The organism is Limnohabitans sp. (assembly GCF_023910625.1).
Classification (GTDB): domain Bacteria; phylum Pseudomonadota; class Gammaproteobacteria; order Burkholderiales; family Burkholderiaceae_C; genus Limnohabitans_A.
Map to the genome: position 1 here is coordinate 115,344 of NZ_JAAVVW010000002.1, position 456,704 is coordinate 572,047.

420 protein-coding genes, 5 tRNA genes, 1 other RNA gene, 13 pseudogenes, 1 CRISPR repeat array and 1 riboswitch (2 of these 441 cut by a window edge) are annotated in these 456,704 nt (G+C 59.4%); of the genes and pseudogenes, 167 read left to right on the top strand and 272 right to left on the bottom strand.

Annotated elements, in window-relative coordinates; translation table 11 throughout:
• The 3 genes and pseudogenes from uvrB to HEQ17_RS00670 form a co-directional block, all read right to left on the bottom strand.
• Nucleotides 1–1,144, bottom strand: a pseudogene (gene uvrB, locus HEQ17_RS00660) (excinuclease ABC subunit UvrB) (it extends 969 nt beyond the left edge of the window).
• A 72-nt stretch (nt 1,145–1,216) separates the two neighbouring features.
• Nucleotides 1,217–1,531, bottom strand: coding sequence for a CcdB family protein (locus HEQ17_RS00665; protein ID WP_296290788.1), 315 nt, complete (start codon nt 1,529–1,531; stop codon nt 1,217–1,219).
• Nucleotides 1,532–1,534: 3 nt separating this feature from the next.
• Nucleotides 1,535–1,774, bottom strand: a complete 240-nt coding sequence (locus tag HEQ17_RS00670) for a type II toxin-antitoxin system CcdA family antitoxin (protein ID WP_296290789.1) — start codon at nt 1,772–1,774, stop codon at nt 1,535–1,537.
• A 211-nt stretch (nt 1,775–1,985) separates the two neighbouring features.
• Here HEQ17_RS00670 and HEQ17_RS00675 point away from each other — a divergent pair.
• The 3 genes and pseudogenes from HEQ17_RS00675 (at nt 1,986) to rsxB (ending at nt 5,523) form a co-directional block, all read left to right on the top strand.
• Nucleotides 1,986–3,183 (top strand): annotated as a pseudogene (locus HEQ17_RS00675) (amino acid aminotransferase).
• Between the two features lie 157 nt (nt 3,184–3,340).
• Nucleotides 3,341–4,831, top strand: a complete 1,491-nt coding sequence (gene phaZ, locus HEQ17_RS00680) for a polyhydroxyalkanoate depolymerase (protein WP_296290790.1) — start codon at nt 3,341–3,343, stop codon at nt 4,829–4,831.
• Between the two features lie 5 nt (nt 4,832–4,836).
• Nucleotides 4,837–5,523 carry an electron transport complex subunit RsxB gene (gene rsxB / locus HEQ17_RS00685; protein WP_296290791.1) on the top strand — a complete coding sequence of 229 codons (687 nt, stop codon included), beginning with the start codon at nt 4,837–4,839 and terminating at the stop codon, nt 5,521–5,523.
• 55 nt (nt 5,524–5,578) lie between these two features.
• On the opposite strand, the gene HEQ17_RS00690 is transcribed toward rsxB, so the two are convergent.
• The 8 genes from HEQ17_RS00690 to scpA form a co-directional block, all read right to left on the bottom strand.
• The gene (locus HEQ17_RS00690; protein WP_296290792.1) at nt 5,579–6,058 is read right to left on the bottom strand and encodes a VOC family protein; all 480 of its coding nucleotides are present in this window, start codon (nt 6,056–6,058) and stop codon (nt 5,579–5,581) included.
• Nucleotides 6,059–8,107, bottom strand: a complete 2,049-nt coding sequence (locus HEQ17_RS00695) for an acetyl/propionyl/methylcrotonyl-CoA carboxylase subunit alpha (protein ID WP_296290793.1) — start codon at nt 8,105–8,107, stop codon at nt 6,059–6,061.
• 92 nt (nt 8,108–8,199) lie between these two features.
• A complete protein-coding gene (locus HEQ17_RS00700; protein ID WP_296290794.1) occupies nt 8,200–9,732 on the bottom strand; it encodes an acyl-CoA carboxylase subunit beta in 1,533 nt (510 codons plus the stop codon).
• Nucleotides 9,733–9,751: 19 nt separating this feature from the next.
• Nucleotides 9,752–10,792 (bottom strand): methylmalonyl Co-A mutase-associated GTPase MeaB, encoded by a 1,041-nt coding sequence (gene meaB / locus HEQ17_RS00705; protein ID WP_296290795.1) that lies wholly within the window; start codon nt 10,790–10,792, stop codon nt 9,752–9,754.
• Nucleotides 10,789–11,238: a DUF4260 domain-containing protein gene (locus tag HEQ17_RS00710; protein ID WP_296290796.1), complete on the bottom strand. Its 450-nt coding sequence runs from the start codon at nt 11,236–11,238 to the stop codon at nt 10,789–10,791. Before HEQ17_RS00710 ends, meaB begins: the two co-directional genes overlap by 4 nt.
• Nucleotides 11,239–11,248: 10 nt before the next feature.
• On the bottom strand, nt 11,249–11,656 hold the full coding sequence (locus HEQ17_RS00715; protein ID WP_146187773.1) for a type II toxin-antitoxin system VapC family toxin: 408 nt from the start codon (nt 11,654–11,656) through the stop codon (nt 11,249–11,251).
• Nucleotides 11,653–11,985, bottom strand: a complete 333-nt coding sequence (locus HEQ17_RS00720) for a hypothetical protein (protein WP_296290797.1) — start codon at nt 11,983–11,985, stop codon at nt 11,653–11,655. Before HEQ17_RS00720 ends, HEQ17_RS00715 begins: the two co-directional genes overlap by 4 nt.
• Nucleotides 11,986–12,038: 53 nt before the next feature.
• Entirely contained in the window at nt 12,039–14,216 is a 2,178-nt protein-coding gene (gene scpA / locus HEQ17_RS00725; protein WP_296290798.1) for a methylmalonyl-CoA mutase, read from the bottom strand.
• 199 nt (nt 14,217–14,415) lie between these two features.
• On the opposite strand from scpA, the gene HEQ17_RS00730 reads away from it, so the two are divergent.
• Together HEQ17_RS00730 and HEQ17_RS00735 are read left to right on the top strand one after the other, a co-directional pair.
• A complete protein-coding gene (locus HEQ17_RS00730; RefSeq protein WP_296290799.1) occupies nt 14,416–15,060 on the top strand; it encodes a GntR family transcriptional regulator in 645 nt (214 codons plus the stop codon).
• Between the two features lie 16 nt (nt 15,061–15,076).
• A complete protein-coding gene (locus tag HEQ17_RS00735) occupies nt 15,077–15,328 on the top strand; it encodes a hypothetical protein (RefSeq protein ID WP_296290800.1) in 252 nt (83 codons plus the stop codon).
• Between the two features lie 203 nt (nt 15,329–15,531).
• Here HEQ17_RS00735 and dusA read toward each other — a convergent pair whose 3' ends face one another.
• Nucleotides 15,532–16,533, bottom strand: coding sequence for a tRNA dihydrouridine(20/20a) synthase DusA (gene dusA / locus HEQ17_RS00740; protein WP_296290801.1), 1,002 nt, complete (start codon nt 16,531–16,533; stop codon nt 15,532–15,534).
• 124 nt (nt 16,534–16,657) lie between these two features.
• Here dusA and HEQ17_RS00745 point away from each other — a divergent pair, with 124 nt between their 5' ends.
• Together HEQ17_RS00745 and HEQ17_RS00750 are read left to right on the top strand one after the other, a co-directional pair.
• Nucleotides 16,658–17,077 (top strand): NfeD family protein, encoded by a 420-nt coding sequence (locus tag HEQ17_RS00745; RefSeq protein WP_296290802.1) that lies wholly within the window; start codon nt 16,658–16,660, stop codon nt 17,075–17,077.
• 36 nt (nt 17,078–17,113) lie between these two features.
• On the top strand, nt 17,114–18,031 hold the full coding sequence (locus HEQ17_RS00750) for a stomatin-like protein (RefSeq protein WP_296290803.1): 918 nt from the start codon (nt 17,114–17,116) through the stop codon (nt 18,029–18,031).
• An 84-nt stretch (nt 18,032–18,115) separates the two neighbouring features.
• Here the strand turns inward: HEQ17_RS00750 and HEQ17_RS00755 are convergent, their stop codons facing one another.
• Nucleotides 18,116–18,442, bottom strand: coding sequence for a high-potential iron-sulfur protein (locus HEQ17_RS00755; RefSeq protein WP_296290804.1), 327 nt, complete (start codon nt 18,440–18,442; stop codon nt 18,116–18,118).
• A 197-nt stretch (nt 18,443–18,639) separates the two neighbouring features.
• Between HEQ17_RS00755 and HEQ17_RS00760 the strand changes: the two genes are divergently transcribed.
• The 6 genes from HEQ17_RS00760 (at nt 18,640) to HEQ17_RS00785 (ending at nt 26,016) form a co-directional block, all read left to right on the top strand.
• Nucleotides 18,640–19,230 carry an NnrU family protein gene (locus tag HEQ17_RS00760; protein ID WP_296290805.1) on the top strand — a complete coding sequence of 197 codons (591 nt, stop codon included), beginning with the start codon at nt 18,640–18,642 and terminating at the stop codon, nt 19,228–19,230.
• Nucleotides 19,231–19,272: 42 nt separating this feature from the next.
• Nucleotides 19,273–20,589, top strand: coding sequence for a Coenzyme F420 hydrogenase/dehydrogenase, beta subunit C-terminal domain (locus HEQ17_RS00765; RefSeq protein WP_296290806.1), 1,317 nt, complete (start codon nt 19,273–19,275; stop codon nt 20,587–20,589).
• A 68-nt stretch (nt 20,590–20,657) separates the two neighbouring features.
• Nucleotides 20,658–21,683: a magnesium chelatase ATPase subunit I gene (gene bchI / locus HEQ17_RS00770; RefSeq protein ID WP_296290807.1), complete on the top strand. Its 1,026-nt coding sequence runs from the start codon at nt 20,658–20,660 to the stop codon at nt 21,681–21,683.
• Between the two features lie 23 nt (nt 21,684–21,706).
• Nucleotides 21,707–23,596 (top strand): magnesium chelatase subunit D, encoded by a 1,890-nt coding sequence (locus tag HEQ17_RS00775; RefSeq protein WP_296290808.1) that lies wholly within the window; start codon nt 21,707–21,709, stop codon nt 23,594–23,596.
• 8 nt (nt 23,597–23,604) lie between these two features.
• Nucleotides 23,605–24,489, top strand: a complete 885-nt coding sequence (gene bchO / locus HEQ17_RS00780; protein ID WP_296290809.1) for an alpha/beta fold hydrolase BchO — start codon at nt 23,605–23,607, stop codon at nt 24,487–24,489.
• 48 nt (nt 24,490–24,537) lie between these two features.
• Nucleotides 24,538–26,016 carry a potassium/proton antiporter gene (locus HEQ17_RS00785; protein ID WP_296290810.1) on the top strand — a complete coding sequence of 493 codons (1,479 nt, stop codon included), beginning with the start codon at nt 24,538–24,540 and terminating at the stop codon, nt 26,014–26,016.
• Nucleotides 26,017–26,025: 9 nt separating this feature from the next.
• Here HEQ17_RS00785 and HEQ17_RS00790 read toward each other — a convergent pair.
• From HEQ17_RS00790 to HEQ17_RS00820, 7 genes and pseudogenes are all read right to left on the bottom strand, one after another.
• Nucleotides 26,026–27,009, bottom strand: a pseudogene (locus HEQ17_RS00790) (alpha/beta fold hydrolase); the annotation flags it as partial.
• Nucleotides 26,963–27,502 carry a TspO/MBR family protein gene (locus tag HEQ17_RS00795; RefSeq protein WP_296290811.1) on the bottom strand — a complete coding sequence of 180 codons (540 nt, stop codon included), beginning with the start codon at nt 27,500–27,502 and terminating at the stop codon, nt 26,963–26,965. The gene HEQ17_RS00795 and the pseudogene HEQ17_RS00790, both read right to left, overlap by 47 nt.
• Before the next feature lie 7 nt (nt 27,503–27,509).
• Nucleotides 27,510–28,718 (bottom strand): geranylgeranyl diphosphate reductase, encoded by a 1,209-nt coding sequence (locus tag HEQ17_RS00800; RefSeq protein WP_296290812.1) that lies wholly within the window; start codon nt 28,716–28,718, stop codon nt 27,510–27,512.
• Nucleotides 28,715–30,082 carry a BCD family MFS transporter gene (locus HEQ17_RS00805; protein ID WP_296290813.1) on the bottom strand — a complete coding sequence of 456 codons (1,368 nt, stop codon included), beginning with the start codon at nt 30,080–30,082 and terminating at the stop codon, nt 28,715–28,717. Before HEQ17_RS00805 ends, HEQ17_RS00800 begins: the two co-directional genes overlap by 4 nt.
• Nucleotides 30,079–31,059, bottom strand: coding sequence for a chlorophyll synthase ChlG (chlG, locus tag HEQ17_RS00810; protein ID WP_296290814.1), 981 nt, complete (start codon nt 31,057–31,059; stop codon nt 30,079–30,081). The genes HEQ17_RS00805 and chlG overlap by 4 nt, the downstream gene beginning before the upstream one ends.
• Before the next feature lie 71 nt (nt 31,060–31,130).
• Complete coding sequence (gene ppsR / locus HEQ17_RS00815) at nt 31,131–32,522, bottom strand: transcriptional regulator PpsR (RefSeq protein ID WP_296290815.1); 1,392 nt, start codon at nt 32,520–32,522, stop codon at nt 31,131–31,133.
• A 138-nt stretch (nt 32,523–32,660) separates the two neighbouring features.
• Nucleotides 32,661–33,467 carry a B12-binding domain-containing protein gene (locus HEQ17_RS00820; RefSeq protein WP_296290816.1) on the bottom strand — a complete coding sequence of 269 codons (807 nt, stop codon included), beginning with the start codon at nt 33,465–33,467 and terminating at the stop codon, nt 32,661–32,663.
• Between the two features lie 247 nt (nt 33,468–33,714).
• Between HEQ17_RS00820 and bchF the strand changes: the two genes are divergently transcribed.
• The 15 genes from bchF (at nt 33,715) to HEQ17_RS00895 (ending at nt 51,059) form a co-directional block, all read left to right on the top strand.
• Nucleotides 33,715–34,218, top strand: a complete 504-nt coding sequence (gene bchF / locus HEQ17_RS00825; protein WP_296290817.1) for a 2-vinyl bacteriochlorophyllide hydratase — start codon at nt 33,715–33,717, stop codon at nt 34,216–34,218.
• Nucleotides 34,219–34,279: 61 nt separating this feature from the next.
• Complete coding sequence (locus HEQ17_RS00830; protein ID WP_296290818.1) at nt 34,280–35,509, top strand: ferredoxin:protochlorophyllide reductase (ATP-dependent) subunit N; 1,230 nt, start codon at nt 34,280–34,282, stop codon at nt 35,507–35,509.
• A gap of 16 nt (nt 35,510–35,525) precedes the next feature.
• Complete coding sequence (gene bchB, locus HEQ17_RS00835) at nt 35,526–37,181, top strand: ferredoxin:protochlorophyllide reductase (ATP-dependent) subunit B (protein ID WP_296290819.1); 1,656 nt, start codon at nt 35,526–35,528, stop codon at nt 37,179–37,181.
• Complete coding sequence (locus HEQ17_RS00840; RefSeq protein ID WP_296290820.1) at nt 37,156–40,995, top strand: magnesium chelatase subunit H; 3,840 nt, start codon at nt 37,156–37,158, stop codon at nt 40,993–40,995. Before bchB ends, HEQ17_RS00840 begins: the two co-directional genes overlap by 26 nt.
• Nucleotides 40,992–41,903: a ferredoxin:protochlorophyllide reductase (ATP-dependent) iron-sulfur ATP-binding protein gene (gene bchL, locus HEQ17_RS00845; RefSeq protein ID WP_019429120.1), complete on the top strand. Its 912-nt coding sequence runs from the start codon at nt 40,992–40,994 to the stop codon at nt 41,901–41,903. Before HEQ17_RS00840 ends, bchL begins: the two co-directional genes overlap by 4 nt.
• A gap of 33 nt (nt 41,904–41,936) precedes the next feature.
• The gene (gene bchM / locus HEQ17_RS00850) at nt 41,937–42,647 is read left to right on the top strand and encodes a magnesium protoporphyrin IX methyltransferase (protein WP_296290821.1); all 711 of its coding nucleotides are present in this window, start codon (nt 41,937–41,939) and stop codon (nt 42,645–42,647) included.
• Complete coding sequence (locus tag HEQ17_RS00855; RefSeq protein WP_296290822.1) at nt 42,644–44,104, top strand: BCD family MFS transporter; 1,461 nt, start codon at nt 42,644–42,646, stop codon at nt 44,102–44,104. The genes bchM and HEQ17_RS00855 overlap by 4 nt, the downstream gene beginning before the upstream one ends.
• Before the next feature lie 28 nt (nt 44,105–44,132).
• The gene (gene puhA / locus HEQ17_RS00860; protein WP_296290823.1) at nt 44,133–44,897 is read left to right on the top strand and encodes a photosynthetic reaction center subunit H; all 765 of its coding nucleotides are present in this window, start codon (nt 44,133–44,135) and stop codon (nt 44,895–44,897) included.
• Nucleotides 44,894–45,574: a photosynthetic complex putative assembly protein PuhB gene (puhB, locus tag HEQ17_RS00865; RefSeq protein WP_296290824.1), complete on the top strand. Its 681-nt coding sequence runs from the start codon at nt 44,894–44,896 to the stop codon at nt 45,572–45,574. Before puhA ends, puhB begins: the two co-directional genes overlap by 4 nt.
• Nucleotides 45,571–46,071, top strand: coding sequence for a photosynthetic complex assembly protein PuhC (gene puhC / locus HEQ17_RS00870; RefSeq protein ID WP_296290825.1), 501 nt, complete (start codon nt 45,571–45,573; stop codon nt 46,069–46,071). Before puhB ends, puhC begins: the two co-directional genes overlap by 4 nt.
• 29 nt (nt 46,072–46,100) lie before the next feature.
• Nucleotides 46,101–47,183, top strand: coding sequence for a magnesium-protoporphyrin IX monomethyl ester (oxidative) cyclase (gene acsF, locus HEQ17_RS00875; RefSeq protein ID WP_296290826.1), 1,083 nt, complete (start codon nt 46,101–46,103; stop codon nt 47,181–47,183).
• The gene (gene puhE, locus HEQ17_RS00880; protein ID WP_296290827.1) at nt 47,177–47,959 is read left to right on the top strand and encodes a putative photosynthetic complex assembly protein PuhE; all 783 of its coding nucleotides are present in this window, start codon (nt 47,177–47,179) and stop codon (nt 47,957–47,959) included. Before acsF ends, puhE begins: the two co-directional genes overlap by 7 nt.
• 7 nt (nt 47,960–47,966) lie before the next feature.
• Nucleotides 47,967–49,517: a phytoene desaturase gene (locus HEQ17_RS00885; protein ID WP_296290828.1), complete on the top strand. Its 1,551-nt coding sequence runs from the start codon at nt 47,967–47,969 to the stop codon at nt 49,515–49,517.
• Nucleotides 49,504–50,619, top strand: a complete 1,116-nt coding sequence (locus tag HEQ17_RS00890; protein ID WP_296290829.1) for a phytoene/squalene synthase family protein — start codon at nt 49,504–49,506, stop codon at nt 50,617–50,619. The genes HEQ17_RS00885 and HEQ17_RS00890 overlap by 14 nt, the downstream gene beginning before the upstream one ends.
• Nucleotides 50,616–51,059, top strand: coding sequence for a BLUF domain-containing protein (locus HEQ17_RS00895; RefSeq protein ID WP_296290830.1), 444 nt, complete (start codon nt 50,616–50,618; stop codon nt 51,057–51,059). The genes HEQ17_RS00890 and HEQ17_RS00895 overlap by 4 nt, the downstream gene beginning before the upstream one ends.
• 13 nt (nt 51,060–51,072) lie before the next feature.
• Here the strand turns inward: HEQ17_RS00895 and HEQ17_RS00900 are convergent, their stop codons facing one another.
• Complete coding sequence (locus tag HEQ17_RS00900; RefSeq protein ID WP_296290831.1) at nt 51,073–51,714, bottom strand: flavin reductase family protein; 642 nt, start codon at nt 51,712–51,714, stop codon at nt 51,073–51,075.
• Between the two features lie 115 nt (nt 51,715–51,829).
• Nucleotides 51,830–52,810 carry a tripartite tricarboxylate transporter substrate binding protein gene (locus HEQ17_RS00905; RefSeq protein WP_296290832.1) on the bottom strand — a complete coding sequence of 327 codons (981 nt, stop codon included), beginning with the start codon at nt 52,808–52,810 and terminating at the stop codon, nt 51,830–51,832.
• Nucleotides 52,811–53,065: 255 nt separating this feature from the next.
• Between HEQ17_RS00905 and HEQ17_RS00910 the strand changes: the two genes are divergently transcribed.
• Nucleotides 53,066–53,833 (top strand): aspartate/glutamate racemase family protein, encoded by a 768-nt coding sequence (locus HEQ17_RS00910; protein ID WP_366937996.1) that lies wholly within the window; start codon nt 53,066–53,068, stop codon nt 53,831–53,833.
• A 541-nt stretch (nt 53,834–54,374) separates the two neighbouring features.
• Here the strand turns inward: HEQ17_RS00910 and HEQ17_RS00915 are convergent.
• The 18 genes from HEQ17_RS00915 to HEQ17_RS01000 all read right to left on the bottom strand — a co-directional run bounded on the left by HEQ17_RS00915 (nt 54,375) and on the right by HEQ17_RS01000 (nt 70,585).
• Nucleotides 54,375–55,766, bottom strand: coding sequence for a PucC family protein (locus HEQ17_RS00915; RefSeq protein WP_296290833.1), 1,392 nt, complete (start codon nt 55,764–55,766; stop codon nt 54,375–54,377).
• A gap of 51 nt (nt 55,767–55,817) precedes the next feature.
• Nucleotides 55,818–56,009, bottom strand: coding sequence for a light-harvesting protein (locus HEQ17_RS00920; protein WP_296290834.1), 192 nt, complete (start codon nt 56,007–56,009; stop codon nt 55,818–55,820).
• 12 nt (nt 56,010–56,021) lie between these two features.
• Complete coding sequence (gene pufB / locus HEQ17_RS00925) at nt 56,022–56,174, bottom strand: light-harvesting antenna LH1, beta subunit (protein ID WP_026039355.1); 153 nt, start codon at nt 56,172–56,174, stop codon at nt 56,022–56,024.
• A 134-nt stretch (nt 56,175–56,308) separates the two neighbouring features.
• Nucleotides 56,309–57,172 (bottom strand): carotenoid 1,2-hydratase, encoded by an 864-nt coding sequence (locus HEQ17_RS00930; RefSeq protein ID WP_296290835.1) that lies wholly within the window; start codon nt 57,170–57,172, stop codon nt 56,309–56,311.
• Complete coding sequence (gene crtD / locus HEQ17_RS00935; RefSeq protein WP_296290836.1) at nt 57,169–58,701, bottom strand: 1-hydroxycarotenoid 3,4-desaturase CrtD; 1,533 nt, start codon at nt 58,699–58,701, stop codon at nt 57,169–57,171. Before crtD ends, HEQ17_RS00930 begins: the two co-directional genes overlap by 4 nt.
• Complete coding sequence (locus tag HEQ17_RS00940) at nt 58,694–59,506, bottom strand: hypothetical protein (RefSeq protein ID WP_296290837.1); 813 nt, start codon at nt 59,504–59,506, stop codon at nt 58,694–58,696. The genes crtD and HEQ17_RS00940 overlap by 8 nt, the downstream gene beginning before the upstream one ends.
• Nucleotides 59,507–59,535: 29 nt before the next feature.
• Complete coding sequence (gene pufC, locus HEQ17_RS00945; RefSeq protein ID WP_296290838.1) at nt 59,536–60,597, bottom strand: photosynthetic reaction center cytochrome PufC; 1,062 nt, start codon at nt 60,595–60,597, stop codon at nt 59,536–59,538.
• On the bottom strand, nt 60,594–61,571 hold the full coding sequence (pufM, locus tag HEQ17_RS00950) for a photosynthetic reaction center subunit M (protein WP_296290839.1): 978 nt from the start codon (nt 61,569–61,571) through the stop codon (nt 60,594–60,596). Before pufM ends, pufC begins: the two co-directional genes overlap by 4 nt.
• Nucleotides 61,572–61,620: 49 nt before the next feature.
• Nucleotides 61,621–62,457, bottom strand: coding sequence for a photosynthetic reaction center subunit L (gene pufL / locus HEQ17_RS00955; protein WP_296290840.1), 837 nt, complete (start codon nt 62,455–62,457; stop codon nt 61,621–61,623).
• A gap of 83 nt (nt 62,458–62,540) precedes the next feature.
• Nucleotides 62,541–62,750: a light-harvesting antenna LH1, alpha subunit gene (gene pufA / locus HEQ17_RS00960; RefSeq protein WP_296290841.1), complete on the bottom strand. Its 210-nt coding sequence runs from the start codon at nt 62,748–62,750 to the stop codon at nt 62,541–62,543.
• A 10-nt stretch (nt 62,751–62,760) separates the two neighbouring features.
• Nucleotides 62,761–62,985: a hypothetical protein gene (locus HEQ17_RS00965; protein WP_296290842.1), complete on the bottom strand. Its 225-nt coding sequence runs from the start codon at nt 62,983–62,985 to the stop codon at nt 62,761–62,763.
• Between the two features lie 44 nt (nt 62,986–63,029).
• Complete coding sequence (gene pufB / locus HEQ17_RS00970; RefSeq protein WP_019425952.1) at nt 63,030–63,173, bottom strand: light-harvesting antenna LH1, beta subunit; 144 nt, start codon at nt 63,171–63,173, stop codon at nt 63,030–63,032.
• Between the two features lie 143 nt (nt 63,174–63,316).
• Nucleotides 63,317–64,843 carry a chlorophyllide a reductase subunit Z gene (gene bchZ, locus HEQ17_RS00975; RefSeq protein ID WP_296290843.1) on the bottom strand — a complete coding sequence of 509 codons (1,527 nt, stop codon included), beginning with the start codon at nt 64,841–64,843 and terminating at the stop codon, nt 63,317–63,319.
• Nucleotides 64,840–66,393, bottom strand: a complete 1,554-nt coding sequence (gene bchY, locus HEQ17_RS00980) for a chlorophyllide a reductase subunit Y (RefSeq protein ID WP_296290844.1) — start codon at nt 66,391–66,393, stop codon at nt 64,840–64,842. Before bchY ends, bchZ begins: the two co-directional genes overlap by 4 nt.
• A gap of 33 nt (nt 66,394–66,426) precedes the next feature.
• Entirely contained in the window at nt 66,427–67,434 is a 1,008-nt protein-coding gene (locus tag HEQ17_RS00985) for a chlorophyllide a reductase iron protein subunit X (RefSeq protein ID WP_296290845.1), read from the bottom strand.
• Nucleotides 67,431–68,384: a chlorophyll synthesis pathway protein BchC gene (gene bchC, locus HEQ17_RS00990; RefSeq protein ID WP_296290846.1), complete on the bottom strand. Its 954-nt coding sequence runs from the start codon at nt 68,382–68,384 to the stop codon at nt 67,431–67,433. Before bchC ends, HEQ17_RS00985 begins: the two co-directional genes overlap by 4 nt.
• 36 nt (nt 68,385–68,420) lie before the next feature.
• On the bottom strand, nt 68,421–69,638 hold the full coding sequence (locus HEQ17_RS00995) for a methyltransferase (protein ID WP_296290847.1): 1,218 nt from the start codon (nt 69,636–69,638) through the stop codon (nt 68,421–68,423).
• Between the two features lie 32 nt (nt 69,639–69,670).
• Nucleotides 69,671–70,585, bottom strand: coding sequence for a polyprenyl synthetase family protein (locus HEQ17_RS01000; RefSeq protein ID WP_296290848.1), 915 nt, complete (start codon nt 70,583–70,585; stop codon nt 69,671–69,673).
• Nucleotides 70,586–70,704: 119 nt separating this feature from the next.
• On the opposite strand from HEQ17_RS01000, the gene HEQ17_RS01005 reads away from it, so the two are divergent.
• A complete protein-coding gene (locus HEQ17_RS01005) occupies nt 70,705–70,884 on the top strand; it encodes a hypothetical protein (RefSeq protein ID WP_296290849.1) in 180 nt (59 codons plus the stop codon).
• A gap of 72 nt (nt 70,885–70,956) precedes the next feature.
• Here HEQ17_RS01005 and HEQ17_RS01010 read toward each other — a convergent pair whose 3' ends face one another.
• From HEQ17_RS01010 to HEQ17_RS01020, 3 genes are all read right to left on the bottom strand, one after another.
• On the bottom strand, nt 70,957–72,708 hold the full coding sequence (locus tag HEQ17_RS01010) for an ABC transporter transmembrane domain-containing protein (RefSeq protein ID WP_296290850.1): 1,752 nt from the start codon (nt 72,706–72,708) through the stop codon (nt 70,957–70,959).
• A 217-nt stretch (nt 72,709–72,925) separates the two neighbouring features.
• Nucleotides 72,926–73,681: a sulfite exporter TauE/SafE family protein gene (locus HEQ17_RS01015; protein WP_296290851.1), complete on the bottom strand. Its 756-nt coding sequence runs from the start codon at nt 73,679–73,681 to the stop codon at nt 72,926–72,928.
• Between the two features lie 128 nt (nt 73,682–73,809).
• On the bottom strand, nt 73,810–75,504 hold the full coding sequence (locus tag HEQ17_RS01020; protein WP_296290852.1) for an alpha/beta fold hydrolase: 1,695 nt from the start codon (nt 75,502–75,504) through the stop codon (nt 73,810–73,812).
• Nucleotides 75,505–75,732: 228 nt separating this feature from the next.
• On the opposite strand from HEQ17_RS01020, the gene HEQ17_RS01025 reads away from it, so the two are divergent.
• Entirely contained in the window at nt 75,733–76,107 is a 375-nt protein-coding gene (locus tag HEQ17_RS01025) for a DUF2237 domain-containing protein (RefSeq protein ID WP_296290853.1), read from the top strand.
• A 7-nt stretch (nt 76,108–76,114) separates the two neighbouring features.
• On the opposite strand, the gene HEQ17_RS01030 is transcribed toward HEQ17_RS01025, so the two are convergent.
• Nucleotides 76,115–76,609: an Rrf2 family transcriptional regulator gene (locus HEQ17_RS01030; RefSeq protein WP_296290854.1), complete on the bottom strand. Its 495-nt coding sequence runs from the start codon at nt 76,607–76,609 to the stop codon at nt 76,115–76,117.
• A 159-nt stretch (nt 76,610–76,768) separates the two neighbouring features.
• Between HEQ17_RS01030 and HEQ17_RS01035 the strand changes: the two genes are divergently transcribed.
• From HEQ17_RS01035 to HEQ17_RS01085, 11 genes are all read left to right on the top strand, one after another.
• The gene (locus HEQ17_RS01035; RefSeq protein ID WP_296290855.1) at nt 76,769–77,335 is read left to right on the top strand and encodes a hypothetical protein; all 567 of its coding nucleotides are present in this window, start codon (nt 76,769–76,771) and stop codon (nt 77,333–77,335) included.
• Nucleotides 77,332–78,930: a cryptochrome/deoxyribodipyrimidine photo-lyase family protein gene (locus HEQ17_RS01040; RefSeq protein ID WP_296290856.1), complete on the top strand. Its 1,599-nt coding sequence runs from the start codon at nt 77,332–77,334 to the stop codon at nt 78,928–78,930. The genes HEQ17_RS01035 and HEQ17_RS01040 overlap by 4 nt, the downstream gene beginning before the upstream one ends.
• A gap of 3 nt (nt 78,931–78,933) precedes the next feature.
• Nucleotides 78,934–80,265: a DASH family cryptochrome gene (locus tag HEQ17_RS01045; protein WP_296290857.1), complete on the top strand. Its 1,332-nt coding sequence runs from the start codon at nt 78,934–78,936 to the stop codon at nt 80,263–80,265.
• Nucleotides 80,266–80,363: 98 nt separating this feature from the next.
• Nucleotides 80,364–81,305 carry a DMT family transporter gene (locus HEQ17_RS01050; protein ID WP_296290858.1) on the top strand — a complete coding sequence of 314 codons (942 nt, stop codon included), beginning with the start codon at nt 80,364–80,366 and terminating at the stop codon, nt 81,303–81,305.
• Nucleotides 81,306–81,547: 242 nt separating this feature from the next.
• Nucleotides 81,548–82,582 (top strand): ABC transporter substrate-binding protein, encoded by a 1,035-nt coding sequence (locus tag HEQ17_RS01055; protein ID WP_296290859.1) that lies wholly within the window; start codon nt 81,548–81,550, stop codon nt 82,580–82,582.
• A gap of 160 nt (nt 82,583–82,742) precedes the next feature.
• Nucleotides 82,743–83,561, top strand: coding sequence for an ABC transporter ATP-binding protein (locus HEQ17_RS01060; protein ID WP_296290860.1), 819 nt, complete (start codon nt 82,743–82,745; stop codon nt 83,559–83,561).
• Nucleotides 83,562–83,574: 13 nt separating this feature from the next.
• On the top strand, nt 83,575–84,342 hold the full coding sequence (locus HEQ17_RS01065) for an ABC transporter permease (RefSeq protein ID WP_296290861.1): 768 nt from the start codon (nt 83,575–83,577) through the stop codon (nt 84,340–84,342).
• A 54-nt stretch (nt 84,343–84,396) separates the two neighbouring features.
• Complete coding sequence (locus HEQ17_RS01070; protein ID WP_296290862.1) at nt 84,397–85,227, top strand: urease accessory protein UreD; 831 nt, start codon at nt 84,397–84,399, stop codon at nt 85,225–85,227.
• Nucleotides 85,228–85,377: 150 nt separating this feature from the next.
• The gene (locus HEQ17_RS01075; RefSeq protein WP_296290863.1) at nt 85,378–86,604 is read left to right on the top strand and encodes a DUF4010 domain-containing protein; all 1,227 of its coding nucleotides are present in this window, start codon (nt 85,378–85,380) and stop codon (nt 86,602–86,604) included.
• 519 nt (nt 86,605–87,123) lie between these two features.
• Nucleotides 87,124–88,319, top strand: a protein-coding gene (locus HEQ17_RS01080) for an IS3 family transposase (protein ID WP_296290864.1) whose coding sequence is annotated in 2 segments (ribosomal slippage) — nt 87,124–87,379 and nt 87,379–88,319 — 1,197 coding nt in all. Because the reading frame shifts where the segments join, the coding sequence is not laid out codon by codon here.
• Between the two features lie 311 nt (nt 88,320–88,630).
• On the top strand, nt 88,631–90,655 hold the full coding sequence (locus HEQ17_RS01085; RefSeq protein ID WP_296290865.1) for a hypothetical protein: 2,025 nt from the start codon (nt 88,631–88,633) through the stop codon (nt 90,653–90,655).
• Nucleotides 90,656–91,021: 366 nt separating this feature from the next.
• On the opposite strand, the gene HEQ17_RS01090 is transcribed toward HEQ17_RS01085, so the two are convergent.
• On the bottom strand, nt 91,022–91,900 hold the full coding sequence (locus HEQ17_RS01090; protein WP_296290866.1) for a LysR family transcriptional regulator: 879 nt from the start codon (nt 91,898–91,900) through the stop codon (nt 91,022–91,024).
• A 118-nt stretch (nt 91,901–92,018) separates the two neighbouring features.
• Here HEQ17_RS01090 and HEQ17_RS15960 point away from each other — a divergent pair, with 118 nt between their 5' ends.
• The gene (locus HEQ17_RS15960) at nt 92,019–92,399 is read left to right on the top strand and encodes a tautomerase family protein (protein WP_366938000.1); all 381 of its coding nucleotides are present in this window, start codon (nt 92,019–92,021) and stop codon (nt 92,397–92,399) included.
• Between the two features lie 13 nt (nt 92,400–92,412).
• On the opposite strand, the pseudogene HEQ17_RS01095 reads toward HEQ17_RS15960, so the two are convergent.
• Nucleotides 92,413–93,333 (bottom strand): annotated as a pseudogene (locus tag HEQ17_RS01095) (IS256 family transposase); the annotation flags it as partial.
• A gap of 249 nt (nt 93,334–93,582) precedes the next feature.
• Nucleotides 93,583–93,831, bottom strand: a pseudogene (locus tag HEQ17_RS01100) (ABC transporter ATP-binding protein); the annotation flags it as partial.
• A gap of 86 nt (nt 93,832–93,917) precedes the next feature.
• On the opposite strand from HEQ17_RS01100, the gene ureA reads away from it, so the two are divergent.
• The 8 genes from ureA (at nt 93,918) to HEQ17_RS01140 (ending at nt 98,670) form a co-directional block, all read left to right on the top strand.
• Nucleotides 93,918–94,220 (top strand): urease subunit gamma, encoded by a 303-nt coding sequence (gene ureA / locus HEQ17_RS01105; protein WP_296290867.1) that lies wholly within the window; start codon nt 93,918–93,920, stop codon nt 94,218–94,220.
• A gap of 17 nt (nt 94,221–94,237) precedes the next feature.
• Entirely contained in the window at nt 94,238–94,417 is a 180-nt protein-coding gene (locus HEQ17_RS01110; protein ID WP_296290868.1) for a hypothetical protein, read from the top strand.
• Nucleotides 94,418–94,424: 7 nt separating this feature from the next.
• Nucleotides 94,425–94,754 (top strand): urease subunit beta, encoded by a 330-nt coding sequence (locus HEQ17_RS01115; RefSeq protein ID WP_296290869.1) that lies wholly within the window; start codon nt 94,425–94,427, stop codon nt 94,752–94,754.
• 1 nt (nt 94,755) lies between these two features.
• Nucleotides 94,756–96,474, top strand: a complete 1,719-nt coding sequence (gene ureC / locus HEQ17_RS01120; RefSeq protein WP_296290870.1) for an urease subunit alpha — start codon at nt 94,756–94,758, stop codon at nt 96,472–96,474.
• Nucleotides 96,474–97,172 carry an urease accessory protein UreE gene (gene ureE / locus HEQ17_RS01125; protein WP_296290871.1) on the top strand — a complete coding sequence of 233 codons (699 nt, stop codon included), beginning with the start codon at nt 96,474–96,476 and terminating at the stop codon, nt 97,170–97,172. The genes ureC and ureE overlap by 1 nt, the downstream gene beginning before the upstream one ends.
• Complete coding sequence (locus HEQ17_RS01130) at nt 97,162–97,851, top strand: urease accessory UreF family protein (protein ID WP_296290872.1); 690 nt, start codon at nt 97,162–97,164, stop codon at nt 97,849–97,851. The genes ureE and HEQ17_RS01130 overlap by 11 nt, the downstream gene beginning before the upstream one ends.
• A complete protein-coding gene (gene ureG / locus HEQ17_RS01135; RefSeq protein WP_296290873.1) occupies nt 97,848–98,513 on the top strand; it encodes an urease accessory protein UreG in 666 nt (221 codons plus the stop codon). The genes HEQ17_RS01130 and ureG overlap by 4 nt, the downstream gene beginning before the upstream one ends.
• Before the next feature lie 69 nt (nt 98,514–98,582).
• A tRNA-Ser gene (locus tag HEQ17_RS01140) sits at nt 98,583–98,670 on the top strand.
• Nucleotides 98,671–98,693: 23 nt separating this feature from the next.
• Here the strand turns inward: HEQ17_RS01140 and HEQ17_RS01145 are convergent.
• From HEQ17_RS01145 to rph, 8 genes are all read right to left on the bottom strand, one after another.
• On the bottom strand, nt 98,694–99,920 hold the full coding sequence (locus HEQ17_RS01145; protein ID WP_296290874.1) for an HlyD family efflux transporter periplasmic adaptor subunit: 1,227 nt from the start codon (nt 99,918–99,920) through the stop codon (nt 98,694–98,696).
• A 17-nt stretch (nt 99,921–99,937) separates the two neighbouring features.
• Nucleotides 99,938–102,223, bottom strand: a complete 2,286-nt coding sequence (locus HEQ17_RS01150; protein ID WP_296290875.1) for a type I secretion system permease/ATPase — start codon at nt 102,221–102,223, stop codon at nt 99,938–99,940.
• A 3-nt stretch (nt 102,224–102,226) separates the two neighbouring features.
• The gene (locus tag HEQ17_RS01155) at nt 102,227–103,516 is read right to left on the bottom strand and encodes a TolC family protein (RefSeq protein WP_296290876.1); all 1,290 of its coding nucleotides are present in this window, start codon (nt 103,514–103,516) and stop codon (nt 102,227–102,229) included.
• Nucleotides 103,473–103,652 (bottom strand): hypothetical protein, encoded by a 180-nt coding sequence (locus HEQ17_RS01160; protein WP_296290877.1) that lies wholly within the window; start codon nt 103,650–103,652, stop codon nt 103,473–103,475. Before HEQ17_RS01160 ends, HEQ17_RS01155 begins: the two co-directional genes overlap by 44 nt.
• A 180-nt stretch (nt 103,653–103,832) precedes the next feature.
• On the bottom strand, nt 103,833–108,200 hold the full coding sequence (locus HEQ17_RS01165; protein WP_296290878.1) for a hypothetical protein: 4,368 nt from the start codon (nt 108,198–108,200) through the stop codon (nt 103,833–103,835).
• Between the two features lie 517 nt (nt 108,201–108,717).
• Nucleotides 108,718–109,935 carry a radical SAM family heme chaperone HemW gene (hemW, locus tag HEQ17_RS01170; RefSeq protein WP_296291189.1) on the bottom strand — a complete coding sequence of 406 codons (1,218 nt, stop codon included), beginning with the start codon at nt 109,933–109,935 and terminating at the stop codon, nt 108,718–108,720.
• A 5-nt stretch (nt 109,936–109,940) separates the two neighbouring features.
• Entirely contained in the window at nt 109,941–110,564 is a 624-nt protein-coding gene (locus HEQ17_RS01175; protein WP_296290879.1) for a non-canonical purine NTP pyrophosphatase, read from the bottom strand.
• A gap of 19 nt (nt 110,565–110,583) precedes the next feature.
• On the bottom strand, nt 110,584–111,336 hold the full coding sequence (gene rph / locus HEQ17_RS01180; RefSeq protein ID WP_296290880.1) for a ribonuclease PH: 753 nt from the start codon (nt 111,334–111,336) through the stop codon (nt 110,584–110,586).
• A gap of 176 nt (nt 111,337–111,512) precedes the next feature.
• Between rph and HEQ17_RS01185 the strand changes: the two genes are divergently transcribed.
• The 4 genes from HEQ17_RS01185 (at nt 111,513) to HEQ17_RS01200 (ending at nt 115,673) form a co-directional block, all read left to right on the top strand.
• Nucleotides 111,513–112,415: a YicC/YloC family endoribonuclease gene (locus HEQ17_RS01185; RefSeq protein ID WP_296291190.1), complete on the top strand. Its 903-nt coding sequence runs from the start codon at nt 111,513–111,515 to the stop codon at nt 112,413–112,415.
• Between the two features lie 11 nt (nt 112,416–112,426).
• Nucleotides 112,427–113,047: a guanylate kinase gene (gene gmk, locus HEQ17_RS01190; protein ID WP_296290881.1), complete on the top strand. Its 621-nt coding sequence runs from the start codon at nt 112,427–112,429 to the stop codon at nt 113,045–113,047.
• Nucleotides 113,048–113,079: 32 nt separating this feature from the next.
• Entirely contained in the window at nt 113,080–113,280 is a 201-nt protein-coding gene (rpoZ, locus tag HEQ17_RS01195) for a DNA-directed RNA polymerase subunit omega (RefSeq protein WP_296290882.1), read from the top strand.
• 122 nt (nt 113,281–113,402) lie between these two features.
• Entirely contained in the window at nt 113,403–115,673 is a 2,271-nt protein-coding gene (locus HEQ17_RS01200) for a bifunctional (p)ppGpp synthetase/guanosine-3',5'-bis(diphosphate) 3'-pyrophosphohydrolase (RefSeq protein WP_296290883.1), read from the top strand.
• 9 nt (nt 115,674–115,682) lie between these two features.
• Here HEQ17_RS01200 and greB read toward each other — a convergent pair whose 3' ends face one another.
• Together greB and HEQ17_RS01210 are read right to left on the bottom strand one after the other, a co-directional pair.
• Nucleotides 115,683–116,234 (bottom strand): transcription elongation factor GreB, encoded by a 552-nt coding sequence (gene greB, locus HEQ17_RS01205; protein ID WP_296291191.1) that lies wholly within the window; start codon nt 116,232–116,234, stop codon nt 115,683–115,685.
• Nucleotides 116,235–116,379: 145 nt separating this feature from the next.
• Nucleotides 116,380–117,594, bottom strand: a complete 1,215-nt coding sequence (locus HEQ17_RS01210; protein ID WP_296290884.1) for an IS256 family transposase — start codon at nt 117,592–117,594, stop codon at nt 116,380–116,382.
• Between the two features lie 150 nt (nt 117,595–117,744).
• Between HEQ17_RS01210 and HEQ17_RS01215 the strand changes: the two genes are divergently transcribed.
• Nucleotides 117,745–118,599: a site-specific integrase gene (locus tag HEQ17_RS01215; protein WP_296290885.1), complete on the top strand. Its 855-nt coding sequence runs from the start codon at nt 117,745–117,747 to the stop codon at nt 118,597–118,599.
• A 16-nt stretch (nt 118,600–118,615) separates the two neighbouring features.
• On the opposite strand, the gene HEQ17_RS01220 is transcribed toward HEQ17_RS01215, so the two are convergent.
• On the bottom strand, nt 118,616–118,828 hold the full coding sequence (locus HEQ17_RS01220; RefSeq protein ID WP_296290886.1) for a hypothetical protein: 213 nt from the start codon (nt 118,826–118,828) through the stop codon (nt 118,616–118,618).
• A 273-nt stretch (nt 118,829–119,101) separates the two neighbouring features.
• Here HEQ17_RS01220 and HEQ17_RS01225 point away from each other — a divergent pair, with 273 nt between their 5' ends.
• Together HEQ17_RS01225 and HEQ17_RS01230 are read left to right on the top strand one after the other, a co-directional pair.
• A complete protein-coding gene (locus tag HEQ17_RS01225; protein WP_296290887.1) occupies nt 119,102–120,268 on the top strand; it encodes an IS4 family transposase in 1,167 nt (388 codons plus the stop codon).
• Complete coding sequence (locus HEQ17_RS01230) at nt 120,240–120,944, top strand: hypothetical protein (protein ID WP_296290888.1); 705 nt, start codon at nt 120,240–120,242, stop codon at nt 120,942–120,944. Before HEQ17_RS01225 ends, HEQ17_RS01230 begins: the two co-directional genes overlap by 29 nt.
• 124 nt (nt 120,945–121,068) lie before the next feature.
• Here HEQ17_RS01230 and HEQ17_RS01235 read toward each other — a convergent pair whose 3' ends face one another.
• From HEQ17_RS01235 to HEQ17_RS01260, 6 genes are all read right to left on the bottom strand, one after another.
• Complete coding sequence (locus HEQ17_RS01235) at nt 121,069–121,986, bottom strand: hypothetical protein (protein WP_296290889.1); 918 nt, start codon at nt 121,984–121,986, stop codon at nt 121,069–121,071.
• Between the two features lies 1 nt (nt 121,987).
• Nucleotides 121,988–124,174 (bottom strand): serine hydrolase, encoded by a 2,187-nt coding sequence (locus HEQ17_RS01240; protein ID WP_296290890.1) that lies wholly within the window; start codon nt 124,172–124,174, stop codon nt 121,988–121,990.
• Nucleotides 124,175–124,188: 14 nt separating this feature from the next.
• Nucleotides 124,189–124,377, bottom strand: a complete 189-nt coding sequence (locus tag HEQ17_RS01245; RefSeq protein WP_296290891.1) for a hypothetical protein — start codon at nt 124,375–124,377, stop codon at nt 124,189–124,191.
• Nucleotides 124,370–125,584 carry an IS256 family transposase gene (locus HEQ17_RS01250; RefSeq protein WP_296290892.1) on the bottom strand — a complete coding sequence of 405 codons (1,215 nt, stop codon included), beginning with the start codon at nt 125,582–125,584 and terminating at the stop codon, nt 124,370–124,372. Before HEQ17_RS01250 ends, HEQ17_RS01245 begins: the two co-directional genes overlap by 8 nt.
• Nucleotides 125,538–125,942 carry a hypothetical protein gene (locus tag HEQ17_RS01255; protein WP_296290893.1) on the bottom strand — a complete coding sequence of 135 codons (405 nt, stop codon included), beginning with the start codon at nt 125,940–125,942 and terminating at the stop codon, nt 125,538–125,540. Before HEQ17_RS01255 ends, HEQ17_RS01250 begins: the two co-directional genes overlap by 47 nt.
• A 78-nt stretch (nt 125,943–126,020) precedes the next feature.
• A tRNA-Arg gene (locus tag HEQ17_RS01260) sits at nt 126,021–126,097 on the bottom strand.
• A gap of 233 nt (nt 126,098–126,330) precedes the next feature.
• Here HEQ17_RS01260 and HEQ17_RS01265 point away from each other — a divergent pair.
• Nucleotides 126,331–126,849, top strand: coding sequence for a P1 family peptidase (locus tag HEQ17_RS01265; protein ID WP_296290894.1), 519 nt, complete (start codon nt 126,331–126,333; stop codon nt 126,847–126,849).
• A gap of 55 nt (nt 126,850–126,904) precedes the next feature.
• Here HEQ17_RS01265 and HEQ17_RS01270 read toward each other — a convergent pair.
• Together HEQ17_RS01270 and hrcA are read right to left on the bottom strand one after the other, a co-directional pair.
• Nucleotides 126,905–126,981 (bottom strand) — tRNA-Ile (locus HEQ17_RS01270).
• 34 nt (nt 126,982–127,015) lie between these two features.
• Nucleotides 127,016–128,020, bottom strand: coding sequence for a heat-inducible transcriptional repressor HrcA (hrcA, locus tag HEQ17_RS01275; protein ID WP_296290895.1), 1,005 nt, complete (start codon nt 128,018–128,020; stop codon nt 127,016–127,018).
• Between the two features lie 28 nt (nt 128,021–128,048).
• Between hrcA and HEQ17_RS01280 the strand changes: the two genes are divergently transcribed.
• Genes HEQ17_RS01280 through rapZ form a run of 3 tightly spaced genes read left to right on the top strand, consistent with a single transcriptional unit; the run spans nt 128,049 to nt 131,500 of the window.
• The gene (locus HEQ17_RS01280; RefSeq protein WP_296290896.1) at nt 128,049–128,942 is read left to right on the top strand and encodes an NAD kinase; all 894 of its coding nucleotides are present in this window, start codon (nt 128,049–128,051) and stop codon (nt 128,940–128,942) included.
• Between the two features lie 3 nt (nt 128,943–128,945).
• Nucleotides 128,946–130,640, top strand: coding sequence for a DNA repair protein RecN (gene recN, locus HEQ17_RS01285; protein WP_296290897.1), 1,695 nt, complete (start codon nt 128,946–128,948; stop codon nt 130,638–130,640).
• A complete protein-coding gene (gene rapZ, locus HEQ17_RS01290) occupies nt 130,637–131,500 on the top strand; it encodes an RNase adapter RapZ (protein ID WP_296291192.1) in 864 nt (287 codons plus the stop codon). The genes recN and rapZ overlap by 4 nt, the downstream gene beginning before the upstream one ends.
• A 55-nt stretch (nt 131,501–131,555) precedes the next feature.
• Here the strand turns inward: rapZ and mutY are convergent, their stop codons facing one another.
• Nucleotides 131,556–132,599, bottom strand: a complete 1,044-nt coding sequence (gene mutY / locus HEQ17_RS01295; protein ID WP_296290898.1) for an A/G-specific adenine glycosylase — start codon at nt 132,597–132,599, stop codon at nt 131,556–131,558.
• Nucleotides 132,584–133,399 carry a bifunctional DNA-formamidopyrimidine glycosylase/DNA-(apurinic or apyrimidinic site) lyase gene (gene mutM / locus HEQ17_RS01300; RefSeq protein WP_296290899.1) on the bottom strand — a complete coding sequence of 272 codons (816 nt, stop codon included), beginning with the start codon at nt 133,397–133,399 and terminating at the stop codon, nt 132,584–132,586. The genes mutY and mutM overlap by 16 nt, the downstream gene beginning before the upstream one ends.
• A 224-nt stretch (nt 133,400–133,623) precedes the next feature.
• Here mutM and HEQ17_RS01305 point away from each other — a divergent pair, with 224 nt between their 5' ends.
• The 7 genes from HEQ17_RS01305 (at nt 133,624) to pth (ending at nt 139,231) form a co-directional block, all read left to right on the top strand.
• Nucleotides 133,624–135,207, top strand: coding sequence for a tetratricopeptide repeat protein (locus tag HEQ17_RS01305; protein WP_296290900.1), 1,584 nt, complete (start codon nt 133,624–133,626; stop codon nt 135,205–135,207).
• 85 nt (nt 135,208–135,292) lie between these two features.
• Entirely contained in the window at nt 135,293–135,736 is a 444-nt protein-coding gene (locus HEQ17_RS01310; RefSeq protein WP_296290901.1) for an outer membrane lipoprotein LolB, read from the top strand.
• Nucleotides 135,737–135,768: 32 nt separating this feature from the next.
• Nucleotides 135,769–136,614: a 4-(cytidine 5'-diphospho)-2-C-methyl-D-erythritol kinase gene (gene ispE, locus HEQ17_RS01315; RefSeq protein WP_296290902.1), complete on the top strand. Its 846-nt coding sequence runs from the start codon at nt 135,769–135,771 to the stop codon at nt 136,612–136,614.
• Nucleotides 136,615–136,649: 35 nt separating this feature from the next.
• Nucleotides 136,650–136,726, top strand: a tRNA-Gln gene (locus HEQ17_RS01320).
• Between the two features lie 47 nt (nt 136,727–136,773).
• The gene (locus HEQ17_RS01325; protein WP_296290903.1) at nt 136,774–137,745 is read left to right on the top strand and encodes a ribose-phosphate pyrophosphokinase; all 972 of its coding nucleotides are present in this window, start codon (nt 136,774–136,776) and stop codon (nt 137,743–137,745) included.
• A gap of 102 nt (nt 137,746–137,847) precedes the next feature.
• On the top strand, nt 137,848–138,471 hold the full coding sequence (locus HEQ17_RS01330; protein ID WP_296290904.1) for a 50S ribosomal protein L25/general stress protein Ctc: 624 nt from the start codon (nt 137,848–137,850) through the stop codon (nt 138,469–138,471).
• A 115-nt stretch (nt 138,472–138,586) separates the two neighbouring features.
• Nucleotides 138,587–139,231: an aminoacyl-tRNA hydrolase gene (gene pth, locus HEQ17_RS01335; protein ID WP_296290905.1), complete on the top strand. Its 645-nt coding sequence runs from the start codon at nt 138,587–138,589 to the stop codon at nt 139,229–139,231.
• Between the two features lie 10 nt (nt 139,232–139,241).
• Here the strand turns inward: pth and HEQ17_RS01340 are convergent, their stop codons facing one another.
• Nucleotides 139,242–139,490, bottom strand: coding sequence for a YfhL family 4Fe-4S dicluster ferredoxin (locus tag HEQ17_RS01340; RefSeq protein ID WP_296290906.1), 249 nt, complete (start codon nt 139,488–139,490; stop codon nt 139,242–139,244).
• 152 nt (nt 139,491–139,642) lie between these two features.
• Here HEQ17_RS01340 and HEQ17_RS01345 point away from each other — a divergent pair, with 152 nt between their 5' ends.
• From HEQ17_RS01345 to HEQ17_RS01355, 3 genes are all read left to right on the top strand, one after another.
• Nucleotides 139,643–140,497, top strand: coding sequence for a 3',5'-nucleoside bisphosphate phosphatase (locus HEQ17_RS01345; RefSeq protein WP_296290907.1), 855 nt, complete (start codon nt 139,643–139,645; stop codon nt 140,495–140,497).
• Entirely contained in the window at nt 140,494–141,390 is an 897-nt protein-coding gene (locus HEQ17_RS01350; protein ID WP_296290908.1) for a DMT family transporter, read from the top strand. The genes HEQ17_RS01345 and HEQ17_RS01350 overlap by 4 nt, the downstream gene beginning before the upstream one ends.
• Before the next feature lie 80 nt (nt 141,391–141,470).
• Nucleotides 141,471–142,094 carry an L-threonylcarbamoyladenylate synthase gene (locus tag HEQ17_RS01355; RefSeq protein ID WP_296290909.1) on the top strand — a complete coding sequence of 208 codons (624 nt, stop codon included), beginning with the start codon at nt 141,471–141,473 and terminating at the stop codon, nt 142,092–142,094.
• A gap of 139 nt (nt 142,095–142,233) precedes the next feature.
• Here HEQ17_RS01355 and HEQ17_RS01360 read toward each other — a convergent pair whose 3' ends face one another.
• From HEQ17_RS01360 to HEQ17_RS01370, 3 genes are all read right to left on the bottom strand, one after another.
• Nucleotides 142,234–142,824, bottom strand: coding sequence for a DUF3501 family protein (locus HEQ17_RS01360; protein WP_296290910.1), 591 nt, complete (start codon nt 142,822–142,824; stop codon nt 142,234–142,236).
• 11 nt (nt 142,825–142,835) lie between these two features.
• On the bottom strand, nt 142,836–144,185 hold the full coding sequence (locus tag HEQ17_RS01365; protein WP_296290911.1) for a heterodisulfide reductase-related iron-sulfur binding cluster: 1,350 nt from the start codon (nt 144,183–144,185) through the stop codon (nt 142,836–142,838).
• Between the two features lie 112 nt (nt 144,186–144,297).
• The gene (locus tag HEQ17_RS01370) at nt 144,298–144,720 is read right to left on the bottom strand and encodes a rubrerythrin family protein (RefSeq protein WP_089953128.1); all 423 of its coding nucleotides are present in this window, start codon (nt 144,718–144,720) and stop codon (nt 144,298–144,300) included.
• 446 nt (nt 144,721–145,166) lie between these two features.
• Between HEQ17_RS01370 and HEQ17_RS01375 the strand changes: the two genes are divergently transcribed.
• Both HEQ17_RS01375 and galU read left to right on the top strand, forming a co-directional pair.
• Nucleotides 145,167–148,094, top strand: coding sequence for a valine--tRNA ligase (locus tag HEQ17_RS01375; protein ID WP_296290912.1), 2,928 nt, complete (start codon nt 145,167–145,169; stop codon nt 148,092–148,094).
• A gap of 26 nt (nt 148,095–148,120) precedes the next feature.
• Nucleotides 148,121–148,999: a UTP--glucose-1-phosphate uridylyltransferase GalU gene (galU, locus tag HEQ17_RS01380; protein ID WP_296290913.1), complete on the top strand. Its 879-nt coding sequence runs from the start codon at nt 148,121–148,123 to the stop codon at nt 148,997–148,999.
• On the opposite strand, the gene HEQ17_RS01385 is transcribed toward galU, so the two are convergent.
• The 3 genes from HEQ17_RS01385 to cysM are packed head-to-tail and all read right to left on the bottom strand — an operon-like array spanning nt 149,000 to nt 150,715.
• Nucleotides 149,000–149,227 carry a sulfurtransferase TusA family protein gene (locus tag HEQ17_RS01385; RefSeq protein WP_293752419.1) on the bottom strand — a complete coding sequence of 76 codons (228 nt, stop codon included), beginning with the start codon at nt 149,225–149,227 and terminating at the stop codon, nt 149,000–149,002.
• On the bottom strand, nt 149,227–149,784 hold the full coding sequence (locus HEQ17_RS01390; RefSeq protein ID WP_296290914.1) for an NUDIX domain-containing protein: 558 nt from the start codon (nt 149,782–149,784) through the stop codon (nt 149,227–149,229). The genes HEQ17_RS01385 and HEQ17_RS01390 overlap by 1 nt, the downstream gene beginning before the upstream one ends.
• Before the next feature lie 28 nt (nt 149,785–149,812).
• Nucleotides 149,813–150,715: a cysteine synthase CysM gene (gene cysM / locus HEQ17_RS01395; protein WP_296290915.1), complete on the bottom strand. Its 903-nt coding sequence runs from the start codon at nt 150,713–150,715 to the stop codon at nt 149,813–149,815.
• Nucleotides 150,716–150,753: 38 nt separating this feature from the next.
• Between cysM and HEQ17_RS01400 the strand changes: the two genes are divergently transcribed.
• Nucleotides 150,754–150,838, top strand: a tRNA-Leu gene (locus HEQ17_RS01400).
• A 66-nt stretch (nt 150,839–150,904) separates the two neighbouring features.
• On the opposite strand, the gene HEQ17_RS01405 is transcribed toward HEQ17_RS01400, so the two are convergent.
• A complete protein-coding gene (locus HEQ17_RS01405) occupies nt 150,905–151,306 on the bottom strand; it encodes an RNA-binding S4 domain-containing protein (protein WP_296290916.1) in 402 nt (133 codons plus the stop codon).
• Nucleotides 151,307–151,326: 20 nt separating this feature from the next.
• Nucleotides 151,327–152,277, bottom strand: coding sequence for an SDR family oxidoreductase (locus tag HEQ17_RS01410; RefSeq protein WP_296290917.1), 951 nt, complete (start codon nt 152,275–152,277; stop codon nt 151,327–151,329).
• Between the two features lie 47 nt (nt 152,278–152,324).
• On the opposite strand from HEQ17_RS01410, the gene HEQ17_RS01415 reads away from it, so the two are divergent.
• Together HEQ17_RS01415 and HEQ17_RS01420 are read left to right on the top strand one after the other, a co-directional pair.
• Entirely contained in the window at nt 152,325–153,365 is a 1,041-nt protein-coding gene (locus HEQ17_RS01415; protein WP_296290918.1) for a CDP-6-deoxy-delta-3,4-glucoseen reductase, read from the top strand.
• 23 nt (nt 153,366–153,388) lie between these two features.
• Nucleotides 153,389–154,354 (top strand): tripartite tricarboxylate transporter substrate binding protein, encoded by a 966-nt coding sequence (locus HEQ17_RS01420; protein WP_296290919.1) that lies wholly within the window; start codon nt 153,389–153,391, stop codon nt 154,352–154,354.
• On the opposite strand, the gene HEQ17_RS01425 is transcribed toward HEQ17_RS01420, so the two are convergent.
• The 7 genes and pseudogenes from HEQ17_RS01425 to HEQ17_RS01455 form a co-directional block, all read right to left on the bottom strand.
• Nucleotides 154,355–155,071, bottom strand: a complete 717-nt coding sequence (locus HEQ17_RS01425; protein WP_296290920.1) for an ABC transporter ATP-binding protein — start codon at nt 155,069–155,071, stop codon at nt 154,355–154,357. It lies immediately after the preceding gene.
• Nucleotide 155,072: 1 nt separating this feature from the next.
• On the bottom strand, nt 155,073–155,858 hold the full coding sequence (locus HEQ17_RS01430) for an ABC transporter ATP-binding protein (protein ID WP_296290921.1): 786 nt from the start codon (nt 155,856–155,858) through the stop codon (nt 155,073–155,075).
• Between the two features lie 11 nt (nt 155,859–155,869).
• Nucleotides 155,870–156,946, bottom strand: a complete 1,077-nt coding sequence (locus HEQ17_RS01435; RefSeq protein ID WP_296290922.1) for an ABC transporter ATP-binding protein — start codon at nt 156,944–156,946, stop codon at nt 155,870–155,872.
• Nucleotides 156,947–156,957: 11 nt separating this feature from the next.
• Nucleotides 156,958–157,888: pseudogene (locus HEQ17_RS01440) on the bottom strand (branched-chain amino acid ABC transporter permease).
• A 187-nt stretch (nt 157,889–158,075) separates the two neighbouring features.
• Nucleotides 158,076–159,375: pseudogene (locus HEQ17_RS01445) on the bottom strand (replication-associated recombination protein A).
• 16 nt (nt 159,376–159,391) lie between these two features.
• Nucleotides 159,392–160,078, bottom strand: a complete 687-nt coding sequence (gene lolA / locus HEQ17_RS01450; protein ID WP_296290923.1) for an outer membrane lipoprotein chaperone LolA — start codon at nt 160,076–160,078, stop codon at nt 159,392–159,394.
• 5 nt (nt 160,079–160,083) lie between these two features.
• Nucleotides 160,084–162,477, bottom strand: coding sequence for a DNA translocase FtsK (locus HEQ17_RS01455; RefSeq protein ID WP_296290924.1), 2,394 nt, complete (start codon nt 162,475–162,477; stop codon nt 160,084–160,086).
• 161 nt (nt 162,478–162,638) lie between these two features.
• On the opposite strand from HEQ17_RS01455, the gene trxB reads away from it, so the two are divergent.
• The 3 genes from trxB (at nt 162,639) to rpmG (ending at nt 164,423) form a co-directional block, all read left to right on the top strand.
• A complete protein-coding gene (gene trxB / locus HEQ17_RS01460) occupies nt 162,639–163,598 on the top strand; it encodes a thioredoxin-disulfide reductase (protein WP_296290925.1) in 960 nt (319 codons plus the stop codon).
• A gap of 394 nt (nt 163,599–163,992) precedes the next feature.
• Nucleotides 163,993–164,226 carry a 50S ribosomal protein L28 gene (gene rpmB / locus HEQ17_RS01465; protein ID WP_296290926.1) on the top strand — a complete coding sequence of 78 codons (234 nt, stop codon included), beginning with the start codon at nt 163,993–163,995 and terminating at the stop codon, nt 164,224–164,226.
• Nucleotides 164,227–164,252: 26 nt separating this feature from the next.
• Nucleotides 164,253–164,423, top strand: a complete 171-nt coding sequence (rpmG, locus tag HEQ17_RS01470; RefSeq protein ID WP_006298735.1) for a 50S ribosomal protein L33 — start codon at nt 164,253–164,255, stop codon at nt 164,421–164,423.
• A 129-nt stretch (nt 164,424–164,552) separates the two neighbouring features.
• Here the strand turns inward: rpmG and HEQ17_RS01475 are convergent.
• Nucleotides 164,553–165,765 (bottom strand): annotated as a pseudogene (locus HEQ17_RS01475) (fatty acid desaturase).
• 113 nt (nt 165,766–165,878) lie between these two features.
• Nucleotides 165,879–167,177 (bottom strand): RsmB/NOP family class I SAM-dependent RNA methyltransferase, encoded by a 1,299-nt coding sequence (locus HEQ17_RS01480; protein WP_296290927.1) that lies wholly within the window; start codon nt 167,175–167,177, stop codon nt 165,879–165,881.
• Between the two features lie 54 nt (nt 167,178–167,231).
• Between HEQ17_RS01480 and HEQ17_RS01485 the strand changes: the two genes are divergently transcribed.
• On the top strand, nt 167,232–167,468 hold the full coding sequence (locus HEQ17_RS01485) for a DUF1653 domain-containing protein (protein WP_296290928.1): 237 nt from the start codon (nt 167,232–167,234) through the stop codon (nt 167,466–167,468).
• Here HEQ17_RS01485 and purN read toward each other — a convergent pair.
• Nucleotides 167,425–168,036, bottom strand: a complete 612-nt coding sequence (gene purN / locus HEQ17_RS01490; protein WP_296290929.1) for a phosphoribosylglycinamide formyltransferase — start codon at nt 168,034–168,036, stop codon at nt 167,425–167,427. The genes HEQ17_RS01485 and purN overlap by 44 nt on opposite strands.
• A 153-nt stretch (nt 168,037–168,189) precedes the next feature.
• Between purN and HEQ17_RS01495 the strand changes: the two are divergent.
• Both HEQ17_RS01495 and HEQ17_RS01500 read left to right on the top strand, forming a co-directional pair.
• Nucleotides 168,190–169,372 (top strand): annotated as a pseudogene (locus HEQ17_RS01495) (acyl-CoA dehydrogenase family protein).
• 12 nt (nt 169,373–169,384) lie between these two features.
• Nucleotides 169,385–170,501, top strand: a pseudogene (locus tag HEQ17_RS01500) (acyl-CoA dehydrogenase family protein).
• A gap of 198 nt (nt 170,502–170,699) precedes the next feature.
• Here the strand turns inward: HEQ17_RS01500 and HEQ17_RS01505 are convergent.
• The 4 genes from HEQ17_RS01505 to HEQ17_RS01520 form a co-directional block, all read right to left on the bottom strand.
• On the bottom strand, nt 170,700–170,993 hold the full coding sequence (locus tag HEQ17_RS01505; RefSeq protein WP_296290930.1) for a BrnA antitoxin family protein: 294 nt from the start codon (nt 170,991–170,993) through the stop codon (nt 170,700–170,702).
• Nucleotides 170,962–171,249, bottom strand: coding sequence for a BrnT family toxin (locus HEQ17_RS01510; protein WP_296290931.1), 288 nt, complete (start codon nt 171,247–171,249; stop codon nt 170,962–170,964). Before HEQ17_RS01510 ends, HEQ17_RS01505 begins: the two co-directional genes overlap by 32 nt.
• Before the next feature lie 64 nt (nt 171,250–171,313).
• A complete protein-coding gene (locus HEQ17_RS01515) occupies nt 171,314–172,273 on the bottom strand; it encodes a DNA ligase (RefSeq protein ID WP_296290932.1) in 960 nt (319 codons plus the stop codon).
• A 132-nt stretch (nt 172,274–172,405) separates the two neighbouring features.
• A complete protein-coding gene (locus HEQ17_RS01520; protein WP_296290933.1) occupies nt 172,406–172,963 on the bottom strand; it encodes an HNH endonuclease in 558 nt (185 codons plus the stop codon).
• 181 nt (nt 172,964–173,144) lie between these two features.
• On the opposite strand from HEQ17_RS01520, the gene HEQ17_RS01525 reads away from it, so the two are divergent.
• The 4 genes from HEQ17_RS01525 (at nt 173,145) to HEQ17_RS01540 (ending at nt 178,939) form a co-directional block, all read left to right on the top strand.
• Nucleotides 173,145–174,182 carry a bifunctional riboflavin kinase/FAD synthetase gene (locus HEQ17_RS01525; protein ID WP_296290934.1) on the top strand — a complete coding sequence of 346 codons (1,038 nt, stop codon included), beginning with the start codon at nt 173,145–173,147 and terminating at the stop codon, nt 174,180–174,182.
• A gap of 132 nt (nt 174,183–174,314) precedes the next feature.
• Nucleotides 174,315–177,194 (top strand): isoleucine--tRNA ligase, encoded by a 2,880-nt coding sequence (gene ileS / locus HEQ17_RS01530; protein WP_296290935.1) that lies wholly within the window; start codon nt 174,315–174,317, stop codon nt 177,192–177,194.
• A 31-nt stretch (nt 177,195–177,225) separates the two neighbouring features.
• Nucleotides 177,226–177,741: a signal peptidase II gene (lspA, locus tag HEQ17_RS01535; protein WP_296290936.1), complete on the top strand. Its 516-nt coding sequence runs from the start codon at nt 177,226–177,228 to the stop codon at nt 177,739–177,741.
• A 43-nt stretch (nt 177,742–177,784) separates the two neighbouring features.
• On the top strand, nt 177,785–178,939 hold the full coding sequence (locus tag HEQ17_RS01540) for an aminotransferase class V-fold PLP-dependent enzyme (protein WP_296290937.1): 1,155 nt from the start codon (nt 177,785–177,787) through the stop codon (nt 178,937–178,939).
• 63 nt (nt 178,940–179,002) lie between these two features.
• Here the strand turns inward: HEQ17_RS01540 and HEQ17_RS01545 are convergent, their stop codons facing one another.
• Nucleotides 179,003–179,986 (bottom strand): quinone oxidoreductase, encoded by a 984-nt coding sequence (locus tag HEQ17_RS01545; RefSeq protein ID WP_296290938.1) that lies wholly within the window; start codon nt 179,984–179,986, stop codon nt 179,003–179,005.
• 123 nt (nt 179,987–180,109) lie between these two features.
• Between HEQ17_RS01545 and HEQ17_RS01550 the strand changes: the two genes are divergently transcribed.
• From HEQ17_RS01550 to HEQ17_RS01560, 3 genes are all read left to right on the top strand, one after another.
• Nucleotides 180,110–181,009, top strand: a complete 900-nt coding sequence (locus tag HEQ17_RS01550) for a DMT family transporter (protein ID WP_296290939.1) — start codon at nt 180,110–180,112, stop codon at nt 181,007–181,009.
• Between the two features lie 307 nt (nt 181,010–181,316).
• Nucleotides 181,317–182,729: a transposase gene (locus HEQ17_RS01555; RefSeq protein WP_296290940.1), complete on the top strand. Its 1,413-nt coding sequence runs from the start codon at nt 181,317–181,319 to the stop codon at nt 182,727–182,729.
• A complete protein-coding gene (locus HEQ17_RS01560) occupies nt 182,693–183,031 on the top strand; it encodes a hypothetical protein (protein WP_296290941.1) in 339 nt (112 codons plus the stop codon). Before HEQ17_RS01555 ends, HEQ17_RS01560 begins: the two co-directional genes overlap by 37 nt.
• 56 nt (nt 183,032–183,087) lie before the next feature.
• On the opposite strand, the gene HEQ17_RS01565 is transcribed toward HEQ17_RS01560, so the two are convergent.
• Both HEQ17_RS01565 and HEQ17_RS01570 read right to left on the bottom strand, forming a co-directional pair.
• On the bottom strand, nt 183,088–183,369 hold the full coding sequence (locus tag HEQ17_RS01565) for a type II toxin-antitoxin system RelE/ParE family toxin (protein WP_296290942.1): 282 nt from the start codon (nt 183,367–183,369) through the stop codon (nt 183,088–183,090).
• On the bottom strand, nt 183,366–183,605 hold the full coding sequence (locus HEQ17_RS01570; RefSeq protein WP_296290943.1) for a ParD-like family protein: 240 nt from the start codon (nt 183,603–183,605) through the stop codon (nt 183,366–183,368). The genes HEQ17_RS01565 and HEQ17_RS01570 overlap by 4 nt, the downstream gene beginning before the upstream one ends.
• Nucleotides 183,606–183,717: 112 nt before the next feature.
• Here HEQ17_RS01570 and HEQ17_RS01575 point away from each other — a divergent pair, with 112 nt between their 5' ends.
• From HEQ17_RS01575 to HEQ17_RS01585, 3 genes are all read left to right on the top strand, one after another.
• A complete protein-coding gene (locus HEQ17_RS01575) occupies nt 183,718–186,675 on the top strand; it encodes a DEAD/DEAH box helicase family protein (protein WP_296290944.1) in 2,958 nt (985 codons plus the stop codon).
• A gap of 183 nt (nt 186,676–186,858) precedes the next feature.
• Entirely contained in the window at nt 186,859–187,803 is a 945-nt protein-coding gene (locus HEQ17_RS01580; protein ID WP_296290945.1) for a hypothetical protein, read from the top strand.
• Nucleotides 187,804–188,047: 244 nt separating this feature from the next.
• Nucleotides 188,048–189,085: an IS630 family transposase gene (locus tag HEQ17_RS01585; RefSeq protein ID WP_296290946.1), complete on the top strand. Its 1,038-nt coding sequence runs from the start codon at nt 188,048–188,050 to the stop codon at nt 189,083–189,085.
• Nucleotides 189,086–189,552: 467 nt separating this feature from the next.
• On the opposite strand, the gene HEQ17_RS01590 is transcribed toward HEQ17_RS01585, so the two are convergent.
• From HEQ17_RS01590 to HEQ17_RS01630, 9 genes and pseudogenes are all read right to left on the bottom strand, one after another.
• Nucleotides 189,553–190,353: an SDR family oxidoreductase gene (locus tag HEQ17_RS01590; protein ID WP_296290947.1), complete on the bottom strand. Its 801-nt coding sequence runs from the start codon at nt 190,351–190,353 to the stop codon at nt 189,553–189,555.
• A gap of 1 nt (nt 190,354) precedes the next feature.
• Nucleotides 190,355–191,290 carry a DMT family transporter gene (locus HEQ17_RS01595; RefSeq protein ID WP_296290948.1) on the bottom strand — a complete coding sequence of 312 codons (936 nt, stop codon included), beginning with the start codon at nt 191,288–191,290 and terminating at the stop codon, nt 190,355–190,357.
• Nucleotides 191,290–192,912 carry a gamma-glutamyltransferase family protein gene (locus HEQ17_RS01600; RefSeq protein WP_296290949.1) on the bottom strand — a complete coding sequence of 541 codons (1,623 nt, stop codon included), beginning with the start codon at nt 192,910–192,912 and terminating at the stop codon, nt 191,290–191,292. The genes HEQ17_RS01595 and HEQ17_RS01600 overlap by 1 nt, the downstream gene beginning before the upstream one ends.
• Nucleotide 192,913: 1 nt before the next feature.
• Nucleotides 192,914–193,888 (bottom strand): tripartite tricarboxylate transporter substrate binding protein, encoded by a 975-nt coding sequence (locus HEQ17_RS01605; RefSeq protein ID WP_296290950.1) that lies wholly within the window; start codon nt 193,886–193,888, stop codon nt 192,914–192,916.
• Nucleotides 193,889–194,072: 184 nt separating this feature from the next.
• A complete protein-coding gene (locus tag HEQ17_RS01610; protein WP_296290951.1) occupies nt 194,073–195,584 on the bottom strand; it encodes a tripartite tricarboxylate transporter permease in 1,512 nt (503 codons plus the stop codon).
• Between the two features lie 13 nt (nt 195,585–195,597).
• Nucleotides 195,598–196,083 carry a tripartite tricarboxylate transporter TctB family protein gene (locus HEQ17_RS01615; protein WP_296290952.1) on the bottom strand — a complete coding sequence of 162 codons (486 nt, stop codon included), beginning with the start codon at nt 196,081–196,083 and terminating at the stop codon, nt 195,598–195,600.
• A gap of 95 nt (nt 196,084–196,178) precedes the next feature.
• A pseudogene (locus HEQ17_RS01620) lies at nt 196,179–196,992 on the bottom strand (spermidine synthase).
• A gap of 272 nt (nt 196,993–197,264) precedes the next feature.
• Nucleotides 197,265–198,680 carry a sigma 54-interacting transcriptional regulator gene (locus HEQ17_RS01625; RefSeq protein WP_296290953.1) on the bottom strand — a complete coding sequence of 472 codons (1,416 nt, stop codon included), beginning with the start codon at nt 198,678–198,680 and terminating at the stop codon, nt 197,265–197,267.
• A 44-nt stretch (nt 198,681–198,724) separates the two neighbouring features.
• A complete protein-coding gene (locus tag HEQ17_RS01630; protein ID WP_296290954.1) occupies nt 198,725–200,038 on the bottom strand; it encodes a sigma-54 dependent transcriptional regulator in 1,314 nt (437 codons plus the stop codon).
• Between HEQ17_RS01630 and HEQ17_RS01635 the strand changes: the two genes are divergently transcribed.
• Complete coding sequence (locus HEQ17_RS01635; RefSeq protein WP_296290955.1) at nt 200,004–200,396, top strand: transposase; 393 nt, start codon at nt 200,004–200,006, stop codon at nt 200,394–200,396. The genes HEQ17_RS01630 and HEQ17_RS01635 overlap by 35 nt on opposite strands.
• A 235-nt stretch (nt 200,397–200,631) precedes the next feature.
• Here HEQ17_RS01635 and HEQ17_RS01640 read toward each other — a convergent pair whose 3' ends face one another.
• The 11 genes from HEQ17_RS01640 to HEQ17_RS01690 form a co-directional block, all read right to left on the bottom strand.
• The gene (locus HEQ17_RS01640; RefSeq protein WP_366938006.1) at nt 200,632–201,516 is read right to left on the bottom strand and encodes a flagellar biosynthetic protein FliR; all 885 of its coding nucleotides are present in this window, start codon (nt 201,514–201,516) and stop codon (nt 200,632–200,634) included.
• Nucleotides 201,444–201,716 (bottom strand): flagellar biosynthetic protein FliQ, encoded by a 273-nt coding sequence (locus tag HEQ17_RS01645; RefSeq protein WP_296290957.1) that lies wholly within the window; start codon nt 201,714–201,716, stop codon nt 201,444–201,446. The genes HEQ17_RS01640 and HEQ17_RS01645 overlap by 73 nt, the downstream gene beginning before the upstream one ends.
• A 46-nt stretch (nt 201,717–201,762) precedes the next feature.
• Nucleotides 201,763–202,407: a type III secretion system export apparatus subunit SctR gene (gene sctR, locus HEQ17_RS01650; protein WP_296290958.1), complete on the bottom strand. Its 645-nt coding sequence runs from the start codon at nt 202,405–202,407 to the stop codon at nt 201,763–201,765.
• Between the two features lie 9 nt (nt 202,408–202,416).
• A complete protein-coding gene (locus tag HEQ17_RS01655) occupies nt 202,417–203,586 on the bottom strand; it encodes a FliM/FliN family flagellar motor switch protein (protein ID WP_296290959.1) in 1,170 nt (389 codons plus the stop codon).
• Nucleotides 203,587–203,627: 41 nt separating this feature from the next.
• Nucleotides 203,628–204,116, bottom strand: coding sequence for a hypothetical protein (locus HEQ17_RS01660; protein ID WP_296290960.1), 489 nt, complete (start codon nt 204,114–204,116; stop codon nt 203,628–203,630).
• A complete protein-coding gene (locus HEQ17_RS01665; protein WP_296290961.1) occupies nt 204,109–204,810 on the bottom strand; it encodes a FliH/SctL family protein in 702 nt (233 codons plus the stop codon). Before HEQ17_RS01665 ends, HEQ17_RS01660 begins: the two co-directional genes overlap by 8 nt.
• 42 nt (nt 204,811–204,852) lie before the next feature.
• Nucleotides 204,853–205,884, bottom strand: coding sequence for an EscU/YscU/HrcU family type III secretion system export apparatus switch protein (locus HEQ17_RS01670; RefSeq protein WP_296290962.1), 1,032 nt, complete (start codon nt 205,882–205,884; stop codon nt 204,853–204,855).
• Between the two features lie 193 nt (nt 205,885–206,077).
• Entirely contained in the window at nt 206,078–206,461 is a 384-nt protein-coding gene (locus HEQ17_RS01675) for a hypothetical protein (RefSeq protein ID WP_296290963.1), read from the bottom strand.
• A 251-nt stretch (nt 206,462–206,712) separates the two neighbouring features.
• Nucleotides 206,713–207,048 (bottom strand): hypothetical protein, encoded by a 336-nt coding sequence (locus HEQ17_RS01680; RefSeq protein ID WP_296290964.1) that lies wholly within the window; start codon nt 207,046–207,048, stop codon nt 206,713–206,715.
• A gap of 25 nt (nt 207,049–207,073) precedes the next feature.
• Entirely contained in the window at nt 207,074–207,538 is a 465-nt protein-coding gene (locus tag HEQ17_RS01685; RefSeq protein WP_296290965.1) for a hypothetical protein, read from the bottom strand.
• 151 nt (nt 207,539–207,689) lie between these two features.
• Entirely contained in the window at nt 207,690–208,808 is a 1,119-nt protein-coding gene (locus tag HEQ17_RS01690; RefSeq protein WP_296290966.1) for a hypothetical protein, read from the bottom strand.
• A 646-nt stretch (nt 208,809–209,454) separates the two neighbouring features.
• On the opposite strand from HEQ17_RS01690, the gene HEQ17_RS01695 reads away from it, so the two are divergent.
• The 13 genes from HEQ17_RS01695 to HEQ17_RS01755 all read left to right on the top strand — a co-directional run bounded on the left by HEQ17_RS01695 (nt 209,455) and on the right by HEQ17_RS01755 (nt 223,703).
• Nucleotides 209,455–211,536, top strand: a complete 2,082-nt coding sequence (locus tag HEQ17_RS01695; RefSeq protein WP_296290967.1) for a flagellar biosynthesis protein FlhA — start codon at nt 209,455–209,457, stop codon at nt 211,534–211,536.
• A gap of 40 nt (nt 211,537–211,576) precedes the next feature.
• Nucleotides 211,577–213,688 (top strand): type III secretion system outer membrane ring subunit SctC, encoded by a 2,112-nt coding sequence (gene sctC, locus HEQ17_RS01700; protein ID WP_296290968.1) that lies wholly within the window; start codon nt 211,577–211,579, stop codon nt 213,686–213,688.
• A gap of 452 nt (nt 213,689–214,140) precedes the next feature.
• Nucleotides 214,141–214,941, top strand: coding sequence for a hypothetical protein (locus HEQ17_RS01705; RefSeq protein ID WP_296290969.1), 801 nt, complete (start codon nt 214,141–214,143; stop codon nt 214,939–214,941).
• Nucleotides 214,942–215,086: 145 nt separating this feature from the next.
• Complete coding sequence (locus HEQ17_RS01710; RefSeq protein WP_296290970.1) at nt 215,087–215,998, top strand: hypothetical protein; 912 nt, start codon at nt 215,087–215,089, stop codon at nt 215,996–215,998.
• 396 nt (nt 215,999–216,394) lie between these two features.
• Nucleotides 216,395–216,850 (top strand): hypothetical protein, encoded by a 456-nt coding sequence (locus tag HEQ17_RS01715; RefSeq protein WP_296290971.1) that lies wholly within the window; start codon nt 216,395–216,397, stop codon nt 216,848–216,850.
• An 83-nt stretch (nt 216,851–216,933) separates the two neighbouring features.
• Nucleotides 216,934–217,329, top strand: a complete 396-nt coding sequence (locus tag HEQ17_RS01720) for a hypothetical protein (protein WP_296290972.1) — start codon at nt 216,934–216,936, stop codon at nt 217,327–217,329.
• A gap of 61 nt (nt 217,330–217,390) precedes the next feature.
• Nucleotides 217,391–217,783 (top strand): hypothetical protein, encoded by a 393-nt coding sequence (locus tag HEQ17_RS01725; RefSeq protein WP_296290973.1) that lies wholly within the window; start codon nt 217,391–217,393, stop codon nt 217,781–217,783.
• Nucleotides 217,784–217,813: 30 nt separating this feature from the next.
• Entirely contained in the window at nt 217,814–218,593 is a 780-nt protein-coding gene (sctJ, locus tag HEQ17_RS01730; protein WP_296290974.1) for a type III secretion system inner membrane ring lipoprotein SctJ, read from the top strand.
• Between the two features lie 53 nt (nt 218,594–218,646).
• A complete protein-coding gene (locus HEQ17_RS01735) occupies nt 218,647–219,261 on the top strand; it encodes a hypothetical protein (RefSeq protein ID WP_296290975.1) in 615 nt (204 codons plus the stop codon).
• A 204-nt stretch (nt 219,262–219,465) separates the two neighbouring features.
• On the top strand, nt 219,466–220,836 hold the full coding sequence (locus tag HEQ17_RS01740) for a hypothetical protein (protein WP_296290976.1): 1,371 nt from the start codon (nt 219,466–219,468) through the stop codon (nt 220,834–220,836).
• Between the two features lie 23 nt (nt 220,837–220,859).
• The gene (locus HEQ17_RS01745; RefSeq protein WP_296290977.1) at nt 220,860–221,570 is read left to right on the top strand and encodes an OmpA family protein; all 711 of its coding nucleotides are present in this window, start codon (nt 220,860–220,862) and stop codon (nt 221,568–221,570) included.
• A gap of 244 nt (nt 221,571–221,814) precedes the next feature.
• Nucleotides 221,815–222,264: a lytic transglycosylase domain-containing protein gene (locus tag HEQ17_RS01750; RefSeq protein WP_296290978.1), complete on the top strand. Its 450-nt coding sequence runs from the start codon at nt 221,815–221,817 to the stop codon at nt 222,262–222,264.
• Nucleotides 222,265–222,773: 509 nt separating this feature from the next.
• On the top strand, nt 222,774–223,703 hold the full coding sequence (locus HEQ17_RS01755; protein WP_296290979.1) for a hypothetical protein: 930 nt from the start codon (nt 222,774–222,776) through the stop codon (nt 223,701–223,703).
• 1,152 nt (nt 223,704–224,855) lie between these two features.
• Here HEQ17_RS01755 and HEQ17_RS01760 read toward each other — a convergent pair.
• From HEQ17_RS01760 to HEQ17_RS01775, 4 genes are all read right to left on the bottom strand, one after another.
• Entirely contained in the window at nt 224,856–226,217 is a 1,362-nt protein-coding gene (locus HEQ17_RS01760; protein WP_296290980.1) for a FliI/YscN family ATPase, read from the bottom strand.
• 114 nt (nt 226,218–226,331) lie between these two features.
• Complete coding sequence (locus HEQ17_RS01765; RefSeq protein ID WP_296291193.1) at nt 226,332–227,177, bottom strand: TatD family hydrolase; 846 nt, start codon at nt 227,175–227,177, stop codon at nt 226,332–226,334.
• A 14-nt stretch (nt 227,178–227,191) separates the two neighbouring features.
• Nucleotides 227,192–227,890, bottom strand: a complete 699-nt coding sequence (gene lolD / locus HEQ17_RS01770) for a lipoprotein-releasing ABC transporter ATP-binding protein LolD (protein ID WP_296290981.1) — start codon at nt 227,888–227,890, stop codon at nt 227,192–227,194.
• Nucleotides 227,883–229,151 (bottom strand): lipoprotein-releasing ABC transporter permease subunit, encoded by a 1,269-nt coding sequence (locus tag HEQ17_RS01775; RefSeq protein ID WP_296290982.1) that lies wholly within the window; start codon nt 229,149–229,151, stop codon nt 227,883–227,885. The genes lolD and HEQ17_RS01775 overlap by 8 nt, the downstream gene beginning before the upstream one ends.
• Nucleotides 229,152–229,201: 50 nt before the next feature.
• Between HEQ17_RS01775 and HEQ17_RS01780 the strand changes: the two genes are divergently transcribed.
• Both HEQ17_RS01780 and recJ read left to right on the top strand, forming a co-directional pair.
• The gene (locus HEQ17_RS01780) at nt 229,202–230,152 is read left to right on the top strand and encodes a hypothetical protein (protein WP_296290983.1); all 951 of its coding nucleotides are present in this window, start codon (nt 229,202–229,204) and stop codon (nt 230,150–230,152) included.
• 18 nt (nt 230,153–230,170) lie between these two features.
• The gene (gene recJ / locus HEQ17_RS01785; RefSeq protein ID WP_296290984.1) at nt 230,171–231,880 is read left to right on the top strand and encodes a single-stranded-DNA-specific exonuclease RecJ; all 1,710 of its coding nucleotides are present in this window, start codon (nt 230,171–230,173) and stop codon (nt 231,878–231,880) included.
• Between the two features lie 3 nt (nt 231,881–231,883).
• Here recJ and coaD read toward each other — a convergent pair whose 3' ends face one another.
• From coaD to HEQ17_RS01805, 4 genes are read right to left on the bottom strand one after another with little or no spacing between them, the layout of a single operon-like run.
• Nucleotides 231,884–232,402 (bottom strand): pantetheine-phosphate adenylyltransferase, encoded by a 519-nt coding sequence (gene coaD, locus HEQ17_RS01790; RefSeq protein ID WP_296290985.1) that lies wholly within the window; start codon nt 232,400–232,402, stop codon nt 231,884–231,886.
• Entirely contained in the window at nt 232,399–233,097 is a 699-nt protein-coding gene (gene rsmD / locus HEQ17_RS01795) for a 16S rRNA (guanine(966)-N(2))-methyltransferase RsmD (RefSeq protein WP_296290986.1), read from the bottom strand. Before rsmD ends, coaD begins: the two co-directional genes overlap by 4 nt.
• 46 nt (nt 233,098–233,143) lie before the next feature.
• Entirely contained in the window at nt 233,144–234,538 is a 1,395-nt protein-coding gene (locus HEQ17_RS01800) for a pitrilysin family protein (protein ID WP_296290987.1), read from the bottom strand.
• A 14-nt stretch (nt 234,539–234,552) separates the two neighbouring features.
• Nucleotides 234,553–235,983 (bottom strand): pitrilysin family protein, encoded by a 1,431-nt coding sequence (locus HEQ17_RS01805; RefSeq protein ID WP_296290988.1) that lies wholly within the window; start codon nt 235,981–235,983, stop codon nt 234,553–234,555.
• 28 nt (nt 235,984–236,011) lie between these two features.
• Between HEQ17_RS01805 and ftsY the strand changes: the two genes are divergently transcribed.
• The 3 genes from ftsY (at nt 236,012) to HEQ17_RS01820 (ending at nt 239,574) form a co-directional block, all read left to right on the top strand.
• Nucleotides 236,012–237,058 (top strand): signal recognition particle-docking protein FtsY, encoded by a 1,047-nt coding sequence (gene ftsY / locus HEQ17_RS01810; protein WP_296291194.1) that lies wholly within the window; start codon nt 236,012–236,014, stop codon nt 237,056–237,058.
• A gap of 157 nt (nt 237,059–237,215) precedes the next feature.
• Nucleotides 237,216–238,148 (top strand): RNA polymerase sigma factor RpoH, encoded by a 933-nt coding sequence (rpoH, locus tag HEQ17_RS01815; protein ID WP_296290989.1) that lies wholly within the window; start codon nt 237,216–237,218, stop codon nt 238,146–238,148.
• Between the two features lie 430 nt (nt 238,149–238,578).
• Complete coding sequence (locus HEQ17_RS01820) at nt 238,579–239,574, top strand: tripartite tricarboxylate transporter substrate binding protein (RefSeq protein ID WP_296290990.1); 996 nt, start codon at nt 238,579–238,581, stop codon at nt 239,572–239,574.
• Between the two features lie 34 nt (nt 239,575–239,608).
• On the opposite strand, the gene HEQ17_RS01825 is transcribed toward HEQ17_RS01820, so the two are convergent.
• The 5 genes from HEQ17_RS01825 to HEQ17_RS01845 are packed head-to-tail and all read right to left on the bottom strand — an operon-like array spanning nt 239,609 to nt 243,710.
• Nucleotides 239,609–240,202, bottom strand: coding sequence for an SCO family protein (locus HEQ17_RS01825; RefSeq protein WP_296290991.1), 594 nt, complete (start codon nt 240,200–240,202; stop codon nt 239,609–239,611).
• A gap of 6 nt (nt 240,203–240,208) precedes the next feature.
• Nucleotides 240,209–241,105: a heme o synthase gene (cyoE, locus tag HEQ17_RS01830; protein WP_296290992.1), complete on the bottom strand. Its 897-nt coding sequence runs from the start codon at nt 241,103–241,105 to the stop codon at nt 240,209–240,211.
• Nucleotides 241,102–242,331, bottom strand: a complete 1,230-nt coding sequence (locus tag HEQ17_RS01835; RefSeq protein ID WP_296290993.1) for a heme A synthase — start codon at nt 242,329–242,331, stop codon at nt 241,102–241,104. The genes cyoE and HEQ17_RS01835 overlap by 4 nt, the downstream gene beginning before the upstream one ends.
• A gap of 4 nt (nt 242,332–242,335) precedes the next feature.
• Nucleotides 242,336–243,049: a hypothetical protein gene (locus HEQ17_RS01840; RefSeq protein ID WP_296290994.1), complete on the bottom strand. Its 714-nt coding sequence runs from the start codon at nt 243,047–243,049 to the stop codon at nt 242,336–242,338.
• Nucleotides 243,000–243,710 carry an SURF1 family protein gene (locus HEQ17_RS01845; protein WP_296290995.1) on the bottom strand — a complete coding sequence of 237 codons (711 nt, stop codon included), beginning with the start codon at nt 243,708–243,710 and terminating at the stop codon, nt 243,000–243,002. Before HEQ17_RS01845 ends, HEQ17_RS01840 begins: the two co-directional genes overlap by 50 nt.
• 47 nt (nt 243,711–243,757) lie before the next feature.
• On the opposite strand from HEQ17_RS01845, the gene HEQ17_RS01850 reads away from it, so the two are divergent.
• The gene (locus HEQ17_RS01850; protein ID WP_296290996.1) at nt 243,758–243,985 is read left to right on the top strand and encodes a twin transmembrane helix small protein; all 228 of its coding nucleotides are present in this window, start codon (nt 243,758–243,760) and stop codon (nt 243,983–243,985) included.
• A 102-nt stretch (nt 243,986–244,087) separates the two neighbouring features.
• On the opposite strand, the gene HEQ17_RS01855 is transcribed toward HEQ17_RS01850, so the two are convergent.
• From HEQ17_RS01855 to HEQ17_RS01890, 8 genes are all read right to left on the bottom strand, one after another.
• Entirely contained in the window at nt 244,088–244,969 is an 882-nt protein-coding gene (locus tag HEQ17_RS01855; protein ID WP_296290997.1) for a cytochrome c oxidase subunit 3, read from the bottom strand.
• Nucleotides 244,970–245,013: 44 nt separating this feature from the next.
• Entirely contained in the window at nt 245,014–245,241 is a 228-nt protein-coding gene (locus HEQ17_RS01860) for a DUF2970 domain-containing protein (protein ID WP_296290998.1), read from the bottom strand.
• Nucleotides 245,238–245,864, bottom strand: coding sequence for a cytochrome c oxidase assembly protein (locus HEQ17_RS01865; protein WP_296290999.1), 627 nt, complete (start codon nt 245,862–245,864; stop codon nt 245,238–245,240). The genes HEQ17_RS01860 and HEQ17_RS01865 overlap by 4 nt, the downstream gene beginning before the upstream one ends.
• Nucleotides 245,865–245,874: 10 nt before the next feature.
• Nucleotides 245,875–245,985 carry a cytochrome oxidase small assembly protein gene (locus HEQ17_RS01870; RefSeq protein ID WP_296291195.1) on the bottom strand — a complete coding sequence of 37 codons (111 nt, stop codon included), beginning with the start codon at nt 245,983–245,985 and terminating at the stop codon, nt 245,875–245,877.
• A gap of 11 nt (nt 245,986–245,996) precedes the next feature.
• Nucleotides 245,997–247,613, bottom strand: coding sequence for a cytochrome c oxidase subunit I (gene ctaD, locus HEQ17_RS01875; protein WP_296291000.1), 1,617 nt, complete (start codon nt 247,611–247,613; stop codon nt 245,997–245,999).
• 32 nt (nt 247,614–247,645) lie between these two features.
• Nucleotides 247,646–248,818 carry a cytochrome c oxidase subunit II gene (gene coxB / locus HEQ17_RS01880; RefSeq protein WP_296291001.1) on the bottom strand — a complete coding sequence of 391 codons (1,173 nt, stop codon included), beginning with the start codon at nt 248,816–248,818 and terminating at the stop codon, nt 247,646–247,648.
• Between the two features lie 76 nt (nt 248,819–248,894).
• The gene (locus tag HEQ17_RS01885; RefSeq protein WP_296291002.1) at nt 248,895–249,371 is read right to left on the bottom strand and encodes a DUF2244 domain-containing protein; all 477 of its coding nucleotides are present in this window, start codon (nt 249,369–249,371) and stop codon (nt 248,895–248,897) included.
• A gap of 101 nt (nt 249,372–249,472) precedes the next feature.
• Nucleotides 249,473–250,384 carry a biotin synthase gene (locus tag HEQ17_RS01890; RefSeq protein WP_296291003.1) on the bottom strand — a complete coding sequence of 304 codons (912 nt, stop codon included), beginning with the start codon at nt 250,382–250,384 and terminating at the stop codon, nt 249,473–249,475.
• Between the two features lie 422 nt (nt 250,385–250,806).
• Between HEQ17_RS01890 and HEQ17_RS15965 the strand changes: the two genes are divergently transcribed.
• Both HEQ17_RS15965 and trmL read left to right on the top strand, forming a co-directional pair.
• Nucleotides 250,807–251,211, top strand: a complete 405-nt coding sequence (locus tag HEQ17_RS15965; protein ID WP_366938016.1) for a phosphoribosyltransferase family protein — start codon at nt 250,807–250,809, stop codon at nt 251,209–251,211.
• Between the two features lie 43 nt (nt 251,212–251,254).
• Nucleotides 251,255–251,752 carry a tRNA (uridine(34)/cytosine(34)/5-carboxymethylaminomethyluridine(34)-2'-O)-methyltransferase TrmL gene (gene trmL, locus HEQ17_RS01900; RefSeq protein WP_296291005.1) on the top strand — a complete coding sequence of 166 codons (498 nt, stop codon included), beginning with the start codon at nt 251,255–251,257 and terminating at the stop codon, nt 251,750–251,752.
• Here trmL and HEQ17_RS01905 read toward each other — a convergent pair.
• Together HEQ17_RS01905 and HEQ17_RS01910 are read right to left on the bottom strand one after the other, a co-directional pair.
• Nucleotides 251,743–252,198, bottom strand: coding sequence for a MaoC family dehydratase (locus tag HEQ17_RS01905; protein WP_296291006.1), 456 nt, complete (start codon nt 252,196–252,198; stop codon nt 251,743–251,745). The two genes, trmL and HEQ17_RS01905, sit on opposite strands and share 10 nt — an antisense overlap.
• Before the next feature lie 65 nt (nt 252,199–252,263).
• Complete coding sequence (locus HEQ17_RS01910; protein ID WP_296291007.1) at nt 252,264–252,878, bottom strand: hypothetical protein; 615 nt, start codon at nt 252,876–252,878, stop codon at nt 252,264–252,266.
• Nucleotides 252,879–253,199: 321 nt separating this feature from the next.
• On the opposite strand from HEQ17_RS01910, the gene uppS reads away from it, so the two are divergent.
• Nucleotides 253,200–253,883, top strand: a complete 684-nt coding sequence (gene uppS / locus HEQ17_RS01915; protein ID WP_366938007.1) for a polyprenyl diphosphate synthase — start codon at nt 253,200–253,202, stop codon at nt 253,881–253,883.
• Nucleotides 253,884–253,999: 116 nt separating this feature from the next.
• Here the strand turns inward: uppS and HEQ17_RS01920 are convergent, their stop codons facing one another.
• A complete protein-coding gene (locus HEQ17_RS01920; RefSeq protein WP_296291009.1) occupies nt 254,000–254,299 on the bottom strand; it encodes an H-NS histone family protein in 300 nt (99 codons plus the stop codon).
• A gap of 243 nt (nt 254,300–254,542) precedes the next feature.
• Here HEQ17_RS01920 and HEQ17_RS01925 point away from each other — a divergent pair, with 243 nt between their 5' ends.
• Nucleotides 254,543–255,394, top strand: coding sequence for a symmetrical bis(5'-nucleosyl)-tetraphosphatase (locus HEQ17_RS01925; protein ID WP_296291010.1), 852 nt, complete (start codon nt 254,543–254,545; stop codon nt 255,392–255,394).
• Nucleotides 255,395–255,397: 3 nt separating this feature from the next.
• Here HEQ17_RS01925 and paaK read toward each other — a convergent pair whose 3' ends face one another.
• From paaK to HEQ17_RS01940, 3 genes are read right to left on the bottom strand one after another with little or no spacing between them, the layout of a single operon-like run.
• Nucleotides 255,398–256,699 (bottom strand): phenylacetate--CoA ligase PaaK, encoded by a 1,302-nt coding sequence (gene paaK / locus HEQ17_RS01930; RefSeq protein ID WP_296291011.1) that lies wholly within the window; start codon nt 256,697–256,699, stop codon nt 255,398–255,400.
• Nucleotides 256,700–256,759: 60 nt separating this feature from the next.
• On the bottom strand, nt 256,760–257,194 hold the full coding sequence (gene paaI, locus HEQ17_RS01935) for a hydroxyphenylacetyl-CoA thioesterase PaaI (RefSeq protein ID WP_296291012.1): 435 nt from the start codon (nt 257,192–257,194) through the stop codon (nt 256,760–256,762).
• Nucleotides 257,191–257,991 (bottom strand): enoyl-CoA hydratase-related protein, encoded by an 801-nt coding sequence (locus HEQ17_RS01940; RefSeq protein WP_296291013.1) that lies wholly within the window; start codon nt 257,989–257,991, stop codon nt 257,191–257,193. Before HEQ17_RS01940 ends, paaI begins: the two co-directional genes overlap by 4 nt.
• 147 nt (nt 257,992–258,138) lie before the next feature.
• On the opposite strand from HEQ17_RS01940, the gene HEQ17_RS01945 reads away from it, so the two are divergent.
• Nucleotides 258,139–258,918 (top strand): enoyl-CoA hydratase, encoded by a 780-nt coding sequence (locus tag HEQ17_RS01945; RefSeq protein WP_296291014.1) that lies wholly within the window; start codon nt 258,139–258,141, stop codon nt 258,916–258,918.
• Nucleotides 258,919–258,954: 36 nt separating this feature from the next.
• Here the strand turns inward: HEQ17_RS01945 and HEQ17_RS01950 are convergent, their stop codons facing one another.
• From HEQ17_RS01950 to HEQ17_RS02045, 20 genes and pseudogenes are all read right to left on the bottom strand, one after another.
• A complete protein-coding gene (locus HEQ17_RS01950; RefSeq protein WP_296291015.1) occupies nt 258,955–259,845 on the bottom strand; it encodes a formate dehydrogenase accessory sulfurtransferase FdhD in 891 nt (296 codons plus the stop codon).
• A 70-nt stretch (nt 259,846–259,915) separates the two neighbouring features.
• Nucleotides 259,916–260,263: a hypothetical protein gene (locus tag HEQ17_RS01955; RefSeq protein ID WP_296291016.1), complete on the bottom strand. Its 348-nt coding sequence runs from the start codon at nt 260,261–260,263 to the stop codon at nt 259,916–259,918.
• A gap of 15 nt (nt 260,264–260,278) precedes the next feature.
• Nucleotides 260,279–261,478: a formate dehydrogenase subunit gamma gene (locus HEQ17_RS01960; RefSeq protein ID WP_296291017.1), complete on the bottom strand. Its 1,200-nt coding sequence runs from the start codon at nt 261,476–261,478 to the stop codon at nt 260,279–260,281.
• Nucleotides 261,479–261,495: 17 nt separating this feature from the next.
• Complete coding sequence (locus tag HEQ17_RS01965) at nt 261,496–261,723, bottom strand: hypothetical protein (protein ID WP_296291018.1); 228 nt, start codon at nt 261,721–261,723, stop codon at nt 261,496–261,498.
• A 2-nt stretch (nt 261,724–261,725) separates the two neighbouring features.
• Nucleotides 261,726–262,329, bottom strand: a pseudogene (gene fdh3B / locus HEQ17_RS01970) (formate dehydrogenase FDH3 subunit beta).
• 18 nt (nt 262,330–262,347) lie between these two features.
• Entirely contained in the window at nt 262,348–265,308 is a 2,961-nt protein-coding gene (locus tag HEQ17_RS01975; RefSeq protein WP_296291019.1) for a formate dehydrogenase subunit alpha, read from the bottom strand.
• 43 nt (nt 265,309–265,351) lie between these two features.
• Nucleotides 265,352–265,558 (bottom strand): formate dehydrogenase, encoded by a 207-nt coding sequence (locus HEQ17_RS01980; RefSeq protein WP_296291020.1) that lies wholly within the window; start codon nt 265,556–265,558, stop codon nt 265,352–265,354.
• A gap of 226 nt (nt 265,559–265,784) precedes the next feature.
• On the bottom strand, nt 265,785–267,734 hold the full coding sequence (locus tag HEQ17_RS01985) for a TRAP transporter large permease subunit (protein WP_296291021.1): 1,950 nt from the start codon (nt 267,732–267,734) through the stop codon (nt 265,785–265,787).
• Nucleotides 267,731–268,354, bottom strand: coding sequence for a TRAP transporter small permease subunit (locus HEQ17_RS01990; RefSeq protein ID WP_296291022.1), 624 nt, complete (start codon nt 268,352–268,354; stop codon nt 267,731–267,733). The genes HEQ17_RS01985 and HEQ17_RS01990 overlap by 4 nt, the downstream gene beginning before the upstream one ends.
• Before the next feature lie 67 nt (nt 268,355–268,421).
• Complete coding sequence (locus HEQ17_RS01995; protein WP_296291023.1) at nt 268,422–269,555, bottom strand: C4-dicarboxylate ABC transporter; 1,134 nt, start codon at nt 269,553–269,555, stop codon at nt 268,422–268,424.
• 124 nt (nt 269,556–269,679) lie between these two features.
• Entirely contained in the window at nt 269,680–270,306 is a 627-nt protein-coding gene (locus HEQ17_RS02000; RefSeq protein WP_296291024.1) for a molecular chaperone TorD family protein, read from the bottom strand.
• 9 nt (nt 270,307–270,315) lie between these two features.
• Nucleotides 270,316–272,466 carry a 4Fe-4S binding protein gene (locus tag HEQ17_RS02005; RefSeq protein ID WP_296291025.1) on the bottom strand — a complete coding sequence of 717 codons (2,151 nt, stop codon included), beginning with the start codon at nt 272,464–272,466 and terminating at the stop codon, nt 270,316–270,318.
• Entirely contained in the window at nt 272,393–273,124 is a 732-nt protein-coding gene (locus HEQ17_RS02010) for a DUF3306 domain-containing protein (protein WP_296291026.1), read from the bottom strand. The genes HEQ17_RS02005 and HEQ17_RS02010 overlap by 74 nt, the downstream gene beginning before the upstream one ends.
• Complete coding sequence (locus HEQ17_RS02015) at nt 273,121–273,678, bottom strand: DUF3305 domain-containing protein (RefSeq protein WP_296291027.1); 558 nt, start codon at nt 273,676–273,678, stop codon at nt 273,121–273,123. The genes HEQ17_RS02010 and HEQ17_RS02015 overlap by 4 nt, the downstream gene beginning before the upstream one ends.
• Nucleotides 273,679–273,908: 230 nt before the next feature.
• Complete coding sequence (gene fdhF / locus HEQ17_RS02020) at nt 273,909–276,701, bottom strand: formate dehydrogenase subunit alpha (RefSeq protein ID WP_296291028.1); 2,793 nt, start codon at nt 276,699–276,701, stop codon at nt 273,909–273,911.
• On the bottom strand, nt 276,698–278,419 hold the full coding sequence (locus HEQ17_RS02025; protein WP_296291029.1) for an NADH-ubiquinone oxidoreductase-F iron-sulfur binding region domain-containing protein: 1,722 nt from the start codon (nt 278,417–278,419) through the stop codon (nt 276,698–276,700). The genes fdhF and HEQ17_RS02025 overlap by 4 nt, the downstream gene beginning before the upstream one ends.
• 6 nt (nt 278,420–278,425) lie before the next feature.
• Nucleotides 278,426–279,739, bottom strand: coding sequence for a benzoyl-CoA 2,3-epoxidase subunit BoxA (gene boxA / locus HEQ17_RS02030; RefSeq protein ID WP_296291030.1), 1,314 nt, complete (start codon nt 279,737–279,739; stop codon nt 278,426–278,428).
• A gap of 308 nt (nt 279,740–280,047) precedes the next feature.
• Nucleotides 280,048–281,475 carry a benzoyl-CoA 2,3-epoxidase subunit BoxB gene (gene boxB / locus HEQ17_RS02035; protein ID WP_296291031.1) on the bottom strand — a complete coding sequence of 476 codons (1,428 nt, stop codon included), beginning with the start codon at nt 281,473–281,475 and terminating at the stop codon, nt 280,048–280,050.
• Nucleotides 281,476–281,577: 102 nt separating this feature from the next.
• Nucleotides 281,578–283,236, bottom strand: a complete 1,659-nt coding sequence (boxC, locus tag HEQ17_RS02040) for a 2,3-epoxybenzoyl-CoA dihydrolase (RefSeq protein WP_296291032.1) — start codon at nt 283,234–283,236, stop codon at nt 281,578–281,580.
• Nucleotides 283,237–283,395: 159 nt separating this feature from the next.
• Complete coding sequence (locus HEQ17_RS02045) at nt 283,396–284,310, bottom strand: helix-turn-helix transcriptional regulator (RefSeq protein WP_296291196.1); 915 nt, start codon at nt 284,308–284,310, stop codon at nt 283,396–283,398.
• 167 nt (nt 284,311–284,477) lie between these two features.
• On the opposite strand from HEQ17_RS02045, the gene HEQ17_RS02050 reads away from it, so the two are divergent.
• Nucleotides 284,478–286,040: a benzoate-CoA ligase family protein gene (locus tag HEQ17_RS02050; RefSeq protein ID WP_296291033.1), complete on the top strand. Its 1,563-nt coding sequence runs from the start codon at nt 284,478–284,480 to the stop codon at nt 286,038–286,040.
• A 47-nt stretch (nt 286,041–286,087) separates the two neighbouring features.
• Here HEQ17_RS02050 and HEQ17_RS02055 read toward each other — a convergent pair whose 3' ends face one another.
• Together HEQ17_RS02055 and apbC are read right to left on the bottom strand one after the other, a co-directional pair.
• Complete coding sequence (locus tag HEQ17_RS02055) at nt 286,088–288,472, bottom strand: response regulator (protein WP_296291034.1); 2,385 nt, start codon at nt 288,470–288,472, stop codon at nt 286,088–286,090.
• 126 nt (nt 288,473–288,598) lie between these two features.
• On the bottom strand, nt 288,599–289,687 hold the full coding sequence (gene apbC / locus HEQ17_RS02060; protein WP_296291035.1) for an iron-sulfur cluster carrier protein ApbC: 1,089 nt from the start codon (nt 289,685–289,687) through the stop codon (nt 288,599–288,601).
• Between the two features lie 86 nt (nt 289,688–289,773).
• Between apbC and metG the strand changes: the two genes are divergently transcribed.
• The 6 genes from metG (at nt 289,774) to panC (ending at nt 295,163) form a co-directional block, all read left to right on the top strand.
• Complete coding sequence (gene metG, locus HEQ17_RS02065; RefSeq protein WP_296291036.1) at nt 289,774–291,867, top strand: methionine--tRNA ligase; 2,094 nt, start codon at nt 289,774–289,776, stop codon at nt 291,865–291,867.
• 122 nt (nt 291,868–291,989) lie between these two features.
• Nucleotides 291,990–292,295, top strand: a complete 306-nt coding sequence (locus HEQ17_RS02070; RefSeq protein WP_296291037.1) for a hypothetical protein — start codon at nt 291,990–291,992, stop codon at nt 292,293–292,295.
• Nucleotides 292,296–292,323: 28 nt separating this feature from the next.
• Nucleotides 292,324–292,527 carry a DUF3460 family protein gene (locus tag HEQ17_RS02075; protein ID WP_296291038.1) on the top strand — a complete coding sequence of 68 codons (204 nt, stop codon included), beginning with the start codon at nt 292,324–292,326 and terminating at the stop codon, nt 292,525–292,527.
• Between the two features lie 16 nt (nt 292,528–292,543).
• Nucleotides 292,544–293,395, top strand: a complete 852-nt coding sequence (locus tag HEQ17_RS02080) for a ScpA family protein (RefSeq protein WP_296291039.1) — start codon at nt 292,544–292,546, stop codon at nt 293,393–293,395.
• A gap of 35 nt (nt 293,396–293,430) precedes the next feature.
• Complete coding sequence (panB, locus tag HEQ17_RS02085; protein ID WP_296291040.1) at nt 293,431–294,300, top strand: 3-methyl-2-oxobutanoate hydroxymethyltransferase; 870 nt, start codon at nt 293,431–293,433, stop codon at nt 294,298–294,300.
• A gap of 14 nt (nt 294,301–294,314) precedes the next feature.
• Complete coding sequence (gene panC, locus HEQ17_RS02090; protein WP_296291041.1) at nt 294,315–295,163, top strand: pantoate--beta-alanine ligase; 849 nt, start codon at nt 294,315–294,317, stop codon at nt 295,161–295,163.
• A gap of 13 nt (nt 295,164–295,176) precedes the next feature.
• Here the strand turns inward: panC and ruvC are convergent, their stop codons facing one another.
• The 14 genes from ruvC to HEQ17_RS02160 form a co-directional block, all read right to left on the bottom strand.
• Nucleotides 295,177–295,725: a crossover junction endodeoxyribonuclease RuvC gene (gene ruvC, locus HEQ17_RS02095; protein ID WP_296291197.1), complete on the bottom strand. Its 549-nt coding sequence runs from the start codon at nt 295,723–295,725 to the stop codon at nt 295,177–295,179.
• Nucleotides 295,726–295,751: 26 nt separating this feature from the next.
• On the bottom strand, nt 295,752–296,483 hold the full coding sequence (mtgA, locus tag HEQ17_RS02100) for a monofunctional biosynthetic peptidoglycan transglycosylase (protein ID WP_296291042.1): 732 nt from the start codon (nt 296,481–296,483) through the stop codon (nt 295,752–295,754).
• A 3-nt stretch (nt 296,484–296,486) separates the two neighbouring features.
• A complete protein-coding gene (locus tag HEQ17_RS02105; protein ID WP_296291043.1) occupies nt 296,487–298,541 on the bottom strand; it encodes a ribonuclease catalytic domain-containing protein in 2,055 nt (684 codons plus the stop codon).
• A gap of 42 nt (nt 298,542–298,583) precedes the next feature.
• Nucleotides 298,584–299,168 (bottom strand): YqiA/YcfP family alpha/beta fold hydrolase, encoded by a 585-nt coding sequence (locus HEQ17_RS02110; protein WP_296291044.1) that lies wholly within the window; start codon nt 299,166–299,168, stop codon nt 298,584–298,586.
• 6 nt (nt 299,169–299,174) lie between these two features.
• A complete protein-coding gene (locus HEQ17_RS02115) occupies nt 299,175–301,043 on the bottom strand; it encodes a potassium transporter Kup (RefSeq protein ID WP_296291045.1) in 1,869 nt (622 codons plus the stop codon).
• Between the two features lie 196 nt (nt 301,044–301,239).
• Nucleotides 301,240–302,535, bottom strand: coding sequence for a glutamate--cysteine ligase (gshA, locus tag HEQ17_RS02120; RefSeq protein WP_296291046.1), 1,296 nt, complete (start codon nt 302,533–302,535; stop codon nt 301,240–301,242).
• Nucleotides 302,536–302,662: 127 nt separating this feature from the next.
• On the bottom strand, nt 302,663–303,943 hold the full coding sequence (locus HEQ17_RS02125) for a glutamate-5-semialdehyde dehydrogenase (protein ID WP_296291047.1): 1,281 nt from the start codon (nt 303,941–303,943) through the stop codon (nt 302,663–302,665).
• A gap of 79 nt (nt 303,944–304,022) precedes the next feature.
• Nucleotides 304,023–305,075, bottom strand: coding sequence for a DNA polymerase III subunit delta (gene holA, locus HEQ17_RS02130; protein ID WP_296291048.1), 1,053 nt, complete (start codon nt 305,073–305,075; stop codon nt 304,023–304,025).
• A gap of 22 nt (nt 305,076–305,097) precedes the next feature.
• The gene (gene lptE, locus HEQ17_RS02135; RefSeq protein WP_296291049.1) at nt 305,098–305,694 is read right to left on the bottom strand and encodes an LPS assembly lipoprotein LptE; all 597 of its coding nucleotides are present in this window, start codon (nt 305,692–305,694) and stop codon (nt 305,098–305,100) included.
• A gap of 13 nt (nt 305,695–305,707) precedes the next feature.
• Entirely contained in the window at nt 305,708–308,458 is a 2,751-nt protein-coding gene (gene leuS, locus HEQ17_RS02140; RefSeq protein ID WP_296291050.1) for a leucine--tRNA ligase, read from the bottom strand.
• Nucleotides 308,459–308,523: 65 nt separating this feature from the next.
• Complete coding sequence (locus HEQ17_RS02145) at nt 308,524–308,901, bottom strand: biopolymer transporter ExbD (RefSeq protein WP_296291051.1); 378 nt, start codon at nt 308,899–308,901, stop codon at nt 308,524–308,526.
• A 47-nt stretch (nt 308,902–308,948) separates the two neighbouring features.
• On the bottom strand, nt 308,949–309,599 hold the full coding sequence (locus tag HEQ17_RS02150; protein ID WP_296291052.1) for a MotA/TolQ/ExbB proton channel family protein: 651 nt from the start codon (nt 309,597–309,599) through the stop codon (nt 308,949–308,951).
• A 22-nt stretch (nt 309,600–309,621) separates the two neighbouring features.
• Nucleotides 309,622–310,437, bottom strand: a complete 816-nt coding sequence (gene dapB, locus HEQ17_RS02155) for a 4-hydroxy-tetrahydrodipicolinate reductase (RefSeq protein ID WP_296291053.1) — start codon at nt 310,435–310,437, stop codon at nt 309,622–309,624.
• Between the two features lie 48 nt (nt 310,438–310,485).
• The gene (locus tag HEQ17_RS02160) at nt 310,486–311,031 is read right to left on the bottom strand and encodes an outer membrane protein assembly factor BamE (RefSeq protein WP_366938008.1); all 546 of its coding nucleotides are present in this window, start codon (nt 311,029–311,031) and stop codon (nt 310,486–310,488) included.
• A gap of 87 nt (nt 311,032–311,118) precedes the next feature.
• Between HEQ17_RS02160 and fur the strand changes: the two genes are divergently transcribed.
• Nucleotides 311,119–311,550 (top strand): ferric iron uptake transcriptional regulator, encoded by a 432-nt coding sequence (gene fur, locus HEQ17_RS02165; protein ID WP_296291054.1) that lies wholly within the window; start codon nt 311,119–311,121, stop codon nt 311,548–311,550.
• A 17-nt stretch (nt 311,551–311,567) separates the two neighbouring features.
• Here the strand turns inward: fur and hprK are convergent, their stop codons facing one another.
• The 3 genes from hprK to raiA all read right to left on the bottom strand — a co-directional run bounded on the left by hprK (nt 311,568) and on the right by raiA (nt 313,476).
• Nucleotides 311,568–312,509, bottom strand: coding sequence for an HPr(Ser) kinase/phosphatase (hprK, locus tag HEQ17_RS02170; protein ID WP_296291055.1), 942 nt, complete (start codon nt 312,507–312,509; stop codon nt 311,568–311,570).
• 25 nt (nt 312,510–312,534) lie between these two features.
• Nucleotides 312,535–313,002: a PTS sugar transporter subunit IIA gene (locus HEQ17_RS02175; RefSeq protein WP_296291056.1), complete on the bottom strand. Its 468-nt coding sequence runs from the start codon at nt 313,000–313,002 to the stop codon at nt 312,535–312,537.
• Nucleotides 313,003–313,146: 144 nt separating this feature from the next.
• On the bottom strand, nt 313,147–313,476 hold the full coding sequence (raiA, locus tag HEQ17_RS02180; RefSeq protein WP_296291199.1) for a ribosome-associated translation inhibitor RaiA: 330 nt from the start codon (nt 313,474–313,476) through the stop codon (nt 313,147–313,149).
• A gap of 419 nt (nt 313,477–313,895) precedes the next feature.
• Here raiA and HEQ17_RS02185 point away from each other — a divergent pair, with 419 nt between their 5' ends.
• A complete protein-coding gene (locus tag HEQ17_RS02185) occupies nt 313,896–315,113 on the top strand; it encodes a patatin-like phospholipase family protein (protein WP_296291057.1) in 1,218 nt (405 codons plus the stop codon).
• Nucleotides 315,114–315,268: 155 nt separating this feature from the next.
• The gene (gene corA, locus HEQ17_RS02190) at nt 315,269–316,255 is read left to right on the top strand and encodes a magnesium/cobalt transporter CorA (protein ID WP_296291058.1); all 987 of its coding nucleotides are present in this window, start codon (nt 315,269–315,271) and stop codon (nt 316,253–316,255) included.
• Nucleotides 316,256–316,262: 7 nt separating this feature from the next.
• Here corA and HEQ17_RS02195 read toward each other — a convergent pair whose 3' ends face one another.
• From HEQ17_RS02195 to HEQ17_RS02210, 4 genes are all read right to left on the bottom strand, one after another.
• A complete protein-coding gene (locus HEQ17_RS02195) occupies nt 316,263–317,024 on the bottom strand; it encodes a 5'-methylthioadenosine/adenosylhomocysteine nucleosidase (protein ID WP_296291059.1) in 762 nt (253 codons plus the stop codon).
• Nucleotides 317,025–317,132: 108 nt separating this feature from the next.
• A complete protein-coding gene (locus HEQ17_RS02200) occupies nt 317,133–318,815 on the bottom strand; it encodes a long-chain-fatty-acid--CoA ligase (RefSeq protein ID WP_296291060.1) in 1,683 nt (560 codons plus the stop codon).
• Nucleotides 318,816–319,114: 299 nt separating this feature from the next.
• Nucleotides 319,115–320,533 carry a Re/Si-specific NAD(P)(+) transhydrogenase subunit beta gene (gene pntB, locus HEQ17_RS02205; RefSeq protein ID WP_296291061.1) on the bottom strand — a complete coding sequence of 473 codons (1,419 nt, stop codon included), beginning with the start codon at nt 320,531–320,533 and terminating at the stop codon, nt 319,115–319,117.
• Nucleotides 320,534–320,675: 142 nt separating this feature from the next.
• Nucleotides 320,676–322,277, bottom strand: coding sequence for a Re/Si-specific NAD(P)(+) transhydrogenase subunit alpha (locus tag HEQ17_RS02210; protein ID WP_296291062.1), 1,602 nt, complete (start codon nt 322,275–322,277; stop codon nt 320,676–320,678).
• Between the two features lie 208 nt (nt 322,278–322,485).
• Between HEQ17_RS02210 and HEQ17_RS02215 the strand changes: the two genes are divergently transcribed.
• Nucleotides 322,486–322,980, top strand: coding sequence for an NUDIX hydrolase (locus HEQ17_RS02215; RefSeq protein WP_296291063.1), 495 nt, complete (start codon nt 322,486–322,488; stop codon nt 322,978–322,980).
• Nucleotides 322,977–323,735, top strand: coding sequence for a sulfite exporter TauE/SafE family protein (locus HEQ17_RS02220; RefSeq protein WP_296291064.1), 759 nt, complete (start codon nt 322,977–322,979; stop codon nt 323,733–323,735). Before HEQ17_RS02215 ends, HEQ17_RS02220 begins: the two co-directional genes overlap by 4 nt.
• Before the next feature lie 38 nt (nt 323,736–323,773).
• On the opposite strand, the gene HEQ17_RS02225 is transcribed toward HEQ17_RS02220, so the two are convergent.
• A complete protein-coding gene (locus HEQ17_RS02225; protein ID WP_296291065.1) occupies nt 323,774–324,409 on the bottom strand; it encodes a lytic transglycosylase domain-containing protein in 636 nt (211 codons plus the stop codon).
• A gap of 190 nt (nt 324,410–324,599) precedes the next feature.
• Between HEQ17_RS02225 and mnmA the strand changes: the two genes are divergently transcribed.
• Entirely contained in the window at nt 324,600–325,772 is a 1,173-nt protein-coding gene (mnmA, locus tag HEQ17_RS02230; RefSeq protein ID WP_296291066.1) for a tRNA 2-thiouridine(34) synthase MnmA, read from the top strand.
• Nucleotide 325,773: 1 nt separating this feature from the next.
• On the opposite strand, the gene tcuB is transcribed toward mnmA, so the two are convergent.
• The 3 genes from tcuB to HEQ17_RS02245 all read right to left on the bottom strand — a co-directional run bounded on the left by tcuB (nt 325,774) and on the right by HEQ17_RS02245 (nt 329,905).
• Nucleotides 325,774–326,940 (bottom strand): tricarballylate utilization 4Fe-4S protein TcuB, encoded by a 1,167-nt coding sequence (tcuB, locus tag HEQ17_RS02235; RefSeq protein ID WP_296291067.1) that lies wholly within the window; start codon nt 326,938–326,940, stop codon nt 325,774–325,776.
• Nucleotides 326,927–328,369 carry an FAD-dependent tricarballylate dehydrogenase TcuA gene (tcuA, locus tag HEQ17_RS02240; RefSeq protein WP_296291068.1) on the bottom strand — a complete coding sequence of 481 codons (1,443 nt, stop codon included), beginning with the start codon at nt 328,367–328,369 and terminating at the stop codon, nt 326,927–326,929. Before tcuA ends, tcuB begins: the two co-directional genes overlap by 14 nt.
• Nucleotides 328,370–328,831: 462 nt before the next feature.
• On the bottom strand, nt 328,832–329,905 hold the full coding sequence (locus HEQ17_RS02245; protein WP_296291069.1) for a 4-oxalomesaconate tautomerase: 1,074 nt from the start codon (nt 329,903–329,905) through the stop codon (nt 328,832–328,834).
• Nucleotides 329,906–329,991: 86 nt separating this feature from the next.
• On the opposite strand from HEQ17_RS02245, the gene HEQ17_RS02250 reads away from it, so the two are divergent.
• Nucleotides 329,992–330,915, top strand: a complete 924-nt coding sequence (locus HEQ17_RS02250; protein WP_296291070.1) for a LysR family transcriptional regulator — start codon at nt 329,992–329,994, stop codon at nt 330,913–330,915.
• Here the strand turns inward: HEQ17_RS02250 and HEQ17_RS02255 are convergent.
• From HEQ17_RS02255 to HEQ17_RS02275, 5 genes are all read right to left on the bottom strand, one after another.
• On the bottom strand, nt 330,905–331,900 hold the full coding sequence (locus HEQ17_RS02255; protein WP_296291071.1) for a LysR substrate-binding domain-containing protein: 996 nt from the start codon (nt 331,898–331,900) through the stop codon (nt 330,905–330,907). The two genes, HEQ17_RS02250 and HEQ17_RS02255, sit on opposite strands and share 11 nt — an antisense overlap.
• 4 nt (nt 331,901–331,904) lie before the next feature.
• The gene (locus tag HEQ17_RS02260; protein WP_296291072.1) at nt 331,905–333,239 is read right to left on the bottom strand and encodes a DUF3422 family protein; all 1,335 of its coding nucleotides are present in this window, start codon (nt 333,237–333,239) and stop codon (nt 331,905–331,907) included.
• A 69-nt stretch (nt 333,240–333,308) separates the two neighbouring features.
• On the bottom strand, nt 333,309–334,322 hold the full coding sequence (locus HEQ17_RS02265) for a C4-dicarboxylate ABC transporter (protein ID WP_296291073.1): 1,014 nt from the start codon (nt 334,320–334,322) through the stop codon (nt 333,309–333,311).
• Between the two features lie 78 nt (nt 334,323–334,400).
• Entirely contained in the window at nt 334,401–334,886 is a 486-nt protein-coding gene (ssb, locus tag HEQ17_RS02270) for a single-stranded DNA-binding protein (RefSeq protein WP_296291074.1), read from the bottom strand.
• A gap of 85 nt (nt 334,887–334,971) precedes the next feature.
• Nucleotides 334,972–336,159, bottom strand: coding sequence for an MFS transporter (locus tag HEQ17_RS02275; RefSeq protein WP_296291200.1), 1,188 nt, complete (start codon nt 336,157–336,159; stop codon nt 334,972–334,974).
• Nucleotides 336,160–336,309: 150 nt separating this feature from the next.
• On the opposite strand from HEQ17_RS02275, the gene uvrA reads away from it, so the two are divergent.
• The 3 genes from uvrA (at nt 336,310) to HEQ17_RS02290 (ending at nt 340,463) form a co-directional block, all read left to right on the top strand.
• Entirely contained in the window at nt 336,310–339,240 is a 2,931-nt protein-coding gene (uvrA, locus tag HEQ17_RS02280) for an excinuclease ABC subunit UvrA (protein ID WP_296291075.1), read from the top strand.
• Nucleotides 339,241–339,385: 145 nt separating this feature from the next.
• Nucleotides 339,386–339,772, top strand: a complete 387-nt coding sequence (locus tag HEQ17_RS02285; protein WP_296291076.1) for a glutathione S-transferase N-terminal domain-containing protein — start codon at nt 339,386–339,388, stop codon at nt 339,770–339,772.
• A gap of 79 nt (nt 339,773–339,851) precedes the next feature.
• Nucleotides 339,852–340,463: a CYTH domain-containing protein gene (locus HEQ17_RS02290; protein WP_296291077.1), complete on the top strand. Its 612-nt coding sequence runs from the start codon at nt 339,852–339,854 to the stop codon at nt 340,461–340,463.
• Between the two features lie 5 nt (nt 340,464–340,468).
• On the opposite strand, the gene HEQ17_RS02295 is transcribed toward HEQ17_RS02290, so the two are convergent.
• From HEQ17_RS02295 to HEQ17_RS02310, 4 genes are all read right to left on the bottom strand, one after another.
• A complete protein-coding gene (locus tag HEQ17_RS02295) occupies nt 340,469–340,732 on the bottom strand; it encodes a Txe/YoeB family addiction module toxin (protein WP_296291078.1) in 264 nt (87 codons plus the stop codon).
• Nucleotides 340,729–340,983: a type II toxin-antitoxin system Phd/YefM family antitoxin gene (locus tag HEQ17_RS02300; protein ID WP_053171018.1), complete on the bottom strand. Its 255-nt coding sequence runs from the start codon at nt 340,981–340,983 to the stop codon at nt 340,729–340,731. Before HEQ17_RS02300 ends, HEQ17_RS02295 begins: the two co-directional genes overlap by 4 nt.
• Before the next feature lie 95 nt (nt 340,984–341,078).
• A complete protein-coding gene (locus tag HEQ17_RS02305; RefSeq protein ID WP_296291079.1) occupies nt 341,079–341,489 on the bottom strand; it encodes a PaaI family thioesterase in 411 nt (136 codons plus the stop codon).
• Nucleotides 341,486–341,845: a MerR family transcriptional regulator gene (locus HEQ17_RS02310; RefSeq protein ID WP_296291080.1), complete on the bottom strand. Its 360-nt coding sequence runs from the start codon at nt 341,843–341,845 to the stop codon at nt 341,486–341,488. Before HEQ17_RS02310 ends, HEQ17_RS02305 begins: the two co-directional genes overlap by 4 nt.
• 143 nt (nt 341,846–341,988) lie before the next feature.
• On the opposite strand from HEQ17_RS02310, the gene HEQ17_RS02315 reads away from it, so the two are divergent.
• Together HEQ17_RS02315 and HEQ17_RS02320 are read left to right on the top strand one after the other, a co-directional pair.
• Nucleotides 341,989–343,164 (top strand): serine hydrolase, encoded by a 1,176-nt coding sequence (locus HEQ17_RS02315; protein ID WP_296291081.1) that lies wholly within the window; start codon nt 341,989–341,991, stop codon nt 343,162–343,164.
• 119 nt (nt 343,165–343,283) lie between these two features.
• Entirely contained in the window at nt 343,284–344,903 is a 1,620-nt protein-coding gene (locus HEQ17_RS02320; RefSeq protein WP_296291082.1) for a long-chain-fatty-acid--CoA ligase, read from the top strand.
• Nucleotides 344,904–344,917: 14 nt separating this feature from the next.
• Here the strand turns inward: HEQ17_RS02320 and HEQ17_RS02325 are convergent, their stop codons facing one another.
• Nucleotides 344,918–345,538 carry a glutathione S-transferase family protein gene (locus HEQ17_RS02325; RefSeq protein ID WP_296291083.1) on the bottom strand — a complete coding sequence of 207 codons (621 nt, stop codon included), beginning with the start codon at nt 345,536–345,538 and terminating at the stop codon, nt 344,918–344,920.
• Between the two features lie 90 nt (nt 345,539–345,628).
• On the opposite strand from HEQ17_RS02325, the pseudogene HEQ17_RS02330 reads away from it, so the two are divergent.
• Nucleotides 345,629–345,811 (top strand): annotated as a pseudogene (locus HEQ17_RS02330) (ISL3 family transposase); the annotation flags it as partial.
• A gap of 26 nt (nt 345,812–345,837) precedes the next feature.
• Nucleotides 345,838–352,412: direct repeats of the CRISPR family, unit length 28 nt; unit sequence TTTCTGAGCTGCCTATGCGGCAGTGAAC.
• Between the two features lie 129 nt (nt 352,413–352,541).
• Here HEQ17_RS02330 and cas6f read toward each other — a convergent pair.
• From cas6f to cas1f, 8 genes are all read right to left on the bottom strand, one after another.
• Nucleotides 352,542–353,159: a type I-F CRISPR-associated endoribonuclease Cas6/Csy4 gene (gene cas6f, locus HEQ17_RS02335; protein ID WP_296291084.1), complete on the bottom strand. Its 618-nt coding sequence runs from the start codon at nt 353,157–353,159 to the stop codon at nt 352,542–352,544.
• Nucleotides 353,160–353,164: 5 nt separating this feature from the next.
• Nucleotides 353,165–354,235, bottom strand: coding sequence for a type I-F CRISPR-associated protein Csy3 (gene csy3, locus HEQ17_RS02340; RefSeq protein ID WP_296291085.1), 1,071 nt, complete (start codon nt 354,233–354,235; stop codon nt 353,165–353,167).
• Nucleotides 354,236–354,266: 31 nt separating this feature from the next.
• Complete coding sequence (gene csy2, locus HEQ17_RS02345; protein ID WP_296291086.1) at nt 354,267–355,319, bottom strand: type I-F CRISPR-associated protein Csy2; 1,053 nt, start codon at nt 355,317–355,319, stop codon at nt 354,267–354,269.
• A complete protein-coding gene (csy1, locus tag HEQ17_RS02350) occupies nt 355,316–356,653 on the bottom strand; it encodes a type I-F CRISPR-associated protein Csy1 (protein WP_296291087.1) in 1,338 nt (445 codons plus the stop codon). The genes csy2 and csy1 overlap by 4 nt, the downstream gene beginning before the upstream one ends.
• A gap of 64 nt (nt 356,654–356,717) precedes the next feature.
• Complete coding sequence (locus tag HEQ17_RS02355) at nt 356,718–357,203, bottom strand: PIN domain-containing protein (RefSeq protein ID WP_296291088.1); 486 nt, start codon at nt 357,201–357,203, stop codon at nt 356,718–356,720.
• Nucleotides 357,184–358,257: an XRE family transcriptional regulator gene (locus tag HEQ17_RS02360; RefSeq protein ID WP_296291089.1), complete on the bottom strand. Its 1,074-nt coding sequence runs from the start codon at nt 358,255–358,257 to the stop codon at nt 357,184–357,186. Before HEQ17_RS02360 ends, HEQ17_RS02355 begins: the two co-directional genes overlap by 20 nt.
• 98 nt (nt 358,258–358,355) lie before the next feature.
• Nucleotides 358,356–361,757, bottom strand: coding sequence for a type I-F CRISPR-associated helicase Cas3f (gene cas3f, locus HEQ17_RS02365; protein ID WP_296291090.1), 3,402 nt, complete (start codon nt 361,755–361,757; stop codon nt 358,356–358,358).
• The gene (cas1f, locus tag HEQ17_RS02370) at nt 361,754–362,734 is read right to left on the bottom strand and encodes a type I-F CRISPR-associated endonuclease Cas1f (RefSeq protein WP_296291091.1); all 981 of its coding nucleotides are present in this window, start codon (nt 362,732–362,734) and stop codon (nt 361,754–361,756) included. The genes cas3f and cas1f overlap by 4 nt, the downstream gene beginning before the upstream one ends.
• A 117-nt stretch (nt 362,735–362,851) precedes the next feature.
• On the opposite strand from cas1f, the gene HEQ17_RS02375 reads away from it, so the two are divergent.
• Entirely contained in the window at nt 362,852–363,145 is a 294-nt protein-coding gene (locus HEQ17_RS02375; RefSeq protein ID WP_296291092.1) for a BrnA antitoxin family protein, read from the top strand.
• A 12-nt stretch (nt 363,146–363,157) separates the two neighbouring features.
• On the opposite strand, the gene HEQ17_RS02380 is transcribed toward HEQ17_RS02375, so the two are convergent.
• Together HEQ17_RS02380 and pyrF are read right to left on the bottom strand one after the other, a co-directional pair.
• Entirely contained in the window at nt 363,158–363,922 is a 765-nt protein-coding gene (locus HEQ17_RS02380) for an enoyl-CoA hydratase/isomerase family protein (RefSeq protein WP_296291093.1), read from the bottom strand.
• An 11-nt stretch (nt 363,923–363,933) separates the two neighbouring features.
• Complete coding sequence (pyrF, locus tag HEQ17_RS02385; RefSeq protein WP_296291094.1) at nt 363,934–364,779, bottom strand: orotidine-5'-phosphate decarboxylase; 846 nt, start codon at nt 364,777–364,779, stop codon at nt 363,934–363,936.
• Nucleotides 364,780–364,813: 34 nt separating this feature from the next.
• Between pyrF and HEQ17_RS02390 the strand changes: the two genes are divergently transcribed.
• Nucleotides 364,814–365,701, top strand: coding sequence for a DMT family transporter (locus HEQ17_RS02390; RefSeq protein WP_296291095.1), 888 nt, complete (start codon nt 364,814–364,816; stop codon nt 365,699–365,701).
• 41 nt (nt 365,702–365,742) lie between these two features.
• Here the strand turns inward: HEQ17_RS02390 and lpxC are convergent, their stop codons facing one another.
• The 22 genes from lpxC to dapF form a co-directional block, all read right to left on the bottom strand.
• Entirely contained in the window at nt 365,743–366,666 is a 924-nt protein-coding gene (lpxC, locus tag HEQ17_RS02395) for a UDP-3-O-acyl-N-acetylglucosamine deacetylase (protein ID WP_296291096.1), read from the bottom strand.
• Between the two features lie 75 nt (nt 366,667–366,741).
• Nucleotides 366,742–367,956 carry a cell division protein FtsZ gene (gene ftsZ, locus HEQ17_RS02400; RefSeq protein ID WP_296291097.1) on the bottom strand — a complete coding sequence of 405 codons (1,215 nt, stop codon included), beginning with the start codon at nt 367,954–367,956 and terminating at the stop codon, nt 366,742–366,744.
• A 141-nt stretch (nt 367,957–368,097) separates the two neighbouring features.
• Nucleotides 368,098–369,327, bottom strand: coding sequence for a cell division protein FtsA (gene ftsA / locus HEQ17_RS02405; protein WP_296291098.1), 1,230 nt, complete (start codon nt 369,325–369,327; stop codon nt 368,098–368,100).
• Nucleotides 369,328–369,351: 24 nt separating this feature from the next.
• On the bottom strand, nt 369,352–370,155 hold the full coding sequence (locus HEQ17_RS02410) for a cell division protein FtsQ/DivIB (RefSeq protein ID WP_296291099.1): 804 nt from the start codon (nt 370,153–370,155) through the stop codon (nt 369,352–369,354).
• Entirely contained in the window at nt 370,152–371,132 is a 981-nt protein-coding gene (locus tag HEQ17_RS02415; RefSeq protein ID WP_296291100.1) for a D-alanine--D-alanine ligase, read from the bottom strand. The genes HEQ17_RS02410 and HEQ17_RS02415 overlap by 4 nt, the downstream gene beginning before the upstream one ends.
• Nucleotides 371,129–372,559, bottom strand: coding sequence for a UDP-N-acetylmuramate--L-alanine ligase (gene murC, locus HEQ17_RS02420; protein WP_296291101.1), 1,431 nt, complete (start codon nt 372,557–372,559; stop codon nt 371,129–371,131). Before murC ends, HEQ17_RS02415 begins: the two co-directional genes overlap by 4 nt.
• A complete protein-coding gene (gene murG, locus HEQ17_RS02425; protein WP_296291102.1) occupies nt 372,556–373,626 on the bottom strand; it encodes an undecaprenyldiphospho-muramoylpentapeptide beta-N-acetylglucosaminyltransferase in 1,071 nt (356 codons plus the stop codon). Before murG ends, murC begins: the two co-directional genes overlap by 4 nt.
• Nucleotides 373,623–374,912: a putative lipid II flippase FtsW gene (gene ftsW / locus HEQ17_RS02430; protein ID WP_296291103.1), complete on the bottom strand. Its 1,290-nt coding sequence runs from the start codon at nt 374,910–374,912 to the stop codon at nt 373,623–373,625. The genes murG and ftsW overlap by 4 nt, the downstream gene beginning before the upstream one ends.
• Nucleotides 374,913–374,920: 8 nt before the next feature.
• Entirely contained in the window at nt 374,921–376,681 is a 1,761-nt protein-coding gene (gene murD, locus HEQ17_RS02435; RefSeq protein ID WP_296291104.1) for a UDP-N-acetylmuramoyl-L-alanine--D-glutamate ligase, read from the bottom strand.
• A 2-nt stretch (nt 376,682–376,683) separates the two neighbouring features.
• On the bottom strand, nt 376,684–377,862 hold the full coding sequence (mraY, locus tag HEQ17_RS02440) for a phospho-N-acetylmuramoyl-pentapeptide-transferase (RefSeq protein ID WP_296291105.1): 1,179 nt from the start codon (nt 377,860–377,862) through the stop codon (nt 376,684–376,686).
• On the bottom strand, nt 377,852–379,309 hold the full coding sequence (gene murF, locus HEQ17_RS02445; protein ID WP_296291106.1) for a UDP-N-acetylmuramoyl-tripeptide--D-alanyl-D-alanine ligase: 1,458 nt from the start codon (nt 379,307–379,309) through the stop codon (nt 377,852–377,854). Before murF ends, mraY begins: the two co-directional genes overlap by 11 nt.
• Nucleotides 379,306–380,829: a UDP-N-acetylmuramoyl-L-alanyl-D-glutamate--2,6-diaminopimelate ligase gene (locus tag HEQ17_RS02450; RefSeq protein WP_296291107.1), complete on the bottom strand. Its 1,524-nt coding sequence runs from the start codon at nt 380,827–380,829 to the stop codon at nt 379,306–379,308. The genes murF and HEQ17_RS02450 overlap by 4 nt, the downstream gene beginning before the upstream one ends.
• Nucleotides 380,829–382,574: a penicillin-binding protein 2 gene (locus tag HEQ17_RS02455; protein WP_296291108.1), complete on the bottom strand. Its 1,746-nt coding sequence runs from the start codon at nt 382,572–382,574 to the stop codon at nt 380,829–380,831. The genes HEQ17_RS02450 and HEQ17_RS02455 overlap by 1 nt, the downstream gene beginning before the upstream one ends.
• Entirely contained in the window at nt 382,571–382,900 is a 330-nt protein-coding gene (gene ftsL, locus HEQ17_RS02460; RefSeq protein WP_296291109.1) for a cell division protein FtsL, read from the bottom strand. The genes HEQ17_RS02455 and ftsL overlap by 4 nt, the downstream gene beginning before the upstream one ends.
• Nucleotides 382,897–383,826, bottom strand: a complete 930-nt coding sequence (gene rsmH, locus HEQ17_RS02465) for a 16S rRNA (cytosine(1402)-N(4))-methyltransferase RsmH (RefSeq protein WP_296291110.1) — start codon at nt 383,824–383,826, stop codon at nt 382,897–382,899. The genes ftsL and rsmH overlap by 4 nt, the downstream gene beginning before the upstream one ends.
• A gap of 5 nt (nt 383,827–383,831) precedes the next feature.
• Complete coding sequence (gene mraZ, locus HEQ17_RS02470) at nt 383,832–384,260, bottom strand: division/cell wall cluster transcriptional repressor MraZ (RefSeq protein ID WP_296291111.1); 429 nt, start codon at nt 384,258–384,260, stop codon at nt 383,832–383,834.
• 378 nt (nt 384,261–384,638) lie between these two features.
• Nucleotides 384,639–385,799, bottom strand: a complete 1,161-nt coding sequence (locus HEQ17_RS02475) for a reverse transcriptase domain-containing protein (protein ID WP_296291112.1) — start codon at nt 385,797–385,799, stop codon at nt 384,639–384,641.
• A gap of 462 nt (nt 385,800–386,261) precedes the next feature.
• Nucleotides 386,262–387,413: an RNA polymerase-binding protein DksA gene (dksA, locus tag HEQ17_RS02480; RefSeq protein ID WP_366938010.1), complete on the bottom strand. Its 1,152-nt coding sequence runs from the start codon at nt 387,411–387,413 to the stop codon at nt 386,262–386,264.
• Nucleotides 387,414–387,730: 317 nt separating this feature from the next.
• Entirely contained in the window at nt 387,731–388,765 is a 1,035-nt protein-coding gene (locus HEQ17_RS02485) for a GTP-binding protein (RefSeq protein ID WP_296291113.1), read from the bottom strand.
• Nucleotides 388,766–388,882: 117 nt separating this feature from the next.
• Nucleotides 388,883–389,857 carry a tyrosine recombinase XerC gene (locus HEQ17_RS02490; RefSeq protein WP_296291114.1) on the bottom strand — a complete coding sequence of 325 codons (975 nt, stop codon included), beginning with the start codon at nt 389,855–389,857 and terminating at the stop codon, nt 388,883–388,885.
• A 3-nt stretch (nt 389,858–389,860) separates the two neighbouring features.
• Nucleotides 389,861–390,550 carry a DUF484 family protein gene (locus HEQ17_RS02495; RefSeq protein ID WP_296291115.1) on the bottom strand — a complete coding sequence of 230 codons (690 nt, stop codon included), beginning with the start codon at nt 390,548–390,550 and terminating at the stop codon, nt 389,861–389,863.
• A 17-nt stretch (nt 390,551–390,567) separates the two neighbouring features.
• On the bottom strand, nt 390,568–391,452 hold the full coding sequence (gene dapF, locus HEQ17_RS02500) for a diaminopimelate epimerase (RefSeq protein ID WP_296291116.1): 885 nt from the start codon (nt 391,450–391,452) through the stop codon (nt 390,568–390,570).
• Between the two features lie 98 nt (nt 391,453–391,550).
• Between dapF and HEQ17_RS02505 the strand changes: the two genes are divergently transcribed.
• From HEQ17_RS02505 to HEQ17_RS02515, 3 genes are all read left to right on the top strand, one after another.
• Nucleotides 391,551–393,197, top strand: coding sequence for an MBL fold metallo-hydrolase (locus HEQ17_RS02505; protein WP_296291117.1), 1,647 nt, complete (start codon nt 391,551–391,553; stop codon nt 393,195–393,197).
• Between the two features lie 28 nt (nt 393,198–393,225).
• A complete protein-coding gene (locus HEQ17_RS02510) occupies nt 393,226–393,921 on the top strand; it encodes a S4 domain-containing protein (protein ID WP_296291118.1) in 696 nt (231 codons plus the stop codon).
• A 183-nt stretch (nt 393,922–394,104) separates the two neighbouring features.
• Complete coding sequence (locus tag HEQ17_RS02515; RefSeq protein WP_296291119.1) at nt 394,105–394,626, top strand: Rrf2 family transcriptional regulator; 522 nt, start codon at nt 394,105–394,107, stop codon at nt 394,624–394,626.
• A 56-nt stretch (nt 394,627–394,682) separates the two neighbouring features.
• On the opposite strand, the gene rnpB is transcribed toward HEQ17_RS02515, so the two are convergent.
• Nucleotides 394,683–395,035: RNase P RNA component class A (gene rnpB / locus HEQ17_RS02520), an RNA gene on the bottom strand.
• A gap of 100 nt (nt 395,036–395,135) precedes the next feature.
• Between rnpB and HEQ17_RS02525 the strand changes: the two genes are divergently transcribed.
• Nucleotides 395,136–396,953 carry an NAD(P)/FAD-dependent oxidoreductase gene (locus tag HEQ17_RS02525; RefSeq protein WP_296291120.1) on the top strand — a complete coding sequence of 606 codons (1,818 nt, stop codon included), beginning with the start codon at nt 395,136–395,138 and terminating at the stop codon, nt 396,951–396,953.
• 21 nt (nt 396,954–396,974) lie between these two features.
• On the opposite strand, the gene HEQ17_RS02530 is transcribed toward HEQ17_RS02525, so the two are convergent.
• The gene (locus HEQ17_RS02530) at nt 396,975–397,700 is read right to left on the bottom strand and encodes a hypothetical protein (RefSeq protein ID WP_296291121.1); all 726 of its coding nucleotides are present in this window, start codon (nt 397,698–397,700) and stop codon (nt 396,975–396,977) included.
• Between the two features lie 215 nt (nt 397,701–397,915).
• Between HEQ17_RS02530 and HEQ17_RS02535 the strand changes: the two genes are divergently transcribed.
• A complete protein-coding gene (locus HEQ17_RS02535; RefSeq protein WP_296291122.1) occupies nt 397,916–398,542 on the top strand; it encodes a Crp/Fnr family transcriptional regulator in 627 nt (208 codons plus the stop codon).
• Nucleotides 398,543–398,672: 130 nt separating this feature from the next.
• Nucleotides 398,673–399,413: a Crp/Fnr family transcriptional regulator gene (locus HEQ17_RS02540; RefSeq protein WP_296291123.1), complete on the top strand. Its 741-nt coding sequence runs from the start codon at nt 398,673–398,675 to the stop codon at nt 399,411–399,413.
• Here the strand turns inward: HEQ17_RS02540 and HEQ17_RS02545 are convergent.
• The 8 genes from HEQ17_RS02545 to glmS all read right to left on the bottom strand — a co-directional run bounded on the left by HEQ17_RS02545 (nt 399,395) and on the right by glmS (nt 408,898).
• Nucleotides 399,395–400,039, bottom strand: coding sequence for a response regulator transcription factor (locus HEQ17_RS02545; protein WP_296291124.1), 645 nt, complete (start codon nt 400,037–400,039; stop codon nt 399,395–399,397). The two genes, HEQ17_RS02540 and HEQ17_RS02545, sit on opposite strands and share 19 nt — an antisense overlap.
• Before the next feature lie 181 nt (nt 400,040–400,220).
• Nucleotides 400,221–400,541: a hypothetical protein gene (locus HEQ17_RS02550; protein WP_296291125.1), complete on the bottom strand. Its 321-nt coding sequence runs from the start codon at nt 400,539–400,541 to the stop codon at nt 400,221–400,223.
• Between the two features lie 9 nt (nt 400,542–400,550).
• Nucleotides 400,551–401,186, bottom strand: a complete 636-nt coding sequence (locus HEQ17_RS02555) for a response regulator transcription factor (RefSeq protein WP_296291126.1) — start codon at nt 401,184–401,186, stop codon at nt 400,551–400,553.
• Between the two features lie 196 nt (nt 401,187–401,382).
• Nucleotides 401,383–403,803, bottom strand: a complete 2,421-nt coding sequence (locus tag HEQ17_RS02560; protein WP_296291127.1) for a Lon protease family protein — start codon at nt 403,801–403,803, stop codon at nt 401,383–401,385.
• Between the two features lie 210 nt (nt 403,804–404,013).
• Complete coding sequence (locus tag HEQ17_RS02565) at nt 404,014–405,117, bottom strand: calcium/sodium antiporter (RefSeq protein WP_296291128.1); 1,104 nt, start codon at nt 405,115–405,117, stop codon at nt 404,014–404,016.
• A 171-nt stretch (nt 405,118–405,288) separates the two neighbouring features.
• Nucleotides 405,289–406,479: an ATP-binding protein gene (locus tag HEQ17_RS02570; RefSeq protein WP_296291129.1), complete on the bottom strand. Its 1,191-nt coding sequence runs from the start codon at nt 406,477–406,479 to the stop codon at nt 405,289–405,291.
• 242 nt (nt 406,480–406,721) lie between these two features.
• On the bottom strand, nt 406,722–407,027 hold the full coding sequence (locus HEQ17_RS02575; protein ID WP_296291130.1) for a hypothetical protein: 306 nt from the start codon (nt 407,025–407,027) through the stop codon (nt 406,722–406,724).
• 8 nt (nt 407,028–407,035) lie between these two features.
• Nucleotides 407,036–408,898 (bottom strand): glutamine--fructose-6-phosphate transaminase (isomerizing), encoded by a 1,863-nt coding sequence (gene glmS, locus HEQ17_RS02580; RefSeq protein WP_296291131.1) that lies wholly within the window; start codon nt 408,896–408,898, stop codon nt 407,036–407,038.
• A 137-nt stretch (nt 408,899–409,035) separates the two neighbouring features.
• Between glmS and HEQ17_RS02585 the strand changes: the two genes are divergently transcribed.
• Complete coding sequence (locus HEQ17_RS02585) at nt 409,036–409,527, top strand: Lrp/AsnC family transcriptional regulator (RefSeq protein ID WP_296291132.1); 492 nt, start codon at nt 409,036–409,038, stop codon at nt 409,525–409,527.
• On the opposite strand, the gene HEQ17_RS02590 is transcribed toward HEQ17_RS02585, so the two are convergent.
• The 3 genes from HEQ17_RS02590 to glmU are packed head-to-tail and all read right to left on the bottom strand — an operon-like array spanning nt 409,524 to nt 411,637.
• Nucleotides 409,524–409,940 (bottom strand): putative toxin-antitoxin system toxin component, PIN family, encoded by a 417-nt coding sequence (locus HEQ17_RS02590; RefSeq protein ID WP_296291133.1) that lies wholly within the window; start codon nt 409,938–409,940, stop codon nt 409,524–409,526. The genes HEQ17_RS02585 and HEQ17_RS02590 overlap by 4 nt on opposite strands.
• Nucleotides 409,927–410,178 (bottom strand): type II toxin-antitoxin system Phd/YefM family antitoxin, encoded by a 252-nt coding sequence (locus HEQ17_RS02595; protein WP_296291134.1) that lies wholly within the window; start codon nt 410,176–410,178, stop codon nt 409,927–409,929. The genes HEQ17_RS02590 and HEQ17_RS02595 overlap by 14 nt, the downstream gene beginning before the upstream one ends.
• A gap of 52 nt (nt 410,179–410,230) precedes the next feature.
• Nucleotides 410,231–411,637 carry a bifunctional UDP-N-acetylglucosamine diphosphorylase/glucosamine-1-phosphate N-acetyltransferase GlmU gene (gene glmU, locus HEQ17_RS02600; RefSeq protein WP_296291135.1) on the bottom strand — a complete coding sequence of 469 codons (1,407 nt, stop codon included), beginning with the start codon at nt 411,635–411,637 and terminating at the stop codon, nt 410,231–410,233.
• 189 nt (nt 411,638–411,826) lie between these two features.
• Between glmU and HEQ17_RS02605 the strand changes: the two genes are divergently transcribed.
• Complete coding sequence (locus tag HEQ17_RS02605; protein WP_296291136.1) at nt 411,827–412,777, top strand: DUF6279 family lipoprotein; 951 nt, start codon at nt 411,827–411,829, stop codon at nt 412,775–412,777.
• 51 nt (nt 412,778–412,828) lie between these two features.
• Here the strand turns inward: HEQ17_RS02605 and HEQ17_RS02610 are convergent, their stop codons facing one another.
• The 3 genes from HEQ17_RS02610 to HEQ17_RS02620 form a co-directional block, all read right to left on the bottom strand.
• On the bottom strand, nt 412,829–413,842 hold the full coding sequence (locus tag HEQ17_RS02610; protein WP_296291137.1) for an MBL fold metallo-hydrolase: 1,014 nt from the start codon (nt 413,840–413,842) through the stop codon (nt 412,829–412,831).
• A gap of 79 nt (nt 413,843–413,921) precedes the next feature.
• Complete coding sequence (locus tag HEQ17_RS02615) at nt 413,922–414,560, bottom strand: TetR/AcrR family transcriptional regulator (protein ID WP_296291138.1); 639 nt, start codon at nt 414,558–414,560, stop codon at nt 413,922–413,924.
• An 18-nt stretch (nt 414,561–414,578) separates the two neighbouring features.
• On the bottom strand, nt 414,579–415,163 hold the full coding sequence (locus HEQ17_RS02620; RefSeq protein ID WP_296291139.1) for a 5-formyltetrahydrofolate cyclo-ligase: 585 nt from the start codon (nt 415,161–415,163) through the stop codon (nt 414,579–414,581).
• A gap of 9 nt (nt 415,164–415,172) precedes the next feature.
• Between HEQ17_RS02620 and HEQ17_RS02625 the strand changes: the two genes are divergently transcribed.
• A complete protein-coding gene (locus HEQ17_RS02625; RefSeq protein ID WP_296291140.1) occupies nt 415,173–417,161 on the top strand; it encodes a lytic transglycosylase domain-containing protein in 1,989 nt (662 codons plus the stop codon).
• An 18-nt stretch (nt 417,162–417,179) separates the two neighbouring features.
• Here HEQ17_RS02625 and HEQ17_RS02630 read toward each other — a convergent pair whose 3' ends face one another.
• Entirely contained in the window at nt 417,180–417,482 is a 303-nt protein-coding gene (locus HEQ17_RS02630) for a polyhydroxyalkanoic acid system family protein (protein ID WP_296291141.1), read from the bottom strand.
• 26 nt (nt 417,483–417,508) lie between these two features.
• Nucleotides 417,509–419,602, bottom strand: a complete 2,094-nt coding sequence (locus tag HEQ17_RS02635) for a molybdopterin oxidoreductase family protein (protein ID WP_296291142.1) — start codon at nt 419,600–419,602, stop codon at nt 417,509–417,511.
• A 143-nt stretch (nt 419,603–419,745) separates the two neighbouring features.
• Between HEQ17_RS02635 and HEQ17_RS02640 the strand changes: the two genes are divergently transcribed.
• The 5 genes from HEQ17_RS02640 to HEQ17_RS02660 all read left to right on the top strand — a co-directional run bounded on the left by HEQ17_RS02640 (nt 419,746) and on the right by HEQ17_RS02660 (nt 425,137).
• Nucleotides 419,746–420,957: a M20 aminoacylase family protein gene (locus tag HEQ17_RS02640; protein ID WP_296291143.1), complete on the top strand. Its 1,212-nt coding sequence runs from the start codon at nt 419,746–419,748 to the stop codon at nt 420,955–420,957.
• Between the two features lie 13 nt (nt 420,958–420,970).
• A complete protein-coding gene (locus tag HEQ17_RS02645) occupies nt 420,971–422,059 on the top strand; it encodes a M14 family metallopeptidase (RefSeq protein WP_296291144.1) in 1,089 nt (362 codons plus the stop codon).
• On the top strand, nt 422,056–423,015 hold the full coding sequence (locus HEQ17_RS02650; RefSeq protein ID WP_296291145.1) for a complex I NDUFA9 subunit family protein: 960 nt from the start codon (nt 422,056–422,058) through the stop codon (nt 423,013–423,015). The genes HEQ17_RS02645 and HEQ17_RS02650 overlap by 4 nt, the downstream gene beginning before the upstream one ends.
• Before the next feature lie 173 nt (nt 423,016–423,188).
• On the top strand, nt 423,189–423,872 hold the full coding sequence (locus HEQ17_RS02655) for a glutathione S-transferase family protein (RefSeq protein ID WP_296291146.1): 684 nt from the start codon (nt 423,189–423,191) through the stop codon (nt 423,870–423,872).
• A 14-nt stretch (nt 423,873–423,886) separates the two neighbouring features.
• Entirely contained in the window at nt 423,887–425,137 is a 1,251-nt protein-coding gene (locus HEQ17_RS02660; protein WP_296291147.1) for a multifunctional CCA addition/repair protein, read from the top strand.
• A 73-nt stretch (nt 425,138–425,210) separates the two neighbouring features.
• Here HEQ17_RS02660 and trxC read toward each other — a convergent pair whose 3' ends face one another.
• From trxC to HEQ17_RS02685, 5 genes are all read right to left on the bottom strand, one after another.
• Nucleotides 425,211–425,657, bottom strand: coding sequence for a thioredoxin TrxC (gene trxC, locus HEQ17_RS02665; RefSeq protein WP_296291148.1), 447 nt, complete (start codon nt 425,655–425,657; stop codon nt 425,211–425,213).
• 95 nt (nt 425,658–425,752) lie between these two features.
• Nucleotides 425,753–426,013 carry a translation initiation factor IF-1 gene (gene infA, locus HEQ17_RS02670; RefSeq protein ID WP_296291149.1) on the bottom strand — a complete coding sequence of 87 codons (261 nt, stop codon included), beginning with the start codon at nt 426,011–426,013 and terminating at the stop codon, nt 425,753–425,755.
• Nucleotides 426,014–426,027: 14 nt separating this feature from the next.
• Nucleotides 426,028–426,243 (bottom strand): hypothetical protein, encoded by a 216-nt coding sequence (locus tag HEQ17_RS02675; RefSeq protein ID WP_296291150.1) that lies wholly within the window; start codon nt 426,241–426,243, stop codon nt 426,028–426,030.
• Between the two features lie 376 nt (nt 426,244–426,619).
• Nucleotides 426,620–426,814 (bottom strand): DUF2905 domain-containing protein, encoded by a 195-nt coding sequence (locus HEQ17_RS02680; protein WP_296291151.1) that lies wholly within the window; start codon nt 426,812–426,814, stop codon nt 426,620–426,622.
• A 25-nt stretch (nt 426,815–426,839) separates the two neighbouring features.
• Nucleotides 426,840–427,955 carry an SAM-dependent methyltransferase gene (locus tag HEQ17_RS02685; RefSeq protein ID WP_296291152.1) on the bottom strand — a complete coding sequence of 372 codons (1,116 nt, stop codon included), beginning with the start codon at nt 427,953–427,955 and terminating at the stop codon, nt 426,840–426,842.
• A gap of 130 nt (nt 427,956–428,085) precedes the next feature.
• Between HEQ17_RS02685 and HEQ17_RS02690 the strand changes: the two genes are divergently transcribed.
• From HEQ17_RS02690 to HEQ17_RS02715, 6 genes are read left to right on the top strand one after another with little or no spacing between them, the layout of a single operon-like run.
• Nucleotides 428,086–428,859, top strand: coding sequence for an SDR family oxidoreductase (locus tag HEQ17_RS02690; RefSeq protein ID WP_296291153.1), 774 nt, complete (start codon nt 428,086–428,088; stop codon nt 428,857–428,859).
• Entirely contained in the window at nt 428,856–429,251 is a 396-nt protein-coding gene (locus HEQ17_RS02695; RefSeq protein WP_296291154.1) for a dihydroneopterin aldolase, read from the top strand. Before HEQ17_RS02690 ends, HEQ17_RS02695 begins: the two co-directional genes overlap by 4 nt.
• On the top strand, nt 429,248–429,619 hold the full coding sequence (locus HEQ17_RS02700; protein ID WP_296291155.1) for a dihydroneopterin aldolase: 372 nt from the start codon (nt 429,248–429,250) through the stop codon (nt 429,617–429,619). The genes HEQ17_RS02695 and HEQ17_RS02700 overlap by 4 nt, the downstream gene beginning before the upstream one ends.
• Before the next feature lie 5 nt (nt 429,620–429,624).
• Complete coding sequence (gene ttcA, locus HEQ17_RS02705; RefSeq protein WP_296291156.1) at nt 429,625–430,563, top strand: tRNA 2-thiocytidine(32) synthetase TtcA; 939 nt, start codon at nt 429,625–429,627, stop codon at nt 430,561–430,563.
• Nucleotides 430,564–430,581: 18 nt separating this feature from the next.
• Entirely contained in the window at nt 430,582–431,223 is a 642-nt protein-coding gene (locus HEQ17_RS02710) for a hypothetical protein (protein ID WP_296291157.1), read from the top strand.
• A gap of 12 nt (nt 431,224–431,235) precedes the next feature.
• Complete coding sequence (locus tag HEQ17_RS02715) at nt 431,236–431,880, top strand: histidine phosphatase family protein (protein ID WP_296291158.1); 645 nt, start codon at nt 431,236–431,238, stop codon at nt 431,878–431,880.
• Here the strand turns inward: HEQ17_RS02715 and htpX are convergent.
• The 13 genes from htpX to ruvA form a co-directional block, all read right to left on the bottom strand.
• Complete coding sequence (htpX, locus tag HEQ17_RS02720) at nt 431,875–432,750, bottom strand: protease HtpX (RefSeq protein WP_296291159.1); 876 nt, start codon at nt 432,748–432,750, stop codon at nt 431,875–431,877. The genes HEQ17_RS02715 and htpX overlap by 6 nt on opposite strands.
• 70 nt (nt 432,751–432,820) lie before the next feature.
• The gene (locus tag HEQ17_RS02725; protein WP_296291160.1) at nt 432,821–433,666 is read right to left on the bottom strand and encodes a DUF3025 domain-containing protein; all 846 of its coding nucleotides are present in this window, start codon (nt 433,664–433,666) and stop codon (nt 432,821–432,823) included.
• On the bottom strand, nt 433,645–434,682 hold the full coding sequence (pyrC, locus tag HEQ17_RS02730) for a dihydroorotase (protein WP_296291161.1): 1,038 nt from the start codon (nt 434,680–434,682) through the stop codon (nt 433,645–433,647). Before pyrC ends, HEQ17_RS02725 begins: the two co-directional genes overlap by 22 nt.
• A gap of 369 nt (nt 434,683–435,051) precedes the next feature.
• Entirely contained in the window at nt 435,052–435,807 is a 756-nt protein-coding gene (locus HEQ17_RS02735; protein WP_296291162.1) for an amino acid ABC transporter ATP-binding protein, read from the bottom strand.
• A 14-nt stretch (nt 435,808–435,821) separates the two neighbouring features.
• A complete protein-coding gene (locus HEQ17_RS02740) occupies nt 435,822–436,922 on the bottom strand; it encodes an amino acid ABC transporter permease (protein ID WP_296291163.1) in 1,101 nt (366 codons plus the stop codon).
• A 1-nt stretch (nt 436,923) separates the two neighbouring features.
• Nucleotides 436,924–438,123, bottom strand: a complete 1,200-nt coding sequence (locus tag HEQ17_RS02745; protein ID WP_296291164.1) for an ABC transporter permease subunit — start codon at nt 438,121–438,123, stop codon at nt 436,924–436,926.
• An 81-nt stretch (nt 438,124–438,204) separates the two neighbouring features.
• Nucleotides 438,205–439,233, bottom strand: coding sequence for an amino acid ABC transporter substrate-binding protein (locus tag HEQ17_RS02750; protein WP_296291165.1), 1,029 nt, complete (start codon nt 439,231–439,233; stop codon nt 438,205–438,207).
• Between the two features lie 285 nt (nt 439,234–439,518).
• Nucleotides 439,519–440,460 carry a LysR family transcriptional regulator gene (locus HEQ17_RS02755; protein WP_296291166.1) on the bottom strand — a complete coding sequence of 314 codons (942 nt, stop codon included), beginning with the start codon at nt 440,458–440,460 and terminating at the stop codon, nt 439,519–439,521.
• 15 nt (nt 440,461–440,475) lie between these two features.
• Nucleotides 440,476–441,885 (bottom strand): ATP-dependent RNA helicase DbpA, encoded by a 1,410-nt coding sequence (dbpA, locus tag HEQ17_RS02760; RefSeq protein WP_296291167.1) that lies wholly within the window; start codon nt 441,883–441,885, stop codon nt 440,476–440,478.
• Between the two features lie 45 nt (nt 441,886–441,930).
• Nucleotides 441,931–442,977, bottom strand: a complete 1,047-nt coding sequence (gene ruvB / locus HEQ17_RS02765) for a Holliday junction branch migration DNA helicase RuvB (RefSeq protein ID WP_296291168.1) — start codon at nt 442,975–442,977, stop codon at nt 441,931–441,933.
• A complete protein-coding gene (locus HEQ17_RS02770; protein WP_296291169.1) occupies nt 442,974–443,339 on the bottom strand; it encodes a type II toxin-antitoxin system PemK/MazF family toxin in 366 nt (121 codons plus the stop codon). The genes ruvB and HEQ17_RS02770 overlap by 4 nt, the downstream gene beginning before the upstream one ends.
• The gene (locus HEQ17_RS02775) at nt 443,336–443,608 is read right to left on the bottom strand and encodes a hypothetical protein (RefSeq protein WP_296291170.1); all 273 of its coding nucleotides are present in this window, start codon (nt 443,606–443,608) and stop codon (nt 443,336–443,338) included. Before HEQ17_RS02775 ends, HEQ17_RS02770 begins: the two co-directional genes overlap by 4 nt.
• A 48-nt stretch (nt 443,609–443,656) precedes the next feature.
• Complete coding sequence (ruvA, locus tag HEQ17_RS02780; RefSeq protein WP_296291171.1) at nt 443,657–444,232, bottom strand: Holliday junction branch migration protein RuvA; 576 nt, start codon at nt 444,230–444,232, stop codon at nt 443,657–443,659.
• 93 nt (nt 444,233–444,325) lie between these two features.
• On the opposite strand from ruvA, the gene HEQ17_RS02785 reads away from it, so the two are divergent.
• Together HEQ17_RS02785 and ybeY are read left to right on the top strand one after the other, a co-directional pair.
• Nucleotides 444,326–445,306 carry a PhoH family protein gene (locus HEQ17_RS02785; protein WP_296291172.1) on the top strand — a complete coding sequence of 327 codons (981 nt, stop codon included), beginning with the start codon at nt 444,326–444,328 and terminating at the stop codon, nt 445,304–445,306.
• A gap of 64 nt (nt 445,307–445,370) precedes the next feature.
• Nucleotides 445,371–445,826 (top strand): rRNA maturation RNase YbeY, encoded by a 456-nt coding sequence (gene ybeY, locus HEQ17_RS02790; RefSeq protein WP_296291173.1) that lies wholly within the window; start codon nt 445,371–445,373, stop codon nt 445,824–445,826.
• A gap of 42 nt (nt 445,827–445,868) precedes the next feature.
• On the opposite strand, the gene HEQ17_RS02795 is transcribed toward ybeY, so the two are convergent.
• The 4 genes from HEQ17_RS02795 to ahcY form a co-directional block, all read right to left on the bottom strand.
• Nucleotides 445,869–446,465, bottom strand: coding sequence for an OmpW family outer membrane protein (locus HEQ17_RS02795; RefSeq protein WP_296291174.1), 597 nt, complete (start codon nt 446,463–446,465; stop codon nt 445,869–445,871).
• Nucleotides 446,466–446,661: 196 nt separating this feature from the next.
• A complete protein-coding gene (gene metF, locus HEQ17_RS02800) occupies nt 446,662–447,492 on the bottom strand; it encodes a methylenetetrahydrofolate reductase [NAD(P)H] (protein ID WP_296291175.1) in 831 nt (276 codons plus the stop codon).
• Between the two features lie 18 nt (nt 447,493–447,510).
• Nucleotides 447,511–448,359 carry a TlyA family RNA methyltransferase gene (locus HEQ17_RS02805; RefSeq protein WP_296291176.1) on the bottom strand — a complete coding sequence of 283 codons (849 nt, stop codon included), beginning with the start codon at nt 448,357–448,359 and terminating at the stop codon, nt 447,511–447,513.
• A gap of 10 nt (nt 448,360–448,369) precedes the next feature.
• Complete coding sequence (gene ahcY, locus HEQ17_RS02810; RefSeq protein ID WP_296291177.1) at nt 448,370–449,803, bottom strand: adenosylhomocysteinase; 1,434 nt, start codon at nt 449,801–449,803, stop codon at nt 448,370–448,372.
• Between the two features lie 77 nt (nt 449,804–449,880).
• A riboswitch (S-adenosyl-L-homocysteine riboswitch) is annotated at nt 449,881–449,977 on the bottom strand.
• A 122-nt stretch (nt 449,978–450,099) separates the two neighbouring features.
• Between ahcY and HEQ17_RS02815 the strand changes: the two genes are divergently transcribed.
• Complete coding sequence (locus tag HEQ17_RS02815) at nt 450,100–451,071, top strand: MotA/TolQ/ExbB proton channel family protein (protein ID WP_296291178.1); 972 nt, start codon at nt 450,100–450,102, stop codon at nt 451,069–451,071.
• A gap of 5 nt (nt 451,072–451,076) precedes the next feature.
• Nucleotides 451,077–451,826 carry a flagellar motor protein MotB gene (locus HEQ17_RS02820; RefSeq protein ID WP_366938012.1) on the top strand — a complete coding sequence of 250 codons (750 nt, stop codon included), beginning with the start codon at nt 451,077–451,079 and terminating at the stop codon, nt 451,824–451,826.
• Here the strand turns inward: HEQ17_RS02820 and HEQ17_RS02825 are convergent.
• Nucleotides 451,798–453,222 (bottom strand): cell wall metabolism sensor histidine kinase WalK, encoded by a 1,425-nt coding sequence (locus HEQ17_RS02825; RefSeq protein WP_296291180.1) that lies wholly within the window; start codon nt 453,220–453,222, stop codon nt 451,798–451,800. The two genes, HEQ17_RS02820 and HEQ17_RS02825, sit on opposite strands and share 29 nt — an antisense overlap.
• Nucleotide 453,223: 1 nt before the next feature.
• Entirely contained in the window at nt 453,224–453,937 is a 714-nt protein-coding gene (locus HEQ17_RS02830; RefSeq protein ID WP_296291181.1) for a response regulator transcription factor, read from the bottom strand.
• 119 nt (nt 453,938–454,056) lie between these two features.
• Here HEQ17_RS02830 and HEQ17_RS02835 point away from each other — a divergent pair, with 119 nt between their 5' ends.
• The 3 genes in view from HEQ17_RS02835 to HEQ17_RS02845 are tightly spaced (at most 12 nt apart) and all read left to right on the top strand, a layout consistent with a single transcriptional unit that may run on beyond the window.
• Nucleotides 454,057–455,031, top strand: a complete 975-nt coding sequence (locus HEQ17_RS02835) for a tripartite tricarboxylate transporter substrate-binding protein (RefSeq protein ID WP_296291182.1) — start codon at nt 454,057–454,059, stop codon at nt 455,029–455,031.
• On the top strand, nt 455,028–455,492 hold the full coding sequence (locus HEQ17_RS02840) for a tripartite tricarboxylate transporter TctB family protein (RefSeq protein ID WP_296291183.1): 465 nt from the start codon (nt 455,028–455,030) through the stop codon (nt 455,490–455,492). Before HEQ17_RS02835 ends, HEQ17_RS02840 begins: the two co-directional genes overlap by 4 nt.
• 12 nt (nt 455,493–455,504) lie before the next feature.
• A protein-coding gene (locus HEQ17_RS02845; RefSeq protein WP_296291184.1) for a tripartite tricarboxylate transporter permease crosses the window boundary here: on the top strand, nt 455,505–456,704 show its 5' portion. It continues 297 nt past the right edge of the window; the window shows 1,200 of its 1,497 coding nt (coding positions 1–1,200); it begins with the start codon at nt 455,505–455,507; the stop codon falls past the right edge of the window.

Consider the following 456,704-nt stretch of genomic DNA (forward strand, 5'->3'; position numbering starts at 1 on the left):
GGTTTTGCGCGCCTTGTCGCCGTTGTACATGGCGTTGAGCTGGCCAATCATTTGGTGGCTCTCGTCCAGAAACATGATGGCGTCAGGCGGCATGTAGTCGGTGAGTGTGCTGGGCGCATCGCCCGGGGCCGCGCCCGACAAATGACGGGTGTAATTCTCAATGCCCTTGCAGTGGCCCACTTCGGACAGCATTTCCAGGTCAAACCGGGTGCGCTGCTCCAGGCGTTGCGCCTCGACCAGCTTGCCCATGCCCACCAGCTCTTTGAGGCGTTGGGCCAGCTCCAGCTTGATGGTTTCCACCGCCGCCAGCACTTTGTCGCGCGGCGTCACATAGTGGCTCGACGGGTAGACCGTGAAGCGCGGGATCTTTTGCCGAATGCGCCCAGTCAGCGGGTCAAACAGTTGCAAGCTCTCAATCTCGTCGTCAAACAGCTCGATTCGAATGGCCAGCTCGGAGTGTTCTGCCGGGAACACATCGATCGTGTCCCCCCGCACCCGGAACTTGCCGCGTGAAAACTCCATGTCGTTGCGCTGGTACTGCATGCGGATCAGCTGCGCGATCACGTCGCGCTGGCCCAGCTTGTCGCCGGTGCGCAGCGTCATGATCATGCGGTGGTAGCTCTCGGGCTCGCCAATGCCGTAGATGGCCGACACCGTGGCCACAATCACCACATCGCGCCGCTCCATGATGCTTTTGGTGCAAGACAGCCGCATCTGCTCGATGTGCTCGTTGATCGCGCTGTCTTTTTCAATGAACAAATCACGCTGCGGCACATAGGCCTCGGGCTGGTAATAGTCGTAGTAACTGACGAAATACTCGACCGCGTTCTTGGGGAAAAAACTCGCGGAATTCGCTGTACAACTGCGCCGCCAGCGTCTTGTTGGGCGCAAACACAATGGCGGGCTTGCCAATTTGTGCGATCACATTGGCCATGGTGAAGGTCTTGCCCGAGCCGGTCACGCCCAGCAGGGTCTGAAACACCTCGCCATCGTGCACGCCTTCGACCAACTGCTCAATCGCCACGGGCTGGTCGCCAGCGGGCGGGTAAGGCTGGAACAGCTCAAAGGGCGAACCCGGGTAGCTGACGAATTGGCCATCGAGGGGGACAGCTGTGACCTCTGACAGAGGAATGATTTCAGACATGGGAACTCGTTTTTTGTGGAATGAGGAGCGACTGACCGGACTGAATCTGCCTGCTCAGAGCACGTCCTGAGGTCAATAGCCGCCCAACAAGATGTCGAGCGCATTGACCACCTCGGGTGCTTGGGCGCGCAAATTCAACAGCGGCGCACCCAACCAGCGCACAGGCACTGCGGCCAATGCGGCACTGTCCAGCACCAGTTCCTGACCCTCCACCGTGCAGACAGGGTTGAGGTCACGCATCGGCAAAGGGGCGTATTCGGCGCTGCGCAAGGGGATCACAACACGCGTGGCAATCTTGTCCAAAAAGCTGTTTTGCACGTCCAGCAAATAGGGCGTGCGCTCGCGCATGCGGGCATCCGGGTGGGGATAAACGTCGAACTGGGCCATGGCTCAGAAGCTGCGGTAAGCGTCCAGGGGCAAGCCCTCTTGCTCGATGCGGGCGTTGTAGCTGGCAATGGCATCCAGGTTTTGCGTCTGCCAGCGCGCCCAATACTGGCGCTTGACTTCTTGGGCCAGCAAGGCATCCACCGTGCGCGACACATTCATGTCCAACTCGCGCGCCATGGCCAGCACCTCAGCATTGAGCGATAAATTGACAGGTTTTTTCGGGGCATCTTCAAAGCGCAACATGTGGAACCTCCGAGAAGTATGCGCATAGTTTATGCGCAAAACAGCATCAAAGTGCTTTGCAAGGCCAAGTGCCTGCGGCCCAATCCATCTGCCCAAGGCCCAAAGCCCATGGATTGTGGCGCGCATCGCGTCTTGGGTTTGGACGCGCCGGTGCAGTGGTTTGAGCCTAAAATGGAGGGCTTTTTCCCATCGACTACACAGGATTGTCACCATGTCTTTGTTCTCCGCCGTCGAAATGGCCCCCCGCGACCCGATCCTGGGGCTGAATGAGCAATTCAACGCCGACACCAACCCCAACAAAGTGAACCTGGGCGTGGGCGTGTACTTCGACGACAACGGCAAACTGCCCCTGCTGCAATGCGTGCAAGCCGCCGAAAAAACCATGATGGCCACCCCTACAGCCCGTGGCTACTTGCCGATTGACGGCATCGTGGCTTATGACAACGCCGTCAAGGCGCTGGTGTTTGGTGCTGAATCGGACGTGGTCAAGTCGGGCCGCGTGTCCACCGTGCAAGCCATTGGCGGCACGGGCGGCCTGAAAATCGGTGCCGACTTCCTGAAAAAAGTCAGCCCCAAGGCCAAAGTGCTGATTTCCGACCCCAGTTGGGAAAACCACCGCGCCATCTTCGTGAACGCCGGTTTTGAAGTCGAGAACTACGCTTATTACGACGCGGTCAAACGCGGCAGTCAACTTCGAAGGCATGCTGGCCAGCCTGAACTCAGCTGCGGCGGGCACCATCGTCGTGCTGCACGCCTGCTGCCACAACCCGACCGGCTACGACATCACTGCGTCCCAGTGGGACCAGGTCATTGCCGTCGTCAAAGCCAAAAACCTGACCGCCTTTTTGGACATGGCATACCAAGGCTTTGGCCACGGCATTGCCGAAGACGGCGCGGTGATCGGCAAGTTTGTGGCTGCGGGACTGAACATCTTTGTCTCCACCTCGTTCTCCAAGAGCTTCAGCCTCTACGGTGAGCGCGTGGGCGCCTTGTCGGTGGTGGCTTCAGACAAAGAAGAAGCTTCCCGCGTGCTCAGCCAACTCAAGATCGCCATCCGCACCAACTACTCCAACCCACCCATCCACGGCGGTGCGGTGGTCGCGGCAGTGCTCAACAACCCCGAACTGCGCGCCCAGTGGGAGCAGGAACTGGCCGAGATGCGTGTGCGCATCAAGGCCATGCGCCAGAAACTGGTCGATAGCCTCAAAGCCGCTGGCGTGCAGCAGGACATGAGCTTCATCACCACCCAGATCGGCATGTTCAGCTATTCGGGTCTGACCAAAGACCAGATGGTGCGTCTGCGCAGCGAATTTGGTGTGTACGGCACCGACACCGGCCGCATGTGCGTGGCGGCGCTGAACAGCAAAAACATCGATTACGTATGCGCCTCGATTGCCAAAGTGGTTTGATCTGACTGGTATGGCGTTTGCAGCAGCCTGCAACGGGGCAAAACCTATTGAGCGGTGCAGAAGGTGTCGGCCAATTAGGGGACACACTCAAAAAATACCCTGGGGTCTCCTGTAGTATCGTCGCACCGCATCATTTTGTTGCAAGGGAAATTGTCAAATGCTTTACCAGATTTTCGAAACGCAGCGCTCGATCATGGAACCCTTTTCCGATCTGGCGCAAGCAGCGGCCAAGCTGTACAGCAACCCTCTCAATCCCATGGCGCAAACCCCTTTGGCACAACGCGTGTCTGCAGGATATGCCTTGATGCACCGGTTGGGCAAAGACTACGAAAAGCCAGAGTTCGGCATCAAGACCGTCAAGGTCAACAAAATCGATGTGGCCATCCATGAGCGCATCGAGATCGATAAGCCTTTTTGCGAGTTGCGCCGCTTCAAACGTTTTTCTGACGATGCCGCCACGCTGAGCGTTCTCAAGACCCAACCCGTGGTGCTGATCGTCGCACCGCTGTCAGGTCACTACGCCACCTTGTTGCGCGATACCGTCAAGACCATGCTGCAAGACCACAAGGTGTACATCACCGACTGGAAAAACGCCCGCCTGGTTCCCCTGTCTGACGGTGAGTTCCATCTGGATGATTACGTCAACTATGTGCAGGAATTCATCCGCCACTTGCAAACCAGCTATGGTCATTGCCATGTGGTCAGTGTTTGTCAGCCCACTGTGCCGGTGCTGGCCGCTGTGTCCTTGATGGCCAGTCGTGGTGAAAAAACGCCAGTGACCATGACGATGATGGGTGGCCCCATCGATGCACGCAAATCTCCCACCTCGGTGAACAACCTGGCAACCAACAAGAGCTTCGAGTGGTTTGAGAACAACGTCATCTACCGCGTGCCGCCCAACTTCCCCGGAGCAGGCCGGCGCGTGTACCCCGGCTTCTTGCAGTACACCGGCTTTGTGGCCATGAACCCCGACCGACATGCCAGCAGCCATTACGACTATTTCAAGGACCTCATCAAGGGCGACGACGCCAGTGCCGAAGCCCACCGCAAGTTCTACGATGAATACAACGCCGTTTTGGACATGGACGCCGATTACTACCTGGAAACCATCCAGACGGTGTTTCAGGACTTCAAACTGGTCAATGGCACTTGGGACATCAAGGGTGTGGATGGCCGGATCGAGCGCGTTCGACCCCAAGACATCAAGGGCACGGCCCTGATGACGATTGAAGGCGAACTGGACGATATCTCCGGCTCAGGCCAAACGCGGGCAGCGCAAGACCTGTGCACCGGTGTGCCCGCAATTGAGCGCAAACATATGGAAGTGGCGGGTGCGGGCCATTACGGCATCTTCAGCGGCCGCCGTTGGCGCGATATGGTTTACCCACAATTGGTGAAGTTCATCACCAGCCACGCCCCAGAAGCCAAGTCCGTTGCGCCCAAAACGATGACGAAGACCCCGGCCAAGACCACCAGCACCCCAGAGGCCAAGCCAGCAGCCAAAGCCGTCAAGCGCGCCGCCGCCAAGAAGCCTGCTGCAAAAGCCGTGACCAAAGTCGTGGCCACAGCGCCTGCTGATAGCGGCAAAGCAAGGGTCAATCCGCAAGGTGCCATCAAAACCACCTGGGTGGTGGCCCCAAAAGCCTGAGGCCCATGCCCATGAAGCCCACAGCGCCTGAGACCCAGGCGCTTTTTCTTTTGCTCAACGAGGCCCTGCCGCAAACGCAGTGCACGCGTTGCGGGTTTCCGGACTGCGCCAGCTACGCCATGGCCATGGCCGAGGGGCAAGCACCGATCAACCAATGCCCACCTGGCGGACAAGAAGGCATACAACGGCTTTCAGCGCTGACAGGCCTGCCTGCCTTGCCCCTGAACCCCAAACACGGCCATGAAGGGCCACGCCATGTGGCCATCATCGATGAGGCTTGGTGCATCGGTTGCACGTTGTGCATCAAAGCCTGTCCGACCGATGCGATTTTGGGGGCCAACAAAGTCATGCACACCGTGATTGAGCCATGGTGCACGGGGTGTGAATTGTGCATCCCGGTGTGCCCGGTGGACTGCATTGCGCTGGAGAATGTGACTGACACACGCACCGGCTGGGCAGCATGGTCCGCGCAAGAAGCTCAGACAGCCCTCACGCGGTATGCGTCACGCCAAAAACGCCTGGCGCATGAAGAGGCCGCCCACCAAGCCCGGCTGATCACTGAGGCCGAGCACACCTTGGACGACTTGACCGCCCACACCAAGGGCACCGGCAACGCGCCCGAAGTGGACCGAAAACGCGCCATCATCGAAGCGGCGCTGGCCAAAGCCCGTGCCAAACAACATCCAGGCTGACCGCCCGACATCGGCCTTGATCGCGGTCGCAGACCGCTCCTGCACCGAACCTGTTTTAGACGGCGGAGGCTAATTTCTCAAAAGCACTGACCACCTCGGGTGGGGCCTGCACCAATTCGATCAACACACCCTCGCCGCCCACCGGGAACTCTTCATTCGCCTTGGGGTGCAAAAACGTGATGTCAAATCCAGCAGCGCCCTTGCGGATGCCACCCGGCGCAAAGCGCACGCCTTGTGACGTGAGCCACTCCACCGCCACCGGCAAGTCGTCAATCCACAAACCGATGTGGTTGAGCGGCGTGGTGTGCACGGCGGGCTTTTTTTCGGGGTCAAGTGGCTGCATCAGATCGACCTCGACCTTGAACGGACCCGTGCCGATGGCGCAGATGTCTTCGTCCACGTTCTCGCGTTCGCTTTTGTAGGTGCCGGTCACCTCCAGTCCGAGCATGTCAACCCAGAGTTTTTGCAAACGCCCTTTGTCAGGCCCGCCAATGGCGATTTGCTGGACGCCCAGCACTTTGAAGGGGCGCGTCATTTATTCAAACTCCACGATCATCTGGTCCACAGTGAGCGATTCTCCTTTGGCGGCCACCACTTTCTTCACCACGCCGTCTTGAGCAGCGAACAACACGTTTTCCATCTTCATGGCTTCGATCACGGCCACGCGTTCACCCGCTTGCACCTTTTGGCCCACCGACACGGCCACCTCGACCAACAGGCCGGGCATGGGTGACAAGACAAAGCGGCTGAGGTCTGGCGCTGCCTTGTAAGGCATGAGCTGGTGCAGCTCGGCCATGCGGGGCGACATGACCAGCGCTTCGATGCGGGTGCCGTTGTGCTGCACTTGCAACGCCAACGGGTTCTTCAAGGTACCACGCTCGATTTGCGCGGTAAACGGCTTGCCGTTGCAAGTGCCTTCGATGCGGATGTCGTTCAAACGCGATTTGCTTTCGATGGCGTAGGTCTTGCCCGCCACCGTGATTTGCGCCACGCCAGGCTTGCCGGTAAATTCGTCCACGTGCACCGGGACATAGCGGTTGTTGACGCCTTGTCCCAACTCGACCACCGCATAGTCCTGGCCAATCTTGACGTCGTAACCAGGCAACTGACCGCTGAGGTTGGCAGCGCGTTCGCGAGACTTGCGACGAACGAAGGCCGCCAGGGCGGCCAGGAAGTCGTGGTCGTCGTGGGGCACTTCTTCAGCGCGGAAACCTTGGCTGTACTGCTCGGCAATGAAGCCGGTGTTGAAGTCGCCCGACACAAAACGGGGGTGGGCCAACAAAGCCGACTGAAAGGGGATGTTGGAGCTGATGCCACGGATGACGAAGCCATTCAGGGCTTCGCGCATTTTGGCAATGGCATCCAAGCGGTCTTTGCCGTGCACGATCAGCTTGGCGATCATCGAGTCATAGAACATCGGAATTTCGCCGCCGTCTTGCACGCCCGTGTCCACACGCACGCCATACAGATGGGTGGTGTTGGCCTGAAACATGGTGGTTTGCGGCGTCTGAAAGCGCACCAAGCGACCCGTAGATGGCAAGAAGTTGCGGAACGGGTCTTCGGCGTTGATGCGGCACTCGATGGCCCAGCCGTTGCGCTGCACGTCTTTTTGCTCGATGGACAATTTTTCGCCAGCGGCCACGCGGATCATCTGCTCGACCAAGTCCAGGCCCGTGATGGCTTCGGTCACCGGGTGCTCGACCTGCAAACGGGTGTTCATCTCCAAAAAATAAAAGCTTTGGTCCTTGCCGACCACAAACTCCACCGTGCCCGCCGATTGGTATTTCACCGCCTTGGCCAACTGCACCGCCTGCTCGCCCATGGCTTTGCGGGTGGCTTCAGAGATGAAGGGTGACGGCGCTTCTTCGATCACCTTTTGGTGACGGCGCTGGATCGAACACTCTCGCTCGTTCAAATAAATCACGTTGCCGTGGCTGTCGCCCAGCACCTGAATTTCGATGTGACGAGGCTCTTCAACAAACTTCTCGATGAACACACGGTCATCGCCAAAACTGTTGCGCGCTTCGTTGCGGCAAGAGGTAAAGCCTTCAAACGCTTCCTTGTCGTTGAAGGCCACGCGCAGGCCTTTGCCGCCGCCGCCAGCCGAGGCTTTGATCATCACCGGGTAGCCGATGTCCTTGGCAATTTTGACGGCTTTTTCTGCCGTCTCGATCGCATTGTTCACGCCGGGAATGCAGTTCACGCCCGCAGCGCCCGCCAATTTCTTGGACTCGATCTTGTCACCCATGGCGGCAATTGAGAAATGGCGCGGCCCAATGAAGGCAATGCCTTCGTCTTCGCAGCGCTTGGAGAACTCGGCGTTTTCGCTCAAAAAGCCGTAGCCAGGGTGAATCGCCTGGGCACCGGTGGCCTTGGCTGCGGCAATGATTTTGTCTGCCACGAGGTAGGACTCTCGCGAGGCCGCCGGGCCAATCAGCACGGCCTCATCGGCCAGCATCACATGGCGGGCCTCCTTGTCGGCCTCAGAGTAAACGGCCACCGTCTGGATGCCCATTTTTTGGGCGCTGGCGATGACACGGCAAGCGATTTCGCCACGGTTGGCAATCAGGATTTTGGTAAACATGTTCGATGAGCGTTAAGCTTTGAGTGTTGAGCAGAAAAATCAGGTGTGGCTTCGGTTCAACCGTCTGAACACTGAGCGCCAAACGCTGAACCTCACAGCGGAATGTTCCCGTGCTTGCGCCAGGGGTTTTCAATCTTCTTCTCTTTGAGCATCACCAGCGAACGGCAGATCCGCTTGCGCGTCTCATGCGGCTGGATCACGTCGTCAATGAAGCCGCGCGCGCCCGCCACAAAGGGGTTGGCAAAGCGGGCTTTGTATTCGGCTTCTTTGGCGGCCAGTTTTTCCGGGTCGCCTTTGTCTTCTCGGAAAATGATTTCCACAGCGCCCTTGGCACCCATCACTGCAATCTCGGCATTGGGCCAGGCAAAGTTCACATCGCCACGCAGGTGCTTGGAGGCCATCACGTCGTATGCGCCGCCGTAAGCCTTGCGTGTGATGACGGTGATTTTGGGCACGGTGCACTCGGCATACGCGTAGAGCAACTTGGCACCATGCTTGATGATGCCGCCGTATTCTTGGCTGGTACCGGGCATGAAGCCGGGCACGTCCACAAAGGTGATGACGGGGATGTTGAATGCATCGCAAAAACGCACAAAGCGCGCCGCTTTGATGGCGCTTTTGATGTCCAGGCAACCGGCCAACACTGTGGGTTGGTTGGCCACAATACCGACGGTTTGGCCTTCCATGCGGGCAAAACCGATCAGGATGTTCTTGGCGTAGTCCGGTTGCAGCTCAAAAAAGTCACCATCGTCTACGGTTTTGACGATGAGCTCCTTCATGTCATAGGCTTTGTTGGGGTTATCGGGCACCAGGGTGTCCAGGCTCATGTCCATGCGGCCAGACGGGTCACCGCTGGAGCGCACTGGCGCTTTTTCGCGGTTATTCAGCGGCAGGTAGTTGTACAGGCGGCGCACCATCAGCAGGGCTTCCACATCGTTTTCAAACGCCATGTCGGCCACACCGCTCTTGGTGGTGTGGGTCAATGCGCCGCCCAGCTCTTCGGCCGTGACTTCTTCATGGGTCACGGTTTTCACCACTTCAGGGCCCGTCACAAACATGTACGACGTGTCCTTGACCATGAAAATGAAATCGGTCAGTGCAGGCGAGTACACCGCGCCACCGGCGGATGGGCCCATGATCATGCTGATCTGGGGCACCACGCCGCTGGCCATCACGTTGCGCTGAAATACTTCGGCATAACCACCCAGCGAGGCCACACCTTCTTGAATGCGGGCACCCCCCGAATCGTTCAAGCCGATCACGGGCGCGCCCACCTTCATGGCCTGGTCCATGACCTTGCAAATTTTTTCGGCGTGCGTCTCGGACAAAGCGCCGCCATACACGGTGAAGTCCTGGCTGTACACAAAAACCAAACGGCCGTTGATCATGCCGTAGCCGGTGACCACGCCGTCGCCGGGGATCTTGTTGTCTTGCATGCCGAAGTCGGTACAGCGGTGCTCCACGAACATGTCCCACTCTTCGAAGGTGCCTTCGTCCAGCAAGACCTCGATGCGCTCACGGGCTGTCAGTTTGCCTTTGGCGTGCTGCGCATCAATGCGCTTTTGCCCGCCGCCCAAGCGGGCCGCAGCGCGCTTTTTTTCCAATTGTTCAATGATGTCTTGCATGCTGGGTCTCTCTCAAAAATCAGGTGGGGCGTTCATCCGCGCGAACGGGTTGGGAATGGGCTTGCGCGGCCAGCAACTGGCGCGCAGCCGTCGATGCAGCCAACTGGCCAGAAGCGACTTGTTGACTCAGTTGGGGCAGCAGCGTTTGCACGCGCGGCTGCGCCCGAAAATTGTGTTTGAGCCCCGCGTCGATGCGCTCCCACATCCACGACAGGGCCTGGTGCTGACGACGATCGGCCAAGCGGCCATGGGCTGTTTGCAGGGTCCTGAATTCGGACACTGCCGCCCAGAATGTGTCGACGCCCTGGCCAAGCAAAGCGCTCAGCTGCACCACCTTGGGGTGCCACTGGGTCGCATCGGCGTGCGCGTGGCCCGAACCGCCGTGCATGCCCAGCAGTTGCAAAGCGCTGGTGATCTGCAACGCGGCGCGGGTGGCTGCAATCGCATCGATGTCGGCCTTGTTGATGACCACCAAATCGGCGATTTCCATCACGCCTTTTTTGATGGCCTGCAAATCGTCGCCCGCATTGGGCAGCTGCATCAACACAAACATGTCGGTCATGTTGGCCACGGCGGTTTCGCTTTGGCCCACACCCACCGTCTCGACGATCACCACGTCGTAACCGGCGGCTTCACAGACCAGCATGGACTCGCGGGTTTTCTCGGCCACACCGCCCAAAGTGCCGCTGCTGGGGCTGGGGCGGATGTAGGCGCGCTCGTGCACGCTGAGCAACTCCATGCGGGTCTTGTCGCCCAAGATGGAGCCGCCCGACACGGTGGAAGAAGGGTCAATGGTCAGCACCGCCACGCGGTGGCCTTGGCCGATCAAATACAAACCCAGCGCCTCGATGAAGGTGGACTTGCCCACGCCCGGCACACCGCTGATGCCCAAGCGAAATGACTTGCCCGTGTGCGGCAGCATGGCCGTGAGCAACTCGTCGGCCTGGGCGCGGTGGTCGGTGCGGGTCGATTCGAGCAGCGTGATGGCTTTGGCCATGGCGCGGCGCTGCCCGGCAGCGTTGCCATGCAACAGTCCCTGGAGCAATTGCTCGGGCGTCATGCTTTGTCCCTCATGCCGCGTAGCACGCCCAAATGTGTCACGCGAAAGCCCAAGGGGAACTTCAGTCCGAAACCCAAGGCCCGGTCAAAGCCAATGTGCGCGAACCAGATCAGTGAAGCCTGCAACAGCATGGGCACATCGAGTCCGAGCCCCAGCATTGCCAATAATCCCGCCCCCAGTGTGCTGTGGGTCGCGTTGTAAGCCCACATGCCGACACGCTCGTTGCCAAACACGTAAACCAAAATCGCCAGATCTGGCAGGAAAAACCACAATCCGAATGCCAGCCACGAAAAACCTTGCACTTGGTACAAGGTACACGCCAACAGCAAACACACCACCCCCTCAGCACGCAAAATTTTCAGCGCCGGGTTCATGAGTCCATAGTGATCGCCTTTGATGTCCTGCATGTCCATGTCAGGTTGAGCGAACGGGTTGTTGAGCTTCATGTGCATCGCCTCACAAGATCTCAAAATGCCGCCCATCGGGCAGGCGATAACGCGAGAAGTCGCGCACATCCATGGTCATCACGTTGAGGGTGTTCGTGTCTTGCGCCAACCAAACCAAAGAGGCATCGGCCAAGTCCATTTCTGTTCGAGGCTCAGCGGTATAACGCGCCATCAGCTCCGCCAAGTCGGGGAGGTTCGACACATCAAACGGGAACACGATGACGCCACCTTCGGACACCCATCTCAAAAATCGCTGGACGGCATTGGCACCCAGAAAATGGCACACCTCCACCACACACGGCCAGGTGGTCGTCAAACGCCAGTTTTCAGCCAACAAACTGGTGTAGTGCCGATGCGCCACATCACTGGCGTCAAACAGCGCCACCATAGGGCCGGTGTCGATCAAAGCCACCTTCACGGTTGATCCGTTTCCTGGTGTGAGCCAGACCACTCTTTGCCCTGCTTTTTGGCCTCTTGAAAAGCCAGCCAATCGGCTTGGTGGGCATCCCGTTTGGTTTTGAGTTTGGACCGAATGGCCGCCTTGGTTGGCGAAAGGAATTCATTGCCTTCTGGCAAAGACTCTCGCACCTCCGCTTGCACCTTGAGCAGCAGGTCATAGGGGTTCTTGCGCCCCAACGCTCTTTCCAGCGCAGAAACGATGAACTGTGACTTGGTCACGCCCATGCGTTTGGCGGTCAACTCCAGCTCTTTTTCAAGCAGAGGTTCCAGTCGAACGGATACAGCCATAGCAGACTCCTTGAAAATGCTTGTGATACCGTATTACTGTATCACAGTCATCTTCAAGCCAAAGCCTTCTTGATCTGCTCCAGCACATCTTTGGCGCTGACCGGGATCGGGGTGCCGGGGCCGTAAATGCCCTTGACGCCCGCTTCGTAGAGCATGTCGTAGTCCTGGCGCGGAATCACGCCGCCCACAAACACGATGATGTCGTCGGCACCCTGCTTTTTCAGCTCGGCAATGATGGCGGGCACCAGGGTTTTGTGGCCAGCTGCGAGCGTGCTCACGCCCACGGCGTGCACATCGTTTTCAATCGCTTGGCGGGCGCACTCTTCGGGGGTCTGGAACAACGGGCCCATGTCCACGTCGTAGCCCAAATCGGCGAACGCGGTGGCCACCACTTTGGCGCCCCGGTCGTGGCCGTCTTGGCCCAACTTGGAAATCATCACGCGGGGGCGACGGCCTTGGGCGTCGGCAAAGGCGGCGATGTCGGCCTTGAGTTGGTTCCAGTATTCCATGGTGTCTCCCACGTTTTGGCCATCATCGTAGGCGGCGGCGTACACGCCCGTCACCTTTTGTGTGTCGGCGCGGTGGCGGCCAAAGGCTTTTTCCAGCGCATCCGAAATCTCACCCACCGTGGCACGCAAGCGCACCGCCTGAATGGACAAGTCGAGCAGGTTGCCTTGGCCCGAATTGGCGGCAGCGGTCAAAGCGTCCAACGAGGCTTTCACCTTGGCGCTGTCGCGGCTGGCGCGGATCTTGGCCAAGCGCTCGATCTGGCCGTCGCGCACACGCACGTTGTCAATCGACAAAGTCTCGATCGGGTCTTCTTTGGCCAGCTTGTATTTGTTCACGCCCACGATGACGTCTTTGCCCGAGTCAATGCGGGCTTGCTTCTCGGCCGCTGCGGCTTCGATCTTGAGCTTGGCCCAGCCGCTGCCCACGGCTTGGGTCATGCCGCCCATGGCCTCGACTTCTTCGATGATGGCCCAGGCTTTGTCGGCCATTTCTTGGGTCAGGCTCTCCATCATGTAAGAACCGGCCCAAGGGTCGATCACGTGGGTGATGTGGGTTTCTTCTTGAATGATGAGCTGGGTGTTGCGTGCGATGCGCGAGCTGAATTCGGTGGGCAAGGCGATGGCTTCGTCAAACGAGTTGGTGTGCAGCGACTGGGTGCCACCAAACACGGCCGCCATGGCTTCGATGGTGGTGCGCACCACGTTGTTGTAGGGGTCTTGCTCGGTGAGCGACCAACCCGAGGTCTGGCTGTGCGTGCGCAGCATCAGGCTCTTGGGGTTCTTGGCGTCAAAGCCCTTCATGATGCGGCACCACAGCAAGCGCGCCGCACGCATCTTGGCGATTTCCAAATAGAAGTTCATGCCCACCGCCCAGAAGAAGGACAGGCGACCAGCGAACTCGTCCACGTCCATGCCCTTGGCAATCGCCGTCGTCACATATTCCTTGCCGTCGGCCAAGGTGAAGGCCATCTCGAGCGCTTGGTTGGCCCCAGCTTCTTGCATGTGGTAACCCGAAATCGAGATCGAGTTGAACTTGGGCATGTTCTTGCTCGTGTACTCGATGATGTCGCCGATGATCTTCATCGACGGCTCGGGCGGGTAGATGTAGGTGTTGCGCACCATGAACTCTTTCAGAATGTCGTTCTGAATCGTTCCACTCAGTTTGTCTGGGCTCACGCCCTGCTCTTCGGCAGCGACCACATAGCCCGCCAGCACCGGCAGCACCGCGCCGTTCATGGTCATCGAGACGCTGACCTTGTCCAGCGGGATCTGGTCAAACAAGATCTTCATGTCTTCGACCGAGTCAATCGCCACACCGGCTTTGCCCACGTCGCCCGTCACGCGGGGGTGGTCGGAGTCATAACCACGGTGCGTGGCCAAGTCAAAAGCCACCGACACGCCCTGCCCGCCTGCGGCCAGGGCCTTGCGGTAAAACGCGTTGGACTCTTCAGCGGTGGAGAAACCGGCGTATTGGCGGATGGTCCAGGGGCGCACCGCGTACATGGTGGCTTGCGGCCCACGCAAAAACGGCTCAAAACCGGGCAGCGTGTTGACGTAAGGCAAGTTGGCCGTGTCGGCCGCTGTGTACAGGGGCTTGACGACGATGCCGTCGGGCGTTTTCCAGTTCAGCGCGTTCACATCGCCACCGGGGGCGGATTTGACCGCTGCTTTTTGCCAGGCTTCCAGGTTGGAAGCGCTGAATTCAAAGGATTTGGACGTCATGGCGCTGGGCTTTCGGGACAAAAATGGCTGAATCGGATTGTGGCAGCCCGTGCGGCTGACCGGTGCTCAATGACTGTGATTCATAATTATTGATGCAGAATATTCTAACCGGCTTACAATCGCGCATCTGAAACGCCTGAAATGCCGTTTGACCACGCCCAAACACTCGCCCTCTGATACCCCTCCTCTGATACGCCCCATGTCCGCCCTGTCTCTTGCCCCCCGCGCCCTGTACGAAGAAGTGGCCGAACTGTTGCGCCAGCGCATCTTTGCGCGTGAACTGGAGCCCGGCAGCTGGATCGACGAGTTGCGCATCGCCGAAGCCCTGGGCATCAGCCGCACCCCCTTGCGCGAAGCGCTCAAAGTGCTGGCCGCCGAAGGCCTGGTGACCATGAAGGTGCGCCGAGGCGCTTATGTGACCGAGGTCAGCGAGAAAGACCTGCGCGACGTGTACCACCTGCTGGCCCTGCTCGAATCGGACGCCGCCCGCGTGGTGGCGCAAAGCGCCAGCAACGAACAAATGGCGCAAATCGAAGCCTTGCACCAAAACCTGGAAGCGGCCGTGGACAACCGCGACCACTTCTTCGAGATCAACGAGACTTTTCACATGCTGCTGCTGGAATTGGCCGACAACCGCTGGCGCGACCAGATGGTGGCCGACCTGCGCAAGGTGATGAAGCTCAACCGCCACAGCTCCTTGTTCAAGGAAGGCCGGATTGAGCAATCCCTGGCCGAGCACCGGGCCATCGTGCAGGCCCTGACCCAGCGCCAGCCCGAACTTGCGGCCAAGCGCATGTCCGCGCACTTCACGAACGGCCTGCAGGCCGCGCGGCAAGCCATCTAAAGACTCAAGCGCGCTTTTGGGCGGGACCCCCCGACAAAGCGCCTCGGGCTTTCAGGACAAGGCCCAACTGGGCAACTCGGCCCTGGTCAAAGGCAAGAAACTGCCCACGTCCAAAGAGGTGGCCGCCTTGGGTTACCGCGCCATGCAGCGCGGCCAGCGGGTTTACATACCGGGCTTCATGAACTGGGCCATGGCACAAAGCATGCGCTTGACGCCGCGCGATCTGGCCACCAAAGTGGTCAAAATTTTGACCCACCCCCTCGCTTGAGAACGCCCCCCTGAGCGCACGCCTGCATCGGGAACCTGCGCCGCTCAAGGCCCAAGAAACTCCCCGCATACAAACCGTCATGAACCGCTTTTCAATGGACAAGACGGTCGAAATGCTGCTGCCTATCCTCGGGCTGGGCATGCTTGTCTTTTGGCAACGCGACGTGAAGCATGGGGCATGGCCTTGCGACCCGAGTCGCACGCTCAGTCGGCCACCACCGCGCCCCGCGCCAACGCAGCCCGGGCCAGTTGCCAGACTTCACGCGGGGGCAAGGACTTGAGTTTGTGGTCGCTCCACACTTGCCGCCACAAACGCCCACCGCGCTGGCCGTGGTACAGGCCCAGCATGTGCCGCGCGATCGCATACCAGGGGCAGCCGTCTTCGGCAAAGGCGCGCTCCATGTAGGACACCATGGCCTCTTCCACCGCTTCGCGGCTGGGCACTTCATGCGTGTCGCCAAAAAAAGTGGCGTCCCAACTGCCCAAAAGCCAGGGGTTGTAATAGGCCTCGCGCCCGACCATCACACCATCGGCCTGCTGCAAATGATGCGCAATGTCTTCGTTGGTCTTGATGCCGCCGTTCACCGCGATCAACAGGCCCGGAAAGTCTTTTTTGAGCTGATAAGCCAGCTCGTAACGCAGCGGCGGGATTTCGCGGTTTTCTTTTGGCGACAGGCCATCGAGCCAGGCATTGCGGGCATGCACGATGAAGACACGGCAACCGGCTTCGCTCACCGTGCCCACAAAGTCGCGCACAAAGTCGTAGCTCTCGGTGCGGTCAATGCCGATGCGGTGCTTCACCGTCACCGGCACATCCACCACGTCGCGCATGGCCTTCACGCCGTCGGCCACGGTGCGCGGCTCATTCATCAAGCAGGCACCAAACGCGCCGCGCTGCACCCGGTCTGAGGGGCAGCCGCAGTTGAGGTTGATCTCGTCGTAGCCCCAGTCTTGGCCCAGTTTGGCCGCGTGGGCCAAATCAGCCGCATCGCTGCCGCCCAGTTGCAGGGCCACGGGATGTTCTTCGGCGTTCAAGCGCAGGTGCCGCTGCACGCTGCCGTGGCGCAAGGCGCCGGTGGTCACCATCTCGGTGTAAAGCAAGGTGTGGCGGGTCAGCAGGCGGTGGAAAAACCGGCAGTGGCGGTCGGTCCAGTCCATCATGGGAGCGACCGAGAGACGCCAGCGTTGGGATTCGGGGAAATGCATGGGGGCTGATTATCCTTGCCTTGCATCGGCATGGACCGAAGCGGACAGCCAGCCCCAATAGCACGGCTGTCAAGTAACGCCACGACAAAGTGGACAATACGGCCACAAACTAGGGAGATCTTTCATGAACGATACAACGATGTGGTGGGTGCTGACCGGCGTCTTGGTGGCTTTGGAGTTGGTGACCGGCACCTTTTACCTGCTGATGTTGGGCCTAGGCACTGTGGCTGCGGCCTTGGTTGCATTCGGGGGATATGGCCTGAGTACGCAATTGGTGGCCGCCGCCGTGGTGGGCGGCCTGGGGGCCGTCTTTCTGGGCCAGTGGCGCAAGCGCCAAACCACCACGCCACAAGAAACCCAAGACCAACACCTGGACCTCGGCGCCACGGTGGAGGTCGAGGCCTGGGACGCACAAGGCACCGCCCAGGTCCAGCACCGGGGCGCCGCCTGGACCGCCTTGCTGGCCCCAGGTCAAATCGCCACACCGGGCGCGCATCGCATTCAGGCCATGGCAGGAAACCGCTTGGTGCTTGAAAAAATCTGAACACACCGATTTAAACCACCTAGAGGAAAATAAGCCATGGAATTCTCAGCCGTCCTTGTCATCATCGCAATCCTGTTCATCGTCAAGACCGTCAAGGTCGTGCCTCAACAAGAGGCCTGGGTGGTCGAAAGGCTGGGTAAATTCCACGCCAGCCTGGCCCCAGGCCTGAACTTTGTGGTGCCCTTTGTGGACAAGGTGATCCAGAAACACAGCCTGAAAGAAATTCCTCTCGACGTGCCCAGCCAGATTTGCATCACACGCGACAACACACAGTTGCAGGTGGACGGCATCCTGTACTTTCAGGTGACCGACCCCAAGCTGGCCAGCTACGGCTCGTCCAACTACATCGTGGCGGTGACGCAACTGGCCCAAACCAGCCTGCGCAGCGTGATCGGCAAGCTGGAGCTGGACAAAACGTTTGAAGAGCGTGACATCATCAACGCCCAGGTGGTGGCCGCCATCGACGAAGCAGCGCTCAACTGGGGCGTGAAGGTGCTGCGCTACGAGATCAAGGACCTGACACCGCCCAAAGAGATTTTGCTGGCCATGCAGTCGCAGATCACGGCCGAACGAGAAAAACGTGCCCTGATCGCCGCCTCCGAAGGCCGTCGCCAGGAGCAGATCAACATCGCTACCGGCGAGCGCGAGGCTTTCATTGCCCGATCCGAGGGCGAAAAGCAAGCGGCCATCAACAAGGCCCAAGGCGATGCCGCCGCCATCACCGAATTAGCCAACGCCACAGCCCAAGCCATTGAGCGGATTGCTACCGCCATACGCCAGCCTGGGGGCGAGCAAGCCGTGCAACTCAAGGTGGCCGAGCAAGCGGTGCAAGCCTATGCCAAAGTGGCACAAGACGCCAAGACCACGCTGATCGTGCCGGGTAACATGACCGAAGTGTCTGGTCTGATCGCCTCGGCCATGCGGATGGTGAGCACGGGCAAACAAGCGGGCTGAAGCTGAGCTGTAGATGCAAAAAAACCCGCCGAGGCGGGTTTTTTTCTGGCATCGGGCGATCCCCCGATGGCACCTGGACGGGCCTCAGGCCTTTTTAGCCCAGGCAGAGCACCAGCCTTTGGCCGACACTTGCTTGGCACCAAACAAGGGGCAACCCCCCGAAACAGCGCCCGGTTTGGCTTGGAACAATGCGCAGTTGGCACAGTTGCTTCCGGCGACGTACTTAGGGTTCTTGGCTTTGTCGACTTTGGTGGCGTCGGCTTTATAGGCCAGGCCCACCGCTTGTGGATCTTTTTCGTCCAACATGGCTTGAGCAGAGGCTTCGCTGGCCACCATGATGGCGGTTGCGGCTGTGGCCACTTGCATCATGAAGACGCGGCGGTTGGAAGGGATGGCGTTGAAACGGGACATGCTGGACTCCTCGAAGGTATATCAAAAATTACTGGACAGTTCATTGTGCGCCAGTTCAGTCGCATTGTCTTGACAAGCGCAATACCTGAGCAAATCACACAGGAAAGGCCCGGTCGCCCCAATGTCAGCCGGACTGGACAGCCCGTGTCAGAATGCGTACTTTCAAAGGCCCATGGCCCAGAGACAAGGAGTTTTTCATGTTGGAATTGCTGTTCGGTCTTGCGCTCTTTTTGGGCATCCACTCGCTGCAGAGCCTGGCTCCGCAATGGCGTCAAGGCGCACAACAGCGTTGGGGCGCACTGGGGTACAAGGCGGTTTATGCAGCGGTGTCCTTGCTGGGCCTGTATCTGCTGGTGCAAGGCTACGGCCTGGCGCGCCTCGACCCAGTGGTGCTATGGACACCCCCACGCGGCATGCAGCACGCCACCATTTTGCTGATGTGGTTGGCCATGGTCTTGCTGCTGGCCACGTATGTGCCAGGCAACCAGATCAAGGCCAAACTGCGCCATCCCATGACCTTGTCGGTCAAGGTCTGGGCACTGGGGCATTTGTTGTCCAACGGCAACTTGGCTGATGTGTTGCTGTTCGGCGGCTTTCTCGTCTGGTCGGTGCTGGTGTTCCGCGCGGCACGCCGACGAGACCGCGCGAAGATGTACTCTGCGCCCGACGGCCAACTGCTGGGCACATTGCTCACCTTGGTGGCGGGCACTGGGGTATGGGCGGCTTTCCTGATGGGCGGCTGGCACGTCTGGCTGGTGGGCGTGATGCCCTTCACACGCGCTGGCTAAGCCCGATTCATGGACGGCGACTGCCCCGTTGAAGCTGCGCCCATGAAACCACCTGCCTTGAGTGCATCCAATACCCAAAGCTCAACAGCCACGGCCCCAGCACGCAAGCTGTGCACCGACTGCGGCCTGTCTCGCACCAACGACCCCAAACGTTGCGGCCAGGCCTGCCAGTTCATCCAGCCCGACTACCCGGGGCTGGAGCGTCGCGTGCACGGCCGCGTACGCCAACAGGGCCACGCCGCGCACAAGGCTCAGCCCGACGAGTTGTTCTTTGGTCCTTACCAGCAGATCCTGAGCGCCCGCCTGGACCCGCCCACCCAGGGCGCGCAGTGGACCGGCATCACCACCCGCTTGGCCGAAGTGCTGCTCGAAAAAGGCCTGGTCGACGCGGTGATCGCCATGGCCGCCGACACGCACGACCGCTGGCGGCCCCGCCCGGTGTTGGTCACCCGCGCGCAAGACATGGCGCAGTGCCGGGGCATGCGCATGGGCTATGCGCCCTTGCTCAGCCTGGTTGAGCCCGCGCTGGCCCAAGGCCACAAGCGCCTGGCTGTCATCGGCATCCCCTGCCAAGTCTATGCGCTGCGCGCCATCCAGCCGCAGCTCGAACAAGAGCAAGGGCTGGAACAGTTGTATGTCATCGGCACGCCCTGCTCGGACAACACCACCACCGAAAACTTTCACCAATTTTTGGGGTTGATTTCTGACAGGCCAGAAGACATCAGCTATGTCGAGTTTCGCGCCGACTACAAGGTGGAGGTGCGTACCGACCAGGGCGACAAGCGGCTGATTCCATTTTTGAACCTGCCACTGTCCACCCTGCCGCCCGACTTTTTTCCGCTGACCTGCCGCACCTGCGTGGACTACACCAATGCGCTGTCCGACATCACCGTGGGTTACATGGGTGGGCACGGCCAGCAATGGTTGCTGGTGCGCAACGCACGCGGGCAAGCCGTGTTGAATGGCATCCAGAACCAACTGGTCGCCAGCACACCGATCAGCCGAGGCAAAAGAGAGGGCCCCGTGCGGGGGTTCATGGCCAACACCGAGCGCGCCGCGGGGGGCCTGCCGCTGCGACGCATGCCCGCCTGGATCAAGCCGCTGGTCAACTGGCTGATGCCCCGGGTCGGCCCGCGTGGCCTGGAATTTGCCCGCGCCAGAGTCGAGATGAAGGCGATCGAGTCCATCTTGCACCTGCGCCGCGAGGCACCTGCGCGCATCAAGAACATGCTGCCTGCACATGTCTGGGCGCTGGCGGCGCGCTATGGCCTCCAACCCGAGGCAGCCGTCCCCGAAAAATCCAAACCCGAAACCCCCTCATCCTCTGCCCCTCTGGACACATCAAACCACAAACTGTAAATTTAACTTGACACTTTGGCGCGTCTTTTGGATGATGGTCCGAGAACAGTTTTGCGGAAATACGCCCCATGGCATTGACCTTCCCCTTCGCGGCCATCGTTGGTCAGGACGACATGACTCTCGCCATCCAGGTGGTGGCGGTCGACCCCTCCATTGGCGGCGTGCTCGTGCTGGGTGACCGGGGTACCGGCAAATCCACCGCTGTGCGGGCCCTGGCCGATTTGCTGCCACCCATTCAGGTGGTCAAGGGGTGCCCCTACCGCTGCGACCCGACCCAACCGGCGGGCAACTGCCCGGCCTGTCAGGGGCGTGCACCGAAAACCAAAATCGTGACCGAGCGCCAGAGCGTGGCCGTGGTTGACCTGCCTTTGGGTGCGACCGAAGACCGCGTGGTTGGCGCGCTCGATCTGGAAAAGGCCCTGTCGCAAGGCGTTAAATCCTTCGCCCCCGGCCTGCTGGCGCAAGCGCACCGGGGCTTTTTGTACATCGACGAAGTCAACCTGCTCGACGACCATTTGGTGGACCTGCTGATCGACGTGGCCGCCTCGGGCGAAAACCTGGTCGAGCGCGAAGGTCTGAGTGTGCGCCACCCAGCGCGCTTTGTGTTGGTGGGCAGCGGCAACCCCGAAGAGGGCGAGTTGCGCCCGCAACTGCTGGACCGTTTTGGCCTGTCGGTGCAGGTGCGCACGCCGCAAGACCTTGCGCTGCGGGTGGACATCATCAAACGCCGCGACGCCTTTGAAAAAGACCCGGTCGGCTTCAAGGCGCTGTGGCACAAAGACAACCAGAAGCTGCAAAAACGCATCCTCAAGGCGCGTGGACGTTTGGCCGCGGTCACGGTGAGCGACGACATGCTGATGCTGTGCGCCCGGCTGTGCCAGCAACTGGGCACCGACGGCCTGCGCGCCGAACTCACGCTGCTGCGTGCCACCCGCGCCTTTGCCGCGCTGCAAGGGCAATTGACGGTGCAGGCCGAACACCTGCAAAGCATGGCCCCGCTGGCCCTGCGCCACCGTCTGCGCCGCAACCCTCTGGACGACACCGACTCGGGCGTGCGCGTGCAACGCAGCCTGCAAGAAGTGCTGGCCACTTGAGGCGCTGCACTGCCCTGCAGCCCATGGCCCACAACAACAACCCAACCCAGCAGCGCCTGCATGCCTGGCACGATGCGCTGACCAGCCTGCAAATTCTGCAGCTCGACCCGCACGGCTTGGGTGGCGTGTGCCTGCGCGCGCCGCACGGCCCGGTGCGCGAGCGCTGGCTGAGCGCGCTGGCGGGCTTGGGCCTGCCACTGGTCAAAGTGCCCGGCTCCGCCGATGCCGAGCGCCTGCTGGGTGGCATCGATCTGGCCTACACCCTGCAAACAGGGCAACTGCGCATGCAAGCGGGCTTGTTGCAACAAGCCGACCAAGGCCTGGTTTGCCTGCCCATGGCCGAGCGCCTGCCCCCGGCCCTGCTGGCTCCCCTGCTGCAGGCCCTGGACACTGGCCAAGTGGCGGCCACACAACACGCCAGTGCGCCCAGCGCCACCCGCTTTGGCGTGGTGGCGCTGGACGAATCCTTGCCCGACGAGGCGGGCGTGAACGCTGCGCTGCAAGAGCGCCTGGGCCTGTGGCTTGACCTTCAGGCGCTGTCGCATTCGGACATCGACGCGGGGCTGGACAGCCACACGATCCACAGCGAAGAAGATGCACTGCAGCTTCACCTGAGCCCTGGGGCGCTGTCGCGGGCACGCGCAAAACTGCTGCACGTGCAAGCCAGTGATGCACAACTGCACGCACTGTGCGCTTCGTCGCTGGGCCTGGGCATCCCCTCCTTGCGTGCGCCCAGCCTGGCGCTGCGCGCGGCTTGTGCGCACGCAGCGCTCAACGGGCGCAGCGTGCTGGACGACGAAGACCTGGGCTTTGCCGCGCGCTGCGTGCTCGCGCCCCGCGCCACGCAGTGGCCTGCCGAGCCGTCAGAAGAAAAAGAACCCACAGAGCCGCCGCAATCCGACAACACTGAACCACCGCAAAACCTGGAGCCGAGCGATCCGCCGCCATCGGGCCAAGCGCCAGAAGATGCGCCGCAAGACACCCTACCCCAAGAACCCAGCGCCGAAGACCTGCAAGAGATGATGGTGGCCGCCGCCCTGGCCAGCTTGCCGCCGCACATGCTGGACGCACTGGCCACACAAAAAGGCGCGCGCAGCAGCCACACCTCCGGCCGCAGCGGCCAGACCCGGGCCGGTCAACAACGTGGCAGGCCCCTGCCCGCACGCCCGGGACGCCCCGGCGGCCATGCGCGGCTGCATGTGTTGGCCACCTTGCGCGCTGCCGCGCCCAAGCAACGCTTGCGTCTGGCAGCGCCTCTGACCTCTGGCAGCGACACAGCAGCCAGCACCCAACGCCGCATCGCCATCCGCGCCGAAGACTTCCACATCCAGCGCCACCAGCAGCGGTCATCGAGTTGCCTGATCCTGGCGCTCGACGCCTCCGGCTCGGCCGCCTTGCAGCGCCTGGCCGAAGCCAAGGGCGCGGTCGAGTTGCTGCTGCAGCAGTCCTATGCACGGCGCGACAGCGTGTGCATCGTGGCCTTTCGGGGTGCGCAGGCTCAGTTGTTGCTGCCCGCAACACGCTCGCTGGTGCGCGCCAAACGCGCCATGACCGGCTTGCCCGGTGGTGGCGGCACTCCCCTGGCACTCGCCCTCAAAATGGCGCACGAACAAGCCGCCTTGCTGCAGCGCCAGGGTGTCACGCCCATCCTGGTGGTGCTGAGCGACGGGCGCGCCAACGTCACACTGCAAGGACTGGGCGGCCGTGCCCAGGCACTGGCCGACGCCGACAACTGGGGCCAGCAATGGCGCAGCAGCGGCCACTGCGCTCTGTGGATCGACACCAGCGTTCAGCCCGATGCCCAAGCCCGGCAACTGGCCGCGACCATGGGTGCGAGCTACATGCCCATGCCGCAGGTGCAAGCCCAGCGCATGGCCCACGCCATGGACAACCTGCGCACAGGCCTTGCCTGAGCCCTGCCATGTTCGAGCGTTTTTACCCCAGCATGTCCTGGGCCGAACACCGGCCACACTGGCCACATACCCAGCACAGCCGATTTGTGAAGGCTGGGGGTATCCACTGGCATCTGCAAATGATGGGCCAGGGCCCTTGCATGCTGCTCTTGCACGGCACTGGTTCGGGCAACTTCAGCTGGCGCGGCCTTTTGCCCACGCTGGCTCAGCACTTCACCGTGCTTGCACCTGACTTGCCGGGCCACGCCTTCACCAGCCGGGGGCCCGACGGTGCCCTGTCGCTGCCCGGCATGGCCGAAGCTCTGCGTGCCCTGACGCTGCAATTGCAATTGACGCCCCAAGTCATCGTGGGCCATTCGGCCGGAGCCGCGATCGCCGCCCACATGGCGTTGCACATGGACAGCCTGGCGCGCAGCACCCTGATCGGTCTGAACCCGGCTTGGCTGCCGCTGCCCGGTGTGGCCTCGTGGTTGTTTGGCCCAGCGGCCAAACTGGCGGCGCTCAACCCGCTGTCGGCCTGGGCTACCGCCAAAATGGCGGCCCAACCCGCAGCCGTGGCCGAGTGGCTTGAGCGCACCGGCTCCACGCTCGATGCACAAGGGCTGGATTTGTACACCCGCGTGCTGAGCGACTCGGGCCATGTGCACGGGGTGCTGTCGATGATGGCGGCCTGGCAGCTCAAGCCTCTGGCCGCGCGCCTGCATGAGATCCGCAACCCGGTGTTCATGCTCATTGGCGCGCAAGACCAGACTGTGCCCCCGGCACTGGCCGACCAAGCAGTCTTGCGCCTGCCGCACGCCCAACAACACCGGCAAGCGGGTTTGGGCCATCTGGCCCATGAACAAGATCCGGTCGGCACCAGCCAGTACATTTTGCGCTGCAGCAAAAACTGACAAACCCATGCCCGATGGGTGGTTCCCGTCTTGTGGTACTTTCAAGACATGGTTTTGTCCCTTGATTTCCTCTCATTGCCTTTGATGGTCGGTGCTGCGCTGGTGTTCATCAGCGTCTTGGCCGGGGTGTTTTCTGCGCGCATCGGTTTTTCTTTTCTGTTGATTTTTTTGGTGGTCGGCATCTTGGCGGGCGTTGACGGGCCTGGGGGCCTGGTGTTTGACGATTTCCGTCTGAGCTTCTGGGTCGGTAACGTGGCCTTGGCCGTGATCTTGCTGGATGGCGGCCTGCGCACCCAGATGGCCACGTTTCGCACCGGTTTGCGCCCTTCTCTGTTATTGGCCACGCTGGGCGTGGTGCTGTGCACCGGCATCACCGGTTTTGCGGCCTATTGGCTGTTGGATTTGTCCTGGCCGCTGGCTTTGCTGGTGGGGGCCATCGTCGGCTCGACCGACGCAGCGGCCGTGTTCTCCCTGCTCAAATCCTCCGAAGTGCACCTGAACGAGCGGGTGGCAGCCACACTGGAAATCGAGTCGGGCATGAACGATCCCATGGCGGTTTACCTGACCCTGACCTTCATTGCCATCGCCTTGGCCATGGGACAGCCCGACACGACGACACCGGGGGTTTTAGACGTGTTGCTGTCACTGCTGCAACAAATGGGCTGGGGCAGCGTGTTGGGTCTGGCCTGCGGGTGGGCCATGGCCGAACTGCTCAAACGCCTGGGCCGAGGAGAAGACGGCGGCGGCGGTGTTCGCGCGCTCCTCATTGTCTCGGGTGGACTGACGGTGTTTGCCTTCACCACCTGGTTTGGCGGCTCAGGCTTTTTGGCGGTCTACCTGATGGGTGTGGTGGTGGGCAACCGGGCACGGCGGCAGGTGCGCGCATCCTTGTCGGCCATGGACGGCTACGCCTGGCTGTCCCAGGCGGGCATGTTCTTGTTGCTGGGTCTGCTGGTGACCCCTTCCGACATGTTGACCACACTGTGGCCTGCGATCGGGGTCTCGCTGGTGCTGATGTTCGTGGCACGCCCACTGTCGGTCTGGCTGTGCCTGAAGCCCTTGCACTTTTCTGGGCGCGAGATCACCTTCATCTCCTGGGTGGGGCTGCGCGGGGCGGTGCCGATTGTGTTGGCGGTGTTCCCGGTGATGGCGGGGGTGGAAAACGCCAACATTTACTTCAATGTCGCCTTCATTGTGGTGCTGACTTCGTTGGTGCTGCAGGGCTCGACGATTGCCTGGAGCGCGCACCGCCTGAATGTGGTCCTGCCTGACCTGGACGACACCGAACATGCCCGTCTGGTGTTTGGTGATTTTGTATTGGCAGCGCCCACACCCATGGGCGATCTGTGCCTGTTTTACGGTTTGGAATTGCCCTGCGATGCCGAAAAGACCGTGGGCCTATGGTTGGCCGACACGCTGCACCGCCCTCCCGTAGAAGGTGACACGGCGCACCTGGGCAAAGCCGAGATCAGCGTGCGCGCCACCGATGGCAACCGCATCACCCAAGTGGGCATTCGCATCACCTGAAGCGCCTGAACGCAAAAAATCCGCCACGGCCTGCAGCGATGCCCGTGCCGCTTCTTCCTGGGGCACATGCCCCACTGCGGGCCAGGACACCAGACGGCTGCCCGGGATGGCCTGTAGGTAATCGCGGGCATTGCCAAACGGGATCATGGCGTCGGCCTCGCCCCAAACCAGCAAAGTAGGGGCCTTGATCTGGCGCAGCAGCGGCCCGGGTTCTTGCAGCACGGTTTGACTCAAGCGCTCGAGCATGGCCTGGCGCGCGCCCGGAGCGCGCAACAAGTCGTGGTATCTGTCGATCAGCGCATCGCTCAGGCTATCGGGCTGCGCATAAGCGGCTTGCAAGTTCATGCGCAACAGCGGCTTGGGCAGCACATGACGCATCAGGCCCAGCGTGGCGGACACCTCGATGGGCTTGCCGTATTCAAAACCAGAACTGGCAAAGCCGTCCGGGGCCACCAGCACCAGCCGATCGACGCGCTCGGGGTAACGTGCCGCCAAAGTCCAGGCAATGCGTCCCCCCATCGAATGGCCCACCCAACTGGCGCGGGCCACACCCGAGTCGTCCAGCAGGCGCAACAGCATTTGCACACTGCGCGCATCGCTATAGTCGTGCGCCGGATCGGGCGGGCTCAGGCCACTGCCCGGCAAATCGATGCGGATCACCCGGTGGGTGGCAGACAGTCCCTCAGCCCAGACGTCCCAGGTGTGCAGACTGGACCCAAAACCATGCAGCATGACCACCACGGGTGCCGCACGCGGCCCCGTGTCGCGCACATGCAGCGCCCAAGGGTCCACCGTGCGCAGGTCACCCGGCGCACTCAGGTAGTGCTTGTGCAACTGCTCGCGTGGCAGGTCAGGGGTCCACAACCACAGTGACAAGGCGCTCAAGACGGTCAAAGCCAACATCAGGGGCTTTCTTTGCCTGCGTTGCCAGCCGCCTGTCCTGCGCTCAGGCAGGCGGGCCAAAGGGGCCATTGAGCAGCACCGTCTGCACATTCAGCACAGCGGCGATGCTGACCCAGACCCAGTAAGTGACCAAAAGCAAACTGGCCCAGCGCGACAAACGCCAAAGGCCAATGACCATCGCCAAAATCGACAACCACAAGAACACCAGCTCGAACAGTGCCCAGTCCGGGCGCTGCAGTTTGAAGTAAAGCGCGCTCCAGAGGATATTGAGCAGCGCGTTCGCGCCAAACAAAACCAGCACTCGGCGTCGCAGTGCATGGGTGTCCGCTGCCTGCCAGGCCAACCAGCCGCTGATGGCGCACAGCGTAAAAATAGTGCTCCAGATCACGCCAAAAGCGGCATCTGGTGGCTTCCATGCGGGGTGGCGTAAGGCCAAATACCAAGGCCCCAGCTCGGTCAGGGCGGCACCGATGCCCGCTGTGGTGTAGCTGAGCACAAAAGCCACCAGCAGGGCACGCAGCGAAGCCTGGCCCATGCGCCATGAGGTCACCACGGGCAAACCGTGTTCGGGGTGCGGACTCACCAAGACCTCACGTGCGCGCCAGGCCCAACAGGTGCGCCATGTCCTTGAAGAAAATGCGCACATGCGCCATCGGGTCCTTGCGCGCCAACTCCTTGTTCATGTAGGACTCAAACGTCAAACGCTGCACATCGCGGTCTTCGCAAATCTTGACGAACTTCTCACGACGGCGGTCGCTCTGGTACCAGAAGTACTGCATCACCCCCAGGATCCAGAACACGCGGCCGTGTTGCTTCATGAAACTCTTGCGGCCTTGTTTGAGGCAAGCGCTGTTGCCGGTTTTGAGGGCCTGATGGGTGCCTTGGGCGACGCGGCGGGCGCAGTCCATGGCGTAATAAATACCCTCGCCCGATGAGGGTGCGACCACACCTGCAGCATCACCCACCACCACCACGTCGCGGCCGTTGTCCCATTGGGGCAAGGGCTTGAGAGGTATCGGCGCACCTTCGCGGCGCAAGGTGGGCGCATTGACCAGACCGGCAATTTCACGCAAACGTGCCGTGGCGCCGCGCAATGAATAGCCCTTGTCGGCGCTGCCCATGCCCACGCTCATGGTCTTGCCGTGCGGAAACACCCAGCCATAAAAGTCGGGCGAGACCTCACCCTGGTAATACACATCGCAGCGCGCTGCATCGTAGCCCGGCTGGCCGATGGGCGACTCGATGATCTCGTGGTAAGCGAACACGTATTTGGTCTTGTGCGCATTCGGGATGGCCTGTCGCGCCACTTCGGAACGCGCGCCATCGGCCCCCACCACCATCCGGGTGCTGACCTTGACAGGTTTTGCGTGCTCGCCGGCTGTATGCCCCTTGGACGTGACCGGGGTGTAATGCACCCACAACTGCTGGCTGACATCGTGCTCGACCTTGTCAAAAATAGCTTGGCACCGCACCGCTCCCGACTGGGCGGCGCGTTCGCGCAAATACTCGTCGAATTCGTCGCGGTCCACCATGCCGACGAAGCCGTTGTCGATCGGGATATCGACCTTGTTGTCGGCGGGTGAGATCATGCGGGCGCACTTGACCTTGGCCACCAGCAGGTGGTCGGGGATATCAAAGTCCTGGATCAGCCGCGGCGGAATCGCCCCGCCACAAGGCTTGGTGCGGCCCTGGCGGTCAAGCAACAACACCCGCCAGCCTTGGCGCACCAAATCGTGGGCAGCGGTGGCTCCGGCAGGCCCCCCCCCCACCACCACCACATCAAAATCATTCTGGTTCATGAGCTTGACCCACCTTTCAACAACGCGGAACCATCAAAACGCAAGGGCAGACGTGCAGGAGACCCGGAACGAAGACGCAAGGCCACCGCAGCCGAGACAGCAAACATCATCGCTTGCATGCCAAACACGGCCGCATAGGCCGTGCGCTGTTCACCCAACAGGACTTGGGCCAAGTCACTGGCCGCCGTGCCCAGCAAGCCGCCCAAACCAAAGGCCGCCGCTTGGGCTGCCCCCCACAAACCCATGCGCGTGCCTTCACGGCCCCTACCGCTGCCGTCAGCGCCATCACCGGCCAAACGCATCATGGTGGCAATCGCTGCAATCGAAAACGCGCCGTTGGCCACACCCAGAAACACCACATTGGCCTTGAGTGGCCACTCGCCCGACAAGGCCGAGCTGACCAAACCCACCGTGGCCAGCGCCGACACAAGGCACCCCCCCACCATCCAGGCCTGCACCGATCCCAGTCGCCCTGCCACCCATCGCGAGCCCGCCCCGGCCACTGCCAACATGCCGATCAGCACGCCCATGTGATGCCAGCCCGACAACTGGGTGGTCTGGCCAGGTGTGAAACCGTGCACGGCTCCTGCAAAGGGTTCCAGAATCAAATCCTGCGCGCTGTAAGCCAGCATGGACATGAACACAAACACAGTGAAGGTGCGCGCTGCGGGTTCGGACCAGACCTCCCGGAAGGCTTCTTTGAATTTTTGCTTTTGCAAACGCTCGGTGTTGGCACTCGGCACAACCACCTCAATGGCCTCGTCGTCTTTTTCGAGACCCCACAAGCACAGGGCCGTGATGAATGCGGTGACCAGGCTCAGGCCCGCAGAGACTTTCAGCAGCACCCGAGGGCTGTAGGGGTCAATGAGTTGGCCCACGACCCCTGCGGTGATGGCGAAGCCCATGATCATCATCAGCCACACGGCGGTGGCAGCAGGTGCGCGGCGCTCATCGGGCACCCGCTTGGCCATCAGGGCCAGCAGCGAGGTACCACAGGCGCTCACGCCCAAACCGATCAAGCTGAATGACAACCAAGCCAACAATGCACCGTAAAACGGCTCGGCGGCCATCCAGACCGTGGCTGTGGCAGCCATCACCCCGCCCAGGCCCAAGACCAGCATGCCGCCCATCATCCACGGGGTGTTGCGCCGACCCTTGTCAGCACCAAAACCCATGCGCGGGCGCACCATTTGAACTGCGTAATGCCAGGCCACCAAAAAGCCCGGCAACAAAGCAGGCAGCGCCAGCTCGACCACCATGATGCGGTTGAGCGTGGAGGTGGTCACCACCACCACCGCGCCCAGACAGGCCTGAATCAAACCCAGGCGGATGATCTGAAACCAGCCAAACGTCGGTGCCCTCATGCCCACCCCCCGACGCCATGTGTTTGCAATTGACGCAGCCCCCAGGCACTGACCATCATGCCGCTGACAAACAAGGGCACGCCAAAAGCACTGACCTGCAAGGCGCGAGCCACCGGTTCGTGCAAAAACCGCGCCATCAAAGGCCACTGCGCCAAAGTCAGCGCCAGCACGGCACTCGCGTGCCAAGGCAATTGCCAGAGCAGCAGCAAAGCCGCCACCGCCACTTGCGGCACCAGCATGAACAAGCAAGCCACCCGCGCCGCGCCCAAGGCACCGAGCTGAACCGGCAAGGAAGCCACCCCCATGCGGCGGTCACCCTCCATGGCTTTGAAATCATTGAGTGTCATGATGCCGTGCGCTCCCACGCTGAACAGCAGAGCCAGCGCCACAGCATGCAGCCCGGGCCAAGCGCCGCCCAACATGACCGCCGTGCCCGTCAGCCATGCCAAGCCTTCATAACTCAAGGCGCAAGCGGCGTTGCCCCACCAGCCGTTTTGTTTCAGACGCACAGGCGGCGCACTGTAGGCCCAGGACAATGCGATCGCTAACGCGCATGCCGCAAAGCCCCATGGCCCCATGAGGGTGGCCCACAACAGCGACAACACCGTCCAGCCGATGGCAATGCCCAGACCCCAGCGGCCAGGCATGCGACCGGAGGGAATCGGGCGCTCGGGCTCGTTGATGGCATCCACATGACGGTCAAACCAGTCGTTCACCGCCTGGCTGCTGGCACACACCAATGGCCCTGTCAGCACCAGCCCCAAAAGCAGCAAACCCCAGTGAGCACGCAAATCCTGGCCTGAAGCCACCACACCACAGGCAAATGCCCACATGGGCGGAAACCAGGTGATGGGCTTGAGAAGTTCGGTCACCGTCCCCAGCGCAGGCCGCGTGAGCCCATGCACGCTCACGCGTTCAACCGGTGCCGAGAGGGAGGCCGAGGGGGGAGGCACATGGGCTAATGGCGGAATGTCCATGCCCTGATTGTGAAGATGGTTTTGAAAATGTCAATCGAGATTGACACTTATCGTCATTTTTTATTGACAGCTCAGGGAAGATCGGTTTCCACCTCTGAGACCATGCCAAAGCGGCGCAACTTGACGTAGAGGCTTTGCCGGGACAGCCCCAGCATTTCAGCCGCCGAGGCTCGGTTGTTGTGGGTCAACTCCAGTGCCGCTTCGATGCAAATGCGCTCGATGGTATCGACGGTCTCTCCCACGATGTCCTTGATCGGCCGTCGGCCCACCAACTGCGACAGATCGGCAAAAGGATTGTTGGCCTGGTTTTTCGACACCGAGCCCCCCCCCTGAAGGCGGCGGTCCATGTCACGCACAAAAAAGGCAAACATCGGCTCGGGTCGAGCCAGGCACACGGCCGACACCTCCACAGGCAAAGTCATGCCCGACAAAGTGCGCACCTCGGTCGCAAAATTACGCACCGGCAATTGCTGGCGCAAACTGGTGTTCAGCACACCCCAATCGACCGCCCCACGCAGCAGCCAGCGCTCCAGGCTCTGTCCCACCACTTGAGAAGAGGCCGTCAAGCCCAACAAGGCCATGCCTTCTTCGTTGACGCTTTTGATGATGCCGGCGGTGTCAGTCAGCAGCCAGCCATCCGGAAAGCGCTCCATGGCCTCACTCAGCGCGGCCGAAGAACTGGCATCCTGATGGATCACCGGGCTGGCATCTCGGGTGACTATGCGCACCAGAAATTGCGCGCCACCTTCTTGCCGGAACACGGTGGCGGAGACCGTCCAGGCAGAAGGCAGGCCTGCAATCCGGGCCGCGCACATCTCGATGCGGCCTGTGGCCAGCGCCATGCGCAGCAGAGATTGAACCTCACCCTGGCTATCGCCTTCAAAACATTCACGCACATCGCGGCCCACCAAGCGTTTGCCGGCGTCCTTGAGCAGGGACTGTGCGCCCACATTGGCTTCCAACACGCGCTGGGTGCTGGCGTCCACCATCAGCACCGCTTCGGAAGAGGTGTCAAACAAGACGCGGTAGCGCGCCTCAATGTGCCGCAGGCGCAAATAATCGCGCTCCATGGACTGCTGGGTTTCCACCAGCCGTCGCTGCAGCTCGGCCAAACTCTCCAGGTCGCGCCCCATGGCCAGGATTTGGCCGCCACCCAATGGCAAGACCACATACTGCAAAGCCACCTCGGCACCGGTGGGCGACAAGTGGTTGACATGCCGCCAGCGCATCACCTCAGGGACTCCCTGGGACACCAGCATTTCCTGTATTTTGACCCGGCTCTCACTGGTCACGGTGTCGATCCAGCGCCGACCAATCCAGGACTGACAACCCAAAGCAGCCAAGGTGTCGCGTCCGGTTGACACGTCCTCGATCACACCCTGCGCATCCATGACCAAGGTGACATCAGACACCACGCCCAACAACTGGGAAAAACTGGACGGATCCAAAGAAGGAAGCTTCATTCTGTAAACCAAGGATTTAGGTAATCAGGGTTTTGACACCCGGATTTGCCGTGGAAGTATAGGCCTAAAGAAAACCCCCAAGACATGACCTTTGGCCAACAAGGTGAAGTCACGCATACCAAGGTACAAGTCAGCATGTCAGGATGTCTTGTCAAAGACCTTCGACATGAGCTGCCCCATGAACGCCACGGTGGCCGGCGCATCTTCGGCCACCACCTGGGCGGCCAGCGCCTTGAGGCGCTCGGGCGCAACATGGGTCATCGGCCCACCCACAAACACCTGCAAGTTCAGATTGTCAGCGCCCTCGCGCAACTGCGGCAGCACGCTGCCCAGCGTCTGCAAGTGCCGGTCCGTGCTCACCGAAATACCCACCGCGTCATACCAGTCTGCCTGGAACAGGCGCTTGAACTCGGTCACATCCTGCGGCACGCCCAAAGTCACCGTCCAGCCCGCGCGTTTGAAGAATTCGCTGAGCATGAACAGTCCCATGCTGTGTTGAGCTCCCGGCTCGGTCATCAAAAGCAGGCTCAAGCCATTGGCTTGCCGGGGCGCTTCTTGCAAAAACTCGCTGCTGAAGTCGTGCAACAGTTGCTGTAAATGCGCCGACGCGATGGTGGTCATGGCGAAGTCCAGCCGGTCGGCGCACCACCAATCTCCCAACAGGCGGGCACAAGGCGTGATGCCTTGCAGATAAATGTCTTCCAGCGATTGCCCCTGCCGCTGCCAGCCAAAAACCACCTGACGTGCCGCATCCAGCCCCTGAAGGCAAGCTTGCGCCAGAATTTGGATTTGCGCCAGATCGAGCGCCGACTTGCCGGTAAACGTGGTGCCGCCCACCAGACGCGGCCCCACAGGTGAGCCCTGTCGCAAAGCTTGCGGCAAATGCTGTGTCAACCTTGGTCCGCAGGGCAGTGACTGGGAGTTTTCGACATTGAATTGCGCCATGACAAGCACCGATCATCAGAGAAAGACACCAGCGGCAGGCTCCACCGGATTGGAGTGCTCGTCGCAAGAGTTGCATGGAGCAGGGTCAGGGAATGACCCCACAAGACACAGCATTGAGTGTGCGTGGATTGCGCTGACTTGTATTCAGTGTAAACCCTATCATTCGCAAATATTGTCAATTTATGTTGACACACTGTATCTCCAGACTTACATTCATTCCAAACTCAAACAACCGACAAGGTTTGCCATGCCCGCTCCCAGCACCCAGGTTTTGTACACGCCAGCGCAACGCGCCCGGCGTGACGCGACCGCTTGGACACTGGTCCAAGGGGTCTTGGCACCCGTTCAGTTCCTGATCTTTGGCATCAGCCTGTACCTGGTGCTGCACAGCTTGCAAACGGGCGAACATACCGACTGGGCCCTGGCCTCGGTGGCGATCAAGACCTTGGTGCTCTACGCCATCATGGTCACCGGGGCCATCTGGGAAAAAGTCGTCTTTGGCCAATACCTGTTTGCCCCAGCTTTCTATTGGGAAGACGTGGTCAGCATGGGTGTTTTAGCCCTGCACACCGCTTATTTGTGGGTCTGGTGGCAAGGCGTTTGGAGCCCCACCGACCAACTGCTGCTGGCCTTGGCGGCCTATGGCAGTTACGCCATCAACGCTGCCCAATACATCCGCAAGCTGCGCATGGCGCGGCTGCAAAAAACCTCCACTTCTTTGCCCACATCGGGTGCACAGGCCAGCACATGAGCACCGTCATCCCCATCCGCGCAGAAACTTCCGCCTCAACCTACCGGTTGTACCGACCGTCGTGCCTTTGGTCGAACGCGGCCAGCGCGAGGTGTTTTGCGGCCTCACCGGCATCATCTGGATGCACCGCAAAATTCAAGACGCCTTCTTTTTGGTGGTGGGCTCACGCACTTGCGCGCACCTGATCCAGTCGGCAGCGGGCGTGATGATTTTTGCCGAACCCCGCTTTGGCACCGCCATCATCGACGAGCGCGACCTCGCCGGTTTGGCCGATGTGCACGAAGAACTCGACCGCGTGGTGGGCCAGTTGCTGGCGCGCCGCCCCGACATCCGCTTGTTGTTCTTGGTGGGCTCATGCCCATCTGAAGTCATCAAGCTCGACCTGTCGCGCGCGGCCGAACGCCAAAACCAGATTCACCACCCCAAGGTGCGCGTGCTCAACTACTCGGGCAGCGGCATCGAAACCACCTTCACCCAAGGCGAAGACGCATGTCTTGCGGCCATGGTCCCCGGCCTGCCCGCCAGCACCAACACCGCGCCCGCCCTGATGGTGGTGGGCACCCTGGCCGACGTGGTCGAAGACCAGATGCGCAGCCTGTTTGATCGCATGGGTCTGCAAGTCAGCTTCTTCCCGCCGCGCAACAGCCAAGCCATGCCGGTGGTCGGCCCCAACACCCGCTATTTGTTGGCCCAGCCTTTCTTGGCCGACACCGCCCGCGCTTTGCAGTCGCGCGGCGCGCAGCACCTCGCCGCCCCCTTCCCGCTGGGCGTGGAAGGCACAACCGCTTGGCTGCAAGCGGCCGCCACCGAGTTTGGTGTGGCCCCCGAGGTGTTTGAACAAGCCACCGCAGCACCACGCCAGCGCGCCGAAAAAGCCTTGGCCGTGCAGCGCCAAATGTTGCAAGGCCAGCGCATCTTTTTCTTCCCCGACTCGCAGCTCGAAATCCCGTTGGCCCGCTTTGTCAATCGCGAGCTGGGCATGGACCTTGTGGAAGTGGGCACGCCCTATTTGCACCGCCAGCACATGGCCGAAGAGCTCGCGCTCTTGCCCGCGGGCACCCGCATCAGCGAAGGCCAAGACGTGGACTTGCAGCTCGACCGCTGCATCGCCGATGCCCCCGACCTCGTGGTGTGTGGCCTGGGTCTGGCCAACCCACTCGAGGCCCAAGGCATCACCACCAAGTGGGCCATCGAGTTGGTCTTCACCCCCATTCAGGGCTACGAACAAGCGATTGATCTGGCTGGCTTGTTCAGCCGTCCACTCAAGCGCCGCCTGAAGTTGGCCGCTTAAAGCTCAGGAACACCCCATGCAACTGACGCTCTGGACTTACGAAGGACCACCCCATGTGGGCGCGATGCGGGTAGCCACCGCCATGACCGATGTGCACTACGTGCTGCACGCCCCGCAAGGCGACACCTACGCCGACCTGCTGTTCACCATGATCGAGCGCCTGCCGCGCCGCCCGCCCGTCACCTACACCACCTTCCAGGCGCGTGATCTGGGCGGCGACACGGCCGAACTCTTCAAAGACGCAGCCCGTCAGGCCATGGCGCGCTTCAATCCTGCGGCCATGCTGGTGGGCTCGTCCTGCACAGCAGAGTTGATCCAGGACGACCCGGGTGGTCTGGCCCAGGCCCTGAAACTCACCATTCCCGTGGTGGCCCTAGAGCTGCCCTCTTACCAGCGCAAGGAAAACTGGGGCGCGAGCGAGACCTTCTACCAACTGTGTCGCCACCTGGTGCACAAGCCTGCAGCCAAGTCCGAAACCCCCGACAAACCCGCCAAAGCTCGGCCCACTTGCAACCTCCTCGGCCCCAGCGCCCTGGGTTTCCGCCACCGCGACGACGTCAAGGAAATCACCCAACTGCTCAACCAATTGGGTGTGGACGTGGCCGTGGTCGCGCCCCTGAGTGCCAGCGTGGCCGATGTGCAAAAACTGGCCGAGGCCGACTTCAACGTGGTGCTCTACCCCGAGATTGGTCTGGCCGCCGCGCAATGGTTGCAGCGCCAGTTTGACCAGCCTTACACCAAGACCGTGCCACTCGGTAGCCACGCCACCCGCGACTTCATTGCCGAAGTCTGCGCCCTGACGGGCCTGCCCCTGCCCGCACAAGACCCCGACAACGCCCATGCCCCCTGGTACGCCAAGTCGGTCGACTCGACCTACCTGACCGGCAAGCGCGTCTACATTTTTGGCGACGCCACCCATGTGGTGGCCGCTGCCCGCATCGCCAGCCAGGAGATGGGTTTTGAGGTGGTGGGCCTGGGCAGCTACAGCCGAGAATTTGCCCGCGAAGTGCGCGACTGCGCCAAGCGCCACGGGATTGAAGCGCTCATCACCGACGACTACCTGGAAGTCGAAGACCAGATCAACGCCCTGCAACCTGAGCTGATTTTGGGCACGCAAATGGAGCGCCACATCGCCAAGCGCCAAGGCATTCCCTGCGCGGTGATTTCAGCCCCGGTGCATGTGCAGGACTTCCCGGCCCGCTACGCGCCGCAAATGGGTTTTGAAGGCGCCAACGTCTTGTTCGACACCTGGGTGCACCCGCTGATGATGGGTCTGGAAGAACACCTGATCGGCATGTTCCGCGAAGACTTTGAATTCCATGCCGGGGCCGCACCTTCGCATTTGGGCAGCACACGGCCTGCGGCTGAGAGCATGGCACCGGTAGCTGCCGCACCTGCCGCAGTCAACGCGCCCATGGCCATGGCACAAACACCGGCCAGCACCCCGGTGCCCCAATTGGTGACCGACAGCATCCAAGCCGTCGCCACCCCCGCCCAAGCCGCTTCGAACCAGGCCACCTGGAGCGCCGAAGCAGAAAAGGAGCTGGGCAAGATCCCGTTCTTTGTGCGTGGCAAAGCCCGTCGCAACACCGAGCGATTTGCCCAGGACCTGGGCGTGGCGACCATCACCGTGGAGACGCTCTACGATGCCAAAGCCCATTTCAGCCGCTAAGTCCAGCAAGCCCTTAACACCACGCATGAGCGTGGTGCTGCTGACCATGGACAGCCACCTGGCCAGCGCCGCTGAAAGCGCCGCCGAACGTTTAGACCGCGACTTGCCGGGTCTGCACCTGCAAACCCACAGCGCCTCGGCCTGGCGCGACAGCGAAACCGCCCTGGCCAACTGCCTGGCCGCCGTGGCGCAGGCCGACATCGTCATCGTGACCATGCTCTTCATGGAAGACCATTTCCTGCCGGTGCTCGACGCCCTGCAAGCGCGCCGCGATCATTGCGACGCCATGGTCTGCATCATGTCCGCGCCGCAGGTCACCCAACTCACCCGCATGGGCAAATTGGTCATGGGCCGCGAATCAACGGGCCTGATGGCCTTGCTGAAAAAGCTGCGCCCCACAGCCAAAAACAAAGACACGGGTTCCGAGACCGGCGCGCCCTCAAGCGCCGGGGCCAAGCAAATGGCCATGCTGCGCCGCCTGCCCAAGCTGCTGCGTTTCATTCCCGGCACCGCGCAAGACCTGCGCCTGTTCTTCCTGACCATGCGCTACTGGCTGGCCGGTTCCGAGCACAACATCGAGCATCTGGTCAAAACCCTGGTGCACCGCTACGCCCAAGGCCCCCGCGAACCCCTGCGCGCTTTGGCCCAGCCGGAAGACCCGATCGAATACCCCGAAGTGGGCCTGTACCACCCGCAGATGAAAAACCGCATCAGCGAACAGCTGAGCGACCTGCCCGGTCATGGCCGCAAAGACCAGCCTGCCGTGGGCTTGCTGCTGCTGCGCTCGTATTTGCTGGCGGGCAACACCGCGCATTACGACGCGGTGATCACCTCGCTGCAAGCACGCGGCCTGCGCGTCATTCCCGCCTTTGCCAGTGGCCTGGATGCCCGTCCGGCAATGGACCGGTTTTTTAAAATTGGTGGTGCCCCGACCATCCAGTCGCTGGTCTCTCTGACCGGTTTTTCACTGGTGGGCGGCCCCGCCTACAACGACGCCAGCGCCGCCGAAGTGGCCCTCAGCGAACTCGATGTGCCCTACATCGCCGCACACCCACTGGAGTTCCAGTCGATTGAGCAATGGGGCAGCTCCACTCGTGGCCTGCTGCCCGTGGAGAACACCATCATGGTAGCCATCCCCGAACTCGACGGCTCCATCTTGCCCATGGTCTACGGCGGACGCCCCGGCCCTGCCGGGCAAACCTGCACCGGCTGCGACAAGCGCTGCACCTTCCCCACTGGCCCGCGCAGCCGGGACATGTTCACCTGCAGCGAGCGCACCGACATGCTCAGCGCACGCGTGCAGCGCCTGGTCCAACTGCGTAACAAACCACGTGCCGAACGCAAGCTGGCCATCGTGTTGTTCAACTTTCCACCCAACGCAGGCAGCGTGGGCACCGCCGCTTATTTGTCGGTCTTCCAGTCCCTGTTCAACACCTTGCAGCGCTTGGCGCTAGAAGGCTATCGGGTCGATCTGCCAGACAGCGTAGACGACCTGCGCCAACGCTTGCTGCAAGGCAACGCCAGCCAATACGGCACCCAGGCCAATGTGCTGCACGCCATCGACAACGGCCACCATGTGCAAAACGAGCGCTGGCTAAGCGAGATCGAAGCGCAGTGGGGCCCCGCGCCCGGCAAGCACCTGACCAACGGCCAGTCGATCTTTGTGCTGGGTGCGGCCTTTGGGCAGGTGGTCGTCACGGTGCAACCTGGCTTTGGCTACGAAGGCGATCCGATGCGCCTGCTCTTTGAAACCGGCTGCGCACCCACCCACGCCTTCAGCGCGTTTTACCGTTACCTGCGCGACGATTACGCCGCCGACGCGGTACTGCACTTCGGCACACACGGCGCACTTGAATTCATGCCCGGCAAACAAACCGGCCTGTCGGCACAGTGTTGGCCCGACCGCCTGATCGATGCCTTGCCCAATGTTTACCTGTACGCCGCCAACAACCCTTCCGAGGGTGCGCTGGCCAAACGCCGGGGTGCGGCCACGCTGGTCAGCTACCTCACTCCCTCACTCACCCATTCGGGTCTGTACAAAGAACTGGTCAGCCTGCAGCAATCCATCGAGCGCTGGCAGCAAATGGGCCCGGATCAGGCCTTGGACCGGGCAGGCCTGACCGAATTGATCCACGAACAAGCCCGCAGCATCGACCTGAGCGTACCTGCCACACTCGACCCAGATGCCAACACCGAGCACGCTTGGATCGAGCAATTGCAAAACCAGTTGCTCGAACTCGAATACGCCCTCATCCCCGAAGGCCTGCACGTCATGGGCCAGGCCCCCACACGCGAACAGCGCCTGGGCACACTCAAAGTGATGGCCGATGCCATGGGTTTGAAAGCCGCCCAAAACGCCGCCCTCATGGAAGCCCTGGTCGATGGTGCCAACGAGGCACAACTGAACGCAGAGTTCAGCGCCGATTTGATGAGCGACGACAAAGCCCAGGCCGATGCCCTGCGCCAACTGGTGCGCAGCAACCGCCTGCTGGGCGAAGACCACGAAATGCAAGGCCTGATGCGCGCGCTGGATGGCCGCTACCTGGCTCCTGCACCTGGCGGCGACCTGATCCGCAACGCCAACGTGCTGCCCACCGGGCGCAACCTGCACGGCCTGGACCCCTTCCGCATGCCGTCTGCCTTTGCCGTGCGCGACGGCCAGCGCCAGGCCGACAAACTCCTGGCCCGCTACCAACAAGACCACCAGGCCCTGCCCGAAACCGTGGCCATGGTGCTGTGGGGCACCGACAACCTCAAGACCGAAGGCAGCCCGATGGCACAAGCCCTGTCCTTGATGGGCGCGGCTCCGCGCTTTGACAGCTACGGCCGTTTGGCTGGTGCGCAACTGATTCCCTTGGCCGAACTCGCCCGCCCCCGCATCGACGTGGTCATCACCCTGTCAGGCATCTTCCGTGACCTGCTGCCCATGCAAATCCGCCTGCTGGCCGAAGCGTCTTTCTTGGCCGCCAGCGCCGATGAACCGGCTGATCAGAACTTCATCCGCAAACATGCCCTGGCCTTTCTGGCCGAACACGAAGGCAGCACCTTAGAAAGCGCAGCGCTGCGGGTGTTTGGCAACACCGAAGGCGCGTACGGCGCGAATGTGAACCACCTGATCGACAGCAGCTGCTGGGACAACGAAAACGAGTTGGGCGACGCCTTCACCCAGCGCAAAGGCTTTGCCTACGGCCGCGAAGGCCGCCCGGTGCGCAACACCGCCGTGCTGCAAAGCGCGCTGGCCAGCGTCTCTCTGACCTACCAAAACCTCGACTCGGTCGAGCTGGGCGTGACCAGCATCGACACCTACTTCGACACCTTGGGCGGCATCAGCCGCGCCGTGTTGCAGGCCAAGCACCAGCGCGACGGCAACGCGGCCGTAGCCCCGCCCGTGTTCATTGGCGACCAGACCCAAGGCGACGGCGTGGTGCGCAGCCTGACCGAACAAGTGGCCCTGGAAACCCGCAGCCGCATGCTCAACCCCAAGTGGCACGAAAGCATGTTGCAACACGGCTACGAAGGCGTGCGCCAGATCGAAGCGCACCTGACCAACACCATGGGCTGGTCGGCCACCACAGGGCAAGTGCAGCCCTGGGTGTACCAACAACTGGCCCAGACCTTTGTGCTGGACCCCGCCATGCGCGAGCGCATGGCCCAGCTCAACCCCACCGCATCGGCCAAAGTGGCCAACCGCCTGCTGGAGGCCACCCGCCGCCAGTACTGGCAACCCGACGCCGAAACCATGACAGCTTTGCTGCGGGCGGGCGAAGAACTTGAAGACCGCCTTGAAGGCATACACGAAGGACTCCCAGCATGATCGAAACCACCAGCATCCCTGTGAACAGCATCCAGAGGGTACGCGGCGCAGACGGCGAAGGCAGCGTGCAGTTCCAGATGGACCCCACCGTCAAGATCGGCACCGCCAAGGTGTTTGCGGTCTACGGCAAAGGCGGCATTGGCAAGAGCACCACATCGTCCAACCTGTCGGTGGCCTTCAGCAAACTGGGCAAGCGCGTGCTGCAAATTGGTTGCGACCCCAAGCATGACTCCACCTTCACCTTGACCAAAAAGCTCATGCCCACCGTGATCGACGCGCTCGAAACGGTGGACTTCCATGCCGAAGAGCTGCGCCTCGATGACTTCGTTTTCAAAGGCTACAACGGCGTGATGTGCGTCGAAGCCGGCGGCCCACCCGCAGGCACCGGCTGCGGCGGCTATGTGGTCGGTCAGACCGTCAAGCTGCTCAAGGAACACCACCTGCTCGAAGACACCGACGTGGTGATTTTTGACGTGCTGGGCGACGTGGTGTGCGGCGGTTTTGCCGCGCCCCTGCAACACGCCGACCGCGCCCTGATCGTGACGGCCAACGACTTCGACTCGATCTTCGCGATGAACCGCATCGTGCAAGCGATTGGTGCCAAGGCCAAAAACTACAACGTGCGTTTGGGCGGCGTGATCGCCAACCGCAGCGACGCGACCGACCAGATCGACAAATACAACGCGGTCACTGGCCTCAAGACCATGGCGCACTTCCCCATGCTGGATGAGATCCGCAAGAGCCGTTTGCAAAAGTGCACCCTGTTCGAGCTCGAGCCCACCCCCGCCGTCAAGGCCGTGCAGGACGAGTACATGCGTTTGGCTGCCGCGCTCTGGCTGGGGGCCGACCCGCTGCCATCGATCCCGATGAAAGACCGTGACATTTTTGACCTGCTGGGTTTTGACTGATCCGCGCAGCAAAAAACGCACCGAAAGCCAAACATGAACAGCACCACCGCTTACGAACAACGCCGCAGCCAGATCGAGCACTACTTTGACCGCACCGCGGCCGATGCCTGGGCACGCCTGACCTCGAACGAGCCGGTGGGCCGCATCCGCGCCACCGTGCGCGCCGGGCGTGACACCATGCGCGAGACGCTGCTGTCGTGGCTGCCGCAAGACCTGCGCGGCAAGCGCGTGTTGGATGCCGGTTGCGGCACCGGAGCCCTGGCCCTGCAAGCGGCACTGCGCGGGGCCGAGGTGGTGGCGATTGATTTGTCGCCCACCTTGGTCAAGCTGGCTGCCGAACGCATGGCCGCCGAACACCCCACCCTGCCCGGCTCGGTGGAATTTTTGTCGGGCGACATGCTCAGCCCCGATTTGGGCCACTTTGACCATGTGGTCTGCATGGACTCGCTCATCCACTACGACAGCGACCAGATCGCCGAAGCTTTGGCCGGTTTGGCGCAGCGCACACGCGGCTCCATGGTTTTCACCTTTGCGCCGCGCACGCCCCTGTTGGCTCTGATGCACGGCGCGGGCCGCTTGTTTCCGCGCAGCGACCGCTCGCCCTCGCTCTCGCCCGTGGCACACGCTGACTTGCTGCAACGCATGCAAAACCACATCGATTTGCAGGGCTGGCAAGGCGCGCGCATGCAGCGCGTGGCCAGCGGTTTTTACACCTCACAAGCCTGGGAGTGGACCCGCGCATGAAACTGCACATCCCGGTCCCCCGCTGGCTGACGGCCTACGGCACGCGCTTCATGCCGTTTGCCGACGCGGCCTCGCCCGAACTGCCGATGGCGCGCCTGTTGCGCCTGTCGCTGTTCCAGGTGGTGATCGGCATGGTGACCGCTCTCTTGGTGGGCACGCTCAACCGGGTGATGATTGTCGAGCTGCAAGTGCCCGCTTGGTGGGTGGCGCTGGCTGTGGCCATTCCCATGGTGTTTGCCCCTCTGCGCACTTTGATCGGCTATCGCAGCGACACACACCCCTCGGCGCTGGGCCTGCGCCGCATTCCTTACATGTGGACCGGCACCTTGCTGCTGTTTGGCGGCCTGTCCATCATGCCCTTTGCCTTGTTGCTCTTGTCCGAGCCCGATGCCGCGAACCTGTGGGTAGGCCAGCTGGGCGCATGCCTGGCTTTTGTGCTGGTGGGCACCGGCATCCAGGTCACGCAAACTGCGGGCATGGCCTTGGCGCACGATTTGGCCACCGACGACAAGCGGCCCCGCGTGGTGGCACTGCTCTACAGCATGTTGCTGGTGGGCATGATCGTCAGCAGCGCGGTGTTTGGTTGGTTGCTCGCCGACTTCAGCCCGCAAAAACTCATTCAGCTGGTGCAAGGCTGCGCCGTGGTGGTGGCGGTGATGAACCTGACCGCCTTGTGGAAACAAGAGGCCCGTGGCGTCAAGCGCGGACGCCGCGAAGCCGGTGGCTTTGCCAGCAGCTGGCGCGAACTCATGGCCGAACCTCAGATGCGCCGCTTTTTGTGGACCTTGGGCATCGGCACCTTCGCCTTCAACATGCAAGACATCGTGCTGGAGCCCTACGCGGCAGAAATCCTGAAGCTCGATGTGGGTGCGACCAGCGCCCTCACGGGCCTGAGTGCCGGTGGCGCTTTGCTGGCTTTCTTGTTGTCGGCACGATGGTTGTCGGGTGGCATGCACGCCTGCCGCTTGGCCAGCCTGGGTGTGCTGCTGGGCTTGCCCGCATTTGCGATGGTGATTTTTTCGGGGCCGCTCGAAGCGGCCTGGATGTTTCGCATTGGCGTGGGCCTGATCGGTTTCAGCGGTGGTTTGTTTTCGGTGGGCATGCTGGTCACCGCCATGGGCATGGCCCAAGACGGCAGCCCGCTCGGCAAACTCGGCGGCCTGGTCATCGGCACCTGGGGCGCGGTGCAAGCCACCAGCGCGGGTGCAGCGATGGCTCTTGGCGGGGCTTTGCGCGACGGAGTGTCGGTGCTGGCCATGTCGGGCGCTTTGGGCGAGGTGCTGGTCACCCCCATCACCGCCTACAGCTTTGTCTACCACCTGGAAATGTATTTGTTGTTTGTCGTGCTGGTGGCCTTGGGCCCCATGTTGCGCGCCAGCCACTTGGAAGCCAGGGCCAAAGCCCAGAGTCCCAGCACCCCCTCAACCCCATTTGGCCTGGCACAACTGCCAGGCTGACGCACAGATTTTTTGAAGGAGCACAGCCATGGAAACAGGCGCTATCACACAGTACATCGATGTGGCCCAAATCGTGTTGTACATGTTCTGGGCATTCTTTGCGGGGCTGATTTATTACCTCTTGCGGGAAAACCACCGCGAGGGTTACCCCATGGATTCAGGCCGTGAAAATGGTCCCAAAATCGAAGGCTGGCCGCCCGTGCCCGAGCCCAAGGCCTTCAAGACCCAAGACGGTCACAGCTATTTGTCGCCTGACCTGGCCCGCCCTGACGGCAGCTACAGTGGCCAACCCACTCACGGCTGGAACGGTGCCCCCCTGGAGCCTGTGGGCGACCCCTTGCTCGCGGGCGTGGGGCCTGGTGCATGGGCCATGCGCGCCGACATTCCTGACGCTGACCCGCACGGTCAGCCCAAAATCGTGCCACTGCGTGTGGCCACCGACCACTCGGTCGCCAAGCAAGACGTCGACCCACGCGGTCTGCCAGTTTGGGGAGCAGACAAAGAGATCGCAGGCACCGTGGTCGAACTCTGGGTGGACCGCATGGAAATGATGTTCCGCTACGCTGAAGTGCAACTGGCAGGCTCCGACAAACGCGTCTTGCTGCCCATGACTTTTGCGCGCATCAAGAAAGATGGCACCCATGTGCAAGCCATCCTGGCGCACCAGTTTGCCAACGTGCCACAAACCAAGTCGAACGAACAGATCACCCTGCTCGAAGAAGAAAAGATCACGGCTTATTACGGTGCAGGCACCTTGTACGCGACGCCTGAGCGTCAGGAACCCATCATATGAAAGCCACCCACGAACACGAGTGGGAGGCCTCCCCCGGCCTGCCCAGCGCCCTGCCCAAGGGCGAGCGCGTGGTCTGGCAGGGCGCGCCCGACTGGAAACGCCTGGCCATCCACGCGTTTCATGTGCGCAAAATTGCGCTGTACTTCGCGCTGATGCTGGCCGTGCAAGTGATCAACCTGACGGCCCCCGAAAGCGGCACTGGCTGGAAGCCCCTGACAGAAGTCGACTGGAAACCCCTGGTTGTGGCCGCCAGCCTCTACGCCCTGGCCTTGGCCCTGCTCTTGGGCTCGGCCTGGATGTCGGCGCGCAGCACGCTCTACACCCTCACCAACAAGCGTGTGGTCATGCGCATCGGCATCGTGCTCACGCTGACCTTCAACCTGCCCTTCAAACGCATCGCAGGCGCTTCCCTGAAGACCCAAGGCGCAGGCACTGGCGACATCGCGCTGGCTTTGCACGCCGAAGACCGGATCGGCTGGTTCCACCTGTGGCCACACCAACGCGCCTGGCACATCACAAAACCGCAGCCCACTTTGCGCTGCGTGCCTGACAGCCAGCAAGTCGGCGAACTGCTGCTGGACCTGTGGCGTGCCGAGCGTTCGGGACAAAACTTGCAGCTGGGCGATGCGGCGGTCCCAAGCCACTCCTCGGCACCTCACCAAGGCATGCTGGCATGAACACCCTGCCCAAGCACGACTGGCAACCCAGCCGACCAGCCACTCATACCCAGGGCCTGAACCGGCCCATGGCCTGGATCGGGGTGATGCTGCTGGCCATGCTTGTGGCCGTGGGCCTGGCCCGCTGGTCGGGTCTGGACCCGCGCACGCCCGACGCCGCCGTGCAGTGGCAGCGCGACCTGCAATTCACAGACTTGCCGGGCGGCGACATCGCCGTGCTGGACCACCGCACCGGCCAAAAAGTGGCCGTGTTTTCTGGCGAGCAAGGTTTTTTGCGCAGCACCTTGCGCGCACTGGCCCGTGAACGCCAGCGCGAAAGTCTGGGCAAAGAAGCCCCCTTTTTATTGATCGGTCGCGCTGACGGCCGACTGACCCTGCAAGACCCCAGCACCGGCCAGCGCATTGACCTGGAGTCGTTTGGCCCCAGCAACGCGGCCGTGTTTGCCAGCCTGCGACTGGCAGGGCAAGACACCACGCCTACAAACGCGCCCCGCTGATCCAGACTGAACCCGCACCGGAGAACACCATGACCGCCACCGCTGTCCACACCATCGAAACCGCTGAAGACGCCAACAAAAAAGCCGTGCACGACGACATGATCAGCCCGCGCTTTTACACCACCGACTTTGCGGCCATGGACCGCATCAACATCGAGCCGGTGCGCGCCGAGTGGGACAAGATGATGGCCGAGTACGAGGGCGACAACAACCACGACCACTTCCAGCGCGACGAAGCCTTTGCAGGCGAAGTGGCAGCAGGCATGGCCAGCCTCTCTCCCGAGATGCGCCAGGAGTTCATGGACTTTTTGGTCAGCTCACTCACTTCGGAATTTTCTGGCTGTGTGCTCTACAACGAAATCCGCAAGAACGTCACCAACCCCGACATCAAGCAGCTGATGACCTATCTGGCCCGGGACGAATCGCGCCATGCGGGCTTCATCAACCTGTCGCTGCGCGACTTCAACCTGGGCATCGACCTGGGCAACTTGAAGCGCACCAAGAAATACACTTTCTTCAAGCCCAAATACATTTACTACGCGACCTACCTGTCCGAAAAAATCGGCTACGCGCGCTACATCACCATCTTCCGCCAGCTCGAAAAGCACCCCGAAAAACGCTTCCACCCCATCTTTCGCTGGTTTGAGTTGTGGTGCAACGACGAGTTCCGCCACGGCGAATCGTTTGCCCTGATCATGCGGGCCAACCCCAAGCTGCTGAGCGGCGGCAACAAGCTGTGGATTCGCTTCTTCTTGCTGGCTGTGTACGCTACCATGTACGTGCGCGACCACACCCGCCCCATGCTGCACGAGGCCATGGGACTCGACTCCAGCGAATACGACTACCAGGTGTTTCGCATCACCACCGAGATCACCAAGCAGGTGTTCCCTCTGGCGCTGGACACCGACCACCCTGACTTTCGCCGCGGCCTTGAGCGTCTGTTTGCCCTTTCACAAGCCATGGAAAAAGCCAAGGCACGCGGCGGCTTGGTGGGCAAGCTGCAGCAGAGCCTGTGCGCCATCAAGGCAGCAGCCACATTTGCGCGGCTGTACTTCATGCCCGTGATTGAGCAAGACCTGTCGCCCCAGGTCCGCATGGAACCGGCATGGTGACTGAAGTCATCTGGGCCTGCGTTTTCACGGCCCTGTGCTGGTGGCTCGGCACGGGTGTGATTTTGTGGCTCGACCGGCTGCCTGTGCGCAGCTTCCGTTTCAGCCTGGCGGGTTGGACGGTGCTTTTGGCTTTGAGTTTTTGGGGCGTGGCCCACAGCATGCAAGAGGTCAGCGTGTTCAACGCCTACCTCGCCTTTGGAAGTGTCATCCTCATGTGGGGCTGGCACGAATTGGCCTTTCTCACCGGCTGGATCACCGGCCCGCGCAAAACCCCGCTGGATGCGGGCACCACGGGTTGGCCACGATTTGTGCAGTCGGTGCAGGTCATGCTCTACCACGAGCTGGCCTTGCTGGCCAACTTTGCCGTACTGTGGTGGATGCAAGAGGGGCAAGCCAGCCATGTGGCCATTTGCACCTATGCGCTGCTGTGGTGCATGCGCCTGTCGGCCAAGCTCAATTTGTTTTTTGGCGTGCCGCAAAACGGCGCGCAATACCTGCCCACTCACCTGCAATACCTGGCCAGCTATTTCCGCACCCGCGACATGACGGCCTGGTTTGTGCTGTCCATGGGCGTGGCCATGGGCACCTGGTTCTGGCTGGTGTGGCTGGCGCAACAAGGGGCTGTGGCCATCACCACCGGCTGGGTCATGCTCGCCACGCTGCTGGGGCTGGCGATTGTGGAACACCTCATCATGATTTTTCCGTGGCCGCTGGAGCGGTTGTGGGGTTGGGCCATGGGCCAGACCACCAAACCGGCTTTGACCTCGCCCCCCTGAAGGCACCATGAACGCATACACCTCCGACGGCTTTACCCCACCCGGCAGCGCCCAGAGCCCCCCCCTCACAAGAGGCTCGCAGCGGCCCATGGCGGTGGTCATTGGCAGCGGCTTTGGCGGGCTGGCTGCGGCGATCCGGCTGAGCGTCAAGGGATATCAGGTCAAGGTCTTTGAAAAGCTCGACGCCCCCGGTGGCCGCGCCTATGTGCACCACCAGGACGGCTTCACCTTTGATGCAGGGCCCACCATCATCACCGCACCGTTTTTGCTCGAAGAACTCTGGGCCTTGTGCGGCAAGCGCTTTGCCGACGATGTGACGCTGGTGGCCATGGACCCCTTTTACCGCGTGCGGTTTTCTGATGGAACCTGGTTCGACTACAACGGCGACCCCGAACACATGCGCGCCGAAGTGGCGCGCTTTGAGCCGAACGACCTGCCTGGTTACGAACGCTTTTTAGCGGAAGCCGAGCGCTGCAAGACCCTGGGCTTTGAGGGCATGGGCGACATGGCCTTTGACAAGGTCAGCGATCTAGTGGCCGCCATCCCCGACTTCATGCGCATGGGCGCCTGGCGCAGCCTGTACAGCCTGGTGGCCAAACACATGCGCAACGACAAGCTGCGCACCGTGATGAGCTTTCACCCCTTGCTGATCGGCGGCAACCCCTTTGCCGTGACCTGTGCTTATGCGCTCATCAACTCACTGGAACGCACCTGGGGTGTTCACTCGGCCATGGGAGGCACCGGAGCCATCGTGCGCGGTCTGGTGGGCCTGCTGCAAGAGCGCGGTGTGCAACTGCGCTGCAATGCGCCCGTCACGCAAATCCGCATCGAAAACGGCCACGCCTGTGGCGTCGAATTGCAAAACGGCGAGTTCATCGCCGCCGACATCGTGGTGAGCAATGGCGACACCGCCTGGACTTATAAAAACCTGGTGGCACCAGAGCATCGCCGCGTCTGGACTGACCGCAAGATTGCTCAAGGTAAATACTCCATGGGCCTGTTCGTTTGGTACTTCGGCACCTCGCGCCAATACAAGGAAGTGCCGCACCACATGATGGTGCTGGGCCCACGCTACAAGGGCTTGCTGCAAGACATCTTCAAGAAACACAAACTGGCCGAAGACTTCAGCCTGTATTTGCACCGCCCCACCGCCACCGACCCATCGCTCGCGCCCGAGGGCTGCGACAGCTTTTATGTGCTCTCGCCCGTGCCGCACCTGGACAGCGGCACCGACTGGCCCGCCTTTGCCGAGACCTACCGCGCCGCCATTGCCGAAAGCCTGGAGGCCAGCGTACTGCCGGGTTTGCGCGAACACATCGTGACCAGCAAAGTCACCACGCCGCAAGATTTTCACGATAATTTGTGGTCCTACAAAGGCGCAGGCTTTGGCCTGGAGCCGCTGCTGCTGCAAAGCGCCTGGTTTCGCCCACACAACCGCAGTGAAGACATTCCCGGCCTGTTCGTGGTGGGGGCCAGTACGCATCCAGGTGCTGGCGTGCCCGGCGTATTGATGTCTGCCAAAGCTTTGGAAACGGTGGTCCCCCATGTCAACGCCTGAACACCCCACCTCAGCACTGGAGCAACCCGTGGCCCCACGCTCACCCGCCGAGCTGAACTTTGACTCGCAAGACCTGCAAGCTTGTGTGGCCATGATGCAAGGCGGCTCCAAAACCTTTTTTGCCGCCAGCCGCTTGCTGCCGCTCCGTGTGCGCACCGCTGCCATTGCGCTCTATGCCTTTTGCCGCGTGGCCGACGACCTGGTCGACGAAGCGGTGGCGGGTGACACACCGCTCGACGCGCTACAAAACCGCCTGGACGCGATTTATGCACTCACCCCGCACGATCACGTCGAAGACCACGCCCTGAGCCTGGTGGTACAGCAACACAAATTGCCGCGCCACCTGCTCGACGCACTGATCGAAGGCTTTGCCTGGGACGCTGGCGGTCGCACTTACGACAGCATCGAAGACCTGCACGCCTATGCCGCCAGAGTGGCCGGCAGCGTGGGCGCGATGATGAGCTGGATCATGGGACCGCAAAGCATGGATACGCTGGCCCGCGCTTGCGAGCTGGGCGTGGCCATGCAACTGACCAACATCGCCCGTGACGTGGGCCACGACGCCAGCATCGGGCGCCTGTACCTGCCGCGCCGCTGGCTGATCGAAGCGGGCGTCAACCCGGAAACCTGGAGCGCAGACCCCTGCTTCACCCCGGCCATTGCACAGGTCATTGAGCGCTTGCTGGAAGAAGCCGACCGCCTTTACAAACAAGCGCACTCGGGTATCGCCGCCTTGCCGCCTGACTGCCGCGCCGCCATTTGCGCGGCCAGCATGATCTACGCCGAGATTGGCCACCAACTGCGCCGGGAAGGCCTGGACTCGGTCAACAAACGCACCGTGGTCAGCACCACGCGCAAACTCATGCTGTTGGCCAGCGCCTGGACCCAGGTGCACTGGATCCGCGTGAGCGACCGCACCCCAGAGCCACTGGCGGCCATCGTTGGGCTGGTGCAAGGCTGCCAAGCTGCGACGCAGCAAACCGGCAACAAAGCCTACTTTCCCAACCGCGCCATGCCCCAGCGCGTGGCCTGGATGCTCAACCTGTTTGAGCGCCGCGAAACCGAGCGCCTGGACCGCAACGCGTTGCGCCAAACACCATGAGGGTGCCCAGCCACACCATCAACGTGCGGCTGCTGTACGTGAGCCGCGCCGTTGGCCCGCAAACCACCACCATGACGACGACCATCCTGGCACAAGCGCAAGCCCACAACCCCGTGCAGGGCATCACCGGCGTGTTGTGCCAAGGACAAGGTTTTTTCTTTCAGGTCCTCGAAGGCGAGCGCAGCCGCGTCAATGCCCTGTACCGCCGCATCAGCGCCGACATCCGCCACCGCGACGTGGAAATCCTGCACTACGAAGAAATCCACGAACGCCGCTTTGGCCAATGGTCCATGGCACTCGTGCACCTGTCGGTGGACGACCCCATGGTCCGGCTGCACCACCCCGACTTTGACCCCTATTCGGCCACTGGCGCGCAGGTCATGCAGCAGGTGATGGATTTGCTGGAGACCGGTCAGCCGATTCGGTTGCCTGCGGGTTGAGGCACCAGCCAACTCACATCTGATCAATCGCCGTATTCACCGACGGCGCTTCCCCCGCCTTGTCCGACAGTGAAAACCGGTCTTCGGTGCGGGTGTAAAAACTCGCACCAAATCGGGCCACCGGTTTGTAATCGCGCAGGTTGACACGCCAGGCTTCGGTGTCGATCAGCCCATCACGCGCAGCCAGCCACTGGATGCGGCCAATGAAAACGTAGCGGCTGGGAGTTTCGAGCTTTTCGTGCAGCACGCACTCAAACGCAATAGGCGCTTGCTGGATGCGCGGCGGAGCAACGGTGTGCGAGGGCACAGGCGTCAAGCCCACGGCGGTCAATTCGCTCACATCGGACGGCAATGATTCGCCGCAATCGTGCATCTTCTGCGCCATGGCTTCGTCAGACATGTGCACCACAAATTGGCCGTTGTGCAGGATGTTGGCGGCCGTATCCTTGAGCCGGCCGTCCTGCAGTCTGTTGATGCTGATCATCAGGATGGGCGGGTCTTCCCCGATCATGTTGAACATGGAGAACGGCGCCGCATTGACCACCCCATTAGCCCCTAGCGTGGTCACCAAAGCAATGGGGCGGGGCACGATCAGACTGGCCATGAGCTTGTAGCGCTGATAACTGCTGATCTGGTCAAAGTCGACTTCGGTCATTAAGGGGTTCCAGGAGATGCGGGTTGAGGGAGATGCAAACACAAAACGGCAGTTTCCAGTCTAGACCTTACCGGAAGCTGCCGCCTTGTGCTGGCATCAAAGCCTTGGCTGGCGCTCAGGCGATCACCTCGACCTTGGCGCGTTTGGCCACGGCTGTCCAGCTGCTGATTTGGGACTGGATGAGCTTGACGAAATCATCCCCCACCACCGGCTGCTTGCGAGGCAGAGTCTGCACCTCCTCCAGCCGTGCCATCACATCGGGCTTGGCCAGGATCTCTGGGATCAATGCGGTCAGGCGCTGTGCAATGGGCGTTGGCAGATTCTTGGGCGCAGACAGGCCCAACCACTGTGATCCCGTGAGTGAGCCATAGCCCAACTCGGCAAAAGTCGGTATGTTGGGAAATGCGGCCATCCGCTGAGGCGTTGACACGGCCAATGCGCGCAACGACCCGGCCTTGAGTTGGTTGACGTTAGTGGTGACAGGGTCAAACACGCCGTCGATCTGCCCACCCAGCAAGTCTTGCATGGCCGGTGCACTGCCTTGATAGGGCACATGATCGAGCTCGCTGGCCTTGCCCTCGATTTTCAGCAATTCGCCATACAGGTGGTTGGCAGAGCCAATGCCGGATGTGCCATAACGCATCGGTTTGGTTTTGGCGGCATTCACAAACTGCGCCAGGGTTTGGTAAGGCGATTGAGCCCGCACCAGCAGCAGCATGGGCGCTTCGACCAACATGCCCATGTGGGTGAAATCGTTGACCGGATCGAACGGCATGGTGCGTCGGGTGGCGGTGGCGTAGATATGCACCGAGGCGTGGCTGACCAGCAGGGTGTAACCATCGGCGGCCTGACGTGATGCGAATTCGGTGCCGATCAAACCACCCGCTCCTGCGCGGTTGTCCACCACCACAGTTTGAGACAAGGCCTGCGACAGGTGGGGCGCCATCATGCGGGCAACGGTGTCCACCAAGCCACCGGGCGGGTACTGGCAAATCAAACGAATCGGTCCTTTGCTGGGCCAAGCAGACGACTGGGCATGGACCCAAGGGGCAACCAATGTGGCCGCACCCACGGCCAGTAATTCACGACGTTTCATGGGGACTCCTAGAGCAAAGCAAAGTTAAAAAATGGCTTGGCCACTGGCCAGCGATGTGGCTACGCAGGAGTTGTGCCAACCCGGCCCGATAGATGCTTTCCAGCCCCCGCCGTCATCAACAATGCGCGAGCCGCACAGTCGAAATCCCAAAAACGCACCAAAAAAGGGCTTAATCGCAGACGCGCACTGTTTTAAATCGACCCCTTGCACTGATTTAAGGCAGTTCGCACACCGTTTGAGAAAGGAAAACCAGTCATGAGCATGCCAACTCCTCGCCGCTATTTGCTGATCAACCCCAACACCAATCCTTTGACCACACAGCGGCTGCAAGATGTCTTGCAGCCGCTGGTGCCGCCGGGCGTTCAGTTGGATGTGCACACCGCCAGCTTCGGTGCGAACTACATCGCCTGCGAAGCCAGCCATGTGGTGGCCGCGCATGCTTGCCTGGATGCGTGGGCAGCGCAGCGCAGCGTCGCGTCCGATCCATTGGATGGTGTGTTGATTGGCTGTTTTGGCGACCCGGGCTTGTTCGCGCTGCGCGAAGCCAGTGGCTGCCCGGTCACTGGCCTGGCTGAGGCCTCCTTCATTCAGGCCGCAGCGCACGGCCCCTTTGCCATCGTGACCGGTGGCGAACGCTGGAAGCCCATGCTGCACCGCTTGGCCGGCAGCCTGGGCTTTGGGCCACAACTGCGCCACATCGAAACCGTGGCCCCCACCGGTGCGGCACTCCAGGCTGATCCTGAGATGGCCATTCGCTGTTTGACGCAGGCTTGCCAGCAAGCGGCCCAGTCCGGTGTGGCCGCCATCATCCTGGGCGGCGCGGGTTTGGCTGGTTACGCCCGGCTGTTGCAGCCGCACATCGTGCTGCCCTTGATTGACAGTGCGCTGGCGGGCTTGGAAGTCATGCTTGGCCAAGGCACACCGCCAGCGCCCCACGACCAAGACGGATTTTTTGCGCAATGGCAGGGTATGCCCGATGCGTTCGGAAGCATTTCAAGAGAGGGTGTACAGAGTTTTGTGTAAACGGGGCTGCGATCATCCTAGAAAACGCAGTTGCCCGCTTTGACCCCGCTGGAAACCCTGATGTATCCTGAACTTTGTGAGCACGAAGACGCTCACCTTGTGGGTGACACCGCTACGCACCCGATGGCACAGCCCTGGGGGGCACTGGCGGCGTTGCTCGTCGTTCCAGGGGTGCAGCCTGCGGCCTCCTCGCGCCTGGCCATTGCCCCCCATGTCAGCACCCTCGGGCGCGTTCAACTGAGTTTTCTAGGATCATTCCTTGGGCATCCTGCCTTCGAACTGAATTTAGGACACCCTCACTTCACAAGGCCGGATCCATGAAGCCCGACGTGTGCGCCGTGCACCCACAAAAAAACCGCTTCGCCGCGGTCTTTTTGGGGTGTCAGGCTTCAGGCATCACTTGCGTGGGCCTTTGGGTCTGTTCAACCAATTGGCCACCATGAACAGGCAGAAAACCACGAACATGATGATGAGGATGTGTTTGATTTCCATGGTGAGTCCTTGAGTTGCGAGTTGATCTTGTGAACGACGTGGGAATAGATTATGCAGAGATGACAGGCTGGCGTACAGAGGGGGACTTTGAACGCATCAAAGGTCCCATGGCCCACAGGGTCAGCAACAGCAGGGCAATTTCGATCAGGTAAACGGCCGAATAACCCATGACGGGGCTGCTGATCAGCGCCACACCGTCACGCACCAAGCCGCCTGCGGCCATGCCCACACCAGCGGCCGTGGCCTGCACGGCCCCCCAGGCACCCATGGCCAAACCGATCTGGCCTGGTGGGGCCAGTTGCATGGAGGCGGTGAGGGTGCCGTGGGCAAACAAACCACCCCCCAAACCAATCAGGAAAATGCCCAGCACAAACAGCGCAGGCCAGACCAATGGGGCCGCCGCGATGATGGCCACAAAGGCGGGCAAACCGATCCAGGCGCCCCAGCCAGACATGCGGTAGGCGTCTGCGCCGCGCCCCAGCACGCGCGAGGCCCAGGCAAAGCCCAGCAGCCCCCCCAGCGCCAAGGTGGCCGAGAGCAAGGTGGTGCTGGACACGCTCATGTGCAAGATCTCGCCACCATAGGGTTCGAGCAACACGTCTTCCATGGTGAACGCCATGGTGCCCAGGCCCACTGCCAGCAGGCGGCGCAGTGTGTTGGGGCCTTGGCAAAACAGTTGCCAGGCTTGCGCGAATGTGTGCTCGATGGGCGTGCCGGGTTTGCGCAGACGGCTACGCGGCTCCTGCTTCCACAAGGCGATCACGTTCAGCACCAGCGTGGTCACGGCCACGGCTTGCACCACGCGAATCAGCTGGCCGGGGCTGTAGTCGTGCAGCAAAAACCCAAGTACCAGGGCGCTGCCGATCATGCCGATCAGCTGCATGACGTACATCAGGCCCACCACCTGGGGCTGACGCTCTGGCGGTGCCAAGTCGGTGGCCAGCGCCAGGCCTGCGGTTTGTACGGTGTGCATGCCCAGGCCCACCAACAGGAAGGCCCCTGCTGCTCCCACTTGTCCGACCCAGGCTGGGGCCTGGCTGGACTGGCCGGCACCGGCCAGCACCAGCAGTGCAAAGGGCATGATGGAAAAACCACCGAACTGCAGCAAGCTGCCCATCCAGATGTAGGGCACGCGCCGCCAGCCCAGTTGCGAGCGGTGGTTGTCGGAGCGAAAACCGATCAGGGCCCTCAAGGGCGCGATCAGCAAAGGCAGGGCCACCATGAAGGACACCAGCGTGGCCGAGACCTTGAGCTCGACGATCATCACGCGGTTGAGGGTACCCACCAGCATGACCATGGCCATGCCCACAGAAATTTGAAACAGCGATAAGCGCAGCAGACGCGACAGCGGCAAATCATCGCTGGCGGCGTCGGCAAATGGCAAAAAGCGCGGGCCCAGATTGGCCAGCGACTGCGTCCATGAAGTGTGTGTTTTTCTCATAAGAGAAGGACCAGGCGCTTGCGCGCCTGGCCTTTCGGCGGGACAAGCCCGTTACTTCTTCACTGCGGCATCCGCCGGGGCTGCGACGGCGACTTTGGCGCTGCCGTTGAGGAAGTCTTTCACCCAGGTGGTGTTCAGGGTGAGGGCCAGGTGCACGCTGAACGAGGCAATGGCCACGGCCGCAATGAACACCGGGATACCCACCGAAGGTTTCACCACCAACCACATTTTCGAGTAGATCATGTTGTGACTCCTTTACTTGAGCCAAGGTGAGTAGATGTAGGCCAGCAGATGGGCAAATGCGGCAATCATGCCGAATATCTGCGTGCCCTGGATGAGATTGCGGTGAATCTCTTCCGATTCGGCCTGGGTCAGTCCCGTTGGCCAGACTTTGTCTGAGTTAGACATAGTTTTCTCCTTGCAGAAGACGTGCACGGCCCGCACGAGGGCTATTCTTGGCCACCACGGCCAGGAATGGATTGGCCTTGATACACAACGCACGCAGGCCGTAGCCGGGTGGGTGAAGTGCAAGGCTGTTCATCTCAAGCCCGCCTGGGCATGCGCCAGGGCAGCATGGCTTGAACCACCGGTGACACCAAACGCGGCACCGACAGGGTTTCGTGAAAGGCGAGCAAGGACTCACCCGCGTGATCAAATTGCAGCAAGGCGCGCTGGTAAAACGGCGTGTCTTCGAGTTGCTCCTGCACCTTGACCGGGTGCTCGCTGCGCATCCGCCGTGCGATGCGCCAGCCGGTTTTGGACAAGGTCTGCACAGGTGGTGTCTCGATGGTCTCTACCGCACCTTGCGGCGTGAAGCGCAAGGACAGTGTGTGATCGGCCTGTCCTGGGGCTTGCATGTCATAAAACACCACTGTGCTGCCATCGCGCATGCGTGCCCGCGACCAGTCCCAGGTGTGAAAACCCCGATCGATCGGCTCGTCGCCTTCGTTCGAGTCGAGGTATGCGTGGCCTTTCCATTTCAGCTCGGGGGCACTCAAATCCACCTCGATGCGTGCTGACGGGGCCAAGGGCCCCCAACGGTGGCGTGCGGCCACGTCCAAGGGCGTGGAATATCCAAACAGCAGTTGCGGCCAGAGCTTGATGCGGCCCCGGATGCGGCGCGGCAAGGGCACACTGACTTCGTTGATGTCGATGTTCAGGCAATCGCCGTCCCAATGGAGTTGGCTCGGGCCAACCGTGAACTGCGATGCGTTGCGCGCACAGTGTCTGCGGCCGCGCTCGGTCATGCCCCAGCGGCCCTGACCTTTGCTGTAAATGGCCACATTCAGGGCGCAGTGGTCATCCGGGTCACCACGTCCGCGCCGCCGAGCCCAAGCGTAATAAGGCGAAAAAACGCTGCCCACAAAGGCAATCAGGGTGATGCCGTGTTGTCCACAATCACTCATGGCGTCGACATACCACCAAAGGTAGCCCCCTTCAGGAACGTGCTGGTCAAAGCGAGGCTGGCCATCACGGCCTCGGCCGCCCGTTGCCCGGACAGGGCCGCCATCGGCACGCCCGGCCCCGGGTGCACGCTGCCCCCCGCCAGATACAGGCCCGACAGGGGCGTGGCGGAGCCAGGTCGGCTGAAGATGCTGGTCCAGCCGTGAGTCGCCTGCCCGTACAGAGCTCCTGCGCTGGCCGGAAAGCGCCGATGGAAATCCTGCGGTGTGGTCCGGATGCTGTTGCTGGGAGTCGGGCGCAGTTGCAGTCCCAGTTGGTTCAGGTGCTGAAAGGTGTGGGTTTGGCATTGCTCTATAGCCTCCTCGGTGATGCCGTTGCCATCACCGCAGGCGGGGGCGTTGACCAAACAAAAAATACGCTCGGCTTGTCCAGCATCCATATCGGCTGGGCGGTCTTGGGCACACACGTAAACCGTCGGCTTGTTCGGCAGACGCCGGCGCTTGAAAATGTCGTCGAACTCGCTGGCGTAGCTGCTTTGAAAGAACACGTTGTGGCGGTCCAGTGCCACGCCCTGCACAGGCGTGTGCATAGACCAGGTGACAGCCGACAGGGAGCGCGGCGGGGCGTCCTGAGGCACCGCACGGCGCACATCATCACCCAGCAGGCCTTGGCGCAAGGCGGCGGCGTCGCCATTGAAGATCACACGGTCAGCAGGCAAAAATTCGCCGGACTGCAGGTGCACTCCGCATACCCGGCCCTGCCGCTGCTCGATGCGCTGACAAGTGCTGCGGTAGCGGAAAACCGCCCCACGGCGGCGCGCCACACGGGCCAGTGCCTTGGCCATGCCCACCATGCCGCCTTCGACCGACCACACCCCGTCCATCTCGACCTGGGCAATCAGCATGAGGGTGGCGGGTGACTGCCAAGGCGAAGAGCCGCAATACGTGGCATAGCGTGCAAACAACTGGCGCAGACGCGGATCGGTGAATTGATGACCCAGTTGTTGCCACAGGCTGCGCATGGGTCCCAGTTGGGCCAACACGCCCAAGCCTTTGAGACCCAAGTCGCCCATGAAACCGGCCATGCTGGGGCGCTGGGCACAGATCATGGGGCCTTCGAGCGTGGCGTAAAGCTGGCGTGTGGTTTTGCAAAAATCACGAAAGCGTCGTGCCTCGTCACCGCCCGACCAGGCGGCAATGGCGGCTTCGCTCTCTTTCGGGTTGGCCGACAAATCGAGCTGGCTGCCATCGGGCCAAAAATGACGCGCCAGCACGTTCAGCGGCGTGACCTTCATCTCGGCTTCGACGCTGGTGCCCACACTGTGCAGCAAAGCATCCAGCACCCACCGCATGGTGAACACGGTGGGACCGCTGTCAATGCTGGTCCCCATGACCTCGCGGCTGTGGACCTTGCCGCCAGGGCCGTCAGCGGTTTCGACCACGGTCACGTCGAGCCCTTGGTTGGCCAACAGGATGGCGCTGCACAAACCGCCCATGCCTGCACCCACTATGACCACTTGGTGTTCAGACATTGCTGGGCTCCAACGCGGGTTTGCCCAACACGGGGGGCAGTGCCTGCGGCAAACGAAGCGCTGGGGTCTCGTAACGGCGTCCCAGCCACTGCCCGGCCATGTGCAGCACCTGCATGCGGACAAACAGCGACTCCGAAAAAAACTGGTGTTTGTAAGCGGCGGCACTGGCCACCTGATGTGCACCCTGTTGGGCGTATTGCAGCATGGCCGACGTGTCTTGCCACAAGCTGAAAGTGCATTGCCTGACCAGCGGTGCCTCGCCCAAGCCCATGGCCAGCAAACAGCCCGGTGCTTTCGACAAATCGGCTTGTGTGGCCGGCGCATAACGCCAAAAAGCCATGGCTTTGCTGGGCACGATGCTGGCGCGTGTCAACACAGCAAAGGGGGTCTTGCGGGCGGCTTCATCGCCCATGCCTGCGCCCAAAGCCACTGGGCTGGTGGCCTGCCAGGCTTGCTTGTCCCAATGGCCCCGAGCCGATTGCACCGACATGATGCCGATCCAGCACTCGCGCGCGCGGCTCCGGTAGGCCTCAACAGCGGGACTGTCCAGAAACTGCAGGGCTAAATCCAGATGGGTGAAGGTACAGATCAGGCCCTGGTGGGTGGCACTGGGGCGCAGACTGAAACCGCCTCCGTGGCCACTGCCCATGACCTTGGCCATGGTCAGCCCCGGTACCTCTTTGTAGGGGCTGGCACCTGCCACCAGGCGCAACCAGCCCCAGCCCTGGTGCTGACGCAAAAAGTCGGCCAGCAACACCACCACCACGCCGGACAGCGGGTCATGAAACGTTGAGCTGACTTCCATGACGGGCGTCCGGCAATGGGCCCGTGAGGCTACTTGGCCGCAACTTTGGCAGCGGCCAAAGCGGGTTTGAGCAACTCGGGATAGTCTTTGGCCATGGGAGCACCATTGAGGGGTTTGTAAGCCCCCTGGTGACAGGTTGCGCAGTTCATCTTGGCCACATCCCCCGTGGGGCCCTTGCGGTGAGCGGGGAAGACTTCGGTCAAAGGTTCCATGAAGGTCAGGTTCAGGTCGCGCGCCATGCGGATACCATGCCAAGCCGTCACACGCTGTGGGGGGCTGATTTCCCAATTCTGGAATGACTGTGTGTTGTGGCAATAGGTGCAGTTCACGCCCAGCGCTGTCGACATGTGGGTCATCAGGCCATAGGTCCACTCGGCCTGCTTGATCGACTGCCGGTTGCCAGAGGGCAGCGCTGTGGGGCCATTGACCCGGATGTTTTGCTTGTCCAGCAAAAACGGGGTGAAAGGGTCATTGGGCAGCGAGGACAGGTTGACCACGTTGGAGGGCTCGTTTTGTCCGGCTTTGTCGCCTATGAAATTGGAGCCTTGTGGTTGGGGGTCAGACTTGAACCAGATCGCGCTGGGCACCGGCTCACCCCGGTGGCAGGTGTAGCAGGTCACGCCGGTTTGGGCAACGTGCGGCTGCCAGTCGGCGTTGATGTGTTGTGTCATCTCCACCATGCGACGTGCCACCACCTTGGTGTACTTGCTGTCGTCTTCAAAATTGGGCAAGGCGTGGCAATAAGCGCAGCCTTCGTTGGGGGCCACCCAGTTGGTCATCGAGACCATCAGGCGGTTGAATTCGCCCACACTCAAGTTGCCCAGCACCTTGACATTTTTGTACACCTTCGAGGCCTTGGGACCCTCTGATCCAGGAGAGGGAATGACCGCAGGTGGCTGGTTCTTGTCGGTTTTGACTTCGAGCAAGCGGGCGTTGTAGACCTGCGCCATGCCGGTACCCCGATAGCCGCTTTGCACCGATTCGGGAATCGGCCTTTCGCAACCGGCCAACACCAGACCCGCCAGCAACAACCCCAGGCCCTTGAGCCATCGGCTGCCCCTTGTCGCGCAATTGGGTGTGTTCGTGCTCATGGCTTGCCTCCAGTGCTCAGCGTGGGATCAACCACCGCCGGAAAAATCTCGGGATAAGGGGGTGCCACGCCATGCTTGATGGCCCACAGGTACCAGTTGTCCACCACCGTGCCGGTGAGCAAGATGCCAATGCCGCCCGTGATGGGACACAGCACGGCAAACCACCAGGCCCAACGGTGGATCGATTCCATGGTGGCGTTGAAGCCCATGGTCCAGCGCCAGAACAAGGCTGCGCGCTCGGAGGCGGTGCCCCGATCGGTGATCTGCTCGATCTCGCGCTCACCACCGTAACGTGTCACGGCCAGGATGGTGGCACCGTGCATGGCAAACAACAGGGCAGAGCCATAGAGGAACACGATGGAAAGCGCGTGGAAGGGGTTATAGAACAAGTTGCCGTAGCGCAACGAGAAGGCCGCCGTCCAGTCCAGGTGGGAAAAGATGCCGTAGGGCACGGCCTCACCCCATGAACCCATCAGGATGGGGCGGAACAAACCCAGCACCAAAAACAACCAAATGGCCGCGGCAAATGCCCAAGCAATGTGCAGGCCCATGCCCAGTTCGACCGCGCGGCGGTAAGTGCGGGCCCACCAGAACATGATGGAAGCAGTGAGGAACAGGCCCACGATCAGGAACCAGCCGCCCTGGTTGAGCGGGGGCATGCTCAAGCCATAACTTGGCGGTGGTGGCTCCAGCGACAGCCAGAACAACTGGCGCACGAACTGGATCGGGTCGTAGTTGACCGAGGCCAGCATGTTCATGCCGATCAGGGTAAAGGCGATCAAGCCGCACACGAGCGAGGCCAAGCCCAGCCCCCCCAGGTAAATCGGACCCAATTGGGCGTTGCCCAGCTTGCCGATCCAGTAATTGATCACGGGTTGCCCGGTGCGCGGACTGTTGCCGTGACCCAGCTCCACTCCGTGGTGGACCGGACCCACAGCTTGCACCGTGGTGAACAGGTTTTGATAGTCGGCCATTTGCGGTACTCCTCAAATCTTCAGGTTCGGACGGGTTGAGCCATCCGACTCAAACGGGCCACTGGGACCAGATCGGCAGGTTCAGCCACCAACTCCACCACTCGGGCCAGCCACGGCTCCAGAAGGGGCCACTGAGCACGATGCACAGCGCGCTGAACAAGACAGCCGCCAGCGCCAGAAACAGGCCAACCCGGTGGATGCCCAATGTGCCCACCGAATAACCGATGAAATCCCGGAAAAAGGTGTCCTCATGCTCTGGGGTTTTGACCACTTGTCCAGGCTGTGGATTGGTGGAAGAAAGCACCAGCCCTCCGTGCAAGGACAAGGCAAAAACGCTGGCAAAGAAGAAACTCACGGCGATCATGTGCGCCGGGTTGTAATGAAAGTGCAGGTACTGGTAGCCCACGTTCGAGACCCAGTCCAGGTGGCTGAAAATGCCATACGGAAAGCCGTGGCCCCATGCCCCCATGAGCACAGGACGGATCACCACCAAGGTGAAGTACGCAGAGATCGCCACCCCAAAAGCCACAGGCACATGAAAGCCCATGCCCAGCTTGCGGCAGATTTCGACCTCGCGCATCATCCACGAGCCAAAGGCGCCAAGGGCACACACCGTGATGAGCTGCCACAGGCCGCCTTCCATCAGGGGCGCAAAACGCAAGCCGTACGACAAATCAGGCGGTGCGATGCTGATTTGCCAAATGTTCCAGGTCGGGCCTTGTGAGGCACCCCACAAAATGAGCGCCGTGCCCAGGAACGAAAAGAAGAGGGTTGTGACGCCGAAGAAACCGACGTAAAAAGGTCCGACCCAAAAATCGAACAAATCACCACCCAGCAGGGTACCACCGCGAACACGGTACTTTTTCTCAAAATTCAGCATGGCCATGGTTGGGTCCTCCTGCTTCAGTGGATGAACAGGTGCTGCATTGAATCGGCTTCAATGACAGCACCTGGACGACAAGCCCTGGATCAGGACTTGGGTGCGGGCAGCGATGCCACCGAAGCGGGCAGCGGCGAGTTTTGCGCCGATGCTGCTACAGGCTTTTTCGCGCCGTCGAGCCAGTTGAATTTGTTGGTGCTGAGCAAGATGAGGTGAATCATCGCGGCCAGGCCAAACAAGAAAATACCCTGCAGCACCATGGCACGCAAAGGGTCGTAAAGTCGCCAAATTCTCCACATGGTGAATCTCCTAAATGATGTGGGACATGAAGGTGTACACCGCAGCTTTCACCCCCTGACTCATGCTTTTGGCATCTTCTGCACCGGGCAACAAATCGCGCCAATGAACGCCGACCAGCTTGGCCAGAACGACGACCACAAACAGACAAGCGAAACCAATGAGGAAGATGGACCAATACGCCGGTGACTCATCCGCACGCGAATGGTCCTCGTTGAGGTGGGTGGTGTTTTGCATGACAGTGACTCCGTCAATCGATGGTTAAAAAAACAGGCTCTGAATCAGAACCAGGGACGCCACGCCCAGACCAGGATGTGGGCCAGCACAGCAACTGCTGTAAAGCCCACGGTGCCCTGCATCCAGTAGTGGTGGAACTCCTGGGCTTCCTCATCGGTGAGTCCGGAAATTGATGTCTTGGTGGACATGTTTTGCTCCTGTTAACGAGGCCTTGCGACCCGGGTTGCGCACAGCCCGCGCAGATGGGCATCCGCAGCCAACGGCCACGACATCCTGGGCAAGGCACCGAGCATTGCGGCCCCTGCTGTTGTGTGTGTGCGGGTATGTGAGCTCATGCTGCCACCCCCAGTCCCAGTTCGCGGCTGGCCGCGTTCACATGGGCCTCAGTCACTTCGTTTTGGCCTTGTGCCTGCGACAGTTGCTCGGCCTGATCGCGCAAACGCTTGGCCGCAGAAATCTGCACCAGCACCGGTTGGCTTTGCACCACATCGCGCAAACGCTGTTGGGCCGGCTCTTGCCAGCTCGCGTTGGGAGCGATCACGCCCCGCGCCTGCGTGGCTTCGACCTTGTCCATGTCGGTGCCCAAGGGCAAGATGTGGAACAACGCATCAAACAGTGCGTTGCACACCTCTTGCACCACATAGCTGGCACCGCTGTAACCCATGAAGGGGGTGCCGGTGTGGCGGCGGATGATGGCACCGGGAAATGACGCCGGAATGAAGGCCGCGCGCATCGGGCTGCCACCCGAGATCTCGCTCAGGTACATGCGTTCGTTGTAGCTGCCGAACATGATCAGCGGCGTCTGGGTTTTGACCATTTCACGCACGTTGGCGTTGTCGGTTTTGGTGCCTGCGGTGCGTGACACGCTGAAGCGACAGGGCAAACCCATTTCGGTTTCTAGGAAGTTTTTGAGGCCGCGCGAATAGGTTTCACCGGCCACCACGGCAAAACTGGCAGTGGCAAAAAAGTCTTGTGTGACCGAGCGCCACAGGTCCCACATGGGTTTGAGGGTGGTGTGTTTTTCCCGCTCAATGAAGGGCTCGGGATCGAGGTGCAGCAGTTGGCCAAGTTTGCGCAGGAAGTTGGTGGTGCTGTGCAGACCAATCGGTGCTTGCAGGTAGGGTCGCTCCAGCGACTCGCAAAGCATGCGACCAAATTCGCGGTACATGCAGATGTTCACATCGGCTTCGACCAGTCGAGATACATCGGCCAAGTGGCTGCCCAACGGAAAGACCATGTTGACCTCGGCCCCGATGCCTTGCACCAGTCGGCGAATTTCGGCCAAGTCGCTGGCACTGTTGAAGGTGCCGTAGCACGGTCCAATGATGTTGACACGAGGTTTTTCGCCCTCCGGGCGATCAGCAAAGGGTTTGCGTGCAGGCACTTTACGCAGACCGTATTCGCTCCACAGCCAGTACATGGCGCGGTTGGCACATTGCCACTGGTCTTCGTCGATGGTGCGCGGCAAAAAGCGGGCGATGTTGGTGCCCTCGGGCGTCACGCCGCCGCCAATCATCTCGGCGATCGAGCCGGTCACCACCACAGCGGGCAACTCAGGGTCGAGTGTGGCGTGGGCTCGCTTCATGGCACCTTCGGTTCCTTCGCGGCCAAGCTGTTCTTCGGCGAGACCGGTCACCACAATCGGCAACTCGTGGGGGGGCAGCGCATCGGTGTAATGCAATACCGAGGTCACCGGCAGGTTTTCGCAACCCACCGGACCATCGATCACCACTTGCAAACCCTTGATGGCGGTGAACACATACACCGCGCCCCAGTAGCCGCCTGCGCGGTCATGGTCAAGGATGAGCGGTGACTTGGGCGTGGCCGTGGTGGGTGTGGTTGGAGACGTTTGGTTCATGAACCCATCTCCTCGGCTTTGCGTTTTTTCAGCAACTTTTCAATTTGGCGACGGGTTTCGGCCTTGAACTCGGGACGGTCTTTGGGCACCGACTCCCACACCCCTGCGGCGTGGCCAGCGCCCACATCACCAAAAAAATCCTTCATGGCGTCAAAGCGAGCCTGGTTGCCCATGGCCGCTTGCACCACTTGCACCAGAGAACCCGCACCGGCTACACCCATCAAGGGACGCGCTGAAATCAGATTGGTGAAATACAAGGAGGGCACGCTGTTTTGCTTGGCGATCTGCACCACCGGCGTGGTGCCAATGGCCAGTTGTGGCCGGTACTCGTACATGGCATTGAGGTCTTGCTCCAGCGAGGCGCGCATTTGCACCTGCACGCCTTTGGCTTTGAGCCATGCAATGTCGTGCGCATTCCACTCGGTCGCAGGGCAGGCCGAGCCCACATAGCGCACGTCGGCACCGCACTCGATGAGCAAGCGGCCCACCAGCAATTCGGAGCCTTCATAGCCGCTCAAGGTGATGCGGCCTGCTATCGGTTTTTGCATCAAGAGGCCGCGCATTTGCGTGAGCGCCTGGTTGCGCGCCAAGTCGATCTGCGACTGGGCGATGCCTGCGGCCTGGCCAATGTTTTGCAGCCAGTCTTGCGTGCCTTCGAGGCCCACCGGGGCCGAACCCACCACGGGGCGACCAGCGGCCTTGAACTCGCGCACGCTGGCGGTGTAAAACGGATGGATGGCAGCGGCCACTGAGCAGTCGAGCGCGGCATACAGCTCGCGCCATTCGCGGGTGGGCACCACCGGGCCTGCAGCCAAGCCCATGGGGGCCAGCATCTGACCGATGATGACCGGGTCAGCCGGGAACATCTCGCCGAGCAAAGCCACTGTGGGCAACGCCCCTCGGCCTGCGCGGGGAGCGGCCACCGGGCCGCTCATGATTTCCTCGCGGGCGTACTTGAGCATGGCTCCGGCCAGCACGTCTTTGGCCTCGGCATGGGTGGGCACACCAAAGCCCGGCACATCGATGCCGATGATGCGCACGCCATTGATCTCTTTGGGCAACAGCTGCAGTGGCACACCGCTGGCTGTGGGCACACACAGGTTGATGATGACGACGGTGTCGACCTTGTCGGGGTCGGCCTCGGCATGGACCGCTTCGCGGATGTCCTCGAACAGCTTGCCGGTGACGAGTGACTCGGAGTTGAAGGGCACATAACCCACGCTGCGACGCGCACCATAAAAATGCGAGGTGAAGGTCAGGCCATACACGCAGCAGGCCGAACCTGACAGCACGGTGGCCGTGCGCTTCATGCGCAAACCCACGCGCAGAGAACCAAAAGCCGGGCACATGCTTTGGGGCTGGTCGTGCGGGCCAGCATCGGGCTGGCGCGGGTAGTCGCGGGCGTATTGGTCGAGCACTTCGGATTTGCCCGCCTCTTTGGCAGCAGCCACCATGGCTTCGGTGCCCGCGTGGCAGCCCAGGCCATCGCCCTGCAGGCCGGCCGTGTTCGCAGCTTTCGGACTGGGGTGGATCGGGATGGTGCGTGTCATGGCCTGTTCCTGTGGGTATGTCGGCGACGGCATTCAGGCCGCGTCGTAGACGACTTCCAGCGAAGGCTTGATGGCTTCGTGCTTGCCCACCATGTCGAACACGGTTGCGGGCTCTAGCACCACGTTGCGGCCCACCACGTCGGCACTGAAAAGACCCAGCAATTGGTCTTGCGTTTGGGGCTTAGGACGCTGGGGCGGTGCTTCAGCCACGTTTTTGGCCAGCTCGGCAAACAGTGGGCCCCACTCGCCATCGGGGCGGCCAATGATTTCGTAGCTGGCACTTTTGCGACGGATGTCTTCGTTGGCCGGGATCGCGGCCAGCACCGGGATGCCCGCATTTTGCGCAAAGGTCTGTGCCTCGCCCGTGCCGTCGTCCTTGTTGATGACCATGCCCGCCACGCCAACGTTGCCGCCGAGCTTACGGAAATACTCCACGGCGCTGCACACGTTGTTGGCCACATAAAGCGACTGCAAGTCGTTGCTGGCGACCACAATGACTTTTTGGCACATGTCGCGGGCAATCGGCAGGCCGAAACCGCCGCACACCACGTCGCCCAGAAAGTCGAGCAGGACGTAGTCAAAGCCCCAATCGTGAAAGCCGAGTTTTTCGAGCGTCTCAAAGCCATGGATGATGCCGCGACCACCGCAACCGCGACCGACTTCGGGGCCACCCAATTCCATGGCGAACACGCCATCGCGCTTGAAGCAGACATCGCCAATGCTCACCGCCTGACCGGAGAGCTTCAGGCGCGAAGATGTTTCGATGATGGTGGGGCAAGCCTTGCCACCAAACAGCAAGCTGGTGGTGTCGCTTTTGGGGTCACAACCGATCAGCAGGACTTTTTTGCCTTGCTGAGCCATCATGTAAGACAGGTTGGCCAGTGTGAAGCTTTTGCCAATGCCGCCTTTGCCATAAATGGCAATGATTTGCGTCTCTTTGGTCACTTCGGCGGTGCTCACGGCATCGGGTTCGATGTCGGCCTCGCGGCGCAGGACTTCCACAAATTTGATGGGCTGGGTGGTAGCGGTATCGGTGTTCATGAGCAGGCACTCCAATCAAGGATCATCTTGAGACAGCTCGCATCCCCGAAGGCGGTCTCGTAGGCAGAACCAGCAACTGTCGATGGCTGGGTGTGGGTGATCAAACCGTCAAGTGACAAGCGGCCGGTGTGCACCAGCTCGTTGACGGCCAACAAATCAGGCCGCTTCCACTCAGCAGCGATGCGCAGGCGAGCTTCGCGCATGAAGGCCGGGGCATAGGCAAAGGACAGGTCGTGTTTGTAAAAACCGGCCAATACCAATTCGCCCCCGGGGCGCAGGCGTTGGATCAGGCTGTTGAGCAAGCTGCCGTCGCCGCTGACGTCGTAAATCGTGCCGTAGTCGCGGCGCATGTCGTCTTGCGGCTGCATCACGGTGTAGCCCTCTGCGCCTGCGAAACGCTCGGTCTGGGTTTCCCACACGGTGGGGGCAGGCAGGCCTGCAGCCACCGTCAGGCGTGCCAGCAAGCGGCCCATCACGCCATGGCCGATGATGAGCTCGGGTGGGGCAAACGGGTCTTGCTGCCCCCCGCCAGACACCGCGTGGTAGGCGGTGGCGGCCAGCGCCAGCAGCACCGATTGCGCGCCCAGATGCTCGGCCACCGGCACCACTTTTTGTTCGGTGACCACCAGCCGCGAAGCCGCGCCGCCAAACAGGCTCTTGACCCCGGTGAAGCAATTGGCCCCCGGCACAAACACGCGCTGACCGGCTTGCAGGCCCGAGTCAGTGGCAGCACGCACCACGCGGCCTACCGTCTCGTAACCTGGCACCAAGGGATAGCCCATGCCCGGAAAAGGCGGCATGCTGCCGTCCCAAAGCATGCGCTCGGTGCCGGTGCTGATGCCGCTGAACTCAACGGCCACCTCGATTTGACCGGCTTGCAAGGCGGGCAAGTCCAGCGCCTGCAAACTCAGTTGCTTGGGGCTGTTGAAAACGACGGCTTGTGATTTCATGATTGCATTTTTACCTGACATCTGAATATGTCAAAGTTAATTGACACATTTTTTCAAAACCAAGGGTAAACACTGAGATTTACGCCCCACGAGAATGCGTGCATGAATGGGCATGGCGTTGGGCACTTGCTCCACATGCGAGAAACCCGCCTCTTGCATCATGTTTTGCAGCTCTTGCGGGGTGCGCAGCCGCCCTGCCCCCATGGCCAGGAGATAAAAGTGGAAGTAAGCGTCTACTGACGCCTGCGGCTGGCCGGCTTCGGCATCGGGTTGGGCCATAGGTTCAGCCAACAGCAAGACCCCGCCCACTGGCAGGGCTGCGTAGGCTTTTTGCAAAATCTGCTGCACCACGGCATCCGGGTGGTCGTGCGCCACGCGCACCAGCGTGATCAGGTCGGCCCCCACGGGCAAGGGGTCGTCCAGAAAGCTGCCCGGATGCAAGCTCACGCGCTCGCTCAGGTCCCTGGCCTGCAGGCCTTCGCGGGCCAGCGCCAGCACTGGGGGCAGGTCGAACATCTTGAATTGCAGGTGCGGCGCATGCGCGGCCAGCTCGCGGACAAAGCGGCCCCGCCCCGCCCCCACATCGAGCACGCAGCGGTGCTCGTCAAAAAAGTAGGACGAGAGGATCTCCTGCACCACAAAGCCCTGCGAGGCCGCCATCAGCTCGGAGTAGCGGGTGAACTTGTCCACTTCGGCCTGGGGCATGGCGGCGGGTGCAGGCTGTTTGTGGGCATAGGGCCAGTACTTGGCCATACTGCCACTCCAAGCATTGCCCAAAAATTGCAGCGGGTCCTGCATGTCCTGGTAGAGCAAATGGTTGTGCTCAATCATCTGGGCAATGCCCTCGTGCTGAGCCAAGGGCACCCCCAGCGGACCCAAGCCAAAACGTCCCTGGCTGCGGTGCTCCAGCAATCCCAGCGCCACGGCCGAGAGCAGCAAACGCTGCAACACCGCCGGGTCCAGGCCTGTGCGGCGAGCCAGTTCGCCCAGCTTGGCGGGGGCATGGTGCAAGGCGCGAAACAAGTCGAGCCGCACACAGCCGAGCAGCACTTGGCTGTGCACAAAACCGGCCATCAGGTCGAACAGCTTGCGGGTACGGCGGCGCGTGAGCCAGCGGGTCAAAGGATTGCTCAGTGACCAACGGTACAAGCCTGGATGCGCATACCAATGCTCCAGACGTGCTTGCCAGGCGTCCTTGAAAGAAGTGGCGTCAGATCGGGCCTGCACGGCGGCCAAGTCGAGGGGCTGGGACATGATGCTTCCTTTGCGGCTTGCAGGCTCGGCCGTCAGTGCGTGGCGTCGATGCGGCTTGTTGCCACTTCGGGATGGGTCTTGAAATACCCTTCACACAAGGCTTTGGGCACCAGACGCTCGGCCTCGAGTTGCACCAACTGGCGCAACATGTCGCGACACGAACACGGGGGAATCGATGTGGCAGCTTGCTCAATCAGGTGGTCAAAGTGGGCAATCGCGCCCTCCAGCCCCAGCGCCTGTGCCGAACTGGGGCGGGCATGCAAGACATCCTGGCCCACGGGTTTACCCAAACTGGCAGCATCGGCGATCACGTCACGGATGTCATCGGCCACCTGGTAGGCCTCACCCAAGTAATTGCCCAGATGCGCCCAGGGCTCGGGCTCTGCACCGCAGCTCAGTGCCCCGGCACAGGTGGCAGAAACAAACAAGGCCCCTGTTTTGGCACGCTGGTACTGCACCAGATCGGCACTGGTCTCGCACTCCCACGCTTGCCCAGCCACGATGCCATGCGGCAATCCGACGCCCACAGTCATGTTGTCCATCAACTCAATCAGGCGATCGGGCCGCTGTGCGCCGGCTTGCAACAACACACGGTAGGCCATGACGATCAGTCCATCCCCCGCCAGCAGCGCCAGCGGTTCGCTGAACGCCTTGTGCACCGTGGGACGCCCACGCCGCGTGTCGGCGTTGTCAAAGGCGGGCATGTCGTCGTGCACCAAAGAGGCGCAGTGCATCAATTCGAGCGCAACGGCAGCGGCATTGGTCAACTGGGGCGCATCGTCACCACAGGCGGTGGCCACAGCCATGCACAACTGCGGGCGGATGCGGGCCCCCCCCGAAAACACCGCATGACGCATGGCCGCCACCAATCGGGGCGGTGCCCCCACACCGACGGCTTGCTCAAAATGCGTGCTCAAGGCTTGCTCGGTGCGTGTCAACAGACTCATGGGACCTCCGGATGGGAAAGCCTGATAACAACGTGAGATGACAGGCATGAGTGTCAATATAACAAGATAATAAATGCTGTCAACTTTTATTGACACATCGGGACACGAAAGGTCATGCCATGGGAATCTGGTTGGAGCTGGGCATTTTTGGACTGGTCTTCGTGTTTGCCTTTTGGCAAATGCACGACGTGCGCAAGGCACAAGAACAGACTCGTCAGCAGCGGGCGCGCGACAAAGCTGCCCAGGAAGCGCAGGAGGCCGCCGCCTCATCGGACGACAAAGCCAAGGAAAAAGATTGAATCAGGCCATCACACCAGGGTGATGGGATGTGGGCATGCGCCTCGTCCCATCGCACATGGGGTGGGGTGCTGCTACACAGCGTTGAACTGCAGCGCGGCCAAGCTGGCGTAGAGGCCGCCTTTGGCTTGCAACTGGGCATGGGCGCCCTGCTCCATCAGGCGGCCGCGCTCGAGCACCCAGATCACGTCGGCGCGTTGCACCGTGGCTAGGCGGTGTGCAATCACCAGCGTGGTGCGGCCGACCATGGCTTTGTCCAGCGCGGCTTGCACCATTTTTTCGCTTTGCGCGTCAAGCGCGCTGGTGGCCTCGTCCAGCAACAACAATGGCGGGTTTTTGAGAATCGCCCGCGCAATGGCAATGCGCTGTCGCTGTCCGCCTGACAGTCGCACGCCCCGGTCGCCCAAATAGGTGTCAAAGCCTTCAGGCAGTTCGCGAATGAACTCTTGTGCATAAGCGGCTTCGGCCGCCGCGTGCACATCCTGCAGGCTGGCGTCAGGGCGGCCGTAGCGGATGTTCTCGATCACCGTGCCCGAAAAAATCACGGGTTCCTGCGGCACGATGGCCATGCGCTCGCGCAGGTCCTGCAAGTCCATCTGGTCGATCGGCACACCGTCCAGCACAATGCGGCCCGATTGAGGGTCGTGAAAGCGCATCAGCAAATCAAACAAAGTGGTTTTGCCCGCGCCACTCGGGCCCACCACGGCCACCGTCTGGCCCGATCGGATCTGGCCGCTGAGTTGGTCCAGCGCCCAGGTGCCGGGGCGCGAGGGGTAATGAAAGCGCAGCGCTTCGATCTGGAGCGATGAGCCGCCTTGCGGCCAAGCGGCATTTTGCGGATCGGCGGCGATTTTCAAATTCGACTCGGTGTGCAGCAACTCCATCAGGCGCTCAGTCGCACCGGCAGCGCGCAGCAAGTCGCCATACACTTCGCCCAGCACCGCAAAGGCGCTGGCCAGCAAGATCACGTAAAACACCGTCTCGCCCAATTGACCCGCCGTGCTGGTGCCCGCACGCACCGCCAACGTGCCCATGTACAAGCCCCAAAGCAGTACCGCGCTTGAGGCCATGATGATGAAACCCACCAGCACCGATCGCGCGCGGATGCGCTTGAGTGCCGTGCCCAAGGCTCTCGTGGTCGAGTCAATGAAGCGGCGCGTTTCTCGGGCTTCGGCTGTGTAGCTTTGCACCACGCTGATGGCGTTGAGCACCTCAGAGGCGATGGCGCTGGAATCGGCCACCCGGTCCTGATTGGCGCGTGACAATCGGCGCACCCGGCGGCCCAGGTAAACGCTGGGGAAAATCACCGCCGCCAACACCGCCACCACCTGCAGCATGAGCACGGGGTTGGTCCACACCAGCATCAAGAGCGCGCCTGTGCCCATGACCAGGTTGCGCAGGCCCATGGAAAACGACGAACCCACCACGGTTTGCACCAAGGTGGTGTCGTTGGTGAGGCGCGAAAGCACTTCGCCCGATTGCGTGGTTTCAAAAAAAGCGGGGCTCTGCTTGAGCACATGGCCGTAAACCGCGTTGCGCAGGTCGGCGGTGATGCGCTCGCCCAACCAGCTCACCATGTAAAAGCGCCCGGCAGAAAACACTGCCAAAGCCGCGGCCACGCCAAACAGCTGCAAGAAGTTGCCCGACAACTGGTCGGCCGGTGCACCCGTGGACAGGCCTTGGTCAATCAGTTGGCGCAAAACCCAGGGAAACGCCAGCGTGGTGCCTGCGGCCAGCAACAAAAACAGGGCCGCAAAGCCCAAGCCCACACGGTAGGGTTTGAAAAATGGGACCAGGCCCGTGAGCGATTTGGGAGAAGCAACCATGCGCAGTCAATGAACCAAGCGAAAAAGAACAAATGCCCGGCAAGCATAACGGCAAACCGAAACAGGCCTGGCTTGACACCGCCTCACCTGCCAATCACCCCATGGCCCTGCGTCTGCCCCGCCTGCCGATTGCGGGGATACCAGGCTGTTGGTATAGGGGTCTCCTTGTGGAGATGAAAACTTGAAATACAGCCGCACCTGATCGCTGCGAGCGTGCTCAGCGCAAGCCGTCCCACAAGAGCTTGCAGCCCGTGAGGAACATGCCCCAGCGGATCAGGCGGTAAAACAATGTGGGGGCGATGCGGCGGGCCAGGCGCACGCCCAGCCACACTCCCACAGGGGCCAGCGGCAACAGCACCAAAGAGGTCGCGAAGTTGCGCATGTCCAGCAAGCCCAGCCAGGCATAAGGCCACCACTTGGCCATGTTGATGAAGAAAAACAAAAACGCCAGGGTGCCCGTGAACTGCACCGGTTTGAGCTTGAGGGGCACCACATAGGCATTGACCGGTGGCCCGCCAGCATGCGAGATGAAACTGGTGAACCCCGCCGTGGTGAGCAAGATCGCGCCCAACCATCGCGAGGGCGGACTACTGTCAGGGCGAGGCTTGAACAACATTTGCTGCGCCAGAAAGAGCAAGGTAAAGGCCCCCACAATGGCCGCGACCACCTTGGCATCAAGCAGCTTGAACAACAGGGCACCGATCACAATGCCCACCATGGCAAAAGGCAACATGAATTTGAGCAAGGCCTTGTCAAAGTCCTTGCGAAATGCAGCCATGCCCAGCAGGTCCATCACCAGCAAGACGGGCATCAAAATCGCGGCGGCCTGCGGCACCGTGACGGCAAGAGCCATCATGGGCACAGCCAGAGATCCAAATCCGGATCCAAAGCCACTTTTGCTCAAACCCAGCAGCAGCACCGCTGGCGCGGCGATGGCATAAAAGAAGGGGTCGGTGATAAGGGGGAAATCCATAAGGCCTGTGCTGCACAACATTGCCCGCAGTCAGCGGGCCCTCGGCAGTGCCGCATCATCTTAGCCCCCTTGCGGCGGATGCGTTCGCCTGTTTGCGACACCCCTTGGTTCAGGCTCTGGGGCATCCTTCATTTTTGCAGCACATAGGTCCCGGGTGCAGGGCACAGCGGTGGCCAGTCCTGCGTGCCCATGGCAGGGGGCAACTCGGGCAAGCTGCCATGGGCTTGCAGCCAGTCAACCCAGTGCGGCCACCACGAACCCTCGTGCTTGGGGGCCTCTTCTTGCCAAGCGTCTGGGTCCAGATAAGGGCCATCGTGCAACTTGGTCAGCGCTTGATAGCTGCGTCCCGGCACGCCCGGCGGGTTGACGATGCCCACGTTGTGCCCACCCGATGTCAGCACAAAGGTGGTATCCACATTGGTCAGCAGGTGCAGCTTGTGCACCGAACGCCAAGGGGCCACATGGTCACGCACTGTACCGACGGCATAAATCGGGCACTGGATGGCCATCAGCGTGATGGGTTTGCCATGGACCGGGTAACGAGCGCTGGCCAGGTCATTGTTCAGGAACATGCGGTGCAAGTACTCGGTGTGCATGCGGTAAGGCAGTCGGGTGCCATCCGCGTTCCAGGCCATCAAGTCGCTCACCGGGCTGCGCTCGCCCAACAGGTATTCCTTGAGCAGGCGCGACCAGATCAGGTCGTTTGAATTCATCCACTGAAACGCGCCCGCCATCTGCGTGCCGTCCAGGTAGCCCTGGTCCCACATGATGTCTTCCAGGTGCGCCACCTGGCTATCGTCAATGAACAGCGCCAACTCGCCCGGTTCGCTGAAATCGGTTTGCGCGGCAATCAGCGTCATGCTGGCCAGGCGCGCATCGCCCGCATGGGCCATGGCCGCAGCGGCTACCGCCAGCAGCGTGCCGCCCAGGCAATAGCCCACTGCATGCACAGGCTGCCGGGGCAGCACGCGGCCCACTGCGTCCAGGGCGTCCATCACACCCAGGCGCAAGTAATCGTCCATGGACATGTCGCGCCACTCGGCACCCGGATTGACCCAGGACAGGACGAACACCGTGTGCCCCTGGTCGACCAAGTACTTGACCAGTGAGTTGTGCGGCGACAAGTCCAGGATATAGTACTTCATGATCCACGAGGACACGATCAGCACCGGCTCAGGCCGCACCTTTGCAGTGCTGGGGCTGTACTGGATCAGTTCGATCAAATGGTTGCGATACACCACCTGCCCCGGCGTGACGGCCACGTCGCGACCCACCTGGTAAGCCTCAGCGCCTTGCGGTGGCGCACCCGATGGCTTGCGCTGCGCATCGTCCAGCCAATTTTGAAAGCCCTGGCGCAAATTGTCGCCGTGGGTGCTCTGCGTGCGCTCCAGCACCTCGGGGTTGCTCAGCCAGAAGTTGGCTGGTGAAACCATGTCCAGCATCTGCCGCACAGTGAAGCTGACCACCGCCTCGTGGTGCGGGGATACACCACGTACGCCCTGTGTGGCGTCTTGCCACCATTGCTGCGTCAACAAAAACGACTGACTCAGGGCATTGAAAGGCCAGCCTCGCCAGCCCGGGTGCGCGAACCGGGTGTCTTGCACCGGAGGCTCGATGCAGGGCTTGCAATGGGCCTGCTGCGCTTGGGCCACATAAGCCAACCACTGCTGACCGCTTTGCATGGCCCGCTGCCAAAGTTTGAGCTGCTCGGCCGGGTTGTGTGACAAATGGGTCAGCCAATCGTCAAAGGCCATGCGCAGAGAAGCCATGGATACGCCTTGCGTCAAAGGTGACCACTGGGTGTGCGCCCAGCGGTCTAGCATGGGACCGGGGTGCTCAAGGCGCAATTGGGATGGAGAGTGTTCAGGTCTGGTCTTCACGCGCCCATGCTAGGCCTCGGGAACCGGCTTGACCATCTGTCTTTCGATCTGTTTTGGGGGCGGCAGCCCACAAAACCCTCATGCTCGGATTGGTTTTGCCTGCGGGTGGCAGGCAGGTCGGCCAGACTCACACACAATACGCCACCTTTCATCACAGGCATTTGAATACCCATGACTCGCTCCAGCTTGAACGTTCTTGGCGGCGAATTGATTCCCTGCTCCTACGACCCCCTCACGGGCTACTTCAGGGACGGTTGCTGCAATACCAGTGAAGAAGACACGGGCACGCACGTGATCTGCGCCAAAGTCACGCCAGAGTTCCTGAATTTTTCACGCTCTCGTGGCAATGACTTGATGACTCCACGTCCCGAACATCGCTTTGCAGGACTGAAAGCCGGAGACCGCTGGTGTTTGTGTGCCATGCGGTGGCTGGAGGCTTTTCAGGCCGGGTTCGCGCCTCATGTGGTGCTTGAAAGCACGCACCAAAAAGCCCTGCAATACGTGACCCTGGAACAACTGCGCGAATTTGCCTGGGTGCCCCACTGACAGTGGCTCACATCATCATGCTGAGCTGAAACACCGAATTGGGTGCACGGGGCATGACAGGCGGGGGCAGCGGCTTGAGGCGGAACTGGCCCATCATCGAGGTGACCTGGGCATACCGGGGCATAAAGGGCACCGCCACATCCGACAGCGTTTGCGCTTGTAACAAGGCCTGCATATTGCTCTGAATGCCCGACTCCAGGGCTTTCATCGGGTGCTCAGGGTCGGCGTAAAGCTGGTCAAAGACGTGTACCTCTTCGAAATGCTTGACCACATCCCACAAGCTGATGTCTTCGGGATTGCCACGAATTTGGTAACCGCCGCCCGGACCACGGTGCGCGCGGATCAAACCAGACTCACGCAGCTCCTTGAGGATGGATTCGGTGTAGGAAGAAGACAAAGACAGGCCTTTTGCAATCTCCTCCGTGGTCACAGGCTTGACCACCGAGCGAGACGTGATGAACACAGCGATGTCAAGAGCTTTGACGGTTTTCTTCTGGATCATGTGCTTCTCCGTTAACGATGGGATATTCTATGACCAATCAGTCACAAAACAACCCCAATTACCCAAAAATCATTTCGAGTGTCCGGATATGTCTGATACCTCACGGCAAAAAACGCCGACAACGGGTTTGACTGCTGTGTCTTGCAAGGGCAGCACCGCATGAAGCGCCATGTGGCTGCCGCACTGGCCTTGGTCACCAGTTGGGGGGTGGTGGACAGCCATGTGGACTGGGTGCAGATGGACGGTCGCGGTTTGCTGCAGGTCAATGGCCACCACTTTGACCTGCGCGGCTGGGTCGCTGAACAGGCGCTGACATGGCAGCGCGATTGCAGCGCCTTGCCCGCTCTGCCCGCCAACAGCCCCACCGCCCTGGCGGTGTTGCCGGTGATCCAGCAACACAGCCTGCCCGACTCGCAAAGTGCACGCTGGTTGCAGCTTTACCAATGGGGTGCCTGGAGCGTGGCCGAAGTGGCCTTTGAGACGCTCAAGCCCGCGCTGGTGGTTCTGCACTGGCAGGGCGGCCAGTGGCGTGTGCAAGACAAAGCCGTTTGGAGCGGCTCCACCGCCCCGTGGCACAACGCCGACTTCGTGCGCCGCTACCTGCGCCTGCAAGCGCCAGACCTGCCGCAGGTGCTGCTGCATTGCGTCCCCATCGATCCAGCGCGTTACGGACCGTGGCCTGACGCGCTGGGACCGGTTGCGCTTAGAGCAGAACAACGGCCATGACGTACCGCGTGGTTTGGTTCAAACGCGACTTGCGCCTGCACGACCACGCAGCGCTCGCCCACGCTGCGGCCCAAGGGCCCTTGCTTTGCCTGTACATCGTTGAACCGGCGCTGTGGGCACAGCCCGATGCGGCCTTGCAACACTTCGAATTTGTGCGCGAATCTTTGACCGAGCTGCACCACGACCTGCTGTCACTGGGCGCAAGCCTGCAGGTGCGCGTGGGGCCTGCGGTGCAGGTGCTGGCTGCACTGCATGCGCAAGCGCCGTTTGCCGAATTGGTAGCGCACGAAGAAACCGGCAACGCCTTCACCTACGAGCGCGACCTGCAAGTGGGCGCTTGGTGCCGCAGTGCGGGTGTGGACTGGACCGAGTTGCCGCAGTTTGGCGTGGTGCGTCGCCTCAAAAGCCGCAACACCTGGCAAGCCCGCTGGGAAGCGCACATGGCCGAGCCGCAAGCGGCCTTGCCCGCGCTGCAATTTTTTGCGCCACCTGAAAACCATGGCCCCGAAAGCATGCGCGCACCACCCGGCTTGCAGCACAACCCTGCTCAGCGCCAGCGCGGTGGCCGCCGTTTGGGGCTGGAGACCTTGCACAGTTTTCTGGATGCACGGGCCTTGTCTTATCGGGGCGGTATCTCTTCGCCACTGTCATCGCCAACCGCGTGTTCGCGCATCTCGACCTATTTGGCCTATGGCTGCATCAGCATGCGCGAAGTGGTGCAAAGCACCCGCGCTGCGCTCGACGCCCTGCCCCTGCAAGCCAGCCGGCACCGCGCCGGGCTGGTCGGCTTCATCAGCCGTTTGTATTGGCATTGCCACTTCATCCAAAAGCTCGAAAGCGAGCCTGAAATCGAGTGGCGCAACATGCACCGGGGTTACGACGGCCTGCGCGAAGACGGTTGGAACGACGCGCACTTTGCGGCCCTCACTTCAGCCCGCACCGGCTGGCCCATGGTGGACGCGTGTGTGGTCATGCTTTATGAAACCGGCTGGCTCAACTTTCGAATGCGGGCCATGCTGGTGTCGGTGGCGGCTTACCCGCTGTGGCTCGATTGGCGGCCGGTAGGCCATTGGCTGGCCACACAGTTTTTGGACTACGAACCCGGCATCCACTGGAGCCAGCTGCAAATGCAGTCGGGCACCACCGGCATCAACACCACGCGGGTTTACAACCCGATCAAACAAGCACAAGACCACGACCCCAAAGGCATCTTTGTGCGGCGCTGGCTGCCCCACATGCGGCGCGTGCCCGACACCTGGTTGTTCGAGCCTTGGCTCATGCCGCCTGAAGTGCAACGCCACAGCGGTCTGTCGGTGGGCAGCGGGCCGGATGCCGACATTCCCCTGCCCGTGGTGGATTTGGCCGAGGCCACACGCCAGTCTAAAGCCGCGCTGCACGCGCGCCGGGCCGAACCCGGTGTGAAAGCGGGCAAAAAAGCCATCGTCGACAAACACGCTTCGCGCAAACATGGCACTGGCCAGCAGCGAGACGTGTTCAACCGCGACTCGGACTCCCCCAAGACCGGCCGCAGGAAGTCGGCCAAGTCCTCTTCAGACAACACCCCAACCAGCAAGCAGTTGGGCTTTGACTTCTAAACCATGCCCACCACCCTTTTCTGGTTTCGCAACGACTTGCGCCTGCACGACCAACGCGCACTCCAGCAAGCCATCGATCATGCCCAAGCGCACCAGCAAGCCCTGCTGCTGGTCTATGTGCACGAACCCGTGCAAGACGAGCCGACCGCCTGGGGCTTTCGCCGCATGGGCGTGCACCGCAGGCGTTTTGTGGCCGACACGCTGCAAGACTTGCAAAACGCCTTGGCTGCTTTGGGCCAGCGCCTGGTGTTGCTGCATGGCCCCGTGGCCGATGTGCTGCCCGCCTGCGCTCGCCTGGTACAAGCCGACACCATCTTTTGCGAAGACGTCGCCGCGCCCGAAGAAAAAGCGCAAGTCCAGGCCCTGATCAACGCAGGCCTCAGCGTCAAAACCCTGTGGCAATCCAGCCTGATCGAACCCGACGCCCTGCCCTTTGCAGCAGAAGACATGCCGCAGGTCTTCACCGAGTTTCGCCAGCGCATCGAGTCAAAGCGGCTCAAGCCCTTGGCACCGCTGCCCGCACCCACAGCGCTGCCTGCACCTCCAAATGAGCCCTCTACCGAATGGGCCAGCTTGCCCGGTTGGACCGACAAAGCCTTCACGCTGCTGCAAGCCCACACCGAAGGCGATGCTCACGCGAGATCTAACTTTCCGTACACACAAGCCGCCTACCGGGGCGGCGAAACCAGCGCCCTGGTCCACCTGCAAAGCTACCTCACGCCGCCCTGGCCCGACCGCTACAAACAAACCCGCAATGCCCTGCAAGGCCAGCACACCAGCAGCTACTGGTCACCATGGCTGGCCACGGGTGCGCTGTCGGCCCGCCGCATTTGGGCAGAACGCCACGCCTACGAGCAAACGCACGGCAGCAACGACGGCACTTACTGGTTGTGGTTTGAGCTGCTGTGGCGCGACAACTTTCGCATGCTGCACCTGCAGCACGGTCCGCAACTTTATGCGGCACGGGGCTTGTCCAACTTGCCCAAACCCTCTCACTTCCCCAAGGACTTCCAGCGCTGGTGCCAAGGCCAAACCGGCGAGCCCATCGTGGACGCGGGCATGCGCGAGCTGGCCGCCACCGGCTTCACTTCCAACCGCATGCGGCAGATCGTGGCAAGCTTTTTGGTGCACGACCTGTCTTGCGACTGGCGCGCAGGCGCGGCCTGGTTCGAATCGCAGCTGGTGGACTTTGACGTGAGCAGCAACCAAGGCAACTGGCTGTACGTCAGCGGCCGAGGCACCGACCCGCGGGTGGGCAGGCGCTTCAACCCCGTCAAGCAAGCGCAAGACCACGACGCGCAAGGCCGGTTTCAAAAGGCCTGGCTTTCGCCCTGAGACGGGCAACATGACACCGCGGGCGCAAGGATAATGCGCACCATGACATTTCTCACAGCGCACTGCGCCCTGGGTCACCGCCCGTTCAGAGCCACAGCATGCTGAGCGGCATCCTGTTCGCTTTGGCCGCGGGTCTCATGTGGGGCTTGGTGTTTGTCGGCCCACTCATGCTGCCCGAATACCCCGCCGCGCTGCACACCTTTGGTCGCTACCTGGCTTTTGGTCTGATCGCCCTGCCCTTGGCATTTGTCGACCGCGCCGAAATCAAGCGCCTGTCACGCGCCGACTGGCTGACCGCGCTCAAGCTGGCCGCCATTGGCAACGTGCTGTATTACCTGTTCCTGTCCAGCGCCATCCAGCGTGCAGGCGGCGCGCTGCCCACCATGATCATCGGCACGTTGCCCGTGGTGATTGCTGTGGCGGCCAACTTGCTCAACCACCAGCGCGACGGTCGCTTTTCGTGGCTCAAATTAGCCCCGCCTTTGGCGCTGATCTTGCTCGGCATCGCCTGTGTCAACCATGTGGAATGGGCCGCCTTGCTGCAAAACCCGCAGGCCGACACCGACCGCTACATCACCGGGGCTGCGTTGGCCGTGGGTGCGGTGGTTTGCTGGACCTGGTACCCCCTTAAAAATGCCGACTGGTTGCGCGGCCACCCCGATCGCAACCCCCGCGTGTGGGCCACAGCGCAAGGGGTCGCCACTTTGCCCCTGGCCGTGCTGGGCTATGCCGCCTACTGGGTTTGGGCAAGCGCCACGCAACATCCGCTGACCATGCCTTTCGGGCCTCGGCCGCTGGAATTTGTCGGCCTCATGGTGGCCATCGGCCTGTTCGCTTCATGGCTGGGCACCCTGTGCTGGAACGCCGCCAGCCAACGCCTGCCCACCGCACTGGCGGGCCAGCTCATCGTGTTTGAAACCCTGGCCGCTTCAGGCTACACCTTCTGGTTGCGTGGCCAGTGGCCCGAACCCCTGACCGTGGCGGGCATTGCACTCTTGGTGATGGGGGTGATCGGCGCAGTCAGGGTCAAATCGGTTTAGGCCATGCGGTGTGTGCAGACAGGGTTTTCACCAATCACGCCAACATTCAATGTGTATACAGTCAAGAACACAAAAATGGAGTGCCATCGGTGGAGAACCTTATTGGTGCCACCCGACCCTCGATTGCACCAGAAATGGGAATTTGCAAGCGAACAAGCTGAAACACGCCGCCCGACGGTTGCTTGATAATGGCACTGATTTTGCTAATCACGAGTCACCGTTTATTTGAACCTGGAGTCCCCATGAACAAGCGTTTCCTCATCAAGGCCACCGCCGCATTGGCTGCCGCCGCAGCATTTGGCTCTGCACACGCGCAAACCACCCCCATCAAGTTCCAACTTGACTGGCGTTTTGAAGGCCCATCGGCCTTCTTCCTGGTGCCCGCAGCCAAGGGCTATTTCAAAGATGCCAAGCTCGACGTGACAGTGGACTCGGGCAACGGCTCTGGCGGCGCGGTCACCCGCGTGGCTTCGGGCACTTACGACCTGGGTTTTGCCGACCTGGCCGCCCTGATGGAATTCCACGCCAACAACCCCGACGCACCCAACAAGCCTGTGGCCATCATGATGGTCTACAACAACACACCCGCGTCGGTGATGGCTTTGAAAAAGTCGGGCATCAAGAACCCTGCCGACCTGGCAGGCAAGAAGATGGGCGCACCCGTGTTTGACGCAGGTCGCCGCGCGTTCCCCATCTTCCAGAAAGCCAACAACATCGGCAACGTGACCTGGACCGCCATGGACCCACCCCTGCGTGAAACCATGTTGGTGCGCGGTGATGTGGACGCCATCACCGGCTTCACCTTCACCTCGCTGCTCAACATCGAAGCGCGTGGGGTCAAGGCCGAAGACATCGTGGTCATGCAGTACCCCGACTTTGGCGTCAAGCTTTATGGCAACGCCATCATTGCCACGCCCAAGATCCTGAAAGAAAACCCGGCGGCCGTGAAAGCCTTCCTGAGCGCGTTTACCAAAGGTGCCAAGGAAGTCATGAACAACCCGGCAGCAGCCATTGAAACCGTCAAAGCCCGCGATGGCATCATCAACACCGCTTTGGAAACGCGCCGCCTGCAACTGGCGATCGACACCGTGATCAACAGCCCATCAGCCCGAGCCGAAGGTTTTGGTCAGGTGAGCGGCCCCCGTCTTTCGCTGATGGCGTCGCAAGTGTCCGATGCTTTCAACACCAAGACACGCGTGAAAGCAGAGGACATCTGGAACGGCTCTTTCCTACCCTCTGCCAAAGAACTCGACATCCTACCCAAGCCCAAAAAATAAGCCCCCAAGCTTTGCCAAAGGGTCATGCCTGAAGGCAAAGCGGACCGTCTCCAGGTGCATGGTCACCATGGCTTGAGCCCACTTCAACTCCCCGCAGTCAGTGGGCTTTTCAAGGAGATGTCTTGTATACACTTTCGAACACCATTTCAGAGTTCACACCATGACCCAAGAATCATTCGTTGATTTCCAGAATGTCTGGCTGGCCTACAACGACGAGTTGTTGGCGCAAAACCACTTCGCTGTCGAAGACATCAACCTGCAGGTCAAGCAGGGAGAGTTCATCGCCATCGTCGGGCCTTCGGGATGCGGCAAGTCCACCTTCATGAAGCTGACCACCGGCCTGAAGATGCCCAGCAAAGGCCGCATCCTGGTCGACGGCCAGCCTGTGACGGGTCCGCTCAAAATCAGCGGCATGGCATTTCAGGCCTCGTCGCTTTTGCCCTGGCGCACCACGCTCGACAACGTGCTGCTGCCGCTCGAAATCGTGGAGCCCTACCGCTCCAACTTCAAGCAAAAGAAAGAAGAGTACGCAGAACGCGCCCGCAAACTGCTGAACACCGTGGGCTTGGGTGGTTACGAAGACAAATTTCCCTGGCAACTGTCGGGCGGCATGCAGCAACGCGCCAGCATCTGCCGTGCCCTGATCCACGAACCCAAGATGCTGCTGCTCGACGAGCCCTTTGGCGCGCTCGACGCCTTCACCCGTGAAGAGCTCTGGTGCATCTTGCGCGACCTGTGGACCGAACAAAAGTTCAACGTCATTTTGGTCACGCACGATCTGCGCGAATCGGTGTTTTTGGCCGACACGGTGTACGTGATGAGCAAGAGCCCCGGCCGCTTTGTCGTGAAAAAAGAAATCGACCTGCCGCGCCCGCGCGACCTGGAGATCACCTACACGCCCGAATTCACCAACATCGTGCACGAGCTGCGCGGCCACATCGGTGCCATGCGCAAGACCGGTGCGGCCATCAACCAATAATCGGGAGCCCCACATGAACAAGAAATCCCTCGAAAGCTGGTCACCCTGGATCTTGCTGGCGCTGAGCATCCTGCTTTGGGAAGGCCTGTGCCGCGCCTTCAACGTGTCTGAATTCGTCTTTCCCAGCCCCTCACGCATCGCACAGCAAACCATCGAATACCGCGACGTGATCGCGGGCCACGCCTGGCGCACCTATTGGGTGACCATGGTGGGCTTTGGCATCGCCATCGTGGTGGGCGTGTTGCTGGGCTTCATCATTGGCAGCTCGCGCCTGGCCTATGCCGCCGTGTACCCGCTCATGACCGCCTTCAACGCCCTGCCCAAAGCGGCCTTTGTGCCAATTTTGGTGGTGTGGTTCGGCATCGGCATCGGCCCCGCCATCCTCACGGCTTTCCTCATCAGCTTCTTCCCCATCATGGTGAACATCGCCACCGGTCTGGCCACTTTGGAGCCTGAGCTGGAAGACGTGCTGCGCGTGCTGGGCGCCAAGCGCTGGGACGTGCTGGTCAAAGTGGGCCTGCCCCGCTCCATGCCCTACTTTTACGGCTCGCTCAAAGTCGCGATCACCTTGGCTTTTGTGGGGACCACCGTGTCCGAGATGACCGCCTCAAACGAAGGCATTGGCTACCTGCTGATCTCAGCCGGTTCGGCCATGCAAATGGGCTTGGCGTTTTCGGGTTTGGTGGTGGTGGGTGCCATGGCCATGATCATGTATGAGCTGTTCAGCTACATCGAAAAGCGCACCACCGGTTGGGCACACCGCGGATCGCAGGGCGAGTGAAGCACATGCTGTTTTGCGTTTGACGCCGTCGGCCAACCCAAGGAAGCGGCTCCAATGACTTGGCTGGCCCGACTGGATTTGGACTACACGCTCGAAGCCCAGCGCAGCGTGGCCCGTTACCTGCACAGCGGGCCGCTGCGCATCTTGCAAAGCCTCTACCCCGAAGGCGATGCGGTCTGCCACAACGTGCTGGTCCACCCGCCCAGTGGCCTGGTGGGTGGCGACATGCTGGATATGCGCGTCACCGTGGGCTCTGGGGCGCATGGTCTGGTTACCACACCCGGGGCCACACGTTTTTACAGGTCTGAGGCCGGGCTGGCCACACAACAGGTGCATGCTCGGGTTGAATCAGGCGCACGATTGGAATGGCTGCCTTTGGAAGCGATTGCCTACAACCAATGCGATGCCCTCAACCGCGCCGTGTTTGAGCTGGCCCCCGGCGCAGAAATGATGGCCTGGGACATCACCGCCTTTGGGCTGCCTGCAGCCGACTTGCCCTATCTGCAAGGCACCTTTCGCCAACACCTGGAGATTCCAGGTGTGTGGCTTGAGCGCGGCAACATCGACGCCACCGACAGCCGACTGATGAACAGCCCACTGGGGCTGGCAGGCCAACGCTGCATGGCCACGCTGGTGTTGGCGTCGGGCAGCGCCATGGCCGACGAGCGCATCGAACGGGCTTTGGCTTGCGCCCGCGAACTGCTCGAAGCGTCTGAACTGCGCCTGAGCGCTGGCGCCACCTCACCGCACAAACAGGTCATCGTGCTGCGCGCGCTGGCACCGGTGACCGAACCTGCCATGCAGTTGCTGCGGCAGGTTTGGGCGGCATGGCGGCGTGAGATGTGGGCTTTGACGGGCACTTACCCTCGGCTTTGGCATGTTTAAGCCCTGAGTTTCTTGCACCCAAGCCCGATTGCATGAATCTTTCGGAAGGGCACAGGCGCACAACCCATGGCCTTGTTCCATCAGAACGTGATCTGGGTCAGTGTTCAGCGCTGACCCGCATGGTCAGATGCGGATGATGTTTGTTTTGTCATGAACACCTCTTTGCAATGGATCGGCTTGCTGACGGCCCTGGGGGTGGGCTTGCTGATCGGTGTGGTGCGCGAGCGCAGGCATCAGCCCCATGTGAGCAAGGCTGGCACCCGGACGCACGCGCTGGTGGCGGTGCTCGGCTATGTGAGCTGGAGTTTGGGCACTTGGCCATTTGTGGCCACGGTCTTGGTGATCGGCGCACTGGTGATCGGGGGTTATCAGGCCACCGCCCGCGCCGATCCTGGTCAGACGGGTGAGGTGGCATTGCTGGTGACACTGATGCTGTCGGCGCTGGCGGCGCAAAACCCGAGCCTGTCTGCCGCTCTGGGTGTGCTGTCGGCGGCGCTGCTGCATGCCAAGCAAGCTTCGCAGCGCATCAGCCGTGTTCTGATCACCGATCAAGAGTTGCAAGACGGCCTGGTCCTGGCTGCAGCAGCCCTGGTCGTCATGCCGCTGCTGTCGGACCAAGCGATGGACCCCTGGGGCGTGCTGCAACCCACCACGCTGTGGCGCATTGTGGTGCTGGTCATGGCGGTCGGCATGTTGGGCCATGTGGCGCAGCGTGCGCTGGGCGGTCGTTGGGGCATGCCACTGGCTGCATTCTTTTCGGGTTTTGTGTCTTCCACCGCCGTGGTCGTCAGCACGGGTCAGCGCGTGCGGGCAGGACACAGTGATGCACTGCCCGCAGCAGCTTGCGCCTTATTGGCGAATCTGGCCTCGTTGGCGTTGTTTGCCGGGGTGCTGGGGGCTGCCTCACCGGCCCTGCTGGTGGCCATGCGCTGGCCACTGGCCTTGGCCGGTCTGGGCTTGCTGCTGGTGGTGATAGCCGCCTTGCGTCGCATCGAAGGCGATGGTGCCGAGACCCCAACAGGACGCGCCTTCAAGCTGTCGCATGCCATGGGTATGGCCAGCATCATTGCCTTGATGTCCTTGCTCGCTGCCTGGCTGCAACATGTTTTTGGCAATGTCGGCGTGCTGGTGGCTGCGCTGTGTGTGGCTTGGGTGGAAGTGCATGCCGCCGCCGCCAGCATTGCGCAACTGATTCAGTCTGGCGGCATGACACCTGAGTGGGCGCATTGGGCACTGGTGGCCGTTCTCGCCTCCAGCGGTCTGGCCAAAACCGCTCTGGCGATGGCCAGCGGCGGGATTCGTTACGGTCTGACCGTCGGACTGGGATTGGCGGCCATGGTGGCGGGGGACGCAGTTGGGGTTTTGTGGTTGGTCTGAATTGGGCTAGCGGGCTTGGTTTGGAGGAGCGTCTGCTGAAGGCTGTTATGTAGAGATCTACATAACAGCCTCTATGCTCAGGTGACAACTATGTGCAGATGTTGTTTTGTGAATGACACTGGTCCCTCTGTCGGTGAGACTGCGGGGCCAGCGAAATCTGCGCATAGTTACAGTGTCTGAAGGAATTGCATAAGCGAGTCGGGAGCTTTGTATCGGCTCATATTGGTATTGGGTTCCTCCAGCCTCGCAAGGGCCCGCTCTGTCATCGCAAGATCAGCCTCGACGTAGCGGTGGGTGGTTCAGTTGAGTGATTCCCATGGTGATCTCCTGAAGTGGGATCACCAGTGAAACTCTACGGAATAACTATGTCCAGATATTCAGTTGGCCACCCAACCGTGACCCGCATCCTGCGGGCCTGAGAGCCATCACAGGAAAACCATCTGCACATAGTTGTCTGACCTTGCCCCCGAAAAACGTACTGCTTAGCGGATGGTTAAAAATCAGTTCAAGGAGAACGAAATGAGTGAAACGAGAAAACGGGCCAAGTACACGCTGGAATTCAAGATGGAGGCGGTCAGGCTGGTCAAAGGCGGACAGGCGGTATCGGTCACAGCCAAAGTGTTGGGCATCCCCAAAGCAAGCTTGGACAACTGGGTCAAGCTCAGTGCCAAGGGCCAACTTAAAGGCGCGGGGGATAAGCCTGTCAGTGCGGAGCAAATGGAGCTGGCCCGCCTTAGAGCGCAATTGGCCCGCGTGACCATGGAGCGCGACATCCTAAAAAAAGCCACGGCGTACTTCGCTCGGGAATCACTGTGAAGTACGCCTGGATAGCCAGCAACAAAGCCCATTGGCCCATCTCCTTGGCCTGCGAAGTGCTTGGCGTGAGCACCAGCGGCTACTTTGAACATGGCCGACGCAAGAAGTTCCCCAAACCCAGTAAGCCCGGTGCTCACAAACGCATGAGCGACGAAGCACTATTGGCGCACATGCGCGCCATCCATGCAGAAGTCAAAGGGGAATACGGCTGGCCCAAGATGTGGAAGGAATTGGTGGCGCGTGGGCATCGGGTCGGCAAAGAGCGGGTACGCCGCTTGATGCAGTTGCACGGCATCCGTGCCAGGTGCAAACGCAAGTTTGTCGTTACCACGGATAGCAAACACCATCTGCCCATTGCGCCTGACCTGGTCAAACGCAACTTCACCCCGACAGCGCCCAACCAGGTCTGGACGGGCGACATCACCTACATCGCCACGGACGAGGGTTGGTTGTACCTGGCAGCTATCATTGACCTGTTCAGCCGCCAGGTGGTGGGATGGAGCATGCAGCCGCACATGCAAAGCAGCCTGGTGACAGACGCGTTAAAGATGGCATGGTTCCGGCGTCAGCCAGCGCCAGGCCTGATCTTCCATTCGGACCGAGGCAGCCAATACTGCGGGCATGAGTTCCAGGGCACGCTGGCGGGTTACAAGATGAGAAGCTCCATGAGTCGCAAGGGAAACTGCTGGGACAACGCACCCACGGAGAGTCTGTGGGGCCGACTCAAAGTGGGCAGGCTATACGGGCAGAGGTTTGCAACCCGCAGACAGGCGATGGATGAGGTGATTGACTGGCTGACGTTCTACAACCACCGGCGGTTGCACTCCACGTTGGGCTACGTCAGTCCGATGCAGTTTGAGAAACGCTGGGACGCGGCACAGCGATTGAAGGCCGCATAATAAAGCGGCTAAGAGGTACGTCAAACAGGGGCAGGTTCAGTCACATGAGCATAGAGGCTGATAGCGGTCGTAGCTACGCGAGAAGTCTAAGGCAGTAACCGACCCAGTGCAGACGGTCGCTACGCCAGACTGAGTGTCAGCTCTGAAGCGATTACTGCCGGCAGTGTTTCAATCCAAGCTAGAAGCTGAGAGAATGAGCGGACTCGCACGCACGAGCATTTCGGTAAAGCCTGATGTCCGGTCTTGAGTGCAAAGTTGAGCACTTTATGCTCAGCCCTGTTTCCGGCTGACTTTTGCTATAGGTGATCTGAATGGGATTGTTGGATGGTCTTTTCGGAAAAGATGAGATAAATCAGTTGCAGCAGCAGTTGCTCGAGAAGAATCAGGAATTTGTTCGTCTCAGTTCCCAATTAGCTGAACAGAACGGCATTCGGATCACGCTGCAAAGCGAACTAATGAAGCATGGACAGATAGTTGAAGAGCTGAAAGTCTCGCTAAGAAAAGCAGCAGAACAAATCCGCTTACTGCAACAAGAGATTGCCAATAGTGCTTCTACTCTTGCAGCCCTAAGAGTCTCTGCGGCAAGCCAACAGAAAAATGATTCTGAGCTCATTGCTAGCTTGCAAAGTACCTTGCAAGAAGCAAAGGCCTATGTGGCTGCTGCAAACTCAGAACGTGACGAAAAGGTTGCCGAACATCTATCAGCTCAGATTGCATTTCAAGAGAAGGATCGGATTTTTCTAGACCGAGAATTAAAGCTCGCTGAGAAATCAGAGAAGTTGCAATCTGAACGCCATAAGTTTCAACAGCAGGCAACCGACCTTCACACACGCGAACAAGAGTGGAAACATCGCATTGAGCCAAAGATTGCTCAATACAACGCCCACCTTTCTCTGGACGAAAAGAAACAGCGCTTGGAAGAGCTTCAATCAGCTCTTGCTGAACGCGAACAATCGCTTCTGCAGCTTGATGCCGAATTGATTAGACGCAAAGCATCGGATGCGGCATTGTCTGAGCGCGAGAGTGAAATTCAAGAGTGGGAGGCTCTACTCTCTAGCAAGCAGGTCTCCCTGGAGGCTAGGTCAGATGACTTGAAAGCGATCGATTCAGAACTGCAAGTTCGTTCTAACAAGTTAGAGAGCTGGGCACGAGAGCTTTTCGTTTTTCAAAGTCGTGTCGATAAGCTAGATGCAGAAGCAGATAAGTTGGCTTCCGACCGAGATGCTCTTCAACGGAAACAAATTGCACAGCAGGAGAAACACGCTGAGCGCTTGGCCGAAATTCGCGAACTCAAGGCGGAAATCACTAAAGATCAACGTGTATTAAATCAACGCGAGCTAACCTTGAGCGCAAGAGAGAAGGAAGTCAAACGCGACGAGAAGAGCCACATTGACACAAAGAACAAAAACTTCGCTCTCCGAAATCAAGTCAAGGATCTCGAAGCTCAACTAGAAGAGTTAGGTGAACACGATCAACAGCATGATGAAATTCAAAGTGAACTTGACGCCTTGAGCGAGGAGTTTGAAGAGACCAAATCAGCTTTCCTGCATCCAACGGTTCTGTCCTGGCTCATCAAAGAAGGTGACTATGAAAATGCCAACATCAACAATGGTTGGCTGGGTCTCTCGGGTTCTGGGCCATGGGAACAGGCTTCTTACAAGAGCTCTTTAAAAGAACTGGGCTATACGTTTTACCCTCTCTCAGATGATGATCATCAGTGCATCATCGTCGGCAGGGTCGGGTGGTCAGCTGCTGAGCTTCAAAATCTCATCGATGCACACCAAGGGCAATCACTACGGATTTATTCCCAGGAAATGTTCCTTGCGAAATTGGCCACTGGACGCGATCCATTCGATGAAGGCGATATCGAGCTGCTTGAAGCCTTCGCAGAAGACCATCCGGCACTGCAATTCTTAATGGCGCTCCCAGACCCATGGCCAGACATCTCTGATTCTTCTTCAGATGAGGTCATTGTGGTTCCACCAGGAAGCTATGGCGGGGTATCGCAGTCACCATTAAATCTTCTTGACTATCATGCTGGCGTCAAAGCCAATCAATCAGCTGCTGTTAGAAGAAGTATTCTTGTTCAATGCTTTGAATCCCGCCAGCTACCCTTTAGTGATGACAGCGGCACCGATTACATTGAGCAGTGGGGGCGCAGTCGCAGCGCACAACGCCTGTATCGAATTGCTTTGCACCTAAAGATACTTGCTGATGGACAGGGAAAAGATTCACGCAAGCAGCAAGCAAGACTGGACTGGATCAGCGATTCCAAATGGCTTAAGGAAAAATTCTTTTCCAAATACCAGCGAACATTTATATGGCCCGCGACTTGACTCCATGCGTACTTGAGATTTTTTGGCAATGCGCAAGCGTCAATTTTTTTTACGCTCGCGGGACTGCGCTAGCAGAACCTGAACAGTCTGTGTCAGACCGGTCGTAGAAGCCACTCCCTCTTGAATGACCGGTATTGATCGCCACAGCTGTGGAGGCTGCTTACCCCGAGTGGCTCAGATCAGCCTGAACCGATCCTTCAGCGTCAGCCCTGTACGACCGCTGCTGGCCGGTTGCGGTCATGAAGATAACCAAGTTGATTGTCCGTTACCAACATTTACGCGATCCGCAACCCATGCGGGCTCAACTAAAACCCGCACCGTGCCTACGTGCCAATCATCTTCAGGCGACCTCGATCACGCCAAGAATCACTTGAAAAGCTGCACAAGGTGCTCCAAACAGGCGCGTATACGTGGCAGGCGTTGACGTTCTGGGAGCATTAGCGCCCACACCGGTACCGGCGTGGATTGGAACTCCTGCGTGAGAAGACGCCGCAAAGTTGAGCCTACCTGAGCCTCTCCCATCTTTACCGGCAAATGCGCGATGCCAAGCCCCTCGGCGGCCATTTGCGCGAGTGTCCCAGTGCTGCTCGCGCGTATGCGGCTGTTGGCCATCAGATGTCGTCCGTCTGCGAAGCACAGCCGGTTGAGCACAGGGTGCTCACAATTGGCCAGCAGTGTGTGCTCCATCAGGTCATCTGCGGAGCAAGGAATATTGCGACCCTGGAGGTACGCCTCGCTGGCATACAGACCTGTCTCGATCTCGCCCAGCTTCCGTGCGTCCAACGACAGGGCCGTCGGATTGCCGGTGCGAATGGCGATATCGACGCCCGTTCGAGCCAAGTCGACGAGACCGTCCTCAACCTGCAAGTCAAGTCCGAGCTGTGGGTGACGCTTGGCCAAGTGCGGCAGCGATGGTGCCACCCAATGCTGGGCGATCGCTGAACTCAGATTCACACGAACACAGCCACTCACCAGGCGCCTGCTGCGCGAAAGATCCGCTTCGAGATCGCTCCTGGTGTCGAGTACTTTCTGGCAAAAGGCTAGAAAAGCCTCACCGTCGGGCGTGAGCGTGATGCCTCTTGCTGAGCGTCGAAAGAGCTGAACTCCACAGGCACTCTCAACGCGGGCGACGGCGCGGGAGATTTGGCTCACCGGCACGCCCCTTTCGCGAGCCGCCAAAGACAGGGTGCCCAGGGCCGCCGCACGCGCGAACACCGTTAAGTCGGCGAGGCTGAGGTTGTCCATCGCCAAATGATAGCCGGTTGGCCCTTGCACTGGCCGCAAAACGGCGTTGCAGCGCGAGCTATTCCCAAGCGTTACTGCGCTGCCTAGACTTCCGCATCACCCATACAGGACAAACTTAATGCCTCTAACCCGCCTTTCGGTCCCTGATCACTTGAGCGCCCAGCAAGTGCGCGGCTTGGCCGACGCAGTGCACGATGCTCTCGTCGAGTGTTGCGACGTGCCGCAAGGCGACCGGTTCCAGTTGGTCTCGCGTTTCGAGCGCGACCATCTGATCCTCGATCCTAACTTCGGCGACGTGCAACGGACGGCCGACGCATGTGTGATTGAGATCACATTTCTCTCAGGGCACACCGATGCTCAAAAGCGACGGCTCTACAGAGACCTGGCAGCGCGGGCAGCCGGTATCGGCCTCGCGCAAGACGACCTGGTGGTTGGACTGGTGGAGAACGGAGCGATCGACTGGTCGCTCGGAAATGGACGGGCGTACATCGACAAGTGACTAGCAGGCTCGGGTAGTCAGCGCCCCATTTTTCTTCGAATTCCTGCAGCCGCAGCACGGCATCATCCGCAGTTGCGCTGCTGTAGATGGTCTTCAGGTCTGCGGCCACCACTTTGCGCATCTTCCAGCTCACATAGTTCAGGCTGTGGCGCACCATGTGCACCAGACACAGCTGCACCGCCGTTTGCGGATATACAGCCTCTATTGCCTCGGGAAAGCCCTTCAAGCCATCCACGCAGGCGATGAAGATGTCAGCCACGCCCCGGTTCTTGAGCTCCGTGACCACCTGCAGCCAGAACTTGGCCCCTTCGGTCTGGGCAATCCACAGCCCCAGGATTTCCTTCTCGCCAGCCATGTTGATGCCCAAGGCCAGATATACGGCCTTGTTGCGCACCACGCCTGAGTCACGGGTTTTGACGTGGATGCAGTCCAGGTAAACGATCGGGTACAGCGCATCCAGTGGACGCGCCTGCCAAGCCTTGACCTCGTCCATGACGGCATCCGTAACCGATGAGATCAGCGTGGGCGACACCTCGGTGCCATACATTTCCTGGAGATGCCCCTGAATCTCACGTACCGTCATGCCTCGGGCATACAGGGACAAAATCTTGTCATCAAAACCCGTCCAGCGCGTCTGGTGCTTGGGCACGATCTGCGGCTCAAAGCTGGCGTGGCGATCACGGGGGATATCAATGGGCAGCTCGCCAAAGTCGCCTTTGAGGGTCTTTTTGCTTTTGCCGTTGCGGGCATTGCCAGCGGCGTTGGCCACGCTGGCATTCTTGGTGTGACCCAAGTGCTCGGTCATCTCGGCTTCCAAAGCGCGCTCCACAAGGCGCTTGGTCAGCTGCTTGAGCAGGCCGTTCTCGCCGATGAGGTCTTCAGGCTTTTTATAGCCAGCGAGCAGCTGGTCGATCAATTCGTTGCTGACGGTCATGGTTCATCTTTCTTGATGTTCGGCAGTTTCCTGCCATTTGACCGTTTACACAAAATTTAGGACACCCTCCCTTCGGCGGCGAGCAGGCTTGTGGGCAAGCTGGACCGGCTCAGTACCCCGCTAGCTATTGGCTAGTCATGAGTGGCTCCTCGTGGCCGTTAGCTCACCACGAGCTCACTTGGTCCGATGAGTCCTGCCGCTGCATAACGGTCAATGGACTCAGAAAAAATCTTTATTCAAGCAAGTAGCTCAAATCGCCACCAACTGCCGAATGTTCTTCTCCTTCATCTCGCTCCCCGGCCCGCGTGCGATTACCTCGCCACGCTCCATCACCAAATATTGGTCGGCCAGTTCTTCGGCAAAGTCGTAGTACTGCTCGCACAGCAGCACCGCCATGCGCTGGCCTTGCAGGCCCACGTCGGCCAGCTGGCGGATCACGCGGCCAATGTCTTTGATGATGCTGGGCTGGATGTCGAGCGACATCTGTTTGATTATCATTTTGGAGGATGCAAGCCCTCAAATAGGGCATGCTATTTGCTTGATGCCTGCCATTCAATGCACCAAGACGCTCACCCCGCACCAATATGGAACTCACCCCCCGCGAAAAAGACAAGCTGCTGATCTTCACCGCAGGCCTGCTGGCCGAACGCCGCAAGGCCCGCGGTCTTAAGCTCAACTACCCCGAAGCCATTGCCCTGATCAGCGCCGCCGTCATGGAGGGCGCACGCGACGGCAAAACCGTGGCCCAACTGATGAGCGAAGGCCGCACGGTTTTGACACGAGCCGATGTGATGGAGGGCATCGCCGAGATGATCCCCGACATCCAGATCGAAGCCACCTTCCCCGATGGCACCAAATTGGTGACCGTGCACCAACCCATTGTTTGAACTGAGAGCGCCCCGACATGAAAACCTTTGCACCCTCTGCCACCACCGCCTTGGTGCTCGCCTGCCTGCACGCCCCCGTCTGGGCACACGAAGGGCACGGCCTGTGGGGTAGCCATTGGCACGCCACAGACGTTCTCGGTTTTGCAGTCGTCATTGCTTTGGCACTGGGCGCCTGGGTCATCGGCCGTCGCAAGTGAGCCCCGCATGATCCCCGGTGAATTTCTGATCGACCCCGGCCAACACGCTTTGAACGTGGGCCGCCGCACCTGCACGCTGGTGGTGCAAAACGCCAGCGACCGCCCTATCCAAGTGGGCTCGCACTACCACTTTGCCGAGACCAACGCGGGCCTGCGCTTTGACCGCAGCGCCGCGCACGGCATGCGCCTGAACATCGCCTCGGGCATGGCCGTGCGCTTTGAGCCGGGCCAGCAACGCACCGTGGAACTGGTGGACTATGCGGGCGACCGTGTGGTGTATGGCTTTCAGGGCCTGACCCAAGGCGCACTCGACGCGCACAACACACAAGGCAACTGACATGGCCCACATCGACAAACGCGCTTATGCCGAAACCTTTGGCCCCACCGTGGGCGACCGCGTGCGCCTGGCCGACACGGCCTTGGTCATTGAGGTGGAAAAAGACTTCACATTGCAAGCGGGCAGCTATGGTGAAGAGGTCAAGTTCGGTGGTGGCAAAACCATTCGTGATGGCATGGCGCAATCGCAGCGCACCAATCAAGAAGGGGCCATGGACTGCGTGCTCACCAACGCCCTCATCATTGACCACTCGGGCATCGTCAAGGCCGACATCGGTTTGCGCGGCAACCGCATCGCCGCCATCGGCAAGGCGGGCAACCCCGACACACAACCGGGGGTGGACATCGTCATCGGCCCCGGCACCGAGATCATCAGCTGCGAAGGCCTGATCGTGACCGCAGGCGGCATCGACTGCCACATCCATTTCATCTGCCCGCAGCAAATCGACGAGGCCCTGACCAGCGGCGTGACCACCATGATGGGCGGCGGCACCGGCCCTGCCACCGGCACTTTTGCCACCACCTGCACGCCCGGCCCCTTCAACATCGAACGCATGCTGCAAGCGGCCGACGCCTTTCCCATGAACCTGGGGTTCTTTGGCAAGGGCAATGCCAGCCTGCCGGCCGCCTTGCACGAGCAAATCAACGCGGGCGTGATCGGCCTGAAGCTGCACGAAGACTGGGGCAGCACCCCGTCAGCCATCGGCAATTGCCTGGACGTGGCCGACGAGACCGACATCCAGGTGGCCCTGCATTCGGACACGCTCAACGAATCGGGCTATGTGGAAAACACCATCGAGGCGGCTCGGGGACGCGGGCTGTGTGCCTTCCACACCGAAGGCGCAGGCGGTGGCCACGCGCCTGACATCTTGAAGGTGGTGGGCCAGGCGAACTTTTTGCCCAGCTCGACCAACCCGACCATGCCTTTCACGCACAACACGCTGGATGAGCATGTGGACATGCTGATGGTCTGCCACCACCTGGATGCCAGCATCGCCGAAGACCTGGCATTTGCCGAAAGCCGCATCCGCAAGGAAACCATCGCGGCCGAAGACATCCTGCACGACCTGGGCGCCATCAGCATGATGAGCAGCGACAGCCAAGCCATGGGGCGGGTGGGCGAGGTCATCATCCGCACCTGGCAAACGGCGCACAAAATGAAGCAACAGCGCGGCAGCCTGCCCGGCGACACCGCGCGCCACGACAACGCCCGCGTCAAGCGCTACATCGCCAAATACACCATCAACCCCGCCATTGCGCACGGCATCAGCCACGATGTGGGCAGCATCGAAGTGGGCAAGTGGGCCGACCTGGTCATCTGGAAACCCGCCTTCTTTGGCGTCAAGCCATCGCTGGTGCTCAAGGGCGGCTTCATTGCCCTGGCGGCCATGGGCGACCCCAATGCGTCCATCCCCACGCCGCAGCCGGTGCACTACCGCCCCATGTTTGGCAGCTTTGGCGGCTCGCTCACGCGCAGTGCGCTGACCTTCGTTTCCAACGCAGGATTCAAAGCGGGCATTGGCGAGCGTTTTGGTTTGCAAAAACCTTTGTCCGTGGCGCACAACATCCGGAGCGTGCGCAAGCAACACATGGTCCACAATGACTACCTGCCCCACATGGAGGTGGACCCCCAAACCTATGCGGTGCGTGCCGACGGGCAGTTGCTGGTGTGCGAACCCGCCACCAGCCTGCCCATGACCCAACGCTACTTTTTGTTCTGATGATCATTTGCTCCAAACTCATGCCCCAGGGCCGCGGCCTGGCCCGTGTGCTGATCCAACGCGCCAGCACCCTCACCCTGGACTGGGACACCCGCCAAAAAAGCCGCTTTGACGCCACCGACAACCAAGGCCGCGCCTTGGGCGTGTTTTTGCCCCGTGGCGCCGTGGTGCGCGGCGGCGATGTGCTGGTGGCCGAAGACGGCTCGCTGGTGCGGGTGCAAGCCGCGCCGCAAGCCGTGCTGCGCATCACCGCTTGCAGCGAACACGGCTCGCCGTTTGACCTGACCCGCGCGGCCTACCACCTGGGCAACCGCCATGTGCCGATTGAACTTCAACCCGACCACCTGAAGATCGAGCCCGACCATGTGCTGGCCGACATGCTGCGGGCGATGCACATGACGGTGGTGGCAGTGTCGGAACCCTTTGAGCCCGAAAACGGTGCGTATGGCGACCACGGCGCTTCTTCACATGGGCATGGGCATGAACATGGGCACAGTCATGAGCATGGCCACGAACATGGCGATATCGGTCATGCGCACGCAGCCCACGCAGAGCCTCATGTGCACGGGCCCGATTGCCAGCACGAACACGCCACACCGGCCGCCACGCCGACAACTGGCAAGCGCATTGCTATCCCCGTCCGTGCCGCCCCTGCTGAACCGCATGTGCACGGCCCCGGCTGCGGACATGGGCACTGAGACCCAGCCCTCGGGCCTGCTGCAACTGATCTGGCTCGCATCGCCTGCGTTGCCGATCGGCGGCTTCTCGTATTCCGAAGGGCTCGAAGCCGCCATCGAGCAAGGCCTGGTGCACAACGAAGCCACCGCCAGCGACTGGGTGGTGGACCAACTGCACCTGACGCAGTCACGCGGCGACATGGCCGTCATGGCACAAGCCATTCCGGCTTGGCAAGGCATGGACTCACAGCGGTTGCAAGCGCTGAACGATTGGGTGATGGCCACCCGCGAAACCGCCGAAATGCGTTTGCAATCCGAACAAATGGGCCGCTCGCTGCTCGACTGGCTGCGCAACCTGCAGCAAGCCAGTGACGCCCAGCTGCAATGCTGCGCCCAACTGCCCCCCACTTACCCGCTGGCCATGGCGCTGGCTTTGTCTTTGGCACAAGCGCCGCTGGACCAAGCCCTGCAAGCGGTCGCCTTTGGCTGGGCCGAAAACATGACCCAAGCTGCCCTCAAGGCCGTGCCCTTGGGCCAAAGCGCCGGGCAGCGCATGCTGGCGCGCCTGGCCCGCGAAATTCCGCAGGCGGTGCAAACCGCCTTGCACCTCAACGATGAAGACCGCCAGTCCTTCAGCCCCATGTTGGCCATCTTGTCGTCTCGCCACGAAACCCAATACTCCCGGATCTTCCGATCATGAACACCTCGTCTGCACTGCACCACATCCCGAACCGCACCAAAAAACTGCCACCCCTGCGCGTGGGCATCGGCGGGCCTGTGGGCTCCGGCAAAACCACGCTGCTCGAGATGCTGTGCAAAAACATGCGCGAGCGCTGGGACTTGATCGCCATCACCAACGACATCTACACCAAGGAAGACCAGCGCTTGCTGACGGTGAGCGGCGCGCTGGCCGCCGAGCGCATCATGGGCGTGGAAACCGGTGGCTGCCCGCACACGGCCATCCGCGAAGACGCGTCCATCAACCTCGAAGCCATTGACCGCATGCTGGAAAAATTTCCGAACGCCGACGTGGTCTTCATCGAGAGCGGCGGCGACAACCTGGCTGCCACCTTCAGCCCTGAATTGAGCGACCTGACCATCTACGTGATCGACGTGGCCGCTGGTGAAAAAATCCCGCGCAAAGGCGGCCCTGGCATCACCAAAAGCGATCTATTCGTCATCAACAAAACCGACCTCGCCCCGCATGTGGGGGCCGATCTTCAAGTCATGCGCGACGACACCCACCGCATGCGCCCCAACCCCGAGACACGCCCGTGGGTGATGACCAACCTCAAAACGCTCGATGGCCTCGCCCAAGTGGTGGCCTTCATTGAAAAACGGGGCATGCTGGGCAGCACCTGAGTCTCATTTGCCACGTCATGCGCTTGCACCCCGAACCAGAGGGTTTAAATCGCTACAATCTCATCCCAAGGAAGCGTGGCAGAGTGGTCGATTGCACCGGTCTTGAAAACCGGCGACTTGAAAAGGTCCGTGAGTTCGAATCTCACCGCTTCCGCCACTTATCACGGTTCTTCCAAACGTTTATCGTTCACGCAATGCTTCATTGACCGATTGCAAGGGCCTGAAAAGATATTCAAGAACAGTTTTCTGACCTGTTTTGATTTCAACGGTGGCAGTCATGCCAGGTGTGGCGTCCATGCGCATGCCATGACGATCCAGCCGACTGTCGATGATGCGCACCAGGATGCGGTAGTAGCCTTCTTCCAAATTGACTGGTGCATCGCCAGGTCTGTGGGGCTTGTTCTCGTCGCGCAGGGTGTCGGCGCTGATGTGGTCCAACACGGCTTCCAGGCCGCCGTACTTGTTGAAGTCATAGGCAGTCAACTTCACGATGGCAGGCTGGTTCACCTTGAGGAAAGCCACTTCAGAGGGTTTGACATAGGCTTCGACCAACATGTCGTCCTTGACAGGTATGATTTCCAAGATGCTTTGACCGCTCTGGATGACTGAGCCCAGTGTGGTTTGTTGCACGTATTTCACAATGCCGTCCATTGGTGCCCGGATCACGGTTTTCTTGAAGGCGTCTTCCCTTGCCAGAGCGTTTTCTCGGGTTTGTGAAAGTTCTGACTCCACGCGAACCCATTCGTTGCTGGCATCGGTCAGGTATCGATTGCGTCGTTCCGCGACACGCGATTGCATATCGGCATATTGACGCCTCAGACGCAGCAATTCGACCTCGGACATCACCCCTTGCTCTACCAAGGGCTCGGTCAAGCTGAGTTCTCTGGACAGCTGCGATAAGGACTGTTGCATGGCCGCCATTTCTTCGTTGAGCGCCTGTTTGCGCGCGTGGTAGGCCTGGGTTTCTCGCCGAATTACCGATGATTCGCTTTTGACATGGTTCGGAAATTGAATAGGCGTTCCATAGGCTTCGGCCTGCAGCCGCGCAGCCTGAGCCGAGAGAGCGATCCATTTGACTCTTGCCTCACGAAACACCGGGCCCGCGCGGGCATCATCGATGCGGAGCAAGACTTGGTCTTTGACCACCGCATCTCCCTCGCGCACCAGCAACTCGGCCAGCACTCCGGAGTCCAGGCTCTGGATCACTTGCTCGCGGCTAGAGGGAATGACCTTACCCGTACCGCGTGTGATTTCTTCCAAACTGAAAGTGGCTGCCCAAAACAATGCTGCAACCAGAGCTACACCGATGATGACAACCAGATTGCGACTGGTTCGACGTTCATCGTCTTCGATGCTCGATCGGGTTGAGGCCGTAGATGGCTTGTGGCTTTTTTGGGAAATGGACATCTTGACTCCTGAGGTCTTCAAACAGCGGCGGGGGCCACAGGCGAGGTCGGTGTTGCCGCCTCAAAATCCGTCTGGGCTGTTGCGCGGGAAGTTTTTCCCGCCGCAGGTTTCATGCGAACACCTGTCGAAAGCTTCTCGAGTACTGCTTCACGCGGGCCATCGAGCAGCAACTGACCCTGATCGATCAGAGCGACACGTTCGACCCAGGTCAGCAACTGCAGCCGATGAGTCGACAACACCATGGTGCGGCCTTCCAGCCACGTTCCCAAAACCTGAATGACTTTGGCTTCGGTGGTTTGGTCCATCATGGATGTGGGTTCGTCTAGGAACACCAGCGCCGGGTCGCGCAGCATCAAGCGTGCAATCGCCAGCAACTGTCTCTGTCCGCCCGACAGGCCTCCACCCGCCTCGGTCAACGGCATGTCCAGACCTCGGGGGTGACTTGCCACCACGTTGTACATGTCCAGTTTTTGCAGCACTTCGATGATCCTCGCGTCACTGATCCAACTGTCCGACAACACCAGGTTGTCACGCAGCGACCCCAGAAAAAGCTGCGCTTCCTGGCTGACGTAGCCCAGCCGGCTGCGCAACTCGGCGGGTTCGATTTGCTGTAGGTCCACTCCGTCCACAGACACACGTCCGCCCAGCGGCGTGTACAAGCCAGCCAACAGGCGCAGCAGGGTGCTTTTTCCGCTGCCAATCCGACCCAACAGTGCCAGGTGTTCCCCGGCCGCCAGGTTGATGGACAGATTGCGGATCACCGGGATCTGGTGCTCTCCCGGGTAAGCGAATTCCAGACCTTCGGCACGCAGTCCTCCCGATATTTTTTCGGGTACCACATAGCGGCGTTCGCCATCGCGATCGCGTGGTCTTTTCATCAGGGCATCCAGCGTGTCGAGTGCGGTGCTAGCTTGCTGGTAGCGTGCGGCAAGGGCCATGATGCTGCCCAAAGGCGAGATGGCCCTCCCCGCCAGAATGACCGAGGCAATCAGGCCCCCCAAGGTAAGGGCGTTGTTGCCAATCAGATAGACGCCATAGACCACCATGCCCACCGTCACCAACTGTTGCATGGAGGCTGTCATGCCCAGCATGAGGTTGGTGAGTGAACGGGTTTTTTTGTACGAATCGGTTGCTGCCAAATTGGCGTTTTCCCAGCGCCTTTGGAGATAGCTTTCAGCGTTGTGGGCTTTGAGCATTTCAAGATTGAGTAGGGATTCGACCAATACGCTTTGCTTATCGCCACTTTCCTTCATGTTCTCGCGCATGGCCCGCATCAGGGGTCTTTGCGCCCACAGGCCCACGATCAGCAAAATCGGTACAGCTGCTGCAGGTATCCAGGCAATAGGACCACCAATGACGCCGATCAGGATGATGAACATCAGGATGAAGGGCATGTCCACCACCAACACCATGGAGGCGGAAGACATGAAGTCTCTTAACGCTTCAAAGTCTCTCATGGAGCTGGCAAAAATGCCGATTGACTGTGGCCGGTGTTCGAGTCGGATGGTCATGATCTCGCGCAGCAGCAAGGCGTTCAGGCTCAAGTCAGCCTTGCGACCCGCAAGATCGACCAGTCTTGCCTTGAGCCAGCGCGTACCGAATTCCAGCAAAATCGCCGCCGTGGTGCCTATGGCAAGGGTCCACAGCGAGGTGTAGGCTTGGGTAGGCACCACACGGTCATACACGTTCATGGCAAAGAAAATGGTCGCCAGCGTAAGCACGTTGGCCACCACAGCGGCCATGATGGATTCGATGTAAAACCCTTTGTAGCGCCACACCGTGTTCCAGAACCAGGCCAGAGCTTCGCCCTTGAAGGGCACCATCTGCTGGGCCGATGTTTGTGCTGCGGGTTTGACCACCAAAATTTCACCATAGGCTAGGCGTTGCAACTCGTCCATGGACATGGCAATTTCGGTCATGCCGGTGTCTGCCATCAGGAGTTTGACCGTTTGTCCGCCCACTGACACCAGCACGGCTGCCCGACCATCCACGAAAGGGACGATGACCGGTAGCACATAACTGGGTAACTGATGCAGGTTGGTGCGTGACCAGACGGCGATCATGCCGTGCAAGCGGGCCAGTTCGGGGTAGGAATTCATGGGAATTCGCCCTTCCTCATCCAACGCGAAACCAGCCCGCAGAGCCGAGAGATGGACCTCGCGGTCAATCCGTTTGGCGGTCAAGGCCAGACAAACCAGCAAGGGGTCACGCTCGTGAGGGTGGGGGTTTACGATTGCTGAGGGCATGGTCGGTTCACCGAACAGACTTTTGGCATCGGTGGCTGGAAAGGATATTGCGTCCATCGATTACTCCAGATTTGAAGGGGACGTTGAATCGGTTTCAGACTGGCTCAGGACCTGAACACGAAGAGGGCTTAGGGTGTTTGTGTGTAAATGATGGATGTCGATGGTCGCAGGCCGAGCCGTTGGCAAGGCAGCAGCGGCTGCGATTTTGTAGGCATTGGCGAGTTGTCCGAGATGGGCCAGGATACGTACCTGTGACAGAAGCGACTCATTCAGGGCGGTCGCTGTGTTGCTTTTGTAGGTGTAAAGATCGCTTTGAATATTCAATAAATCCAGCAAGGATCGCCGTCCTGCGCGGAACTGCTGTTCATATCCGTAAGCCAGGGTTTGCGCTGTGCGTGTTTGCTCCTTTCCCATGTCAGCTCGTTGGCCTGATAGTTGCCAGTTGGCCCATGAAGAAGCCAATTGCTCATTGAGGATCAGTCGTGTCTCAAGCAGGTCGGCTTCAAGTGACCGAAGGTTGGCCATAGCCACGCCCACAGCACCTTGCGCGGTACCGCCGTCGATCAAGGGCACGTTCAATTGAAGCTGCGTGACGAACAGACCTTGGGCCAATCCGGGGGGGATTGATTTCGCATGGGAGAGGTTGACGGTGGGCGCCCCTTGTGCCCGGGCATACCGGACGCTGGCCAGTGCAGCCTCTCGTTGCGCCAGCAGCCTGGCAATCACAGGATGCTCATCGTTCAGATCGGCTTGTGCCCGAGCCAGAGTTGGGTAAGGTATGGTGGGCGAAAATTCCAGGCCGCTGGGTTCGGGCGGGGCGGGCGCCATGATCATCCGAGCGAGGCGCTCAGCCGCCAGGCGCATGTCGATTTCGCTTCTGATCATGCTCAACTTGGCATTGTCAAAACGCACCTGGGCTTGATTCAGATCGATGCGGCGGCCTGGATCTACCCGGGTGATGATCTGAAAATCGTTCAGAATTTTTTCATGGGCATTCAGGTTTTCCCTGGCCAGCACAGTCATCTTCATGTGATGAGCCCATTGCAGGTAGGCCTCGCTGGTGAACAGCGCCACATCGTCACGCGTGATGGATTCCTGATTTTGACTGGCTCTGGCCTGCGCTTGCGAGCGTTCAACATCGGATTGAATGCGGCCGCCAGACCACAGGTTCAGACTCAGCACAGGTGTCTGGATCCAGCGATTAGGCAGACCATCGTTGCGGTAATCGTTATAGGAGCCGGACCAGGACAGTTGCGGCCAATGTGCGCCTTGAGCTCTTGTGATGTCTGATTTCGCGGCTTCGGTTTTATAGCGCGATGATGCAATGCTGGGGTAACGTTCCAACGCCATAGATATGGCCTCTTGAAGACTTTGTGACCAGCATCCCATTGGGAGCAATACCGCAGCCAAACAAACCATGCATTTTTTTAATTGGCGCATAAAACTCCTGTTTTGAATCGTCGATATGCAAGTCAGAGCGCGCCATGTCGTCACCATTGCAGTTCATCAGCTTAGATAGATCAGGCGACTTCGCACATCCCTTAAAACCGATAGTGGTGTTACCGATAAAGCGGTAACCATAAAAAAGGGCAAGCTATCAGGCTTGCCCTTACAACATCCGCTTCCCCTCTGGTTGTCAGGGGTTCTTGTTGTTCAATGTTCCCACTCAAACACCCAAGTAGTAGGCGTTGTCGATGTCCAGCACCAAAGGCATGCTGGCCACCGCCACTGCGGCATCTCCTGATTGCTGACCTGCGGCCCATGCAGCATCCGTGAAGATGAACTCTGCAGAGGCACCCACAGCCAGATTTCCGAAGGAGTATGAGGTGCCAGCTGCAGCACCATTCAGGTCATAAACCGCATCGGTCAGCGTGACGTCTGCCAGTGTGATGTTGCCGGTGTTGCTCACCGTGTAGCGGAATTGTGGATCAATGTCCAAGCTTGACGAAAGCACCGGACCCGTCTCGGTGTTCGCATCCAGCCAGGTCACGCCGTTGTCCACCGACACGTACTTCGTCAGGTCAATGCCCGGTTGGTAGACCACCGTCACGCCTTCCGCGTCGACAAAGGAAGGGGTTTCGTTGGTGTCTGCAATGGCCGTGTTGGTGAGAACTCCATCGCCTCCGGCATTGCTGTCCAAGTCGGCCTGTGTCAGCACATAGCTGGAGTTGTAGACCACCGTGGCGCCAGGTGCCAACGAAGCGAGCGACTCGCTCATGCCGTTCAGATCATCGACCACCGTCAGGTTAGTCAAGGTCACGCTGCCTTCGTTCTTAACGGTAAAGACATAGTTCAACACATCACCTGCGGCATCGGCGAGGGAATTTCCGTTGCCTCCGTTGATGCTGACAATGCGCTTGTCAAACGCCATGCCAATGCTGCGCAGGATCGGGACCGATTCAATATCACTGATTGGCGTGGTCTGGGCCGAATCCGCTATCGCGATGTTGTCGATGTAGCCATCACCGCCACCGTTGTTGTCCAGATCAGCCTGGGTCAGCGTGTAGCTGGTCAGGTAGGTCTGGGTTTGGCCGGGTATCAAGGTCAGACCCGCCACATTCAGGCCAGTCAACGGTTCATTGACAGACACATCGGTCAAGGTCACATTGCTTGGGTTGGCCACCACAATGCGGTAGTTCAGCAGATCGCCCACGGCATCGACAAGGTTGTTGCCGTTGCCGCCTGTGACATTGAGGAAAGTCTTGTCCAGGAACAAAACGGGTGTCCGGATCAGTTGCACTGTCTCGTTGTCCTGAGTAGGCTCGGTCTGGTCTGAATCCACTGTTGTGGAGTTCTCGATGTAGCCATTGCCACCACCGTTGCTGTCCAGATCGTCCTGAGTCAGCGTGTAACTGGTCAGGTAGTTCTGGTTCGCGCCAGGCGCCAACGAGGCAATCGTCTGGCTCAGCCCTGTCAAGTCATCGTAGACGGTGACGTTGGTCAGGGTGACGGTGCCTGCATTGAAGACGTTGATGGAGTAGTTCAGTATCTCACTGGCCTGGTCTGCAAAACCGTTGTTGTTGCCGCCGGTGACACCTGTGACGTTCTTTTCAACACCCAGTCCGATGGTGCGCAACAAGGGGCTCGATTCGGTGTCCGACAGAGCTGCAGTCTGGTCGGAATCCGCCGTCGCTGTGTTGTCGTGGTACCCGTCACCATCGCCGTTGCTGTCCACATCGGCTTGGGTCAGCGTGTAGCTGGAGTTGAGAACCGCTGTTTCGCCGGGCTCCAGGGTCAGGCCCGTCACATTAAGGCCGGTGGAAGGGTCCAACACCGACACCCCGGTCAAGGTGATGTTGCCTTCGTTAGCGACAGTGACGTTGTACAAAAGCACATCGCCAGCAGCATCCAAGATGGTGTTACCGTTGCCGCCGGTCACACTCACCAAGGCCTTGTTCAGTGACAGCGAAGGGCGTGGCAGCAACTGAATGGGCTCGATATCGCTCACTGGGCCAGTTTGTGCGCTGTCGGCTGTGGCGGTGTTTTCGACGTATCCATCACCGCCGCCATTGCTGTCCAGGTCCTGCTGCGTCAATGTGTAACTGGTCAGGTAGGTCTGGCTTTGTCCGGGGGACAGGGTCACACCCACGACATTCATGCCGGTGAGGACATCGGTAATGGTCACATCGGTCAGGGTCATGTTGCCGGGGTTGGAAACCGTGATGGTGTAATTGAGCAGATCGCCAGGGGCGTCTGCTGCGATGTTGCCGTTGCCACCGGTGATGCTGGCAATGGCTTTGTCCACTGCGATGAAGGGGGCCTGTTCCACAGCCACCGAAGCATCATCAGTGTCGGGGCCTGACTGGTCCGAGTCGGCAGTGGCCAAGTTGACGATAGGAGTACCGGCGTCGATCTCGGCTTGCGTGACGACGTGGCTGGCGGTGTAGGACCAGGTCTCACCCACATCCAGCTCACCATCGGCAGAAGCGGCATCGGCGACCAGCGCGAGGTTGCTGATGAATGGGTCAGAAACCAACACGCCTGTGAGCGTCTGGTTGCCGGTGTTGCTGACAGCGATGGTGTAGTTGATGACTTCACCAGCAGCGTTGGCGGTGCCACCTGTGACAGAAGCATCTTTGACGATGTTCAGGCTGGCAGATTGCTCCACAGCGACAGAAGCGTCATCGGTATCAGGACCTGTCTGCTCAGAGTCGGCAGTTGCCAAGTTGACGATAGGAGTACCGGCGTCGATCTCGGCTTGCGTGACGACGTGGCTGGCGGTGTAGGACCAGGTCTCACCCACATCCAGCTCACCATCGGCAGAGGCTGCGTCAGCGACCAGTGTGAGGTTGCTGATGAATGGGTCAGAAACCAACACACCTGTGAGCGTCTGGTTGCCGGTGTTTTGCACGCTGATGGTGTAGTCGATGACTTCGCCTGCGGCGTTGGCGGTGCCACCTGTGACAGAAGCATCTTTGACGATGTTCAGGCTGGCAGATTGCTCCACAGCGACAGAAGCGTCATCGGTGTCTGGGTCAGTCTGGTTGGAGTCGGCAGTGGCCAAGTTGACGATGGGTGTACCGGCGTCGATCTCGGCTTGCGTCACCACATGGGTGCCAGTCCAAGTCCAAGTTTCGCCCACATCCAATTCACCATCGGAGGAAGCGGCGTTGGGCACCAGAGTCAAGTCACTGATCATTGGGTCAGCCACCGTCACACCTGTCAGCATCTGGTTGCCCGTATTTTGTACAGTGATGGTGTAGCTGATGACTTCGCCAGCCACGTTGGCGGTACCGCCAGGGACTGTGGCATCTTTGACAATGTTGAGCGCTGGCATCAGCTGCTGGTTGCCAAAATCCACATCCATGAATTTGGGGGACATGGCAGTGATCACAATGCCAAGGGGGTTGAGTGTGGTTTGCACCCAACCCGTTTGCTGGACTTCTCGCACCACATAGGCGTCGTTATCAGGGTCCGTTGGATCGGCATCGGGTGTGACCGAGAAGCTGTAACGGCCTTGAGCATCTGTGATGGTGGAGCGCTCGCCAGCGTCCAGCACGCCATCGGCATCCTTGTCTAGGAAGATGGTCCAACTGGCCATACCGACTTCGTCGTCTGCTGTGCCTGCAACATTGTCGATGCCATCGGCATCCCGGGCGCCGTTACCGTCCATGTCATTGAACTTCATGCCGCTTATTTCGCCATCGATAATGGCGGAGGTCATCAGCTGAAGCGACATGGCCCCTTTGCCACCGATGTCGACGGTGGTCTGCAATGAGCCTCCCGTCCAAGCTGTTGCCCCCAGAGTCGGGCCACTGCCTTGGTCGGGCACTGCGCCGGGATTGGCGATCATCAGGCCGTACTGGATCTCGGCACCACCGGTTTTTGTGGTGGAGCCCGTGTAGATGAAGGTGATGGTGACTTGCCCATCCATCGTGCCGCCGACTGTAGTGGTGTAAGTGACCTGACTCACATCGGTGATGTTGGCGTTGACCGTCTGGAAGTTGCCCAGAGTGCCGCCCCCGTTGTCAAAGATGACGTCTTCTGTGGTTGCGATGCCAGCAAAGTTGGTGGGGTCGCGGTCCACATCGGGCGAAGTCATGAACAAGAAGCCACCAGCATTCGTGTTGGCCTGGTAGTAGTTGTAGGTCACATTGAAGGAGTAGCTCTGACCGTTGACCAATGGTTGGCTGTTGCTCGCTGTGTAGTAAAAGACGTGGGGAACGACTTCGCCCTCGAAGTAATCCGATTTGCTATCTGACAAGATGTTGTTGTTCCATTCGGCTTTGGTGCCGCTTGCTGCATCGCCATCGGCCCAGTGCTGATAGACCTTGTCGACTTTGCTGGATATGGGATCACCCGTGCGCGCGGGAGAGTCAAGCGATGCTGATGCATTGAAGGCTTTGGATTCGCTCTGTGAAACGTCGAGATTGCCTAAGAGCTTGTTTGTCTTTGAAAGGAACCAAGGGGAGTTGCTGTCTGGACTGGCCAATGCATTGACTTGCCCGTACAGCGAGTTATTGCCTGAATTGCCTTCGTCGTCGAGGGCATTCCGAGAAGAAGGATTTTTCCCTGTTGTGATTTTTTGAGCCATGGTGAACTCCAAGTGTCAACCAAGCTGGTGGTCGACTTGTGTTGATTAAATTCCCTATTGGGGAGCTGCAAACTTCTGATTTGCAGTAAGACCATGATGCTGTGATTAATCTTGCTGTACATCCAACAGTCGAAGTATTCATTTGGATAGGTGCTCCATGAGTGGGTTCTTCTGCTCAAACCGAAGAACCAGTGCCTGATGGCTTCGCCTTCTGCGCCTGATGTGGTCGCGCGGATCAACAAGCACAGCCTGACGCCCTGATCCAAGGGATCAACCGATGACGCGCCAAGCTTCTGTGGTTTACACAACGCACGCTCAATGACTTCAGTCAAAACCAGGCCGCACGAGAGTTACGCTTGAGCGTGCTCTCGAAAAGCCAGTGGATATGGAGGGTATTTGGTCGAACTGTGTTGAACACCAAGGTCGACGTCCGGCCCGGTTTTGGGAGCAATGTACCGGGGGCACAGTCGATGCTTTACAGCTTCGAGTTTGTGGGCACCAGACAGTCCCTGCTCCGTCACTGAACCTGTGCGCTATCGCTGTTTGACAAGAACAGGGATTGCAAGTCGCTCAAAAAATCAAAGCCTTTTTCGGTGGGCCAGACCCGGTGCAGGTCGCGGCCAATCAAGCCCAATTTTTCGGCTTCTTGCAACCCCGCCTGGATGCTGGTCATGGCCAGACCCGTGCGGTCCGCATAATCAGCCACAGCAAACCCACCGCGCAGGCGCAAGGCGTTGAGCATGAATTCAAACGGCAAGTCCTGGCGCGACACCTCGGTGCTTTGCGTGACGGGCTCGCCCTTCATGGCCTGCTGCATGTACAGCGCAGGCTCGCGGTAACGCACTTGGCGCATCACCCGGTGCGCAAAACTGAGCTTGCTGTGCGCGCCCGCGCCAATGCCCAAATAGTCACCAAACTGCCAATAGTTCAGGTTGTGAGCACACTGATGGCCCGGCTTGGCATAGGCCGACACTTCGTAACGATCCAAGCCCGCCAAGGCCGTCAACTCGGTGATGCGGTCCATCATCTCGTAGGCCAGATCTTCCTCGGGCAAAGCGGGCGGGAACTTGGCAAAGACCGTGTTGGGCTCGATGGTCAGGTGGTAGATCGAGATGTGCGGCGGCGCAAAAGCCAAAGCGGTCTGAATGTCTTGCGTGAGGCCCTCGATCGTTTGGCCAGGCAAGGCGTACATCAGGTCGAGGTTGAAGGTGTCAAACACCTGCGCCGCTTCGGTCACGGCAGCCAGCGCTTGGTCGCGGTCGTGCACACGGCCCAGGGCTTTGAGGTGCGCATTGTCAAAACTCTGCACGCCAATCGACAAGCGGGTGATGCCGGCTTGGTGAAACGCCTTGAAACGGTCCTTCTCAAAGGTGCCAGGGTTGGCTTCCATGGTGATTTCGGCTTGGGGTGCCAGGCGCACGCGGGCTCGAATCCCCGAAATCAAACGGTCAATCGCCTCAGGCGAAAACAAGCTGGGCGTGCCGCCGCCCAAAAACACCGTCTGGATGCTGCGACCCCAAATCAGCGGCAAGCTCGCTTCCAGGTCGGCCAACAGCGCGTGGATGTAGGCATCTTGTGTCGACACCGGATCTGCACCCTCACGGAACTCGTGCGAGTTGAAGTCGCAATACGGGCACTTCTTGATGCACCAAGGCAGGTGCACGTACAGAGCAAGCGGCGGCAAGGCGTTCAGTTGCAGCACGCCGGGGCGCATGGCGTGCACAGGGTCCATCATCTGGTTCATGGTGCAGCGCTGTCCAACCAGCGTTCACGCATCAACGTCAGCATGGCTTGCGCAGCGCGGCCCCGGTGGCTGTGGGCGTTTTTCACCTCGGGGGGCAACTCGGCAAAGGTCTTGCCAAATTCGGGCAAGTACATCACCGGATCAAAGCCAAAACCATTGCTGCCCCGGCGTTCGGGCGTGATCTGCACCACCACCCGGCCCACGGCAATCAAAGGCTCCGGGTCGTCAGCGCTGCGCACGGCCACCAGGGTGCTGACCATGGCGGCGCGACGCTTTTCAGCAACTTGGATGCCCTGCATTTGCTCCAGCAAAGCGGTGACGTTGGTGTCATCGCCTTTGGGGTAGCCAAAGCGGGTGGCGTAGTAGGCGGTGTCCACGCCGGGCTGGCCACCAAAAGCATCGACACACAGGCCCGCGTCATCGGCCAGCGCGGGCATGCCGCTCAACTGTGCGGCATGGCGGGCTTTGGCCAGGGCGTTTTCAACGAATGTCTTGAATGGCTCTGCGGCCTCAGGAATGTTCAGCTCGGACTGGCGCACCAGCGTCATGTGGAGCGGCGCCAACAGGGTTTGCAGCTCGGCCAGTTTGCCCGCATTGTTGGAGGCGAGAACGATTTTCATGTGCGCCATCCCCAGTGGTTCAGGCGCTGAAAGTCAGGTTCTGAGGCTGGTCGTGCGCCTGCTTTTGCAACTGCACCAACTGCGCAATGCCGTTTTCGGCCAGCGCCAGCATGCGGTCCATCTCAACGCGGGTAAAAGCCACGCCTTCGGCCGTGCCCTGCACTTCCACAAAGTTGCCCGCGCCGGTCATGACCACGTTCATGTCGGTGTCGCAAGCCGAGTCTTCGGGATAGTCCAGGTCCAGCAAAGCGGTGCCGCTTTTCAGGCCTACCGAGATGGCCGCCACGCGGTCCAGGATGGGGGATTCGGTCAGTTTGCCGGTCGCGATCAACCAGTTCACGGCGTCTTGCGCCGCCACAAAAGCGCCCGTGATGCTGGCCGTGCGGGTGCCGCCATCGGCCTGCAGCACGTCGCAGTCCAGGTGGATGGTGCGTTCGCCCAGCTTTTTCAGGTCAAACACGGCCCGCAACGATCGGCCAATCAGACGCTGGATCTCTTGCGTGCGGCCGCTTTGCTTGCCGCGTGCGGCTTCGCGGTCGCCCCGGGTGTGGGTGGCGCGGGGCAGCATGCCGTATTCGGCCGTGACCCAGCCTTCGCCGCTGCCCTTTTTGTGGCCCGGCACTTTTTCTTCGACCGAAGCGGTGCACAGCACGCGGGTCTGGCCAAACTCGATCAGGACCGAGCCTTCGGCGTGGATGGTGTAGCCGCGGGTGATGCGAACAGCGCGCAAAGCGTCGGCAGCGCGGCCGGAACGAACAGAGGTGGATGTCATGGGTGAGTCTTTTGCGAGTGGTGTGATGCTGGCCTCGGCAAGAGGCATGGGCGAGTTTGCGATAATGCCGTGTTTCATGCTTTGCCAAGCCCTTCAAGGGCTTGGGTTCAGGCAATTGCCCCAAGCCGGTGTTCGGCCTGCGGCGCGAAGGAACCAGTTCAATGTCAGTTTACAGTATGACCGGCTACGCCAGCGTGCAGCACAGCCCGCTGCCCGCAGACGGCGAAGCCCCCGCCAGCGCGGCCTCCACCGCTCGCCTGGGGCTTGAAATCCGCTCGGTCAACAGCCGCTTCCTCGACCTGAGTTTTCGCTTGCCCGAAGAACTGCGCCAGCTCGAACCCGGCCTGCGCGAGCTGATCACGCGCCAGATCAAACGCGGCAAAGTCGAAGTGCGCGCCAGCCAAGACGGCGGAGATGGTGCCACCCTGCAAGCACCCAACCACCAAACCCTGCAAAAAATCGCGGCCTTGCAAGAAAAAATTCAAGATTGGTTGCCCAGTGCCCGTGGCCTGAGCGTGGCCGATGTGCTGCGCATGAGCGCTGGCAGTTCGGGCCAAGCCGCCCTTGACGAAGCCGCCTGGATGCAACTGGCCACCCAAGTGGTGGACGCCCTGCGCGAAGCCCGCGCCCGAGAGGGTGCGCGCCTGACCACGATGCTGCAAGGCCACATTGCACTGCTGCGCAGCCTGGCCGAACTGGCCGTGCCCCTGGTGCCCCAATTGGTGGAACAACAGCGCCAGCGCTTTTTGGAGCGCTGGAAAGACGCGATGGCTCTGGCCGATGGCAGCCACCTACCCGAAGCCGCGCAAGACCGGGCCCTCACCGAAGCCACCGCTTTTGCCATCCGCATCGACGTGGCCGAGGAGCTGACCCGCTTGCGCTCACACCTGGACGAACTCGGCCGCCTGCTCACCAAGGGCGGTGACATTGGCAAACGCCTGGACTTCTTGATTCAGGAGCTGCACCGCGAGGCCAACACCTTGGGCTCCAAATCGGCCGTGCTGGAGATGACGCGCATCTCGGTCGACATGAAGGTGCTGATCGAGCAAATGCGCGAACAAGTCCAGAACATCGAATAAAGAGCTTCCCTATGGATTACCCCGGAAACCTGTTTGTCGTGGCCGCCCCCAGCGGGGCTGGCAAATCCAGCCTGGTCAAGGCCTTGATGGAGCTGGATTCGCGCGTACACCCCACCGTCTCACACACCACCCGCGCCCCACGGGGCCAGGAAAAACATGGGCGCGAGTACTTTTTTGCTTCGGCACAAGAGTTTGACGCCATGGTGCTAGGCGACGCATTTGTCGAATGGGCCCATGTACACGGCCAGCGCTACGGGACCTCGAAAAAGATGATCGAGGAACGCATGGCGCAAGGTACAGACGTGATTTTGGAGATCGATTACCAGGGTGCCCTGCAGATCCAAAAGATGTACGCCAACGCGGTGCTGATTTTCATCTTGCCGCCGAGTTGGGAAGAATTGCACTCGCGCCTAGAGCGCCGGGGCGAGGACTCGCCGGAGATCATCGAGCTGCGCTTGCAAAACGCTGCAGTTGAAATGGCACAGGCCCGGGAATTCGACTTCGTTATAATCAATGAAGTATTTGACCGTGCCCTGTTTGACCTCAAAGCGATTGTTCATGCCCAGCGGCTCAAGTACCATGTGCAGCGCCGCGCCCGGCCTGACACCTTCCAAGCGCTCAAAATCGGCTGAATTCCGTTCAGCATATCTCAAGGAAAACCATCATGGCTCGCATCACTGTTGAAGACTGCCTGGAACAAATTCCGAACCGCTTTCAGCTGGTTTTGGTCGCCACTTACCGTGCTCGCATGCTGAGCCAGGGCCACACCCCTCGCATTGAGAGCAAAAACAAACCCGGTGTCACTGCACTGCGAGAGATTGCTGCAGGCAAAGTCGGAATCGAGATGCTCAAACGCGTGACTTGAATTTGAACCGCTGAGAGGGTCTGGCCCGAACCAGATGCCCAACCTCACCACAAAACGCCCCAGTGATGGGGCTTTTTTTTGGATTTTTTCAAGCCCGCCAAAGCTTACGTTACATTGATGCCATGAGCGCCGTCCTCCCGAAAACTCCCAAAGCAGGCTCCAGTCGCCCCAAAGCGCCGGACCCGGCGGCTGCCAATGCGGCCGCCGCCAGCTTTGCTGTGCTGGAGGCGCAACTGGGATACCTGAGCGAATCAGACACCGACATGGTGCGCCGCGCCTACAAATATGCCGACGAAGCCCACCTGGGCCAGATGCGCAAAAGTGGCGAGCCCTATATCACTCACCCCATCGCAGTGGCTGGTTTGTGCGCCGAATGGAGGCTCGATGCTCAGGCTCTGGCCGCCGCGCTGCTGCACGACGCCATGGAAGACTGTGGCGTCACCAAAATGGCGTTGATCGAGCGCTTTGGTTCGCCCGTAGCCGAGTTGGTGGATGGCTTGACCAAACTTGAAAGGCTCGAATTCAACACCCGTGAAGAAAATCAGGCCGAATCTTTTCGCAAAATGCTCCTGGCCATGGCACGCGATGTGCGTGTCATTCTGATCAAGCTGGCCGACCGAACCCACAACATGCGCACCATGTCCGATATGCCGCGCAGCAAATGGGGGCGCATTGCATCCGAGACACTGGAAATTTATGCACCGATTGCACACCGTTTGGGTCTGAACCAGATCTACCGCGAACTGCAAGACCTGTCGTTCAAACACCTGCTGCCCTGGCGCTATGCCGTGCTCTCCAAAGCCGTATCACGCGCACGCAACCGTCGACGCGACTTGATTCAAAAAGTTCAAGCAGACGTAGAGGATTTTTTTGCGCAGGCTCACATGGAAGTGCGCGTCAGTGGTCGCGAAAAAACGCTTTACTCCATCTACAAAAAGATGGATGAAAAGCACCTGAGCTTTGCACAGGTGACTGACATTTACGGTTTTCGTTTGATCGTGCCCTCTGTCATCGACTGCTACACCGCTTTGGGTTTATTGCACCAAATCTACAAACCCGTGCCTGGCAAGTTCAAGGACCACATCGCGATTGCCAAAGTCAACGGCTACCAATCGCTGCACACCACTTTGGTAGGCCCTTCCGGCGTGAACGTCGAGTTCCAGATGCGCACCGAGCCCATGCACTTGGTGGCTGAGTCGGGCGTGGCGGCGCACTGGCTTTACAAAGAACATGAGTCGGCCAGCGCTCAATCCGAACGCCTGGGTACACAATGGCTTCAGTCACTGCTCGACATCCAGACCGAAACCCGCGACGCTGCTGAATTTTGGGATCATGTCAAGGTCGACCTGTTTCCAGACGCAGTCTATGTGTTCACGCCCAAGAGCCAGATCATGGCCTTGCCGCGCGGAGCCACTGTAGTGGACTTTGCTTACGCCATCCACAGCCGTATCGGCGATCACGCCATGGCTGCACGCATCAACGGCGACCAGGCTCCCTTACGCACCGAGCTGAAAAACGGCGATGTGGTCGAAGTCATCACCGCCCCTGTATCGGCCCCCAACCCTGCCTGGCTGGGTTTCGTGCGCACCGGACGAGCTCGTTCCAAAATTCGACACCACCTCAAGAACATGGCGCAAACCGAGTCGGTGAACTTGGGCGAAAAGTTGCTTTCGCAAGCGATGCGCGCTGAGGGAATCCAGCAACTACCCGCCAACGATGACGCCCACCATGCGCTCTGGGAAAAACTGCTGCGCTTCACTGGCAACCGCAGCCTTCAAGACTTGCTGATGGACATCGGTTTGGGAAAACGGATTGCCAACATCGTGGCCAAACGTCTCACTGCCTTGCTATCGGAAATGGGCCAAAAACCTGATGCTTTGTTGCTCACGCGTGAGCGATTCACCGCCGATGAATCCATATCACAAGGGGCGATCATCCTGGATGGAAGTGAAAACGCATCGGTGGTCTTTTCTCGTTGCTGTCGCCCTCTGCCTGGTGACGACATCGTGGGCTATTTAGGTCGTGGCGAAGGCCTGGCCGTGCACACCAGGGACTGCGCGACTGCCCGCAAGCTCGAACACAAAGACAGCGAGCGCTTCATTGGTGTGGAATGGTCTGATGAGTTGACGCGAAGCTTTGAAACCGCCATCAATGTCACCGTGGTGAACGGTAAGGGAGTACTGGCCCGCGTCGCTGGTGCCATGGCCAGCGCTGAGACCGACATCGTCCACGTGGACATGGGGCAAGAAACACCTCAGGACACGGCTGAATTGAAGTTTGTGATCGCAGTGCATGACACTGCCCATCTGGAACAAGTGTTGCGTCACCTCAAACGCACACCTTCGGTCATCAAGGCAGAGCGGCAAACCCACAAAGGTAACTTGGCCCATTGACCAGGTGGCTCAAGCCGGGCTGGGGTAGGACACTTTCAAAACCTCAATGCGCAGCACGCCTGCTGGGGTGAGCAATTTGAGCTCGTCGCCTTCTCTTGATTTGAGCAAGGTGCGGGCGATCGGCGACACCCAACTGACCTGGCCACACAAGCTGTCGGCCTCGTCGATGCCCAAGATGGTCACCCTGCGCTCGGTGCCCGATGCTTCGACATACGTGACCGTGGCGCCAAAAAACACTTGGTCGCTGCCGTGGTGTACCGCAGGATCAACGACTTCGGCCAGCTCGAGTCGCCGGGTTAAGAAACGGATGCGGCGGTCGATTTCACGCAGTCGTTTTTTGCCATAAAGGTAGTCACCGTTTTCGGAGCGGTCGCCGTTGCTGGCGGCCCAGTGCACGACTTCCACCACCTTGGGGCGCTCGTCATCGATCAAGGCAAACAACTCGGCTCTCATGGCCGCATAGCCCTGACGGGTCATGTAATTGCGCGCACCCGCAGGCAAGGCGGGCAAGCCCAATTCTTCGTCGTCAGATTCTGGGGGTGTGGTTTGGCTCATGGTCATTGACCCAATCGGCATAGGGGGCCTCCGGTAGGAGGCACCCCTGCCACACCACCCGGCATGCGGGTCCGCACCGGGCGGTTCGAGAGCTTGAGGTTCATGGGCAGGTCCTGAGGGTGTACGGCATTTTGTGTAAACGGGGCTGAGATCAGTCATTGGGCATCCTGCCTTCGAACTGAATGGTAAACCGGGTCAATGCGGCTTTCCAATCTCTGAGCGGCATCGTCCACTTCTTGCTGATGTTGTTCAGCGCCAGGTAGAACAATTTCAGCAATGCCTCATCGCTGGGGAACGAGCCCCGGCTCTTGGTCACCTTGCGCAGACTCATGTTCACCGACTCGATGGCGTTGGTCGTGTAAATGATCCGCCGAATCTCTGGAGGATATTCAAAGAACGGCACGATCCGCTCCCAGTTGCTGCACCACGATTTCTCAATGGTCGGGTAGTCAGCGCCCCATTTTTCTTCGAATTCCTGCAGCCGCAGCACGGCATCATCCGCAGTTGCGCTGCTGTAGATGGTCTTCAGGTCTGCGGCCACCACTTTGCGCATCTTCCAGCTCACATAGTTCAGGCTGTGGCGCACCATGTGCACCAGACACAGCTGCACCGCCGTTTGCGGATATACAGCCTCTATTGCCTCGGGAAAGCCCTTCAAACCATCCACGCAGGCGATGAAGATGTCAGCCACGCCCCGGTTCTTGAGCTCCGTGACCACCTGCAGCCAGAACTTGGCCCCTTCGGTCTGGGCAATCCACAGCCCCAGAATTTCCTTCTCGCCCGCCATGTTGATGCCCAAGGCCAGATATACGGCCTTGTTGCGCACCACGCCTGAGTCACGGGTTTTGACGTGGATGCAGTCCAGGTAAACGATCGGGTACAGCGCATCCAGTGGACGCGCCTGCCAAGCCTTGACCTCGTCCATGACGGCATCCGTAACCGATGAGATCAGCGTGGGCGACACCTCGGTGCCATACATTTCCTGGAGATGCCCCTGAATCTCACGTACCGTCATGCCTCGGGCATACAGGGACAAAATCTTGTCATCAAAACCCGTCCAGCGCGTCTGGTGCTTGGGCACGATCTGCGGCTCAAAGCTGGCGTGGCGATCACGGGGGATATCAATGGGCAGCTCGCCAAAGTCGCCTTTGAGGGTCTTTTTGCTTTTGCCGTTGCGGGCATTGCCAGCGGCGTTGGCCACGCTGGCATTCTTGGTGTGACCCAAGTGCTCGGTCATCTCGGCTTCCAAAGCGCGCCCCACAAGGCGCTTGGTCAGCTGCTTGAGCAGGCCGTTCTCGCCGATGAGGTCTTCAGGTTTTTTATAGCCAGCGAGCAGCTGGTCGATCAATTCGTTGCTGACGGTCATGGTTCATCTTTCTGGATGTTCGGCAGTTTCCTGCCATTTGACCGTTTACACAAAATTTAGGACACCCTCACTGTTGACCGCAAAGACGGAGGAAAAGAACTGCGACGGTCGTTTGCCCGTGACGTATTGCCTATTGCTGGCGATCTAAAGTTGAGCAGCGTTCAACCTGAACATATCGAAAAAATGTTGCGCGATGTTGTTAAACGGGGTTCTTACCGCGCATCGGTCACGCTGTTCGCTGACCTGAAGCAAATGTTTCGGTGGGCGGCGCGCAAACGTGCCTGGAAGAACTTGATTGAAAACCCCACCGAAGAAATTAACCTGAAGGAAGACAAGATACTTCCCAAAGAATACGAGGGAGCAGAAAGAAACCGTGCTCTTAACGAGCACGAAATCCGCGAACTTGCTCGAAAACTTCCAGCATCTGGCCTGATGCCGAAAACACAAATTGCCATGTGGTTGATGCTGTCATGCTGCTGTCGTATTGGCGAGGTCATACAAGCACGATGGGAACACGTCAACTTTGATGCTAGCGAATGGGTGATTCCAAAAGAACACTCTAAAAATCGCAAAGCTCACACCATTTATTTGTCGCCCTTTGCGCTTCAAAAATTCCAAGAACTCAAAGCGATTGCATCCAGCGAGAAGTGGTGTTTCCCTGACACTACCGGCACCACCCATGTCTGTATGAAGTCAACAACCAAGCAGGTCCGTGATCGTCAGATGGCTGCAATTGGTCGAAAGCCTATGAAAAATCGCAGCAAGAATTCAGATGCCCTACTTCTGGTCAACGGAGATTGGGTGCCACACGACTTGCGGCGAACGGGTGCGACCATCATGCAATCGCTGCATGTCGCCCCGGCCATCATTGAGCGTGTGCTGAACCATGTTGAACCCAGCAAGCTTGTGCGGACGTACCAGACATACGACTATGCTGAGGAAAAGCGGGATGCGTGGAACCGCTTGGGGAACAGGCTCGCAGAATTGGTTCCGCAAATCGCATAGGCAGAGCCGAGGCGCATCAGCGGCTCAGCCTGTTCCAGTCCTTGGCAAGCTCATAAACCTCTGGCATCCAGCTTTCCACGTTGCTGAATGTGATGACCATCCGGTTGTTGACGGGATCGGTGTTCCAGCCAATACGCTGACCACCCCAGCCAGAAGCCCAAGCAGTATTGGGTGCCATCGAGTTTTCAGTCCAAGTGAAAAATCCATATCCAGCAAATAATTTTCCCATTTTGCGGGTGCTGTGTGACAACATTCGACGTTACGGTAATGCCTCCCTTCAAGCCGTACCGATTCCGAAGGGGATTGGCGTTCGCTTGTGGCCGAATTCTCGTGACCGTGAAGTCCTCATTTACGATAAATTTCCAGTAGTGTCCCAACGTTTTCACATCAGGACTTCGTAAGTTAATGATTTACCTTGGTTTTTTGGCATTTCAGTCTGGTCTCGATTTGAACTTCGATTCCATGACTTATGGTCTTTTGCGTTCGCACGCAAAGGACCGCAATGAACCAAGGCAAGCTCGTTTTTTCTCAACTCATGGCGTTCTTGCCGCTGAGCACGTTTCGCCGCTGCGTTGCCAAGCACCGAGGCGATCACAAGGTTCAAGACTTCACCTGCTTGGACCAGTTCTTGGCCATGGCCTTTGCTCAGTTGACCTACCGCGAGTCTTTGCGCGACATCGAGATCAATTTGCGTGCCCAAGCCAAGCGGCTGTATCACATGGGTCTGCGCTGCAAGACAGTTTCTCGCAACACCTTGTCCAACGCCAATGCAACCCGGCCTTGGCAAATCTACGCCGACTTCGCGCAACACCTGATCGCCATGGCGCGCCCGTTGTATGCCAAAGAGCCGATGGCGATCGACTTGGATGCAACCGTCTACGCCTTCGATGCCACGACGATAGACCTGTGCTTGTCGGTTTATCCGTGGGCACCGTTTCGCGCGCACAAGGCGGCTATCAAACTGCACACCCTGTTGGACCTGCGCGGCTCCATCCCCACCTTCATTCACATCAGCGACGGCAAGACCCACGAGGTCAACACCTTGGACCTGCTGGACATCGAGCCTGGCGCCTATTACCTGCTCGATCGTGGGTACTTGGATTTCCAGCGACTGTTTGTGATTCATCAGGCCAACGCCTTCTTCGTCACCCGTGCCAAGTCCAATACCAAATTCAAGCGGCGCTACTCCAACCCCGTAGACCGGGCCAACTCGAACATCGTGTGCGATCAGACGGGTGTGCTGACCATCTTTTATTCCAGCCAACACTATCCCGCCACGCTGCGACGTGTGGTGGTCAAGGACGACACTGGCAAGCGCATCACATTTTTGACCAACAACTTCGCTCTCAAGCCCGAGTTGATTGCAGACCTGTATCGCCAGCGCTGGCAGGTCGAGTTGTTTTTCAAATGGATCAAGCAGCACCTGCGAATCAAGACGTTTTATGGCACCAACGAGAACGCGGTCAAGACGCAAATCTGGATCGCGGTCTGCACATACGTGCTGATCGCCATTGCCAAGAAACGCTTGCATCTGCCCAACAGTCTTCATGAAATCCTACAAATCTTGAGCTTGACCATGTTTGAAACAACCCCAATAAATCAACTACTTACACCAACCGAGCCTGACAAACATTCGGAATTTGAGCCTCAACAGCTCTCTCTCCTCTGAAAAACGTTGGGACACTACTGATAAATTTCATTACTTTATGGATGGCCTTGCAAAGCACAAAATCAAGCTTTTAGGCCATATGCCAATGAGCTTTGGGCGCTTTGGAACGAGCCTTGAATTTGGCCGAATGATGGACGAAGTGCTGGCTCAGGGTATCCGCATCGAAGCACGCTGTGGCCGTATGTTGAACAATCCTAAGAACCCACTCAATAGGGGCACGCGTTGGATGCCTGAAACGGCACGCGAACTACACCGCAAAGTAGTTGAAAGTATCCCTCTTGCTGACTTGCCGCCAATTCATGTTCAGGAGCAGTTACTTGCGGCGGCAACTGCCAGCCACAAGATGCTGATTGCGCTGTGGCTCACGGGTCGGGATATGCGGCAGTTCTTCAACAGCGATGCCACCTACTTCCGACGGCGTAAAGCAATGATGAAGCAGTACGGTTTCGATATGTCCATACCCCCAATGCCGGAGTGCGGAATACGATGGGCAGACGTGATTGCACCCCATTCAATTATTGAAGTACCAGACTGGGCAAAAGAAAGCGGTTTTGTGTATAAGCTGGAACGGTGGAATGGCTGGCACAGCCCTACCCAAAACCACCGCGCTTGGCTTCGGCCTGAGCCTGAAATTCGCTTCGGCAAAGCGAGACAAGCAGCCGCTGTTTTGTGCTGAATCTCAGGCTCCAAAAGTGTTGCCACGCACTGTAACAAGTGCGGCAACATGGTTCACATTTTTTCGACTATTTCGGCTGCATTTTTTCGGTCTCGTGAAGGTTCATAAAGCTTGATGTGCAGTGCTACTGGTTGGCCTTGCGAACAGCCTCCTGCACCACTGGCAATACATCTTCATAGTTAAACCCGTTTTGCCCTTTCAGTGGTGGTAACGCAACTTGACGATTCAACCATTCGCGCAAGCTTTGGCCTTCACCTTGCCGCACCAGCGGGTCATGGCTGTTGCCCGGATACCGAAACTCCGTCAGGTTCTGCGGGTTGTCTTTGAATTTCTCTTGGAACCCCACCGCTGGACGGTCTTTCGTGCCACCTGCCCAAGGGTCTTCGTCTTCAATGGATGACCACATTGGAAGCCGTGAGTCCCACTGCCAGATGTGTTCATATTGACGATTGACGCTTTGCTTATGGCAGATGCCACCCTTGACCTGTTGATCGTCCCGGTTCCAGTGATAGGTAGTGCGGCAACCCTCACTGTGACCGCTCAGAAAGATGGGCAATGGAGTCAGCGTCTTTACCCATCGAATCACTTCCTCAATGTCATCACCACGCGCATCGAGCCTGGCTGGGTTGATGGCGGTGTAAATGCCTTCACGTACACGCTCACCGGCACGTCGAAGCATTTCTTCTGATGAACCACCGGGGCAGCCCATCTTGTTGCCTTCTCGTGTCACAAACTCTGGTGTGATGACCGCAAAACCTTCGCGGTAGTAGAACTGCGCCACCGTCGTTTCCCAACCCCACATGCCACCACAACCATGGTTATGGATGACGACACCACGCACACCGGGTTGGCGCGCAACCAAGGCTGCGAATTTCTCTCGATAAACAGACCCAAACAACGGTAGGTAAAACACGCTGCGAGTAAGCGCCGTTCGGGTTTGGGCTTTGTCGTAAGCTGATGCTTGGCGAGATTGCTGGGCCGTGGCGGTGCCGATAGCGAACACCACTGACAAAGTAGCGCCAAGGAGTGTGGAAACTCTCATGTCAATTTTCCTTCACAAAAGCTAGCACCTCTTTGACCGCTTGGTCACGGGCGCTAGAGTTTGCCGCTGCCGTAAAGCCACGGCTATTGCAAGCACTGAAAGCCTTGTTCCATTCAGCAAAGCCATTGATGGCCGCACCTGTCTTGTAGTCTCGCGCCTCTCCAAGACCGCCACCCTTCACATCGGTCAGGAATACTTCGATTGAACAGTTTTTTGCTGTCACGCCCTGCGCGTGATAGGTTTGTTGGCTACTACCATCAAAGCCGTGGTGCGCACCGGGCAAGACCTTCCATTTGATGTTTGCACCAGCCCGATTCAACTCTGTGTAGTAGGCGACGCAAGCATCGGCGGGTGTGCCGTCATCCGCGCCACCCAAGAATGCGAGCATGGGGGCCTTGTTTGTGTTGCCACGATCAAACCGGAATCGTGTGTTGCAATTACCTTGGTACAACGGGATGTGACCAGCGAATTTCAGATCGTCGGTGATGACTGCCTTGCGCACCATGTCCCAATAGGTTTCAAACACCGCTGTTCCACCGCGTGAACCGCCCATGTGAAAAATGCGCTTTGCATCAATTTGCGGGTGAGTCGCCAACAGTTTCAGGCCGTACAGTGCATCGGCCACATCGGCCGTGACACTCACTTGGCCTTGATCATTCGTGGTGCTGCCAATTCCACGAGGCTTAAAACTGTCGATGATGAACACGGCAACGCCAGCATTGTTCAACTCTTTGGCCCACACGTCGTAGAGCTTGGCCGAAACGCCACCGCTGTCATGTGAGATCAGTACGGCGGGTACTTTTCCGTTGACGTTGCGTGGCATCAGCAAATCACCAGAGACCTTGACTGGCTTGGTGTTCTCCATCACCTTTCTGACAAACTGCCAGCGGTCAGGTGGCGTGATGGAATCGAATTCGACACGTCCTGACAGCGGCCCTTGCCATGAAGTGCCTGAGTTTGATGTTGTCGCCACGGATGTTGATTTCTGCGCCGCTGGTTTAATGGCAGCCACCTGTGACGGAGTGGAATTCCATCCCTTGGAAAGCTCGTAAACATCCGGCATCCAGCTTTCCACGTTGCTGAATGTGATGACCATCCGATTGTTGTTCGGGTCTGTATTCCAGCCAATGCGCTGACCACCCCAGCCAGAAGCCCAAGCCGTGTTCGGAACAATGCTGTTTTCTGTCCATGTGAAGTAGCCATAGCCACCAAACAGCTTGCCCATTTTGCGGGTACTGGGGTTACTTCCATTCGAAATCTGAGTGCTGATGGCCGCACGCACGTAGTCACCAAAGCAACCCGATTCCTTTGAACTGCGCTTGACCCACACGGCAAACCGCATCCAATCCTCTAAACGCATCCGCAGACCGCTGTCAGCCAGCCCGTTTTGTTGACGGTCTTGAACGTACAGACCCGGTTTGGCCGCACCCATTGGGTTTAAGATTTGTTCCTGAATCCATTGGCTCCACACCGTACCCGTGGCGCGACTGACCATTACACCCAGCAGAATCGGATCGGTGCTCTTGTACGAGGTCACTTCGCCCGGTTTGTACTCAGAGAAAACGCCTCTTGCTGCTTTGGCAATTCGGTCCTCTGTCACCAGATTGACCAGATTCAGATTGCCGCGTCCCCACTCTTTGAACTGGTCGGGTGTCCAGACAGAACTGTCAGGGTTGGGGTCAGCCGCACCGGATGCCATGCGCAGCAAGTCGCGCACCGTGGCGTTGCCCAACGCTTTGCCGTTGAGTTCAGGCACAACCTCGCTGGCACGGGTGTCCAGCTTGAGCTTTCCCGCGCATATGGCTTGTCCCACCGCCATCGCCGTGACCGTCTTGCCCATGGAGAAGCCAAAGAAGACGGAATCAGCGTCCGCTGGCGCTTTTGTTTCTGAATACAGTACCGTGTCACCGTCCATCAATACAAACGCTTTGGCTGGCCGATTTGCCACCAATGCGCGTGCTTTAGCAATGATGGCTTGTTCTGATGCCGTGGGTGTGCGCTTTTGAAGCTGAACAGGCGTGGGACTCGGCTTGGTTTCGTACCACCATGGGTTGCCTTTCTTGACCAACAACCATTCATCTGGTGCAGCAGCATTGCCGTCAGTGAGGGGGTTGTTTTGCGCGGCTACGTTAATGGATATTGCCAGCATCGTGAAGATCGTAGCCAGCCTGTTGAAGTGAGATTTCATAGCTTGTTCACAAGTTAGTTGGACTTTAGGAAGTTGATCGCGTCTTTGACGGATTCGGCTTGCACTTCACGGGCGTTGCCACCGCCACGGCTGCCGGGAACGGTGCCCCGATCTGCACAGGCGTTTACGCTGTCTGTGAGGTCTTGGAACGTCTTGATCGAGGGTGTACGGCATTTTGTGTAAACGGGGCTGAGATCAGTCATTGGGCATCCTGCCTTCGAACTGAATGGTAAACCGGGTCAATGCGGCTTTCCAATCTCTGAGCGGCATCGTCCACTTCTTGCTGATGTTGTTCAGCGCCAGGTAGAACAATTTCAGCAATGCCTCATCGCTGGGGAACGAGCCCCGGCTCTTGGTCACCTTGCGCAGACTCATGTTCACCGACTCGATGGCGTTGGTCGTGTAAATGATCCGCCGAATCTCTGGAGGATATTCAAAGAACGGCACGATCCGCTCCCAGTTGCTGCACCACGATTTCACAATGGTCGGGTAGTCAGCGCCCCATTTTTCTTCGAATTCCTGCAGCCGCAGCACGGCATCATCCGCAGTTGCGCTGCTGTAGATGGTCTTCAGGTCTGCGGCCACCACTTTGCGCATCTTCCAGCTCACATAGTTCAGGCTGTGGCGCACCATGTGCACCAGACACAGCTGCACCGCCGTTTGCGGATATACAGCCTCTATTGCCTCGGGAAAGCCCTTCAAGCCATCCATGCAGGCGATGAAGATGTCAGCCACGCCCCGGTTCTTGAGCTCCGTGACCACCTGCAGCCAGAACTTGGCCCCTTCGGTCTGGGCAATCCACAGCCCCAGGATTTCCTTCTCGCCCGCCATGTTGATGCCCAAGGCCAGATATACGGCCTTGTTGCGCACCACGCCTGAGTCACGGGTTTTGACGTGGATGCAGTCCAGGTAAACGATCGGGTACAGCGCATCCAGTGGACGCGCCTGCCAAGCCTTGACCTCGTCCATGACGGCATCCGTAACCGATGAGATCAGCGTGGGCGACACCTCGGTGCCATACATTTCCTGGAGATGCCCCTGAATCTCACGTACCGTCATGCCTCGGGCATACAGGGACAAAATCTTGTCATCAAAACCCGTCCAGCGCGTCTGGTGCTTGGGCACGATCTGCGGCTCAAAGCTGGCGTGGCGATCACGGGGGATATCAATGGGCAGCTCGCCAAAGTCGCCTTTGAGGGTCTTTTTGCTTTTGCCGTTGCGGGCATTGCCAGCGGCGTTGGCCACGCTGGCATTCTTGGTGTGACCCAAGTGCTCGGTCATCTCGGCTTCCAAAGCGCGCTCCACAAGGCGCTTGGTCAGCTGCTTGAGCAGGCCGTTCTCGCCGATGAGGTCTTCAGGTTTTTTATAGCCAGCGAGCAGCTGGTCGATCAATTCGTTGCTGACGGTCATGGTTCATCTTTCTGGATGTTCGGCAGTTTCCTGCCATTTGACCGTTTACACAAAATTTAGGACACCCTCCCTCGGGGCCGTCCGACTTCATCACTCCCCGCGACAAGTCCAGTTCAAACTTGGCGGCGAAGTCTTCAAAGTTGGGCAGGTGCTCGGGCTTCTTGGTCGTCATGCGGCGTTGGCTTCTCTTTCGTTCATAGGCTTCGTTGAACTGTAAGGCCAAAACGCGGGCAATTTCGGGGGACTTGGTACGCAGGCTGTGCGATGCCTCGCGGCGCTTGCCCGCCTCGTCTGTCCAGACTACGCGCAGGCAGTACACGCCCATGCGGTTGACCTTCAGGCGGGGGACTCGGATCATGTGGGACACCCAGGTGGGACACCGACAAGACCCAGAAATGAAAAAAGACCGTTGACGAATCAACGATCTTTTCCATTTTGGTGCGGCTGGCAGGAATCGAACCCACGACCCCTTGGTTCGTAGCCAAGTACTCTATCCAGCTGAGCTACAGCCGCATCATGGAATAAATTATAGCAAGCTTTTATGGGCAACTTTGGATGCGACCGCAATTCAATGACAAGACGTACCACCTCGCTGGGCTTGACCTCGCACAAGGGATATTCTCGCTGCTTGATCACCGGCACAAACCCTGTTGGAGGTTGAAAATCATTCAAACAAGTACTGCCCATGGTTCGATGGTAGATCCCCTGGCCTTTTGATCGGTCACTCGACACTCAGCGAACGACTGATGGGCTGCTCTGTCGTTTTGGCCCGAGACGGTGCAGTGGGTGCGGTGGATCCATGGGGGGTGGGCGCTTTGGTGGCCTGCAACGCGGTAGGCGATGTGATGGACCCCGCTACGGGCCAGGTGCTGGCCGGTGCCCGCACGGTCGATGGGCTGCGCCTGCTGGACACTCAACGCGCCTTGATGGCGGACGGGCGCGACCATCGCCTCCTGTCGGGTATCAACACCACCATTGGCGTGGTGGCCACCAATGCCAGCCTGACCAAGCCCCAAGCCAAGCGCCTGGCCATGAGCGCCCACGACGACCTGGCCCGCAGCGTCCGACCCACACACACCACGCTGGACGGAGACGCCTTGTTTGCCTTGCCCACCGGCACAGAAAACGGCACACCAGACCTGATGTTGCTGACAGTCACGGGCGCCGAAGCCACGGCGCTGGCCACGGTCGATGCGATTCGGCAGGCGCAGGGCATCACCATCCAAACAGGGCTTGTTCCTGCGGCCATGAACAGGATAGCCTGAACCCAGAGACGACAAAGCCCACTCGGTGCAAAGTGGGCTGAGATGTGGATTGAAATGGTAGGGCGTGACAGACTTGAACTGTCGACCAAAGGATTATGAGTCCTCTGCTCTAACCAACTGAGCTAACGCCCCCACCGAAGCTGTGATTGTAGTGGGCGGCAGCGGCCTATTTGGACTGGCTCAGCGCGTTGCTGACCAAGCGCGAGGTGATGTTGACGATCTGGATCATGCGGTCATAGGGCATGCGGGTCGGGCCGATCACGCCCAAGGTGCCCACAATCTGGCCGTCGACCTCGTAGGGCGAGCTGACCACCGACAGTTCCTGCATGGGCACGATCTGGCTTTCGCCGCCAATGTAAATGCGCACGCCTTCGGCCTGGCTGGACACGTCCAGCAAACGCATGAGGTGGGTTTTTTGCTCAAACAGCTCAAACGCACGTCGCAAGTGGCCCATGTCGCTGGAAAAATCGCTGACCGACAACAAATTGCGCTCGCCCGCGATCACCACCTCGTTCTGTTCATCTGCCAGCGCCTCGGTGCTGACCTGCACAGCCGCTTGCATGAGGGTGGCGATTTCGCTTTGCAAGCTGACCAGTTCTTGCTGGACCCGACTGCGCACCTGCTCGATGGCCATGCCTGCGTAATGGGTGTTCAAAAAATTCGAAGTTTCGATCAGCTGGCTTTGCGAGTAATCGGTCTCGGTGAACAAAATACGGTTTTGTACATCACCTTCGGGCGAGACGATGATGACCAACAAACGCCGCTCGGACAATCGCAAAAACTCGATGTGCCGGAACACCGACGGCTTGCGCGGCGTCATGACCACACCCACAAAATGCGACAGGCTGGACAGCAAGTGGGCCGCACTGGCAATCACTTTTTGCGGCTGGTCGGGTGTGAGGGCCGGGGTTTCGATGCCGTCGCGCTGCACCGTGAGCATGGTGTCCACAAACAAGCGGTACCCCCGACTGGTCGGGATGCGCCCGGCCGAGGTGTGGGGGCTGGCGATCAGGCCCAACTCTTCCAGGTCGGACATCACGTTACGGATGGTGGCGGGTGACAAATCCAGGCCCGAGGCTTTGGAGAGCGTGCGCGAGCCCACAGGCTGGCCGTCCGCGATGTAGCGTTCCACCAGCGCTTTGAGCAATAACTTGGCACGTTCATCTAGCATTTGGTCATTTTAATGATGTAATTTGCGAATGAGCTCCAAGTTCCGTCACATTGCACTCTTTGGCAAATACCACACCACCGCGCATGGCGGGGCGCTGGAGAGTTCACGCCGCGCTTTGGACGACGTGGCCCAGTTCTTGACCCGGCAAGGCTGCGATGTGGTGCTGGACCAAGAAACCGCCTCGCACACGGGCTTGAACCAATACCCTGTGCTGGAGATGGCCGAGATCGGCGCGCAGTGCGATCTGGGCCTGGTGATTGGCGGCGATGGCACCATGCTCGGCATAGGCCGCCAAATGGCCCACCATGGCCTGCCGCTGATGGGCATCAACCAAGGGCGGCTGGGCTTCATCACTGACATTCCCCTGCAAAGCTACCAGACTGTGTTGCTGCCCATGCTGCAGGGCCATTACCAAACCGAAGACCGCAGCTTGCTGCAAGCCCACGTCATGCGCGACCAGCGCAGCGTGTTCAGCGCGCTGGCCATGAACGATGTGGTGGTCAACCGGGGCGGTACCTCGGGCATGGTCGAGTTGCGGATCGAGGTTGACGGGCGGTTTGTGTCCAACCAACGGGCCGACGGCCTGATCATCGCCACGCCCACGGGCTCCACTGCTTATTCACTCTCGGTCGGTGGTCCCTTGATGCACCCGGCCATGGGCGGCTGGGTCATGGCCCCCATTGCACCGCACACCTTGTCGAACCGCCCCATCGTGCTGCCCGAGTCCTGCGAAATCAGCATCGAGATCGTGGCGGGGCGTTATGTCAGCGCCAACTTTGACATGCAATCGCTGGCAGATTTGATTTTGGGTGATCGGATCGTGGTCAATCGTTCAGAGCACAAAGTGCGCTTTTTACACCCGGCAGGCTGGAATTATTTCGACACCTTGCGCAAAAAAATGCACTGGAACGGGGGCGATTGAACCATGGCATTGACGCACATCACCCTGCGCGACTTTGTGATCGTGCACGAACTGGCGCTGGACCTGAGCTCAGGCTTTAGCGTATTGACCGGCGAGACCGGTGCGGGCAAATCCATCCTGATCGACGCCCTGCAACTGGCCTTGGGTGCCCGCGCCGAAGCCAGCGTGGTGCGTGAAGGTGCCAGCCGCTGCGAGGTGTGTGCCGAGTTTGAGCCCACAACCCGCATTCAGGCATGGCTCGAAGAAGCCGGGTTTGAGGCCAGCGCCAATTTACTGCTGCGCCGCACGGTGGACAGCAGCGGCAAAAGCCGCGCCTGGGTCAACGGCAGCCCCGCCACCGCCACGCAACTGCGCGAGCTGGGTGAGCAGTTGCTGGACATCCATGGCCAGCATGCTTGGCAAAGCCTGACACGACCTGACGCGGTGCGAGGCTTGCTCGATGCCTATGCGGGCACCGACACGCGCCCGCTCAAAGCCGCTTGGCAGGCCTGGCGCCAGGCTCAGCAAACGCTGGCCGATGCCCTGCAAGCACAAAGCACTTTGGCCAACGAACGCGAACGCCTGGCCTGGCAAATCGGCGAACTGGAAAAACTGAACCCGCAAGTGGACGAATGGCAAGAGCTGAGCTCCCAGCACAGCCGTTTGGCGAACGCGCAAGCCTTGATCGATGGGGCCAACCAGAGCACGGCCTTGCTCGAAGGCGGTGAGAGCGACAGCGAAAGCGGCGCGTTGCGCCAGCTGTCCCGCACCATCCAAACCCTTCAATCTTTGGGACAGTATGAGGCCGAATTCAACGCCTTGGCCGAGGTGCTGGCGTCTGCGCAGGCCCAAGCCGAAGACGTGGCCCATAGCCTGCACAGCTATTTGCGGAAAACCGACCTGGACCCACAGCACTTGGCCCAACTGGACGAGCGCATGGGTCTGTGGCTGTCGCTGGCCCGGCGCTACAAAAAAATACCGGACGAGCTGCCCTTGAGCTTGCAAACCTGGCGCCAAGAGCTGGCCCAGCTCGATGCCGCCGCCGACCTGGACAGCCTGCAAAAAGCCGAACAAGCTGCCCACAAAGCTTGCCTGCAAGCAGCCAAAGCCGTATCAAATCAACGCCAAAAAGCCGCTAAACCATTGGCCCAAGCCGTCAGCAGCGCGATGCAGCAACTGGGCATGCAAGGCGGCCGCTTTGAGGTGCAGTTGCAAACCCTGGATGCGCCCGCGCAACATGGCCTGGAAGAAGTCAGCTTTTTGGTCGCCGGACACGAAGGCAGCACGCCCCGGCCCGTGGGCAAAGTGGCCTCGGGAGGCGAGCTCTCGCGCATCGCACTGGCCATTGCGGTGACCACCAGCGAGCTGGGCGAAGCCAGGACCTTGATCTTTGACGAGGTGGACTCCGGCGTGGGCGGTGCTGTGGCCGAAACCGTGGGCCGATTGATGAAACAACTCGGCCAACACCGGCAAGTGCTGGCCGTGACCCACCTGCCCCAGGTGGCCGCCTGCGCAGACCACCACCTGCTGGTGAGCAAGGCCGCGGCCAAGGGACAGGTCATCAGCCAGGTGCGTGGCGTCAAGGGCGAAGAGCGCGTGAACGAAATCGCCCGCATGTTGGGCGGCGAAAAGCTGTCCGCCACCACCCTAGCCCACGCCCGCGAAATGCTGGGCGATACCCCGCTGAAACCCCAAGGCCGCAAAGCCGCACAAAGCTGAGCATGGACATCATCCTCATCACCGGCATGTCCGGCTCTGGCAAATCGGTGGCGCTGCACGCCCTGGAAGACGCGGGTTATTACTGCGTGGACAACCTGCCGCCTGAGTTGCTGATTCCATTCGTCAAGCTCGAAGAGCAACACCAAGAGCGGCGTCTGGCGATTGCCATCGATGTGCGCAGCGCCTATTCTTTGCACCTGATGCCTGAGCAAATGGGTTTGCTGAGCAACATGGGCATGACGGTGAAGTCGGTTTTTCTGGACGCGAACTCCGACACGCTGCAGCGCCGATATTCTGAATCGCGGCGCAAACACCCTTTGTCGGGCGGCAACAAACCCCAAAGCGACAAAGCCTTGATTGAAACCATTGGTTTCGAGCGTGAATTGCTGGCCGACTTGCGCGATCGTGCACACATCATCGACACCAGCTTGCTGCGATCGGCACAGCTTCAAACCTACATCAAGACCTTGGTCAGCGCCCCTTCAGCCCAGCTGACCTTGGTGTTTGAATCGTTTGGCTTCAAACGCGGCATTCCCACAGATGCCGACTATGTGTTTGACGTGCGCATGTTGCCCAACCCCCATTACGAGAGCGCGCTACGCCCTTTGACGGGACGGGACGAGCCGGTGCAGGCCTATTTGCGCCAGTCCGAAGCGTTCTTGCAGATGCAAATGCAGATCGAGGGGTTCCTCATGCACTGGGTTCCAGCCATCGAACGCGACCACCGCAGCTACGTGACGGTGGCCATCGGCTGCACTGGGGGGCAGCACCGCTCGGTGTTCATGGTCGAGCAGTTGGCACAAAGCTTTGGCGCACGCTGGCTCACACTCAAACGGCACCGAGAACTCGACGCAGTCTAAGCCCGGCCTGCCCGCTTGATGCGCGACCTTGCAGAGCGAAAAAACTCCAGGCCTTTTACTTGGCCGCCAATAACAGCCGTATCGGCGCAGGCAACCCCATCTCAGGCCACGCACTGGCATCCACCCATTGGCCTTCACAAGCTGGGACCTGCAAAGCTGTGCTCGTCATCCGCACCGGGTGCAGGTGCAGGTCGCGATGCGTCAGCACATGCTTCCAGGGCTCGATGTATTGCGGCTGCGCGCCCTGCACCCATGCGGCCAGCAAGTCCGCTTCTGACTCAAAAACCGGCAAGCTGAACAAACCGGCCCAGATGCCTGTGCTTGGCCGCCTTTGGAGCCAGACCTGACCCTGCGAATTGACGGCCCACAAGAGCCAGAGCGTGACGCTGCGGCGCTTGAGTTTGCGGGTTTTGACGGGAAAGGCCAATGGCTCACCCAGCGCTTGGGCCTGGCACACGGCGCTCACAGGGCAGATCTCGCACTGTGTCTTGCGCGGTAAACACACAGTGGCCCCCAAATCCATCAGCGCTTGGGTGTAGCGGGGCATGTCAGTGTTCCGCGCGGGCAAAAGCTCTTGCGCCAAGGCCCACAAAGCCTTTTCGTTTTTGGTCACAGCCAAATCCTCTGCATAGCCCAGTACGCGGGTCAACACGCGTTTGACGTTGCCGTCCAGAATGGCCACCCGCTCCTGAAAGCAAAAAGCGGCAATTGCAGCAGCCGTCGATCGACCAATGCCGGGCAGGGTTTGCAGATCTTCAGCAAGGCGCGGAAAGGCTCCGCCAAAGCGCCCCATCACCTCTTGAGCGCACTTGTGCAGGTTGCGAGCCCGGCTGTAATAGCCCAAGCCGCTCCACAGCGCCAGCACATCGTCTTGGTGCGCGGCAGCCAAGGCGGCCACATCGGGAAAGCGCCCCAAAAACCGTGGAAAGTAATCGAGCACCGTCTTCACCTGCGTTTGTTGCAGCATGATCTCGGACAACCAGACACGGTAAGGATCTTGCGTGTTTTGCCAGGGCAGGCTCTGGCGCCCATGCTGGCGCTGCCAGTCCACCATGAGATGGGCAAAATCATCGGCCCATGCGATCAAGGTTTCTGGCATACAGGGCAATAAAATGTGGTGCGCTGGCCTTGCAGCATGGGCTTGATCGGGGTGCTGCACGCTCGGCAAGGCTCACCTGCACGTCCGTACACTGCCGCCTCCAGTTGAAAGTAGCCGGTGCGACCTTCGGCGCTCACAAAATCCTTGAGCGAGCTGCCGCCTTGTTGCACGGCGCGGGTCAACACCTGCACGATGGCGGCATGCAACTTGGCTACACGGGGACGGGACAAGCGCGCGGCCTTGGTGGTGGGGCGTATGCCTGCCATGAACAAGGCCTCGGACGCATAAATATTGCCCACTCCCACCACCACATCACCCGCTAACAAAACTTGCTTGATGGCAGACTGGCGCTTTTTCAGAGCATCGGCAAAAGCGCTCACATCGAATTGACCATTCAAAGGCTCCACGCCCAGCCGACCCAGCAGCTTTTGGGCTTGCGGGGAATCTTCTGACGGGGCCCAAACCACTGCACCGAAACGGCGCGGGTCGTGCAGGCGCAGCACGCCCCGATCAGTCACCAAATCCATGTGGTCATGTGGACCGGATTCGGGCTGTGCGGCTGCAAAGTTCAGACTACCCGACATGCCCAAATGAACCAAGAGCAGGCCTTGATCCAGATCAAGCAACAGGTATTTACCCCGGCGCCGCACAGCCAGAATTTGCTGCCCCACAAGACTGTGGGCTGAAACCCCCAATGGCCAACGCAGGGGTTTACCCAGGTTCAGGGCCCGGATAGACGCCAACACAATTCGATCGGCAAAGCTGCGTCGGGTGACTTCAACTTCGGGGAGTTCGGGCATAGGCTTGGGTAGAAAAAGGGTCTTGAACCGCCCAGCTCAAATCGGCGGTTGAGTGGATTATGATGAACTCATGAAATTTTGGCTTCTGGTTGCATTGATGTTGTCTTGCGTTTTAGGCGCAAGCGGCACAATCTGTAGCACGCCCTGCCGGCCCCCCCTCAGATCTGTCTGTACAAAATTCAGCTCTGGACGCTGCTCTTTTTTACCAGCTTCTTTTAGGCGAAATGAACGTCAGAAGCGGTTCGCCTGGCAGCGGCTTTTCGATCATTTTGGAGGCGGCGCGCCAAACACGTGATCCCTTGTTGTTTCAAAGGGCTGTGGATGTTGCGCTGCAATCGCGCTCGGGAGATGCTGCTTTGCAAGCTGCACAAGCCTGGAAAAACGCCTTACCCGAATCCACTGAAGCCAATCGCTATTTGTTGCAAATCTTATTGGCCCTGAACCGCATTGATGAAGCGGGTAAAGCCCTGACGGTGTCGATTCGGGATTTACCAGCCGTCGCGCAAAATGCCGCCATCGGCTCCATCCCTCGGGTTTTTTCACGTGTCCAAGACAAAAAAATGGCCGCAGACACGGTGGAAAGAGCGCTGGAAGCTGCCTTGAAACATGCCCAAACAGCCGCTTCAGCCTGGACCACAGTGGGGCGAATGCGGCGAGACGCAGGCCAAGTGGGCCAAGCTGTCGAAGCAGTCCGCATGGGCGTAGCAGCCGATACCACTGCCCAAGGCCCTCTTTTGCTGGCGCTCAGCTTGGCCAGTGTCGCGCCCACCGATCTTTTGCCATTGCTCCAAAATGCCATGCAGGGCGCGGTTGAGCCAGAGCTTCGTTTGGGTTACGCCCGCTTGCTCATTGGCCAACATGCTTACGCTGAAGCTCTGACGCAATTACACAAACTCAATGCAGATCAGCCGACTTTTGCTGACGGCTGGCTCGTTCATGGACTGCTTTTGCTCGAAACCGGTAAAGGGCAGCTTGCAGAATCAAAGCTGCACAAGCACCTCGAATTGGCCAGTTCATCTGGACGCGTTCCATCTCAAATCTCGGGGCCAGGAGAGTCCTTGATGGCTTTGGCCCAAATTGCCCAACGCAAAGGGCAATTCGCACAAGCACAACAGTGGTTGGCACAAGTGCCCGCTGATGCCGATCCCATCAAGCTGGCCAGCCGTCAAGCGGATCTGCTCTCTCAGCAAGGTCGCCTGGATGAAGCGCGGCTGGTGTTGGAGCAAATCAGAGCGAACACACCGGAACTGGCCATCAAGAAGGCTCTGTTGCAATCTCAATGGTTGCGCGAAAGAAAACAGGCATCCAGTGCTTACGCCTTGGTCCAACAAGCTCTCCAAATTCACCCCCAGAACACAGATTTGATGTCCGAGTTGGCCATGGTCAGTGAAAAGCTCAAACGATTTGACGAGATGGAGACTTTGTTACGTGAGCTGATGAAACTCAAACCCGAAGACCCGCATGCATTCAATGCCCTGGGGTACTCGCTTGCAGATCGGAACATCCGACTGGGCGAAGCGCGCCAATTGATCGTGCAAGCACTCCAATTAGCGCCGCAGGACCCCTACATCCAGGACAGCTTGGGCTGGGTGGCCTACAGGCAAGGTCAATTTGCTGAGGCCTTGCAGATTTTGCAAACCGCCTACAAAGCCAAACCAGATGTTGAAATAGCGGCACATTTGGGAGAAGTGCTGTGGGTCATGGGCCGACGCGATGAAGCAGCAGTCATTTGGCGAGAAGGCTTGCTGCTCAAATCAGACAACGACACATTGACCAAAACCCTCAAACGTTTTCATTTCAAACCTTGATGACAGCCTTGAAACAGACGGTTAATGGGCTGGTAACAACATGACTTTGCAGCGCATGAAACGATGGAGTTTTTGGCTTTGCCTCATGCTGCTGACAGCTTGCGTAAATCCTCCGGCCAAAAACTCCCCGGACATTGACGAATGGTCGGGGCGTTTGGTCATCCAAGTACTCAATGACCCCCCGCAATCATTGAGTGCCGGCTTTGAGTTGCAAGGCTCTGCGGAAACAGGCCAAATGGTCTTGCTCAGCCCTGTTGGCACCTCTTTGGCACGCCTTCAATGGCAACCCGGATTTGCACGCCTGGAGCAAGGCCAGCAGCAAGTACAAAGCACCAGTCTTGAATACCTGGCTTCAATCTTGACAGGGACTGAACTGCCCATTTCAGCTTTGTTTGAATGGTTGGCAGGTCGACCGGCCGACTCCCCAGGGTGGCATATTGACTTATCTTCTCATGCTCAGGGCCGCATCACTGCTGAGCGCATTCGGCCTGCGCCCATCACGCGATTGCGGATTGTGCTGGATCGCTGATCTGGTGCGCACTTCGTGGTCATAATCAGGCCATGAAATCTCTGCATGATGTGCCCGCTCCGGCCAAACTGAATTTGTTTTTACACATCACTGGGCGCCGTCCTGATGGCTACCACCTGCTTCAGTCGGTCTTCATGTTGATCGACTGGTGCGACAAGTTGCACTTTGAAAAACGATCCGGTGGCACGATCAGCCGTGAAGATCTGACCATGGCTTTGCCTGACCAAGACCTGATCATGCGTGCGGCTCAGTTGCTCCAAAAACGCAGCGGCTGCCCCGAGGGCGTGCACATTGTCGTGGACAAAAAAATACCGGCTCAGGCGGGGATGGGTGGTGGCTCCTCCGATGCGGCCGCTTGCCTATTGGCGCTGAATCGACTTTGGAATTTGCAACTGGACCTGCCCACGCTGGAAAGCTTGGGCATTGAACTTGGCGCCGATGTGCCTTTTTTCTTGCGCGGTCGAAATGCGTGGGTGGAAGGTGTGGGCGAGAAAATCATCCCGATTGAGTTGCCACCTGCACAGTTTTGGGTCATCAAACCGCCTGCTGGAATCAATACATCCGAAATTTTTGCGCACTCAGAGATCAAGCGCGATACAAACGCTGCTACAATGCTCGACTTTGCTGCAGACCCCTACAGTTTTGGTCTTAATGACCTTCAATCTGTTGCGCAATCACTTTGCCCAGAAGTAAGCCAAGCACTGGATGTGCTGGAAAAAGCTGGCCTAAGGGCTAAAATGACGGGCTCTGGAAGCGCTGTGTTTGCACCATGTGATGCAAACAAGTCTGATTTCTCGGTTCCCGATGGATTTACGGCAAAGCGCTGCAGCAATTTGGAATTCCACCCTTTGTTGGGATGGGCATCCAGCGATAGTTGATCGGTCGGTCGCTGTTATCAGCGGTCAACCCGTGTAGGGGAATCGCCAAGTTGGTTAAGGCACCGGATTTTGATTCCGGCATTCGAAGGTTCGAATCCTTCTTCCCCTGCCAAATACGTTCATTCGTACAGGCCCTTTTATCTGATCGCTGGAATGCTCATGCAGCCTGCTTCACTGCCCCCTGATTTCATGCTGTTCACCGGCAATGCCAACCCCGTTTTGGCTGCCGAAATCGCCAAACACTTGGGCTCACAGCTCGGCGCGGTTGATGTAGGCCGTTTTTCTGACGGCGAAGTCACCGTCGAACTCAAGCAAAACGTCCGAGCCCGTGAGGTGTTCGTGGTGCAACCGACTTGCGCCCCTACCAACGAAAACCTGATGGAATTGCTCATCATGGTAGACGCGCTCAAACGCGCATCGGCCGGACGCATCAGCGCTGTGATTCCCTACTTCGGCTACGCCCGCCAGGATCGCCGCCCACGCTCCACGCGTGTCCCCATCTCGGCCAAAGTTGTGGCCAACATGCTGCAAGCCGTGGGTGTGGACCGTGTTCTCACCATGGACCTGCACGCGGACCAGATCCAGGGCTTTTTCGACATCCCCGTTGACAACATCTACGCCTCGCCCGTGTTGCTCGGTGATTTGCGCCAGCAAAACTACGATGACCTGATCGTCGTGTCCCCCGACGTGGGTGGCGTGGTGCGCGCGCGAGCATTGGCCAAGCAGTTGAGCTGCGATCTGGCCATCATCGACAAGCGCCGCCCCAAAGCCAACGTGTCTGAAGTCATGCACGTCATTGGCGAGATCGAAGGCCGCAACTGCGTGATCATGGACGACATGATCGACACCGCAGGCACCCTGGTCAAAGCTGCCGAAGTGCTCAAAGAGCGCGGTGCAAAAAAAGTCTACGCCTATTGCACCCACCCGATTTTCTCGGGTCCAGCCATAGACCGCATAGCCAAAGGCGAAGCGCTCGATGAAGTCGTCGTCACCAACACCATCCCGCTGACGACCGAAGCCGCAGCGTGTTCCAAGATTCGCCAACTCTCCGTAGCTCCCCTGATCGCTGAAACGATTCATCGGATTGCGCACGGCGAGTCGGTGATGAGCCTGTTCTCCGATCAAGCCTGATCAGGGAAAAGGCCAACCGTGGCCAGCCGGGTCCATATGGACTGGCTGGTTTTTTTGAGTCAGGGTCGCACTGGTCGCGGTGTACCCTAGAAGGAGAAAACCATGAAATTCGTCGCTTTTGAGCGCGCCAAGCAGGGAACGGGTGCGAGCCGCCGTCTCCGCAATTCCGGTCGCACACCGGGTATCGTTTACGGTGCCGCATCGGCTCCTCAACTCATTGAGCTGGACCACAACGCCTTGTGGCACGCCCTTAAGAAAGAGGTTTTCCATTCCTCAATTCTGGACATGGAATTGAATGGTCAGTCCAGCAAGGTCTTGCTGCGTGACTACCAGATGCACCCCTATAAGCAATTGGTACAACACATCGACTTCCAGCGGGTCGATGCAAATACCACCTTGCACATGAAAGTGCCATTGCACTACACCGGCCAAGATGAGTCTGAAGCCGTCAAGACCGACAAGTGCACCATCAACCATGTGATGACAGACATTGAAGTGGCTTGCCTGCCTGCCAATCTGCCCGAATTCATTGTGGTGGATTTGAAAGGTCTGACCATGGGCAAATCGCTTCACCTGGATGACATCACCCTGCCCTCTGGTTGCAAGGCCATCACGCGTGGCCAGAAAAACCCAGTCCTTGTGAGCGTGATCGCTCCTGTTGAAGAAGCGGTTGCAGCCCCCGTGGTCGCTGCACCCGCCGACGCCAAAGGCAAAGGCAAGAAGTAATCTTCTCGCCTGGGCTGTTCAACCCGGCACACCAAGGCCCGCTCTGCGGGCCTTTTTGCTTTGGCGCACCGCATGTCAGGCTGCTAGGCCACGCGCCCAAGGATAATCACGCAACATGATCAAACTGCTAGTCGGCCTGGGCAACCCGGGCAATGAATACGAAGACACCCGCCACAACGCCGGTTTTTGGTGGATCGATGCCATCGCCCGCGAACTCAAGGTGTCTCTGGTGCCCGAGCGCAGCTACCACGGGCTGGTCGCCCGCACCACGGTCGGCGGCCAGACCGTTTGGTTGTTGGAACCGCAGACCTACATGAACCTGTCGGGAAAGTCGGTGAGCGCCCTGGCCAGGTTCTTCAAAATCCAGCCGCAAGAGATTTTGGTGGCACACGACGAACTCGACATCGTGCCGGGCGAGGCCAAGCTCAAGCTGGGCGGCAGCCACGCTGGCCACAATGGCCTGCGCGACATCCATGCCCAACTCGGCACATCCGACTATTGGCGGCTGCGCATTGGCGTGGGCCACCCGGGTGACAAGGCCGAAGTGGTGAGTTGGGTCTTGAAGAAGCCGATGCTGGAGCACCGCAAAGCCATCGACGACAGCATCCACCGCGCGGTGTTGGCCTTGCCGCTTTTGTTGGCGGGGGAGATGGAAAAAGCGATGGTGAAAATCCACACCAGCAAGCCCCCCAGGCCCAAACCACCCAGACCGCCGAAAGCAGAGCCCGCTCCAACGACCGAACCCGGTCAGCAGAGCTGAACCCAGTGCCTTACTGACCTTGCAGGCGACGGTATTTGGCCCAGAGCGACTCTTGGTTTTCTGCGTGCTGCGGGTTAACTGGAATGCAGGCCACGGGGCAGACCTGGACACACTGCGGCTCGTCAAAATGGCCCACGCATTCTGTGCATTTGGACGGATCGATCTCGTAAATTTCTTCGCCCAGGTAAATCGCTTGGTTCGGGCACTCGGGCTCACACACATCACAGTTGATGCATTCGTCGGTGATCATCAGTGCCATGGCTGGGGCTCCGCAAAGGTCTGCATCGAGGTCATTACCGGATTATCGGCCACAGGTCTGAGCCCGAGAAACTGCAGGGCTGTTACAGGCCCCTGGGCCTCTCATCCCCAATGACCCCACAAGCTGCACCGTTCCAGCGGCATGCGCCTAAAATGGAACGCATGATGAACGCCGACCTGCACTGCCACTCCGTCATCTCTGACGGCACCCTCACCCCCGAAGCCTTGGCCGAACGCGCCAAAACCAACGGCGTGGAACTGTGGGCGCTGACCGACCACGACGAAGTGGCTGGCCAAGAACGCGCACTGGCCGCCGCGCGCGCGCAAGGCCTGCCCTACCTCACAGGCACCGAAATTTCGGTCACCTTTGCCCACCAGACGGTGCACATTGTGGGCCTGGGTTTCGACGCGCACAACAGCGCCTTGGTCGAAGGCCTGCGCCGCACCCGAGGCGGCCGCAGTGAACGCGCCCAGGAAATGTCAGATGGCCTGGCCAAAGTCGGCATCCTCAACTGCTACGAGGGCGCGTTGCGCTATGTTGGCAACCCGGAATTGATTTCACGCACCCACTTTGCGAGGCACTTGGTCGACACAGGCGTGTGCAGCGACACCTCGGAAGTGTTTCGCAAATACCTGACTGAGGGCAAACCCGGCTACGTGCCGCACCGTTGGGCACGCCTGCAAGAAGCCGTGCAATGGATCACCGATGCCGGCGGCATGGCCATCATCGCCCACCCGGCGCGCTACGGCTTTAGCCCCAACGAGGAGTACGCGCTGTTCAGTGAATTCAAAGCGCACGGTGGGCGCGGCGTCGAGGTCGTTACCGGCAGCCACTCGTCTCCCGACGCAGTACGCTACGCAGAAACCGCGCTCGAATTCGACTTGGCAGCCTCTCGTGGCAGTGACTTTCACAGCCCTACCGAGAGCCGCATTGACTTGGGCACACTGCCCTTCTTGCCTGGCCAACTGACCCCTGTTTGGGAACTGCTGACCGACCGCGTTCAGTGAGTTCGTTCAAGGACACTGCGCTGCACGGCATCGGTTTTGCCGTTCTGGCCACTGCGTGCTTTGCCACGCTGGACACCACCACCCGGCACGTCAGCGCGGGCCTGTCGGTGCTGGTGGCGCTGTGGTTCCGCTACGCCATTCAGGCCGTCATCACCACGGTCGTCGTCTGGCCAGGCCGTGGCCGCCAAATTTTGCGCACCCAACACCCGCGCTTTCAACTGGCGCGCGGCATGCTGCTGTTTGCCTGCAGCATCCTGGCCTTTTTGAGCCTCAAGTACATGCCTGTGGGCGAATTCACCGCCATCACACTGCTGGCCCCCTTGGTCATCACCTTGCTCGCGGCCTGGATGCTGAAGGAAAAAATTCGCCCACTGCGCTGGCTGCTGGTGCTGGGTGGCTTCATCGGCACCCTGATCATCATCCGTCCCGGCAGCCAGCACTTTGACTGGACCGTCGTCCTGCCCTTGATGCTGGTGGGCACCAACGCCGCATTTCAGCTGCTGACCAGCCAAATGTCCAAAACCGAAGACCCCATCACCACCCACTTTTACACCGGCTGGATTGGCACGGCCTTGGCCACCCTCATCCAGCCTTTTGTCTGGGAAATGCCCAGCGACTGGACCGTATGGCTCCAATTGCTCTTGATGGGCGTGCTCGCCTCGATCGGACACTTTCTGTTGATCCTGGCCTACGGCCGCGCCCCGGCAGCCACCCTCACGCCTTATATGTACAGCCAAATTGGCTTTGCCGTTCTGGGCGGCTGGGTGGTTTTTAACCACTTGCCTGACCAATGGACTTTTGCAGGCATGGGCCTGGTCGCGCTGTGCGGGGCTTTGGGGGCTTGGCTCACGCTGCGAGAGAACCGCGTCGCCATCCCTCCCGCACAATCATGAGTTCTCGCTTTGGCATTGCGGGGTTTTGGCCTCTTCTGTATCGCATACTGCTCAATACCGACCCTTGACTGTCGAAACCCATGGCCCAGTTTTTCAGCGTTCACCCCGACAACCCGCAAGCGCGTTTGCTCAAGCAAGCCGTGAAATTGCTCAACCAAGGCAGCGTGCTGGCCGTGCCCACTGACTCCAGCTACGCCCTGGTCTGCCACCTGGACGATAAAACCGCTGCCGACCATTTGCGCCGCATTCGCGCTGTGGACGAGAAACACCACCTGACGCTGCTGTGCCGCGACCTGAGCGAGTTGGCCAACTACGCGCGGGTGGACAACCGGCAATTTCGGGCCATCAAACAAGCCACACCCGGGCCTTTCACCTTCATTCTGGAAGCCACCAAGGAAGTGCCACGCCGTTTGAGCCACCCGCAACGCAAAACCATCGGCCTGAGGGTGCCCGAGCACAAAGTGCTGCAGGAACTGCTGGCCCTGCACGGCGCGCCGCTGTTGGCCGCCACACTGATCATGCCCGGTGAAGCGCTGCCGCTGAACGACCCGGAAGAAATACGCGAACGGCTGGAACACCAAGTGGGCGCGGTCATCGATGCAGGGGCCTGCTCTTTGCAGCCCACCACCGTGATCGACATGAGCGGCGACGAACCCGAAGTGCTGAGGCTCGGTCAAGGTGACCCGGCCCTGCTGGGCCTTTGACTTGGCGCTACAGGCAGAGCACACACGGAGCTTGCCTTGCGCCGCCAAAGGTCTGAACAGCGATCACTGACCCCAAAAACAAAAACCCTGCAGCAACGCAGAGGCCACAGCAGGGTCAAGCCAGAACGGACTGCGAGAATTACTTCAAATCGCCTGCCAAGCTGGCCAGTGTGTCCGGGGAAACATCGATGTGGGAGGGGTAGTGTGTGTGGTCACAGCCCATCTTGACGCCAGCACCGGCCTTGACCGCAGCCGACATGGCAGGCTTCAGTTCGAAGCGCACAAAGTGCACGGCCGAGGTTTTTTCATCGGTCTCGCGGTCCAGGTCTTCGTCGGCAATGGCGTAGACGCGCCCATGGCCTTCCACCTCGACAAACATGCGGTCTTCCACACCAATCAGCTTGGCCAGCTCGCGCTTGCGTTCGTTGATGTCGGTGTACTCGATCATCATGGTGGCTTTCCAGTTGCTGCCGTCCGGCACCAGCGGGGCATAGGCCTCGATCTCTTGCAGGATGCCTTCTTCCTCGAAGACTTTTTCGATGCGCAGCATTTCCTGAATCTGGTAGCGGATGGTGGTTTCGCTCTCAAATTGCATGTTGATGTGCTCGCCCAGCCGCACGCTGCGCAGCTTGCGATGGGCAATGACTTCGGGCTTGTGGACCTTGCGCCACTTGGTGTAGGCCTCCAAAGACATCAGGGTCTCGGGCGTGATTTTTCCGGTCAATTGCATGGCAGTGTTCCTTATTTGAGACCGTAGGCTTTGCGCACCAAGGTCAAGGGGTGGTTCAGTTCGGGAGCGCCCAGACCATTGACCTCAAAGCCTTGGGCAATGTGGTGGCCGCCCAGCGGGCAATCGGAGCTGATGAAGTCGGGCTTGGAGCCGTCTTTCATGGTGGCCATGGCTTTGAACACCGGTTTGCCGATCTTCATCGCCATGTCGTGTGAGCCTTTTTTGACACCGTAGGTACCGGCATGGCCCGAGCAGCGCTCGATGGTGTTGATCTGGGTGTCCGGGATCATCTTGAGCATTTCCTCGGTTTTCTTGCCGATGTTTTGCACCCGTCCGTGGCATGGAATCTGGTAACTCACATTGCCCAGTTTTTGTGGGAACTCGGTCTTGAGCAAGCCATCGCGCTTGCGGGCCATGAAGTACTCAAACGGGTCCCACATCGCGTCTTTGACCAACTGGGTATCGGCGCAATCGGGGAACATCAGCGGAATCTCTTGCTTGAACATGAGCGCACAGCTGGGCACCGCCGCCATGATGGCGTAGCCGTCTTTGGCGTACTTGGCCAGCACCGGGATGTTGGCTTCTTTGGACTGCTTGACCGAGTCCAGGTCGCCCAACTCGAGCTTGGGCATGCCGCAGCACTTTTCTTTCTCGACCAGCACATACGGGATGGCGTTGTGGTCCAAAATCTTCAGCAGGTCATGCCCAATGCCTGGCTCGTTGTAGTTGATGTAGCAAGTGGAATAGATCGCCACTTTGCCGGGTGTTTTCTCGCCTTCCACCACTTTGACCGACTGGGCAGCAGGTGCACTGGAGCGGAATTTTTTAATGGCCAAGGAAGGCAGCCAGGCGTTTTTGTCCACGCCTGCCACGCTTTCCATGACGCTGCGCGCCGCTTCGGTTTTGTTGATGGCGTTGATGGCTTGAACCACAATCGGGATGCCCGCAAAAGAGCCGTGGGTGTCGGTCGAGGCCAGAAACTTTTCGGCTGCACCCACTTCGCCTTTTTTGAACTTGATGGCCTTGGCCCGCAGCATGGTGTGCGGGAAGTCCAGGTTCCACTCGTGCGGCGGGGTGTAGGGGCATTTGGTCATGTAGCACAGGTCGCACATGAAGCACTGGTCCACCACTTTCCAATAATCCTTCTTGTCCACGCCATCGACTTCCATGGTGCTGCTCTCGTCCACCAGGTCAAACAAGGTGGGGAAAGAGCCACACAAGCTCACGCAGCGGCGGCAACCGTGGCAGATGTCAAAAATGCGCTCAAGTTCGTCGAAGCACTTTTCTTCGTTGTAGAAGTCCGGGGTCTGCCAAGCCAGCGCGTGACGGGTGGGGGCTTCGAGGTTGCCTTCTTTGGCCATGAAATGCTCCATTGGGAATTATTTGTGGGGTTTTTCTGAAGACTCTGCAGCCAGAGCCCTGAGAAAAACCCGCTGCACCTTTCAGCGCAGCGGGCTGAAGAAACGGGGGGAATCAATCCACCAGTTCGTTCAAAGCTTTCTGGTAGCGGTTGGCGTGTGAACGCTCAGCCTTGGCCAGAGTCTCGAACCAGTCAGCGACTTCGTCGAAACCTTCTTCACGGGCGGTCTTGGCCATGCCAGGGTACATGTCGGTGTACTCGTGGGTTTCGCCAGCCACAGCCGAAGCCAGGTTGTCGCGTGTCGAGCCGATGGGCATGCCGGTAGCCGGGTCGCCGGATTGCTCCAGGAACTCCAGGTGACCGTGGGCGTGACCAGTTTCACCTTCAGCGGTGGAACGGAACAGGGCTGCCACGTCGTTCTGACCTTCAACGTCAGCTTTGTTCGCGAAGTACAAATAGCGACGGTTGGCCTGGGATTCGCCAGCGAAGGCGTCTTTCAGGCATTGTTCCGTGCGCGAGCCTTTGAGTGCTGCCATGGATATCTCCTAGTGGGGTTAAACGTGAGGTTGCCCTGGCAAAATCGCCAGAGACGGCTTAGGTTAACTCTGCACCACCCAGTCTGCCCAATAGATTGATGCAATGGCATTGATTGGCCAATGCTATTAAATGACTCGTTTGATAAATATCTACTAATCAGGCATGCCCTGTGTTTTTGCAAGAGAGCCCACGGGTGACAATCCCGAAAACAGGGTTTGACAGACACAGATAAGGCTTGAATGGCTGGGTAAAATCAGCGCTCTGGGCCAAACAAGGCCCCATGCGGCAACAGCTGAGCTGCCGTTTCTTTTTGAAAAGTCCGCCATGAGCAACGCCCCCGCCGTCCCCCTCGAACAACCTGGCTTAGACAGCCTGTCCAAATCGTTCGAACCCGCCGCACTGGAAAGCCCATTGGGGCCCCGAATGGGAAAAACGCGGCTATGGCGTGGCCGGTTTTCGGGGCACGGCTGCACCAGCTGCCGACGCGCCCGCCTTCTCCATCCAGCTGCCGCCGCCCAACGTGACCGGCACCCTGCACATGGGCCACGCCTTCAACCAGACCATCATGGACTCGTTGACCCGCTACCACCGCATGTCAGGGTTCAACACCGCCTGGATTCCCGGCACCGACCACGCGGGCATCGCCACACAAATCGTGGTGGAGCGCCAACTGCAAGCCCAAGGCATCAGCCGCCACGACATGGGCCCCACGCCTGCCGAAGCCCGCAAGAACTTTGTGAGAAAGGTCTGGGAATGGAAAGAAGAATCGGGCAGCACCATCACCCGCCAAATGCGCCGCATGGGTGACAGCGTGGACTGGAGCCGCGAGTACTTCACGATGGACCCCAAGCTGTCCCAAACCGTGACCGAAACCTTTGTGCAACTGTACGAGCAAGGCCTGATCTACCGTGGCAAACGACTGGTCAACTGGGACCCGGTGTTGCAAAGCGCGGTGTCTGATCTGGAAGTGGAGAGCGCCGAAGAAGACGGCTCGATGTGGCACATCCGTTATGACTTGGCCGATGGTTCAGGCAGCCTGACCGTGGCCACCACCCGCCCCGAAACCCTGCTGGGCGACATGGCCGTGATGGTGCACCCCGAAGACGAGCGCTACAAACACCTCATCGGCCAGCAGGTCAACCTGCCGTTGTGCGGACGCTCCATCCCCGTGATCGCCGACGATTATGTGGACAAAGACTTTGGCACCGGGGTGGTCAAGGTCACGCCTGCGCACGACACCAACGACTACCAAGTCGGCCAGCGCCACAAACTGGACCTGATTTGCGTGCTGAACCTGGACGCGACCATCAACGCCAACGCCCCAGAAAAATACCGTGGCCTTGATCGCTTCGTGGCCCGCAAGGCCGTGGTGGCTGATCTGGAAGCCGCAGGCGCTTTGGTCGAAGTCAAGAAACACAAACTCATGGTGCCGCGCTGCGCCCGCACCGGCCAGGTGATTGAGCCCATGCTGACCGACCAATGGTTCGTGGCCATGAACCAAGTCGGCCAAGGCGACGTCACCGGCAAGACCATTGCGCAAAAAGCCATCGACGCGGTGCAGTCCGGCCAAGTGAGCTTTGTGCCCGAGAACTGGGTCAACACCTACAACCAGTGGATGAACAACATCCAGGACTGGTGCATCTCGCGCCAGCTGTGGTGGGGCCACCAGATTCCGGCTTGGTACGACGAAGACGGCAAGGTGTATGTGGCCCGCAACGAAGCCGAGGCGCAAGCACAAGCGGACAAGCTCTCGCCCGGCAAAACACTCAAGCGCGACGAAGACGTGCTGGACACTTGGTACTCCAGCGCATTGGTGCCCTTCAGCACCATGGGCTGGCCCAACAACGAGACGAGCACCAAGAACGCAGCTGGCGAGCATGCTGGGCTCGGACGCAGCGACTTTGCGAGCGCAGCGAGTATGAGCAAGTCCGAGCCCGGCACGCTCGCCAGCGGAACCACCGCCACCGCCAACGCCGATAACAACCCAAGCGACTACGACCTCTACCTCCCCAGCAGCGTGCTGGTCACCGGTTACGACATCATCTTCTTCTGGGTCGCCCGGATGATCATGATGACCACGCACTTCACCGGCAAAGTGCCGTTCAAGCACGTCTACATCCACGGTCTGGTGCTCGATGCGCAAGGCAAGAAGATGAGCAAATCCGAGGGCAACGTGCTTGACCCGGTGGACCTGATCGACGGCATCACATTGGAGCCCTTGCTCGACAAACGCACCCAGGGCCTGCGCAAACCCGAAACCGCCCCCAAGGTGCGCAAGCAGACCGAAAAAGAATTTCCCGAAGGCATACCGGCCTACGGCGCAGACGCCCTGCGCTTGACCTTTGCCGCGCTCGCGTCTTTGGGCCGCAGCATCAACTTTGACTCCAAGCGCTGCGAGGGTTACCGTAACTTCTGCAACAAGCTGTGGAACGCCACCCGCTTCGTGCTGATGAACTGCGAAGGCCAAGACTGCGGCTTGAAAAAGCACACCAAAGCCGAATGCCAACCCGGTGGCCCGGCGCACGGCTACTTAGACTTCAGCCAAGCCGATCGCTGGATCAGCTCGCAACTGCAGCGCGTCGAAGCCGACGTGGCCAAAGGCTTTGCCGAATACCGCCTGGACAACGTGGCCAACACGATTTACGACTTTGTGTGGAACGAGTTTTGCGATTGGTACCTCGAAATCGCCAAGGTACAAATCAACACCGGCAACGACCCTCAACAAAGGGCCACGCGCCGCACCCTGATCCGCACACTCGAAACCATCATGCGTTTGGCGCACCCGATCATCCCCTTCATCACCGAAGAGCTTTGGCAAAAAGTGTCGGTGGTCGCGGGGCTTCCGGGTGAGTCGGTCAGCATCGCGGCTTACCCCGTAAGCCAACCCGATCGCATCGACACAGCCGCCGAAGCCCATGTGGCCAAGCTCAAGACGCTGGTGGACACCTGCCGCAACTTGCGCGGTGAGATGAACGTCTCGCCCGCCACCCGCATGCCCCTGTATGTGCTGGGCGACACCGCCTTCATGAACAGCGTGGCGCCGGTGTTGCAATCGCTGGCCAAGCTGAGCGAAGTCAAAGTCTTTGAAGCCGAAGCCGAGTGGGTGGCCGCAGCACAAGCCGCGCCCGTGGCCGTGGTGGGCGAAGCGCGTTTGTGCCTGTTCATCGAAGTCGATGCCGCCGCAGAAAAAATCCGCCTGACCAAGGAGGCCGCTCGCATGGAAGGCGAAATCACCAAGGCCAACGCCAAGCTCGGCAACGAGGCCTTCGTGGCCAAAGCCCCCCCGGCTGTGATCGACGAAGCCAAGAAACGCGTGGCCGACTTCGGTGACACGCTCGACAAAATCCGCCAGCAACTGCAACGCCTGGGCTGAAGCCCCAATTGGACAAGGAATCGACCATGAGCCACAACGTCATCCGCAAAGCCGTGTTTCCCGTCGCGGGCCTGGGCACCCGTTTTTTGCCCGCCACCAAAGCTGCCCCCAAAGAGATGCTGCCTATCGTGGACAAGCCGCTGATCCAGTACGCGGTGGAAGAAGCCTACGCGGCAGGCGTGCGGCACATGATTTTTGTCACGGGGCGCAGCAAGCGGGCCATCGAAGACCACTTTGACACCGCTTACGAGCTCGAAAGCGAACTCGAAGCTGCCCACAAAGACGAGTTGCTCGCCTTGGTTCATTCGGTTCAACCCGACGACATGGTTTGCGCTTATGTGCGGCAAAACCGCATGCTGGGCCTGGGCCACGCCGTGCTGTGCGCCGAGCCGCTGGTGGGCAACGAGCCCTTTGCGGTGCTGCTGGCCGACGATTTGATGGTCAACGCAGGCCCGTCCATCTTGTCCCAAATGGTCGAGGCTTACACCAAGCAAGGCCGCTCTGTGTTGGCCGTGCAAGAAGTAGCGCTCGATCAGGTCAAGCGCTACGGCATCGTGGCCGGTGAACCGGCTGGCAAACAGCTCATCCGTGTCGAACAAATCGTGGAAAAACCCAGCCCCGACAAAGCGCCCTCACGCATGGGCGTGGCCGGTCGGTACATCCTGACCCCTGGCATTTTTGACGAGATCCGCAACCAGCCCACAGGCGTGGGGGGCGAGATCCAGCTGACCGATGCGATTGGTCGCTTGATGCTGCGCGAAGCGGTTTATGCCTTCCAGTACGAAGGCAAGCGCTACGACTGCGGCAGCAAGGAAGGCTTTTTGGAAGCCACGGTGGAACTGGCTTTGCAGCACCCGCAAGTGGGTGCTTCTTTCCGTGTGTACCTCAAGGGCTTGATTCTCTGATCAGCGCCGCTTGAGGCCAAAGACAAAGCTGGTTTCGGTTTTTTCCTGCATCACCAACTCATTGCCCGTCTGACGGGCAAAAGCCTCGAAATCTCGCCAAGCCCCAGGGTCGGTGGCGATCACCTTGAGCACTTGGCCGCTGACCATCTCATTCAAAGCCTTCTTGGCTTTCAAAATGGGCAGCGGACAGTTCAGCCCACTGGTGTCAATTTCCTTGTCGATGTGCATCATGAGCCCTGATTCACTTCCTGGCTTTGTGCAGCACGCTCTTCCCAAGTCATGAACTTGGGCTCGATGCCAATGGTGCGCAGCCAGTCGCCCAAGGCGTAACCGGTGCCTGCTGGCCAGCAAATCAAATCCTGGAAATCAAACATTTTGTACTCGGCCAACTCAGGCGACAAGCGCACTTCGCCCTCGGCCACCGCATGGTAGGCAATGATCACCTGGTTCATGCGCTGGAAGTCGTACACGCCGATCAACTGGAGGGCCGAGACCTTCAGGTTGGTTTCTTCGGCAATCTCGCGCGTGATGCCTTCTTCGGGCGTTTCGCCCGCCTCCATGAAGCCGGTGATCAGCGCAAAACGCCGCCCTGGCCAGGCCGCATTGCGGGCCAGCAAAATTTGATCACCCACCTGCACAATGCCTGCCAAAACGGGCGTGGGGTTGTTCCAGTGCGTGAAGTCGCAAGCGGTGCAACGCAGGCGCATCGTCTCGCCCCCGTCTTCCATTTGCGAGAGCCAGGCCAAAGGACTGGCACACATCGGACAAAAACGGTATTCAGCCATGGTTCAAGCCTTGTCAGAGTTCAGCCGTTCAGGCAGGGAACACGCCTGTGGAGAGATAACGGTCACCGCGATCGCAGACGATGAACACGATGGTCGCGTTTTGCGCCGTCTTGGCCACTTGCTGGGCCACCCAGCAGGCACCCGCTGCAGAGACGCCGGCAAAGATGCCTTCGCTGCGTGCCATCTGGCGGCAGGTTTCTTCGGCATCGTTTTGACTGACATACACCAGCTCATCCACATGGCTGGGATCGTAAATTTTGGGCAAGTACTCTGTCGGCCACTTGCGGATGCCCGGAATGCGAGAGCCCTCACTGGGTTGTGCGCCCACGATGCGGATCGCCGGGTTCTTTTCTTTCAGAAACCGCGACACACCCGTGATGGTGCCGGTGGTGCCCATGGCGCTCACGAAATGGGTCACTTTGCCGCCCGTCTGCTCCCAAATCTCGGGGCCAGTGGTTTCGTAGTGGACGCGCGGGTTGTCGGCGTTGGCAAACTGGTCCAAGATGCGGCCCTTGCCCTGCGTGGCCATGTTGTCGGCCAAGTCACGGGCGTACTCCATGCCCCCGCTCTTTGGCGTGAGGATCAGCTCCGCACCAAAGGCCTTCATGGTCTGGGCCCGCTCGATGGACAAGTCCTCGGGCATGATCAAAACCATGCGGTAACCCCGAATGGCTGCGGCCATGGCCAGGGCGATGCCGGTGTTGCCCGAGGTGGCCTCGATCAGGGTGTCACCCGGGTTGATCTCGCCGCGCTCTTCGGCCCGGCGGATCATCGACAAAGCCGGTCGGTCCTTGACCGAACCCGCCGGGTTGTTGCCCTCGAGCTTGCCCAAAATCACGTTGCTGCGGGCCGCCATGTCGGCAGCACCCAATCGCTGCAAAGCCACCAATGGTGTTTTGCCGATCGCATCCTCAATGGTTGGATAAATCATCCCATTAATGTGCCATAATTCGTGGCTTCACGAATACCGCCCGGGTGGTGAAATTGGTAGACTCAGGGGACTCAAAATCCCCCGCCGCAAGGCGTGCCGGTTCGAGTCCGGCCCCGGGCACCAGACCAAAGCCGCAAGTTCAACGAACTTGTGGCTTTTTTCTTAGGCGCTTCACTGTTTAGCTTGCCCTCAATCGATCCCCGCACTCCACCGGTCGTTCCAGTTGCGCTCAATCTGCCTACGGTCGCGTTTGGTGGGGCGGCCTTGCTCGATGCTCAGCGCCGGCTCGCGGGCCAAGCGGTGCTGCTCGGCGGCTTTTTGGCAGGCTTCGGTGCTTTCTGGCGTTTCTTCGTAAAGCAACTGGGCCACAGGCGCCGGGCCACGCGCACCGCTCACACCCAAGACCCGCACCGTGCGCTCCACCGCGCCTTGGCGCAGGCGCACCGTGTCGCCTGCCTTGACTTCGCGCGAGGCCTTGGCATCTTGCCCATTGACCTGCACGCGGTTCTTGCCGATTTCTTCGCTGGCGATGCTGCGGGTTTTGAAAAAACGTGCAGCCCACAGCCATTTGTCGATGCGCAAGGAATTCATCGCAGAGGGTCCAGAAAACATCAGATCAGCTGGCCTTGTGGGCTCAGGCCATCGCGCACATGCGGGTACCGCAGCTTGAGCCGCAGTTCCTGCTTCATGCGCGTGTTGTCCAGGCGCCGGGACTCGCTCATGAAACTCAGCAGCATCAAGGGCAAGGCTGAGCTGGCTTGGTCACGCGGCAGGCGGGGCGGTTTGGGCAGGCCGAACAAGCCGGCGGCCAAATCAAAATAATCGCCCATTTTCAGATCGGTGTCGTCGGTGACATTGACCACACGCTGGGGTTTACCGCGCCACAGCGCTGCCGCACAAGCGCGCGCCAGGTCGTTGGCATGGATGTGGTTGGTGTAAACATCGTCTTTGGCCACCAGCACCGGCGTGCCTTTGAGCAAGCGCTCACGGGGTGTGCCGCCTTCTCGGTCGGCCGCGTAGATACCGGGAATGCGCAACACGCTCACCCGCACACCGCTGCGCCCCAAAAACCGCATCAGGTTTTCCGCATCCACACGGCGCTGGGCGCGTGGCGTGTGGGGATTCACAGTCTGCGTTTCATCCACCCGCTGCCCGCCGCAGTCACCGTAAACGCCCGTTGTGGAGCCATACACCAGCGCCAGCGGGGGCGTGCGCAAACGCAAAGCGCGCACCAGCACCAAGCTGCGCGGATCACGCTCGGACGCGCCCGCACGGTCGGTCGGCGGTGGTGCCAGGTGAATCACACGGTGGGCGATGCCCGCCAAGCGTTGAATGCTCGCGGGATCGTCCAAGTTGCCTTGTAAAGGCGTGATGCCGCAAGCGCGCAGCAAACGCACGCGATCCGGCGAGGAAGTCAACGCCATCAGGCGAACGCGTTGGCTTTGCGGTGCCCCCAGCTGGCCCGCCGTGCGCAGCCCCACGTCGCCACAGCCCACGATCAGGACACGCTGGCGACGAAAGCGGGCAGGCAGCGCGCCCAAGGGGGTTTGGTTTGAAGGCAAAATCAGGGGTTCCGGGTCGATTGCAACCCCTCAAGGATACCCAAAAGATGAGCTTTCAGATTTCCGTGCAGCCCAGCGGCCGCAGCTTCACCGCCGACACCAACGAGACCCTGCTGGCCGCCGGCATTCGCCAGGGCATCGGCCTGCCCTATGGCTGCAAAGACGGCGCCTGCGGTTCGTGCAAATGTAAAAAAGTTTCGGGCACTGTGATCCATGGCCCGCACCAGTCCAAAGCCCTGAGTGACGATGAAGAAGCCCAAGGCTTGGTGCTGACTTGCTGCGCCACGGCCCAAAGCGATGTGGTGCTCGAATCCAAGCAAGTCACCGCTGAAGGTGGCTTACCCGTCAAGAAGATGCCAGTGCGGGTGGTCACTCTGGAAAAGAAGTCACACGACGTGATCGTGCTGAAACTGCAACTGCCTGCCAACGACGTGATGAAGTTCCACGCCGGTCAGTACATCGAATTTTTGCTGCGCGACGGTTCACGCCGCAGCTACAGCATGGCGAACGCCCCGCACACCCTCGAAGTGGCCCCGCCCACGGTAGATCTGCACATCCGACACATACCCGGCGGCAAGTTCACCGACCCGGTGTTCACCACCATGAAGGAAAAAGACATCCTGCGCGCCGAAGGCCCGTATGGCAGCTTTTACCTGCGCGAGGACAGCAGCAAGCCCATCGTGCTGCTGGCTTCGGGCACCGGCTTTGCCCCCATCAAGGCGCTGATCGAGCACATGCAGCACCGGGGCATCACCCGGCCCGCCACGCTGTACTGGGGCGGCCGCCGCCCGGCGGACCTGTACATGGCCGACTGGGTGGAGGCCCGTTTGGCCGAGATGCCCAACCTGCGTTATGTGCCCGTGATCTCGAACGCCGAAGCGCAAGACCAATGGACTGGCCGCACCGGCTTTGTGCACCAAGCGGTTTTGCAAGACTTTCCGGATTTGTCAGGCCATCAGGTCTATGCCTGCGGCGCGCCCATCGTGGTGGACTCGGCCAAGCGCGACTACGTGGCCCAAGGCGGTTTGCCCGAAGAGGAGTTCTTCGCCGATTCATTCATCTCCGAGGCTGACAAAGCCAAAGCCTAAAACCCCTTTTTCTGGAGCCCCTCATGACCTTGATCACCCGCCGCCAATTCACTGCTGCCTCAATCGTCCTCTCGGCCCCGGCCTGGGCTCAGGGCAAAACAATCCGCATCATCGTGCCCTATGCACCGGGTGGCCCCATCGACGTCACGGCGCGCGCCTTGGCCGAGCGCGTGAAAGACAGCCTGGGCACGGTGATCATTGAAAACCGCCCCGGCGCGGGTGGCAACCTGGGCGCGGACCTGGTGGCAAAAGCCACGCCCGATGGCCTGACGATCGGCATTGCGGCCACGGCCACGCACGCCATCAACCCTTGGCTGTTTGCCAAAATGCCGTACGACGCCAGCCGCGACTTTGCGCCCATCACGCAAATGCTGCGCGTGCCCAATGTGCTGGTGATGAACGCCGAAACCGCGCAGCGCCTTAGGATCAACACGCTGGCCGATTTGGTGGCTTATGCCAAGGCCAACCCCGCCAAGCTGAATTTTGGTTCCGGTGGCAACGGCAGCGCGGGACATTTGGCGGGCGAGATGTTCAAACGCGCCGCAGGTATTTTTGCGGTGCATATTCCCTACAACGGAGGCAACCCCGCGCAGTTGGCTTTGTTGTCGGGGCAGGTCGACTTCAACTTTGACAACCTGGCCACGGCTGCGGCCAACATCAAGGCAGGCCGACTCAAAGCCCTGGCCGTCACCACTGCCCAGCGCAGCAATGCCCTGCCCGATATTGCGAGCATGAGCGAAACCCTGAAAGACTTTTCGATCGACACTTGGTGGGGTCTGGTGGCTCCTGCGGCCACGCCCCGCGATGTGGTGGAACGCCTGAACAAGGCGTTTGTGGCTGCGCTGCAAGCCCCAGAAACCAAAACACGCTTTGCCCAACTGATGGCCGAACCCGTGGGCAACACGCCAGAGCAGTTTGGTGCGTTCATGAAAGCAGAACTGACCCGTTACGAAGGCGTGGTCAAGGCCAGCGGTGCACGGGTGGACTGATCACTCGCCCAGATAGGCTGCGCGCACTTTAGGGTCTGCGAGCATGTCTTTGCCCACGCCCGTCATGGTGATGAGGCCCGAGTCCATCACATAACCGCGATCGGCAATCGCCAGCGCACGGCTGGCGTTTTGCTCCACCAGCAGCACCGTCACGCCTTGGGCGTACACATCGCGCACCACCTCAAAGATCTTGTCGACCATGATGGGCGACAAGCCCATGGACGGCTCGTCCAGCAGCAAGACCTTGGGGCGGCTCATCAGGGCACGGCCCATGGCCAGCATTTGCTGCTCGCCACCGGACATGGTGCCGGCCAGCTGGTCTTTGCGTTCACGCAGGCGCGGGAAGATGGTGAACATCTTCTCGATGTCGTCGGCAATACCAGCATTGTCCGAGCGGATGTACGCGCCCATTTGCAGGTTTTCGGTGATGGTCATGCGGGTGAACACGCCGCGGCCTTCCGGCACCATGGCCAGGCCTTGCTTGACCAGATCCCACGGGCCTTGGCCTTTGATGCTTTTGCCCAGGTATTCGATGTCACCCGCTTGCAAGGGCAAGGTACCGGTGATGGCTTTCATGGTGGTGGTTTTGCCAGCGCCATTCGATCCGATCAATGAGACGAGTTCACCTTCCCGTACCTCAAGGCTCACGCCCTTGACAGCCTGAATGCCGCCGTAGCCGACTTGCAGGTCTTTGACTTTCAACAGAACATTGGCCATCTCAGTGCCCTCCCGTGCCCAGATAGGCCTCAATCACTTTTTCATTTTTCTGCACATCGGCGGGCGTGCCTTCGGCAATCTGCTTGCCGTAGTCGAGCACCGTGACACGGTCACACAAGCCCATGACCAGCTTCACATCGTGTTCGATCAACAAAATGGTCCGGTTGTCTTTGCGGATCTGGTCAATCAATTCGCGCAACTGAATTTTCTCGGTCGCGTTCATACCGGCTGCAGGCTCATCGAGGGCAATCAGCTGCGGATCAGTGGCCAAGGCGCGGGCGATTTCCAGGCGACGCTGGTCACCATATGACAGCGTGCGGGCTTTGTAGTCGGCGTATTTGCCGATGCCCACGTAGTCGAGCAGCTCTTGCGCACGCTGGGCAATCGCAGCCTCTTCGGCCTTGAAGCCGGGCGTGCGAAAAATCGCCCCCAGCAGACCCGAATGGGTGCGCACATGGCGGCCCACCATCACGTTTTCGAGGGCCGTCATTTCGGCAAACAAGCGGATGTTCTGGAACGTACGGGCAATGCCCGCCTTGGCCACTTCGTGCACCGCTGTGGGCTGGTAGGGCTTGCCTGCCAGCTCAAAAGTGCCGCTGTCAGGGGTGTACAGGCCGGTGATGACGTTGAAAAACGTGGTCTTGCCCGCACCGTTGGGACCGATCAGGCCATAGACCTGACCGCGCTGGATGGTGATGCCCACGTCAGAAAGGGCCTGCAGGCCGCCGAATTTTTTGGAGATGCCTGAGACGTTGAGAACAGTGTCTTGGTTGGCGGTTGGATTCATGGTCTGCTCCTTCATTTCGCCGTGAGCGATTTGCCGTGCTCAGGCGAAGGCCACAGCCCGCGAGGCCGCATCAACATGATCACGATCATGGCCAGGGCCACCAGCAACTGGCGCAAGATGGCCGCATCGAGGCGCCCCCCGGTCATCTCCTGCAAGGGGCCGGCCACATAGCGCAGCACTTCGGGCAAAGCCGACAACAAAATGGCCCCCAGAATCACACCAGGCAAATAGCCCAACCCACCCAAAACCACCATGGCCACGATCATCACCGACTCCATCAAACTGAAGGACTCGGGCGAGATGAAGCCCTGGAACCCAGCAAACATCGCGCCTGACACACCCCCAAAAGTGGCGCCCATGCCAAAGGCCAGCAGCTTCAGGTTGCGGGTGTTCAGCCCCATGGCTTTGGCAGCGACTTCGTCTTCACGGATCGCCATCCAGGCACGGCCAATGCGGGACACCTCCAGACGGTGCGAGATCAAAATCGTCACCAGCACCAGGCTCAGGAACAGGTAGTAGTAAAGCGAAACCGAGGCGATTTCAAAATCGCCAATCATCAGTTTTTGACCCAGGTTCACACCAAAGATCGAAATGGGATCGATCTGGGACAAGCCCTTGGGGCCATTGGTGATGTTGACCGGGTGGTCCAAGTTGTTCATGAACACACGGATGATTTCACCAAAACCCAAAGTCACGATGGCCAAATAGTCGCCACGCAATTTGAGCGTGGGCGCCCCCAGCAGCATGCCGAACAAACCCGCCAAAGCGGCAGCCACAGGCAAGATGAGCCAAATGGGCATGTGCATACCCGTGGGGTAGGCGGCAGCGATCCACGCAAAGGTGTTGGTCAGATGGGGTGACGACAGCAGGCCGTACATGTAAGCCCCCACCGCGAAAAAAGCCACATAACCCAGGTCAAGCAGACCCGCGTAGCCCACCACGATGTTCAGCCCAATGGCCAGCAGGATGTAGAGCAATGCCATGTCGGCAATGCGCACCCAAGCGTTGCCAAACATTTGCAGGATCAGGGGCAAGGCGATGAGCGCTGCGCCGATCAGGATGTACTGAAGTGTCTTGTTGTTTTTCATGTTCACCTCCATCAGGCGCGGTCGGCCACACGTTCACCCATGAGGCCCGAGGGGCGCAGGGTCAACACGATGATCAAAACAATGAACGCAAAAATGTCGGTGTAGTGGCTGCCCAGCACACCCCCAGTCAGGTAACCGATGTAGCCCGAACCAATGGCTTCGATCAGGCCCAGCAAAATACCACCAATGACGGCTCCGGCCAGGTTGCCAATGCCGCCAAACACCGCCGCTGTGAAGGCTTTGAGGCCAGGCAAGAAGCCCATCGCGTGTTGCGCCGTGCCGTAGTTGGACGCGTACATCACACCGGCAATGGCGGCCAACACGGCACCGATCACAAAGGTGGCCGAGATGACCATGTCAGGCTTGACGCCCATCAAGGCGGCCACACGCGGGTTCTCGGATGTGGCGCGCATGGCGCGGCCCAAGCGGGTGTAATTGACCAGCCACATCAAGATGGCCAAGGACACGGCCGTGACGCCCAAAATCATGATTTGTGTGGGCGTGATCACCACACCACCCATGTTGATGGGCGTGCTGGACAGCAGTGTGGGGTAAGCCTTGTAATTGGGCTTCCAGATGATCATGGCCAAGGTCTGCAGCAAGATGCTCATGCCAATGGCGGTGATCAGGGGGGCCAGCTTGGGGCTGTTGCGCAAGGGCCGATAGGCCACTTTTTCAATGGTGAAATTCAGCACAGCAGCAACGATACAAGCGATCAAGGTGGCCAAAATCAAAATCACCCAGCCCGGGGAACCTAGGCATGCCATCTTGCATCATGCCGATGACAGACCAGCTGGTCAGCGCCCCCACCATCAGCACATCGCCGTGGGCGAAGTTGATCAAGTTGATGATGCCGTACACCATGGTGTAGCCCAAGGCCACCAGGGCATACATGCTGCCCATGACCAGGCCATTGATGACCTGCTGCAGAAAAACGTCCATAAATCACTCCGGGTTTGAACTTGCTCTTGGCAAGTTTTGGCTTCGGTTGTTGTTTGCTCCGGGCTGGGCCTTTTGGTTCTGCCCTAGCTCCACCCGTAAAAAATCGCCAGATCAATGTGTTGTCGGGCGGGAGTGGCGGGATTGTAGTGAAAGAAAGTATCTCTCCAGTATTCAATACGCTCGGGAATTACCCTGCAGCCGCATTTTTCTGTCGCAACTGGGCCAGTTTTTCGGCGATCTTGATTTCCAGCCCTCGCTGCACAGGTCGGTAAAATCCGGGTTCAGCCATCCCTTCGGGCAGATAACGCTCACCAGCGGCAAAACCATCTTCTTCGTCATGGGTATAGCGGTAACCCTTGCCGTAATCCAACTGTTTCATGAGCTGGGTGGGTGCATTGCGCAAATGCATGGGGACCGGACGGGTGCCATCTTGTTTGACCCAGGCTTTGGCCTGATTGAAAGCTTTGTAGGCGGCATTCGATTTGGGGGCCACCGCCAGATAAATCACACACTGTGCCAGCGTCAACTCGCCCTCGGGGCTGCCCAGTCGTTCGTACACGTCGGCAGCGTCCAGCGCCATGCGCAGGGCACGCGGGTCGGCCAAGCCAATGTCTTCACTGGCCATGCGGATCAGGCGGCGGGCCATGTAGCGCGGATCCGCCCCCCCGTCGAGCATGCGCACGTAACCAATACAGGGCGGCATCCGGGTCTGAGCCCCGCACCGATTTGTGCAGCGCGCTGATGGTGTCGTAGAACTGCTCGCCGCCTTTGTCGTAGCGGCGCATGCGCTCGCCCAGTACCCGCAGCAACCAAGCGTCGGTCACCGGGTCGATGCTTTCTTGCTGGGCCGCCATGGCCAACGTCTCCAGGGTGTTGAGCAGCCGCCTGGCGTCGCCATCGGCATAGGCCAGCAAGCGGGCCAGTGCCTCTGGCTCGATGGCGGGAATGGCCTGGATGGCCCGGGCCCGAACCACGATGTGCTGCAAGTCGTCCTCGGAAAGGGGCTGCAGCACGTACACAGCCGCACGGGAAAGCAAGGCCGAGTTGACCTCAAAAGACGGGTTTTCGGTGGTGGCCCCAATGAAGGTGAACAGCCCACTTTCGACATGCGGCAAAAAAGCGTCTTGCTGGCTTTTGTTGAAGCGATGCACCTCGTCTACAAACATGATGGTGCTCTGCGGGTGCAAGCCAGTGCGGACCGCTTGGGCTTTGTCGACCGCTTCTCGGATGTCCTTGATGCCGCCGAGCACGGCGCTGATGCTCAGGAACTGCGCATCGAACGCATCGGCCATGAGACGGGCAATGGTGGTTTTACCGACGCCGGGTGGCCCCCACAAAATGCAGCTATGGGGTTGACCTGATTCAAACGCCAGGCGCAAGGCCATGCCATCACCTAACAGGTGCTGCTGACCGATGACCTGGCCCAGACTCTGGGGGCGCAGTCGCTCGGCCAATGGGGCATGGGGTGTGGGCTTGGCGGCTTTCATCAACACCCTGACTGCATCAAGGACGGAGGATGTCGGTGCCCACAGGAGGCTTGAAAACAAACTGACTGGCAGGCAAGACAGGGTTAAGTTGAAAGGCGGAAAAAGTCAGGACAGACCTCTGTCCCAAATTGTCTTGCACATCGAGCACAGCCAACTCGGGCCCCAAAGGCGAGGCGCGCAGCCCCACCATCACGGCACGAATTTGACCATCGGCGGCCAAAGGGGTTGCACGAACCCACTCCAGACCGTCGCGGGCTGGCTCCGGGCTGAACTGGAAATCGGCCTTGAGCGATTGCAAGTCGCTCCCGGCGGTCAACAAGCCCAAGGGTGTGGTGCCCAGAACTTGCTGTTGCTTGCGGGCCGTGACCTGGTTCAGCTCAATATCGTGCATCCACAATGTCTGACCATCGGCCAGCAAGGTTTGCACAAAAGGTTTGCGGTAGTCAAAACGGAATTTGCCCGGCCGTTGAAACTCGAAACTTCCGCTCGATGTCTTGATGCGGGGCGTTTGACCCACCCGGCTGGGCGAGGTAACAACTTGCGTAAAGTCCGCACGGCCACTGCGAGCGAGTTTGACAAACTGTGCCAACAAATCCACCGCATCGGCCTGCACAGGCAAAGCCAGCGACAAAACGGTCCATGCGCCCAAGCCTTGCACCCAGCCAGCAAGCCATGTACGGCGGGATAAAAAATGAATCGTCATTGCAGTTACTCGGCCCTGGCGGGCACCAAAATTTCGCGCTGACCGCTGCCACTCATAGCGCTGACCAAACCGGCTTTTTCCATGTCTTCCACCAGACGGGCTGCACGGTTGTAACCAATCTTGAGGTGGCGCTGAACCAATGAGATGCTGGCCTTGCGGTTCTTCAGCACCACTTCCACAGCTTGGTCGTACATCGGGTCTTTTTCGGCGTTGTCACCCTCGCCCAGCATGCCGCCATCGTCGTCGGTGGTGCCGCCTTCGAGCACACCTTCGATGTAATCGGGCTCACCCTGGCTCTTGAGGTAATTGACCACGCGGTGCACTTCCTCGTCACTCACAAAAGCGCCATGCACCCGGATCGGGAAACCCGTCCCCGAAGGCATGTACAGCATGTCACCCATGCCCAACAGGGCTTCGGCCCCCATTTGGTCCAGAATGGTGCGGCTGTCGATCTTGCTGGAGACTTGGAACGCAATGCGGGTCGGAATGTTGGCCTTGATGAGACCGGTGATCACGTCCACGCTGGGTCGCTGCGTGGCCAAAATCAAATGGATACCCGCCGCACGGGCCTTTTGGGCCAGGCGCGCAATCAACTCTTCGATCTTCTTGCCCACCACCATCATAAGGTCGGCCAACTCGTCGATCACCACCACGATGTGCGGAAGGCGCTTGAGCGGCTCGGGATCGTCAGGCGTGAGGCTGAAGGGGTTGTAGATGAACTCTTCTCGGGCGGTGGCTTCGTCGATTTTCTGGTTGAAGCCCGCCAGATTGCGCACTCCCATCTTGCTCATCAGCTTGTAGCGCTTTTCCATCTCGGCTACGCACCAGTTCAGCCCGTGCGCCGCCTGACGCATGTCGGTCACCACCGGAGCCAACAGGTGCGGAATGCCTTCATAGACCGACATTTCCAGCATCTTGGGATCGATCATCAAGAGGCGCACATCACGCGCTTCTGCCTTGTAGAGCAGCGACAAGATCATGGCATTGATGCCCACCGACTTGCCCGAGCCTGTGGTACCCGCCACCAGCACGTGGGGCATCTTGGCCAGATCGGCCACCACCGGGTTGCCGATGATGTCTTTGCCCAGACCCATGGTCAGCATGGACTTGGCTTCGTGGTAGACCTGCGAGCCCAATATCTCGCTGAGCTTGATCGACTGGCGCTTGGCGTTAGGCAATTCCAGCGCCATGTAATTCTTGCCTGGAATCGTCTCGATCACCCGGATGGACACCAGGCTGAGCGAGCGCGCTAGATCTTTGGCAAGGTTCACCACCTGCGAGCCCTTGACGCCGGTCGCCGGTTCGATCTCATAACGCGTGATCACCGGCCCGGGGGCAGCAGCAACGACACGCACTTCCACACCGAAATCCTTGAGCTTTTTCTCGATGAGACGGCTGGTCATCTCCAGTGTCTCGGGCGAGACCGTTTCTTGCCTTACCGACAAACTGTCAAGTAAGTCCACCTGCGGTAATTGGCTGTCTGGCAACTCATTGAAGAGGGGTTTCTGTCGTTCCTTGACCACGCGTTCGCTGGGCGGCACCGCCATGACTCCTGGCTCGATGACCATGGGTGCTGGCGGCTGAGCCACCAAAGGCAAAGGCTCCAGATCCAACTGCCCATCGGGTGCCAGAACCGGGTCGAGACTCCCATGTGGCTCGATGGCCTGAACAGACAAAGATTTTTCGCGTTCACGCAAGGCCCTTTGACCCAAGGCCAAGTCCTCTTGTATTTCCCGCTTGACCTGTCTGGATTGAACCAAGCCATCAATTCGCGCACCCAACGACTCGGCTAAATCAACCCAGGAGAATCGAAAAACCCAAGACGCCCCCAAGAGCACTAGAGCAATGCCCAACAAGGCTGATCCAGTGAAACCGAGCCAGCGCACACCGGCAGAACCGAGCCAAAAGCCCAGAACACCGCCACTGTGTCCTGGCAAAAATGCCTCAAGGCGATGCAAGCGAGCCCATTCCAAGCTGGCACTCGAGGCCAACAACACCATCAAACCCATCCAAAAGGTCCACCGGCTTTGCCGCCAGTTCATCCAAGACGGCTCTTTTTCAGAAGGCCCTCGCATCCAGCGGGTCAAACCGACAGACCAAACATGAAGTCCCGCAATCCAGCACCACCAAGCCGAAAAACCGATGCTGAAAAATACCAGATCTGCCAACCACGCCCCACCACGGCCGGCCCCATTGCGCAGAACTTGACCGCTGCCCGAAGTGGACCAAGCCGCATCGCCAGGGTGATACGTCCACAAGGCCCAAAACCCCAACAAAAGCAAGGTGCCCCCCAAAAGCAAGCCGATTTCCTGGGCAAAACGAGACCAGAAAGACGGCAAATCTTCAGACTCAGGCGTTCGGGCCAGTGGATTGATCAAGGTATGGAGTGAATAGTTCATGAATTAGCCCTTAAGCTTACCCGATCAAGGCCAGATTCCCGCAAGCACGGCGCGGCTGCAAGTCCCCTGGCCAACCAGACTTTCGCAGCTTCTTACAATCGAAGGTGCTGCGGCAGCCCAGATGCTGCATTTTCCCACTTCTTACCCGCCGATTGCCCAACATGTCTGACTCATCCCAACACGCCCAAGTCCTGATCCTCGGCTCCGGCCCTGCCGGTTACACCGCCGCCGTTTACGCCGCACGCGCCAACCTCAAACCCCTGTTGATCACCGGCATGGCGCAAGGCGGCCAGCTCATGACCACCACCGAAGTGGACAACTGGCCCGCTGACGTGCACGGCGTGCAAGGCCCGGACCTGATGCAACGTTTCCAGGAGCATGCCGAGCGTTTCAACACCCAAATCATTTTTGACCACATCCACACCGTCAAACTTGAGCAGCGCCCCTTCACCCTGATCGGCGACAGCGGCACTTACACCTGCGACAGCCTGATCATCGCCACCGGCGCTTCGGCCAAATACCTGGGCCTGCCGTCAGAGACCGCCTTCATGGGCCGCGGCGTGAGCGGCTGCGCCACCTGCGACGGCTTTTTCTACCGCGACCAGCTGTGCTGCGTGGTGGGCGGCGGCAACACGGCCGTTGAAGAAGCCCTGTACCTCTCCAACATCGCCAGCAAGGTCTATCTGATCCACCGCCGCGACAAGTTCAAGGCCGAACCCATTCTGGTGGACAAGCTGATGGACAAAGTGGCCGCTGGCAAGATCGTGCTGAAAACCTTCCAAACCCTGGAAGAGGTGCTGGGTGACAACACCGGCGTGACCGGCGTGCGCTTGAAAAGCACCAAAGACGGCAGTTTGGAAGACGTGGAACTCAAAGGCTGCTTCATCGCGATTGGCCACTCGCCCAACACCGACATCTTCCAAGGCCAGCTTGAACTGGAAAACGGCTACATCGTGACCCAAAGCGGCTTGAAGGGTTTTGCCACCCAAACCTCGGTGCACGGCGTGTTCGCTGCAGGCGACGTGCAAGACCACGTTTACCGCCAGGCCATCACCAGCGCGGGGACCGGCTGCATGGCAGCATTGGATGCCCAACGCTTCCTGGAACAACACAACGCTTGAACTTACAGCCATTTGGCCATCCGCAAAGCAGGCCAAATGGCGTTTGTGCGCCATCAGCGAACCTCCCCAAAGGCGCTGCGGGTGCCTGCCGGGGTGATGTGGCGAAAGCGAAGCGCCTCTGAACCCCGGCAGGCACCCGCAGCGCCTCACCACCCAAGCTCAAACCACCTTGATTTTTCCACAAAAGACCGTCCAAAGAGTCCAACCCCCCTGGTTTTCTGGCTATAATTCAAGGCTTTGCTGGAACTGCCCGGATTGTCATTCGGGGTCACAGAGACAGCAATCTGGGATACCGCCACCCATCTTGGCGAGGTGAGGCTGGAGCGCCAGGCCCCGTGCAGATCTGCACGAGACCCATCGGCACCGGCTGTTTGAAAAGTATCGGAGTGTCCACATGGCACGCGTTTGCGAAGTAACGGGCAAAGGCCCAATGACGGGAAACAACGTCTCCCACGCCAACAACAAAACCAAGCGCCGGTTCCTGCCGAACCTGCAATACCGTCGTTTCTGGGTTGAAACAGAAAACCGTTGGGTGCGTTTGCGCGTTTCCAGCGCCGCTCTGCGCCTGATCGACAAAAACGGCATCGATGCCGTGCTCGCAGACCTGCGTGCACGCGGTCAAGCCTAAACCCAGAACATCAGGAGTCAACCACCATGGCAACCAAAGGCGGACGCGAAAAAATCAAGCTGGAATCCACAGCAGGCACGGGTCACTTCTACACGACCAGCAAAAACAAGAAAACCATGCCCGAGAAAATGTCGATCATGAAGTTCGACCCCAAAGCTCGCAAGCATGTTGAATACAAGGAAATCAAGCTGAAGTGATTCGGCCTACGCCTTGGAACAAAAAACCCGCTGCGAATACAGCGGGTTTTTTTATGTCTGAATCTTTTTGATTTCAAAAAAAGCAGTCAGGTCCGAAGGCCCTGAATGGGAGTACGACGGCAGGAAAAATCAGGCTGTTTGACGAACTGCGCGCAACTTCACAGAGAAGTCACGCAAGGCAGCAATACCGCTTTCTTCGGCTCGACGACACCAAGCTTGCAAATCAGCGGCCAATTGCTCACGTGAGTGCGAGGTGTTAAGCCAGATCTGACTCAACTCTTCGCGCATGTGCAACATTTTGTCGAGCACAGGGCTGGCAGCACGGGCTTGTTCGAGCTGCGCCTGCGCCGCTGAGGGTACTTTGGCGGCATCGCGGTGCAACCAGCGTTGGGCGGTCTTCAATACATCGGCATCGAGCTTAATTTGGGTGGCTTCCTGCTGCATCACCGCACGCACATTGCGTGCATAACCTGCCATCACTTCGTAGCGATTGGCGATCAGTGCTTCCAGCGTCTTCTCGTCGGCCACAGGACGAATGTCGCCATAAGCCAGACGGGGAGGTGTCTTTTTGACGGTCGCCAGCCCCAGGGTTTCGAGTGTTCGGATGTACAACCAGCCGATGTCGAACTCGTAAGGCTTGACCGACAACTTGGCCGACGTGGGGTAAGTGTGGTGGTTGTTGTGCAACTCTTCGCCACCGATCAGGATGCCCCATGGCGAGATGTTGGTGCTGGCGTCGTGCGCCTCAAAGTTGCGGTAAGCCCCAGTAGTGGGCTGCACCGTTGATGATGCCAGCGGCAGTGGCGGGAATCCAGGCCATTTGAACCGCCCAGACCGTCAGGCCCAAAAAGCCAAAGAGCGCCACGTCAATGATCAGCATCAAGGCCACGCCTTGCCAGGAAAAGCGGGCGTAGAGATTGTGCTCGATCCAGTCGTCGGGCGTGCCGTGACCATAGCGCTGCAGGGTTTCCTTGTTTTTGGACTCCTGGCGGTACAGCTCGGCACCCTTGAACAAAACGGTTTTGATGCCGTGCACATGCGGGCTGTGCGGGTCTTCAGCTTGCTCGCACTTGGCGTGGTGTTTGCGGTGGATAGCGGCCCACTCCTTGGTCACCTGGCCAGTGGTCAGCCACAGCCATAAACGAAAGAAGTGCGAGGGAATGGCGTGCAGGTCCAAAGCGCGGTGCGCCTGGTGACGGTGCAGAAAAATGGTGACGCTGGCTATGGTGATGTGGGTCAGGGCCAAGGTGATCAGCACCATTTGCCACCAGGCCAGATCGAACAGGCCATGGCCCATCCAGTGAATCACCGCATCCCAAAAAGCCCAATCAGGCAAGAACATGAGTCTGTCTTTCTACTGTAGCCCGGATTTCAGGCCATTCATTGATTTTAAGTTTACCGCCGCCAAAAGGACAGCAGTTTCAAAGCATCAGGAATCCATGAGGTCTTAAATGTTTACTTTTTAACCCAAGCTGCTGCAAAAAAACCATCTGTGGCATGGCGGTGAGGCCACAAGCGTAGAAATGTACCGCCAGATTGCTCATTCGTCGACTCATCAACCGAAAGTGCCGGGGAACACAAGCTGGCGGCGGCGGGCACCTTGAGCCGTTCAAGTTCTTGGGCCACATTGAGGGGAACAAAGTCGGGGTTGTCAGCGCTGAAGGCTTGCGCGATCAGCTCGTTTTCTTCGGGCAACATGCTGCAAGTGGCATACACCAAGCGGCCGCCCGACTTGACCATGCGTGAGGCACTTTGCAAGATGGCTTGTTGCTTCTCGGTCAACTCCAGAACAGCTTGGGGCTTTTGCCGCCATTTCAAGTCTGGGTTGCGGCGCAAGGTGCCCAGGCCCGAGCAAGGGGCATCGACCAGCACGCGGTCGATCTTGCCCGCCAGGCGCTTGACGCGGTCATCGCGCTCATGGGCAATGGCCGCCGGGTGCACATTCGACAAGCCGCTGCGTGCCATGCGAGGTTTGAGCGCATCCAGGCGGTGGCCCGACACGTCAAAGGCGTACAAGCGGCCCGTGCTGCGCATGGCCGCGCCCAGCGCCAGCGTCTTGCCACCTGCACCGGCACAAAAGTCCACCACCATCTCGCCCCTGTGGGCGTCCACCAGCAAGGCCAAAAGCTGCGAACCTTCGTCTTGCACTTCGATGGCGCCCCGCGTGAACGCATCGGTTTTTTGCAGGGCAGGCTTGCCTTGCAAGCGCAGACCCCAAGGCGAATACGGCGTGGGTTCGGCGGCAATGCCTGCTTGCGCCAGCTCTTTTTGGATCTCGCTGCGCTTGGCCTGGAAGGTGTTCACGCGCAAGTCCAGCGTGCCCGGTTGCTGCAGGTGTTCGGCCAGCGCCCAGAAGTCGTTGCCCAATTGGGCCTGCAGGGCTTGCGCCATCCACTCGGGCAAATTGTGGCGGTGCGGGGCCATCAGCGCGTCAGCGGGAATCGCATCGCAAGTGGCCAACCACTGCTTTTCGGTGTCATTGAGCGCCGAAGCCAGAAAATCGCGCGGGCCCCAAAACCCCAAAATGGCCAGCTTGCGCTCATTGGCTCCCGAGCCCGAACGGGCCAGTTGCTCATACAACAGCTTTTTGCGCAACACGGCAAAGGCGGTTTCAGCCAAGGTGGCGCGTTCGCGGGGCCCCAGGGCACGGTGTTCACGAAAAAAGCGCGACACGACAGCGTCGGCGGGATGTTCAAATTGGAGGACCAGCCTGACCAAATCGGCGCAGGCGTCTAAAAGGGCTTTGGGATGCATAGAGGTGCATTGTCCCATCCCCAACCCTTGTGACAGACACACATCAGGAAAGACATGTCAGAACCACTGCCACCGATGATCGAAACGCCCAAAGGGCTCTACCAACACTACAAGGGGGGTCAATACCGCGTGCTGGGCACCGTGCGCCACAGCGAAGACTTGCAGCCCATGACGCTTTACCAGGCCCTGTATGGCGAGCAAGGCCTGTGGGTACGCCCCGCCGCCATGTTTGCCGAAGTGGCCGAATTCAACGGCCAGCTTCAACCGCGCTTTGCGCGAATTGGGAATTGAAAAACGCTGCCACGGCCCTTGGGTAAATCAGGTGCTCTTGCGTGAGCACCCGTGCAGCCAGGTCTTCAGCGCTGTCGCCAGGCAGCACCGGCACCACCGCTTGCGCCAGAATGGGGCCGTGGTCCAGATCGGACGTGACCTGGTGCACCGTGGCCCCGGCAAATTGGCAACCAGCATCGATGGCGCGCTGGTGGGTGTGCAGCCCCGGAAAAGCGGGCAACAAGGACGGGTGAATGTTGAGCAAACGCCCGGCGTAATGCGCTACAAAACTTGGCGTGAGGATGCGCATGAAACCCGCCAACACCAGCAAATTTGGGGCAAAACGGTCGATTTCGGCCATCAAGGCGGTGTCGAAGTCTTCGCGGCTGGCAAAGCTCCTGTGGTCCAGCGCCGCTGTGGCGATGCCCTGGTCTTGCGCCCAAGCCAAGCCTTTGGCGTCAGTTTTGTTGCTGATGACTGCGGCCACGCGAACATTCAGGCGCTGCGCCCACTGCGCTTGCCGGGCGGCGCGCACGATGGCCGCCATATTGGAGCCCGCGCCCGAGATCAAAATGACAATATTTTTCATGAGTGCAGGGATTATCCCAGCACACCCCCTGCAAACCCTTGTTTGTCGCTCCAAAGACAGGAACAAGCTTGCGGAGCGTGATAAAAAGCACGGTCGTTTGATTTTGTTTGCACCGCGCAAGCACAAGGCTTTCACCAACGGAGAAATTTTCCCATGGATTTGGCATTCACCCCCGAAGAACTCGCGTTTCGAGACGAAGTTCGTACTTGGGTCAAGGCAAACTTGCCGACCGAGCTTTCGCAAAAAGTGCACAACGCCATGCGCCTGACGCGCTGAGGACATGCAGGCCTGGGCCAAAATTTTGGGCAAAAAGGGCTGGCTCGGTTATGGCTGGCCGCAGCAGTTTGGCGGCCCGGGCTGGACCGCGGTGCAAAAGCACCTGTTTGAAGAAGAGTGCGCTTTGGCCGGTGCTCCCCGTGTGGTGCCTTTTGGCCCCGTGATGGTGGCCCCAGTCATCATGGCCTTTGGCAATGCCGAGCAGCAGCAGCGCTTTTTGCCCGGCATCGCCAGCGGCGAAGTCTGGTGGAGCCAGGGCTACAGCGAGCCGGGTTCCGGCTCGGACCTGGCCTCGCTGAAAACCCGCGCCGAGCGCCAAGGCGACAAATACATCGTGAATGGCCAAAAAACCTGGACCACCCTGGGCCAGTACGGCGAGTGGATTTTCTGCCTGGTGCGCACCAGCACTGAAGGCAAGCCCCAAACCGGCATTTCCTTTTTGTTGATCGATATGAAATCGCCCGGCATCACCGTGCGCCCCATCAAGCTGCTCGATGGCGAATGCGAGGTCAATGAAGTCTGGTTTGACAACGTCGAAGTGCCGGTGGAAAACCTGGTGGGCGAAGAAAACAAGGGCTGGAACTACGCCAAGCACCTGCTGGCCCACGAGCGCACCAACATCGCCGACGTGAACCGCGCCAAGCGCGAGCTCGAGCGCTTGAAGCGCATCGCCAAAGCCGAAGGCGTCTACGACGACCTGCGCTTCCGCGATGAAATCGCCAAGCTCGAAGTCGACATCGTGGCACTCGAAATGTTGGTGTTGCGTGTCTTGTCGGCCGAAAAGTCCGGCAAGAACTCACTCGACATTGCCGGTCTGCTCAAAATCAAGGGCAGCGAAATCCAGCAGCGCTACACCGAGCTGATGATGCAAGCGGCCGGGCCTTTTGCCGTGCCCTGCATCTTTGAAGCCATGGAAGCGGGCTGGCAAGGCAACTTCCCCGGCGGCACCCTGGCCAATGCGCCCCTGGCCGCCAATTACTTCAACATGCGCAAGACCACCATTTATGGCGGCAGCAACGAAGTGCAACGCAACATCGTCGCCCAGACAGTTCTGGGTTAAGGAGACAAGCACATGGATTTCGATTTTTCTGACGACCAAGAACAACTGCGTGACGCGGTGCGCAAATGGGTGGACAAGGGATACGACTTTGACCGCCGCCGCGCCATCGTGGCGGCCGGAGGCTTTGACCGCGCCGCTTACACCGAGCTGGCCGAACTGGGCCTGACGGGCTTGTATGTGAGCGAAGAACACGGCGGTATGGGCATGGGCCCGACCGAAGCCATGGTGGCCATGGAAGAGTTGGGGCGCGGCATCGTGCTCGAACCCCTGACCCAAACCCTGATCGCCAGCGCCACCCTGCAAACCCACGCCCCTGCTGCCCTGCAAGCGGCCTGGCTGCCACGCATGGCGACAGGCGAAGCCATTGTGGTGCTGGCGCATCAAGAGCGCGCTGCGCGCTACCAACTGAGCCGCTGCGCCGCTGTGGCCTCTGAATCGGGTGACGCCTGGACTGTGAGCGGCACCAAGAGCGTGGTGGCCGTGGGCGACCAGGCCGATGCCTTCATCGTTCCCGCCATGGCCAAGGGCGCTTTGGCCTTGTTCTTGGTCGAGCGCACCGCCAGCGGTGTGAGCACCCAGGGTTACCTGACGCAAGACGGCTCACGCGCCGCCGAAGTGGTCTTGAGCCAAGCCTCTGCCCAGCTCATCACCCTGAACGGCCTGTCGGCTCTTAGAGGAAGCGGTGGACATCGGCATCGCCTGCAGCTGCGCCGAAGCCGTGGGCGTGATGGACAAGACCTTGGCCATCACCGTGGACTACATGAACACCCGCAAGCAATTCGGTGTGGCCATTGCCAGCTTTCAGGCCCTGCGCCACCGCGTGGCCGACATGAAGATGCAGCTGGAGCTGGGCCGCTCGATGAGCTACTACGCCAGCCTGAAATTGCACGCCCCGGCCGAAGAACGCCGCCGCGCCATGGCGCGTGCCAAGTACCAGCTCGGCACCTCCATGCGTTTCATCGGCCAGCAGTCGGTGCAGTTGCACGGCGGCATTGCGGTGACGGACGAGTACATCGTGAGCCATTACTTCAAGAAATTGACTCAGTTGGACATGACGTTTGGCGACACATTGCACCAACTGGGCGAAGTGTCGGCCCGCATGCAGGAGACGGCGGGCGTGTTCGCCTGATCCGATCAACGAACCCCGCCAGGCGGGAGGGCGGCGCGGGTCGGGCGATGTGGCAAAGCCAAGCGCCTCTGAGGCCGAAACGCGCCGCCCTTTCGTCTTGCGGCTCAACACCATAATCGTTTGAATGAGCCATGCAAGAACAAGGCCCCGAAAGGGGTTTTTTTGTTTCTCAAAACTTCGTGTTGGCAAATCCGCGAACTACACCGTGGATTGGGCTCGCACCCAGTCACGCATGGCGTCATTCATACGGGTCTGCCAACCCTTGCCGGTGGACCGGAAAGCTTCCAGTACATCGGCATCAAAGCGGATGGTGATGCGTTCTTTGACAACCTCAGCCCTTGGACGCCCTCGTGGCTTGAGCATCGTCTGTGCGGCCTGGGATCCAAACAGCTCGGGCAACACCTCAGATGCAGGGCGGGCTAGGGCAAAGTCTGCATCCGTCCATTCCGGGTTGTCGGAATCAATCAGTTCTGGATTTGGGCGTTTTTGCATATTTCTTGACCTCTCTCGAATTGGCCTTGCGCAGGCTGATGACATGCACCTTGCCTTCGCGCGGCGTGAAGACCATGGCGTGCAAGCGTTCCCCGATGTACCCCAGCACCTGAAATCGCCGCTCTCCATACGCTTTGCGGGTGTCCTCCTCCATCAGCGCAGTGGCCCACTCCATCAGCTCGACGAGCTCAAACGACAAACCACGGTTCGCTATGTTGGAGCCGTTTTTGGCTGGATCGAATCTAATATGTGCCATCTTATTGTATGCACATTAAATGAAGATTGCAAGTTTTTTATACATTCCGAATACCCTTGATGACTCACTCCGCCTCGCGCACCCGCAGAAAAGACGCAAAACGCGGCAGGCCCCAAGGCGTGCGGTCACGGTATCGGTAAGTGACCCAAGCCCCCACGGGCGGAGGGTTGCGGCGCTGGGAATCGCTCAGGCCCGAGCCCAAGGCAAAGCGCTGGCCCGACGGCATTTGCACCAACAAAGCCCCGGTCATGCCCAGCAAACGCCCTTTACCCGGCTGGTGGCCCACCACGAGCCCCTCCTCGTCCTGTTCGGGTTTGAGCTTGAACAGTGCATCGCTGCGGCCGGGCTGCCACAGGGCATCGGCGCGGTGCAGCATCAGCCCCTCGCCGCCTTGGCGCACCGTCTCCTGCAAAAGCGCTTGCAAAGCGCGGGCGTCGTTCACCTCAAGCTGCGCGACCGGCATCAGCCAGGGCTGCTGCGCCTGAGCCAAGGTCGACTGCATAAATGCCACCCGCTGTGCAAACGGTGCGGCGTGGCCTGGCGCGTCAAACACCAGGTACTTCACCGCCCGCCAGGCCTCGACATCGGGCTCGGCTTGCCGCACTGCGCCAGACAGCCGGTCAAACGCCCCACGGGCCATCCACAACTCGCCGTCGAGCGCGACCCGGGGCAGCGCCGACAAAAACCAAACCGGGGCCGCAATCACCCGGCCACTGCGAAAACGCAAGACCTGCCCATCCCAGACGGCCCGAACGCCGTCGAATTTTTCACTCACTGAAAACCCTTGTGGCGAACGCCCTGGGGGCCAGGGCATGGCCAGCTGAACGCCACTCGGCTCCCCAGACGGAACCGGCCCCACGGCCTGGGCCCAAACACTGGGCATCAGCCAAGGCGACAAGAGCAGCGCCGACAAGCTGGCGCGTCGGCACAGGCCTGAAGTGGGTGCCTGAGGCCGGCGCGAAGCGCGGCCCTCGAGTGGGGCCGGGTCGCGGCCTGACAAAAAAGCCAAAGCTGGGGGGGGCATGGTCAGACTCCCTGATGACCCCAAGGCCCAAAGCTGCCTTGAAAGCCAGCCAGGTTGGGGTCTTTTGTTTTCAGGAGGTAATGATGCGACGCTTTGCGCATCCGCGCAAGCCGCGTCGTCTGGCTGTCCCGCTCAGGCCATCAAGCGCGAGCCCTTGGGCACATGCGCCATCAAGAAGGCCATTTGATCAGCCAGGATACGGCGGTTGCGCAAGATGAAGTCTTCCCAGAGGCTGGGCACATAAGGCGCATACAGCAGGGGCATGCGGGCCTGCTCGGGCGTGCGGTTGCTTTTGCGGTGGTTGCAGGAACGGCAGGCGGTCACCACATTCATCCAGTGGTCTGGGCCACGTTGCGCCAGCGGGACGATGTGCTCGCGGGTCAGTTCCGACTCGTGGAAATGCCCACCGCAATAGGCGCACACCTGGCGGTCACGCACAAACAATTTGGTGTTGGTCAAGCCCGATCGCAACTCAAACGGGTTGATGCGCGGCACGCCCTGGGTGCCGATGATGCTGTTGACGGTGATGATGGATTGCTGGCCTGTGAGCGCGTTGTGACCGCCGTGAAAAACCGCCAATTGCTGACCCGCTTCCCAGCGCACCTCGTCGGCGGCGTAATGGGTGACCGCTTGCTCCAGGGTGATCCACGATTGCGGCAAGCCTTGGGCCGAGAGTTTCAAAACCTTCACAGACGCCTCCATCCAACAGTTCAAAAACCACTGACACGATAAGTCCCGTCTCGATCCTGCTGTTCAACTCTGGAAGCCGCCGCCAGCGGGATCGGGCTCAGTCACAATATACCCTCTTACATGGACAATACCGTGAATGCTGGCGCTTGTGCCGGATCAACGGCAGGACATCACGAGCGACATGAAGGTTTACCGAGGCTTCCACCATCCCTATCTGGCCCCCGCTTGCGCTTTGACGATCGGCAACTTTGACGGCGTACACCGGGGTCACCAGGCCATGCTGGCCCTGCTGCGCAGCGAAGCGGCCCACCGGGGCGTGCCCAGCTGCGTGATGACCTTCGAGCCCCACCCGCGTGACTACTTTGCCAAGGCCCTCCACCAGCCCGATCTGGCCCCGGCCCGCATCGCCACGATGCGCGACAAACTGCAAGAACTTGAGCGCTGCGGCGTGGACCAGGTGGTGGTGGTGCCCTTTGACGCCCGGCTGGCCAGCCAGTCACCCCAAGACTTCATTGAGCAGGTGCTGGTGCGCGGCCTGGGCGTGCGCTATGTGTTGGTGGGCGACGATTTCCGCTTTGGTGCCAAGCGCGCGGGCGACTACGCCATGCTCGACACTGCCGGACAAAGCTTGGGCTTTGACGTGGCCCGCATGAACAGCTACGAGGTGCGCGGCCTGCGCGTGTCCAGCTCGGCCGTGCGCGATGCGCTGGCCAAAGGCGATCTGCCCGCGGTACAGGCCCTGCTGGGCCGCCCCTACAGCATCAGCGGCCATGTGGTGCACGGGCGCAAGCTGGGCCGCGAGTTGGCCGCCACAGCCCAAGGGGCAGGCGACGGCTTTCGCACCCTGAATTTGCGTTTTTCGCACTGGAAGCCTGCGGCCAGCGGCATCTTTGTGGTGCAGGTGCATGGCCTGGCTGATCAACCCTTGAAGGGCGTGGCCAACCTGGGCATCCGCCCCTCGCTGGACCCGAATGACGTCAATGGCGGGCGCGTGCTGCTGGAGACGCATGCCTTCGACTGGCCTGCCCATCTGGGGGCTGAAGGGGGCTACGGTAAAATCATTCGGGTGGACTTGCTGCATAAATTACACGACGAGCTCAAATACGACGGTCTGGACGCCCTGACAAAGGGCATTGCCAAAGACTGTGACGATGCACAGGCGTGGTTTGCTTCCCGTCATGGTGAAACCAGCCGCCAAACCACCCGCGACCGAATTTGACGCTCTGGCCCTCGTTTGCTGCCCTTCGACAGGCTCAGGGCGAACGACCTCAACGGCCCACCCCCTCTTGATCTCTCCGAACGGCCCGCCGCTCGGGCTGAGCTTGTCGAAGCCCTCTCGACTTGACGCACCATGACCGACCCAACCCAGAACCCCGACACCCGCATCAACATGATGGACACCCCGTTCCCGATGCGCGGCGACCTGCCCAAGCGCGAGCCGGGCTGGGTGAGCGAGTGGAACGACGGTGGTTTGTACAAAAAACTGCGCGCTGCCCGTCAAGGCGCACCGCTGTTCGTGCTGCACGACGGCCCGCCCTATGCCAACGGCAAGCTGCACATCGGCCACGCGCTGAACAAAGTGCTCAAAGACATGATCGTCAAGTCCAAGCAATTGGCGGGCTTTGACGCGCAATACATCCCCGGCTGGGACTGCCATGGCCTGCCGATCGAAAACGCGATCGAAAAACTGCATGGCCGCAAGCTCAGCCGTGACGACATGCAGGCCAAGAGCCGCGCCTTTGCCACCGAGCAAATCGGCCAGCAACGCGAAGACTTCAAGCGCCTGGGCGTGCTCGGCGACTGGGAGCGCCCTTACCGCACCATGGACTTTGCCAACGAAGCCGGTGAAATCCGCGCCTTCCAACGCGTGATCGAGCGTGGCTTTGTTTACCGTGGCCTCAAACCCGTTTACTGGTGCTTTGACTGCGGCTCGTCGCTCGCCGAATTCGAGATCGAATACGCCGACAAAAAGAGCGACACGCTGGACGTGGCTTTTGAAGCCGACAACACCGCCGCGCTGGCTGCCGCCTTTGGCCTGCCCCAGCTGCCTGGCGAGGGCAGCAAAAAGGCCTTTGCCGTCATCTGGACCACCACCGCCTGGACGATTCCCGCCAACCAAGCGCTCAACGCCCACCCCGAGCTGGAATATGCCCTGGTGGACACGCCCCGTGGCGTGTTGCTGCTGGCTGCCAGCTTGGTCGAGAAATGCCTGGAGCGCTACAAGCTCGAAGGCTCTGTGATTGCCACCGCTGTGGGCGAGAAGTTGCGCGGCCTGGTGTTCCGCCACCCGTTTCATGACACTGTGAGCGCTGAAGAAGGTGGCCCATACAGCTACCGCCGCCCATCGCCCCTGTACCTGGCCGAGTACGTGACCGCCACCGACGGTACAGGCATCGTGCACTCGTCCCCCGCCTACGGCGTGGACGACTTCAACTCCTGCATCGCCAACGGCCTGGCCTACGACGACATCCTCAACCCGGTGCAAGGCAATGGCGTGTACGCCGAAGAGCTGCCTTTCTTTGGCGGCCAGCACATCTGGAAAGCCTGTGCCCACGTGATCGAGGTGCTGGGCCAAAGTGACCGCCTGATGGCCACGGTGGAAATCACCCACAGCTACCCCCACTGCTGGCGCCACAAAACGCCCGTCATCTACCGCGCTGCCGCCCAATGGTTTGTGCGCATGGACGAGGGCGAGGGCGTGTTCACCCAAGACAAAGCGCCCAAGACCCTTCGCCAGCTGGCACTCGACGCGATCGAGCAAACGCAGTTCTACCCCGAGAACGGCAAGACCCGCCTGCGCGACATGATCGCCAACCGCCCCGACTGGTGCATCTCGCGCCAGCGCTCCTGGGGCGTGCCCGTGCCGTTCTTTCTGCACAAGGACTCGGGCGAACTGCACCCCAACACCATGGCCATCCTGGACCAAGCCGCTGACATCGTCGAAAAAGGCGGCATCGAAGCTTGGAGCCGCGTGACGGTGGAAGAAATTTTGGGTGCACAGGACGCGCCGCACTACACCAAGAGCACCGACATTCTGGAAGTCTGGTTCGACTCGGGCTCCACCTTCCAGCATGTGCTGCGCGGCAGCCACAAAGACGCTTACGGCGTGCCGCCCTTCCACGCCGAAGGCCCTGAAGCCGACCTGTATTTGGAAGGCCACGACCAGCACCGCGGCTGGTTCCACAGCTCGCTGCTGCTGGGCTGCGCGCTGTACGACCGTGCACCTTACCGGGGCCTGCTGACCCACGGCTTTGCCACCGACGGCCAAGGACGCAAGATGAGCAAGTCGCTGGGCAACACGGTGGACCCGCAAACCATCACTTCCAAAATGGGTGCAGAAATCGTGCGCCTGTGGGTGGCCAGCACCGACTACTCGGGCGACCTCAATATTGACGAAAAAATCCTGGCCCGCGTGGTGGACAGCTACCGCCGCATCCGCAACACGCTGCGCTTCTTGATGGCCAACGTGAGCGACTTTGACCCGGCGCAGGATGCCGTGGCTGATGACCAATTGCTGGAGATCGACCGCTTTGCGCTGGCCCGCGCCGCGCAGTTGCAAGCCGACATCCGCGCCCACTTCGACATGTACGAATTCCACCCCGTGGTCTCCAAGCTGCAAATTTATTGTTCGGAAGACCTGGGCGCGTTTTATCTGGATGTGCTGAAAGACCGCCTCTACACCACCGCCCCCAAGTCGCTGGCGCGCCGCAGCGCACAAACCGCGCTCTACCGCATCACCCACGGCATGCTGCGCTGGATGGCGCCGTTCTTATCCTTCACGGCCGAAGAAGCTTGGACCACATTTGGCACATCGGAATCCATCTTCCTGGAAACCTTCAGCGACTTCGGTACGGCCGATGAGCAGTTGCTGGCGAAGTGGGGTCGCATCCGCGAAATCCGCGATCTGGTGAACAAAGACATCGAAAACCTGCGTGTTGCAGGCCAAGTGGGCGCATCGCTGCAAGCCGAAATCACCTTGACTGCACCCGCCGCTGACCACGCCCTGCTGGCCAGCTTGGGCGCGGACATCAAGTTCGTGTTCATCACCTCCAAAGTGACGCTCCAAGCAGGCGACGCCCTCGCCGTGCAAGTGACCGCCAGCCAAGCCATCAAATGCGAGCGCTGCTGGCACTACGCCGACGACGTGGGCCACAACGCCAACCACCCCACGATTTGCGGGCGCTGCGTGAGCAACCTGCACGGTGCTGGCGAAACCCGCCTGGTTGCCTGACATTCACGCGCAAACAACACAAGGCAAACCCATGGCCAGCAGCAAAAAAATCGGTAAAAGCTACGCCAGCAAAAGCCAAGGCATGGTGCTTTGGCTGGGCATTGCCCTCTTGGTGCTGGTGCTCGACCAGTTCACGAAGGTGCTGGTGCTGGGCGCTTTTCAGCTGGGCGACAGCACCCCGATCACCTCGTTTTTTAACCTGGTGCGGGTGCACAACCACGGCGCGGCCTTCTCTTTCCTGGCGGGCGCAGGCGGCTGGCAACGCTGGTTTTTCACCGGCATAGGCGTGGCCGCGGCCATCTTCATGGTCTGGATGCTGCGCGCACACCCCGGTCAAAAACTCTTCAGCCTGGCCATCTCACTGATTTTGGGTGGCGCGATTGGCAACGTGATCGACCGCTTGGTGCACGGCTACGTGGTCGACTTTCTGGACTTTTATTGGGGTGCCTGGCACTTCCCGGCCTTCAACGTGGCCGATGCCGGCATCAGCGTGGGCGCGGCGCTGCTGATCTTGGACGAAATCCTGCGCGTGCGTCGCGGGCGTTGAACTTTGTTAAGCTGTCTGCCCTGATTGAAAAAAGGAGACTCCCATGCCCGGATTGCTGCCCCACATTGACCCAGACGGCCTGCTCGAATTTTCGGTGGTCTACACCGACCGCGCCCTGAACCACATGTCCAAGCGATTTGGCGGCGTGATGACCGATATCTCGCGCATGCTCAAAACCGTCTACGGTGCACACTCGGTCGCCCTGGTGCCCGGCAGCGGCACCTTTGGCATGGAGTCTGTCGCCCGGCAATTTGCCACCAACCAGCACGTCATGGTGATTCGCAATGGCTGGTTCAGCTACCGCTGGACGCAAATCTTTGACATGGGCCAGATCCCGAAAAGCCACAGTGTGTTCAAGGCCCGCCGAATCGCAGAAGGCTCACAAGCCGCCTGGGCACCCGCCCCCATCGCTGAAGTGACCGCCGCGATCGCTGCCGAAAAGCCAGCGATCGTGTTTGCGCCCCATGTGGAAACCTCCGCCGGCATGATCTTGCCAGACGGCTACCTCAAAGCCGTGTCCGATGCGGTGCACGCGGTGGGCGGTCTGTTGGTTCTGGACTGCATCGCCTCGGGCGCCATGTGGGTGGACATGAAGGCCACGGGGGTGGATGTGTTGATCAGCGCCCCGCAAAAAGGCTGGAGCAGCTCGCCCTGCTGCGCCATGGTCATGCTGAGCGAACGCGCCCGCCAGGCGATTGACGGCACCACCAGCACCACCTTCGCCATGGACCTGAAAAAGTGGCTGCAAGTGATGGAAACCTACGAGGGCGGTGGCCACATGTACCACACCACCTTGCCCACCGATGCGCTGCTGCGCCTGCGCGATGCGATGGTGGAAACCGATGCCTATGGCTTTGCCAAGGTGCGCGAAGAACAAATGGCATTGGGCCGTGCCGTGCGCCAGTTGCTGGCCGAGCGCGGTTTCCCCAGTGTGGCGGCACCCGGCTTTGAAGCGCCTGGCGTGGTCGTCAGCTACACCACCGACCCCGACATCCAAAGCAGCAAAAAGTTCTTGGCCGAAGGCCTGCAGACTGCTGCGGGCGTGCCGCTGCAATGCGACGAGCCAGCCGACTTCCGCACCTTCCGCATGGGCTTGTTCGGCCTGGAAAAATGGCACGACGTGCAGCGCACCTTGCAACAGCTGCGCACAGCGCTGGACGCCGTGGCACCGGCCGAAGCCGAAAAGCTGGCAGCCTGACCGATCCTCCAAATGACAAAGGCCGGACCCTGTGGGTCCGGCCTTTGTCATGGCGCAATCAACTCACAAAGTGATGATGGTGCAACCCGTGGTCTTGCGGGCTTCCAGGGCGATGTGGGCGTCCTGAATTTGCGCCAAGGGGAAGGTCTGGTCGATGTGGATCTTCACTTTGCCGCTGGTCACCGCTTCGAACAAATCATCGGCCATTTCCTGCGTATTTTCACGGGTGGTGATGTGGCTGAACAAGGTCTGGCGCGTCACATAGATCGAACCCTTGGGGCCCAAGATGCCAGGGGCAAACGGGGCCACAGGGCCTGAGGCATTGCCAAAACTGGCCATCAAACCAAATGGTGCCAAGCAGTCGAGCGACTTGTCCCAGGTGTCTTTGCCCACCGAGTCGTACACCACTTTGACGCCTTTGCCACCGGTGATCTCTTTGACCTTGGCCTGGAAATCTTCGGTGGAGTAGTTGATGCAAAACTCGGCGCCATTGGCCAGGGCCAAAGTGCACTTGGCATCGCTGCCGGCGGTGCCGATCAGGCGCAAACCCAGCGCCTTGGCCCACTGGCAAGCAATCAGGCCCACGCCACCCGCCGCAGCGTGGAACAGCACAAAGTCACCGGCCTTCAGGCCCCCCTGGGGCTGCGTGCGCTTGAGCAGGTACTGCGCCGTCAAACCCTTGAGCATCATGGCCGCGCCAGTTTCGAAAGAGATCGCATCGGGCAGCTTGCACACGCACTTGGCGGGCATCACGCGCACTTCGCAGTAGCTGCCGGGCGGTTGGCTGGCGTACGCTGCGCGGTCACCCACCTTCAGGTGCGTCACGCCCTCGCCCACGGCTTCGACCACGCCCGAGGCTTCCATGCCCAACTTGAGCGGCATGGGCAGCGCATACAGGCCGCTGCGCTGGTACACGTCAATGAAATTCAGGCCGATGGCCTTGTGGCCGATGCGGATCTCGCCGGGGCCAGGTTCGCCGACCGTCACGTCAACGAGCTTCATGACTTCGGGACCACCGTTCTGGTCAATCTGGACTGCAAGGCTCATGGCATTTCTCCTGTGAATGGTCAAATCAAATCATGCCTGACTGTGCCACGAATTTCATGCCGGAGTCCGGGGTGGGGACAGCCGGGCGACAGCGGGTCAAGCTGAATGTCGCTACAGTGCCTCATGTCACAAAAACTCTCACCCGTCACTGCCCTGCTGCTGACAGTGCCCCCTTTGCTGTGGGCTGGCAATGCCGTAGTGGGCCGTCTGGTCGGCGACTTGGTGCCGCCCATCACGCTCAACTTTTTACGTTGGGCTGTGGCCCTGTTCATCTTGCTGCCCTTGGCGTCGTGGGTTCTGCGGCGCAGCAGCGGAATGTGGCAGCACTGGCGGCGTTTTGCCCTGCTCAGTTTGCTGGGCGTGGGTTGTTACAACGCGCTGCAATACTTGGCGCTGCAAACCTCCACCCCGCTGAATGTGACCCTGGTGGCCGCCAGTGGTCCGGTGTGGATGCTGGGCATTGGGGCGCTGTTTTTTCAGGCGCCGGTGCGGCGCGCCCAGGTGTATGGGGCGGTGCTCTCGATTTTTGGCGTGCTGGTGGTGTTGTCGCGGGGCGACTGGGCGCAGCTCATGGCGGTGCGTTTGGTGGTGGGCGATTTGTTCATCTTGCTGGCCACGGCATGCTGGTCCTGGTACAGCTGGATGCTGACGCGCCGCGATGAGCCCGAAGCCATCCGCAACGACTGGGCGGCCTTTTTGCTCGCGCAGGTGGTGTTCGGTCTGGCCTGGTCGGGCTTGTTTGCCGGCATGGAATGGGGCCTGACCGATGCGCACATCACCTGGGGCTGGCCCCTGATTTCTGCGCTGGCCTTTGTGGCCGTGGGCCCGGCCGTGCTGGCCTACCGCTGTTGGGGCCTGGGCGTTCAGCAGGCAGGCCCGGCAGTCGCGGGCTTTTTTGCCAACCTCACCCCACTCTTTGCGGCCATTTTCTCAGCCGCCTTTTTAGGCGAGTTGCCCCAGCTGTTCCACGGGCTGGCGTTTGCGCTGATCATTGGCGGCATTTGGGTGTCTTCAAGAAAATAAGCCGCGAAGGTTTTGCCGGGTTGCAGCAGAAATTTTCAAATTGATTCACAGGCTGGGCTTGGGCGGCAATTAGGTTGAAGACGCTTTTGCAGTGATCCTATTTCCGGCAGTTGACATTGCGTAAACCGGCTGCAAGCTAGACTAGATGCCAATTTCAATGGATTTATTGGAGTCACCAAATGGGTGAAGCAAAAAGGCGTCAACTTGCTGTCCAAACGCAGGCACTGGAGGCCATGGTCGTGGATACGCCGGGTGGGCGAATTCATGTGAAGTGGACCATGGGGCCAGCGCCACACCGAATGCACAGTTGACCTTCTTCTCCGAGTTCTTGGCCACCACGGGTGTGTACAGCTCCTGGGTCGATAGCTGCCCATTGACCTACACAAGCCCCAATGCACCCAGCAAACAGGATATCTTGGGCACATGGCTGCTGGCGATACTGGCAGGGCACAACCGCTACGCCCACATCACCGGGCTGCGCGGCGACGCGGTGAGCCCGCAGATTCTGGGGATGAAGAAAATCATCAGCGAAGACGCGCTGCGACGCGCGCTGTCGCGTATGAGCGCCGAGCAAAGCCAGGCCTGGCTTGCCCCCCAGCTCATGGGTAGTGTGCAAGCGGCACTGAGCACCCCTTGGATCCTGGATATCGACACCACCATCAAGCCGATGTTCGGAAAACAAAGCGGAGCTGAGGTCAGCTACAACCCACACAAACCCGGGCGCCCGAGCCACGCACTGCACACATACTGGGTTGGCAACCTGCGCTTGGTGCTGGACGTCGTTGTCTGCCCCGGCAAAGAGCACAGCGCAGCCAAAGCGCGGCCTGGTCTGATCGGCGTACTGGAAAAGCTCACGCCCCAGCAGCGTCCGACCTTGGTCCGAGGCGACTGCGGCTTTGGCAACGAACCCTTTATCACCGAGCTGGAGGAGCGAGCCCAGCCCTACCTGTTCAAGCTGCGTCAAACTGTGGGTGTCAAGAAATTATTGGCACGCCAATTCGCGCGTGATGACTGGAGCACACCCGGCCCCAGCGAGCAAGGCTGGAGCGCAGTCGAAGATACCCTCAAACTCTCGGGCTGGGACAAATCACGTCGGGTAGTGATCTTGCGGCGTGCCGTCAAAGCCGATTTGGCGCTGAGTCGAAAGACCAAGAACGAGCCGGGCGAGCAGATTGAGTTGCTGATGCCGGACAAGGATGTTCAGGCGTGGGAATACGCGGTGTTGGTGACAAACAGCGCCTACGCATTGGACGCGTTCGGTCAACTCTATCGGGACCGGGCTGACTGCGAGAACGGATTTGACGAGCTCAAAAATCAGTGGGGATGGGGTGGCTTCACGACCCAGGACATTGAGCGCTGCCAGACCAGTGCTCGCGCTGTAGCGCTGGTGTACAACTGGTGGTCTTGGTATTGCCGGGCGGCCAAGCCGGGTGCACGCATGGAAGCCATCACCAGCCGAGCGTTATTGCTTGCCAGTGTGGGGCGCGCTGTCAAACATGCGGGACAGACAACGCTGTATCTGACACCGATGCATGCTGCCAAGGACAAGTTGCTCGCGCTCATCGCCAACATTCGTGCGGCTTTAAGTCATGTCAGGGATGTTGCGGAGCAGTTGCCTTTTGCGGATCGATGGCAGACATTTCTGGACTACGTGGTGGCCAAAATCACGCGCCCACTGCCACCTTGGCTACCGTCAGCCCAACTTACAGCGGCAGGGTAACTGCCGGATTTAGGATTAAAGGTACACAACCGTGGCCCAAATCACCAAAAGTGCGTTGCTTGATTCGCATCCTCAGAAATGCACTGGCACACAACAACATCGTGGCGTTTGGGGACAACGTCAATGAGATTAAGAAATTGGGGTTCTTTTCAGAGAAAAAAACGAAGACTGGCAACAACTGCACAACAAAGGACGGCTACCTGGTTTTGGTCATTGATACGACGGCGTTTCAGACCTTTTTAAAGGCATGGTTCGATGTGATCGCGCCGCAAACCGATTCCGCGAACGACGAACAGCCATGAGCTTGTTTTTCACCACAGCGCCACCGCACACCTTGCTGTCCGCAGCGGCACCCAGTTCAGCGCTTCAAATCCCTGTAGAAATTCTCATGTGGCCCCAAGGCTTCCAAATAGATCAGGCGCACGGCGTCTTCCCGGGTGTAGCCCAGCAGGTACAGCTGGCCTTGGCTGCGAAACTTGTGTACCCACAGCTGGGCCAAGTCGCCTTTTTTGCGCTCACCCACGTCGGGGTTGTCAGCCACCGTCGCCACAGCGGCATCGGTATCTGCAATCAAACTGGCCTTGGTCAGTTTTTTGTACACACGGGCAAAGCGCCGCGTTTGCTGCACCTGCCAGCTCATGCTTGCAAGTTGCCCTGGCTGCGGGCCACAAAAGGTGCGCTGCCCTCTCGCGGCTCAGCCAGGCTCATCAGGCTCTCGGCGATGAAAGACGCCGGCAAATCGGGGTTGTCCAAGGCAGCACGCCCCACTTTGGCCCAGAACTCGACCTGCCCCTGCACGGTGCGAAATTCCGCTTTGGCAGCCACACGGGCCGCGCCAACCAAAGACTCATCAATGCGCATGGAAACGGTGGACATGGGAGGCCTTTCATGAAAAACCACAATTGTAGTCAAGCACAACTGTCGCCGCATTCGTCAGCACACCAACACCCCTTCAACACCCTGCGCAACAGCCACCCAAGCCATCCACATGACTGACTCAGACAAGCAACTGGCCCTGGCCGCAGGCCTGACCGCCAAAACTAACCAACTCTGTCAGGGCCTTGAATCGGGCGCAGCAGACATTTTGGAACTGGTCACACCCACCACCGCCGATTTGCTGGCTTGGTGGTTTGGCGAAGACATGGTGATGGCCCGAGGCAACCTGAACTTTCACGTCGGACAAAAGCAGGCCATTTTGAACGCCATCGTGGCGCACGAGGTGCTGGGCTCAGGCCTTGACCGCTGGACACTGCTGGACCTGTACCGCGCCGCCGCGCCCGATGCGCTGCTGACGGGCACACGACTCAATGAAGTGTCTGCCGACAAGCATGGGCACCCGAAATACTGCCTGAAGATGGCCACGGGCACGGGCAAGACCTGGGTGCTGCAAGCGCTGATGATCTGGCAGCTTCTGAACAAAACCGCCGCACTGGCCGAAGGCATTGACGACCCCAGGTTTACGCGCCAATTCATGGTGGTGGCACCGGGTCTGATCGTTTATGAACGCCTGCTCGATGCGTTTTGCGGCAAGCTTGTTCCGGGTGGAAACGGCTCGCGCAACTTCTCCAGCTCCGACATGGCCAAGTTTGCCGACCTGTTCATCCCCGAGGCGCACCGCGAATCGGTGTTTGCCTTTGTGCGTGGCAACGTGTGCAGCAAAAACGAGATCGGCCTTAAAGCCACAGGCAACGGCTTGATCGCCATCACCAACTGGCATCTGTTGGCAGAAGGCGATGTGGCTGAGGACATTGAAGAAGTCGAAACGCTTGGCGCACCCATGGACCCGCAAGATGTGGTGGCCCAAGTGCTGCCGCTCACACCTGGCCGCGCCACAGGCAACAGCCTGGATGTATTGGACCGCCGATATGTACGCGGTAATGTACTGGAGTTTTTGGCGCAGTTGCCCGAGCTGATGGTGTTCAACGACGAGGCCCACCACATCCACGAGTTCAAACGCGAAGGCGAAACGACCGAGGTGGAATGGCAGAAAAGCCTGAGCCGCATCGCCCAAAGCAAGGGCCGCCGCTTTGTGCAGGTGGACTTTTCGGCCACACCTTACAACGATGTGGGCTCGGGCAAGAACAAGCGCAAGGTGTACTTTCCGCACATCGTGACCGACTTTGACCTGAAAAGCGCCATGCGTGCCGGGCTGGTCAAGTCGTTGGTGCTGGACCGCCGCAAGGAGATCGGCGCACTGCCGCTGGAGTTCAAGGCCGAGCGGGACGAATCGGGTAACCCAGCGCTGAGTGAAGGCCAGCGCGTCATGCTGCGGGCGGGCCTTGCCAAACTGCGCAAGCTGGAAAAAGACTTTGCCACCATCGATCCGCACCGCCACCCCAAGATGCTGGTGGTTTGCGAAGACACCACCGTGTCGCCGCTTGTGGCCGAATTTTTACGCGACCAGGAAGGCTTGAACGACGACGAGGTGATGACCATCGACTCGGGGAAGAAAGCCGAGCTGGGACCCAAGGATTGGGAGCCTGTGCGCGAGCGCCTATTCAGCGTGGACCACCACGCCACACCGCGTGTGATCGTGAGCGTGCTCATGCTGCGCGAAGGCTTTGACGTGAACAACATCTGCGTCATCGTGCCGCTGCGCTCCAGCCAGGCTCAAATTCTGCTGGAGCAAACCATTGGGCGTGGCTTGCGCATGATGTGGCGCGACGCAGAATACAACGACATCAAACGCGAGAACCGCGAACTGATCGAGGCCAGCAAAGAACCGGGCAGCTTGTTGGATGTGTTGTCCATCGTGGAGCACCCCGCGTTTCAGTCGTTTTATGACGAGCTGATCAACGAAGGCCTGGCGGGCACGACAGGTGATGACGATGGCGACGACACATCGGCCACGGGTGACGTGATCGCAGCCGAACTGCGCGAAGACTTTCAAGCCTTTGATTTCGGCATCCCGTTCATCTTGCAAGAAGCCGACGAACTGTGTGATCACAACCAGATCGATGTGACCACCCTGCCCGCCTTCACGGCCATGACGGCGGACCAGCTCAAGGGCATGCTGGGCAAAGGCGACACCTTTGTCTCGCAAGACCTGCAAAGCGCCACGCTGTTTGGCGACTACAGAGTGGACGGTGCGGTGATGAACGTGAGCGGGTACAACGATTACCTGTCGCGCCTCACACGGCGCATCAGTCAGGCGCTGAGCGAACCGCTGCCCAAGGGCAACAAGATCGCCACACACTTGGCCAAGCCCTATTTGCAAGTGAACACCGCCGAGCTGACGGGATGGATTGACGACTACGTCTGGACGCAATTGTTTGCGGGCACTTTCAACCCACTGGAAGATGAAAACTGGCGCTTGCTGTTGTTGCAGCCCGTGGTGGACCACATCACCAAGGTGTTTGCGGTGGGCCTGCTCGAATCAGAAGAAAAGCACACCACCGGCCAGACCGAAGTGCATCTGCGATTTTTGAGCGAAGTGCTCAAGCTGATGGTGCGCGAAAGTGCATCGCTGGAAGTGTCCAAATGCATCTACACCCGGCTGGGCTGGCCCAGCCGCAGCGGCGGGCTGGAACGCGCCTTCATCCACTGGGCACAAGCCGACACGCAAGTGCTGGCCTTTTGCAAGATCAGCGAAAACCGCCACACCTTTGCCCGCCTGCGCTACGTGAAAGACGACGGCCTGCCCGCCTTCTACTCACCCGATTTTTTGGTGCGCACCGCAGGCGCGGTGTACCTGGTCGAAACCAAAGGCCAAGAACAAACCATCCACCCCAATGTGCAACGCAAACTGAAAGTGGCGCTGGCTTGGTGTGAACGCATCAACAACCTGAGCGAGGTGCAACGCGGTGGGCCGCCTTGGCATTACGTGCTGCTGGGGGAGGCTGTTGTGTATGAATGGCAGGGTAAAGGTGCGCGGCTTGCGGAGCTGTTGGACTATGCGCGGCTGCGGCCATTGGGTGAGGCTTCGTTGCAACAGCGATTAATTTAAGGGGACAGCTTAGTGGATGGTTCAGGCCAACAAGACGAAAGTCAGCTATGCCACGGTTGCTGTCACTGTACTAGGTCGAGCGGCTGACAGTTCCTGGTCCAAAAGCAGACGCCGCTTCACGCACGCAGCGGCGCGGCTCCTAACCGGATAATTTGGTCACTTCCTGCTTTAGAGTATTGCTTCATGCCCAGAGTTCTGCTTTCGCGAAGAGGTGTAGTTAAGCATCTCGCCTCCATCAATGTCACTCACGATGGCTCGCTCCGACTTAGCCTTGTCAGGGAAGGTTCGAGCGAGATGAGATGGTTGTTTTCGTCCCGCAGACCTGCGCTTGAAGAAGTGGAAAGGACAGCTCGAAAGACCAAGGAGATCTCGATACATACGAGTGGGCGAGTCAACTATCACTTCGACCAGGCCGCGCCGCGCTTTATCCCGCCTCTGATGGACTTGGTCGAGTCGGTCACAGTCGTTGGCTACCGAATCCCTGCCTTTGACTTGCTCGACTCAGTGCAGGACGATCGGCAGGGTGACGTAGCTGTTGAAATCCCCGAAAGTTGCACAGGCGTGATGCAGTTTCACTTCCTCATACTTCCGGCTGTTGTTCCTACCTTACACGGCGAGGTAACCAGGTTCGGTGTTGAGGGACTGTTTGCTCTCGCTTGCGTGAACACTGCTGACGATCTGCAGCCCCTGCCGCCTGGCGTTCCCGAACGCGCGTTCGTAACGCTCCGTCCTAATGATGGCTTCGCCGAGCAGGCGATCTCAGAGCCGAATGCGTTCCTGCGCTTCAGAAAATCGATGTTCGCCAACAATGTCCGGGCCGCTGCCGATTCAGCCGGCACCCCCATTCCAGAGGGCCTGATCGAGGCGGCTATTGCTGAAGGGCCAGGGCTGTATCCGCCCAACGGCGAGGGTATATGGACTGTCGTTACCGCAGCTGAGATGCGTAACCCACCTGCTCTAAACGTTCATTTCGAGGAAGAAGGGTTGAAGGCCGAGGTTGTAGACCTTCGCCCCGGTGATACACGGCTCGCAACTGTCCGTGTTCGGTTCCGAGTACGAGACAGCAGCGGGCGCCACATCAAAGGGGTTGTGCCAATACGGCGCATCGAACTGGACGCAGAACTCTGAACTCCTGTCCACTTGGTGCTTGAATGCCTGCTTACGGGCCGACAGCGACATTGCGGCGGCGCGTCTTCAATGACCGCAACCAGCCTATATGCTCATGTGACAACTATGTGCAGATGGTTTTCCTGTGATGGCTCTCAGGCCCGCAGGATGCGGGTCACGGTTGGGTGGCCAACTGAATATCTGGACATATAGATTCGGCCCATTGAAGTCTTGAATTCCAGGTGATTGACCCCATGTTCAGATCATGGAAAAAGAAGACGCAAGATACCAAACACTGGAGCAACTGCACGAGCGGCGCAAGCAAGTCATTCGGTTGCACAAGAAGGGCATCAAGGTGATGCAAATTGTGGCGATGACTGGACTGAGTCATCCGACAGTGCGATCAACGATTGATCTGTTCGAGGCCGGCGGTTGGGCAAACGTGCGGCCTACTCCTCGCGGACGGATTAAAGGCGACGGACGCGTGCTCAGCTCAGCCCAAGAAGATGCCATCCAGCGCATGATCATCGACAAACGACCTGAGCAGTTGAAGATGGACTTCAGCCTTTGGAGTCGAGCTGCGGTGGGGCAACTCATTGAGCAAGAATTTGGCATCAAGCTGCAGGTGCGCAGCATTGGCAAGTACCTCGCGCGCTGGGGTTTTACGCCGCAAAAGCCGATCAAACGCGCCTACGAACAAAGCCCGGCTGCTGTGCAGGCCTGGCTTGAGGGTGAATACCCCGCCATAGAGCAGCGCGCCAGAGCTGAAGGGGGCGAAATTCACTGGGGTGATGAGACCGCACTGGTCAACACTGATGTGCGCGGCAGGAGCTATGCCCCTGCAGGCAAAACACCCGTGACCATGGCGGTGGGTGGCACGCGCCAAAAGCTGTCGATGATTGCCACGGTGACCAATCAGGGCAAGACAAGGTGGATGATCATTGATGAGGCATTTGATGCAGAAAAGCTGATTGAGTTTTTGCAGGCCTTGATCAAAGATGCGAGCAAAAAGGTCTTCCTGATCCTGGACAACTTGCGCGTGCACCACAGCAAACTGGTCAAGGCGTGGGTAGCTGAGCGCAAAGAACAGATCGAGCTTTTTTACCTGCCCAGCTACAGCCCGCAACTGAACCCAGAAGAGCGGCTGAACGCGGACTTGAAGCAGGAGATGGGCAAGCGCGTTCCAGTGCGAACCAAAGCCAAATTACGCGAAGCTGCCAACGAACATATGTTGATGTTGGAGAAAACACCCGAGCGGGTTATTGACTACTTCCAGGACCGTCGGGTTCGATATGCTGCTTAAACTTCAAAGGGCCGGAGCAATAGTTATTCCGTAGAGTTTCACTGGTGATCCCACTTCAGGAGATCACCATGGGAATCACTCAACTGAACCACCCACCGCTACGTCGAGGCTGATCTTGCGATGACAGAGCGGGCCCTTGCGAGGCTGGAGGAACCCAATACCAATATGAGCCGATACAAAGCTCCCGACTCGCTTATGCAATTCCTTCAGACACTGTAACTATGCGCAGATTTCGCTGGCCCCGCAGTCTCACCGACAGAGGGGCCAGTGTCATTCACAAAACAACATCTGCGCATAGTTGTCACCTGAGCATAGAGGCTGTTATGTAGATCTCTACATAACAGCCTAAAGAAGCCCCTCGCCCCTCTAACTCAACTCAACTCTTCGTGATCCTGCAACACAGCGATAAAGCCGCTGCAATCGCCGGTCAGCCATTGCAGCACTTCAACGCATCACACTGAACGGAATCAGAACGTCCCAGCGTAAGACCCACCATCGGCCAACACGTTTTGGCCCGTCATGTACGCCGCTTGCTGGCTGCACAAGAAGGCACAGATCGCACCGAACTCTTGCGGGTTGCCATAGCGGCCTGCGGGGATTTGCGCTTGCTGAATCACACGCAACTCTTCCACCGTTTTGCCTTGCTTTTGCGCCATGGCGGGCAGCGTGGCGCGGATGCGGTCGGTGTCGAATTTGCCGGGCAGCAGGTTGTTGATGGTCACGCCTTTGGCGGCAATGCCGCTGCGCGAAGCCCCCGCCACAAAACCCGTGAGGCCGCTGCGTGCGCCGTTCGACAAGCCCAGCACGTCGATGGGGGCCTTCACGGCGCTGCTGGTGATGTTGATGATGCGGCCAAAGCCGCGAGAGGCCATGCGGTCCACGGTGGCTTTGATGAGCTCGATGGGTGTGAGCATGTTGCCGTCGATGGCCTTGAGCCAGGCCTCACGGTTCCAGTCGCGGAAGTCGCCAGGTGGCGGGCCACCGGCGTTGGTGACGACAATGTCGTAATCTTTGCCGGGGCCGCCAGCGACGTTCCAGATGGCTTCGCGTCCGGCTTCGGTGGTGATGTCCACCGCGACCGCGATCAACTGGACTTTGCCGCCGGTCTCGGCACGCAAGTCATCCACGGCTTTGTTCAGCACTTCAGCACCGCGAGCCACCATGACCACGTTAACGCCCTCCAGCGCCAAGGCCCGCGCACAGCCCCAGCCCAAGCCTTTGCTGGCGCCACCCACCAAAGCCCACTTGCCTGCAATGCCCAAGTCCATGTCAATCTCCAGAAGTTGATGTGGTGCGACCCGCTGGCCGCGTGACCCAAAACACACCGCTCAAGACCAGCACGGTCCCGGCGATGATCCATAGGTTGAAAGCTTCGTCCAAAATCCAAACGCCCATCAGCAGCGTGGCCATGGGGCCGATCATGCCGATTTGCGCCGTCAGCCCGGGGCCGATGCGCTCAATGGCTATCATCACCAGCAAGACCGGCAAAACGGTGCAGGCCGTGGCATTCAGCAACGACAGCCACAGCACCGCCTCGGGCACCTGCACGGCCGCCATGGGCCGCAGCAATCCAAACTGCACGATGCAAAAAAAACAAGCCACACTGGTGGCCAGCCCCGCCAGCCGCAAGGCGCCTAGGCGCTGCACCAATTGGCCGCTGTAGGTCAGGTACACCGCATAGGTGACCGCGCTTAAAAAGACCAGCAATGCCCCAAAAGCCGCGTGCGGCCCCGCCAGCCCGACCTCGTTCCCAAACACCAGCAACACGCCCGAATAGCTGATGGCCATGGCCACCCCCTGGCGCTGCGTGATGCGCTTGTTGAACAGCAACCAACCGAGCACCAGCACGATCGTGGGGTTGAGGTAAAGGATCAGCCTCTCCAGCGAGGCGCTGATGAATTCCAGCCCCCAAAAATCCAGAAAGCTCGACAGGTAATAACCGCAAAAGCCCAGGCCCACCACGCCCAGCCAGTCTCTTTGGGTAAGCCGCGCCTTGCCACGCCCAGCCCACCAGGCCATCAGCACAAAAAAGGGCAAGGCAAACACCATGCGCAGCATGAGCAGCGTGACCACATCAACGCCATGGCGGTAAGCCAGCTTGACGATGATGGCCTTGCCACTGAATGCGATCGAGCCCGCCGCTGCCAGCATCAAGCCGGTGCTCAGGGCCGATGCCGGTGCAGTGGCAGCGCGGGCGTGGTCCATCAAAAGCCCACGGCCTGGCCGTCGCGGCGCGGGTCGCTGGCAGCCTGGTAACCCTGTACCGCCGGATCACCCATGCGCCAAATGAACTGGCCTGCGCCAAAGTCTTGGTACGAGTCGTTGATGATGTCCAGCTGATGGCCGCGTGCAATCAGCGCTTGCACGGTCTGGCCATTCATCGCGGCTTCGACGTTGATGTTCAGGCCCGTGTTGAAGCGCCAACGCGGTGCATCGCACGCCGCTTGCGGGTTCTGGCCGTAGTCGAGCATGCGCACCAGTGTTTGCATGTGGCCCTGCGGTTGCATGTTGCCGCCCATCACGCCGTAGCTCATCACAGGCTGGCCGTCTTTGGTGAGGAAAGCCGGGATGATGGTCTGGAACGGCCGCTTGCCCGGCAACACCAGGTTGGCGGGGTTGGGGCCCTGCAGGTCGGTGCTGAAACCGTGGCCCCGGTTTTGCAGGCTGATGCCGTACGTGGGCTCAACCACACCCGAGCCAAAACCCATGTAGTTGCTCTGGATGAAGCTGATCATCATGCCGTTTTCATCGGCGGCCGTCAGGTAAATCGTGCCGCCCTTGACCGGGTTACCCGCCTTGAAGTCCTGCGCCTTTTTCATGTCGATCAGCTTGGCGCGGCTGGCCAGATAGGCGGGGTCCAGCATCTGCTCGGGCGGCAGCTCCATGAAGCGCGGGTCAGCCACATAGCGGTACAGGTCGGCAAAGGCCAGCTTCATGGCTTCGATCTGCAGGTGCTGCGAATCGGCGCTGTCCACCTTGTGGCTGGCCAGGTCAAAGTTGGACAGGATACCCAGCGCGATCAAAGCGGCGATGCCCTGCCCGTTGGGCGGGATCTCGTGCAAGGTGTAGCCCCGGTAGTCTTGCGCCATGGGCTTGACCCACTCGGGCTTGAAGTCGGCCAGGTCTTTGGCGGTGATGCTGCCGCCGTTGTCCTTGGCGAACTTTTCAATCGCTTGGGCAATCTCGCCGCCATACAGCGCTTGGCCTTTGGTGGCGGCAATGGCCCTGAGACCACGCGCTGCGTTTTTGAACTGGAACAACTCGCCCACCTGCGGCGCACGGCCCCATGGCAAAAAGCTTTGCGCAAAGCCCGGCTGCGACTGCAGCTCGGGCGTGGCGGCTGCCCATTTTTGCTGCACCACCACCGGAATCAAAAAACCCCGCTCGGCCACCTCAATCGCAGGCTCCAGCAAATCGGCAAAGGGCAGTTTGCCAAAACGCTCGCTCAAGGCCACCCAGCCCGCGACCGCGCCGGGCACGCTGACCGAATCAAAGCCGCGCTTGGGCGGTGTTTTGGCTTCGACGCCGTACTTGCGGTGGAAGTATTCGGGCGTCCAGGTGGCGGGCGCAGGGCCAGAAGAATTGAGGCCGTGCAGTTCTTTGCCGTCCCACAAAATCGCAAACGCGTCCGAGCCGAGGCCACAACTGACGGGCTCGGTCAAGGTAATGACGGCTGCAGCAGCGATGGCGGCATCGACCGCATTGCCGCCCTTGAGCATCATGCGCAAACCCGCTTGTGCGGCCAGCGGGTGCGAGGTGGACACCACATTGCGCGCAAACAGCGGTAATCGGGTGCTGGCATAGGGGAACTGGTAATCGAAACTCATGTCAATCCAGGGTGATCTTGCGCTCGGTGATGATCTTTTTCCATTTGGCCGATTCACTGGCCAGCATGGTGGTGAACTGGGCGGGTGTGCCGCCTACCGGCTCGATGCCAAAGCGCTGGAGCTTGTCCATCACCTCTGGGTCTTGCAGCGCCTGGTTGGCGGCGGTATTGACGCGGCTGACCACTTCAGGTGGCAAGCCTTTGGGGCCAAACAAACCAAACCAGGTGTTGGACTCATAGCCCGGTAACACATCGGCAATGGCGGGCACGCCAGGGGCCAGGGGCGTGGCTTTGAGCGAGGTCACACCCAAGGCACGCAAGCGGCCTTCGCGCACATGCGGCATACCGGTGGGCAAGCTGTCAAACAAAACATCCACTTTGCCGGTGATCAGGTCAGGAATGGCCAGTGCCGTGCCTTTGTAGGGGATGTGCACCACAAACACATCGGCCTGGGCCTTGAACAGCTCGGCCGACAACTGCACGATGGTGCCGTTGCCGCTCGATGCGTAATTCAAACGGCCGGGGTTCTTCTTGGCGTGGTCGATCCACTCCTTAACGGTTTTGGCGGGTGAGTTGTTGGGCACCAGCATGATGCTGGGGGCGTTGCCCAAATGACCAATCGGCGTGAAGTCGCGCACCGCGTCGTAAGGCATGCGCGGGTTCAGGTTGGGGCCAATCGAGTGCGTGCTGGAGGTGGACAGCAGCAGCGTGTAGCCGTCGGGCGAGGCCTTGGCGGCCAAGTCTGCGCCCAAGGTACCGCCTGCCCCGGGGCGGTTTTCCACGATCAGGGCCACGCCCAATTTTTCACCCAGCTTTTGCGACACGGTACGGGCGAACAAATCGGTCGCGCCACCGGCCGGAAAAGGCACGATCAGACGCACGGGCTTGTTCGGGTAGCTTTGCGCTTGCGTCCAACCCGCCAAAAGCAAGCCGAGCGTTGCAGCGCACACCGTGCGCAAGAGGTTTCTTTTGTTCATGGTGATGTCCTGTCCAAGATCTGCTCAGCCGAATTTGCCAAGTTAAAGACGGTTACATTTTCGCAGAGCAAGACCTGGCCTGTTGCACACAAGTGACAAGCCCATGAAAGCTGTCAGATGTTGGAACTGCACCAATGACAACGGCCTCCGAAGAGGCCGTTGTGAAGGTCAGGTCAAAGGACGATCAGTCTTCGACAAAAGCCTGTTCGCGTTTGGACTTGATCGATGGCAAAGCCACGATGATCAAGAGCAGCAAGGCGACAGCCAACAAGGTGGCCGACAAAGGACGTGTCACGAAGACACTCCAGTCACCGCGCGACAAGAGCATGGCGCGCCGCAGGTTTTCTTCCATCATCGGACCCAGGATCAGGCCCAACAGCAAGGGTGCTGGCTCCATGCCGAGTTTGATGAAGGTATAACCCACTACACCGAAACCTGCCACCATCCAGATGTCGAAGGTGTTGTTGTTGGTGGAATACACGCCGATCGCGCAGAACAACACGATGGCAGGAAACAGCCAGCGGTAAGGGACAGACAAAAGCTTGATCCAGATACCGATCAAAGGCAGGTTCAAGATGATCAACATCGCGTTACCCAGCCACATCGAAGCAATCAGACCCCAGAACAACTCGGGGTTGCTGGTCATGACCTGAGGGCCGGGCTGGATGTTGTGGATCGTCATCGCGCCCACCATCAAGGCCATCACGGCATTGGGCGGGATGCCCAGTGTCAACAGGGGAATGAAGGAAGTTTGCGACGCCGCATTGTTGGCCGATTCAGGGGCGGCTACGCCTCGGATGTTGCCCTGACCGAAGGGAACCTCGCCAGCGTTGAGCTTGGTTTTCTTCTCAATCGTGTAAGCGGCAAACGCAGACAACAAGGCACCACCGCCAGGCAAGATACCCAAGGTAGAACCCAGGAAAGTACCGCGCAGCACAGCAGGAACCATGTTCTTGAAGTCTTGTGCGGTGGGCATCAATCCGGTCACTTTGGCGGTAAAGACTTCGCGTTGCTCTGCTGGTTTGGCCAGATTGGAGATGATTTCGCCATAACCAAACACACCCATGGCGATGACAATGAAGCCAATGCCATCGGTCAGCTCAGGAATATCAAAACTGTAGCGGGCCACACCCGAATTCACGTCGGTGCCGATGAGACCAATCAGCAGACCCAAGATGATCATGCCAACGGCCTTGATCAACGAGCCGGAAGCCAAAACAACGGCACCGATCAGGCCCAAAACCATCAGGGAGAAATACTCGGCAGGGCCAAACTTGAAAGCGACTTCGGTCAAAGGCGCAGCAAAGGCAGCCAAGATCAAGGTGCCCACACATCCAGCAAAGAAGGAACCCAAGCCAGCAGCCGCCAAAGCAGGGCCAGCGCGACCTTTGCGGGCCATCTGGTAACCATCGATCATGGTCACCACCGACGAGGCTTCCCCCGGGAGGTTCACCAAAATGGCGGTGGTCGAGCCGCCGTATTGCGCGCCGTAATAGATACCGGCCAACATGATCAAAGCGGCGATCGGTGGCAAGGCATACGTGGCAGGCAAAAGCATGGCGATGGTGGCCACAGGCCCCACGCCGGGCAAAACGCCAATCAAAGTACCCAGCAAACAGCCAATCAACGCATACATCAGGTTTTGAAAGGTGAAAGCCACCCCAAAACCAAGGGCCAGGTTGTCAAACAGTTCCATGAATTATTTCTCCTCAACCTGTGATGAACGATGGCCAAACCGGGAACTGCAAATTGAGCAGCAAGACAAATGCGCAGTAACTGCCGATCGATAAAATCGTGGCCAAAATCAAAACCTCTTTGAGTTTAAAAATGTCACCAGCGCGGCTGACCACCAAGGTGGTGCCAAAAATGGCAGCGATCAGGCCCATGGCCGGAATACCGAACTTGGGCAGACCACTGAGCAAAATACCAAAAATCAAGTTGCCCGCAATGATGAAGAACAATGGCTTCCAGGCCCATTTGCCGATTTTGTCGCCATCGGCAGTTTTGACAACGACCGCTTTGAACATGGTGTACAGGCCAATCACGCACAAGAGGGCACCCAAGAGCAATGGGAAATAACCCGGGCCCATGCGGGCCGCTGTGCCCAGGTTGTAACCCATAGCTCCTATGGCAAAGGCGCCACCCACCACTGCATAGAGCAGGCCCGCGAAAAAGTCTTTTTGACTTTGGATCATGAAAAAAATCTCCTCTGATTTGAGTTGCGGCAATTCTGCGTGAATCATAGGGGTTCACGGATGTGGGTAACACCTATGCTCACGGAATGAAGAAATCATGGTTTACCCTGATCTACACCTTGCATGGTGAGTGTCTGACCCAAAGGCATTGACTTGACCAGCGGTTTAAAAACCTTGAGCCATTTCAAAGCGGGCAGGCCCCAATTTTTCTCAACGGCATGGGCCGCTTGCAGCAAGGCATCGCTTGAAGGTCGGCTGGCGGTGCGCTGCGCCAGCACGATGGCGTTGCCCTCTCGTGTGGGCTTGAATACCCACACCGCATCTTCACCAAAGGCGGCGCATATCTTTTCCACACTCTCGGCATAACTCGATGAGCGGCCAAACAGGTTGACCGTCATGCAGCCTTGCGGGGTCAGCAGTTCGCGACAGTGGCGGTAAAAATCGGGCGTGTCCAGCACCGGGGCGGCCGCCTCTTCGTCGTACAAATCGACCTGCAGTGCATCCACGGTGCCGCGCCATTCGTCCTTCTGAATTTCGAGCGATGCATCGGCCAGCACCACGCGCAAGCGCTCATCATCAGGCGGCAGGCGAAACCAACCCCGGCAAGCGTGCAACACGCCCGGGTTCAGCTCCACGGCGGTGCAGGCCATCTTGAGTTTTTTGTGACAAAACTTGGTGATGGTGCCCGCGCCCAGCCCCAACTGCATGGCGTGTGCCCCCTTGACTTCGACCGGCGGCAAAAACAAGCAACCACGCGAACATGCGCTGCACATATTCCAGCTCGATGTCGTAGGGCCGGTCGAGAAACATGGAACCCTGAATCCACTGGGTGCCCAAATGCAGGTAACGGATCTCGCCGTCTTCGGAAAAATTAACTTCGGGCGGTTTGATGGGTTTTTTTCGGGTCATGGGGCGTGATGTTACAGAGCGGCGATTGAGCAGCGGGCGATGCGGCCCAGAAAAAACCATCGCTCGCCAATACACACATGGCGCCCATTGCACTCACAACCACATGGCATCCCAATATAAGCACAACCCACAGCGCTGCGACGGGTGCGTCGGGCGCAGGGCTAGCCAGCGGCAAGTCAAAATCGTCGCCTCAGCCATTTACCAACTGATGCGCTGATCAACCTCAAGTCTGACCCATAGACAATCAGCAGCACCAACGCCGCCAAGCCTTTTCATAGTTCCTGCTCCAGACGATAGCGGTTGATCAGGCGATAAATATCGGTTCGGTTGCGCCCGCATAATTTTGCGGCATCATTGATCCGCCAACCGCTCACCTGCAAAGCCAGTAGCAGTGCCTCGCGTGTCAGCAGGTCCCGCACGAGCGTCAAACCAAGCTGGTCAGCCCAATCCAGCCGCGCCTGCTGCACAACATCAAGTGTGATGACGTGCCCCCCGCAAATGGATGTGCAGCGTCTAACAAAATTTTTAAGTTCGCGAACGTTACCTGCCCAGGCCATATTGCTCATTTCTTTCAAGCCAGCGCCACTGAAGGCAACCGTCAATCCTGTTGCGTTGCAGACACTTTGCGCCGCAAAATACTGTGCGAGCAATGCAATGTCAGATCGTCTTTCTTTCAGTGCCGGTAACTTCAGCCGGGCACCTGCGATGCGGTAATAAAGGTCCTGCCGGAAAAGCCCGTTGGCGCACATGAGTTCCAGGTTCTTGTGGGTGGCACAGACCAGCTGGAAGCTCACGCGCTTGGCAGAACCTCCGCCCAAGGCCCGAAGCTCACCGGTGTCTAGCACCCGTAGCAGCTTGGCCTGCGTCTGCAGTGACATCTCGCCGACCTCATCAAGAAACAGCACACCACCGTCGGCCTGCTGAATCAACCCGGCACTAGCCTTGGTAGCACCTGTGAAGGCACCCTGCGCGTAGCCAAAGAGTTCTGACTCTATCAATGCCTCGGGCATGGCCGCACAGTTCAGACTGACCAGGGGCCGGTCAGTTTTCGATTTGCAGATAATGCCAGCCACCAACTCCTTGCCAGCACCAGTAGGCCCGGTGACCAGAATACTGGTTAGCGTTTGGGCCAGCTTGCGGGCTTGCGAAACAAGGCGAACAACACTGGGGTTCGTGGTGACGAGATCGTCTTCCTTTACACACCCCACCACAAGTGCTTCGTTGTGCGTGGCATGCAATATCCGGGCTATGGTGTGGGCTTGATGGGCAGAATCATCCGAGCCGCGCAACGCCTGGTCTGCGCCCAATTGACTCAGGCGCATCAGCCCGGCTACGGAATCAAATTCTGCAAAACCGAAAATCGGAACTGTGGGCGTCAGCCCCCGCAGGACAAAGCCAACGGGAACGGCCAGCGGGGGGTATGTCAAATGCACATCAGCAACCCAGGCACGGCAAACTGGCGATGCGTTTAACAGTTGCGCCAGACTGACCATATCAGGCACAGCGCGCGCCGTTATATTTTTGCGCGCCAAAGCCACGACCAGAGATGCGGCTTTTTGTGCGTCCTGCACCACGACCCACACGATCGGAACCTGATGGTCCCCGGCCATGGAAACGGATGCTGCAACGGCAAGGCCGGAGGCCACTGAAGCAGCTTGCACATCCAAATCTCTCAATGTTGTATCCACAGGAGATGCAGTCTGTGCGGGCATATGCAGGTACGAATAGTCTGTTAGACGTGCGACATCAGCTCGAACGCTTTCTCAGGCGGCATCAGTCGGTAAAGAGAGCTCATGTGTATATCCGCAATGGCAGCAGCGACGCGATAATCATTTGCGCACTGTCGTAAAGTCATTCGCAAGTAGTTGTCAATTGGATCTGCGCGCACCCGACTCAAGTCAACGAGCTGCTGAATGGAGTCAGATCTACCCCCATCCATCAGATCTTCAAGATGTAGCTGCTCAATCCGCCCGTAGTCAGCAAGTGCCGCAGCACTGCGCACGACTGATCGCAGTTGCCGTACATTGCCTGGCCAATCCCCGCTCGCCAACATCGCCAGGCAACCATCTTCAAACATGACATTGCGGTCTGTATCGTCTCCATTTAATTCTCTTGCAAATTTTCGCGCCAGGGCGGCGATGTCGGTCAGACGCTCGCGCAGCGGCGGAACACGCAGTTCTTTGACAGAAAGGCGGTACAGCAAGTCCTCCCTGAATTGCCCGGCCGCCACCAGCGCTGACAAATCCTGATTGGTCGTGGACAAGATTCTGATGTCCACTTTTACCGTGGCGCCTGAACCGACAGGTCGTACCTCACGCTCCTGAATGACGCGCAGCATTTTTGCCTGTAGCGACAGCGGTAAGGCCGCCACCTCGTCCAGCAACAAAATACCCCCCTCAGCCTCGCGTATGAGCCCGAGTTTTTCCCGGGTGGCACCGGTGAATGCGTTTTTCGCATGACCAAAAAGCTCTGCATCAGCAAGGTCTAAAGGCAGTGCCGGGCAGTTGAGTACCACCATCGGCTTGTTTGCACGGCGACTGATTTTATGTATCAGCGACGCACAAAGCTCTTTGCCACTTCCAGAAGGTCCTGAAATCAGCACGTCGCTATCACCCAGAGCCAGCAGATCTATCGATGAGGCCAGCGCATTGGTCCGCGCGCTGTGAGCGCATAGCGTTTGCCGACTGACCGTAGCGGTCTTTGTGACAGGTTTGAGTGTGCGTTCAATGGTCTGATGCGACGCGTCGTGAGCAATCAGATTGCTGACGCCCGCCTGGATGAGTTGCATGCTGGTCTCAGGCTTATCGTCGGACAACCAGACGAATATGGGTGTTGCAGGAACCACACGACGTATCGATGCAATGTCAGCCAGTATGGGGCCTGCCGAGTCCGCCAACACCACCATCGGCACACTTTTCGAATCGAGCAATGAGAGCCAGCTGGTTGTCTTTGGGCAGTCATAAACAGACCAGCCCGTTTGCTCCGCAAGCGCTTGAATAACAAACAGCTGCTTGAGCGTCAAATTTTTGTGGAAAACAACTGTCATCGCGTTAGATGCCAAATATACGCAGAGTTACACGCGTCTACCATTGACCATGCCGCAGCAATACCGCCAGCGCTGGCAGGTCGAGTTGTTTTTCAAATGGATCAAGCAGCACCTGCGCATCAAGACGTTTTATGGCACCAACGAGAACGCGGTCAAGACGAAAATCTGGATCGCGGTCTGCACATACGTGCTGATCGCTATTGCCAAGAAACGCTTGCATCTGCCCAACAGTCTTCATGAAATCCTACAAATCCTGAGCTTGACCATGTTTGAAACAACCCCAATAAATCAACTACCTACACCAACCGAGCCTGACAAACATTCGGAATTTGAGCCTCAACAGCTCTCTCTCCTCTGAAAAACGTTGGGACACTACTGGCTTTTTTTGAAATCTTAAGTAACAAATCTTAGCAATATTCATGCCTTAATCCGTTCCGCAACCTGCATGGATGCTGGATTGATGGGGCTTCTAGGGGCGACTATTTGGTGAAGTGTCGAAACCCGCCCCCAATCTTGTATGCCCCTTTGTTTTATATTGTAAGTACGCTTACCTTATCTGCGCAACCAGTTGAATCGCCCCGGGGCGATTCAATTCAACGCGTCAACACCGGCAACAAATTTGCCAACCGGGGCATGAGTTGCACCAGACGTTCGGCCATAAACGCAAGCGCCACGAGCAGAAGCCACCAAGACAACGCAAGCTTGATCGGTACAGAGACATCTTGGATGGAAACCTGTGGTGCGGCTTTGTTGATCACCCCCAGTGCCAGGTCTACCAGTAACATAACCAGAAGAATGGGGGCCGCAAACAGCATGGACAGCACGAACAGGCTTTTGACCTCGTAATACACGAGATTCAAAAACGATTGACTCATAAGCGGCAGTGCGTGTTGTGCGGGCCATGCCTTGAAGGAGACCGACAAGGTTTCGACAAACAGCATGAGGCCGCCGCTGCTTAAAAACAGCATGATGAACACCTGTTGCAAAAACGTGCTGGTCACACTGACCTGGTTGCCTGAAAACGGATCCGTAGACTGGGTAAAGGTCAACTGGTTTTGAAAGTCAATCAACTCACCCGCCTGGGACAAGGTGTGAAACGGCAGCGCCCATAAAAACCCGATGCCCATGCCGATCAGGATTTCTTTCATGACAAAGAATGGCCAGAGGCCACTACCAGCCAAGCCGCTAAAGCCGGGCGCACTGGACGCGTTAAAGCCGGCATAGGCAAAGAAGACCGCCAGAGGAAATGCAAACGCGAGCCTTGCTGTGGCTGGCATGACTTCCTTAAAAAACAGCGGCAACATCCACAAGGCAGCAGCGGTACGCGGGAAAGTCGCGAACACGGCACTGAACCACGAGATACCCAGCCCAGGCAGGTCAAGCAGGTTCAGGCTGGCCGCTGTCGTCATTTGCGCCTGGGTTTGAGCATCTGGGCAAACATTTCGTCGCCAAAGTGGCGCACCTGCCCCCCAATCCATTCAGATGACAGCGCCAGCACAATCGAGACAACAACCAGTTTGATGGCAAAGCTGGCGCTGCTGTCTTGCAACTGGGTCACTGCCTGAAACAGCGCCCAAACCAAACCCACGACAGTAGCCGCCACAATGACAGGGGCCAGCACCATAAGGGCGACCACCAGCATGCGCTGGGACAAAACGATGACTTCACCTGTCAGCATGGCAAGTCCTTTGCAAAATTGACGATCAATACAGGTCGCGCCATGACTATCGGTATGACAACACCATCACCTGAAAAAGTTTGGTCCAACCGTCCAGCACCACAAAAAGCAGCAGCTTGAACGGCAACGAAATAATGGTGGGCGACAACATTTGCATGCCCAGCGTCATGATGACGGTGGCCACAATGATGTCAATCAGGATGAAGGGCAAAAACAGCAAAAAGCCGATTTCAAAGGCCGAGGTCAACTCGCTCAAGGTAAAGGCGGGCGCAAGAATCACCAGATCATCGGGCTTGATGTCGGCAGCCACTTCGGGCGGCATGATCTCTTTGGCTGTTTGTAAAAAAAACTGCCGCTCCTTCTCGCCGCTGTGCTTGGCCAAAAACTTGCGCAGAGGCTCGCGCGCCGACTGTGCCAGCCCAAGCATCTGGGTGGTGCTGCCCAGTTGCATGCCACCGCGGAGATGGTCCTGCTTGCCCAGAGCCTCATAGCCTACCGGATACATCACGAAAAAAGTCAAGATGATCGCGATACCGCTGGTGACCGTAGGCGGTGGCACGTTTTGCAGCCCGAGCGCATTGCGCAACAGCGACGTGACGATGATGATCTTGGTATACGACGTGACCATGACTGCCAGCAAAGGCACCATGGACATCGCCGAAAACACCAATAAAAGGTAAAGAGGATCCATTGATGAGGCCTAGCCGCGCAGCAGCCTGCTGTGTACGCTGGTGACCAACACCCCCAAAACACCGCCAATGTCTGTGAGCTCGCCAGTCGCAACCTCAGCGCCATTGACCAGCAGGCGCACGCCAAGGGGGTCAATCGGCCTGTTCAGGTCAATGGTGTAACCGGGTTTGAGTTCAAGCAGTGCATCAAGCGCTATGTCTGCTGTGCCTACCTCGAACATCACCTTCAAAGCCAAGCCAGCCAGCGCAGACCCATGCTGGTCTTCCTGGCTAGGGTTGGTGTCAATGTCCTCGGTGGCAGGGGCTTGACTGCCATTTTGTAGCGATGCATCGTCAGACTCAGGTGATGGGAAATTCATGGCGTGTGCCGTTTCATGGTTAGATGTTTTGAGGCCGTTCCCCGAACCGCTCTGGCCACCGACACTTGCCAGTGCGGGCACTACAAGCAAGCGTGATGCCTGTTCCTGATCCATATCAACCCAGACACTCCAGTTGATGTGCTTTGAACAAACCCGAAGCCTGCGCAGCCAGCCTTTGTCTGTGCCGAAGTTATGGCGCAGCCTTACCCAGCTGCCAGGTTGTAGCTGTTTAAGCTCAAGTGCAGTGAGCTCAGTCCAGCCGCATTGCAGCGAAAGTTCAAGCGGCAGGCCGCCAAGGCACAACTCACCTGATGGCGCGACTCTGCACCGATAGCTGTGCAGCCAGTCGTAGGGCATGCGCAACTGGCAGCGCACAGGCGCATTCATGTGCTCAGAGCGCCACTCAAGCTCGGCAGACACCATCGATGCCGCGCTATGCGGCATGTCTACCGCCATACTTTGCGACAGGGCACTGCGGCTGCCCAGCCCAGCTTTGACAACGTCAAGGGCAAAGCCAAAGGACTCCTCCAAAAGATCCAACAGCCCTGTGCAATACGCCTCAACCGCCTGGATGCGGTCAATCTCAGGCATGTGGCCTATCGGGCCCTTCAAAAGGGTGCCCAGTGTGGCGGGGCTGTCAAGAAGCAGCCAGGCGGTACGCGCATCACCCACTATTTCCAGCCAGGCGCGCTCAGCAAATGGCGTGTTCTTTTTGACCCAGGTCAGCGCAGCATCGCCCGCCACCACGGGGGCAGACCCATACAAGCGGTTCAAACCCAAAGCATCGGGCTTTTCAAGTCGGGGGAGTTTGACAGGGTGCATCTGGGTTGCCGAAAGTTGGTGCTTTACACAAGTAGCGCCGGCTAGTTTGCAGCGCTACTTCGGGCCAGCGGGTTTTGCCATAGTTCGACAGCCTCTTCTTCAGCCCGCGTATCGGCTTTGGTCGATATTTCGGCCAGCTTGCGCTTGTAGATCAATTCAATACGCTCACGCTCGCGCCTGGCTTTGAGGAAGCCTGCGCGCACCTCGTCGGCACGCAACTTGGCCTCCAGCAGCTTGTACTCGGCATCCAGAATCCGGGTTTCACAGATCAGGTCTGCCCTTTCAGAAAATTTGCGCTCGGCCTGAAATTGCGTGACCTGCTGCGACTCCACCAGTCCCGCATTGGTCAGCGCTGAAAACTGCCGGATCATGGCTGCCAGATGTTGCCGGCCGGCTTCTTGCTCGCGCCGGTGGCCTGCGTGCTCTTCACGCGCTTCACCGACCTCGCGCAGCGTGATGTCAAGCATCGTTTTTGCCCGCTGCTCACGCTGTTGGCGCAAACGCAGCAGCTTGAAAAGGCGATCAATCATCAGAAAAGTCCCCCGTCGCCTGGTCGTCGTCCCCACAAGTCGGTTCGTCGCTTACCCCGGCGTCGTGAAAGTTGGCGTCCATTTCAAATATCTTCTCAAGGTAAGACAGCTGCGTTCTCAAGCGCCCGTCAATCAGCCCGTCGCTGGTCTGCAAGATCACATCACCATCGTCAAGCTCCAGGCTTTCTTTGACAATCAGCCGGACCCGGTTAAGCGACCCGTCCTGCGCAGCACGCTGGCGTGTGCGAAAGTCTTCAAGTGCATTGCGCAACATGGGCGCAGTTGCAGGGGACACCATAAAAACCAGCGGTGCGTCTTGCCAGAACTGCTGGACCAGTCGAATGGCGCGTTGCTCCAGCGCAGCGCCGGGCCCAGCGTCATGCAGCATTTTTTCTACACATGCCACAGCGGCCCACGCCACCTTCTGGCGCAATCGCTGTGCAGTCTGTGCAACATCATGATGAAAATCAAGCGTCAGGCGCGTCAGTTCAGCATGGGCCAGTTGTTCACCACGCTGCACTGCCGCCTCTACCTGTCGCTCGCATTCATGCTGCGCCTGTAGTCGCATCTCATTGCACTGGACGCGTGTTTTTTCAAGCAAATCTGAACATTCATGCAACGTGCCCAGTTGATCCGGGCTTAGCACATTGTTGGCGGCCACCAGCCGCACATTGCGGTCAGACCACAAAAGCATGGTGACGTCCCTCGCCATAAAAAGGTGCTACGCCGCTGTGCGTCATACAGCTGCAATCAATTGACGCGCCCGCGCCTGAAACTCAGAAGGTACCGGCTGTCCAGGCTGGGTTTGTGCAAAAACGGCCGTGGCAAAACGCGCGTCCTTCACCACCCGAATGTCTTCAGCCCTGGCCGCCGTCAACAGCTTTTCACCACTCACGCCAGACGCATGAATCAGCACCAGCGGCTCTGGGTTGAACTCTGGGTTGTCGTACAGCCCCAGGACCGAACCCGCACCGTCCAGCACCATCACCTGACAAAACCCAAGGTTGCGGTACATGCGCTCAAGCGGGTCATCGCCCTGCGCCTCTTTGCGAGCCTCTTGGACCTCCTTGCTGGGACTGTCGTCTTTTTGCTCACGTTTAAGTTCGGTTTTGCTCATGTACTGCTCTTGGTACCAAATACGGCGCTGAATCATGTAGTCGATGATGGCCAGCACAATCAGGCACAGGGCACTCCATAGAAAAGTTTGCGCCATCACATTCACCGCTACTTGCAGCCCAGCCCCAATGCTGCCCTTGGGCAGCCCCAACACGTCCGGCGCAAATGACTTCACGACAAAAAACAAGCACAGCCCAATCGATGCCATTTTGGCGATGGACATGAGGATCTGCGTCAGCGAGCGTTTTGAGAAAAGCCGCTTGAAGCCTTCAGCCGGGTGAATGCGCTCCAGCTTGGGCATGGCCGCCGCGATAGCCAGCAGCGGCCCCACCTGCAAAAAGTCAAACGCCATAGACGCGGCTGCAACCAGCAGCAGCATAGGCAACAGCAGTGAGACGCCTAGCTGCACCGTGTATAGGCCCAACTGAAGATAGGCGTCTTTTTGCCCCCTGCCGATGGCGCCTATGACGCCATTGAGCAAGGCCCCAACGTCTTCTGCGATGACCCGAAACTGAAAGAACAGATAGATGCCGATCGCCAGAAAAGCAACCGTTTTACTGACATCGACACTGCGCCCCACATTACCCTCTTCGCGAGACTTTCTAAGTTTTCGCGCAGTGGGCTTTTCGGTCTTTTCTTCTGAAGAGCTCATGGTGTGGGCAGGGTCTGTACATCAAAGGGTGGGCTCAATTCAGTTCAAACCCCTGCACAGTGCATCTGCAGAACGTCATGTTCAAAACCGACGCCCCAAAGGATTTTTCGCACCCCTCAGCACCTGGTAAGTTGATTGTTGACCTTATGCGCTTGTGATTGGGCTTTGCAAGATGTCACACCACACCGGTGCCTCATGGCTCTTGCGTTTTCTTTTTCTCTTCGTTTTTATTCACCTTGGGTTCAGGTGCGAACAAGTTAAGCAAAGAAGCTATCGAGGTAGGCCCCACCCCACCAAAAATGCCCGCAAGAAAAGAGAAGACTTTTTCAAAAGATAGCCCATTTGAGGCTCCGCCCGCGTCAGTTTTCTTGACAGTTCCGGCTACAGTTCCGTTTAGCGTATTGACTCCAGGCGAGATACTTGAAGTTTCAGTAACGTTTAGTGGCGATTTTTCCCACGTGGGCGTGGACTCTGGAACGTTATTAGGGAAGATACGTGATCCCGGGTTGACGCCGACTCCGCTTACACCGTTTGTCATTGCTGTTCTCCTTTTGATTAAGTTGATTTCATTGTTCAATACACCGTCTTCACTGGACCTCAAAGGTCAAGGCTATTGCGTCGGCTCGATGACGTCTCAATTTGCGTTCGCCCTGAGCCTGTCAAAGCCAGTGCAAGCCTTCGACAGGCTCAGAGCGAACGGTTCATACATCACTGAGCCGAACCAATAAGTTTTGCCCCTCATGTCCTCGACCCTTATGTCTAGTGCTGAGTGGGTATAAAAGGCCTCGTCTGATGGACAAGTTTTTGACCATGTCATACCACCGTGCCCTAGGAGGGGTTTTGCTGGGGGGCGGGTTCTTTGCTGGGCGGGATCAAACCAGGCACCCCACACCATTTAAGAAATTTCAGAACCCCTTGGCCAAGGGGATTGTTGGGGTTGTATTCAAATCCAAAAGCCTTGCACGCTTCAATAAGACACTCGAGGAGAGCTGTCGGGTTGTTCGCCTTGGCTTCAGTGTTGGAAGCCGGTGTTTCAGACTGGCGCCCTGTTTGCTGAGTTTGCTGAGTTTGCGCAATGACCGGGGGTGTGACGCTCGGAAATGGATTGTTGGAGACTATCCGGCTAGTGTTGTTGCTAACCCAGCCGCCGATGTTATTTGGCATACAAAAGTCCTTTCGTTGTGTTGTGTCAACCGAACAAGCCGCCAAAAACCTTGCCAATCGTTCCAAGAATTCCTCCGCCGCCAGATGGTTTGCCTGCGTTTGTATTGGTCTGCGCTGCAGTCACGTCCAGCTGCGCCCGGGATGCTTTGGCATTGGCGATAGCGGTATCCAGGCTTTTGATCGCCTTCCAGCTGACGATTTGTGCGGGGCCAATGTCGGAATCGCAAAATCGGATGAATTTGCTTGCGATTTCTGCGTAGATGTCTTGGGCATTGGCTTGCTTCTCGGCTTTATTGGCCGCAATCACATCATTCTGTGCGGCTTTGGCTATGTCGACTTTTTTCTGGACTTCCGGTCCGTTGCCGCCACCGCTGCCGCCTTTGCTGCCAAAAAGGCCGGAGACAAGGCCAATAGCGGGCCCTATGAGTGGCGCTAAGGCAATCCCCGCAAACAAAAAATGGGGAAGATCCAGATCGGGCATCAACAACATCACTGACCCCGATCAAAAAAAACATCTTGAGCAGACATCGCCAAGCCGCGCACCCGTCCGCACACCCAGCTCAGATTGATCTGACTTTGGTAAATCATCGGCTGCAACATATACCCCGCCTCACAGTTATGCCTGACTCGCCCGGCCTAGGCTATGCATACTCGCTTAGCACACCATCGATTGGCACACCATCACCTGAGGGATCTGGTGCCACCTGAGACCCAGATTCAACATTTGATTCCGTCTGGCTTGCGGCCACTGGTTTTTGCAGAGCGGCAAGAAGGCGCTCGGCCAATTCCTTGGCAGCCGGATTATTCTTGCCCTTGTGGACAAAGCCGGTGAATAACGCAAGAGCGTGAGTATCCTGAACTTCAGATACCGGCCGCGCATACAACGTCGCCACATCCTGGACAACTTGATCTAATGCGGGGTTATTCTGGAACTCTCGCAACTTCTTCATGTTCTCGTAGCCGCCGTTGCCAGACAGGCCATCCACGTATCGTGAACTCAGATCCGCCAGGGATGTACCCAGATCCTTTTCGGCCGCCTTCAGCTCTAACCCGGCATTTTCGAAGGCTTCTTCAGCGGCATTCACCTTGTCAGGCTTCGCCGTTGTTAACGCAACTCCTGCCAGCTCACTTTGCAGTTTCTTATCCTGCACGTTGGCCATTTTCGAACCGATCGTTTGCACGTCTACAGCCACCTGTGGATCGACGGCGGCAGGTGTGTTACTCAGTGCGTCAGTCGCTTGCGTGCCTGTGACGCTGTTTGTCTCTGCGGTTTGTGTTGGTTCGGGCTTGACAGGTGGTGTTCCGGCTGTAGTTGGGGCTTTAACCTGAATCTTGTCGTAGCCCACGCCAAGAAAAGTAGCCGCAGTTTGCATCCTGCCGCTCTCACCCGCACCGATAAACTTGAGCTGATTGCCGATTGTCATTAGCCGCTCAATCTCATTAAAGATGGTTTTTTTTTGGTCTTGCGGGATGAGGGGGTCATTGAACTGGTCTTTTTTATAGTCGAGCAAGGCTTTCAACTTTAAGTACTGACCGTCCCGCACCGGTCGGTCATTGCTAGTGCCAAACTTGACAAGTTCATCAGTAAGCTGTTTTTTTTCGCCCTGCGTGAGCTGCGCCCCGACCTTGAGATTCGTAAGGACTTTTGAATTCGGCAAAGGTGGAGCATACGAAACGTTAAATCGATTGACATTGCCACCTCCACTGCCCGATATGCTGCTATTGCGTTCCTGCTTGATTGGTTGTAATCCAAAAAACATAAGTCAGTCCTTTCTTGTGCCTGCCGAAATAGCCCATGCGCTGCAGATTGTTGATGCAGTGCAAAAGTCAGGCCAGCTTTAAGGTGCCACGCACCGCTGGTCAAACTTCGCAAGATTTGGACCGGGGCGGATGACCTCTTACAGACTTGTCAGTTCCACATGGGCTGGTGCTGGGCTTGGCCTTGGCGATTCCTTCATTTTTGTCGGTTTCATTTTTCTTCACACGGCTCAACGCCTGTGCATGGCGCTTTGATTTTGTCGCAGGTTAAAGAATTCAATGGCGGCCTGTTTGGCATATTGCCTGTGCGAGTTCTGTCTGTATTGAAGGAATAACAAATCGCCATCGCAAACCGGCAATCTGGTGCATCGCCTTGTGTGTGACCGCAAAGCCTGAGTTACGGCGTAGCAAATTTGCACAACGCGCGTAAACGAAAGTCTGCAAAACAAGAATGGCCCGCCATTGAGGTCTGTGCGCCTGACGCCGACTCGCCTTGCACAAACGGTCAACACTTTGAGCAATCAGGTCTTCGCCGGGCAATTGTCTTTTTGTGGGGCGTTTGGCGATACCAGGTGACAGGGCTGTTCGTGGCACACAAGTTGCGCTACGAATGCCACAACATGGCAAAAAACGCTCTTTGATTTCGGTATGAACGCAAAAATAAGCAAAATCTTTCTGGCAGCAGGCAAGCAGGCCGACATGGCTTTTGCAGTGCTTACCCTCGCGATGGTAGGGTTGCTGGTGGTGCCATTGCCGCCTTGGCTGCTTGACATATTGCTGGCTGTCAGCATGGTGATGGGTGTGGGCATGCTGATGTACGCGCTTTACGCGCACTCGCCAGTCATGTTGTCGGCGTTTCCGTCGGTTTTGTTGCTGTCCACCATGTTTCGTATTGCCTTGAATGTGGCCACTACCCGGCAGATTCTTTTAGCGGGCGACGCTGGCCACATCATTGAGGCCTTTGGCAGATTTGTGGTGGGCGGTAACCTGGTGGTGGGCCTGGTCGTGTTCATCATCATTGCGCTGGTGCAGCTGATTGTGGTGTCCAAAGGTGCCGAGCGTGTGGCCGAGGTGAGTGCGCGCTTTGCACTTGACGGCCTGCCCGGCAGGCAGATGAGTATTGATGCCGATGTGCGTGCGGGCTCCATGACCAGTGGCCAGGCGCAGTACGCGCGGCGCATGCTGCTGGCCGAAAGCGCCATGTTTGGCTCCATGGATGGTGCCATGAAGTTTGTCAAGGGCGACGTGATTGCCGGCATGATCATTGTGGTGATCAATTTATTGGGTGGTATTGCCGTTGGCGTGATTTACGCAGGCATGTCCGCCGGTGCGGCTGTTGATCATTACTCTGTGCTGGCTATCGGCGATGGCTTGGTGTCACAAATACCGGGGCTTTTTGCGGCGCTGGCTGCGGGTATTTTGGTGACGCGCTCGTCCAACAGTACCGCCCCCAATCTGGGGTGGGAGATCCTTCAGCAGTTGCGTATGCAGCCCAAGGCACTGCTTGTAACTGGCGCCATTGCCACGGTCGTAGGCCTGGTGCCTGGGCTGCCAACCCTGGTCTTTATATGTCTTGGCCTTCCGCTTCTGGCCATGGGCGCATGGCTTCACAAGACCGAGCTGTCGGGCAAAGGCGGCTGGGCGGGCTTGACCACTGAAAACGCGCTGCGCGAAGGGCAGCCGTCAAAAAGGACTTTGCTGATCGATGAGCAGTCGTATGAGTTTTGTATTGTCTGCCTTGAAATACATGACGATCTCGTACTCGACTTGTCCCCTGATGTCATTGACGAAGAGCTTACCCGTTTGCGCGGGGAGCTCAAAACAAGCTTGGGTCTGCCCTACCCAGGCTTGCTGGTCAGGCAAACCGGGCAGCTTGAGCCGGGCCAATACCAGGTCACCGTGCTGGGCAACGTCTGCGCCAAGGCGGCTGCACCCAAAGGCTCCTGCTACTTCGACGGACCGGTAGCAACAATGACCGAGCTTGGCCTTACGCCAACGGCCAACGGCCTCAACGTGACGACGGGTTGTTGGTTGTCTGCTGAAGACGCAGCGGCGGCACGTGCTGTAAAGCACACCTTGCTTGAGCGTGAGAACGGGCTGATTCGCGTCGTCGGTGACGTGATCCACAAGCATGCCCATGTGCTGTTTGGCATTCAGGAAATGCAGCTTGTCCTGGGCCAGCATGAGGGCACCTACCCTGACCTTTGCCGGGAGGCGGTCAACACGGTGCCGCTGACGCGGATGACCAAAATCCTCAAAAGCCTGCTGCGCGAGGGTGTGTCCATCAGAGACATGCGAACCATTCTGGATGCCCTGGTATATGGTGCGCAAGAGCCGGGCGACGATTTAACTCTTGGCGAACTGGTTCGCAAGGCACTGACCTTGCAAATATGCAAAACGCTGGTCACCCCCAACAATGTTTTGCGGGCCGTCATGCTGGACCCGCTGCTTGAAGGGCAGTTTCGCGAGAGTCTGCAGCAAACGCCGCTTGGCCCGGCGCTACAGCTGCCGCCGTCTGCCGCACAGCAGTTTCAACAGGGCGTAACTCAAGCCATTGAACGCGTGGTGTCCAAGGGCTCAACCGCTCATATCAGTGTGGTAACTGCGCCTGACCTGCGTTTGCACGTAAGACGACTTCTTGAGCCCAGCCTGCCGCATATTGCCGTGCTGGCCACAGACGAAATTGCACCTGGCGTGCGGCTTCAGTCGCTGGGTATGCTGCGCGGCTGACCCGGCCTTGAAAAATCACATACAAACTGGTAGCCCCGAAATGCGTCTTCTCTTAGCCACTCAAACTGGGCATACAGCGCTGATTGCTGCGATTGCCACACTTGCCTTAGGCAATGGGTACACCTTTGCGCAGGTGCTTAACCCGCCTGTGCAGCAAACGCCGCCGTTGCCCTCGGGCACAGCGCCAACGCCAACGCCAACGGCCCGTGCTGCAAAGACGCCCGCGCGCGAGCTTTTGCTTCAAACCAGGCTTGGCGCAGACAAGCGCGTGGCTATCGACTCACGTGACAGCACGATTACCCAGGTATTGACCGACCTGATGGGCGATGCGGGCTTGCCGGTCATCGTCGATGAATCGATCAAAGGCACGGTAAGCGGCCGGTTTGAAGGCACCCGGCAGCGCGTGCTGGACGACATCTGCAGGCAGCAGGCCCTGAGCTGGTACTTTGATGGTGCGGCGCTGTACGTTACCCGTTTGAGCGCCATTGCCACCCGTATGGTCTGGATGGAAACCGAAGCCATCAACCGCTTGAGCACATTGGCGACAGACCTTGGGCTGCTGGACGGCAGATACGTTTACAGGCCCGTGCCAACAGAGCGTTACGCCCTCATGACGGGGCCACCCCGCTACCTGCAGCGCATGCTTGACCTGGCCAAAACCGTTGGGGCACAGCCCAAGCCTGAGAGCCAGTCCATGCAGACAAAGGTTTTCAGGCTCAGGTATGCGTCCGCAGCCGACACCGTACTCACCACGACTGGCGGACCCACCCGGGTAGAGGGGGTAGCCACTGTGGTAGGTCGCCTGGCGGGTGTTCCCATCAATGACATAAACAAGTCAGCAAGCCGGGCAGACGCCACACAGCCAGGGCGCATGGCGGGAAAACTTGGCAAAGATGCCGGCCCAGGTACAGAGCAGCTTCGGCTGGGCCTGGATAGCCTGCAACTACCTGACCTGGACGGCGAGGATGGATCGATCCCCATGATGCCCTTGCCGATGATCGGATTGGGCAACGGGCCGTTGCCAGCCCGCACATCAGGCGCTGCCGCGAGGACAGACGCTGCCGCGAGAGCAGATGCCCAAGCGGCTGCGGAGCTGCGCGCCAACACCGGCGCACAAGCAGCTTCTGCCCGGCCTGGAGATTCCATCGTCACAGCCGAGCCACGGCTCAATGCCGTGATCGTCAGGGCAGACCGCAGCCGCATGCCCATGTTTGAGGAGCTGATTGAGCAACTGGATGTGCCCTCGAAAATGGTGGAAATCGAAGTCGAGATTTTTGATATTGACTCGACCCGCTTGCAGGAGTTGGGCGTAGACCTGCGACTGACCGCACGCAAGATAGACATGACTGCTGCGGGCAACACGGCGGCTACGGGCGGGGGGCTGGTGGTTTCCGCCGTGCTGGGTGGCGCAAACCTGCTATTGCAGACGCGCCTACGCGCACTCGAACAATCAGGGGAGGCCACCATTGTTTCGCGACCCCGTATTTTGACCATGGACAACGTCAAAGCGACCTTGTCCAATACCAGCGAGTTTTTTGTCAAGCTGGCAGGTGAGCGGACGACCAACCTGTTCAACGTCAACTACGGCCTACAGATGGCGGTACAACCCACAGTGCTAGGCAACCCGGACAACCCCAGCGTTCAGCTGGCCGTTCAGATCAGCGATGGCGGGGCGCTGGCCCAGCAGGTAGACAGCCTGCCCAGCGTGACACGCAACGGACTTACCACTCAGGGCATTGTTCGATCTGGCGACAGCCTGATGATTGGGGGCTATGCAATAGAGCGAGCCTCGTCCAGCCTCAATCGTGTCCCATTTTTGTCAGACGTACCCGTTGTGGGCAGGCTCTTTAACTCCCGCACGCAGACGAACAGCCGGCGCGAACGCGTATTTTTGATCACGCCCAGGGTCATTGAGGTTGGCGCAAGCGTTTTGCCAGAAACGACCAAAGCGTTTCCTCAGACTGGCATGCCGAATCCACCCAGCCTCTTTCCAAGCCTGAGTTTTGGCGCTGAAGCCGCGCCATCAATCAAGCTTGACACGTCCATGACCCGCTCGCTGCGCTTGAGCGATATCGTCAATGAAGGCGCTAATCGGGGGGGCGCCTCATCAGGTAAAGCTGGGGCCAGACCGGCACCCAATTCACCACCGTGAGCAACACCAACGTCACGCCGCCAGACCAGTCGCAGGAGCGTGCGCTTTGCGTGGTCAGAGTTCTATCGGGGCAACAAGCCGGTGCGCATGAACCTCTGAGCCGGGGTGACAGGCTGGTCGTCGGCGGAGACCTGAGCGACGACCTGATCCTGGCGGGCGTGAAGAACGCACGCCTGCTGATACGTGTTGACCAAGAAGGCCGCTGTTTGCTCACGGCGTTACGGCCTGGCGTTACCTGCCAGGGGCAAACATGTGCGGAGGGCCATCACCTGGAGCCAGCCCTGCCCGCCTTGCTGGACTTGGACGGCATCACCCTAGGTGTTGGCCCTGAGCAGACCGACTGGCAAAACCTGCGCGCCACCTACCAGCAAGAATCAGCGAGCACGGCATCTGTGGCACCAGCACCGCAGCCTGCACCTTTGGGTATTTCAGCCACCACCATTGCGCAGGTCATGGCCATAGGCCTGCTTGCGACAGCTTTTTCCGCTGGCCTTTACTACACGCATCAAAAGGACGAATTCTCAAAAAATGAACAACTTCTGCTTGGCGAAAAAACCCGTGCCGACATCAACACCGCCTGGGCCAAGCAGGCAGGCAACGCATCACCGCTGGAGTGGAAAGCACTGGGCCCCGGCTGGGAGGTAAAGGCGATGGTGGCCTCTGGCACACAAGAAGCCCAGCTCAAAAAGTTACTCGAGTCTTTGGGCAATGCAGTGTCGTACAAAATCTGCAATCGCCAGCAAATGGAACGTGCCTTGGCCGCTGCGCTGGCAGGCGTCAAACCCATACACCCGACCCGAGAGATAAAGATCAACTCTCAGCAATCAGACAAAACAACAAGCCTCAACATCCCTTGGGAGCTCTTCCCAAAAGTAAAGCCCGCCCTGCTGCGCCTGTCTGTCACTGACTGCGCATCAGCGGAGCTGGCCATTGAGCTGCGGGGCATGTGGTTCGCAGCCACAAGACAGCCAGCGGTTTTTAACAGTCGTCTTGTCGATTTAAATCGCAGGCTTGCCGCCCCCGATTTAAGCGACAACCACTTTGTTTTTTTACTCGCGGGAGCCAATGCAGTCAGGCAAATACGACTGGACGCCCCAGCGTCTGTGCTGGTTGGCCCGGTAGGGTTTAACAGAAGGCTTGGGCAGGGCGCAACCCTTGCAGCCCCCGAGGGGGGGGCAAAAATCATTGACATCACGAGTGAAGGTGTCTACCTGCAATACGGCCCCTGGATTCGCCTGGAGGCGGGTGTATGAAGCCGCACAAAAAGACAACGAAAACCCTCAGCCAAGCTGGCACGCTTCATGCTGTTTGGATGCTGCCCAAGCTGATTACCCGATGAATGAAACGGTGCCAGCAAGGCAAAGGTTAAGCGCAATCAAACATTTTCTGGAGTGACCTATGAGCAATGTAAAACTTGAAACACTGAGCGCTGGCAAGAAGACGCTAAGCTCGGGCGGCGTTGATTTTGAGGTGACAGCTTTCAGCGCAAGCGAGGTGGAAGCCGTGTCTGCCAGAACCGGAAACTACATGTACGCCAGGGCCGCAGATCGGGTTTTTGCCATGGCAAAAGACCTCAACAACAACGGGAAACTCGACTCGGGAGACTCCGTTATCTACAGCTTTGGGGATCCCCACTTCAATCAGGTGACGCTGACCGGCAATGAGGGATCAAGTCTTAAGGACATCGTTGCGTTCTGCGGCTATGCCACTGACTTCGATGTGCAGTCAAACTACATTCTGCACACCAAAGATGCACAGGCGTTGGTTGACACGGAGGTGCTTTCGGAAACCTATACCATGAACGACAAAATCACCTGGGAGGTAGCTGGCGAAAATGGTCGCAAGGGTGCCATATCGTTAGATTTCAATGCCGATGGTGGCATCGACCTGGGCACCGGACAGCTGGTCACCCAACAAAGCCTTGCGGCGGACGCAAGCGGCGACGCAACGGTTGACCTGTTTTACGACCCTGACCGGTCAGGGCTTGTGTTTACCAAGGCAGCAGATGGACGCAAGGCAGCTATAGAAGACGGGGCATTCATCAACCGGGCGGGGCAAGAGATAAACAAAAAGCTGGTCTTGGCAGCCAAGGGGGAGTTCCAAGAGTCACGCGGGGCATATTTTGGGGTTGGAAATCATGAGGGTGCTGTTGTAGAGCCAGCCACAAACGAAAAGGCAAAAAATAAGGTGAACATGCAGCTAGAGGTGTCGCAGTTCAACAAAGAAGACCCGGACGAGGATGAGGAGGCGCAAGAAGAAGCCTTCCAATTGAACTTGAGCCTGAGCTCGAACAAGTCAAAAGCGACCTAAGAACTCAACATCAACCTGAGGCAATTTGACAAATTCACCGCGCGTGAAATAGACCCCCACGTAGACCCCCACGTCAAATAGGCCAGGTTGCGAACAAGTTTAGGTGATGAAAAAGTTTCCCAGTCACGGCATTTTGGAGGTCACCGACATGGAGCGCAGGTTTCGTTCGGACCCGAAGAATGTCTTAAAGGAAATTTCAAAAAAACTTGGCGAGAAAATAGAGTCTGCACAAAACAGCCCTCAGGACAACCGAGGGCTAAGGCGGATAGATCTGCTTCGTCTCGCCAACCAAAGAGTCATCGCCTTATCAAAGGCTTTGAAAGCGCCAGTGTCGATTAAAAGACACTAGCGCAGTGTTTTCAGTGTGTGTTCAACTCAACTTCTAAAGGTGTAAATATGTCTAATACTGCCCAACTATCCGCAACAACCACAGCAAACGGCACGCAACTTTTGACGAATACTGAAAGGGTGAATGGGATAGCCGTGACTCAGTACGAGTCTGTAACGCAGAACTTGCTAAATGGCGATATCGCAGTCGCAACGACTGTAGCGGCTCGCACCGCAGACGTAGCAATCAAACAAGCAAAGGATATTACTCTTGCGGCCAAAGCACGGATGGATCCGGTTTGGCAAAAAGACGCAAACGGCAACGATATGAGAGATGCAGCTGGCCAAAAAATACCCGTGATGGATATGAAAACCAATAGACAAGTGGTTGAACAGGGCGATTTGACCAACGCCGACATCAATGACATTAACCTGTTGAACAAACAGGCCTCCATTGCGATGGCGATGAATCAGTCATTCACTTCCTTGTTGAACAAAATTGAGCGGACGGTTGCTACCCAGTGATAGAAGATGGCTTTGCGAGAATTGACTTTTGTTGATTTTTGCAAGGCCGCAGTCTGAAGATCGTCGGCTGACCGGATGCATTTATGCAAGAAGATGAAACCCTGCTGTCGGACTTGGCTTGCCTTTTCGCCAATATCGGGCAAGGCGGCACCAGTTTAAAAATACTGGAGGGCTTGGCTGAGTTGACGGGCAGCAAGATTTACTTTGCTTACGCAGCGCACGTTAAAAGCAGGTACTTCAAAGGCACTGCATCGGTTGGATTGAATTATCTTTTTGGCAAACTGGGGGCGCAGGTTTTTTCTGAGTACACCCTGATCATGTTGATGATTCCTTTGCTTCTGAGGGTGGCGCGGTTCAAGGCCGCGCTGGGTTGCGTAAGGGTGCTGATCAACGCGCGCAATCCAGCGCTCAGGCAAGCGGCACTGGGGCTCAATGCCTCTATCCGAGAGATGCTTCAGTCGCCCCAAGCAGTCGTCTAACGGTAAAAAAACGGCTTGTCTCTGCGCTGAAGGGCCAAGAGCAAGTCACTCGGAGGTATCTATGTTCGATTCAATTGCCGGTGTTGCTGCCGTGGGCAATGCCGCAGGCGCGGCCGGTGCAGCGGCCAGCCCGTCCGCTGATGGTGGCCTGTCTGCTCTGCGCGGTCAAAGTGTGGATGCGGGACGCCAGGCCGACCTTGCTCGCCAAGTGAAATTGGAGGGCACAGACGAGGTGAGCATGTTGGGCCTCAATGGCGCGCCGAGCGCCATGAACCAACCCTTGTTTGCTATCAGCTCCATCATGAACAAGCCAGACGGCCCCAACATGGAGGATATGGTGAATTTGCAACTGGGCCTGATGAACTACAGCATGTCCATGACCATCATGACCCAATCGCACAAGAAGATCAGCGAGTCCAAATCGGCGCTGATGAATGAAGGCAAGAACGCCTAGTGGTTTGACAAGGGCCATCCAGTGTCAGCCATGCGCCTTCCTTCGTGTTTTCAATGTGTACTGGCTTGCACAGTTGCATTGCTGCTTGCCGGCTGCTCCATGCAACTGCACCAGGACCTTTCTGAGCCCGAGGCCAACATGATCATCAGCGCGCTGAAGGTGTCGGGCATTGACGCCAGCAAGCAACCGATGAAAGACAAAAAGTGGGCCGTGACGGTGGCTGAGTCTGACTTTGCGCCAGCGGTGTTGATTCTGCGTGACCACAACCTGCCACCAGCACCCTTTAACGGCTTGGGCCAGGTGTTCAAGCGCGAGGGCATGCTGGCGACACCGACCGAAGAGCGTGCCAGGTTAATGCATGCCGTGTCTGAAGAATTGATGCGAACCATCCGCTCTTTTGATGGGGTGGTTGATGCACGGGTGCATGTGGTGGTGCCATCAACCGAGGCGCTGATCGACAAGGTGCAGCCGGCGTCTGCATCCGTTCTCGTCAAGACGCTGCCGGACTTTGAACTTAAAGACGCCGTGACAGACATCAGGGCGCTGGTGGTGAACGCGGTAGAAGGGCTGGACCCTGGCAGGGTGTCTATCGTGCTGGTGCCGGTTGATGTGCGCAGGCAACTCAAAATGGCACCGGCCACCAGCGACGCAACCCAACTTTATGCGGCGGGTTTTGCAGGCATGGCATTGACTGCCTTGCTCATAGGGCTTGCCATGCTGGTACGTAGGCGCAGGCTCAGCGCATTGAACAACCAAGGAAAAGCCGCCACCCAAGCGCCTGATGCTGCGAATGCGGTGCGGTCAGCTTGACCGGCCTGAAAGGCAAAGGCATGACCCATGTAAACTCTGGCGGCGACAGGCTCATGAGCAAGGCATCTGACAATCGCCGCGCAAGGGCCAAGCGCACACTGCTTCGCCTTGCCATGGGGTGGCAGGCCGACTATGGCCAGCAGGCGGACTCTGAAGCTGTGTCGGCAGACCGACCGGTGAAACTGCTGGGGCAAAACCGGGCTGAAAGGATTCGCCTCAAGCACCAGGCACTTTCGCTTGAACTGTGTGCATTGGGCCCACCGAGCACTTTTGAGCCCGCGTGGTGGTGGGAGCCATCAAAGTTTGCAGCATTTACGGACTCTTTGGCCATCACCCTCAGAGCGCCCAGGGTACGAGGTGCCATTCGCCGGTCCAGCGTACTGCAGTTGGTCAAAGAATTGGGCAACGAGGGCTTTGAAAAAGCCCTGGCCGTGCCGGAGAGTTTTTCTTATCTGGCAGAAACATCCAGACCCGCACCGCCGGATGCCAAGGTACAACCGGCCTTGCTATTGGCCCTTTCAGCCATTCGTCGGCAAAGCCCTCTGCTGGGCGCGCGTCTGGCCACCCTGCACCTTGGCCCGCACGGGCCGGGCATGCTGCACGAAATGGTGGACATACGGGCAGCCAACCTGCTCGACACGCTCGCGGCAGAGGCGGCCTTGACCTGAGGCGCTGGCACACATGCTGTTGCTCAACCACGACCCTCAACGCCGGAGCCAACCATGAATTCTTTATTTTCGCTTTTGGGCGCTCTGTTGGCGATTGGCATGCTGGGGCTGTTGTTGGGTAGCGTCATGCCCAAGCTCAAGCACGTGTCGCAATCGCTGGCGGCCATGTGGCACCGTCCGGGCGCACGCCTGATGCTCCTGGTGATGGCCATCGGCCTGGCCGTCACAGCTTTGGCAAGTGCGCTGCGGGCCAGCGGCGTGACATTACTGGCCATACCAACTCCGCGCCTTTCTGCAGGATTAAGCATACAGGCTGAGGCTTTCACTTTACCAGTGGTGCTGCTTTATCTTGTGGTGGGGCTGACTGGCTTGTTCGTTCTGCTTTTTGCGCTACGCGCCCTTGCGATCAAAAAGCAGCTGACCCGAGTCATTGGCGCGTTGTCGCTTGCGCGGGCTGGCAGTGCGGCAGGCACGCCTGAACAGATTGGCAGCAGCTTCAGCTGGCACGTGCTCAAGGGCCCATGGCAAAACTACAGCGCCACATTGGTCGCAACCACGGCTTCGCCAAAACCAGACACGGTGTGGCGGGCGGCCATACCGTCGGGGTTTTTCTTTTCGAGAGATGCGCTGATTGACGACTGGCTCATGGACAGCTTTGGCCGTCACCTGCCGGGCATATTGACTGGCCTGGGCATTGTTGGCACCTTCGCAGGCATGCTGGAGGCCCTGAGCCAGTTTGACCCATCCACAGCAGAGTCAGCTGCACTGGGTTTGAAAGGATTGCTCTCGGGTGTTAGCCATGCGTTTGTTGCGTCAATGGGTGCTATCAGTTGCGCCATCTTTGTGACCGCGTTGTCGCGTATGGTGATTGCCCATGTCCAAAAAAATGCCGAAAAAATGACTGCCGAGCTTGACCGGCTGTATCCCGCCGGTGCCGGGGAAAGTCAAATGAGCGACCTATACGCCAATTTGAATGCCTCGCACCTGGCTGGCCGGCCTGATGAAGCGCTGACGCAGCAGCTGCTGCAACGGCTTGTAGAGCAGATGACCCAAAGCCACCATCAATCATCGCAAGCGCTTGCAGACCTTGAAAGAAAACAGCAATTTTTTGAAGAGCGCTTGCTTCACTGCATAGAAAACGCGTTTGCCAGCCTTGCTACATTGCCAAACAGCGTATTGCGCAATACGGCGCAGTCCGCAAGCCAGCCCGCCTGGCTCGGCGAAGGTGTGGACAGGGGCGGGAGTCCAGTGCCCAAAGCTTTGTCGGCGATAGGACGACCCTCAAAGCTGAGCGCTGCCAGAACATCATCTGCTGACAGTCACAACACGGGTTACAGAACCCTTGAAGACCTGTCGGCAATGGATGAAACCACTGAAACGTCAGACACACAGTCGATGCAGGGGATGGACGACTTTGACGATTCGCATCTGCAAGCCGACTTTGAACAGCGTATTGTGTTTTCAATCAACCGCAAGCTGGACCGTGGTTTCGCGCGCATTGAAAGCAAACTTGATAACGAGTTGCGCAGAACCTTAACACCCGAAGCCATACCCGAAGCCATGGCAGAGGGCTGAAGCGCCGCCACGAGGCAATCACAATGAAAGCACATTTCTCGCAACGCCATGCAACCGCTTCAGGAGAAGATAACCCGTTCTGGATTTCTTATTCAGACCTGATGACGGCTGCCATGATCATCTTCATGACCATCATGGCCATCACCATGGCGCTGATTGGCAAGACGGCGCCCGCGCTTGCGGGCACTTACAGAACGCTTGCTGGCGCTGATGTGATGCGCGACATTGAGCTGGCATCCAAAAGATATCCAGGCATTGCGGTGGACGTCAAGACCGGTGTTATCGACATCGGCGAGTTGGTTCGCTTTGGCAGAGGTCAAGCCGGCGTGAGCGCAGAGGCTGGCGCTACTTTGCGTGAATTCGTCAAAGAAGTGCTGGCGCAGCGCAATGCAACCACCAAAGCAGGACACATCAAAAACATTGTTGTCGAGGGCTATGCCGACCAGGATGGCGCCTACCTTTACAACCTGTCTCTTAGTCTGAACAGAAGCCGCAACGTGGTTTGCGCGCTTCTTGATACTTCGGCACAAACTGCGGTACTTGACGAGGGCGATAAAAACACCCTGCGCCAACTGCTGATGGTTGGCGGATTTTCTTCAAACAGCCTCAGGGAATCCAAGGAGTCAAGTCGCCGGGTCGAAATGAAGTTTGTTTTCGCATCGGCCAACGAAGCGCCGTTGCCTGCCCGACCTGCGGCAAACCTCACAGAACTTGGCAGTTGCAACAAGGCCTAGCGCGGCCAACGTCGCCATGCAAGCAGCGCGCAGCCTCACAGCCTCACAGTCATTGAATGGCCCATCGACATGGATGCCGTCATCTACCAAGATGGCCGTTCTGTCTGACCCAACAGCCATGAGCCGGAGCGAGACAACCAAGCGCAGGGGCGACCACCGACGCGCAGGCTTCAGGGTCGTGATTGGCAGTTTGGCCTTTTGGGCAAGCGCGTCCGTCAGTCTGGCCCAAAATCTGAACTGCGTCATGAGTGCGGCGCAGCATCATGGCGTGAATCACTGGGTTCTTTCTGGCATTCTCTGGCAAGAAAGCCGCTGGAAGGCCAATGCGGTGCGCGGCAACAGCAACGGCACAGTGGACTACGGCATCGCGCAAATCAACAGCGTACACCTGCCAGAGCTCAAAACCCACCGCATCCATGAAGACGATTTGATGGATGCCTGTGTTGGCACCTATGTTGCCGCCTGGCATCTGCGCAAGCAGATCGACAAATACGGCAACAACTGGTTTGCCGTGGGCGCCTACCACTCTGTGACGCCAGCACTCAACAGGCGGTACGCTCAAAGTGTCTGCAATGTGCTGTCGGGTTGGCAAAAAGGGGGCCGCGTGGCAACAAAAGCCATCGACTGTGACAACATCACAACACGGCCACAGGGGGGTACAAAAGGCACCCCAGGACCACGGGCCCCGCCCTGAAGGCGTTCAGGCCTTCGCCACGCCAAGCGGCTGACCGCCAAACACCGCCGCCCGCAAACGGCTCAATGCCCCATTGCATTTCTAAAGTTGAGCCCACGGACTCAGGACATCGTTAGTCGCCCCTGAGAAATTCATTTTCACGCCAGCGCCAAACGTGCGCCGATCTTGGTCCATTGGCTATCCATATGGGCGTTTTGAGCATTGGGAATGACCCTGAAAGCTGGCATTCATGCGGGTTTCAGGGGTTTGTCAGGGTCGACTCCTGATCTCCTTTTAAATCCAGCAGCTTGATCGCGTTCCGGTGGCGCGGGGAAGGACGGGGTTCGTAGCCCGCTTACAAAAGAACAGCGCTCAGAAAAGGGAAAACCCTTAGCAAAAGTGGCATGGTCTATGCATTTATTCTGCCGATGCCAGTCATCATTTTTTCAACGAAGTAACACCTTGCACATCGTGTAGTCCATGCTGGAGACTACCTGCGGGGCACTCATTTTTTATGAAAGAGAACCACTATGTCAAGCGCAATAACTCGTAGCTCTTCAGGGCAAGTTAAGTCGAATAACACGACTTACACGGATCAACTGAAGGATCTGCCAAAAAACACACCAAAAACACCACCAGACCTCGGTTTGCAACCCTTTTTCGGGGCTAACTGGGGTCACCCTGATTTAAAAAAATATCTTCCCTCCGTTCTAGGAGGAGCCCAAACTATACCGGGTGGGCCCACGAGCCAGGGGGGATTAGGCGTGGCTGTGTACTTTCCCCAAGCCAACACCGTTTTTGCAACTACTACTGGTAAGCCAATCGGACTAAAAAACTTAGAAAAATATGCACTGAAACCTGTGATAACCGCTACGCAAGATCCAAAAACCGGCAAGTTTTCGGTACAGATTGGGGCGGGTAATGCACATGAGATTGATAAGTCAGGAACCTTTGTTTTTTGGAATGTACGTGTCGCTGGCGATGCTATAAACAACGCGTTAGAACGTTCCAAAACAAACGGATCGAACCCCATCGTCATTAGCAATATAAATGCCGGACTTTTAACATCGGCTTTGTGCCCAAAAGATACCAGGAAAAACAACCCGGGCAATGCGACCGCAGGTCTTGCCGTAGGTACGGGCTTTAGTGGATTGAAACTCGTTGCCAAAAATGGCAACCTTGAAGTTACCAATTCTAGTGGAATTAGCCTTCCTGTAGCAGCCTTCCAAGCCGGTCTTACTGCGGCGGCGGCAACGCAGACTTTTGCCAAACTCAGCGGTTGCACGGCTGAACAGAGCGTTAACGAATTCAAGCAGAATTTGCAACAGGCTTTAAAAGCCGGCCAGGACAACTTGGCAGAATTTGGCAAAGGCGCTGACCAAGTGGCGGGTGGTTTGGCGGGTCTTGTGGGTGCGTTTTTTGCTCCGTTGTTCGATAATTGGGGGCCGAGTGGCATATAAACCTATCGCTCGCCTGCGTTAAGTCTTGCGCACTTGTAGCGGTCTAGCTTTCATGAATCCGGGCGACGCCCCGGATGATGAAACAGGCTTGAGCGGGAGCTCAGACCAGCGATTTCGGTGGGCACCGAGGCACCTTTAGTTTTGACGTTGACACATCAACTGGAAGGCTTGCTATGGGCATTGCCCCCCAATCTACAGGCGCGTTGTCGGCCTGGGCGCACTGAGAGCCTGGCCCGCAATCGACGGCGTGCCAGCCGGCAGGACAGCTTTGAGGCCTTGCAGGCCGAAGAGCGCACGCCAGCACATCGCTTTTGTGGACGCGGCTGCGGGCGGGGTTACATTTTTTTGACCGCTTGTCGTGCCATGAAAAGTGAGCGGTCTTTTCTTATTCTGCGCACAGGGCGAGGGCGGTGGCCGTGTCGGTGTTTCCCGCATCGCTGCGACCCGGTCTCATTGGCAGAAAAGCACCGCCGGGCTCAAGCGCGGTGACGTGCAGGGCAGCCAGCGATTCTCAGGATGAAGACTTGATGCCGTCGGGCTCCATCTAGACGGCGCTTCGAAGCAAAAAGCAGCGCCAGCGGGCCAAACCGTGGTGTGTTGGCAAGCAAACCGCCACATCAGCGCCACATCAGCGCCACATCAGCGCCACATAAGACTCTTGTTTTGACGACGTTATGCGACGTATCCCTCAACCGTTCAGGCGCGTCCGGTTAAACCTAGAAAAAGCAGTTGGATGCGCCCGAGTGTGCCGCGCCCGGCGTGTCCAGCAAGGCGAGACAACGAAGCGGGCTACTGCCCGCGAGGCGGAGCAACGCAGCTTGGCGCGTTGGGAGTGGTGCAATCGGGCGCATAGCGCCGTCACAACTGCTTAGCGCTGCCTGCCTCTTTCGATGTGGCGGCATCGGGCGGCAAGGCGCATGAGATCGGGGTTTTCTCGATAGTCCTTGCCTGCGCGTCGTGCCCATCGAGCGCGACGGTCTGGCGTTTGGGCAGGTCCGCTGGGGCGCTGGGGCGCTGGCAGCCAGCCCAGGTCGTGTGCGATGGCGGCACACAAGCCGTTGATGCTTTTGCCGCCCAAAATTCAACCCTCGCCCCGTTGACACAAAGTTCGGGACAGGCTCTGTGCCAGTCTTTTTCAATACGCCCGTACGCTTAAGAAACCTGGGCCAAATCCCGCAAATCATTCACCGTGGTTTCAAACTCCGCCCGCTCGTCAACTTCCTGCTTCAGAAAGACTTTGAGCTCAGGGTTGATGGCCACCGCCATGTCGGCGTTGGCATCTTCACCCTGGCGGTATTCGCCGACTTGAATCAGGATTTCCAGATCCTGAAACTTCGCCCACAGTTCCCGCGCGCGAACCGAGGCCCGGCGATGCGAGTCGTCAACCAAGCGCGACATCACGCGGCTGGTACTGGCCAGTATGTCAATCGCCGGGTAATGGCCGGCTTCGGCCAGTTTGCGTGATAGAACAATATGCCCGTCCAGCAGCGAGCGCACTTCTTCTGAAACAGGGTCCATGCCGTCATCGGTTTCTTCCAGCACCGTGTAAAAGCCGGTGATGGCCCCTTCACTGGACTGCCCGGCCCTTTCAAGAAGCCGGGGCAACTGTGAAAAGACTGAAGGCGGAAAGCCCCGGCGCGTTGGCGGCTCACCGGCAGACAAGCCCACCTCACGCAGCGCCCGCGCGTAGCGCGTGACTGAATCCATCAGTAGCAAAACCGACAAGCCCTGATCGCGAAAGTATTCGGCAATGCTCGTGGCCACCTGCGCTGCGCGAATGCGTTCCATGGCGGGCCGGTCTGATGTGGCCACCACCACGACTGAACGCTGCAATGCCTCTGGCCCCAAGGAGTGCTCAAGAAACTCGCTTACTTCCCGACCGCGCTCACCAATCAGCGCAATCACATTGATCTGCGCGCTGGAGTTGGTGGCCAGCATGCTCAGTAGGGTGCTTTTACCGCAGCCGGCAGGCGCAAAAATACCCACCCGCTGGCCCTCACCACAGGTCAAAAAGCCATCAATACAACGCACCCCCAGGTGCAGCGGCGTGTCAACCGGCTTTCGCGACAGCGGCGGCGGAGCGTCCTGCTCAACCGACACATGTGCATAACCCGTCACTTCTTCCGCATCACCATCCAGGTAGTGACTACCCAACCCATTAAGCACCCGGCCCAGCAAAAAATCACCCACAAACACCCCGGGCCGACGCCCAGTGTTGACCACTTCGGTGTTGGTGGCAATGCCTTCCGTCTGCCCCATCAGCGCCAGCAGCACATGCTTGTTGGCAAAGCCGATGACCTCACCCGCCAGCACTTTGCCGTTGATCAGGCGCAGTTCACACAAGTCACCCACTCGCGCCACCAGACCACTGACCTTGACCAGCGTGCCGACCGCTTCAATCACGCGACCACGCCGTACAAATGGGTCAAAGGTGTCAACGGCAACGGCCAACTGATCACTGATCTGCGATTCAAGGTCGCTCAGCTGTGATTGGGTTTCGGTTGGGGTGGTCATCTGAACAAAACGATTGCCTCTCTAAAAGGAAGTCAATCAAATCAATCAAGAATATTTTTAAACGGCTTCATATCAATTTTGCAGAATATCTTTATAGACCTTTACAACAATTTTTCATGTCTCCAAAAAGACAGGGCGCTGTGCGGCCAACTTGGGCAGCACGCGGCCAGCATTGGCGCTGGTCGCTGCCGCCAGATCGGTGAGCGGCAGGCCCCGCAAATCGGCCAGCACCTGGGCGATGCGGGGCAGCTCGGCCGGACTGTTGCGCCCCTGTGTTGCGCCCAGCGCCCGCTGCTGGGCGGTTTGGTAGAGCCACTGCGGCGGGATGTCGGGTGCATCGGTTTCTAGCACGATGGCGCTCAAGGGCAACTCACGGGCCAGCCGGCGCAGTTGCAAAGACCGTTCATAGGTGAGCGTGCCGCCAAAGCCGAGCGCAAAGCCCATGTCCACAAAAGCCTGCGCCTGCTGGGCACTGCCATTGAAAGCGTGGGCAATGCCCGAGACCACCGGGCACTGGCGCAAGCCTTTGAGCAAAAGATCAGCCGATCGGCGCACATGCAAGACCACGGGCAGGCCGTGCTTTTGGGCCAGTTTGAGTTGCGCGGTGTAGAAAAACCATTGGCGCTCGCGCATCTTGGGCGTGCACAGTTCGGGCACAAAAAAGTCCAGCCCGATTTCGCCCACCGCCACCAACCTCGGGTCGCCTGCGCGTTCGTACAAGGCTTGGTCCAGCGCCAGCAAGTCAGCCTCTTGGGCCTGCGGCACATACAGCGGGTGAATGCCCAAAGCGTAAGCGTCGCCATGCCGCTCGGCCAGTTTCGCCACCTCGGCCCAGTGGGGGGCGTGCACCGCCGGGATCACGCAGCGCGCCACGCCGGCTTGGCGTGCTGCTTGGCGCACCGCGTCGCGGTCGGCGTCAAACTCGGCCGCGTCCAGGTGGCAGTGCGTGTCGATCCACATGCCGCTGTACTGGATCAAACAGGCGCTTGCAACACGCCCTTGACCAAATGCAATTGCCGGTCGCAACGCGCCGCCAAGGCGGGGTCGTGCGTGACCACCACAAAGGCGGTGCCGCGTTCGCGGGCCAGTTGCAGCATCAGCGCAAACACGCCGTCGGCGGTTTCGCGGTCCAGGTTGCCGGTGGGCTCGTCGGCCAACACACAGGCCGGGTCGTTCACCAAAGCGCGGGCCAGGGCCACACGCTGGCGCTCGCCGCCCGACAACTCTGCAGGCCGGTGGTGCAGGCGCTCACCCAGACCCACGCGTTGCAACCAGCCCGTGCCCACAACGGCAGATTCGACGCGGTCCTGCCTGCGAATCCACAGCGGCATGGCCACGTTGTCCAGCGCGCTGAACTCGGGCAGCAAGTGGTGGAACTGGTAGACAAAGCCCAGGTAGCGGTTGCGCCACTGGCCTTGCCCGGCCGCGCTCAGGGCCGACAGCAATTGGCCTTTGAGCTGCACCGAGCCTTGGGTTGGGGCGTCCAGCCCGCCCAGCAAATGCAGCAAGGTGCTCTTGCCCGAGCCCGAAGCGCCCACGATGGCCAAGGTTTCTCCAGCATGAACCTGCAGGTCCACGCCTTGCAAAACGGTGACATCCAGACGGCCTTCGGTGAAACGCTTGGTCAGGCCCTGGGCCTGCAGCACAGTGCCCACGTTTTGCGTGTTATTCATAGCGCAGTGCCTCCGCCGGGTTGACCTGGCTGGCGCGCCAGCTGGGGTAGAGCGTGGCCACAAAAGCCAGCACCAGAGAGATGATGGCCACCGGCCAGATGTCGCTGGCCAGCGGCTCGCTGGGCATGCGGCTGATCAGGTAAATGTCGCGCGGCAAAAAGCTGGCGTTGAAAAGCGTCTCCAGCGCGGGCACGATCACGTCGATGTTGAAAGCCACCAGAAGGCCTAGCGCCAAGCCACTCATGGTGCCGATCACGCCCACCGTGGCGCCCTGCACCACAAAAATGCCCATGATGCTGCGCGGGCTGGCCCCCAGCGTGCGCAAGATCGCGATGTCGGCGCGCTTGTCGGTCACCGTCATCACCAAGGTGCTGACCAAATTGAAAGCAGCCACCGCCACGATCAGGGTGAGGATGATGAACATCATGCGTTTTTCCACCTGCACGGCAGCAAACCAGGTTCGGTTTTGCTGCGTCCAGTCGCGCACAAAAAACTGCGGCCCTAAATCCAGCTGCAGGTCACGCGCCACCTCCCGCGCCAGGTGCAAATCGCGCAACTTCAGGCGCACACCGCTGGGGCCATCCAGTCGGAACATGCGGGCCGCGTCCTCAACGTGCATCAGCGCCAACGCCGAGTCGTATTCGTAATGCCCCGAAGAAAACGTGCCCACCACGCCCATTTGCTTCATGCGCGGCAATACGCCCGCAGGCGTGACCTGGCCAGACGGTGACACCAAAGTCACGGGGTCGCCACTTTGCAAACCCAGGTTGTTGGCCAGATCGCGGCCCAGCACCAAGCTGAATTCCCCCGGCAGAAGGCGCTGCAGCACCCCGGCTTGCGTGTCGTTCGATAAATCACTGACCTCAGGCTCCAGCGCCGGGTCAATGCCGCGCACCAGCACGCCCTTCATGTCCTCGCCCCGCGCCAGCAAAGCCTGCGCGGTGATGAAGGGGGCCGCGCCCAGCACCTGCGGGTTGGCCTTCAGGCGGGCCAACAAGGCAGGCAAATCGGCCACAGCCGCGCCATCGGCGGCGTACACCTCGATGTGCGAGACCACGCCCAACATGCGGTCGCGCACCTCTTTTTGAAAGCCGTTCATCACGCTCAGCACGATGATGAGCGCGGCCACGCCCAGGCCAATGCCCATCATGGACACCCCGGAAATGAAGGAAATGAAGCCGTTTCGCCGGGTGGCGCGGCCTGCACGCGTGTAGCGCCAGCCCAGCGCCAGCTCATAAGGGATGTTTTTGAAAAAAGACATAGGGGTGTATTGTGCCGTGCAGCCCTTGGGGCCTGCGACAATCGTCCCCCATGCACCTGATCATTCCCTATGCGGCCAGCCATGCCCTGAACGGCCCCGAGGTTTGGGCTGGCTTGCAACTGCCACAACTGCAGACCTTGCTCGGCCTGATGCTGCGCCAGCAAGTGCTGCAAGACCCTGAAACCGCTCTGCTGCACTTGCCGCACGAACGCCTGCACGCCCAGGCTCTGGGATGGCCCCCTGCGGCCACCGCCCTGCCCTGGGCCGCTTGGCATCAATCGCAACAAGGCCTCCCCCGCAATGCGCCCCAAGCCTGGATGACGCCCTGCCACTGGCAAGTCGGCATGGACCAAGTGGTGATGGCCGACCCAGCGCATTTGCACCTGTCGGACGAAGAGTCGCAGTCACTGCTGCAAGCCATGCAACCGTTTTTGCAAGAAGACGGCTTGCAAGTGACGTGGCACAGCGCTTTGCTGTGGCACGCCCAAGGGGCGATGCTGGCCGATTTGCCCACCCCATCGCTCGACCGGGTGATCGGCCAAAACGTCAAAGACTGGCTGCCCGACCACCCCGCTGCCCGACCGCTGCAACGCCTGCAAAGCGAGATGCAGATGCTGCTGTACAACCACCCGGTGAACGACGCCCGCGATACGCGCAAGCAATACACCGTCAACGCCTTTTGGCTGCACGGCGCGGGCACACTGCCCATCAGTGGCCCGGTGTCTGCACCGCCCTCAGTGACCGTTTCAACCACCTTGCGATCGGCCGCCTTGCACGGCCAAGTGCAGGCCTGGCAACAAGCTTGGCAGCAACTCGATGCCACGGCCGTGGCCGACTTGCTGCAGCACGTCAAAACCACCGGCCAAGGCACGCTCAGCCTGTGCAGCGAACACACGGCCCACACCTACACCGCCGCGCCTGCGGCTTGGCACCAGCGGATCACCCGCCTGTTTAAAAAAACCTCCCCTGCAGCGGCACTCCAAGCCCTGATTGCCTCCTGAACTCTCCTTGAAGCCCCCATGAATTTGCTCACCCGAGATGTGCCCCCCCGCAGCGCCTGGGCGCTGGAACAAGCGGGCATCCACCCGCTGCTGGCCCGCCTGTATGCCGCACGCGGCGTGTTGTCCAAAGACGAACTCGACGACGCCCTGAACCTGCTGCTGCCCCCGGCCAGCATGCTGGGCACCCAGGAAGCGGCCAAGTTGTTGGCCGATGCCATCGCGCAAAACAAGCGCCTGTGCATCGTGGCCGATTACGACTGCGACGGCGCGACCGCCTGCGCCGTGGGCGTGCGCGGCCTGCGCATGCTGGGTGCGCGCAACGTGAGCTATCTGGTGCCCGACCGGGTGGTGGACGGCTACGGCCTGACCCCCCCCATTGCCGAGCGTGTGCACGCACAAGGGGCCGATGTGTTGATCACCGTGGACAACGGCATCGCCAGTGTGGCGGGCGTGCAAGCGGCGCAAGCGCTGGGCCTGCAGGTGCTGGTGACCGACCACCATTTGCCGGGGAGTGAGTTGCCCACGGCCGAAGTCATCGTCAACCCCAACCAACCCGGCTGCAGCTTCACCAGCAAATCCATCGCCGGTGTGGGCGTGATGTTTTATGTGCTGCTGGCCCTGCGCGCCGAGTTGCGCCAACGCGGCGTGTTTGACGCCAGCACCCAGCCGAGATTGGACGCCCTGCTGCCCTTGGTGGCACTGGGCACCGTGGCCGACGTGGTCAAGCTCGATGCGAACAACCGCCGCCTGGTGGCGCAAGGCCTGCGCCGCGTGCGAGCGGGTGCATTGCCCCCCGGCATGTCGGCGCTGATGCGAGCGGCCAGCCGCGAAACGGCCAAGGCCACGACGTTTGACTTTGGCTTTGCCCTGGGGCCACGCATCAACGCCGCTGGCCGCCTGGCCGACATGACGCTGGGCATCGAATGCCTGTTGACCGACGACGCGGGCCGCGCCGACGAGTTGGCCAAGCAGCTGGATGCGATCAACCGCGAGCGCCGCGTGATCGAGGGCGACATGCGCGAGATGGCCATGGAAATGGCCGAGTCGTTGTTTGACGAAGGCGATGAACCGCCGCCCGCTATTTGTGTGTTTGATCCGGATTTTCACGAAGGCGTGGTCGGCATCGTGGCCTCGCGCATCAAGGACAAACTGCACCGCCCCACGTTCGTGTTTGCGGCCAGCAGCGCGCCGGGCAAGGCGCACGAACTCAAAGGTTCAGGCCGCTCGATTGCGGGATTCCATTTGCGCGATGCGCTCGACCTGGTGGCCAAGCGCGCCCCGGGCGTGCTGCTGCGCTTTGGCGGGCACGCCATGGCGGCGGGCTGCACCATTGCCGAAGAACACCTCGAAGTGTTTGAGGAAACGCTCAATCAGGTGGCCATGGAATCGTTGGACGCCGCCACGCTGCAACGCCGCCTGGAGACCGACGGCCCGCTGCCTGCCGAATACCGCCGGGTGGATTTGGTGGACATGCTGCACCACGAGGTCTGGGGCCAGGGCTTTGCGCCGCCCGTGTTTTGTGAAGAGATCGAGATCGTGTCGCAGCGCCTGGTGGGCGAAAAACACCTGTCGCTCAAGATGAAACACCAAGGCCAGCCGGTGGACGGCATCTGGTTTGGCCGCACCGAGCCGCTGCCTGCGCGGGTGAAGCTGGCTTATCGGCTGGACGCCGACGAGTGGCAGGGGCAAAAGCGGGTGCGGTTTTTGGTGGAAGGCGCGGAGATTTGACCCTCAATGCTTGGTGGCGACCTTGGCCTGCAAGGCGTTGAGCACCGGAGTCGATACCAAACCCGACACATCACCGCCGAGCTTGGCGATTTCGCGCACCAAGGTGCTGCTGATGTGCTGCACATGGGCGCTGGTGTGCAGAAACACCGTGTCGATTTCCGGGGCCAAATGGCGGTTCATGCCCGACATTTGGGTTTCATAGTCGTAGTCGGTCACCGAGCGCAGACCGCGCACGATCACTTGGGCGTTTTGCGAACGTACAAACTCGACGATCAGGCCATCAAACGGCAGCGCCTTCACGTTCGGGCAATCGGCCAGCGCGGCCTGCGTCAAGGCCACGCGCTCGTCCAGGCTGAACACGGTTTTTTTGTGGTGCGCCACAGCCACGGCAATGATGACCTGGTCAAACATTTGGGCAGCACGGCGGATCGCGTCTTCATGGCCCAGCGTGAGCGGGTCAAAGGTGCCCGAATAAACAGCTGTGACAACAGCGGTCACAGGGGTGTTGGCAGATCGGCTCATGGCGTGTCTCCTTCAAAAGGGATGGCAATAGAGGTGGGTACAGATTCAGGGCTGACCCGTTGCAACAAGTGCGCATGCACTGCGCCCGCCTTCAGGTGGCGCTCGCATTGCAAGCCCAAAGCACCCAGCGCCTCGGCAGGCCAGGCCACAGGCGCTTCCAGGTAAATCCAGCCCCCCACAGGCACGGCCCGGGCGGCGGCTTTCAAAGCGGGCTCAAACCAGGGGCCATCAAAAGGCGGGTCGATGAAGACCAGGTCCACACTGCCCGCAGGCACACGGCCCAACGTGCTCACGGCGTCGCCGCGCTGCACACTGACCATGCTGGCTTTCAGGCGGGTGGCGTTGTCTTGTATATCGCGCACCAGCACGGCGTCTTGCTCGACCATCAGCACATGGGCCGCGCCACGCGATGCAGCCTCCAGGCCCAGCACGCCCGTGCCCGCAAACGCGTCCACGCAGCGCCAACCGCTCAGGTCCTGGCCCAGCCAATTGAACAAGGTCTCGCGCACCCGGTCGGGTGTGGGGCGCAAGCCCGGTTTATCGATCACCTTCAGGCGGGTGCGTCGCCACTGCCCGCCGATGATGCGGATCTCATGCGACGACGGGCCTTTGGGTACCGGGTTCTTCGGTTTTTTGGCGGCAGCGTGACGGGCTGCGCCGCTCAGTGGTGGACGTTTTGGGGGGACTGATGGCATAGCTTGCGAGTGTAAAGGCCCAAAGCCTTGAAACCCGTCTTGTCTTTCAGGGTTGGCCACCCACCACCACAGTGACCATGCTTTCAGGCTGCAAGACCCGGGACATGGCGCGTTGAATATCGGCGGCGGTCACGCGCTCAATTTGCCGCGTCCAGTTGCTCAGGTAGTCCAGCGGCAGCCGGTTCCAGGCGATGTTGGCCACGTTGTCCAGCAGCTTGCGGTTGCTGTCGATGCGCAGCGCAAAGCCGCCCACCAGGTTGGACTTGGCCGCTTGCAATTCGGCCTCGGTCGGGCCCTGGCGCACAAAGTTTTGCACCACCTCTTGGGCCACGGCCACCGCTTGTGTGGCTTGGTCAGGGCGGGTTTGCAGGCCCACCGTGAAAGCCCCGGCGTGCAGGCCTGGCGCAAAACCGCTGTAAACGCTGTAACTCAGGCCGCGTTTTTCGCGCACCTGCTCGGTCAGGCGCGAGACAAAACCACCACCGCCCAAAATGTGGTTGCCCACCAGCAGAGCAAAAAAGTCGGGGTCGGTGCGTTTGTAGCCGGGCTGGCCGATCAGCACATGGGCCTGGGCCGAATCGAAGGGCAAGTTCAGGTTCTGTGCGGCGGCCAAGGGGGGCACTTCGGGCACAGGCGGCAAGCTGGGGCAGCCTGATTCGCGGGGCCACTGCGCCAGCAGGCGCTGCACCAAGGCGTCGGCCTGAGCCCGGGTCAAAGCGCCCACCACACTCACCGTGGCGCGGCAAGCGCGCAAAGCCTGGGCGTGAAGGTTTTTCAGGTCTTGCACGCCGATGCGCGAGAGGGTCTCGGGTGTGGCCCGAAAACCGTAGGGGTGCGCGCCATATACCGCCTGCGCAAAACGGTGCTGCACCACCGTGCCGGGCTTGGTCAGCGATTCGCGGATGGAGGCACTGATGCGTTCGCGGTCACGCAGCCACATGGCCTCGGGAAAAGCCGGGTGCGCCATTTGTCGTGCGGCCAAAGCCACCGCTTGGTCCAGCAAGTCCGGGTAGCTCAGGCTGCGCAGGCCAAAGCTCATGCGGTCACCGCCCGCACTGCCCCCAAAGCTGGCGCCCAAGTCAGCCCAGGCTTCTCCGATCTGGTTTTCGTCCAGGGCTTGGGGGTACGGGCCTTGTCCTTGGGGTTCGGCGCGGGTGCCGTTCGCCATTTGCCCCGCCATGACCGAGGCCAGGCCCGCCTGCGCCGCCGGATCGCGGCGGCTGCCTGCGTCGATGTCAATTTGCACATCGACCATGGGAATGGCGTGGCTCTCGACCAGGAACACGCGCGCACCGCTGGGCTGGGTCCAATGTTGAATGGGCAAGGACGCGTGCGCCCAACCCACCGCGCCCCAGCAGGCCAGCACCAAAGCTGAACGGCGCAAAGCCCGTGCGGTCATGGACAAGGAGGGCATCAAGAACATGGGGGGTGTGACTTTCATGGGATGAGCGCGGTTCAATGTCGGGCACCTGGCGCGGCGCGGCGTGCACGGGGCTGGCCCGACAAAGGCTGAGGCAGCAAGGTGGCCACGGTCAGGTTGTCGTCACCAAAATACTTTTGCGCCACGGCCTGCACCTGAGCGGGCGTGACTTGCCGCAAGCGGGCGATCAGCTGCGCCCCGTAGTCGGGCGGCAGGCCCAGCGTCCAGGCCACGCCCAGCTCGCGGGCTTGGTTGAAGACCGAATCGAGCTTGTAGATTTCGCTGGCCACCCATTGGGTTTTGACGCGCTGCAGCTCGGCGTCGTTCACGCCCTCGGTGGCCACGCGCTGCACTTGTGCGCGCAAGGCAGCTTCGAGTGCTTGTGGTGTTTGGCCTTTGGCAGGCACGCCTTCGAGATAAAAGAATTGCGGACCCCGGCCCATGAGGCCGTTGTACGCCCCGGCGCTGTCGGCCAGGCGGTTTTCGCCCTGCGTCAGGGCGCGGTCCAGGCGCGCGCCGCTGTAACCATCGAGCACAGCCGCCAGCACGGTCAAGGCCAGGGCATCGTCATGCTCGGGGGAGGCCGCCAGACTAGCCAAGCGCGGCACCTTGAAGGCCAGGGCCACATACGACTGCTCGGCCGGGGCCTTGAACGCCAGGCGGCGCAGGCCTTGCTGCGCGGGCTCGTCCCGGGGTTTGCGCTCAGGCACCGCGCGGGTTGGGATGCTGCCGTAATACTTGTCGGCCAGCGCCTTGACTTGCAGCGGGTCCACATCGCCCGCCACCACCACCACCGCGTTGGCCGGGGTGTACCACTTGCGGTAAAAGTCGCGGGCGTCTTGTGGTGTCATGGCCTCCAGATCGCTCATCCAGCCCACGATGGGGCGGCGGTAGGGCGAAGCCGACAAAGCGGTGGCCGAGAGCATTTCGTGCAACTGGGCACGGGGGTTGTCGTCGGTGCGCAGGCGCCGCTCTTCTTTCACCACCTCCAACTCTTTGGCAAACTCTGCATCGGGCCACTGGTTGTTGGCAAAACGGTCCGACTCCAGACGCATCACGGCTTCGAGTTGGTTGGAGGGGATTTGCTGGAAGTAACCGGTGTAGTCCTTGGCGGTGAAAGCGTTTTCTCGCCCGCCCAGTGCCGCCACGCGGCGCGAAAACTCGCCCGGAGCCAATGTGGGCGTGCCTTTGAACAACATGTGCTCCAACACATGGGCCACGCCGCTGGTGCCATCCACCTCGTCCATGGAACCCACACGCAGCCACACCATGTGCACCGCGGTGGGGGCACGCCGGTCGGGTTTGACCCACAGAGCCATGCCGTTGGCCAAGGTGAAGGTGTGCACCTGGGCCGCGCTGGCTGCTGGGGCCTGGCCTGTGGGTTGTGGGGCCTGCGCCGTGGCGCTGAAGCTGCTGACCAGCAGGGCTGATGCCAGCGAAAGTCCCAAGAGAAAGTTCGGTTTCATAGAATGCATGATCCTTGAAATCCACGACATGTTCAGTTTCTTCAAAAAAAAATCCCCCCCGGTCGAGGTGCCATCGCCTCCCGCAACGCCTGCGCGCCCTTTGTCACAACCTGCCGCACCCACGCCGACGCCCGCGCCCACGCCCGCGCAGCCTGAACCCGCGCCCACCCCAGCCGCCCGCCAGGGCTGGATGGATCGCCTGAAAGCGGGTCTGCGCAAAACCGGCTCCAGCATCACCACCGTCTTCACCGGCACGCGCATCGACGACGAACTGTACGAAGAGCTGGAAACCGCGCTGCTGGTGGCCGACACCGGTGTCAAGGCCACGGAATATTTGCTGCAAGACCTCAAGCGCCGCGTCAAAGAGGCCAAGGCCACCGAGCCGTCGCAGGTCAAAACCTTGCTGGCCGATGCCATCACCGACTTGCTGACGCCCCTGCAAAAGCCCCTGAGCATTGGCGACCATAAGCCCACCGTGATCATGGTGGCGGGCGTGAACGGCGCAGGCAAAACCACGTCCATTGGCAAACTGACCAAGCACTTGTCCGACGAGGGCCTGAGCGTGCTGCTGGCTGCGGCCGACACCTTCCGTGCTGCGGCCAAAGAGCAACTGGCGGTTTGGGCCACCCGCAACACGGTGGAGATCGTCAGCCAACAAGGCGGCGACCCGGCCGCTGTGAGCTTTGACGCGGTGAGCGCGGGCCGCGCCCGGGGCCGCGATGTGGTGCTGGTCGACACGGCAGGCCGCCTGCCCACCCAAACGCATCTGATGGAAGAGGTCAAAAAGATCAAGCGCGTGGTGCAAAAGGCCGATGGCACGGCACCGCACGAGGTGCTGCTGGTGATCGACGGCAACACCGGTCAAAACGCGCTGGCCCAGGTGCGCGCCTTTGATGACACGCTGGGCCTCACGGGCCTGATCGTGACCAAGCTGGACGGCACCGCCAAAGGCGGCGTGCTGTGCGCCATTGCCCGCGAAAAGCCAATTCCGGTGTACTTCATCGGCGTGGGCGAGAAGCTGGAAGACCTGGAAACCTTCAACGCCCGCGAGTTTGCCCAGGCCCTTTTGAGCTGAACACCCCGGTTGGCACCGTGGCCCAGCGCACAGACGGACCCCAGCTCCCCCTCTTAAAATCAGGGAAAACCCGAGGAACCTCAGACCCCCGAGGCCGTCCTTTAGCACTCCTCACCAGAGAGTGCTAATATTGGGGTATTCTGAAAGGAGTTCTGGTATGTACGTTCAAACTGGTTCCCCCGCCACAGCCATCGCGCTGAGCAACCCCTGGGCGGTCGTGCCCTCGCTCGGCCACCTCGACGCCTACATCTCTGCGGTCAACCGCATGCCCATGCTCACCCTCGAGGAAGAGCAAGAGGCCGCCCGCCAACTCAAAGCCAATGACGACCTCGAAGCCGCCCGCAAGCTGGTGCTCTCGCACCTGCGTTTGGTGGTGTCGGTGTCGCGCCAATACCTGGGCTACGGCCTGCCGCACGGCGACCTGATCCAGGAAGGCAATGTGGGCCTGATGAAGGCCGTCAAGCGCTTCGACCCTGATCAAGGCGTGCGCCTGGTCAGCTACGCGCTGCACTGGATCAAGGCCGAAATCCACGAGTACATCCTGAAAAACTGGCGCATGGTCAAAGTGGCCACCACCAAGGCCCAGCGCAAGCTGTTTTTCAACCTGCGCTCCATGAAGCAAGGCTACAAAGCCGATGCCGATGAAGGCACCCACCGCGACACCCTGACCCCCGACCAGGTGGATTCGATGGCGCACAGCCTGAACGTCAAGCGCGAAGAAGTGCGTGAGATGGAAATGCGCATGTCCGGTGGCGATGTGCTGCTGGACCCGGCCCCATCGGACGACGGTGAGCAGGCCTTTGGCCCCATTGCCTACTTGGCCGATGTGAACCACGAGCCCACCGCGATGATCGAAGCCCATGAGCGCGACGTGATGGCCAGCGACGGACTGGCCACGGCCCTCAATGCCTTGGACGAACGCAGCCGCCGCATCGTGGAAGAGCGCTGGCTCAAGGTCAACGACAACGGCTCGGGCGGCATGACCCTGCACGACCTGGCTGACGAGTACGGCGTCAGCGCCGAGCGCATCCGCCAAATCGAAGTGGCAGCCATGAAAAAAATGAAAAAAGCGCTGCTGGAAGTGGCCTGAGCCTGCAGCAGTCGCCCACATGCGGACTGGCCATCGGGTTGCAAGACAGGCTGACCCCGCCACTGCCGACCTTGTGCGAGGGGATGGATACACCCGGGCGAGATGTCCAGACACTTGCCAAAGTTGCTGAACGAGGCTTCCCGATGGTTGCTGTCGATGGCTTGATTTTTGCTGATGCCCCACGGAAGGGCCGAGGCGCAAAGTCTCGACCTGAACAGGCGTCAAACGCACCGATATGCCCTTGAACACTTGGCCATAGGCGGTGTCGGCTTGGATGCGGTGCTTTTTCTCCAGCACCAGAATTTCACCCACCACATGCTCCCCGACATAGGTCCAGCCTGCCAACTCTGCCTGGCCACCTGCTCCGCACACCCCGCACTTGGTTAAGATGATGCCTTCTCAGTTCCCGCTTTTACTCAAGGACACTTTCATGCCCCAAAAGACACTGACCCGTCGTGTTGCCCGTCGCCTTGCCCTGACTTGGCTTGCCGGCTTGGCCTCGTCCTTGGCCTGGGCCCAAACTCCGATCGCTTGGCCAAGCCAGACCGTGCGCATGGTGGTGGGTTTTCCGGCCGGCTCCAGCCCTGACCTGACCGCCCGCGCCTTGGCCGAACCACTGGCCAAAGCCTTGGGACAGAGCGTCATTGTGGAGAACAAGGTGGGGGCGGGTGGCAACATCGCTGCCGATTTCGTAGCCAAAGCTACCGATGGTCACACCTTGGGCCTGATGATCAATGGGAATATGACGATCGCTCGCATCTTGAACCCCAAAGTGCCCTATGACCCGCTGAAGGACCTGGCCCCGATCAGCCTGATCGGTAAAGCCCCTCTGGTACTCACGGTGCCGACCAACGCCCCCGGCCAATCGGCCGCACAGTGGCTGAGCGAAGCGCAAAAAGCGGGTGACAAACTCAGCTATGCCTCGCCCGGAGTGGGCACTGTGGCCCATCTGGGAATGGAACTGCTCAAAACCAAAGCCGGGATTTCCCCTGTACACGTGCCTTATCCGGGCAATCCACAGATCATCACCGCCATGCTGGGTGGCCAGGTGCAAATGGCTTTGCTGCCACCGGCCATGTCTGCAGCTCAAGTCAGCAGCGGCAAGTTGCGCGCCATTGGCAGCTCCAGCAGCGGGCGCAGTCCTGTCGCCGCTGAAGTACCCAGCCTAACCGAGATCGGTGTGAAGGATTACCAACTGGAGATCTGGAACGCTTTAGCCGCACCCGCTTCTATGTCCCCCGCCGTGGCCAGCAAACTGTCCGCTGTTGTCAGTGACATCGTGCGTACCCCAGAGATGCGGGCGCGCTTGTTCCAGCAAGGCTGGCAGGTGGTCGGCTCCTCCCCGGAAGGCCTGCGTCACCGCATTGAGGCAGACACCAAGGCCTTGGGCGAGATCATTCGAAATCAGAAAATAGAAGTGAACTGAGGCCCAAACCGCCTTGCGCATGGGGCGGGCGGGCTCACTTGCCTGAAAGCAAGATTCTGGCGTCAGCTGCTAGAGCAGCGGCACCACTGGCGTGGCGGTTGTACAGACGGATGCGCCCTTGCGGATCAAATGTGAAGCTGCCCGCCGAGTGGTCCATGCTGTAACTGGTGGGGGTTTTGCCATCGACCTTTTTGTAATAGATCTTGAAGTCCTTGGCTACCTTGGGCAACTGCTCAGGCGCAGGTCGCAACGCGACAAAATCATTGCCGAAATTGGCCACATAGGCCTTGAGCAATTCGGGCGCATCACGCTCCGGGTCTATCGTGATGAAAATGCCTTGCAGCTTGCCCCCGTCTTCTCCCATCAATTGCTTGGCCTCTGCAATTTCCTGCAGGGCTGTCGGGCAAACATCGGGGCATTGTGTAAAACCAAAAAACACCACCACCACTTTGCCTGAAAAATCCTTCAGGGTGCGCACCCGGCCGTCCTGGTCACTCAGCTCCCAGCCTTGAGCATAATCCGCCCCGGTGATGTCCACTCCCCGAAAAGCCGGCTTGTCCTGACTGCATGCGCTCAGACCCAACAAGGACACCAGGCCCAAAGCTAACCAAAAGGAACGGTTTTTCATGTGTCATCAGAAAAGGTAATGATCCACCAGCAAGGCCGCAAACAAGGCGCTCAGGTGGATCAGTGAAAATCTAAAGGTCTTGCGCGCCAGTTCGTCAGAGTATTGCCGGTTTAAAGCCCAGGCATAGCCGATGAAGCCAAGGCTCAACACCACGGCCACGCTCAGATACAGCCAGGAGCTCATCCCGTAGACGAAGGGCATCAGGCACGAGGCCATCAAAACGAAGGTGTAGAGCAAAATCTGCAAGCGGGTGAATGCATTGCCGTGCGTGACAGGCAACATGGGCAAACCCGACTTGCGATAGTCCTCGACCCGATACAGCGCCAGGGCCCAGAAATGCGGCGGCGTCCATAAGAAGATGATCAAGAACAGGATCAGGGCCTCGGGCCCCACCTGGCCCGTCATCGCAGCCCAACCCAGCACCGGGGGCATGGCTCCGCTGGCACCACCAATGACAATGTTTTGGGGCGTGAGCGGTTTGAGGATGACGGTGTAGACGACGGCGTAACCCACGAAAGTCGCAAAAGTCAGCCACATGGTGAGCGGATTGACCCACACATACAGCACAGCCGAACCCACAGCGCACAACGCACCCGAGAACAGCAAAGCTTGCTGGTCACTGAGTTCGCCCTTGGCGGTAGGCCTCCAGGCGGTTCGCTTCATCTTGGCGTCAATGGTTTTTTCAACCAGGCAATTGAATGCTGCTGCCGCTCCTGCCACCAGCCAAATGCCCACACAGGCCCACAGGCCCAGTGTCAATTGGGCCAGGCTCGGCACACCGGGTACCGCCAGCACCATGCCGATCAGGGCACAAAACACGATCAGTTGCACCACACGGGGTTTGGTCAGTGCGTAATACTGTCGCCAGGCAGACGCAGGCGTTGGAACAATGGCAGCGGTCATGCGGCAGGCCTTGAATCAGAGGAAAGGGGTGAAGAAGCGCGGGCACTGGAAGGTGTCGCCGATGGGGTCGTGGCATCCACCCCCAAGTTGGTACTCAAAAAATCCGAGGAGCGTACTGCACGGCTGATGCACAGTGCCCAAGTCAACACCACCACCATGGCAGCAGCGCCCCCCGTATGCAACACAGCCGCCAGCAAGGGCCAGCCGAGCACCACATTGCTCAGGCCCGTTAGCAATTGCAAAGCCGACAAAGCCAGCAAGCCTTGTCCTGCGCCTTGCAGGCCGGGCAGCCGGCGCAAACGCCAGCCCACCACCACCAACACAGCCAACACCAACCATGCGGCACTGCGGTGCACGAAGTGAATGCTGACCAAAGCGTCAAAGGGCAGCAGTTGACCATCGGGTGTCATGCCCAGCTCACGCCAAACAGCAAAACCTTGCCAGTTCATCGCGGGCAGCCAGTGACCGTGGCAGGTAGGGAAGTCCGGGCAGGCCAGCACGGCGTAATTGGTGCTGACCCAACCACCCAAACCAATCTGCAACCAGAGCAGAACAAAGGCCAGCCAAAGGCCTCGGCGCACGCCAGTGGGCACCGATCGCGCAGCGGCCCCCTCGTAGCGCACAGCCTGCGCCATTAAGACCGCCAGCAGACCCACGCCAAACATCAGGTGCAAAGTCACGATGGCCGGGAACAACTTCATGGTGACCGTCAAGGCGCCAAAAGCACCCTGCAAACACACCCAAGCCAAAGTGAACCAGGGCCAAACCGGGTGCAGCAAAGGATCGGGCACTTGCCCCACCCGGATTTGCTGGCGTCGCAGCCACCAGGTCATGAGGGCCAGACTGAGAATGAGCACGCCCACACCCGTGGCCAGGTAGCGGTGCACCATTTCGATCCAAGCTTTGCTATGCGTGACTGGGCCTGTGGGCATGGCAGTCTGGGCGGCCGTGATTTCGACTTTGGCACCAATGGGCGTCGCGCTGCCGTAGCAGCCGGGCCAATCCGGGCAACCCAGGCCCGAATCGGTCAAGCGCGTGAACGCACCAAACAAAACCAGATCAAAGGTCACAAACAAGGTGATCAGGGTCAGCGCACGCAAACGTTGACTGGGCGTGGCGCTGCGTTGTTTCCAGAGCCACCAGGCCAAAGGAAAAGCCGCGACCGCCAAGCCCACAGTCATCAACTGGAAAACCGGAGCGAGGTTATACAGTTCGACTTCGGTCATCGCGTCAGCGTCCTGCCTTATCCCAAGACGACGAAGCCTTGAGCAAGCGCTCCAGATCACGCTTGGCCTTGGAGGCATTGGCCACATCCATGTGGGCGGGCAAGCGCATCATGAAATTTCCCATGGGGTCAATCACATACAAATGGTCCTGCAAGACATGGCCCTGTGCAGGACTGATCCAGCTGGTCACGGTGGCTTCATCGAGTCGAAACACATGGGCCATGTTCAAGGCGGGCAGCAGGCTCTCAGCCACGGGGGCCTGGTCGGTCACCAGCCACACACGGTCCAGCCGGTCTTTCTCACGGCCCAGCACTTCGCGCAGTTGACGCTGGAAGTAAAGGTTTTGCTGACAACGCTCTTCACACGCCCCCGAGGCCACATTCACCAGCAACCACTGCCCCTTCAGGCTGGTCAGCGCCACATCCCGACCTTGCAGGTCTTTGGCTGCCACTTGAGGCATGTCTTTTTGCGGATCAATCAATTCGCCATGATTGCGACGCGCCTCTGGACGGATCACGTAGTAGGTGAAATACGAGGCCATCACTGGCGATGCACACACCAGCAACATGGCCAGCATTTTCAAGCGGCCCATGCGGGTTCTTTGGGCATCGGCCTGCAGCACTTCGCCTGGGTGCGGCACGGCATGAACGGTCATGACCAAAGGGTCGTCAGGCGGATTTCGGGCGTCGGCGGGGTTGGACAATTTGGAACCAGACATAAAGTAATGCGATCAGGGCACTGAGCCCAAACCACTGAAATGCATAACCGTGGTGTTTTTCAACACCACTGGCCACCACGGGCCATTCGCGCAACAAACCCTCGGATGCTTGGCCTGACTGCAACAAAGTCAGCTCCAGCAGCTGCAGACCGATCTCTTGCCGAAAAGCTTGAAGGTCTAGATTTTGCCGTATCACACCGGATTCGACCCCACCGAAGTCATAGAGCCTTGACGGCCATGGGGCCAAATGACCTTGCACCTGCACAGTTCCCTGTGGTGTCTCAATCGGAGGCAAGGCGGTGCGATCGGAGAACACACGTTGGACCCAGCCGCGCTGCACCAGCACGACCACCCCGGTTTCCTCAAGTCGCATGGGCGTCAACACAAAAAAACCGGGCTTACCGTTCATTTGCCGGTTTTCCAGATAAATGGTGTGCTGCACCAACCACTGCCCCGTCAGCGCCATGCTGCGGTGAACCAGTCTGGCCCGCTGCTCGGCCGAAACATCAGGCCCGCCCAAACTGCGCCCGTCCAGCACAGTTTGTCTGGCCTGAGCGGTCTTGGCCGCTTGCAAAGCCAGTTTCTCGGCCGCTCGCCCCAATTGCCAGAACCCCAAACAAGCGGTCAGCAACACACCCGATGCAGCCAGCAGCAGCAACATTGCACCTGGCCAGCCCCTTGGTTTTTCAGTCATTGGATAATGTGCCCATGAAAATACTCGTTGCTCTCGCGTTCCTGGCCATTGTCATCAGTCTTGTCACGGCCCTGTTGTTCATGATGCGCAGCCCACCAGAGAATGGCCAGCCCCGCCCCAAAGGCAGCATGGCCACCGCCCTGGCTTTTCGCATCGGCCTGTCGGTGGTTCTTTTTGCCTGCGTGCTGCTCTCATGGAAGATGGGCTGGATCCATCCCACCGGTATTCCCCCTGGTGCTTGAACCCCCTTCAAGTCACGACGCGAAGCCTTCACTGATTTGTGTTTCGAACCAACAAAAAAGCGCCCGAGGGCGCTTTTTTACAATGGCGTGGTCACCTCCGCTTTACATCCAGTAAACAAGGATGTACAGACCCAACCAGACCACATCCACAAAGTGCCAGTACCATGCGGCGCCTTCGAAACCGAAGTGTCGATCTTTGGTGAAGTGTCCCTTTTGCAAACGCAGAGTAATGAACAAGAGCATCAGCATACCCACGAAGACGTGGAAGCCGTGGAAACCGGTCAGCATGTAAAAGGTCGAACCGTAGATGCCCGAGGATAACTTCAGGTTCAGATCGTTCCAAGCGTACGCATACTCATAGCCCTGAACGAACAGGAATACCGTTCCCAAAATGACGGTCATCCACATGTACTTGATTGTTTTGCTCCGCTCACCGGCTTGGATGGCATGGTGCGCAATCGTGAGGGTCACCCCCGAAGTCAAAAGCAAAGCTGTGTTGATGGTGGGCAACCAGAAGGGGCCCATCGTCTTGAAGGGCTCGACGATGCCAGCAGGCGAGGTGGTGGCACCTGCCACCACGCTGGGCCATGCTGCCTTGAAATCGGGCCACAGCAAGGCGTTTTCCAGGCTACCCAAAGCAGGAATGGAATGCGAGCGCGCCCACCACAGGGCTGTGAAGAAAGCACCGAAGAACATCACCTCAGAGAAGATGAACCAGGTCATGCTCCAGCGGTAAGAGAGGTCGATTTTGCGGCTGTACATGCCGCCTTCGCTTTCGGCAACCGCCTCCTTGAACCATTGGTACAAAACCACCAGCCACCAGACCATGCCGCCGAACAGGGCATACCTGCCCCACTCAGAGCCGTTGATCCACTGACCCGCACCCAAAATGACAAAAAACAAACCAATGGCAGCCATCACGGGATGTCGTGATTCGTGCGGGACGTAGTAGTAAGGGGTTGTGCCGTGTGCTGCTGAACTCATGGGGACTCCTGCTCTCTCTTCTTTCGAAATCTAATTTGCATGGTTTACAGGCCCATTGGCTGGACCACAACCCAATTGACCAGGGCAATCAGCCCCAATACAAATAACAATGCCGCGCCGATGGCCACGCCGATGACGTGGAACGGGTTGAGCTTTTCAATGTCTTGCTGGCTTTCGGAATGCCTGCGAAGCCCGATAAAGGACCACAACACAGCCGAAATGGTACGCAGCCAGTTTGTCGGGCGTTCAGAGGCCAAACGAGGTTCGGTCATGAGCCCGCACCAGTGATGACCGACACCGGCTGCACGACGGCCAAGGGCGCAGTGGGCGCTGCTGGGGTTTTGCCACCCACCTCAAAAAAGGTGTAAGACAAGGTGATGGTCGTGACGTCTTTGGACAGCTTGGGGTCGATCACGAAGGCCACAGGCCAGGCTTTCTTTTCCCCGGGCTCCAAGGTGTACTCGTTGAAGCAAAAGCATTCGAGCTTGTTGAAATGGCCTGCTGCTTGCTTGGGTGCGTAACTGGGAATGGCCTGTGCGGCCATGCGCCGGTTTTGCACGTTCTGAAACTCGTACATGACCGTGCTCAGTTCACCAGGGTGAACCTGCATGGAACGCTTTTCAGGCTTGAACTCCCAAGGACCGCGAACATTCGCATCAAACTCGACGGTAATGGTGCGACTGGTGTCCACCTGGCTGTTGCGCAGGACCTGCGCCGCTTGCGCGGCTTTGGAGTTGCCGGGCACCTGCGTTTCAGAGATGGACAAAACATTGATGCCCGTGATTTCACAAATGGCCTTGTAGATGGGCACGAGCGCGTACCCAAAGCAGAACATGCCAACAGTCACCACCGCCAACTTGCCCACCATCTTCAGGTTTTCACCACGCAGGTTCATTCGTTTTCTTTCAAGCTTGCAACAACACCAACCTGGCCACAAAACCGACCAGGACAGCCAAGGCCACCGAGGCCAGGATCAGGCCCAGCCGCAAGTTGCTTTTCTTTTGCTCGGGTGTCATGGCCATGGGAATCAACCAATCACTCGGGTCGCGCTAGCGTCCAGCTTGGGTGGGTTTTCAAAGGTGTGGAATGGGGCGGGCGATGGCACTTCCCACTCGAGACCTTCGGCCGCTTCCCAAGGCTTTTGGGGAGCTTTTTCGCCTTTTCCCAGCATCGCTGGCAGCACGATGAACAAGAAGAAATAGACCTGAGCAAAGCCGAAGAAGAAGGCCCCCACCGAGGCGATCATGTTGAAGTCGGTGAACTGCATGGGGTAATCGGCATAGCGACGGGGCATGCCGGCAAGACCCAGGAAGTGCATTGGGAAGAAGGTGATGTTGAAGGAAATCAGCGACCACCAGAAGTGAATCTTGCCGCGTGTTTCGTTGTACATGACACCGGTCCACTTGGGAATCCAGTAGTAAACACCGGCGAACAAGGCAAACAAGGAACCCGCCACCAGCACATAGTGGAAGTGAGCCACCACGTAATAAGTGTCTTGCAGTTGGATGTCGATCGGGGCCATGGCCAGGATCAGGCCAGTGAACCCCCCCATGGTGAACACAAAGATGAATCCCACCGAAAACAGCATGGGGGTTTCAAAGGTCATGGAGCCGCGCCACATGGTAGCGATCCAGTTAAAGATCTTCACAGCCGTCGGCACAGCGATCAACATCGTGGCGTACATGAAGAACAACTGACCCGTCACTGGCATTCCGGTGGTGAACATGTGGTGCGCCCAGACGATGAACGACAGGATGGCGATGGACGATGTGGCGTACACCATGGAGGCATAGCCGAACAGCTTCTTGCGTGCGAAAGCAGGCACGATCTGGCTGATGATGCCAAAAGCCGGCAAGATCATGATGTACACCTCGGGGTGACCGAAGAACCAGAAGATGTGCTGGTACATGACCGGGTCGCCGCCGCCTGCGGGATTGAAGAAACTGGTGCCGAAGTGGCGGTCAGTCAAAGTCATGGTGATCGCGCCGGCCAACACAGGCATCACGGCGATCAGCAAGTACGCAGTGATCAACCATGTCCAGGCGAACATGGGCATCTTCATCAAAGTCATACCAGGGGCGCGCATGTTCAGAATGGTCACGATGATGTTGATCGAGCCCATGATGGACGAAGCACCCAGGATGTGCATCGCGAAAATTGCCGCATCCATCGATGGCCCCATTTGAAGCGTCAGCGGTGCGTACAAGGTCCAGCCCGCTGCGGGTGCACCGCCAGGCATGAAAAAGGAACCGGCCAGGATCAAACCAGCAGGAATCATCAGCCAGAAGCTGAAGTTGTTCATGCGGGCAAAGGCCATGTCAGACGCGCCGATTTGCAATGGCAGCATCCAGTTCGCAAAGCCCACAAAGGCAGGCATGATCGCGCCGAACACCATGATGATGCCGTGCATGGTGGTGAACTGGTTGAACAACTCGGGGTTGACGATCTGCAAACCGGGCTGGAACAACTCGGCACGGATGCCCAGCGCCAGCACGCCGCCTATCATCAGCATGGCAAAACTGAACAGGAGGTAAAGGGTACCGATGTCTTTGTGATTGGTGGCATACACCCAACGGCGCCAGCCTGCAGGCGCGTGACCGTGATCGTCATGGGCATGATCGTGATGGTCTAGAACGGCACTCATCTTGATTTCCTTTGATTTGAATACGGTACGGCTTACTTGCGAGCGGCAAGAATGTCAGCCGGTTGCACGATTTGCCCGGTCTTGTTAGACCAGTTGTTTTTGGTGTAGGTGATGACGGCAGCGATTTCGGTATCGGACAACTGCTTCCAGGCTGGCATGGCACCGTTAGCGGCACCGTTGAGCATGATTGCAATTTGTTTGGACTTGTCAGCATCCAGCACGATCGAAGAACCATCGACCGCCTTGATGGAGCCAGCGCCCTTGCCGCTGGCCTGGTGGCAGGCCGCGCAGTTGGCGGCATAAACCTTTTCACCGCGCTTGGACAGGTCATCCAAGGCCCATACCTTAGCCGGATCATCGGCTTTGGCGGCTTGTTTTTTCTTCTCGGTGTCCACCCAGGCAGCGTAATCGGTTGCCGACAGGACCCTCACATGGATGGGCATGTAAGCATGCTCTTTACCGCACAACTCTTGGCACTGACCATAGAAATCGCCTGTTTTCTCTGCGCGGAACCAGGTGTCACGTACAAAACCGGGGATCGCGTCTTGCTTGATGCCGAAAGCAGGGACAGCAAACGCATGAATCACGTCATTGGCGGTGGTAATGACACGGATTTTCTGGCCCACGGGCACGACCAGAGGGTTGTCCACTTTGAGTAGGTAGTTGTCACCCAATGGCTTGCCTGCGTCGGACATGGCGCGCTGCGAGGAGTCCAGAGTGGAGATGTAGCTCAGACCTTCACCCTCACCCTTGATGTAGTCATAACCCCACTTCCACTGGTAACCGGTGACCTTGACGGTCAGATCTGCATTGGTGGTGTCTTTCTGGGCCACCAGCACCTTGGTGGCTGGCAAAGCCATCAGGATCACGATCACGAAAGGCACAGCCGTCCACAAAATTTCGACAGACATGGAGTCAGTGAAAGTGGCGGGCTTGTGGCCCACCGATTTGCGATGCTTCCAGATGGAGTAGAACATGACCGCGAACACGGCCACGAACACCACGCTGCAGATGATCAACATGAACCAATGAAGCCAATGCTGCTCTTCGGCGATCTTGGTCACAGGCGGGTGCATGTTGAGCTGGTTGACCGCTGGGCCACCGGGCAAATCATTGACCGCAAAGGCCGCAGTGGCCAGCCAGGCCCCCACAAAAATGCCCGCGCGGGACAGCAGCGAAGCAAATTGGTTGGAAATATTCTTCATGGTTCTCACTAACTTCCAAGACTCTATTGAACTCACACTTTTGGCAAACTGAACGATTCCAAGTTGCCACCGGGCATCACGCGGAACGCAATGCCTTCCTGATTTCACGCGCCAGCACTTGCCGGAGCTCGGGACGAACAAAGCGACCCACCTCAATCGAGCGCCCTTGTCCTGACAATTCAATCAGACTCAGATCACCGGACTTGGGCTCAACCCTCACCCATTGACGCTCAAATTCTGCCCTTTGCAGGCGCCCGGCAGTTTCCAACTCAACCACCAGATTCCCCCCTTGCAGAGAGATCGATTCACCATCTGCCGCATGACGCGCATAGACCAAAAAGGCCAAACCCACCACCAGCACCTCAAGTCCAGCAAAGGCCAGAACTACGGCAGCCCCCTGTATCCAGAAGAAAATTCCGATACCCAGAGACACTGCACACAACGACAAATAAAGCCAAGCCAATTGAACTGGCGTGATTGAGCAATTGCGTTTAAGCCGCCAATGAATGGCAGGCCCAGAGATTTGTGCAAACTGATAAGCCTGATTTGACATCCGTCAACTTTCAACAACCCAATATGTAACCAAGCAAGCACCGCAGACAATTGCGGGAGGATTTTACCCGAGATCAATGCTGCTTTTGACAAATCTCAATCTTAGGCCGACATACCCCCAGACGAACGCAGCATATTGCGCATTTGAGACAGGCCGATTTCAGTTTTTGTTGCCAACTTGACTCTGGGTAAAGGCTTCAGTGCATGGCCATAAACGATTTCAAAACTCAGTGAAAGTCGTCCATCCGCCTCGGTTCGAGCCAAAGTCATCAATGCGGTGGTCAGGGATTGCTTCCAGGCGCGGCCTCTTAAGCCGGCAAAACGGTGGATGTGCAAATTTTGCCCCAACTCGCGCAACTCCCGCAAAAGGCTCTCTGGAGAAGCGTAGGTCAAGGTGATTCTCTCCATGTCCATGACTGGCTCGGCAAACCCGGCTTGCACCAACATATCCCCCCAATCGTGCATATCGGTGAATTCATGCGATGGCTCAGGCCACCCTGCACATGCATACACTGCCCGCAACTCCCGCAGGGTGTCAGGCCCCAAACACGAGAACATCAAAAAACCATTGACTGCAAGAGCTTGATGCCAGGTCTGCAACAAGCCTTGGGGGTCTGGGCACGTGTGCAATTGCATGTTGGCCCAAAGCATGTCGAGGCTTTGCTCTGCGGGTTGCCCCACTAGTTGCCTGCGACCAGATCCATTGATCACTTGCCACCATTTGCGCGCGCACAGCGACTGAGCCTCTTGTCTGTGCCCGAGGTTTTCACAAGCCAACCATGCACGGGCATCCGGGTAGCGCTGGACAAGCGCAGCATGAGCCTTCACCCCTCCACGCAGCGGCTCCCAATGAGCCCACTGCCGCGGCTTTAATTTGATGAAGTCCAGACGCTCTTGCATCCGCGAGGCCACTTCTTCATGCAACCAGGGAGAATTGAGTGCAGACAAAGGTTTGGCCAGCCAACGTGCAGCAGCCACAGGGTCCAAGGAAGGGGGACGAGAAACTGGAAACATGAGTGGAGTATTCAAATTCAAGTAGAGCTGGCCATGGCGACCTCGCACTTTTGCAATCTATCACCCTTGATCTCGGATCATGTGTTGAGTATATTGAACCGATGAAGACTTTGAGCTGGGCAGTCCACCATTTTGAGGGTTTTTGGCGCTGCTTGCCCAGCCGATGCGCTGTGTGCCTGAGCTGGCCAAACAGCCCCTTGTGCGAAGCATGCGTGAGCCAATTTGCTCAACCCCAGCACCGCTGCAGTGGGTGCGCATTGCCTTTGAGCCCACCCCAACACCGCTGTCCAAGCTGCCTGGCCCACCCCCCTCCATTGGACTTGTGTGTTGCCGCGGTCCCTTATGCCTGGCCTTGGGTCGACCTGATTGCCCGATACAAATTTCATCAGCAGGCTGGTTGGTCTAGCACTTTGGCCACCTTGATGCTGAGCACACCTTGGGCTGAAGACACCCTGGAAAAGGCCGACCTCGTTTTACCCATACCCCTGTCCCCGCAACGCCTGGCTCATCGCGGATACAACCAGTCATGGCTACTGGCAAAGCAACTTTGCCCCAGCAAAGCCAATGCCCAATTGCTTCTGCGCACAAGAGACACCCCATCACAGCGGAATTTACCGCGCGCTGAACGGCTGGCCAATTTAATCGGCGCATTTGCAGTAGAGCCCTTGAAAGCGGCAGAGTTAAGGGGAAAGCGTGTGGTACTGGTCGACGATGTGATGACCAGTGGGGCATCCATGCACAGTGCCGCCAGGGTGTTGCGACAGGCCGGAGTGTTACACATCAGCGCATTGGTTCTGGCCAGGACCGAATCCCGCAGTTTGGACTGAAGCGCTGGCCAGGCTTGAAACTTCCCAAGGCACAATAGCGTCCATGTTTCATATTGTCCTGGTAGAACCTGAAATCCCGCCCAACACGGGCAACGTCATCCGATTGGCGGCCAACACCGGCTGCACTTTGCACTTGGTCGAGCCCCTGGGTTTTTCGATGGATGACAAACACATGCGACGGGCCGGACTGGATTACCATGAATACGCCGATTTGAGGCGTCATTCAACCTGGGAAAATTTTCTGGCCGACGAAAACCCCGCCCTTGATCGCATGTTTGCCCTGACCACCAAAGGAAGCCGATCCGCATTCGAGGTAGAGTTCAAGTTGGGCGATTGGTTGATTTTTGGCGCTGAGACACGGGGCCTTTCACCCGAATTGCGCGAGCAGTTTCCGCCTGTTCAGCGCATCAAACTTCCTATGCGGGACGGACAACGCAGCTTGAATTTATCGAATGCGGTGGCTGTCACCGTGTTCGAGGCCTGGAGACAAAACGAGTTTGGTGGCAACTATCAGCACCCCTGCGCTTCGGATCAAGGGTAAATGCGCACAAGCGACTCGGCCGCACACACAGGCTTGTCACTGCCCTCGCGTTCTACGGTCACATTCCACTGCAACTGCACGCCGCCGCCGTCTATGGGCGTGGCCGAGTGCAGGTGCAAATGGGCCCGCAAGCTACTGCCAACGGGCACGGGTGCCATGAAGCGAACTTTGTTAAGGCCGTAATTGACACCCATGCTTTTGGACACGACGTTGATCGTCTTGTCAAAAAACTGCGACAGCAAAGACAAGGTTAAAAACCCATGGGCAATCGGCGCACCAAAAGGCCCTTGCCGGGCCCGCTCCTCATCGACATGGATCCACTGATGGTCACCCGTGGCCTGTGCGAACAGATTGACTTTTTGTTGGGTGATCTCCACCCAATCAGATGTGGCGACATGTTGGCCCACACATGCAGCGAGATCGTCCAAAGTAGCAAAGGCTCTCATACCCTTGACTTTAGGGCCATAGATGCAGTTCGACTGTCGATGACGCGACAACCGTAACATGCTTGTCAACGCGTTTCCCGATCGCCCTCCTGATCTCGCATCAATTTCAATTCAGCCCGAAGGCGAGTCAATTCGGCGCGGTAGTTTTCGGCGTCTGCGTAATCAGCAAAGCCGTGGTAGTAAGGGTGCGCTTGCATCCTGCGACGAGCGTGCTTGATCGGACACCAGTATTTCTCAGTCAGTCCCACCACCTCCCGGCCATAGGCCATCAGGCCGTTGCCATACGAGCAGTACGCGCAGTTGATTTTTTCCAGCCAATTCAAGTAGGCCAGATGCGTGCGGTCGTAAACAAAATAATCCGAACGCTTGACGCGAGGAATGCCAAATAGGGGGAAACACACCCACTGGTAGAGGGTGACCCACGCATCGAGCAGCAGCATGGGTAAAAGCACCGGGTAAATGAAGGGCACACACAGTACATGTCGCCACTCGGCAGTGAGCACATAAACAAGCAAACCCTCCTTAAAGCGCTTTTGCTGCGCAAGCACCTCTTTTTCAAAGCGCACCTTGTGCTCTTCAAAGTCGGCCTGCCACTTTTGTCGGCAGCTTTTGGCTTCTTGTTCAATGGCGGCTTCCAGCTGCTGGATGCGGTCCAGAAATTCCTGAATATTCGCGTTCACAAGGGCTCCTTGGACAAGCACGGTGGGGCAAAGGGCTTGTTCGATGCTTGGCATTGCCCCCCACTGAACAGGGCTGCCTCAGCCCTCACACATAGAGTCAAGCCCACTGCCTGCCAACACCATAACACCAACCCAGAGCAAAAACAGATCACGCTAGCGCACAAGATGCATGGATGGGGCGCCACAACACGATTGACAAATCCATCCAGCAAGGACAGGGGGTATGCTGACGCATGAAAAAAGGGCTTTAAAATCAAACCTTCTGACGATCTCGCCCGATCCTTTTTGTCCTCGCCCCACCCCTCTCCGTTGCCCAAACACGTGGCCATCATCATGGATGGCAATCGCCGCTGGGCCAAAAAGCGCTTCATGCCTGCAGGTCTGGGCCATGCTGCAGGCGCGCAAAGGGTGCGAGACATTGTCAAAGCCTGCGCCGAAATGGGGATTCCACAGCTGAGTCTTTTTGCCTTCAGTACCGAAAATTGGAAAAGGCCCCCTGAGGAGGTCAACGCCCTCATGGGATTGTTCATGACCTACCTCAAAAAAGAAATTCGTAACATGAATGCCAATGGGGTCCGCTTGAAGGTCCTCGGAGACACCCGGCGCTTTTCATCCACCCTGCAAGCACTGATTGCACAAGCGCAGTCCGAAACAGCCCACAATCAGGGCATCACACTCAATATCTGCGCCAATTATGGGGGGCGCTGGGACATGCTGGAAGCGGTCAAAGCTTGGCAAAAAATGAACCCTCAAACAGACCTTGCCGCATTGACAGAGGATGCATTGGTGCCTTTTCTAAGCACCGCCAGCGCCCCGGAAGTGGACTTGCTGATCCGGACGGGCGGCGAATCCCGGGTGAGTAACTTTTTACTTTGGCAGGCGGCCTATGCCGAATTGTTCTTCTGCGACGAACTTTGGCCTGATTTCAGCCCTGAAACCTTGAACAAGGCGCTGATCTGGTTCGCTGGCAGAGACCGCCGATTTGGTTCATCTGCCCCCATTTGAAGTTATTCAAAACCATTTGAATTGCTTAACTCAATTCGAAAAGTCCCGCATATACGGGATGCATGGTGACAAACAAGAGAACTGGCGGCTTTTACCGCAATTCTCCTGTTCGCTGATCAGGCAATGGTGAAAGGCTTACGGTCACGTCCTTCGATCCATTTTGGGGCCTTGCCGCGACCTGTCCAGGTTTTTCCAGTTGCTGGATCACGGTATTTTGCGGCCACTTTGCTCGCGACTTTGGCGGAAGCAGCTTTGCGCGCCCTGCCCGGAAAAACATCCTGCACCGTCAAGCCGAAACCGGCCACCAATTCGCGCACTTGAGAAACAGCTGCCGATATTTCATTATTGCGAGCTTGCACAATTGCCAATTCTAGTGCTTCACGCTGCTGTAAAAGTTCTTTGTAAGATGAGGTCATGATCTCTCCAGTAGGTTAATAAGTCTACAAATATACCCCAAAATAAAACCTTCAAGCGATATTCACAATTCGTGTAAGGAAATCATTTGCTTATATATTGAAAAGTGCTTTTTTCCATGATTAAAAATCAACCCGCTATTTTATTGGCGATCAGATTTTGTTATGTGGGGGTAGCAAGCGATAACCTGAGCGCCCAGACCTCAACCATAATGCATCCATTTATATTCAGAATGATCAAACCACATGTCATATTATTGGATCGGTGATATACAGGGCTGTGATCAGCCCCTGGGGCGTCTGCTGGATCTGATCGATTTCTCTCCTAGCCGTGACCATTTGGTGCTTCTGGGAGACCTGATCAACCGTGGGCCTTCATCGCTGGCGGTACTAAAACGCCTCATGGCCCTGCAGGGAAGCGTGCAATGTGTCTTGGGCAACCACGACCTGCACGGATTGGCTGTGGCCTTTGGCCTGCGCCAGACCAGTCGTCTGGACACATTGGATGAATTGCTGCAGGCACAGGATTCGACCGATTGGTGCACATGGCTTCGCCATCAACCTATGGCCCTGTTGTCGCACGATGTGCTGTCTGTGCACGCCGGGGTATTGCCCTCGTGGACGGTACAGCAAACCCTGTCATTGGCCGGAGAGGTTGAATCGGTTTTGCGCGGGCCCAATTGGCATGGCTTTTTAGGGCACATGTACGGTAACACCCCTGCTTCGTGGCATGAGGAACTAGAAGGCTTTGATCGCCTTCGGGTCGTGGTCAATGCCTTGACCCGACTGCGTTTTTGCACACCATCAGGCGAGATGGAATTCAAGACCAAGGAAGGGGCAGAAAACGCGCCAAAAGGGTACATCCCCTGGTTTGATGTTCCCGGGCGACGCACGGCAGACACCACCGTGGCCTTCGGTCATTGGTCCAGCTTGAGGCAACCAGCACGCCAAGATCTCTGGGCGCTTGACACAGGGTGCGTATGGGGCGGATGCCTCAGCGCCATGCGATGGCGCGAAGATGGTACACATGAGCGACTGCAAGTGCCCTGTCAACAAGCGCAAAAGCCGGCTTTGAAAGGCACTCACAACAGCGCCTGAGACTCACTTACCGCGCAAATCCACCACGCGTTTGGCCTTGCCCTGGCTGCGCTCGACGCCGCCTTCGGCCTTGAGCTCGATCGCCACGCTCGAACCGATGTAGACCTTGATTTCGTGCTGCAGCTGCTTGGCAGCCGCACGGGCTTCGATGCTGTCGGGGGAGACGCCGGGCTTGGTTTCGATCAGCACTTTGAGGTCGTCCATCGGGCCTTCGCGGGTCAGCACGCACTGGTAGTGCGGGGCCAGCTCGGCGCGCTTCAAGATCAATTCTTCGATCTGGCTGGGGAACACATTCACGCCCCGGATGATCATCATGTCGTCGCTGCGGCCGGTGATTTTTTCCATGCGGCGCATGCTGCGGGCGGTGCCGGGCAGCAAGCGCGTCAGGTCACGGGTGCGGTAGCGGATGATGGGCAAGGCTTCTTTGGTCAGGCTGGAGAAGACCAACTCGCCCATTTCGCCATCGGCCACCGGCTCGCCCGTCTCGGGGTGGATGATCTCGGGGTAGAAGTGGTCTTCCCAGATGGTCGGACCGTCTTTGGTCTCGATGCATTCGCTGGCCACACCCGGCCCCATCACTTCAGACAGGCCATAGATGTCGACCGCGTCGATGTTCATGCGCTTTTCAATCGCGGCGCGCATGTCATTGGTCCAGGGCTCAGCGCCGAAAATGCCGATGCGCAACGAGCTGGTCTTGGGGTCGATGCCTTGGCGCTCAAATTCGTCGGCAATCGCCAGCATGTAACTGGGCGTGACCATGATGATGTTGGACTTGAAATCCTGGATCAGCTGCACCTGGCGCTCGGTTTGGCCGCCGCCAAAAGGCACGACCGTCAGGCCCAGTTTTTCGGCCCCGTAATGCGCGCCCATGCCGCCAGTGAACAAGCCATAACCGTAGCTGATGTGCACCATGTCACCCGGCTTGGCCCCGCCAGCGCGGATGCTGCGGGCCACCACAGTGGACCAGATGTCAATGTCTTTGAGGGTGTAACCCACCACGGTGGGTTTGCCGGTGGTGCCGCTGGACGCGTGGATGCGGGCGCAGTTTTCACGTGGTACGGCAAACATGCCAAAGGGGTAGCTGTCGCGCAGGTCTGACTTGGTAGTGAACGGGAACTTGGCAATGTCGGCCAGGCTCTTGCAGTCATCGGGGTGCACGCCTGCCGCGTCGAATTTGGCACGGTAAACGGGCGAGTTGGCGTAGGCGTGCTGCAGGGTTTGCTGCAGGCGCTTGAGCTGCAAGCTGCGCAGCTCGTCGATGCTGGCCTTTTCAATCGGCTCGAGGGGGAAGGCTTTTTGACTCATTCAAATCTCCACTTGATCAGCGGGGGACAGGGCTGAAGACCAGTCCCCCAATTCATTGACTTATTCGGGGATGACGGTGCCCGGGATCTGCGCGCTCTTGCCACGGAACATGGCGATCACTTCACCGTTTTGGTTGGTGACTTTCATATCGTAGATGCCGTGACGCCCGCTCAGGGTCTGCTCAATGCCTTCACAGGTCAGCACATCGCCCAGCTTGCCGGGCTTCAAAAACTCGATACTGCAACCCGCCGCGACCGCGTTCTTGTTGTAGCTGTTACAGGCAAAGGCAAAGGTCGAGTCAGCCAGCGTGAAGATGAAGCCGCCATGGCAAATTTGATGGCCATTCAGGTGCAACGCTTTGACGGTCATGCGCATCACGGCGCGGCCGGGCTCGCAGGCCAGCAGTTCCATGCCCATGGTGTCTTTGGAGGCCACGTCGGCCGCAAACATGGTTTCACCCACCCGTCGGGCAAGGATTTTTGGATCATTCATCATTCGCCCTTGAATTGGGGTGCGCGTTTTTGCAGGAACGCGTTCACACCCTCCATATAGTCGTGCGTTTTACCCAACGCCGATTGCGTATCACGCTCCACATTCAGGTGCGCATCCAGTGAGCGGGTACCCGCATCGCGCAACAAATGGCGTGTGGCCACCAGCGCCTTGGTCGGCATTCCGGCCAGCTTGTCCGCCAGCGCCAGCGCGGCGGCCACGCAGTCGTCTGCGACATCCCAGATCAGGCCCCATTCTTTGGCTCTTTCAGCAGTCAGTTTGTCGCCCGTCATGGCCAGCGCCATGGCCCGGGGCAGGCCCAGGCGTTCCACCAGCAACCAACTTCCGCCTGCATCGGGAATCAGTCCAATCTTGCTGAAGGCCTGTACAAAGCTGGCTGTGGGCGCGGCAATCGCGATGTCACATGCCATGACCACCGAGGCACCTGCGCCAGCCGCCACGCCGTTGACAGCGCAAACGATCGGCATACGCAAGGACTGCAGCCGGCGCGTGGTGGGGTTGAAGGCATCGTTGATCACTGGGCCCGGGTCGGCGCGTTCGAGCAAACCGGGGCCTGGGGAGAAATCAATCTCGGACAAATCCAGCCCAGCGCAAAAGCCACGCCCCGCACCGGTCAACACCAACGCCCGCACAGCCGGGTTGGCTTCGGCCAGATCCATTGCGGCCCAGAGCTTCTGGTGCATTTCACGGGTGAAACTGTTAAGGGCTTGGGGGCGGTTGAGGGTGATCAGCGCCACAGCGCCTCGCACTTCATACAGCACCGATGCACTTGATTCGGCCATCTTGTGTCTCCTAGTCCTTGAATGTACCATTGCCCGACCGCTCGGTTGGTTAATATTTTCCCGCATGCCGAAATCGGAGTTGGCGGATCAAATCCAGTCCATCTGGTTATAGTGAAGCGATCTGACCACCACTTATTGGAGAAGCTCTTGCGCTACGAAAACATCGAAATCCGCGTTGAAGGCGGCAAAGTTGGCATCATCACCCTGAACCGCCCCAAGGCCCTGAACGCCCTGAACGGCGCTCTGATGGACGAGCTGGGCCTGGCCCTCAAAGTCTTTGACGCCGACGAGGCCATTGGCTGCATCGTCATCACCGGCAGCGAAAAAGCCTTTGCCGCAGGTGCTGACATTTCGGCCATGGCGAAGTTCAATTTCCACGACGTTTACAAAAACGACTTCATCACGCGCAACTGGGAAACCATCCGCAGCATTCGCAAGCCCGTGATCGCGGCCGTCAGCGGCTTTGCGCTGGGGGGCGGCTGCGAGCTGGCCATGATGTGCGACTTCATCATCGCCGCCGACAACGCCAAGTTCGGCCAGCCCGAAATCAAGATCGGCATCATCCCCGGCGCAGGCGGCACGCAGCGCCTGCCTCGGGCCTTGGGCAAATCCAAAGCGATGGACTTGGTCCTCACAGGCCGCATGATGGACGCGGCAGAAGCCGAACGTGGTGGCTTGGTCAGCCGCGTGGTGCCGCTGGACAAGTTGATGGACGAAACACTGGGGGCCGCTTTGATGATTTGTGGCTATGGCCAACTGGCCACGATGGCGGCCAAAGAAAGCGTCAACCGCGCCTTTGAAAGTGGGCTGAGCGACGGCGTGATGTTCGAGCGCCGCCTGTTCCACGGCTTGTTTGCCACCGCCGACCAAAAAGAAGGCATGGACGCGTTTTTGAACAAACGCGCCCCCAAGTTCATCAACGGGTGATCGGCCGCATGCAGCCCAGCAAGCCGCTGATTGCGGTCAACCGGGTGGGGTCACCAACTCAGGCTGCCAGATCAGCCGCTCGGGGGCGCTGAAGCACAAGAAGCGTTTGTTGGTGGCGCGGCCAATGGCGCACAAGCCCAGGCGCTGGGCCACGTCCAGGCCCATTTGCGTGATGCCGCTGCGCGAGACGACCACGGGCACGCCCATTTGTGCGGACTTGATGACCATCTCGCTGGTCAAGCGCCCGGTGGTGTAGAACACCTTGTCCTGGGCGTTCACGTCGTGCATCCACATCCAACCGGCAATGGTGTCCACCGCGTTGTGACGACCCACATCTTCGACGAACATGAGCATTTGGTCGCCCTGAAACAAGGCGCAGCCGTGCACTGAGCCCGATGATTTGTAGGTGGTTTCTTGCAAGCGGATGGCGTTGACCACACCGTAAAGCTGGCTTTGGGTGATTTGCGCGGGCGGCAGTTCGATCTCGTCAATGTGGGCCATCAAATCGCCAAATACACTGCCCTGGCCACAGCCGGTGGTCACCACGCGCTCGGCACTGCGCTCGATCACCACCTGGGCGTTGGCGCGGGTTTTGACCGCCGCCACACCGGGCTCGCCCAGCTCGCCTTCGCCAATCGTCCAGTCCACGGTGATGGATTCGATCTGGTCCACCGAATCAATCAGACGCTGGTTGCGCAAGAAGCCCAGCACCAGCCACTCGGGCTCGGCGCCCAGAGTCATCAAGGTCACCAGCTCTTTTTTATCGAGGTAAATGGTCAGCGCACGCTCAGCGGGGATTTGCGTCTCGGAGGACTCACCGAATTCGTTGCACACGGGCACACTGCGGGTCAGGGGTGCACGCGCTCGGGTGATGTGGGGCTTGAGCGGGGCCGATGCGGCCACGGGAGCGTTCAGAACAACAGACATGGCTTGAGCCTAACGTAAAAATCCCCCGCCATTGCCGACGGGGGATTTTGCGGTGACGCTGGAAACGCGATCAGCCTTTTTTGGCAGGCGCAGCAGCAGGCTTGGCACCAGCTGGTGCGGCTGCGGGCGCAGCGGCAGGCGCTGCAGCCGTCGTTTCTGCAGGCTTATAGGCACCAGGGTCCGCGCAAGCGGGCGTGGCAGCAGGTGCGGCCTTGCCTTTGCCATTGGTTTTGTAATAGTGCGCTGCCACCTTTTCGCGTGACTTGCACAGTTGGAAGTCGGCCACTTTGTTGCCGTGCGCGGTTTTGGCCGCAGCCTCGGCGGCTTTGGCCTTGGCTTCCTCACTGAGGGCAGGCAGTTTGGCGGCAGCGCTGAAGCCGATGGCCAGTGCGGACAAAACAAGCAGGGTTTTTTTCATGAAGTTTCTCCAGGCTCAAGCCGAAGCGGTGGAAGCATTCGAGGTGGCGGGGGGGGCCGTGGTGGCTGTACGGTGGGCTGGGATCTTGCCCGACTTCACATCGTCGTACCACAACTCATGGTGCTCCTTGGCCCAGGTTTCGTCCACATAGCCCGTGCGCATGGCTTTGTAAGCACCACGCATGCCAATGGTGCCCATGTAGATGTGGCCGATGAACATGGCCATCATGAACAAGGCCGCCACGCCGTGGATCATGCTGGCGATTTGCATGGTGCCGCGTTCGTAAATGAGACCGGGGATCAGCATGTCCAGCACCAGGCCTGAGCCGACCACGATCGCACCCAAGAGCAGCACGCCGCCCCAGAACACCACTTTTTCGCCCGCATTGAATCGGTGGGAAGGCACTTCAGTACCCGAGAACAAACCGCCGCCTTTGAGCATCCAGACCACATCGTCCTTGCTGGGCAGGTTGTCTTTGACAAAGGTGATGAAGACCACCACCAAAGACACCGCAAACAAGGGGCCTGCAAAGTTGTGCAGGTTTTTCAGGGCGAAGCTCAACCAGCCAAACAGCGTACCACCCAAAATAGGGAGCAAGAAGTATTTGCCGTAGGCGATGACGATGCCCGAGATGGCCAGCGACACAAAAGCGATGGCGTTGGCCCAATGGGCCGAGCGCTCAAAGGGTGTGAAGCGTTCGATCTTGCGGCCGGTTTCCTGGCCGTGTAATTCGATGGTGCCCTTGGAGAAATAAAACAAAGCCATCGCGCCCACAGCGATCAGCAGCAAGGCTGCGCCATAAGGAATGATGATGTTGTTGCGGACCTGCCGCCAAGACTCACCCGCCGAGGCCAGACGCGAGCCGGGGTACTGCACGAAGGGCTGGATCAGGTTGCCAGCCTCGGGCGCCTGGCTTTTGGGCAGGCTGGTATAGCCGGTCACGCCCTGCCCCACCGCGCGCCACATGGGCGCGTTGTTACCGGGCTGCACTTGACCACGCTCGGCGTTGGTCTGGTCCTTGTACTTCGGATCGGCGTCGGCACCCGGTGCGATCTGGAAGATGTTGGCGCTTTTGACGCCCAGGCTGTTGGCAGCTGCGGCGGCAGGTGCAGCGGAAGATGCAGCGGGTGGGGCCGCAGATGCCGGGGCCTGCGTTTGGGCCACAGCGCCCAAGGTCCACAGGGCCAGACCGATGCTCAGTAAGAAGCGACGCATGAACTTCTCCTTGTGGCTCACTTGGGCGCACGAGCGTGGTCATCTTGACCATAACTGGCACGCGCCTTGAGTTGGTTGGCCCAACCGTCTTTGTCGCCGGCTTTCCAGCCCGGGGCGGTGTAAACCGCCACACCGGTGCCGCTTTGCACGGGCTTGTCAGAACGCACACCCGGCTTGTCTTGCGAGGTTTCGCCGCACGCCACCAGCAAAGCCGCGAACCCGATGATGAAGATGGTTTTTTTCATGCTCAGGCTCCTGGTTTGGCTTGGTTGCCGTAAGCCGTGCCCCAGCCCCAAACTTCGGCGCCTTTGCCTCGGGCCAGCACACGACCGCGCAGAATGTCGGCGACCACATCGCCGTCACCCGCCAGCAAAGCTTTGGTTGAGCACATTTCTGCACAAGCGGGCAGCTTGCCCTCGGCCAGGCGGTTGCGGCCGTATTTTTCGAATTCAGCTTGGCTGCCATGCTCTTCTGGGCCGCCCGCACAGAACGTGCACTTGTCCATCTTGCCGCGCAAGCCAAAGGTGCCACTGGAGGGGAATTGAGGCGCGCCAAACGGGCAGGCATAGGAGCAGTATCCACAGCCAATGCAGATGTCCTTGTCGTGCAACACGACACCTTCGTCTGTTTTGTAAAAGCAGTTGACGGGGCAAACGGCCATGCAAGGCGCGTCGGAGCAGTGCATGCAAGCCACCGAGATCGACTTCTCACCCGGTACGCCATCGTTTCAGGGTGACCACGCGGCGGCGGTTCACGCCCCACGGGACTTCGTGTTCGTTTTTGCAAGCGGTGACGCAGCCGTTGCATTCGATGCAGCGCTCTGCATCGCAAATAAATTTCATTCGTGCCATCGTGTTCTCCTGGGGCGCTTAGGCTTTTTCGATGTTGCAGATGGTGGTCTTGGACTCTTGCATCATGGTGACGCTGTCATAACCGTAGGTGGTGGCGGTGTTGACCGCCTCGCCGCGCACGATGGGCGCAGCGCCTTTGGGGTAGTGCGCCAGCATGTCGGCACCTTGCCAACGACCAGAGAAGTGGAAAGGCATCCACACCGTGGCGGTGTCCACACGCTCGGTCACCAGGGCCTGCACGTCCAGTCGAGCGCCGGTGGCACCGGTCAACCAGACGCGGTCGCCGTTGCGGATGCCCCGGTCTGCTGCCGTCTTGGGATGGATTTCGACATAGGCCTCTTGCTGCAACTCGGCCAGCCAAGGGTTGGCGCGGGTTTCCTCGCCACCGCCTTCGTACTCGACCAAACGGCCAGAGGTCAGGATGAGCGGGTACTTCTCGTGCACCTTGTCGGCGATGTTCTTGTCCTGCACGGTCTTGAACAAGGTAGGCAGACGCCAGAAAGCCTTGCGGTCGTCGTGTGTGGGGTACTTGGCCATCAAGTCCGGACGGGTGCCGTACAAAGGCTCGCGGTGCTGCGGAATCGGATCTGGGAAGTTCCAGACCACGGCGCGCGCCTTGGCGTTGCCAAAGGGGTGGCAACCGTGGTTTTTCATGAACACACGGATCATGCCGCCCGACGAATCCGTCTTCCAGTTTTTGCCTTCGGCTTTGGCTTTTTCAGCCTCGGTCAGCTCGTCCCACCAGCCCAGTTTCTTGAGCAAGATGTGGTCGAGTTCCGGGTAACCGGTGGTGATGTCCGCGCCCTTGGAGTGCGAACCGTCTTCGGCCAACAGGCTCTTGCCTTCACGTTCCACGCCAAAGTTCGCGCGGAAATTACCGCCACCATCCATGACGTGCTTGGAGGTGTCGTACAGGTTGGGCGAGCCCGGGTGCTTCATTTCGGGCGTGCCGTAGCAAGGCCATGGCAGACCGAAGTAATCACCGGTGAAGTCGTAGCCGGTTTCCTTGTCCTTGCCGCCTTTGGCCTTGAGCGTCTTCACATCGAACACGTTCATGTTCTTCATGTGGGCCTTCAGGCGCTCTGGGCTTTGGCCGGTGTAGCCAATGGTCCAGACGCACTTGTTGATCTCGCGCAGGATGTCCTCGGGCACAGGCTCGTCCATGCCGCCGACTTTTTGCATCTTGTAGTTTTTGGACAGCTCTTTGGCAAAGCCCAATTTCTCTGCCAGCTGGTGCATGATCATGTGGTCCGAGCGGCTCTCCCACAAGGGCTCAATGACTTTCTCGCGCCACTGGATGGAGCGGTTGGAGGCGGTGCACGAACCGCTGGTTTCGAACTGGGTCGCAGCGGGCAACAGGTACACCGCACGGTTGGGGTTAAGGTCTTCGGCCTTGCCGGGCATGGCGGCCATGGCCGCTGTGGCCGATGGGTACGGGTCGACCACCACCAACAAGTCGAGCTTGTCCATGGCGCGCTTCATGTCCAGACCACGGGTTTGCGAGTTGGGGGCATGGCCCCAATAGAACACGCCGCGCAGGTTGCTGTCTTGGTCGATCAGCTCGTTGTTCTCGAGTACGCCATCGATCCAGCGGGACACGGTGATGCCGTTCTTGCCCATCATGGCGGGCGATGCGAACTGTTTTTTGATCCACTCGAAATCCACACCCCAGGTGCTGGCAAAGTGCTTCCAGGAGCCTTCGGCCAAACCGTAGTAACCGGGCAATGAATCGGGGTTAGGGCCCACGTCGGTCGCGCCCTGCACGTTGTCGTGGCCACGGAAAATATTGGTGCCGCCACCGGTCTTGCCGACGTTGCCCAAAGCCAATTGCAAGATGCAAGAAGCACGCACGATGGCATTGCCAATCGTGTGCTGGGTCTGGCCCATGCACCAGACGATGGTGCCGGGGTTGTTCTCGTGCAGCATCTTGGCGATCTTGAAGACTTGGTCTTCTTTGACGCCGCAAGCCTCTTCCACCTTGTCGGGTGTCCACTTGGCCAGCACTTCGGTCTTGATGGCGTCCATGCCGTAGACACGGTCGTTGATGTATTTTTTGTCTTCCCAGCCGTTTTTGAAGATGTGATACAGCACACCAAACAGGAAAGGAATGTCGGTACCGGAGCGGATGCGCACGAACTCGTCGGCCTTGGCTGCGGTGCGGGTGAAACGCGGGTCGACCACGATCATCTTGCAGCCGTTTTCTTTGGCGTGCAGCATGTGCAGCATGGACACCGGGTGGGCTTCGGCCGCGTTGGAGCCGATGTACAAAGCGACCTTGCTGTTTTGCATGTCGTTGTACGAGTTGGTCATGGCGCCATAACCCCAGGTGTTGGCCACACCGGCCACCGTGGTGGAGTGGCAAATGCGGGCTTGGTGGTCGCAGTTGTTGGTGCCCCAGAAGCTCACGAACTTGCGCAGCAAATAGGCTTGTTCGTTGTTGTGTTTGGAGGAGCCCACGTAATAAATGCTGTCTGGGCCGCTGGCCTTTTTCAGCTCCAGCATCTTGGCGCTGATTTCGTTGAGGGCCACGTCCCAGCTGATGCGCTCGTATTTGCCGTTGACCAGCTTCATGGGGTAACGCAGGCGGTATTCGCCATGGCCATGCTCACGGATGGCCGCGCCCTTGGCGCAATGCGCACCCAGGTTGATGGGCGAGTCGAACACAGGCTCCTGGCGCACCCAAACACCGTTTTCCACAACCGCATCGATGGCGCAACCCACCGAGCAGTGGGTGCAGATGGTGCGCTTGACTTCGACCTTGCCCGCGCCCGTGATGGACTTGGCAGTGGCGGCCTGCGCTTTTTGCACCAAGCTCAACTGGGATGCAGCCAAGCCCACCCCCACGCCCAAACCCGAGCGGCGCAAAAAGCTGCGGCGGTCCAGGGTGGGCAAGGCCTGCGACAAACCACGGCGCAAGCTGTGGATGAAGGGGGATGACGTGGCATCAGATGTGCCGGAGGATTTTTTGGTCAGCAACATGGAGGGCTCCAGTTGGGGATGAACAGGAAAGAGAGACGAAAAATCAGACGCGGGCGGTCTTGTAATACTGCTGAACGTGCTCGCTCAGGGTGTAACCCCCGCCACGCGTGGGCTTGGGCAAGGACGTGGCCACGGGCGCGGCCTGCTTGACAACACCCGGCAAAACAGCGGTGGCTGCAGCCACCGCGCCCACCGTGGCAGCACCTGAGAACAGGCTGCGGCGCGAAAGAGCGGAAGTTTTGGAAGACATCAAAGACTCCTTAAAGGGACAAGGCAACGGCTCAATAGAACATCCAACCTAGGCAGCAAAATGCACAGGTGATCTTACTGGCTGACCAGCCGACCACCCAAGTGAAAACCCTTACCCCCGATTGATTTGCGTCAAACAGGTGACTGGCCAAACGGTATGGACTTCAAGAAAGTGTCCGCACACACAAACCACTTGGGCATTGTGTGCGCTGACGCACGGTGTTCTTTTATTTGTAAAGAACTTCAGGCAACCACATGCCGATGGCCGGGAACATGTAGAGCAGCACGATGGCAAAGACCTGAATCGCCATGAAAGGCAACATGCCCGCGAAGATCTGGTTCAGCGTGACGTGTGGTGGGCTCACACCCTTCAGGTAGAAAGCCGCCATGGCCACAGGTGGGCTCAGGAATGCGGTCTGCAGGTTCAAAGCCACCAACAAACCGAAGAACAGCGGATCGATGCCAAAGTGGGGCAGCAAGGGGATGAAGATCGGCATGAAAATCACGATGATCTCTGTCCACTCCAAAGGCCAGCCCAACAAGAAGATGACCACTTGCGCCAGGATCATGAACTGCACCGGCGTCAGGTCCATGCCCAGCACCCAGGTGTTGATGATCTCTTGGCCACCCAGCAACGCAAAGGCTGCCGAGAAAATGCTGGAGCCCACAAACAACCAGCACACCATGGCGCTGGTTTTTGCCGTCAGGTACACCGATTCGCGCAGCACCACATAGTTGAGCCTGCGGTAAGCGGCAGCCAGCAGCAAACCGCCCAGCGAACCCATGGCCGCCGCTTCGGTCGGTGTGGCCAAACCAAACACGATGGTGCCGAGCACCGCCAAAATCATGATGGCCAGCGGGAAGAACGAGCCCAGCAACATCTTGAAAATCTCAAGCCTTGCAAAGCTGAAATAGGCATAGAACAGGGCCAAGGCCACTGCGCAGCTGGCCAAGCCAATCCAGAAGGACAGCGGCGCTTCTTGGCGCTCGGCCTCATCCGCAGGCGTTTGCGCCGCAGCACTGACCGCGACCGACGCAGGCTCTTTGGCAGGTTCTGAAGCTGGGGCCGCATCCGCTTTGGCCTCTTCGGTCGCAGCCGGTGGGGTTTGCAAGCCTTCGGTTTCGGGCTCCGACAAACCGCTGACGTTTTCCTCTTCTGCGGCGTCTGCGGAATCGGACAACTCACCACCCATGGCCATCACACCCTCGACCGTCTCGACGGGCAGTGGTGCAGTGACTTTGAAGTAAATGGTTCCCATGATCGCTGCGACGGCCAAAAGCGGCAGCAAAGCAATGACCAAGTGGTTGAGCAAGTCGCGCATGGGCACTGCCGCATTGCGCTTGCCCTTGAGGGCGCCGATCAAGCCGGGCAGCACGTTGTTGCTGATGTCTTTGGACACCACTTGCGCAAACGCTGGCAAGGGCACGATGCGGTCTTGCGCCGACATGGGCGGTGCCATGCTGGGCTTGATCTTGGCCAAAATCACCACGTAGAGCACGTACAAGGTGGCCAGCATCACACCAGGAAAGAATGCGCCAGCGTACAACTTGACCACCGACACGCCGGCCGTCGCGCCGTAGACGATCAACATGACCGAGGGCGGAATCAGAATGCCCAAACAGCCGCCTGCGGTGATGGCCCCCGCCGACAACTGAACGCTGTAACCCGCACGCAGCATAGCCGGCAGCGCCAGCAAGCCCATGAGCGTGACCACCGCGCCCACGATGCCCGTGGCCGTGGCAAAAATGGCGCAGGTCACGATGGTGGCCACTGCCAAAGAACCCGGAACACGGGCCATCGCCAAGTGCATGCTCTTGAACAATTTTTCGATCAAGTTGGCGCGTTCAATGAGGTAGCCCATGAACACGAACAAGGGGATCGAGATCAGCACGTCATTGGACATGACCGAGAAGGCGCGCTGAACCATCAGGTCCAGCGTTTGCTGAACCGCCAGATCGGGGTTGGAGCTTCGGTAAGCAATCCAGGCAAAGATCATGCCCATGCCCATGAGCGTGAAAGCTGTGGGGAAACCCAACATGATCGCCACCACCACCAAGGCCAGCATGAGCAAGCCCAAATGACCGTTGGCCATCTCGGAAGGAGGAGGCAACAAAACAAAGGCCGACAACACGACCAAGGCCATGATGGTCAGACCAAACCAGACTTCTTTTTTCATTTTTGCGTTCCCTTGGCAATCACCAACTCGCCTAACTTGACGATGTCTTCGTCTTTCACATTGACCATTTGCTTGAGTTTTTCGACATCGACCTCGTCCACGTCATCGCCACGCTTGGGCCACTCACCTTGCTGGATACACACAATGCAACGCACAATTTCAACCAAACCCTGAGCCAACAGGAAAGCACCCGCAATCGGCAAAATGGTTTTGAACGGGTAGATGGGCGGACCGTCGGCCGTCACGTTGGAGTGCTCGTTGATGGCCCAGGAATCTGCGGCAAAACCATAGCCGGCGTACGCCAAAGCGACCACGCCCGGTATGAAAAACACGATGTAAAGAAGCAGGTCCAACCAGGCCTGCAGACGGGGCGGGAAAAAGCCATACAGCACATCACCACGCACATGGCCGTTCTTGGAGAGGGTGTAGGCACCCGCCATCATGAAGAGCGATCCGTACATCATGCTCATGACGTCAAAGGCCCAGGCATGGGGGCTGTCTAAAACATATCGGGAGAAAACCTCCCAGGAAATCATGAAGGTCAACGCCACGATCAGCCAGGAAAAAAATTGACCAATCCAAGTACTGACTTTGTCAATAAAGAGCAACAGGTTTTGCATAAGGGAACCGCATAAATGAATCAGCCATCCAGGTTGACTGGATGGCTGTAAGGGAAGCCAGAAAAAATCAACCTTTTTTAGGGGCTGGGGCTTTCGCTCCGAAGAAGTGGTTCACGGCCATGCGACGGCTGATGTTGGTGTCCTGGTCCCACTTGACCGCACGTTGTGCGAAGGCGCGTTGGGATTCCACGATTTCCTTGAACAGCGGATTTTCTGCAGACTTCTTGGCGACAATTTCGGTCCAGATTTTCAATTGGTCTTGCAAAATGGCGTCAGGCGTTTTATAGAACTTGACCTTGTCTTTGGTCTGCAACTCGATGTAGTCCTTGGAATAGCGGTCAATGGCTTTCCAGGACATGTCCGCAGAAGCCGCCTCCGTAGCAATGGCGATGACCGACTTCATCTTGGCAGGCAAGGCATCGTACTTGGTCTTGTTGAACATGATCTCAAACGTCTCAGCGCTCTGGTGGTAGCTTTGCAGCATGCACACCTTGGAGACATCGGGAAAGCCCAAAATGCGGTCAGAGGTGGCGTTGTTGAACTCAGCGCCATCCAGCAAGCCGCGGTCCATCGCAGGGACGATTTCGCCGCCTGGCAAGGCGTTCACCGCAGCACCCATGGCGGTGAACAAGTCAATGGCCAACCCGTTGGTACGGAACTTCAAGCCCTTGAAATCCGCAGACTTGGTGATTGGCTTCTTGAACCAGCCCAGTGGCTGTGTGGACATGGGGCCATACAAGAACGACTGCACGTTGCCACCAATCGACGCGTACAACTTGGCCAGCAGTTCAGCACCGCCGCCGTACTTGTGCCAAGACAAAATCATGTTGGCGTCCATGCCGAAGGCTGGGCCAGAGTTCCACAAGGCCAAAGCGTTTTGCTTGCCGTAGTGGTAACCCAACACACCGTGACCGCCGTCCAAAGTGCCTTTGGAGACCGCTTCAAGCAAGCCGAAAGCAGGCACGACAGCGCCCGCTGGCAGCACTTCGATCTTCAGATCGCCTCCGGTCATGTCGTTGACCTTCTTGGCGTAGTCCAGTGCGTACTCGTGGAAGATGTCCTTGGCAGGCCAAGTGCTCTGCCAGCGCATGGAGATCGGGCCGGTTTGGGCCTTGGCGATCATGGGCGCAGAGAGGGTACCTGCAGCCAGGGCAGCGCCCTTGAGCAGATGACGACGGCGGGGGGTTTTGTTGTCTGACAAGGTGAGTCTCCGAAAGATGATGAACTTGCAAGCGTAAAAAATTACTGCTTGGTTTTTGATTATGCAGCGCACCAAACGCTCGCCAGTCAGTGAAAACCCTATGAAACCCCGTCTAACATTTCAATCAAGCCACCAAATCGAAGCCCTGCGTTTCCACGCTCAGAAAAGCTTCGGTGAATGCGGCCAAGTGGGCATAAAAAACAGCCGCAGGATGCGCCCGCAGCGTTTGGCACATTTGCGGCACCCACGGCTGCAGATGCTGGCTGAAAAATGCCATTTGGTGCGTGAGGTTGGCCACGGCCACATCGTCCCCGGCAATCAGGTAGCGCATGACTTCGAAGACATAGGCCACATGGTCTTCGGTGTCGGACATGCCCTCGCCTTTGCCCAGGCCCAAGGCTGCCAGGTCGTCGCGCAGCTTGACCAATGGTTTTTCGTTCAAAAAGCCGCTGAGGTAGTGCGAGCCATACAGGTAAACCTCGGGCTTGCCCACCCCACCAAACAGGCGGTTGTATTCGGCCACCACCTGATCGTGGTTCAGGCTGCGTGCGCTGGCCACCAGGTCGCGCCAAGGCTCTTCCAGAAAACCACCTGCATCGGGGGCCTCGGTCACGGCCACCTGCAATTGGCCCAGCAAATCGGCCGATGGCGCGGCATAAAGCAGCTGCGACAGCAGGCCGTACACCTCGGCGCGGGCGGTTTCTTCGTCCAGCGCATGGCTGCTGGCGGACAGGTTCAGGTCTGGGCTCATGGCAAGCATTTATCGGGTTTTGGGAGGCAGTTGGCCATCGGTGATGCGCACCTGGTTCTCGTCGGTGAACATGTCCACCACGCGGCAGTCGCCGCACATTTTCAGGCGTTCCAGCGCGGCGCCTTGGAACATGCTGTGGCCAGTCAGGCGACCCAACATGGTCTCAATCGCTTTGAGGGTGCCAAAGGGTTTGGCGCAGCGGATGCAGGCATACGGCGGGCTGCTGTGCACCACGCGGGGCTGCGTCCGTTCGGCCAGCAGCGACAGGCGCGGCTGCAGAGTGATCGCGTTTTCGGGGCAGGTCGTGGCACACAGACCGCATTGCACGCAGTTTTTCTCGACAAACCGCAACTCGGGCTGCAAGGGGTTGTCTTGCAGCGCCGACGAAGGGCAAGCGCCCACGCAGCTCATGCACAGCGTGCACTTGCTGCCGTCCACCGTGATGCTGCCCAAAGGCGACCCCGCGGCGGGCAAGGCGAGTGCCTTTGGGCGCGAGGCCTCGTCCATGGCCATCACGGGCGACTGGGCCATCAGGTGGTCGATGACCAGCTCCAGGTTGCTGCGCTTTTCGGCTTGCACCGCGTGACGGGCGGCGACGGCAGGGCCTGTGGGCAGGCTGGCGGTCTTGAGGCTGCGGGCGCACAGGCGCTGCAAATCACCATCCAAAGATGTGGCGGTTTTGGCTTCGATGAGCTGGAAATGCACGCCGGTGTAGCCCAGGCCGTTGAGCAAGCTTTGCGCCACGGCCATTTGCTCAAGGAGCGCGGCGCGGTATTGCGGCGCTTCTTCGGTGGTGAGCAGCACCATGACCTGGCGAGCGCCATAGGCCACGGCCGACAGCCACAGCTCCATGCCCACACTGGCGGTGTGCCACAGGGCCACGGGCATCACGCGGGCAGGCACGCCTTGCATCACGCCCAGCTGCGCACCCCGACCCAGCTCGTCGATCAGCGCCTGGCCTTTGTCTTGGCTGTGCAACAGCAAAGCAGCATCGCGCCCGCCAGCGGCTTGGTAGGCCCAGAGCAATGCGCGGATCTTGGCCCCCTGCTCTGCCGGGCGCGGGTAAGCGTAAGTCAGGGCCCCAGTGGGGCAAGCCGTGGTGCAAGCGCCGCAGCCCACGCACAGGTTGGGGTTGACCACGATTTGCTGGCGGCTCTTGTCGGAGCGCACGGCTTCGGCCGAGCAAATGTCAATGCAGGCGCTGCAACCGACTTGTTCGTTGCGGCTGTGGGCGCAGAGCTTTTGTTTGTAGGCAAAAAACCGGGGCTTTTCAAACTCGCCCACCAGTTCGCGCACCTTCAGCAAAGTTGGCAGGTCTTGTCCATCCCAGCGGAAGTAGCCTTGCGGCAAGGCGTGTGAGGTGAAGGTGGGCGATGCTTGGTCGCCACGCAAGTCCAGCACCACATCAAAGCGCTCGGTTCGCGGACGGGCGTCGCGGCTGAAGTCAATAGCACCTGCGGCATCGCACACCTTGACGCAGTCGCGGTGCGATGTGCAGCGTGACAAGTCCACCTGGTAATCCAGGCCAATGGCCTGCTCGGGGCAGGCGGCCACGCAAGCGTTGCAGCGGGTGCACAGGTCCAGGTCAATCGGGTTGCTGGCGTCCCAGGTCACATCAAACGCACCCAGCCATCCGCTCAGGCTTTGCAAGCGCCCGGCCACCACGGGATGACGCCGTTCCTGACTGCCCCCGGCGTTACCCGGGCCTTGCGCAAAAATCGTGACCTGCATCGCATCTGACAAGAAACTGGCGGCGCGTTCGGCCACATCGATGGCCCCGATGATGAGCACGCGGCCTTCGCTTTTGTAGGTGACGGTGGCCACCGGTTCGGGTTCGGGCAAACGGGCAGCGGCCAGCAGTGCGGCCATTTTGGCTGTGGCGTGCGCGGCTTCACGGCCCCAGCCGCCGGTTTCGCGGATGTTGACAAAGCGGATGGGCGAAATCGCGCCTTCGGTTTGCTCGGCCAGTTCACTGAACAGGCGTTTTTCTTGGGTGCAAGCCACCACCACGGTGTCGCCGGTTTTCACGGCTTTTTGAAATTGTCCAGCCTCGCGGCGGCACAAGGTGGTGTGCAGCGTCAGGTCTTCACCCAGTGCTTGGCCCAGGGCTTGGGCTTGCAGGGGCATGGTTTGGTTGCAGTTGCAAATCAGGGTGGTCATGTTCGGGGTGCGCGTTGGCGTGGGGCTGAATCACGGGGCTGACCGATCCTGCCAAATCGGGCAGGGAAGGCGGCGACTGTGCCACAACTGGCGAGCCTTGCGGGGCCGCAGGACTTTGCTCAGGGTTTCCACCGGGGTCTGCAGCAGGGCTGACAGCAGTCGACACAGGCTCGGCCGTGGGCGCAGTCTTGGCCGCCGCTTCATCGGGTCTGTCGAACAAACCCAGCAACTGCGCACCCACCATTTTTTGCAGCATGCCTGCGGGCATGGGGTCGGGTGTGTTGTAGTCGCCGATGTAGATGTCGAGGCCGTCCATGACATTGAAATGCGGGTCGGTGAACAGTTTTTTCATGGCCACATTGCGCACATCGGCGGTCACGCCGGGCCGCATGAAAGGCTGAAAGTCCGAGGACGGGGTCAAGGCGCGTGCGTCGTTCAGGCTGGGCAAGGGCTCGGCGGGTAACTCGCTGGACTTCGCTTCGGTTGCACCCGACTCAGTCTCTTGGGCCGCAGCCTTGGAACTTTGCAACGATTGGGACGATCCAGTCAATTCAGACGACTCGACCGGACTCGCCGGGATGGCAGGTTCGGCCACCGGCAAGCCCTTGGCCACGGATTGCTTGCGCTGCGACCAGCGGCTGAAAAAGTGCTCGCTCATGGGCCCTGCCTCCCGCCCTTGCGCTTGTCCGTTGTACTGACCGAGGCGGGCTGACCAAAGCGGTCGGTCAGGCCCTGAAAACTTTGCGGGCGCTGCCGGCGCTTGACTTCGGGCACATAAAAGGCGTCGGTGAAGGCCTGCAACCGGGCCACCACTTCGGGCGAGGCAGGGACGTTTTCCACGGTTTCCTGGGCATCGAGCCAGCGACCCGCGTCGTGGTAACTCAGACTCAGGGCTTGGGGCACAGCCTGCTCCTCCTGGCCATCCTGCCCTTGTTGCACACGCCACATGACAAAAAGACTGGGGGTGGGCGAGGTGAGGTTGAGCCAATAGCCTTCGGCGTCGTCGCTGAACAGCTCCAGCCGCCAAGCAGGGTAAAGCCACAGGGCTTCGCCATCGGTTTGACGCAGGCAGCGCGGGTTTTCACCAAACCCGGCTTCATGCGGCACCACATCGGCCAGCACCCAGCGGTGCGACTGCCAGCGGGACATGGCCCCTTGCACGGCTTCGCGGCGCATCAGCACCGCCATTTCGGAAACGACATGAACAGACATTGGGCACTTTCTTTCAGCGGGGCTTGCCCCTTCATCAACCCAGCATGGTTTTGTTCAGCAAGGGTAAACGCAAAGCGAAAACCATGCGGCGAACGGGCTCGAAGCGGAAGGTGAAACGAGCACCGCGCATCTCGACGTTAATCAAAATCAATTCAACCGCCTTGGCCAGATCGGTCAGCCCACCGTGGGCGCAGCCGCATCACCGGCCCATGGGCGCAAACCGCTGCCGATCATGCGTTCACCGGGGTTGCCGCTTCCATCCGCACGGCGCAGTATTTGAATTCTGGGATCTTGCCAAACGGGTCCAGCGCCGCGTTGGTCAGCAAATTGGCCGCTGCCTCCTGATAAGCAAAGGGGATGTACACCGTGCCCAGCGGCGTGCCGTCGTCCTGGCGCAGCTGCAACAGCACCTTGCCGCGCCGCGAGGCAATGCGCACAAGCTGCCCGGCCTGCAACCCCAGCCGGCGCAACTCGCTGCCGTGCATCGAGGCCGTGGCCGCAGGCTCCAGCGCATCGAGCACACTGGCGCGGCGCGTCATGCTGCCGGTATGCCAGTGCTCCAGTTGCCGCCCGGTGATCAGCACCAGCGGGTATTTGGCATCGGGCAGCTCGTTGGCCGGGATAAGACTGGCGGGCACCAGCCGCACTCGACCGTCTGCCGTGGGAAAGTGGTCATGGAAGACGATCGGCTGACCCGGATCGTCTGCAGTCACACAGGGGTAAGTGACCGAGCCCGCGTCCAGGCGCGCCCAGTCGATGCCGCCAATGGCCGGGGCCATGGCCTGACGCATTTCTTCATAGACCTCTGCCACACCCGCTTGCTCGCCTGCGTAGTGCCAGTTCAGGCCCATGCGCTGGGCGATCTGCTGGATGATCCATAAATCGGGCTTGGCATCGCCCGGCGGCAACACGGCTTGGCGGCCCATCTGTACCGTGCGGTCGGTGTTGCTGACGGTGCCGGTCTTCTCGGGCCAGGCGCTGGCGGGCAGCACCACATCGGCCAGCCAAGCGGTTTCGGTCAAGAAGATGTCTTGCACCACCAAATGCTGCAAGCTGGCCAACGCGTGGCGGGCATGGTTCAGGTCCGGGTCGCTCATGGCCGGGTTTTCGCCCATGATGTACATGCCGCGCACCTTGTGCGGGTCGGTGTCTGGCGCGAGGGCCTTGTGCATGATTTCGACCACGGTGTAGCCAGGTTGGTCGTCGAGCTTCGTGTCCCAGAACTTTTCAAACCAGTCGTGTGCTGACTTGTCGGCGACCCGTTGGTAATTGGGGTACATCATCGGGATCAGGCCGGCATCGCTTGCGCCCTGCACGTTGTTTTGGCCACGCAAGGGGTGCAGGCCGGTGCCGGGGCGGCCAATCTGCCCGGTGATGCTGGCCAGCGCAATCAGGCAGCGCGCGTTGTCGGTGCCGTGCACATGCTGGCTCACGCCCATGCCCCACAAAATCATGGCGGCTTTGGCCTTGGCGTAGGCCCGTGCCACTTCGCGGATGGTGTCGGCCGGGATGCCGCACACCGCGCTCATGGCTTCGGGTGTGTAGCCCTGCACATGGGCCTTGAGAGCGGCCACGTTGTCGGCACGCTCGCGCAAAAACTGTTCGTCGCACAGGTTCTCGGTGACGATGACGTGCAGCATGGCATTGAGCAGCGCCACATCGGTGTCGGCCTTGAACTGCAGGTTGCGCCAGGTGTGGCGACCGATGTCGGTGATGCGCGGGTCGGCCAGCACGATGCGGGTGCCGCGCTGGGCTGCGTTCTTCATCCAGGTGGCGGCCACCGGGTGGTTGTTGGTGGGGTTGGCGCCGATGACGATGATGAGGTCTGAATGCTCGACATCGCGCACCGGGTTGCTGACGGCCCCTGAGCCCACCCCTTCGAGCAATGCCGCCACACTGGACGCATGGCACAGGCGCGTGCAGTGGTCCACGTTGTTGCTGCCAAAGCCGGTGCGCACCAGCTTTTGGAACAAGTAGGCTTCTTCGTTGCTGCCTTTGGCCGAGCCGAAACCGGCGAGGGATTTGGGGCCGTGTTGGTCGCGCAGCGCATTGAGCGGCTGGGTGGCCAGATCGAGTGCTTCTTCCCAGGTCGCTTCGCGGAACACTTCGCGCCAGTGGGTGTGGCCATCCAACAAGGACACATCTTTGGCCACCCCCGCTTTGCGGATCAGCGGTTGGGTGATGCGGTCTGGGCTGTGGATGTAGTCCATGCCAAAGCGGCCCTTGACGCACAAACGGCCTTCGTTGGCCGGGCCAGCGCGGCCTTGGACGCTGATGATTTTTTCGTCTTTGACCTGGAAAGTGACCAAACAACCCACGCCACAAAACGGACAGACCGAATCGACTTCGCGGTCCACCTTTTGCGGGCCCATGTGGGTCTTGGGCATGAGCGCGCCGGTAGGACAAGCCTGCACGCATTCGCCGCAACCCACGCAACTGCTGCCCCCCATCGGGTCGGCCAGGTCAAACACCACTTGCGTGTGCGCGCCCCGAAAGGCCAGACCAATCACATCGTTCACTTGCAGGTCGCGGCAAGCGCGTTCGCAGCGGTTGCACTGAATGCAGGCATCCAAGTTCACGGCCATGGCCGGGTGGGACAGGTCGGCAGGCACCGCCTCACGCTTGAGCGCTGCCAGTTGCGGGCGCACCTGCACGCCGTGGTGCTCGGCCCATTGACTCAGTTCACCGTGCGGGGCCTCGGCACGGTCGTCCAGCCATTTGTGGCCCTGCTCGGGCAGATCGGCCAGCAGCATCTCCAGCACCATCTTCTGACTTTTGACAGCGCGCTCACTGTCGGTGCGCACCTGCATGCCGGGCGTGGCGCTGCGGCAGCAGCTGGGGGCCAGGGTGCGCTCACCAGCCACCTCGACCACACAAGCGCGGCAGTTGCCGTCTGGCGCCAAGCCTTCCTTGTGGCACAAATGCGGGATGGCGATGCCGAGGTCTTTGGCGATGTTGAAAATGCTTTTGCCGGCAGGCGCTTCTACCGATTGGCCATTGAGGGTGAATTGAACGGTGCTCATGCTTTCACCACTGCGCCCACTTCGTGCGGAAAATAATCCAGCACACACCGTATCGGATTCGGCGCGGCCTGACCCAAGCCGCAGATGGATGCATCGCCCATGACCTGCGCCAAGTCTTGCAAAGTCTCGGCATCCCAGACTTCAGCCGTCATCAGTTGCGCTGCTTTGTCGGTGCCCACACGGCAGGGTGTGCATTGGCCGCAACTCTCGTGTGCAAAAAAGCGCATCACGTTCAGCGCAGCTTCGCGGGCACTGTCGTGTTGGCTCAGCACCATCACGGCGGCCGAACCAATGAAGCAGCCGTGCGGCTGCAGGGTGTCAAAGTCCAGCGGCACATCGGCCAAGCGCTCAGGCAAAATGCCACCGCTCGCCCCACCTGGCAGGTAGGCGTAGAGCGTGTGCCCCTCGGCCATGCCGCCGCAGTGTTCATCCACCAGTTCACGCAGCGTGATGCCCGCAGGCGCAAGCTTGACGCCCGGCTGCTGGACGCGGCCGCTCACGCTGAAGCGGCGCAGGCCTTGGCGGCCTTGACGCCCTTGCGCGGCAAAGCGCTCCGCGCCATGCTCGATCAGTTCGCGCACCCAAAACAGGGTTTCAAAGTTATGTTCCAGGGTCGGGCGTCCAAACAGCCCGACCTCGGCAATGTAGGGCGGGCGCATGCGCGGCTCGCCGCGTTTGCCTTCGATGCTCTCGATCATGGCGGACTCTTCGCCGCAGATGTAGGCGCCCGCGCCACGGCGCAATTCGATGCGCGGCAAGGCACAAGGCGGGTTTGCCTGCAATGCGGCCAACTCTTCGGTCAACATCACGCGGGCCTCGTGGTACTCGTCGCGCAAATAGATGTAAACCGCCTCGCAACCCACCACACTGGCAGCGATCAGCACGCCTTCCAAAAAACGATGCGGGTCGGCCTCCAGGCAAGTGCGGTCCTTGAAGGTGCCGGGCTCGCCTTCGTCGATGTTCACCGCCATCAGACGCGGTCCGGGCTGGCTGCGCACGATGCGCCATTTGCGACCGGCCGGAAAACCTGCGCCACCCAGGCCGCGCAAGCCAGAAGACTCCAGCACCTGGATGACCGATTCATGGTCTTTCAGGCCTGTGGCCACTTGCAAGGCCAGCTGGTAGCCCCCGGCTTTTTTGTAATCGTCGTAATGCAGCGCATGGGGCAAGGCCAGAGGCTGGATGTTGTTATCGCCCACCAGAAGGGTCACGCCTTCGGCCGTCGCCTGCGCCACTGCCTGCTGGCCCACTTGCGCCGCAGGCGCTTGCTCGCAGCGGCCCAAACAAGGCACGTTGACGACCTGCACGTCGCCCGACAGATCCCGCTGCAATTGGCGCAGCAAGCTGTCACTGCCCGCCAAACTGCAGCTCAAGCTGTCGCACACCCGCACAGTGATGCGCGGGGCCGGTGCATCGTCTTTCAGGATCTGAAAGTGGTGATAAAAAGACGCCACCTCGAACACCTCGACCACCGGCAAGCGCATCTCGGCGGCCAGCGCCACCATGTGGCGCTCAAAGAGAGCGTGGAAGTGGTCGTTCAACAGATGCAGGTACTCGATCAGCAAATCACGGCGGTGGCCACCTTCGGGTGGTGAACCGATCAAAGTATTCACCTCGGCGCGCGCATCGGGCGAGGCCTGACGACCTTTGAGCTGGGACCTTGGCTGGCGCAATTTCTGGCGAACTTGGTCGAGACCGATGTGGATGGTATTGGCCATGCGGGGTCAGTAGGTTTCGAGGTGCAGACGGCCTTCTTTTTTCAGCGCCGCGCCTACGGTATCCCAATCAAGACCGGCGTTCTGTGCGATATCGCGCAAGGCCATCACCACGCCCTCCTCCATGCTTTTGAGGCCACAGACATAAAAGCAGGTGTTCGGGTCTTTGAGCTGCAGCGCGATGTCGGCGGCGCGCTCGCGCAGCGCGTCTTGCACATAACGCTTGGGCTTGCCCACTTCGCGCGAGAAAGCAAACTCGGTGTCAATGAAATCTTTGGGCAGGTTGTTGAGTGGGCCAAAGTACGGCAGCTCCGCGGGCGTGCGGGCACCGAAAAACAGCATCAGCTTGCCCCCTTCGAACTTGCCGCTGGCCCTCAGGCGGCGACGCCACTCGGTCATGGCCCGCATGGGGGCAGACCCTGTACCCGTGCAGATCATGACGATGTTGCTCTTGGGGTGGTTGGGCATCAGAAAGCTCGCGCCAAACGGCCCAATCACCTGCACCTTGTCACCGACCAACAGGTCGCACATGAAGTTGGAGGCCACGCCACGCACAGCTTGGCCATCGTGGTCTTCGAGCACGCGCTTGATGGTGAGCGAAACATTGTTGTGCCCTGGGCGCTCGCCGTTGCGGGGGCTGGCAATGGAATACTGGCGCGCATGGTGCGGCTTGCCGTTGGCATCCAGCCCAGGCGGGATGATGCCAATCGACTGGCCCTCGAGCACCGGGAAAGGCATGCTGCCAAAGTCGAGCACGATGTGGTGCGTGTCGTAGTCTTGCTGGCCAACTTGTTGGCCGACCTCGGTCACGCGCAGGTTGCCCGTGACGGTAGCGGTGATGGTTTTGTCTTGCGCCTTGGGGCTATAGAGGTTGGTATAGGCGTGGGCCGCAGACCAAGGAGGAATCGTCGCACCCAACTGGGCCGAGTTGAAGCCCGAAGCAGCGGCGGTGCTGACGGCCGAAGCCGAGGAAGAGGTAGCCGATTGCAATGCGGTTTGCGCTTGTTCTTGTGCGGTGTCTGCGACGCCGCCCGCAGCAGCCAACTCTTGAGCACTCAGTTCTGCGGGCAGGTCGTACCACTTGAGTTGTTCTTCGATGCTGTAGGCCTTGGCCTTGGGCACCATGCGCCAGTTGTCAATCGAGCCTGTCGGGCATGGTGAGATGCAGTCCATGCAACCGTTGCAGATGTCGGCCTTGACCACGTAGTTGAGCGAGTCGTGCGTGATGGCACCGACCGGGCAGATCGCTTCGCAGGTGTTGCAGCGGATGCAGATTTCCGGGTCAATCAGGTGTTGCTTGATCAGCGTCGCTTCGGTGCTCATGTCTTGGCTCTCTTGTGTTTGTCTGTTTTGTCTTGCTTTAGTCTGCGTGGTCCGCAACGGCATGGCTGTGGGCCGGGCGCCTCATGCTGGGGTACCAGAAATCGGCGCCCGGCCCACAGCCATACCGTCGCTCAGTGGCTACTTCAACCGTGCAAGTCTACTGGCAGCCTGTGCCTGCAGCACACCCATGTCATTGAAAGGGGAAGGGGCGGGTGACGATTTTCGGTACCCCGTCATGAGGAACCCGCCCCTTCCCCTGTCAACTGCCGCCCCCGCAACGAGTCAGAGGCAGCAGTCAAATCAGAACATCAGTTGAAGCGAACGTAATCAAAGTCCACTGGCTGACGGTTGATGCCCATGACGGGTGGCGCGATCCAGTTGGCGAACTTGCCTGGCTCAACGACACGACCCATCAGGCTGGCCACATAAGCGCGGTCTTCGTGGGTGGGCAACCACTCGCCCACTTGCGCCATCCACTGCTCGTCGGTCACCACGCGGCCATCAGGCGTGATCTTGGAGCCCGACAAGGAGCCGATGTTGCGGTGGAAAGCCTTGTGAGGGGCGGTCAAGGTGAAAGGAATACCGGCCTTGCTGATCACGCGGTTCCAACGTTCGATGCCGCCTTTGGAATCGGTGATGTAGTCGTCGCGCAGCACTTCGTTCAAAGCGTTGAGCATCGGCACTTCTTTCTCGATCAGCTTACCGCCTTCAACCGACAAGATTTTGTAGCTGTTGCCCTTCAGGACGTGGTCATCACCGCGCTTGCCTTCTTCGTAGCGGCCCTTGAGGCTCGAGCTGTAGAAAGTGGCGGCATTCGACGACTCGTCGGCACCGAACAAGTCGATGGTCACCGAGAAGTGGAAGTTGATGTAACGCTGGATGGTGGGCAAATCGATCACACCGGCAGCGCGCAGTTTGCCCACGTCGTCGGTTTTGAGCTGGTTCATCACATCCACAGTGCGCTGGATGGTGCGGCTCACGCCGGACTCGCCCACAAACATGTGGTGCGCTTCTTCGGTCAGCATGAACTTGGTGGTGCGGGCCAGTGGGTCGAATGCCGACTCAGCCAAAGCACACAGTTGGAACTTGCCGTCGCGGTCGGTGAAGTAAGTGAACATGAAGAACGACAACCAGTCAGGTGTCTTCTCGTTGAACGCCTGCAAGATGCGGGGGTTGTCTTCGTTGCCGCTGTTGCGCTGCAGCAGTGCATCGGCTTCTTCTCGGCCGTCTTTGCCGAAGTATTTGTGCAGCAGGTACACCATGGCCCACAGGTGGCGGCCTTCTTCGACGTTGATCTGGAACAGGTTGCGCAGGTCGTACATGCTGGGCGCGGTCAGGCCCAGGTGGCGCTGCTGCTCGACAGACGCTGGCTCGGTGTCGCCTTGCGTCACGATGATGCGGCGCAGGTTGGCGCGGTGCTCGCCAGGCACGTCTTGCCAGGCTTTTTCGCCGATGTGGTCGCCAAAATGGATCTTGCGGTCTTGCTCGCCGGGGTTCATGAACACGCCCCAACGGTAGTCGCGCATCTTGACGTGGCCAAACTGGGCCCAGCCTTGCGGGTCCACGCTCACGGCGGTGCGCAGGTACACGTCCATGTCGGTCGAGCCTTCGGGGCCCATGTCGTCCCACCAGTTGATGAAGTTGGGCTGCCACTGCTCAAGCGCGCGCTGCAAGGTGCGGTCTTCGCTCAAGTTGACGTTGTTGGGGATTTTTTCGCTGTAGTTGATACCGGACATCATGATTTCCTGGGGGGGTTAATGGGGTTTAGGGTTTAGGTTTAGGGTTGGGCGTTGGACTCCATCTTCACGCTCAACACTCAACGCATAACGCTGTACGAATCAGACGCGATTCATATCAAACTGGACTTTCTCGCCTTTGCCGTAGACCTTCAGAGCACCCTTTTCGCCGACGGCGTTGGGGCGCTGGAAGATCCAGTTTTGCCAGGCGGTCAGGCGGCCAAAAATGCGGGTGGCCATGTTTTCCTTCTGGGCGAAACGCAGGTTGGCTTCCAAACCAGTCAAAGCATCGGGCGACATGGAAGAACGCTCTTCCAGGGCCAAGCGAATTTCGTCAGCCCAGTCAATGTCGTCAGGCGCAGCCGTGACCAAGCCCAGCGCCAAAGCGGCATCGGCGTCCAACACTTGGCCAATCGCACCGCGTGCGGCTTCCATGGCGGGCACTTCTTCATAAAAGCGGCGCTGCAGGCGGGTCTGGTCGTTGACCATGGGGAAGAAGCCGAAGTTCATCTCGCTCAGTTGCAGCTTGGGCGCTTTGTCTGCGTCGTCAGGCAGCGCCAGCATGTATGCGCGGTCGGCGCAGAACGCCAGCTCGGCCAGCGTGCCCGCAAAGCACGTGCCTTCTTCGATCAGGGCGAACAGGCTGCGCGAAGACACGTCCATGCGGGCCAGCGTGCGGCGCAGCTGGCCAATGGTCTCGCGCACCAGCCAGTGGTCTTTGTGGGCCAGCAAGGTGGCGTCAGACGCCAACACGGCCGCTGCATCGCCCAAAGTCTTGAGCACCCAGGTGCCGATGTCCAGTTCGTTGGTGCGCATGTGCAAGATGGCGTCGTCGAGTTCGCGCACCATCTGCAGCGGCCACCAGTTCACGCCTGCGGCTTCGATGCCATCGATATTCGTGGGCTGAGCAGAGGCCGGGGCTTTGACGGTGAAGGTGGCGATGCGCTTGGCGCGGTCGATGTCCACCGTGACGTTGGTGTAAGTCAGGGCATCGGCCGCGATGCTGCGGTTCAAGGGCGTCAAGCTCACGCCTTTGACGCCTGCGGTGCGGATGCTGCCAGCGGCCAGTTTTTTGGCACGAGTTTGCACGGCTTCCTTGAACACAGCGGGCTTGGCGATGGCATCGACCAGACGCCAGTCCACGGCTTTTTGACCCCGCACACCTTCCACGCTGGTGCAGAAGATATCGGCCAGGTCGTGGCGCACATGGCGCTTGTCGGTCACGCGGGTCAGGCCGCCGGTACCGGGCAACACGCCGAGCAAAGGCACTTCAGGCAACGACACGGCGCTGGAGCGGTCATCGACCAAGACGATTTCATCGCAAGCCAGGGCCAGCTCGTAGCCGCCGCCAGCGCAAGCGCCGTTCAGGGCTGCGACGAATTTCAGGCCGTCGTGCTTGCTGGAGTCTTCAATGCCGTTGCGGGTTTCGTTGGTGAACTTGCAAAAGTTCACTTTCCAGCCGTGCGTGGACACACCCAGCATGAAGATGTTGGCACCCGAGCAAAACACGCGGTCACGCGCGCTGGTCACCACCACCGAGCGCACTTCGGGGTGCTCGAAACGGATGCGTTGCAGCGCATCGTGCAACTCAATGTCCACACCCAAGTCATAGCTGTTGAGCTTGAGTTTGTAGCCAGGGCGGATGCCAGCGTCTTCGTTGATGTTGATCGACAAGGTGGCGATCTCGCCCTCAAAAGCCAGCTGGATGTGTTTGTATTGCGAGGGGTTGGTTTGGTAGTCAACCTGGAAAGCTTGCGTCATGTGGGTGTCTCCGGTGGCAAGGGGATGTTGTTTTCGATCAAAAGATGCATTTCATTGCATGTTAAATTGAATTTTAGTGCAGGTTGCATGGCCACACAATATGCACTTTAATGCATTTACTAAGTATTTACCCTAGTAAATGCATTTTTCTTCCACCCTTCAAACCGGCAGCGTCAAATGCTGGCGCACCGAAGTACGCAAGGCTTCAAAAGCCTGGTCTTCGCTGCGGCCACTGGTGTTGATGGCCAAGTCGGCCTTGGAATAAAAAGCCGAGCGACCTTCCAGGATGCGCTTGAGGTCTTCCATCGCCTCGCGGCTCGCGGCCATGGGGCGCATGTCACCCTGCGCGGCCACACGGCCCATGTGGTCAGCAGCATCGGCCTGAAGCCACACGGTCGTGCAATGCGAGAGCAGCAAATTGAAGTTGGCCGAGTCCGACACCAAGCCACCCGGTGTGGCGATGACGACTTCGGGGTAAATCTGGATCGCCTCTTCAAGCGCACGGCGCTCGTAGCGGCGGTAAGCGTTGGCGCCATAGAGGTTGTGAATCTCGCTGATCTGGCAACCGGCAAACTGCTCGATCTCACGGCTGAGCTCAATGAACGGAAAGCCCAAGTTGTCGGCCAGGCGCTGGCCCAGTGCGGTCTTACCGGCACCGCGCAAACCAATCAAGGCAATGCGGTTCTGGCGCTCTTGCGCGGTGCCGCCCTCGCCAAACAGCTCGACCAGTTGCATGCGGGCACGGCGCAGATCGGCCTCACTGCGTTTGGACAACAACTCGCGGATCAGCAGCCATTCGGGCGACGTGGTGGTCACATCGCCCAGCAACTCGGCCAGCGAGCACTGCAGAGCAGTGGCCACTTGCAGCAGCACCAGCACCGACACGTTGCCCGTGCCGTATTCGAGGTTGGCCAAATGCCGCTCGGACACATCGGCCGCCAAGGCCACGGCACGGCGCGTCATGCCTTTGCGCGAGCGCAGCATGCGCACGCGCTCGCCCAACGCCACCAGGAATGGGTTACTTTTGGCTTGCGGCCCGGTCGGATCGGTGGACAGTCTGACTTCAGAGGTCATGTTCAACATGGCTTTTCAAAAATAGGGTAAACCCTAGGACTTTTGGGAACTTGAAACATGCACTTTATTGCATACTGACAGGTAAGCACAATAGTGCATCAAGTTCTGTTTATACCGCCAACTGGCCCACTTGAACACCTGAAGCCGAAATCACTTGGAGACACCGCATGCACCACGCATCCCCACCGCCCACCGAATTCAACTTTGCCCAGCACCTGATCGCCAGCAACGCGACACGCCCCGATAAAACAGCGCTGATCGACGATGCCGGATCGCTCAGCTATGGCCAGCTGACCGAGCAGATCCGTCGCTTTGCCGGGGGATTGAAAGCGCTGGGTCTCAAACGCGAAGAACGCGTGCTGTTGCTCATGCACGACAGCTGCGACTGGGTGGTGGCCTTTTTGGGCTCGCTCTATGCAGGCGTGGTCCCCGTGGCGGTGAACACTCTGCTCACCCCCGATGACTACGCTTTCATGCTGCGCAACAGTCGCGCCCAGGCTGCACTGGTGTCCGGTGCGCTGCTGCCCGCGCTCCAAGCCGCGATGGAACTGACCCAAACAGAAGTGGGCCACGTCTTGGTTTCAAGGCCAACAGGTGCTTTGTCGCCAGGCCAGTTCAACATGGCCGACTTCGTGGCCCAAAACCCAGTCGCGCTGCCCACCTCCACAGGGGCTGATGAACCCGGTTTTTGGCTGTACTCCTCAGGCTCCACTGGTCAGCCCAAAGGCACGGTGCACAGCCAAGCCAACTTGTATTGGACGGCTGAGTTGTATGGCAAGGCGGTGCTCCATTTGCGCGAGAGCGATGTGGTGTTCTCGGCCGCCAAACTGTTCTTCGCTTACGGCCTGGGCAACGCCCTGACTTTCCCTTTGAGCGTGGGCGCAAGCGTGGTCCTGATGGCCGAGCGCCCCACCCCGGATGCCACCTTCAAGCGCATGGTGGACCACCAACCCACCGTCTTCTTCGGCGCGCCCACTGGCTACGGCGGCATGCTGGCCCAGCCCGGCTTGCCCGCCCAAAGTGCTGTGGCCTTGCGCCTGTGCTCGTCGGCAGGTGAAGCCCTGCCGCGCGACATCGCCGAGCGCTGGTCCAGCCACTTTGGCTGCGACATCATCGACGGCATCGGCTCGACCGAAATGCTGCACGTCTTTTTGTCCAACCGCCCCGGCGATGTGCGCTACGGCACGACCGGCAAGGCCGTGCCCGGTTATGAAGTGCAGTTGCGGGGCGAGGACGGCAGCGTGCTCACAGGGCACGACGAGATAGGCGATCTGTTCATCCAAGGCCCCAGCAGCGCTTTGATGTACTGGAACAACCGCGAGAAAACCCGCGACACTTTCCAGGGGGTGTGGACCAAGAGCGGCGACAAGTACAGCCGCGACCCCGACGGCTATTACACCTATGCCGGGCGCAACGACGACATGCTCAAGGTCAGCGGCATCTACGTCTCGCCATTTGAGGTCGAATCCACACTGGTGCAGCATCCGGCGATTCTGGAAGCCGCCGTGATCGGCAAGCAAGACAGCGATGGCCTGACCAAAACCAAGGCCTTCATCGTGCTCAAAGCCGGCCAGCGCCTGACGCAGGACGAAGTCAAAGACTTCGTGAAGAATCGCCTGGCCCCTTACAAGTACCCGCGCTTCATTCAGTTTGTGGCCGAATTGCCCAAGACGGCCACCGGCAAGATCCAGCGCTTCCGTTTACGCGATCTTGAAAAAACCAGCATCTGAGGGCACGCACACCTGGCAGGCTGAACTTCAACTGCTACAGGTCTGACTCACAACTGGAGTACGCGCTCGATTTGCTTTTGCAAGGCAGCCTGCGACATGGGTTTGGACACGTAACCATCTGCCCCCGCCGCGATGAAGCGCTCCTTGTCGCCCGTCATGGCATGGGCTGTGACCATCAGCACCGGCGTGCGCGCAATACCCCCGGTCTCCCGCTCTCGCAAGACCTTCAGGGCGGTCAAACCGTCCATAACCGGCATCATCACGTCCATCAAGACCACATCAAAACGCTCTTGCGCCAGCCGGTCCAGCGCCTGCTGGCCATTGGCAACCGCCGCATAGCGGCAACCCATGCGCTGGAGCATGATCTCGGCCAGTTTGCGGTTGATGTCGTGGTCCTCCACCAACAGCACCGAGCAGGTCTTGCCCTGCGCAGCAGCGGTCAGCCCCGTGTTTGGCCTGGCCGGCGTGGGGACCGCACGCACGCTGGGCTGCTCCACCAAGCGGGCGGGCAAGGTGGCCACAAATGTTGCCCCCTGTCCAGGTCGGCCCTCGGCAGTGATGTGGCCCCCCATCAGTTGCAGCAAGCTGCGCGTGATGGCCAGGCCAAGGCCCGTGCCCCCAAATGAACGGGTCACCGAGCCATCTGCCTGGGTGAAGGGGCTGAACAGGGCTTCTGTGCGATCAGGGTCGAACCCGATGCCCGTGTCGATGATGCTGATGCGCAAAAGCACCGTTTTGGGGTCCAAGACGCGCACGAGTTCGGTCCTCACGGTGACCGAGCCCCGATCGGTGAACTTGATGGCGTTGCCGATCAGGTTGGTCAGAACCTGACGCATACGCACCGGATCCATCCAAAGCAAATCGGGAATGTCGGCGGCGGTTTCCAGCCGAAAGTCCACGCCCTTGGCTGTGGCCAGTTGCTCCAGTGATCGCGCAGTGTGTCGCACGAGTTGAGCCGGACTGACCTCTAACAACTCCAACTCCAGCGCCTTGGCTTCGATTTTGGAGAAGTCCAGGATCTCGTTGATGATTTGCAACAAATGATTGGCCGAGTCGCGCGCCAAAACCAGATACTCTTTTTGCCGCGCGGGGTCCTGGGTATCCAGCGCCAGCTCGGTCATGCCCACAATACCGTTCATGGGCGTACGGATTTCATGGCTCATATTGGCCAGAAACTCACCACGCAAGCGGTTGGCCTGCTCGGCTTTTTCCTTGGCCTCGACCAGCAGTTCCTGCGCGCTCTGAATGGCGGTGAAATCCTGCATGACCCCAATGTAGAAGTGCTGGTTATCCAGCCGGGTTTCGCTGATCATCAAGCGCACAGGGAACAAACTACCGTCACGCCTGCGCCCCTGCAGAACAAGCGGCTGGTTCACCAAATTTTTCTCACCCAGGGGCAAGTAACGGTTCAAATATTGATCGTGGCTCGTCAGCTCGGCTTCGGCCATCAACATGTTCACACGCTGTCCCATCAGCGCTTGCATGGGGTAATCAAAAATGACAGCCGTGGCATCGTTGCATTGAACAATCTCGCCTTGCGCATTGGCCACCACCACCGCCTCAGGCACCGATTTGAAAATGCTTTGCAATTTGCCTTCACTCAGCCGCAGGTCCTTTTCGACCTGTTCACGCTCGGCAATTTCCTCGCTGAGCTGACGAATAGCCACTTCCCGCTCGCTGGACAACTGGTGCGCAGTCATCAAGGCCATGCGGATGCGCTTGACCGAGAACCAGATCAACAAAAATCCGAGCAACAACAAAAGCAGCAGAACCATAAAGGTGCGGTTAAGCACCCCAGTACTGGCCAGCTGCCATTGCGAAACCGGCAGCACCACCTCCAAGGCACCCCGCACATCACCCAGTTGCCAATCGGTCCGGGGCGAGCCCGGATAGTGGTTATGACAGGCCACACAACTGGCCAGCATCCGGTCGGCTTGGGCAAAGCGCAAGACGCGGCTGCCGTTGAGGACTTCTTCACGCACAAAGGGCTGGTTGGGCTTTTCCTTTAAGTGTTTCAGCGCTTGCTTCTGGAAATCGTCGAGTGAGCGATCTACCTCGCGCCACGGGAAAGGATGGTCACTGTACAAGCGCACCTGGGTGCCCCCATCGACTTTGGACAGGTAATGCCCCAGATCAATCGTCAAGGTCGCGGGCAAAGGCAAGGCGTTGTCTCGCGACTTGTAGTCGTGCGTGACCTCAAGCCCCCCCTGCACTGCGCGGGGAACCAGCTCTTGAGTGTAGAAATTTCGAAATTGCGTGACCGAATCCGCATGGGCCTGTGCACTCTCGGCTGCGTATTGCCGAACCATGGACTCGCTCGAGCGATAGGTGTAGATCACCACAAAAAGAGCCATGACGATGAGCACGCCACCGAGCCATTCCATGGGCCAGCGCTGCAGCACTTGACGACACCAATCAATCAGACGCTTCAAGTCATTTACTTTTAATGTTGATGGGAGAACGAATGATAGCAACGAACACCCCAATCACACTCTCAATCGAACAAGAGGCTCGCGCTCATGCAAGCGACCGGCACGTGACTGTGTCGCTTGGCGTGCTCAGGTGTCCTTGCTCACCTTGATCGTCGGGAACTTGTTGGAAAAGTCCTTGGCCTTGGCCGCGATCTTGACCGCCACCTGGCGGGCCACGGCTTTGTAGATCTGGGCCACTTCGCCGTCGGGGTCGGACACCACCGTGGGTTTGCCGTTGTCGGCCTGCAAGCGAATTTGCATGTCCAGCGGCAGTGCGCCCAGGTAGTCCATGCCGTATTCGGCGGCCATTTTCTTGCCACCGTCAGCGCCAAAAATGTGCTCCACATGGCCGCAGTTGGTGCACACGTGGACCGCCATGTTCTCGACCAGGCCCAAAATCGGCACGCCGACTTTCTCGAACATCTTCACGCCCTTTTTGGCGTCCAGCAGGGCGATGTCTTGCGGGGTGGTCACGATCACCGCGCCCGTCATGGGCACACGCTGACTCAGCGTGAGTTGGATGTCGCCCGTGCCAGGTGGCATGTCCACGATCAAATAATCCAGCTCTTTCCAATTGGTCTGGCGCAGCAGCTGCTCCAGCGCCTGGGTGGCCATGGGGCCGCGCCAGATCATGGCCTCGTCTTGGCTGACCAAGAAACCAATCGACATGACCTGCACGCCGAAGTTCTCCATGGGCTCCATGGTCTGGCCGTCTTCGCTCTCGGGGCGGCCTTCGATGCCCATCATCATGGGTTGGCTGGGGCCATAAATGTCGGCGTCCAGCAGACCCACTTTGGCCCCCTCGGCCGCCAGCGCCAGCGCCAGGTTGACGGCGGTGGTGCTCTTGCCCACACCACCCTTGCCAGAGGCCACGGCCACGATGTTTTTCACCTGCGGCAGCAGCGCCACGCCGCGCTGGGCGGCGTGCGCCGTGATCTTGCTGGTGACGTTGGCCGACACGTTGGACACGCCCGCCACGCCCTTGGCAGCGGCAATCAGCGCCTGGCGAATGCCGGGAATCTGGCTCTTGGCCGGATAACCCAGCTCCACGTCAAACGACACATCGCCGCCTTCGACTTGCAGGTTTTTCAGGGTTTTGGTGGAAACGAAATCTTTGCCCGTGTTCGGGTCGATCACGGTTTGCAGGGCTTGGAGAAGTTGTTCGGTGGTCGCCATGGTCTCTTTCTAGAATGGGCCGAAGTTTACCGACAAGCCAGCCCATACACCCTAAAATCAGCGATTCCCCTACAAACTGCCCCACCATGTCTGCCCCCAACGCGTCCCGCCAGCTTTTCGTCACCACCGCCCTGCCGTATGCCAACGGCAACTTTCACATCGGCCACATCATGGAATACATCCAGGCCGACATTTGGGTCCGTTTCCAGCGCATGCAGGGCAGCCAGGTCAACTTTGTGGGCGCGGACGACACGCACGGCGCGCCGATCATGATCGCAGCCGAAAAAGCGGGCAAGACGCCCCAGCAGTTCGTGGCCGACATCGCGGCAGGCCGCAAGCCTTATCTGGAAGGCTTTCACATCGCGTTTGACAACTGGCACAGCACCGACGCGCCCGAAAACCACGAGCTGGCCCGCCAGATTTACCGCGACCTGCGCGACATCCCCTTGGACAAAGGCGGCTCGCTGATCGAAGTGCGCGCCGTGGAGCAGTTCTTCGACCCGCAAAAGAACATGTTCTTGCCCGACCGCTTCATCAAAGGCGAGTGCCCCAAGTGCCATGCCAAAGACCAGTACGGCGACAACTGCGAGGTGTGTGGCGCGGTTTATGCGCCCACAGACCTCATCAACCCCTTCTCGGCCCTGTCGGGCGCCAAGCCCGAGCTCAAAACCTCGGAGCACTTCTTTTTCAAGTTGTCCGACCCCCGCTGCGTGGACTTTTTGAGCCAGTGGACCCAAGACGGCAAGCTGCAGCCCGAGGTGGCCAACAAGGTCAAAGAGTGGTTTTCGGTGCGCACCAACCCCGACGGCACGACCAGCGAGGGCTTGGGCGACTGGGACATCTCACGCGACGCGCCCTACTTCGGCATCGAGATTCCGGATGCACCGGGCAAGTACTTTTATGTGTGGCTGGACGCGCCTGTGGGCTACTTGGCGTCGCTGAAAAACCTGCTGGACAAACGCGGCGAAGATTACGCCGCCTACATGGCCAACCCCAATCTGGAGCAGATCCACTTCATCGGCAAAGACATCGTGACCTTCCACACGCTGTTTTGGCCCGCCATGCTGCATTTCAGTGGTCGCAAGACACCGAACAAGGTGAATGTGCACGGCTTTTTGACGGTGAACAACGGCGAGAAGATGAGCAAAAGCCGGGGCACGGGCCTGGACCCGCTCAAGTATTTGAGCCTGGACATGAACCCCGAGTGGCTGCGCTATTACCTGGCGGCCAAACTCTCGGCCCGCAACGAGGACATCGACTTCAACGCCGAAGACTTCATGGCGCGCGTCAACAGCGACCTGATCGGCAAGTTCATCAACATCGCCTCGCGCTCGGCCGGCTTCATTGCCAAGCGTTTTGGCGGCCAGCTGGGCAGCGTGAGCGCCGACGGTCAGGAACTCTTGGCCGCCCTGCAAACCACCACACCCGCCATTGCCGCTTTTTACGAAGAGCGTGAATTCGCCAAAGCCTTGCGCGAAGTCATGCTGCTGGCCGACAAGGTCAACAGTTATGTGGACCAGAACAAACCTTGGGACCTGGCCAAAAAAGAAGGCCAGGACGCCCGTCTGCACGACGTGTGCACCGCCTGCATCGAAGCCTTCCGCTTGCTTTCGCTGCAGCTCAAGCCCGTGCTGCCTGCACTGGCCGCGCAGGTCGAGACCTTCTTGAACGTCGCCCCCTTCACCTTTGCCCAAGCCTCTCAGCTGTTGGGTGCGGGCCACACCATCAACGCCTACCAGCACCTGATGCAACGCGTCACTCCCGAACAACTCGAAGCCCTGTTCGAGCCGCCTCCCGTGGTCGAAGAAAAGCTCATCCCCGGCGGCGAAGAAATTGCCCCCACCATCGGCCTCGACGACTTCGCCAAAATCGACCTGCGCATCGCCCAAATCGTCAACTGCGAACCGGTCGAAGGCTCGGTCAAGCTGCTGCACCTGACGCTGGATGTCGGTGAAGGCAAGCTAAGGAACGTCTTCAGCGGCATTGCCAGCGCCTACAAACCCGAAGACCTGATTGGCAAACTGACGGTGATGGTGGCCAACCTGGCACCGCGCAAGATGAAGTTTGGCGTGAGCGAAGGCATGGTGCTGGCCGCCAGCCATGCCGACGACAAAACCAATGCCGGCATTTACGTGCTGCACCCCTGGCCCGGTGCCAAGCCTGGCATGCGCATCCACTGAGGCGCTAGCCCGTCAAAACCCAGAGCGCATGCGGTGGCACCATGCTTTGCATGTATTCGGCTTGACCGCCTCTGATGCCTTTTCGTAGCCGCCTCCAACCGTTCACCAGCCACTACAGCATCATGCCGCTGTCGAACTTTGTTCTCAGCCATACGACCAGTGGGCACCCCGTGATGCGTTGGGATAACCGCCGATTGATTGCACTGAACCGCTCGGAGCTGAATGCCATGGATCAGTTCCAGCGCAGGCCCAGCCAAAGCGGTGGCTGCTTGGTGCTCAAATGCCTCAACCCGCACCTGCGGACTTTTCTGGCACTTTCAGCGCTTGCCCAACACATTGTTCTCATGGGATACGGCGTGGCCCCAGACAGGCAGGCGAAGACGATGTGCAACCGCGAAAGCCGCTCGATCAGACCCCTAAACCCGTAAAATGGCGGTTTTCTCCGACAGGCCCGACATGTTCCCTTTTGCCCGCCCGCATTACACCTCTGACACCACCCAGTTCTTGGAACGCCTCAAAACCGAGCACCCCGAGCTGGAAGCGCAACAGCGCCAAGGACGCGCCTTGTTGTGGGACACCGGCATGGATGCGCAATTTCAGGCCAACGCCAAAGCCGCTCGCGTGCCTCAACAACCCTACGTCTACCAAACCAAGGCTTGAACAAGCAGGCCACGGCATGAGTTCCGCCCTGTCCGAATTCGACAACTCGCCTGAAGGCGTGGATTCGGCCTTGCCCGTTGTGATTGACAACGTGGCCGTGGCCCGCCTGTACGGTGAGCCACTGTTTTCGATGCCTCGGGACTTGTACATCCCGCCAGATGCCCTCGAAGTTTTCCTGGAAGCCTTTGAAGGCCCCCTGGACTTATTGCTCTACCTGATCCGAAAACAAAATTTCAATATCCTGGACATCCCCATGGCAGGCGTGACACGCCAGTACTTGAGCTATGTGGATGAAATCCGCCTGCATAACCTGGAATTGGCCGCCGAATACCTGCTGATGGCCGCCATGCTGATCGAGATCAAGTCCCGCATGTTGCTGCCGCCCAAACGCGCTGCAGACGGCGAAGAAGCCGAGGACCCCCGCGCTGAACTGGTGCGTCGCCTGCTCGAATACGAACAAATGAAGCTCGCCTCGGTGCAACTGAACACAATTCCACAGCATGGAAGGGATTTCTTGCAGGCACAGGTTTACATGGAGCAAAGTCTGCTGCCGCGTTTTCCGGAAGTCAACATGGACGAATTGCAATCGGCTTGGCGCGACATCCTCAAACGCGCCAATCTGGTTCAGCACCACAAGATCAGCCGCGAAGAACTCAGCGTACGCGAGCACATGAGCATTGTGCTCAAGCACCTGCAAGGTCGAAAATTTGTCGAATTCGAGCACCTCTTTGACCCCAGCTTGGGCACCCCTGTCTTGGTGGTCACCTTCATTGCCCTTTTGGAGTTGGCCAAAGAAACCCTGATCGAGATTACACAGGCCGAAGCATTTGCGCCCATCTACGTCAGACTGGCCTACGCGCCCCATTGATCGGGTCGGACGCCCCGACTCAGAAAACCTTGCCCATGATCGCACCCTCTGTCACGCCGTACGGCACCCTTCCACCAGCTTCACCCGTGGCCACCCGCAAACCCATCAGTCTGCCGCGCCTGAACGAGATGCGAGAGCGGGGTGAAAAGATCACCATGCTCACCGCCTACGATGCCACTTTTGCAGCAGTTGCAGACGCAGCAGGCGTCGAATGCATTCTGGTCGGTGACTCCTTGGGCATGGTTTGCCAGGGCCTGTCCAGCACCGTGGGCGTGAGCCTGGACACCATGCGTTACCACACCGAAAGCGTGGCCCGTGGTGTTCGGCGTGTACAAGGCACCAGCTGGATCATCGGCGATTTACCCTTTGGCAGCTATCAGGCGTCACGTGAGCAAGCCCTTCACAGCGCCACTGTGCTCATGCAGGCAGGTGCGCACATGGTCAAGCTCGAGGGGGGCGGCTGGACCACCGAGACAGTACGGTTTTTGGTCGAACGGGGCATTCCGGTCTGTGCTCATCTCGGACTGACTCCGCAAACCGTTCACGCTTTGGGCGGTTACCGCGTGCAGGGTCGGGGCGACACAGCAGAGAAATTACGCCATGAAGCCTTGGCACTACAAGACGCCGGGGCCAGCATGCTGGTGCTGGAAATGGTGCCTGCTGCCCTTTCTGCCGAACTCACGCTGGCCCTGACTCGCTGCCACACCATTGGCATTGGTGCTGGCCATGGCACCGCAGGCCAGGTCTTGGTGATGCACGACATGCTGGGCATCAACCTGGGCAAGAACCCCAAATTCGTGCGTAATTTCATGGTCGGCCAAGGCAGCGTGCTCGAAGCCATGAGCGCCTATGTGCGCGCCGTCAAAGACGGCAGCTTCCCTGACAACACATTGCACGCCTGGTAAGGGCCTTTTTTCTCATGCTCATTGCCCGATCGATCTCCGAACTGCGCCAACACCTGGCCACCAGCCATCGCCCTGCTTTTGTGCCCACCATGGGCAATTTGCACGCAGGTCACATTCAACTGATTGAACAGGCCAAACCCCAAGGCGATTGCACGGTGGCCAGCATATTCGTGAACCGTTTGCAGTTTTTGCCGCACGAAGACTTTGACAGTTACCCCCGCACCTGGGAGGCCGATTGCGCCAAGCTGGAAGCGGCTGGCTGCAATGTGGTGTTTGCGCCGCGCGAAATTGACCTCTACCCGGAAACCCAAACCGTCAAAGTGCATACCGATCCGGCGCTGGGCAATATCCTTGAGGGCGAGTTCCGGCCCGGGTTTTTCACAGGGGTCTCCACCGTGGTCATGAAGCTGTTCATGAGCGTGTTTGCGGGCAAATCTCAGGGCGTGACCGCATTTGGCAAAAAAGACTACCAGCAACTGATGGTGATCCGGCAGATGGTGCGCCAGTTTGCCCTGCCGATTGAAGTGGTGGGTGTAGACACCTGCCGCGCCGAAGACGGTTTGGCGCTGAGTTCACGCAATGGGTACTTGAGCGCATCCGAACGGACCGAAGCCTTGCAACTGAGTCTGGCCCTGCGCGCCTTGGGACGCGATGCCTTGGCCTCCTCCCACGCCTTGGCTGCCCAACGGCCCAGCCTGGAGGCCAAGGCCATGGAAGGTTTGCGCCAAAGGGGTTGGCAACCAGACTACCTCACGGTCCGTCGTCGCCACGACCTTCAAGCCCCAAAAGCCGGTGACGCGCTGGTGGTTTTGGGTGCGGCGAAGTTGGGCACGACACGCTTGATTGACAACTTCGAAATTTGAAAGCTCGCACGGCTCAGTGACTGCGTCCGCTTCTGAACATGCCGTGGGTTTTGCGGCTGAGCACGCCTTGTGCGGCCAGCTTGTTCATGGACGGACTGGCATGGGCATGTGTGATGGCCAGGCCTAAAGCATCGGCAGCATCTTGACGGGGCAGCACAGGCAGTTGCAGCAAGCGCTTGACCATTTCCTGAATCTGCGATTTGGCGGCTCGGCCATGACCAGTGACCGATTGTTTCATCTGCAAGGCGGTGTATTCGGCCACCGGCAGGCCGCAAGACACCAAAGCCGTTACACAACATCCACGGGCCTGCCCCAATAACAAGGTGGCTTGCGGGTTGATGTTGACGAACACAATCTCCACCGAAGCCACATCTGGCTGGTAGCGTGCGGTGATTTCACGTATCCCGTCATAAATCACTTTGAGCCGTGCGGGCAAGTTGCCCATTTCCTCCCGAGTCGTTTCGATCACACCGCTGGCCACATATTGCAAACGGGAACCGGTGATGTCAATCACGCCAAACCCGGTGGTTTGCAGGCCAGGGTCGATCCCCAAAATACGCAATGCAGAAGGTGTGGTCGTGGTCAGGCTCATGGCAACACCACATCATTCATGCGTCCCATGATGGTCTCTGCACGCTGCGCCAAATAGGACGACTGGGGCAGTTTTTCAAAATGGCGAGGCCGGGGCAACATGACCGCAAGACGCGCCGACTCCCATGCACCGAGTTTGAGGGCGCTCTTGCGGAAGTAATGCTGCGCTGCCGCTTCAATGCCAAAGACGCCCTCACCCCACTCGACGTTGTTGAGGTAAATCTCAAGGATGCGATTTTTGCTCAAGAAAATCTCCAGGGTCAGCGCGATCAGCAACTCCTGGGCTTTGCGCACCAAGCTGCGTTCGCCAGACAGGAACAGGTTTTTGGCCAGTTGCTGAGTGATGGTCGACCCCCCGACGATTTTCACCGTAACCGGTTTATCAGGCTGCTTTGCGGTACGTTTTTCAGCTTGGGCTTTGGCCTTGGCATTTTTTTGCCAGGCACTTTCAAGCGATTGCCACCAGACACCCTGATGCTCAACGAATGCTGCATCTTCAGAAGCCACCACTGCACGCTGCAGTTTGGTGCTGATGGCGTCCAATGTGACCGTCTCCTGACGCCACGGCAGTTGCCCCTGGCGGATGACAATTTGCCAAGCTTGTGAGCGCTGGAAACTGGTGGACTCGGGCATCACCCAGTTCATGCTCAATATCCGCAGCACAAAAAACAGCTGCAAGCCTACAAAGGCCAACAGCAGGAGCATCAACCAACGTCCGAATTCACGCATGGCTTAGGTTGACAAGTCCTGCGGGCTATCGCCGAGGTCTACCGCAATGGTCACAGGACCTGCAGGCAAGTTGTCCTCGTCCTCGGTGTCTTCAACCTCCATCACAGCCTGAGCGTCGGCATCCAAGTGCTCAGTCACGGTGCCGCGCACATCCAGCGCCATCAGGTCCACGTCGGCCAGCTTGACGCGCACCCGCGCGCCACGCGGCAGACTTTGCGCGCCCATCACGCTGAACATCAGGGGCAAGGTCTCAGCGCGCACCAGCCAGATGCCACCGCCCATTTCCTTGACCAGGCTGGCTTCAAGCTCTTCAATGCCTTGCTGCTGCAGATGGCGCAACGTCCAAAAGCGTTCCATGCTGGACTGCACGCTGTTGTAGGCGCTGTAGGCCGCATCAAAGCCGCTGATGATGGAAAACAACTCGGCGTCTTTGGGCTTGAAGGGCGCGGCCAATGCGGCCGTGGCGCCATGCTTGGCACAAGCAATGATTTGCCACTGGTTGACCAGGTCGGTGTAACGGCGCAGCGGCGAGGTGCTCCAGGCGTAGCTGGGCACGCCAATGCCGGCGTGCGGCAGCGCCTTGGTGCCCATGCGCACCTTGACGCCTGGGGCCAAACTGGCCTGGCTGCGGTAGATGCCGGGCACGCCCAACTGTGCCAGCCATTGGCCCCAGGTGCTGTTGGCCAAAATCATGGCCTCGGCCACCATCAAATCGAGCGGTGCACCGCGCTTGCGGGTGCCGATCAACACCGTCTCGTCGCCTGTGGGGGGCGTGTCGTTGCTGTTCCGCTCGAGCTTGAAGCTGTAGTCCGGGCGGTTGAAGTTTTCGGGCTTGCCGCGCACCACTTCGCGCCGCGCTTTCAGGGTCTGGGCCAAACGCCAGTAAAACGCCAGCGTGTCGCGGCTGACCGGCACATCGGCGTGGTCGCTCAGGTCTTGGCCCTCCAGCCATTCGCGGCTGATGCGATCGTCCAACTGGTCGTGGCGCAGGTTGACCAAAATCGGCACCCGCTCCAATCGGGTGACAGCGCTTTGCACCTCCAGCGTGTCTTCTCTGAGTGTCAAGTACAAAGACACGGCAGGGCAATTGCGCCCTTCGGTCAGGGTGTAGGCCTGCACCACGCTGTCAGGCAGCATGGTGATTTTGTAGCCAGGCATGTAAACGGTGGACAGGCGGGCGCGGCCCAATTGGTCAATGGCGCCGCCCGGCGTCAAGGCCAAACCGGGTGCGGCGATGTGGATGCCCACGGTGACTGTGCCCGTGCCCAGGCCTTGCAGGGACAAGGCATCGTCGATTTCGGTCGTTTGTGAATCGTCAATCGAAAACGCCTGCACCGGGGCCAGCGGCAAGTCGTCGGTGATGGCGGGCGCTTGCAAGGGGGGAAAGCCGGTACCCTTGGGGAACAGGTCAAACAAGAACCGTTGCCAATGGAAATCCCAGGCCGAAGCGATGGCCCCTGCGTTTTGCAGCAAGTCCAAAGGCGCCGTCTGGCTGCTTTTGCTGGCCTCGACCACGGCCTTGTACTCGGTGGTGTTTTTGTCGGGTCGAAACAGGATTTTGTAGAGCTGCTCGCGGATCGGTTCAGGGCAAGTGCCCGCCACCAGATCGTCCGACCAGGCTTCGATCTGGGCCTGGACCTGCTTTTTCTTCTCGATGGCCAGCAAAGCCTGCTGCACGATCTCGGACGGGGCTTTCTTGAAACGGCCCTTGCTGCCCCCTCGGCGAAAGTAGTGCGGCGCTTCATGCAGGCGCAGCAAAGCAGCTACTTGCTCGACCGTGCTGGCGTTGTTGCTGAAATAGTCTTTGGCCAGGTCGCCAAAGCCGAACTCCTCGTCCGGGGCGCATTCGTAAGCCAGTTCCAACTCGATGGTCTGGCTCAGCACCCCAGCCTCGGCCAGCAAAGCGGCCGGGGCCGGTTTGTCAAACTTGAGCAACAGGTGGGCCGCCTTGACCTTGACCCGTTTGCCGGAGTCGAGTTCGACCTGCGCGGAAGCCTCGGCTTCGGCCATGATCCGTCCGGCCATGAATTTGCCGGCATCTTCAAATAATGCGTACATGCGTTGATTTTCCCATGCCACCCGCCCATTAGAGGCGCAGACTCAGGCCAAGCGCAGAAATTCCAGGATTTGCGGCAAGTAAATCTCGAAATCGCTCAGGGCATGGTCGCTGCCCTCGATCAGCCGCACCTGACCCGCCTGGTGGCGGGCGAACATTTCTCGCCAATCCAACACCTCGTCACCTTGGGCAATCAAAGCCAGCGTTTCGGGCGATGTTGGCGAGGGCTGACTTTCCAGATCTGCCAGTTCCTGCAAATGGGCGAGTTCGAAAAAAATGCTTTCTGCCGGGTCGTGCCAGCCCGGATGTTGCCCGATGTAGCGTGCCAAGTCGCGCGAGGGATGCACCGCTGGGTTGATCAGCACCGCCGGACAGGCCAGGTACGCCGAAAGCCAAGCAGCATAAAAACCGCCCAGTGAGGAGCCCATGAGCGCCATCTGATCGCGGGGCCAATCGGCCACGCCTTGCAGCAGCATGTCGATGGCTTGACGAGGAGAGGCGGGCAATTGCGGACACCACCAGATGACCTGAGGGTATTGGGCCTGCACGCAGCGGGCCATGGTTTGCGCCTTGGTCGATTGGGGTGATGAACGAAACCCGTGCAGGTACAACAAATGCGTCTTGACCATGCTCCGTCAAATTTCGATTTTGGAGCCCAATTCCACCACAGCATTGGTGGGCAAGTTCAAAAACTCGGCCGCAGCGCTGGCGTTGTGGTGCATCTGAGCAAAGAGTTTCTCCCGCCAGTTGGCCATGCCACCGCCGATCTTCGGGATCACGATATCGCGTGACAGGAAATAGCTGGTCGTCATGGGATCGAGCTTGTAGCCCTCATCCTCAATGACGGCCAGCGCCGTAGGCAAGTCAGGGTTGTCCTTGAAGCCGTAGTTGACGATGACTTGCCAGCAGTCGTGGCCCAGCGGCATGACCTCGAGACGCTGTTGGGCATCCATACGGGGCAATTCGTGGCTGCGCACAGTGACAAACAGGTTTCGTTGGTGAAGCACTTTGTTGTGCTTGAGGTTGTGCAGCAAGGCATTGGGTACGGTGCCAGGCTCGGATGTCAAGAACACGGCCGTGCCTTCCACACGCCTGGGGGGGACAACAAAGACAGCGTCCAGGAAATCTGTCAGCCTCAAGGCATCTGAGCGCAAGGAGTCGTTGAGCAGACGACGTCCATCGTGCCAAGTCAACATCAAAGTAAAAATTGCCGCGCCAATGAGCAATGGAAACCAGCCGCCGTCCAGCAGCTTTAGCATGTTCGATGCCCAAAACGCCAGATCCACCACAAAGAAAAAGCCGGTCGCGCCAATGCACAGCGCCAAGGGCAGCTTCCAAGCATAGCGGATGACAAAAAAGGTCAGCACGGTGGTGATCAGCATATCTGTACACACCGCGATGCCGTAGGCTGCGGCAAGATTGCTGGACGACTTGAACAAGATCACGGCCAGCACGATGGCAACAAACAAGCCCCAGTTCACAAAGGGCATATAAATTTGGCCGGTGTCGGTTTCGCTGGTGTGCTGCACCTGCAGGCGAGGCAGGTAGCCCAGTTGGATGACCTGTTTGGTGACGCTGAACGCGCCAGATATCAGGGCTTGCGAGGCAATGACCGTGGCCATGGTGGCCAGGCCCACCAACGGCAGCAAGGCCCAGTCAGGGGCCATCAAGTAAAACGGATTTTTCACGGCTTCGGGATCGGCCAGCAGCAAGGCTCCTTGCCCAAAATAATTCAATGTCAGGCAAGGCATGACCACGCTGAACCAAGCCAGGCGGATTGGTTTCTTGCCAAAGTGTCCCATGTCGGCATAGAGTGCCTCGCCACCCGTGACGCACAAGACCACCGCCCCCAAAATGATGAAGGTGGTACCCGGGTTGTCCCACATGAAGCCCAAGGCGTAGTGAGGGCTGATGGCCAACAAGATTTCAGGGCGCAAGACGATGTGCGAGACACCCAATGCAGCAATGGCAACAAACCAAACCAGGGTGATCGGACCAAAAAACTTGCCAATGCCTGCCGTTCCCCGCTTTTGTACCCAAAACAAAGTGAACAAAATCAAGAGGGTCAACGGGATGACGGATTTTTTGAACGCAGGAGAAATGATCTCCAAGCCCTCAACCGCCGACAACACCGAGATGGCCGGCGTGATGACGCCATCGCCATAAAACAGGCAGGTACCAAAGATGCCCACCAGCAACAACACTTTGCGCAACTGCGGCCTGTCCTTGACCGATTGCGAAGCGAGTGCCAACATGGCCACCAAACCCCCTTCACCGTGGTTGTCAGCGCGCAGCACCAGCACCACATACTTGACCGACACGATGATCGTCAAGGTCCAAAAAAGGATCGAAAGGATGCCGTAAACATTAGCGGTATTGAAAGGGACGTGGCCAGAGCCAAAGACCTCTTTCATGGCGTACAGCACGCTGGTGCCGATGTCGCCGTAAACCACGCCAATGGCACCCAAGGTCAGAGCGGCGAGTGAGGATTTTGTTGAGGACACAAAAAAATAGCCTAACAGAAGTCAGGCCAGGTGGCTGAGATGCGGCCCATTTTGCGCCCAAGCCGGGCGATCTGTCATGGCTTGGTTGTTGAAAATGTTGCAGCGCAGCAACTTTTGATGGCTTCAATAAACAAGCAAGGCCTGAAATCACCCAAATCACCCATTTCAGGCCACCGAAACGCCAAAAACTGTCTCTTCAGTCGTACACCTCGGCCTCGGGGTCGGTGGCTTCCAGCTCGTAACTGGCCGCCAGCATGGCCAGGCGGCCAATCACGCCGTACATGTAAAAGCGGTTGGGCACGCTGGCACCGGGTTTGACACCCGGCTGGGGCAGGTGCGGCGTGTCGGCAAAGGCCAGGGGCACAAAGCTGGCACCCGGCGCGTTCAGGTTTTCGTCAACACCGCGCTCGGCGTGCACCCGGTAAAAACCGCCCACCACATAGCGGTCCATCATGTACACCACCGGTTCGGCCACGGCGTCGTTGATGCGCTCGTTGGTCAGCACGCCTTCCTGGATGATCACGTCATTGACGGTCTGACCGTCCTTGATGACGTTCATCTTGTTGCGGGTCTTGCGGTTCAGGGCATCCAAATCGGCCACATCGCGTACCGTCATGATGCCCATGCCGTAAGTGCCGTTGTCGGCTTTGACCACCACAAACGGCTTTTCGTTGATGCCGTATTCCTTGTATTTCCGCTTGATTTTGGTGAGCAAGGCATCCACATTGCTGCGCAGGCAGTCCATGCCCGTGCCTTCGGCAAAGTTCACATCGCCGCACTGGCTGAACATCGGGTTGATCAACCACGGGTCAATGCCCAACAACTTGCCAAAACGCTTGGCCACTTCCTCATAGCTCTGAAAATGCTTGGTCTTGCGGCGCACGCTCCAGCCCGCGTGCAAAGGTGGCAGCAAGAACTGCTCGTGCAGCTCTTCCAGAATGCCCGGGGCTCCAGCCGACAGGTCGTTGTTGAGCAAGATGGTGCAGGGGTCAAAGTCCTTGAGGCCCAAGCGGTGCTGAGTGCGCACCACCGGCTCCAGCGTCACACTTTCACCATTGGGCAGCTCAATGACCGTGGCCTCCTTGATTTCAGGGTTGATCGAGCCCAGCCGCACGTTCAGTCCCGCCATATGGAAGATGCGCTGCAGCTGAACCACGTTGGCCAAATAAAAGGTGTTGCGCGTGTGGTTCTCGGGGATGATCAGCAGGTTTTTGGCCTCGGGGCAGATCTTTTCGATGGCCGCTTGGGCGGCCTGCACGGCCAAAGGCAGCATTTCAGGCGTCAAGTTGTTCCAGCCGCCTGGGTAGAGGTTGGTGTCCACTGGGGCCAGCTTGAAGCCGGCGTTGCGGATGTCGACCGAGGTGTAGAACGGAGGCGTGTGTTCCATCCACTCCAGGCGAAACCAGCGTTCAATCGCGGGCATGGAGTCCAGAATGCGTTGCTCCAGCTCATTGATGGGACCGGTCAGGGCGGTGACGAGATGGGGAACCATGGGCATCCTTTATCAGGGAAAAACAGGTCAAAACAGGAAAATCATATGGGGCCGTTCAGCGCCACTGCAAGCGCATAACGGACATTTTGCTGCCAGGCCAAGTACATGTGCACTTCAGTTGCGGCACTCAACCGCGCACCTCGCCCTCGCCCAGCACCACATATTTGAGCGAGGTCAAACCCTCCATGCCCACGGGCCCCCGGGCGTGGAACTTGTCGGTGCTGATGCCGATCTCGGCACCCAGCCCGTATTCAAACCCATCGGCAAAACGGGTGCTGGCGTTGACCATGACGCTGGCCGAGTCCACTTCGCGCAAAAAGCGCTGGGCGTGCATGTGGTCGCGGGTCAGGATGGCGTCGGTGTGGTGGCTGCTGTAGTGGTTGATGTGGGCAATCGCCTCGTCCACCCCTTCCACCACCTTGATACTGATGATGGGGGCGAGGTATTCCTCAAACCAGTCTCGCTCGGTGGCGTCCTTGAGCGTGGCTTTGGCGACCTGGCTCAAGATGGCCTTGGCCTTGGGGCAGCAGCGCATCTCCACTCCTTTGTCCGCGTAAATTGCACCGATTTTGGGCAGGAATTGAGCGGCCACGCCCCGCGCCACCAAGAGGCTTTCGCTCGCGTTGCAGGGGCTGTACTTTTGGGTTTTGGCGTTGTCGGCCACTTTCACGGCCATGTCGATGTCGCACGGCTCGTCCACATAAATGTGGCAATTGCCATCCAAGTGCTTGATGACGGGCACTTTGGCCTCAGCGCTGATGCGCTCAATCAAACCCTTGCCACCTCGCGGGATGACCACGTCCACAAACTGCGGCATGGTGATGAGCTGGCCCACGGCAGCGCGGTCGGTGGTTTGCACCAGTTGCACGGCGTCCACTGGCAAACCGTTGTCGGTCAGGGCTTGCTGCACCAGCAGCGCCAGCGCCTTGTTCGACTCAATGGCCTCAGAGCCACCGCGCAGGATGCACGCGTTGCCGCTTTTGATGGAGAGGCTGGCCGCTTCGATGGTCACGTTGGGGCGGCTTTCGAAAATCATGCCGAACACGCCAATGGGCACGCGCATTTGGCCCACGCGGATGCCGCTGGGCACCTGCTTCATGCCGATGATTTCGCCGATCACATCGGGCATGGCGGCCAATTGCTCGCAGCCTTGGGCGCAGGTTTCCAGCACTTGGGGGGTTAATTTCAAGCGGTCGACCATCGGCTCGGCCAGTCCGGCGGCGCGGGCGCGCTCCAAGTCTTTGGCGTTGTCCAACTGCAAGGCATCTGTGTTCTCGCGCAGCAAGGCGGCCAGATGCCGCAAAGCCTTGTTTTTGGTGGCAGCCGAGGCTTTGGCCATCAGGGCAGATGCCGTTTTGGCCTGCTGGCCCAAGCTTTGCATGTGTTCAGCGGTGTTCATTTCGGTCATGGGTTCATTTTCGCAGAAGCCAAAGACACTTTGGCACCATCCTGTCATGTACATGGCGGGTCATGAACCGCTGGCGCGTTCAGCGCACGATACAAAAACGCGAAAAGCGCACGGCCAGGCGCTGCAGCGCCTGCCAGGGGTCGGTGGGCCAGTCGGGCACTTTGAGCCCTTTGACGATGCCGTCCACCTGATGAGCGGCCTGGAGCAAGCCGTTTAAGCGGGCCTCGGTCATGCGGGGCAGCACGCGCTCAAACAAGCGTTCACGCGGGCCCCAGACGCGCTGTTCGCGCAGCGCCATGGGCAGGGGTTTGCCAGCAGCCATGGCGTCTTTCACGCGTTTCATGGCACGGATGTCTTCGGCCAGTGTGTAGTGCACCAGCACCGCCGCTTCGCCCTCGGCCTGCAAGCCGTCCAGCATGCGCTGAACCCGGGCCACCTGGCCTGACAAGACCGATTCGGACAGCTTGAACACGTCGTAGCGGGCCACATTGACCACCGAGGATTCAACCTGGGCCTGGCTGATTTGACCGGGGGGATAGAGCAAGCCCAACTTTTGAACTTCCTGAAGAGCAGCCAACAGATTGCCCTCAACCCGGTCCGCAAAAAACTGTAAGGTGCGTTGCCCCTCTTCGCCCGGCAAGACGCTTTGTCCTTGCAGCTGCAAGCGCTGGGCGATCCAGGCAGGCAGCGCGTTGCGGTCCACCGGATCGACCTGGATCGACACGCCCGAGTTTTCCAAAGCGGCAAACCAAGCCCCTTTGCGGGTGGCGGCATCCAGGCGCGGCAATAAAAACAGAGTCAAGGTCGTGTCGTTGCCTTGGGCTGAAGCGGCCAGTTGCTGAATGGCGGTGCTGCCCTCTTTGCCGGGCTTGCCTGAAGGCACGCGCACTTCCACGATTTGTTTGTCGGCAAACAAGCTGAGCGAACCGCCAGCGGCCAGCACTTCACTCCAGTCAAAGTGCGCCCCAGAGACGGTGTGCACGCTGCGCTCGGTGTAGCCTTGGGCACGCGCGGAGGCGCGGATCGCATCGGCTGCCTCCTGAATCAGCAAGGCCTCGTCGCCATGCAATAAATACAGGCTGCGCAAGCCTTTTTGCAGGTGCGCAGACAACTGAGGAAGGGCCAATTGCATGGGCGCGCTCAGTCCCGTGGCATCAAGGTCGGGATGCCAGACCGGAGGAGGCCTCGGACGCAGGCGCTGCAGCGGGCACTGCCGTACCCATAGGCTTGGGCAAGCTGCGTGGTTTGACCGCTGACAGACGGCGCATGATCTGCTGCACGCTGTCGGTCTGCATGTCGCGGTAAAGAATGCCCATTTCGATTTCTTTGGACAGCGCTGCCGTTTCGGTGAAGCTCAAATCCCGCTGCAAAGCCAATGAAACGGGCTCGATCAGCTCCACGCCTTGCGGCGTGCGCAGACGAAATTGGACTTGCAAACGCAATTGCAGTTCACGAATCTGCCCCGTTGCACTCATCCCCACAGGTACTTGCTGGCGTGTCTCGCTCAGGATGTCGAGGATCGCGTCGGCCTGAAGCATTTGTTTGGGCTCGGTCAAGAGTTCAATTCGCCCCGTGCCGAGGAGGTTGCGCCCCAACTCCACACCAAAGGGTGAAGTGGTCGAGAAATTCGCATACAAGGTCTTGAAGGCAAAATCGTTGGTTTGGCGCAGATGAAACCCGCAGCCAGAGAGCCAAACGGGCATGATGCCCAAGCTCGCAGCAGTCAAAAAGAATCGGCGTGAGGGTTTCATGGGGTGTGCGCTCTCAAATCACCACGTTGACCAAACGTCCCGGCACCACGATGACCTTCTTGGGCGCAGCACCAGCAGCCTGCTTGACGAAGGCTTCGCTGGCCAGCGCCATTTGCTCGATCTGCGCTTTGTCGGCCGATGCGGGCACCAGGATGGACCCGCGCAGCTTGCCGTTGATTTGCAGCATCAGTTCAATCTGGTCACGCTCCAATGCCGACTCATCCACGGTGGGCCAAGGCGCGTCGAGCAACTCGCCGGCGGCTTGGGCAAAACCCAGCTGCTGCCAAATGTCGTCGGTGATGTGCGGGCAAGCGGGGTAGAGGCATCGAATTAGGATTCCAAACAACTCAGCTGAAAGGGTTGAGATTTTCTCAAACCGCATTTCCAATCCAGCACCATCCTGAACCAACTGTCCAAACTTTGCGGACTCAATCATATTGAGCATCTTCATGCAACCAGATACCACCGTGTTGTATTGCATTCGCTCATAATCAAAAGTAACCTGCTTGAGTACTAAATGAAACTCGCGACGAAGGTCTTTTAAATCCTTTGAGAGATCAGAAAGATCAGTTGGTCTAATTAATCCAAACTGGACTTGATCCTTGGCATCAGAGGCCGCAAGCCAGACCCGACGCAAAAAGCGGTAGCTGCCTTCCACAGCCGAGTCGTTCCACTCCAAGGTCACTTCGGGCGGCGCGGTGAACATGGTGTACAGACGCGCGGTGTCAGCGCCGTACTTCTCGATCAGGTCTTGCGGGTCCACGCCGTTGTTTTTCGACTTGGACATGGTGCCCACGCCCTCGTAGTCGATGGCGGTGCCCACGGGCAGACGACCATCGCCGCTGTCGGCTTCGTTCTTCAGCTTGGCACCCACCACTTTGCCAGCCTCGTCCAGCACATGCTCGACATCGTGCGGCCAGAAGTAATCCTTGCCGCCCTTGGCGGTGCGGCGCGAATAGATGTGGTTGAGCACCATGCCCTGCGTGAGCAGCTTGGTGAAGGGCTCATCGACCTTGACCAAGCCCAGATCGCGCATGACCTTGGTCCAAAAGCGGGCGTAGAGCAAGTGCAAGATGGCGTGCTCGATGCCACCGATGTACTGGTCCATGCCGCTGCCGCCAGCGGCTTGGTTCTGATCGCGCATCCAGTAATCGGTACCGCCTGCCACCATGGCCTCGGTGTTGGTCGGGTCGCAATAGCGCATGAAATACCAGGACGAATCCACGAAGGTGTCCATGGTGTCGGTCTCGCGGCGTGCGGGCTTGCCACAAACAGGGCAAGTGACCCCAGCGTGAAAGCCTTCGTGCTTAATCAGTGGGTTGCCCGAACCATCCGGAATGCAGTCTTGAGGCAGCACCACGGGCAGGTCTTTTTCGGGCACCGGCACCGCACCGTGTTCGTCGCAGTGGATGATCGGGATGGGTGTACCCCAGTAGCGCTGGCGGCTCACGCCCCAGTCGCGCAGACGCCAGGTGGTTTTCTTCTCGCCCAAGCCTTTGGCGGCGAGCAACTCGGCGACCTTGGTGACGGCGGCCTTCTGGTTCAAGCCGTCGAGTTCACCGGAGTTCACAACCACGCAGCTTTGCTTGTCGCCATACCACTCTTGCCAGGTCTTGTCGTCAAAGGCCTGGTCCTTGACGGATACGACCTGCTGGATCGGCAGCGCGTACTTGAGCGCAAAAGCGAAGTCGCGCTCGTCGTGCGCCGGCACGCCCATGACGGCACCGTCGCCGTAGCTCATGAGCACGTAGTTGCCAACCCAGACTTCGACCTGTGCCCCCGTCAACGGATGCGTGACGAACAGGCCGGTGGCCATGCCCTTTTTCTCTTGCGTGGCCAGCTCGGCCTCCGTCGTGCCGCCACTCTTGCACTCTTCCAAAAACGCGTACAAAACAGGATTGGACGAAGCAGCATGCAGCGCCAGCGGGTGTTCGGCCGCCACCGCGCAAAACGTCACGCCCATGATGGTGTCGGCGCGGGTGGTGAAGACATACATCTTGCCCTCGCCGATCAAAGCGCCGTCAGCGCCTTGGATGCTGTGCGGGAACGCAAAGCGCACGCCTTCGGATTTGCCAATCCAGTTTTCCTGCATCAGACGCACTTTGTCGGGCCAGCCGTTAAGCGTGGCCTTCTCGTTGCCGATCTGGACATGGTCCAGCAGCTCTTGTGCGTAGTGGGTGATGTTCAGGTAATAGCCCGGAATTTCACGCCTTTCAACTGGCGCGCCTGTGCGCCAGCCCTTGCCGTCGATCACCTGTTCGTTAGCCAGCACGGTCTGGTCCACCGGGTCCCAATTCACGACCTGGGTCTTGCGGTAGGCGATGTCTTTTTCGAGCATCTTCAAAAACAGCCACTGGTTCCACTTGTAATACGTCGGGTCGCAGGTGGCGACTTCGCGTGACCAATCAATGGCCAAGCCCATGGCCTGCATCTGCTTTTTCATGTACGCGATGTTTTCGTACGTCCACTTGGCCGGGGGCACGCCGTTTTTGAGGGCGGCATTTTCGGCGGGCAGACCAAACGCATCCCAGCCCATGGGCATGAGGACGTTGTAACCCTTCATGCGCAGGCTGCGCGTGAGCATGTCGTTGATGGTGTAGTTGCGCACATGGCCCATGTGCAGCTTGCCGCTGGGATACGGCAGCATGGAGCAGGCGTAGAACTTCTTTTTGCTGGCGTCTTCGGTGACGCGGTAGGCATCGCGGGCCGTCCAGCGGGACTGCGCTGCGGGTTCGACTTCGAGGTGGTTGTACTTGTCTTGCATAGGGCTAAATTGTAGGTGCTGCATCAAAGCGGTCAGAGGTCCGCAGAGGTAGCGGAACCATGCGATCAGGGGGAAACCACTTGGGCTACAAAGCCAATCCGGGTCAAACCCGCTTTCTGGGCCATGCTCATGGCTTCCACTACCCGGCCATAGGGCACCGAGGCATCGGCCCGCAACTCCAGTTCAGTCTGAAGATTGCGTTGGGCTGCGCTGGACAGTTGCGCTTGCAGGTCCTGCGCCGTGATGACCCGATCGTTCAGATAAAACGCACCCTGGGCATCCACTGCCAAGACCATGGAAGATGCAGATGGTCCTGCTGCGAGACGTTCAGTTTGGGGCAAGTTCAAACGGATGGCGCTGCTCATCAAAGGCGCCGTGACCATGAAAATCACCAGCAGCACCAACATGACGTCCACCAAAGGCGTGACATTGATGTCACTCATGGGTACATCCGAGGTACGGCTGGAGAGTCGACCAAAGGCCATGCTGATCAGTCTCCTGAACCCGCCAACAAGGCGCGCAGATCATGAGCAAAACCTTCCAGTTCGACTTCGATCCGGCCAATACGACGCCCCAACAGGTTGTAGCCCATGACCGCTGGTATGGCCACCGCCAGGCCTGCAGCGGTCATGACCAAAGCTTCGCCCACTGGCGCCGCGATTTCATGGATGCTGATCTGTCCCCCCTCGCCCAGGCCCAGCCCCATCAGGGCATTGACAATTCCCCATACCGTCCCAAGCAACCCCAAAAAAGGCGAAATCGCACCGGCAGTCGCCAACAAAATCTGCCCCCACTGCAAGCGGCGCAACACCTGTTGCAGGGTGTCGCGCAGCACGCGGGTCAATTGCTGATGCCTGTCTCCACACGATGCCAAAGTGCCCCCCAAGGGCAGCAAGGTCGCATCCAACAGGGGCAACACGCACACATCCCGGTCAAATTGGGCAACACTTTGACGAGCATCCTCAAAGCCCGGCGCCTGCCAAAAAGCAGCCACACTGCGGGGCAGGTCCTGGCTGACACGGGAAAGCAAATGCCATTTCCAGCCAATCACCACCCAGCTGGCAAGCGACAAAGCCAGCAACATGAAAGCCAACGACAAACTGAGGACATCGCTGTGCAGCAAAAAATCGTTCAGTTTCATGGCCAATCCCTTTGCAGGCGCTTCAGCGCAGGTTCAACACATCAAACATGTCAAACAGGCCGCGTTGCTGCCCCGTCAGAAAACGCGCGGCCCGCAGACTGCCTTGGGCATAAGTAGACCGGCTGGACGATTTGTGCGTGACTTCGATGCGCTCGCCAATGCCGGCAAACAGCACAGTATGGTCACCCACGATATCGCCACCGCGAATGGTCGAAAAACCAATGGTGGAGGGGGCACGCTCTCCCGTATGGCCATAGCGCTCATAAACCGCGCAATCTTTCAGGTCACGACCAATGGCTTGGGCAATCACCTCCCCCATCTTCAGCGCCGTACCCGATGGTGCATCCACTTTGTGGCGGTGATGGGCTTCGATGATCTCGATGTCATATCCCTCGGACATGGCTTTGGCGGCCATTTGCAATAGCTTAAGCGTGACGTTCACGCCCACGCTCATGTTGGGGGCCATGACGATGGCCACGTCCTTGGCGATGTCGGCAATTTCCGTTTTTTGTTGCTCACTGAACCCAGTAGTGCCAATCACCGCCTTCACGCCAAGCTCCCGACAAACTTTCAAATGAGTCAAAGTCCCTTCGGGTCGAGTGAAATCAATCAGGCAGGACATGCCTTGCAAGCCCGAACGCAGATCGGCGGTGATCGCAATGCCTGTGGCTCGGCCCATCGATGCACCCGCATCAAGACCCAGAGCTGGACTGTCCAACCGGTCGAGTGCGCCGGCTAAACGGCAATCATCGCTGGCCAAAATGGCTTCGATCAGGATGTGCCCCATGCGGCCGGAGGCACCTGCCACGGCAATCGGCAATTGTTGAATTGAGGTCATGTAGGAATTGGACCGGGGGGTCAGAAACAGCGCTCTGCGAGTCACCGCTCAAGGCGAGGCAGGCTCCAAAGGAGGATAAGTGCGCGGCAAGGCCACCGCAGTTGGCATGGAAGGTGCGGGCTCGGGTGTGGACTTGAATTTTCTCAAATCCTCGTCGCTCGCTTGAAGAGGCGGCAACTTTCCAACTGCCCGAGGTTTGATCAATCGGAGGGCAAACTCAGATTCGCTGGGCAGTTCATCGCCTTCAATGCGCTCCAAGACATCCCCCTTGAAGTGAACTGCCAATCTGAAGTTTTGAGGTGCTACACCCTGCCGCTGGATGCTGAATGCGTAATCCCATCGGTCTGCATGAAAAAGGCTGGCCACCAAAGGCGTACCCAAGATCTCTCGCACCTGAACGCGTGACAGGCCTGGACTCAGCACCAGCCGCTGCTCTTTGGAAATGAAATTCCCCTGCACGACTTCGGCCACATATGGCCTGAAAGCATCACGGTTTATGCCTCCCGAAAAGCCGCTGCATCCGGCCATGCCGGTCACGACAAGCGCCAAGGCAAGCAAACGGCTGGATGCACGAAGTGTCGGGGTAGCTGTCATGTTTTGATGGGGACCGATATGATCTCGCTCATTGTAGCGGCTGCTTTGCCGATGAAACTTTTCCCACCAACAGGACACACCTACCCCATGAGCCAGATTGATGAACTGAAAAACAACGGTCTGAAAGCCACTCTGCCACGTTTGAAAATTCTGGAAGTATTTCAGAGCGGGGTGATGCGGCACATGACCGCAGAAGATGTTTTTCGACAACTGCTCAACGAAAATGCCGACATCGGGTTGGCCACTGTTTACCGGGTTTTGACCCAGTTCGAGCAAGCCGGGATATTGAGTCGCAACCATTTTGAAAGTGGCAAAGCGGTGTATGAACTCAACGAGGGGCAACACCATGACCACATGGTTTGTCTGGATTGCGGAAGAGTGGAGGAGTTCTACGATGCCGAAATCGAGTCCCGACAACACGCCGTGGCCAAAGCCAAAGGCTTCGAAATCGCTGACCATGCCCTGAGCCTGTACGCGCACTGCACACAAAACCCATGCCCGCACCGCAGCAACCGCTGAGCGAGCGTTGCAGCCTGTTACCCCATGGCTCGGCGCTGCCGCTCAATGAATTCCTGATAGGTGTCAATGCCTCGCATTTGCAAAATCGTGTTGCGAACCGCAGCCTCGACCAAAACAGCGATGTTTCGACCCGCCATGACCTGAATCACGACTTTTTGCACCGGAATGCCCAAAACATCCTGACGAAAAGGCTCCGAGGGCAAACGCTCATAATCACGCTCCAGCGTCTCACGCCGGACCAAATGAACAATCAGCTTCAAGCGCATCTTCCTGCGCACTGCAGTCTCGCCAAAAATAGCCCGGATGTCGAGCAAGCCAATGCCACGAACTTCCAGCAGGTTTTGCAACAGATCGGGACAGCGGGCCTCAATGGTGGTCTGGTTGATGCGGTACAAATCGACGGCATCATCGGCCACCAGACCATTGCCGCGAGAGATCAACTCCAAACCCAACTCGCTTTTGCCCAAGCCGGACTCTCCCGTGATCAGGACCCCCAAGCCCAAAATATCCATGAACACGCCATGCATCGTGGTTCTATCTGCAAAGTGCTTTGACAAGTAAGCCCGCAGTACATCAATCACGAAAGCAGACGACTGCTCGGTTGAAAACATCGGAATCTGGGCCCGCTCACACATCGCCAACAAGGCTTGCGGCGCCACTTGCCCATCGGCCAGAACGAGCACCGGGGGCTCCAGCGTCACGATCCGAGCAATTCGGCGGGTACAGTCCTCCTCAGACCCCTGGGTCAGGTAAGCCACCTCCCGGGGACCCAAGATCTGAACGCGGTAGGGGTGTATGTAATTGAGGTACCCCACCAGGTCAGCACCAGAGCGGGCTTCGCGCACTGCCACTTCATCAAAACGGCGCTCGGATGCACCCAAACCGGCCAGCCAGTTCCATTTCAATTGACTGCGGTGGTCCTCAAAAAGCACATCGGCGCTGATCACTGAGGGCTTCATCGCAGGGACTCAGCTCAAAAAAGCATCAGGCCGTCTGGGCCGACTGCCATTGGGCAATCAATTGGTGAAGGCCCATCTGGGCTGTGCTGTTTTTAATGCTCTCACGCAAAACGGTATCGCTGAGCAATTCTGCAATTTCAGATAGTATCTCAAGGTGTTTTTGGGTAGCCGCCTCGGGCACCAGCAAAAAAATCAACAAGCTCACAGGCTGCTCGTCAGGCGCATCGAACCCAATGGGTTGCGCCAATTGGAAAACGGCAGCCATTGGCGCTTTCAGGCCCTTGATGCGACCATGCGGGATGGCCACTCCGTGCCCCAAGCCGGTGGAGCCCAGTCGCTCGCGAGCAAACAAGCTGTCGGTGACCAAAGCCCTCGACAAGCCGTGCAAATTCTCAAAGAGAAGTCCGGCCTCTTCAAATGCACGCTTCTTGCTGGTGGCTTCCACCCCCACAAGAACTTGGGCAACAGGCAATATGGATGAGAGTCGGTTCATGGTCGAGGCAGGATTATGCACCCGAACGGGTCACAAAGCCTGAAAAGTCGAAACCCGGGTCATTTTTGTCGGATTCTTGCAATGCCAAGTCAAAAAGCCCATAAAAAAGGCCGCTTGCAGCGGCCTCTGAACAGACTCCATGGATCACATCATCCGTTTTGGCGCGGCATGCTGATGATTGGTGATGCGGCCTTTGTGTTTGACTACCTGGCGATCGAGCTTGTCCACCAGATCGTCGACAGCCGCATACAGGTCTTCGTGTGCGCTTTCCGCGAACAAGTCGCTGCCCTTGACATGGATATTGCACTCCGCACGTTGACGTTTTTCCTTTTCTTTCAGCTTTTCGACGGTCAGCAGCACTTTCACATCCACCACCTGATCAAAATGCCGAGTGATGCGATCGAGTTTCCCCGTGACGTACTGGCGCAAGGCAGGGGTCACTTCCAGATGATGTCCGCTGATGATTAAATTCATGTTCATCCCCTCCATAGATTCGAAGTAGAAAAAGCCCCATCGAAACGGGACTCGAAAACCACTTTCAAGGTGGTTCATGCCACTATGCGCCGGGTATCGAGGAAAAGCAATACGTCAAAAACTAACCCTGAAAAGTCTGGCCCTACCCCCCCGAATGTCTGATTTCAGTGCTATCGTGTTGGGTGAACCATGTATGAAAATGGCCATTTAATCGACAGCAACCATACACTTGCCCCAGGCTTGCCACGAGGACCATGACCCTCCCTGGAGACCACTGAGTTCCAGTCGATCAAAATCCTCGACAGGGCTTACCCCTCAGGACCCGGCACTTGAGCAGCCCCAACCATCCCCCCTGCTTCGAGGCCATCTTTTGGGCTTGATGGGCTTCTTTTTAACTGTGGACTGCTCACTGAAGCGACATGCAATTCGATACCGCTCACGGCACGCAAACCCCTCCAACATCGCCACGACGCTCGTTAAATGGTCTGGTTCTGATGGGTGGAGGTGCCCGAACGGCCTACCAAGCGGGTGCCCTTCAGGCGATAGGGCAGCTCCTGGGCGGACCGCCATCAGGTTTGGGCTTTCCATTCCAGGTGCTGACAGGCACTTCTGCTGGGGCCTTGAACGCCACCTTCTTGGCCAGTCGGGCCCTGGAAGGCTTGACTGCGCTGGAAGACCTTGCCCAATTTTGGTCCGATATCCGAACCAACGCGGTTTACCACCTTCCTGCAACGCCTTTGGCCCGGTTCAGCCGCTGGGCTACTGCCTTGGGGCTGGTGCTGACGGTGCGCCAAAAGGCCGCCGCCATGGACAGCCTCGCTTTGGTCAATACATTGCACAAAGCCATCACACTGGACCGCATCGACACGGCACTGCAAGAAGGGGTGCTGCAGGCATTGGCCGTTACCGCTTCTAGCTATTCCAGTGGGGTGCACTGGACTTTCTGCCAGACCCGGGACGGCTTGCCGATTCCCTGGAGTCGTCCTGGCCGACGTGCCGAGCAACAACCGATCACCATTGAACACCTGATGGCTTCCAGCGCCATTCCCTTTATCTTTCCGGCCACACCTTTGTGGGTAGATGGAGGCATGGAATTTTTCGGAGATGGCTCGATGCGGCAAATCTCACCCTTGTCGGCGGCGGTGCAATTGGGTGCTGACCGAATTTTGGCGATTGGCGTGAGCCAGCCTCTGCGAGCCAGCCTGGGGTCATCTCACCCTGCCAGCGGTCGCCCCTCGTTGGGAACGATTGCTGGGCACGCCATGGCCAGCGTATTTCACGACACGCTGCAAGCCGACGTGGAACAGGTCACACGGATCAACCATTCACTGTGCAAGCTGCCTGAATCAGTGCGGTCTGCCTTGCCTTTCAGGGTGGTCGAGGTGCTGACCCTTCAGCCCAGTGCCTCGCTCGATGAACTGGCACAAGCCCATGTCCGTTCCCTTCCACTGCCCATTTTGCGGGTCCTGGAAGGACTGGGCGCTTTACGCGGCAGCGGCGCTGCATTGGCCAGTTATCTCCTGTTTGAGCCAGGTTTCATCCAGGCCTTAATGGCTCTGGGGCGAGCCGACGTGACTGCCCGATCCGAGGAGATCCTCGCCTTCTTGAAACCCCATGATGCCCTTCAGGTGCGATAATCTCGTCATTGATTTTGGAGACACATTGCTGTGGAAACTACCCCGAGTTGGTAGCTTTCGAACGCCCTGAGCAACCTGCCCATCGTTCGAAAGCTGCCGCAACCCCTTCGCCGCCCCTTTGAACTTTTGGCACTTGGCCATTTTTCGGATTCGCCATGCTCAACATCTTCACCCTCGTCAACGGCCGACTCTTCCAGGAAGAGATCGAGTCGCTCGAAGAACTCTCCCGCTTCCAGCCCATCTGGGTTGACCTGGAGTCGCCCACGCTGGAAGAAAAACGCTGGATCAAGCAATACTTTGGCTTGTTAATCCCCGAAGACGCGATGGACGAGGACATCGAAGAATCCGCGCGCTTTTACGAAGAGGACAACGGCGAGCTGCACATCCGCTCCGACTTTTTGATCGCCGACGATGACGAGCCCCGTACCGTGCGCTGCGCTTTCATCCTGAATCAGCACAACGCCGACTTGAAAAGCCAGGGCGTGCTGTTTTCCATCCATGACGAAGACGTGCCGGTGTTCCGCCTTTTGCGCATGCGCGCACGGCGGGCACCCGGACTGATAGAAGAGGCCAAGGAAGTGCTGCTCAAACTGTTTGACGCCGACGCCGAATACTCAGCGGACACACTCGAAGGCATTTACGATCAGCTCGAAAAAGTGGGCAACACCGTGCTGTCGGGCGATGTGACCGACGCCATGGCCAGCGAAGTGCTGGGCGCCATTGCCCGGCAAGAAGACATGAACGGTCGCATCCGTCGCAACGTGATGGACACACGCCGCGCCCTGAGCTTCATGATGCGCTCCAAAATGCTCAACGCCGACCAGTTTGAAGACGCACGCCAGATCATGCGCGACATCGACTCACTCGACTCGCACACGGCATTTTTGTTCGACAAGATCAACTTCCTGATGGACGCCACCGTTGGTTTCATCAACATCAACCAGAACAAGATCATCAAGATCTTCTCGGTGGCCAGTGTGGCCTTGCTGCCACCCACCTTGATCGCCAGCTTGTATGGCATGAACTTTCAGTACATGCCCGAGTTGTCCCAAAAATGGGGTTACCCCTATGCCCTGGCGCTGATGGCCGCCAGCGCCGTGGTGCCCATGTGGTACTTCCGCAGGCGCGGTTGGCTCAAATAAAGCCCACTCATGCGGGTGGGCGTTTGGCCAACCACTGCGACAAAATTGCCCGGCTGTAGCGGCTGGCCACCTCACGAATGAAACGATTGAAATCGGTGTGCGCTGCGTCGTCTGCGCGGTCCGAAATGGTGTGCACCGCTGCAAACGGCAAGCCATAGTCACAGCACACCTGGGCCACCGCTGCGCCCTCCATCTCCACCGCCAAAGCCTCTGGCAAGGATTCGCGAAGCGCCTGACTTTCGGCGTTGGTCGAGACAAAGCGATCACCGCTGACGATCAAGCCTTGGTGCACCTTGGGCGAACTCAGTTGAAACTGGGCCAAGGTCTCAGGGCCCAAATGCCGCTCAGCCGCCTGCAGCACCTGCTGCGCAGCTTCGGCCAATTGAACCGACAAAACGGCATCGGCCTCAAAAAGAGCCCGACCATACAGCGGCACCTCGTGCCTGGGAAACAGTGGCGAAGCATCCATGTCGTGCTGAATGAAGCCACTGGCCACCACCACATCGCCCACGCGCACCCCCGGACCCAATCCACCCGCCACGCCGGTGAACACCAGCGCATTCACCCCAAAGCGCTCCAGCATCACCGTGGCGGTGGTGGCCGCCGCCACTTTGCCAATGCGCGAGAGCACCGCCACGACCGCATGGCCTTGCCAGTGACCCACCCAGAATTCACGACCCGCTACCACCACCCGCTGCTCGTCGGGCATGTCGGCCAGCACAGCGGCCAGCTCTTCGTGCAGGGCACTCATGATGCCGATCACCGTCATGAATCATCCTTTGTTTTGTGCATCAAAAATAGGCGTCAAATTGAAAACGGCCACAAGAAAACTTGTGGCCGCCAAACTCAGCCCCGGCACATCCGGGGCAGCCCAACATCAAGCTTTATCGCGCAACTCACGCCGCAAGATTTTGCCCACAGGCGTTTTGGGCAACTCGGTGCGGAACTCGATCACCCGAGGCTGCTTGTAAGCGGTCATGTTCTCGCGGCAATAGGCCAAGATCTGCGCCTCAGTCAATGCCGGGTCTTTGCGCACCACGACCAGCTTGACGGTCTCACCGGTTTTCTCATCGGGCACACCAATGGCCGCGCATTCCAGCACACCCGGACAAGCCGAAGCGACTTTCTCGACCTCGTTGGGGTAGACGTTGAAACCACTGACCAGGATCATGTCTTTCTTGCGGTCTATGATTTTGAAGAACCCCCGCGCATCCACAGTGCCGACATCGCCGGATTTGAAGTACCCATCGGCCGTCATGACCTTGGCGGTCTCGTCAGGGCGCTGCCAGTAACCGGCCATCACCTGCGGGCCTTTGATGGCGATCTCGCCGGGCTGCCCCACTTCGGTCACTTCCTGCCCGTCGTCGTCCAGCAGCTTCATCCAGGTCCCGGGCAAGGGCACGCCGATGGTGCCGGTGAACTCGGTGCTGGTGGTCGGGTTGCAACTGGCCGATGGGCTGGTCTCGGACAAGCCATAACCTTCGCAAATGGGGCAGCCGGTTTTCTCCAGCCAGAGCTTGGCTACGTTGGGCGTGACAGCCGTGCCGCCGCCCAAAGACACTTTCAGGTTGGACCAGTTCACCGTGTTGAAATCCGGATGGTTGGCCAAACCATTGAACAAGGTGTTCACGGCCGGGAAGCTGTGGAAGGTGTGCTTGGACAACTCCTTGAGCACAGCTGGCAGATCGCGCGGATTGGGAATCAGGATGGTCTTGCCGCCCATGCGCAGACCCAGCATCATGTTCACCGTGAAAGCGAAGATGTGGTACAGCGGCAAAGCACACACACTGGTGGGCTGCTCGCCTGCCGGGATGCGCTTCATGACCGGCCCGTTCCAGGCCTCTGACTGCAAAACGTTGGCAATGACATTGCTGTGCAGCAGTACCGCACCTTTGGACACGCCGGTGGTGCCGCCTGTGTACTGCAGCACCGCGATGTCATCGGCTGTCAACTCGGGCTTGCGAAAGGCTTGTTGACGCCCTATGGACAAAGCGTCATTGAAGCGCACCGCCTGGGGCAGGCGAAAGGCCGGCACCATTTTCTTGACGTTGCGCACCACGTAATTGACCAAGCCGCCCTTGAGCAGGCCCAGTCGGTCACCCATGGCCGCCAAAATCACATGCTGCACTGGGGTTTGTGCAATGCACTTTTCGAGGGTGGCGGCAAAGTTCTCGATGATGACAATCGCCTTGGCCCCCGAGTCCTTGAGCTGGTGCTCCAGTTCACGGGCGGTATACAACGGATTGACATTGACCACCGCCAAACCGGCCCGCAAAATGGCCGCCACTGCCACCGGGTACTGCGGCACATTGGGCATCATGACCGCGACGCGATCGCCTTTGCTCAAGCCCAACGATTGCAAGTAAGCTGCTAGCCCCAAGCTTTCCTGGTCGGTTTGGGCAAAGCTCAAATCCTTGCCCATGAAGCTGTAAGCAGTGCGATCTGCGTATTTGGCAAAACTCTCTTCGAGCAAGCCCACCAGCGAGCTGTATTGGCTGGGATCAATGTCAGCGGGCACACCTTCTGGGTAACTCTTGAGCCAAATGGGATTCAGGTACATGTGAGGTTCTCCTGCGATCAGTCTACCGCACTCCTGACGTCAAACTGACGCTTACTCATGCTGGATTTCCCGAGGTTTGCAAGCAAAGGCCATGGCCTCTTGGCACCCCACTGTGCACGATGAAAAAGTCATGCATCAAAGACCCATGAACTCACCACAACGGACACCAAGGAAAAGACCGGATCGCAGGCTTGCGTCGTGAACATGGCCGATGTTGGCAGTGGCGAATCTTGGTACACAAAAACACCATCAGAAAAAAGGGGCCACAGGGGCCCCTTGTCTGACGTGCGGCGGCAGCCTCAAGCCTTCAAGGCCATCAGCACCTCATCGAGCATCTTTTTGGCATCGCCAAACAACATGCGGTTGTTCTCTTTGTAGAACAGCGGGTTGTCCACGCCGGCGTAGCCGCTGGCCATGGAACGCTTCATCACAATGCTGGTGCGGGCCTTCCAGACTTCGAGCACCGGCATGCCGGCGATCGGGCTGGTCGGGTCATCCTGCGCCGCAGGGTTCACGATGTCGTTGGCACCGATCACGATGGCCACGTCGGTGTCCGGGAAGTCGTCGTTGAGCTCGTCCATCTCGAACACGATGTCGTAAGGCACTTTTGCCTCGGCCAACAAGACATTCATGTGGCCCGGCATGCGGCCCGCCACGGGGTGGATGCCAAAGCGCACGTTCACGCCTTTTCCACGCAGTTGCTTGGTGATTTCAAACACCGTGTGCTGCGCCTGCGCCACGGCCATGCCGTAGCCGGGCACCACGATCACGTTTTTGGCGTCGCGCAGCAGCTCGGCTGTTTCAGCGGCCAAGATGGGGCTGACCTCGCCCACCGGCTCGGCCGCTTCGCCCGTTGGCTTGGGCGCTGCGGCCGTGGTGCCAAAGCCCCCGGCGATCACGCTGATGAAACTCCGGTTCATGGCGTTGCACATGATGTAGGACAAAATCGCGCCACTGGAGCCGACCAAGGCACCGATCACGATCAACAAGTCGTTGCTCAGCATGAAGCCGGTGGCCGCTGCGGCCCAGCCGGAATAGCTGTTGAGCATGGACACCACCACCGGCATGTCGGCACCACCAATGGCCATGACCATGTGGATGCCGAACAGCAAGGCGATGGCGGTCATGATGATCAAGGGCAGCATGCCCTCTTCCACCGTGTGGGCGCTCATGAATTCACGGCCAAAATAAATCACCGCAATCAAGCCCACCAGATTGAGCCAATGGCGGCCGGGCAACAACAAGGGGCTGCCACCGATGCGGCCGGACAACTTGCCAAACGCCGCCACCGAACCGGAAAAAGTCACAGCGCCGATGAAGATACCAATGTAGATTTCACCCGCGTGGATGGCGTGCGCTGCGCCTTCCAAATTCTTGGAAGCTTCGGGGTCCACGTAAGTGGCATAACCCACCAGCGCCGCCGCCATGCCGACCATGCTGTGCATGAGCGCCACGAGTTCGGGCATTTGCGTCATCTGCACTTTGCGCGCAGCGTACAGGCCAATGATCGCGCCCACCAGCATGGCGCCCAAGATCATGGGGATGCCCTCGGCCGTGACTTGCGGGCCAAAGATGGTGGCCAGGACGGCCAGGCTCATGCCGATCATGCCGTAGAGGTTGCCGCGCCGTGCGGTTTCCTGGTTGGACAAACCGCCCAAGCTAAGGATGAAAAGAATGGTCGCGCCGATGTAGGCGACCGTGGCCAGACTTGAGTTCATAAACGTCTCTTTTCTTAATCGGTCGGGGACAGAGCTGAAGATCTGTCCCCAAATTCTTCAATCAGTCGGGGACAGAGCTGGATCTGTACCCAAATTCTTCAATCAGTCGGGGACAGAGCTGAAGATCTGTCCCCAAATTCATTTACTTTTGGAACATCGCCAGCATGCGCTGGGTGACGGCAAAACCGCCAAACATGTTGATGGCCGTCAGCACCAGGGCCAAAGCCGCCAGAATGCCAATCAGCGTGTTGGGCCGTCCGGCCGCAGCCAAGGGCGAGATCTGCACCAGCGCGCCAATGGCGATGATGGAGCTGATCGCATTGGTCACGCTCATGAGCGGGGTGTGCAGCGCAGGCTTGACGTTCCAGACCACCATGTAGCCTACAAAGCAGGCCAACACAAACACCGTGAAGTGCGACAGGAACGCAGCGGGCGCATAGGCACCGACCAGCACCAGCAGCACGGCAGCGACCGCCGACACGATGAGCAACTGGCCCACCGGCATGGGGCCAGATGGCTCGCCATGGCCGTGGCCTTTTTTGGCGGTGGGCGCCGCGGCAGGCTTGGGTGCGGGCTTGGGGGCCACCACCAATGGCGGTGCAGGCCAGGTGATCTCGCCATCCTTGATGACCGTGAGGCCCCGGATCGCGTCGTCTTCCATGTTGACGTTGATCACGCCGTCCTTGGTCTTGCACAACTCTTCAGTCAAACGAAACAAGTTGGTGCCGTACAGCGTGGACGACTGGCGCGCCATGCGCGACGCCAGGTCGGTGTAGCCCACAATGGTCACGCCATGCTTGACCACGGCCTTGCCGGGTTCGGTCAACTCGCAGTTGCCGCCTTGCTCGGCAGCCATGTCCACAATCACGCTGCCGGGTTTCATGCTTTGCACCATCTCGGCGGTGATCAGCTTGGGCGCGGGTTTGCCGGGGATCAGCGCGGTGGTGATGATGATGTCGCACTCTTTGGCCTGCTTGGCGTACATCTCGCGCTGCGCGGCCTGGAAGCCTTCGCTCATGACCTTGGCGTAACCGCCGCCGCCTGAGCCTTCTTCTTCGTAGTCCACCTTCACGAACTCACCGCCCAACGACACAACCTGGTCGGCCACTTCGGCGCGGGTGTCGTTGGCGCGCACGATGGCGCCCAAACTGGCGGCCGCACCAATGGCGGCCAAACCGGCCACACCGGCACCGGCAATGAACACTTTGGCAGGGGGTACTTTGCCCGCAGCCGTGATCTGGCCGTTGAAGAAACGGCCAAAGGCGTTGGCAGCTTCCACCACCGCGCGGTAGCCACTGACGCCGGCCATGGAGGTCAGCGCGTCCATCTTTTGGGCGCGGCTGAGCGTGCGGGGCAAGGCATCAATCGACAGCGCCGTCACCTTTTTGGCCGCCAATTGCTGCATCAAATCGGGGTTTTGTGCGGGCCACAGAAAGCCGATCACCGTTTGACCTTCGTGCATCAGCGCCACTTCGTCAGGCGTGGGGGCCCGCACCTTGAAGACAATGTCGCTGCCGCTCCACAGCGCCTGGGCATTCGGCGCAATCGTGGCGCCGGCTTGCAGATAGGCGTCGTCTGACAGGTCAGCGAGATCGCCTGCGCCTTGCTCAACCCCCACGGCAAAGCCGAGTTTGACCAGTTTGGTCACCACATCGGGCACAGTGGCAACACGTTTTTCACCGGGGAATACTTCCCTCGGCACGCCAATGCGTTGGGTCTTGGGCGTGGTTTCGCCTGTTTGCATCAATGTCTCCTCACTCTATCCAAAGAAAAAAGTGTATCCCATCAGCTTAACTGAAGTCTGTCCCCTTCTGCATCCTGATCTTCTGATGGATTTGAAGTGTGCTCCAAAAATTCACAAGAACCAATATCATCAACTGCAGCTCTTTGGCCGGGCCGACAAAAGATCCCTGGCCCGGCTCTAGGGCCACAAGACGCTCATAATGGAGTCCATGGACACCCGCTGGAAACCCAATGTCACCGTGGCCGCCATCATCGAAAAAGAGGGCCGCTACCTGTTGATTGAAGAGCACACCCAAGAAGGCCTGAAGCTCAATAACCCCGCAGGTCACCTCGACCCCGGGGAATCGCCTGCACAAGGCTGTGCACGCGAAACCCTCGAAGAAACGGCTCGCCATTTCACGCCCAAAGAGTTGGTGGGCATTTACTTGTCTCGCTTCCAAAGGCCTCAAACGGGTGAAGACATCACCTATGTACGCATGGCTTTTTGCGGCGACATTGGCGATGTTCAGCAGGGTCTGGTGCTGGACGAAGGCATTGTGCGGACGCTCTGGATGACCCCTCAAGAAGTCCGCGAGAGCGCACACCGTCACCGCAGCCCCTTGGTCTTGCGCTGCATCGAAGACCATTTGGCGGGGCAACGCTTTCCGCTGCTTGTGATCCACACCGATGCAGCTGTGACCGAGTTACCCCCCTTGCAGCCATGAACGGGGCATGGCTTGGTGAAGCCTTGTGGTTGCTCACGGGAGGTGCCGCATTTGCTGCAGGCGTACTCAACGCCATTGCCGGAGGGGGTAGTTTCCTGACATTTCCGGCTTTGGTGTTTGCAGGCGTTCCCCCGATGGCTGCCAATGCCACCAGTGCCATGGCTGTCAGCCCAGGCTATCTGGGCAGCACATGGGGCTTCCGGTCCGAATTGCAGGCCTTGCCCAAATCTCTGATCCAACGTGAGGTGCTCATCGCGGCGCTGGGCGGTTTGATGGGTGCGGGCCTGTTGCTGCTGACTCCCGCCAAGGTCTTTTCTGGCCTGGTGCCATGGCTCCTGCTGCTGGCAACCGGGCTCTTTGCTGCGGGTCCTGCATTGGCCAAAAGAAACTCAGGTCAAGGTCATCCTGCCTGGCGGCTGCCTGGCCTCATGGCGGTGGCCATTTATGGCGGTTACTTCAATGGGGGACTCGGCATCTTGTTGATGGCGCTGTATACCTTGACAGGCGAATCCCGACTGAACACGGTCAATGCGCTCAAGAATCTCAATTCTTTTGTCTTGTCCTTGCTCTCGGTGCTGGCGTTTGCTCTGGCAGGCGCCATTGTCTGGCCTCAAGCAGTCTGGATGATGGTGTGGGCCACAGCAGGGGGCTGGGCTGGAGCACGCTTGGCCAAACGCTTGCCGGTGCAATGGGTACGCTGGCTGGTGATCAGCACAGGTTTGGTGATGAGTGCCATTTTCTTCATCCGTGCCTAAAGCTTGTCTTTCAGGCCGCAAAGTCGCAGGTGGCAAATTTAATCCGTTTGAACCCTTTGCCCTGCCGCAACAGCGTCCAATCTCTCTTTTTCTGCCATGACCTTGGCCACGTAACCACCGTCTTCGATCAAGGCATAGCCCCCCAGGTAAAACTTGAGACCTTGCTCAACCGATCCGCCGCGCAACTTGATCGCGTCAGACAACACCGCTGCCCCGACACGCAAATTGGTAACAGGATCAAAAGCGGCCAGACGACCACCATAGGCCTCGTACCGTTGGGCATGCACCCCAGTCATCACCTGCATCAGTCCCTGAGCACCTGCATGACTTTGCGCATAAGGGTGAAAACCGGACTCGATGGCCATCACCGCCAAAATCAGATGGGCTGGCAGCTTCGAAGACGCGGAAAGCACATGAGCCTCTGCCACCAAAGCCGCCAAAGGTTCGGGTGCAACCCGGTATTTGCGGGCCAACCAATTGGCAACCAGCGCCTGCTGGGGAGACAAGTCTTTCAAATGCACAGCAGTGGCTCGGTCGGCTGTATTTTTGGGCCACCAGGCCATCAGGACCTTGCGCTCACGCAACCAGGCAGCCAGGCGCTGCTCTGAGGGCTGCAACCACTGCGGCTGTAACCACAACAAGCCAAACAACACGGCCACCAGCAAGCCCAACACGGCAAGACCACGGTGGGTAACCAGGACGAACTTCGCAAGCACACTGCGACAGCGCGCCAGCCAAGTCTTATCTTGAGCCCCGTTGTTAAACATAGTCATCAAAAAACCAAAGACCGCCATTATCCAGTGGATGCAACAAACCCGCCCCCTTTTCACCCTCCGCACGCGCAGGTCATCGGATAATGCGCCCATGTCCAAATTCAAGCGTGTGGTCGTCGGCCTGTCCGGCGGCGTCGATTCGGCCGTCACGGCCCATTTGCTCAAGCAGCAAGGCCATGAAGTCATTGGCATCTTCATGAAGAACTGGGAAGACGACGATGACAGCGAATACTGCTCGTCCAACATCGACTTTGTGGATGCCGCCGCCGTGGCCGATGTGCTGGGCATCGAGATAGAGCATGTCAACTTTGCTGCCGATTACAAAGACCGGGTGTTCTCGGAGTTTGTTCGCGAGTACCAAGCCGGGCGCACGCCCAACCCGGACATCCTGTGCAATGCCGAAATCAAGTTCAAATCGTTTCTGGACCACGCCATGCGCGTGGGGGCCGAAAAAATCGCCACCGGCCATTACGCCCGAGTGCGGCAGAACACCACCAGCGGTCTGTTTGAACTGCTCAAGGGCCTGGACCCCAGCAAAGACCAAAGCTATTTCCTGCACCGCCTGAACCAGGCGCAGTTGTCCAAAACCCTGTTTCCAGTGGGCGAACTGCACAAGACTGAGGTGCGCCGTATCGCCGAAGAGATCGGTTTGCCCAATGCCAAAAAGAAAGACTCGACGGGCATCTGCTTCATCGGCGAGCGGCCGTTTCGCGAGTTTTTAAACCGCTACATCTCCAAAGAACCCGGTCCCATCAAGGACCCGACGGGCCGCACCATTGGAAAGCATGTGGGGCTGAGCTTTTACACCTTGGGCCAGCGACAGGGCCTGGGCATTGGCGGCATCAAGGCCAAAGGGGCCGACATGAAGGCGCTGCAAGCGCGCGGCTTGAGGGGTGCGGGCGAACACACACCCTGGTTTGTGGCCCGCAAGGACATCCCCAACAACACCTTGTGGGTGGTGCAAGGCCACGACCACCCCTGGCTCTTGTCGCCGCAACTGCAAGCCACGGATGTGAGCTGGTGCTCGGGCCAGGCCCCTGCGGCTGGAGCCTACGCCGCCAAGACGCGCTACCGGCAAACGGATGCGCCTTGCAGGCTGCAAGCGCTCGGCACAACCGATGGGGCATCGGGCTTTGAACTTTCGTTCAGCGATCCCCAATGGGCCGTCACCCCCGGCCAAAGTGCCGTGCTGTACGACGGCGAGGTGTGCCTGGGCGGCGGCGTGATCCACTCGGCCAGCGCCTGCCCCAACCCAGCGGCCTGACTTATTCCCCGCCCAGACCCAGCCGATTGGGCTGCCGCTTTTCGACGGCAAAGCGCAGCAAAGCGGCCGTGCGGAAAATGCCGTGCGCAAACTTGCCGTAGGGCAGCGTCAGGAACAAAGCCATCACCGCACCCAGATGCACCGCCAACATCAAAGGCATGGCCGCCGTTTGGCCCAGCAACCACAGCAACAAGCCGGTCACGCTGACCAAAAACAGCAAGGCAATGAAACCCCGGTCCATCGGCTTTTGCGCCGCATCCCCGTGCTCCGGATGGCGGCGCAGGTTCAAGCGCCACAAACCGGCCGTGCCCAGCGTCAGGCTCACCCCACCAATGACGCCCAGCAACTTGGGCAAAGTCGTCAGGTCATAAGGTGCGGGCCAATCCAACACATAGTGGTACAGCGTGGCTACGCTGGTGGCGGCAAAGCACAACATGAAACCGTAAAACGTCAGGTGGTGGAAACGCCTGCGGGCATGCGTCCAGGCGTCGTCCTCGTTGTGGCAACCTTCGCCGTGTCCACCGTCCAGGTACTTCAATTGCAGCGCTGCGTTTGCGGCCTCGGCAGCGGCGGGGGACGTCAAACCCGCACCGCTGGTGGCGGGCGTCACATCACGCCAAAAGCGCATCACGCCGAGCGCCAGGGCCAGCACGGCAAACAAGAAGATGGGCGCAAACAAGCTCACCATCAGGTTGTGGGGAAAGACCGCATAAAAACCACCGGCCACGGGCGCGCCCCACAGCGTGCCTTGACGCAGCATCGCCAAGGCCAAAAACAAAGCCAAACCCAAAGCGAGTGCCACCGACAAGGTCAAGCCATTGCGCTGGTACAGACTGCCCAGGGCCGGAGGCCAGGCGTAGTCGGCATAAGTCTGGCCACGCACTTGCGCCATGGCCTTGGGCACATTGATGGCAAAGTCATGCGGCGGTGCGTACTGGCAGGCGTGCAAACACACCCCGCAGTTGTGGCAGAGGTTGGCCATGTAATGGATGTCGGCCTTGCCAAACTCCAGGCGGCGCGTCATGGCCGGGAACACCGCACAAAAACCTTCGCAATAGCGGCATCCGTTGCAAATTTGCATTTGACGGACCACTTCGGCTTCGGGTGCCGTCATCTCGCCCCGCGCCAAGGCGCGGGCATCTTGGGTCAGGGCTTCAAGCGTTTGCATGGGCAGTGCCTTTCTTTTGGGCGTGGACGGTTTTGGCCGCTTGCTCTCCCGCAATGCGGCCAAAAGCCGTGCCAATCGTCATGCCCACCCCGGCGGTGTAACCCTTGCCCAGCACATTGCCGGCCATCATTTCGCCCGCCACAAACAGGTTGGGGCTGGGCTGGTCTTTGAATCGCACAGCGGTGGTCTCATCGGTTTTCAATCCCAAATAGGTGAACGTCACGCCGGGCCTGACGGCATAGGCGAAATAAGGGGCCGTGTCCAGCGGCCTGGCCCAGTGGGTTTTGGCGGGCGTGACCCCTTCGGTGTGGCAATCGTCCAGAGCCGTGTGGTCAAAAGTGCCCTCACGGCAAGCGGCGTTGTAATCGTTCAAGGTCTTCATGAAGGTGGCCTCGTCCAGGCCCAGCTGGCGGGCCAACTCGGGCAGGCTGTCCGCCTGGGTGCCTTCAAACACCGGCGGCATGAAACGGCCCACCGCCTTGGCGTCGATGATGGAATACGCCACCTGCCCCGGCTGCTGGGCCACCAAACGGCCCCAAATGGCGTAGCGCTTGGGCCAAAAATCTTCGCCCTCGTCGTAAAAACGGCGCGCCTCACGGTTGACCACCACCCCCAGGGACACGCAGTCGATGCGGGTGCAAATGCCACCGTCGTACAAGGGTGCGCGGGCATCAATGGCCACCATATGGGCTTGTGTCGGGTCACCAATGCGGTCAGCGCCTTGGTCCAGCATGTATTTGAGCAACACGCCCTGGTTGTAACGCGTGCCCCGGATCAGAAACTGATCGGCCGGGTACTCACCGCGCTCGTTTTGGCCCCAGGCCTCGCGCAGCCATTCGCGGTTGGACTCAAAGCCCCCCGCGGCCATCACGCAAGCACGGGCCTCCACACGTTCGCGCCGCACGCTGCCATCGGCCAGCTTGTGCATGACCGATGCGGCCACAAAGCGCCCCTCGTCCAATTCGACGGTATCCACCTCGGCGTTGTAGTGGATCTCCACGCCCAGCTGTTCGGCGCTGCGGTAAAAGGCATTGACCAAGGCCTTGCCCCCGCCCATGAAGAACGCATTGGTACGGGCCGTGTGCAAAGCCCCAGACAAAGACGGCTGAAAACGCACACCATGCTTGACCATCCAGGGTCTGCATGTGGCCGAGTGGCGGATGGCCAAGCGCGCTAAATGCTCATCCGTCAAGCCGCCAGTGACCTTGAGCAAGTCTTGCCAGAACTCTTCTTCCGGGTAAGCATCGACCAGCACGTCTTGCGGTGCATCGTGCATGCAACGCAAATTGCGCGTGTGACCTGAATTACCACCACGCCACTCGCGCGGTGCCGACTCCAGCAGCATCACACTGGCACCGCCTTCGCGGGCCATGAGCGCTGCACACAAAGCGGCGTTGCCGCCGCCAATCACCAAAACATCGACCGTCATAAACACTTTCAGGGCGCAGGGCCCGGGTCAGATCAGAACTGGTATTTGCGAAAACCACCGTCCACAGGAATCACCGCACCCGTGATGTCACTGGCCATAAGCGATACCAGAAAAGTCATCCGATTGGCCATGCCCAGCGTCGACGTTCACCACAATGTCCATGCTCACCTCGGTCACAAGGGCGGTTTAGTCTTTAGGTTGAAAGTCCATGGAAACTCTCATGTTAAAGATATTTTTAAATTTAACCCCCAAAAAGGGGACTGTGAACCCGCCTCCAAGGATGGGGGCATCATGAAAAGTGATGGCAGCTGACTTTTCATCTTGTTCAATCAGGCGAGCCATGCCCCGCAGAAACACCACTCAGCTTGTTGTCCTGCGCCTGGATCTTCGCCAAAAGGTTCTTGACAACGTGCACCTAGATGAGGGGCCAATCCTTACGGTTCTTATTTGAATCTGCCAGCCTTATTGAAACGCCAAATCAGCGGGAACATGCAAAACACCTTCCATGATTTTTCGAACCGTACGAACCACGGATGCCCGAACCAATTCCTGCTGATCCGCCTGCCCCCTGACCTCAGCGGCTATCTGAATCACACCCGAGGGGTGCACCACTTTGAAAATTTGTTCACCCTCGACGCACACCGACCGGCTGGCAACCGTACCAGGCAAAGCAAACGCAGTGGCCACACCGATAGCACCTGTGACGGCATGGGCGGTATGACACTGCCAGGGCGTGAAATAGCGTGACACGATGGCCATGGGGTCTTGACCCGGACTGACCAGCACAGGCTTGGGCATCACACTGGCGGACACATCACCCAAGCCCATGAGGCGACCAGCTTGCAGGCGAATGCGCTCCATGCGGGCCAAAAGATCGGGCATGGCATCCAGTTCAGAGGCGCTCTCAGTGCCTTTGACACCCATGCTCGGGGCACGCATCAAGACCATGGGCATCGCAGCATCGATGCAGGTCACCTCCACCCCATCGATCAAGTTGACGCGAGCACCTGTGGGAAAAAGTTTTCCAGTCACGGCACCCCATGCGTCCAGAAAATTCAAGTAAACCGGTGCCGCAGTGCCAGCCACCCCGTCTATGCTCATATTGCCGTCATAGACGACTTGACCATTGGGTGTGTGAATTTGCACATCAATGCGCGCTCCGGTATTGACGTTGTTCACACGCACCGTGGTCATGCCATCCACGGCCGCAATCAAGCCTTGCTCAACGGCAAATGGCGCCACACCCGCCAACATGTTCCCGCAATTGGGACGGGTATCCACCCCGTTGGGTCCGACCTGGGCAAACAGGTAATCCACGTCGCAGTCCACGCGAGAAGATCTTGAAACCATGGCGACCTTGCTTGTCAATGTGGTACCGCCGCCCAATCCGTTGATTTGTGACGGATCGGCTGCACCAATGGCGCTTTGCAACACACGATCCCGCACATGATCATCTTTGGGCAGCCATTCACGAAGGAAAAAAGGGCCGCGTGAAGTTCCTGAACGCATCAGGACGCAAGGCAATGAAGTAGTCATGGGTGCGGATGATGCGATCTGTGTAGAATTTTGTGAATTGCATTTTTAAAAAGTATTGATGCAAAAAACACAAGACTGAATTCGACATGAACATCAACTTCGATTTGCATGACCTGCAGGCCTTTTCTGCCGCAGCTGAACTGGGCAACTTTCGAAAAGCAGCAGAAGCCGTCCACATTTCACAACCAGCCTTCAGCCGTCGCATCGACAAACTTGAAAACGCTCTGGGTGTGAAATTGATCGACAGAAGCACCCGCAGCATGAGTCTGACGGGTGTTGGAAGAGACTTCGCCCGCAAGGTGCGCCTATTGCTTGACGACCTCGATGAGACCTTGCTAGGCATTCAAGAAGTCGGAGGCGCTCGCATGGGCGAAGTCACCGTCGCCTGCGTACCCTCTGCTGTTTACTATTTCTTACCGCAAGTGCTGCGCACTTACCACGCCAGGTTTCCACGCATCCGAATCAAAGTGCACGACGCCAGCGCCAATGAGGTGCTTTCGGTCGTGGCCAGTGGCGAAGCCGACTTCGGGGTCAACTTCATGGGCAACGACGAACCCGGCATTGAATTTCGCAGCATTCTGGAAGAGCGCTTTGTCGCCGCCTGCAGAAAAGATCACCCGCTGGCCAAAAAAAGAAAAGTCAGCTGGCAAGAACTGGGGCAATACGACTTCATGTCTGTTTCCAAATCTTCGGGCAATCGCATGCTGCTCGATTTGGCTTTAGCGTCTGCAGATCAAAGGCCGCAAAGTATTTACGAAGCCCAGCATGTCACCACCTTGTTGGGTTTGGTCGAAGCGGGCATGGGTGTGGCTGCGGTGCCGTCATTGGCCATGCCCAGCGCAGATCACCCGGTATTGGCGAGCGTGCCTTTGTTTGACCCCATCATCACAAGGCGCATTGGACTGATTCGCCGCAAGGGCCGCAGCTTCACACCAGCGGCCGAGAAGCTTTATGAGTTGCTGCTCGGCCTGCGTCCTGGAAGCCGCCGCAAGTCAGTGGTCAAGACTTGACTGCTTGTGTCTCCACCTCAAGATGGGATGACGGAACGCTCAGACTGGCGCCCAACCAGACACCAGAACGAACCAAGGTGCGGACACAATCCGCCAAGACCACACGGGTCGCCAAAGCGGCTGGCGACAGCTCATCGTCCGACAGTCCACATAAGAAATTCACGCGTCGGACTTGATGATCGCTGATGCGGGTCATACAAAGGCTCTCGGTGGCCCCGGGTATGCGCGCCACCGCAGCCCAAGGTTGCAGTGTGGAGCCCAGTCCAGCACCGACGGCATCCATCAGCATGGCCAAAGAGTCCATTTCCATGACCACAAGAGGATCTACCTTGGCTCGGGAAAATGCCGCATTCAGGCCACTGCGCAAGCCATGCGGGCCCGTCGGCAAAATCAAGGGCTCATCACACAGCTGCGCCATGCGCAGGCTCTGGGGGGATTTTCTGGCTCTGCTGGATCGTGCAGAAATGAGGAAAATATCTTCTTCAATCAGCGGCAAAACACTCCAGCGCCTGGCCGCTTGCAAGGATTGGCCACCCGCCATCGGCAAATCAAACAGCACCGCCAAATCGAGCTGCCGTGCGTTGAGCATGGCCGACAAATGCCCCGAGAGGCTTTCGACCATGTGCAAGCGCACATCCGGGTAACGCTCACGCATGGCCTGCATCAGCGGTAAACCCAGTACCGCCGCTGTGGTCGGCGCCAGGCCCACGCTCACCGTCCCCGACAAACGCGCCTGCTGGGCAGCGCGAATGGCCTGCTCGGCGTGCCGCAAGGTCAACTGCGCCTCGCGGAAAAACGCCACCCCCGCCTCGGTGGGCGTCACGCCCTGCGGGCTGCGCTGCAACAAACGTGTGCTCAGCTCTCCTTCGAGTCGGGTGATTTGCTGGCTCAGGGCCGACTGCACCAAGTCCAGATCCAAAGCAGCCCGGCTGATGCTGCCCAACTCCACCACCCGCACAAAATACCGCAGTTGTCGCAGCTCCATGAGGTCAGGTGTCCGATCCGTGCAGTTTCTCTTGGATTTTTTGGCGGCTGCGCCAAACGCTCCACAACACCAAAGGCAGCATCAAAGCCACGGCCATTTCAGGGTTGAAGGGCAGACCATAGGCCTTCAGGCCCTTGAAGGCATAAAGAAGCAGGCTGACCACGTAATAAGAGATGGCGGCCATCGACAGGCCCTCCACCGTCACTTGCAGGCGCAGTTGCAGCTCTTGACCGCGAGTCAGTTTTTCAAGCAAGACTTGGTTTTGCGTTTCAGTGGCAATGTCCACACGGGTGCGCAACAAGGCACTGGTGCGCGAGACCCGCTCGGCCAAAGATGCCAAGCGTTTTTCGGTGGCCATCACGGTGGCCATGGCCGGTGACAAACGCCGCTGCATGAATTCACCCAGCGTTTGAATCCCCGAAATCGGCCGCTCTCGCAACTCCGCCAGGCGCTGGCTGACCAGTGTGTCATAGGCGCTTGTCGCAGAAAATCTGAACCCATGCTCAGCCGTTGCACGTTCGATGCGGGCCGCCAAAGACACCAGCAAATCCAGCAAGGCCTGATCGCTTTCACCCTTGCGCTCCAATAAGCCCGTGATGTCGGCCAACTGCCCCTCAGCGGAAGACAACATGGCAGAAAGGTTTTTGGCCACGGGCAAGCCGCGCAAAGCCATCAATCGGTAGGTCTCCAGCTCCAGCAGTCGCTGCGATATTCGGCCTGCCCTTGCCTCGGAGGTATCAGGTGGTGCCAACACCAGCATGCGCTCAAAACCATCATCGCCGATCTGGAAATGGGTCAGGATGCACGAGTGTGACAAACCCTCAGCAGTGTTGCCCATGCGGGAGGCCAAAATCGTTCCAGGCCCCAACCAGCTTTGGGCTTGGACCATCAGGTCGGGCAAAGACATGTCAACTGACAACATGCCCAACTGAATGGCCGCCATGGTTTGACCCGGCAAACCCCGCAACCATTCGGTACCCACGGCCACATGCGACGCCAGCTCAGGCAACTGTGCGCCCCATTGCGCATGGGCGGGCAGGTTCTGGACAATCGAATAGCGGGTGAACTCGGTGTGACGCTCCCACTTCACAGTGAAATGGTCACAACGCAAACGCAAGAAATTGCCCTGCAAACGATCCAGCTCCAATTCGGCATGGCCGGGTAACAGCCGCAGGTGGGCCCACTCCTGCTCACGCGAAACCCCCTCATTGAGCAAAGCCGCATACACGATCAGCGCCGGCAACCTGACATGAGCAGGTGGTCGGGCGTGGACCTCATTGTGCAACTCACGCCGCTGGGCGTGTTCTTGCGGCAAAAAACGGGAAGTGATTTCGTTCATACCCACATTCTGACCAAAAAACCCAGGGCAGGCCACGGGCACAGAAGCCCCCATCCGGACTGCTCCGTCTCAGGGGGCCTCTGACGACCGGGCTGCCAACTGCACTGGCGGCTCAGGCACCAGCAAACGGCCCTGCAGCCCATCCCGGCAAGTGGCCAACAACAGGACGCCAATCGCCCCCGACACAGTCAACAACCACCCCAGGGCCGCAAGCTGCCCCATGCCCTGGCTGACAGCCAGGTGCACGGACAGTGCAGCCGAAGCAGCCAAAGGAAAGGACATGCCCCAAAAAGGCATGCCAAAGGGCTGTTGCAAACAACGCCTGAGCATTGTCAAAGACACCAGTGAGAAGAACAGCGCCAGGCCCCAAAGCATGTGCATCATTACCTCGGGCACCCCCAATTGCTGACCCGACAAAGCCAACACTGAAGGCGGTGCCATGGTGATGAACGTGGTGGGCAGCATGCGTGCAGGCCACAAGCCCACCACGCCAATGCGCACCAGCACCAAGACCAGGGCCACCGGCCACAACAGCGCTGCAACACCATACTGCGCAGCCGCCCAGACCGGATGGCCCAGCGTCACCCCCGCCAAAGCAGGCAACACATTGCCCACCACCGGAATGAACACGGCGGGCGTCATGCCCTGCCAGAAATGCTCAGGAGACAGACCGTGCTGCAGCCAACGCCACATGACGGCCACAGTGATCAACAACAAACCCGAAGCGCCCAACATCCAAAGCGCATCGGCCCAAAGGCTGTAGCCCCGATGTGTCACCCAGACCGTGGCCAAGAGCACCAACGATGAGGGCACAGCGGCCACAAAGACCTGACGCACAGGATGGCGCAAATCGACCAGCACCGCCTGCGCAAAGTGCACACAACGCCAGACCGTGGCCCACAACAGCAACAGCAGAACCCCCCCGGCCAGCCAGCCCAGACCCTTTGAGACCTGCAGGGCCACTGCCCCCAAAAGGTCCGCAGCGCGCGCCCATGCCAACGACAGACCGCACAGGCCCATGACCATGGCAAACCAGGCAAAGCCCACATGCTCTGTCGATGCAGCCCAAGGTCTTTCATTCATGGTGCTCGCGCCCTTCATGTCCATAAAAAAACCCGTGGGTTAACCACGGGTTGTGCCAGACAAACCTGTTCTTGGCTTCTAGAACGGAATGTCGTCGTCCATGTCGTCGATGCTACTGGCCGCAGGCTTGGAGGCAGAAGCCGGACGCTGGGCAGCAGCAGCCGCAGGTCGCGCAGCGGATGTCGACTGGCGGACACCGCCACCGTCATCGGCGGGGCCACCCATACCCTGACGGCTGCCCAGCATCTGCATCGTGTCAGCGCGAATGTCGGTGGCGTACTTTTCCACGCCGTTTTTGTCGGTGTATTTACGGGTCCGCAAACTGCCCTCGACATAAACCTGACTGCCTTTTTTCAGGTACTGGCCTGCGATTTCGGCCAGCTTGGCAAAAAAGCTGATGCTGTGCCATTCGGTGGCCTCGCGCATTTCTCCGCTGACCTTGTCCTTGTAGCGGTCGGTGGTGGCCACGCGGATGCTGGTGACTGCATCACCCGAGGGCAGATAGCGGGTTTCGGGGTCGGCTCCCAGGTTGCCGACGATGATGACTTTGTTGACGGATGCCATGAAAAACTCCTCGATGATGCCCAATTATGCGGCCAATCGCCCCTCTGTCCAAGGCCCTTCGGACGCCCCAGGCCCATCCATTGGCTCAGGTGGACTGCCCCACAGGCCCAGCTCGGCCCGGTGCCCGCATGGGCCAAGCCAACAACAACCAAATCAGCATGGCCACGCCACAGCTCAAAAACAGTGCAGGGCTGCCCCAGGACTTGACCAGCCAGCCTCCCGCCAGACCGCCCACAAAGAAGCCCAAAGATTGAAGGGTGTTGTAAATACCCAGCGCCGTTCCACGCATGGCCGGGGGTGCAATGCGCGAGGCCAGGCTGGGCTGAGTCGCCTCCAGCGCATTAAAACCGCAAAAAAACACCAGCAAACCCAGCGCCAAAACACCCAGATATGGCGTACCCACCGACTGCATCAACAACCCCACCTGCACCAAGGCGATCAGGCCAATGCAAAGCAAAAACACTTTCTTCAGGTGCCCACGCCGCTCCATGGCAAACACCACGCCCAGAAACAAAAACGACAACAACACCGCTGGCAAATACACCTGCCAATGCCGCGACTTGTCCAGACCTGCCTGCACCAACAAAGCCGGCACCGCCAGCCACATGGCCAACTGCACGGCGTGCAACACAAACACGCCCAAGTTCAAACGCATCAAATCGGCATGGGCCAGCACATCGGACAACCGTCCGCGTCCTTGCACCAAGGCTTGCGGCGGAGCGGGCGGTGCCCCCCAAATAACCACGCCGACGCCCAGCAGGGCCATCGCCCCGGTCAACCAGAACAAACCCGAAAACCCGATCCAGGCCGTCAGCACAGGCGACACCACCAATGACAGCGCAAACATCAGGCCGATGCTGCCACCCACCAGGGCCATGGCCTTGGTGCGTACCTCGTCGCGCGTCAAGTCGGCCAGCAAGGCCGTGACCGCCGCCGACACGGCCCCCGCCCCCTGCAGGCCGCGCCCGATGAGCAACTGGGTCAAATCGGTGGCTGCAGCCGCCCAAAAACTGCCCCAAGCAAAAACGATCAAGCCCAGCACAATCACCCGCTTGCGTCCGAAACGGTCCGATGCCATGCCAAACGGCAACTGCAACAGGCCTTGCGTCAGCCCATAAATACCCATGGCCAGCCCCAGCCAAAGGGGGTCTTCGCCCCCAGGGTATCGGCGTGCTTCCAGGGCAAACACCGGCAAAACCAGAAAAAGTCCCAACATTCGCAAGGCAAAAATGCCTGCCAAAGAGGCACTGGCACGCCACTCGGTGGGCGTCATGTCCAATGAAGAAGATGTCGGCGATAGGTCGGCCACAGAAAACCCAAACAGGGTGAAAACAATAGGTCAATTGTCCCCGATTAACGCCAACGAGTGCCCGCCACAGCCCCGACAGGGATAATCAAAGGTTTTGCCGATCTGACCGCCACCGTGAAACTTGCTGACCCCCCTCTCTTGCCTGACGAACCCGAACCCGCGCGGTATCTGGCCTCAGCGCTGCGGCAAACCCACATCAGCGTGCGCGGGGCCCGCACCCACAACCTGAAAAACATCGACCTCGACATCCCGCGCAACCAGCTGGTGGTGATCACCGGGCTGTCGGGTTCGGGCAAGTCGAGTCTGGCCTTTGACACGCTGTATGCCGAAGGCCAGCGCCGCTATGTGGAGAGCCTGTCGACCTATGCCCGGCAGTTTTTGCAACTCATGGACAAGCCCGATGTGGACCTGATCGAGGGCTTGTCGCCTGCCATTTCCATCGAGCAAAAAGCCACCAGCCACAACCCGCGCTCCACCGTGGGCACGGTGACCGAGATCCACGACTACCTGCGCTTGCTGTTTGCCCGCGCGGGCACGCCCTATTGCCCCGACCACAACCTGCCGCTGCAAGCGCAGACCGTCAGCCAGATGGTGGACGCCGTGCTGGCCCTGCCCGAAGACACCAAGCTCATGATCCTCGCGCCGATTGCGAGAGAGAAAAAAGGCGAGTTTGAAAAAGTCTTCGAGCAAATGCAGGCCTTGGGCTATGTGCGTTTTCGCATCAATGGTCAGACCGTTGAAGTGGAAGACCTGCCCACGCTGAAAAAAACCGAAAAACACAACATCGACGTGGTGGTGGACCGCATCAAGGTTCGGTCAGAAGAGGATGCCAAAGCGCGCGACGCCCTGCTCCAACGCCTGGCCGAAAGCTTTGAAGCCGCGCTGCACCTGGCCGAACACCGCGCCGTGGCACTCGAGATGGACACGGGCAAAGAGCACCTGTTCAACGCCAAGTTCTCATGCCCGGTGTGCACCTACTCGATCAGCGAGCTGGAACCACGCCTGTTCTCGTTCAACTCGCCCATGGGTGCTTGCCCCACCTGCGACGGCATTGGCAGCATGGCATTTTTTGACCCCGAACGGGTCGTCGCCTTCCCCTCGCTCAGCTTGGCCAGCGGCGCCATCAAGGGCTGGGACCGGCGCAACGGCTTTTATTTCAGCATGCTCGAAAGCCTGGCCAAGCATTACCAGTTCGACATCGAAGCGCCGTTTGAAAAACTCGCACCGATTCACCAAAAGGTGCTGCTACACGGCTCGGGCGAGGAAGAAATCAAGTTCAGCTACACGATGGAATCCGGCGCATCGCAAGGCAAAAAAGTCAGCAAGAAGCACCCGTTTGAAGGGATCATTCCCAACATGACGCGCCGCTACCGCGAGACCGACTCGGCCGTGGTGCGCGAAGACTTGGCGCGTTACCGCAACATGCAGGCCTGCACCGATTGCCAAGGCACGCGCCTCAATCGCGAGGCGCGCCATGTGCGCATTGGCGAAGGCGCGCAAGCCCGCGCCATTTACGACATCAGCCACATCACCCTGGGCGAGTCGCAACAATACTTTCAGGGCCTGACCATGCACGGGGCCAAGGCCGAGATCGCCGACAAAGTGGTGCGCGAAATCGCGCTGCGCCTGAAGTTCCTCAACGACGTGGGCCTCAATTATTTGAGCTTGGACCGCAGCGCCGACACCTTGTCGGGCGGCGAGTCCCAACGCATTCGACTGGCCAGCCAGATCGGCTCGGGGCTCACGGGCGTGATGTACGTGCTGGACGAGCCCAGCATCGGATTGCACCAGCGCGACAACGACCGCCTGATCGGCACGCTGCAACACCTGCGCGACATCGGCAACAGCGTGCTGGTGGTCGAGCACGACGAAGACATGATCCGCGTGGCCGACCATGTGATCGACATGGGGCCGGGCGCGGGCGTGCACGGCGGGCGCGTGATGGCGCAAGGCACCTGCGCCGACATCCTGGCCGCACCCGATTCGGTCACGGGCCAGTACATGTCGGGCCGCAAGAAGATCGAAATCCCCAAGCGCCACAAACCGGGCAAGGACTTCATCGAGATCGTGGGCGCGTCCGGCAACAACCTGAAGAATGTGAACGTGAAGTTTCCTGTGGGCTTGCTGACCTGCGTGACCGGCGTGTCTGGTTCGGGCAAGTCCACCCTGGTCAACGACACGCTTTACACGGCAGCAGCACACCAAATCCACCGCGCCCACGACGAAGCCGCCGTGCACGAAGAGATCAAAGGCCTGGAGCATTTCGACAAAGTCATCAACGTCGACCAGTCCCCCATTGGCCGCACGCCGCGCAGCAACCCGGCCACCTACACCGGCTTGTTCACCCACATCCGCGAGTTGATGGCCGAGGTGCCCGCGGCCCGTGAGCGCGGCTATGGTCCAGGGCGCTTTTCCTTCAACGTGGCCGGCGGTCGCTGCGAAGCCTGCCAGGGCGACGGCATGGTGAAGGTGGAGATGCATTTTTTGCCCGATGTGTACGTGCCCTGCGACGTGTGCCACGGCATGCGCTACAACCGCGAAACACTCGAAGTCCAATACAAGGGCCAGAACATCGCGCAGATCCTGAACATGACGGTGGAAGCAGCGCACCAGTTCTTCAGCGCCGTGCCCAACATCGCGCGCAAGTTGCAGACCCTGCTGGATGTGGGCCTGACTTACATCCGCCTGGGCCAAAGCGCCACCACCCTCTCGGGCGGCGAGGCGCAACGCGTCAAGCTCGCGCTGGAACTGTCCAAGCGCGACACCGGCCGCACGCTGTACATATTGGACGAGCCCACCACCGGCCTGCACTTTGCCGACATCGACCTGCTGCTCAAAGTGCTGCACCAGCTGCGCAATGCGGGCAACACCATCGTCATCATCGAACACAACCTCGACGTCATCAAAACCGCCGACTGGCTGATCGACATGGGGCCCGAGGGTGGTGCGGGTGGCGGCACAGTGCTGGGCGAAGGCACGCCAGAGCAGCTGGCCAAAAACAAAGCCAGCTTCACGGGCCACTATTTGGCGCGTTTGCTCTGTTGACCCGACCCGATGATGTTCGCTATTCACGCTTTTTTGTGGGAGCGGTGTCCTCGCCGCGATGGAGCCCCGCAGACCACCACACATCGCCCCGAGGCCGGGGCTCCCAAACCTTTTCATCCAACCACTTTTGAAATTTCAAGCACCTATGAAAACCGTGATCCGTACTTTCTTCCGAACCCTGCGCGTTGTGCTGGGCCCCGTCATGCTGCTCAAAGAGCGCCTGACCCAGCCCACTGGCACGGTGCGCGAACCAGCGGCGCAAGCCCGTGTGGACCAACAGTGCCAAAGCCTTGCGCTCTACCAGTTCAGCACCTGCCCTTTTTGCATCAAGGTGCGCCAGGAAATGCGCCGCCTGTCGCTACCGATTGAAAAGCGCGATGCGCAACACCACACCGCCAACCGCGACGCTTTGTTGCAAGCTACGGGCGCAACCCAAGTGCCGTGCCTGCAGATCACCGAAGCCGATGGTCAAACCCGTTGGCTGAAGGACTCGGCCGCGATCGTGGCGTATTTGCGCGAGCGCTTTGCCTGAACACACAAGCACAAGGGGCCAACCTTTTGTAGGTCGGCGGCTTCAGCCCCGACAAGCCCCCTGACCCCGCCCTTCAACCATGGAAACCGAACTCAAACTCAGCCTGTCTGCGGACGAACTAGCGCGCCTGCTGGCCCACCCGCTGCTGACCCAAGCAGGCAACACACAACGCCTGCTCAACACCTATTTCGACACGCCCGACTTGGCCTTGCAACAGCGCCGCATGGCGGTGCGCGAGCGGCTGGCGGGTGAGCAATGGCTGCTGACCGTGAAGACCGCAGGCCAAAGCCACAACGGCCTGTCACGCAGGCAAGAGTGGGAAGGCCCAACGACGCCGGGAGCCTTGCAGTTCGACAAACTGGTGGATGACGCCGCGCTGGCGCAAAACCTGATGACGCTGCGCCCGAACTTGCGCGCCCTGTTTTGCACCGACTTCGAACGCCAACGCTGGGTGATTGCCCATGGAGGCGCAAAGATCGAAGTGGCGCTGGACCAAGGCCACATCCATGTGCCCGGCACCGACCTGAGCGAGCCGCTGCTGGAGCTGGAATTGGAACTGCTCAGTGGCCCGGAAGAGGCCCTCATGGCGCTGGCCGATGTGCTGCGCCAAACACCCCAAGGCTCTGTGATGCTGATGCCCAGCGATGCGAGCAAGGCGCAGCGGGGGATGGCGCTTTGGCAGCGAACTTGATCCGATTATTGGTAATGCCCCCGACAGGCAATCACGGTCAGCTCCACATCGTCCACGGCGTAGACCAGTCGATGCACGTCGTCGATGCGACGCGACCAATAGCCTGACAGATTGCCCAGCAACGGCTCGGGTTTACCGATACCTTCAAAGGGGTCGCGCCTGGCGGCATCGATCAACAGGTTGATTCGTTTAAGTGTCTTTTTGTCCTGTCCTTGCCAGTACAGGTAATCACCCCAAGCATGCGAGGTGAAGGCAATCCCTCGGCTCATGGGGTGATCAGTTCACGTCGTTTGGCTTTGCCGGCTTTGTGCTCGGCAATGGATGCTGCCAAGTGCGCTGCGTTGGCGGGACTTGAAAGCAAGTACAGAGTTTCGGCCATGCTCTGGTAGTGCGCCATGGACATGACCACAGCATCACCGCCATCTCTGCGGGTGATGATGGTGATGTCGGCATCGTCTTCCACGCCGTCCAGCACAGATTTCAACCCGTTGCGTGCTTCGGAATAACTGATGATTCGCATGATGGTGACTTGTTCAATAGATTGGACAAGTATTGTAGCTTTTTCAGTCCCCTTGGTGGCCATGGCCGCTCAAGCGCACTCGCGCGCAACATGGGTCACGCAGCCTGAACCACCGTCAGCAAAGTCTGTCCGTTGGCCACCAGCTTTTCGCCCTCTGCATCCACCGCAAACAAATCGCAGCTGGTGAACACCTGTGCTTTACCGGGTTTGACCACCCGCGCTCGGGTAATGAACTTTTGACCCACAGCGGGGCGCAAGCAGTTGACCGAAAAGTGGGCAGCCAACAAATTCGGCCCCGCCACAGTCCCGGCCGCAAAACCGCAGGCGGTGTCGATCAATGTGCCGATCAAACCCGCATGCAAATAACCTGAGTACTGCCCCACTTCTGCACGCCAGGGCATCTGGATTTCGACAAATCCGGGTTCGGCCACCGTCACCTCAATGCCGCACCAGCGGTTGAATTCGGCCATGGCGTTGATTTTTTGCAGCATCTCCAATGGACTCATGGTTTTCTCCTGGCTTGGGTCTTGAACCACCCGATGTGGTCCATCAGTTTTTGACGAAGTGTTTGTTGCTCGCTGATCAGCTGGTCAATCTCCGCCACACGCGCCAGGATCGCGTCGATCATGTCTTGTGCCGACAACTTGCCCGCTTTGAAGCGCGGCAAATACTCGGCAATCAAGGGCAGTGAGAAACCCATCTCCCGAGACATGGCGATGAAGATGACGTGCTTCATGGTTTTCTCGTCGTACGCGCGGTAGCCATTGGGCAATCTTTGGCTTTCAATGAGGCCATCGGCCTCGTACCGCCGCAAGCGGTGCACCGACACCCGGGTCTTGGCAGAGAGTTCTGAAATACGCATGAATTCAGTCTAGCAACGCTCGCATTGCGCGAGGGTTATGGCTTTTGACGCATGGGCGACAAGCCAAAGCGACCGCTGCGCCGCAGGTGATACCCCCATCAGCGGTCACTGGTGTACAAAACACCCTTCAACCGGAGCCCCCCATGACTGCACACAAAGCCTTGCCCCACGCCCTACCCGCTGATGTGGGCCTGTGCCCCGAGCGCACGCAACGCCTGATGGACGTGCTGCGCCGCGAAGTGGCCAGTGGCAGGTTACCCGGTGCCGTGGCCATGATTGCCCGGCGCGGACAGATCGGCTTGTTCGAAGCCGTGGGCCAGCAAGACCCCGGCACGGGCACGCCGATGAAAACCGACAGCATCTTCCGCATCTACTCCATGACCAAGCCGGTCGTGTCGGTGGCGGTGATGATGCTGGTCGAGCGCGGGCAGTTGCTCTTGAGCGACCCGGTCAGCCGCTGGTTGCCCGAATACGCGAACCAGCAGGTGGCCACAGCCCAAGGCCTGGAGCCCGTGCGGCAAGCCGCCACGGTGCAAGACCTGCTGCGTCACACAGCGGGTCTGACGTATGAATTTTTGGGCGACTCGGCTGTGCAGCGCCAATATGGCGAAGTGAAGATCGCCTCACGCGAACGGACCAATGCCGAGTTTTCTCAAACCTTGGCTGCGCTGCCGCTGCAGTTCCAGCCCGGCACCGTGTGGGCCTACAGCCGCGCCACGGATGTACTGGGGCGGCTGGTCGAGGTGGTCAGCGGGCAAGGCTTGGGCGCATTTTTGCAAGCCGAAATCTTTGGCCCGCTGGGCATGGTGGACACCGGCTTTGCCGTGCCACCCGAGCAGCACCACCGCATTGCCGAGCCCTTTGCGCACGACCCCGACGGCGGCGTGCCCATGAAAGTGCTGGAGCCTCGCCAAGTGCCCGCCATGGAAGGCGGTGGCGGAGGCCTGATGTCCACCGCGATGGACTACACCCGCTTTTTGCAGTGCCTGCGCAACCGGGGCGAATTGGATGGCGTGCGCCTGCTCGGCCCCCACACGGTGGACTACATGACCGCCGACCATCTGGGCGGCATGCCTGCAGACGGCACTTTGCTACCACCCGGTCACGGATTTGGTCTGGGGTTTGCGGTGCGCACCCACTTGGGCCTGTCGCCTGTGCCCGGCTCGGTGGGCTTGTACTACTGGGGCGGCATCGCGGGCACCACGTTTTTCATCGACCCTGCGCTCGATATGTATGCGATGCTGATGATTCAGGCACCCAACCAAAGGGATTACTACCGGCCCCTGTTCCGCGACCTGGTGTACGCGGCGCTGGTCTGAATTCGGTAGATCGGCGGCCTTAGCTCCGTTTAACCCCGACATGAATCTGCCGCGCCATCATAATGTCGGGGCTGAAGCCACCGACCTACAAAAAAACACTCACTTTTTGGAGACAAACCATGCCTCAATCCGGCCTCATGATGAACCGCCCACTGCTCATTTCGGGCATCCTCGAACACGGCGCTGCCCAATTTGGCGAGCAAGAAATCGTCTCGCGTGAGACGCACGGCCCGCTGCACCGCACCACCTATGCCGAGACCGCCAAGCGCTCGCGCCAACTGGCCAACGCCTTGGCGCAGATGGGCCTCAAAGCCGGCAGCGCAGTCGGCTCGATCGCCTGGAACAACCACCGCCACCTGGAGGCCTATTACGCCGTCTCGGGCAGCGGCATGGTCATGCACACCTGCAACCCGCGCCTGCACCCCCAGCAACTGATCTATGTGATCAACCACGCCGAAGACGAGGTGATGCTGTTTGACGCCACCTTTGCGCCCTTGGTCAAAGGCATTGCCGCGCATTGCCCCAAAGTGCGCGCCTGGGTCTGCCTGGCCGATGCGGCCAACACCCCGGTGATCGAAGGCGTAAATGTACAGAACTACGAAGACCTGATTGCCGGTCACCGTGACAGCTTCGACTGGCCCGTGCTGGACGAAAACACCGGCGCAGCCTTGTGCTACACCTCGGGCACCACCGGCAACCCCAAGGGCGTGCTGTATTCACACCGCGCCATCGTCATGAACGCCTCCACCGTTTGCATGCCCGATGCGATGGGCCTGTCCACACAAGAAACTGTTCTGCCGGTGGTGCCCATGTTCCACATCAACGCCTGGTGTCTCCCCTATGCCGCATTGGTGGCGGGCACCAAACTGGTTTTGCCTGGCCCCAAGCTCGACGGCGCCAGCCTTTACGAGTTGATGGACAGCGAGCAAGTCACCGTCAGCGCAGGCGTGCCCACCATCTGGATGGGTTTGATCCAGCACGTCGAACAAAACAACCTGCGCTTTGCCCACATGAAGCGCACCTGCGTGGGCGGCTCGGCCATGCCCATGGCGCTGATCGCCAAGTTCATGGACAACTACGGCGTGGAAGTGCGCCACGGCTGGGGCATGACCGAGACCACGGCTGTCGCCACCATGAGCATCCTGAGCCGCGCCGACCGCCTGCGTCCGGCTGCCGAGCAACACGCCATCGTGGCCAAGCAAGGCAAAACCGTCTCGGGCATCGAGATCAAGCTCGTCGATGAAAACGGTGCAACCCTGCCCCGCGACGGTACTTCACAAGGCGAGCTGATGGTGCGTGGCCAGTGGATCGTGGAGCGTTACTTCAAAGCCGAGAAAACCGCGTTGGTCGACGGCTGGTTCCCCACCGGTGACATCGCCACCATCGACGCGCAAGGCACCATGCAAATCCGCGACCGCACCAAGGACGTGATCAAGACCGGTGGCGAATGGATCAGCTCGATTGACCTGGAAAACGCCGCCATCGGCCACCCGGCTGTGGCCATGGCCGCCGTCATTGGCGTCAAGCACCCCAAGTGGGATGAACGCCCGCTGCTGTTCATCGTGCGCAAGCCGGGTCAAACGGTTGAGAAGCAAGAGATTCTGGACTTTTTGGCCACCAAGGTGGCCAAGTGGTGGGTGCCCGACGATGTGGTCTTCCTCGAATCGCTGCCCGTGGGCGGCACCGGCAAGGTGCAGAAAAACGACCTGCGCAAGGACTACGGCGGCGTGTTCAGCTGAACATTTTCAGCCGATCAGACTTTGGCGCTGGGCCGCTCGTTCATGCGGTCGCGCCAGGCCTGCAAGGCGCTCATGCCCTCGTCGCCGGGCACAAACTTCATCAGGCCCCGCGCAAACTCCAGCGCGCAAAACGCGGTGATGTCGGCAATCGTGAAACGCTCGCCCGCGATGAAGGGCTGGCTTTGCAAGCGCTGGTCAAAGCCCCGCGCCACATCCCGAACCTTCTCGGCCTGAGAGCGGCCAAACTCGGGGAACTGCGGTTTCTCTAAAGCCGCCAGCCCGGGGTGGCTGTGGCGGATCGCGTTGGCAATGCCACCCAACAAATACAGCTCCACCTGCCGGTCGGCCATCTCGATGAAGCCGCACTCGTCGCCGTCCACGCCCATCAGGTTGGGCTCGGGAAAGCGGCCCTCCAGCAAAGTGCAGATCGCCCGTGTCTCGGTGATCACACGTCCGTCGTCCAGCTCCAGCGCAGGCACCTTGGCCAGCGGGCTTTTGGCCAGGTATTCGGGCGTGCGGTGCGCGCCGCCGTTCAGGTCCATGTTGACCATTTCGATGCCGGTGATGTTTTTCTCGACCAAAAACATCAGCACCCGACGGGGGCTGGGCGCGCGGTGGGCGGTGTAGAGCTTCATGGTTTTTCCTTTTTTGGTTCTTCATCAATTGCACTGTGATTTTCCCCTTGCTACAGGACAATCCAGCGATTCACTATTTCCGACTTGAACATGAAAGATAACGCACTGTATGAGCATCTTCTCGGACTGAAGGCCCCATGGTCGGTCAAGAAGGTGGACCTGTCCTTGGCCGACCAGCGCGTGGTGGTTGAAGTGGTCTTGAAGAAAGGCCAGGTCTGGGGCGACCCCACCGATGCCACCAAGAGAGCGCACATCAATGGCTGGACCGAGCGCCATCGGCGTCAACACGCGAAAATCCCTTTCTGAGCTGCCTATGCGGCAGTGAACATGCTCGTCTCCAGCGTCCTGAGTATCTTGGTTTTCTGAGCTGCCTATGCGGCAGTGAACCTTCTGTTCGTGCTGATCTTACGTATCAGCAATTTCTGAGCTGCCTATGCGGCAGTGAACGGTCGAGCATTGCCAATGCCCTGCTCCACATTTTTCTGAGCTGCCTATGCGGCAGTGAACTCCAGGCCCCGAGCCTTTGCCTGCCACATCCTTTTCTGAGCTGCCTATGCGGCAGTGAACGGCACATTAGCCGCCAGCCGCGAGGTCATGTTTTTCTGAGCTGCCTATGCGGCAGTGAACGACAAGCACATCTGCAACGAGTGCGTCGTCAATTTCTGAGCTGCCTATGCGGCAGTGAACGAACCACCACTCAGATAAAGCTGAGCACCATTTTTCTGAGCTGCCTATGCGGCAGTGAACTGCACCCAGCCGCGCTCGCGCATCAGCACGTTTTTCTGAGCTGCCTATGCGGCAGTGAACGCAGCTCCTTGGCGTTCGACGCTTTGGTCGATTTTCTGAGCTGCCTATGCGGCAGTGAACACAAGCTTGAAACCAAACCGCGCGGTTTCAATTTTCTGAGCTGCCTATGCGGCAGTGAACCTCAGCTTGAAAACCAGTTGTTGCAGCTTCAGTTTCTGAGCTGCCTATGCGGCAGTGAACGCCATGCCTTTGGCTGCGGCAGCTTCGGCAGTTTTCTGAGCTGCCTATGCGGCAGTGAACGGTTTTTGGCGGTGTCTGAGCCATGGCCGCTATTTCTGAGCTGCCTATGCGGCAGTGAACATGATCAAGACATATCACGCGGAAACATCATTTTTCTGAGCTGCCTATGCGGCAGTGAACCCAGAACCCGATAGATCCCCGGTGCATGGTAATTTCTGAGCTGCCTATGCGGCAGTGAACGCCAGCGGCTGGCGCACAACGCCCTTCAGCATTTTCTGAGCTGCCTATGCGGCAGTGAACAAAAAGTGCATTGATGCCGGTGCCGCGATTGTTTTCTGAGCTGCCTATGCGGCAGTGAACATTCGGCCAGCGAGTAGCTCAGCGGGGTCTTTTTTCTGAGCTGCCTATGCGGCAGTGAACGCGCACCGGAGACCGTGAGCCTGTCGATGTGATTTTCTGAGCTGCCTATGCGGCAGTGAACTGTCTAGTTGATACATGTGGTTTCTTTCGTGATTTCTGAGCTGCCTATGCGGCAGTGAACGAAATCAATGCTTCGTCTTTCTTGCTCATATCTTTCTGAGCTGCCTATGCGGCAGTGAACGTCGGTTCCGCTGTCGGGCACTTTGAGCTTGATTTTCTGAGCTGCCTATGCGGCAGTGAACAATTGGGGGCTTTGAAATCACTTACCCAAAATTTTCTGAGCTGCCTATGCGGCAGTGAACTCCAGCTCGTACACATACCGGCTTTTGATCTTTTTCTGAGCTGCCTATGCGGCAGTGAACATGGAGCACGCAGCATGAGCGATATAAACACATTTCTGAGCTGCCTATGCGGCAGTGAACTTGGATGTGTGCTCGAACCACTTGCGCCAAGTTTTCTGAGCTGCCTATGCGGCAGTGAACAGCAAGCCCGTTCAGTACCTGTGCAGCCCATTTTTCTGAGCTGCCTATGCGGCAGTGAACAAAATCATAACGGGTAGACCGTGACCACATACTTTCTGAGCTGCCTATGCGGCAGTGAACGGCGACTTCTCTGATGTTCCCGATTTCCATACTTTCTGAGCTGCCTATGCGGCAGTGAACATAATGCTTCCGACTTTGTTCTGCTCCGTCGTTTTCTGAGCTGCCTATGCGGCAGTGAACTGTATTTCATGCGGGAAACCGCCAAGCCAACATTTCTGAGCTGCCTATGCGGCAGTGAACAGGCGGTGATGCCTCGATGTTCAATTTCAAACTTTCTGAGCTGCCTATGCGGCAGTGAACATAAATCGGTGGCATTTGCTACATACGCTTCATTTCTGAGCTGCCTATGCGGCAGTGAACTTGGAGTACTCTCATGATTTTCCTTATGCAATTTCTGAGCTGCCTATGCGGCAGTGAACTCCTGTACTGGTGCTGAACGGGCTTTCCTGATTTTCTGAGCTGCCTATGCGGCAGTGAACCAACCCAGCACGCCATCAGATCAGTGTCAGCATTTCTGAGCTGCCTATGCGGCAGTGAACCTGGCGGTGTGTGTCATGGCTGGCCTTTCTCTTTTCTGAGCTGCCTATGCGGCAGTGAACCTAAAGATGCCCCAGTCTGGCGACTTCACTGATTTCTGAGCTGCCTATGCGGCAGTGAACACACCGCACCGCCTCCAAAGCCAAGCGCAAATTTTCTGAGCTGCCTATGCGGCAGTGAACCACCACCCCGCGCACTCTTAATGAGTGCCACTTTTCTGAGCTGCCTATGCGGCAGTGAACCTCATGGCGGGCGATCCGGCTGGCCTCAATCTTTTCTGAGCTGCCTATGCGGCAGTGAACTACATCTAAGCCGTCACAGGCTGACCCCTGAATTTCTGAGCTGCCTATGCGGCAGTGAACTGGGGCAGCACCAGCTAACGCCGTTCTTGTTATTTCTGAGCTGCCTATGCGGCAGTGAACAAGCAGATGGCCATTTTGGGCGCACGCTCATTTTTCTGAGCTGCCTATGCGGCAGTGAACGGCATAACTCGCAATGTCTTTGACTTGCCAATTTTCTGAGCTGCCTATGCGGCAGTGAACGGGACCGCAATGGCGTTGCCAGCGGCGTCGGTTTTCTGAGCTGCCTATGCGGCAGTGAACAGTTACCCAATGACCTCAAGATGCCTCAATCTTTTCTGAGCTGCCTATGCGGCAGTGAACGTAACGTGTTTCAAGGAGCGCCGTGATGAGTTTTTCTGAGCTGCCTATGCGGCAGTGAACTTCTGCCGAACCTTTACATCTTTGTCAACACTTTTCTGAGCTGCCTATGCGGCAGTGAACGTTTGCCCTGGCCTGGCGGCGGTTGCGCTCCATTTCTGAGCTGCCTATGCGGCAGTGAACACGGTTGTTCTCAATCGGCGGTGTGTCGCGGATTTCTGAGCTGCCTATGCGGCAGTGAACAAGGTGCCGCTGTCTGGTGGGGCGATGGTGACTTTCTGAGCTGCCTATGCGGCAGTGAACATGGCAAACGCGGGAAAATAGAAATCGTACCTTTTCTGAGCTGCCTATGCGGCAGTGAACGCCAAGACCGGCGACTTCGACGCTGGCATCCTTTTCTGAGCTGCCTATGCGGCAGTGAACGGCTGCAGGTGGCGCTGCCGGGCACAGGCACATTTCTGAGCTGCCTATGCGGCAGTGAACTTGGCCGACCGGGCGGCATTCAGCAGCGCGTTTTTCTGAGCTGCCTATGCGGCAGTGAACGAGTTTGCGGCGGTGGACGGGCGGCCCGGCAATTTCTGAGCTGCCTATGCGGCAGTGAACTACGGCTGGCTGAGCCAGTTCCCCGCGTTCCGTTTCTGAGCTGCCTATGCGGCAGTGAACGGTAGCCACGCCAGGCTTCAAGTCCATGGCAATTTCTGAGCTGCCTATGCGGCAGTGAACGCCAACCAGGTCAGGCCGCTCACAGCGGGTTTTTTCTGAGCTGCCTATGCGGCAGTGAACACGGGGGTCACAGCGCCGGTGCCGTCTTCGTTTTTCTGAGCTGCCTATGCGGCAGTGAACGGGGCCGGGCGCGGGATTTTTTGGGGCTGTTTTTTCTGAGCTGCCTATGCGGCAGTGAACTAACTGGTGGCGACACCCCTCTCGCTAATCTCTTTCTGAGCTGCCTATGCGGCAGTGAACCTCGTTACACTGAAATTATTCGAGCACATTTTTTTCTGAGCTGCCTATGCGGCAGTGAACAGTCACTTTGGCCTTTTGGTTTGTCATCTATTTTTCTGAGCTGCCTATGCGGCAGTGAACCGGGCAGTCCTGCCCCAACTCTGTCGCCGAACTTTCTGAGCTGCCTATGCGGCAGTGAACGATGGTTCGGTAAAGTTTGTTTCTAGGAATAATTTCTGAGCTGCCTATGCGGCAGTGAACAAGAAAACCATCATAAGAATCTAGTTCACGCTTTTCTGAGCTGCCTATGCGGCAGTGAACTCAACCCAGATGTGAGCGGCTGAATCTTGAGATTTCTGAGCTGCCTATGCGGCAGTGAACGGCAAGCCCATACGCCCGCAATCAACTTACATTTTCTGAGCTGCCTATGCGGCAGTGAACAATAAACAAGCATGAAAATGCGGCCTAGCAGTTTTCTGAGCTGCCTATGCGGCAGTGAACGCCAAGGCCAAGGCCTGAGCCCTGAGCCCACCATTTCTGAGCTGCCTATGCGGCAGTGAACTCAAGGCATTGACGGATCGCGTCCGACACATCTTTCTGAGCTGCCTATGCGGCAGTGAACACCTTTGTCCAGCGCGGCGACGTGCTCTCTCTTTTCTGAGCTGCCTATGCGGCAGTGAACTTTGGGCGTGTCGCTCAAGCCCGACCGCGAGTTTTCTGAGCTGCCTATGCGGCAGTGAACTCCAGGCCTTAACGGTGCCTGTGAATTGGATTTTTCTGAGCTGCCTATGCGGCAGTGAACCTGGTGTAGCTGGTTCATCTTTGAATATTGCTGTTTCTGAGCTGCCTATGCGGCAGTGAACGCCACCAAGCGGGCAAAAGATGGTCACAAGCTTTTCTGAGCTGCCTATGCGGCAGTGAACATCGGCCGGCAAAATCTCGCTTGATTTCCAGTTTTCTGAGCTGCCTATGCGGCAGTGAACCCCAAAGCATCAACAACCATCTTACGCTCAGCTTTCTGAGCTGCCTATGCGGCAGTGAACATGGAGCTTAGGTTTTGCGGCCCCCTGCGTCATTTCTGAGCTGCCTATGCGGCAGTGAACCGGTGCCGTAAACAGGGGCAGACGTACCCAATTTTCTGAGCTGCCTATGCGGCAGTGAACATACTTTTGCTGACGGGTTTGCTGGTGGTACTTTTCTGAGCTGCCTATGCGGCAGTGAACAACACTTTTTCAGATTCCCACGGCTTCGCGGCTTTCTGAGCTGCCTATGCGGCAGTGAACGTCAAGCTGCGTGAGAGCGTGGCGACATTCGATTTCTGAGCTGCCTATGCGGCAGTGAACGCCAAGGGCAAAAACGGTGAACTGATCGGCAATTTCTGAGCTGCCTATGCGGCAGTGAACCGGTATGCCCTCGATACGTTCGGGCTTGTCAATTTCTGAGCTGCCTATGCGGCAGTGAACGCAATCAAGGCCATATGCCTCATCCTTTGAGTTTTCTGAGCTGCCTATGCGGCAGTGAACTTGGACAGCGCGGTGGCCCGCCAAAGCGCCATTTTCTGAGCTGCCTATGCGGCAGTGAACGTGCAGGGTTTTGGTTTCGTAGTCGATGTCAATTTCTGAGCTGCCTATGCGGCAGTGAACGACGAAGCAAAGCAGGGCCTTGCAGCTTTTTTTTTCTGAGCTGCCTATGCGGCAGTGAACTTCGCACCTCAGCGCCGCCCACGATCGTGAACGTTTCTGAGCTGCCTATGCGGCAGTGAACATTTCAACTTCACCCCTATGTCGAGCGGAATATTTCTGAGCTGCCTATGCGGCAGTGAACAAAGAAAAGGCCGGGGATTCCCGGCTGGTGCATTTCTGAGCTGCCTATGCGGCAGTGAACTAGTGGCGGGCCAGCTCGATCAAACCCTCTTTTTTCTGAGCTGCCTATGCGGCAGTGAACGAGGAATTGACCACATCTCGAGTTGGCCTGATTTTCTGAGCTGCCTATGCGGCAGTGAACTCCAGCATCTGCTCGGCGTGCAGGCGCTTGGCTTTCTGAGCTGCCTATGCGGCAGTGAACCAGTGCGCCTTTGGCAGCAAGGCCGACCTGACTTTCTGAGCTGCCTATGCGGCAGTGAACATTTACAGGGCCGATACAGTTGTCGAATCACTTTTTCTGAGCTGCCTATGCGGCAGTGAACGCGAGCCGTGGGCGCGTGCGTCAATCGTTAAATTTCTGAGCTGCCTATGCGGCAGTGAACCCCAGCGGATGAGCCAAGACAAAGGGTTCCACGTTTCTGAGCTGCCTATGCGGCAGTGAACGATGTTGCTGTCGCCGCCCGCAATCTTTTCGCTTTCTGAGCTGCCTATGCGGCAGTGAACGTGATGCGCAGGCCGGGGCGGTAGCCCTCGGCGTTTCTGAGCTGCCTATGCGGCAGTGAACAACTTGATCGGCTGGAACGGGCGCGATGTGTTTTTCTGAGCTGCCTATGCGGCAGTGAACGATGTTGCTGTCGCCGCCCGCAATCTTTTCGCTTTCTGAGCTGCCTATGCGGCAGTGAACTATATAAGCGCTTACTGATACACCCTGGGAAATTTCTGAGCTGCCTATGCGGCAGTGAACACACAAGAGCGCGACACAGCCAAGACCACCTTTTTCTGAGCTGCCTATGCGGCAGTGAACTTCAGCCTAACATTTACATGTCCGTCAATAATTTTCTGAGCTGCCTATGCGGCAGTGAACAAAATGAGTCATAAGCCCTTCCATCACTAAACTTTCTGAGCTGCCTATGCGGCAGTGAACCGCAATTCATTATCCCTAACTTATTGTCGCGCTTAAGAATATGAGCAAAAAAGGCCTTGAGACCCAAATTTTCACCCCCACCGTAAGTCCTTGATTTATATGGACTTGCAGCGGGGTCGAAAAAAAGGGTCAGAACCAAGGCACCGTGGTTTGGGGGCTCAAACCATACGCACCAAACTCGCCTGGCACGGCTGTGGCCTGTTCCGGACCCAAGCGAATGAACAGCCTGAAAGTTTGACCTGTGCTTTGGCTGCGCAGGGTCAAAAAGGGCAAGTTCAGCATTTCTGCAGCGCTGTCGGGGATGCGCTCTTGTGCTTGATCTGCCGTCAGGCCATGGCGGCGCATTTGGCGTCGGCGCAAGCGCTCGGGGCTGCTTTTCGCTTGTACACGGCTGACCACGCGATGCCGCGCATCGGTGGGCACCGCCAACACAGCGCCGCATGCCACATGGTCGCGCATGCCGGTGAGCCAATCTGTGGTCAGCAGTTTGTGCAACGCCATGCGGGTGCCGTGCAAGCGCAGCACCAGGCCCAACATATAGCGTGGGTGTGCACCGATGCGTGATGCACGAGTGGGTGTAGGTGCAGGCGCACCATCGCTCACCTCCATTTGCGGAAAGCTCACGCCAATGTCTTGGTGTGCGCCTGCCGCCAGCGCTTTGTGCAGCTTGGTGAACAGCGCCGCCATGAGCATGGCGGGCGCAAATTCAGCATCGGGCTGGAGCCGAATGTCGACGTAGTGGTCCATGGGGCTCAGTCCTTGCCCGATTCGCCAAATACGCCGCCACGGATCAGGTTGGCCATGACGTAGTGCTGCTGATCCACGGCAGGCACTTGGTCTTTGATGACCCAGCCATCGAGCAAGGTGTAAAAGTCTTGCTTTTCTTTGGGCTGACGATACGCCTTACCCTGCGAGGTGACCGAGCCATAGGGCTCGACCGCAATCGGACCCAAGCCACCTTCGTCGGGATACCAGGTGTCCACCGTGCGAATGGCGTTGCCGAGTTTTTGCGAGTGGATGGCGGCAGCACCTTCCTGCTTGGTGGTTTTGCCTACCACATAGAGGGTCTTGCTTTTTTGCCCAGCGGTGCTGGAACCCTTGTCCAAGATCAATTCTTGCGAAGGGAACACCTCTTGCCCCGCGCCCACGCGGGCAAAGGCAGTCACTTCAAGCAACGCATATTGCTGGCCCGACAAGCCTTGCTCAATCACCTTCGCCAATGCGGCCACGTCGCTGGTGCTGGCCGCTGGGGCGTCAAAGTTGCGCATCGAGAAATCAAGCGCGTTAAACGTCCAGGTGCTGACGGCTTGCCCGTCTTGCAGATGGCGAACTTGCACTTCAACCATTTCTGCGCCCACGCGGTTGCGCCACAAAAACCGGCCGTTGGCCAGGTTGCTTGCGTAGCGCCGGGCCAGCGTGGCAAAGCCTGCAGTGCTGGCGTAACTGTCCACCACGGTTTTGAGTTTTTGCTGGTAGGCCGCACTGTTGCAGGCCGATGGCACCCCAGCGCCACTCAGCACGCGCACGGTAAAGCGCGCTTGCAGGGTATCGGCTTCAGGTGGAAGGGTGGCCACATCGACGGTTTGGAGGTTGGGCTTTTCGATCTCGGCGTCGAGTTTGGCCGGATCGATGTCTTTGGTTTTGAGGCGGTTGGAGATCGTGCCGCGCACAGACTTTTCGCGCACAAGCACTGCGGGCCAAACTTTGGCGTTACTGCGGTCGGCCCACAGGCCCGAAGAAAAGACGGCGTCTGACGGGTCGAGCTTGCGCTCGAAAGCCAGAACGGATGCGGTTTTGAGGTCAGCGGTGTTTTTGGTAGCCATGATGAAAATTCCTTGAATGTGAGTGATTCGTTTAAACAGGGGTTGGCGTTGGGCTGGTCACAGCCGCGCCGTTGTGCGTGACATACAAACCCGCCTCGGGCTGGGCGTGGTGTCGCCAGAGCAGGTCATGCAGGTTTTTGATGCGGTGCGGCCCCACCCATTCGCCCAGCGACAACACGCTTTCGACAAAGCGAAACGGTGTGTCGTTGTCACGGGCGTTTTTGACTTCGCCCGGCGCATACAACTGAGAGATGGCGGCATAGCCCACAGGCAAAGGCACCAGCCAGCCGGGCTTGCGACGCGACACTGTCCAATCTTTAGAAGCCACGGCTGATGCATTGACGGCTTCAACATCGGCAGCGTCAGCACCCTCGCTTGCGGCTCGTTCTGCATCGCTTGTGTCTGAAGTTGGCGGCGTGTAATGCAAAGCGCACAAGTCAAGCAAGGCATCCAAAGCTGTAGATTCAGCACATACTTTTTGCATGGCACGCATGTGGTCGGCCAACAACTGTGCGCGGCTGACCAACACAAAGCCAGGGGCCAAGTGACGACGCATTTGCGCAAAGGCACTGGTTTGCCCTTCACGGTTGGTGGGCCAGTCGATCCACTGCGCTGGGTGCTTGCCACGCTGCGGGTTGTGCAAGATGCTGCCGCCCGCCAGACGCATGCCTTCGGCCTGGTGCAAAACCTGGGCTGCCAGTGCCTTGCATTGCTCATCATTCAATGGGCAGTCGCCACCCGACACGGTGATGAGCAAGCTCACCTCCATGTGCGTGCGCCCTTCTTCGACGATGGCTTGTGTGTTGCCGTCTTTGTCCAAAGGGTTGCGCGTCAGGTTGAACACTTGCGTGTAGCGCCCCGGTGGCTGAAAGGTTTGGGGCTCGAACTGGTGACAGGCAATGGCCACGCTGCCAAAACGCAAATCCAGCCCTTGACTGTTCATGCAGCGTTGCAGTGCATGCGCAAAACCGGTAAAGGCGCTGGGCGGCGGAAAGCCCCAGGTCAACGGGCTGCTGATGGCATTGGCGTTTTGCACACGCAAGCGCGGCAACAACAAGACCGCTTCAAAGCGTTCGGGCTTCATGGCAACACCTCCAAAAACTTGTGTTTCCACTCGATGAATTCGGCATCACCCATGCGGATTTTGTCGGTGCTGAGGGTGGCATTGAGCCAGCGGGCAAAGTCTTCGGCCACTTTGTCGCGCCATTCGGTCGGCTCAGGTGCCGCCAATGCGCCATCGGCCGCGCCCATGGCTGCAATTTGCGTTTCATGGGCTGCTTGCGCCGCTTCCAGCGCATCTGCATCGAGCCATTGCTTTTGCGACCAAGACAGTTTGCAAGCGGGGTCGGCGCTCCAACCGCCGTTCAGGCATTGCAGCTCGGTGGCCATGTCAAGCACGCGGTCGATGATGGATTGCACCAACTCGGCTCGCTTAGCGCTGATGTGCATGTTGTTGCCTACTTCAGCCACGCTTTCCAGAAATGGCCTGAGCGCCTTGGCAATCAGGTACACCGTGCGGTCACGTCCGATGACGGCGCGCTTGTCAAACACCGAAGTCACTCGCAACGGCGGCTGCGTGCCTTGGTCTTTCCAGACTGGGGGCACGCTGGCCAGCAAGTAATTGGCACCACCGCGTTCGCTGTTGAGTTGGCTGATGTTTTGCGGCTTGCTGCCCCCCATGTTGCGCACCGCCATGCCCGGGTAATCGCAATAGCCGTGGGCATGCGGTTCCTTGGCACGACGCGCTGTTCGGGCCGCTTTGGCCGCATCCGAAAAACGCGCTTCTTGCAAATGGGTGTGTACGCCATGAACCAAAGCGGTGGGAAACAGCGGAGCCAACAGGTGATAGCCGTCTTCGGGCATTGGAAAGTAAAGCTGCTTGGCCAGGGTGTGACTGGCCGCACCGCCCTTGCCATCCACAATGCCAGCAAAGGCTTGCGCCCATTGCGTGGCTTCTTGTGTATCACTGCTCAAGGCATTCAGCGCAGCGCCATCTTTGCAGGATAGCCGCGCCAACAAGCTTTGACCGTTGTGCTGGAGTTTCAAGAACTTGAAAACATCCAGTGCAGCAGCGTTACCCACCACATCGTCTGCACGCTGGCCCTGCAAAGTGTGTGTACCGACGATGTTGGCATCTTTGCAAACGGGTTGGTCCACATACAGATTGGTGCCGCGTGCATCGGGGTGAATGGGTTTGAGCGTGTGGCTGGCCAGCTGAATCTGCGGCACCCGCTTGGCCGCATCGGCCAACCAGGTTTTACGCACATGCGCTTGCTGCAAGCTCAATCGCTGCGCCTGCACCTCGTCGTTGTCGCCTTTGAGCTTGTCCAGCTTGAGCTGGAGTCGCTCTTGAATGAACCCATCCACCAAGCCGCGCAAAGCTGCGACTTCTTGGGGGTCCGGAATTTGAGTCACCATGAATGCTCCTTTTTGAATTGATTGGGTTGACTGTCTCTGGAAATGATTTGTTGATTGATTCGATTTAACCCTCCATGGCTTTGAGCATGCTGTACGCAAGCTCCCAAGGCAGTCGCCTGCCTTGTTCTTGCATGGCCTTGTAGGCAACACGGGCCACGGTGGTGGTGATGCAATGCTTGCGCACCATCTCGGTCACCAGCCAAATCGTGCCTTTGACTTCCACCTGCTCGGTTTCGGCCGCACTGCGCAAAGCGGCATCGCCCGTGAGCAAAGGGCATTGCGCTTGCTCGGCCAAGGCCAGTGCAAACAAGTCGTTGCGGCTGGGGTGCTTGTATTTTTGGCTCAAGGCTTGCACGCGGGCCACACCTTCGGACGGCAAACTTTTGACGATCAGCCCCATGTCACGCCAATGCGCATGGTGCTCGGCCAGTTCTTCAAAATAAAGCACATCGGGCACCGCAAATTGGTAACCCAGGCTGAACATGGGGGCCATGAGGCCACCCACCTCCACATCAATCAGGATGTTGGCGTCACTGATGAACGCCAACATGGGCTTGCTCCACGGTAACGTCCATTTGACGGATGCGGTGGAACTGGGTGAGCGGCAGGTTGAGCAACTCGGCTGCTTTGGATTCGCCGATGTAGTCTTCCGCGAGCGCATGAAAGACCAGTTGCTCAAAGTGGTGGGCTTTTTCGGCGGGGTAGGCAGGGCCAGGTTCAGTCAAGTGCCAGCCTTTGGCTTTGAAGAGATCGGCCTGGGTTTGGCGGTATGCGGCGCTGACAATGCCCAGATCGCGTGCCCGGTAAAGAATGCCGCCCATGGACAGGCCGTATTCGGCCTTCAGCAGCGCCAACTCTTGCAGCTCAATGGCGTTGCGGTGCGTGCCCAGCTCTTGCAAAACCGCACACTTGGGGAAAAGGAATGCACCCGCAAAGCGGTTGCACACCAGCTCGGCATCCAGTGACGCGCCGATTCGCTCGGCCAACAGCAAATGCGCCAGCTCGTGCGCGAGCGTGAAGCGCTGGCGGTCACCGGGCCAGTGTCGCCCCACCACCACCACAGGTACACCGGCGGCATGTGCCGCCAGGCCGTCAAAGTGTTGGTCCCCATCGTCTTCGGTGATGAAGACGCGAATGCCCTGCTTTTCCAGGGTGCCAATCAGGTCAGGAATGGGGTTCATGCCCAGCTGCCAAGCGTTGCGCACTTGCTCCGCTGCCGCTTCGGTGTGCGCCATGTCAGTGACAGTGGGCAAGTCAAGCGGGATGGCAAAGGCTTGGGGTGGCTGCGGAAAGAGGCCTTCCAGTTCCATGCGCCGCTCGATTTGGTCGATCACGGCATGGGTGATGGCGTTCAGGCGCTTTTTGGGCAAGGCGCTGTGTTTGCGGTATTCCAGCCCGTCGAGAACCACGGTTTGGGGCCGAAAAAAGTAGGCCACGCGAACATTCAGGGCCTGCGACAGCTTGAGCAGCATGTCGCTGGGCGGTGTGGTTTCACCGTCTTCGTATTTTTTGATGGCCGCGTGCGACACGCCTACGCGTTCAGCCACTTCGCGCAAAGACAGTCCGGTGGCTTTGCGGGCCTGTTGAAGTCGGGTGTGGAGCATGTCGAGCTTTCTTGAGGTGAACTGGGGCTTGGTTCAGCGGGTTTACATTCTATTAGGAATTTTTATATTTTGTAAACCTGCAAGACCTTTTTTGCAGTTCACTCTTGCGCGCTTCGACGAAATCCCAGCATGGGGTGCCATGCCCAGACTTGGGTGCCTTCCCCCTTGGGCAACCCCAATGACCCAAACCGTCGGGCCAATTTGTCCAGGCTCTGGGATTTGGTTTCTGCCAGCTCGGTCAATTCGGTCACATAAGGGCGCACCGCCCAAGCGCTGATGGCCGGGTTTTCGGCAAGGGCCAAAGGCGCAAACAAGTTGTCGTGGTTTTGTTTGCGCTGCTCGTCATCCAGCGTGCAAAACTCAAAGCGGTCTTCGTCTTCGGTGGGCAACAACATAAATTCTTCGCGCCCTTGCGGGTCGTGCCTAAAGGGTTTGCTGCGTTGCTCCACCCCGGTCAAGTGGCTCAGGGTTTGCCACCAGCGGCGCACGGTCAGCTCTCCATCTTCGCCATCGTCTGACTGGTCCGCGGCAGCGAGCGTTTCCATCACACCGCCCAGGCGGGCGTGCTCCAGATCCGACAAGCGTTGCTCGGCTTGCAGGGGGCTGTACTGGGTGATTCGGGATGTGGCATCCAACTGTTGCCATTCTGGGTCGCGCAGCAGGTCGTTGAGCGCGTGAGCCGCCAATGGATGGCCTGCAGTTTCAAAGCCAGGCCGAGTAAAGGCAGCACCGCCCGGGTTTTCCAAGGCCTTGAGGTTGTGCGACAACAAAGCGATGTTGGGCTCTTGAACCGCACCCGCCCGATGGCGGCGCACGCGGCCAGCCAACTGGATGATGCTGCGCATGGACGATGGCTCGACCACGGCCCAGTCATAGTCATGGTCGCGTCCGACTTCGGCCACGGCGGTAGCCAGCACCACAAAAAGGTGATCGGCTTCGGGATGGGCGTCAATGGCTGCGCGGATGGCAGGCTTGCGCAATTGGGCTGCGGGGTCTTTGTCTTGACCATTGCGTTGCAACGCTTGGTCAATGGTGTGCTCCAAGCCCGAGCGCACCAAGAGCGGATGGCGCGAGTGGTACACGCACAAATGGATGCGCACACCCTCGGGCATGGGCATGTCGTGCAAAGCCATAGCAACGTCAATGAGCGGGTCGATGTTGGCCATGCGGACCAGGCCAAAGCTCACGCGCTTGCCGCTGGGCTGACCTGCAGCGGATTGCTCAGCCGTGTGGTTTTGCGGGTGGCGGTGCAAATCCAAAGTGGCTTTCAAAATCACTTGGGCGTATTCGCGGCGAATCTGTGGCGTGCTGGTGACCTTGATGTTCACCGGCACGATGTGCGCTTGTCGGCGCTGATCGGTGCGGTGTTGCGCTGCCAGGTGGGCAACGCGCTTTTGCACAAGGGCACTGTGGCTTTGCAGGTAGCTGTTTTCATCGGCGTGTTCGCTGTGGGCGGCACCGTTTTCATCAAACCATGCGCAGCAGACCGAAGCGGCCAGCCCCGGTTGGCCCCGGTTTTTTTGAAAACTTTGCCGTCCCGCCAAATAGGCGGCAAACAAGCCTTGTATCAAGGCGGGAGGCAAGGTTGCAGAGGACAGCAACACACGACTGCCCAGCAAACCCGCCCAATGCACCAGTCGCGTGAGTGCATACAGGTCTTCGATGCCAAAGTCGTCGGGCTCGTCAAGCACCAAGTCAGACGTAAGAAGCCGCAGCATGGGCACGATGTGGTGCCCGCCGCGTGTGGCTTCGCACGCGGGCATGAGGTGGTCAACCGTGCAGACCAACACGGGTGCGTGCAGAAGTTGTTGTGCAGCTTGTTTTTTGGGATCGTTGCCGCCCAAGTATTCGCTCAATGGTCCGGGGTGGAGCGTGTTGTCATATTGCACATGGGTGTTGCTGGGCAGCAAGTCGTGGGCTGATTCGCTTCCCGCGTTTTCTAAAGTGTTTTCTGTTGCATTGGCTGCCGCGCTTTGCTGTTTGTTGTGCTCGTGCAGTGCGCGTACCGCGCCACCACCCACCATCACAGCCAATTCGTCAGAGCCTAAGCCCATGCGCTCACGCAATGCATCGCCAGTTTGCAATGTGAGGGTGCGCAAGCCCAGCGCCACCGTGAAGCGTGCACCTTTTTGTGGATGCGCCAGGGCGTACATGATGCGGGCATTGGCCAGTGTTTTGCCGCAACCGGTGGATGCCATGTTGACACCGAAGAAGCCTTGTTTTTCGCTACTGACTTGCAAGGCAGTGGCCAAGTCGAAGGCTTTGTCTTGCCAGGCGAATCGAGCGCTGCCACTGCGTTGCTTGAAGGCACGGTGATTGTGAATGCGGGGCAAGCTGGCATCGAGTTGGGGCAGGCTGAGGGCGATGCTGTGTGCGCCCTTTTCAACACCAATCAGATGTTCGTCCAGGCGCTGCTTCAAGCGACTACCCTCCTTGTTGCGGTCGGTGTTGGCGTAGGCCTTGTACGTGGGATCGCCGAGCTTGCGGTCACCCTCAATGCTGGAAAAGTGGTGATCCGCCAGAATGAGCGTCAAGCGTGCCATGTGCATGGCATACGGGTTTTCTTTGAACCATTTGTTGTCTTTGTCCATCAGGCTGGATCGCTCCAGCATGCGCTGAGCCAAGGTCGCAGCGCGCTTGCGCCATGCAGCGCTGTGGTGTGGCAATTTGGCGTTAAAAGTCCAACAGCCCATCAAGGCTTTTTGATGGGCTTTCGGATCATCGTCTTCACTGGCTTGGATTCGACTACCGCACCAACTGGCTTCCAAGCTGAGGTCAATTTTTTCAAGTCGCTTTAACTTAAAGCCCACCAGATCTTTGGGCTTCAAGTCAGGTGTCGGCAAGCGATGGTGGCTCACGACGAGCCAACCAATCGCTTGCGCCAATGGCGACAAACCTTCAAGCGGTGCTTGGGAGCCAGGACTGACGCCATCAGAAAAGAGGTTGACGAACCATTGCGGATTGACCTCGTTTCCGCCATCAATCAATCGTTGCAACCACACAGCATCTGCGTCTTCGCCTACAAAGGCCTGAAATAAGCGCAATGACACCCATTCGTGCCGATAAGGGTCGGCCAATTTGCCTTGGCCTCTGAGCTTGTCCTGAAATGTGTCATTGGCCTTGCCAAAGTCATGAAACAGCGCCGCCATGGCCGCCAGCAAGCGGATGTCGTGTGCAGTGTGCCAATCGTTTTCGTCGTCTTGTCGCAAGATGTTCCGTTCGGTCATGTTGGTGGGTGTGGCCCCGTTGGCGTTGAACTGTTTGGCATCACCGACGACCCAGAGCAATTCGCTGTGGTTTTGTCCGCGTATCCAGTGGCATGCTACGGCGGTGTTTTTGCGGGCGGTTTTGCGCAGCAACATGCGCAAGGTGTCCAAGCCCTGCTGGGTGATGGGCGTTTGCCAAGTGCGGTCACCTCGTCTTTCGGCAAACTGGTCCAGAATGCGGCGCGTTTCAGTCAACGCCCGTTTGGTGCATTGGCTGACCAACAAAATATTCATGGTGCAAGCCTGCCGACGGTGACCGCAATGTCTTTGAGCTGGTCGATCATGAAATCCAGCGCCTCGGTCTGAGTGAGCTGCTCGATGCAGGCGCGTCGAAAGGCTGCTTCGTCATCGCCACGCATGGCGGACACAAAGGCCTGAGGCAGGATGTGCGCGTCTTTGACCAGGTCAGCCACGTCAAACACCAAACCACCTCGGCGCGTTTTGCCATGCAGCACAGCCAAGCCATGGGGTAAGCCCAAAACCCAGGTCGCGCTGGCGGCCAATCCATACGCCAAGTAATTGCCGTGGTCCAAAAATCGGTTGGCTGGGTCGGTGCCGCTGCCGCGCTTGGAGCGTGTGAATTCGCCATAGCCAACGGTGTTTACGGCCATTTTGTAGAGCTGCTTGGTCAAGTGCGCTTCTGCAGCCAAGAGGTGGTTGGTGTCAGCGGCGGCGTCAACACTGTGCTGCGCAGCGTCCAATGCCGTGCCCAAAACGATGGGGTCAATCAGAAACCCTGCCTCGCGCAATGGCCGGGAGTTAGCCCAGTGCTGCCGTATGCGCGCCAGTCGCATGGCTTGCAGCGTTTTGGCAGCTTGCAGCCGCAACGCATCGTCAAACCAAAAACGCACCCACTGCTGCAAATACTCGGTGGGCCGGTACTCGCTTTGCGGTGAAAACCAAGCGACTTCGACATCCATTTCATTGGCACTGAACAGCGGCGTGCCCCCGCCTCCGCAAAACCCGACCAGTACGCCCGCCTTGGCCAGTTCGCGCATAGCCGCTTGCGTGATGGATGTGCCGTTGCCGAGCAACACCGTGGTGGTGTTGGCAATGGGGATATTCCAATAAAGCGATTGCTTGCCTTCGTCCGTGACGAACTCCACACGCCCACCATTACACAAGACACGGCAATATTCCAAGTAGTAAAGGTTTGCTCGCTTCGACAAAAGAATGGATTTGAGTTCACCTGATGAAACCGCTGCTTTCATTTTCTGCTCCCGAGTAAAGCCCAAGCCGATTGGCATTTGAGTGTATTTTCATATTAAAAAAATTTCAGATGACCTTTTGCCTTAACAGCCCTACAGAAACCCGCAACGAACACCACCATGAGCAAACGCAAAACCCACCCACACAAACCCGACACTGACAATCCAGCCTGGACAGCCGAAGACTTGGCAAATGCAAGGCCCGCCAGTGAAGTACTCACCCAACTTTTCAGCCCTGAACGAGCGCAGTCTTTGTTAACGCCACGCGGTCGGCCCAAAGCCGATGTCACCAAGGTACGGGTTGGCATTAGGCTGTCGCCGGAAGTGATTGCGCATTTCAAAGCCAGCGGCGATGGCTGGCAAACGCGCATTGACGCTGCGCTGCGTCAATTCATTGAAAAAAATCCCAACTGAAGCTTGAAGGCTTCAGCGCAAAGCCTGACCCCGCGCAGCGCGTGACTCGGGGCTGGAGGCGGCCAGCGCGATCTGGTCGTGTGCCATGTACGAGGTGGCGTGGTTCAGGGCTGTGGCGGCCGCGTTGACCGACTCTTTGCTCATGCGCAGGGTGGCGGCGGGTTGGGCCAGGGTTTGCGCGGCCAGGGCTTGTGCGCGGATCAAGGCTTGGCCTTTGTCACTGACGTAGTCGACCAGTCCAAGGCTCAGGGCTTCGGGCGCAGCGATGCGTTCGCACAAGATGGTCAGGCGTTTGGCTTTGGCGGGGCCCAGCAGGTTGACCAAACGGGGGATGGTGCCCCAGGTCAAAGGGATGCCCAAGGCGATTTCGGGCAAGGACACAAAGGCGTCTTGCGCCAACACCCGCCAGTCGCAGGCCAAGGACAGCGCCAGCCCGCCGCCCACCGCATAGCCTTCGATGGCGGCGATGGTGATCTGCGGCATTTCTTCCCAGGCCTTGCACATGCGAAAACCCGTGCCCGCAATGTCGCGCCGTTGCACCGTGGACAAGCTGTCGTCGGCCCAGGCTTGAGCGTCGTTCAGATCAGCACCCGCCGAAAAGCACCGCATGTCTCCCGTCAGGATGACCACGTCAATGTCTGTGCGTTCACTCAGGGCGCGGGCCACGGCGGTGATCTCGCGCATCAGGGCGCGAGACAGGGCATGCCGAACTTGGGGCCGGTTCAAATGAACTTCAACCAGGCGGCCTTGCTCTTTGATGACCAAATGTTCGTACATGCAGGTTTCCTTTATCGGGGCTTGGCCGCTTCAAGCAAGTCCCGCGTCTGCATGGCCACGCGCCGCGCCGCGGCTTCAAAGTCTTCCCCGCTCGATGCATACAGCACCGCACGCGATGAGTTGACGATGATGGCCCCAGCGCTGGAGCCATCGGCATGGGCACGCCAGCCGGCCTTGACGGTGGCCACGGCGTCTCCGCCTTGCGCACCCACACCGGGGATCAACAGGGGCACGGTGGGTGCAAGTTCGCGCACGCGCTCGATCTCGGCCGGGTAGGTGGCACCCACCACCAAACCGAGTTGGCCATTCAGGTTCCAGGGGCCTTGGGCCAGTTTGGCCACATGCTCGTACAAGCGGGGCTGGCCCTCCACCGTGGACAGGCGCTGGTTTTGCAAATCGTCGCCGCCGGGGTTGGAGGTGCGGCACAGCAAGAATGCGCCTTTGCCTTCGTACTTGAGGTAGGGGGCCACCGAGTCCCAGCCCATGAAGGGCGAGAGGGTCACGGCGTCGGCGCCGTAGCGTTCAAAAGCTTCTTTGGCGTATTGCTCGGCGGTGCTGCCGATGTCGCCGCGCTTGGCGTCCAGAATGATCGGAACATGCGGGGCCACGCGGCGAATGTGCTCCATCAGGCGTTCGAGCTGGCCTTCGGCGCGGTGCGCGGCAAAGTAGGCAATTTGGGGTTTGAAGCTGCTGACCAGGTCGGCCGTGGCGTCCACAATGGCGGCGCAAAAGTCGTAGATTTTGTTGGCGTCGCCCTTGTAGCGGTCCGGGAACTTGGTGGGTTCGGGGTCCAGGCCCACGCAAAGCATGGAGCCGTTTTGGCGCTCGGCGGCGCGCAGCATGTCAAGGAAGGTCATGCTGCAATTTTAAGGGGCGACTAAGATGCACGCCATGCAAACTCTTTCTTCACGCCAATGGACCATTTTGGTCTTGCTCACCTTGGTCTGGGGCATCAATTGGCCCATTCTCAAAATCGGTGTGACCGGTTTTCCGCCGCTGACTTTTCGCAGCCTGTGCCTTTGGCTGGGCACGCCTGTTTTGGGCTTGGCGCTGCTGGTCATGAAGGTGCCGTTTCGGATTCCGCGTGCACATTGGCGAGAACTGCTGGTGCTGGCGGTGTTCAACATGTTCATCTGGCACGCCTTGATCATCATTGCGGTGCAAGCTCTATCCAGCGGACGCGCGGCCATTCTGGGTTACACCATGCCCATGTTTTCGGCTTTGCTGGGTGCCTGGTTTTTTGGGGATCAGTTGGCCAAACGTTCATGGTCTGGGGTGGCTGCTGCCAGCTTGGGCGTGGTGTTGCTGTTGTGGCATGAGTTGGCGAATTTGAGTGGTCGCCCAACAGGCGTGCTGTTGGCTTTGGCTGCGGCCAGCACTTGGGCGCTGGGCACCCAATTGCTTCGTCGGACCCGAATACCTGTGCCGACCTTATCCATTTCGTTTTGGATGACTTTGATGACCACCGCTGTGATGACTGTGCTGGCCTTGTTTTTTGAAGCAGATCAATGGGCTCCCCCCTCGCCTGCCAACTGGTTTGCAATTGTCTTCAATGCGGTATTGGTGTTTGGCTTTGCTCACGCTGCCTGGTTTTATCTGGCGCGCAGCTTGCCGCCCGTGGCCTCTACCTTGAGTGTGATGCTGATTCCTGTGCTCGGGGTTTTCAGTGGCGCATGGTGGCTGGGTGAGGTCTTGCACTGGCAAGACTGGGCTGCGGTGGCTTTGATGGTGGCGTCCATTGCCTGTGTGCTGTGGCCCCAGAAGGTCTCTCGGGTCTAGCAAAACTCAGGCCAGGCATTGGCCCGGAACCCGCCAGCGGCTCACCAGGCGGGTTGCAGGGCAGCAAATCCTTTGGGCGCTTGACTGGCCTTGTCGAAGGTGACCATTTCGTAGGCGTCTGGCTGGTTCAACAGTGCCCGCAACAAGACATTGTTCATGGCATGGCCCGACCGAAAAGCACTGTAAGCGGCCAACATAGGACTGCCCACAATGTACAAGTCGCCGATGGCATCCAGAATTTTGTGTTTGACAAACTCATCGTCATAGCGCAAACCATCGGCGTTAAGCACCTTGTAGTCGTCCATCACGATGGCATTGTCCAGTCCTCCACCTAGGGCCAGTCCATTGGCGCGCATCATTTCCACATCTTTGGTGAATCCGAAGGTGCGGGCCCGGGCAATGTCGCGAGAGTAAATTCCCTCGGACATGTCAAACGCCACTTGCTGGCCGGTTGAATCGACGGCGGGGTGACGAAAGTCGATTTCAAAACTGAGTTTGTACCCGTGGTAAGGCTCCAGTTTGGCCCACTTGATGTTGCTGCCTTCGCCGTCGCTGACTTGGACCGTCTTGAGTACGCGCAAAAAACGCTTGGGCACGGCTTGCTCCACGATACCCGCACTTTGCAGCAAGAAGACAAAAGATGCAGCCGACCCGTCCAGGATCGGCACTTCCTCGGCGGTGATGTCGATATACAGGTTGTCGATGCCCAGGCCAGCACAGGCCGACATGAGGTGTTCGATGGTGGACACCTTGGCCTGTCCCGCTGAAATGGTCGAAGCCAGTCGGGTCTCGGTGACCGATTGGGCCCGCACGGGAATATCGACTGGTTCGGGCAAATCTACCCGCCGAAACACAATTCCGGTATCCGGCGCAGCAGGCCGGAAGGTCAGCTCGACCCTTTGGCCACTGTGCAAACCCACGCCAACGGCTTGGGTCAGGGTTTTGAGTGTGCGTTGTGCAAGCATGCCTGCATTTTAAATGGCGGGGGTGTGACAGGCTCACGCCCATCACACTCCATGCCTGGCCCAGGTCAGTTCAGTTCAGTCGGCTTGCTTACGCAAGAAGGCCGGAATGTCGATATCGTCCATACCGGCATTGGCCATGCCATCCACGCGTGCAGCCGCATGGGTGCGGTTGCTGCGCCAGTAGGCAGGTACGTTCACACCGTTGTTGACCAAGGGTGAAGCACTGGCGTTCAACGGTGCTGAAGTCGCTTCGCGTCCATCCATCATGATGGGCATGTTGTCGGTACCGGTGCGTCGCAGCACTTTGAGTTCTGGACGGGCGGCCCCCGCCTTGGCCAAGCCGGTGGCAACCACGGTCACCCGAATCTGGTCTTCCAGGCTATCGTCATATGCGGTTCCATAAATGACATGCGCCTCTTCTGACGCGCAGTCACGAATCGTGTTCATGGCTTGCCTGGATTCGGACAACTTCAGGGACCCTTTGGCAGCGCTGATCAAGACCAGAACACCCCGGGCGCCTTTGAGGTCAACGCCTTCAAGCAAAGGACAGGCCACAGCCTGCTCGGCAGCAATTCGTGCACGGTCAGGGCCGCTGGCTACGGCTGTGCCCATCATGGCTTTGCCACGTTCACCCATGACGGTGCGAACGTCTTCAAAGTCGGCGTTCACATTGCCCGGTACGTTGATGATTTCGGCAATGCCGCCGACAGCGTTTTTCAGCACATCATTGGCATGCGAGAACGCCTCGTCCTGGCTCATGTCTTCGCCACCTGGCAGCTCCATCAATTTCTCATTCAACACCACGATCAGGGAGTCGACGTTGGCCTCAAGCTCTCGCATGCCATCGTCGGCATTGGCCATGCGTCGCTTGCCCTCAAAGTCGAAAGGCTTGGTGACCACGCCGACAGTGAGGATGCCCATGTCTTTGGCAACTTTGGCTATCACGGGGGCCGCACCTGTACCGGTGCCCCCCCCCATGCCGGCGGTGATGAACAACATGTGCGCGCCTTCGATCGCCGCGCGGATATCGTCTTCGGCTGCTTCGGCAGCTTCGCGCCCTTTCTCGGGCATGCTTCCAGCGCCCAGGCCAGTCACTCCCAATTGCACAATTCGGTGTGCTGTGCTGAGTGCCAGTGCTTGTGCATCGGTGTTAGCGCAGATGAATTCAACGCCTTGAACTTCGCGCTTGATCATGTGCTCCACGGCGTTGCCGCCACCGCCGCCCACGCCAATCACCTTGATTTGGGTGCCTTGGTTGAATTCTTCGGTTTGGATCATTTCAATGGTCATGGTGTTCTCCTAAAAATCTGCAGTTGCCTGAATTTGTAAACGTGTTGTTGAAATCAATGCGCGGGGTCCAGGCCTGTCAACATCGACATGGCCTTGACCAGATCGGGCTGCCCCGAATCGCAAATGCAGGGTTCCAGCGCATCAGAAAGTCCCCACAATGAAGTCTTTGAATCGTCCAAAAGCGTTGTTCACCGGACTCTTCTTTTGGGTCACCTTGTAGCCACGCAGACGCGCCAGACGGGCTTCTTCCAGCAAGCCCATGACGGTGGCCGCACGGGGCTGGCTCACCATGTCGGCCAAGCCACCCGAATATTTGGGCAAGCCTCGTCGTACGGGTTTGAGGAAGATGTCTTCACCCAACTCAATCATGCCGGGCATCACCGCACTGCCACCGGTCAAGACAATGCCCGAAGACAACACCTCTTCGTAACCCGACTCCCGAATCACTTGTTGGACGAGTGAGAATATTTCTTCGATGCGCGGCTCGATCACGCCCGCCAAGGCCTGGCGGCTGAGCATGCGAGGCCCCCGGTCGCCCAGCCCCGGCACTTCCACTTGAGCATCCGCGTCTGCCAGCAACTGCTTGGCATAACCGCTTTCGACTTTGATGTCTTCGGCATCCTTGGTGGGGGTGCGCAAGGCCATGGCAATGTCGCTGGTGATCAGGTCCCCCGCGATCGGAATCACTGCCGTGTGCCGAATCGAACCGTTGGCAAAGATGGCCACATCGGTGGTTCCGGCGCCAATGTCCACACACACAACGCCCAGTTCACGCTCGTCTTCTGACAGCACGGCCAAGCTGGATGATTGCGGATTGAGCAGCAACTGATCAACTTCAAGTCCGCAGCGGCGGACACATTTGATGATGTTTTCTGCCGCACTTTGTGCGCCCGTGACGATGTGCACTTTGGCTTCGAGACGCATGCCGCTCATGCCAATGGGTTCCTTGACTTCTTGTCCGTCGATGACAAATTCTTGCGGTGCCACCAGCAGCAGGCGTTGATCACTGGATATATTGATCGCCCTGGCCGTTTCCATCACCCTGGCCAGATCGGCTTGGGCCACTTCCTTGTCCTTGATGGCCACCATGCCACTGGAGTTGATGCCGCGTATGTGACTGCCTGTGATACCGCAGTTAACCCGGGTGATTTTGCAGTCGGCCATCAACTCCGCCTCTTTCAAGGCTTGTTGAATGCTTTGCACGGTGGCATCGATGTTCACCACCACACCCCGCTTGAGACCATTGCCCGGGGCAATTCCAAGACCTGCGATCTTGAGTTCGCCATCGGGCATGACCTCGGCCACCACCGCCATCACCTTGGAGGTGCCGATGTCCAGGCCAATGACCAGATCTTTGTATTCTTTTGCCATGTCAACCACCTTTTCCGTTGAATTTCACTGTTTTGACCCATCCGGATTTTTTTTATCGTTGTCGTCCAGGGTGCTCACCCCTCTCAAACGCAAGGCATAACCGTCCTTGTGTCTCATGTCAGCACCCAGCAATGCCATCGGCGTCCTTTTGTAACGTGCGCTCACCTGGGGCAGCGTCTTCAGAAGCAATTGGGTGCGTTCCACCAATTCGCTTTCGGTGCCCCGACCCAGCTCAATTTGGGCTCCACTTGTGGTCCAGACTCGCCAACTTCCTCTGGCGGTGAGCTCGATTTTTTCAATGTTGAAGTCGAGCGTCTCGAGCAAGGGTTGCATGACGCGATACATGCGCGTGACCATGGGCGCGCTGCCTTCTGGCCCCAACATGCGCGGCAATTTTTCGATGTCCACCTCTTCCATGGGCGCCTCAAACACTTGTCCTTGCTGATTGACCATCAAGTAGCCGCCCTCTTCCCCCCAAGTGGCGAATGGCTCGTGCTCTGCGATCACCGTGCGAAGTTGACCCGGAAATACACGGTGCACCACCGCCTCACGCACCCAAGGCACGGATTCAAACCCCTTTTTGGCGTGCGCCAGATTGATGGTGAAAAAATTCCCGCTCAGTTGCGGCATCACATGGTGACGAAAACTCGCTGCGTGGCTGCGTACCACCTCGCCCTGAACCGTGATGGACCGAATGGCAAACGCCTGGTGCCGCAACAACCACGAAGCTGCCCCGCCCAAAACCAACAACACGAACACCAGCATCAGCACTGCAGCGCCAAAGTTCATGAGTCGGACATCCATGGGCAAAGGCAGGCTTTTGGTCACCGTTTGCCTCCCTTGTCATCCAGGCTGGCATCGGCCAACAACTGACAACACAGCGATTCATAGGAAATACCTGCTGCACGTGCAGACATTGGCACAAGAGAGTGGCCCGTCATGCCGGGAGATGTGTTGATTTCCAGCAAATAGGGCTTCCGTGTTGCGCCATCGATCATCACATCAATGCGCCCCCATCCCCTGCAACCCAATACACGGTAAGCCTGAATGACCAGGTCATTGATCGCATGCATTTCTGCTTCAGGCAGTCCGCATGGCACCAGATATTGGGTGTCGTCGCTGAAATACTTATTCTGGTAGTCGTAGTTACCGTCAGGTGCAACGATCCGGATCATGGGCAGGGCATGGGCCAGCGGGCCGCTGCCCAAAACAGGGCAAGTCACCTCATCACCTTCAATGCATTCCTCGCACAGGATGTCACTGTCGCAGGCTGCGGCGGCGCGCAGTGCAGCCGGTAACTCTGAGGCATGCCTGACCTTGCTCACACCAATCGAGGACCCCTCGCGTGCTGGCTTGACGATCAAGGGCAAACCCAATTGACGTATCAGGGTGTCGGCACAAAGAGTATCGATTTGCACCGGCTGAACCAGCACGTAGCGCGGCGTGGGCAATCCCTCGGCCTGCCAGACGCGTTTGGTCATGACTTTGTCCATGGCCATGCTGGAGGCCATCACACCCGATCCTGTGTAAGGAATGCCCATCAACTCCAAAGCGCCTTGAACAGTGCCATCTTCACCAAAGCGTCCGTGCAAAGCAATGAAACAACGTTCAAATCCTTCTTGCCGAAGCGCCATCACATCGCGCTGGGCCGGGTCAAACGCATGGGCATCCACACCGCTGTCGAGCAAGGCTTTGAGCACACCCTGGCCCGACATGAGTGAGACCTCACGTTCAGCCGAGCGCCCCCCCATCAAGACGGCCACCTTGCCCAAAGAAGCCCAGGATTGCACCCTTGCATCACTCATGCTGCGACCTCCCGAGTTTGCACAGCACCGGCCAAAGCCACCACCTGCGCTGGCGTGGCACCGATCGAGCCAGCCCCCATGCAAATGAGCACGTCTCCATCGCGGGCATTGTCCATCACCAGCCGGGGCATCTCGGCAATCTGATCCACGAACACGGGCTCAAGCTTGCCCGCCACACGCAGGGCTCTGGCCAATGAACGACCGTCTGCCGCCACAATCGGGGCTTCGCCTGCTGCATAAACCTCGCAAAGCAATACGCTGTCGCAACCTTGACTGATGACTTTGACAAAGTCTTCAAAGCAGTCCCGCGTGCGGCTGTAGCGGTGCGGCTGAAAAGCCAGCACCAAACGGCGGCCCGGGAAAGCACCGCGTGCTGCAGCCAATGTGGCGGCCATCTCGACCGGGTGGTGCCCGTAATCGTCGATGACGGTGAAGCGCCCTTGGCCGTCGGCCGTGGCCACATCGCCATAACGCTGGAATCGTCGACCCACGCCCTTGAACTGGGCCAGTGCGCGTTGCACCGCAGCATCGTCCACACCCAGCTCGACCGCCACTGAAATGGCGGCAAGCGCATTGAGGACGTTGTGCACGCCGGGCAAATTGAGCACGATGGGCAGGTCCGGCAAACTCACGCCATTGCGCCTTTGCACCGTGAAGTGCATTTGACCGTTTTGGGCACGCACATCCATCGCACGCACTTGCGCACCCTCGTTCAGGCCATAAGTGGTCACAGGGCGAGCGATGTTGTCCACGATGGACTGCACGCCAGAATCATCCGAGCACACAATGGCCGTGCCGTAAAAAGGCATGCGGTGCAAAAACTCGACAAAGGCGGCCTTGAGCTTGGCCAGGTCGTGACCATAGGTTTCCATGTGGTCGGCGTCGATGTTGGTCACCACCGCCATCACGGGCAACAGGTTCAAGAAAGAAGCATCGGATTCATCGGCTTCGACCACGATGTACTCACCCGTGCCCAGCTTGGCATTGGCACCCGCGCTGTTCAAGCGCCCGCCAATCACGAAGGTCGGGTCCAGCCCGGCCTCGGCCAACACACTGGCCACCAGGCTGGTGGTGGTGGTTTTGCCGTGCGTGCCCGCGATGGCCACACCCTGCTTCATGCGCATCAGCTCAGCCAGCATCACAGCCCGCGGCACGATGGGGATGTGGCGCGCACGTGCGGCCAGCACCTCGGGGTTGTCGGCTTTCACGGCGGTCGATGTGACCACGGCATCGGCGTCTTGGACGTTTTTAGCGCTGTGGCCCACATGCGTGTGAATGCCCAAAGCCGCCAGACGCTGCAACGTGGCGCTGTCGGACAAATCGGAGCCTGAAATCTGGTAACCCAAATTGAGCAACACTTCGGCAATGCCGCTCATGCCCGAGCCGCCCACGCCGATGAAATGAATTTTTCGGATGGCATGTTTCATGCCGCCAACTCCTCACAAGCCATTACAACCTCCTTGGTTGCATTTGTTTTTTTCTGTGCGTGGGCTTTTTGCGCCACGTCCAGCAAGGTGTCGCGGCTCAAGGCCGTCAGGCGCTCGGCCAGGTTCTGCGCGGTCAACTCGGCCTGAGGCACCAGCCAGCCACCACCCGAGGCCACCAAAAACTGCGCATTGGTGGTTTGGTGGTCGTCCACCGCAAACGGAAACGGCACGTACAAGGCCGCCACGCCCACCGACGCCAGCTCGGTCACGGTGCTGGCACCAGCGCGGCAGATCACCAGGTCGGCCTGTGCGAAGGCGCTGGCCGTATCGTCGATGAACGGAGTCAATTCGGCCTGCACGCCAGCATTCGCGTAGTTGGCCCGAAGCGCCTCAATTTGCTTGGCCCCGCTTTGGTGGATCACCTGCGGGCGTGTGCTCTCAGGCATCAAGGCCAAAGCTTGGGGCACGATGTCGTTCAAGGCCTTGGCGCCCAAGCTGCCACCCACCACCAACACGCGCAAGGGACCACTGCGGCCGGCAAAGCGTTCAGCGGGCGTGGCTTGTTCAGTGAATGCGCGGCGAAGGGGGTTACCCACCCATTGCCCGGTTTTGAAGACGCCGGGGAATGCGGTGAACACCCGGTCGGCCAGTTGCGCCAGCACCTTGTTGGCCAGGCCGGCCACCGAGTTTTGCTCGTGCAGCACCAAAGGCTTGCTCCACAGGCTGGCCATCATGCCGCCTGGGAAAGTGATGTAACCGCCCAGGCCCAGCACCACATCGGGCTTGACGCGGCGAACCACCTGCAGGCTTTGCCAAAAAGCGCGCAGCAAGCGCAGCGGCAGCAGCGCCAGGGTCTGAATGCCTTTGCCTCGCACACCGCCAAATGCCACTGGCTCGAAGGCGAAACCGCGCGGCGGCACCAACTGACTTTCCATGCTGTCTGGTGCGCCCAGCCAATGCACGCGCCAGCCGGCTTCGCGCAAGGCTTCGGCCACGGCCAAGCCCGGAAAAATGTGCCCGCCTGTGCCACCGGCCATCACCAAAGCGGTTTTGCGCGTGTCCGTCATGGCCGCCCTCCCCGCATCATTTGTTTGTTTTCTGCGTCGATGCGCAGCACCACCGCCACGGCAATCAGGTTCATCATCAGTGCAGATCCGCCATAGCTCATGAATGGCAAGGTCAGCCCCTTGGTGGGCAGTGCCCCCAGGTTGACACCCATGTTGATGAAAGCCTGGAATCCGATCCAGATGCCCACTCCCTGGGCCACCAAACCAGAAAACACCTTTTCCAAAGCAATGGCCTGACGCCCGATCACCATGATGCGGCGGCTGAGCCAGAGGAACATGAAAATCACCAATGACAGACCGATCAAACCAAATTCTTCACCGATCACGGCCAGCAAGAAATCAGTGTGCGCTTCTGGCAGCCAATGGAGTTTTTCGACGCTGCCGCCCAATCCGACACCCCACACCTCACCCCGCCCAATCGCGATCAGCGAGTGTGTCAATTGGTAACCTTTGCCCAGGGCATGCTCGGCACTGAAGGGATCGAGGTAGGCAAAGATGCGTTCGCGGCGCCAGGGTGACTCGGCAATCATGATCACGAATGCCAAGATCAAGATGCCCAGGATGAGAAAGAACATCCTGGCGTTGACACCCCCCAAAAACAAGATGCCCATGGCGATGATGGCAATGACCAAAAAGGCTCCCATATCGGGCTCGGCCAGCAAAAACACCCCGGCCAGACCCACCGCCGCGCCCATGGGCCAAACGGCTTTGATGAAGTTTTCCTTCACCTCCATCTTGCGCACCATGTAATTGGCCGCATAAATGATGGTGGCGAATTTGGCTAATTCCGATGGCTGAAAATTCATCACACCCAAGGAAATCCATCGCCGGGCACCATTGACACCCTTGCCTATGAAGGGCAGCAGAACCAAGGCCAACAGCACCAGAGACAATACGAATAAGGGGCGGGCCATTTTTTCCCATGTCTCCATGGGCACCTGGAAAGCCAGCAAGGCCATGACGCAGCCGACCGTGATGGCCATCACGTGGCGAAGCAGAAAATGTGTTTGCGTGTAGCGGGAAAAACGCGGATTGTCAGGCATGGCAATCGAAGCCGAATACACCATGACCATGCCCCAGAGCACCAATGCCACCACCACACAAACCAAAATCTGGTCCAGCCCCATCAAGCGCACAGTCTGACCGCGTGCCCTACTGGCCCTGTCATAGCCTCCCAGATTGACTGGCAGCCCTTGCTGGGTTGCGGCCTGTCCACCCCAGACGCCGCCTGTCAACAGTCCACCCAAGCGGGCAAGTGCGGCCTGCAACCGTTGGGTGAAGGTCATGGCTTCGCTCACAGCCCACCCTCCATGGCCACACCTGCTGCCTCGGCCAGGCTGGACACTGCCTGCACAAACACTTCCGCCCGGTGAACATAGTGGTCAAACATGTCGAAGCTCGCACAGGCGGGTGACATCAACACGGCATCTCCGTTTTGGGCTTTGTCGGCCGCCATGGCCACTGCCGTGTGCATGTCGGGCGCGTCACACAGCGGAACTCCTTGGTCCTGCAATACTGCCTGGATGAGCGGCGCATCCCGTCCGATCAAAACCACGGCACGGGCATAACGGGACACAGGTTCGGCCAGTGGTGTGAAATCCTGTCCTTTGCCTTCTCCCCCCATGATCAAGACCACGCGTCGCTCTTCTCCCAAACCCTTGAGGGCAGCGACCGTTGCACCGACATTGGTGCCCTTGCTGTCGTCAAAAAATTCAACCCCATGAATGATGGCCACCGGCTCTACCCGATGGGGCTCACCCCGGTACTCGCGCAAGCCATACAACATGGGTCCCAAGGCACATCCAGCATTGCTGGCCAGAGCCAATGCGGCCAAAGCATTGACTGCGTTGTGACGACCACGAATGCGCAAGGCATCGGCAGGCATCAGGCGTTGAATATGAAGCTCTTCATCCTCGGTCTTGCGGCGACGTCTTGTCTCGTCGGCTTCCAGTGCGCGCACCAGCCAGGTCATGCCATTCATGACCTCGATGCCGAAGTCACCCGGACGCTGTGGCATGTCGCCGCCAAACAAGGTGCAGGCACGCTCCACCGGCTTTTGCAGCTTGATGCGCACCGGCTCGGGTCGCATGGCCATGACCAATGGGTCTTCACGGTTGAGCACCATCAAGGCTTGTGCACCAAAAATGCGGGCTTTGGCCGCAACATAGGCGGCCATCGTGCCGTGCCAGTCGAGGTGATCTTGCGAAATGTTGAGCACCGTGGCCGCTGTTGGCTCAAAACCCTCGCTGCTGTCAAGCTGAAAGCTTGATAACTCCAGTACCCACACTTGCGGCAAAGCCTGCGCCATGGGATGGACCGCCACAGGGGCAACAGGGGCAAGCCACATCGGCCCGTCTTGATCGTCCAACCCATCAACAGGTGTATCTTTCGTGTCTTCGCTGAGCGATGCATCAGCGGCCTGGTCTGCGGGTGTCGCTCGGACAGCAGCACCTGCCGGTTCCGCAACCGGTTGTTCAGCATTTTCCTTTTCGGTCACCCGCTCTGCCAGTTCCTGCCTGGCTTCTTCACGCGCCACCTGTTCCTGGGCTTGTGTCATGGCTTCACTCAGTGTGTCGAGCAGCGTGGGACCGATGTTACCCGCCACTTTGACGGTCTTGCCCGCGCGCGCTACCAACTGTCCGGTGAGCGAGGTCACCGTGGTCTTGCCGTTGGTGCCGGTGATTGCCAGCACTTCAGGGGCGTAGCCAAAGCGTTCTTTGAGGTCCTGCATGCAAGCGGCAAACAGGCTCAGCTCGCCGCCTTGCCACAAGCCCATGGCACGGGCGGCATCCACCACCGGAGCCACCACTTCGGGGGCCAGGCCGGGACTGCGAAACACGGCGCGCACCGAACTGCCTTCGACCAGACTGGCCACCAAAGGACCCGGCACAAAACGCACTGCAGGCCACTCAGCCTGCAAAGTGGTCAACTGCGGCGGGGTATCACGCGTGTCGGCCACCGTCACGTCGGCCCCGGCTTGCGCGCACCAGCGGGCCATCGCCAGGCCCGTGGTACCCAAACCGAGAATCAAAACGTGTTGACCGTGAAGCTGCATGCTTACCTCAGCTTCAGGGTCGATAAGCCGACCAGGCACAGCAGCATGGTGATGATCCAGAAACGCACAACGACTTGCGTTTCCTTCCAGCCGCTCTTTTCAAAATGGTGGTGCAAGGGTGCCATTTTCAGAATCCGACGCCCTTCACCGTATTTTTTCTTGGTGTACTTGAAGTAAGTCACTTGCGCCATGACCGACAAGGCCTCCACCACAAAGATACCTCCCATGATGGCCAGCACAATCTCCTGTCGCACGATGACAGCGATGGTGCCCAACGCAGCCCCCAAAGCCAGCGCCCCCACATCACCCATGAAGACTTGGGCAGGGTGGGTGTTGAACCACAAAAAGGCCAAACCTGCGCCAGCGAGGGCAGCACAGAAAATCAGTAATTCTCCAGAACCCGGTATGTGTGGAAAGAAGAGGTATTTGGAAAAGACGGAACTGCCGGTCACATACGCAAACACGCCCAGAGCGGACCCCACCATCACCACTGGCATGATCGCCAAGCCATCGAGACCATCGGTCAAGTTCACGGCATTGCTCGATCCAACGATCACCAGGTAAGTCAGAATCACAAACCCCAGAATACCGAGGGGGTAGCTGATTTCCTTGAAGAAGGGCACTTGCAAAGCTGCATTGGGGGGCAATCTCACATCAAAACCGGACATGACCCATTGCACGAACAAGTCCATCACCCGCTCATTGGAACTTTCGGAAATGCTGAACACCAAATACAGCGCTGCCACCAATCCGATGACCGATTGCCAGAAGTACTTTTCGCGCGAGCGCATGCCTTCGGGGTCCTTGTTGACCACTTTGCGCCAGTCGTCTACCCAGCCAATGGCACCAAAGCCCAGGGTCACAATCAGCACGATCCAGACAAACCGGTTGGACAAGTCAAACCACAAAAGCGTCGAAATGGCGATCGACAACAGGATCAGCACACCACCCATGGTCGGTGTGCCGCTTTTGGCCATATGCGAAGCCATGCCATAGCCGCGAATGGGCTGACCAATTTTGAGCGATGTCAACCGTCGAATGACCCAAGGACCAGCAGCCAAACCAATCAGCAAAGCGGTCATTGCCGCCATCACGGCGCGAAAGGTGATGTATTGAAAGACGCGCAAAAATCCCCAGTCTGGTGACAAACTTTGCAACCATTGGGCCAGGCTAAGCAGCATGGGCCTCCCCTTTTTTGTTGTGATGCGCATCGGAGCCCGCCCCGTCCATGGCCTGCAAAGCTTCGATCACGCGCTCCATCTTCATGAAACGCGAGCCTTTGACGACGATGCTCAGAAATTGCGCAGCGCTTTGTTGCACCGCCGCCAACAGGCTGTCCATGTTTGCGAAGTGACGGGCATCACCGAACGCCTGCCCCGCAAACTGGCACAAATCACCCAGTGTGTAGACCGCCTCAATGCCACATTCGGCGGCATAGGCTCCTACCTCAGCATGGAATTGGGGGCCTTGATTGCCCACCTCGCCCATGTCGCCGAGGACCAGCAATCGTGGCGAGGGCAACTCGGTCAGCACATCGATGGCCGCACGCACCGAGTCGGGGTTGGCGTTGTAGGTGTCGTCCACCACGGTGATCTGCCCTGTTGCGCTGTGCACCACCATGGCGCGCGAGCGCCCCTTGACGGGCTCGAACGCCTGCAGGCCCTGTGCAACAGCCGCCAAACTGACCCCTGCCGCCAAAGCACACGCACTGGCGGCCAAAGCATTTTTGAGATTGTGGCGCCCCGCAATGTGCAAGCGAACCGGTGCCGTTCCCTCCGCCGCCTTCAGAGTGAAATGCCAAGCCCCCGATTGCCAAACCACCACAGCCGCCCGAACATCGCTCGGTACTTCGGCATGGCCCATGGCGAAGGTACGCTGAGGTCGTGGGCCGGACTGTGCTTGCCAGATGGCGGTGTAGGTATCGTCCGAGGGGTAAACCGCTACCCCATGGCTGGGCAAGGCCTCCAGCGCTGCGCCGTTTTCCAGGGCCACCGCCTCCACCGTGCCCATGAACTCCTGATGCTCACGCTGCGCGTTGTTGACCAAGGCCACAGTGGGCTGGGCCATACGGGCCAAATAGGCGATTTCGCCAGGGTGGTTCATGCCCAACTCGACCACGGCGATGCGGTGATGGGCGCGTAAATTGAGCAAGGTCAGCGGCACGCCAATGTCGTTGTTCAGATTGCCTTGCGTCGACAAGGCATGCTCCCCGGCCAGAACGCGCAAAATCGCCGCGATCATTTGTGTCACGGTGGTTTTGCCGTTGCTACCGGTAACGGCAATCAAGGGCAGCTCAAACTGTGCGCGCCAGCCTGCTGCCAATTCGCCCAGCGCCACGCGGGCATCAGGCACCACCACAGCGGGCAAACCATGGGCCAAGGCATCGGGTTCGCCTGAAACTTCGCACACCACAGCCACGGCCCCCAATGCCTTGGCCTGGGCCATGAACTGGTTGCCATCAAACCGCTCACCGCGCAATGCCACAAAGAGATCGCCCGGGCGCAAGCTGCGGCTGTCGGTGTGCACCCGATCCACCACCACGGACTGGATGTTGACACCACGAGCCTTGTTCAACCAAGGCAGAGCCAATGCCAGCTTCAGGTTCATGGGGACATGGATTTTGCTCATGCCGACGCCTCCTGATGCTGCGGCAGGCGCAGTTGCAAGGCCATGCGGGCGTGATCAAGGTCTGAAAATGGGTGCCGAACGCCCATGATTTCTTGTTCCGACTCGTGACCTTTGCCAGCGAGCAAAACCACATCTCGGGCTGCCGCTTGGCTCAGAACCTCTGAAATGGCCAAGGCACGGTCCAACTGCACTCGAACCTGTTGGGGTCGCTGAAGCCCCTTCACCATGGCCGCCACAATGGCTTGCGGCGATTCAGAGCGGGGGTTGTCGCTGGTCAACACCACATGGTCAGCAGCAGCCTCGGCAGCCGCAGCCATCAAGGGGCGCTTGTTGGCATCGCGGTCACCGCCGCAGCCGAGCAGACACCACAATCGGCCGCCGCGCAATGCCGCCAGCGAACGCAAAGACATCAAGGCCTGTGCGACGGCATCTGGTGTGTGTGCGTAATCGACCACAACCAGAGGCAAGTCCTGATCACTCGCACCGGCCTGTACGCGCTGCATGCGTCCGGGCACTGGCGTCAAGTGCGCACAAGCCTTGACGGCCGTTGCCAGATCGACGCCCAATGCACGCAAACTCCCCATGACGCCCAGCAGGTTGTCAATGTTGTAGTCGCCGATCAAGCCGGTGCGCAGTGTCTGAACCTGGCCGTCTTCGATCACATCAAAAGCCAGACCGTCGCCACTGGGCAGAGCGCGGGCTTGCAAGCGTGCTGCGCCACGCCGCGAGCAGGTCCAGAGATCCAGCGGGCCACCCTGCAACTGCCGGGCCAGGCGCTCACCCTGGGCGTCGTCGGTATTGATCACGGCGGCATGCAAACCAGGCCAGTTGAACAGCGCAGACTTGGCTAACCAATAGCGGTCCATGTCACCGTGGTAGTCCAGGTGGTCTTGCGTGAAATTGGTGAAAACCGCCACACGAATCTGGGTGCCACTGAGGCGGTGTTCTGCCAAACCGATCGAGGACGCCTCAATGGCGCAGTGCGTCAAGCCCGCATCGGCCATGGCTCGGAATTGTTGCTGCAGAAAGACCGGATCAGGCGTGGTCATGCCGGTCGACACCAGATCAGGCACACACCCCACACCCAAAGTCCCGATCAGTCCACATTTTTGCGCCAACTCGGGCGAAGACAGAGCTTGCGCCAACCACCAAGTGGTCGAGGTCTTGCCGTTGGTGCCCGTTACAGCCAGAACCTGCAAGGCTTGGCTGGGCTTCCTGTAATACACATCCGCCAGCCCACCTGTTTGCGCCTTGAGCTCAGGCATGCAAGCCAATTTGTCGCACCAGGCAGCGATGTCCAAAGACGTCAGCCAAGGCGCATGGCCTTGCTCCTCGATCAGACAGGCGCTGGCGCCTTGGGTCAGGGCTTGCCCGAGGTAGCGACGTCCGTCGGTTGCTGCGCCCGGCCAGGCAATGAAGGCATCGCCCTGCTGCACCAAGCGGCTGTCGGTGCGCAGCTCACCCGTCACCCGTGAGCGCAGCCACGAAACCGCCTGTGAAGCGCTGTGCAGGGTCTGCATCAAAACGACTCCTCAACCGTCTTGGCCACAATCTGCGGTTTGACCGCCATGTCGGGCTGCACCCCCATCAAACGCAGTGTTTGCTGCACCGTCTGACTGAACACCGGAGCTGCCACAGCGCCGCCGTAATAAACACCGTTCGAGGGTTCGTCGATCATCACGGCCACCACGATCCGCGGCTGATCAATGGGGGCAATGCCCACGAAAAAACCACGGTATTTTTTGCTGGCGTATCCCTTGCCCTCTTGCTTGCGTGCGGTTCCTGATTTGCCACCGACCGAATAGCCCATGGTCTGGGCTTTCTGACCGGTGCCGCCGGGCCCTGAAGCCATTTGCAGCATCTTACGCATCGCTTTGGCATGCTCCGGGCTGAACACCCGCGTGCCTACCACTGGCTGGTTGGTTTTCATGAGTGTGGCCGGCACGATTTCACCGTCTCTGGCAAAGACGGTGTAGGCGCGTGCCACCTGAAACAAACTGCTGGAGACACCATAGCCATAACTCATGGTGGCTTGCTCAACCGGACGCCAGGTTTTGTAGGGCCGCAGGCGACCACTGACCACTCCGGGAAACGGTAACTGAGGTTTTTGACCAAAGCCCAAATCGGCGAACATCTCCCACATCTCGCGGGGCTGCAACTGCATGGCCATCTTGACGGTGCCCACGTTGCTGGACTTCTGGATGACCTCATTGACCGTCAGAACCCCATAGGGGTGTACATCGGAGATGGTGGAGCCGGTGATGTTGATCCGGCCCGGCGCAGTCTGAATGGGGGTTTCGGGCTTGACCAGCCCCTGCTGCAACGCCAAGGCCACGGTGAAGGGTTTCATAGTGGAGCCAGGCTCAAAGCTGTCGGTCAAGGCCCGGTTGCGCAACTGCTCACCCGTCAGATTGACCCGCTTGTCGGGGGAATAACTCGGGTAGTTGGCCAAAGCCAGAATTTCACCGCTCTGAGCGTCCAGCACCACCACACTGCCCGCCTTGGCCTTGTGCTGAGCCACAGCATCGCGCAACGTCTGGTATGCATAAAACTGAACTTTGCTGTCAATGCTCAGTTGCAGATCTTGTCCATCCACCGGTGGCACGGTCTCACCCACCACTTCGACCACTCGGCCCAAACGGTCCTTGATCACCCGGCGAGAACCCGCCTGACCGGCCAACTGCTTTTGGAAGATCAGCTCAACGCCTTCCTGGCCTTTGTCCTCGACATTGGTGAAGCCCACGATGTGCGCTGCAGCCTCACCCTCCGGGTAAAGGCGCTTGTATTCCTTGATGTCATAGACCCCTTTGATGTTCAGGGCACGGATGTCCTTCACAACGGATTCATCCATTTGACGGCGCAGCCAGACAAAGGTTTTTTCCTCGTTCTTGAGCTTGGCTTCCAACTCGGCCGGTGCCATGTCCAGCAACTTGGCCAACTGACGCAATTTGACCGGATCGCGCTCCAAATCCTCCGGGTTGGCCCAGATGCTGGGTGCTGGCACGCTGGAGGCCAACAGCACACCGTTGCGGTCCAGCACACGCCCCCGATTGGCCGGCAATGTCAAGGTTCTTGCAAATCGCACCTCGCCCTGACGGATGAAGAAGTCGTTGTCAATGACCTGCACATGCGCGGCTCGCCCCACCAGCCCGGTGAAGCCCAAGGCCATCGCAGCCACAATCAATTTACTGCGCCATACGGGTGTTTTGCTGGCCAGCAATGGGCTGGCAGTCAACTGCACGCTGCGACTGTGGGCCCGACTCATGGCGTACCACCCTGTTTAGACTCTGCACCTGAGTCTTGCGCTGCGACGGCTGAATTGGCAGCACCCGTTGCGGTCACGTACTGGGTGATGGCAGGAGAGACATTGCGCATCTGCAGCTGCACACGGGCAATTTTCTCCACACGCAAGGGCGTGGTTTGTGCGCGGCGCTCCACCTCCATGCGATCCAGATCCAGCTCAATGCGGTGACTTTCCTTGCGGGCTGACTCCAGCGCCATGAACAAGCGTCTTGATTCATAGTGGCTGTGCACTAACAACAGGGCACTGCCCACCGCGGCCACCAACAAGAACATGTTCAAGCGCATCATGCGGGCACCTCGGTACGCTCGGCCATTCGCATGATGGCACTGCGTGCGCGTGGGTTGCCGCGCACCTCAGTCTCGCTGGGGCGGCGACGACCACACAAGTTCAATCGCATCTTGACGGGCTCAGCAAACGGCACGCGACGATCCACCACCTCTTTGGCGTGCTTGGACATGAACTGCTTGACGATCCGGTCTTCCAGAGAGTGGAAACTGATGACCACCAAGCGCCCCCCGGGCGCAAGCACCCGCAAGCAGCCCTCTAGCGCCTGTTGGAGCTCTTCAAGTTCGGCATTGATGAAAATCCGAAAAGCCTGAAATGTCCGCGTTGCAGGGTTCTGGCCCGGCTCGCGGGTTTTGACCGTGTCAGCCACGAGCTGGGCCAAATCGGTGGTGCTTGAAATTGGGCCCCGTTCCTGTCGGCGAGCCACAAGCGCCTTTGCAATCTGAAAAGCAAACCGTTCTTCGCCATAGTCACGTACCACCTCCGAGATTTGATCTACCGAGGCCGTCGCCAGCCAACAGGCCACACTCTCTCCGCGCGTGGTGTCCATGCGCATGTCGAGCGGACCTTCAAAACGAAAAGAAAAACCCCTCTCGGGGCTGTCAATTTGAGGTGAGCTGATGCCCAAGTCCATCAACACGCCATCGACACTGCCTGTGGGCAGTTCGCCGAGGTGCGAAAAGCCCTCGTGCCGGATGGAAAAACGCACATCATCGATGCGCCCGGCTTCGGCAATCGCCTCCGGGTCTTTGTCAAAAGCCAGCAAACGCCCCTGCTTCGACAGCCGCGACAGGATCAGACGCGAATGGCCACCACGGCCAAAAGTGGCGTCCACATAATGGCCATCCACTGCTGCAGGAGCCTGCAGCAGTTCGTCCACCGCTTCGTTTAAAAGCACGGTGGTGTGGGACAGGACGGCTTCGGTCATGGCGTTCAGAATGAAAATTCCTTGAACACATTGGGCATATCGCCCTGTATGGCCTGCGCTTCTTGTGCGTCGTAGGTGGCTTTGTCCCACAACTCAAAGTGATTGCCCATGCCCAGCAGCATGGTGTCTCTGGAAATGCCGGCCGCTTGGCGTAATTCGGGCGAAATCAGCACGCGTCCGGTGCCGTCCATCTCGACATCCATGGCGTTGCCCAAGAAGATGCGCTTCCACCACTGGGCCGACATGGGCAGTTGAGCTATGCGTTCACGGAATTTTTCCCACTCCGGGCGAGTAAACACCATCAGGCAACCGTGCGGGTGTCGGGTGATCGTCAGCTGCCCTTGCGCCGTGGCGCTCAGGACGTCACGGTGCCGGGTCGGCACAGACAACCGCCCCTTGGCATCCAGACTCAGCGATGAAGCCCCTTGAAACACAGCAGCGACCTTTTCCTGTTGAAATGCACAAGCGAAGACACTTTTCTCCACTTAATTGCACTTTTTTGCACTGTATCAGGAATTCAATGCAACTCAACAGGTGTCGATCGATTTTTTTCAATGAAACCAATGGCTTAGCGCTGAAATTAAAGTCGTTTTGAACGAAAATTTCTTTGTAAATTAGGCACTTATGAACGGCACTGAAAGTAAGTCGTTAAGCAATTGCAAAGAAATCAGCAAATGAAGCGAAGTCAATGGCTGTGCTCAGCGGCACCCGCCCGCAAGCAGAATCGGCATAGGGGGGCCGCAATTATTGCAGCCGCCCCTGCCACACCACCGGGCATGCGGGTCCGCACCGGGCGGTTCGAGAGCTTGAGGTCATGTCAGCCTTGGCACTCCCAACCCATCAAAGTACGCAATCGTCAGCACCGTCTTGAGCAACCGGTCACTGTTGCGCCACCAGCGACGGCTGTTCACCGCCACTTGCCGCGCCACATTCTCCTTCGCTCCCAATGCCTTCAATTCCCGATAGATCGCCCTGGGCCGTTTCCAGTGCTTGAGCTGGATGGCCCGCAGTCGGTGGCGCAGCCACTCGTCCAGCTCGCGCCAGACCCTGGTTGTTTGCGCCATCCCGAAGTACGCCTTCCAGCCCAGCAGGTAGGGCCGCAGTTTCTCCACCACTTGCGCCATGCTGCACCCGCCCGAGCGGCACGTGAGTTGCCGGATGCGAGCCTTGAAGTTGTCCAGTGCCTTGTAGGCCACCGCACATTTGACTTCTTTGCCCTTGGCCATCCACAACGCATACCCCAGGAACTTGCGCCCAAGGGCGCTGGCCACTGCACTCTTGGCTTCGTTGATCTGAAGCTTCAAGCCCGTGTACAGCTTCCTGAGGTAGACCATCACCCTCTCGCCCGCCTGCTTGCTGCCCACGTAGACGTTGCAGTCGTCGGCGTAGCGCGCGAAGCAGTAGCTGCGCGCCTCCAACGCCTTGCCCACTTCGTCTAGCAGCACGTTGGCCAACAGCGGACTGAGCGGTCCGCCTTGCGGCGTGCCCAGATGGCGATCGACCACCACCCCGCCATCCATGATCCCAGCGTTCAAGTAAGCCCGAATCAGCCGGATGACTCCAGCGTCGTCGATGCGCCTTTTGAGCCTGTCGATCAGGATGTCGTGGTTGACCCGGTCAAAGAACTTGGCCAGGTCCACGTCCACCACCACGCGTTTGCCCGATTGGACGTACGCCCGTGCGGCCTTGACCGCATCGTGTGCACGCCTGCCCGGTCGAAACCCGTGGCTGTGGTCGCTGAAGGTGGGGTCGATCAGCGGTTGCAGCACCTGTAAAAGGGCCTGCAGGTTCTGTCTCGTCAGCGCCGCCTCCAGCAGACCACCAGTGCCTGCCAGCTGCTTTGCCGACCCTGTGCGCGGGTGCTCAAGAGGCGGGCCGCAGGCTTCGCCGCTGGCAAGATCACTGGCGGCTTCACCGCTTGCTACGCTTGCCCGCCCAGGTTGCCCCGGCATCTGACGCATGGCCTTTGACATCTTCTTGTCCTCGCTCACTCACTCTCGTTCGGTCCTTCGTGCTGGCCGCACCTCCCATTCAGGTTTCGGGCTTGCACTACTACGACCTGTGCTGACTTCTCACTCCGGCAATGCCGTCTTCCTTTCGGAAACAAGGCGAGATCTCCCCGGGTAAGAACGCACTCCTTCGCTGCACAACCGCTGCATCTACGCCACTTCGCCTTGATCACGAGAGCTTCGCGGTAAACGGCCCGCTCGCCCTGCTTGGCAGCGCCTTCTATGCAGTTCTTGTTCATCGGCTCGCAGTTTCGCTCCACGCTTCCTTCCCACACTCGGTCACCCTCATGCAGTTGCGCTTCGCTTCGTTCGCTGTGATCAACTTACGGGAGGACTTGCACCTCCAGGAGTGCGCCCGTGCCGGGCGCACCGTAAAAAAACCCCTGGGCAGGGGTTTTGGGGATGCACCCATCGGGCCAAGCCGCTTCAATCGCCAAACATTTTTTGCTTCAACTCGCGCCGTTGCTGGGCTTCCAAAGACAAGGTGGCTGTAGGGCGAGCCAACAGGCGCCCCACACCGATGGGCTCGCCGGTTTCGTCACAGTAACCGTATTCACCCGCGTCGATCAAACCGATCGACTGCTCGATCTTCTTGAGCAACTTACGCTCTCGGTCGCGGGTGCGCAACTCCAGTGCGTGCTCTTCTTCGATGGTGGCGCGGTCGGCCGGGTCGGGCACGACCACCGTGTCTTCGCGCAGGTGCTCGGTGGTGGCACCGGCGCTGTTCAGGATTTCCTGCTTCAACTGAACCAGTTTGCGTCGGAAAAAGGCCAACTGAAGGCTGTTCATGTACTCCGTATCGGGCATGGCCAGAATTTCTGCGTCAGTCAAGTCTTGAGCGGGCTTGGTCTTCCAGTTATTGGCCAGCTTGGGGTCTTTCTTGATGGGTGCAAAAGGCGCCGAGACCGTTGCCACAGGGGCACTGGGCATGAAACTGGCCTTGGCTGCCGTGGAGGCTACCGCCGGGGGCAAAGAGGGCACCGTGATCTGAGCCAGCCGTGCAGAAGGCCGTGTGGCTCGAACCAATGGATCGGGAGCACGGGGTACAGCCGTCTCAGCAGCTTGGACAACCACAGGCCTTGCTGTCGCCACTTTTTTAACATTCATGGATTTCGTTTCAGATACAGGGGTCATCTTGGGGTTTGCCGACTTCGGCACCACTTTGCTCTTGACTGCTGGAGAGGGCTTGGCGGCTGCGCGCGCTTTGTCGACGGCAAGCGCACCGGCTTTACGGGGAGTTTTGGCGGCAACTGCTGGAGGGCTCACTGCAGATTTGACCGTCTTCAAGGTTTTTGTGGGCGCGGCAGGTTTTTTACCTTTTGCGCCTGCTGCCGCTCTAGCCACCGCGGTTTTGGGGGCCACCACTGCTTTTTTCACAGCCACTGCTTTTTTCACGGCCACCGCTTTTTTCACAGCCACTGCTTTTTTCACAGCCACTGCTTTTTTCACGGCCACCGCTTTTTTCACAGCCACTGCTTTTTTCACGGCCACCGCTTTTTTCACAGCCACCGCTTTTTTCACAGCCACCGCTTTTTTCACGGCCGCCGTTTTTTTTGTGGCCACAGTTTTTTTGGCCACTGGGGCCTTCCGGGATGTCGATGCCGCTTTTTGAGCGAGCACTGCTTTTTTATTAGAGGTCTTCACGTCTTGTCTCCTAGCCATGTGAGAAGGCAGGCCCAAACCTCTTGCCAACGGGCGGCAACCGATTGAGAAACCTGTTCATTTGCATTCAAAACCCGTGTTTTAGACCTGGTAGGGGTCACCAGCCCCCCAAAAAATGGAAGGCTTCAGGCGGGCGATTGTAGCGATAAGAACGGTCAAAAAATGGGGCGCTGAAGATTAAAGGCCGATTGGAGCAGATGGCCAGACAGGCCTGCTTTGTGTCCACCCCAACTTCAGACCAAACATTGCTCCAGGCCTTGCAACAAAATATCCTTGGGCAAATCGATGCCAATGAATACCATCTTGCTTGTTCTCACCTCACCATCGACCCAGATCGGACCCAAATCGCTGCCCATGAGTTGGTGTACGCCCTGGAAAATCACCTTGCGCTCAGTGCCGCGCATATTCAAAACGCCCTTGTAGCGCAGCATGCGGGGGCCATAAATGTTGACGATGGCCCCCAAAAAGTCTTCCAGCTTGGCAGGGTCAAAGGGTTTTTCAGACCGAAAAACAAAGCTTTTCACATCGTCATCATGGTGATGGTGATGACCATGCTCGTGGGCGTGGGAGGGGTGGTCGCAGTGCTCGCCATGCGCGTGGTCATGGGCCTCGTCCTTCAGAAAATCCGGGTCAATGTCCAGCTTGGCGTTCAGGTTAAAGCCCTTGAGGTCGAACACCTCGGACAGCGCAACCTCGCCGAAATGCACCACTTTTTGTGGGGCACGCGGGTTCATGTGTTTGAGGCGGTGCTGCAAGGCGTCGAGCTCTTGCGGCGAAACCAGATCGGCCTTGCTGACGAAGATCTGATCGGCAAAGCCGACTTGGCGACGGGCTTCCTGGCGGTCGTTCAATTGCTGGGCCGCGTGTTTGGCGTCCACGAGGGTCAGGATGGAGTCCAGCAAATAAGTCTCGGCGATCTCGTCATCCATGAAAAAAGTCTGCGCCACCGGGCCGGGATCGGCCAGGCCCGTGGTCTCGATCACGATGCGGTCAAAGTCCAGCAAACCCTTGCGGCGCTTGGTGGCCAAGAGCTGCAAGGTCACGCGCAGGTCTTCGCGGATGGTGCAGCAGATGCAGCCATTGCTCATCTGAATGATCTGCTCGTTGGTGTCCGAGAACAGGATGTCGTTGTCGATGTTTTCCTCGCCAAACTCGTTCTCGATCACGGCAATTTTCTGGCCGTGGGCCTCGGTCAGCACGCGTTTGAGCAGTGTGGTTTTACCCGAGCCCAAAAAGCCGGTCAGGATGGTGGTGGGGATCAGGGACATGGCGCGGTTCCGCTTCAAAACAGGTAGGCAACAGTTAGGGAGTGTATCGATGAATTCAAGCTCAACCTGAGCCCGACAGACATGGCCGCACTCGGCATCGGCTCCTTGGCCGGTGCCTCATTTGCGCTTGGCGCGGGGGTGGGCGGCGTCGTAGGCCTTGGCCAGGTGCTGAAAATCCAGCCGGGTATAGACCTGGGTGGTGCTGATGTTGGCGTGGCCCAGCAGCTCTTGCACCGCCCGCAGATCGCCACTCGACTGGAGCACATGGCTGGCAAAGGAGTGGCGCAGCATGTGCGGGTGCACCGGAGTGGCCAAGCCCGCCAGCAGGCTGCGGCGCTTGAGGCGTTGGGCCACACCCCGCGGCGTCAGGCGCGTGCCGTGGCGTCCAGGAAACAGCGCCAGCGCCAGAGCAGATGCACCCGGTGTGGGTTGCGTGAGCATGCCCGGCAATTGCGAACGCACGGCCAGCCAGTTCGTCAGCGCCTCGATGGCCGCACGCCCCAAAGGCACGCTGCGGCGCTTGCTGCCTTTGCCCTGCACTTGCACCTCGGCGTTTTGCAGGTCGATCCAGCCACGCCCGGCACGCGCCGCCTCGGTGCTGGCCACCACGTCCAGGCCCGTCAGCTCGGCAATGCGCAGGCCGCAGCCGTACAGCAGCTCCACCATGGCCGCATCGCGGGCTTCGAGCCAGGGGTCGTCGTTTGCTTCCTCGTACTCGGCCAATTGCACGGCTTCGTCCACCCCCAGCGCTTTGGGCAAAGGTTTGGCCACACGCGGGGCGCGCACCTCGGTCACCGGGTTTTGGGCAACCAGGCCTTCGCGACCCAACCAGGTGTAAAACCCGCGCCAGCCCGACAGGATCAGGGCAATGCCGCGCCCACTGCGTCCGGCACTGTGCATCTGCGCGACCCAGCGGCGGATGTGTCTGTTTTCCACCTTCAGCAATGGCATTCCCGATGCTGCAGCCATTTCGGCCAGGCGGGCCAGATCCAGTTGGTACAGCGTGCAGGTGCGCTCGGCCAGCCGCTTTTCAAAGCGCACATGGTCCAGATAGCGGGACACCAGTGGATCGGTGGCCTGCATCTCTGACATGGCTCAGGCCCGCGCTGTTTGCAGTACCGACAAGGCGGCACCGGCCAACTCGGCCAAACGCTCCAGCAAATCGGTGCCCATCTGGCTGTTGAAGCGTTGGGCATCGGGCGAGGCCAATACCAGCAAACCCAAAGCGGGCTGCCCTGGTGCCGCGCGCAAGGCCAGCAAAGCCAGCGAAGCGGCCTGCGTGGGATCGTCCAGCCATTGCACGGCTTCGTACCCCGAATTGGGTCCCACATAAGGTCGATCCAGAGAACTGGCCAAAGCCTGCACTGCCTCGGTCACACCTTGTGCATAGGGGGCCTGCGCATGATTGGCCTGCAGCGACCACAGACGCAAAGCCACCTGCGGCACCTGAAACAGCTCGCGAATGTTGTCCAGCGCCGATGCGGCGATCTGGTCTTCGGGCGTGCGCATCAATTCGCAAGACCAGCGGTGCAGCTTATCGGTCAGGATCATGTTTTCGTTACCATGCCGGATCATGTCCATGATGCGCTGCTCCAGGCCCTTGATCTTGTCGCGCAGCATTTGGGCTTGACGCTCTTGCAAGCTCACCGTGCGGTGGCTTTGTGGGTGTGTCAGTTGCACCGTGGCCAGCAGCGAAGCGTGGCGCTCAAAAAAATCTGGTGTGTTCACCAGGTATTCGGCAATGTCATCTTCGGTGATCGGGCTCATGGGTTCAGAGTTGGTCATGTCTTGGCTCCAGAAATTCAGGAAAGGGTGTCGGGCAAGTCGATTTCGCCCTCAAAAACGGAAGTGGCAGGGCCGGTCATCAGCACCGGGCTGTCGGCCTGAGCGGCCCATTCAATGGTCAACACGCCGCCCGGGGCCAGCACGTCAACCCGGTTGTCCAGCCAGCCCTGGCGAATACCCAAGACCACCGCCGCACAGGCACCCGTGCCGCAGGCCAGCGTTTCGCCGACACCGCGCTCGAACACCCGCAATTTGATTTGCTTGCGCGAGACGATCTGCATGAAGCCAGCATTCACCCGATTGGGGAAAGCCGGGTGGTTTTCGATCAAAGGGCCTTGGACCAGCACCGGGAAAGTGTCCACATCTTCCACCCGTTGCACCGCGTGCGGGTTGCCCATGGACACCACGCCAACCCGTGCCATGGATGGGGCCATGCCCTGCACGCCCAAATTCAGGTCAAACACTGGCCACCCGTTGGCTTGGTCGCTGATGAGGCCCATCGGGTTGAATGGCACGCGTTCCCAATCAAAGATGGGCACGCCCATGTCCACCGTCACACGGCCATCGGGGTTCATGGTGAGCTCAATCTCGCCTAGCTGCACCTTCACACGAACAGTGGTTTTGTAGGTCAGGCCCTTGTCGCGCACATAGCGCACAAAGCAGCGAGCCCCGTTACCGCAGTGCTCCACCTCGCCGCCGTCGGCGTTGTGGATCACATATTCAAAGTCCAGGCCTGGCGCAGGGGATGGCCGCACGGTGAGGATCTGATCGGCTCCCACGCCAAAGTGGCGATTGGCCAAAAAACGGTACTGGGCCGCATTCAGGCCCAAGCGAGCACGCGTCTCGTCGAGCACGACAAAATCGTTGCCCGCGCCTTGCATCTTGGTAAAGCGAATGTGCATGGCCGCGATTATCGCCCCAGAGCTTGACCAGGACAGCTAGCGCAGCAGACCCCCTTGCACGCCAGAGTTCGCCCCGCAGGGCGGCCCGATAATGGGGCATGGCACGCACATCCCAACTCTTGTACCCCCAACGCGACCCCGCCCCCCTGCGCCCCGCAGCCACCGTGCTGCTCATGCGCGACGGCCCCCAAGGCATCGAGGTGCTGATGACTCGGCGCTCGATGACAGCCAGTTTTGCGCCCGGCGCCTACGTGTTCCCCGGCGGAGGCATTGACGCCGCCGACGCCCAGGCCCACGGCATGGCGCAGCGTCGCCCCAAACAAAGCGACTTGCACCTGACGCAAGCCATTGCCGCCATCCGCGAGAGCTTTGAAGAACTGGGCATCTTGTTCGCCCGCCATGCCGATGGCCGCTGGGCTGACAACGCTGACATTGCCCAGATCGACCGAAAAGCCTCTTTTGCCACCCAATGCCAGGCCCGAGGCCTGACGCTGGCCGCCGACCAGGTGTTCGTGCTGGCCCACTGGATCACCGACCGCGACCTGCCACGGCGCTTTGACGTGCCCTTTTTGGTGGCCCGCATGCCCGAAGGCCAGACCCCGGTGGCCGACGAATCCGAGCAGTTTGAGCCCGTCTGGGTGAACCCACAAGAAGCGCTGAACCGCCACGAAACGGGTGATTTTTTCATGGTCTACCCGACCATCCGCACGCTGCAGCGCCTGAAAGACTTTGCCAGCGTGGAAGCGGTGTTACAAGCCTGCGCCGTCAACGACGAACCGCTGTGGACCAGCTGCCCCCGCGCGGGCTGGCTGGCGGGCAACGAAGCGCGCTTCATGGAGCACGAAGCCCCGTTTGGCGAGCTGGCCCTGGTCACGCCCGACGGGCAAATCCACCACCACCTGGACTGGCAGACCGACCAGCCTGTGCCCCTGCTCAAGAACGTGCAGCGCCTGACCGCCCCCAACCCGGGCGTGATGACCGGCCCCGGCACCAACAGCTACTTGGTGGGCGACCCGAACACCGGCTACATCGCCATCGACCCCGGCCCGGCGGACATCGACCATCTGCAACGGATGTGGCGTGCGGCAGGTGGACAAATCAAGGCCATTGTGTGCACCCACTCTCACCCGGACCATTCGCCAGGCGCTGCGCCGCTGCAGGCACTGTGCACGAACAAGCCCCCCATCCTAGGCCTGTCTTCACGCCCCACATCCCGTGCCAACAGCCGCTTCACGCCGGATCGAGAGCTGACCGATGGCGAAAAACTGGTGCTGCAAGGCCTGGGTGTGGATGGCGAGATCACCCACACCCTGCATGTGGTGCACACCCCGGGCCATGCGGCCAACCATCTGTGCCTGGTGCTGGAAGAAGACGGTCTGCTGTTTTCGGGTGACCATGTGCTCAACGGCAGCACCACCGTGATCGACCCGCCCGACGGCCACATGGGCGATTATTTGGACTCGCTGGACAAGTTGGCTGCGGCGTGCGTTACCGGAGGCATCGAATTCATCTTGCCTGCGCACGGCCATGTGCTGGGCTTTGCCCACCAGGCCATCACCCACCTGAAGGCGCACCGCCTCAAGCGCGAGGCCAAGATTGCTGCCGCCATGCAGGCCCTGCCCCAAGGCAGCCTGCAGGAATGGGTAGAAAAAGCCTACGACGATGTGCCGCCCCGCCTGTGGCCAGTGGCCGCACGCTCACTGCAAGCGCATGTGGACCACATCCGCGAACAAACCCTGTCTTGATTCGCCTTAAGCATTTTTGAAAGCATGGATGATTTCCTCTGAAGAAGGCATACGCCTGGCCAAACGCGTGGCCGCCGAGCAACACTGCTCGCGCCGCGAAGCCGAAGCCCTGATCGTGGCTGGCGGCGTCCAAGTCGCCAGCAAAGTGGTGACCGACCCAGCCCGGCGTGTGCGGCCTGAACAAGCCGTTCAGGTCAACCGTTTGGTCTCCATGGCCGCCCTCGCCCCCATGACCTTGGCGCTGTTCAAGCCCGCCCACCGCGTGGCCAACTTGGCCTGGCTGCAAGACACCGTGGGCCTCAAAGCCGCCCAGCCGGGTCTTTGGGGGCCCGAACGCTTGGCCAAAATGCAAATGCCCTTGCCGCTGGCCAAACCCGCCAGCGGTTTGTGCATTTTTTCAGACGACATCGCCGTGCTGCGCCACCTGGAAGACCGCCGCAGCCCGATGGAGCAAGAATGGATGGCCACCGTGGGTGGCGAAGTGCCAGAGGGCACCATCAAGGCCTTGAACGGCCCCGGCATCCGCACCAGCATCAACCGCCAAACCGACACCCTGACGGTGCTGCGCATCGCTGGCAAGGACATCGACGGGCTGGAACTGGGCCGCTGGCTGGACGAACAATGCCCGCTGCAAGACCTGCGCCGTCAACGTGTAGGCCGTCTGAACCTGGCCCCCCTGGAGCCAGGGCAGTGGCGAGAACTGGCGGGGCACGAGCGGTTTTAATCTCTTTTTAATCCGATGGCAGGACAAAAAGACCTGTTTTACCCCTTGTAATAGCCTTGTTTATCTCCAAATGACAATCCAGTCTCAGAAAATAACTGTACAGTCACTGCTGTATGTCCTGCAGCCAAGACCCCACGGATGGCCCTTTCAAAAAGCCATCCAGAACGCAGAAAGGAGCCCACCATGCGTTTGAGCACCAAGAGCCGATTTGCCGTCACTGCCATGATCGATGTGGCGTTGCGTGAAGACCGTGGCCCCGTGTCGCTGGCCGCCATCAGCGTACGCCACCAGATTTCGCTGTCCTATCTGGAACAGTTGTTCAGCAAACTGCGCCAACAAGGTCTGGTCGAAAGCACCCGCGGCCCAGGCGGCGGTTATTCACTGTCGCGTAATGCCGAAAAAATCACCATGGCCGACATCGTGGGTGCGGTGGACGCCCCTGCCGATGACGAAGCCGCAGCCGAAGGCGGCTGGATGAACAGCGAGCTGTGGGCCAGCCTGAACGAAAAAATGCTGACCCACTTGCAGTCCATCACCCTGCGCCAACTCGTTGCCGAGCAACGCACCAAGGGCGTCACCATCGAGCCAGCCCCCCAACCTGCCGTCAAACGCGGCGTGTTTGCCAAGCCAAAAAGTGCCATGAAAATCACCGCCCCCAACTCGGTGTTCGCCTTAGCGGGAAGCCTGATGCCCTCTCGCGGCTAAGCTTTGCACTCCCCAAAAAACCCGCTGCGGCGGGTTTTTTGTTGGCCGACATAAAAGTGTGAAGCCCGCCGATAAGCCGGATTCTGTGCACAGCGGTTACCCGCTGCGTGACCGCCATTACTCTGGGCCAGGGGTCGCCCACCCGGCTCGGTGCTACCTACCCGCCAACTCACCCCGCGGAACCACAGGGAGAAGGCATGCGGCGAACCGCACACCTTCAGGAAGGCCTACTTGGTATTGCTGCGCGTAGAGATTGCCCGTTTCACCCGAACTCAATCGGCTCGTCTCTGTTGCTCTGATCCTCACCTCACGGTGGAGAGGTATTACCTCCTACGCTGTCCTGCGCAGTCCGGACGTTCCTCCAGTGCCTGGTTTCCCAGATTGCACCAGCGGCGGTCTGGCGAACTTCACAGGGATAATTATGACCTGCCGGACTGGTCCAGCGCAGACAAGGTGCACCGGTGATAATCCCACCCTCTTGCTTGATAACCACAAGCCCGCAGGTGCCCATGATCCGAATTTCCGAACTCAAACTCCCACTTTCGACCCTGCCGATACAAGAGCGCCGTGCTGCCGATGCACCGTCCGAAACCGACGAAGACCGCACCCCACTTGCACACCCCGACACCGCGCTGCGCCAACTGGCGGCTCAAACGCTGGGCATCTGTACAGCGAACATCGTCACTTTGAAGGTGTTCAAACGCAGCTTCGACGCGCGCAAAGCCGATGTGCAGGCCGTGTTCATCGTGGACATCGCGCTGGCCGACGCCAGCGCTGAAGGCGTCCTGCTGCAACAGCACGCCGCCCATCCCCACATCCAGCCCACGCCCGACATGGTTTGGCAGCCCCCAGGGCTTGCTCCCGAAGGTTTTGGCGAGCAAGGTGGCCAACGCCCTGTGGTGGTGGGCTTTGGGCCCTGCGGCATGTTTGCGGCGCTCGCTCTCGCGCAAATGGGCTTCAAACCCATCGTGCTCGAACGTGGCAAACCGGTCCGTGAACGCACCAAAGACACTTGGGGCTTGTGGCGCAAGCAAGTGCTCAACCCCGAAAGCAATGTGCAATTTGGCGAAGGCGGTGCGGGCACGTTCAGCGATGGCAAGCTTTACAGCCAGATCAAAGACCCGCGCCACCTGGGCCGCAAGGTCATGGACGAGTTCGTGAAAGCAGGAGCGCCTGCCGACATTTTGTATGCCGCACACCCGCACATCGGCACCTTCAAACTGGTCAAGGTGGTTGAGCGCATCCGCGAACACATCATCGCTTTGGGTGGCGAGATCCGATTTGAGCAACGGGTGAGCGATGTACTGCTCGCGCCAGTCGCAAACGGCCACCAACTCACTGGGCTGCAGGTGACCGACCTGCGCACAGGCCAAAGCCAAACCCTGCACACCCGCCACGCGGTGCTGGCCCTGGGCCACAGCGCGCGCGACACCTTTGTCATGCTGCACCGCCGGGGCGTGGCCATGCAGGCCAAAGCGTTTTCGATTGGCGTGCGCATCGAGCACCCCCAAAGCGTGATCGACCAAGCCCGCTGGGGCCGCCATGCGGGCCACCCTTTGCTGGGCGCGGCCGATTACAAGCTGGTACACCACGCGCAAAACGGCCGCGCCGTCTACAGCTTTTGCATGTGCCCCGGCGGCACCGTGGTGGCCGCCACCAGCGAGCCGGGTCGCGTGGTCACCAACGGCATGAGCCAATACTCGCGCAACGAGCGCAATGCCAACGCCGGCATGGTGGTGGCCATCGACCCACCCGACTACCCGCTGGACACCGCCGCATGGCAAGCCGCATTTGGCGATTCAGATGGTGCGCACCTGGCACAAGAAGCCCATGCATTGGCCGCGCTGCAGACCCCCCAAGCGCACCCGCTGGCGGGCATTGTGCTGCAGCGGCAACTGGAATCGCGGGCTTTTGAAGTAGGCGGCAGCAGCTACGAAGCCCCCGCCCAATTGGTAGGCGACTTTTTGGCCAAGCGCCCTTCATCCACCTTGGGCAGCGTGCAGCCTTCTTACAAGCCTGGTGTAAAGCTGACCGACCTGGCCACCCTATTGCCCGACTACGCGGTAACGGCCATGCGCGAAGCTTTGCCGGTGTTTGGCCGCAAGATCAAGGGCTACGACATGCACGACGCGGTCATGACCGCTGTGGAAACACGCACCTCATCGCCCCTGCGCATGCCACGGGACGATGACCACCAAAGCACCAACACCCGCGGCCTCTACCCGGCAGGTGAAGGGGCCAGTTACGCGGGCGGCATCTTGTCGGCGGGGGTCGACGGGATCAAGGTGGCCGAGTCCTTGAGCCGCGCCCTGCTGACCAGTCCCTGAAGCCTGAGGGCCAAGACCACCTCAATAACAAGGGGGGGGTTGGTGACAAGGGCAGGCCCAAGCTGACAAAGAAGCCAAGGCCTGGACCTGAATCTCGCCCCATTCATCGAGGCCTATAGGCTTGGGCGGTGTTTGGCCAGACCTTGAGGGGCGCGGCTGCACAAGGGCCACCGCTTGCTGGCTTTCCAGGGTGTCCCAGGCGCTTTTCCAAACCTCGGGCGTCCAGGCAAGCCACGCACGCCAAGGCTGTAAAGGAATGTGCAGCGGACTGTGTGGACTGTGGTGCTGGGCCAGCCACAACCAACTGGCCAGATTTTGCACTGCGCTGTGGTGTTTAGCGCAAAACACCATGTGCGCCATTTGTGCCATCAACTGTTGGGCACTGGCCGCCTCTTGCAGCCACCAGTAGGCCAGTGGAGGGCCAACCGCACGCACCCGCGCCTCCGACAACCGCAGCGCATGCCCTGGCACCAGCACTTCGGCTTGCAAACCGGTGGACAGTGCCAATTGCGGCGACCACATGTTGTGACACCCCAGCAAGGCCAAACGCACGCCCTGCTGTGCGCCAGATGACGCCGACAAACCCAACAAGCTGTCGTCAGGAAAGTACATACAACCATCACCGGCAGCAGACTGGGCAGGCCAAGGCCCCACCTTCAGGGGCACTCGCTCGCAGGCAGGCAAGAGCTCGGGGGCCAACTGTTGCAGGCGCTGAAGCAGGGAATTGTTGGATGCGAGCTCAGTCAAGGTGTTTCATCCTTGCGGATGCGGTTTTGGATTGATTCTATGTTCTCTACCGAACGCAAATACCACCTGTACTTATGCTTCACTCAGGATTTGCCGAACATATACTCAGATTGAAGCCCGACCATGGCCTGCAGTTCACTCTCCGGTTTGACCATTTCCTCATTTACCGTCCACCTGCACGGTTTAATAACGTGAAACTTTTAAACAATGGGCTCATGTCTCAATTGCCCACGCTAGAGCAGTCCTTGCTGGAGGCCGCTTGTGAGCCCATCACCCTGAAATCCGGACAACTGTTGGGCTCAAACAAGGACGAGCCGCAGGTTTACTTTTTGACAGGAGCCACCGTGGCCATGATGGTGCAGGACGAGCACCACATGGGCGTGGCCGTTGGCTTGCTTGGCGCCGAGCATGTGGTGGGCCTGGAACACGTGCTGGAGAGCAGCAGCCCCACGCTTCAGCACCGCGTGCAAACCACTGGGGCGGCCTGGCGCATGACAGCCCGCTCCCTGCAGGCCATGGCACTGGGTCGCCCGTCAGTGTTGAGGGCCATCTCGCGCCAGATGTGGTTCATGTTGTCGCATGTGGCCATGTTCGCCGCCAGCATCCAAACGCTGGACATCCAGGCCAGGCTGGCGGCGTGGCTGCTGCTGTCTGCACAAACCGCCCAAACCACCCACTTGCACCTGACCCATGAGCACCTGGCCCACATGCTGGGGGTTCGACGGGTGAGCATCACACTGGCAGCAGGGCAACTGCGCGAACAAGGCCTGCTGAGCTACTGCCGCGGGCAAGTGCACTTGCTGGACCTGTCAGGCTTGGCGCAAGCAGCACAAACACTCTAAAAGCGCACGGTCCGGAACGTGCTTACAGGCCAAACACCGATGGCCCTTTGTTCGTTAGCGTACAATATTTAATTGCCAATACTGATAAATTATCAAATGAATTCAAAAAATCACCAGAAAGGTGTTAAATATGAAAACAACTCAAACTCCTGACAACTGCATATTGACCGCTCTGCCCGAGGCCATCCTGGTGGAATGGGGCCCCCACATGCAGGAGGTGCAGATGTCAGAGGGTGAGGTCATTTGCGATCCGGGCCGAGCCCTGTCCCATATGTTTTTTCCGACAACAGCCATCGCGTCATGGCAATATCTTTTGGCCACTGGCGACTGCACCGAAATCGCCATGGTGGGCCGGGAAGGGGCGATCGGCCTTTTTCACTTGATGGGCTCGCCCACCAACATGAACCAGGCGGTGGTGCAAACCACTGGCACAGCCATTCGGATTCCGATGGATGTGGTGCTCACAAGCTATGGCAGGAATCCGCTTGTACAACGCACATTCATGTTGTTTGCGCAGGCACTGATGGCGCAAATGAGCCAAGGCAATGTGTGCCGCCAGCACCACTCGCTGGAAATGCAACTGAGCCGTCTGATCTTGATGATCCTGGATCGTCAACCTGGCCAACAAGTGGACAAGACCCATGAGGCCATGGCCCAATTGCTGGGCGTGCGTCGAGAAGGGGTGAGCCTGGCCGCTTCGAAACTGATGAAAGAAGGCTGGCTCAGCTACTCACGCGGCCACATTCAGGTGTTGAACCGAGAAGGCCTCATCCAGCACAGCTGTGAGTGCTACCACCAGCTACGCCAGCATTACAAGCCGATGCTCAAGTGTGCTGGCCAGCCGGTGCCCAGTCACACCGAGACCATCTGATTGCGGATAGCGTAGCGGGTCAAATCCGCCACCTTGTGCAAGCCCACTTTGCGCATGATATTGCGCCGATGGACCTCGACGGTACTGGGCGCGATTTGCAGGTTGCGAGCAATTTCCTTGGAAGAAAAACCATCGGCGATGAGGCGCAAAACCTGCTCCTCACGCCCCCCCAGATAGCCCTTGCCCGAACCATCAGCAGAGCGGATTTTGCGCACAGACGCCATCATTTCGGATGCTGCCGCCTGACACAGGTACACCCGCCCCGCGGCCACCGAACGTATGGCCAGCAGCAACTCGTCAACATCGCTGGTGGTGGATACATAGCCCTGCGCGCCAGCGTCAAGAATTTCAAGGATCGAATGGCGATCGGAGTCACCTGAGAACGCCACCATGTGCGGACTGGGTGGGTGCTGGAGGATCTTCTTCATCAAGGATAAGTCTTGTTGACCATGGGCATGCATGCCCATCAACAACACATCGGGCTTGACCTCATGGCACAGGGTTTGCGTTCGATCATCGGTCTGCGCCATGCCCACCAGCTCAATGTCCGGGTGGTTTCGCAAAATGGCAGCAATGCCTTCTGCAACCACCTTGTGCTTGGACGATAACAAAACGCGTATGGGCATTGAAACACTCCTTTTTCAACTCATTGAACCGGCTCAAACCACGGGACAGACCGGCCAACGCAGCCCAACGCAACAAAGCATCGGCATCGGACATGGCTTGCAGGCACTGTTCTATTTTTCAGTGTAGGCCTATGCCTGACGTCTGACTGTTCGAAACTGCACACAAGTGCTGATCATCGATTCAGTGGACACCCGAGCCGGGTAGGTGCTTACCCGCCTTGTCTTGCCAAGGTGATGTGGCCTCCAGTTTTTCGGCAATGCCCAGCGCGTCTTTCAAATGCTCATGCGCATTGAAACTGTGGTGCTTGGAGAGCTTGGCATGGTGCAAAGCCGCCTTGAAGGCCCCGGCTTCGTGGTGACGCGCAGCCTCCTTATTGCGCTGGTAAGCGTGCAACAATTCCTCGGAAGCTTTTCTGTAGTGATCGCTCATGTGTGCAACATAAGCTGATTCAATGAGTTTGTTTTCGTCCACCATGGGGTCTCCTGATTGGTTGATTGACATGTATGCGTTTCACATCAAACCGTGGTCCTGCATGTAGCGCTGCAGCGACATGCGTCCGGGGCAATGCAATTTTTGGTAGATGTGATGCAAGTGCAGCTTGGCCGTGCCCTCGCTGATGAACAACTTGCTGGCGATTTTTTTATTGGGCAAACCCTCGGTCACCATGCGGGCCACCGTCAACTCTCTGGGCGTGAGCAAGGAGGTGGCCTGGGACTTTTGCTTTTGCTGCGCCAACAGCACCGACATGGTCTTGAGCGTGAGGTCGCGGTCCAGCCACTTTTGCCCTGCATGCACCGCATGCACACACCGCGCCAACTCTTGGTGGGTCTTGTCTTTGCCAACCAGGCCCGGAACGCCCAGATCAATCACGCGCATGACGTCACCAATCGGTGCATCGGTAAACACCACCGGTCGAGTGGACGAATCGGCTTGCTGCACATCCTCCAGAACCTCCCAACCGCTTCGTTTGGCCAAGGACACATCCATGACCAGCACATCCGGACGGTACTGGTGCACGGCCGCCAAGGCATCGTCACCATTGCTCACGCAGGCCTTGACCACAAACTCGGGTGAAGCCTTGAAAACCTGAGACAACCCCTCCAACAACACCGGGTGAGGGTCCGCCAAAACCAATGCAATGCTCATCGAGTTTTCTTTCTACAAAAGGGCTACACGGGAAGGCTTAGCCAGAGACCACCACCGCACTGACACCGTCTGCACAGCCCAGGTTCTGCATGTTCATCACCATAGCGCTGCAAAGCAAAAATATAAATCCCACAAAACTGTCAAAAGTATTACCCTCAAACCAGTACATCGCTTACGGCGGTGTGCAACAGTCCACTCAACGGGGTGCACGTGGCCGCCGCGTCTTGCGGTGCAATGCCAACGACTCACAGGCGCGGCGAAAACGCTGCAGCGTGATCTGCACGCGGCCAAGCACTGAATCGGGCGCATACCCCCCCGCTCCCAACAGCCCATAGGGCATGCCTGTGAGCAGGCTCAAGCCATCGCCCACCCGATCGGCCACATGGATGTGAAAGCGCCCTTGCGCCACGGCTTTCACCACATGGGGGGCCAGCATCAAGTGCCGTCGGTTGCGGGCGGGCATCAACACCCCTTGCTGCCCGTCCAGCCCCAACAGCTCACAACTGCGAAAGTAACCCTCGATCTTTTCATTGATGCTGCCCACTGGCAGCAAATCACCTTGCTGATTGACCGCCCCCGTCACCGCAATGCCCTGGCGCAAAGGCACACCCGCCAAACTGGACAACAAGGCATACAGCTCGGCACACGAGGCCGAGTCGCCTTCGACGCCGCCATACTCTTGCTCAAACACCACCGCCGCATTCATCGACAAGGGGGCCATGTGGGCAAACAATCCCGACAGATAACTGTGCAAAATCAGCACGCCTTTGTCATGTATCGGCCCGGACATCTCAACCTCACGCTCGATGTTGAGCAAACCCTCATCCCCCGCAAACGAGCGGGCCGTCACCCGCACAGGCACGCCAAAACTGTGATCGCCCAAGTCCATGACGGTCAGTCCATTGATTTGTGCCACACGCTGCCCACTGACCACCAGCAAGCGCTCGCCACTGGCGATGGTCTCCTGCACGCGCTCTTCAAGGCCCGCCAAACGCGTCCATGTCGCCAGTCTTGCCGCCAGCACATCGCCCGATTCCACCCGCATCGCACCCCGGGCCTGCGCCAGCGCATGGCTTTCCACCACCAAAGCCTCGGTCAGCCCCACTTGGGCACTTTGGCGGGTCTGGTCTTGCGCTTGCCGATGGCTGTCTTCAATAAGCTGCGCCACCGCTGACGCCGAAAAATGCAACAAACCCAAGCGCTCACAGGTGTGGCTCACCCCCACGGCAATGGCCCTTGAAGTCTGCGCTGTGGCCTGGAAGCTCTCGGCAAAGTCCACCTTGCAACGAAAGCGCCGGGCCCACTCGGGGTCGGCCTCCAAAACAGAGTAATAAGCCTCCACCGACGCGATCAGCACCAGCTTGACATCCACCTCGACCGGCTCCGGAAACAAGGACACGGCTGCCAAAGGCGCTTGCGCCACGCCCGGCTCTTGCATCTGCAGTCGCCCACTGCGCATCATGCGACGCAGCCTCTCCCACACGGGCGAATCGGTCAGCAAATCCTGCAAGTGCAACATCAGAAAACCACCATGCGCCCGCAACAAACTGCCTGCGCGTATCTGCGCAAAATCGGTCACCAGCTCACCCCCGTCTGACGCATATTCGATGCTGCCAAACAAGTTTCTGAACACTGGGTTGTCCTCCACAATGACAGGCGCACCCGAGCAAGCATGGTTGTCCACCGCCACATTCACCCGGAACAAGGACAGCCATTCAGCCAGCGCCAGTCGCCGCGTGCCCTCGTCATCGCCGGGCAACAACAGCGGGTATTTGTCGAGCATGGACGACATCACCTGCGCCCAATAGGCATCCAACTTGGCGGCACTTTCGGTTGACAAGACCATCTGCTGCCTGAGCCGGTCCAGACCCTGCGCCAGCACAGGCCGCAAAAAACGCTGACGCAAATCATGCAAAGCCTTTTCCAGATCGCGGTCCAGGGACTGCGCTGCGTCCAGATAAATCCCGATTTCGAGGTGCAGCGCATCTTCGGCTGCATCCATGGCTGCCCGCTCAAGCGGGCTAATCAGCAAGGCTTTGGCCGCGGTCACGGGTTCGCCCTTCGCATCTTTCAAGGTGAACACCATCTGCCCCTGATCCCGAGTCAAGGCAAAAGAGTGCGTCTGTGCATAAGCAGTCAAAGCCGCATAAGCCGCATCTGCCTTGGCCTTGTAGGACTGCGTGAGCCGCTTGCGTTCTGCCAAAAAATCGTCTTGTTGCAACCGCTGGGGCACTGCGGCCTGAACCTCTTGCAACCACAAGGCCATGCCCTGACGCAACAGCCGCCCTTGGCCAGCGGGCAAACGCAAGGCCAAGGGTTGATCGGGTTGCTCAAAGTGGTTCAAATAACACAGGTCTGGCGGCACAGGCCGCAGCGCGGCCTGTTCGTGCATCATCTGACTGAGCAAGCTTGTTCTACCCGTGCCCACTTCCCCCAACACCAACAGGTTGTAACCGGGCTGTTGCATCTGCAAGCCAAAACGCGCAGCGGCCTCAGCACGCGGCTGCCCAATCCAGGGCAGGGGCAGGCCCACCAACTCCGATGTATCCACAAAGCCCAAACATCCAGGGTCCACGGTCAGGCGCAGATCAGAGGGGGTCAATTCAACAGCGGTCATCGGGTGTCGCGGTCCTGGCAAAGCTCGAGCCTAGTGCCCGCCTGCCCTCACGTCAGTGCGCCAAAACACCTTGCCCCATACGCCCAGCAAGCCACACAGTCAGGGCAACTGCCCGCCGCTTTGTGCAGACCATCGGGTCATGCACGCCGGGACGATACACCCGGTTCAGGCCACCGCACAAAACGGGGCAGGCCCTGCATTCATAACGTATCAGGCATGTCTGCGAACCAACACCACCAGCAGCGTGATCAGGGTCAAAGGCAACACAAAGCCCAACATGATGTTGCTGAAATCGCCCAAGGCATCGTGCTGCTGTGCCGCCAAAATCAAATAAGACACATAGGCCACGTAATAGCCAGCAAAGACGCCCCCCTCCCAGCGGGCGATCTCGCCCCCGGTGATGAACATGGGCAAACAAGCCAGCGCCACAGCCAGCATGACCCAAATGTCAAAGGCCAACAAAGACGGTGCCACCACCAGGCCTGCACCGCCCGCCACCACGCCGCTGATACCCAAACAACCCAAAATGTTGAAGATGTTGCTGCCCACCACATTGCCCACCGCGATGTCGCGCTCTCCCTTGAGCGCCGCTGCGATCGAAGTGGCCACCTCGGGCATGGAGGTGCCCGCCGCCACGATGGTCAGCGCAATCACCACATCGCTCACGCCCAAGGCTTTGGCAAAGACCACCGCCGCGCCCACCAACCAGTCCGAGCCCAGCACCAGCAAAGCCAAACCCACGGCGATCAGCGCCAACTGCGCAGGCAGTTTGGCATCCCATGCGCCCACGGGCGAGGCCCGCAACTCGGACTCAAACTCGTCAACGCCTTGGGCCGAAGCCTGAGCTGCGGCCTGGTTTGCAGCGGTTTCACGGCGCGACTGCACCACCAAAAAACCGGTGTAAGCCACCAGCAAAATCACCAGAGCCACAGACTCCCACAACTGCAACCGCCCATCCATCGCCATCAAGGCCATGAGCAATGTCACGCCAAACATGATGGGCACTTCCTGGCGGATCAGCTGGCGGTGCACCACCAAAGGCACGATCAAAGCGCTCAGCCCCAGGATGAACAGCACATTAAAAATGTTGCTGCCCACCACATTGCCAATGGCCATGTCGGTCTTGCCCTCCAGCACCGAAGCCACCGACACTGCCACCTCGGGCGCACTGGTGCCAAAAGCCACAATGGTCAAGCCCACCACCAAGGGCGAAATGCCAAACGACAGCGCCAGCTTGCTCGCGCCGCGCACCAGCAAATTGGCCCCCAGCACCAGGCACACCAGCCCGGCAATGAACAAAAACAAGTGGATCATGGAGACTGCACCCAGAAAGAGATGAGGGTGTGAGCATAACCAGCTTCGGCATCACTCACGGGTTAATGGTTGGAAGACGTGAGGTCAAAATTTCTATCCACTCAAAATGTGTGATCGCAAGCCGAAGTATTCGGGCATGCGGTCAAGGTGGATGTCTTGGCTATTGGTGGCTCACGCGGTGGGGTCCAAGATCAGCGTGCCGGCTTGCCCATACGGCAGCACCTGCACATCGGTTCGAACTTGTCGCTCCGCCCCGCCGTAGATCAAATGCTGGCTTTTCACACGATCGCCCAGCAATGTGCTCACGGTGCGCAGATTTTTAAACAAGGGTGCAGACACCGTTTGTGATGCCTTGATCTCAACCAACTGAAGACCATCGGCATGGTCCAGCAACAGGTCAATTTCCAAACCATTGCTGTCGCGAAAGAAATACAAAGGATCGCGCAAACCCTGATTGCGCAAGGACTTGAGCACCTCCAGCACCACCAGGTTTTCAAAAAGAGCTCCCCGCAAAGGGTGGTGCTGCAGCTGCTCCACGGTTTTGATACCGAGCAACCAGCAGGCGAGTCCGACATCGTAGAAATAAATTTTGGGACTCTTCACCAAACGCTTGCCAATGTTGACGCTCCAAGGTGACAGGCTGAACACCAAAAAAGACGCTTCAAGAATACTCACCCATTGTGTGATGGTGTTGCTGCTGACGCCCACCTCATTGCCCAAGCTGGTCTGGTTGAGCAACTGCCCCGTGCGCCCTGCCAGCAACCGCACACATTGGCCAAACTCGCGCAAATGCCTGAGGTTGATGAGCTGACGCACATCTCGCTCGACATAGGTGGCAAAGTAATCCGACAACATCACCTCGGGTGTCAGGTCTTGCGCATGAATGCGGGGATAACCACCGTGCAGCATCCACCTGTTCACATCTGCACGTTCGGGGTCAAACATGCCCGCAGCGGCCAATTCAGACAAACTCAAAGGCAGCAGTTCCAACACAGCCGTCCGCCCTGCCAGTGACTGCGTGATTTGCGCACTCACTTGCAGCTGGTGGCTGCCCGTCAACACAAAGCGCCCTTTGCGCGGATCTGCATCGGTCAACACCTGAATCCACGACAACAGCGCAGGTACGTTCTGGATTTCATCCAGAACGGCACCATCCGGAAACTGCGTCAAAAACGCCTTGGGGTCCTGCTGCGCGAACTCCCGCACATCGGGTTGCTCCAGATTGACATAGGGCTTGTCCGGAAAAGCCATCCGGCATAAGGTGGTTTTGCCCGACTGACGAGGCCCCAACACCGTCACCACCGGGTAAAGCGTGGCCCGTTGGAGCAGCACGCCCAATGCTTGCCTCTGTATATTTTTCATGTAAATTTTAACTTGAAGTTAATTTTTACATGAATTTAAGCCATGCAAGCCTTGAAGTCAATCACCTCCCGTAAATGAATCGTTCCGTTCGTGGGAATTCTTTGGGAGGACTTTTTCCATCTGAGGGTGTACAGAGTTTTGTGTAAACGGGGCTGGCTCAGCGTCCCGTCACTGGACGCTTGTTCTAGGCAGAAAATCTGCCCAAAGATGTCCTTTGGAAGAACCAAAACTCTCATTAATCATCATTCAACCCACATGTCCAGCAACATTGGCTCAACCTTCAATGTGAGTCGTTCCATCCTAGCTTTGCCTTTCTTGTAGATGGAAAACACATGCTCAGCACCCAACAAGCAACTATTTACCGAGCGTGTGCCTGACTTCGTCAACAGCACAGCAATCGCTTCAAATGTCAGTTGATCTCTTTCACGCAACAAAAAGACCCCGTCAAACAGCCGTTGCTGACTGTCTGTGTAGGGTCCAATGAAAAGCGCCTTACTTTTCACTTTGACGACCATGACCACTCGTGCCAGATCGTCAAAATTACTCACTGGCTGAACTACTCCACCGTCACGCTTTTCGCCAAATTCCTCGGCTTATCCACATCCGTCCCCCGTGCACACGCCGTGTGGTAGCTGAGCAGCTGCAGCGGCACCACATGCAGGATGGGTGACAGCACGCCATAGTGCTCGGGCATGCGGATGACGTTCACGCCTTCGCTGCTCTCGATCTTGGTGTCGCCATCGGCCAGCACGTACAGCACACCGCCTCTGGCGCGCACTTCTTGCATGTTGCTCTTGAGCTTTTCGAGCAGCTGGTCATTGGGGGCCACCGTCACTACGGGCATGGCACTGGTCACCAAAGCCAGCGGGCCGTGCTTGAGTTCGCCCGCCGCATAAGCTTCGGCGTGGATGTAGGTGATCTCTTTGAGCTTGAGCGCGCCTTCCAGCGCGATCGGATAGTGCGTACCCCGGCCCAAGAACAGCGCGTTTTCTTTGCTGGCGAATTCTTGTGCCCAGGCGATGATTTGCGGCTCCAGCGCCAGCACAGCTTGCAGCGCGGCGGGCAGGTGGCGCATGGCTTTGATGTGCCCGGCTTCTTCTTCGTCACTGAGGCGCCCTTTGGTCTGAGCCAGCGCCAGCGTCAGCAAGAACAAGCCTGCCAGCTGCGTGGTGAAGGCTTTGGTGGACGCCACACCGATCTCGGCCCCCGCGCGGGTCACATAGGCGTGTTTGCACTCGCGCACCATGGCGCTGGTGGACACGTTGCAAATGGTGAGTGTGTGCGTCATGCCCAGGCTTTGCGCGTGGCGCAGCGCGGCCAGGGTGTCGGCGGTCTCGCCGCTTTGGGTGATGGTGACGATCAGCGTGTTGGGGTTGGGCACCGATTCGCGGTAGCGGTATTCGCTGGCGATCTCGACCTGGCAAGGCACTTTGGCAATGGCTTCGATCCAGTACTTGGCCACGCAGCCGCTGTAGTAGCTGGTGCCGCAGGCCAGGATCAGCACGTTGTCGATGGCCTTGAATGTGGAATAGGCGCCGTCGCCAAACAGCTCGGGCGTGATGCCTTCCACACCTTCGAGCGTGTCGGCAATGGCACGCGGCTGCTCGAAGATTTCCTTTTGCATGTAGTGGCGATATGGGCCCAGCTCGGCCGCGCCGCTGTGGGCATGCACGGTCTTCACGGCGCGGGTCACGGCTTTGTGATCGCGGTCCACCACCCAGTATTTGCCCAGCTGGATATCGACCACGTCGCCCTCTTCCAAGTAGACGATCTGGTCGGTCACGCCCGCCAGCGCCATCGCGTCGCTGGCCAAAAATGTTTCGCCCTGGCCCACACCCAGAATGAGGGGCGAGCCGGCGCGCGCACCAATCACGCGCTGCGGCTCGTCTTTGTGGAACACGGCAATGGCATACGCGCCATGCAGCTGGCGGATGGCGGTCTTGACGGCTTCAAAAATGTCGCCGTCGTACACGCTGTCCACCAGGTGGGCGATGACTTCGGTGTCGGTCTGGCTCAAAAACACATAGCCCTTGGCTTGCAGGGCGGCGCGCAGCTCTTCGTGGTTTTCGATGATGCCGTTGTGTACCAAAGCCACCTTGCCTGGCTTGGTGTCGGCTGCGCCCGTGCCGTGGCTGAAGTGCGGGTGCGCGTTGTGCACGGCAGGCGCGCCGTGTGTGGCCCAACGCGTGTGGGCGATGCCGGTGCCGCCTTCGATGTGGTCGGCCGTGACCTGGTCCATCAGCTCGGCCACGCGAGATGTGCTGCGGGCGCGTTGCAAGCCACCCGTGCCGCCGCTCAGGCTGGCCGCGTGCACGGCCACGCCGCAGGAGTCATAGCCCCGGTATTCGAGCCGTTGCAGGCCTTGAACGAGGATGGGAACGATGTTGCGGGAAGAAACGGCGCCGACGATGCCACACATAAGACCAACTCCAAATCAGGGGAATGGAGGGATGTTATGGAAACCAGCAAGAAATATCCCATCAATATCGCTCAAAAAAAGATTATCTATTTCACAAAAATTTAAATATGAAATTTAATTCCAATAGAATTTCATTCATGGAACTAAAAGAAATCGATTTCATCGACCTGCAACTGCTCGATGCCCTGCAGCGCGATGCCAGCATCAGCAATGTGGCGCTGGCCGAGCGGGTGAACGTCTCGCCCCCCACTTGCCTTCGCCGCGTCAAGCGGCTGACCGAGGGCGGCTGGATTGAGCGCCAGGTGGCGGTCCTGAGCACCGACAAACTGGCCGCCAGCTTGGGCCATGGGCTGAGCGCCTTGGTCGAGGTGTCCCTGGACCGCCAAGGCAGCGAACACCTGGACGCTTTTGAGGCCCGCGCGGTGGCGCTCGATGCGGTGCAGCAATGCTGGCGCGTATCCCCAGGCCCCGACTTTGTGCTGGTGGTGCAGGCCCGCGACATGCCGCACTACCTGGCGATCAGCCAAACCCTGTTCACCCAAGACGCCAATGTGCGCAATGTGAAAGCTTTTTTTGCGACCAAGCGGGCCAAGTTCACGACGGCTTGGCCCGTGTTGGCCCGTGGCTAAAGCCCCAAAACTTCCAGTGCCTGATGGACTGACACGACTCGCAGTCCTTGCACGGGGGGCGCTTCCAGCAAATCCTTGTCGCCGCTGACCAAGTAATCGGCTTGGGCCTTCAGTGCAGCTTCAATGAAATGGTCGTCATCGCGATCCCGGCAATACAGCCCAGGTGCTCCTGCCTCCACCCACATCGCGCTGGCATTGAAGTCGCGCAACAAACGCTCGCGGTCGTCCAAAGAGATGTACCGGTCAAATTTGGGTCGATAAATCCGCGTGCGCAGTTCATCAAACGTCGCTTGAGAAAACACCAAACGGTGCCGAGCCAATGCACACAGCACCATCTTGGCGGGTGCACCTTGTGCAGACAGTGCGGCGCTGATGAGGATGTTGGTGTCAATGACCAGCTTAAGACTCGTCACGCAGCAAATCTTCCAGCAGATCAGGGGTCAAGCCCGCTTGCTCTGCCTTGGCCGCCGTGTCCACCAAGGTGTGTTGCAGGCGGTTGGCATAAAACTCACGCATGGCTTCGTAGTCGTGCGCCGAGACCATGACGCCGACCACACGATCGCGGCGCATGACGCGCACGGGCTCGCGTTGCGCCAAATCGATGAAATGGCCGAACTGGGTTTTGGCTTCGTTGGCGGTCAGGGTTTGCATGGCGTCAATATAGCACCAAACGACCGAATCGTTCGATTGAACCGTTCGATTATCAAGTTTTCGGCTTTTTGACAGGCCGCGCCCAGTTCGCGATGCTGACCTGCTTACCACGCGCCACGCTCAGAACACCGGGTTCGGTGCTCTTGGTAATCGTAGAGCCGCCGCCCACGGTGCCGCCTGCGCCAATGGTGACCGGGGCCACCAGCACGCAGTTGCTGCCAATGTGCACGTCGGCCTCGATCACGGTGCGGTGTTTGTTGGCCCCGTCGTAATTGGCGGTGATGCTGCCTGCGCCATAGTTCACGCGCTCGCCCACGGTGGCGTCGCCCAGATAGGCCAGGTGGTTGGCCTTGGCACCCTTGGCCATCGTTGAATTTTTGACCTCGACAAAGTTGCCGATGTGCACCTCGGGCCCCAGTTGCGCGCCAGGGCGCAGACGGGCAAAGGGGCCAATCAGGGCGCCCTCGCCCACCGACACGCCGAGTTTTTCGCCGTCGATGTGGGTGAAGGGGTGGATCACCGCGCCGGCTGCGATGGTGCAGTTGGCAATCACGCAGTTCGCACCGATCTTCACGCCCTCGCCCAAAAACACCTGGCCTTCAAAAATGCAGTTCACGTCGATTTCGACGTCTTGCGCGCAATCGAGCTGGCCGCGCAAGTCAAAGCGAGCCGGGTCTTGCAGGCGCACGCCTTCCACCATCAATCGGTGCGCCTGGCGCAGTTGGTGGGCGCGCTCGAGCTCGGCCAGTTGCACCGGGCTGTTGATGCCCGCCACTTGCAGCACATCGGTAATCTTATGGGCCACCACGGGCACACCATCGGCCACGGCGAACTTGACCACGTCGGTCAGGTAGTACTCGCCCTGGGCGTTTTGGTTGTCCAGACGGGCCAGCCAGGCTTTGAGCCGGCGCGCGGGCACGGCCATGATGCCGCTGTACACCTCGCTGATTTGGCGCTGCGCATCGGTCGCGTCTTTTTGTTCCACGATGGCTTGCACCACGTCACCCTCGCGCAAGATGCGGCCATACCCCGCGGGATCGGCCATGTCGATGGTCAGCAGCGCCAATTGTTGGCCGCCGCATTGGTCGATCAGCGCTTGCAGGGTGCCCGCTTGGGTCAGCGGCACATCGCCCGACAAGACCACCACCACACCATCGTCGGCCAGCACGGGCACGGCTTGCTGCACGGCATGGCCAGTGCCCAACTGCGGCTCCTGGCGCACGCATTGGACCGTCAGCGCCTGTCCCAGGGCCAGCACCAGAGGCTCCACTTGGTCGGCACGATGCCCCGTGATGACCACGGCCGAACGTGCATTCAGTTGCGCCGCTGTGTTCAGCACATGCTGCACCAGCGGCACTCCCGCCAAGCGCTGCAGCACTTTGGGCAAGCGGCTTTTCATCCGAGTGCCTTTGCCGGCGGCCATCACGACCACGTCAATCGGTGGGGGAGTAGAACTCATGCAGGTCTTTCTGTAGTGCTGTGAAATGTATTGCAAAAGGCCCGTGAACCAGGCCGCCTTCGCAGGCAGCCATTATCACCAGACGTGTCGGGCATATGTGGCCCATTTGATCTCTGTTCGGGTGTGGCTTTCGTATTGGGAGGACAATCAGCGCGGGGCGTGGGACTGGCGCATGCTTGAACCCGATGTGTGTCACTCACCTGCGGAGCTTTGAATGAAAACACCTTCACTGACGACAACTTGCAAGAGGCCCGACTGTGTGTTGCCTGCCGCTGGTGGTATGCGGCCATGATGCGGCCATTCCTGACCCTTATCCTCTTGCTGGCACTACAAGGCTGCAGCGCGGTCAAACTCGGTTACCAACAACTGCCCACCCTGTCTTATTGGTGGCTGGACAGCACGGTGTCGTTCAACAGTGAGCAATCGGTGCGGGCCAAGGAGGCGCTGGATCTGTTGCACCAATGGCACCGCCGCGAAGAGCTGCCCAGGTATGTCAGTTTTTTGCAAAATCAAACCCAGTGGAGCCTGAACACGGCCGAGCCCGCGCAGCTTTGCGGTGCCTTTGCCGAAGTGCAAAACCGCATGGATCGCCTGATGCGCGAGGCGGTGCGCCAAGCCGCCCCGTTGGCCATGTTGCTGGGGCCACGCCAGCTCAGCCACATGGCTCGCCATTGGGAGGGCAAAAACGAAAACTGGGAGAAAGACTGGCTGCGCGGAGATGATCAAGCGCGCATGGAGCGCCGTGTGGAGCGGTTGATGAACCGCTACAGCGATTTTTATGGCTCCCTGAATGCGGATCAAAGCGCATTGATCAAGGCCCAACTGGCGCTGTCACCCTGGACCGCCGAATGGGGTCGACAGGACCGCCAGCGACGCCAGAAAGACCTGCTGGCCACGCTGCAGCGGGTGTCGCAAAGCCAGATGCCTGTGGCCCAGGTCGAAGCCGAGTTGTGGGGCGTTTGGCAGCGCTGGCTCAAACCGTCTGACCCAGTGGGCGCGGGTGTGATGCAAGCCATGTCGCAGCAAGCCTGCAACAACCTGAGCCAACTGCACAACAGCACCACCCCCGAACAGCGCCAGCGTGCCACACGCCGCATCCGCGCCTACGAGCGCGACTTGCGGGACCTGCTGCTGCCCTGAAGCACGAGCCCGAAACCTTTTTGACGGCTCACCCGGGACCGGGCTGGCTGGTCAGCTTTGCAGCGCCTGCCACATTGCCATGTCGCGCTCGGCCGTCCAGATGCGGGGGTTTTTGATGCCGCTGGCTTCGTCGTAGGCACGTGTCACGTCAAACGGCAAGCAGTGCTCGTAAATGAACACATGGCCAAAAATCGGGTCCATGCTCTTGCGCGTGTGGGCCATGGCGGCTTTGAGGTCCATCTTGGCGGCCACGGCTTCCTGGCCTGCTTTGTACAGCATTTGGACCCAGCGCTTGGTGTAGTCCAGCGCCTTGTTGACGTTGGCATTGCCCTTCATGGCTTCGCCGCGGCCAGGCACAATGAACTCGGCCTTCAGGGCGCGCAGCGCCTCCAGCGTGGCGGGCCATTCTTCGAGCTGGGCATCACCCGTGTACACGCCGGCTTCGTACTCGACCAAATCGCCCGAGAACAGCACTTTTTCTTCTTCCACCCAAGCGATCGTGTCACCACGGGTGTGCCCCGGGCCCGGATGCCAGATTTGCACCACCACGCCGCCCAGGTTGATGCTCAGCTTGCCGGGCACTTCGCCTTTTGTGGGGTTGCCGCCGCCGACCACCATGGTCGGCCAGGTCAGGCCGGGGATGCTGTCAGCGCCAAGGAACAGGCGCGGAAAGCGCTCCATCTCACTTTTCATGTCTTGCGCGCCGCGCTCCTGGATCAGGCCCAAAGTGCCTTCACTGGCAATGATCTCGGTCGCGCCTTCGGCGGCATAGGCGTAGGCCCCCAACACGCGCACTGCGTGGTAGTGGGTCAGCAGCACGTACTTGATGGGCAAGTCGCTGACGGTGCGAATCTTCTTGATCAAGTCTCTCGCCATGTCCGGGGTGGCCGTGGCGTCGCTCACCATGATGTAACGGTCCCCGATGATCACACCCGAGTTGGGGTCCCCCTCGGCGGTGTAGGCCCAGCAGTGTTGGCTGAGTTGCTCGAAAGTGATCTTCTTTTCGGTCAGGTCGGCCTGGCTGGCGAAGGCTTTGACAGGGGCTTGGGCGGGGGCAGTGGACATGGAAATTTCTCCGGTCAGTGAATGGAGTGGATTTTACCTAAACGAAATGCGTTACGGATTGTTGAATCGCCAAATGTCTTCACTGAGGCTGACCCAGCCCTTTTTCAAGCATGGCAATGACTTCTTCGGCAAACGCGGCGTAGCTGATGGGTCCTCCAGGGCGCAGCCAGGTGAAGGTCCAGTTGATCATCCCCAACAGCATCATGGTCAAGGCGGTCTGGTTGGACGGGTTCAGGCGCTCGGGGTAGGCGCGCTTCATGAACCGCGTCATGGCGGCAACGATGTCGCGCTGGCGGTTGAGGATGAGGACGCGGGGCGACAGCGGGGCCGCGCCCAAAGCAGCGTCTGGTGCGTCGCTCAAAAATTGCGTGTCGTTGAGCAAAGCCGCATGCCGGGTGGCCGAGCTTTCGTATTCCTGCAAAAACGCCCGCACCAGGGCGTGCAAGGTGGCCCGGTCGTCCAGGTTGTTGCGCTGAGCATGGGCTTCGGTCTGGGCGATCAATGCCAGCAAGCGGTTGGTGTGGCGGTCCAGCAGGTCAAACAGGATCGCCTCTTTGCTGTTGTAATAGTGGTACAGCCGCGCCTTGGAGGTGCCGCAGGCGGTGGCAATTTCGTTCATGCTGGCCGCTGGGTAGCTGCACTGGGCAAAGCATTGCGCCGCAATATCGAGAATCGCGGCGCGCTTGATGTCGTGGGTGGCGGATTTGGGTCGGGCCATGGTTGCACCGGCTCTGGCTCAAACCGGCCAGACCACGCCGTTGTCGTTCAGGATCGCGTCCAGCGGTTCGTCGTGTTCTTCGGGCTCCAATTCATCCAGAAACCCATGGGTATAGCCCAGCCCCACGGTGAAGGGCTTGGGCTGCAAGGTGGCCAGGGTGCGGTCGTAAAAGCCCCCGCCGTAGCCCAGGCGGCAGCCGCCAATGCCATAGCCCACGCAGGGCACAAACAGCAAGGTGGGCACGATGACTTCGGTGTCTTTGGGTTTGGGGATACCGTAGGCGTCTTCTTCCATCGGGCAGCCGGGGTACCAGGTGTGGAAGGTGAGGGTTTTGTGCAGCTTATTGACCACGGGCAGGCCAATGCGGCGGCGCTGCGGCTCGCCGTTCAACTCGCCGTCTTCTTTCCAGCGGTGCAGGACCGGCAGCGGATCGAACTCGCCCTTGATGGGCCAGTACGCACCGATGACGGTGTCCGGACGGTCAAACAACCAGATGCGCATCACGCGTTGCAGGGCTTCAGCGCGTGCCAATCGGTCAGGCAGGTTCAACCTTTCTTGAATCAAGGTTTTTCTCAAGGCACGTTTTGCTTCGGCTTTGTCCATAATCGACCCATGAAATATCCATTGATTTTGACACTGGTTTGCGCCTTGACCGCAACTGGCCCATGGAGCATCCCCGCCCATGCCCAAGCCCAGCCCCAGAACAGGGGCGATGAGCTTATCCTGGAGATGCACCAGGCTTTTCGAAAAGGTGACAAAAAACGCCTTTCAGCACTGCTGCCCCAAACCCGTGGCCATGTGCTGGAGCCTTTGGCGGCCTATTGGGAAATGCGCTCCCGCCTGGACACAGCACCCGAGTCGGAAATTCGCGGCTTTTTGACTGCCTATGCAGGCAGCTACTACGAAGACCGGCTGCGCAACGACTGGCTTTTGCAATTGGGCAAACGCCGTCAATGGGCCACTTTTACCGCCGAATATCCGCGTTACCGCATGCGAGATGACCGCGAAGTGCGGTGCTACGCGCTGGCGACCGAGGCCATGAACAGCAAGGCCGACGTCGCCGAAGAAGCCAAACGCTTGTGGTATTCGCTGCGCGAGCTGGACGATGGGTGCACCTATGTGATCGACCATTTGCATTCGGGCAAACAGATCAATGGCCTAGATTTGTGGCGCAAGGCCCGCATTGCGATGGACGCCAACCGCCCCCGCGCAGCGCAGGCTGCGGTGGACATTGAAGCGCCCCGCCTGTCCGAGCAAGTGGCACTGATTCACGCAGACCCGGCCCAATACCTGGACAAGCGCATCGTCGCCGTCACCAAGAGCCGAAAGGAATTGGCGGTGCTGGCCCTGATCCGGCTGGCCGCCAAAGACCCGGATGAAGCCGCCGATTTGCTGAGTCGTCGCTGGGCCATCCAACTCAGTGCCGAAGAGCGCAACTGGACCTGGGGCGCGATCGGCAAACAAGCCGCACAAAAACTACAGGACAACGCCAGCACCTATTTTTCGAGGGTGCAAAAAGACAGTGATTTGAACGACGACCTGCTCATCTGGAAAGTGCGCGCCGCCCTGCGCCAAAGCCAATGGCAGCAGGTGCTCTCGGCCACCGGGGCCATGACGGCGGCCACACGCCAAGACCCCGCCTGGTCTTACTGGCGAGCACGCGCTTTGTTGGCCATCGGGCCCAATGAGGCGCAGCGACTTGAGGCGCAGTCCTTGTTGGCCCAGATCGCCAGTGTGCGTGGCTTCTATGAACAACTTGCACTCGAAGAGTTGGGCCAAGCCATCACGGTGCCTGAGCGTCCCGCCCCTTTGACTGCCCCAGAAAAAACCACGGCCCTCCACCACCCAGGGCTGCAACGGGCTTTGCACGCGATTGCCATGGGCCTGAGACCTGAGGGCAACCGCGAATGGAACTACAGCACCAACCTGCACACGCCTGGCGGCATGCCTGATCGCGAACTGCTGGCTGCCGCCGACCTGGCCTGCCAGCGACAGGTGTGGGACCGCTGCATCAACACCAGCGAACGCACCAAAGAGGTGCTGGACCATGAACAGCGCTTTCCGATGCCTTTGCGCGAGATCGTGGTGCGACGCGCCCAAGACATCCGACTGGACCCGGCCTATGTGTATGGCCTGATACGCCAAGAAAGCCGCTTTGTCACGGATGCTCGCTCACACGTGGGGGCCTCGGGCCTGATGCAGGTCATGCCCGCCACGGCCAAATGGACGGCCCAGAAAATCGGTCTGAGCGGATTCACGCCGCAGCAAATCAATGACCGCGAAGTGAACGTGACGATTGGCACGGCTTACCTGAAGCTGGTTCTTGACGATTTTGAAGGCTCGATGCCCATGGCCACTGCCGCATACAACGCCGGGCCCAGCAGGCCGCGCAGTTGGCGCAACGGCCCGGTGCTGGAGGCTGCCATCTGGGCCGAGACCATTCCTTTTCAGGAAACCCGCGATTACGTCAAAAAAGTGTTGTCCAACACCACCAACTACGCTGCCATCCTGACGCGCCAGCCGCAGTCCATCAAGGCCCGCCTGGGCTCGGTGGGACCTCGCCAATCGTCCATCGCCGAGGTGAGCAAAGATTTGCCTTGAGACCCAGCGGTACACAAATCAAGCCGAGGGTTCTGGTCCCAACAGGGCATCCAGGTTGGCCTTGATTTTTTCTTCAATCTTGCCGCTGTAAGCGCCCAGCAAAAAACCCAGTTTCAGCTGCAGGTCAAAGCGCGTATCGGTCACCACCAATTCACCGCTCACACCACTGCGCGCAAAGCGCATGCGGTCTTCGGATTCGCCGGGTGCTGACTCGCAAACCATGCCCCACTCCTGCTCGGCCTGTTCGCGCCAGCGCTCGGCCACAGTGCGTGCCCCGGCCAGTCCCAGGGTATGTGTGCGTTCGATGTTCAGTTCGGGCATGGTGTTTGAAAGGTTTTCTTGAAGCGTCAGGCCTTGGCTGTGGCCGCAGAATGGACAGTCGGTTTGAAAGCGGGATCGGCAGCCACCTCCACCAGGCAGTCGTAAAACACGGGCGCACGGCCCAAGTCGGTCAGGTGCTGGCTGGTCAACTCGTTCACGTTGGTGCCGTTCAGGCCCAGCTTGCGCCACCAAATGCCCATGCCGTTGACCACGCCGGGTCGCGCACGCTGGTTCAACCGCACCTTGCAGTGGTAAGTGCCCCGGTCGTTGAACACTTTGACGACCATGCCATCAGCAACGCCACGCGCAGCAGCGTCTTGCGGGTGCATCTCCAGCACCGGCTCGGCTTCGATGTCGCGCAGGCTTTGCACGTTCACAAAGGTGGAATTCAAAAAGTTGCGCGCAGGCGGCGAGATCATGGCCAGCGGGTAGCGGGCATCGCTGCCAGCCGCTTCGTAATTGGGCAGATGGTCGGGCAGGCCATCTAGGCCCTGGTCGGCCAGGCGCTGGCTAAAAAACTCGCACTTTCCCGATGGCGATGGAAAGCCACCTTGGGCAAACGGCGCATCGGGCACGGGCAGCGAAGCAAAGCCATGCTCAAGCAACTGCTCAAAGTCTTTCTCGTCGCCAATGGCGCTGCGGCAGAGGTTTTCGTCGCTTTCGGCAAAACACGGATCGTCAAAACCCATGCGCTGGGCCAGCGCCCTGAAGATGTCGGTGTTGGTGCGTGCACCGCCCACGGGCGCAATGGCGGGGCGGTTCAGCAGCACATCGGTGTGGCCGTAACTGGTGTGGATGTCCCAGTGCTCCAGCTGCGTGGTGGCGGGCAAGATGAAGTCGGCGTAGTCGGCCGTGTCGGTCTGGAAATGCTCCAGCACCACGGTGAACAAGTCTTCACGGGCAAAGCCCTGCACCACCTTGCCCGACTCGGGGGCCACGGCCACCGGGTTGCTGTTGTAAACCACCAAGGCCTCGATCTTCGGGCCAAACGAGGGCGAAGCAGGGCGCAGCAAGTCGTCGCCAATCGTGCTCATGTTGATGGTGCGCGGACGCCGCTCACCCAACAAATCGGGCCGCTGCAAGGCTGCACGCCGCACCGGGAAATGCCCCGAACTGCTGAGCAAGACCCCGCCCGCTCGATGCCGCCAGGCCCCGGTGAGCGCGGGCAGGCAAGCAATGGCTCGCACCGCGTTGCCGCCCCCGCGCACGCGCTGCATGCCGTAGTTCAGCCGAATGGCGGCGGGCTGGGTCGTGCCCCAGTCGCGGGCCAGCTGGCGGATTTGTTCAACCGGCACACCACAGACTTCGGCCGCACGTTCGGGCGACCATTGCAAGGCTCTCGCTTTCAGGGCGTCCCAGCCGAGGGTGTAGCGTTCGATGTAGTCCTGGTCGAGCCAGCCATGCACGATCAGCTCGTGCATGAGGGCCAGCGCCAGCGCGGCGTCGGTGCCGGGGCGCAGGGCGATGTGTTCGTGGCATTTTTCGGCCGTTTCGCTGCGCCGGGGGTCGATGCACACCAGCTTCGCGCCGTTGCGCTTGGCCTCTTGGGCGATGCGCCAAAAGTGCAGGTTGCTGCCAATCGAGTTGCTGCCCCAAATGACGATCAGCTTGGATTCGGCGTAAAACTCGACCTTCATGCCCACCTTGTTGCCCAAGGTTTGCGTCAGGGCCTCGGCCCCGGCCGAGGCGCAAATCGTGCGATCCAACAGCGATGCACCCAGTTGGTGGAAAAATCGCGCCGCAATCGATTCGCTTTGCACCAAGCCCATGGTGCCCGCATAGCTGTACGGCAGCACCGCCTGCGGGTCGCGTGCGGCGATGGTTTTCAGGCGCGCGGCGATGGCGTCCAAAGCCTCGTCCCAGCCCACAGCTTTAAATTGGCCCGAGCCCTTGGGTCCGATGCGTTTCATGGGCTGCAACAGGCGCTCGGGGTGGTAGGTGCGCTCGGTGTAGCGCGAGACCTTGGTGCACAACACGCCATCGGTCTGGGCGTGCGCCGGGTTGCCTTGCACTTTGGTGGCGCGGCCGTTCTCCACCGTGGTCAGCAAGGCGCAGGTGTCGGGGCAGTCGTGCGGGCAGGCACCGCGCACGATCTGAGAGGCCAAAAAGGGGTCGGTCATGGGCTGTGGAAAGGATCGGGCTGGCTGAAGGCGAAGGTTCAGTGCAATTGTGGCGCAAACCCGTCCCTCGACGGGTGGCTCACTTGTCCCCCATGTGCACAGGGGTGTTGGCAACCCTGGCCAAGTATGGCTAGACTGTACCCATGAAAATCCTCGACTCCATCCTCACCGACGCGGCCAGCATCGCGGCCATCCGCAAAGACATCCACGCCCACCCCGAGCTGTGCTTTCAAGAAGTGCGCACGGCCGATGTGGTGGCCCAGCAGCTGACCGACTGGGGCATCCCCATCCACCGCGGCATGGGCACCACGGGTGTGGTCGGCATCGTGCACGGGCGTGACAGCGGCGCTTGCGGGCGCGGCATTGGTTTGCGCGCCGACATCGACGCGCTGCCCATGCAGGAGTTCAACACCTTCGCCCATGCCAGCAGCTACCCTGGCAAGATGCACGCTTGCGGCCACGACGGCCACACGGCCATGTTGCTGGCTGCAGCCAATCATTTCTCCAAGCACCGCGACTTTGACGGCACGGTGTATCTGATCTTCCAACCCGCCGAAGAAGGCGGCGGCGGCGCCCGCGAGATGATCAAGGACGGCCTGTTTGACAAGTTCCCCATGCAGGCCGTGTTTGGCATGCACAACTGGCCCGGCGCCCCGGTGGGCACTTTTGCCGTCAGCGCCGGCCCGGTCATGGCCTCGAGCAACGAGTTCAAGATCACCATCCGTGGCAAAGGCAGCCACGCTGCGCTGCCGCACAACGGCATTGACCCGGTGCCAATCGCCTGCCAAATGGTGCAAGGCTTTCAGACCATCATCACCCGCAACAAAAAGCCGGTGGACGCAGGCGTGATCTCGGTCACCATGATCCACGCGGGCGAAGCCACCAACGTGGTGCCTGATTTTTGCGAACTGCAGGGCACGGTGCGCACCTTCAGCATCGAGGTGCTTGATTTGATCGAAAAGCGCATGAAGCAAGTGGCCGAATCGATCTGCACCGCCTTTGACGCGCAGTGCGAATTTGAGTTCCATCGCAACTACCCACCCACGATCAACAGCGCCACTGAAGCCGACTTTGCCCGCCAAGTCATGGGCGGCATTGTGGGAGCCGACCATGTGAGGCACCAAGAGCCCACCATGGGTGCAGAAGATTTCTCGTACATGCTGCAGGCCAAGCCCGGCGCCTACGTGTTCATCAGCAACGGCGACGGCGCGCACCGCGAGATGGGCCACGGCGGTGGCCCCTGCACGCTACACAACCCGAGCTATGACTTCAACGACGACCTGATCCCATTGGGCGGTACCTACTGGGTCGAACTGGCCACGCAATGGCTGGCCAATCCGACACAAACCGCTTGAAAAGATAACCTGCATGACCGATATCCAAACCGGCTTTTCCAAAAGCTATGCCGAAGCCCGTCAGAAGTTCCTGAACGCCGCCCATGCAGCGGGCCTCACGGTGGACGCCAACATCCACCCCTTGAAGGGCCGGGACGGCGAGGCGCTGGCCATGGACGTGGTGCTCGACGGCGCGCCCGATGCGAAGCAGCTGCTGGTCATCAGCAGCGCCTGCCACGGGGTGGAGGGCTACTGCGGCTCGGGTGTGCAAATCCACGCCCTGCAAAACACCGCTTGGCGCGATGCGGCCAAGGCCAATGGCGTGGCCGTGCTTTACATCCATGCGCTCAACCCGCACGGTTTTTCGCATGTGCGCCGGGTGACCCACGAAAACGTGGACATCAACCGCAACTTTCAGGACTTTTCCAAGCCCCTGCCCGAGAACGCGGCCTACCGCGAGGTCCACCCCTTGCTGCTGCCTGAGGTCTGGCCACCCGATGCCACCAATGCAGAGGCCACCGGCCAGTTCATCGCTGAGCGCGGCATGAAAGCCTTTCAGGCCGCCGTCACCCAAGGGCAGCACGAATTTCCGCACGGCCTGTTCTTTGGTGGCCAGGCCCCCACCTGGAGCAACCTGACGCTGCGCCGGGTACTGCAAAAGTACGGCCAGCGGTGCCAAAAATTGGCCTGGATCGACCTGCACACGGGCCTGGGGCCCAGCGGTGTGGGCGAGCGCATTTTTGCCTGCGCCGACGACGCAGCGGCCTACACCCGCGCCAAAGCCTGGTGGGGCCAGGGCATCACCTCCATCTACGACGGTTCGTCCAGCTCAGCCTTCCTCACCGGCCTGATGTGGATGTCGGCCTACCAGGAATGCCCGCAATCCGAGTACACCGGCATTGCCATGGAATACGGCACGCAAACCCAAGACAAGGTCATCGGTGCCTTGCGCGGCGACCATTGGCTGCACCTGCACCCTGAAGCGTCTGAAGCCCTGAAAAAACAGATCAAGCAAGACCTGATGGATGCGTTTTACGTCGACACCGACGAATGGCGTTCCCAGATCGTGGCTCAGGCCATGGACGCCATGCACCAAGCCGTCAACGGTTTGAGCGCGACATGAGCGCCCCACGCATTCTGGTGCTGGGCGGTACCGGCTTTGTCGGCCGCCAAGTATGCGAACAACTGACGCGCTTGGGTTGGCAGATCACCGTGCCCACCCGCCGGGCCGTGAACGCCGGCAAGGTTCAAAGTTTGCCCGGACTCACAGTGATCGAAGCCTCTGTGCACAGCGAAGCCGATCTGGCACGTCTGATGCTCGGTCACGATGCGGTGGTCAATTTGGTGGCGGTGCTGCACGGCAACGAACAGCGCTTTGAGAACGTGCATGTGAACTTGCCCGGCAAGATCGCCAGCGCCATGCAAAAAGCGGGCGTGCAGCGCTTGGTGCATGTCAGCGCACTGGGCGCCGACCCGCAAGGCCCCTCGATGTACCAGCGCAGCAAGGCGCGCGGCGAAGCGGTTTTGCAAGCTGCAGGCCTGCAGCTGACGGTGCTTCGCCCCAGTGTGATTTTTGGGGCCGAAGACAAATTCCTCAACCTGTTTGCCGACCTGCAAAGCGTGGCCCCTTTCATGCCCCTGGCAGGCAGCGGCACACGCTTTGCCCCAGTGTGGGTGGGCGACGTGGCGCGCGCGGTGGTGACCTGCTTGCAACAACCCTCCACCATCGGTCAGACCTACGAGCTGTGCGGCCCGGACGTGCTGAGCTTGGGCGAGTTGGTGCAACGCGCTGGCCAGTGGGCCGGAGTGAACCACGGCCGGGGTCGCCCAGTCATTGGTTTGCCGATGTGGGTGGGCTGGCTGCAAGCTGCGGCCATGGAGTTGGCCCCGGGCGAGCCGCTCATGAGCCGGGACAACCTGGCGTCGATGAAAGTGGACAACGTGGGCACGGGTCTGGTGCCAGGCCTTTCGGCCTTGGGCATCACGTCCGCATCGGCTGCGGGAGTGGCGCCGACCTATCTGGGTCACCGCGGCCCGCGAAGCAAGTTGAACCGTTGGCGATCAGGCGCGGGGCGCTGATTCCATAAGCGAAGCGCTTGGGTGAATGCGAGAGGGCATGCGGCGGGTTCCTCATGACGGGGTACCGAAAATCGTCACCCGCCGCATGCCCTCACACACCTTAGCGGTGCAATATGCGCCTCGTCTTCAGCCGTGACCGCTAACATGTGGGCTCTGATTCACGGGAGAAAACAATGATCCAGCTTTACATCGCCAACAAAAACTACTCGTCCTGGTCCATGCGCCCTTGGGTGCTGCTGCGCCAGGCGGGCATTGACTTTGAAGAGGTCTTTGTGCGGTTTGACAGCTTCGCACCCGACTCGCAGTTCAAGGCTGCGCTCAAAGAAGTGAACCCGGTGGGCAAGGTGCCTGTGCTGGTGCACGACGGACTGGCCATTTGGGACACGCTGGCGATTGCCGAATATGTGGCCGAACAATTCCCGGATAAAAAATTATGGCCGCAAGACCGCGCCGCCCGTGCCCGTGCGCGCAGTGTCTGCGCCGAGATGCACAGCGGCTTTGTGGGCTTGCGCAGCGCTTGCCCGATGAACATCGAAGCGCACCTGCCCGAGATCGGCGCTTTGGCCCTGCGCGATAAAGCGGCCGTTCGTGGCGACCTGGACCGCATTTGCAGCTTGTGGAGCGGCCTGCTGGCAGCGCACGGTGGCCCCATGCTGTTTGGCCCATTCACCATCGCCGACGCTTACTTTGCGCCCGTGGTCATGCGCATCAAAACTTACGCCCTGCCCGTGCCGGCCGATGTGGCCGCCTACATGGACCGCGTGTGCGCCCTGCCCGGCGTGAAAGCCTGGATCGACGACGCGCTGGCCGAGCAGGACTTCATCGACTTTGAAGAGCCCTTCCGGGTGGCTCGCTGAGCCCAGCGATGGCCATGCAAGTGTTTGTCGTCGGCGGTGCGGTGCGCGATGCCCTGATGGGCTTGCCTGTCAACGACCGCGACTGGGTGGTGGTGGGCAGCACGCCCGAAGCCATGAGCGCACAGGGCTTTTTGCCCGTGGGCAAAGACTTTCCGGTGTTTTTGCACCCCAAAAGCCGCGAGGAATACGCCCTGGCCCGCACCGAGCGCAAAACGGCCCGGGGCTACAAAGGATTTGCGGTCCAGGCCGACCCTGATGTCACGCTTGAAGAAGACCTGGCCCGGCGCGACCTCACCGTCAACGCCATGGCCGTGCCCGAGGCAATGGCGCACGCGCTGCCCAGCGAATGGGCTGATCAGATCGTCGACCCCTACGGCGGCGAGCGTGATCTGGAAACCAAGGTGCTGCGCCATGTGACCGAGGCCTTTGCCGAAGACCCGGTGCGCATCTTGCGCGTGGCGCGCTTTGCAGCGCGCTTTGCTGACTTTTCAGTAGCCGATGAAACCATGGCGTTGATGCACCAGATGGTCGAGGAAGGCGAAGTGGACCACCTGGTGCCCGAGCGCGTCTGGCAGGAGCTGGCCAAAGGCTTGATGAGCGAACGGCCCTCACGGATGTTCGAGGTGCTGCGCGCATGTGGTGCCCTGCGCGTGTTGCTGCCTGAGTTGGACCGCCTTTGGGGTGTGCCGCAACGGGCCGAATACCACCCCGAGGTGGACACGGGCGTGCACATGATGCTGGTGATGGACATGGCCGCACGCCTGAACACGCCGGTGGCTGTGCGCGTGGCCTGCCTGATGCACGACCTGGGCAAGGGCACCACACCCGCCGACGTATTGCCCCGCCACATTGGCCACGAAGGCCGCAGCGTCAAATTGCTGCAAAAGGTGTGCGAGCGCCTGCGCGTGCCGACCGAGGGCAAGGAACTGGCCGAGGTGGTGGCGCGTGAGCACGGCAACATCCACCGCAGTGCCGATCTGAACGCCGAAGCCCTGGTGCGCCTCTTGGAACGCTGCGACGCCATCCGCCAGCCCGAACGCTTTGCACGGGTGTTGCAAGCGTGTGAGTGTGATGCGCGAGGGCGACTGGGCTTTGAAAATGCGGCTTACCCGCAGGCCGCGCGGCTGCTGCAGGCGCAACAAGCGGCTTTGTCGGTCGAGACCGCGCCCATCGCGCAAGCAGCGGCGGCCCAAGGCCTCCAGGGTCCACAAATCGGTGCACAAATCACCCAAGCCCGCGTCAAAGCGGTCGCAGCTTCTTTGTAGGAGCGGTCTCTGACCGCGATCCGCCCACCCCAGATGCTTCGCGATCGGAAACCGGTCCCACCACAAGCCAACTTCACAAATGCGAACGCGTCCAGTCGGCGATGTCTTGCGCGGTGCGAAAAGCACCCGCTTGCCGAGCCACTTCCTTGCCGCCAACAAACAGCGCCAAAGTGGGGATGCTGCGGATATTGAAAAGGGCTGAGATGGCCTGTGCGTCTTCGGTGTTGAGCTTGGCCACCCGCACTTGGGGCTCCAAAAGGCCAGCAGCCTGTTCATAAGCCGGGGCCATCATGCGGCAAGGGCCGCACCAGGGGGCCCAAAAGTCGACCAGCACCGGCACATGGCTGCGGTGGATGTGCTTGTCAAAGCTGGTCGCGTCCAGCGCCAGCGGGTGTCCGTCAAACAAAGCTTGGTGGCATTGTCCGCAATCGGGTGCGTTGTGCACATCGGCCACACGCACCCGGTTGGTGGTGTGGCAGTGCGGACAAACAATGTGCAAGGCGTCGGCTGAAACGGTCATGGATTCCCTTGTGTTCGAAAATCACTTGAGGGCCATGCTGCGCGATTCAAGGGCCTGGTGCGTTGACTCAGGTCAACGAAATCAAACGGACAGGATCAACGAGCCGGTGGGCGGCGCGGCACCATCGGTGCGCGGCCAGCCAGGTGACGGAAGCTGATGCGGCCTTTGCTCAGGTCATAAGGCGAGAGTTCGAGCGTCACGCGGTCACCCGCCAAAATGCGGATGTGGTTTTTGCGCATCTTGCCCGCAGAATAAGCAATCAATTGGTGACCGTTGTCCAGCGTCACGCGAAAACGGGTGTCGGGCAACACCTCGTTGACCACGCCCATCAGTTCAATCAGTTCTTCTTTAGCCATTTAAAACGTCTTTCTCAAAGCAGGATCGGTTTGGAGGACTGGCGCTCCACCCACAACACCCCTTCGTCGAGGGCGTATTGGCTGGCGGCGTCAGGCGTTGCAAATTCGGGCACAAACCGCATCACGCGGTCAGTGCTGGCGCTGCCACGGCCACTGGCCACGGACACTTGCGCGCCAAATGCGCCATTGGGCAAAGCCCTGGAACACGGTTGAATTCGAAATTTTCCCATGAAGATGGGTTGGTGTGAACAGTAATGAATCGTCATGTATTTTATCTAACGCAATCTGGCCGCTGCATGGCACTAAGCGGCAGTTCGGCGGCAAGGGTCTTGGCATGTCCTGCTGCCAAAAAAGCCCCCACTGTGCAGAACCATGAAGGCCTGCGACTGAACATCACCATGCAGAGGTGCGTCAAAAAGGGAGCAAAAAATCGTCTGAGCCCAGCTTTGGAAAGCATGGCGGGCGATGAGCACAGTGGAGGACAAGACTGGCACCCCTCTGCCGGGATGCGCTATCGGCTCTGGAGGAGCGAATGGGCATAAGTCGCCAATGGCGTGACGCACTGTAACACGTTCGTGTGGAGTGCGCTTTTGCCGGCTGGCCAGCTCACACCCAGCGCGCGATGCCCGCTGCCACCATGCTCAGCAGCAAGGTGCTTGTGATGGGAATGAAAAATTCACGACCGAACAAGCGAAAGCGAAAGTCTCCGGGCAGGCGGCCAAAGCCGAGTTTGCGCAGCCAGGGCTGCAAGCCGCTGAAGATGACGAGGATCAGAAAAACGATGATCAGCCAACGCAACATAACAAGCCTTTGGATGGAAGACCGCTCACAGGCGATGCGAGCGGTCGCCCCGGGCAAAGCCCTGAGCGACCCAATTGGACGAGGTTGCAAAACCGACCACTTTGAACAACTCGCCCATTTCGTGTTCGTTGATCAGGCGCTGCGCATGGCTGCGCTCGGCCAAAGAGGCCTCGGCCATGCGCTCGGCCATACCCAGATTGAGCAAGAACCAGGCTTGGCTGGTGTAACCCAGCACATTCAGTCCGGCGTTTTGCCCGGCCAGCGCGACCTCGGTGAAGTTCACATGGGCGGTGATGTCCTTTTGGCCCACCGCCACCAAAGCGTCTGGGTCGGCCTGGTGCAGCTGGTGGCACATCACGGTGCCCATGTGGCGCTGGGGGTGAAAGTATTCGCCCTCGGGAAAGCCGTAATCCAGAAAAAATGCTGCGCCACCATGGCCCGCCAACAACCGCTCGGCCAAGCTGGCGATGAAGGCTTCAGCTTGGGGGTGAATTTCGGTCAAATAGTCGTGCTCGCCTTCGACGTCCAAAGGCGGGCGAAGGTCGGTCAGGCGGTCTTGCCAAGCGAAGCCCAGGCCATCACCCTCGGCCGCGCTGACCACACCCCGCTCGTGCCAGATGCCTTGCGTGCGCTGCAAGAGCTGCACCGGCATCGCGTCGAGCACCTCGTTGCCCACCACCACGCCCTCGATGGCGTCGGGCCAGGCGTCGAGCCAGCGCACTTTGTCGGCATGCTTCAACAAGGTGTCGGCCTGTCGGGCACGCAAAGTGCCCGACAAGTCGATGATGGTGTAGCGGTGCACCGCATCGCCCAAGCTGTCCAGCAGCTGCAGCGCCAAAGCGCCTGTGCCCGCACCAAACTCCCACACCTCGTTGGTGCCCGTGGCCTGCAGCGCTTGGCGCACCTGCACGGCCAGGGTTTGGCCAAACAGCGGGGACATGCCCGGCGCGGTCACAAAGTCGCTGCCCGAAGCGGGCATGGCCCCGAACTTTTGCAAGGCGTTGGTGTAGTAGCCCAAACCCGGCTCGTACAAGGCCATGGCCATGAAACGGTCAAAACCGATCCAGCCACCGGCTTGGGCAATGGCCTGGTGGATACGCAGGGTCAGTTCGGAAGGGGGATGGGGGTTTGGCGTGCTCACGCGGCGATTGTCGCCGAAGGTGTATGGGCGTTTGCCGGGGTGCCGGGGGTCAAATCCATGGCTTGCCCGATAATTCAGCCCTTTGTCACTTTGGATCTTCTTGCGCAGTCCCCTCTGCCCTACCCCCGTCATGAAACAAGTTCTGGTCACCGGAGGCGCTCACCGCCTGGGCGCAGAGATCGTCCTCCAATTTGCGGCGGCGGGCTGGCGCGTGTGGTGCCACTACCAACGCTCGGCCGATGCGGCCAAGGCACTGCAGTCTGAGCTGCAGGCGGCTGGGGGCCATGTGGAATGCGTGCAAGCCGATCTGGCCCAGAGCGACCAAGTCGAACAGATGATGGCGCAGATCGCGCAAAGTCACGGCCCGCTTGACTGCTTGATCAACAACGCATCGCTGTTCGAGCCCGATGAAGGCACCGCCATGGACTTGCCCGGCGCGCGCCTGCAACTCGAAGTGAATTTGATCGCGCCCATGTTGCTGGCCTCGCTGATGGCGCAGCAATCCGCCCCCAACGCGAAATCCGGCCAGCGCAGCGTGGTCCACATCCTGGACCAGAAGGTGTTCAACCTGAACCCGGACTATTTTTCATACACCGTGTCCAAACTGGCGCTGGAACGTGCCGTCGCCTTGCAGGCCCAAGCCCTGGCCCCCTTGCGTGTGTGCGGCGTGGCCCCGGGCCTGATGTTTTTGAGCGGTCCACAAACCCAAGAGAATTTTGACCGCAACAGCCGCGTGAACTTGCTGCGCGAGCCGATTGACCCGGCGCAGGTGGCGGCGACTTGCGTTTTTCTGGCGCAAAACCCCTGCATCACAGGCACCACGGTGTGCGTCGACAACGGCCAGCACCTGGTGCCTTTGGCGCGCGATGTGATGTTTTTGGGTGAACCGAAAGACCCTGCATGAGCGACCTGATGACCGATTTGGCGCTGAACTGCCGCCGCCTGTTTTTACGCAATCACACGGTGGACGTGCGCATCGGCGCGCACGACTTTGAAAAGCTCGGCCCCCAGCGCATCATCTTCAACGTGGAGTTGTTCGTACCCTACAGCGCGTCCACCCCCACTCAAGACGATCTGGCCGAAGTGGTGGACTACGACTTCATCCGCGAGGTGATCGCCAAGCGTGTAGCCCAGGGCCACATCGTGCTGCAAGAGACTTTGTGCGATGACCTGATGCGCGAGCTGATCGCACACCCACAGGTGCAGGCAGTGCGCCTGTCCAGCTGCAAACCCGATGTGTACCCGGACTGCGAAGCGGTTGGGGTGGAAATTTTTCAGACCAAAAGCCCGACATGAAAACCCCTGCTGGCCAACAAACGCTGGAGCTGACCGGTTTGCGCTTTGACGCGAACCTGGGCATCCTGGAACACGAAAAAACCGACCCGCAACCGATACAGGTGGACGCCGAGCTGAACCTGGGCACACAACCCCTGCTGCCCAGCGACGACGACATCCATTCGGTGCTGGACTACCGCAAAGTGCGCAAAATCATCATCGACGAATGCACGGCTGAGCACATCAACCTGCTGGAAACGCTTATCGGCAAAGTCTCGAACCGCCTGATTCAGTTGCCCGGCGTGTTGGGCGTGCGCGTCAAGATTGCCAAACTTGAAATTTTTGAAGACTGCGAAGTGGCCATTCGCATGGAAACCGGACAGTGGTGAACCTCATGAACACAGACACAGCAGCAGACAACGCCTGGGTACAAGCGCAAGCCGAATCAGAGGCTGCCAAAGCCATCAAGATCGAGCGCGAAACCCACAAGCTCGAAAAACGCCTGTGCCGCCAAATGGGTCAAGCGATCAGTGACTTCAACCTGATTGAGGCCGGCGACCGCATCATGGTCTGCATGTCGGGCGGTAAAGACAGCTACGGCATGCTCGACATCCTGCTGAAAATGATGGCCCGCGCGCCGGTCGACTTTGAGCTGGTCGCGGTCAACCTGGACCAAAAGCAGCCAGGTTTCCCGGAGCACATCCTGCCCGCTTACCTCAAAGAGCTGGGCGTGGAATTTCACATCGAGACGCAAGACACGTATTCGATCGTGAAAGACAAGATCCCCGAAGGCAAGACCATGTGCAGCCTGTGCTCGCGCCTGCGCCGGGGCATTTTGTACCGCGTGGCGCGCGAGCTCAAATGCAACAAGCTGGCCCTCGGCCACCACCGCGATGACATGCTGCAGACTTTCTTCTTGAACATGTTCTTTGGCGGCAAGCTCAAGGGCATGCCCCCCAAGCTGGTCAGCGACAACGGCGAATTCATGGTGATCCGCCCACTGGCCTATGTGGCCGAAACCGATTTGATCCGTTGGGCCGCGCACCGACAGTTCCCCATCATTCCGTGCACCCTGTGTGGCAGCCAAGAGAATTTGCAACGCCTGCAGGTGGGCAACATGCTGCGCGAGTGGCAAAAGAAGTACCCCGGCCGCATTGAAAACATGTTTGCAGCTTTGCAAAATGTGGTGCCTTCGCATTTGATGGACGCCAAACTGCACGGTTTCAAGGACCTGAAAATCACGGGCATCGAATCGGATGACGGCGACAAGGCTTTTGACGAAGAAGAGTTCAAGGAAGCGTCCTTGCCGGGCATCCAAGTCATCTCGATGTGAACCTCAAGGGGACAGCTCATGCGCACAGCAAATCAGCAATGCAAGCGGTGGTTTTCGATGGCCTTGGCTGCGATGGCCTTGACCTTCTTGACGGGCTGCGCCTCGATGCGCCTGATCGACAGCGATGTGGTCTCGGTGGCTGCGGTGCCAGCCGGCATGAATTTGCAGGGCGCCAAGTACCGCTTTGAGCGCCTGCCCTCGCAGGTGCACAACCCCGAAGCCGGTTTGGCCGAGCAGCAAGCGCAGGCCGCCATGACCGCCGTGGGTTTGGTGCGTGATGATGCCGGGGCCAGCCTGAGCGTGATGCTGGGCTTCAGTGGCTCGCAGTACTTGGCCGACCCTTGGGGCCGACCCCTAGCGCCGGGCTGGACACCCTTCGGCAGCATCGCCTTCGGATCGGGTTTTGGCGGGGGCTTGGGCTCGCACGTCGGTCTGGGCATGGGCATGCGCTTTCCGCCGCCCACGCATTACCGCCGTGAGGTCAGCGTCATCATGCGAGACCTGAAGTCGGGTCAAGTGGTGTATGAAACCCGCGCCAGCCACGTCGGCCCCTGGAGCGACAGCGTGCCGATTTTTGCCACCCTGTTCCAGGCTGCCCTGGCCAATTTTCCCAACCCGCCTGCTGGCCCACGCCGGGTCAACATCGAAGTGCCGCGCTGAATCTAGGAATTTATGGAACCGACCCGCATTTTGGCCATTCGCCACGGCGAAACCGCCTGGAACGTCAACACGCGGCTGCAAGGCCACCTGGACATCCCACTCAACGATGCAGGACTGCGCCAAGCCGAACACCTGGCTCGCGCTCTGGTCGAGCGTGAAGTGGTGAATGCGATTTATGCCAGCGACCTGTCACGGGCGCACGCCACGGCCCAAGCCATTGCCCAGTCCATGGACCAAGCGGTCAGCGTCCACGTGGGTTTGCGCGAACGCCACTTTGGTTCATTTCAGGGGCGCACTTACGCTGAGGTAGAAACCGAATTCCCGGAACACGCCTGGCACTGGCGCAAGCGCACGCCGGACTGGACGCCACCTGAAGGCGGTGAATCGCTGCTGGCTTTGCGCGAGCGCATTGTGCGCACGGTGGACGAATTGGCGGCGCGCCACACAGGCCAGCAAATCGTGATGGTGGCGCACGGCGGGGTGCTAGACATCCTGTACCGGGCGGCCACCCGCATCGATTTACAGGCCCCGCGCACGTGGTCACTGACCAACACCGCGGTCAACCGCTTGTTGTGGACGCCTGCGGGCTTGAGCTTGGTGGGCTGGGGTGACACGTCCCACCTGAATGCACAGGCCCAAGACGAAACGTCTTTATAGGGCGCTGTTTTTCAGCGCTTCGATGCGCTGCTCGATGGGAGGGTGTGTGCTGAACAGCCGACCGATGCCGCCCGCAATGCCCATGGCCGCCATGGTCTTGGGCAACTCGGCGGTATGCACGCTGCCCAACCGAGCCAGGGCATTGATCATGGGCTGCTTGCGGCCCATCAGCCGGGCGGCACCGGCGTCGGCACGGAACTCGCGCTGGCGACTGAACCAGGCCACAATCATGGCAGCGGCAAAGCCCAAGATGATGTCCATCACGATGGTGGTCACGAAATAGCCGATGCCAGGACCGGAATTTGCAGTATCACCCTTGCGCAAGAAGCTGTCCACCGCATAACCCACCACGCGGGAGATGAACACCACGAAGGTGTTCATGACACCCTGGATCAGGGTCATGGTGACCATGTCGCCGTTGGCAATGTGGGCCACTTCGTGACCAATGACCGCTTCAATTTCCTCGTGCGTCATGTTTTGCAGCAAGCCGGTAGACACAGCCACCAGGGCCGAATCGCGGAACGCGCCGGTGGCAAAGGCGTTGGGGTCTCCCGGGAAGATGCCGACTTCAGGCATGCCGATGCCGGATTTGTCCGCGAACTTGCGCACGGTGTCCAAAATCCAGGCTTCGTCGGCGTTGGCGGGTTGGGTGATGACTTTGACACCTGAGGTCCACTTGGCCATGGGCTTGCTGATGAGCAAGGAAATGATGGCGCCGCCAAAGCCCATGATCAGGGCAAAACCGAGCAAAGCGCCCAGGTCCAGGCCGTTGGAAGTCAAAAAGCGGTTGACGCCCAGCAAGTTGGCGACGATGCCCAGCACCACCACAACAGCCAAGTTGGTCATGACAAAAAGAAAAATGCGTTTCATGTTGAGTTTCACTTTTAGCCCGGAAGAAGCGGACGCTTGGTTTCGGATATTAGGGTCTCAGATTGCAAAATCAAGCCCGTGACGGGATTTCCGGTCTGCTGTAAGGTTTTTCAGCGGGTTCATGTCTCCGGCGCGAGCGAAATACCTGTGCATCGGCATAAAAGGCCGGATCCGCATTGGCGGGCCACCAGCCGGGCACACCCAGCAAGGGCAGTGGGCTAAAGGGCTTGCGCGCGAGCTTTTCGGGCGTCAGGTCTTGCGACAACCAGACGTCGATCTGCTGGTGCGGAACATCTCTGGGCACACGCCACAAATGCACTGTGATGGACTTGTAGGGCAGCACGGCTTTTTCAAGCGCCGCATGGCCAAAAGCCCACAGGCGGGTCTGCGTCCATTCAGCGCGCAAAACGACCAAGGCGTCGAGCCAGCGGTGCTCCGTGAGCGCTGCCCACAGGGCGTTTGAGGGCTGTATCAAGAGCGCGTTTTCGTCGAACACGGTGGCGGCATCGCGCACCGCCCCCCGGACCTGGCCCACCCCGGCGCGTGCGATTTCATGAGCCTGCAATTGATTCAGCTGCTTCTTGCTCAGCGGGAAATGCATCCAGCACAAGGCATTGAAGAAGTCGTGCAGGCCTTCTCGGGTGGGCACCTGGCGGGTAGCGAAGATGAAGTTTTCGTAGGCCTGACTCTCGGGCAAGTCAGCTTGCGGCACAAAAAATACCGGTGCCAAGCCAGTCTGGTTGAGGGCCTGCGGCTGAGGGCAACCCGAAGCGATTAGACGCGCTACCGGTTCACCCACGGCACGCCAGTCGTCCAGCCAAGGGACTGACCAATCGATGTCAGGAACAGCCTGAGACCTTGCCGTCTCACAGCGGCTTGCGAGCCGGTCGGGATTCAAGCGGCGACCAGACGCCATGGCAGACTTTCACCCGAGCGCAGGGGCTTGAGTTCGGCCTCGCCAAAGGCAAAACTCTCGGCGGGTGTCCAGTTTTCACGGCGCAGCGTGACGTGAACTGTGTTGCGTGGCAGGCCATAAAAGTCGGCTCCGAAGAAACTGGCAAAGCCCTCCAACTTGTCCAGCGCTCCGGCTTGGTCAAAGGCCTCGGCATACATCTCCAATGCGGCGTGCGCGGTGTAGCAACCTGCACACCCCGTGGCATGCTCCTTCAGATACGCGGGGTGCGGGGCGCTGTCGGTGCCCAAAAAGAAACGGGCATTGCCGCTGGTGGCCGCCTGCACCAAAGCCAGGCGGTGGATTTCGCGCTTGAGCACGGGCAGGCAGTAGTAATGCGGGCGCATGCCGCCCAAAAACAGGGCGTTGCGGTTGTACAGCAGGTGGTGCACGGTAATGGTGGCACCCAAATTCGCGTCGCCTGCCGCCACATAGTCGGCAGCTTCTTTCGTGGTGATGTGTTCCATCACGATTTTCAAGCCCGGGAAGTCACGGCGCAGCGGGATCAGATGCTGCTCAATGAACACCGCTTCGCGATCAAACAGGTCAATGTCAGACGAGGTGACTTCGCCGTGCACCAAGAGCAACACGCCTTCGCGCTGCATGGCTTCAAGCACGGGGTAGATCTTGCGCAGGTCGGTCACGCCCGCATCGCTGTTGGTGGTGGCACCGGCTGGATACAACTTGCAGGCCACAACACCTGCGGCTTTGGCGCGGGCAATTTCTGCCGGTGCCAAGTTGTCGGTCAGGTACAGTGTCATGAGCGGCTCAAAGGCCATGCCAACAGGCACGGCGGCCTGGATGCGAGCCTTGTAGGCCATCGCCTGCTCGGCCGTGGTCACGGGCGGCTTGAGGTTGGGCATGATGATGGCGCGGCCAAACTGCGCGGCGGTGTGCGGCACCACCACGTTCAAAGCGGCGCCATCGCGCACATGCAAGTGCCAATCGTCGGGGCGGATGAGGGTGAGTTCTTGGGTCATGGGCGTATTGTCTCAAACCTGTCGTCGGCTTGATGTTGCTGGTCCCAGAGATGGGGTCACGGGTCAGGGCTCCTAGGAAAACGGATCGTGGAACGAGAGGCAGGGCTGAGCAGCGCAGCAGCGGGCGGATCAGGGCGGGTGCTTGTTGGAGCGAAGCGAGTTTGCACCCGACCCCGCCCGATGCGAGCAGCGCAAGGAACCCGAAGGGCCCTGACTGCGGCTCGCCTTTCTTTGCTTACTTTCTTTGGCGAAGCCAAGAAAGTGAGTGCGCCGCCGGGCGCAATCCCGGCCAACGGCACCCAAAAAGAACTCAGCATTTAATCGGGATCTGACCCCAATTAATTTAATCGGGATCTGACCCCAATTAAATCAATGCCCGAGGATCTTGGACAGGAAGTCCTGCGCCCGGTCAGTCTGTGGCGAATCAAAGAACTGCTGCGGCGGGGCTTGTTCGACCACCTGGCCTTGGTCCATGAAGATCACGCGGTCGGCCACCGCCTTGGCAAAGCCCATTTCGTGCGTCACACACAACATGGTCATACCCTGGCTGGTCAGCTCGATCATCACGTCCAGCACTTCCTTGATCATCTCGGGGTCGAGGGCCGAGGTGGGCTCATCGAACAGCATGATTTTGGGCGTGAGGCACAGGGCACGGGCAATCGCCACGCGCTGCTGCTGGCCGCCGGACAGTTGCAAGGGGTACTTGTTCGCGTGCTCAGCAATGCGCACGCGCTCGAGTTGCACCATGGCTTTATCGATGGCTTCTTTGCGCGGCATCTTGGCCACCCAGGTGGGTGACAAGATCAGGTTTTCCATCACCGTCAGGTGCGGGAACAGGTTGAACTGTTGAAACACCATGCCGACTTCTCGGCGCACTTGGTCGATGCCCTTGAGGTCATCGCCCAAAACGGTGCCATCCACAGTGAGCGTGCCTTCCTGGTATTCCTCCAGGGCGTTGATGCAGCGGATCAGGGTGGATTTGCCCGAGCCCGAGGGGCCACAAATGACCACTTTTTCGCCTTTGGCAAACTGCAGGTTGACGTCGCGCAGCACGTGGTAGCCATTGCTGGCATACCATTTGTTGACGCCTTTGAACTCGATGATGGGGGTAATGTTGGAGGTCATGAGAGGTCTTTCGTTCAACGAACTTTGCTCACCGCTGTGCGCTGCTCAATCCACAGGCTGTAGCGCGACATGGCAAAGCAGAACGCGAAATAAATGAAGGTGATGAAGAGGTAGGCTTCGATCTTGAAGGGACGCCAGTCGGCGTCCGAGTTGAGCGCCAGGCCCAACGCGCCGGTCAGCTCGTACAGCGAGACGATGGTCACGAGCGAGGTGTCTTTGAACAGGCCGATGAAGGTGTTCATGATGGACGGCACTACGGTGGCCAGGGCCTGGGGCAGCACGATCATGCGCTGGGTTTGCCAGTAGCTCAGGCCCAGCGTGGCCGCCGCTTCGGTCTGACCCTTGGGCAAGGCCTGCAAGCCGCCACGAATCACCTCGGCCATGTAGGCCGCTGAGAACAAGGTGATGCCCACCACCACACGCACCAGCACGTCGATCTTCACGCCCTCGGGCATGAACAGCGGCAGCATGAACGAGGCCATGAACAGCACCGTGATCAGCGGCACGCCGCGAACCAACTCCACATAGAGCGTGCACAGGGTCTTGATGGCCGGCATATTGGAGCGCCGACCCAAGGCCACAAAGATGGCCAGCGGAAACGCCAGCGTCATCGAGATCACGGTGAGCATGACCGTGAGCGGAAAGCCGCCCCACTGGTCGGTGTCGACCTCGGTCAGGCCCATCCAGCCACCCTTCATGAGTATGAAATAAACCACCAGCATGAGGGCCCAGCTCAGGGGCAAAGCCTTGTTCCAGAAACGCGGCATGCAGCTGATGACGACCACGCCGAGCATCAAGGCGGTGGCGATCACCGGACGCCAGTGCTCGGCCTCGGGATATCGACCCATCACGATCAGGCGACCTTTTTCGGAGATCACTCCCCAGCACGCGCCTACGCCGCGCACGTCGTTGCAAGCCTGCAAGTTGGCACCAAACACAGCATGCAGCAGCGCCCAGTCGATGGACGCCATCAACATCCAGACTCCCAGCGCCAACAACACCAAAGTCATCACACTGTTGCTGGCGCTCGAAAACAAATTAGCCTGCAACCAGGCCAGCGGGCCGGCGCTCCGGCCCGGCATGGGGCGGGCCTCGATGGATTTGAAAACATTCATGTCAGCGCTCCTGGATGGCGGCACTGGCGTTGAACCAGTTCATGAGAGCCGAAGTGATGAGGGACAGTGTCAGGTACACCAACATCACGATGGACAGCGCCTCGATGGCGCGGCCTGTCTGATTGAGTGTGGTGTTGGCAATCGAGACCAGCTCGGGGTACCCAATGGCCACGGCCAGGGAAGAGTTTTTGGTCAGGTTCAGGTACTGGCTGGTCAGCGGCGGGATGATCACGCGCAGGGCCTGTGGCAGCACCACCAAGCGCATGGCCTGGCTCTTGCTCAAACCCAAGGAAGCTGCGGCCTCGTGCTGGCCCAAGGATACCGAGGCAATGCCCGAGCGCACGACTTCGGCGATGAAAGCGGCCGTGTAAAACACCAGCCCAAACAACAAGGCCATGAATTCTGGGCTGAAAACACCACCATCTTCGATTTGGAAATCTCCCACTTTGGGCAAATCCCACTCGGACGGGGCACCCCCTGCCAACCAACCCAACACGGACAAGCCCAGGACGGCGGCCAAAGCCACCCATAAAACGGGACGAGACTGCCCAGTTCGATCGAAATGTGCGCGCGCCAAACGTCGGTAATACAGGCCAAAAACCAGGCCCAAACTGGCCCCCACTAAGGCCAACGTCTGGCCCAACTGCCATACCGGCCAAGGGAATGAAATGCCGTTTTTGCTCAGATAAAAATGTCCGGCATTCCAGGCGTTCTCGAGGTCCGGCAACGCTTCGGCGAACACCAAATACCAAATCAGCAATTGCAGATAAACCGGAACGTTGCGGAAAAACTCAACAAAGGCATAACAGATTTTTTGCACCAGATAGTTGGCAGAAAACCGGCCAACGCCGATGAGCACGCCCAGCACAGTAGCCAGTGCAATGCCGATGATGGCCACCTTCAAGGTGTTGAGCATGCCGATCGCAAATGCCACAAAGTAGGAACTGTTGTGCGCGTAATCGATCACCGTCTCGCTGATGTCGAAACCAAACGGCTGAAACAAAAAATCGTATCCGCTCTGGATTCCGCGCAAACGCATATTGGCCAATGTGTTGCGCACCAGCAAGGCCGCAAGCGCAAAGGCCGACAAAATCGCGACAATCTGGTAGATGACCGAACGCCCTTCACGGCTTCGCCATGAAATGGTCCGGTTTTTCTTCTCGGGTGAGGGCCTGGCCTCGATCATTGAAAATTGGGACATGGTTGCTGCCTGGAAAAAGACAAACTGACAAAAAATACGCCCCATCAAGGGGCGCATTCAATGCCTAAACAAGGCAGAAGATCAACGCAGAGGGGCCGAGTACAGCAAGCCGCCTTGGTTCCATTGCCGGTTCATGCCACGCGGCAGGTTGATGGAAGTCTTGGGACCCACATTGCGCTCAAAGATCTCGCCGTAGTTTCCGGTGACCTTGATGGCGCGGTAGAGCCACTCTTTGTCCAAGCCCAGGTGCTTGCCCAAATCTTCTGTCACACCAAGCAAACGGCCCACTTGTGGGTTGTCGCTGGTCTTCATCTGGTCCGCGTTGGCTTGGGTGATGCCGAACTCTTCAGCTTCTATCAAACCAGCCAACACCCACTTGTTGATGGCCAGCCATTCGTCGTCACCGCGTCGAATCATGGGGCCCAGGGGCTCTTTGGAGACCAGGTCGGGCAAGATCACATGGGCTGCAGGGTCTTTGGCTTCCTTGGCGCGCACCGAAGCCAGGCCCGATGTGTCAGTGGTGTAAGCCTGGCAGCGGCCTGCAAAGTAGGCACCGGTGGCAGCTTCGACTTTTTCAAACACGACAGGTTTGAGGTTGAGCTTGTGGGTGCGTGAGTAATCGGTCAGATTCTTCTCGGTGGTGGTGCCGGACTGCACACAGACCGTGGCGCCCTTGAGCTGCTTGGCACTGGTGATCTTGCCTTTGGGCACCATGAAACCTTGACCGTCGTAGTAATTGACGCCAGCAAAGTGCAGCCCCAAAGAGGCGTCACGGCTGAGCGTGCTGGTGCTGTTTCGAGCCAGGACATCGACTTCGCCAGACTGCAAGGCGGTGAAACGCTGTTGTGCGGTCAGGGGCACATATTTGACTTTGGTCGCGTCGCTCAGGACGGCGGCAGCCACAGCGCGGCAGTGGTCCACGTCCAGACCCGACCAGTTGCCACTGGAGTCAGCAGCCGAAAAACCGGCCAGACCGGTGTTGACACCGCAGACGATTTGGCCGCGCTGCTTGATCTGGTCCAGGGTTTTGCCCGCCATGGCGGAAGTCGCGGCCAGCAGGCCAGCGGCCGCCAAGACCGAACCGATCACTGTGTTGGTGTATTTTTTCATGGGTTGAATCCTCTTCAAAACAAATAAAGCAGCAAAATGCCGCCCGGTGATTAAATGACAAATGCAAAACCAGCTCTTCTAAGCGCCACCCTAGTACCTTGGTCGTTCAAGGGCAATCAGCGTTCTCCAGCACCAAATTGGCGCAAGGTGTCTGTCGAACAGGCCAGTCAAGGCAAAAATTCTGCCTGACTTGCGCATGGCCCTGAATATAGTCAAATTGGCATCATCCAATCATCAGGGTGTACCCCTGTATTCAATGCATAAAACGCATAACCCGATGCAAGCTCACCGGGAGGAATGGGCAACAGGCTGACCTTGTGTGAGATGCAGCCACAACTGATGGGCCGCGCTGGGCGACACCTTGACCCCCGGTTTTTCACGGTACGCCCGCACTTCCATGCTCAAGGCCAGGGATTGGCCGCCGGGCAGCCCCACTTCAACCAGCGCACCGCCTTGCACCTCCTTTTTGACCGCGCTGCGTGGCAAAAACGCGATGCCATGCCCTTCCAGCGCCATGACTTTCAGGCCCTCGGCCATGTCGGTTTCGTAAACCCGGTCCAGGTGCACCGGGCAGCCCGCCTGTTTCAGTATCCAGTCGGTCACCCCTCCTAGATAAGCCCCGGGTGCATAACCCAGATAGGGCAAGGGTTTGGAGACCGTACCCGGCAAGCTGAACAAGGACTGCCCTCTGGCATCCGCTTGGGCATAAGGTGCAATCACCTCGTGGCCCAGCACCACCATGTCATAACGCTCGGGGTCGATTTGCAAAGGCTGCGAAGGGTGGTGGTAAGCGATCAGCACATCACAACCCCCTTCCACCAGTCGCATGGCTGCATCGTGCACATTGAGGGCCATCAAACGGCTTTTGATCGGGCCAAAGCTGCTGCGCAAATGGGCTATCCAGGCCGGAAAGAACGTGAACGCTAGGGTGTGTGGTACCGCAAACTCAATCAAGTCCTGCCCCGAAGTATTGTGGCCCCGCAGCATGGCCCGGGTGTTTTGCAGGGACTGCAGCATCTCCAACGCCTGGGCATACAAGGTCTCGCCTGCCGCAGTCAGTCGGGTGGGGTAAGAGCTTCTGTCCACCAAATTCGCACCCGCCCAAGCTTCAAGCGACTGAATGCGCCGCGAAAACGCCGGTTGCGTCACGTGGCGCAATTGCGCGGATCGGCTGAAACTGCGGGTTTCAGCCAGGCTCACAAAGTCTTCCAGCCATTTGGTTTCCATGGTCGCTTCCTCCTTTTAAAGCAAACGCGCTTTCACGCTTTTGCCTTTGATCTTGCCGTGCAATAGTTGGGACTCGACTTTGGGGGCCAACGCGGCCTGCACCGCCACATAGGTCGAAAACTCGTTCACATTGATCTTGCCAACTTGCTCACGGGTCAAACCACACTCACCCGCCAAAGCGCCCATCACATCGCCAGCGCGGATTTTTTCCTTGCGGCCACCGACGATTTGCAAAGTGCGCATGGGCGGCTGCAGTGGAGCACCCTCCGCAGACGTCAGGCCAGACAAAGGCTCCCAACTCGATTCGCGGCCTTGCATCACCTCGATCTTGCCCACCGCGCCCATCTCGTCCACGCTGGCCAGCGTCAGGGCCAGGCCTTCGGCGTCGCCCCGGCCGGTGCGGCCAATGCGGTGGATGTGGATTTCGGGGTCGGGCGTCACGTCCACGTTGATCACCGCTTCGAGGCCTTCCACATCCAGACCGCGCGAGGCCACATCGGTGGCCACCAGCACCGAGCAACTGCGGTTGGCAAACTGCACCAGCACTTGGTCGCGCTCGCGTTGCTCCAGCTCGCCAAACAGCGCCAGCGCGCTGTAACCCTGGGCCTGCAGCACCGCCACCAGATCGCGGCACTGCTGCTTGGTGTTGCAAAAGGCCAAGGTGCGCTCGGGGCGGAAATGGGCCAAGAGTTTGGACACTGCGACCAGCCGCTGGTTTTCGGTCACTTCATAAAAAACTTGGCGAATCTTGTGGGCGCTGTGCTGGGCCTGAACCTTCACCGTCTGCGGTGTACGCATGAACTGCGCGGCCAGCTTGGCAATGCCGTCGGGGTAAGTGGCCGAAAACAGCAGGGTCTGGCGGTCTTTGGCGCACTGGCGCACCACCTTGGCGATGTCGTCGAAAAAGCCCATGTCCAACATGCGGTCGGCTTCGTCCAGCACCAGCGTGTTCACACCCGCCAAGCTCAGCGAGCCGCGCTCCAGATGGTCCAAAATCCGGCCGGGCGTGCCCACCACCACATCGGCGCCGTGCGCCAGACCCACCGTTTGACCACGCAAGGCCACCCCACCACAGAGGGTGACGACTTTCACGTTGGGCCGGGCACGGGCCAGGCGGCGGATCTCTTGTGTGACCTGGTCGGCCAGCTCGCGCGTAGGGCACAAAATCAAGGCCTGGATGGCTGCGCTGGGCGAACCTGCTGTTTGCAGCCGCTCGATCAGGGGCAGGCCAAAGGCGGCGGTTTTGCCGCTGCCGGTACTGGCTTGGGCGATCAGGTCTTGCCCCGCCAAAGTCATGGGCAAGCTGGCCGTCTGGATGGGCGTCATCTGGGTGTAGCCCAGTTGCTCCAGGTTGTGCAGGGTGGCTGGGGCCAGCTTCAGTTGGTCAAAGCGTGACGGTATGGCGTTTTGAAGGGTCTCGATCATGGGCTGATTATCGGGGGGTAGCGTCCCCGCGCACGCCAACAGACCTCATGCGCCGAAGTTTTTCGGGGGGGTCACACCCAAATGCCTGAAAGCCGCCAACGTGGCCATGCGCCCGCGTGGCGTGCGCTGCAAATAGCCTTGCTGAATCAAATAGGGCTCGATCACGTCTTCGATGGTGTCGCGCTCCTCGCCGATGCTGGCCGCGATGTTGTCCAGACCCACTGGGCCGCCGTCAAAGCGGTGGATCACGGCTTCGAGCAGTTTGCGGTCCATCAGGTCAAAGCCTTCCGGGTCCACATCCAGCATGACCAAGGCCTTTTGCGCCAGGCTTTTGTCGATGGTGCCATCGCCCTTCACATCCGCATAGTCGCGCACCCGGCGCAGCAGGCGGTTGGCGATGCGCGGCGTGCCGCGAGAGCGGCGGGCGATCTCGAATGAGCCTTCGGGGTCAATCGGCGCTTTGAGCAAACCTGCACTGCGCGTGACGATGCGGGTCAGCTCTTCGGGGGTGTAGAACTCCAGGCGAGACACAATGCCAAAGCGGTCACGCAACGGGTTGGTCAGCATGCCCGCCCGCGTGGTCGCCCCCACCAGAGTGAAGGGCTGCAAGTCGAGCTTGATGCTGCGGGCCGCCGGCCCTTCGCCGATCATGATGTCAATCTGGTAATCCTCCAGCGCGGGGTACAAAATTTCTTCGACCACGGGCGATAGGCGGTGGATCTCGTCGATGAAGAGCACATCGTTGCGCTCCAAATTGGTGAGCAGCGCCGCCAAATCTTTGGGCTTTTCGAGCACCGGGCCACTGGTCTGGCGCAGGTTAACGCCCAGCTCGGCGGCAATGATGTGGCTCAGCGTGGTCTTGCCCAAGCCAGGCGGGCCAAACAACAGCACATGGTCCAGCGGCTCCTCGCGCATCTTGGCCGCGCTGATGAAAATCTCCAGCTGCTCGCGCACCTTGACCTGGCCGACGTATTCGCCCAGCAGCTTGGGGCGCAGGGCGCGTTCAATCGCTTCTTCCTGGTGCGACACGGGGGCCGCAGAAATGACCCGGGGTTCGGGTTGAGGGGCAAAGTCGTCTGTGCGGATGCTCATGGGGTGACCAACTCGATGATGTCGTTGAGCTCAAGACGAGCAGTTTGAAAAATAGCGTCGCTGACCCGCTTCCAGGGGTGTGGTGTCGCACCCCGCTGGCGCCAGTCAAAGCTCTTGGGTTGGTTGCAAATGATGTAGCTCGGCTGCTTGGCCGTTTTGCTGTTGTCGATCGCAAACGGGTTGGTGGCGTTGTAGGCCGCCGTGGACATGGGAAAGCCGATCACGATGGAAGTCCTGTCGTTGAAGGCTTTGGGCGACAGCACCAGCATGGGGTGCATGTCGCGCATTTCGCGGCCCACCTGCGGGTTGAAGTTGATCCAGATGATGTCTTGCCGCTCAGGCACCCAAACGGCTCGGCTCACTTGACACCCTCAGATCCAGCACCGAACTCCACGCCTTGCGGCGCATCGGGCATCACTTCGCCACCGTGCACCTGCGGGTCAAAGGCGGCAAGCTTGTCTTGCAGGCTCGGGCGCTGGGGCACGGCGCGCAGCTCCAGACAGCCCTTGGCCACCACCGTGGCCTGCAAGGGCGTGCCGGGCGTGATGCCCAGCGACTGCATCAACTCGCGGCTGAGCCGGATGCCGTGGCTGTTGCCCCAGGTGGAAATGGTCAAGGCGGTGGTTTTCATGGCGTCAGTATATCCATTGGATATCCAAATGCAAGCAAACCCCCTTGCTTATTTGTTCAAGGCTTTGAGTGCCAACTTGATGCCCTCGCTCACCCCCACATCGGCGGGCAAGCTCTTGAGGGCGGCAGCGGCTTCTTTGTCGCTGTAACCCAGCGCCAGCAAAGCTTGTTGGATGTCGCTTTGCGCGTCGGGGGTGTTCACCGCAAACAAGCCGCCCAAGTCACCGCCCAGCTTGCCTTTGAGTTCGAGCAGCAAACGCTCGGCGGTTTTTTTGCCAATACCGGGCACCTTGACCAAGCGCCCCACTTCTTGGGTGGTGATGGCCTGCGCCAGATCGGTCACGCTCATGCCCGACAGCACGCTCAAAGCGGTGCGGGGGCCGACACCAGAAATTTTGATGAGCTGACGAAACGCCTCGCGCTCGGCCAGGGTGGCAAAGCCATACAAAATTTGCGCGTCTTCGCGCACCACAAAGTGCGTGACCAGACTGACTTTTTCACCGGTGGCGGGCAGGTTGTAAAACGTGCTCATGGGCACATTCACCTCGTAACCCACGCCATGGCAGTCCACGATCACCTCGGGTGGGTTTTTGTCGCTGAGAATGCCGGTGATTTTGCCGATCATAGAGAGTGGCCCTTGGATTGCACGGATAGAGGAAAATCGGGGCTCAACGGCCTGCACACACCGGTCGAAATCCCCAAGAACAGGATTATCCACTTGATCGTCAGACACAGCTTCATTCCGCACAACAACAACCGCTTGTCGCACCTGTGCGGCCCCATGGACGCGCACTTGCGCACCATCGAAGCGGGCTTGCAGGTGAGCATTGCGCATCGCCACGAACAGTTCAAGGTGGATGGCCCCAAGGCCGTGGCCATGCGGGCCATGGAGATTTTGCAAGCGGTCTATGAGCGGGCTGACCGCCCGATTTCGCCCGACATGGTGCAACTCATGCTGGTGGGCGACAGCGGCGGCGAAGAGGCTAACTTGCCGGTACTGCAAACCCGCCGCGCCGACCTGAAGGCCCGCACACCGGTGCAAGCGGCTTATTTGGAAAGCATCGCCAGCCACGACATCAGCTTTGGCATTGGCCCGGCGGGCACTGGCAAAACCTATTTGGCCGTGGCCTGCGCGGTGGATGCACTCGAGCGCGCCAGCGTGCAGCGCATTGTGCTGACCCGTCCGGCAGTGGAAGCGGGTGAACGCCTGGGCTTTTTGCCGGGCGACTTGTCGCAAAAGATCGACCCCTACTTGCGCCCGCTTTACGACGCCTTGTACGACTTGATGGGCCACGACAAAGTGCAAAAAGCCTTTGAGCGCAACGCCATTGAAGTCGCGCCACTGGCTTTCATGCGCGGGCGCACGCTGAACAACGCCTTTGTGATCCTGGACGAGGCGCAAAACACCAGCACCGAACAGATGAAAATGTTCCTGACCCGCATCGGCTTTGGCGCCAAGGCGGTAGTGACGGGTGATGTGAGTCAGATCGACTTGCCCAAGGGGCAACTGAGCGGCCTGATTGACGCCGAGCGGGTTTTGAAGCGGGTCAAAGGCATTGCTTTCACACGCTTTAGCAGCGCCGACGTGGTGCGCCACCCCTTGGTGGCCCGCATCGTGGACGCCTACGACGCGCAAGGCAGCGCGCCGCTGAGGGCGGGCATCAGCACCCGACGCAAACCATTGACCAGCGACGATTGAGTTGCCTGCACTGCGCGGCGACGATACGCGCACCCAACACCCTACACACAGACTTTTCTTGCCCATGCCCTTGCAACAACTCCAACTGTCCCTGCAATTTGGGAACATCCCCAATGCGGCACGTCACCGCGCCGCCCTGCCCCGCCATGTGGTGTTACGAGCGATTCGCCACGCTTTGGCCGACGATGCCGAAATCACCGTGCGCATCGTGGGCGAAGAAGAAGGGCGTGCACTGAACAACAGTTACCGCAAGAAGGATTACGCCACCAATGTGCTGACGTTTGATTACGAGCAAGAGCCGGTGGTGGTGGCCGACTTGGTGCTGTGCGCCCCGGTGGTGGCCCGCGAAGCCAAAGAGCAGGGCAAAACGCTGGCAGCGCATTACACGCATTTGCTGGTGCACGGCACTTTGCACGCGCAAGGCTGGGACCACGAGAACAGCACCGCCGACGCGCAAGAAATGGAGGCCTATGAGGTGGCCATCCTGGCCGGTCTGGGGTTATCGAACCCCTACCTTTGATCTGGGATGGCCACAGCCTAGACGACCTGGTGTTTCACCCCCTCAATAACGGTAGCCAATGCCAACGCCATAGAGCAAAGGGTCCACCCGCAAGCGGCCCAAACTGCTGCCGTCGGCATACACATCGGTTCGTATATTGGTTTTTTTCACATCCAGGTTGATCGACCAATTTTTATCGATCGGAAAATCCACACCCACTTGGAAGGCAGTGCCCCAGCTGTGGCTGTCCAAAGTGACACCCGGTGGCAAAGACACGCCGCTGAAACGGGTGTAGGCGACGCCCCCGCCTACATAGGGCTTGAAGCCCTCAAAGTCGGTGAAGTGGTACTGCATCAGCAAAGTTGGTGGCAAATGCTTGAAGGAGCCGATATCGGTGCCGTTGGCATAGACCCGTTGCTTTTGGTGGGTGGTCAAGGCCAGTTCTGCGGCCAAGTTCTTGCTGAAGAAATACGTGAAGTCAATTTCTGCAAAGGTCTTGTTGTCAATGGACAGGCCCAAAGGGGTGGTGTCCTTGTTGACACTGTCCAAATGCACGGAGCGCAAGCGAATTTGCCACGGGCTTTCGCCCAGGCCTTGTGCCATCGCGCCCGTGACCGATCCCGCCAGCAACAGTGCTACCCACCAAGTTTGTTTTTTCATGTCGATTTTCCTTTTGTAAGCGAGAGACAAACCTCTCGATTTCATTGGAATATTGGCGACGATGTGTGCTCTTGATGCACATCAAACGAACACAGGCGGGACTCGCAGCCGCAGGTCCACTTGAGCTTCATCAAGGGTATGCGTTGCTATCTCGCACTGTGTGTGGCAAACCACTGAACAGATGGGGCTGCGCCAGTCAAAGGCGACGCACGATCTCCAGCGTCGCCGCGCTTTGGTTCATGGTGTAGAAATGGATAGCGGGCACGCCGCCGTTGATGAGTTGCTCGCAAAGGTCGGACACCACGTCCAGGCCGAAGGCCTTGATGGAGTCAGTGTCGTCGCCATAGGCTTGCAGGCGCAGCCGGATCCAGCGCGGGATCTCGGCCCCGCAGGCGTCTGAGAAGCGCAGTAATTGTGCTGAGCTGGTAATCGGCATGATGCCCGGCACGACGGGCACATCGACACCCAGTTTGTAGGCGCCGTCCACAAAACGGAAATACGCATCGCTGTTGAAGAAGTATTGCGTGATGGCCGAGTTGGCCCCGGCTTTTATCTTGGTGGCAAAGGCGTGCAAGTCGGCATCGGGGGACTTGGCCTGAGGATGAATTTCGGGGTAGGCCGCCACTTCGATGTGGAAATCGTCACCGGTCTCAGCTCGGATGAAGGCCACCAAATCGCTGGCGTAATGGAACTCGCCACCAGCACCGTAGCCGCTGGGCAAGTCGCCGCGCAAAGCCACCAGCCGCTTGACGCCCATGGCTTTGAGCTTGGCCAATTCAGCGCGCACCGAAGCTTGGGTCGCACCAATGCAAGAAAAGTGCGAGGCCGCAGGCACGCCCTCGGCCAGGATCGCACCCACGGTGGCAAAGGTGCCTTCTTGTGTGGAGCCCCCAGCGCCGTAGGTCACCGAGCAAAACTCTGGCTTTAAGCCATAGAGCGCTTGACGCACACCGCGCAGCTTGTCTGCGCCTTCGGGGGTTTTGGGTGGAAAAAATTCCAGGCTGATGGGCAGCTTCAAACCAGACATCTCAACACCTTCAAAAATTCAATAGTCGTTGGCCTTGGCATAGGCCAAGGCGGCCAGATCAGCCTCGTGGGCTTCGCGTGCTTTTTCGCGTGCGGGAGCCACTGACGCAGGGTCAGGCCAACAGGCCTGCACAAAAAATTCACGGTTGCCGTCGCCACCTTCAATCGGGCTGTCCAACCAAGCCGTCACTTGCATGCCCAACTCGGTCAAAGTTGTGCGCACACGGTTTTCGATGAACGGAAAATGGGTGTCGTCTTTCACGATGCCGCCCTTGCCCACTTGGCCCGGCTGCAGCTCAAACTGGGGTTTCACCAACATGAGCAACTGGCCCGTGGGCTTGAGCAAATGCACCACGCCCGGCAACACCAAGGTCAGCGAGATGAAGGACACATCGCCCACCATCAGGTCAAAACCCTGCAGCGCTTCTGGCACCCGCTCATCACCGGGTTCCAGCTCGCGGGCGTTCACGCCTTCGATGCAGACCACCCGCTCATCTTGGCTGATGCGCGGATGCACCTGGGCGTGGCCCACATCAATGCCCACCACCTCGGCCGCGCCGTGCTGCAACAAGCAGTCGGTGAAGCCGCCCGTGCTTTGCCCCACATCCAGGCAACGCAAACCATCTACCAGAACACCCGTGGCCTTCAAGGCCCCTTCGAGCTTGAGGCCGCCACGCGACACATAGCGCGACTCGGCGTCGTCGAGCAGCTGCAAAGCAGCACTCTCGGGCACCTCATCGCGGTTTTTCACCACCGCGCGCCAACCTCCGTCGGGCTGCTGCCACTTCACGCCCCCAGCAATCAGTCGTTGAGCTTGAGAACGGGAGGCGGCCAAGCCGCGCTCCACGAGAAGTTGGTCGATGCGCATCAGGTGGATTTCAATAACGGTAAGTGTCGGCTTTGTAAGGACCGTTCTTGGACACGCCGATGTAAGCGGCTTGTTCTTCGCTGAGTTCGGACAGCATCGCGCCGACTTTCTTCAGGTGCAAACGGGCCACTTTTTCGTCCAGGTGCTTGGGCAGCACATAGACCTTGCCGTTTTCGTACTGGTCTTGCTTGGTGAACAGCTCGATCTGGGCGATGGTCTGGTTGGCGAACGAAGACGACATCACGAAGCTGGGGTGGCCGGTGGCGCAACCCAAGTTCACCAAGCGGCCCTTGGCCAACAGGGTGATCTTCTTGCCGTCGGGGAAGATGATGTGGTCAACTTGCGGCTTGATCTCGTCCCATTGCAACTTTTCCAAAGAAGCGACGTCGATTTCGTTGTCAAAGTGGCCAATGTTGCAGACGATGGCTTCGTCTTTCATGGCGGCCATGTGCTCGTAGCGGATCACGTTCTTGTTGCCGGTGGCGGACACAAAGATGTCGCACTTGTCGGCGGCGTATTCCATGGTCACGACCTTGAAGCCTTCCATCGCAGCTTGCAGGGCGTTGATCGGGTCGATCTCGGTCACCCACACTTGGGCGCTCAGGGCGCGCAGGGCTTGTGCCGAGCCCTTGCCCACGTCACCGTAACCGGCAACCACGGCCACTTTGCCGGCGATCATCACGTCGGTAGCGCGCTTGATCGAATCAACCAGCGATTCGCGGCAGCCGTACAGGTTGTCGAACTTGCTCTTGGTCACCGAGTCGTTCACGTTGATGGCACGAAACATCAGACTGCCCTTGGCGGCCATTTCGTTCAGGCGCAGCACGCCGGTCGTGGTCTCTTCGGTCACACCGATGATGTGCGCGCCCTTGCGGCTGTACCAGGTCGGGTCCACGGCCAGTTTGGCCTTGATGGCATTGAACAGGCAGGTCTCTTCTTCGCTGGTGGGGTTGGCGATCAGGCTGGCGTCTTTTTCAGCACGCTTGCCCAAGTGCATCAACAACGTGGCATCGCCGCCGTCGTCCAGGATCATGTTGGGGCCTTCGCCTTCGGTGCCTGCAGCGCCGAAGTCAAAAATGCGGTGGGTGTAATCCCAGTAATCGGCCAAGGTCTCGCCCTTGATGGCGAACACGGGCGTACCTGCAGCGGCAATGGCGGCAGCTGCGTGGTCTTGTGTCGAGAAGATGTTGCAAGAGGCCCAGCGCACATCGGCGCCCAAGGCTTGCAAGGTCTCGATCAGCACGGCCGTCTGAATGGTCATGTGCAGCGAGCCGGTGATGCGTGCGCCCTTCAAGGGCTGGGCCTTGGCGAACTCTTCGCGGATGGCCATGAGGCCGGGCATTTCGGTTTCGGCGATTTTGATTTCTTTGCGACCCCAGTCCGCCAAGCCGATATCGGCAATGATGCAGTCTGCGTTGACGGCCGTCGGAATACGTGCGTTCATGTGAAAACTCCAAAGCAATGTGAAAGGGCCACATGCGTATTGGAAGCACTGAACCGAAACAGGCTCACCTCACGTCATGTGGATGAGCGTCGTTGCTTTTAAAGTGTTCCGAGCCTCACGCCCCGCTGCCGACTTGTTGGCAAGCCAGGGGGCGCTGCAACGCTCCTCGGAAGCGGGCATTCTATCGCAGACCCATCAGCCGATGGCTTGCCCACCCAAAGCCGCCCCGATGCGCCGGGGGATTTTGCATGGGACATTTGCTAGACTGAAAAAAATCTTCACACCCGCAAACCACCATGCCCGACCTGATGAAACATCTTGCTGCCTATTGGCATCTATGGACCGTTGCAGCGGTGTTGGGGCTGATCGGTCTGCACTACCTGTTCCGGTTTGTCATACCGGCCCTTGTTCTCAAAAACCAGTTTAATGCGGTCAATTCGACCTTGGGTCAGTTGGCCACACGGCCTGCCGAGGCTCCCATCGATCTGACGTCTCTGCAGCAAGAAACCACCATCAACCCCGCCTTGCATCATGCATGGCAACAATATGCCCGCACGCTGCAAACCCCATGGCAAAACCCTGATGCAGGCCCTATCGGTGCTGCCAGGCAGCGCGTGAGCCAATTGTCTGGCGCATTTTTTGCCCACATGAACACGAACGCTGACGGTGGGCGGCTGGACCTGTCTGCCATTGAACGCCTGGCGCAAACCGATGCGCAACTGGCAACACTTTGGCAGGAGTACAACCAAGCTGTGGAAACTCTCCAGCAGCTTGAAACCAGCACGCTTGCACGCTCCGGGCCGTGGCAAGCCAGCAGCTACGCCGAGCACTATTTCACAGAGCAAGCCTTGGTCGACTCGCCCCTTCAGACCCACTTTTTCAGCCACATCCCGGGCATCCTGACCGGGGTGGGCATCATTGGCACCTTCACAGGCTTGATTGCGGGTCTGATCGGATTTGATGTCTCTCAACCCCAGCAGGTGCAAAACGAATTGACCCAACTGGTACAAACAGTGGGGCACGCTTTTTTGGTTTCTGCCATGGCCATCACTTTGGCAATGGTCTTCACCTGGTTTGAGAAGTCCTTACTCACAGGCCGCTATCGGCAGGTGGAGCAACTTCAGCACCATCTGGACACGATCTTTGCGCCCCATGGCGGTGAACAACACCTGGAGAGACTCACCCTGGCCACCGAAATGCAAACCAGGCTGTCTCTGCAAATATTGCAGCAATTGCGCGCCACATCGCCCACAGCCAGCCAACGCTGAAGACGATGGGACCGAACACCCGCCCCAACAGACGACGCAGGAACGATGCGGAAAAGCCGTTCTGGATTTCTTTTTCCGACCTGATGACCGCGCTCATGGTTTTGTTTTTGGTAGCCATGGCCGTTGCTTTGCTGAGCGTCACGGAAGGCTTGCGACAAATGGACGATGCCCGCATCCAACGAGAAAGCACCATCTCGACTTGCCTTGAGGACATCGCCTTGATCACCCGCCAAAAGTCTTTTGCGGGGGTGCAGTTGCGTGGACAAACCCTGGAATTCGGTTCGCTCGCTGAATTTCCCAAAGACAGCCACCAACTGGACAGCCTTCGCGCCAACTTCCTGCGTGAATTCGTCCCGGAAATGCTCGACATTGCACGCACGCCTGCATGTCAGATGTGGCTCAAACGGTTTGTGGTGGACGGCTATGCCAGCCCCGAGGGTTCTTACCTGTACAACCTCAATCTGAGCTTGGCACGTTCGCAACGTGTCTTGTGTGTGCTGCTCGATGCCAAAGCACCCAACGCACTCAGCCAGGAAGACCGTCAAACGATCAGAGACCTGTTCTTTGTGGGCGGGTCCTCTTTCAACTCTGCCATCTTGAACCAGCCTGAAAAAAGTCGCCGAGTAGAGCTGCGACTGGAGTTCAAGGAACAACTGTCCAACTGCAGCCCTGCCACCCCAGGCTGCAAGCCCGAGACCCCGCCCTCCATCCTCTGGGATGAGGACTTCACGTGTCCATTGGCTGGGCGCTCGTGAACCCCAGCCGAACCACGGTGCCCCTGCCGTCTTTGACAGGACTGTGGACACCGACCACTGCACCATGCAGGTGGGCAATTTCCTTGACAATGGCCAGGCCCAAACCACTGCCTGACACCCCCGAGGGTGCAGCGCGGTAAAAGCGCTCAAACACATGCGCCTGATGCGCCGCCGCAATCCCGGGGCCATCGTCTTGTACCTCCACCCACGAAGGCCCAACCCTGACCGTGATGTGTGCTCCAGGCTTGGAATGCTGCAAAGCATTGTCAATCAGGTTGCTCAGGGCTTCACTCAACAACAGCTCTAACCCCAAGACCACGCCGCGGGTGTCCAGTATTTCCAGGCCCAGATCGTCACCCCTTTGGTGCGCTCGCCACAAATGGGTCTGGGTGACTTGCCTGGCCAGAACCACCAAATGAACCGGCTGCGGGCTGTGCATTTCACGGGCGTGCTCCACACGCGTCATGGTCAACATCTTCTCGGTCAAGCGCACCGCATCGTCGGTGGTCTGCCGCGCCGCCTGCAGCAAGGCCTGCGCCTGCTCGGGATGCGGGTTGCGCTGGGCCAGTGCCAATTGTGTTTTGAGCGCCGTCAAAGGGGTCCTCAACTGGTGCGCAGCGTTGTCCAGAAAGCGCTTGCGGATGTCAATCAACCGGCCCAGACGGTCCAGATAACTGTTCAGGGTGTCGATCAGGGGCTGCAACTCGCGCGGCAAATCGGGGGGTTGGATGGGCGAAAAATCATCTTCGGCCTTACCCGCCAGTTGCCGACGAAAAGCCTCCAGCGGCCGGATGCCCAACTGCACCCCCAACACCACCAACAAAGCCGCCGCCAACAGCAGCAGGCCTTGACTTCTCAAGGTGCCCCGGAAAATCCGCTGCGTCAATTGCTGGCGCGCCTCCATGGTTTCAGCGACCGTGATCCGGATGAGGGGGTCGGTCAAGCCTGCGGCCTCCATCACATGGATGAGCTGAACCAAACGCACCGATTGGTTCAGGTAACGCCCATCGCCCAACTGCACCAAGGCAAAAAAACGCACCGATGACGCACTGCTTGCTGGCAAATCAGGCAAATCGGCAGCACCCGCCAACCACTGCCCATCGAGCAATCTGACCTTGTAAAAAAGACGCGCCCCGGTGTGGTTTTCAAACAAATAACCTGCCGCCTTCATCAGCTCCAGTTGAACCTGCCCATCACGCCAAACCAGTTCTTCGGCCAAAGTGCGTGCAGCCAGGTACAGCGACCGGTCATAGGCCTCGTTGGCCGCGTTGACCGCGTTACCGTAAGCCACCCAGGCATTGACTCCAATGAGCATAGCCAAGGGCAACAAAATCCAGGCCAACAAGCGACCGCGCAGGGACGCAACAGGTCGGACAAATTGCTTGAACGAAGGCATTTCAAGTCCGTACCGGGGCTTGCGTCAGCATATACCCCATGCCCCGGAAGGTGGTGATGGCCACCTCGGCATGGGCGGGCGCTGCGTTCAGCGATTCGAGTTTTTTACGCAACCGGTAAATCAACACCTCCACAGCGTCCAGCGCTGTGGGCTCGTCGCCAAAGACCTCGGCGTGCAACTGCTCTTTGCTCACGGTGCGTTGGGGCGAAGCCAACAGCACCCGCAAGGCAGACGATTCACGCTGGGTCAGCGCCAGCGGCAGCCCGTGCAACAGCACCGCACCGCTGTCGGGCTGCATTTCCAGTGGCCCCATGCGCAGCGCTGCGGTCTTAACCCGCCCCTGGCGACGCAGCAAAACCTGCAGACGCGCCTCCAGCTCGCTCAGGTCAAAGGGCTTGGGCAAGTAATCGTCGGCGCCCAGGTTCAGGCCCAGCACCCGGTCGGGCACACTGGCGCGCGCCGTCAAAATCAGCACCGGCACCGCATCGCCCCGTGCACGCAAAGCCTGCAGCACGCTCAGGCCGTCTGGCCCCGGCAACTGCAAATCGAGCAGCACCGCATCAAAACCATGACCCAGCTGCAAACACTGCTCGGCCTGCAGGCCGTCGGTGGCAAAGACCACCTCCATGTCGGCTTGGCGCAAGGCAGCCCCCAACCACAAGGCTATGTCGGGGGTGTCTTCTACCAGCAAGATGCGGGACTTGAGGGTATTCACTGATCAGCTTTGACAGGTGATTGACAGTTTGGCGCGGCACGGCACACGACAATCCTGGAATCTGCACCAGACACAGACCCGGGCAGTGGCTTTTTTTGATTTTCACACAGGAGACCTGCATGTCCATTTCCAAACGCGACTTCCTGGCCCTCGGCACTGCCGCTGGTGCTTCCCTGGCCCTGCCGGCTTGGGCTCAGGCCAAACCCATGTTTGACACGCTCAACATGTTCGTGCCCGCTGCCCCCGGTGGCGGCTGGGACGGCACAGCCCGCGCCATTGAGCGCGCTGCCAAGGCGGCTGGCCTGGTGGGCAACATGGCCTTTGAAAACGTCGGCGGCGCTGGCGGCATGGTGGGCCTGCCCCGCTTTGTCAACCAACGCAAGGGCCAGGGCAACATCCTGATGGTGGGTGGCTCGGTCATGATCGGCGCGGGCATCGCCAACAAGAGCCCGATGACCATCAAAAACGTCACCCCCATTGCGCGCCTGACCGAAGAGGCTGGCGTCATCGTCGTGCCTGCTGCGGGCAAGATCAAAACCTGGAAAGAGCTCGAAGCGGCCATCAAAGCCAACCCCAAAGCCGTCTCGGTGGCCGGTGGCAGCGCTGGCGGGACAGACCACTTGATCCTGGGCATGTTGATCAAAGCGCTGGGCAAAAACCCGCGTGAAGCCGCTTACGTGGCCTTTGCGGGCGGTGGCCCCGCCAACGCGGCCATCTTGGGCAACCAGGTGGTGGCAGGCATTTCGGGCTATTCCGAGTTTGAAGAGCAAATCAAGGCCGGCAAGATGATCCCTCTGGCCGTCTCGGGCAAAAGCCGCATTCCCGGCGTCAACGTCCCGACTTTCACCGAACTGGGCATCAACGTGTCCGAATCCAACTGGCGCGGTGTGTTTGCAGCCCCCGGCATCAGCGACGCGCAGCGCAACACCTTGATTGACTTTGTCACCCGCCTGAGTCAATCGGCCGCCTGGAAGCAAGAGCTCGAAACCCGCAAATGGACCAACGCCTTCATGACCGAGCGCCCTTTTGAGCGCGATCTGGCCAAAGACATTGCCGAAAAGGAAGTGCTGATGAAAGAACTGGGCTTGGCATGACGCCTGTGCGCCTGGCTCTTTTGCTGCTGGCCGTTTGCGGCGTGGCCGCCTGGCAACTCACGGTCATTCCGCCATCGCTGATGCAAATGACCGTGGGCCCGGTGCTGGCCCCGGCCGCCATCGTGGCAGCGCTCACCGTGGTGGCGCTGCTGTACGGCTGGAGCGCCTGGCGCGGACGCCAGGTGGACCTGAGCCAGGACAGCGGACAACAAGCCCTGCCCGGCGCGACCACCCGGATGCTCAGCTTGCTGGGTGGCGGGGTGGCCTTCATCGCGCTGGTCATTCCCCTGGGCTTTGTGCTGCCGGGCACGCTGTGCGGCATGTGCATTGCCCGTGCTTTTGACGCGCCTTTCAATGGCAAGTCGCTGCTCATCTGCGGCCTGATCGCTGGCGTGTTCTGGTTTGTCTTTGCCCGCTTGCTGGGCGTGGGCCTGGGGCCTGCACTGCCCTGGTTGATTTGAATCGGATACCCCATGGAAGCTTTTGACGCCCTGATGGGCGGCTTTGCCATTGCCCTTCAACCCACCACCTTGCTGTGGGGTTTCGTGGGCTGCTTTATCGGTACGCTGGTGGGTGTATTGCCCGGCATTGGCCCGGCGCTGACCATCGCTTTGCTGCTGCCCCTGACCTACCATGTGCCCGCCACCAGCATGTTCGTCATGTTTGCGGGCATTTACTACGGCGCAGCCTATGGCGGCTCCACCACTTCCATCTTGCTCAACACGCCAGGCGAATCGGCGGCGGTGGTCACCGCGCTCGAAGGCAACAAAATGGCCCGACGCGGGCGCGCTGGCCAAGCCCTGGCCACTGCCGCCATCGGCAGCTTTGTGGCGGGCACCATCGGCACTTTGGCGCTCACCTTTTTTGCCCCCTGGGTGGTCGACGCCGCTCTGGCCTTTGGCCCCGCCGAATACTTCAGCCTCATGGTGCTGTCGTTGGTGGCGGTGTCGGCGGTGCTGGGCAACTCCATGCTGCGCGGCCTGGTGGCGCTCGGTCTGGGCTTGCTGCTGGGCATGATCGGCATCGACCTGCAAACAGGCCAACCCCGCTTCACCTTTGGCCGCCCCGAACTCCTCGATGGCATCGAAGTCACCGTGGCTGCGGTGGGCCTGTTCGCCGTGGGCGAAGCACTTTACCTGGCCTGGCAAGGGCGCGAGTCCAAAGGCGGCGAAGTCATGAAACTCTCGGGCAGCCTGTGGATGAGCAAGCAAGACTGGGGTCGCTCCTGGAAAGCCTGGCTGCGTGGCGCTTTTTATGGCTTCCCCATCGGTGCCATGCCTGCAGGCGGGGCCGAGTTGCCCACGCTGCTGTCGTACTACACCGAGAAAAAACTCTCCAAGCACCCCGAAGAATTTGGCCACGGCGCGATCGAAGGGGTGGCCGGACCCGAAGCCGCCAACAACGCGGCCGCTGCGGGCGTGCTGATGCCCTTGCTCACCTTGGGCATCCCCACATCGGCCACGGCGGCCATCATGCTGTCGGCCTTTGAAGGCTACGGCATCCAAACCGGCCCTCAGCTGTTCAGCCAACAAGGCGGCTTGGTCTGGACCCTGATCGCCAGCCTCTACATCGGCAACGTGATCTTGCTGGTGCTCAACCTGCCTTTGGTGAGCTTGTGGGTCAAGCTGCTCAAAATCCCGCCGCCCTGGCTTTACGCGGGCATCATCGTCATC

Excerpts from the sequence above, each read along its gene's own strand:
- HEQ17_RS00665 (WP_296290788.1), bottom strand. The coding sequence starts at position 1,531 with ATGGCCCAGTTCGACGTTTATCCCCACCCGGATGCCCGCATGCGCGAG.
- HEQ17_RS00670 (WP_296290789.1), bottom strand. The coding sequence starts at position 1,774 with ATGTTGCGCTTTGAAGATGCCCCGAAAAAACCTGTCAATTTATCGCTC.
- phaZ (WP_296290790.1), top strand. The coding sequence starts at position 3,341 with ATGCTTTACCAGATTTTCGAAACGCAGCGCTCGATCATGGAACCCTTT.
- rsxB (WP_296290791.1), top strand. The coding sequence starts at position 4,837 with ATGCCCATGAAGCCCACAGCGCCTGAGACCCAGGCGCTTTTTCTTTTG.
- HEQ17_RS00690 (WP_296290792.1), bottom strand. The coding sequence starts at position 6,058 with ATGACGCGCCCCTTCAAAGTGCTGGGCGTCCAGCAAATCGCCATTGGC.
- HEQ17_RS00695 (WP_296290793.1), bottom strand. The coding sequence starts at position 8,107 with ATGTTTACCAAAATCCTGATTGCCAACCGTGGCGAAATCGCTTGCCGT.
- HEQ17_RS00700 (WP_296290794.1), bottom strand. The coding sequence starts at position 9,732 with ATGCAAGACATCATTGAACAATTGGAAAAAAAGCGCGCTGCGGCCCGC.
- meaB (WP_296290795.1), bottom strand. The coding sequence starts at position 10,792 with ATGACGCCCGAGCAATTGCTCCAGGGACTGTTGCATGGCAACGCTGCC.
- HEQ17_RS00710 (WP_296290796.1), bottom strand. The coding sequence starts at position 11,238 with ATGAAGCTCAACAACCCGTTCGCTCAACCTGACATGGACATGCAGGAC.
- HEQ17_RS00720 (WP_296290797.1), bottom strand. The coding sequence starts at position 11,985 with ATGGCTGTATCCGTTCGACTGGAACCTCTGCTTGAAAAAGAGCTGGAG.
- scpA (WP_296290798.1), bottom strand. The coding sequence starts at position 14,216 with ATGACGTCCAAATCCTTTGAATTCAGCGCTTCCAACCTGGAAGCCTGG.
- HEQ17_RS00730 (WP_296290799.1), top strand. The coding sequence starts at position 14,416 with ATGTCCGCCCTGTCTCTTGCCCCCCGCGCCCTGTACGAAGAAGTGGCC.
- dusA (WP_296290801.1), bottom strand. The coding sequence starts at position 16,533 with ATGCATTTCCCCGAATCCCAACGCTGGCGTCTCTCGGTCGCTCCCATG.
- HEQ17_RS00745 (WP_296290802.1), top strand. The coding sequence starts at position 16,658 with ATGAACGATACAACGATGTGGTGGGTGCTGACCGGCGTCTTGGTGGCT.
- HEQ17_RS00750 (WP_296290803.1), top strand. The coding sequence starts at position 17,114 with ATGGAATTCTCAGCCGTCCTTGTCATCATCGCAATCCTGTTCATCGTC.
- HEQ17_RS00755 (WP_296290804.1), bottom strand. The coding sequence starts at position 18,442 with ATGTCCCGTTTCAACGCCATCCCTTCCAACCGCCGCGTCTTCATGATG.
- HEQ17_RS00760 (WP_296290805.1), top strand. The coding sequence starts at position 18,640 with ATGTTGGAATTGCTGTTCGGTCTTGCGCTCTTTTTGGGCATCCACTCG.
- HEQ17_RS00765 (WP_296290806.1), top strand. The coding sequence starts at position 19,273 with ATGAAACCACCTGCCTTGAGTGCATCCAATACCCAAAGCTCAACAGCC.
- bchI (WP_296290807.1), top strand. The coding sequence starts at position 20,658 with ATGGCATTGACCTTCCCCTTCGCGGCCATCGTTGGTCAGGACGACATG.
- HEQ17_RS00775 (WP_296290808.1), top strand. The coding sequence starts at position 21,707 with ATGGCCCACAACAACAACCCAACCCAGCAGCGCCTGCATGCCTGGCAC.
- bchO (WP_296290809.1), top strand. The coding sequence starts at position 23,605 with ATGTTCGAGCGTTTTTACCCCAGCATGTCCTGGGCCGAACACCGGCCA.
- HEQ17_RS00785 (WP_296290810.1), top strand. The coding sequence starts at position 24,538 with ATGGTTTTGTCCCTTGATTTCCTCTCATTGCCTTTGATGGTCGGTGCT.
- HEQ17_RS00800 (WP_296290812.1), bottom strand. The coding sequence starts at position 28,718 with ATGAACCAGAATGATTTTGATGTGGTGGTGGTGGGGGGGGGGCCTGCC.
- HEQ17_RS00805 (WP_296290813.1), bottom strand. The coding sequence starts at position 30,082 with ATGAGGGCACCGACGTTTGGCTGGTTTCAGATCATCCGCCTGGGTTTG.
- chlG (WP_296290814.1), bottom strand. The coding sequence starts at position 31,059 with ATGGACATTCCGCCATTAGCCCATGTGCCTCCCCCCTCGGCCTCCCTC.
- ppsR (WP_296290815.1), bottom strand. The coding sequence starts at position 32,522 with ATGAAGCTTCCTTCTTTGGATCCGTCCAGTTTTTCCCAGTTGTTGGGC.
- HEQ17_RS00820 (WP_296290816.1), bottom strand. The coding sequence starts at position 33,467 with ATGGCGCAATTCAATGTCGAAAACTCCCAGTCACTGCCCTGCGGACCA.
- bchF (WP_296290817.1), top strand. The coding sequence starts at position 33,715 with ATGCCCGCTCCCAGCACCCAGGTTTTGTACACGCCAGCGCAACGCGCC.
- bchB (WP_296290819.1), top strand. The coding sequence starts at position 35,526 with ATGCAACTGACGCTCTGGACTTACGAAGGACCACCCCATGTGGGCGCG.
- HEQ17_RS00840 (WP_296290820.1), top strand. The coding sequence starts at position 37,156 with ATGCCAAAGCCCATTTCAGCCGCTAAGTCCAGCAAGCCCTTAACACCA.
- bchL (WP_019429120.1), top strand. The coding sequence starts at position 40,992 with ATGATCGAAACCACCAGCATCCCTGTGAACAGCATCCAGAGGGTACGC.
- bchM (WP_296290821.1), top strand. The coding sequence starts at position 41,937 with ATGAACAGCACCACCGCTTACGAACAACGCCGCAGCCAGATCGAGCAC.
- HEQ17_RS00855 (WP_296290822.1), top strand. The coding sequence starts at position 42,644 with ATGAAACTGCACATCCCGGTCCCCCGCTGGCTGACGGCCTACGGCACG.
- puhA (WP_296290823.1), top strand. The coding sequence starts at position 44,133 with ATGGAAACAGGCGCTATCACACAGTACATCGATGTGGCCCAAATCGTG.
- puhB (WP_296290824.1), top strand. The coding sequence starts at position 44,894 with ATGAAAGCCACCCACGAACACGAGTGGGAGGCCTCCCCCGGCCTGCCC.
- puhC (WP_296290825.1), top strand. The coding sequence starts at position 45,571 with ATGAACACCCTGCCCAAGCACGACTGGCAACCCAGCCGACCAGCCACT.
- acsF (WP_296290826.1), top strand. The coding sequence starts at position 46,101 with ATGACCGCCACCGCTGTCCACACCATCGAAACCGCTGAAGACGCCAAC.
- puhE (WP_296290827.1), top strand. The coding sequence starts at position 47,177 with ATGGTGACTGAAGTCATCTGGGCCTGCGTTTTCACGGCCCTGTGCTGG.
- HEQ17_RS00885 (WP_296290828.1), top strand. The coding sequence starts at position 47,967 with ATGAACGCATACACCTCCGACGGCTTTACCCCACCCGGCAGCGCCCAG.
- HEQ17_RS00890 (WP_296290829.1), top strand. The coding sequence starts at position 49,504 with ATGTCAACGCCTGAACACCCCACCTCAGCACTGGAGCAACCCGTGGCC.
- HEQ17_RS00895 (WP_296290830.1), top strand. The coding sequence starts at position 50,616 with ATGAGGGTGCCCAGCCACACCATCAACGTGCGGCTGCTGTACGTGAGC.
- HEQ17_RS00900 (WP_296290831.1), bottom strand. The coding sequence starts at position 51,714 with ATGACCGAAGTCGACTTTGACCAGATCAGCAGTTATCAGCGCTACAAG.
- HEQ17_RS00905 (WP_296290832.1), bottom strand. The coding sequence starts at position 52,810 with ATGAAACGTCGTGAATTACTGGCCGTGGGTGCGGCCACATTGGTTGCC.
- HEQ17_RS00910 (WP_366937996.1), top strand. The coding sequence starts at position 53,066 with ATGAGCATGCCAACTCCTCGCCGCTATTTGCTGATCAACCCCAACACC.
- HEQ17_RS00915 (WP_296290833.1), bottom strand. The coding sequence starts at position 55,766 with ATGAGAAAAACACACACTTCATGGACGCAGTCGCTGGCCAATCTGGGC.
- HEQ17_RS00920 (WP_296290834.1), bottom strand. The coding sequence starts at position 56,009 with ATGATCTACTCGAAAATGTGGTTGGTGGTGAAACCTTCGGTGGGTATC.
- pufB (WP_026039355.1), bottom strand. The coding sequence starts at position 56,174 with ATGTCTAACTCAGACAAAGTCTGGCCAACGGGACTGACCCAGGCCGAA.
- HEQ17_RS00930 (WP_296290835.1), bottom strand. The coding sequence starts at position 57,172 with ATGAGTGATTGTGGACAACACGGCATCACCCTGATTGCCTTTGTGGGC.
- crtD (WP_296290836.1), bottom strand. The coding sequence starts at position 58,701 with ATGTCTGAACACCAAGTGGTCATAGTGGGTGCAGGCATGGGCGGTTTG.
- HEQ17_RS00940 (WP_296290837.1), bottom strand. The coding sequence starts at position 59,506 with ATGGAAGTCAGCTCAACGTTTCATGACCCGCTGTCCGGCGTGGTGGTG.
- pufC (WP_296290838.1), bottom strand. The coding sequence starts at position 60,597 with ATGAGCACGAACACACCCAATTGCGCGACAAGGGGCAGCCGATGGCTC.
- pufM (WP_296290839.1), bottom strand. The coding sequence starts at position 61,571 with ATGGCCGACTATCAAAACCTGTTCACCACGGTGCAAGCTGTGGGTCCG.
- pufL (WP_296290840.1), bottom strand. The coding sequence starts at position 62,457 with ATGGCCATGCTGAATTTTGAGAAAAAGTACCGTGTTCGCGGTGGTACC.
- pufA (WP_296290841.1), bottom strand. The coding sequence starts at position 62,750 with ATGTGGAGAATTTGGCGACTTTACGACCCTTTGCGTGCCATGGTGCTG.
- HEQ17_RS00965 (WP_296290842.1), bottom strand. The coding sequence starts at position 62,985 with ATGCAAAACACCACCCACCTCAACGAGGACCATTCGCGTGCGGATGAG.
- pufB (WP_019425952.1), bottom strand. The coding sequence starts at position 63,173 with ATGTCCACCAAGACATCAATTTCCGGACTCACCGATGAGGAAGCCCAG.
- bchZ (WP_296290843.1), bottom strand. The coding sequence starts at position 64,843 with ATGAACCAAACGTCTCCAACCACACCCACCACGGCCACGCCCAAGTCA.
- bchY (WP_296290844.1), bottom strand. The coding sequence starts at position 66,393 with ATGACACGCACCATCCCGATCCACCCCAGTCCGAAAGCTGCGAACACG.
- HEQ17_RS00985 (WP_296290845.1), bottom strand. The coding sequence starts at position 67,434 with ATGAACACCGATACCGCTACCACCCAGCCCATCAAATTTGTGGAAGTC.
- bchC (WP_296290846.1), bottom strand. The coding sequence starts at position 68,384 with ATGAAATCACAAGCCGTCGTTTTCAACAGCCCCAAGCAACTGAGTTTG.
- HEQ17_RS00995 (WP_296290847.1), bottom strand. The coding sequence starts at position 69,638 with ATGTCCCAGCCCCTCGACTTGGCCGCCGTGCAGGCCCGATCTGACGCC.
- HEQ17_RS01000 (WP_296290848.1), bottom strand. The coding sequence starts at position 70,585 with ATGAGTCTGTTGACACGCACCGAGCAAGCCTTGAGCACGCATTTTGAG.
- HEQ17_RS01005 (WP_296290849.1), top strand. The coding sequence starts at position 70,705 with ATGGGAATCTGGTTGGAGCTGGGCATTTTTGGACTGGTCTTCGTGTTT.
- HEQ17_RS01010 (WP_296290850.1), bottom strand. The coding sequence starts at position 72,708 with ATGGTTGCTTCTCCCAAATCGCTCACGGGCCTGGTCCCATTTTTCAAA.
- HEQ17_RS01015 (WP_296290851.1), bottom strand. The coding sequence starts at position 73,681 with ATGGATTTCCCCCTTATCACCGACCCCTTCTTTTATGCCATCGCCGCG.
- HEQ17_RS01020 (WP_296290852.1), bottom strand. The coding sequence starts at position 75,504 with ATGCTAGACCGCTGGGCGCACACCCAGTGGTCACCTTTGACGCAAGGC.
- HEQ17_RS01025 (WP_296290853.1), top strand. The coding sequence starts at position 75,733 with ATGACTCGCTCCAGCTTGAACGTTCTTGGCGGCGAATTGATTCCCTGC.
- HEQ17_RS01030 (WP_296290854.1), bottom strand. The coding sequence starts at position 76,609 with ATGATCCAGAAGAAAACCGTCAAAGCTCTTGACATCGCTGTGTTCATC.
- HEQ17_RS01035 (WP_296290855.1), top strand. The coding sequence starts at position 76,769 with ATGAAGCGCCATGTGGCTGCCGCACTGGCCTTGGTCACCAGTTGGGGG.
- HEQ17_RS01040 (WP_296290856.1), top strand. The coding sequence starts at position 77,332 with ATGACGTACCGCGTGGTTTGGTTCAAACGCGACTTGCGCCTGCACGAC.
- HEQ17_RS01045 (WP_296290857.1), top strand. The coding sequence starts at position 78,934 with ATGCCCACCACCCTTTTCTGGTTTCGCAACGACTTGCGCCTGCACGAC.
- HEQ17_RS01050 (WP_296290858.1), top strand. The coding sequence starts at position 80,364 with ATGCTGAGCGGCATCCTGTTCGCTTTGGCCGCGGGTCTCATGTGGGGC.
- HEQ17_RS01055 (WP_296290859.1), top strand. The coding sequence starts at position 81,548 with ATGAACAAGCGTTTCCTCATCAAGGCCACCGCCGCATTGGCTGCCGCC.
- HEQ17_RS01060 (WP_296290860.1), top strand. The coding sequence starts at position 82,743 with ATGACCCAAGAATCATTCGTTGATTTCCAGAATGTCTGGCTGGCCTAC.
- HEQ17_RS01065 (WP_296290861.1), top strand. The coding sequence starts at position 83,575 with ATGAACAAGAAATCCCTCGAAAGCTGGTCACCCTGGATCTTGCTGGCG.
- HEQ17_RS01070 (WP_296290862.1), top strand. The coding sequence starts at position 84,397 with ATGACTTGGCTGGCCCGACTGGATTTGGACTACACGCTCGAAGCCCAG.
- HEQ17_RS01075 (WP_296290863.1), top strand. The coding sequence starts at position 85,378 with ATGAACACCTCTTTGCAATGGATCGGCTTGCTGACGGCCCTGGGGGTG.
- HEQ17_RS01085 (WP_296290865.1), top strand. The coding sequence starts at position 88,631 with ATGGGATTGTTGGATGGTCTTTTCGGAAAAGATGAGATAAATCAGTTG.
- HEQ17_RS01090 (WP_296290866.1), bottom strand. The coding sequence starts at position 91,900 with ATGGACAACCTCAGCCTCGCCGACTTAACGGTGTTCGCGCGTGCGGCG.
- HEQ17_RS15960 (WP_366938000.1), top strand. The coding sequence starts at position 92,019 with ATGCCTCTAACCCGCCTTTCGGTCCCTGATCACTTGAGCGCCCAGCAA.
- ureA (WP_296290867.1), top strand. The coding sequence starts at position 93,918 with ATGGAACTCACCCCCCGCGAAAAAGACAAGCTGCTGATCTTCACCGCA.
- HEQ17_RS01110 (WP_296290868.1), top strand. The coding sequence starts at position 94,238 with ATGAAAACCTTTGCACCCTCTGCCACCACCGCCTTGGTGCTCGCCTGC.
- HEQ17_RS01115 (WP_296290869.1), top strand. The coding sequence starts at position 94,425 with ATGATCCCCGGTGAATTTCTGATCGACCCCGGCCAACACGCTTTGAAC.
- ureC (WP_296290870.1), top strand. The coding sequence starts at position 94,756 with ATGGCCCACATCGACAAACGCGCTTATGCCGAAACCTTTGGCCCCACC.
- ureE (WP_296290871.1), top strand. The coding sequence starts at position 96,474 with ATGATCATTTGCTCCAAACTCATGCCCCAGGGCCGCGGCCTGGCCCGT.
- HEQ17_RS01130 (WP_296290872.1), top strand. The coding sequence starts at position 97,162 with ATGGGCACTGAGACCCAGCCCTCGGGCCTGCTGCAACTGATCTGGCTC.
- ureG (WP_296290873.1), top strand. The coding sequence starts at position 97,848 with ATGAACACCTCGTCTGCACTGCACCACATCCCGAACCGCACCAAAAAA.
- HEQ17_RS01145 (WP_296290874.1), bottom strand. The coding sequence starts at position 99,920 with ATGTCCATTTCCCAAAAAAGCCACAAGCCATCTACGGCCTCAACCCGA.
- HEQ17_RS01150 (WP_296290875.1), bottom strand. The coding sequence starts at position 102,223 with ATGGACGCAATATCCTTTCCAGCCACCGATGCCAAAAGTCTGTTCGGT.
- HEQ17_RS01155 (WP_296290876.1), bottom strand. The coding sequence starts at position 103,516 with ATGGCGTTGGAACGTTACCCCAGCATTGCATCATCGCGCTATAAAACC.
- HEQ17_RS01160 (WP_296290877.1), bottom strand. The coding sequence starts at position 103,652 with ATGGCGCGCTCTGACTTGCATATCGACGATTCAAAACAGGAGTTTTAT.
- HEQ17_RS01165 (WP_296290878.1), bottom strand. The coding sequence starts at position 108,200 with ATGGCTCAAAAAATCACAACAGGGAAAAATCCTTCTTCTCGGAATGCC.
- hemW (WP_296291189.1), bottom strand. The coding sequence starts at position 109,935 with ATGATGGACCCTGTGCACGCCATGCGCCCCGGCGTGCTGCAACTGAAC.
- HEQ17_RS01175 (WP_296290879.1), bottom strand. The coding sequence starts at position 110,564 with ATGAAAATCGTTCTCGCCTCCAACAATGCGGGCAAACTGGCCGAGCTG.
- rph (WP_296290880.1), bottom strand. The coding sequence starts at position 111,336 with ATGACATCCACCTCTGTTCGTTCCGGCCGCGCTGCCGACGCTTTGCGC.
- HEQ17_RS01185 (WP_296291190.1), top strand. The coding sequence starts at position 111,513 with ATGACCGGCTACGCCAGCGTGCAGCACAGCCCGCTGCCCGCAGACGGC.
- gmk (WP_296290881.1), top strand. The coding sequence starts at position 112,427 with ATGGATTACCCCGGAAACCTGTTTGTCGTGGCCGCCCCCAGCGGGGCT.
- rpoZ (WP_296290882.1), top strand. The coding sequence starts at position 113,080 with ATGGCTCGCATCACTGTTGAAGACTGCCTGGAACAAATTCCGAACCGC.
- HEQ17_RS01200 (WP_296290883.1), top strand. The coding sequence starts at position 113,403 with ATGAGCGCCGTCCTCCCGAAAACTCCCAAAGCAGGCTCCAGTCGCCCC.
- greB (WP_296291191.1), bottom strand. The coding sequence starts at position 116,234 with ATGACCATGAGCCAAACCACACCCCCAGAATCTGACGACGAAGAATTG.
- HEQ17_RS01210 (WP_296290884.1), bottom strand. The coding sequence starts at position 117,594 with ATGACCGTCAGCAACGAATTGATCGACCAGCTGCTCGCTGGCTATAAA.
- HEQ17_RS01220 (WP_296290886.1), bottom strand. The coding sequence starts at position 118,828 with ATGGGAAAATTATTTGCTGGATATGGATTTTTCACTTGGACTGAAAAC.
- HEQ17_RS01225 (WP_296290887.1), top strand. The coding sequence starts at position 119,102 with ATGAACCAAGGCAAGCTCGTTTTTTCTCAACTCATGGCGTTCTTGCCG.
- HEQ17_RS01235 (WP_296290889.1), bottom strand. The coding sequence starts at position 121,986 with ATGAGAGTTTCCACACTCCTTGGCGCTACTTTGTCAGTGGTGTTCGCT.
- HEQ17_RS01240 (WP_296290890.1), bottom strand. The coding sequence starts at position 124,174 with ATGAAATCTCACTTCAACAGGCTGGCTACGATCTTCACGATGCTGGCA.
- HEQ17_RS01245 (WP_296290891.1), bottom strand. The coding sequence starts at position 124,377 with ATGACTGATCTCAGCCCCGTTTACACAAAATGCCGTACACCCTCGATC.
- HEQ17_RS01250 (WP_296290892.1), bottom strand. The coding sequence starts at position 125,584 with ATGACCGTCAGCAACGAATTGATCGACCAGCTGCTCGCTGGCTATAAA.
- HEQ17_RS01255 (WP_296290893.1), bottom strand. The coding sequence starts at position 125,942 with ATGATCCGAGTCCCCCGCCTGAAGGTCAACCGCATGGGCGTGTACTGC.
- HEQ17_RS01265 (WP_296290894.1), top strand. The coding sequence starts at position 126,331 with ATGGGCTGCTCTGTCGTTTTGGCCCGAGACGGTGCAGTGGGTGCGGTG.
- hrcA (WP_296290895.1), bottom strand. The coding sequence starts at position 128,020 with ATGCTAGATGAACGTGCCAAGTTATTGCTCAAAGCGCTGGTGGAACGC.
- HEQ17_RS01280 (WP_296290896.1), top strand. The coding sequence starts at position 128,049 with ATGAGCTCCAAGTTCCGTCACATTGCACTCTTTGGCAAATACCACACC.
- recN (WP_296290897.1), top strand. The coding sequence starts at position 128,946 with ATGGCATTGACGCACATCACCCTGCGCGACTTTGTGATCGTGCACGAA.
- mutY (WP_296290898.1), bottom strand. The coding sequence starts at position 132,599 with ATGCCAGAAACCTTGATCGCATGGGCCGATGATTTTGCCCATCTCATG.
- mutM (WP_296290899.1), bottom strand. The coding sequence starts at position 133,399 with ATGCCCGAACTCCCCGAAGTTGAAGTCACCCGACGCAGCTTTGCCGAT.
- HEQ17_RS01305 (WP_296290900.1), top strand. The coding sequence starts at position 133,624 with ATGAACGTCAGAAGCGGTTCGCCTGGCAGCGGCTTTTCGATCATTTTG.
- HEQ17_RS01310 (WP_296290901.1), top strand. The coding sequence starts at position 135,293 with ATGCTGCTGACAGCTTGCGTAAATCCTCCGGCCAAAAACTCCCCGGAC.
- ispE (WP_296290902.1), top strand. The coding sequence starts at position 135,769 with ATGAAATCTCTGCATGATGTGCCCGCTCCGGCCAAACTGAATTTGTTT.
- HEQ17_RS01325 (WP_296290903.1), top strand. The coding sequence starts at position 136,774 with ATGCAGCCTGCTTCACTGCCCCCTGATTTCATGCTGTTCACCGGCAAT.
- HEQ17_RS01330 (WP_296290904.1), top strand. The coding sequence starts at position 137,848 with ATGAAATTCGTCGCTTTTGAGCGCGCCAAGCAGGGAACGGGTGCGAGC.
- pth (WP_296290905.1), top strand. The coding sequence starts at position 138,587 with ATGATCAAACTGCTAGTCGGCCTGGGCAACCCGGGCAATGAATACGAA.
- HEQ17_RS01340 (WP_296290906.1), bottom strand. The coding sequence starts at position 139,490 with ATGGCACTGATGATCACCGACGAATGCATCAACTGTGATGTGTGTGAG.
- HEQ17_RS01345 (WP_296290907.1), top strand. The coding sequence starts at position 139,643 with ATGGAACGCATGATGAACGCCGACCTGCACTGCCACTCCGTCATCTCT.
- HEQ17_RS01355 (WP_296290909.1), top strand. The coding sequence starts at position 141,471 with ATGGCCCAGTTTTTCAGCGTTCACCCCGACAACCCGCAAGCGCGTTTG.
- HEQ17_RS01360 (WP_296290910.1), bottom strand. The coding sequence starts at position 142,824 with ATGCAATTGACCGGAAAAATCACGCCCGAGACCCTGATGTCTTTGGAG.
- HEQ17_RS01365 (WP_296290911.1), bottom strand. The coding sequence starts at position 144,185 with ATGGCCAAAGAAGGCAACCTCGAAGCCCCCACCCGTCACGCGCTGGCT.
- HEQ17_RS01370 (WP_089953128.1), bottom strand. The coding sequence starts at position 144,720 with ATGGCAGCACTCAAAGGCTCGCGCACGGAACAATGCCTGAAAGACGCC.
- galU (WP_296290913.1), top strand. The coding sequence starts at position 148,121 with ATGAGCCACAACGTCATCCGCAAAGCCGTGTTTCCCGTCGCGGGCCTG.
- HEQ17_RS01385 (WP_293752419.1), bottom strand. The coding sequence starts at position 149,227 with ATGCACATCGACAAGGAAATTGACACCAGTGGGCTGAACTGTCCGCTG.
- HEQ17_RS01390 (WP_296290914.1), bottom strand. The coding sequence starts at position 149,784 with ATGGCTGAATACCGTTTTTGTCCGATGTGTGCCAGTCCTTTGGCCTGG.
- cysM (WP_296290915.1), bottom strand. The coding sequence starts at position 150,715 with ATGATTTATCCAACCATTGAGGATGCGATCGGCAAAACACCATTGGTG.
- HEQ17_RS01405 (WP_296290916.1), bottom strand. The coding sequence starts at position 151,306 with ATGAATTCCTTGCGCATCGACAAATGGCTGTGGGCTGCACGTTTTTTC.
- HEQ17_RS01415 (WP_296290918.1), top strand. The coding sequence starts at position 152,325 with ATGAGCTTTCAGATTTCCGTGCAGCCCAGCGGCCGCAGCTTCACCGCC.
- HEQ17_RS01420 (WP_296290919.1), top strand. The coding sequence starts at position 153,389 with ATGACCTTGATCACCCGCCGCCAATTCACTGCTGCCTCAATCGTCCTC.
- HEQ17_RS01425 (WP_296290920.1), bottom strand. The coding sequence starts at position 155,071 with ATGGCCAATGTTCTGTTGAAAGTCAAAGACCTGCAAGTCGGCTACGGC.
- HEQ17_RS01430 (WP_296290921.1), bottom strand. The coding sequence starts at position 155,858 with ATGAATCCAACCGCCAACCAAGACACTGTTCTCAACGTCTCAGGCATC.
- HEQ17_RS01435 (WP_296290922.1), bottom strand. The coding sequence starts at position 156,946 with ATGAAAAACAACAAGACACTTCAGTACATCCTGATCGGCGCAGCGCTC.
- lolA (WP_296290923.1), bottom strand. The coding sequence starts at position 160,078 with ATGACGATTCATTTTTTATCCCGCCGTACATGGCTTGCTGGCTGGGTG.
- HEQ17_RS01455 (WP_296290924.1), bottom strand. The coding sequence starts at position 162,477 with ATGAACTATTCACTCCATACCTTGATCAATCCACTGGCCCGAACGCCT.
- trxB (WP_296290925.1), top strand. The coding sequence starts at position 162,639 with ATGTCTGACTCATCCCAACACGCCCAAGTCCTGATCCTCGGCTCCGGC.
- rpmB (WP_296290926.1), top strand. The coding sequence starts at position 163,993 with ATGGCACGCGTTTGCGAAGTAACGGGCAAAGGCCCAATGACGGGAAAC.
- rpmG (WP_006298735.1), top strand. The coding sequence starts at position 164,253 with ATGGCAACCAAAGGCGGACGCGAAAAAATCAAGCTGGAATCCACAGCA.
- HEQ17_RS01480 (WP_296290927.1), bottom strand. The coding sequence starts at position 167,177 with ATGCATCCCAAAGCCCTTTTAGACGCCTGCGCCGATTTGGTCAGGCTG.
- HEQ17_RS01485 (WP_296290928.1), top strand. The coding sequence starts at position 167,232 with ATGTCAGAACCACTGCCACCGATGATCGAAACGCCCAAAGGGCTCTAC.
- purN (WP_296290929.1), bottom strand. The coding sequence starts at position 168,036 with ATGAAAAATATTGTCATTTTGATCTCGGGCGCGGGCTCCAATATGGCG.
- HEQ17_RS01505 (WP_296290930.1), bottom strand. The coding sequence starts at position 170,993 with ATGCAAAAACGCCCAAATCCAGAACTGATTGATTCCGACAACCCGGAA.
- HEQ17_RS01510 (WP_296290931.1), bottom strand. The coding sequence starts at position 171,249 with ATGGCACATATTAGATTCGATCCAGCCAAAAACGGCTCCAACATAGCG.
- HEQ17_RS01515 (WP_296290932.1), bottom strand. The coding sequence starts at position 172,273 with ATGCCCCCCCCAGCTTTGGCTTTTTTGTCAGGCCGCGACCCGGCCCCA.
- HEQ17_RS01525 (WP_296290934.1), top strand. The coding sequence starts at position 173,145 with ATGAAGGTTTACCGAGGCTTCCACCATCCCTATCTGGCCCCCGCTTGC.
- ileS (WP_296290935.1), top strand. The coding sequence starts at position 174,315 with ATGACCGACCCAACCCAGAACCCCGACACCCGCATCAACATGATGGAC.
- lspA (WP_296290936.1), top strand. The coding sequence starts at position 177,226 with ATGGCCAGCAGCAAAAAAATCGGTAAAAGCTACGCCAGCAAAAGCCAA.
- HEQ17_RS01540 (WP_296290937.1), top strand. The coding sequence starts at position 177,785 with ATGCCCGGATTGCTGCCCCACATTGACCCAGACGGCCTGCTCGAATTT.
- HEQ17_RS01545 (WP_296290938.1), bottom strand. The coding sequence starts at position 179,986 with ATGAGCCTTGCAGTCCAGATTGACCAGAACGGTGGTCCCGAAGTCATG.
- HEQ17_RS01550 (WP_296290939.1), top strand. The coding sequence starts at position 180,110 with ATGTCACAAAAACTCTCACCCGTCACTGCCCTGCTGCTGACAGTGCCC.
- HEQ17_RS01565 (WP_296290942.1), bottom strand. The coding sequence starts at position 183,369 with ATGAGCTGGCAGGTGCAGCAAACGCGGCGCTTTGCCCGTGTGTACAAA.
- HEQ17_RS01570 (WP_296290943.1), bottom strand. The coding sequence starts at position 183,605 with ATGTCCACCGTTTCCATGCGCATTGATGAGTCTTTGGTTGGCGCGGCC.
- HEQ17_RS01575 (WP_296290944.1), top strand. The coding sequence starts at position 183,718 with ATGACTGACTCAGACAAGCAACTGGCCCTGGCCGCAGGCCTGACCGCC.
- HEQ17_RS01580 (WP_296290945.1), top strand. The coding sequence starts at position 186,859 with ATGCCCAGAGTTCTGCTTTCGCGAAGAGGTGTAGTTAAGCATCTCGCC.
- HEQ17_RS01585 (WP_296290946.1), top strand. The coding sequence starts at position 188,048 with ATGGAAAAAGAAGACGCAAGATACCAAACACTGGAGCAACTGCACGAG.
- HEQ17_RS01590 (WP_296290947.1), bottom strand. The coding sequence starts at position 190,353 with ATGGACTTGGGCATTGCAGGCAAGTGGGCTTTGGTGGGTGGCGCCAGC.
- HEQ17_RS01595 (WP_296290948.1), bottom strand. The coding sequence starts at position 191,290 with ATGGACCACGCCCGCGCTGCCACTGCACCGGCATCGGCCCTGAGCACC.
- HEQ17_RS01600 (WP_296290949.1), bottom strand. The coding sequence starts at position 192,912 with ATGAGTTTCGATTACCAGTTCCCCTATGCCAGCACCCGATTACCGCTG.
- HEQ17_RS01605 (WP_296290950.1), bottom strand. The coding sequence starts at position 193,888 with ATGAACAAAAGAAACCTCTTGCGCACGGTGTGCGCTGCAACGCTCGGC.
- HEQ17_RS01610 (WP_296290951.1), bottom strand. The coding sequence starts at position 195,584 with ATGGAACTGTTTGACAACCTGGCCCTTGGTTTTGGGGTGGCTTTCACC.
- HEQ17_RS01615 (WP_296290952.1), bottom strand. The coding sequence starts at position 196,083 with ATGATCCAAAGTCAAAAAGACTTTTTCGCGGGCCTGCTCTATGCAGTG.
- HEQ17_RS01630 (WP_296290954.1), bottom strand. The coding sequence starts at position 200,038 with ATGACAGTTGTTTTCCACAAAAATTTGACGCTCAAGCAGCTGTTTGTT.
- HEQ17_RS01640 (WP_366938006.1), bottom strand. The coding sequence starts at position 201,516 with ATGGATTGGGGGGCAGGTGCGCCACTTTGGCGACGAAATGTTTGCCCA.
- HEQ17_RS01645 (WP_296290957.1), bottom strand. The coding sequence starts at position 201,716 with ATGCTGACAGGTGAAGTCATCGTTTTGTCCCAGCGCATGCTGGTGGTC.
- sctR (WP_296290958.1), bottom strand. The coding sequence starts at position 202,407 with ATGGATCCTCTTTACCTTTTATTGGTGTTTTCGGCGATGTCCATGGTG.
- HEQ17_RS01655 (WP_296290959.1), bottom strand. The coding sequence starts at position 203,586 with ATGCACCCTGTCAAACTCCCCCGACTTGAAAAGCCCGATGCTTTGGGT.
- HEQ17_RS01660 (WP_296290960.1), bottom strand. The coding sequence starts at position 204,116 with ATGATTGATCGCCTTTTCAAGCTGCTGCGTTTGCGCCAACAGCGTGAG.
- HEQ17_RS01665 (WP_296290961.1), bottom strand. The coding sequence starts at position 204,810 with ATGCTTTTGTGGTCTGACCGCAATGTGCGGCTGGTGGCCGCCAACAAT.
- HEQ17_RS01670 (WP_296290962.1), bottom strand. The coding sequence starts at position 205,884 with ATGAGCTCTTCAGAAGAAAAGACCGAAAAGCCCACTGCGCGAAAACTT.
- HEQ17_RS01680 (WP_296290964.1), bottom strand. The coding sequence starts at position 207,048 with ATGCCAAATAACATCGGCGGCTGGGTTAGCAACAACACTAGCCGGATA.
- HEQ17_RS01685 (WP_296290965.1), bottom strand. The coding sequence starts at position 207,538 with ATGTTGTTGATGCCCGATCTGGATCTTCCCCATTTTTTGTTTGCGGGG.
- HEQ17_RS01690 (WP_296290966.1), bottom strand. The coding sequence starts at position 208,808 with ATGTTTTTTGGATTACAACCAATCAAGCAGGAACGCAATAGCAGCATA.
- HEQ17_RS01695 (WP_296290967.1), top strand. The coding sequence starts at position 209,455 with ATGAACGCAAAAATAAGCAAAATCTTTCTGGCAGCAGGCAAGCAGGCC.
- sctC (WP_296290968.1), top strand. The coding sequence starts at position 211,577 with ATGCGTCTTCTCTTAGCCACTCAAACTGGGCATACAGCGCTGATTGCT.
- HEQ17_RS01705 (WP_296290969.1), top strand. The coding sequence starts at position 214,141 with ATGGCCATAGGCCTGCTTGCGACAGCTTTTTCCGCTGGCCTTTACTAC.
- HEQ17_RS01710 (WP_296290970.1), top strand. The coding sequence starts at position 215,087 with ATGAGCAATGTAAAACTTGAAACACTGAGCGCTGGCAAGAAGACGCTA.
- HEQ17_RS01715 (WP_296290971.1), top strand. The coding sequence starts at position 216,395 with ATGTCTAATACTGCCCAACTATCCGCAACAACCACAGCAAACGGCACG.
- HEQ17_RS01720 (WP_296290972.1), top strand. The coding sequence starts at position 216,934 with ATGCAAGAAGATGAAACCCTGCTGTCGGACTTGGCTTGCCTTTTCGCC.
- HEQ17_RS01725 (WP_296290973.1), top strand. The coding sequence starts at position 217,391 with ATGTTCGATTCAATTGCCGGTGTTGCTGCCGTGGGCAATGCCGCAGGC.
- sctJ (WP_296290974.1), top strand. The coding sequence starts at position 217,814 with ATGCGCCTTCCTTCGTGTTTTCAATGTGTACTGGCTTGCACAGTTGCA.
- HEQ17_RS01735 (WP_296290975.1), top strand. The coding sequence starts at position 218,647 with ATGAGCAAGGCATCTGACAATCGCCGCGCAAGGGCCAAGCGCACACTG.
- HEQ17_RS01740 (WP_296290976.1), top strand. The coding sequence starts at position 219,466 with ATGGCCATCGGCCTGGCCGTCACAGCTTTGGCAAGTGCGCTGCGGGCC.
- HEQ17_RS01745 (WP_296290977.1), top strand. The coding sequence starts at position 220,860 with ATGAAAGCACATTTCTCGCAACGCCATGCAACCGCTTCAGGAGAAGAT.
- HEQ17_RS01750 (WP_296290978.1), top strand. The coding sequence starts at position 221,815 with ATGAGTGCGGCGCAGCATCATGGCGTGAATCACTGGGTTCTTTCTGGC.
- HEQ17_RS01755 (WP_296290979.1), top strand. The coding sequence starts at position 222,774 with ATGTCAAGCGCAATAACTCGTAGCTCTTCAGGGCAAGTTAAGTCGAAT.
- HEQ17_RS01760 (WP_296290980.1), bottom strand. The coding sequence starts at position 226,217 with ATGACCACCCCAACCGAAACCCAATCACAGCTGAGCGACCTTGAATCG.
- HEQ17_RS01765 (WP_296291193.1), bottom strand. The coding sequence starts at position 227,177 with ATGTGGATCGACACGCACTGCCACCTGGACGCGGCCGAGTTTGACGCC.
- lolD (WP_296290981.1), bottom strand. The coding sequence starts at position 227,890 with ATGAATAACACGCAAAACGTGGGCACTGTGCTGCAGGCCCAGGGCCTG.
- HEQ17_RS01775 (WP_296290982.1), bottom strand. The coding sequence starts at position 229,151 with ATGTCTTTTTTCAAAAACATCCCTTATGAGCTGGCGCTGGGCTGGCGC.
- HEQ17_RS01780 (WP_296290983.1), top strand. The coding sequence starts at position 229,202 with ATGCACCTGATCATTCCCTATGCGGCCAGCCATGCCCTGAACGGCCCC.
- recJ (WP_296290984.1), top strand. The coding sequence starts at position 230,171 with ATGAATTTGCTCACCCGAGATGTGCCCCCCCGCAGCGCCTGGGCGCTG.
- coaD (WP_296290985.1), bottom strand. The coding sequence starts at position 232,402 with ATGAGCCGATCTGCCAACACCCCTGTGACCGCTGTTGTCACAGCTGTT.
- rsmD (WP_296290986.1), bottom strand. The coding sequence starts at position 233,097 with ATGCCATCAGTCCCCCCAAAACGTCCACCACTGAGCGGCGCAGCCCGT.
- HEQ17_RS01800 (WP_296290987.1), bottom strand. The coding sequence starts at position 234,538 with ATGAAAGTCACACCCCCCATGTTCTTGATGCCCTCCTTGTCCATGACC.
- HEQ17_RS01805 (WP_296290988.1), bottom strand. The coding sequence starts at position 235,983 with ATGAAACCGAACTTTCTCTTGGGACTTTCGCTGGCATCAGCCCTGCTG.
- ftsY (WP_296291194.1), top strand. The coding sequence starts at position 236,012 with ATGTTCAGTTTCTTCAAAAAAAAATCCCCCCCGGTCGAGGTGCCATCG.
- rpoH (WP_296290989.1), top strand. The coding sequence starts at position 237,216 with ATGTACGTTCAAACTGGTTCCCCCGCCACAGCCATCGCGCTGAGCAAC.
- HEQ17_RS01820 (WP_296290990.1), top strand. The coding sequence starts at position 238,579 with ATGCCCCAAAAGACACTGACCCGTCGTGTTGCCCGTCGCCTTGCCCTG.
- HEQ17_RS01825 (WP_296290991.1), bottom strand. The coding sequence starts at position 240,202 with ATGAAAAACCGTTCCTTTTGGTTAGCTTTGGGCCTGGTGTCCTTGTTG.
- cyoE (WP_296290992.1), bottom strand. The coding sequence starts at position 241,105 with ATGACCGCTGCCATTGTTCCAACGCCTGCGTCTGCCTGGCGACAGTAT.
- HEQ17_RS01835 (WP_296290993.1), bottom strand. The coding sequence starts at position 242,331 with ATGACCGAAGTCGAACTGTATAACCTCGCTCCGGTTTTCCAGTTGATG.
- HEQ17_RS01840 (WP_296290994.1), bottom strand. The coding sequence starts at position 243,049 with ATGTCTGGTTCCAAATTGTCCAACCCCGCCGACGCCCGAAATCCGCCT.
- HEQ17_RS01845 (WP_296290995.1), bottom strand. The coding sequence starts at position 243,710 with ATGTTGCTGCTGCTGGCTGCATCGGGTGTGTTGCTGACCGCTTGTTTG.
- HEQ17_RS01850 (WP_296290996.1), top strand. The coding sequence starts at position 243,758 with ATGAAAATACTCGTTGCTCTCGCGTTCCTGGCCATTGTCATCAGTCTT.
- HEQ17_RS01855 (WP_296290997.1), bottom strand. The coding sequence starts at position 244,969 with ATGAGTTCAGCAGCACACGGCACAACCCCTTACTACTACGTCCCGCAC.
- HEQ17_RS01860 (WP_296290998.1), bottom strand. The coding sequence starts at position 245,241 with ATGACCGAACCTCGTTTGGCCTCTGAACGCCCGACAAACTGGCTGCGT.
- HEQ17_RS01865 (WP_296290999.1), bottom strand. The coding sequence starts at position 245,864 with ATGAACCTGCGTGGTGAAAACCTGAAGATGGTGGGCAAGTTGGCGGTG.
- HEQ17_RS01870 (WP_296291195.1), bottom strand. The coding sequence starts at position 245,985 with ATGACACCCGAGCAAAAGAAAAGCAACTTGCGGCTGGGCCTGATCCTG.
- ctaD (WP_296291000.1), bottom strand. The coding sequence starts at position 247,613 with ATGAGTGCCGTTCTAGACCATCACGATCATGCCCATGACGATCACGGT.
- coxB (WP_296291001.1), bottom strand. The coding sequence starts at position 248,818 with ATGAAGAATATTTCCAACCAATTTGCTTCGCTGCTGTCCCGCGCGGGC.
- HEQ17_RS01885 (WP_296291002.1), bottom strand. The coding sequence starts at position 249,371 with ATGTCAAATCAGGCTTATCAGTTTGCACAAATCTCTGGGCCTGCCATT.
- HEQ17_RS01890 (WP_296291003.1), bottom strand. The coding sequence starts at position 250,384 with ATGTTTCCAGTTTCTCGTCCCCCTTCCTTGGACCCTGTGGCTGCTGCA.
- HEQ17_RS15965 (WP_366938016.1), top strand. The coding sequence starts at position 250,807 with ATGCTGAGCACACCTTGGGCTGAAGACACCCTGGAAAAGGCCGACCTC.
- trmL (WP_296291005.1), top strand. The coding sequence starts at position 251,255 with ATGTTTCATATTGTCCTGGTAGAACCTGAAATCCCGCCCAACACGGGC.
- HEQ17_RS01905 (WP_296291006.1), bottom strand. The coding sequence starts at position 252,198 with ATGAGAGCCTTTGCTACTTTGGACGATCTCGCTGCATGTGTGGGCCAA.
- HEQ17_RS01920 (WP_296291009.1), bottom strand. The coding sequence starts at position 254,299 with ATGACCTCATCTTACAAAGAACTTTTACAGCAGCGTGAAGCACTAGAA.
- HEQ17_RS01925 (WP_296291010.1), top strand. The coding sequence starts at position 254,543 with ATGTCATATTATTGGATCGGTGATATACAGGGCTGTGATCAGCCCCTG.
- paaK (WP_296291011.1), bottom strand. The coding sequence starts at position 256,699 with ATGAGTCAAAAAGCCTTCCCCCTCGAGCCGATTGAAAAGGCCAGCATC.
- paaI (WP_296291012.1), bottom strand. The coding sequence starts at position 257,194 with ATGATGAATGATCCAAAAATCCTTGCCCGACGGGTGGGTGAAACCATG.
- HEQ17_RS01940 (WP_296291013.1), bottom strand. The coding sequence starts at position 257,991 with ATGGCCGAATCAAGTGCATCGGTGCTGTATGAAGTGCGAGGCGCTGTG.
- HEQ17_RS01950 (WP_296291015.1), bottom strand. The coding sequence starts at position 259,845 with ATGTCTGTTGTTCTGAACGCTCCCGTGGCCGCATCGGCCCCGCTCAAG.
- HEQ17_RS01955 (WP_296291016.1), bottom strand. The coding sequence starts at position 260,263 with ATGAAAAAAACCCTGCTTGTTTTGTCCGCACTGGCCATCGGCTTCAGC.
- HEQ17_RS01960 (WP_296291017.1), bottom strand. The coding sequence starts at position 261,478 with ATGCGTCGCTTCTTACTGAGCATCGGTCTGGCCCTGTGGACCTTGGGC.
- HEQ17_RS01965 (WP_296291018.1), bottom strand. The coding sequence starts at position 261,723 with ATGAAAAAAACCATCTTCATCATCGGGTTCGCGGCTTTGCTGGTGGCG.
- HEQ17_RS01975 (WP_296291019.1), bottom strand. The coding sequence starts at position 265,308 with ATGTTGCTGACCAAAAAATCCTCCGGCACATCTGATGCCACGTCATCC.
- HEQ17_RS01980 (WP_296291020.1), bottom strand. The coding sequence starts at position 265,558 with ATGTCTTCCAAAACTTCCGCTCTTTCGCGCCGCAGCCTGTTCTCAGGT.
- HEQ17_RS01985 (WP_296291021.1), bottom strand. The coding sequence starts at position 267,734 with ATGAAAAAAGAAGTCTGGTTTGGTCTGACCATCATGGCCTTGGTCGTG.
- HEQ17_RS01990 (WP_296291022.1), bottom strand. The coding sequence starts at position 268,354 with ATGCAAAACCTGTTGCTCTTTATTGACAAAGTCAGTACTTGGATTGGT.
- HEQ17_RS02000 (WP_296291024.1), bottom strand. The coding sequence starts at position 270,306 with ATGAGCCCAGACCTGAACCTGTCCGCCAGCAGCCATGCGCTGGACGAA.
- HEQ17_RS02005 (WP_296291025.1), bottom strand. The coding sequence starts at position 272,466 with ATGACCACCCTGATTTGCAACTGCAACCAAACCATGCCCCTGCAAGCC.
- HEQ17_RS02010 (WP_296291026.1), bottom strand. The coding sequence starts at position 273,124 with ATGAGCGAGCACTTTTTCAGCCGCTGGTCGCAGCGCAAGCAATCCGTG.
- HEQ17_RS02015 (WP_296291027.1), bottom strand. The coding sequence starts at position 273,678 with ATGTCTGTTCATGTCGTTTCCGAAATGGCGGTGCTGATGCGCCGCGAA.
- fdhF (WP_296291028.1), bottom strand. The coding sequence starts at position 276,701 with ATGAGCACCGTTCAATTCACCCTCAATGGCCAATCGGTAGAAGCGCCT.
- HEQ17_RS02025 (WP_296291029.1), bottom strand. The coding sequence starts at position 278,419 with ATGGCCAATACCATCCACATCGGTCTCGACCAAGTTCGCCAGAAATTG.
- boxA (WP_296291030.1), bottom strand. The coding sequence starts at position 279,739 with ATGAGCACCGAAGCGACGCTGATCAAGCAACACCTGATTGACCCGGAA.
- boxB (WP_296291031.1), bottom strand. The coding sequence starts at position 281,475 with ATGTCCGGTATCAACTACAGCGAAAAAATCCCCAACAACGTCAACTTG.
- boxC (WP_296291032.1), bottom strand. The coding sequence starts at position 283,236 with ATGACGCAAGCTTTCCAGGTTGACTACCAAACCAACCCCTCGCAATAC.
- HEQ17_RS02045 (WP_296291196.1), bottom strand. The coding sequence starts at position 284,310 with ATGACCTCTGAAGTCAGACTGTCCACCGATCCGACCGGGCCGCAAGCC.
- HEQ17_RS02050 (WP_296291033.1), top strand. The coding sequence starts at position 284,478 with ATGCACCACGCATCCCCACCGCCCACCGAATTCAACTTTGCCCAGCAC.
- apbC (WP_296291035.1), bottom strand. The coding sequence starts at position 289,687 with ATGGCGACCACCGAACAACTTCTCCAAGCCCTGCAAACCGTGATCGAC.
- metG (WP_296291036.1), top strand. The coding sequence starts at position 289,774 with ATGTCTGCCCCCAACGCGTCCCGCCAGCTTTTCGTCACCACCGCCCTG.
- HEQ17_RS02070 (WP_296291037.1), top strand. The coding sequence starts at position 291,990 with ATGCCGCTGTCGAACTTTGTTCTCAGCCATACGACCAGTGGGCACCCC.
- HEQ17_RS02075 (WP_296291038.1), top strand. The coding sequence starts at position 292,324 with ATGTTCCCTTTTGCCCGCCCGCATTACACCTCTGACACCACCCAGTTC.
- HEQ17_RS02080 (WP_296291039.1), top strand. The coding sequence starts at position 292,544 with ATGAGTTCCGCCCTGTCCGAATTCGACAACTCGCCTGAAGGCGTGGAT.
- panB (WP_296291040.1), top strand. The coding sequence starts at position 293,431 with ATGATCGCACCCTCTGTCACGCCGTACGGCACCCTTCCACCAGCTTCA.
- panC (WP_296291041.1), top strand. The coding sequence starts at position 294,315 with ATGCTCATTGCCCGATCGATCTCCGAACTGCGCCAACACCTGGCCACC.
- mtgA (WP_296291042.1), bottom strand. The coding sequence starts at position 296,483 with ATGCGTGAATTCGGACGTTGGTTGATGCTCCTGCTGTTGGCCTTTGTA.
- HEQ17_RS02105 (WP_296291043.1), bottom strand. The coding sequence starts at position 298,541 with ATGTACGCATTATTTGAAGATGCCGGCAAATTCATGGCCGGACGGATC.
- HEQ17_RS02110 (WP_296291044.1), bottom strand. The coding sequence starts at position 299,168 with ATGGTCAAGACGCATTTGTTGTACCTGCACGGGTTTCGTTCATCACCC.
- gshA (WP_296291046.1), bottom strand. The coding sequence starts at position 302,535 with ATGGTTCCCCATCTCGTCACCGCCCTGACCGGTCCCATCAATGAGCTG.
- HEQ17_RS02125 (WP_296291047.1), bottom strand. The coding sequence starts at position 303,943 with ATGACCGAAATGAACACCGCTGAACACATGCAAAGCTTGGGCCAGCAG.
- holA (WP_296291048.1), bottom strand. The coding sequence starts at position 305,075 with ATGCAATTGGCCCTTCCTCAGTTGTCTGCGCACCTGCAAAAAGGCTTG.
- lptE (WP_296291049.1), bottom strand. The coding sequence starts at position 305,694 with ATGAAACCCTCACGCCGATTCTTTTTGACTGCTGCGAGCTTGGGCATC.
- leuS (WP_296291050.1), bottom strand. The coding sequence starts at position 308,458 with ATGCAAGACAAGTACAACCACCTCGAAGTCGAACCCGCAGCGCAGTCC.
- HEQ17_RS02145 (WP_296291051.1), bottom strand. The coding sequence starts at position 308,901 with ATGAGTGACATCAATGTCACGCCTTTGGTGGACGTCATGTTGGTGCTG.
- HEQ17_RS02150 (WP_296291052.1), bottom strand. The coding sequence starts at position 309,599 with ATGAAACTGAACGATTTTTTGCTGCACAGCGATGTCCTCAGTTTGTCG.
- dapB (WP_296291053.1), bottom strand. The coding sequence starts at position 310,437 with ATGACCTCAATTCAACAATTGCCGATTGCCGTGGCAGGTGCCTCCGGC.
- HEQ17_RS02160 (WP_366938008.1), bottom strand. The coding sequence starts at position 311,031 with ATGACAGCTACCCCGACACTTCGTGCATCCAGCCGTTTGCTTGCCTTG.
- fur (WP_296291054.1), top strand. The coding sequence starts at position 311,119 with ATGAGCCAGATTGATGAACTGAAAAACAACGGTCTGAAAGCCACTCTG.
- hprK (WP_296291055.1), bottom strand. The coding sequence starts at position 312,509 with ATGAAGCCCTCAGTGATCAGCGCCGATGTGCTTTTTGAGGACCACCGC.
- HEQ17_RS02175 (WP_296291056.1), bottom strand. The coding sequence starts at position 313,002 with ATGAACCGACTCTCATCCATATTGCCTGTTGCCCAAGTTCTTGTGGGG.
- raiA (WP_296291199.1), bottom strand. The coding sequence starts at position 313,476 with ATGAATTTAATCATCAGCGGACATCATCTGGAAGTGACCCCTGCCTTG.
- HEQ17_RS02185 (WP_296291057.1), top strand. The coding sequence starts at position 313,896 with ATGCAATTCGATACCGCTCACGGCACGCAAACCCCTCCAACATCGCCA.
- corA (WP_296291058.1), top strand. The coding sequence starts at position 315,269 with ATGCTCAACATCTTCACCCTCGTCAACGGCCGACTCTTCCAGGAAGAG.
- HEQ17_RS02195 (WP_296291059.1), bottom strand. The coding sequence starts at position 317,024 with ATGACGGTGATCGGCATCATGAGTGCCCTGCACGAAGAGCTGGCCGCT.
- HEQ17_RS02200 (WP_296291060.1), bottom strand. The coding sequence starts at position 318,815 with ATGTACCTGAATCCCATTTGGCTCAAGAGTTACCCAGAAGGTGTGCCC.
- pntB (WP_296291061.1), bottom strand. The coding sequence starts at position 320,533 with ATGAACTCAAGTCTGGCCACGGTCGCCTACATCGGCGCGACCATTCTT.
- HEQ17_RS02210 (WP_296291062.1), bottom strand. The coding sequence starts at position 322,277 with ATGCAAACAGGCGAAACCACGCCCAAGACCCAACGCATTGGCGTGCCG.
- HEQ17_RS02215 (WP_296291063.1), top strand. The coding sequence starts at position 322,486 with ATGGACACCCGCTGGAAACCCAATGTCACCGTGGCCGCCATCATCGAA.
- HEQ17_RS02220 (WP_296291064.1), top strand. The coding sequence starts at position 322,977 with ATGAACGGGGCATGGCTTGGTGAAGCCTTGTGGTTGCTCACGGGAGGT.
- mnmA (WP_296291066.1), top strand. The coding sequence starts at position 324,600 with ATGTCCAAATTCAAGCGTGTGGTCGTCGGCCTGTCCGGCGGCGTCGAT.
- tcuB (WP_296291067.1), bottom strand. The coding sequence starts at position 326,940 with ATGCAAACGCTTGAAGCCCTGACCCAAGATGCCCGCGCCTTGGCGCGG.
- tcuA (WP_296291068.1), bottom strand. The coding sequence starts at position 328,369 with ATGACGGTCGATGTTTTGGTGATTGGCGGCGGCAACGCCGCTTTGTGT.
- HEQ17_RS02245 (WP_296291069.1), bottom strand. The coding sequence starts at position 329,905 with ATGACTACTTCATTGCCTTGCGTCCTGATGCGTTCAGGAACTTCACGC.
- HEQ17_RS02250 (WP_296291070.1), top strand. The coding sequence starts at position 329,992 with ATGAACATCAACTTCGATTTGCATGACCTGCAGGCCTTTTCTGCCGCA.
- HEQ17_RS02255 (WP_296291071.1), bottom strand. The coding sequence starts at position 331,900 with ATGGAGCTGCGACAACTGCGGTATTTTGTGCGGGTGGTGGAGTTGGGC.
- HEQ17_RS02260 (WP_296291072.1), bottom strand. The coding sequence starts at position 333,239 with ATGAACGAAATCACTTCCCGTTTTTTGCCGCAAGAACACGCCCAGCGG.
- HEQ17_RS02265 (WP_296291073.1), bottom strand. The coding sequence starts at position 334,322 with ATGAATGAAAGACCTTGGGCTGCATCGACAGAGCATGTGGGCTTTGCC.
- ssb (WP_296291074.1), bottom strand. The coding sequence starts at position 334,886 with ATGGCATCCGTCAACAAAGTCATCATCGTCGGCAACCTGGGAGCCGAC.
- HEQ17_RS02275 (WP_296291200.1), bottom strand. The coding sequence starts at position 336,159 with ATGACGCCCACCGAGTGGCGTGCCAGTGCCTCTTTGGCAGGCATTTTT.
- HEQ17_RS02285 (WP_296291076.1), top strand. The coding sequence starts at position 339,386 with ATGAAAACCGTGATCCGTACTTTCTTCCGAACCCTGCGCGTTGTGCTG.
- HEQ17_RS02290 (WP_296291077.1), top strand. The coding sequence starts at position 339,852 with ATGGAAACCGAACTCAAACTCAGCCTGTCTGCGGACGAACTAGCGCGC.
- HEQ17_RS02295 (WP_296291078.1), bottom strand. The coding sequence starts at position 340,732 with ATGAGCCGAGGGATTGCCTTCACCTCGCATGCTTGGGGTGATTACCTG.
- HEQ17_RS02300 (WP_053171018.1), bottom strand. The coding sequence starts at position 340,983 with ATGCGAATCATCAGTTATTCCGAAGCACGCAACGGGTTGAAATCTGTG.
- HEQ17_RS02305 (WP_296291079.1), bottom strand. The coding sequence starts at position 341,489 with ATGAGTCCATTGGAGATGCTGCAAAAAATCAACGCCATGGCCGAATTC.
- HEQ17_RS02310 (WP_296291080.1), bottom strand. The coding sequence starts at position 341,845 with ATGCGTATTTCAGAACTCTCTGCCAAGACCCGGGTGTCGGTGCACCGC.
- HEQ17_RS02315 (WP_296291081.1), top strand. The coding sequence starts at position 341,989 with ATGACTGCACACAAAGCCTTGCCCCACGCCCTACCCGCTGATGTGGGC.
- HEQ17_RS02320 (WP_296291082.1), top strand. The coding sequence starts at position 343,284 with ATGCCTCAATCCGGCCTCATGATGAACCGCCCACTGCTCATTTCGGGC.
- HEQ17_RS02325 (WP_296291083.1), bottom strand. The coding sequence starts at position 345,538 with ATGAAGCTCTACACCGCCCACCGCGCGCCCAGCCCCCGTCGGGTGCTG.
- cas6f (WP_296291084.1), bottom strand. The coding sequence starts at position 353,159 with ATGGACCACTACGTCGACATTCGGCTCCAGCCCGATGCTGAATTTGCG.
- csy3 (WP_296291085.1), bottom strand. The coding sequence starts at position 354,235 with ATGGCTACCAAAAACACCGCTGACCTCAAAACCGCATCCGTTCTGGCT.
- csy2 (WP_296291086.1), bottom strand. The coding sequence starts at position 355,319 with ATGAAGCCCGAACGCTTTGAAGCGGTCTTGTTGTTGCCGCGCTTGCGT.
- csy1 (WP_296291087.1), bottom strand. The coding sequence starts at position 356,653 with ATGGTGACTCAAATTCCGGACCCCCAAGAAGTCGCAGCTTTGCGCGGC.
- HEQ17_RS02355 (WP_296291088.1), bottom strand. The coding sequence starts at position 357,203 with ATGTTGGCGTTCATCAGTGACGCCAACATCCTGATTGATGTGGAGGTG.
- HEQ17_RS02360 (WP_296291089.1), bottom strand. The coding sequence starts at position 358,257 with ATGCTCCACACCCGACTTCAACAGGCCCGCAAAGCCACCGGACTGTCT.
- cas3f (WP_296291090.1), bottom strand. The coding sequence starts at position 361,757 with ATGAATATTTTGTTGGTCAGCCAATGCACCAAACGGGCGTTGACTGAA.
- cas1f (WP_296291091.1), bottom strand. The coding sequence starts at position 362,734 with ATGAAAGCAGCGGTTTCATCAGGTGAACTCAAATCCATTCTTTTGTCG.
- HEQ17_RS02375 (WP_296291092.1), top strand. The coding sequence starts at position 362,852 with ATGAGCAAACGCAAAACCCACCCACACAAACCCGACACTGACAATCCA.
- HEQ17_RS02380 (WP_296291093.1), bottom strand. The coding sequence starts at position 363,922 with ATGTACGAACATTTGGTCATCAAAGAGCAAGGCCGCCTGGTTGAAGTT.
- pyrF (WP_296291094.1), bottom strand. The coding sequence starts at position 364,779 with ATGACCTTCCTTGACATGCTGCGCGCCGCCGAGCGCCAAAACGGCTCC.
- HEQ17_RS02390 (WP_296291095.1), top strand. The coding sequence starts at position 364,814 with ATGCAAACTCTTTCTTCACGCCAATGGACCATTTTGGTCTTGCTCACC.
- lpxC (WP_296291096.1), bottom strand. The coding sequence starts at position 366,666 with ATGCTTGCACAACGCACACTCAAAACCCTGACCCAAGCCGTTGGCGTG.
- ftsZ (WP_296291097.1), bottom strand. The coding sequence starts at position 367,956 with ATGACCATTGAAATGATCCAAACCGAAGAATTCAACCAAGGCACCCAA.
- ftsA (WP_296291098.1), bottom strand. The coding sequence starts at position 369,327 with ATGGCAAAAGAATACAAAGATCTGGTCATTGGCCTGGACATCGGCACC.
- HEQ17_RS02415 (WP_296291100.1), bottom strand. The coding sequence starts at position 371,132 with ATGAGTGATGCAAGGGTGCAATCCTGGGCTTCTTTGGGCAAGGTGGCC.
- murC (WP_296291101.1), bottom strand. The coding sequence starts at position 372,559 with ATGAAACATGCCATCCGAAAAATTCATTTCATCGGCGTGGGCGGCTCG.
- murG (WP_296291102.1), bottom strand. The coding sequence starts at position 373,626 with ATGACGGACACGCGCAAAACCGCTTTGGTGATGGCCGGTGGCACAGGC.
- ftsW (WP_296291103.1), bottom strand. The coding sequence starts at position 374,912 with ATGACCTTCACCCAACGGTTGCAGGCCGCACTTGCCCGCTTGGGTGGA.
- murD (WP_296291104.1), bottom strand. The coding sequence starts at position 376,681 with ATGCAGCTTCACGGTCAACACGTTTTGATTCTCGGTTTGGGTACCACG.
- mraY (WP_296291105.1), bottom strand. The coding sequence starts at position 377,862 with ATGCTGCTTAGCCTGGCCCAATGGTTGCAAAGTTTGTCACCAGACTGG.
- murF (WP_296291106.1), bottom strand. The coding sequence starts at position 379,309 with ATGAGCAAAATCCATGTCCCCATGAACCTGAAGCTGGCATTGGCTCTG.
- HEQ17_RS02450 (WP_296291107.1), bottom strand. The coding sequence starts at position 380,829 with ATGCAGACCCTGCACAGCGCTTCACAGGCGGTTTCGTGGCTGCGCTCA.
- HEQ17_RS02455 (WP_296291108.1), bottom strand. The coding sequence starts at position 382,574 with ATGAGTCGGGCCCACAGTCGCAGCGTGCAGTTGACTGCCAGCCCATTG.
- ftsL (WP_296291109.1), bottom strand. The coding sequence starts at position 382,900 with ATGATGCGCTTGAACATGTTCTTGTTGGTGGCCGCGGTGGGCAGTGCC.
- rsmH (WP_296291110.1), bottom strand. The coding sequence starts at position 383,826 with ATGACCGAAGCCGTCCTGTCCCACACCACCGTGCTTTTAAACGAAGCG.
- HEQ17_RS02475 (WP_296291112.1), bottom strand. The coding sequence starts at position 385,799 with ATGTCAAAGGCCATGCGTCAGATGCCGGGGCAACCTGGGCGGGCAAGC.
- HEQ17_RS02485 (WP_296291113.1), bottom strand. The coding sequence starts at position 388,765 with ATGTCCCTGATCCCCACCACCATCCTGACCGGCTTTTTGGGCTCGGGT.
- HEQ17_RS02490 (WP_296291114.1), bottom strand. The coding sequence starts at position 389,857 with ATGTCAGAGATGCAGGCCACCGATCCACTGGTGTCCCGCTATCTGGAC.
- HEQ17_RS02495 (WP_296291115.1), bottom strand. The coding sequence starts at position 390,550 with ATGACCAACTCTGAACCCATGAGCCCGATCACCGAAGATGACATTGCC.
- dapF (WP_296291116.1), bottom strand. The coding sequence starts at position 391,452 with ATGCACATTCGCTTTACCAAGATGCAAGGCGCGGGCAACGATTTTGTC.
- HEQ17_RS02505 (WP_296291117.1), top strand. The coding sequence starts at position 391,551 with ATGGCACGCACATCCCAACTCTTGTACCCCCAACGCGACCCCGCCCCC.
- HEQ17_RS02510 (WP_296291118.1), top strand. The coding sequence starts at position 393,226 with ATGATTTCCTCTGAAGAAGGCATACGCCTGGCCAAACGCGTGGCCGCC.
- HEQ17_RS02515 (WP_296291119.1), top strand. The coding sequence starts at position 394,105 with ATGCGTTTGAGCACCAAGAGCCGATTTGCCGTCACTGCCATGATCGAT.
- HEQ17_RS02525 (WP_296291120.1), top strand. The coding sequence starts at position 395,136 with ATGATCCGAATTTCCGAACTCAAACTCCCACTTTCGACCCTGCCGATA.
- HEQ17_RS02535 (WP_296291122.1), top strand. The coding sequence starts at position 397,916 with ATGTCTCAATTGCCCACGCTAGAGCAGTCCTTGCTGGAGGCCGCTTGT.
- HEQ17_RS02540 (WP_296291123.1), top strand. The coding sequence starts at position 398,673 with ATGAAAACAACTCAAACTCCTGACAACTGCATATTGACCGCTCTGCCC.
- HEQ17_RS02545 (WP_296291124.1), bottom strand. The coding sequence starts at position 400,039 with ATGCCCATACGCGTTTTGTTATCGTCCAAGCACAAGGTGGTTGCAGAA.
- HEQ17_RS02550 (WP_296291125.1), bottom strand. The coding sequence starts at position 400,541 with ATGTCAATCAACCAATCAGGAGACCCCATGGTGGACGAAAACAAACTC.
- HEQ17_RS02555 (WP_296291126.1), bottom strand. The coding sequence starts at position 401,186 with ATGAGCATTGCATTGGTTTTGGCGGACCCTCACCCGGTGTTGTTGGAG.
- HEQ17_RS02560 (WP_296291127.1), bottom strand. The coding sequence starts at position 403,803 with ATGACCGCTGTTGAATTGACCCCCTCTGATCTGCGCCTGACCGTGGAC.
- HEQ17_RS02565 (WP_296291128.1), bottom strand. The coding sequence starts at position 405,117 with ATGATCCACTTGTTTTTGTTCATTGCCGGGCTGGTGTGCCTGGTGCTG.
- HEQ17_RS02570 (WP_296291129.1), bottom strand. The coding sequence starts at position 406,479 with ATGAAAAATATACAGAGGCAAGCATTGGGCGTGCTGCTCCAACGGGCC.
- glmS (WP_296291131.1), bottom strand. The coding sequence starts at position 408,898 with ATGTGTGGCATCGTCGGCGCCGTTTCTTCCCGCAACATCGTTCCCATC.
- HEQ17_RS02585 (WP_296291132.1), top strand. The coding sequence starts at position 409,036 with ATGGAACTAAAAGAAATCGATTTCATCGACCTGCAACTGCTCGATGCC.
- HEQ17_RS02595 (WP_296291134.1), bottom strand. The coding sequence starts at position 410,178 with ATGCAAACCCTGACCGCCAACGAAGCCAAAACCCAGTTCGGCCATTTC.
- glmU (WP_296291135.1), bottom strand. The coding sequence starts at position 411,637 with ATGAGTTCTACTCCCCCACCGATTGACGTGGTCGTGATGGCCGCCGGC.
- HEQ17_RS02610 (WP_296291137.1), bottom strand. The coding sequence starts at position 413,842 with ATGTCCACTGCCCCCGCCCAAGCCCCTGTCAAAGCCTTCGCCAGCCAG.
- HEQ17_RS02615 (WP_296291138.1), bottom strand. The coding sequence starts at position 414,560 with ATGGCCCGACCCAAATCCGCCACCCACGACATCAAGCGCGCCGCGATT.
- HEQ17_RS02620 (WP_296291139.1), bottom strand. The coding sequence starts at position 415,163 with ATGGACAAAGCCGAAGCAAAACGTGCCTTGAGAAAAACCTTGATTCAA.
- HEQ17_RS02625 (WP_296291140.1), top strand. The coding sequence starts at position 415,173 with ATGAAATATCCATTGATTTTGACACTGGTTTGCGCCTTGACCGCAACT.
- HEQ17_RS02630 (WP_296291141.1), bottom strand. The coding sequence starts at position 417,482 with ATGCCCGAACTGAACATCGAACGCACACATACCCTGGGACTGGCCGGG.
- HEQ17_RS02635 (WP_296291142.1), bottom strand. The coding sequence starts at position 419,602 with ATGACCGACCCCTTTTTGGCCTCTCAGATCGTGCGCGGTGCCTGCCCG.
- HEQ17_RS02640 (WP_296291143.1), top strand. The coding sequence starts at position 419,746 with ATGAAAATCCTCGACTCCATCCTCACCGACGCGGCCAGCATCGCGGCC.
- HEQ17_RS02645 (WP_296291144.1), top strand. The coding sequence starts at position 420,971 with ATGACCGATATCCAAACCGGCTTTTCCAAAAGCTATGCCGAAGCCCGT.
- HEQ17_RS02650 (WP_296291145.1), top strand. The coding sequence starts at position 422,056 with ATGAGCGCCCCACGCATTCTGGTGCTGGGCGGTACCGGCTTTGTCGGC.
- HEQ17_RS02655 (WP_296291146.1), top strand. The coding sequence starts at position 423,189 with ATGATCCAGCTTTACATCGCCAACAAAAACTACTCGTCCTGGTCCATG.
- HEQ17_RS02660 (WP_296291147.1), top strand. The coding sequence starts at position 423,887 with ATGCAAGTGTTTGTCGTCGGCGGTGCGGTGCGCGATGCCCTGATGGGC.
- trxC (WP_296291148.1), bottom strand. The coding sequence starts at position 425,657 with ATGACCGTTTCAGCCGACGCCTTGCACATTGTTTGTCCGCACTGCCAC.
- infA (WP_296291149.1), bottom strand. The coding sequence starts at position 426,013 with ATGGCTAAAGAAGAACTGATTGAACTGATGGGCGTGGTCAACGAGGTG.
- HEQ17_RS02675 (WP_296291150.1), bottom strand. The coding sequence starts at position 426,243 with ATGGGAAAATTTCGAATTCAACCGTGTTCCAGGGCTTTGCCCAATGGC.
- HEQ17_RS02680 (WP_296291151.1), bottom strand. The coding sequence starts at position 426,814 with ATGTTGCGTTGGCTGATCATCGTTTTTCTGATCCTCGTCATCTTCAGC.
- HEQ17_RS02690 (WP_296291153.1), top strand. The coding sequence starts at position 428,086 with ATGAAACAAGTTCTGGTCACCGGAGGCGCTCACCGCCTGGGCGCAGAG.
- HEQ17_RS02695 (WP_296291154.1), top strand. The coding sequence starts at position 428,856 with ATGAGCGACCTGATGACCGATTTGGCGCTGAACTGCCGCCGCCTGTTT.
- HEQ17_RS02700 (WP_296291155.1), top strand. The coding sequence starts at position 429,248 with ATGAAAACCCCTGCTGGCCAACAAACGCTGGAGCTGACCGGTTTGCGC.
- ttcA (WP_296291156.1), top strand. The coding sequence starts at position 429,625 with ATGAACACAGACACAGCAGCAGACAACGCCTGGGTACAAGCGCAAGCC.
- HEQ17_RS02710 (WP_296291157.1), top strand. The coding sequence starts at position 430,582 with ATGCGCACAGCAAATCAGCAATGCAAGCGGTGGTTTTCGATGGCCTTG.
- HEQ17_RS02715 (WP_296291158.1), top strand. The coding sequence starts at position 431,236 with ATGGAACCGACCCGCATTTTGGCCATTCGCCACGGCGAAACCGCCTGG.
- htpX (WP_296291159.1), bottom strand. The coding sequence starts at position 432,750 with ATGAAACGCATTTTTCTTTTTGTCATGACCAACTTGGCTGTTGTGGTG.
- HEQ17_RS02725 (WP_296291160.1), bottom strand. The coding sequence starts at position 433,666 with ATGGCGTCTGGTCGCCGCTTGAATCCCGACCGGCTCGCAAGCCGCTGT.
- pyrC (WP_296291161.1), bottom strand. The coding sequence starts at position 434,682 with ATGACCCAAGAACTCACCCTCATCCGCCCCGACGATTGGCACTTGCAT.
- HEQ17_RS02735 (WP_296291162.1), bottom strand. The coding sequence starts at position 435,807 with ATGACCTCCAACATTACCCCCATCATCGAGTTCAAAGGCGTCAACAAA.
- HEQ17_RS02740 (WP_296291163.1), bottom strand. The coding sequence starts at position 436,922 with ATGAATGTTTTCAAATCCATCGAGGCCCGCCCCATGCCGGGCCGGAGC.
- HEQ17_RS02745 (WP_296291164.1), bottom strand. The coding sequence starts at position 438,123 with ATGTCCCAATTTTCAATGATCGAGGCCAGGCCCTCACCCGAGAAGAAA.
- HEQ17_RS02750 (WP_296291165.1), bottom strand. The coding sequence starts at position 439,233 with ATGAAAAAATACACCAACACAGTGATCGGTTCGGTCTTGGCGGCCGCT.
- HEQ17_RS02755 (WP_296291166.1), bottom strand. The coding sequence starts at position 440,460 with ATGGAAACCAAATGGCTGGAAGACTTTGTGAGCCTGGCTGAAACCCGC.
- dbpA (WP_296291167.1), bottom strand. The coding sequence starts at position 441,885 with ATGATCGAGACCCTTCAAAACGCCATACCGTCACGCTTTGACCAACTG.
- ruvB (WP_296291168.1), bottom strand. The coding sequence starts at position 442,977 with ATGAGCATCCGCACAGACGACTTTGCCCCTCAACCCGAACCCCGGGTC.
- HEQ17_RS02775 (WP_296291170.1), bottom strand. The coding sequence starts at position 443,608 with ATGAAAACCACCGCCTTGACCATTTCCACCTGGGGCAACAGCCACGGC.
- ruvA (WP_296291171.1), bottom strand. The coding sequence starts at position 444,232 with ATGATCGGCAAAATCACCGGCATTCTCAGCGACAAAAACCCACCCGAG.
- ybeY (WP_296291173.1), top strand. The coding sequence starts at position 445,371 with ATGCCCTTGCAACAACTCCAACTGTCCCTGCAATTTGGGAACATCCCC.
- HEQ17_RS02795 (WP_296291174.1), bottom strand. The coding sequence starts at position 446,465 with ATGAAAAAACAAACTTGGTGGGTAGCACTGTTGCTGGCGGGATCGGTC.
- metF (WP_296291175.1), bottom strand. The coding sequence starts at position 447,492 with ATGTCTGGTTTGAAGCTGCCCATCAGCCTGGAATTTTTTCCACCCAAA.
- HEQ17_RS02805 (WP_296291176.1), bottom strand. The coding sequence starts at position 448,359 with ATGCGCATCGACCAACTTCTCGTGGAGCGCGGCTTGGCCGCCTCCCGT.
- ahcY (WP_296291177.1), bottom strand. The coding sequence starts at position 449,803 with ATGAACGCACGTATTCCGACGGCCGTCAACGCAGACTGCATCATTGCC.
- HEQ17_RS02815 (WP_296291178.1), top strand. The coding sequence starts at position 450,100 with ATGCCCGACCTGATGAAACATCTTGCTGCCTATTGGCATCTATGGACC.
- HEQ17_RS02820 (WP_366938012.1), top strand. The coding sequence starts at position 451,077 with ATGGGACCGAACACCCGCCCCAACAGACGACGCAGGAACGATGCGGAA.
- HEQ17_RS02825 (WP_296291180.1), bottom strand. The coding sequence starts at position 453,222 with ATGCCTTCGTTCAAGCAATTTGTCCGACCTGTTGCGTCCCTGCGCGGT.
- HEQ17_RS02835 (WP_296291182.1), top strand. The coding sequence starts at position 454,057 with ATGTCCATTTCCAAACGCGACTTCCTGGCCCTCGGCACTGCCGCTGGT.
- HEQ17_RS02840 (WP_296291183.1), top strand. The coding sequence starts at position 455,028 with ATGACGCCTGTGCGCCTGGCTCTTTTGCTGCTGGCCGTTTGCGGCGTG.